Raw genomic sequence first — 388,470 nt, 5'->3', positions numbered from 1 at the left:
CACCCGTTCGCCACTAATCCCCGGCCGAAACCGGTTCATCGTTCGACTTGCATGTGTTAAGCACGCCGCCAGCGTTCGTCCTGAGCCAGGATCAAACTCTCCGTGAATGCCTCCGGGATATCCCGGTGAACACTGCACGAGAGCGGAACCACCAGAGGAATAATCCAGTGGTTCACAGCGTCCTCGCTGTGTTTTTCTTCAAAGGAACCTCGTCCACGAGTGGACGGGGTATCAACATATCTGGCGTTGACTTTTGGCACGCTGTTGAGTTCTCAAGGAACGGACGCTTCCTTCGAAACCGTTTCACCGGTTTCTCCGGGCGCTTCCCTTCGGTGTTTCCAACCTTACCAGACCCGATTTCCGGTTCGTTTCCCGATCCGAATTCCGTTTCCGGCCCCCTGCTGGAGCGGGGTCTTTCGCGCCTTCCGGCGTGTCCACTACTTTAGCGGATTCCCCCGGATGCTCATAATCGAGTTCCCCGGTCCGAATTCCGGCATGCCGAAATCCATCCCGATGAGGGGCCGTGCAGTAGTGGTTTGCCGCCGGTGCGGCTCGAGTGCTGCCCGGTGAACCATGAAGGCTCCGTGGCAGCTCGGAGTACATTACGGATCGCCCGGACCCGTGTCAACCTCGGCTAGGCCGAATGCCTCAGTCGAGGTCGCTCAGCCGTCCATCGGCGTCGGGTTGGTCCTCCTCCACCCGGCGCAACACACGGGTGAGCATCTCGCCGAGAGCCCCGCGCTCCTCGCTGGAGAGGTCCTGGAGAAGGTCCGCCTCGAAGACCGTGGCCTGGCGCATCGCCTCGACCCACTTCTCCCGGCCATCCGGAGTCAGCTCGACGATGACGCGGACGCGGTTGTCCGCATCACGCTCACGGGTGACCAGGCCCTCGTTCACCATGCGATCGATGCGGTGGGTCATGGCGGCGGGGGTGAGGCCCAGCCGCTTGGCCAGGTCGCCGGGGCCCAGGCGATAGGGAGCCCCGGAGAGGACGAGCACCTTGAGGACCTCCCACTCGGAGTTGCTGATCCCCAGCGTGGCCGACTGGCGGCCGTAGGCGACGTTCATTCGCCGGGTGAGCCGGCTGAGCGCGCTGACGACCTGCTCCACCTGAGGGTCCAGGTCCTGGAACTCACGCTGATAGGCCGCGATCTGCTCCTCGAGGCTCAGCAGGTGGTCCGGGTCGGGGGTCTCCGCCATGTGCGGAGTATGACACGAAACTCATTGGCGCTGAAGTCCTTCGATCTGTACTCTTAAGCATTGAAGTTTAGCTTCGAAGTCTTCAGACATCGATCCTCCGGGCTGACCCGCAGGTCAGCCCGTAGTTCTGTGACCCTCCTCGACCTAGGTAGGTGAGTGTGACCACCGCGATGGGCGCAGCGCTGCGCCGTATCCAGCTGGGCAACGCGCTGAGCGCGTTCGGCAACGGCTTCACGGTCCCGTTCCTCTTCGTCTATGTGGCGCAGGTGCGGGACCTCGGCGCGAATACCGCGGGCATGGTGCTCGCGACGTTCGCCGTGGCCGCACTTGCCGTGCTGCCCTTCATCGGTCGGGTGATCGACCGGCGAGGGCCGCTGTCCGTTGCCGTCGCGGGCGCGGTCGCCGCCGCTGTCGGATCGATGGGGCTCGGGCTGGCGGCTAGTGAGCCGCTGGTCATCGCCGCGGCCGGAGTGCTGGGCGCGGGCATAGCGGCCATACAGCCGGCGCTGGCCACGCTGATCGTCTGGTGCTCGACGCCGATCACCCGGTCGCGGGCCTTCGCCACTCAGTTCTTCCTCGGCAATCTGGGGCTCGGCGTCGGCGGGCTGCTCGGTGGGCTGCTGGTGGACACCTCCGCCGCCTCGAGCTTTGTGCGGCTCTTCGCGATCGACGCGGTGATGTTCCTGGTGCTCGGCGCGGCGGTGGCGACCGTAAGGCTGGAGCGGACGCCGGTGTTCAACGACCCGGTGCCGACCGTCGATGAGCGGCTCGGCGGCTCCGGCGGCTGGCGTGCCCTGCTCGGCCACCGCGCCATGGTGCAGCTGTGCGTGCTGGGCTTCGTCATGTTCTTCGCCTGCTACGGCCAGTTCGAGTCCGGGCTGTCGGCGTTCGCGGTGGATGTGGCCCGGATATCGCCGTCGATGCTGGGCATCGCCCTAGCCGCGAACACGGCGGCGATCGTGCTGGCGCAGTTCGTGGTGCTCAAGCTGGTCGAGCGGCGGCGGCGCAGCCGGGTGATGGCGCTGGTCGGACTGGTCTGGACGGTGGCGTGGTGCGTCGCCGGGACCGCCGGGCTGATACCCGGGAGCCAGGCCGTCGGCGTCACCGCGATCATCTCGGCGTACGCGCTCTTCGGGCTCGGTGAGGCCATGCTGTCGCCGACCGTCGCGCCGCTGGTCGCCGATCTGGCACCGCCGTCGGCACTCGGTCAGTACAACTCGGCGTTCGCGCTGGTCAAGCAGCTGGCTTTGGCGGTGGGTCCGGCGGCCGGCGGGCTGATGGCGGGCGCCGGGCTGTATGGGGCGTACATCGTGACGCTGATCGTCTGCTCGCTCGGCATCACCGCGCTCGCGCTGATCCTCGGCAGGCGGCTCACGGCCGAGCAGGACAATCCGCTGCGGGCGGTCGCCGGAGCCTCGGTGCCCGCGCCGCGGGCGGCCTCGTCGGACGAGGTGACCACCGCGGCCTGACCCGGCCGTGCATGCGGCCTGACCCGACATTCCGTCATCGCCCTGGCACGGCGAAGGAGCCAATCGGCTCCGCCGTGCCAGGGCGATCTGTCGATCAAGGGGCGGTCGTGTCTCCGCTCAGGCCCGTGCTGCCGGGCCCTGTCCGGCGGATCTTTAGTCCGCCGGCAGGGCGAACTCGCACCACACCGCCTTGCCGCCGCCCGGGGTGCGGCGTGAGCCCCAGGACGAGGCGATGGTCGCGACGATCGAGATGCCGCGTCCGGCCTCGTCCACCGGTTCGGCCCGGCGGCGGCGCGGCAGATGCTCATCGCCGTCCGTCACCTCGATGATCAGGCGGCGGTCGGTGCGGCGCAGCCGCAGCCGCATGGGCGGTGTGCCGTGCTGGAGGGAGTTGGCGACGAGTTCGCTGGCGGCGAGCACGCCCAGATCGCGCAGTTCCATGGGGAAGCGCCAGCTGGCGAGGACCCCCGAGGCGAAGGCCCGGGCGCGCGGTGCGGCCTCCACCCCGCCGAGAAGCTCCAGCGCGGCGTTGTGGAAGAGCTCCGCGTCGTGCCCCGTACGGGCGGGGTGCTGGAGGACCAGCACCGCCACATCGTCGTCGTGCTCCGCGGTGATGCCCAGGGCCCTGATGAGGCGGTCGCACATCACCTGGGGCGAGCCGGTCGCGCCCGCGAAGACGCGCTCGAGCGCGGCCACTCCGTCGTAGATGTCCTTGTCCCGCCGCTCCACCAGGCCGTCGGTGTAGAGGACCGCGCTGGCCCCGGGGCCGAGCGGGACCGAGCCGGTGGTGTGCAGCCAGCCGCCGGTGCCGAGCGGCGGTCCGGTGGGCTCGGAGGCGCGGCGCACGGTGCCGTCCGGGTCACGGACCAGGATCGGCAGATGGCCCGCGGAGGCGTAGACGAGGCGGTTCTCATTGGGGTCGTGGACGGCGTAGACGCACGTGGCGATCTGGTGGGGGTCGATCTCGGCGGCCAGGCCGTCGAGGAGTTGCAGGACCTCGTGCGGCGGGAGGTCGAGCCGGGCGTAGGCGCGGACGGCGGTGCGCAGCTGGCCCATCACGGCGGCCGCCCGCACCCCGCGGCCCATGACGTCGCCGATGACGAGGGCGGTGCGGCCGGCGCCCAGGGTGATGACGTCGTACCAGTCGCCGCCCACCGCCGCGTCCGTGCCGCCGGGCTGGTAGGTGGCGGCCACCCGCAGGTCGTCGGGCTGCTCCAGCCCCTGGGGGAGGAGGCTGCGCTGGAGGGTGACGGCGGCCTCGCGCTGGAGGCGCTCGCTGGCGCGCAGCCGCTCAGCGGATTCGACCTGGTCGGTGACGTCGGCCCCGAAGACGAGCACGCCGCGGACCGGCTCGGTGGCCGGGTCGGTGCCGGTGGCCGGGCCGGGGTCGGCGGCGACGGTCTCGGTGGCGACCGCCTCCGGCACGGCGACGGCCTTACGGATGGCACCATCCCGGATCGAGCCGTCCACCGGCAATCCGTCCACGGGGTTTCCGTCCACCGGTGTTCCGTCCACGGCCCCCTCCCCCGCCCGCTCGTCCGCCGGCCGCGCGGGGGCGACGGCAGCCTTCGGCGCGGCCATCTCGATCGGGGAGCAGGTGAAGGTGTAGTAGCCGTGGCGGAACCGGCCGGGGCCGGGGGCCGCGCCCTCCTGCCGCGGCCCGGGCGTGGTCGCCGGGCCGCCCGCGGGCACCCGCCGGGACTTGACCGTACGGGGCTTGCCGCTGCGCAGGACCTGGTCCATGAGCGGCAGCAGCCCCAGCTCCCTCAGCTCGGGCAGGGCCTGGCCGGCGGGTGTGCCGGGGGTCCGGGAGCCGAAGAGCTCGACATAGGTGTCGTTGAGATAGGCGATGCGGTGCTCGGGGCCGTAGACCACCGCGACCAGCGCCGGCACCTGGCCGAGCAGGTCATGGGCGGACAGCCCGTCGAGGGTCGGGACGGCGGCGGGCGGCGCGGCGTCGCAGGGGGCGGCAGCGGGAGGCTCACCGTGCCCCGAGGGGTCGGCGCTCTCGCCCCGGGCCGCCGGGACGGAGCCGCCGCCCGCGGCGGCCGCGGGCTTCGGCCGCCGCGCACCGCGGTCTGCCCGGGCGGCGATGCGTCGCTGGGTTCGGGGGAGCCGGGCGCTCCAGCGCGTGAAGTTCACTGCGGATTACCTCGTGGGGTGGTGGCTGAGCGGCGCGCCGGCGCGGGATCGGGGAGATGGGTGCGGGTACGGGGGACGACCCCCAGGGGAATGCAGCAAACTTCCGAATCCTCGCGATTGTCACTCTTTGCAGATACGAGCCCACCCATGGTCACACGACCAGTGTGGCCGACCGGACTGACATCCGTGAGACGCCGATCGTGGGAGGGGAGTTCCCGGCTCCACCCCGATCGGCTCAACTGGCCCCGGGATGGCGACCGGTGTCCGCCGCGAGTTTGAACTCGGCGCGCGGGTTCTCCAGCGACCCCAGGGAGACGATCTCGCGTTTGAACAGCCCCGACAGAATCCATTCGGACAGCACACGTGCCTTACGGTTGAACGTCGGCACCCGGCTGAGGTGGTAGACGCGGTGCATGAACCACGCCGGGTAGCCCTTCAACTTGCGCCCGTAGACGTGTGCGACTCCTCTGTGCAGCCCCAGGGAGGCCACGGAGCCCGCGTACTTGTGCGCGTAGTCCGTGAGCGGCTGACCCGCGATCGCGGCGGCCACGTTTTCGGCGAGGACCTTGGCCTGGCGCACGGCGTGCTGTGCGTTGGGGGCGCAGACCGCATCGGGCCGGTCGGCCGTCAGGTCGGGCACCGACGCGGCGTCCCCGGCCGACCAGGCGTGCTCGACGCCCTCGACCTGGAGCGCCGCGGTGCATTTGAGCCGGCCGCGCTCGTTCAGGGGCAGATCGGTGGCGGCGAGGATCGGGTGCGGTTTGACACCCGCGGTCCACACGAGCGTGCGGGTGGGGAAGCGCGAGCCGTCACTCAGTACGGCGACCCGGTCGGCGCAGGAGTCCAGGCGGGTCTCCAGCCGTACGTCAATATTGCGGCCGCGCAGCTCCCGGACGGCGTACTTGCCCATCTCCTCACCCACCTCCGGAAGGATCCGGTCGGTGGCCTCGACGAGGATCCACTTCAGGTCTTCGGGGGCGATGTTGTGGTAGTAGCGGACGGCGTACCGGGCCATGTCCTCCAGCTCGCCGAGCGCCTCGACGCCCGCGTATCCGCCGCCGACGAAGACGAAGGTCAGCGCGGCGTCGCGGACGTCCGGGTCCCGGGTCGAGGAGGCGATGTCCAGCTGTTCGAGAACGTGGTTGCGCAGGCCGATGGCCTCCTCGACGGTCTTGAAGCCGATGCCGAACTCGGCGAGGCCGGGGACCGGGAGGGCGCGCGACACGGATCCGGGGGCCAGCACCAGCTCGTCGTAGTGGATGTCGACCGTGCCGGTGCCCTCTTCCTCCGTGGCGAGGGTTCTCACGGTCGCGGTGCGTTTGCCGTGGTGGATCGCGGTGGCCTCGCCGATGACGACGGTGCAGTCGGGCAGCACCCGCCGCAACGGCACCACCACATGGCGGGGCGAGATCGATCCGGCCGCCGCCTCGGGCAGGAACGGCTGGTAGGTCATATACGGCTCGGGGTCCACCACGATGACCTGCACGCCGCCGTGCCTCAGCTCCCGCTTCAGCTTTCGCTGGAGGCGCAGCGCGGCGTACATCCCGACGTAGCCACCACCGATAACGAGAATGCGCGCTGGTTCCTTCACCCTCCCATGAGGCACGCGCGACCGCGGTTTGTCCACAGGCCCGACGAATTGTGTGACCGGACGGCTCACTCGGCCCCGAGCCGACGAATCGGTTACACGTACGAAATGTCCGCAGGTCAGCCCCGGGATGTGTGGGGGCGGGCGGACGGACAGTCGGAAAGAGGCGGTCTGCTGCTCTGATCGGGGGGCGTTCTGTCCCGAGCTACCCTCTTCTTTCTTGACCTGCGCTCAACTATGTTCGTACTTCGTCGGGGTTGTGACTGCCTCGACAGTCTGGGCGGGGAGTCTCCGGGGGGAGACATCATTACCGGGGGATCACTTATGCACCTTCAGGGTTCGTCATGGTCCGCAGCCGTCGCGTCGTCGGACGGAAACGGCGGACGGAACACACCGTTGCGCGTGGACGCGCAGCGCAATCTGGAGCACGTTCTGCGGGCGGCGCGCGAGGTCTTCGGTGAGCTGGGGTACGGGGCTCCGATGGAAGACGTGGCGCGCCGGGCGCGGGTAGGGGTGGGCACCGTCTATCGGCGGTTCCCCAGCAAGGACGTGCTGGTGCGCCGCATAGCCGAGGAGGAGACGGCAAGGCTGACCGATCAGGCGCGGGCGGCGCTGGGTCAGGAGAACGAGCCGTGGTCGGCGCTGGCCCGGTTCCTGCGTACCTCGGTGGCGTCCGGCGCGGGCCGGCTGCTGCCGCCGCAGGTGCTGCGGGTCGGGGTCGACGTGGAGACCGAGATCCGGCTGCCGCAGCAGCGGCAGGCGGCGTTAGCCGCACCGGCTCAGCCGGAGCTCCGGCTGGTCGAGCGGCCGATGGTCGCCGAGGACGAGCCGGACGACGCGGGCGCCGCGGCGCTGCTGGAGGTCGTCGGGCAACTGGTGGAGCGGGCACGGGCGGCGGGCGAGCTGCGCCCGGATGTGACGGTCGCCGATGTGCTGCTGGTGATCGCCACGGCGGCGCCCTCGCTGCCGGACGCGGCGCAGCAGGCGGCGGCTTCGGCCCGGCTGCTGGACATCCTGCTGGACGGGCTGCGGTCGCGCCCCATGGGGTGATGCCGGCGGCCCCGGAGTGGGACGTGTGCTCGTCTTCGCGGGTCGGTTTCAGGCTCGTCTTCGCGCGTCGGTTTCGGGGGGTGAGCGGCGCGTCTCGCCTCCTCCGTATGAGTGACGACATATGACGGTCGGCCGGGGTGTCGCACCTGCTGCTCGTACCCGCGTCAGCGGGCGGGCGGCGGGGCGGCGCTCCGGCCGGCGGTCACGGCCTAAGCAGGTCGGAGGAAGTCCGCTACGGTTCGGGCAGCGCCGTGAAGGGGCCCGGGGCTGTGTCGATATGCGGCTCCGCCGCGGCTGTGTCGATATGCGGCTCCGCCGCGTGGGCGACCAGCCACGATGCGGCCGCAGACGCACGACGGCATTTCGCGGCACTTCCCGCGGAGCGCTTAGTCGGCGGTCGCGGCCTGGGTGCCGGTGGTGCCGGTGGTGTCGGAGGCATCGGCGGCGCCTGAGGCATCTGTGGCATCTGTGGCGTCGAGAGAGCTCAGCGCCTCGTCGAGCAGGCGGAGGGCCTCCCCTGGGGTCAGGGTCGTGCTCTCGGTGCGCAGCTTCTCCACCGCGTCCTGGCCCAGCGCCTCGCTCGCGCGCGCCGCGGTCGCGCCGACGTCCCCGGCCACCAGCGGTGAGCGCGGCAGCCGACCGCGCCAGCCGTCGGCGGCGCCCAGCAGCCGCGCGGCGAGCGGCTCCTGTCCGCATCCCGCCAGGAGCTCGGCCGCCGACTCCGCCTGATGGGCCAGCAGCAGCTCCATGGAGTTCACCGCGAGGCCCTCGCGCAGCGTGTTCCGCAGCTTGCGCAGTCCGCCGACCAGATCGCCCTCCAGGCCGGTGATACGGGCCTCCAGGCCGTTGGCCACGACCCAGAACTGCGGTGGCGAGGTGCCGCGCAGCGCACGCCGTCGCGCGGCGTCGCAATACGTCCTGGCCCGTGCCAGATCGCCGCGTACCAGCTCGGCCTCGCTGCGCACGATGTCGTTGAAGGCCAGCACGTCATGGGTACCGCAGCGCTCCGCCTCCTCCTCGGAGCGCTCCACCAGCCCCAGCGCGCCCTCCACGTCCCTTTCGTGGACGGCGAGGTCGGCGAGGCGGGTGTAGAGGAACGGCACCTCGGTGTGGGCGCCGAGCTCCTGTGCGAGCCGCGTTGCCCTCTCGTACGCGGCCTTCGCCTCCCCGAACCGGCCGCGATGGGTGGCGATCTCGCCGCGCGCGCCCTCCACCTGGGCGAGCATCCAGCGGTCGCCGACGCGGGCGGCCAGCTCGCGCAGCTCGGCCATGTCGTCGCCGGCGCTCTCGACGCCGCCCGGCATGTCGATGGCGAGGTGGGTGCGGTACATCAGCGTGACGCCGAGCGCCCAGTCGTCGCCGTGGGTCCGGCAGTGGGCCACGTTCCGGTCCATGAGCGGCAGCATGTCACCGCTGAAGCCCTGGATGACGAAGGCCGCGAAGGGCCACAGCAGACCGGGGAAGGACGCGCTGCGGGGCCCTGAATGGCTCGCGTAGGCGTCGCGCATGCGTATGGCGGCGTCCCGGATCTCGGGGTCGCTCGGATCCGGGCCGGTGCCCTGCTCGGCGAGCAGGAAGAAGAGCAGCAGCCGCAGGTCCATGAACTGCCAGTACCGGGTGGCTTCCTCGTCGACGCCGTCCTCGCCGTCCGGGACCCGGGCCGGGATGAGCGGGAACTGGTCGAGGGGATGGCTGCCGTCCGGTGCCCGGTCCGCCTCGCCACCCGGTGCCCGGTCCTCCGCGAAGTCCGTGCCGTGGGGTCGGTTCTCCAGGGCCAGTGCGCGGCCGACCCATGCGGCGCCCTCGTCCCGGTAGTTGCGCAGCCACCAGAACCATGCCAAGTCGCGGATGAGCGCGAAGACGGTGTCCTCGTCCGCGGTGGTCAGGGAGCGGTGCAGCGCTGCCCGGATGTTGTCGAGGTCGGTCTCGACAAGGCGCAGCCAGGGCAGCTGTCCGGCAGAGCGCAGACGGGGCTCGGCGGTGCGGATGAAGTCCCGGAAGTGGGCGGTGTGACGGGCCACGGCGGCCTTGTGGTCGGCACGGGCCGCGACGTCCTCGGTGGCGCGCTCGCCGACGTACTCGTTGATGGTCTCCAGCATCCGGTAGCGGGGCTCGCCTGCCGCCGGGCCGGAGGACTCCGCCGCCGCACCGTGCGACGGATGGTCGACGATCAGCAGTGACTTGTCGACCAGCGCCCCGAGCAGTTCCAGCACCTCAGCGGGGGCGATCCTGGCCTGGGGACGCGCATGAGAGCGCGCGGGGGCGCGCGCCTCGGCATACGCAACCGTGTCGCCCGGCTCCGGCGTGCCCGCCATCGCGTCCTTCGCGTTCTTCGCGTCCTTAAGGACGTCACGGATACCGACGCCGTCCTCGATGACGCCATCGGTGTCCTTGTCGTCCGCGTGATCCGTGTCGTCCGTGTGCTCCGTGCTGCCCGTGCCGTCCGTAAGGGCGCTCGCGCCGGGCGGGGCGTCCGCGCACACCGCCTCGGCCGCGGAGAGGGTCCACCCGCCCGCGAAGACCGACACCCGGCGCAGCACAGTGCGCTCACGCTCGTCCAGGAGGTCCCAGGACCACTCGACGACGGCCCGCAGGGTCTGCTGGCGGGGCAGCGCGGTTCTGCTGCCGCTGGTCAGCAGGCGGAAGCGGTCGTCCAGCCGGTCCGCGATCTGGCGTGGGGTCAGCAGCCGCAGCCGCGCCGCGGCCAGTTCGATCGCCAGCGGCAGACCGTCCAGGCGCCGGCAGATCTCCGCGACCGCGGCCGCCGTGTCCGGGTCCGCCGCCGGGTCGAAGCCGGGCCGTACGGTGGCCGCGCGCTCGGCGAACAGCTGGTGGGCGGGGGCGGGCGGCAGCGGCTCCACCGGCCTTACGGTCTCGCCGGGCACCCCCAGCGGCTCCCGGCTGGTGGCGAGCACGGTCACCCCCGGGCAGTGTGCGAGCAGGGTCTCGGCGAGCCGGGCCGCGGTGTCGATGACGTGCTCGCAGTTGTCGAGCAGGAGCAGCAGCCGGCGGTCGGCGCAGTACTCGACGAGGCGGCTCGTCGGATCCCCGCCGTCCGCGCCCGTGGTGCGGCTCTCGAGCCCGGAGGCGAGCAGCATGGTGTCTCGGCGGCCGACCGCGCTCAGGACCGCGCCGGGGACGGCGGAGGGCTGGTCGAGCGGGGCGAGTTCGGCGATCCAGACACCGTCCGGGTAACCGTCCGTCACGGCCCCGGCGGCCTCCTCGGAGAGGCGGGTCTTACCGGAGCCGCCGGGGCCGGTGAGGGTGACCAGCCGCGCGCCTTCCAAGTCATGGAGGATGTCGCCGATCTCCTTCTGGCGGCCGACGAAGCTGGTGAGGCGGGCCCTGAGGTTGCCATGTGGCAGAGGCGGCACGGCGGTGCGCGAGCCCGCGATGCGTGATCCCGCGGCGCGTGGTCCCGCGGTACGCGCGCCCGCGGTGCGCGAGCCAGCCTCCCGACCGTCCACGCGGCTTCCCGCCCCACCGTCGGTTCGTCCGCCCCCGGCCCGGCCGTCGAACGCGCTCCTGGCCGCCCTGCGGCCGTCGATCGCCGTACCGTCCGCCCGGGTTCCACCCCCGCTCCCCTCGTGGCCGTCGGCCCTCGGCGGAGCGGTCTGCGCGATGGGCTCCCCGCCGCGCGGCTCCTGGAGGGCTTCGGCGTCCGTCGTCAGCAGCCGTCTGTGGAGCTCCTTCAGCTCCGCTCCCGGGTCGGTGCCGAGGCGGTCGGCGAGGATCCTGCGGACGTCCTCGTACGCCGCGAGGGCGTCGGCGGAGTGACCGGCCGCCCGCAGCGCGCGGATCAGCTGGGCGTGGAACGTTTCGTCGAGCGGATGGTCCGCGACGAGCTCGCGCAGCTCCGGTATGACATCCGTAGGGCGGTCGAGCGCGAGGTCGGCGTCGATCCGGCGGTGCAGCGCGGTCAGCCGGAGCGCCTCGGGGCGGGCGGCGGCCGCGTCCCGGTCCGGCAGGTCGGCGAGGGCAGGGCCGCGCCACAGGGCGAGCGCCTTACGGAGGGTGGCGGCGGCCGTCTCGGGGTCGTCGGCGTCCAGGGCGCGTATGCCCTCGTGCGTCAGTCGCTCGAAGCGCAGCAGGTCGACGTCGTCCTGGGGCGCGGTGGTCGCGAGGCGGTAGCCGCCGGGTGAGGAGACGACGGCGTCCCTGCCGATGGCCCGGCGCAACCGGCCGACGAGCGCCTGGAGCGCGGCGGGCGCGTCATGCGGAGGGTCGTCGGCCCACACCTCGTCGATCAGGGCGTCGACGGAGGCCGGGGCGGTGCGTGCGGCCCTTACGGCGAGCGCGGCGAGCAGCGCGCGGATCCGGGGGCCGCCAAGGGGGAGCGGGTCGCCGTGGTCGTCGCGCGCTTCGGTGGTGCCGAGGATCAGATACCGCACAGGGGCCATTCTCCTAGGTTGCGGATTGCCGCTGGGGGAGATGGTGCGGAGCGGCGGCGGAGGGGTCCATTCGTTTTCGTCCGCCGTAAGGACACCGGTTTCGCTTCCGCCGTAAGGACACCGGCTTCGCGTCCCCCGTACGAACGCCCGGCTTCCGTCCCCCGTAAGAACGCGCTCCCCGGGGCGAGATGTCACAAGGCCGCCTCATGCCCCCTCGGTGCGGAAGCCGTCACAGGCTCGGCCGCGGCACCACTCCGCCCGCCACAGCCCGCTGTCGCGGCGCAGCCGTCCCCGTCCAGCAGGTGCCGCGGCGGGCCAGCAGGCGCCGCAGCCAGACCTCGGTGGAGACGAGCTCGGCCAGGCCGTCCAGGGGCAGCCGCTCCCCCTGCGCGGCGGCGCGCAGCGCCTTACGGACGACACGGGCCTCGATCAGGCCCGCGTCGGCCAGCAGCGGCGCGTCGAAGAGGGTCATCAGCTCGCCCGCCCAGGTGCGCATGCCGGTCCGTACGGCGGCGGTGTGGGCGGCGTGGGAGGTGGCTCCCCAGCCGGGGGGCAGCTCACGGATGCCCGCTCCGGCGAGGACCGACCGCAGCACCGCGGCGCGCGCCCCCGGTTGCACCCGAAGCGCTTCGGGGAGCGCGCGGCAGGCCCGTACGACCTGGTTGTCGAGAAAGGGCGCGTGCAGGCGCTGGCTGCGGATCTCGGCGGCCTGCTCGAAGACGCGGTGGTCCGCCGCGTAGCGGGCGAGGGCGGCGTCGGCGCGGCGCTCCCCGGGGCGGCGCAGCAGCACGGGGCGCACGGCCGCCTCCTCCAGCCGGACGGACACCTCGGCGAGCGTCTCGCCGGTGAGCCAGCGGGCGGCGGGCCCGGGGCGGCACCACGTCAGGGCGGCGAGGGAGGCGGATACGGCACCGGGGCCGTGCAGCGCCTGCTCGTCGGCGAAGTGGCGCTCCATAAGGCGCGCGGCGGCCTCCTGGACGCCGTCGCGGTAGGAGGTGCGGGCCAGCCGTCGGGCGGCCCGGTAGACCGTGAAGGGCACGAAGAAGGACTGCGCGGAGGGGCCGTCGGCCTTGGCGAGCGCCGTCGCGGGGCGCAGCAGATGGCGTCTGCGGCGGTCGAGCAGCAGGTCCGCGAGGCGCGCGGGGTGGGCGTCGAGCACCTGGCGGGCGCCGTGCCCGATGAAGTGGTCGGCGCTGCCCGCGGCGAGCCGGCGCCGGTGGCGTTCGGCGATGACGAGGGAGGGGCCGGGCTCGTCGGTAAGGGCGCCGGTGTCGAGGCCCGCGTACGGCAGGGCGTCCTCGCCCGCGGCGACGACCACATGGTGCAGCCGTGGATTGGCGGCGATGGCTCCGGCCCGTTCGAGTTCGGCCTCGCGGGTGCGGGCGCCGCCCGCCGTGGCGAGGTCGTTGAAGGTGACGGCCAGGAGCCGCTCGCCCGCCTCGGTGCCGTGCCCGAAGAGGGTGCCGGGCATCCCGGGGAGACCGGCGGCGAGCAGGGCGAGCGTGGCGGAGGCGCTGCCTCCGGACAGATCGGCGCCGATGCCGGGGGCCGGGGCGCCGCGGGCCGCCCGCCGCTCGGCGGGTCCCATGCCGGGCACCGGGCCGGGGTCGAGGTCATCGGTCTCGGGGGCGTGGCGCGGGGCGGTGAGCCGGGCCCGTACGGCCTCCACGAGGGCGTCCCGGACCGCGTCCACGGCCTTGTCCTGCTCGAGCGGGGGCGCGGCGACGGCGAGGGACGCGGTGGGCTCGTAGCCGGTGATGTCGCGGGCGCCGTCGCGCAGGATCAGCGCATGGCCCGGGGGGACGCGTCTGACGCCCATATAGGGCGTGCCGTCGCCCATGGCCTCCGGCGAGTCGGGGCAGGCGAGCAGCGCGCCGAGGTGACCGACATCGAGCTGGGCCTCGATGAGGTCGGCGAGCGGGAGCGCGGCGGTGGCGTAGGCGGTGCCGCCTGCCCAGTCGGTGTGGAAGACGGGCCGGGCGCCCGCGAGGTCGCCGACGATGGTGACGCGGCGGCCGGCCTGGGCCACGGCCGTGTAGCTGCCGGGCCAGGCGGTCAGATGGCGCAGGGCGCCGCCGCGGGCGGCGAACAGGCCCACCCGCAGCTCCTCGTCGGAGGCGCCGCAGCAGCCGAAGACGGCGAGGCGGGTGAACGGGTCGGTCTGGACGACGCGTACCTCATCGGGCCGCCAGTCGCCGACCGCCCACAGCGGATCGGGGTCGGACCACAGGAGTTGGGCGCCGACCGGCTGGATCGCACGGCCCTCCGAGGAGACCGGGCCGGATGCGGTACTGCTCCACCCCACCAACCACCGCATCGCCGCCTCCACAGGCTGTGGGCATCCAGGGCAACCAAGAAGTAGGTGCCATCATGCACAGCATGTTGACGGTTTCGGCATCGAACCGGACAACAACATGGATCTCCTGGATGTCCTGTGACCACAGATGACCGCAGGAATCGCAGAGTTGATCCCAGGGGGTGGCACCTCTCACGAAGGCATCCGTAAGGAGCCCGCCGAGGGAACCACCGCCGGTAGCGACCCACCGTTCCGCCGTGGCCCATGCTGCCATGATTGGGGCGCGCAAGAGCGCAAGGGCATCGATGAGTGTGCGGAGCGGCGCACAAGAGGCGCACGAAGGGGCGCACGGAATGAGCGCCAACCGAGCGTCGATCGAGCGCCGATCCAGCGTCAACCCGCAGACCACACGGGGTCCTTACCGCCGCGCGCCGCGATGGCCGCCGTACGCGGCGGCATCCGCGGCATGTGCTAAGCGCGTTCACCGCTCCGGGGGAGAACTGGGCGGAATCCGTGCCGAATCCGGGCGCGATCCACGCGGAAGAGGGCTTCCCGCGTCGGGCCTCCCCCTCCCCGGCCCGACGCGGGAGCCCGGCCGTGAGGGGCGATATTCAGCCAAATTGCCGTGGCGCTCTCGTTGGTCTTGCGGACGACCTGTAAGGACTCGACTTCCGCCTCTCGCGCCTCCTGACACGACAGTCCGGGAGGCGGCATTCGCCTCCCGGACCGTTCCGCCGCCCGCGGGGAATGAGGCGGCGGCGTCCCCCAGCCCACTGGATCCAGTACAGCGGGCCGACCCACGCAGGACCCATCGAAACGTCCTCGCCGCGACTGAGACAGAGCGCACACACGGGCGCACAGCCACACACACCGGGAGCACACGTCACGCCCCGCACGCCCGTTCGTACAAGAATCTCGCCATCCGGGACACCACCTCTTAACGGTCGGGATGCGGCGAACTACGCTGGGTTTACGAATGCCCCGCGCTTATGCCGGGGCGGCCGTCGGTGCTGTCGAGGGGTGCGCATGTCCAGGGAGCCACGCGGGCCGAACGAAAAGCTCGGCACCGTTCTCGCCCTCGCGGGGATCAGCAATGCCGGGCTCGCGCGCAGAGTCAACGACCTCGGCGCCCAGCGTGGCCTGACGCTTCGCTACGACAAGACGTCCGTCGCGCGCTGGGTGTCCAAGGGCATGGTGCCCCAAGGCGCCGCGCCACACCTCATTGCGGCTGCGATCGGGAGCAAACTCGGCCGCCCCGTCCCCCTGCATGAGATCGGCCTGGCCGATGCCGATCCGGCCCCCGAGGTCGGGCTTGCCTTCCCGCGCGACATCGGCCAGGCCGTCCGCTCCGCGACCGAGCTCTACCGGCTGGATCTCGCGGGTCGGCGCGGCGGCGTCGGCATCTGGCAGAGCCTGGCCGGATCTTTCTCAGTAAGCGCGTACGCCACCCCGGCCTCGCGCTGGCTCATATCCCCCGCCGACAGTTCGGTGGCCCGCGAACCCAAGGACGCCGAGGACGGAACCACGGCCGCGAGCACCTCGGGCACGGCGGCGCCGGACGCCATACCGCCGCAGCGCGTCGGCCACAGTGACGTCACCAAGCTGCGCGAGGCCGCCGAGGACGCGCGCCGCTGGGACTCCAAGTACGGCGGCGGCGACTGGCGTTCCTCCATGGTTCCCGAGTGCCTCAGAGTGGACGCGGCGCCCCTGCTGCTCGGCTCCTACAGCGACGAGGTCGGCCGCTCCCTCTTCGGCGCCACCGCCGAACTGACCCGGCTCGCCGGGTGGATGGCCTTCGACACCGGCCAACAGGAGGCCGCGCAGCGGTACTACATCCAGGCGCTGCGCCTGGCCCGCGCCGCGGCCGACGTCCCCCTGGGCGGCTATGTGCTGGCGTCGATGAGCCTCCAGGCCACCTACCGGGGCTTCGCCGACGAGGGCGTGGACCTGGCCCAGGCCGCCCTGGAGCGCAACCGCGGCCTGGCCACCGCCCGCACCATGAGCTTCTTCCGACTCGTGGAGGCGCGCGCCCAGGCCAAGTCCGGGGACGGGCCCGCCTGCGGGGCGGCCCTGAAGTCCTCCGAGGGCTGGCTGGAGCGCTCGCGGGCGGGCGACCCCGATCCGTCCTGGCTCGACTTCTACAGCCATGAGCGGTTCGCGGCCGACGCCGCCGAGTGCTATCGCGATCTCCGGCTGCCGCGCCAGGTGCGGCGCTTCACCGAGCAGGCGCTGGCCCGGCCGACGGAGGAGTTCGTACGGTCGCACGGGCTGCGGCTCGTGGTGTCCGCCGTCGCCGAACTCGAGTCCGGCAATCTGGACGCGGCCTGCGCGGCGGGCGCCCGTGCCGTGGAGGTCGCCAACCGGATCTCGTCCGCGCGCACCACGGAGTACGTACGCGACCTGATGCGGCGCCTCGAGGCGTACCGCGACGAGCCGCGCGTCGCCGAGCTGCGCGAGCAGGCGCGGCCGCTGCTGGTGGCGCCGGCGTGAGGCGTGAGGGCGCACGGGGCGTGAGGGGGCGCGGGGCGTGAGGGGGCGCGGGGCGGATGCGAGCGGCACGGAAGCGGGTGCGGGTGACCGTGATGAACGGTGAGGCGAGAGCTGCTCGGAATGGGCGACTCAGAGGTGGTCAGCCCGGAATGGGTGGTTCGAGATGAATCGATCCACATGACCGGTCGAGCTAGCCCGGACCCTAGTCCTCACTTGGGTTTCGGGCCGTTGTCAGTGGCGCAGGTCATGATAGGGATCGACGGTCGGGCGACTGGACGGTGTGGCGCGTGGGGAGGTGACATGGCGTGACGGCGTTGGACTGCGACGTGCTGGTGATCGGGGGCGGGATCGTCGGCATGTCGACGGCGTATGCGATCACGCGCGCCGCGCCCGGCACCCGCGTGACCGTGCTCGAGAAGGAGGCGGGCCCGGCCCGCCACCAGACCGGGCGGAACAGCGGCGTGATCCACAGCGGTATCTACTACCGGCCGGGGTCGCTCAAGGCGCGGTTCGCGGTGCGCGGCGCCGCGGAGATGGTGAAGTTCTGCGCCGAGCACGGCATCCCGCACGAGGTCACCGGCAAGCTCATCGTCGCCACGGAGCGCTCCGAGCTGCCGAGGCTCCACGGCCTCGTCCAGCGCGGCAGGGAGAACGGCATTCCGGTGCGCGAGCTGGGCCCCGCCCAGATCGCGGAGTACGAGCCATGGGTGCGCGGCCTCGCCGCGATCCATGTCGGCACGACGGGCGTCTGCGACTTCGGCGCGGTGACGGCCCGGCTGGCCCGGCTGGCCCAGGACGCGGGCGCCTCGGTGCGGTACGGGGCGCAGGTGCGCACCATCGGCCGACGCCCCTCCGCGGTCGCGGTGCGCACGGCGGACGGCACGGTGCTGCGCGCGCGGGCCCTGGTCAACTGCGCGGGGCTGCACTGCGACCACGTCGCCCGGCTGGCGGGTGACGACCCGGGCATGCGGATCGTGCCCTTCCGCGGTGAGTACTACGAGCTGGCGCCCTCCCGCGCCTCGCTGGTGAACGGTCTGGTGTATCCGGTGCCCGACCCGGCGTTCCCGTTCCTCGGCGTCCATCTGACCCGCGGCATCGACGGCGGGGTCCACATCGGGCCCAACGCGGTGCCGGCCCTCGCCCGCGAGGGGTACGCCTGGCATACGGTGCGCCCGCAGGAGCTGGCCGGCACGCTGGTGTATCCGGGCTCCTGGCGGATCGCCCGCCGCCACTGGCGGTACGGGGCGGGTGAGCTGCGGCGTTCGCTGTCCAAACGCGCCTTCACCGACGCCGTGCGCCGCCTGCTGCCGGATGTGACGGCCGACGACCTGATAGCGGCCCCGGCGGGCGTGCGCGCACAGGCGGTGCTGCCGGACGGCACGCTGGTGGACGACTTCCTGATCTCGCAGTCGCCCCGGATCGTCCATGTGCTCAACGCCCCGTCGCCCGCGGCCACGGCCTCCCTGCCGATCGGCCGCGAGGTCGCCCGCCGAGTGCTGGAGACCCTGCGGACGGGGTCGAGGGGGTAGAGACCCTGCGGGCGGGGTGACGGGGCCGGGTGGGGTTGAGGGGGAGGGGTAGGGGCGCAGGCCCATCGCCGCCGCGGTACGGCCGGGACCGTTGCGGCAGGCACGGACGGGCCGAGGCCCGCCCCGTACGGCCGGGACCGTTGCCGAGGCACGGGCCGGGGGTCAGCCTCCGCCGTACGCGGGCCGAGCCCCGCCGCCGTACCGACCAGGCACCACCGCCGAGGCACGGGCCAGAGCCCGCCACTTCCGTACGGGCCGAGCCCAACCGCCACCGTACGGTGGAGCCAGGCCCCGCCGCCGTACGGCCCAACCCAGCCGCCGCCGTACGGCCGAGTACAGCCGAACCCAGCCGCCACCGTCGAGGCACGCCCAGGACCCACCACCCACCGCCCAGCCCCACCCGGTCGGCGCGGCCGAGCCTCCCGCCCCGCCCGTAGAATCGAAGCACTGTGTCCGAGAAGCCCACCGCCCCCGATTCCCACGTGGAGCGCGCTCTGCCCGCCCCCCGTGACCGCAGCGAGCCGATGTTCCCCGGCGGCCCCGCGGCCGATCCTGCGGGCTCGCACCACGAGCGCCGCATCCGCTCCTTCCGCCCCCGCCGCGGCCGGGTGACCCCGGGCCAGGGCGAGGCGCTGCGCCGCCTGTGGCCGCAGTGGGGCCTGGACATCGACGGGCTGAGCCGTATCGACCTCGGTGAGTTGTTCGCCACAGAGGCGGGCCCGCGCCCCGGCCTCCCCGTCGTCCTGGAGATCGGCTTCGGCATGGGAGAGGCCACCGCGCAGATGGCCACCGCCGACCCCGGCACGGGCATCCTCGCCGCTGACGTCCACACCCCCGGCCAGGGCAACCTGCTCGCGCTCGCGGAGCGGAACGGCCTGGACAACGTCCGGGTCGCCAACGGCGACGCGATCATCCTGCTCCGCGAGATGCTGGCCCCCGCCTCGCTCTCCGGGCTGCGGGTCTTCTTCCCGGACCCCTGGCCCAAGAAGCGGCACCACAAGCGCCGCCTCATCCAGCCCGAGTTCATCGAGCTCGCCGCCACCCGGCTGAAGCCCGGTGCGCTGCTGCACTGCGCGACCGACTGGGAGCCGTACGCGGAGCAGATGCTGGAGGTTCTCTCCGCGAGCCCCGCCTTCGACAACTCCCAGGCCGACGGCGGCTACACCCCGCGCCCGGACTTCCGGCCGCTCACCAAGTTCGAGGGCCAGGGGCTGGACAAGGGACACGTCGTCCATGACCTGATCTTCCGCCGCAACGACACATAACGACCCCAAGGGGATGGGCATAACCCCTGAGTCCCCCTCCCCCTTTCGTTAGGGTCGGTTGAGTGCATCAGTCCCCGCCCCCGCAAGAGCCGCCCGAGCCACGACCGGCCACGCCGCCGTACGAGGCGCCGCAAGGAGCGCGGCACGATGCGTCAGACGGCGCACCGCACGGGACACCGCAGGACGCTCCGCACGGGGACGCGCCGCATGATGCGGCACAGACAGCGCCGCACGCCGACGCCCCCCATGCCGGCGCCCCGCACGCCGACATCCCGCATGCCGACGCCCCGCATGCCGACGCCCCGCATGCCAGCGCCCCGTACGGCACGCCCTACGGCACTCCGTACGGTGAGCAGCACCCGTGGTTCCACACCGGCGCCGCACCGGCGGGCTGGCCGCAACCGCCCCGCCAGCGGCTGTGGGGCCCGGGCGGCCGCCTCGCCCGCGTCTGGCACAACAAGGCGCTCCGGGCCACCGCGCTCACCGGTCTGCTCTCGCTCTCCGGCCTGATCATCCTGGCGCTGGTGCGCGAGCAGACGGGCACCAAGGGCTTCCTGGTGGGGCTCGGCCTCGCCGTCCTCCCCGTGCCGCTGATCATCGCGGTCTTCCGGTGGCTGGACCGCGTGGACCCCAAGCCCTGGCGAAACCTTTTGTTCGCCTTCGCCTGGGGAGCGTGCGCGGCGACGCTGGTCGCGCTGATAGCCAACGGCTTCGCCACCGAATGGCTCATGACCACCGTGGACTCCTCGTCCCCGACCGGCCAGGCCGACGCCGACGCCTGGGGCGCCACCTTCATCGCGCCCTTCGTGGAGGAGAGCGCCAAGGCGGCCGCCGTCCTGCTGCTCTTCCTCTTCCGCCGCCGTGACTTCAACGGGCTGGTCGACGGGGTCGTCGTCGCCGGAATCACCGCCACCGGTTTCGCCTTCACCGAGAACATCCTCTATCTCGGCTCGGCCTTCGTCAGCGACCAGACCCTCGGCTACTCCGGCATCCGCTCGACCACGGCCGCGACCTTCTTCATCCGCGCCGTGATGTCCCCCTTCGCACACCCCCTCTTCACCTCGATGACGGGTGTGGGCTTCGGCATAGCCGCCGCGGCGGCGCGGCACCAGCGCGTCCGCCGCGTCCTCATACCGATCGCGATGCTGCTGACGGCGATGGTCCTGCACGGCGTCTGGAACGGCTCGGCGACCCTCGGCGGCTATGGCTTCCTCATCGTCTACGCCCTGTTCATGGTCCCGGTGTTCGGGTTGCTGACCTGGCTGACGATCTGGTCCCGCACCAAGGAGCTGCGTGCGATACGGGAGCAGCTCACCGCCTACCAGACGGCCGGCTGGCTCACCCCGCCCGAACCTATCGCGCTGTCCTCGATGCGCGCCCGCGGGATCGCGCGCGACCTCGCCCGCCGCACCCACGGCGCGGCGGCGGCCCGTACGGTCGGCGAGTACACCGCCTTCGCGACCTCGCTGGCCCTGCTGCGGCGGCGTGCGTACCGGGGTACGGCGGGGCCGGACTTCACCGCGCACGAGAAGGAACTCCTGGACCGGCTGTGGGAGCGGCGGGAGACCGCCCAGCCCGCCCTGGCCCACGCGGCGCTGTCGGTGCCGCTCCCCCACCCGCGCCGCGTACCCCGGCCGGCCCCGGGCACGATGCCCGCACCGTTCTGGCCCGCGGGGCCGTACGGCGGCGGGTACGCATATGGCTACGGAAGCGGTCAGGGCCACGGCTACGGAAGCCCCGCGTCCGGCTACGGCTATGGCAGCCCCGGACCCGGCTACGGTTATGGCAGCCCCGGATCCGGCACCGGCCACGGCGGATCCGGCACCGGCCACGGCGGCCCCGGGTCCGGCTACAACCCCGGCTCCGGTGCCCAGGCGCAGTACGGGCCCCACCCCACCTACGCACCGTGGAGCGCCCCTCTCCCGCACGGCCCGCAACCACCGCGAACGCCGCAGCCACCGCAAGCCCCGCAAGCCGCGCAACCCCCGCGGAGCCCGCAGCCGCCCGCGAATTCGGCGACGCCGCACACCTCCCCCGTGCCGTACGGATCCGGCGGCCCCGAAAGTCGTCTGTAACCTCCCGCCCCTTTCGGACGTGTTCCTACATAGAAGCGGGGAGCACGCGGGGGCGCGGGGGATTCATGTCAGCAGCATCACCTTCATCCACACCATCCGATTTCGACCAGTTCTATACGGCTACGGCGAAGCGGCTCGTGGCCGCGGTCTACGCGGCGACGGGCGATCTCGCCGAGGCCGAGGACGCGGTGCAGGAGGCGTATGCCCGGGCGTGGCAGCGCTGGGACCGGCTGACCGCCGAGGGTGATCCCACGCCGTGGGTGCGCACCGTCGCCCTGCGCCTCGCGGTCAGCTCCTGGCGCCGCGCCCGTAACCGCATGCGGGCCCACTTCCGCCATGGCCCACCCCCCGATCTCCCCGATCTCGCCCCTGACCGGGTGGCGCTGGTCCATGCCCTGCGCGGGCTGAAGCCCGAGCAGCGTACGGCCGTGGTCCTGCACCACCTTCTCGATCTGCCCATTGAGCAGGTGGCTCGGGAGACGGGCGTCTCCCCCGGCGCCGTGCGCACCCGGCTGAGCCGTGCCCGCAAGGCCCTCGGCTCCCATCTGGCCGACCCCGAAGCCGATGCCGCCAGCGAGGCACCGACACCGATGCCGGCATCGGCTCCCCATCCGCCCGTCTGCCACCCCAAGGAGGTGCCCTCCCATGGCTGATCTGGACGAGCGCCTGCGCGATATCGCTCGCGATGTCGAGCCCTCCATACGTCTGGCGGGCCCGGAAGCCGTGCGTGCGCGGGGCCGTCGGCGCCGTGCACGGCAGCGCGTCACGATCGCCGCCGCGGCCGTCCTTGCGGTGGCCGCCGTGACCGCGGGCTCGTGGCGGCTGCTGCCGGGCGACGACTCCACCCGTACGCTCCCGGCGGCACCGCCCGCCCCGCGAACGGACCGCGTCCCGGGGGCGCCGATCCCCGCGAGCGCCCTCCTTCGCCCCTCGGCGCTGCCGTTCGACGCGATGACGCGCTGGAAGACGGCCGACTCCGCCACCTCCACCGACAGCGGCCGGACACCGCTGCTCGACCTCTCCCCCAGCTGCCGCCTCGACGGTCCACGCCCCCTCGCCCAGCGCACCCGCGACTACCAGGGCCGCAAGGCGGAGCAGGCACGCCACACCATCAACGCCTATGCGAGCGACGGCGAGGCCGCGAAGGTCTTCGCCTCCCTCGAGGAGACCCTGAAGGACCGATGCGCCCGCCCCAAGGAGCTGGGCACCACCTCGTCACCCAAGCTCGCGGCCGGCCGGCCGACCACCATGACCTACGGCTGGCACCCGCCCCGCGCACCGCATGACGCCCAGGTCGTCCTGATGCGCTCGGGCACCCGGGTCGGGGTTCTCCAGGCCCAGGGCATCGGCAGCCCGTCCGGCGACTACACCGACGGCCCCTCCGCCTACTGCATATCGGTCTCGCTGTGGCGCCTCGATCCCACCGCCACCGCCTCCCCCGGCCCGTACCGGGCCAACCCCGAAGAGGTGAAGAGGCGTTGCTGACCCGCTTCTCCCCTCCCACCACCGCTCCTCACGACTCCCGCAAGAGGTCCTCTGTGCTCTCCGTACGTTCCCTGCGCACCCTCACGGTGCCCGCCATCGCCGTCGCCCTGCTCGCCGGATGCCAGTCGGCGTCGAAATCCGCCTCGGTTGATCCGGCCGACGCCAAGCCCGCCCGGATCACCATCACCCCCGGCAGCGACTCGGCGGCGATAGCCCCCGACGCCCCGGTCAAGGTGACCGCCTCCCACGGCACCCTCACCAAGGTCCGCATCGCCCCCGACGGCGCCGGTTCCCAGGCCGTCACGGTGACCGGCGCCCTCTCCCACTCCAAGACCAGCTGGCGCTCCAACCGCACCATGACCCCGGGCACGACCTACACCGTCGAGGCCACGGCCACCAACGCCGCCGGCAAAACCGCCGTCCAGCACTCCACCTTCCGCACCCGCTCCGCCCAGCAGGTCAACGGCGTCACCGTCACCCCGTCCAAGAGCGCCACCGTCGGCGTGGGCCAGCCGGTCTCCCTGGCCTTCGACCATCCCGTCACCAACAAGGCAGCGGTGGAGCGCAGCCTCTCCATCTCCACCAGCCCAAAGGTCGAGGGCTCCTGGGGCTGGGTCAAGGACCCCCTCACCGGCATCGAGCGCGTCGACTGGCGCCCCAAGACCTACTGGCACAAGGGCACCAAGGTCACCCTCCGCGCCCGCCTCAGCGGCGTGAACACCGGCGACTCCCGCTACCTCCGCCGCGATGTCTCGACCACCTTCACCATCGGCACACCCCGGATCTCCAAGGTCGACATCAAGAACCACACGATGACCGTCTACGAGGACGGCCAGAAGCAGAAGACCATCCCCATATCCGCCGGCCAGCCCTCCTACCCCACCTGGAACGGCACCATGGTCGTCCTCGACAAGGCCCCCATGGTCAACATGACCAGCGAGTCCGTCGGCATAGCCGACCCCTACAACAAGGACGTCCCCTGGGCCGTCCACCTCACCACCTCGGGCACCTACGCCCACGCCGCCCCCTGGAACGAGGGCCTCGGCTACTTCGGCCAGACCAACATGAGCCACGGCTGCGTCGGCATGTCCCTCGCCGACGGCAAGTGGTTCTACAACCGCGCCACCCGAGGCGACATCGTCGAAATCACCGGCTCCACCCGCGCCACGGTCTCCACCGGCAACGGCTTCGGCGACTGGAACCTCCCCTACTCTTCCTGGCAAAAGCTCAGCGCCCTGCGCTGAGTCTGCCCACATAGCTGTGCCCTCCTACCACCTCGGTAGGAGGGCACAGTTCTGCACACCTTGCTTAGACGCGGCCCGCACTCGCATCGGTCACGCCGCCTCTGCGAAGCTGGTTCCATGTCCGACTCTGAGCAATGGGTGCCACCGCCGGGTTCGTGGGCTTCCTCCGCAGCGCGGCGCCGGAACATGCAAGCGATCAAAGCGCGTGACACCAAGCCTGAACGCGTGATCCGCCAACTGCTCCACGCTCAGGGGTTCAGATACCGTGTAGCCGCACGTCCACTAGCGCACTTGCGCCGGACGGCCGACATTGTCTTCCGACCGGTACGAGTCGCCGTGTTCATCGACGGCTGCTACTGGCACGGCTGCCCCGAACACTACGCTTCCCCAAAGACCAATCCCGGTTACTGGTCGGAGAAGGTCGCGCGCAACGTAGCGCGTGACCGTGACACCGACAAGAATCTCACCGAGGCGGGATGGCTCGTTCTCCGGTTCTGGGAACACGAACTGTCAGAGACGTGCGCCGACAAGATCGCCGCTACAGTCATCGCCCGCCGGGCGGCGGGAGCTAACGGTAAGGGCTGAGATGGGGAATGCCTCCACTTGGTAGGAAACTGAGTCCTGACCAGCAGATTCCTCTGGGTCTTCCATTTCATAACCTTCGAGCAATGTTTCACGCTCTTCCGGGCGCAAAACAGCTGCAATGGCACGGCCGACAGCTTCCGCAACGGGCGGCGGGAAAGCATTCCCGACCTGCCTATAGCGCGCCGTCTTTCCTCCCTGGAACTGCCAGTCCTCCGGGAAACCCTGAAGCATCGCAGCTTGCTGGACAGTCAGCATCGGGCCCGCAGGGCGGAACAAATCACGCTCTGGATCGCAATCCTCAGGGTTATTGGCCACTCCTGTGGCGTCAACACCCATGGCCGCCCACGCCCGCTTTGCCCTAGTGGGCCCCAGATCCGCACCGCCATGCTTTCTTGAGCCACCCACGAGAGTGGGTGCGATACCCTCAGTGGAATTCGACTCGGCCTTCTCAGCCAGTTCCAGCCAAGTATTGAAAACCTGACGCCCTGAACGCTGCTTACCCCGCGCGGGCTTGCCCTGGTAATTCTTATCCCAGAATTCTTCGCACCGCCGAAGCATGCTGTCATGGAGAATCTTTCTGACCGAGGCAACCTCACCTCTCACCCTCTTAGGCCAGACAAAATCTCCAGCATTCGCAACATCTTCATGAATGACCACCAGGATGGCCCGCGGCCGCAGCTGAGGAACGCCAAAGTCACGAGCCTCAAGCAGTCGCCAGACAGACCTCATGACCTTATCTTGTCGCTCAACAGGCCAATCCGGATCAATCTCGGGAACGAGATATCCCAAACTCCCCAGCTGTGCCAAAATCCGCCGACGATACTCAATGAAAACATGCGGAGGCTCGAGAATGCCACGCACATTTTCAATCATTACCGCTTTCGGCCGAAGCTCCTTGACGATCTTGAGCATTGCCGGGAAAAGGTCACGCTCGTCATCTTCACCAAGGCGTTTCCCAGCTAGTGAAAACGGAGGGCACGGAACACCGCCGGCAAGGAGAGAAAGGCGCTCATTTCCAAGTTCGAGGCCCTTATGCTGTTCAGATTCAAGGAAATCGTTGACGTCCTGAGATTTGAGCTCCTGGGCCTTTCCCGAATCCCACCAAGGCCAATTCTTCACGTTGGCCTTGAGGGTCTCCACCGCATGCGAATCCCACTCGACGAGAGCCCGATGTTCAAAGCCCGCCTTGTGCAGCCCAACGGCCTGGCCACCAGCCCCCGCGCAGATTTCGACTGAGGTAAGAGGCGGGCTGTCCTGCGGACTGCGTGGGGGGCTGGCGCCCATGAACGGTCCTCCTGGCTGAGACACGCAAAGTTGCTACGTTACCAGGGGACAGCGTAGACGCTAACGGATCAGGTGACCCACAGCATCCGTCTACTGCCGAAGAGTTCCGTTTCTACCGATGTGGCGGATCAAGGCCTCCACATCGCTGGGCGCGAGCCCGGCGGCAACCGAAGGCTCCTCCTGCAAGTCAGAGAGTTGCTGCACCGATGGATCATCCAGGATCTTGCCCATGAACTCCAACTTCAGATTGAGCCGTGCCTCGACCACCTCGTCAATCGTGTTCCGCACCGCGAGCACAGTGACCCTGGTGTCGGTGCCGGGAGCAAGGCCAAGGCGGTGGATACGGTCCAGGCTCTGCAGGAACCGTCCTGCGATGAAGTCACGGTCCACGTATACGGCGTCGTGGCAGACATGGTGAAGGCTGATGCCCTCACCCAGCGTCGCCGGGTTGGAGATCAGCACCTGACACCCGGGATCCTCACGGAAGCGGCGGAGTTGTTCCTCACGGTCAGGCGTCCCGCCATAGACAACCGCGGGGCTGTACTTCTCCAGGAGTTGCGCCAATGTGGTGAGACTCCGAACGAACGTCGTCCAGACCAGGGTCTTCCGGCCACGCTCGGCATTCTCCGCGACGATCGCCAGGGCTTCCTTGTACTTGGGCGAGAGCTCGTAGTCCGGGAGGTTCTGCATGAGCGCGTACAGGGAACCGCCCGCCGGGATCTCCAGAGGCGGCAACTGGTAAGCCAGGGGCTCGTAACGGGTAGCACCCTCAAGGAGCAGGGCCGGACTCGTCGCCGCCATCAGCAGCCTCAATGCGGTCTTGCCGAGGGAGCTGAGATCCTCTCGCGCATCTCCCGCGCTGATGCCCCCCACCAAAGAGCTATAGATCTCGCCGTGCAGGTCAGGCATGTCCACATACCTCATCCGCAACTCCATCGGCGGCAGCCCGAGTTCATGCTTGGTCGTGCGTGTGAAGAGCGGTCGGAGCACAGTGCTGGCGTAGGCCAGATCTCCGCCGGCCACCGCCATTGCCACGGACCGCTGGCCGTGTCCCGGCCAGACGAAGCCGAGCAGACTCTCAAGATCCTTCGAGCCGTTGGGCGCTGGAGTACCCGTAAGGATCAGTCGCCGCTGCGCAAGCGGGCCGAGCGCCATACAAGCTGCCCCGTATGTGCCTCGGACACCGAGCTTCATCCGGTGCGCCTCATCGAGGATGATCATCGCAGGGGCAGACTTCAGCCAACCGGCGAGAGTGGAGAGTGAACGGTCCAGCCTCTCGTAGTTGACGATCAAGACCTCCGCCCACTGATCGAGGGAGCGGTCCAGGACGTGCGTGCGAAGAGGATGAGAGAAGCAGACGGCAGTCTCGTACTGCCACGATTCATAGGCCGATTTCGGGCAGACGACCAGGACTCTGCTGACCTTGCCCTGCGCCTTCTGAGCGGCGTACACCGCAAGTGCCACCCGGGTCTTGCCGGCACCTGGAACGCTGAAGTTGGCCCCGTGCTGAAGGGACAGCAGCTTGGCGATGTCCCGCCGCTGGAACTCGCCCAGCTCAGCCTCCCATTCCTCCCCTAGGAGGTCGAGCACATCCTCGGGGAGGACCTCACCGGGGTGGTCGGAAGTCTCATGGAGCCGCTTCTTGACCGCTTCCGCGTCTTGGAGGACCCCCACCACCAGTGACTGCAGATCTGGAGCCCACGTCACACCAACGGGGTGCGGCCAAGCACTTATCGCGTTCAGCTTGCCCAGGAGATCGTCCAGTTCAACTGACGCGGTCAGAGGGCCGAGCTGGCCGCCCGTACGAAAACGGGCAGCCAGCTGGACAAGATCCTCTCGGTATTTCTCTGTGGTCCTCAGGACAACCCGGGTCCTAGTTTCATCGAACCCGATATGCAGTGAAGTTTCGGCGGCGGCTTCAGCCATCAGGAGCCCTCTACCGCCACAGCGTCGATGAGCCAGGTGACACCATCGCCGGGGCTCGGGACACCGCGTCCTGCCTGCTGCGCCAGCTTGTGGAGACTGTCCCGGAGTTTCAGAACCGCCTCGTCAAACGCCTCCTCGTCCAGGGAGCGCGAGGCACGAGCCTGCACCAGGTCCACGACGCACTGGTCGATATCAGCGCACGCATCAGCCAGGCGTGCCGGGGCCATCTGCTTACGCTTGCGCACACGGGCGTCCCGGCCGGCAGCATCGATCGCTTTATCGAACGCATTCTTGGCATCGTCGAAGAGATTCTGCGCGCTGCGCTTCTCGCTATCCAAAACAGTGGGATCAGTACTGAGCATGGCCGCCTTAGCCCGCAGAATCCGGTCGTTGAGCGCCCGGGCTGCCGAGACCGCGGACGAAGCAGCCGGGACCGAGACGCCGAGTCCTGGCACGGTCACCGCTTCCTCCTGTGCAGGATCGGTGTTCAGATTCGTCGGCAGGGTGCGCTCCAGATACGTGTTCCGGAATCCTTCTTCGATGTGGCGTACATCGGTCTTGGCGAATCCTAGTGTGATGGCAGCCATTCGGAGTTCCTTGAATTCCTCCGCCTGGTCAGGGTCTGTTGCGCTCAGTTTCTCGTAAGCCCGGTGAAGCTCCTTCAGCTTCTCCTGGTCTTCCTCGAAATCCACAAGGCGCAGCGCCACGCCGCCACCGCTCCTGCTGCGTTCGATCATGTCTCGGATTGTGCTCAGGATCCAGCGCTCTTGGTGATACCTGGGCGTCCTGATCCGGAAAGCCTTGGCAATCACCTCTGGCGTACGGCCCAATGCGGCCTGTTCCTCCATCGCCAGAAGACGGTTGATGTACGAATAGTCGCGACGGTGGTCATCACGCAGCTGCAAGGAGAGTTCGACGGCGTTGATGTCCGCCGAAGTGAACGACTCAGGGAGAACGCCTACCCGCATGGACTGCGCACCGATCTCCCGTAGTGCGGCAGCTCGGGTGTTGCCATTCACGAGGACCCCGTCATGGGTAACCAGCCCTGGGTCGTTCTGGCCGAACTCCTTCAGGCTCTCCTTCAGCCTGTCGAAGTCAGGGTCCCGGCGGTTAGGGTTCGCCGGCTCAGCCTGAAGCAGGAACTGAAGATAGCCCTGGCCCTCTGCGCTGTACGGATCCCTCTCCAAGACCTCGTTCTTCGCAGGGTCATGACTCCGCTGGGCACGGATACGGTGAGTACTCGGGTTGAAGTACAAGCCATCGAGCGGGAGGTCGATGACCTCGACGTGCAAGGGCTGTTCATTCCACTCAAGGGTGACCGTCTCCCGAGTGCCTCCCGCCGCCTTGACCTCCTCCAGCCTCTTCTTGATGAGTTCGCTGAACTCCGCCGCCCGTGGCGGGGTGAACTCCCGCTTCATAGCCATCCCCCTCCCCTTCTCAGCTGTCCTCGTCGGTCACGGCCTGCTTGACGGCCGCGCGCGAATCGGCCGGCAGCGTCCTGTAGACCCCCCACAGCTTCTCAAGCGGGCCGAGCGTCCGACGGTCGGCCTCCATCCAGGCCGCAAGGGCCTTCCGCTCCAACGGGGCCAGCGCCTCAATCGTGCCGAGCAGTTCAGCGAGGTCCGCCTGACGCTCGCCAGCACGCGTGCCGCACCGCTTGCACTCGGTGACGTACTGGAACTCAGTAGTCCCGTCCGGCATCAGGACCTCGCGGCGGGCGATGTTCAGCTTCGACAGTTCGATGCCACCATCGTCGTACGGCTCACCCACGCCGACGCCACAAGTGCGGCACAGGAAGTTGTCGTCCTGCCAGACCTTGCGCCGCTGTGCGTCCGTGAGGCTGTTCTTGTGCTTGGCAGTCTTCGCCTGCCCCGGGATCCAGACCTCGGCGCCCTTGGTGACGTACCTCTGCTCTTCCTGCTTCAGCGCAGGGTCGTCGCGGCTGGTGTCGATGCGCCAACCGTGATCGCGAAGATCCCGGACCCGCCGGTCGATCTGAGCGTCGTCCGGAAACGCCTGGCGCAGCTGTGCCTTCGTGAAGATGTTGCCTTCCCCCACCTCGGTCTCAAGCCACAGAGCCGCACGGATCTTTCCTCCGAGCTTCTTGCCCCCGAACGTCTTGTCCTGCCACGACGGCAGCAGCGCCATCTTGAGTCTCCACTTCTCCCGTATAGACACGCCTAGGAAACGTCATGCCGCGACACTCGTCGTCAGCCATGACGCTCCGCCCCCGAATCTTCGGCGGTCGTCCCATTAAGAACCGGGGGCAGCCTCAGGTCCAGTGACTACTCGCGTTGCGCGCTAACGCGTCAAATCTCTCTGCTGCACAATTGGTTGGCATGACCGGCAGCAGTATGCAGAGCAGATCCCATATACGGAAGAACAGATTCCGGATGCGAACAAGGCAGGCCAGCCCGAAGCCCAGCCATGCCGGACCGAAGATCAGTGAAGACGTCCCACCGGGAAGACGGGCGTTGGCTCAGATGCTGATCATCTTGTACCAGCAGCTGGGCAGCCGCCTGAAAGAAGTGGCTGAGGCACTGGCGCCGCGCGGATACAAGAAAAACGTCAGCGATCTCTCTCGTTATTGGAGCGGGCAACGCGTTCCCCAGCAGGGGTTCGTCATCGCGCTGCACCAAACCGCTGCTGAACAGGCCGGAGGGGAAGACAAGCTGGGCATCTCGCGGGACGACGTACTTGAGGTGTATGCCGCAGCCGAGCAGCGGCCTTGCCAGGTCTGCCCGGACCTGCACCACAGGATCCGCCGTCTGCGGAGCAGACACCGCCGCTTGATGCGCGCTAACCAGCATCTCCTTGAGTCAAGGGCCGGCCTAGAGGCGGAGTTGGCCGATGCACGCAAGGGAGCGGCACTGCTGCCGGTCCCCCCTTCGCACGGGGACCGGCAGCAGAGTGCGTACGACGTGGCCGCCGCGACGCAGATTGCGACCATGGCAGAAAGGTTCGACAGTCAGGAGAGACCCGGGAACGTTGTCGCCATGCTGAGACAAGCCGCAGAGGTACTTACTCCCTTGGAGAGCGCTGCTTCCCTCGCCGTTCTCCGGCAGGAGCACCAAGACCAGATTGCCGACACCCTGATTCAGATCTACGGGCGCGACCAGCCCGAAAAACAGGTGATCCGGGCGGCACTGGAACTCCATGAGTACGGCATGCCTGCTGATGCCGGCGCGATGCTCCGTGCTGCCGCGCGCTGACGCGCCGGCACAGTGAATATCACGCGGCCTCTGCCTCGAAGTGGGTCTGGGCGCGGTCGAGGATGTCGTCAGGATCCAGGCCTTGTGCCCTCAGCCAATGGAGCATGTCCAGAATCAGGCTGGTCGCTGACTCCTCCAGCACCGCGCGATGGGTGAGCCATGCGGCCGGGCTGCCGACTGCCAGTCCGTAGGTCTCCATCACCGTCGTCACGCGCTGGATGCGGCGGCGGGTTTCGTCCAGGGCCAGCGGCAGTTCGCACCACACCGCCTTGCCGACCGTCGTGCGAACCGTACCCCAGGTGGTCGAGAGGGCTCCAAGGATTTGCAGGCCGCGGCCGGATTCCTCGTCGCAGGCGGGGTGGAGGTGCTGCGGCTCCTTGCCGCTCTTGTCGTGCAGTTCCATGCGGAGCTGGCTCGGGCCGGCGTCGAGAACGAGAGTCGCCACGGAGCCCTGGCCTACGTGTTTGATCACGTTCGACGCCAGCTCGGTGGCGATCAGCTGCGCCTCCTCGGCCAGCGCCGACATTCCCCAGGCGGTGAGTTCGGCCTTCACCGCTCGACGTAGGTTGACCAGTTCGGGTGGTTCGGCCCCGAAGGGGACGATACAGCGGCGTGGTTGGGGGTCGGTGACTGAGTAGCGAAGCATGGCCACACTCCTTGTGCACTACGTCAGTGCTGCGCCCGGTCGTGTCCGTACGACCGCACTGCGTAGTCTCGCTGATGCGAGTATGGCACTGGGAAGTCTCTACATGTAACTTCTCACGGACTCTCGAAAGGGTGAATCCGGTGGTGTGGCAACTTCAGCCGCCCATAGCCTTGTTGCCGCTGGTCCCGTCGTGGCCAGCTCGGAGGGAGAGATAGCCGTCATGCCAGCGCGGGCCACTACTCGTCGGCGCCAGCTCGGCGTCATGATGCGCAAGCTCCGGGCCCGTAAGGGAATGACGCTGGAGGAGGCAGGTCAGCTCGTCGGGGTCTCGAAAGCGACCGTCAGCCGGTACGAGACACAGGAAGGGCCTGTGAAGTGGCCCATCGTGGACGCGTTGTGCCGTGAGTACGGAGCGAGTGAGGCGGAGCGGAAGGCCGTGGTCGGCCTGGCCAAGGACGCGAAGCGCCAGGGGTGGTGGACCTCCTTCGCGGATTCCTTGCCGGAGAGCATGAACCTGCTGTTCACGTTGGAGGACGAGGCGGCTCGGGAGGATCACTTCGCCTGCCTGTACGTGCCGGGGCTTCTGCAGACTCGCGTCTATACGGAAGCGGTGCAGCATGCCTCGGAGATGCGTCTGTCTGCGGAAGAGATCGAGCGGCTGGTCGACCTTCGGATGAAGCGGCAGGAGATTTTGAGCCGACCGAAGCCACCACACCTGTGGGCCATCCTCGATGAGTCCGTGATCCGGCGCGTGGTCGGTTCGCGTGAGGTGATGCGGGAACAACTGGATCACTTGCTGCGCGCCAACGAGTCACCCGACATCACGCTCCAGGTCCTGCCGTTTGCCAAGGGCGCGCACTCAGCGGCTATGGGGAGCTTCGTGATCCTCGGGGGTGCCGAGCCCTCGCTGGACGTCGTGTACGTCGACATCCACGTCGGTTCGCTCTTCATGGAGAAGGACGAGGAACTGGAGCGCTACCGGGTCGCGTTCGACTACCTTCGCGCTCAGGCGCTGGACATGGCCTCGTCCTCCGCCCTCATCGAACGCGTCCGTGAGGAGATCTGATGCGCGAGCCCTGCATATCCGACAGAGACGGTGGCTGGTTCAAGTCCTCCTACAGCGGTGCCGGCAACACCGAATGTGTCGAAGCTGCTTTCCGTCCGGGTTCGACCGTCGTGCGGGACTCCAAGGATCCGGGCGGATCCGTGATCGGGGTCTCGCACCGGGCGTGGACGGACTTTGTGACAGCCCTGCGGGATGGGCAGTTGGGTTGAGGTCCGTTTTCGCGAAGATCTGACCGTCTCCTTCGTACCTCGATCTGACTGCCCTAACAAGGCCGCTTGCCCGGGGCAATGGCTGCGGACGATCATTCGGGGATGAGAGCCGAGGTGCGGGCGTTCGTTGCCGATGGGCCGCTTCCCGATGTGGGGGCGAGTGGAGAAGAGATCGACAGGCGCGTCGAGCAGCTGGACGCGATCCCGAGACCGGTCACGGCCGAGGAGGCCAGGGCTCTGGCCGACTCCTTTGGGCCGGACGACTGCCATGGCGTCGCCTGGACGCTGCTGCACCTCATCGAGACGGGCCCGAACCCCGTCCTCACCGTCAAGCCGGAGCCGGACGCCAACGAATGGCACGACCGTCTCTGGATGCGGGCCTTGAATGCGGGGCTCGTGGAGGGAGGCTGACGGGCCGGCCACGGTTCCCCGTGTCTGCTGCGTAGGGTCGGGGCGAGGAGATCCTTCAAGTGGGAGGTATGGGGATGGCTGGAGTGCCGGCGGGGGTTGTGGCCGCGGGTGGGTTGGTTGGGGGGTATTCGGTGACTCGGTGGACCAAGCGGCGGCCCTTGGGTGGGGTTGCCCTTGCGGCTGCCGGGGCGGTGGCCGCTCGGGGGTGGCGGGAGAAGGCCGGGAACGGGACCGCCGCCACGCTCAGTGCGGCGTACGTCGCCGCCTTCGCCGGGTCGCATCCGCTGGCGAAGAAGATCGGGGCCTGGCCGTCCGTCTTCGCCGTCGCCGGTGGCGTCGCCCTCGCGTCCTGGGCCCTTGCCGATCGGCGGTAGGGGTCCTGGGTCGTAGGTAGCGGTTCGCGTACGTGCGGGGGGCTCAGGCGGGCGGGGCTTGTGGCCCGCCCGCCGGCTTCCGATCAGTCCGATGCCGACGTCAGCAGGTCCAGTTCCGGCTGGGTCAGCTTGAGGTCGATTGAGGCCAGGAGGGCGGGGAGCTGGTCGGTGGAGCTGGCGCTGGCCAGGGGGGCCACGACCGTGGGCTGGGCGAGGAGCCAGGCCAGGGCGACCGTGGCGGGCTCGGTGCGGTGGTTGGCGGCGACGTCGTCCAGGGCGGCGAGGACCTTCTGGCCGCGCTCGGTCTCCAGGTGCTTGGCCGCGCCCGTGGAGCGGGGGCTGTCGACGGCCGTGCCCGGGCGGTACTTGCCGGTGAGGAAGCCGGACGCCAGGGAGTAGTACGGGATCGTCGCCAGGTCGTGGCGGGCGGCGACCTCGGACAGCTCGCCCTCGAAGGTGTCGCGCGAGACCAGGTTGTAGTGCGGCTGGAGGGCGACGTAGCGGGCCAGGTTCTCCCGGGTGGAGAAGGTCAGCAGTGCCTCCAGGCGGTCCGCGCCGACGTTGGACGCGGCGATCTCGCGGACCTTGCCCTCCCGGACCAGCTCGTCCAGGGTGGTGATGATCTCCTCCACCGGGACCGACGGGTCGTCGTAGTGGGTGTAGTAGAGGTCGATGTAGTCGGTGCGCAGCCGCTGGAGGGACTCCTCGACGCCCGATTTGATGGCGGACGAGGTCAGCCCGCGCGGCTCCGGGGCGCCGCCGCCCACCTTGGTGGCGAGGACGATGTCGGAGCGGTTGCCGCGGGAGGCGAACCAGTTGCCGAGGATGGTCTCGGACTCGCCGCCCTCGTTGCCCGGTACCCAGGCGGAGTAGACATCGGCGGTGTCGATGAAGTTGCCGCCCGCCGCCACGTAGGCGTCGAGCACCCGGAAGGACTCGGCCTCGTTCGCGGTCCAGCCGAAGACGTTCCCGCCGAGGGAGAGCGGGAAGACGGACAGGTCACCGATCTTCTGTGTGTTGTCAGCCATACGTCTCTACAACGGTTGGCCGGGCGGGGTTGTTCCGGCCCCGGCCCCATCGATCGGCACCTGAACCGGCGGCCCTGGCGTCAAGGGGGGAGAGAGCGCCAGGGCCGCCGGGGTATCAGGGGTTCAGCCCGTGCTGGCGCAGCCAGGGCATCGGGTCGATCGGCGAGCCGCCGCCCGGCCGGACCTCGAGGTGGAGGTGCGGGCCGGTCACATTGCCGGTGGCGCCGACACGGGCGATGACATCGCCCGTCGACACCTTGCCGGAGGTGACCACCATCGAGGACAGGTGGCAGAACCAGAGCTCGGTGCCGTCGCTCATGGTCAGCACGATGCGGTAGCCGTACGAACCGGCCCAGCCCGCCTGGGTGATGGTGCCGCCGTGCACCGCCTTGACCGGGGTGCCGGTCGGGGCGGCGAAGTCCTGGCCCGTGTGGTTGGCCGACCATATGTCGCCCGCCTGGCCGAAGCTGGCGGTCAGGGTGTACGAGGCGACGGGGAGGGTGTACTGGGCGGCGAGCCTGGCCTGGCGCTCGGCCGCGGCCTTCTTCTCGGCCGCCTCCTTCGCCCGCTGCTCGGCGGCCCGCTTCTCCGCCTCGGCCTTGGCCTTCCGCTTGGCGGCCGCCTCCGCGGCCTGGTCGGCCGCCTTGTCCGCGGCGGCCCTGGCCTCCTTGGCGGCGGCCTGCGCCGCGGCGGTGCGGCTGTCCTCGTCCGCCGCGTTCTGCTGGTTCTCGGCCTGCTGGAGGATGCGGGCGCGGAGCGCCTCGCCCGCGTCGGTGGTGCCGCGCTGCTCGTCCTCGCTGGTCAGACCGGCCTGGGAGAGCGGGGCTGCGGCGGTCTGCGCGCCGCTGCTGTCGTCCGACGCCCAGGAGCCGATGCCCGGCAGGTCCTTGGCGGCGGGCAGGCTGGCCTTGACCTGATCGGCGACATGGCCGAGGTCCGGCATGGATATGGGGAGCTGGGGACGGTCCTTGGCGCTGGCCATACCGCCCGCACCGACCGCCGCGATCACGCCGACCCCGAGGACGGCGCCGCTGCGCGCCATGGTTCCGCCGCGCTGCTTGGCCACGCGGTGCCGGCCGCGTACGGGAGCGATGGACTCCTCGGTGGGGTTCCACTCCTCCCAGGTCTCGGCCTCGAATCCGGCACCCGGGCCCTCGGAGGCGCCCTCATCCGCGTAGCGGTCGTCGGGGGCGAAACCGTATGGGTCGTATGAGTCGTCGGGGGCGAATCGGCCGTCCCCTGAGCTCATCCCGCCACCGGCGTCGAAGCCGGGGCCGTAGGCGGTGGCGGTCCCCAAACCGCCTCCCCGTGTGCGATACGGGGCCTCGGCCAGGACAGACCTGTTGGACGCCACGGAGGCGCACTCCTTTCCTTCCCTCTCGCCTACCGGGTTAGCTGACGGGTTCGGAGCAGGAAGGTCTCCTACGGGTCAGGTTCGACCCGATTCACCCCAAGGTGTTGGTTCCCCGGTTCCCTTGGTGCTGCTGGTGGTGCGGTACTGCCGCTGTGCGTACGGGATTCGGCGACGGCGCACGGTGCCGCCCTTGCGACGGTTGTGACGACCGCGCTGCGTTATCGAACGTTAATAGAGAGCGCGATGTGATTCCAAGCTGTTCCGAGGAATCCGCGCACCTTTGGCATGAACTTAGCGCTCAAGGAGGGACAGATGGGGGCGAGTCGACGCGCGGGGCAAGAGTTGGCAAAACCGCATACGGATCGATCGTGCATCAATTGTTATGCGGAGGGAGCTCGGTCGGTTACGCAGGGTGTGCGGTGCGGTGCGCCGGGGTACGGTGCGCCGGGGTACGGTTGGCCGGTCGGCTAGGAGGGCGTGGGGTTCGGCCTGTTATCGCCCCCACCGGGGCCCCCACCGCTCTCTCGCCCGTTGTCCCGCCTGTTGTCCCCGTTGTCCCGTCCATTGCCGCGGGCCCGCGTCCGACGGACCGCCAGCAGCGCCATGTCGTCCGACGTCCCGCCACCCGTATGGCGCTCGACATCGGCCACCAACACGTCCAGCAGCTCCTGCGGACCGGCGAAGCGGCGGCCGCGCAGCCGCTCCTCCGGGTCATAGAACTCGCCATGGCGGTCCCGGGCCTCCGTGACCCCGTCCGTGAACAGCAGCAGCGTCTCGCCCTCCGCGAACGCCAGCTCCATCACCCGGTCCGGCCAACCCGCCAACTCCCCCATCCCCACCGGCAGCGCCGACGCCTCCGGCTCCAGGGCGCGCACCGCGCCGCCCTCCTCCAGGAGCAGCGGCGCCGGATGGCCGCGGTTGATCAGCCGCAGGGTGGAGCCGCCACGGGGAATTTCGGCCACCACGGCCGTCGTGAACCCCTCGGCCACCTCCAGGTCGGCCCGCCGGGCACCCTCGCGCTGCAACGCCCGCTCCAGGCGGCCCACGAGCGCCTCCAGGGTCGTCTCCTGCTCCGCGGCCTCCCGGAAGCAGCCCAGGAGGATCGCCACGACCTCCACGGCCCCCAGCCCCTTGCCGCGTACGTCCCCGACGGTCAGCCGTACGCCGTGCGGGGTGTCCTGGACCGCGTACAGATCACCGCCGATCGCCGCGTACTTCTCCGCCGGTACGTAGCGCGCGGCGATCTCCAGCCCGGCGAGCCGGGCGGGCGGCGCGGGCAGGACGGCGCGCTGGGCCGCCTCCGCGACACCGCGCGCCGAGGCGAGCCGGTGGTGGCTGCGGCGTACGACGCGGTTGATCACCACCGCCAGCACGGTCACGGTCGCCACCGTGATGATCTCGGTGGCCGCCTGGGTCGGGTCCCTGACCCCGTGCAACTCCGCCAGCAGACAGGTGGTGAGGACGGCGACGACGGCCGTGCCGATGGTCTGACGCAACGGTAAGAGCGCCGCGGCGACCAAAGGGGCGGCGGCGAAGAACGGCGAGGCGGTGTAGCCGGGCGGGGCGGCCAGGTCGAAGGCGATGCCGCCGAGGACGAGGACGGCGGGGACCCAGCGGGCCATACGGCGGCCCGGGGGCTCCTTACCGTTCTCATCGGCCGGAGCGGGCCCCGCGGTGGGCCCGGCGGACGCGTCGGTGGCGGCACCCGCCGCGGCACCGGCCGCGGCACCGATGTCGATGAGCGTACGGACGCGGGTGGTGGGGCGGCGGCGGGCGAGCGGGCGGGTCAGCCGGGGCCAGGCCGTACGCCGCTCCGTAACGCCCTCCGTACGGGCGCCCGTACGAGCCCTGCTCCCTCGCACCCGCACCGGCTTCTCTCGCTTCCCTGGTCCGCGTCCCGCCGCCGTCACGGCGTCCCGCCGCCGTCACAGCGTTACGGCGGCATCGTCGTCACGGGGTCACCGTCGTCACCAGGCTTCCGGCTGACGGGCCGCCAGGCGAGCCGGTGTCGGCCAAGCGGGTGCTCGGTGGGTGGGATGGGAAGGATGGGGATGGGAAGGGTGGGGATGGGAAGCGTCAGATACCGCGCACGTCAGAGGTCGACGCCCAGCGCGCGGGCGTGGCGGTCCGCCGCGAGCTCCGCCGAGACCTCGTCGAGGTACACCTCGCACACCAGCCGGCCGTCCCGGGTCAGGTTGTGCTCCAGCTCCCACAGCACGATCTCGTCCCCTCCGGCGAGGAGGAAGGCGTGCTCATAGAAGCGGCACCAGGTCGCGTCGGGACCGCCGGAGCGGCGCCGGGGCTTCGGCGCGAGGGCGATGTCATGGGCGAACGCGGTGGCCAGCAGCCGCTCGGTGTCCTCGCCCGGGCGGTCGGGGTTCTCCGCGCGGCGCAGGACGCGACGGGCGTGGTCGGCCGAATTGTCGGCCACATACGCACGGGAGTTCTCCACCGGCTCGGCCGTGTGCAGCAGCTGGTCCGGGAGCCACAGCGGTAACCCGTCGAGCTCCTCCCAGCGGGCGCCGCCGAGGCGCTCGTGGACGCGGCGCTCGGCCAGCGTCAGGGCGTCCTCGTCCGCGTAGAGCTCGTACAGCGGGCGGCCGCCCTCGCCCGTGTTGTGCTCCAGTTCCCACAGCAGCAGGCTGCTGCCGTCGGGGAGCAGGAAGACATGCCGATAGGTGCTGTACCCGAGCTGGCCGCACCGCTCGTTGCACTGTCGACAGGACCGCAGCTCGGACTGGTGCATCAGGGCGCTCCGCGCCTGGGCCAGCACCGCCTCGCCGATCTCGAAGCCGTTCTGCGCACGGGCGAGCAGCCCGTCCATCAGCTCGGCAGGGGTTCCGTCCCCTCGTGAGTGCCCCATGTCTCTCCTCCCGCCTCCCGGCGTTGATTCGCCGCGCCCCCCGGGCGACCACCTCGCGCACTTAGCGTAGCGGCGTGAACACGCGCCGCGCTGCGGTTCCGCGAAGCTGTCGGTGTGACTGTGCCTCACTCACTCCTGCGTCGTAGAGCCTGGATGTATCACTCGTCCGACCGGTCGAACAAGTGCGGGGGCCGGGGGCGGGGTGATCCGGCCGTTCGGCGTGGGGCCGTCCCCCAGCCGCCTTCCGGCCGTCTTCCGGCCGTCCCCCGGCCGCCTTCCGGCTGCCACGTGGCCATCGGCGCTCCACCGCCCAGCCACCACACCGTCACCGCACCGCCATCGCCCGGCCGTTGCCCGACAATCGTCCGGCTGCTGCCCGGCAATCGTCCGGCCGTCGAGCGTCCGGGGATCACCGCCGTGCCACCGCCTCGCCCCTCGGCCGGGAGGCCGCCCCACCGCCGCCCGGCAGCCGCCCTCCCCCTCCTCATAAAAGGGATTCGGATTCCGCTGGGCCAAATGGAGCTCGCATTGGTCCCCCTTAGCGGGATTCTCGGATAACACGCACCGGAAGAGCCGCACTATGCCGGACGGGTGAAGCTGACTGGCGGCCCGAAGCCTTAACTGATGAGCTTCGTTGTGTCATGCGTCCGTGAATTCGCGGAGCAACCCAGACGGAGGATTTAAGTGAACATCGGCAAGAAGGCAGTTCTTCTGACCGCGGCCGCCGGCGCTCTGGTCATCGGTGGCGCGGGCGGTGCCCTGGCCAACAACAACGACGACTTCATCGTGCAGCTGAACCACTGCGACACGGCCACCGGTGCCACCACCAACACCGCGGGTGCCGCCCCCACCGGCGACATCAACATCGGCTCGGACTGCATCAACTTCACCAACACCAGCGGTTCGGTCATCCAGTCCAACGACTGCGACACGGCCACCGGCACGACCCTCGTCACTGGCGGTGCCGCCCCGACGGGCGACCTCAACATCGGCTCCAACTGCGCGAACATCGCCGTCGACGACGACAGCGTCCACCGCTACTGAGTCGCTGACCCTTTCATGGTGTTCCCTCCCGCGGTAACACCATGAGGCATCCCCCCGTTGGGAATCGCGGCCCTGGAAGCCTCCCTTCCAGGGCCGCTGCCATGAAAACGGCTTTTCGGTGACGGTGCTGAGCGCGCCGCGCCCGAAGCCCGATTGGAGGCTCTTTATGCACAAGCGCAAAAGGACGGCGCTTCTTGCGGCGACCGTGGGCGCGCTGCTCATCGGCGGTGCGGGCGGAGCCGACGCCGCCGAACCCGGTCCCAGCCGCTCGGCCGGCGCCAACGGCGGGACGCAGAGCAATCGCTGCACCACCAGTTCCGTCATCGGCACCATCACCGTGGCGGCCGGCCCGACCGAGATCAGCAATCAGACCGACTGCGTCAACACCGCCGAATCGGGTGTGACGACGCAGGAGAACCGCTGCCGTACCCACTCCGTCATCGGTCCGATCACCGTCGCACTGGCTCCCGGATCCGAAATCAAGAACGGGACCAACTGCGTCAACGTCAGCAAGTCGGGCGGGGTCACGAGGCAGACCAACGACTGTCGCACCACCTCCGTGACGGGCCCGATCACGATCGGCCCCGGCTCCGACGTCACTACCGAGACCAACTGCGTCAATGCCGCCGGCGCCGACCCCGAGAACGGAACTCAGGGGAAGAGCGCGAGCGGCAAGAAGAGCGGCAAGAGCGGTGGCCAGGGAAACCGTCAGCGGTCCTGAATCATCGAACCCCCGGATCTCACCATCGAACTCCGGAGACATCCGCTCACCATGAACGCGGCCTTGGGGAAATTATCCCCGGGGCCGCGTTCATTTTTTCGTTTCCACGGACGACTGAATATACCTTTACTGTGGCGGATGGGTGATGCTTCGCCTATTCCCGGATCCAGGCCTCCGGAAATATCGTTCAAGAGGTGTCTGCGGATTATTCGCGGAGAACCCGATATGGAGGCACCAGAACAATGCAGATCGGCAAGAAGGCAGCTCTCATGGCCGCGGCGGCCGCGGGCACAATGGTGGTCGGCAGCGCCGCTAGCGCGAGTGCCCATGGCCTCTTCCCGCAGTCCAGCGGGGCTCAGCGAAACCTCTGTGACACGGCCATCGGCACCACCACCAACACCGGCGGTGCCGCGCCCACCGGCGACATCGACCTCGGCTCGGACTGCATCAACTTCACCAACAACGCCGACTCGGTCGTCCAGGCCAACGAATGCGACACGGCCACCGGCACCACGCTGATCACCGGCGGTGCCGCCCCGACAGGTGAGGTCAACCTCGGCTCCAACTGCACGAACATCGCCCTCGACGAGCCGGACCCGGTCGTGGTCGTGCACAAGGACCCGCCGAAGAAGCACCACAAGGCCAAGGACCCACACAAGGCCAAGAAGCACCACAAGGCCAAGTCCTCGCACAAGGCCAAGGACCCGCACAAGGCCAAGGACCCGCACAAGGCGACGAAGCACCACAAGGCCAAGGCCAAGAAGAAGGACTGCAAGCACTGACGGTCGAGCAGGCGGTCACGCAGGCGGCGCCCCGGAAGAACAGCTTCCGGGGCGCCGCGGCGTTCAGCCGGGTCGTTTTGGCGGTCGTCACGCTTCTTTCAGCATCCCGCGAGGGCCGGTACGCACTGGTTCGGGTTGTTCCCGGTGACCGTGGTCGCGGAGAGCGTGATCGAGCCGCCGTCGGTGAAGATCCCACCGCCCTGGCCGCCATTGGCCGTATTGCCGGTGACGGTGTCACCGATCATTTGTGTGGTGCCCGCGTGCTGGAAGACACCGCCGCCATTCAGCGTGGCGGTGTTCCCGTTCACCGTGGTGGCCAGCACCCGCAGTGCGCTGCCCATATTGGCGATACCGCCACCAAAACTGCCGGCGGTGTTCCCGTCAACCCGGCTGCCGCTGATCGTGAAATCTCCGACCGCGGTGGAGATTCCGCCGCCCTCGAAGTTGGTGGTCCTGTTCCGCGCGATCCCGACAGCGCTCAGCAGCGTCGTCCCGAAGTTGCTGACGCCGCCGCCCGAGCTGTCCGCGGTATTGTCGGAAATATTCCCGCCCGAGACGCTGAGGGTGGCCGACGTATTGATGTGAATACCGCCACCGTCGCCCGCGGAATTGTGCGTCACATCCGTACCCGAAAGCACCGCCGAGCCGCCCGAGGCGATCTCGATGCCCCCGCCGACGTTGCTCGCGGTATTGCCCGTGACGGTGGACTGGATCAGCCGCAGCGAGCCCCCGTCCAGGATGCCGCCGCCGTCGGTGCCCGCCCCCGAGGTCGCCCGGCCGCCCGAGAAGGTCACGCCGTTGACCGTAAGGCTTCCGCCGGGCGCGATCTCCGCGATCCGGAAGTCCGCCGCCGACGCACTGCGTCTGATGGTCGCCAGGGTCCCGCTGATGGTCACGTCACGGGTGATGAGCGGCAGTCCGTCAGCGCCGTTGGGGCCGGTGAACGCCGCGGAGCCCAGCGTGTACACACACCCCGTGGTCAGGGCGACGGACCCGCCCGAGGGCGAGCTGTTGGCCTCGCTCACCGCGTTGACCAGCGCCGCCGTGTCCCCGCAGGGCACCGGGGCCGCCTTCTCACCCTCCTTACCGCCGCCTCCCTTTCCTTCGGCGGACGCCGGAGCGGAGACCGCCCATGCGGATACCGCCAGCGCCATGACGGGGATCAACCCCCGGATCGTTGTCGCGAGTCGCACGAGGAGTCTCCTTAAGCGTTACCGAGCAGCGGGCCAGACGCAGCAGGTTCAGGCTCTTCGCTCGAGTACCGTTCGGCATCCGCTCAAGCGCCGGTCGAGTGAGACTCGATCTTCTGTACGACGGGGGTGGGAACCCCCTGGTCCCGGGGTGCCGAAGACAGCGCGACGGGACCCTCGGGAACGAGGAAACCGCAGGTCACCAATGGCGCCTGCGGTTTCAGAGGTGGGTCATCAGGGGCTCGAACCCTGAACCAATGGATTAAAAGTCCACTGCTCTGCCAATTGAGCTAATGACCCGCACCCCCGCAGCATAGCTCGGCGAGGGGCCAACACCCGAGCCAATACCCTCCGGGAGCGAAAGGCCGTGCAACAGCGTGGTGTTGCACGGCCCTCGGCACGGCCCGGTCAGCCGTTGCGCGCGGCTCGATCAGCCGTCGCGCACGGCCCGATCAGCCGCTGCGCACGGCCCGATCAGCCGTTGCGCTTCCAGCGCGGCTTGTCGGCGCGGCGGTCGAAGGACCGGTCGTGCGAGCTGTGGGAACGCTCGTACGAACGGCCGCCGGTGGCACCGCCCCGGTGGTCGTCACGGCGGCCCGGACGGTCGTCGCGACGGTCGCGGTTGAACGGACGGTCCCCGCCACGGTGGTTGTGGTCGCGGCGCTCGAAGGAGCGGCCACCACGGTCGTTGTTGTCCCGGCGGTCGCGGCCGAAGCCACGGTCGTCACGGCGCTCGTACGGACGGCTGCCGCCACGGTCGTCACGGCGGTTGAAGCCGCCACGGTCATCCCGGCGGTCGCGGCCGAACGAGCGGTCGTCACGGCGGTCCCGGCCGAAGCCACGGTCGTTGTCCCGGCGGTCGTTGTCCCGGCGGTCCCGGTCGCGGTCGCGGCCGAAGCGGTCGTCCCGCCGGTCGTCACGGCGGTCATCGCGCCGGTCATCGCGCCGGTCGCGGTTGAAGCCGCGGTCGCGGTCGCCGTCCCGGCGGTCGTACGAACGGCCGCCACGGTCGTCCCGGCGGTTGAAGCTGCCACGGTCGTCGCGCCGGTCATCCCGCCGGTCGCGGTTGAAGCCGCGGTCCCGGTCGCCGTCCCGGCGGTCGAAGGAACGGCCACCACGGTCGTCCCGGCCCCGGTCGTTGTCCCGGCGGTCGTACGAGGAGCGGCGCGGCGCCTCGCCGTCACCCGCGCCCTCCGCCGACTCCGCGCCCTTCACGTTCACGGCGGGCACGGTCGCGGGCTCCGCCGTACGCTGCGCGGGCAGCGTCACAGCGGCGGCCTCGACCACCGTCTCCGTCCCGGTGCCGGTGCCGGTGCCGGTCCCGGCCTCGGCCGCGGTCCCGGCCGCGGACTCCGCCGGTGCCACGGTCTCGCCGCGCTCGCGCGCCACCCGCGCGGACAGCCGGTCGGCCTCCTCGCGGAGCTCGGCCGCGCGCCGCTGCGCCCGCTCCAGCTCCCGGCTGAGGTCCTGCGCCTCGCGCTCGGCCTGCTTGGCCGCGTTCGAGGCCGCCTCCGCCTGCACCTCGGTGAGCGAACGCGCGCCCGTGATCTTGGCCACGTCCTCGTCGAAGGCGCCGCCCCCGCCGACGATGTGGCGCGAGGCGTCGACGCCCGCGTCCTCCATCAGCCGGAAGATCTGGCGGCGCTGGTGCGGCAGGGCCAGCGAGACGACGGTGCCGCTCTGGCCCGCCCGGGCCGTACGGCCGGAGCGGTGCAGATAGTCCTTGTGGTCGCCGGCCGGGTCCACGTTCAGCACCAGGTCGATGCCGTCGACGTGGATACCGCGCGCGGCGACGTCCGTGGCGACGAGCACATTGACGTACCCGTCCTTGAAGTCGGCCAGGGTGCGGGTGCGCGCGCCCTGCGTCATGCCGCCGTGCAGCGCGTCGGCGCGTACGCCCGCGTCACACAGCTGCTCGGCGACGCGGTCGCAGCCCAGCTGGGTGCGGACGAAGATGATCGTGCGGCCCTTGCGCGCCGCGATGGCGGCGGTGACCGGCGCCTTGTCCTTCGGCTTCACCACGAGGACGTGGTGGGTCATCGTGGTCACCGCGCCCTGCGCCGCGTCGACCTCATGGGTGACCGGGTCGACCAGGTAGCGCTTCACGAGGGTGTCGATCTCGTTCTCGAGCGTCGCGGAGAACAGCAGCCGCTGGCCGCCGGCCGGCACCAGGTCGAGGATCTCGGTGACCTCGGGCAGGAAGCCCATGTCGGCCATCTGGTCGGCCTCGTCGAGGACCGCGATCTGCACCCTGTCCAGGGACGCGGCACCGCGCTCGATGATGTCGCGCAGCCGGCCCGGGGTGGCGACGAGGATGTCCACGCCGCGCTCCAGCGCGTAGATCTGATTGCCCATCGAGGTGCCGCCGCAGACGACCTTGAGCTTGAGGCCGAGCACATCGCCGTACGGCTGGAGCGCGTCGCTCACCTGCATCGCGAGCTCGCGGGTCGGGGTGAGGATCAGCCCACGGGGGCGCTTCTTCTCGGTGTGGCCGCCGGCCAGCGTGGTCAGCAGCGGAAGGCCGAACGAGAGGGTCTTGCCGGAGCCGGTACGGCCGCGGCCGAGGATGTCCTTCCCGGCCATGGCGTCGGGGATGGTCGCGGCCTGGATCGGGAAGGGCGTGGTGACGCCGTTCTGCGCCAGCTTGCGGACGATCTGCTCGGGGAGGCCGAGGTCGGCGAATGTGATGTCGGGCGCCTTAGGGGTGTCGGGGGCTTCCGTGGCGGCTTGCTCGTCCTGCTCCGACGGCTCGAACGGCGCGGCCGGGGCGGTCAGCTCGCTCAATTCGCCCGACTCTTCGTGAGCGGGCATGACGGCGTGATCAGTGGAAACGGACATGCGAAATGCGAAACCTTCCGGAGTCTCGGCACGCGCCCAAACTCCGTGTGTTGTCGCAAACGACCGCCTCTATGCGGTCAGCCACGGGATGGCAAGGAACGCGCCTCGCGGCGCACTTCTACGAGGCGCCGGGCAAATGGGATCAAACGATCTACCACCATACGCACCTCCACCCCTCAAGAGCAAATTCGCTCCATCCGCGCTGGCCGGCGACGGCTGGGGGCTGTCCGGTGGGCCCATGCCGTGGGCCTGTGGGCGTATCCCGTGGACCCGTGGGCCTGCCCTGTGGGCCCGTGGCCTATCCCGCGGGCTGGTCCGATGGGGAGGCGGGCGCGGTCGGCGGCTCGGCGTCGGTCGGCTTGGGGTCCGGCGCGGTCGGCGGCGGGCTCGAAGGCCGGGGCGCGGGCGGCGCGTCGGGCGGGGTGGCACCACCCGGCTGCGGCGGGGCGGAGGGGGCCGGGCGGTGACGCGAATCACCCTTCTTACCGGGCGGAGCCGAGGGCTCGTCCTCGGGGTCGGTCGCGGAGGCCGAGGCCGACCGGTCCTCGCCGTCCTTCTTCTTCCCCTTCTCCCCCTTCTTCCCCTTCCCGTCCTTCTCGTCCTTCTCGTCCCGGTCAGAGTCCGCGTACGGCCGCCCCCTGCCGTCGGAGCGCACCACGGCGCCGCCCGTGTCCGCCGCCTCGCCCTTCTGGTGGGAGCCGCGGTGTTTGTCCGGCCGCTCGGGGTCGTCGGAGATGCTCATGCAGCCGCCCAGCGCCATGGCGACGGCCACGAGCGCCGCGACCGCAGCCCCGCGTACGGCGGCGCGGGGCACGCGCCGGGAGGTGCGGGGGCTCCCGGGAGAACGGGGGCTCCGGGGGCTTCGGGGGCTCCGGGGGGAACGGGCGGTGCGAGGAGCGGGGGATCCGGGCACGGGAGATCCGGGCATGCGCGGGACACCTCCAGACGGCAGGGATGTGACGCCCTGCCCAACTGGCCCCGGCCCGCCCAGGACACGCTTGCGGTACGGACCCGGCCCGTCCCGTAGACCGCGCGTCCGGCGTCGGTCGTAGGCGGGGGCGGATGGGGGCGGATGGGGGCGGAGGCGCATGTGGGCGGATAGCGGCCGGCGGGCCCGGGGCCGCCGGACGGGGTCAGCCGTACCCGAGCGCGTGCAGCCGCGCGTCGTCGATCCCGAAGTGGTGCGCGATCTCGTGGACCACGGTCACCTCGGTCTCCTGGACGACGTCCTCCCGCGTCTCGCTCAGCCGCAGCGTCGGACCCCGGTAGACGGTGATCCGGTCCGGCAGGACGCCCGCGTACCACTCACCCCGGTCGGTGAGCGGCGTCCCCTCGTAGAGCCCGAGCAGCTCGGGATCGTCCGTGGGTGGCTCGTCCTCCACGAACACGGCGACGTTGTCCATGAGCCGTGTCAGCTCCGGCGGGATCCGGTCCAGCGCCTCGGCGACCAGTTCCTCGAACTCCTCGCGCGTCATCTCCAGCACGAGGCCATTGTCAGGCAGCCGGGCCCGGAAAGGAGCCGTCGGCGCCGAGGTATCCGCGCCGGACGCCCCCGGCCGCCTCCGACCGCCCGGCGCACCGCCACCCGGACCGCCACCCCGGACCGCCACCCGCACCGCCACCCGGCGCCGACCCACCCCCTGCCCGCACCCCTGCCTCGCCCCGCGCCGCCCAGGCATACGCCCCCGCGCGGACGGGCATACGGGAGCAATGGCCCGCGAACCGCTCCGGCTGCTCCGTGCCACCGCTCAGCGCGCGGGCACCGCGGCCGTCTCCCCTCTTCGCCGCATCCGCCGCACTTCTCGCCGCTTCCGCCGCCCGTCTCCTCACCGCCTCCTCCGCCGCCCCTCGCAGACCCCCTCCCCCGCCGCTTCCCCCAACCGCATGCCCGCGTCGTTCGACCCCGCGCCGTTCGACCCCACGGCGCTCGATCCCACCGCCCCCGCCCGCCCCCTCGTCCGCGCCGCCGGGCTGGCCGCCGTGACCGTCCTCGGCGCCTGGATCGGACTGCTGGTGGTCGGCAGCGTCCACATCTCCGTGGGCCCGATGGACACGCGGATGGCGCTGCGGCCGTCCCTCACCGGCGGCACCAAGATCAACGTGGCCCCGCTGGGCGCGCTCGAGCTGAACAGCCACCACGCCCCGCTCCGCCTGGACGTGGACGTGGACCGGCTGGACCCCATCCGGTCCCAAGCCCTCGTCGACCACCCCGAGCGGCTCTCCGGACTCCAGGACGAGGTCGCGGGCGACATCACCCGCGGCACCCTCGGCCTCGCGGTCCGCTCCTGCGTCGCCGTGGTCTTCGGCGCCACCGCGCTGGGCCTGGCGGTCTACCGCCGCCCGCGCCGGGCGCTGGCCGCCGGAGGGCTCGCGCTCACGCTGCTGACCGCCTCCGGGGGTGCCGTCTACGCCACGTGGAACCCGAATTCCGTACTGGAGCCGCGCTACTCCGGGCTGCTCTCCAGCGCCCCCTCGGTGGTGGGCAACGCGCGCAGCATCGTGACCGACTTCGACGTCTATCAGCGGGAGTTGGCCCGGCTGGTGACCAATGTCACCCAGCTCTACGAGGCGACCTCGACGCTCCCCGCGTACCAGCCCGATCCGACCACCATGCGGGTGCTGCACATCTCGGACGTCCATCTCAATCCGGCCGCGTGGCACATCGTGCAGTCGCTGGTGCGGCAGTACAAGGTGAACGTGATCATCGACACCGGCGACACGATGGATCACGGCACCTCCGCCGAGAACGGCTTCCTCGACCCCGTCTCCGACCTCGGCGCCCCCTATGTCTGGGTGCGCGGCAATCACGACTCGGCGTCGACCCAGCGCTACCTGGCCAAGCGCAAGGGGGCGCATGTCGTGGACAACGGCGATGTGGTCACCATCGCCGGGCTGCGGGTCGCGGGCATCGGCGATCCGCAGTTCACCCCCGACCGGTCCGCCGCGGCGGCCGGTGACGCGGCCGAGCACAGCGCCGGACGGCAGCTCGCCGAGGCGATCCGGGACCGCGAGGCCACCGGCGCCCCGGTCGACATCGCCCTCGCCCACAACCCGATCGCCGCCCGCGAGACCGACGGCACCGTGCCGCTCGCCCTCACCGGCCATGTCCATCACCGCCGTACGGAGGTGCTCCCCGGCGGCACCCGGCTGATGACCGAGGGGTCGACGGGCGGCAGCGGGCTGCGCGCGGTGGACGACGGCACACCGGACACGGTGCAGGCGTCGGTCCTCTATCTGGACCGGGACACGCGACGGCTCCAGGCGTGGGACGAGATCGATCTGGGCGGTCTGGGCCTGGCGAAGGCCGAGGTCAGCCGTCATCTGCCGGCCGAGAATCGCCCGGGCGCGACACCGACGCCCACCACTCCGTAAACCGTTTTGGCGAACCTCACCGGCATCCCATATGCTTCTCGCGTCCCCGAAAGCGCCGCGAGGCGCCCAGGTGGGCCATCGGCCCTCATCGTCTAGTGGCCCAGGACGCCGCCCTTTCAAGGCGGTAGCACGGGTTCGAATCCCGTTGGGGGCACCACCTTCTTTGAGTCACCGCAGGTCGAAACGTACCTGCCGGTGACTTTTTTCATGCGCGCCGCACGCGCCGCACGCGCCGCACACAACGCCCCTGCGGCTCCCGCGCCTCCCGGAATGCCTCCCTCCCCCACGCGGTTGTACATACGCAACGGCACGGCACCGAATCCGCCGCAGGCCCCACGCGAGGGAGCGCAGATGACCGTCCAGGACGTCGACCGGGTGAGCTTCGCCGAGGAGTGGGAGCGCTGGCACCGCGCCCATGAGCAGGCGCTCGCCGACCCCCACGGATTTCTCGCGATCACCAGCCTGCACTGGCTGAGCCCGGAACCGAGCCGCTTCGAGGACGCGCCCGGGGCCTGGTCCAGCGGCCCGGAGGGCGTGGTGGTCGAGCTCGCCGACGGCGAGGAACTGACGATCGACGGCACGGCGGTGCACGGTCGGTACGTCTTCGGCGCGATCGCCGAGCGGGCCAGCCTGTACGCGGGGTACGGCGACGCGGTGATCGAGATCGCCAAGCGCGGCGGCCACGACATCGTCCGCCCCCGCCACCCCGGCAACCCCCTCCGCACGGACTTCACCCGCACCCCCACCTACGCCCCCGACCCCCGCTGGGTCCGCCCCGGCCGCTACCTCCCCTTCGACGAGCCGCGCGCGATCACCGTGGGCGCCGTGGCGGAGGGTCTTGAGCACGTCTACGACGCACCCGGGCAGGTCGAGTTCGAGCTGGACGGCGAGACGTTCCGGCTCACCGCCTTCAACGGCAAGCGGCCCGGTGCCCTGATGGTGCTCCTCACCGACGCGACCTCCGGCGTGACCACGTACGCCGCGAACCGCTCCCTCCAGATCGACGCCCCCGACGAGACCGGCCGCGTCACCCTCGACTTCAACCGCGCCACCAACCTCCCCTGCGCCTACACCGACCTCGCGACCTGCCCCCTGCCACCCACCGAGAACCGGCTGCCGGTCGCGATCGAGGCGGGCGAGAAGATCCCCCTGGAACGCGGCGGCCGCCCCTGATCCGGACCGAGACGGAGAGACCTCCGCCCGAGCCCCGGCCCGCCCGGTGACCCGCCCGGTGAGCGGTCAGAACACGGCCGGAGTTCTGATACGCTGATCCAGCGACAACGACGCGGCGGAGAAAAATCAAGGCCCCGGTTCGAAGATCGCGAGGAGTGCGAATCCACCACGGGAAATCCCGTTGGGAGCGCACCCCACATGTGCGAGACTCGTGCTCGTACACGCAAGGTCCTGTGGAGCAGTTTGGAGTGCTCGCCACCCTGTCAAGGTGGAGGCCGCGGGTTCAAATCCCGTCAGGACCGCTGCGGCTGGGTAGCTCAGTTGGTACGAGCGTCCGCCTGAAAAGCGGAAGGTCGCCGGTTCGACCCCGGCCCCAGCCACCACAGCCCTCACCAGGGCACACGCCCTCTCCGAAGATCATCGGAGAGGGCGTTTTCGTGCCCGTGACATCACCTGGTGGACTGGCAGCACAGCCCGGCGGCGCAGCGCTCCGGGCTTTTGCGCTGCGCGTCGCATTCGAGTGCGTCAGCTACACCCCTGCCGCCCGACGTCCACAGACGACCATTTCCAAGATCCTCCGCACCGGTTCCCCGCGGTGAACAGGCAATTCAAGACTTTGCCAAGGTTCCTCTCCAAGCCTGGCTGCCACGGTCGTGCCTGACCGAGCCCCTCGCTGGGACGGACACAGCCGTCACCGTGACCAATGGAGGTAACCATGCAGACACGCCGTCTTCTGGCCGGCGCCGGCGCCGCCGCAGCCGTCGCACTCGGCCTCGTGGGCACGCCGAGCGCCCAGGCCGCCACCGACGCCGCCGCTGTCACGTGCGGCAACGCGTACTGGCCGCACACCAACGACGATCCCTTCGGCGGCAGAGTGAGCAAGTCCTCCCCCGCCGCCATCCACACCGGACCGTACGGCGACTGCACCACGGTGGGACATGTCTCTCCGGGCGCCTGGGTCGAGTACGACTGCTACGTCACGAACGACCTCGGCCACACCTGGACGTGGGTCAGAGACGAGAACAACAGGAGCCTCGGCTGGATCTACGACAAGTACCTGGACGACGGGGGCTCCAACTTCCGTTGCGGCTGAACGTCCGAGGGCGGCCAGCTACGGCCGACAACGACGGACGGGCCCCCTCCCGGTGCATCCGGAGGGGGCTTCTTCGTTGCCCGTGACGTCCACGGCACGCACCGTAAGAGCCCTGGACCAGGAAGTGACATGCTGGGCACCGCGTCAACGGAGGGGAGTGGGTTCATGCGGTGGACCGTCCATGGCGAACGGCAGATCTACAGCAACCCTTGGGTGAACCTGTGGCTGGTCGACGTACAGCAGCCGGACGGACGCCGCTGGGAACACCACGTCGTACGCATGCGACACCTCGCCGTCGCCGCTGTGGTCGATGACCACAAGCGCGTCCTGATGATGTGGCGCCACCGGTTCATCACGGATTCCTGGGGCTGGGAACTGCCCATGGGGCTCATCGAGCCCGGCGAGACCCCGGAGCAGGCCGCCGCCCGCGAGGTCGAAGAAGAGACCGGCTGGCGGGTCGAGGCGATGAAGCCCTTGGTGTACGCGCAGCCCGCGAACGGGATCACCGACTCCGAGCACCATGTCTTCCGCGCCGATGGGGCCACCTACACCGGGCCGCCGACAGAGCTGAACGAATCGGACCGGATCGAGTGGATCCCCCTATCAGAGATAAGGGGGATGATCGACCGCCGCGAGATCGTCAGCAGCGGCAGTCTGGTCGGCCTGCTGTATCTGCTGCTGGACGAGGCCACCAAGAGCGCCGGCTAGCCAAGTGACTCTCGCATCCGCTGCTCGAACCTGATCACCGGTGCCTCACGGGCGTACGGGGCCAGACGGCGGTGGAATTCATGGAGATGCCCAGCGACTCGGGGAGAGTCGATCACGCTGCTGAGCTCGAGTGCGAGTCCGGCGCTGTGACATGCGTCGCCGAGCTTGCCCTGCTCGAGCTGGGTGCTGGCGAGCCAGAAGGCGTGCAGGGCCCGTCCGCGCTGCTGTCCGGACGTTTCCCGGCGCAGTCCCTCGGCGATGAGGGGTTCGGCCCGTGGGGCCTCGCCAAGCCGGGCCAGTGCGATTCCCGTGTCGACGATGAGCTTGGTCTCGTCGAAATAGCGCACCCAGGAGGGCGCCTCGTCCGTCCGGCCGCGTGCGCATTCGAAGGAGTCGCGGGAACGGTCGATGGCCTGATGGCAGGCGGAGGCGTCGCGAAGGGTGGCGTGGGCGAACGCTTCGCGCAGGTGCAGCATGGACATCACCAGAGGCTGGTCACCCACTGCCCGGGTGACGTCCTGAGCCTTGCAGGCGAGAGTGATGGCCTCTGCCGGATTGCCGTCATAGGTGGCATGCAGGCTCATACAGGACAGCACATTGGCCACGAAGAGACGATCTTCCTGCTCCCGCGAGAGGCTGAGGGCCTGGCCGAAGTAGATACGTGCCGTGCTGTACTGACAGGCGTCGAAATACGCCCAGCCCGCAAGGCGGGCCAGCTCCGCGGCGAGGGACCGCAGGTCCCGGCCCAGTGCATCCCCGGCATGCCGCATTACCTGCGTTACGTAGGTGAGGCTTCCGACGACCGCGGGCCGCAGTGGCGCACCACCGTGCTGGTCGTCCCGACGCCAGTAGTCCTCCACCGAGGAGCGCAGCGCGGCGAGCGTGGAGCGGGTGACCTGTGAGTCGGCCAGTGGCAGTAGGTCATCCAGGCTTTCCCCAGCAGCAGGACCTGTAGCCGTTGCCCCCGGTGCAAGCCGTGGCCCGGTCACCTGGCTCCGCTCGCTCTCCGGAGCCGATGCGGGAATCTCCCAGGGCCGATGCGCCAGGCCCAGCATCGCACCGGGGATGCGCAGCCCGTCGGCGACTCTCTCGATCACATCGATGTGGGCCAGACCACGACGTCCAGCCATGATCTCGCCGACCCTGCTGGGTGTCATGCCGCAAAGGGCGGCGATGCGCGAGGGATAGATCCCTGCCTTGAGCTTGACCAGCTGGAAGATGCGGGTGAAGTCGCGTTTCTGGCATGCGTCCTGCCACTCAGGGCTGGCCAACAAGGCTGCTGGCAGCAGTCGATGAGGCTGCGGTGCGGACACTCGTGCCCCTCTCCCTCGTCCCGCGGCATCAGGCTGTGCGAGCGGTCAAGCCCTGATGATTTTACCCACGTTGGGTAATCACCATGATCTGTTTCAGTGACGACCGTTGCGATGAGCTAGCCCCCTGGAACCACCCGCGACGAGGGGACGCAATGCTCCCGATGACCAACGACAACCAGCAGCACACCATCGCCCAGCACTGGGCGATGCAATTCACCTCCACGCCCAGGTGCGTCCGCCTCGTCCGGACCCTGGTCGACAAAACCCTGCTGAGCTGGGGCTACGGACGAGAGGACATCGACCGTACGGTCCTGGTCTGTAGCGAGTTGGCGACCAATGCCGTACGGCACGGCCACAGGCGCGGTCACCGCTTCGAAGTCCGCCTGAGCGACGAAGGCGCCACATGCCTGGTCGAGGTCTCCGACGCCCTCAGCCGTCGGTTTCCCCGCCTCATGGAAACCAGCGATGAAGACGAACACGGTCGAGGGCTCCAACTCGTCTCCGCGCTCGCCAAGGAGATGGGACACCGCGCCCGCAACCCCATTGGCAAAACCGTCTGGGCCCGCATGGCTCTCGTCACGCCGGAGGAGGAAACCCGTGCATGAGCTGATCGCCGCTCCATTCCTCGACCATCACCTTCTCGTCCGTCCCGGCAGCACCAAAGCAGCCCGGCTCCCGGCCACCGCGTACCAGGAGTTGGAGACGGCCGTAGCCTCCGGTGCGCCATCACCCGGTTGGCTGGTGGACGTGTCCCGGAAGGTATGGGGTCTAAGCCTCGACAAACGTCTGACGCGCGATACCGTCCTCGTCCGCTCCTCCTCGCCGCACGGCTACGGACGTGCGTCGTACGAGCTGAACCTGGGCTGCAACTACGACTGCGAGCATTGCTACCTAGGTCTCAAGCGGTTCTCGGGGCTCGAATGGTCCGAGCGAGAACGGCTGCTTCAGGTCATCCATGACGCCGGCGTGCTGTGGCTCCAGCTCACCGGCGGCGAACCAATGATCGACAAGCTGTTCCCCGAGACATACCGGCGGGCGCACGAGCTGGGCATGATGGTCGAGATCCTCACCAACGGCTCCCGTCTCGCGACCCCCAAGAGCCTCACCTTGCTCACGGAGCGCCGCCCGAACCGGATCACGCTCAGCCTCTACGGCGCCACAGAGGAGTCTTACGACGGGCTCACCCGGCGCAAGGGTGCGTACCGGATGTTCATGAAGGGCCTGAACGCCGCCCGTAAGGCCGGGCTGCCACTCGATCTGGCGCTGATCATCACACGGCACAACGCCCACGAGCACGACCGGATGCGCGCCTTCGCAGACCAGTACGCCCTGCCGTACCGCGAGTACACCCATATGTCCCCGACCATCTATGGCGGCGCCGAGACACTCGCCTCCCAGGCACTCGACTACCTCACCGACCGTGAACCGTTCCGCGGCTGCAACGCCGGCCACACCTTCTTCCACGTCGATCCACACGGCATGGCGTCCATCTGCAAGGTCGGCCGCGACAACGCGATTCCTTTGCTGGCCGAAGGAGTCGAGGGCCTCAGCCGCCTGGGCGGGATCGCCGATTCCCTGATGCTTCGCACCGGTGGCTGCTCCGGCTGCCAGCTCTCCGGCACCTGCCGGGTATGCAGGCCGCTGGCCAAGGTCTACCAGGAGGCGAAGGCACCACTGCACATCTACTGCCAACACACCGCGAAAGGGAACTGAACCATGACAACGGTGATGGTCGAGATCACGCCGCCCCGCCCCAGAGATGCTGACTTCAAAGAGGACATCGTGATCCTCGACGACGTCGATGCCTTCGCCCGGGCCGCCACTCCTGGCTGCGGCGACGACAACCCCTACAACTGATCACCCGTGGCGGGGCCTTCCGACGTGTTCGTGCGCCGGAAGGCCCCGTGCGCACGTCCCGTCTGGAAGCCTTTCCGTCATGGCCCTGGCCCCCGTCGCCTTCGACGACCTTCCCCGCTCGGTCCGTAGCGCGATTGAGGCCGAGACAGGCACGGTCCTTGAGGCCGAGGCGGTTACCGCCGGCAAGAACAGCGCTCTTTCGACACGCGTCCACACCACCGACGGGACCGTCTTTCTCAAGGGACTGGAGAGCGATCACCGTTGGGCCTGGACCCAGGGACGTGAGGCGGATATCAACCCGTATGTCACGCCCCTGGCGCCTCGCATGCTCTTCCACCTCGTCGTCGAGGGTTGGGACATCCTCGGCTTCGAACTACTCGACGGCCATCACGCCGACTACTCTCCCGGCTCGCCGGACATCCCGAAGGTCGTCCAAGCCCTACGCAGGCTTGACGACATGCCCTGCCCCAACATCGATCTCCGCCAAGCGGAACAGCGCCTGTCCAAGTACGTCACCCACCCTGCCGATGCAGAAGCGTTCGCAGGCGATGCCCTGCTCCACACTGACTGGAACAACCACAACGTCCTCATCACCGATGCCCGAGCCCGCCTTGTCGACTGGGGATGGGCCACCCGAGGAGCCGCCTGGCTCGACCCCGCCTACTGGATCATCTGGCTCATCGCCTCCGGACACAGCCCGGCCCAAGCTGAAGAAATTGGACAACGCATCCCCGCCTGGGCCACAGCGCCTCCCACAGCCGTGGATCTTTTCGCCGACGCGAACGCAGCGCTGTGGAATGAGATCGCGGGGGACTCCGCAGACGTCTGGACAGCGCGTCTACGTTCGGCCGCAATGAAATGGCGGCACCACCGACGTGGGTGACCGTCCGCAGACGTGTCGGCGAGTGCAGGTCCAAACAGGGAAATCGTATGCGTGTCACGCCCAGCTCATAGCCCCCGAGGCAGGAGTCACCACATGCTGAGGCCCCTGCCACGCCCCGGCTACTGGTGCGAATGCTGGACGCGCTCACCAACCACAGGACCCCGCTTAGTGCTGCTCGCCTCCATCGAAACCGACAGCCCGAGCGAGGCCACCGGTTGGGTCCGCGTCACCGTACGGACCATCGCCTCAGCACTCGACCGGGAAACAGCGAACAGTTCTCATGCCCCACCACACACAAGATCCCCCGACACCAGGCCAAAAGCCACTGAGTTACAACCTTCTCTAAGTTTCAAGGCGGCTCGCTCCGCTCCCCGCGCGCGGCGCGGCCGGGCGGCCGCGCCGCGCACAGAGCAGGCAGCCACTTGCCCTCAAAGATTGATGCCTCCGGCGGGGGCGCTCAGGCTCCGGGATGGACGGGGCGCCATACGCGGGTGGCAGTTATTTGTGGCGTGAGCGGGGAGCTCCTATCCCGTCTGCCGTCGAAGGGCGAGCGGTCATCGAGGCCGTTCTCGAATAGCTCGAACCCGAGTCGAACGAAAACCCGGTAGCTGCGAAGCAGTTGCCTAGATGGTTGTAGCCGAGAGTCACAGCCATAGAATCAAAGCGACGATCACTACGAGTACAAGGAAGGGACTTGCTACTGCCTTGCGAAGCTCCCGTTCGCCTTTGCCGGGAAACATGGGGTCATCACCTTCGTCGGTGAACTGAGTCAACGAGCCTGCCTTGCCCGTCAGGATGTCACTCGCATCCCGGACCAGCGCTGCGGCCGCCTTCACATCGCCCGATTCCTTCAGCATCACATCTACCTTGGCCAGCATCTCGGGCGAGGAGACCGCCAGGCGCCGTACATTTTGCTTTGTCTCTTCGTCAATTCCCTCATTGTTAATGATCGTCTGGAAAACGCTACCGTTATTGGTCTGAATATACTGGTCAATCGCCTGAATCCCGGCCATGGTCCCTCCCGCCACATTTCGTGTTGCTCACCAGTGATGGCGCATGTTCCACGCTTAGGCGAAAGGATGATACGCATTCACCTTCGCTCTTGGACTGGCCGAGCGGGCCAGCAAGAATGAGCGCGATCAAAACGGCGGCGACAGCCGAGACGGTGGCGACGCCGACCCGCGCAAACGGATTGAGAGCCTGTCCGATCGTCTTGACCAAGGTGGGCCACTTGTGCGTGACCCATAGGGCGGACGCCACACCGATGACGGCGAAGACGAAGACTCGATCTCGCACAAATGCCCCGACGTACTCGTCAGAAGACAGCTGCACGAGGCGCCCCATGAGCCATTCGAGAGCTGGCAACGCGTAGGGGAAGTAGTCATTGATCAGTCCGACGCCGACCAAGGCTGCCAGGATGGCCAAGACAGCGCCGGACACGTAATAAGCGATCCCAAGCCACCCCCCGCTGTTGGTGGTAGGAAGCTTCACCGCTTGCCGTCGCGGTAGTTGGTCTGCGACACGGTGCCATTGTTCGTTTCGATGAACTGCCCGTTGACGGTGACGCCGCCCGACCGCGTGTTCTGAGGGGAACGGGGAGTGTTAGCGGTGACGCCGTCCGGCTGCGTGTTGCTGGTGGGAGGCAAAGGGTCGGAGACATGGTTGCCGGTGGAACGTGATCGTGTCCACCGAGCGGTGATCACGGCGCCGCCGAGTAAGAACATTCCGCCGATCAAGGCGGTGATTATCTCGATCATGGAGCCCCCTGAGTGCCCGCGAGAAGTCACCAAAATCCTACCCAACAAGAGGAGTTGAGGACCCGAACACTCGACAACGAGGGCAGACAGCAACAACTTCCAGCAGTCATCGGTAGCGGCGCCGCACGAGTCGGCTACGGCGCAGGGCAGGGCAGGCGGTCATATGTAGGCGGCTTCGGCTCCTTTGCGTCTACTTATGGAGCAGCACGCACGGTGCCGATCAACTGTCACAACCGCCTCCCATCAAGCACCGCAGCAAGATAGCGTGACGACCGTCACACCTGGAGGGGGACAGCATGGCGTTCATCTCGAAGAAGAGCCCAGAGCAACAGGCACAGGCCGCCGCAGACAAGGAACGCAAACGGCAGGAGGCCGAAGAGAAGCAGCAGGCCGAGCGACTCGAACGTAACCGACAAGCGTTCCTGGCAACACCAGTGGGTCAGGCACGCCAGTGCTTCGAGCGGGGGGATCTCGTATATCAATGCTCGATCGACGTTATGGGCCAGCAAGCGGTCATCGTCGCGATGGTTGGCAGCATGACCACCCAGCAGACAAAGGATCCTGTAGCGGTCCTCAACGCCGTGTGCCGGGAGGGGTGGGAACTGGTGAACGGTTCATTCGTCTTCGTAGAGCAGGGACAGCAGAGCCGCGACAAGTTCATGTCGTCCGGACAGAACGTCGCGATCAAGGGGGAAACCGTGGGCTACTACCTCTTCAAGCGCTGCGAGGCGAACCGGCGCGAGTTTTGACCGGCAACTGGCAGACAGTGTCGCTGTGCCGGACGGAGAGTTATGGATCAGTAGGATCAACGACGCCAGACGGGGGCGAACACCCACGTCTCTGTCCGACCCTCGCACCAGACGTTGACCGCAGCAGGAGCGGGCCCGGACCGAACTTCTAAAGCGGGGACCACGTGTCCTAGCCTGCCTGCTGACGCCAGCCGTGACGCCAACGGCCGCGTACGCCGACGCCAGCAGCGGACGTCAGCGGACCGCCCAGAGGTCGCCGGTTCGCCCCCGGCTCCAGCCACCGCAGCCCCTACCGGGGCAAAGCCCCCTCTCGGGTCCATCCGGAGGGGGCTTTTTCGTTGGCCGGGGAGGGCTTCGGGGGCATCACGTTGAGCGCGGCAGTGGTGTGTTAGCCGTGGGTTAGCCGATCGGTAGCGGCGGCGAAGAGGGTTGTTTGCAGGACGCGGAACGCACCGTGGACAGCGCACCGCGTCCGCCTACACCTCAACCTCCCTGGGGGGATCCCATGTCGCGCACGACCGTTCTCCGCCGTACCCGCACTGTCGCCGTCGCCTCGCTGATCGCCGCTGCCGCGTTCTCGCTCACGGCCTGTGGAGGCGGCGAATCCGACAGCGACGCCAAGGGGGGCTCGGCCTCGGCGGCCGCGAGCGGCACGTCGGGGGGCTCCGGGGGCTCCGGGGGTTCCAGCGGCGGCTCGGGTGAGGGCATCGGCGCCGAGGCGGGCAGCGCCTCGGGGGGTTCCTCGTCGGCGAGCCGCTGCACCACCGGCCACCTGGAGGCCGCGTGGTCCAACTTCGAGGGCGGTCCGGACATGACCTACGACAGGCAGCAGACCGCCCGGGTGGTGCTGAAGAACACCGGCAGCAGCGACTGCACCATGGTCGGCTTCCCCGGCGTCCAGCTCCAGACCGAGCACGGCGAGACCTGGGATCTGCGGCGCACCGACGACAAGCCGAAGCCGGTCCGGGTGAAGGCCGGCGGGCGGGTCACCTTCGACATCACCTTCCTGGCGTCGACCCGCGACGACGACAAGAAGTTCGCGCCGGACCAGGTCGTGATCACCCCGCCGAACGACCGCAGGAACATCTCGCTGGACTGGCCGTACGGCGGCGCGCTGCTGGACCAGTCGGGCGCCACCCACCCGGGGACCTTCGTCGGCCCGGTCAGCACGCCGGAGTGAGCCGGTCACTTTTGCCCCTACCAGAGCACAGCCCCCTCCCGGTGCGTCCGGAGGGGGCTTCTTCATTGCCTGCCACGCCCACGGGGGCGCTCTTGTCCCGCATGAACGATCAGACGTTGGCGCAGATCGCGAAGACGCTGATGCCCACGTTGTCGGCGGAGGTCTGGCGGCCCAGCCCGATCCAGCCCCGTGCGTCATCGGTGGGGAAGCTGCCGACGAGGATGGCGGTATTGCCCCGGGCCTCGGCACCGCCGCCGATGACCTTCTTCCCCTTCGGGCAGTACACCGTGCGCCGCTGGAAGTTCGGGACGTTCTCATTGGGCAGGGTGACCACCTCGTAGCCGGGCACGCCCTCGTCGTGGCGGGGGGCTCCGTGGGAAGCGGCCGCCTCCGAGCTCTGGGGACCGGTCGACTCGGAGGTGTGGGAGCCGGTTGTTGGCTCGGAGCTGTGTGAGCCGGTCGCCTCGGTGCTGGCGGAGTCGGTCGCCTCGGAGCCCGGGTACTTGGCCCCCTCGGAGTCTTGGGCCATGGTCGCCTCGGAGCCCTGGGCCATGGTCGCCTCGGCGCTGTAAGAACCGGTCGTCTGGTCGTCGCCGTCCTGTGTCGCCGACGCGACGCCTGGCGTCAGCGCCATGGTCAATGCCGCGGCAGCGATGGCGAGCCTTCCACGCATGTGTGTCTTCCCTTCGTCACGGGCCCCTGGGCGGGACCGACACCGTGAAGGCGTGACCAGGCGAGGCGGCGAGTAAGGCGTGAAAGTATGCAAATCCCACGAACGTGGGGCGCGTGAGAGGCGTACGGGTGCAGCTCTCCTGAGTGGCGGAAAACCGCCGGTTCGCGTCCTGTCCCGGTGAGCGGAACGCCGCCATTCCCGCCATGAGAACCAGCGGCGAACAATCCCCCAACACACCCGAGCCGCAGGCCTTGATCCCATTCGAAGCGGCCATTGGAGAGCCAATATGGCAGACGTGAAGGGCGCCCCGCGCGAAGTACGCAAGGCAGCGATCGCAAGTTTGTTCGGTAGCGCATTGGAGTGGTACGACTTCTTCCTCTACGGCACGGCCGCCGCGCTCGTCTTCAACTCCCTCTTCTTCCCGACCTTCGATCCGCTGGTGGGAACGATCGCCGCCTTCGGCACCAACGCGGTGGGGTTCCTCGCCCGGCCGCTCGGCGGCATCGTCTTCGGGCACTTCGGTGACCGGATCGGCCGTAAGTCGATGCTGGTGACCACCCTGGTGATCATGGGCGTCGCGACCTGTCTGATCGGTCTGCTGCCCACCTACGCCACCATCGGGGTCTGGGCTCCGGTGCTGCTGATAGCGCTGCGGATCGTGCAGGGCATCGCCGTCGGCGGCGAGTGGGGCGGCGGGGTGCTGATCGTCAGCGAACACGCGCCGAGCCACCGGCGTGGCTTCTACTCTGCCTGGAGCCAGACCGGTGTGGGGCTCGGGTTCGTCCTCTCCGCCTCCGCCTACGCGCTCGCCCAGGCGGTGACCACCAAGGAGTCCTTCCTCGCCTGGGGTTGGCGGATTCCGTTCGTGGTCGGCATCCTGCTCACGGCCGTCGGGCTGCTGATCCGGCTCCGGATCATGGAGACGCCCGCGTTCCGGGAGAAGGAGTCGGAGCCGGGGTCGGGGCCGGGGCCGGGGGCGGGGCCGGAGAAGTCCCGTCCGCCGCTCATCGACGTCATCCGCACCCACCCCAAGTCGATTCTGATCGCCTTCGGGGCGCGGGTCGCCGAAACCGGTGCGAGCTATCTCTTCCTCACCTTCAGCCTCTCCTACGCGGCCGAGGTCGGGGTCGGCAAGGGGGTGGTGCTGGCCGCGCTCGTGGTGGGGATGCTGTTCGAGTCGTTCGCGATGCCGATGTTCGGGGCGCTCTCCGACCGCATCGGGCGCCGGCCGGTGTATATCGGGGGCGCGATCGCGGTGATCGTCTGGGCCTTTCCGTTCTTCGCGATGTTCGACTCGGGCAATCCGGTGCTCATCTTCGTGGCGATCTTCGTGGCGGTCGTGATCGGCCATGGGGCGATGATCGGTACCCAGCCGGCGTTCTTCACCGAGCTCTTCGCCAGTCGGGTGGCCTACAGCGGGCTGGCCCTGGGGCATGAGCTGGCGTCGATGATCGTCGGCGGGTTCTCCCCCATCGTCGCCACCGCGCTGCTCGCGTGGGCGGGCGCGTCCTGGCCGATCGCGCTGTTCCTGATCGGCATGGGCGCGGTCACGGTCTTCGCCGTGGCGGCCGCGCCCGAGACCAACCCGGCCGTCCGCAAGGGCGGCAAGGGGCGGGAGGGGTCGGAGGCGTCGGAGGAGACGGAGGAATCGGAGGAGTCGGAGGTGACGTTGGAGGCCGAGGTGAAATCCCGGATCGTCTGACGGGCCCGTCCGCCTCGTTCCCGTATCGCTGCCTGGGTGCGCCGCACCCAGGCGGCGTGCGTCCTGGTTGGTCCCCTCTGAGCTGCGCAGACTCGGGGTCGAGAGTCGAGTCGAGAGCGGGACGAGGAACGGAGCACCCATGTCTGGACGTCTGCACGGCAAAGTCGCCCTGATCACCGGAGCGACGGGAGGGATCGGCGCGGCGACCGCCGAACTCTTCGCGCGGGAGGGAGCACGGCTGCTCCTCACCGATGTGGCCCCGGAGCCCCTGAAGGCTCTGGAGGAACGGATCGAGGTACGGGTCGAGGAGCGGATCGAGGGGCGCGGCGGCAGCGAGGTGGCCTCGGCCGTTCTCGACGTCTCCTCGGCGGAGGCGTGGGGCGATGTGATCGCCACCGTACGGGAGCGCTTCGGCCGCCTGGACGTGCTGGTCAACATCGCCGGGATCCTGGACTGGCCGGGCATCGAGGGCACCGATGAGGCGTCCTGGGACCGCGTGATCGAGGTGAACCAGAAGGGCACCTGGCTGGGGATGAAGGCGGCCATGCCGCTGCTGCGCGCGAGCGGCAGGGGGTCGGTGATCAACACATCCTCGGTGCTGGGGCTGGTGGGCAGCGGTGCGGCGGCCGCGTACCAGGCGTCGAAGGGCGCGGTCCGGCTGCTGTCGAAGACTGCGGCGGTCGAGTACGCGCGCGACAACGTCCGGGTCAACTCAGTGCATCCGGGGGTGATCGCCACTCCGATGATCCAGGACCTCCTGGACGAGCAGGGCGACCGGCAGCCGGACATCGTGCGGACGCCGATGGCCCGCGCGGGACGGGCGGGCGAGATCGCACCGGCGATGCTCTTCCTCGCGAGCGACGAGTCGTCTTTCGTCACCGGTTCGGAGCTTGTGGTCGACGGTGGGCTCACCGCGCACTGACGATCGCGGCGTCTCGTGCGGCCGTCGCGTTCGTACGGCCGCGGCATCTCGTACGGTCGCCGCGTCTCGTACCACCGCCGCGTCTCGTACGACGGAATTGTCCGTTCCCGCCGTACGCTGGGCGGATGACGCGGCTGATCGTGGCGGGCGGAGGAGGCGGGGACGCCGTGGCCGCCGCGGTGCTCGACCGGGCTCTGTACGGGCGCGGGACGGGCGATGACCAGGCGGTGGTCCTGACGTACGCCTGGGACCGGCTGCTCGTCGACCCCGTCCCCGGGCCCCGGGCGGCGGCCGACTTCACCGGTCTGCGGGCGCTGACGCCGAGCGTGTACGCCGTGCCCGAGGACGCGAAGCCCGTGGCGCCGGCCGGGTCCACACTGCCCCGTCTGGCCGCCGAGCTGCCGCACACCTTCGCCCTGCTCGACCCCCACCACGGGGTGGAGGGCATGGTCCGGCAGTTGGAGGAGCTGATCGAGCATCTGGCCCCGGCGTCCATCGACCTGCTGGACGTGGGCGGCGACATCCTCGCGCACGGCGATGAGCCGACGCTGCGGAGCCCGCTCGGGGACGCGCTGTCGCTCGCCGCGTGTGCGCAGGTGAACGCCGAGATCCGGCTGCTGGTCGCCGGGCCCGGGCTGGACGGGGAGATTCCGGTGGAGGCGCTGCACGAGCGGCTGGAGCGGGTGGTCCATACGCTGACTGCCTACGATGTCGCGCCCATCGGGCCCGTCATGGAGTGGCATCCGTCGGAGGCCACCGGCATGCTCACGGCTGCGGCGCGGGGGGTACGCGGGCTGTGCGAGGTGCGGGACGCGGGGCTCACCATTCCCCTGACGGACGGCGGGGCCGTGATCCATGAGGCGGATCTCGACACCGCGTTCCGGCGGAACCGGCTGGCCGGGGCCATCGCCGATACGACCGGACTCGCCGAGGCCGAGCGGCACTGCCGGGAGATCTGCGGCTACTCGGAGATCGACTACGAACGGGAGAAGGCCGCGCGATTCGGGGCGGTGCCCGAGGGTCCGTTCCAGCCCAGGGCCGTACTCGCCGGGGTTGCCCGCTTCGCGGAGGAGGCCCGCGCTCGCGGGGTCAGCCACACTACGTTCCGCCGTCTTACGGAGGTCCTCGGGCTGAGCGGGGTTCAGCGCGCGGATCTGCGGGCCCTGCTGATCGGGACTCAGCCCGAGCGGTACGACGCTCCGCTGTGGCGGCTGTGATCCCCCGGATGGGGTATAGTTGATCTCGCAACGCCGCCCCGGAGGGCGGGAGTTGATGCGTCGGTCGTCTAAGGAAAGATACTCGTCTCCAAACGAGGGATGTAGGTGCAAGGCCTGCTCGGCGCTCTGTAGAGAAGTCCCTCCCCTGATTGTGGGGGAGGGACTTTTTCGTTGTGCGCGTGTGTCCGTGGGCCCGTGGGCCGGCGGGTGTCTTTCCCCTCCCCGCCCCTTCCCGATACCAGGGGCTTCGCCCCTGGACCCCGAGGCCTGGGGCAGACCCCTGTCACGCGGCGGAGCCGCATACCGATGCCACGGGAAGGCTCCGCCCCCCAGCCCGGGGCCCGGCGGGGGCGGAGCCCCGGACGGGGGGCTGGGGCCACACCGCTGGCGCCGGGGGCTGAGCCAGAACCCCGGGCCGGGGGCTGGGCCACAGCTCCGGACGGGAAGCAGGGCCAGAGCCCCGTCCCGGGGGTTGAGGCGAACCCCGGACAGAGGCCAGGCCAGAACCCCGGCCCGGGGCTGGGGCAGAGCCCCAGACAGGGGGCTGGGGCCACACCCCCAGCCCGGAGGCCGAGCCAGAACCCCAGCCCCGAGGCTAAGGCCGAACCCCAGCCCGGAGGCCGGGCCACACCCCCGGTCCGGGGGCTGGGGCGGAGCCCCGGTTTTGGGGAGGGGCGGGGAGGGGGACAGCCCGCCGCAAGCGGCGCCAACCGTCGGGCGGTCCCTCACCTCCCTCAGCACCGCGTCGGTGTCGCCCTCGGTGGGCGGCCACCCGGGTGGCGGTGGCGCCAGGTCCAGAAGACCACGGCGGAGAGCAGACACCAGGCCACCAGCACCAGGAACGGAAAGGCGTGCTGGTGGGCGCGGAAGTAGATCGCGGTGTGCTGGGCGTTGACCGAGGCGCCCGGCGGGAGCCAGCGGCCGACGGCGCCGAGGAGGGAGGGGAGCAGGGGCCAGGAGACGGCGCCGCCGGAGGAAGGGTTGCCGAGGAGCACCATCAGGCCCCAGGTGGGGATGAGCGCCCAGCGCCCGAAGAGGACGTTGAACATGGAGAACACCAGCCCCGAGGTGAACATCGTCAGCGCCAGGATCGCCCAGGACTCCGGGAAGGGGAGCCGGAGCGCGCCCAGCCCCTGGTCGACGATCACCGCGATGGTGAACCCGCCGAGCAGGGCGTACGCGATCATGAAGGCGATCCGCTCGGCCGGGTTGAGCTCGGCGGCGTTCACGCTGAGCTGGATGGCGCCGAGGAAGCCGATGATCGTGGCGGCCAGGGAGATGTAGAAGACCGCGAGGCCGCGCGGATCGCCGGGTTGCAGCGGTTTCACGTCCTTGACCGTGACCGGCACCCCGGAGACCCGGCCGACCTTGCCCGCGGCCTGGCCGAGCACCTGGGCGACGGTCGCCCCGGCCGCGCTCGCGACGTCCATCCGTACGCCGCGGCCGCGCACCTGGAGGACCGCGAAGACCCGCTGCTCCTCCAGGGACCAGCGGGCCTTGGCGTAGCTGGGGTAGGGATGCAGCCGTAGGGAGGCGTTGAGGGCCTGCTCCATCCCGGCGAGGAACCGGTTCAGCTGGGCGGCGCCGTGGTCGGGGGTCACGACGGCGGTGGGGACGTTCCGGGGGGTGGGGTTCGCGAAGGCGTAGGTGTACGAGCCCGCGAAGAGCCCGGCCCCCGCGGAGATGATCAGCACGATGACGGTCGCGGGGAAGAAGGGGGACCGCTTGAAGGCCGCCCACCCCCATCGCGGTGATCCGCGTTCGGGCTCGGGGTCGGGCTCGGGCTCGGGCTCGGGCTCGGGCTCGGGGTCGGGGTCGGGGTCGGGCTCGGGCTCGGGGTGCTGCGCCTGGTCATCGGCCATGAGATCACGCTAAAGCGACGAGCCCATACATATCGCACATATCGCGCAACGCGGCGCGGGCGGAAATGGTTCGCCAGCCGTTTTCCGGAGGTGAGATCCTGGGGTCCGTATGTCCACCACGCCTGCCCCCGCCCTGCCCGCCCTGCTGGAGCGGCTGCCCGAGCTGATGCTGCGCGACCAGCAGCGGCTGGGACGCCGGCTCGACGGTGCGCGCCGGATCCGTAAACCCGAGGCCCGTGCGGCCGTGCTCGGCGAGATCGCCGAGGAGATGACGCGTGCCGAGCTGCGGGTCGCGGACCGCCGCGCCGCGGTGCCGGCCATCACCTATCCGGAAGAGCTGCCGGTCAGCCAGAAGAAGGACGCGATCCTCGAGGCCGTCCGGGATCACCAGGTGGTGATCGTCGCGGGTGAGACCGGCTCCGGGAAGACCACCCAGATTCCGAAGATCTGTCTGGAGCTGGGGCGCGGCGTCAAGGGCCTCATCGGCCATACGCAGCCACGCCGGATCGCGGCCCGCACCGTGGCCGAGCGCATCGCCGAGGAGATGCGCTCGCCGCTCGGCGAGTCCGTCGGCTGGAAGGTCCGCTTCACCGACCAGGTGGGCAAGGACACCCACGTCAAGCTGATGACCGACGGCATTCTGCTCGCCGAGATCCAGACCGACCGCGAGCTGCGCCAGTACGACACGATCATCATCGACGAGGCCCATGAGCGCAGCCTCAACATCGACTTCCTGCTCGGCTATCTGGCCCAGCTGCTGCCCCGCCGCCCCGACCTCAAGGTCGTGATCACCTCCGCCACCATCGACCCCGAGCGCTTCTCCCGCCATTTCGGCGACGCGCCGATCGTCGAGGTCAGCGGGCGTACCTATCCGGTCGAGGTGCGCTACCGCCCGCTGCTCGAGGAGGGCGGCGAGGACAGCGACCGCGACCAGATCACCGCGATCTGCGACGCGGTCGACGAGCTCCAGGCCGAGGGCCCCGGCGACATCCTGGTCTTCCTCTCCGGCGAGCGGGAGATCCGGGACACGGCCGACGCGCTGAACAAGAAGCAGCTGAGATCCACCGAGGTGCTGCCGCTGTACGCGCGGCTGTCGCACGCCGAGCAGCACCGGGTCTTCCAGAGACACACCGGCCGCCGGATCGTGCTGGCGACGAACGTGGCGGAGACCTCGCTGACCGTCCCCGGCATCCGCTATGTGATCGACCCGGGCACCGCCCGGATCTCCCGCTACAGCCATCGCACCAAGGTCCAGCGGCTGCCCATCGAGCCGATCTCGCAGGCCAGCGCCAATCAGCGCAAGGGCCGCTGCGGCCGGACCAGCGACGGCATCTGTATCCGGCTGTACTCCGAGGACGACTTCGTCACCCGCCCGGAGTTCACCGACGCCGAGATCCTGCGGACCAACCTGGCCTCCGTCATCCTCCAGATGACCGCCGCCGGCCTCGGCGACATCGAGAAGTTCCCCTTCATCGACCCGCCGGACCGCCGCAACATCAAGGACGGCGTCCAGCTCCTGGAGGAGCTGCACGCCCTGGACAGCAAGCAGAAGGACCCGCGCAAGCGGCTCACCCAGGTCGGCCGGAAGCTGGCCCAGCTGCCGGTGGACCCGCGGCTGGCCCGGATGGTGCTGGAGGCGGATCGCAACGGCTGTGTCCGCGAGGTCATGGTGATCGCGGCGGCGCTGTCCATCCAGGACCCGCGCGAGCGCCCCTCGGACAAGCAGCAGCAGGCGGACCAGCAGCACGCCCGCTTCAAGGACGAGTCCAGCGACTTCCTGGCCTTCCTCAATCTGTGGAAGTACGTCCGGGAGCGGCAGAAGGAGCTGTCCTCCTCCGCCTTCCGCCGGATGTGCCGCAATGAGTACCTCAACTACCTGCGCATACGCGAATGGCAGGACATCTACAGCCAGCTGCGCACGGTGGCCAAGACCATGGACATCCACATGTCCGAGCAGGACGCGGCGCCCGACCACATCCACACCTCGCTGCTGGCGGGGCTGCTCTCCCATGTGGGCCTGAAGGACACCGAGAAGAACGAGTACGTGGGCGCGCGCAGCGCCAAGTTCGCGGTCTTCCCCGGCTCGGCGCTGTTCAAGAAGCCGCCGCGCTGGGTGATGTCGGCGGAGCTGGTGGAGACGTCCAGGCTGTGGGCGCGGGTCAACGCGAAGATCGAGCCCGAGTGGATCGAGCCGCTCGCCCAGCACCTGGTCAAGCGCACCTACAGCGAGCCGCATTGGGAGCAGAAACAGGCCGCGGTGATGGCGTATGAGCGGGTGACGCTCTACGGGGTGCCGATCGTCGCCCAGCGGAAGGTCAACTACGGCCGGATCGACCCCGAGACCAGCCGCGACCTGTTCATCCGGAACGCCCTGGTGGAGGGCGACTGGCGCACCCACCACCAGTTCTTCCACGACAACCGCAAGCTGCTGGGCGAGGTCGAGGAGCTGGAGCACCGCGCCCGGCGCCGCGACATCCTCGTGGACGACGAGACGCTCTTCGACTTCTACGACCAGCGGATCCCCGAGCATGTGGTCTCCGGCGCCCACTTCGACTCCTGGTGGAAGCACAAGCGGCGCGAGGAGCCGGAGCTTCTCAACTTCGAGAAGTCGATGCTCATCAACGAGCGGGCGCAGGGCGTCACCAAGGACGCGTATCCGGACTCCTGGCGCCAGGGGAAGCTCAAGTTCAAGGTGACCTACCAGTTCGAGCCGGGGGCGGACGCGGACGGGGTGACCGTCCACATCCCGCTCCAGGTGCTCAACCAGGTCACTGCGGACGGCTTCGACTGGCAGATCCCGGGGCTGCGCGAGGATCTGGTCACCGAGCTGATCCGCTCGCTGCCCAAGCCGGTCCGCCGGCACTACGTCCCGGCGCCCAACTACGCCAGGCGCTTCCTGGAAAGCGCTGTCCCCCTCCAGGAGCCGCTGACGACCGCGCTGGGGCGGGAGCTCCAGCGGATGGTGGGCGTGCGGATCGAGCCGGAGGACTGGGACCTGGCGAAGGTCCCCGACCATCTGAAGATCACCTTCCGGGTGGTGGACGAGCGGCGCCGCAAGCTGGCCGAGGACAAGGACCTGGAGACGCTGCGGCAGCGGCTGCGGCCCAAGACGCGGGCCGCGATCTCCAAGGCGTTCGAGTCCTCCAAGGAGGCCGTGGGGATCGAGCAGCGCGGCGGGCTGACCCGGTGGACGGTCGGCACGCTGCCGCGCACCTTCGAGACGCGCCGCGGCGGCCAGCCGGTCAAGGCGTATCCGGCGCTCGTCGACGAGGGCGCGTCGGTGGCCGTACGGCTCTTCGACACCGAGGCCGAGCAGCGGGAGGCGATGTGGCGGGGGACGCGCCGGCTGATCCTGCTCCAGCTCCCGTCCAACCCGGCCAAGTTCGTCCAGGGCAAGCTCTCCAACCAGGCCAAGCTGGCGCTCTCCAGCAGCCCGCACGGCAGTGTGCAGGCGCTGTTCGACGACTGCGTGGCCGCGGCGGCGGACCGGCTGATCGCGGCCCGTGGCGGCCCGGCCTGGGACGAGGAATCGTTCGGCAAGCTCTTCGACGCCGTCCGCAGCGACATCATGGACGCCACGCTGGAGACCGTGCGCAAGGTCCAGGAGGTGCTGGCGGCCTGGCAGTCGTGCGAGCGGCGGCTGAAGGCCACCAGGAGCCCGGTACTGCTGCCGTCGCTCACGGACATCAGGGAGCAGCTCTCGGAGCTCATCACGCCGGGTTTCGTGACCGCCCACGGCGTACGGCGGCTTCCGGACCTCATGCGCTATCTGGTGGCCGTGGACCGGCGGCTCCAGCAGCTTCCGGGCAACGCCGAGCGGGACCGCGCCCGGATGGCGAAGGTGCGGGAGATGCGGGACGAGTACGCGTGGCTGCTGGAGCAGTTCCGGCCGGGGCGCCCGGTGCCCCAGGAGGCGCTGGAGATCCGCTGGATGATCGAGGAGCTGCGGGTCAGCTACTTCGCGCACGCCCTCGGTACGGCCTATCCGGTGTCCGACAAGCGCATCGTGAAGGCCATCGACGCGGCGGCACCGTAAGGGTGCCGCGGGGCTCCGGCGGCCCGCCGGGGCCCCGCCGGGCGCGAGTTCGACCGCACCCCCTGACCTGCTGTAGAGTCTGCATCGCAGCGCACGGCGGCGGAGCCGCAAGCGTCACTGTTGGTCCTGTGGAGCAGTTTGGAGTGCTCGCCACCCTGTCAAGGTGGAGGCCGCGGGTTCAAATCCCGTCAGGACCGCTTACCCGGAAGGCCCGGATCCCATCATGGATCCGGGCCTTCCGCGTCTTGACGGCACACCACACACAGAGGTACCCAAACTAAAAGGTGTGCGCGGGGGTGCGCGGGAGGTGCGGCGTATGACGACGTCCGCGAAGCATGAGACCAGGGCGCTGCTGCGCGCCCATCTGGCGGCCGCCGCGGGCAACCGCCACTTCACCCGGCACTGCCCGATCTGCCATCGCCTGCTGCGGCTGGCGATGGAGCATTCGGCGGCCGACGAGGCGGGTGACGGGGCCGAACACGAGGAGCGCGAGGAGACGACGGCGGCCGCGCCACCGTCAACTCGGTAAGCCCTTACCGCAGTTGTTCTTTAGCGCAACCACTGGGCGCAGGGCAAGGGTTGGGAAGTGTGACGGGAGTCACCGAATGAGTTTCCGGAGTGAGGGAACTTACACCCCGCTCACCACAGGTCAATTTAATATGTGCAATTGCACCCTCTGTCCGTGACCCTCCCGAGCCCCCCGAAAGCGCTCCGCGAGGCTTCCTCGAGCCCCTTGCGGACCACCCCGCACACCCCGAACGATTGCGCTTCCAGAGGCACTTGAAGACCCCCGGAGGCATCCTCCGGAAGACCTCCCCAGGGCATAAAAAGATCGCGCCGGACCCGGCGGAGTCCGGCGCGATCAACGACGCACCCATGTCGAGCGGTGGAGGGCCTGTTGGGGCAGGCACCCGTCGTGGTGGAGCCATACAGGCGAAAGCCGGGCTGGGGGGCCCGGAAATGCCCGGTTATGCGGTTGTTCAGCCCTCGCTGCGCTGCTGCGGGATGCCCGCAAGAAGAGCACGGACCTCCGCTTCGCGGTAGCGCCGATGCCCTCCGAGCGTGCGGATCGACGTGAGCTTGCCTGCCTTCGCCCAGCGAGTGACCGTCTTCGGGTCCACGCGGAACATCGTGGCAACCTCAGCCGGGGTCAGCAGCGGCTCGGCATCAGGGGTGCGAGCGGTCATGAGCGGCCTCCTCGGGAGAACCGAACCATCACGGTTCTTTCCTCTAAATTCTGCACCTTGACCCACGTTGCCCGAAATGGCGGACGCGGGCCGAGTCGGTTATAGGACGAACGGCTTGTCCTCGGCACTACAACTACACCATCTGTCCAGCCCCGTCGGCCAAACCGATGGAATTGCCCTCTCAGGTGACCAACCTCGACGGAAGCCGATGGACCATGCCATAACGGACTGTCACACGGCCGTGACGATCAGTCACAACAGGATCAGGGGTCACCAGATCCGTCAAGGAGTGCAATACCGATGAATCCGCCCATAGTTGGGCGGAAGGAGCCCCTCCCGGACTCCTTGTCCTATTTTGACACGAGGATGGGTGATTACCGCAAGGCCCGAAGTCAGTGCTTTAGGTCACGATTGAGGCAATGGCCCGGATAGGGACCTACGTCCCCTCTGTTCCGGTGGACCGCTCAACCGGTCGCCCGGAGCCCGCCCGGCCGGGCGCTCAGCTCGCGTTCTGCCGCCCGCGGACCACGCTCCAGCGGTCGGCCAACCGCTCGTACGCGACGCCCGCGCGCTCCCCGTCCCCGTCGCGCAGCGCCGCCAGGCCCTCCGCCACATCCGCGGCCGAGTGGTCGTCCTCCAGCTGCCCGGCCGGCAGCGCGTGCACCAGACCGCCGTAGTCCAGCTCGACCAGCGACCGGGGGTGGAACTCCTCGAGCCACCGGCCGACGTCCACCAGCCCGTCGATCAGCGGCCCTTCCCCGAGGGCCTCCTTGAGCACCTTAAGCCCACGCGCCACCCGGCGCCTGGCCTGGACCATTGGGGTGCGGTAGCGGAGGATGAGACCGTCGTCACCCTTGGTGAACTCGCGCTCCTCGTCCCCGAAGAGCACGAACCAGCGCACCGGCACATGCCAGGTGGCCGAGCGGATCCACGGCCGGGCGTCCGGGTTGCGCTCCAGCCACCGCTCGAAGTCGGCCACCGCCTGCCGGCGCACCACCGGGGGCAGGGCCGCGTCCAGAAGGGGCCCGGGAAGGCGCTCCGGCAGCTCCTCCAGGGCCAGCCAGCCCCTCAGCCGGGTACGCCACGGGCAGACGCAGGTGACGCCGTCCACGAGCGCCACGAAGGCGTCCGCGCTCTCGTGCACCGGGACCGCCACCGGGGGGACCGGCAGCAGGTCCGCGAGCGAGCGGCGCAGCTCGTCCTGCGCACCCGGCAGGTCGTCGCGCTTGGCATACCGCGCCCAGTGCGATCTCTCCGGCTCCGGGAACGCTGCCAGTGGCTCATAGACCCGGAGATACGCCGCGTACGGGACAATCACCGAAGACGCCAAGGTCACACGCGCTCCCTCAAGGCTGAGACCACCGCCAGGGGCTCCCTTACCCCCACCTGACGGCATCGTCCCATGCCCGGCATACGGACTCGTCGGGGACATGGCCGATCCCCTGGGGCCCCAGGGCTTACCCTCTTGCCCACGGCCCTCCCCACCAGCCAGGAGGGCGTCTACCCCGACCTATGGGAGTCACCACCGTGACCGACGTACGTCACACCGTCAGCGCCGACGGTCCGACGGAGAGTCGCGTGCCGAACCCTCTCTCACCGCTTTCGACACTGTTCCGCTCCGATCTCGGCGGGCATGAGCAGGTGCTGCTCTGCCAGGACCGGGAGAGCGGCCTCAAGGCCGTCATCGCGATCCACTCCACCGCTCTGGGCCCGGCCCTCGGCGGCACCCGCTTCCACGCCTACGCCTCCGAGGAGCACCCCGAAGAAGCGGCGCTCCTCGACGCGCTCAACCTCGCCCGCGGCATGTCCTACAAGAACGCGCTCGCCGGGCTCGACCACGGTGGCGGCAAGGCGGTGATCCTCGGCGACCCCGAGGAGATCAAGACCGAGAAGCTGCTGCTCGCCTACGGCCGCTTCGTGGCCTCCCTGGGCGGTCGCTACGTCACCGCCTGCGACGTGGGCACCTATGTGGCCGACATGGACGTCGTCGCCCGCGAGTGCCCCTGGACCACCGGCCGCTCCCCCGAATGCGGCGGCGCCGGTGACTCCTCGGTGCTGACCGCCTTCGGCGTCTTCCAGGGGATGCGGGCGAGCGCCCAGGCATCCTGGGGCGCGCCCACGCTGCGCGGCCGCAGGGTCGGCATCGCGGGGGTCGGCAAGGTCGGCCACCACCTGGTGGAGCACCTGCTGGAGGACGGCGCCGAGGTCGTGGTCACGGATGTGCGCACCGAGTCGGTGGACCGCGTGCTGGCCCGCCACCCCCGCGTCCAGGCGGTCCGGGACACCGAGGCGCTGATCCGCGCCGACCTGGACGTCTACGCCCCGTGCGCGCTCGGTGGCGCCCTGAACGACGCCACGGTGCCCGTCCTGACCGCGAAGGTGGTGTGCGGCGCGGCCAACAACCAGCTGGCCCACCCGGGCGTCGAGAAGGACCTGGACGGCCGCGGCATCCTCTACGCGCCGGACTACGTGGTGAACGCCGGTGGTGTCATCCAGGTGGCCGATGAGCTGCACGGGTTCGACTTCGACCGGGCCAAGGCCAAGGCGGCGAAGATCTTCGACACGACGTTGGCCATATTCGATCGGGCACAGACCGACGGCATCCCGCCCGCCGCGGCCGCCGACCGGCTGGCCGAGCACCGGATGGCGGAGGGCCACGACGCCTGAGCCGTGCCCGTGGCAGACCCGTGGCAGACCCGTGGCAGGCCCGTGGCAGATGCCGCGGGCACGCGCCATGGGGCCGCCCGAGGGCCTTGGGAAGCGCCTGAGAGCGTCTGAGGAGTGGTGTGAGGCGCGCGGACGGGCCGTGCGGGGCTCTTGCCGGAGGCCGCCGTACGGGGGACGTGAGAGCCCCCTGGGGGCCATCGGGGAGAGATCCCTCACGACCCGTCGGCGGGTCGGCGCACAAGACACGTTAAAATCGCAGCTGACCAGCGAGGAACGGGCTCCTCGCGGGTTCTGCCTCGTGGCACGTCGTGTGGGCGACGTACCGTATGGCCACAGAAGCAGGTACCGTTGAAGCCCTACGGACCGGTCTCTCTTCTGGGAGTCCGCTCTGATTTATGAACGTGAACGCGTGTCAAGACTCTGGGGCCGTCGAGCCCCGTCGTTGAGGGGGTCGAGCCATGGGGCGCGGCCGGGCCAAGGCCAAGCAGACGAAGGTCGCCCGCCAGCTGAAGTACAACAGCGGTGGGACGGATCTCTCACGCCTGGCCGAGGAGCTGGGCGCATCGACATCGAACCAGCCGCCGAATGGCGAGCGGTTCGAGGACGATGAGCTGGACGACGACCCGTACGCACAGTACGCGGATCTGTACAACGACGATGAGGACGAGGACGACGAACAGTCGGATCCGTCCCCGCAGCGTCGCCGCGCCTGAACCACTCGTTCAAGGCGCTCGGCTTATCGCCGCACACCTCCACCGGTCCGGGGCACCCGCCTCGGGCCGGCTTCTGTGCTGTCCGCGCACCCGGCGCGGCCGTCTCAGCCCGCATGGTCACCGGTCAGCGTCACCGCCTCGGCGTCCCCTGCCGTGCGCTCGGTGATCTCTCCGCCGACCCAGGCCTCGACACCGCGGTCGGCGAGCGTGGTGAGCGCCACATCCACGGAGTCGGCCGGGACCACCGCCATCATGCCGACGCCCATGTTGAGGGTCTTCTCCAGCTCCAGGCGCTCGACCGAGCCGGCCTCGCCGACCAGCTGGAAGATCGCGCCGGGGGCCCAGGTCGAGCGGTCCACGACCGCGCGCAGTCCCTCGGGGATGACCCGTGCGAGGTTGTTGGCGAGCCCGCCGCCGGTGATGTGCGAGAAGGCGTGCACCTCGGTGGTGCGGGTGAGGGCCAGGCAGTCCAGCGAGTAGATCCGGGTGGGCTCCAGCAGCTCCTCCCCCAGCGTCCGGCCGAGCTCCGGCACCTCGCGGTCCAGCGCCCAGCCGGCCCGGTCGAAGAGCACATGGCGGACGAGTGAGTACCCGTTCGAGTGAAGTCCGGACGATGCCATGGCGATCACCGCATCACCCGTTCGGATACGATCCGCGCCCAGCACCCGATCGGCCTCGACCACGCCCGTACCGGCCCCGGCGACATCGAAGTCATCCGCGCCCAGCAGCCCCGGGTGCTCGGCGGTCTCGCCGCCCACCAGGGCGCAGCCCGCGAGGGTGCAGCCCTCGGCGATGCCCTTGACGATGGCGGCGACGCGCTCCGGGTAGACCTTGCCGACGCAGATGTAGTCGGTCATGAACAGCGGCTCGGCACCGCAGACCACCAGGTCGTCCACGACCATGCCGACCAGGTCGCGGCCGATGGTGTCGTACACGCCCATCCGCCGGGCGATGTCCACCTTGGTGCCGACCCCATCGGTGGCGGAGGCAAGCAGCGGACGCTGGTAGCGGGCCAGCGCGGAGGCGTCGAAGAGCCCGGCGAAACCGCCGAGGCCGCCCACGACCTCGGGCCGGCTCGCCTTCTTGACCCACTCCTTCATCAGCTCGACGGCGCGGTCGCCCGCCTCGATGTCGACGCCCGCGGCGGCGTAGGTGGACCCGGACTCGGACATGACGTTGAGATCTTTCGTATCGGGGATGACGGGCAGGCGGCGCTCAGGGACGGCGCAGGGCGTCGCCGCCGCCGACACCGGCGGTCAGCGTCGTCACACCGTCGGCGTCACCGCTGCTCGGGGCCTGGGTTTCCGACTCCAGGAGGTGCTTGCCCAGCAGCTCCGGATCCGGCAGGTCCATCGGGTACTCACCGTCGAAGCAGGCACGGCACAGATTCGGCTTGGCGATCGTGGTCGCCTCGATCATGCCGTCGGTGGAGATGTACGCCAGCGAGTCGGCGCCCAGCGACTTGCCGATCTCCTCGACCGAGAGACCGTTGGCGATCAGCTCGGCGCGGGTGGCGAAATCTATGCCGAAGAAGCACGGCCACTTGATCGGCGGGGACGAGATCCGGATGTGGACCTCGGCGGCCCCCGCCTCGCGGAGCATCCGCACCAGGGCGCGCTGGGTGTTGCCGCGGACGATCGAGTCGTCGACGACCACCAGGCGCTTGCCCCGGATGACCTCCTTGAGGGGGTTCAGCTTGAGCCGGATGCCGAGCTGCCGGATGGTCTGCGAGGGCTGGATGAAGGTCCGGCCCACATAGCTGTTCTTGACCAGCCCGGAGCCGTACGGAATCCCGCTGGCCTCGGCGTAGCCGACGGCGGCCGGGGTGCCGGACTCCGGCGTCGCTATGACCAGGTCGGCCTCGGCCGGGGCCTCCTTGGCCAGCCGGCGGCCCATCTCGACCCGGGAGAGGTACACATTCCGTCCCGCGATGTCGGTGTCGGGGCGGGCCAGGTACACGTACTCGAAGACACAGCCCTTGGGGCGGGCCTCGGCGAAGGTGGTGGAGCGCAGCCCGTTCTCGTCGATGGCGACCATCTCGCCGGGCTCGATCTCACGGATGAAGGACGCGCCCACGATGTCCAGGGCGGCGGTCTCGGAGGCCACCACCCAGCCGCGCTCGAGGCGGCCGAGGACCAGCGGGCGGATGCCCTGGGGGTCGCGGGCCGCGTACAGCGTGTGCTCGTCCATGTAGACGAGGCTGAAAGCGCCCTTGACCTTGGGCAGGACGATGGGGGCCGCCTGCTCGACGGTGAGCGGCTTGCCGTCCTCGTCCACCTGGCCCGCGAGCAGCGCGGTGACCAGGTCGGTGTCGTTGGTGGCCGCCACCTGGGTGGCCCGGCCGCCGTCGCGGGGCAGGGCCGCGACCAGCTCCGCCAGCTCGGCGGTGTTGACCAGGTTCCCGTTGTGGCCCAGCGCGATCGAGCCGTGGGCGGTGGCCCGGAACGTCGGCTGCGCGTTCTCCCACACCGAGGCTCCGGTGGTGGAGTAGCGGGCGTGACCGACCGCGATATGGCCCGTGAGGGAGCCGAGGGAGGTCTCGTCGAAGACCTGAGAGACCAGGCCCATGTCCTTGAAGACGAGAATCTGGGAGCCGTTGCTCACCGCGATGCCCGCGGACTCCTGTCCGCGGTGTTGCAGTGCATACAGCCCGAAATAGGTGAGTTTGGCGACCTCTTCACCCGGTGCCCAGACTCCGAAGACGCCGCAAGCGTCCTGGGGGCCCTTCTCACCGGGGAGCAGGTCGTGGCTGAGTCGTCCGTCACCACGTGGCACGTCATCGAGTCTAGGCCAGTTCAGCGGTGCCTCCGAACGAGGGACCCGTCAGGAGGGCGTAAGTCACATTCTCCGCACCCGCTCCCCACCAGCTCCGGACCCCCGGGACCCGGGCCCGACCTGGGCACCGCCGGGGCCGGAGACGCCCGTTCGAGGCGAGGATCACATCTCGGGCCGGTCAGCCGAGCACGGGGAGGTGGGCGGAGAGGTCGGCGCGGTCGCCGCTCGCGGTCAGCGGCCCGGCCTCCAGGGCATCCGCCCAGGTCAGACGGCCCGTGGCGAGGCGGATCCAGGTCGGCGGATCGGTCTCGACGACGTTCGGCGGGGTGCCGCGGGTGTGCCGGGGGCCCTCGACGCACTGGATCACGGCGAACGGCGGGATCCGGACCTCGACCGAGCCGCCGGGCGCCTTCGCCGCGAGCGCGTCGGCGAGCACGCGGGTGGCGGTGGCCAGCGCCTGGCGGTCGTGGGGCACGGGGACGCCGGTGGCGGCCGCCAGATCGTCGGCGTGGACCACGAGCTCCACACAGCGGGTGACCAGGTAGTCGTCCAGCCGCATCGCCCCGACGCGGGCGGCCAGCAGCCGGTCGGCGGGCGCGACGGCGGCCACCTCGGCGAACCGGGTCTCGGCGCGTTCCAGCAGCTCGCCCGGTTTCGCCTCCGCCGCGAGAGCGCGGGTGTCGTCGTCGATCGCCCCCGAGTGCCCGGCCACCGCCGACGCCCAGCCGGTGACGGTGACGACCTCGCGCGCGGGCGGCGCGGGCCGCTCCAGGAGCCGTACGACGGACGTCACGGCCATCGCCAGGTGCGCGATCAGCTCCCGGACCGTCCAGTCGCCGAGCCGGGTGGGGGCGTCCAGGGCGGTCTCGTCCAGCCCCTCGACCGCCTTCCGCACCTGCCGTAGCTGTGCGACCACGGCGGTCCTGGTCTTGGCGGGGTCATAGCTGCGGGCACGGGCACGAGGCGGCATGGCGCCGAGCCTATCGACAGCCCCATGGGACGGACGGAGGATGGAGAGAAGGGGATAGAGAGGTAGCAATCAGGACGAAAGGCGTGAATGACCATGGGCGAACACCCCGATGCCGCCGTGGTGCGCCGTGCATGCACCGCGTTCCAGCAGGGCGACCTGGACACCCTCTCCACGCTGCTGACGGCGGACGCCATGCAGCATGTGCCCGGTGACAACGTGATCTCCGGACACCACAAGGGCCGGGACGCGTGCATGCGGCTGTACCGCACCGAGTTCGAGGAGACCGGTGGCACGCTGCGGGCCGACCTGGAGACGGTGATGCCCGACGGGCGCGGTCATGTGATCTCCACCCACCACATCCGCGCCGAGCGCGGCAACCGCACGCTGGACATGAAGACCGGGCTGTTCTTCACCATCGTCGGCGGGAAGATCAGCGACATCGACCAGTGCGTCGAGGACATCGACGCCACCAACGCCTTCTGGGGGAAGTGAGCCCCACCAGGCCCGAACGGACCGTACGGCCCGCTCCCTGACGACAGGGGGCGGGCCGTACGGCATGCGTTCTCAGGCCGGTTCTCGGGCTCGGGCCGGACCTCAGGCTCAGGCCGGTCCTCAGGCCAGCAGACCCGGGATCGTCGCCTCGTACGACTCCCGCAGCTCGGCCAGCGGGATGGAGAACTGCCCCTGGACGTCGATCGCGTCGCCGTCGACCACGCCGATACGGGCCGCCGGAAGCCCCCGGGCCCCGCACATGTCGCTGAAGCGGACCTCCTCGCTGCGCGGTACGGCGACGATCGCCCGGCCCGCGGACTCGGAGAACAGCAGGACGAAGGGGTCCAGACCGTCGGGGACGACGATCCGGGCGCCCTTGCCCCCGCGCAGACACGACTCGGCGAGCGCCTGGATCAGACCGCCGTCGGACAGGTCGTGGGCCGCGTCCACCATGCCGTCGCGCGAGGCCGAGATCAGGATCTCGGCCAGCAGCCGCTCCCGCTCCAGGTCCACCTTGGGCGGCAGTCCGCCCAGGTGGTCGTGGATCACCTGGGACCAGGCCGAACCGCCCAGCTCCTCCGCGGTGTCACCCAGCAGATAGAGCAGCTGGCCCTCCTCCGCGAAGGCGATCGGGGTGCGGCGGGCCACATCGTCGATCACGCCGAGGACGGCGACGACCGGCGTCGGGTGGATGGCCACCTCCCCGGTCTGGTTGTACAGCGACACATTGCCGCCGGTGACCGGGGTGCCCAGGGTCAGACAGCCGTCCGCGAGACCGCGGGTGGCCTCCGCGAACTGCCACATGACCGCGGGGTCCTCCGGCGAACCGAAGTTGAGGCAGTTGGAGATGGCCAGCGGCTTGGCGCCGGACGCGGCCACATTGCGGTACGACTCGGCGAGCGCGAGCTGCGCCCCCGCGTACGGGTCCAGCTTGGCGTAGCGGCCGTTACCGTCCGTGGCGACGGCCACGCCCAGGCCCGTCTCCTCGTCCACCCGGACCATTCCGGAGTCCTCGGGCTGGGCGAGCACCGTGTTGCCCTGCACGAAGCGGTCGTACTGGTCCGTGATCCAGGACTTGGACGACTGGTTCGGGGAGCCGATCACCTTGAGGACCTGCTCGCGCAGCTCCTCGGCCGTGGCCGGGCGCGGCAGCTTGCCCGCGTCGTCGGCCTGGAGCGCGTCCTGCCACTCGGGGCGGGCGTAGGGGCGCTCGTAGACCGGGCCCTCGTGGGCGACGGTGCGCGGCGGGACGTCCACGATCTGCTCGCCGTGCCAGTAGATCTCCAGCCGCTCGCCGTCGGTGACCTCACCGATGACGGTGGCGATGACGTCCCACTTCTCGCAGATCTCCAGGAAGCGGTCGACCTTCTCGGGCTTCACGATCGCGCACATGCGCTCCTGCGACTCGCTCATCAGGATCTCCTCGGGGGAGAGCGAGGAGTCGCGCAGCGGCACGGTGTCGAGCTCGACCCGCATGCCGCCGGAGCCGGCGCTGGCGAGCTCGCTGGTGGCGCAGGACAGGCCAGCGCCGCCGAGGTCCTGAATGCCCTCGACCAGGTCCTCCTTGAAGACCTCCAGGGTGCACTCGATGAGCAGCTTCTCCTGGAAGGGATCGCCGACCTGGACGGCGGGGCGCTTGGTGGGCTTCGAATCGTCGAAGGTTTCCGACGCCAGCACGGAGACGCCGCCGATGCCGTCGCCGCCGGTGCGGGCGCCGTAGAGGATCACCTTGTTGCCGGTGCCCGACGCCTTGGCGAGGTGGATGTCCTCATGCTTCATCACACCCACGCACAACGCGTTGACCAGCGGGTTGCCCTGGTAGCAGGGGTCGAAGACGACCTCGCCGCCGATGTTGGGCAGGCCCAGGCAGTTGCCGTAGCCGCCGATGCCCGCGACCACACCGGGCAGCACCCGCTTGGTGTCGGGGTGGTCGGCGGCGCCGAAGCGCAGCGGGTCCATCACGGCCACCGGGCGGGCCCCCATGGCGAGGATGTCGCGGACGATGCCGCCGACGCCGGTGGCCGCGCCCTGGTAGGGCTCGATGTACGAGGGGTGGTTGTGCGACTCGACCTTGAAGGTGACCGCGTAGCCCTGGCCGACGTCGACCACACCCGCGTTCTCACCGATGCCGACGAGCAGGGCGTCGCTCTCGGGGGCCTTCTCACCGAACTGCCGCAAGTGGACCTTGCTCGACTTGTACGAGCAGTGCTCGGACCACATGACGGAGTACATCGCGAGCTCGGCGCCGGTGGGGCGGCGGCCCAGGATGGCGCGGACGCGCTCGTACTCGTCCTGCTTGAGACCGAGTTCGGCCCAGGGCTGCTCGGCCTCCGGGGTCTGCGCCGCGTGCTTGGTGGTGTCCAGGGTCATGCGCTGACCAGCCTCTTGAGGATCGAGGTGAAGAATCCGAGACCGTCGGTGCGACCGGTGCCGATCAGCGGTTCGACGGCGTGCTCGGGGTGGGGCATGAGGCCGACGACATTGCCCGCCGGATTGCAGATACCGGCGATGTCGCGGAGCGAGCCGTTGGGGTTGAGCTCCTGATAGCGGAAGACGACGCGTCCCTCGGCCTCGAGTTCATCGAGGACGCGCTCATCGGCGACATAGCGGCCGTCGATGTTCTTCAGCGGGATGTTGATCTCCTGACCCCGCTCATAGGAGCGGGTCCAGGCGGTCTCCGCGTTTTCCACTCGCAACTTCTGATCACGGCAGATGAAGTGCAGATGGTTGTTCCGCAGCATCGCACCGGGCAGGAGATGGGTCTCGGTGAGTACCTGGAAGCCATTGCAGATGCCAAGCACCGGCATACCGGCCTTCGCCTGGTCGATCACCGAGTCCATTACCGGGGAGAAGCGGGAGATCGCCCCGGCCCGCAGATAGTCGCCATAGGAGAAGCCGCCCGGCAGGATCACCGCGTCGACCTGCTTGAGGTCCTTGTCGCGGTGCCACAGCGGCACGGCCTCCAGCCCGGCGGCGCGGACCGCGCGCTGGGTGTCGCGGTCGTCGAGCGTGCCGGGGAAGGTGATGACTCCGACGCGTGCGGTCACGACTCCGCCTTCACGGCAGTGGCGTCGGCGCCCTCGCCGACCTCGACCTTCACGGAAAAGTCCTCGATCACGGTGTTCGCCAGGAAGGTCTCGGCGATCTGGTGGATACGGGCGAGGGCGGCGTCATCGACCGGGCCCTCCACCTCGAGTTCAAAGCGCTTGCCCTGGCGGACGTCGGCGATCCCCTCGAAACCGAGGCGGGGCAGTGCTCGCTGCACCGCCTGGCCCTGGGGGTCGAGGATCTCCGGCTTGAGCATGACGTCGACTACGACGCGTGCCACTGGCACTCCCGGTGGTGTGGTGCTGGTGCGTAAGGCGGTGCCCAAGCCTACCCCGGCCCAAAATCTACGCGAGTAGATATGCAAGGGTTCGGTCACGTTTAAGCATCGTCGGTGGCAACTGGCGGGGAAAGGTCGGGGAAAAACGTATGGTCCCGATCACGGCGTGACACGCGGATGGAATTACTGGGGTTCACAATGCAATGCCAGTCACTGTACAAATGAAAAAGCATTGTTGGACACAACTGGACAGCTGACATCTTTGCACGTCAACGCAACGATGCAGCCCGAAAGGACCGATATCCGTGGCGCAGCGCGTAGTAGTCACGCTCTCCGACGACCTCGAAGGAGGCGAAGCGGAAGAGACGGTCACGTTCGGACTCGACGGCAAGTTGTACGAGATCGACCTCAACTCTGCCAATGCGTCGAAACTGCGCGACGCTCTCGCGCCGTACGTGGAGGCCGGCCGCAAGCGGGCCCGCTCGGGCAAGACGTACCGCCGCACCGCCGTCGCCCCGGACCCGGCCGCGGTGCGCGCCTGGGCCCGGTCGAACGGCATGGAGGTGCCTCCGCGGGGCCGGATCCCCAAGAAGGTCTACGAAGCCTTCGACGAGTCGGCCTGAGCCAACCCGTTCGGCCCGGGGCACCCGCGTTCAGCCAGCCCGAGGCACCCGCGTTCAGCCTGAGGCATCCCCCCGTTCAGCCGAGTTGCACACCACCCCGGGTGATCCGCTAAAGTCTGGAGCACGCCGAGGGGCGAGGCCGAAAGGCCGAAACCCCGAGGAAGACACCATGCGGGTGTAGCTCAGTAGTAGAGCGCCCCCTTTCCAAGGGGGAGGCGCAGTGTGCGATCCCTGTCACCCGCTCTCATCGTCTACCGGCCTCGTGTTGACGAGGATCAGGTAGAGTGATGCACGCGCCGATCGGTGAAAGCCGGTCGGAGGCATGCGGACGTGGCTCAGTTGGTAGAGCATCACCTTGCCAAGGTGAGGGTCGCGAGTTCGAATCTCGTCGTCCGCTCCAGATCTGAGGCGCCGGTCGAATCGATCGGCGCCTCAGTCGTTTTGGTGCGGCTCCGGGCCGCTTCACCGCCGCGCGCGGAGCCCCACCGGGGCGACATCGGGGCGGTATCGGAGCGGGCTCGAGGTCCGGGGTGGTAGTTCACCGGTCGCGGGTTTGGTTATAGTAGAGGCGCGTCGAACCGGAAGAGTCCGGCGCAGGCGGACGTAGCTCAGTTGGTAGAGCGCAACCTTGCCAAGGTTGAGGTCGCGAGTTCGAGCCTCGTCGTCCGCTCAGGGAAACGCAGGGGCCCCGGCCGATCGGCCGGGGCCCCTGGTCGTTCTTCCACCCCTTGGCGGGCTCCCCCGCTACTTCCAGCTGGTGCCGGTCAGCAGCTCGTAAGCCTCCGCGTACTTCGCGTGCGTCCGCTCGACGACCTCCGCCGGGAGCGGGGGCGGCGGCTGCTCGCCGGTGCGGTCCCAGCCGGAGGCCGGGGAGGTCAGCCAGTCGCGGACGTACTGCTTGTCGAAGGACGGCTGCGGGTGGCCGGGCTCCCACTGGTCGGCGGGCCAGAAGCGGGAGGAGTCCGGGGTCAGCACCTCGTCGGCGAGCACCGGCTCGGCGCTCTCCGCGCCCAGGGTGGCCTCCGCGTAGCCGAACTCGAACTTGGTGTCGGCGAGGATGATCCCCCGGGCGCGGGAGATCTCCCGGGCGCGGTTGTAGACGGCGAGGGTGGCCTGGCGCAGCTGGGCGGCGGGCTCGGCGCCGATGCGGTGGGCCACCTCCTCGTACGCCACGTTCTCGTCGTGCTCGCCGACCTCGGCCTTGGTGGCCGGGGTGAAGATCGGGGAGGGCAGCTCGGAGCCGTCGGTCAGCCCCTCGGGGAGGGCGATTCCGCACACCGTACGGGTGTCGCGGTACTCGGCCAGGCCGGAGCCGGTCAGATAGCCGCGTGCCACGCATTCGACCGGGACCATCCGCAGCGACCGGCACACCAGGGTCCGGCCCTCCCAGTCGGCGGGGGCGCCGGCGGGCAGCTCGGTGGACAGGACGTGGTTGGGGACGAGGTCGGCGAGCAGATCGAACCACCAGAGGGAGAGCTGGGTGAGGATCTTGCCCTTCTCGGGGATCTCGGTCGGCAGAACCCAGTCGTAGGCGGAGATCCGGTCGCTGGCGACCATGACGAGCTCACCGCGCTCGTTCCGGTAGAGGTCGCGCACCTTGCCGGTGTGCAGGTGCTGAAGGCCCGGAACCTCGACCGGCTCGGGCTTCTCAACGAATCCGGACACGCTTCCTCCTGGTGTTTTTGTCCAAGCCCTCTCGATTCTGCCGCACTGAACGGCGGCGACCTGCGGTGGGGCGCGGAGCCGCAGGGGTGCGGCGCTCCGGGTTCCGCTTCCGGCCGGTTCGGACACGTTGTACGAGGAACTCGTGGGGCAGAACACAGCTGAGGACGGCGGGGAGGGGGAGGTGCGGGATGGCCGACGCGGCGATCGTGGGCAGCGGGCCCAACGGGCTCGCTGCCGCCGTAACCCTGGCCCGCGCCGGGCTGCGGGTGGTGGTGTACGAGGCCGCCGCCGACATCGGCGGTGGGCTGCGCACCCAGTCGCTCTTCGACCCGGAGATCGTCCATGACATCTGCTCGGCGGTCCATCCCATGGCGCCCGCCTCCCGCTTCTTCCGCGAGTTCGGCCTGGCCGCGCGCGGGGTGGAACTGCTGACGCCCGAGGTCTCCTACGCCCATCCGCTGGACGGCGGCCACCCGCTGGACGGCGGCCGCGCCGCGCTCGCCCACCGCGATCTGGGGACCACCTGCGCCGGGCTCGGCCCGGACGGGGAGCGCTGGCGGCGGCTGATGGCGCCGCTGGTGCGGCACAGCGAGGGCGTGGTCGACTTCATCCTCTCCGGGCAGCGCGCCCTCCCCCGCGATCCGGCGGCGCCGCTGCTGCTGGCCCCCCGGATCCTGGTGCACGGCACCCGGCTCGGTGCCGCCCGCTTCGCCGGTGAGGAGGCGCCCGCCCTGCTCACCGGGGTCGCCGCCCATGCCGTGGGCGAACTGCCCAGCCTGGCCGGCGGTGCGGTGGCGGCCCTGCTCGGGCATCTGGCCCACGGGACCGGCTGGCCGCTGCCGCGCGGCGGCAGCGCCCGGATCGCCGAGGCCATGGTGGACGACATCACCGCGCACGGCGGCACCTTCCACACCGGGCACGCGATCGGCGACCTCCGTGAGCTGGACGGGTATCGCGCGGTGCTGCTCGACACCGGCGTCCCGGGGCTGCTGGACATCGCCGGGCGCGCGCTGCCCGACCGCTATGCCCGGGCGCTGCGGCGGTTCCGCTACGGCCCGGCCGCCGCCAAGGCCGACTTCCTGGTCAGCGAGCCGATCCCGTGGGCCGACCCCGCCGTGGGCCGCGCCGGGACCGTCCACCTGGGCGGCACCCATGCCGAGCTGGTCCGGGAGGAGAACCGGACCGCGCGCGGGGTCCGCAGCCGGGCGCCCTTCGTGCTGCTCGTCGACCCGGCCGTCACCGACCCCGGGCGCGCCCGGCCCGGCAGGCGCCCGGTGTGGGCCTACGCGCACATGCCGAACGGCGACGACACCGACCCGGTGGAGCTCATCCGCTCCCGGATCGAGACGTACGCCCCCGGCTTCGGCGATACGGTGCTCGCGGCGCGCGGGATGTCGGGGCGGGACCTGGAGCGTTACGACCCCAACGACGTGGGCGGGGACATCGGGTCGGGCGCGATGACGATCCGGCAGAGCCTCGCCCGGCCGGTACCCCGCCTCGATCCGTACCGCACTCCGCTGCCCGGCCTCTTCCTCTGCTCCTCGGCGACTCCGCCGGGGCCAGGGGTCCATGGGATGTGCGGCTACCTGGCGGCCCTGTCGGCACTACGACACCGTTTCGGCATCCGGAAGCCGCCGTCCCTGGCCCCGGTGCCGTAGAGGGTGCGCCCGACGGATCGCGCCGCCTGCGGCGGGCTGTTCCCCTCCCCGCCCCTTCCCGAAACTGGGGCTCCGCCCCAGGCCCCTGGTAGCGGTGCGGGGCCGGGGGGAAGCCCCGCACCGGCCACGGGCGCCAAACGGCACCCGACGGACCGTGACACCTCCGGCGGGCTGCTCCCCCCTCCCCGCCGTGGGCGGCAAGGTCCGTCAGCCGCGTTTGCAGATCCGGTCCAGCAGATTCGCCGTGGCCCGCTGCACCCGCTCATCCGTATGACCTGGGCGGTCCAGCGCGGGCGACCACGCGAATGTCCCGGACGCGAAGACCAGCGCGCCGCTCGGGGCCCGGTACAGGGACGTTTCCTGGTGGCGGATGGTGCCCTCCGTGTCCTCGTACGGGGAGTGGGCCAGGAGGATGCGGCGGAGGTGGTCGGGGAGGGCGGTGCGGGGGAAGTAGCGGTCGGCCTCGCCGGCGACCAGGCCGGGGAGCTCGTCGCCCTCCTCCGCGCCCGTGGCCTCCCACAGCCAGTGGCGAGCGTTGCGCACGATCAGCGGGCTCGGCTCGGGCACCCGGCCCGCGTACTGGATGCCGATGAGCTGCTGCTCGGGCGCGGTCTCGCGCCAGAGGGCCGAGCGGCCGGGGCCGCGGCGCTTGCGGCAGGTCAGCAGCCGGGCCGGGCCGGAGGGCGAGGCGGCGAGCTCGACCTGCCAGTACATGGTGTTCGCGGAGAGGAAGACCAGCGAGGTGCCGCTGTCGCGGGCCGCCTCCACGGTGCGGCGCATCGGCGCCGACCAGTACTCGTCATGGCCGGGGAAGACCAGCCCCCGGTAGCGGGTGGGGTCGACGCTGCCCGCGTGCAGGTCGCGCATCTCGGCGTAGGCGAGGTCGTAGCCGTAGCGCTCGGCCCAGCGGATGAAGTCGTAGGCGTGCCCCACATGGAGGGGCAGTCCGGCGCCCGCGTACGGCCGGTCGAAGGAGACCGTGGTGGCCGCCTCCGACTCGCCCAGCAGCTTTCCCCGCTCGTCCCAGGCGTGGTAGAGGCTGGCGCCGGTCCGGCCGTCCTCCGGGTAGAGGTTGTACGCCTGCCAGGTGAGGTCCGGGAGGACGAGGAGAAGATCGGCGGGGCGGCTGTCGCGGACGGTGAAGGGGATGTGGCTGCGGTAGCCGTCCAGGGTGGTCAGCACCGCGACATACGCGCCGAGCTTCCAGTACGAGGGGATCTGCATCCGCCAGGACAGCCACCAGTGGTGGCAGGAGACGGTGCGGTCGGCGGTGAGCGGGGGCGGCTGGACGATCCCGGACAGCCGGGGGCTGGTGGTGATCTTCAGTGCGCCGGTGCCGTCGTAGTAGCCGATGCGGTAGATGTCCACGCTGAACTGCTGGGGCGGGTCCACCGTGATCCGGAAGTCGATGGCCTCGCCGGGGGCCGCCGCGGAGCTGGAGGGGAAGCCCTTGATCTGCCGGTGGACATCGTCGGCGGTGCGGGGGCCGGGGATCCTGGCGGGGCCCCTCGCGCCGATCCGCTCGGTGGCCCGGGCGTCGGCGCCGGAGAGATGGACGTGGTCGACGTACCACGGGACCACCCGGCCGGTGTCGTCGAAGTAGTTCTCACTGTCGCGCAGCCAGGGCAGCGGGCCCTGGCCGAAAGGATCCGTCACCGCGTGAGCGAGCGCTCCCGACTCCCAGCGCCGGATCTGGTCCGTCCCCACAACTGCTCCCCTCCCTGCGTACCCGGCGGCGCCTCGCCTCGCTGTCCTCGCGCACCGCGCCGCCGCGGGTCCGGCCTTGTGGGCCGGGCTGCGGGGGCCGGTCCTGCGGTTCGGGCCGGTTGGGCCGGAACTCCTGGGCCGGGCGACAGCGACCGGTCCAAGCACATCACATTACGCACCTACTCCGTCACCGATAGTCGCTAAATTGCCGGAACAGGCACCGAACGCGCGACAAGGGTGGACATAGGAGCGGTATTCGGCGGGGGTTCGCGCCCCCACATCAGCCGCAGCCCCTACATCAGCCGCAGCCCCCACATCAGCCGCTGCCGCTACACCAGCCGGACGGGCTTCTCCGGGCGGACCCCCACCTCGCCGAGCCAGGCGCGCAGCGGCCCGTCGTCCCCGTCCTCCACCAGGCTCAGCACCGGATGCGCCAGATCGGCCCGCCGCCGCCCGCCGACGAGCAGTGCCGGCCCGTCCAGCCAGTCGAGGCCGGGGGCCGCGCCCGCGGTGTCCACGGCGGCGCAGCAGACCATGGCGGTGACATGGTCGGCGAGCAGCTCCCGGCCGGTGCGGGGCGGCTGGAGCGGGAACGCCGGGGCGAAACCGTCGATCCACGGGTCGCCGCCGGAGCCGCCCGCGGGCCCCTCGGCCCCCACCGCGGGGCCCTGGCCGTGCGCCCGGGTGGCGGCGGCCTCCTCCCGGGCCACCTCGACGCTGAGCCGGGCGGCGAGGCGGGGGGCGCCGCCGTCTGTGGAGTCTGCGGAGTCGGCGGGACCGGCCGGGGCGGCGGTGAGCCGGTCGATGACGCGGGCCAGGGTGGCCGGGGCGGGCCCGTTCGCGCGGGCCGGGGCGGGGGCGGCGCCAACGGGCTCATGGGCGTCGTCCCGCTCGTCCAGGAGCCGGTTGAGCCGGGCGGCCTCCTGCCGCCACTTGCGGTCCACGACCTCCTCCGGATACGCGCCCCAGTCGACCGGGGACCAGTCGGGGCCCGGCTCCGGCGGGCCGCCGTGGAAGAGGCGGGCGGCGAGCAGCGAGGTGGCCTCGTCCATCGCCCCGGGCTCCTCCAGCAGGTCGCAGGCCGGGCGCTCGCTCAGCCGGGAGGTGAACCCCTCGGCGAGCCGGTCCCGGCGGGAGAGCTCGGTGAGCGCCGAGACCACGCCCGCGTCCAGCCGGGAGGGCCAGCGGCCCATCCGCCAGGCGGGCAGCGCGACCCGGGTCAGCAGCCGGTCCCAGCCCGCGTAGGCGAGGCCCACCTGCTCCTGGGCGACGATCCGCAGCCCGTAGTCCACCGTCTGGGCGCGCTCGGAGGCGGCCGCGGCGACCGCGCGCTCCATCTCGGCCGCGTGGTCCCGGCAGCCGCGCAGCAGCAGCCGGGCGACCCAGCCGACGAAGGCGAAGGCGGGCCGGCGCACCGCCGCCACCAGGGCGGGCGCGGGCCCGGACGACGGCTCGCCGCCCCGGGCCGCGACCGCCACGGCGGCGTCGAGACCGCGCACGAAGCGGCGGGCGGAGGCTATGTCGGGGTGGACGGACGGGCCGGTGCCCGCGACCACCGGGGCGAGCAGCGCGCGCAGCTCGGCCACCCGCATCCACCACAGGAACGGCGAGCCGATCACCAGCACCGGCGCCCGCGGGACGCCCCGCTCGGGGCGGTCCACGACCCGGTCGGCGCCCGCCGCCGGGCCGGGCCCTCCGGCGCCGCGCACCGGGCGGGGCTCCTCGACCGCGAGGGCGCCGCGGTCCCGGCGCTCCCGCCGGTTGGCGTGCGCCGGATGCGTACGGTCCTCAAGCCAGCTGTCGCAGTCGGGGGTGAGCGCTATGGCCGAGGGCGCCGGGACCTCAAGACGCTCGGCCAGCTCGCGGATCAGCTGGTAGAGGTCGGGCGCGGTCTCCTCGGCGACGGGCACCGTCGGGGTGAGCGCGGGCCTGGCCCGGACGACCACGGCGGCCACGGCCGCCGCCAGCAGCAGGACCACCAGGGCGCACCCGGTCACCACCCAGCGCAGCGCCGTCCAGCCCTCGTCCTGGGAGCCGCCGATGCTGCCGGTGGCGCTTCCGGCCAGCAGCACCACGGCGGCGGCGGCCGGGAGGAGTGCGACCGCGAGCGCGGTGCTCCGGATGCGCAGTACCGCGAGGGCGCGGGCACGCGCCTCCAGGGCACCTGCTTCGGGACCTGCCACGGTTCTCATCACCCCCTACTGTCCGGCCGGTGTTTGAACAGCGGACGACGGCGGCGTTGTTTTCTCCCCACCCACTGTCGCACCGGCCGCCGACTCCGCAATGCCGGTGGGCCAGTTGCCGCACCTCGCCTGAGCGGCACACTAGTTGGGGGCCGGGCGCGCGTCAGCAGGATGCGGAACCGCTCACCCAATGGAATGGCCTTGGGTAAAACCGGGAACTTCGCGATGGCGACGCCGGGCCCCGTGTGAACAGGCGGAAGCGGCCTTCCGAACCGTTCACTGACACCCTTGAGCCCCTGGTTGAGACACTTCTTACAGCCGTCCCCGGTGCCGCTTACGCATCCGCTTCGGCGGCCGCCTTCGCCGCGATGTCGGAGCGGTGGTGGGAGCCCTCCAGGCCGATCCGGCCCACCGCGCGGTACGCCCGTTCGCGCGCCTTCGCCAGGTCGGAGCCGGTCGCGGTGACGGAGAGCACCCGGCCGCCCGCGCTCACCACCTCACCGGACGCGCCGTCCCGCTTGGTGCCCGCGTGCAGGACGTACGCCTTGGGGCCGTCCTTCTCGGCCACCTCGTCCAGCCCGGTGATCGGGTCGCCGGTGCGGGGGGTGCCCGGGTAGTTGTGCGAGGCGAGGACCACGGTGACGGCGGCACCGTCGCTCCAGCGCAGCGGCGGCTCGGCCTCCAGACGGCCGGTGGCGGCGGCGAGCAGCACCGCGGCCAGCGGGGTCTTCAGCCGGGCGAGGACCACCTGGGTCTCCGGGTCGCCGAAGCGCGCGTTGAACTCGATCACGCGCACGCCCCGCGAGGTGATCGCCAGGCCCGCGTACAGCAGCCCGGAGAAGGGCGTGCCGCGGCGGCGCAGCTCGTCGACGGTGGGCTGGCAGACCGTGGCCACGACCTCGTCCACCAGGGCGGGGTCCGCCCAGGGCAGCGGGGAGTACGCGCCCATGCCGCCGGTGTTCGGGCCCTCGTCGCCGTCGTAGGCGCGCTTGAAGTCCTGGGCGGGCTGGAGCGGGACCACGGTCTCGCCGTCGGTGATCGCGAAGAGGGAGACCTCCGGGCCGTCCAGGAACTCCTCGATCACCACCCGGCCGCAGGCCAGCGCGTGCGCGCGGGCGGCCTCGACGTCCTCGGTCACCACGACGCCCTTGCCCGCGGCGAGGCCGTCGTCCTTGACGACGTACGGGGGACCGAAGGCGTCCAGCGCCTCGTCGACCTCGGCGGGGTTGGTGCATACATAGGCGCGGGCGGTGGGCACGCCCGCCGCCGCCATCACGTCCTTGGCGAACGCCTTGGAGCCCTCCAGCCGCGCGGCCTCCGCGGACGGCCCGAAGGCCGGGATCCCGCGCTCGCGCACGGCGTCGGCCACCCCCGCCACGAGGGGGGCCTCCGGCCCCACGACCACCAGGCCCGCCCCCAGGGAGGCGGCGAGGTCGGCGACGGCGGCACCGTCGAGCGCGTCGACCGCGTGCAGCTCGGCCACCTCGGCGATGCCGGCGTTGCCGGGGGCGCAGTGCAGTGCGGTGACGTCGGGGTCGAGGGAGAGAGCGCGGCACAGGGCATGTTCGCGGGCGCCGCCGCCGATGACGAGGACCTTCACGGTAGGCAGCCTATTGCCTGGGGCGGCGGGCGCTGTGCGGCGGGGGCCGCGGCGGGGTCCGGGGGCGGCCTACGGGCGGCCTGAGGGCGGTCCGAGGGCGGTTCGAGGGCGTCCCGGCGCGGTCCGGCGCGGTCCGGTCCGGATCCCCGTGCGAGCCCCTGCGCCGTGAGCGGGGGCACTCTTTTGGGTGAGGAGTGGGCGGCCCTATACCCGATGGGGCAGCCCTTATGGGCTGAAATCCGGTGATCGGGTCATCGTGGCCAGCCGTTCGGCGGTAGGAATGGTGGTCGCGCGTCAGCCGCGCGCAGGAGAGACACCGCCGCAGAGGGAGTCGCACGGTGAGTCAGCCGGAGATGCAGCCCGAGGGGCTCCCTCGGCAGGAGGGTGCGAGGAACCAGGGTGACCTGCTCGGCCGACCCTTCCCGCAGGGCGACTGGGGGGAGCCCGCGGAGCGGCTCGACGAGCTGTACCAGTGGGTCGAGGAGGGCGCGCTGGAGGTCGCCGGGTGGTACCTCGCCGACCGGGTGTGGAAGCGGCGGGCCGCCCGGGTGCTGCGGGTGGGGGCCGCGGTGGCGGGGGTCGTGGGGGCCGTACTGCCGCTGCTGGATCTGAACGGGACGCTGGACGGCGGCGCCGGGTGGGGCGCGCTGGCGCTGCTGCTGGCGGTCGCGTGCGTCGGCGGCGACCGGTTCTTCGGGCTGACGTCCGGCTGGATGCGGGACATGGCCACGGCGCAGGCGGTGCAGCGGCGGCTGGAGGCGTTGCAGTTCGACTGGGCGTCGGAGAGCGTGCGGGAGGTGCTGGGTCCGACCGAGGGCACCGCGAGCGAGGCCGTGGAGCGGTGTCTCTCGGTGCTGCGGCGGTTCTGCGAGGACGTGTCGGAGCTGGTGCGGGCCGAGACGGCGGGCTGGATGGTGGACTTCGGATCCGGTTCCGCGCCGCTGGTCACGCAGTCGCTGATGGCTCAGGGCCCCCGTCCGGACAGCGGGAGCCCCGCGAGCCGCTTTCCGCTGCCGCCGGGCCCCGCCCGGCCCAATATGCCGCGGCAGCGTCCTCCCGAGCCGCCCCGCTGACGACGGCCGCGGGGCCTCCCGGGACGGCGGTCAGGTCGGTAGTCAGCCCCGGCGGCCAGGGCGGCGGCCAGCCCGGTGGTCAGCTGAAGACAATCATCGAACCCTGACCCAGGCTGCGCGTCGCCGCCGCGTGCAGCCCCAGCCACACATGGCGCTCCCGCGCGAAGGGGCTGTCCTCGTACGGGACCGACGCCGCCGGCTCCTCCAGGCTCGTGGGGCGCGCCGGGGGCGCGGGGGCGGCCGGGGGGTTGGACGGGTCGATGCCGAGCGCCGGGGCGACCGCCTCCAGTTCGCGCAGCAGCCCATGGCTGGAGCCCAACGGGCCGCCGCCCTCGAGGAGTTCGTCGTTGGACAGCGGGCTCTGGAAGTCGACGGGGACATACGCGCCCGCGTGGTCGTAGTGCCACACCAGATGCGACTGCTGGGCCGTGGGCTCGAACATCTCCAGCAACTGCTCGTAGTCCCCGCCGAGTTCGTCCACCGGCGTCACCGCGAGTCCGCACAGCTGGAGCAGATAGGCGCGGCGGAGGAAGTGCAGCGCGTCGTAGTCGAAACCGGCCACCGGGGCGACATCCCCGGAAAGACCCGGCATATAACTGAAGACGGGCACGGGCGGCAGACCGGCATCACCGAGCGCCTTGTCGTACGCGGCGATCTCTTCGGCGAAGGGGTTGTCGGGGCTGTGGCACAGCACATCGACGAGGGGGACCAACCAGAGGTCACATGCCACGCGATCTCACTCTCGTATCCGTACGGTCGATGGTCGGCCCAGCGTAATGCCCCACGTACGCGGCGCGAAGAGTGCAGGACGCGGGCCCTGGGGGTGCGGGGCCCATGGACCAGGTGGAGTTCGCGAAGAGTTCAGAAGGAGATCAGGGGGAGTTGACTTCCGGCTCGGCCCCCGCGCCGTTCCGCGAGCGGGTCTCCTCCCCCGCCACCAACCGCTCGATCAGCGCACGGAAATGCGTGTTGTACGCCGCTATGAGCCGCTCCGAGTCATGGGGATCCCCACGGGTGACCGCCGCCGTGAGCTCGCAGTGCCCCGTCCACAGCAGACCCCGCAGATCGGGTACGCGGCGCAGGTACGGCACCGTGAACACCCAGGTCTGCACCCGCAGCCGCTGGAGGAAGTCCGAGACGTACGGATTGCCGACCAGCCCGCAGATCTCCCGCCAGAAGCGCAGGTCGTAGCCGATGAGGATGTCCAGGTCGCCGGAGCGGGCGGCCCGCTCGGCCTCCTCGGCCCGGCGCCGCACCGAGGCCAGCGCCTGCGTGGTCATGCTGTTCAGCGTCTGCTCGACGTAGTGCCGGAAGACGCCCTCCACCACCATCGTGCGGGCGTCCACCATGTGCCGGAAGTCGTCGATGGTGAACTCGTGGACCTTGAAGCCCCGGTGCTCCTCGACATCGAGCAGCCCCTGGGAGCACAGGTCGAGCAGCGCCTCCCGGACGGGGGTCGCGGAGACGCCGTACTGCTGGGCGATCTCCTTGACGGTGAACTGGCGCCCCGCAGGGAGCCTGCCCGCGAGCACCTCGTCACAGAGCGCGTCGGCGATCTGCTGCCGCAGGGTGTTCCGCTTGACCGGGCTGGTGCCGGGCACGGGCATCGAGGACCGTCTCCTTCCACGGCCGTCGGTACAAGAAAGCGGACGGCCCTCGCATCACGATATGCGAGGGCCGTTGCGCGGAACACGCAGAGTGCGGCGGTGGTCTACACCGGGCAGCCGTCGGGTGCCGGTCGGGCGCCTACCAGGAGGCAAACGGGCGGCGCCGGGAAGCCGGTACCGGCAGCGGCTACGCCGTATGCGCGTCGGCCGCGTTCAGCGCCTCGTCCAGGATCGCCAGACCCTCCTTGGCCTCGGCCTCGGTGACCGTGCACGGCGGCACGACATGGGTGCGGTTCATGTTCACGAAGGGCCACAGACCGCCGCGCTTGCAGGCCGCCGCGAAGTCGGCCATCGGCTGGTTGTCCGCTCCGCCCGCGTTGTACGGCACGAGCGGTTCGCGGGTCTCCTTGTCCTTGACCAGGTCCAGCGCCCAGAAGACACCGAGGCCGCGCACCTCGCCGACCGAGGGGTGGCGCTCGGCGATCTCCCGCAGCGCGGGGCCGATCACGTTCTCGCCGATCGCGGCGGCGTTCTCCACGATCCCCTCCTCCGCCATCGCGTTGATCGTCGCGACGGCCGAGGCGCAGGCCAGCGGGTGGCCGGAGTAGGTGAGCCCGCCCGGGTAGGGGCGCTGGTCGAAGGTCGCGGCGATCTCGGCGGAGATCGCGACGCCACCGAGCGGCACATAGCCGGAGTTGACGCCCTTGGCGAAGGTCAGCAGGTCCGGGGTGACACCGAAGTGGTCGGCCGCGAACCAGTGGCCGGTGCGGCCGAAGCCCGCCATGACCTCGTCCAGGATGAACACGATGCCGTAGCGGTCGCAGATCTCCCGGACCCCGGCCAGATAGCCGGGCGGCGGGACCATGATCCCGGCGGTGCCGGGGATGGTCTCCAGGATGATCGCGGCGATGGTCTGCGGGCCCTCGAAGGCGATGGTGTCCTCGAGGTGGCGCAGCGCGCGCTCGCACTCCTGCGGCTCGCTGTCGGCGTGGAAGGGCGAGCGGTAGAGGAACGGCGCCCAGAAGTGCACCACGCCCGCCGAGGCGGTGTCGGAGGGCCAGCGGCGGGGGTCGCCGGTGAGGTTGATCGCGGCGGCGGTGGCGCCGTGGTACGAGCGGTAGGCGGAGAGCACCTTGGCACGGCCGGTGTGGAGCCGGGCCATGCGGACCGCGTTCTCCACCGCCTCGGCGCCGCCGTTGGTGAAGAAGATCTTGTCGAGGTCGCCGGGGGTGCGCTCGGCCACCAGCCGCGCCGCCTCGGACCGCACGTCCACGGCGAACCCCGGCGCGATGGTGCACAGCTTCGCGGCCTGCTCCTGGATCGCGGCGACGACCTTGGGGTGCTGGTGGCCGATGTTGGTGTTCACCAGCTGGCAGGAGAAGTCCAGGTAGCGGTTGCCGTCGTAGTCCCAGAAGTACGAGCCTTCGGCGCCCGCGACGGCGAGGGGGTCGATCAGGCCCTGCGCGGACCAGGAGTGGAAGACATGCGCACGGTCGGCGGCCTTGACGGCGGCGCCGGCCGCGTGGTCGGGGCTGGGCTGCACGGACACGTTCGTACCTCGGATCGCTCGCGGGTCGGGGCGGCACCAGCGTACGGACCCGGGCCCCGCGCCCGGCACCGACAGCCTGTCCGGGTTTCGGGGCGTACGCCGACATCCTGCCGGGCGGCGGGGGTGGCCGGGGGGCGGCCGAGAGCCTGTGGCCGTCGCCGGTGGGCGGGGCGCGGCTGTCCGGATTTCGCCCTCGGCGGTCCGCTCGGAGCTCCCGGGATTCCGTTCCCCGGCTCGGGGGTGAGACAGGTCTCCGGCTCGCGAGTGACACAGGCCTCCGGCTCAGGAGTGACACAGGACGGATACGGAACCGATAACGGATCGTCCGCGTCGTCCACTTCGCTCTCAGCCGCCCTTATTCTCTCCGGGGGGCTGATCAGGGGGATTCACGGGGAAGGGACGATCGACGCATGGAAGACCTGGGGGCCGAGGACCCTCGCTGGATCGGTGAGTACCGGCTGCTCCGGCGCCTTGGCGCGGGTGGCATGGGCCGGGTGTTCCTGGCTCATTCATCACGCGGGCGCACGGTGGCGGTGAAGCTCGTCCAGACCGAGCTCGCCCAACAGGCCGAATTCCGGCGGCGGTTCAAACAGGAGGTGCGGGCCGCCCAGCGGGTCGGGGGCGCTTGGACCGCGCCGGTGCTGGACGCCGACACCGAGGCCGCCACCCCATGGGTCGCCACCGGCTACATCGCCGGTCCCTCCCTGCACGCGATCGTCGCCGAGTCGGGCCGGCTGCCCGAGCGGACCGTCCGCATCCTGGCGCACGGCCTGACGCAGGCGCTCCACGACATCCACGACGCCGGTCTGGTCCACCGCGACCTCAAACCGTCCAACGTCCTGGTCACCATCGACGGTCCGCGCGTCATCGACTTCGGTATCGCGCGGGCCCTGGAGACCGTCACCGACGGCCTCCTCACGCGCAGCGGCGCCGTCGTCGGGTCGCCCGGTTTCATGTCGCCCGAGCAGGTGCGCGGCGAGCGGGTCACCCCCGCCAGCGACGTCTTCTGCCTCGGCTCGGTGCTCGCCTACGCGGCGACCGGACGTCAGCCCTTCGGCACCGCCGACAGCGGGGTGCACGCGGTGATGTACCGCATCGCCCAGGAGGAGCCGGACCTGGAGGGGCTCCCGGAGGGTCTGCGGGACCTCGTCGTCGACTGCCTGAAGAAGGCCCCGGACGACCGGCCCTCGCTGGAGGCGCTGCTGGAGCGTACGGCCGGGGCGGACGACGACGGCGAGCCCTGGCTGCCGGGCACGCTCGTCGCCCAGCTCGGGCGGCACGCGGTGCAGTTGCTGGAGGTGGAGACGCCCGCCGGGCCTGGGGTGCCCGCGCGCCCGGCCGTACCGCCGGTGGCCGGGGCGGGCCCCGCCGTCCCGCCCGTCGCCGGGGCGACCGGTTCCTCCGTACCGCCGCCGCCCGCCGCGCCGCCGTCGGCCACGTCGTACCCCCTGGCCCCGGCGGAACCCCCCACACCCCCGCCACCGACCACCCCACCGCGTCCCTCGGCGGCCCCGCTCCCCCCGGCTCCGTCGACTCCGCCCTCGGCGGGTGCGGCGCCGGGCGGGGACCCGGCCGCGCCGCGGACGGGCGAGGACCAGGGCAAACCCGACCCGGCCGCCGGGCCCCCGGCAGGCGCCACCCCGTCGGCCGACCCGCGCCGCGCACCCGAGGCAGCCGCCCCAGGGCATGGCGGGGCGGCAGCGGGGTCACAGGGCGCCACGCCATCGACGGGCACCCCGCAGGCCGAGGCGGCGGGGGCCTCCGCCGCCACACCCAACGCACCCGGCGGCGCCGCCAATGCATCGGGCGAGGCCACACCCGGCGGCCCGTCCGCCGCGCCTCAGACAGGCGCGGGACAGGCCGAACCGAGCCACGGCGCCCCGCACGCAACACCCGGCGGACCCACCGCCGGACCGCACGCGGGCACCCCGCACGCCGCCGCGCCCGGCCACGGCGCGCCCGGAAACGTCGCCCCGTCGCAGGCGGGCCCCGGTGGCGCCGGGCCCAACTCGCCCGGTTCCGGCGGGCCCTACGTTCCCGGGGCGTACGGCTACCCGTCGCACGCCGCGCCCCCGCAGGGGCCGCAGGCGGGGGCGGAGGGCGAGCCACCGGCGCCGTCGCATGGCTTTGGGCCGCCCGCGGTCACCTCGTTCGGGGCGGCCGGGTCGCCTTCCGCCGGATTCGGCGGGCCAGGCGGGCCAAGCGGACCAAGTGGGCCAGGGGCGCCGAGCGAGCCCGGGGGCGGCTCGCCGCAGACGTCCCCGCAGCCGAACCGACGGCGCCGTAAGACGCTCATCGTCGTGTCCGCCGCCGTCGCCACAGCCCTCATCGCCGGGGTCACCGCGCTCGTCATCGTCAAGGGGAACGACGACAAGGGCGACCGGGCCAAGACCGACTACGACAAGATGACCCACACCCCGCCCAACCCGGGCGGATCGGGCGGATCAGGCGGCGGCAACTCCAAGGGCTCCGCCGGGGGTTCGGGCGGCCCCGATCCGTCCGCCACCAAGCTTGAGACGTCGGGCGACGTGCCCACCGAGTACCTGGGCGCCTGGGAGGGCGAGATCAAGGAGAGCGGCGAGTCGACCGGCAAGATCCGCCGGGTCGTGCTCTCGCAGGGGCCGGTCGGCTCGGTCGTCGCCGAGACCCTGACCTCCGACTCGGACTCGTTCTGCCAGGACTCCGCCAAGCTGAAGTCGGTGGACAGCCTGCTCCTCATCGAGGACGAGGAGGTGGCCACCAGCATCCCCGAGGACAGTTGCAGCGCGGTCGGCGAGCAGACGCTGCGGCTGGGCAACGACGGCACCCTCGCCTGGAGCACCACGGACGGCTCCTCCGAGGCGACGCTGCGCCCCTCCAAGAGCGGCGGCAAGCCGATCCCCGCCGAATACGTGGGCACGTGGCTGGCCAAGGACGCGTTCGGGAAGCCCGACGCCACGTTGAAGATCACCATCAAGCAGGGCGCGATCGGCTCCGTGGTGGCTCAGGAGGTCGCGGACAGCAAGAAGTACCACTGCGAGGGTGACCGGATCCTGGCCTCGGTGGAGAAGGGACTGGTCGTCAGCCCCTCCAAGTTCACCGGGGGCACCCCCAAGAATCTCTGCGGCCCCGGCACGTCACTCACGTTCACATCTTCCGGACATGACAAGCTGCGTGTCGAATATGACGACCCGGACGATTACAGCGATGAGACGATGACACAGACGTTCACCCGCCTCGACTGATCGGCCGATCGGCAGAGGGACTATCGGCACAGGGACAGGAGCCACACCGCGATGGAGAACCTCGGGGCCCAGGACCCGCGGTGGATCGGCGAGTACCGGCTGCTCGGCAAGCTGGGCGAGGGCGGAATGGGCCGGGTCTACCTCGCCCGCTCCGCCCGCGGCCGCACCGTAGCGGTGAAGCTCGTACAGGCCGAACTCGCACGCCAGGCCGACTTCCGCGGCCGCTTCAAGCGGGAGGTGGAGGCGGCCAGACGGGTCGGCGGGCAGTGGACCGCGCCCGTCCTCGACGCCGACACCGAAGCCGAGGTGCCGTGGGTGGCCACCGGCTACATCGGTGGTCCGTCCCTGCACAGCGTCGTCGCCGAGGACTTCGGGGCGCTGCCCGAGCGCTCGCTGCGGATCCTGGCGAACGGCCTGGCCCTCGCGCTGCGCGACATCCACGGCGCCGGGCTGGTCCACCGCGACCTCAAACCGTCCAACATCCTCGTCACCATCGACGGTCCGCGCGTCATCGACTTCGGCATCGCGCGCGCCCTGGACGCCGTGGGCACCACCACGGGCGGCAATCTGACGATGACCGGCGCGGTCGTCGGCTCGCCCGGGTTCATGTCGCCCGAGCAGGTGCGGGGTGAGCCGGTCACCGCCGCGAGCGATGTCTTCTGCCTCGGCTCGGTGCTCGCCTTCGCCGCCACCGGACGCCAGCCCTTCGGCAACCTGGACAGCGGCATCCACGCCCTGATGTACCGAATAGCCCAGGAGGAGCCCGATCTGGTGGGGCTCCCCGACGGGGCGCGCGGGCTGGTCACCGCGTGCCTGGACAAGGACCCGGCCAAGCGGCCTTCGGTGGACGAGCTGGTGGCCGCCACCCAGCCGGTGGCCGATGACGGCGAGCCCTGGCTGCCGGGCGGACTGCTCGCCCGGCTGGGGCGGGACGCGCTCCAACTGCTGGAGGTGGAGGCCGAGAACGCGCAGCCGAACGCCGCGGCCCCGCAGCAGGGCCCGTCGGCGTACGGCCACCCCCAGGCCGCCGCGCACACCCCGCCCGGCCCCCCGCCCGGCCCCTCCGCGTACGGCACGCCGACGCCGTCCGCGTACGCGACCCCCCACGCCCACGCGTCCGGGGGCTCCCCGTACCAGATGTCCCAGCCCGCCACCCAGCCCTGGCAGGGCGGCTATCAGACGCCGATGGGCTACCCCGCCCCGGGCACGCGGCTGAGGCCGATCCGGGGTCTGGCCACCGCCTTGATGAGCATGTTCGGCATCTGGCTGGTGCTGACGCTCCTCGACATGGCGCTGAACATCTCGCTGCTCGACGCGTACTTCGCGCAGGACTCCGGTGTGGTCTCCGACGACCTCCACACCAAGCGGAGCGATGTCGAGGCGATGGACAGCGGCACCGGTGTCGCCGCGCTCGTGCTCGTCGTGCTGTGGCTGGTCTGGTTCCGGACCGCCTACCTCAACTCCACGGTGCTCAACCCCGGGCGGCAGCGGTTCGGCAGCGGCTACTCCGTGGGCGCCTGGTTCATCCCGATCGCCCAGCTGTGGCTGCCCAAGCAGATCGCCAACGACATCTGGACCTCCAGCACTCCGCCGGGGCCCGGCCGCCGCGGCCGCGCGGTGCTGCACTGGTGGTGGACATTCTTCGTGATCATGTTCCTGATGTTCCCGGTGAACGGGATCAGCGAGATCGTCGGCGACAACTCCCGGGAACAGCGGCCCAGCGTCGCCATCAGCATCGTGGACGACTCGATCGGCATCCTGACCGCGCTGCTGGCCATCGCCGTGGTGCGGCGGATCACCAAGATGCAGGAGCAGCGGGCCGCGCAGCCCGTCGGCCAGCCGCAGCAGCCCGCCGGGGTGTTCGGCCCGCCCGCGGCGTAAGGGAACCGTCCGGCCCGCCCGCGGCGTAGTGACGCCGGCGCGCGGGCCGCGCTCCCGGGAGCCCGGCTCCCGAGAGCCGCGCTCCCGCCGAGGGGTCAGAGGAACGAGTTGATCTGGATGGTCTCGTCGCGGCCCGGCCCGACCCCGATCGCGGAGATCGGGGCGCCCGACATCTCCTCGAGCGCCTGGACGTACTTCTGCGCGTTCTTCGGCAGCTCGTCGAAGGTCTTGGCCTGGGTGATGTCCTCCGACCAGCCCGGCAGCGTCTCGTAGATCGGCTTGGCATGGTGGAAGTCGGTCTGGCTGTACGGCAGCTCCTCGACGCGCTTGCCGTCGATCTCGTACGCCACGCACACCGGGATCCGCTCCCAGCCGGTGAGCACGTCCAGCTTGGTGAGGAAGAAGTCGGTCAGTCCGTTGACCCGGGTCGCGTAGCGCGCGATGACCGCGTCGAACCAGCCGCAGCGCCGGTCGCGCCCGGTGGTCACACCGCGCTCGCCGCCGATCGTGCGCAGCTTCTCGCCGTCCTCGTCGAGGAGCTCGGTGGGGAACGGGCCCGCGCCGACGCGGGTGGTGTACGCCTTGAGGATGCCGATCACGCGGCTGATCTTCGTCGGGCCCACTCCGGTGCCGGTGCAGGCGCCGCCCGCGGTCGGGTTGGAGGAGGTGACGAAGGGGTACGTGCCGTGGTCGACGTCGAGCAGGGTGCCCTGTCCGCCCTCGAAGAGCACGACCTGGTCCTGGTCGATGGCGTTGTTGAGCAGCAAGGTGGTGTCGGCGACATAGCCGCTGAGCCGGTCCGCGTAGCCCAGCAGCTCCTCGACGACCTGGTCGACCGCGATGGCGCGGCGGTTGTAGAGCTTGGCCAGCACCTGGTTCTTGTAGTCCAGGGCCGCCTCGACCTTCTGCCGCAGGATCGACTCGTCGAAGAGGTCCTGGACCCGGATGCCCACCCGGTTGATCTTGTCCGCGTAGGCCGGGCCGATGCCGCGGCCGGTGGTGCCGATCTTCCGCTTGCCGAGGAATCGTTCCGACACCTTGTCGAGGGTCGTGTGATACGGCGTGATCAGATGGGCGTTACCGCTGATCAGCAGCTTGGACGTGTCGACGCCTCGGTCGGCGAGACCGCTCAGCTCGGAGAGCAGGACCGCGGGGTCCACGACGACGCCGTTGCCGATGACCGGGGTACACCCGGGCGAGAGGATTCCGGACGGGAGGAGGTGCAGCGCGTACTTCTGGTCGCCGACCACCACCGTGTGGCCCGCGTTGTTACCGCCCTGGTAGCGCACTACATAGTCCACGGAACCACCGAGCAGATCGGTGGCCTTTCCCTTGCCCTCGTCACCCCACTGAGCACCGAGCAGCACAAGTGCGGGCACAGGCGTACACCCCTTCCGGGCGGGGCATGTCCAACGTGCATGGTGACGCGCGCCACCACAAGAGCCGTCGAACCGGTGCCCCGGATAGACGAAGCCCCTGGCGCAACAGCGACAGGGGCTCTTGCACCGAGAGATTACCTGAGGAAGGACCGAGGTGTCGGCTCCAGATCCCCGGCCCCCTGCGCCGGACACCGCCCGGGAGCGCCCGCTGCTCATGGTCATCGACCCCAACGCCCGCCGCACGGACGGGGAGTCGGTGCGGATCGCGAAGGATGTGCTGTGTGCGGGCGCGCAGACGAAAATCTGCCTGCCGGACGGCCCGGAGGAGGTCGAGCGGGCGCTGGCCCGCCGGGGCGCCCGCCGGCCGGTGCTGGTGGGCGACGACCGCGCCCTGCTGCGGATGGTGGAGCTGTTGCACCGGCGGCGGGAGCTGGCGGACGCCGCGCTGTCGGTGGTCCCGGTCGGCGGCTCCGCCACGGTCGCCCTGGCCCATTCGCTCGGGGTGCCGACGGACGCGGTCGCCGCGGCCCGTACGGTCCTCGACGGGACCGCGCGCCCGCGTGACCTGCTGGTGGACGAGAGCGGCGGGGTGGTCCTCGGCGGGCTGCGGATCCCCTCCGGACTCGCGCCGCACGGTGCGCACGACGGGATGCCGGGCGGCGGCCTCGGCGCGGCGGCCGGGCCGGACGGAATGGACGGTACGGACGGGCACGGCCCGGGCCCGCACGGCGACGGGGCGAGGGGCCGGGACTGCGGCTGCGACCCCTGCGTCCACGACCGCCGCCGGGCCGAGGACGGCCGGGACGGCACGGGCCCGCCCGGCCACGACCGGGACGGCCCCGGCGGGGAGGGCGACGGCCACCGGTCGTGGTGGAGCCCGGCGGCCCGCACCGCCCGCACCGCGCTGACGCTGCTCTCGCTCCCGGTGATCGGCCTGGCGGGCGGCGCCCGGCGCCCGGCGCATCCACCGCCGCAGCGGCTGCGGATCGAGGCGGACGGGGTGCTGCTGACCGACCTGGACCGGCCGGTGGAGCGGGTCTCGGTCTCGACGGCCGCGCCGGGCGGCGGGCTGGCCGAGATCGTGGTCCACCCCCATGCGGCGGGCGGCCCGCTGCGCACCCGGGCCCGGGCCGTCACCGTCTCCGGCCCGGACTTCCGCTACCACGCGGACGCGCTGATCCGCGGCCCGGTCCGCAGCCGCACCTGGACGGTCCTGGCCGAGGCCTGGAGCCTGATGCTCCCCCACCGCCCTTGAGCCCCGCTCGCGCCGCCGCGGGGCCCGGTGGGGCCGGGGCGGCGCGGGTGTGCCGGGCCGGGCGGCGCGGGCGTGCCGGGCCAAGCGGCGTGGGCAGGGTTTTGGTTTCAGCCCGCTTCGGCCTCGCGGGCCTCGGCGGCGCGGCGCTCGGCCTGCTGGACACGCCAGCGCTCGAGCATCTTGGGCAGCTCCCGCTGCACGAACTCGAAGAACTCGGCGGTCTCGGTGATCCGCAGCCCCGCCGGGGTGCCGGGGCCGAGCACCTTCGCGCCATCGCGCATGGTGCTCTCCCAGCGGGCGAGTATCTGGTCCCGGCGGGTCAGCGTCTCGTACCAGACCTCGTTGTTGTAGAGCCGGTAGCGATCGCGGCGGGAGCCCGGCTCGCGCTCCCGCACCACCATGTCCACCTGCGACAGATAGCGGATCGCGCCCGAGACGGCGGCCGGGCTGATCCGCAGCCGCTCGGCGAGCTCCGCCGAGGTGAGGGCCCCGGAGTCGGAGACGAGGAGCGCCGCGAAGACCCGCGCCGCCATGCGTTGCATACCGGCCTCGGCCAGATCGGCCGCGAACCGCTCGACGAACCTGGACACCGCCGCCTCGTCACGCGCCACTTCACCGCGCGTGTCATCGGGCGCGCCCCCCGGTTCGTTCGTCTCCCTCACCGCTTCATCATCTCCCCTCTTCGTCACATCATCATAAGTTTATACGGTTCCTTAACTTCACAAATTTGTGAAACTAGCGTAGCTTCGAAATCATGAAAACGGCAATCTCCGTGTCCGGCCTCCACAAGTCCTTCGGCCGGACCCACGCGTTGGACGGCCTCGACCTCGAAGTCGAGGCAGGTGAGGTCCATGGCTTCCTCGGGCCCAACGGCGCCGGGAAGTCCACGACCATCCGGGTTCTCCTCGGGCTGCTCCGCGCCGACTCCGGCGCGGTGCAGATGCTGGGCAAGGACCCCTGGCACGACGCGGTCGACCTCCACCGCCACATCGCGTACGTCCCCGGAGACGTCACCCTGTGGCGCAACCTGAGCGGTGGAGAGGTCATCGACCTGTACGGGCGGCTGCGCGGTGGGCTGGACACCGCACGCCGCGCCGAGCTCCTGGAGCGGTTCGAGCTCGACCCCACCAAGAAGGGCCGTACGTACTCCAAGGGCAATCGCCAGAAGGTCGCCCTGGTCGCCGCGTTCGCATCCGAAGTGGAGCTGCTGATCCTCGACGAGCCGACCTCCGGGCTCGACCCGCTCATGGAGGAGGTCTTCCGCGAGTGCGTCGCCGAGGAGCGCGACCGCGGTCGTACGGTGCTGCTCTCCAGCCACATCCTGAGCGAGGTCGAGGCGCTCTGCCGGAGAGTGAGCATCATCCGCAAGGGCCGCCGGGTGGAGTCCGGCACCCTCACCGAGCTGCGCCATCTGACCCGTACGTCGGTGACCGCCGAGCTCGCCGGCGAGCCCAACGGCCTGTCCGGCCTCCCCGGTGTGCACAACGTGGACATCCAGGGCAGCCAGGTCAAGCTCCAGGTCGAATCCGACAAGATGGACGCCGTGCTGCGGCAGCTCACCCAGGTCGGGGTGCGCAGCCTCATCTCCACGCCGCCCACCCTGGAAGAGCTCTTCCTGCGCCACTACCAGGACGACATCACGGGCACGGAAGCCGAGGCGATCGCCCGATGACCGCCGTAGCCGACGCCCGGGTCTCCCCGCGCGCCCGCGGATCGGCCCACGATCTGGCGGGCACGGGCACGCTGCTGCGGCTCGCCCTGCGCCGCGACCGGATCATGATGCCGGTGTGGGTGCTGTGCCTGGGGCTCACGGCCAGCAGCACCGTCGGCCGTCTGAAGAGCGCGTACGACACCCCCGCCCGCCGCGCCAGCCTCGTCGAGGACATGAACGGGAACGGCTCGACCCGGGCCCTCTTCGGCGCCGCCTTCGACGACACACTCGGCGCGCTGACCGTCTGGCGCGTGGGCGCCTTCCTCACGGTCTTCGCCGCGATCATGAGCCTGCTCATCGTGATCCGGCACACCCGTGAGGAGGAGGAGACCGGCCGTCAGGAGGCGCTCTCCGCGGGCATGGTCGGCCGCCGCGCGGGGCTCACCTCGGCCCTGCTCGCCGTGGCCATCGCCAACGGCGCGGTGACCCTGCTCATCGCGGGCAGCCTCGCGGGCCAGGGCGGCACCGGCGCGCTGGCCCTCGGCCTCGCCGTCGGTCTGTCCGGTATGGCCTTCGGCGGTCTGGCCGCCGTCGCCGCCCAGCTCACGGAGAACGCACGGCTGGCCAGGGGCCTGAGCTCCGCCGCGGTCGGCATCGCCTTCGTGCTGCGCATGGCGGGTGACGCCGCCGAGGACGGCAGCAAGGGCTCCGGCCATGTGCTGGTCTGGCTCTCGCCGCTGGGCTGGGCCGAGTACGCCCGGCCGTACGCGGACGAGCGCTGGTGGCCGCTGCTGCTGATCACCGTGCTCGCCGCGGCCTCGATCGCCCTCGCGTACTCCCTCGCCGGGCGTCGCGACGTGGGCGCCAGCTTCTACGCCACCCGCCCCGGCCCGCCGGCCGCCGGCCCCCTGCTGAACGGGGTCTACGGCCTGGGCTGGCGGCTCCAGCGCGGTGCCCTGCTCGGCTGGGCCGCGGGCTTCGTCTTCGCGGGCGCCATCTTCGGAGGCATCTCCGACGGCGCCAACGACTTCCTCGGCGACAGCGACAAGACCCGCGACATCATCCAGCGGATGGGCGGTGCCCAGGGGCTCAACGACGCGTTCCTGGCCGCCATGGTCGGCGTCCTCGGCACCATCCTCACCGTCTACACCACCACCTCCGTGCTGCGGCTGCGCAGCGAGGAGACCGACCAGCGCGCGGAGCCCCTGCTGGCCAACGCCGTCGGCCGGCTGCGCTGGGCAGGGAGCCACCTGGTCATCGCGTACCTCGGCCCGGTCGTCATCCTCGCGATCGGCGGTCTGGCGCTGGGGCTGGGCTACGGCATCGCGGCGGGTGATCTGGCCGACCAGCTCCCCCGCTGCCTCGGTGCCACCCTCGCCCAGCTCCCGGCGGTGTGGGTGCTCACCAGCGTGACGCTCTTCCTCGTGGGCGTGTTGCCGAAGTACTCGGCAGCGGCCTGGGCGTTCGTCGGCTGGGTGGTCGCCCTGGGCTGGATGGGCCCGGCGCTGGAGCTGTCCGACTCCGTCATGGACACCTCGCCCTTCAGCCATCTGCCGAAGCTGCCGGGCGACGAGGTGACGGCCGCCCCGTTCCTGTGGCTGCTGCTCCTCTCGGTCGTTCTCGCCGCCGGAGGCCTGGTGGGTATGCGCCGCCGTGACATCGGCGGCTGACCCCCGTCGGCCCACCACACCCCGGCAACCGCCCCCTGTTGTCCACAGGCTGTGGACAACAGGGGGCTCGTTTGTCCCCGCTGCCTTCCCCGGCCCCGCTTCCCCGGCTCCGCTCAGAGCTCGACCTGGAGCTCCCGCAGACCGCGGATGACGAAGTTCGCCCCCCGCTCCGGCTCCTTGACCAGCCGCAGCCCGGGCGCCTTGCGGAGCAGGGCGCCGAAGGAGGCGATCAGCTCCAGCCGGGCCAGCGGGGCGCCCAGGCAGTAGTGGATCCCGGCGCCGAAGCTGATGTGGGGGTTGTCGGTGCGGGAGAGATCGAGGGTGTCGGGGCGGTCGAAGCGGGCCGGGTCGCGGTTGGCCGAGCCGAACAGCAGCGCGACCTCGCTGCCGCGCGGGATGACCGTGCCGCCGACCTCGATGTCCTCCAGCACCCACCGCTCGAAGAGCTGGAGCGGGGTGTCGTAGCGCAGCAGCTCCTCCACGGCGGTGGGCAGCAGCGCGTCGGGGTCGGCACGGAGCCGGGCGAGCTGCTCGGGGTGGCGGAAGAGCGCCCACCAGCCGTTCCCGGTGGTGTTGACCGTGGCCTCGTGGCCCGCGTTGAGCAGCAGCACACAGGTGGAGATCATCTCCTGCTCGGTGAGCCGGTCGCCCTCGTCGTGCGCGGCGATGAGCCTGCTGATCAGATCGTCCCCCGGGGCCTTGCGGCGCGCCTCGATCAACTCGCGCAGATACGCGGAGAATTCGACGGACGCGCGCACGGCCCGGCGCGCCGTCTCCTCGCCCGGACTCAGCTCGTACATCCCGCAGATGTCGGCCGACCAGGGCCGCAGGGCGGGGCGGTCGGCGGGCGGAATGCCCAGCATCTCGGCGATGACGGCGACCGGCAGCGGTTCGGCGACCGTCTCGATGAGATCGCCACCGCCCGCGGTGACGAGGGAGTCGACGAGTTCCGCCGCGAGCCGCTGGATCGTCGGCACCAGCGCCTCGACCGTCCGCGGGGTGAACGCCTTGGAGACGAGGCGGCGCAGCCGGGTGTGATCCGGCGGTTCCAGGTCGAGCATGCCGTGGTCGTTGAGGGTGTGGAACGGCTCGTGCTCGGGCGGCGGCGCGGTGCGGCCGAACTCCTCATGGCCAAAGCGGTGCAGATAGGTGCGGCCGAGCCTGCGGTCCCGCAGCAGGGCGCCGACATCCGCGTGCCGCGGGATCAGCCACTGGCGGGAGGGCTCGAACCAGTGCACCCGGCCGCGCTCGCGCAGCTCGGCGTAGGCCGGATACGGGTCCGCGACGAACGACGGCCGCCAGGGGTCGAAGGCGGGGGCTTCCGCACTGCTGCTCATCCCCGGACGGTACCGCCGGGCCCGCCCGGCCTCCAGGGGGCCACCCGGTCAGTCGCCGGGGGTCACGAGCCGTGCCTCGTACGCGAAGACCGCGGCCTGGGTGCGGTCCCGCAGGCCGAGCTTCACCAGGATCCGGCTCACATGGGTCTTCACCGTCGACTCGGCGACCACCAGATCCGCCGCGATCTCCGCGTTGGACCGGCCCTGCGCGACCAGCACCAGCACCTCGTTCTCGCGCTCGGTCAGCTCCTCCAGCCGCTCCTGCGGGCCCGGGCGCGGCGTACCGGACAGCCCGGCGGCCTCGCCGAGCCGCGAGAACGTCGCGATGAGCCGCTTGGTGACGGCGGGCGCCAGCAGCGCCTCCCCGGCCGCCACCACCCGTACCGCCTCACCGAGCTGACGGGCCGACGCGTCCTTGAGCAGGAAGCCGCTCGCCCCGGCCCGCAGCGCCTGGTAGACGTACTCGTCGAGGTCGAAGGTGGTCAGCACCAGGACCTTGGCGTCGGCATCGGCCGCGACGATCTCACGGGTCGCCTCCAGGCCGTTCAGCTCGGGCATCCGGATGTCCATCAGGACCACGTCCGGGCGCAGGGCCTGGACCTGGGCGATCGCCTCGCGGCCGTCGACCGCCTCGCCGACGACCTCGATGTCCGGCTGGGCCCCCAGCAGCACCGAAAAGCCCTCGCGGACCATGACCTGGTCGTCGGCGATCAGCACGCGGACGGGCGTCATGCTTCCCGCTCCGTAGCCGTATCGGGGGCCGGGATGAAGACGGTGACCTCATAGCCGCCGTCCTCCTCCCGCGCCCCGGCCCGTATCTCCCCGTCCAGCATCGTGACCCGCTCCCGCATCCCGAGCAGCCCGTGCCCCATGCCGGGCGACGGCGGCACGGCCTTGGTGGCCGGCCCGTTGACGATGCGCAGCCCGAGACCGCCGAGTACGTACGACACCTCGACGCGCGCGGTGGAACCCGGGGCGTGGCGCAGCGCGTTGCTCAGCGCCTCCTGCACGATGCGGTACGCGGACAGCTCCACGCCCTGCGGCAGCGTGCGCACCGCACCGGTCGTGATGTGCTCGACCGCCAGGCCCGCCGCCCGTACCCCCGCGAGGAGGCCGTCGAGCGCGGCCAGCGTGGGCTGGGGCGCCTCGGGGTCGGCGTCCGTGTCGATGTCATCGGCCCGCACCACCCCGAGGACCCGGCGCAGCTCGGTGAGGGCGATCACCGCGTTCTCCCGGATGGTCGCGAAGCTCCTGGTCAGCTCCTCGGGCGGGTTCTCCACCCGGTACGGGGCCGCCTCCGCCTGGATGGCGATGACGGACATGTGGTGCGCGACGACATCGTGCAGCTCCCGCGCGATGGTCGCGCGCTCCTCCAGCGTGGTGCGGCGGGAACGCTCCTCGACGGTCACCGACTCCTGCACCGCGATCCGCCGCTTGCTCTCGTGCAGATTGCGCGCGGTGACGACGGCGCAGAGCACCAGCCCGGAGACGAACAGCACCTGGAAGGAGTCCGAGGTGAGCTGGCTGTCCGCCAGCATCTGGAGGGAGTCCGAGGTGTACCGACTGTCGGTGTCGACGTACGTGGCGACAGCCGCGAGAAGGGCCGTGAGCAGCCATATCTCGGCGGCCGCCCGGGGACGCGTCCGGGCCGCCGTCACCACCATCACCAGGACGTGCGAGATGGCCAGCGGAATGGGCCACGGCCAGCCCACCGTCTGATCCAGACCCAGGAGCCCCAGCCCCGTCACGGCGCTCGCCCCGAACGACAGCCACCAGGCCCCGACCGGCCGGAACAGCGTCAGCAGCAGCGGCACCCCGCTCAGCAGGGCCAGGACCAGGCTCATGTCGTCGGGCACCAGGATGACCGACTGCATCATGACGTAGAACGCGCAGACTGTGAGCGCGGCATGCGGCAGCCGGCACACGTATCGCCGGGCCCGCTCCGGGGCCCGGCGCACCAGCGGATGCCCCGGGCTCAACGGCGGCAGTGGACGGAGGGCGAACGCGTCGTTGATCAAATCCTCCCGCAGGCCGGACAACGCGCTGCGGGCGATGCGGAGTTCGGTCCGCGGAATCGTCTGGGTCACGTCTCATACCGTAGAGAGCGGACGGGCCCACGTCGTCCCCACCAGTACGGATTGTCCGGCGTCCGTCTGAAGTACTACGTGGCGGGGTCCGGCTCGGTGTCAGGTGGCGTGGTGCGGCTTGGCGTCACGTGGCGGGGTGCGCCCCCGCCAGGCGGGCGATCTCCTCGGCGACGGTCTGCGCGGCGGGTGTCGTGGGGTCGATGGGCGGGAAGTGGCCGCCGTCGGTCCTGATCAGCCGTACGTCCTGTCCGGCGCGGGCCGCCGCCTCCGCGAAGGCGTCCGCGACCGCCGGTGGCACATCGATGTCGGTGCCCCCCTGCACGATGGTGGTGGGGATCGCGGTGGGCAGCAGCGCGGCGGGGTCGGCGAGGCCCAGCCGGACCGTCAGCTCATCGCCGCCGACTGCGCCTTCGCCGTCGCCACTGTCACTGCCACCGCCTTCACTGTCTCTTTCGCCGAGGAGTTCGTCGACGGCGCCGGAGCAGACGTCCAGCGCACGGGCCGTGGCGAGGTCGGCGATGGGGGCGAGGGCGACGACACCGCGGAGCGGGGAGGGGGAGGCCAGATGCCATGGAGTGCCGGACGGCAGCCGATGCCGGGCCGCCGCCCACAGCACGGCGTGCCCGCCCGCGGAGTGCCCGGTGAGCACCACCCGGTCCGGGTCGACCCCGGGGAGCCCGAGCTCCCGGGCGAGGCCCGGCACGGTGTCCACGGCGGCCGCGATGTCGTCGAACGTCTCCGGCCACCGCCCCGCCCGCGCGGGGTCCGCCCCGCCGCGCCGGTACTCGACGGACGCCACTGCCAGCCCCCGCCCCGCCAGGAAGGCGGCAAAGGGCGAGACATGGCGGCGGTCGTAGGGGGCGCGCCAGGCGCCGCCGTGGAAGAGGAGGACCAGCGGGGCGGGGCGGGCGGTCCCGTCCGTCCCGGGTGGCGGAAGGTAGAAGTCCACCACCTGGTCCGGGTGTTCGCCGTACGCGGCGGTCCGGGCCGGGTCCACGGGCGCGAGCCCGAGGACCGACCTCTCCTCCGCCGCCGCCCCCGCCGTCGCCCCGCCCATCGGTCAGTCCTCCTTCAGCACATCGGCCAGCACCCGCGCCGCCCGCTCCACCTCGGCGAAGCCCGTGTAGAGCGGGGTGAAGCCGAAGCGCAGCACATCGGGGCGGCGGAAGTCGCCCACGACACCGCGCCGTACCAGCTCCGCCATCACCTCCCCGGCCTCCTCCGCCGCCGCGCACCGCAGGGCCACCTGGCTGCCGCGCTCGGCGTGTGCGGCGGGGGTGATCGACCGGACGCGGCCCGCCGGGACGTACGTCTCGACGCAGCGGAGGAAGAGGTCCGTCAGGGCGAGGCTCTTGGCCCTGACCTCCTCAATCGTCACGTCGTCCCACACCTCGAGCGCGGCCTCAAGCGCCAGCATCGAGAGGATGTCCGGGGTGCCGACGCGGCCGCGGACCGCGCCGTCGGCCGGGGCGTAGGCGGAGGCCATGCCGAAGGGGTCGGCATGCGAGTTCCAGCCGGGCAGCGGCGAGTCGAAGCGCGGCTGATGGGCCCGGGCGACATACAGATACGCGGGCGCGCCGGGCCCGCCGTTGAGGTACTTGTAGGTGCAGCCCACCGCGAGGTCCACCCCATGGGCGTCCAGCCCGACCGGCAGGGCGCCCGCGCTGTGGCACAGGTCCCACACCACGAGCGCGCCCGCCGCGTGCACGGCGGCCGTGGTTCCGGGCAGATCGTGGAGGCGGCCGGTGCGGTAGTCCACGTGGTTCACGAGCGCGACGGCGGTGCGCGCGCCGACGGCGGTCGGGACGTCGCCCGCGGCCACCGGCCGCACGGTGCAGCCGGTCATCCGGGCGGCGGACTCGGCGATATAGCCATCGGTGGGGAAGGTGGCCTCGTCCACCAGGATCTGATCGCGGTGGGCGCCGCGCTCCTGGGCGATCCTCACGGCCGCGACGACCGCCTTGAAGACGTTCACGCTCGTCGAGTCGCCCACCACGACCTGGCCGGGGGCGGCGCCGATGAGCCGGGCGACGCGATCGCCGATCCGCTCCGGCGCGGTCCACCAGCCGCTCTCCTCCCAGGAGCGGATGCGCAGCTCGCCCCATTCGCGGGCGACCACATCGGCCAGCCGGGGCGGGACGGCGCGGGGCAGCGCGCCCAGTGAGTTGCCGTCGAGGTAGATCGTGCCGTCGAGGGTGAAGGCGGCGCGCTTGGCGCGCAGCGGGTCGGCCGCGTCGAGCCGCGCGGCCTCGTCGGCCAGAGCGGTCCCGGGCAGACCAGTCCCGGGCAGACCAGTCCCGGGCAGACCAGTCCCGGGCAGACCAGTCCCGGGCGGAGCCGTCCCGGGCGGACCGGACTCGCCCGCACCGGGCCGAGTGGCGGGCGGCTCGGCACCAGCCGACCCCGTCGTGGGAATCGTCGCGTCAGACATGGCTACGCGCCGTCCACAGCTCGGGGAAGACGTTCTTGGCCGCGCGCTTCTCCAGCCAGGCGACCCCGGCCGAGCCACCCGTGCCGGTCTTGGAGCCCATCGCCCGCCGGGTCGCCACCAAGTGGTCATTGCGCCAGCGCCACACCAGCTCGGCGACCTCGGTGAGCGCCTCGCCGAGCCGGATCAGCTCGCTGTCGGGCAGGCCGGAGTAGATCTCCTCCCAGACCCGCTCCACCCCTGGATCGGGTTCATGGCGCAGGGCGGGATCGCGGTCCAGCACCGCGGCCGGGACGGCGAGGCCGCGCCGCGCGAGATGGCGCAGCACCTCGTCGTAGAGGCTGGGCTCGGTCAGCGCCTTCTCCAGCTCGGCGTGGACCCGCGGCGCGCCCCGGTGCGGGACGAGCATGGACGCGGACTTCTCGCCGAGCAGGAACTCCATCCGCCGGTACATCGCCGACTGGAAGCCGGAGCCCTCGCCGAGCGCGGAGCGGTACGCGTTGAACTGGCCGGGGGTGAGATGGGCCAGCGGTGTCCACGAGGCGTTGAGCGACTCCAGCTCGTAGGCCGAGCGCTGGAGCGCGGCCATCGCGGTGGGCAGATCGTCCTCGCGCAGCGCCCGCGCGGCGGTCTGCCACTCATGGACGATCACGGTGAACCACAGCTCCATGACCTGGGTGGTGACCAGGAACACCATCTCGCCGGGGTCGTCGGAGAGGGGGTGCTGGAGGTGGGTGAGCACGGACGCCTGGACGTAGTCCTCGTACGGCGTGGTGCCGTCGAAGTCCAGATTCGGGGCGTCGGACTCGGCGTGGTGAGGGACAGGCTGCTGCGACATCGCAATCTCCTGAGTACTGCTCGCTACCGGGTAGCGGTCCGCCCCTTCCCTTCGGTCTCGGAGCCCCGGTCCCCTCGGGGCCCACAGCCGAAGGGGCCCCGCACGCATCATCCGCGCAGCGCGGGGGATCGGCAAGTACGGAAGGGGCCCGTGGGGCATACAACGCCCCACAGGCCCGGTGCGCCTCGCCCTGCCTCAGGGGATCAGGGGAGGCGAGATCAGGAGATGTGCATCAGGAGACCCGAATCAGGGGACCTGGTTCAGGAGACCTGGTTCAACCTGGTTCAGGAGAGCGTGTCCGCCGCGGTCGGGGAGCTCTCCCGCAGGAAGGTCGAGCAGCGCTCGTACTCCTCCTGCTCGCCGATGGACTGCGCGGCGCGCGCGAGCGCGTGCAGGGCGCGCAGGAAGCCCCGGTTGGGCTCGTGCTCGAAGGGCACCGGACCGTGGCCCTTCCAGCCACTGCGGCGCAGGGCGTCGAGCCCGCGGTGGTAGCCGGTGCGGGCGTACGCATAGGACTCGACCACCCGGCCGGCCTCGAACGCCTCGTCGGCGAGCTGCGCCCAGGCGAGCGAGGAGGCCGGGTACTTCGCGGCGACCTCGGCCGGGGCCGCGCCGGAGGCGAGCAGTTCGCGCGGCTCCGGGTCGTCGGGCAGATGGGTCGGGGGCGGTCCCCCGAGCAGGTTCTCGTGAATGGCCATGGGTTCCAGTCTGCCTGGTCCGGGGCCCCACCCGACACGCTCAAGCCATGAGGAGGACGCGGATCAGGCGGAGGGGCCTCGCTCGCCCGGGTCCAGGGGCGGCGCGGACACCCCGCAGTGGTAGGCGCACTCGGGGCGGCAGGGCGGCCCCGCCGGCCGCGCGACGCCCTCCGCGGGCACCGCGGCCCCGGCCCGCTCCGGCTCCGCCCCCACCTCCGCGCCCGCCGGCTCCAGCGCGTCCGAGCGCACCGTGCGCCAGGCGAGGAGCGCCCCCAGCAGCAGCACCCCGGCACAGATCGGCATGGCCCGCCGGAAGGTGCTCGAAAAGGCGTCCGCCGATCGGTACGCCTCCGGGCCCATCCCCGCGAGCAGCGGCAGCGCCGCCACCGCGACCAGCCCGGCCGCCCGCGCCGCCGCGTTGTTGACACCGCTGGCCAGGCCCGCGCGGGCGACGTCCACCGAGGCCAGGACGGTCGCGGTGAGCGGGGCGACCACCACGACCATCCCCAGGCCCAGCACCAGCAGCGCGGGCAGGATGTCCCGCCAGTACACCGCCCCCACCCCGGCCCGGGTCATCAGCAGCATCCCCGCCGCGCACAACAGCGGGCCGACGGTCAGCGGGATCCGCGGGCCGATGCGCTTGCCCAGCTCCCCCGAACGGGCCGACAGCAGCAGCATCAGCGTGGTCGTGGGCAGCAGCGCGGTACCGGCGGCGAGCGCGGAGTAGCCCACCACCACCTGGAGGTCGAGCACCGAGAGGAAGAAGAAGCCGCCGAAGGCCGCGTAGACGCACAGGGTCACCACATTGACGGCGCTGAACTGGCGGGAGGCGAAGATCGACAGCGGCAGCATCGGCTCGCGCAGCCTCCGCTCCACGAGGATGAAGGCCGCCCCCAGCGCCAGTCCGGCGACGCCCGGAACCACGACGGCGGCCGAGGCGCCCTTCTGCGGCGCGGCGATCAGCGCATAGGTGACCAGGGCGAGGGCCGCCGCCCCCAGCACGGCGCCGAGGACGTCGAACCGGCCGCGCGCCCGCGGATCGCGGCTCTCCGGTACGTGGCGCAAAGCCACCGGCACGCACAGCGCCGCCAGCGGCACATTGATGAAGAACACCCAGCGCCAGCCGGGCCCGTCCACCAGCCAGCCGCCGAGGAACGGCCCGATCGCCGCTCCGATGCCACCGAAGCCGGACCACAGCCCGATCGCCCGCGCCCGGTCATCGTGGTGGATCACCGACTGGATCAGCGCCAGCGACCCGGGGGTGAGCAGCGCCCCGCCGATGCCCTGGAACGCCCGCGCGGCGATGAGCACCCCGGCGTTCGGCGCCAGCCCGCACGCCAGCGAGGCCAGCGCGAACCACACCACCCCGATCACGAACACCCGCCGCCGCCCGAACCGGTCCCCGAGCGCCCCGCCGAGCAGGATCAGCCCGGCGAGGGTGAGCATGTAGGCGTTGACGGTCCACTGGAGTACGGGCAGATCGGCGCCCAGATCGAGGCCGATGTGCGGCAGGGCGACGTTGACGACGGTGCTGTCGAGCAGGGCCATGGCGGAGCCGAGCACGGTGGTGAACACCAACCACCGCCCGGCCGGTACGGATAGCCGTACCGGCTGACCATTGCTCGGAGCGTGCCCCGCCCCGGGCGTGGAGCCGCCCATACCTGGATCATGCCCGCATCGCCGTTTGTGGGCAATCGTTCCCCGGGGCGGAACGGGTGGGCACAAACGGCCACCGGGCCGCACCCGGAAACGAAACCGCAAGGGGCACGCAAACGGGCCCGGCAAACTCGCCGCAAGGCGAGGAGCCGGGCCCGAGAGGGCGAGCCGAAGAAACTACTTCAGCTTCGTCCCGGTAGACCGAAGATCCGCACAAGCCTTGGTGACCCGCTCAGCCATCCCCGTCTCGGCAAGCTTGCCCCAGCTCCGCGGGTCGTACGTCTTCTTGTTGCCGACCTCGCCATCCACCTTCAGCACCCCGTCGTAGTTGCGGAACATGTGATCCGCGATCGGACGGCTGAAGGCGTACTGGGTGTCCGTGTCGAGGTTCATCTTCACCACGCCGTTCTCCAGCGCGGTGCGGATCTCCTGCTCCGTGGAGCCGGAGCCGCCGTGGAAGACGAAGAAGAACGGGTCCTGCTTGCCGTACTTCGCGCCGACACCGTCCTGGAGATCACGCAGCAGCTCCGGGCGGAGGACGACATTGCCCGGCTTGTAGACGCCGTGGACGTTGCCGAAGGAGGCGGCCAGCAGATAGCGGCCCTTGTCGCCCAGGCCCAGGGCCTCGGCGGTGCGCAGGGCGTCGTCCACCGTCGTGTACAGCTTGTCGTTGATCTCGTGCGTGACGCCGTCCTCCTCGCCACCGGTCGGGGTGATCTCGACCTCGAGGATGATCTTCGCCTTGACCGCCTCGGCGAGCAGCTCCTGCGCGATGTCGAGGTTGTCCGCGAGGGTCTCGGCGGAGCCGTCCCACATATGGGACTGGAACAGCGGGTTCTGGCCCTTGGCGACGCGCTCCTGCGAGACCTTGAGCAGCGGACGGACATAGCCGTCCAGCTTGTCCTTCGGGCAGTGGTCGGTGTGGAGGGCGATGTTGACCGGGTACTTCTCGGCCACGACATGCGCGAGCTCGGCGAGGCCGACCGCACCGGTCACCATGTCCTTCTTGTACTGGCCACCCAGGAACTCGGCACCACCGGTGGAGATCTGGACGATGCCGTCGCTCTCCGCCTCGGCGAAGCCGCGCAGGGCGGCGTGCAGAGTCTGCGTCGAGGTCACGTTGATCGCCGGGTAGGCGAACTTGCCCGCCTTCGCCCGGTCGAGCATCTCGTTGTAGATCTCAGGGGATGCGATGGGCATCTGACCGCTCCTTGTATGTGCGGGTTAGTCGTACTTGGCCCTGACCTAGGGGCGACGTCATCGTCGGGGCCATAATCCCAGACTCCGCCGGTTGCTCCACACGGCGCACGCCGAGACCACACGGACGGGGGTGGGTGGTTTCACGTGAAACCTCCCACCTCCCCAGCCTGCATGATGCAGCTCCTGATTCAGCTCAGCCCGATCCTGATTCAGCTCAGCCCGAGGTCGGTGAGCGAGTACGCCGGGAGGTACGGCAGCCCGGCGTCCGCGATCGCGGGCGCGGCGCCGCGCTCGACGATCGTCGCGACCGCGACGACCTCCGCACCCGCCTCCCGCGCCGCCTCCACGGCGGTCAGCGGCGAGCCTCCGGTGGTGGAGGTGTCCTCGACCACCAGCACCCGGCGGCCCGCGATGTCCGGGCCCTCGATCCGCCGCTGCATACCGTGCGTCTTCTGGGCCTTGCGGACCACGAAGGCGTCGAGTCGGCGCCCGCGCGCGGCCGCGGCGTGCAGCATGGACGTGGCCACCGGGTCGGCGCCCAGCGTCAGCCCGCCCACCGCGTCGTACTCCAGATCGGCCGTGGTCTCGAGCATGACCTGCCCGACCAGGGGCGCGGCCTCGGCGTCCAGGGTGATCCGGCGCAGGTCGATGTAGTAGTCGGCCTCACGCCCGGAGGAGAGGGTCACCTTGCCGTGGACCACGGCCTTGTCCTTGATCTGCTCTAGCAGGGCGTCACGCGCATCGCTCATGCGCATGAGCTTATGCGGTGGCCCTCGAAACCCCCCAAGCCGCTCCGTACCGTGAGACCGACCACGCCAGCCGCGAGACCGACCACGCCAGGCGTGAGACCGACCGCGTCAGGCCAGGGTGCGCCAGCTCCAGGTCATGGCGATCTCCAGCGGCTCGATGGGGGTGACCAGCCGCGGCAGGAGGTTGAGGCCGTTGGGCGGGCCGGACTGCGGTTCCACGCACACCGCCTCCGCCTGCTCGTCGTAGACGACCACCCACTCCGTCCGGCTGGTGACCTTCAGCTCGAGTCGGCCGGGCCAGGTGAGCGTGACGTCCACCCCCTGCGGCATCCCGAAGCAGTCGTCCCAGGGGCCGGGCTTCGGCGCGATCCGGCGGCCGGTGGGGAGGTGGTCCTCGCCGCGCTCCTCCTGCCATGCGGCATCGAAGGCGATCTCCACATCGGGGCCGATCTCGGCATCAGGACCGCCGTCGCCCAGGTTCCGCAGGAACCACGGATGCCAGCCCGCCTGCGCCGGAAAGGAATCGCCCTCGGTCTCCACGCTCATGGTGACGGTCAGGCTGTCCGGGGTGAGCTCGAAGGCCTGGGTGACCCGGCCCTCGTACGGCCAGGGGTCGGCGAGGTCGTAGGTGAAGGCCGCACTGGACTGCCCCGTGCCGGCGGGGGCCCATTCGACGTTCCGGCCGGTCCCGTGGATCGCGTGCGGCGGGGAGTTGATGGGCAGTTGGTGGGTCCGCCCGCCGTTGCGGAACCGGCCGAGACCGGTCCGGCCGCACCACGGCACCATCGGGAACGACCCGAACCGCGGGCCCTGCCGCAGCAGCTCCGTACCGCCGATGCGCAGTGAAGCGATGCGGCAGCCGTTCTCGGGTGAGACGGTCAGCTCGGCGTCCCCGGCGGTCAGCCGTACGCCCTTGGTCTCCGTTGTGTCTTCGGTGGTCACAAACACCGAGCCTATGCGCCCGGACTCAGCGGCGGCGGCGAAGTACGCGACGGCCCACGACGACGACGGATGCGAGCACGACGGCCGCGGCGGGCGCGGCCCAGCGCAGTGTGGCGCTGGTGGAGACGGTCTCGGGCGCGGGGACCGGGGCGTAGCGGCCGCGCGGCGGGGCGTGGTCGACCTCCTCGGTGGAGCGGCCGATCATCGTGCGGCGGGCGTGGGCGGCCTCGGCCGGGGGCTCCTCGTCCAGGTCGTCGAGCTCGCCGAAGCCGACGGGCTCCTCGACTCCGTCCACCTCGTCGAGGTCCTCGAGGTCGCCGACGTCCTCGATGTCCATGTCATCGGCCGACAGCGGAAGCTCGGCCTCGGTCGGCAGCCCGGTCTCGTCGGCGGCGGCGTCCACACCCGCGTCCACCCCCGCGTCCGCACTCGCGTCGGCGGCCGCATCGGCGGTCTCGTCGGCGGTCTCGTCGGTGGTCTCTTCGGCGCCCTGTCGTGGGGCCTGTCCGGGGGCCTCGTCCTCCGTGGGCGCGCTGATCGGGGACGTCTCCAGCCCGGCCGTGAGCGCCCCGGCGAACCGGTCCAGCATGCGGCGGGCCACGGTGATGGACGCCTCGTCGTCGAACTCGGCCAGCCGTCCGTCGCTGTGGACCGTCCCGGAGCAGTTCAGCACCGTACCGCCCTCGACGGGCTTCGGCGTGATGGTCAGCGCGAGCTTCACCGAGCCGCTGCCGCGCGCCTCGCCGCCCTCGCCCTCGACCTCGAAGGCATCGGCGCGCCTGACGACACGCAGCGCGCCGCGATACGTGATGGTGGACCCGCCGATGCGCAGCCGCAGCCGCCCGGCGAGCGGACCGGCGGCCTCATCGGCGTCCTGCTGGAGCCCGGGAACGCAACGAGCGACACGGGCGGGCTCCGCGAGCGCCAGCCGGACGGTGTCGACGGGAAACGGAACGAACACCTCATGCTCCATAGGTCAAGACAGTACCCATCGCACGTTCCCTGAGACCCGTTCCCGCACAACTTTCCGCGTGCCGCTGACGTACGCAGCCGACGCGAGCCCCCGGCGCGCGGACACGCCCCGCACGCGGGCGGGCACCCGCCGCCATGCCCGCCCCACCACCGGACCCGCCGTGGCGTCACGAGGCTTTCCCCTACCCGCCCCTCCCCGAAACTGGGGCTCTGCCCCAGACCCCGGGGGCCGGGGTCCAGGGGCGAAGCCCCTGGTAGCGGGAAGGGGCGGGTAGGGGAAAGATCCGCCACAGGCGTCACGATCCGTCGGACACACCCCACAGGCCGGGGCGTCACTCCCCATAGCGCGGACGCATGAGCGTCGACGGGAGCAGACCCGCCTCCCGAGCGCGCTCGGCCGTGCGGCGGGCCGCCCGCAGCCCCTCCTCCGTCAGCGAGCGCGGCCGCGGCCGGTGCGGGGCCAGCCGCAGCCCGACCGGGGAGCGCGCCGCCAGGACGAAGCCCCAGTCGTGCGGGCTGCCGCGCCCGGGTCGCGGGGCGCCGATCACATACGGAGTGGTCCGCAGCCCGACCGAACGCATCGTCGCGTCCACCGTCCAGAACGCCCGCGGATCGGGCCGCAGCGGCCCGGCGTGGACCACCAGCCGACCGCCGGGCGCCAGCACCCGCTCGGCCAGGCCGTAGAACTCCTGGGAGTAGTACTTGGTGCTCGGGGTGAGCTCGGGCGCCGGCAGATCGCAGACCACCACGTCGTACGCCATGGACCGGCGCAGCCAGTCGAAGGCGTCCGCCGTCACCGCCCGCACCCGCGGATCGCGGTAGGCGCCGCCGTTGAGCGCGGACAGGCCCGGATCGCGCCGGGCCAGCCGCACCACCTCCGCGTCGCGCTCCACGACGGTCACCGAGCGGACCCCCGCGTACCGCAGGACCTCGCGCGCCGCGAGCCCGTCGCCCCCGCCCAGCACCAGCACCCGGCCGTGCGGCCCGGCGGCCATCGCCGGGTGGATCAGCGCCTCGTGGTAGCGGACCTCGTCGCGCCCGCTGACCCGCAGCCGCCCGTTGAGGAAGAGGGACAGCGGCCGCCCGCTCGTCCCCCCGCCCACCAGCACGATCTCCTGCTCGCCGGTGCGCAGCGCGACCCGCACCCCGGGTCCGTAGACGGCCTGCCGGGCGGCCCGCTCGAAGGAGGGGGTCAGCACGGCACCGGCGGCCAGCGCGGCGAGCACCAGCCCATTGGCGACGATCAGCGTCCACCGCGCCCGTACGCTCAGATCGCGGCGGAACAGCCAGAGCACCAGCGCGCCGCCCGCGACCGCGTTGACCGCGCCGGTGACCAGCGCGCCGGTCAGCTGGCCGAACGCGGGCAGCAGCAGAAAGGGAAAGGCGAGCCCGCCGACCAGCGCGCCCACATAGTCCGCCGCGAACAGATCGGCCACCGCACCGCCCGCGTCCTGTCGGCGCACCCGCTGGATCAGGGTCATCAGCAGGGGCACCTCGGCCCCGATGAGCACACCGATGGCGAACGAGAAGCCGACGAGCGCGGAGCGCGAGTGACCGCCCCATGCGAAGCATGCGTACAGCGCCATCGCCGAGCAGCCGCCGACGAGCGCGAGCACCGCCTCGACCGCGCCGAAGCCCACGGCGGCCCGGCAGCGCAGCCGCTTGGCCAGCAGCGAGCCGACACCCATGGCGAAGACCATCACGGACAGCACCACGGATGCCTGGGTGACCGAGTCACCCGCCAAGTATGAGGCGAGGGCGACGAGTTCGAGCTCATAGACGAGCCCGCAGGCAGCGCAGACGAAGACCGTGCCGAGCACGAGGAAGCGGCCGAGCCCCGCCCGCACCGGCAGCCGCGCCGGAGGGCCGGATTCCGGCGACGACGGCGCATCCGAGACGGCGGACATGGGCGAATCGATCACAAAGGGAACGCTACGTCACATATCGCTTACGTCTCGTCCCCCACACGAGTGCATTGCCGTTCGCACATCTGGGATCGACGGCCTCTCGGCCATGCGCGATCCCCTTCAGGCGCAGGGGACTTGGGGCGACACCCCACCCGACATCCCGTCCGACACCCCGCCCGACATCCCGTCCGCCAGACCACCGGGCAGACCACCGGGCAGACCACCGGGCAGACCGCCCATATCGAGCCCGCCCGCACCCGGCGGCCGGAGCGCGGCCGGCACCCGGGCTCCGACACAGGTGCGGGTGGTGACCAACCGCCCCTCCTGGGGGTAGGCATGCCAGGTCCGCCACCCCACCGTGCCCTCGTTCCACTGCGCGAGCAGCGCCGTGAACGCGTTCGGGCTGCCGGGGAACGTACCGGCCAGACCGTGCGGATGGTCGGCCACCAGCGCGAGCAACTCCTGGGCGCGCCCGGCGAAGGCCCCCTGCGACAACTCCTCGACGCGCGCGGCGAATTCGTATTCGCGGCCGTCGACAAGGGTGGAAACCCCCAGCGGAAGCGGGGTGCTGTTGCCGGACATACAGGCCACGGTCTCCGAGCAACGGCTGCCCTCCCCTTCGAGGAGGACCTGGTGGGAGGCGCCCAGAAGCCTCAACTGGACGGCGAAGTCATGGAGTTGAAGATCGAGCACAGCGAGGGCGGGAAGCGGCTCCCGCCCCAGGCCCCAGGCGAGGTCAGCGGCGCGGGTATCGGTGTAGGCAGTCTTGAGGGTCGTGAGCATGGATCGGCTCCGCAAGCACGCAGTGGAAAAAGTTGGGCCAACTCGCCCCGCGGGAGACCAGGGGCATGCGCATACGGCGGCTCGTGCCCGCGTGGGGCCGTAAGGTCGATTGGTGGTATACGGAATCATGAAATGCTGGGCGCCACATCGTTTTTACCCACCTTCGCCGGGTTTCCACCCCCTAGGGCGCTCCCTAGGTCAAGTGTTCAACAAGCCAGCGCCCGGCGCACGTTGGCGCGCCGGGCGCTGGCTCATTGCTTCACTGCCGTAAGGACGGCGTGACAACCGTAAGAAGGGCGTGGCGCCCGTAAGGACGGCACGGCGACCGTAAGGCCGCGCGGCAACCGTAAGAACGGCACGGCGACCGCGAAGTCCGCAGGAACCGCGGGTCAGCCACCCCCGCCGCAGCCACCGCCACCACCACCGCCGCCGCCGCCACAGCCACCCCCGCCACCGCAGCCGCCTCCGCCGCCGCAGCCACCGCCGCCGTGGTGACCACCCCCGTGATGGCCACCACCGCCGCCGTCGCCACCGGCCCACCAGCCGCCACCGGCGGCCCCGCTGGAACCGGCGCCCCAGGACCGCTTGCGCCGCCCGCTGTACCCCTTCGACCGACCGGCGCCCAGCGCGGCGAGCGCCGCGAACGTGAACGCCAGCACGACCAAGATGACAACAGACCCCATGGTCCTCACTCTCCTTCCAACCCCCGTAGCGAGGTACCGCTTCGTACCTGCCGGGTCCCATGCCCGGCCTCATGCGGGGTCAAAGCGGAGTTGAGGAAGTCCAGAGGTTCAGCGCCCGGAGGCCGCGCCGTCCACGGCCTGAACGGTGACGCGCTCGATCGCCCGCACGGCGACATCCGGCTGGTCGACGTAGATGTAGTGGGTGCTGGTCTTGGCGGTGCTCAGCTTGGCGCGGCTGGAGACCGCGAGCCACTTGCGCTGGCCGTTGGTCCACGCCCGCTCCAGGCCCGGCCCGTAGTCGGGCACCTCCGCGAGGTACTGCTTCCCGTGGCGGATCACCTCCACCGGGATGTCCCCGGCGGAACGGACCTTGCCGTCGGGCACCGTGAGCTTCTCCGGTTCCCCTCCGTGCAGGATCGCGAGGGTCTGATCGCGCAATGCCACCGCCGGGCCGGTGGCGGATTCGGGGATTCCCTTGTTGAGATCGGCGGTCTGGGTCGGTGAGGTGGCGTCCATCAGGACCAGCCCCTTGATCCGGTCCTGGTGGTCGGGCGCGTACCGGGCGGCGATCAGCCCGCCCAGCGAATGCCCGGCCAGGACGACCGGGTTGTCACCGGCGACCCGGTCGAGCACCGCGGTCAGCACCTTGCCCGTGCTCTTGAGGGTCTGCGGCCCGTCGGGCTTGTCGCTGGCGCCTTCGCCGAGCCGGTCGTAGGAGCAGACCCGGTTCTTCTCGCTCAGGGTCTTCTGGATCCCGGCCACCTTGTCCAGCCCGTCACCGCCTCCGGCCAGCAGCATGATGACCGGGCTGCCGTCCGCCGGAGTCCCCGAACAGGACACGTTCACCAACTGGCCGCCAATCTCGATCTTCTTGGTGCCGGTGAGCAAGTCCTGGTCGCCCGCCTTCTCCGAAGCGGCGGCGGACTTGGTGGCGGTCGTCTCCGCATCCGCCTTCGAGTCATCCTCACAACCGACCAGCCCCACACCGGCCACGGCGCAGGACAGCGCGATCACGGCGGACACCCTGGCATTGCGGATCATCGTTCTTCCCCCTGAGAGAGTCTGGGTCACCCGCTCCCCGCGGGCGTCTCAGACGCTATGGACCCGGAGCCCCGAAATCATCACCACCCGGAGCGCACCCGCCCGTAGCTCGCCCGGGGGACAACGCTTCACCCCGGGACCCGGGACCCGGGACCCCGGGGGTCTGGGGCGGAGCCCCAGTTGTGGGAAGGGGCGGGGAGGGGAACAGCCCGCCGCAGACGACACGATCCGCTGGACGCCCCCTAGCGATGCTCCCAGTGGACGGGGTCGGCCTCCAGAACCGCGCGGTCCCAGTCGGCCAGTTCGGCAGCCGCCTCATACGTGCTGTGCAGGAATTCGCTCAGCGTCCGGTCCGGATCGGGCGCGGTGGCGACCGCCTCGTAGGGCAGCACGAATTCACCGACATCCCGCCGGTACGAGGCCGTCGCGGGCCGGACCGGCTGATCGGCGAACCCTGCGGGCTCGGGGTAGGCGTAGGAGTAGAAGCCGCCCTCCTCCCCGCCGCCGGGCCAGAAGCCGCAGCTGGACAGCTCGACGGAGTACGCCTCCTGCGTCACCCGGTCCGGCAGGTTCGGCACCCCGCCGGGGGGATGCGGCGGCGCGGTGCGGCCGGAGAAGCGGGTGACGCACAGGTCCATCGCGCCCCAGAAGAAGTGCACGGGGCTGGCCTTGCCGACGAAATGGGACCGGAATTCCCCGAACACCCGGTGTGCGTTCAGCAGCTGACCCCAGAAGAGCCGGGTGGCGTACGGGTCGTACGCCGCATGCCGATGGTCCTCCGGGAACGGGATCGCCACGGGCACCTCGTTCGGCCGGGGGTACATCCGGGTCTGGATGCCCAGGTCCCCCAGCAGGCCCATGATCTCGGAGTAGAACTGGGACACCGGTTTGGACTCCAGCGCCAGCTCACGCCGGCTTCCGTCGCTGACCCGGATCCCCAGCCGGTGCTCGACAAAATCGAACTCGATATCGAACGCCCCGGTCCGATACGGGATCGTGGACGTGCTCAGCCCGCGCGGGGTGACATACAAGGTCACCTGCCACCACTGATTGGCCGGTGGCGCATGATCCAGCCGGATCTTGCCGACGATCTGGGTCCACATGTGCAGGGTGTCCCGGGTCTCGGCCCAGTCCTCCAGCCGAAGCCGTGGCCAGGCGCCGGCCTGCTGCGTCCTCTGCTCGGCCATCTCGCCTCCCGCGGAACTCACCGCTCTGGCGACAACGCGCGGTCGATGGATTCCGGCCCGGCCGAGTACCCGCTCACTCCGCCACTCAAAACCAGCGCGGAAATCCAGCGAGCGCGCCCCGCGCCGGGCGGGAAGGTCTGCCGACGTGGAGACGGAAGAGGGGACGCAGGATCGACCCGCTCCCGCACGACCACGGGCACCGAGCCGGAACAGATACACCGTCCTCGCCCGCCCCCGGAGGCAGCGGCACGTCCCGCAGCTTGGCGCATTTGAGCGGGCGCAAATTTGGCTGAACGCCCGCCCTCGCGGAAAGTCGGCTAACGCAGAATGTGCCGACGGAAGGACAATAACCGGCCGATACTTGGGTCGCGGCACATGGAAGTTCGGACTGAGCTGCGGCCGAAGCCGCTTGGGCGGAGCTGGCATCTCCAGCATTCCCTGACCTGACGCAGTCCAGCGTCCCGCTTGGCCAGCAGACCACGGATTCCGCACCAGAGTTCCGCACTGACCTCAGTACTTCTGTCGGCCACTCAGGTAACGGACCGGCTTTCGGCACACCGCCGGGGGGATGCGGTGGCGCGGTGCGGCCGGATCTTGCCGACGATCTGGGTCCACATGTGCGGCGTGTCCCGGGTCTCGGCCCAGTCCACCAGCCGAAGCCGTGGCCAGGCGCCGGCCTGCTGTGTCCGGAAATCGAGCAACACGACGCTGTAGCGCTGCGGTTCAGTAAACCTGCGCGCTATCTCCACAGGAAGGTCACAGCCTTGCCGCTGGGTCGCGCCTTGCAGGATGAACGGCATCCTGCAAGGGGTGATATGTCCTTCTGGTGACCACGTCAGCCCCCTCCACGAGGCCCGGTAGCCGAAATGCAAGTGAAGAAGTCGTCGCCATCCAGTCAAAAGTCCGGCTTGCCGACATGCCGCGATACCAAAATATCCCTAGACATTTCGGACAGATCGCGGTGGCTGAGCCGCCGTAGACATGGTTTGATCCACGCCACTCGGAAGATGGACCTCCGCTTCTGAGTGGCGGACGATCGTCAAGCTGGCTGGACCAGCTTGACGCCGGGCCGCTCGATACGCCCTGTGGTCACAACAAAAACGAAAGGGAGGGCCTGACGTGCGTAAGCAGATCGAGGCCATCGAGATCGCTGACAGCGAGCTGGACAATGTCTCCGGCGGAGTTCTCGGGACCGTAAACCTGACGGGTGGTGCAGAGCCCACCCTGCCCGCCCTGCCCACCCTGCCCGCTCTGGGTGGCTCGGTTTCAGGTGGCCTCAGCGGCCAGGTGGGCCCCGTCTCCGGACAGGCGGGTTTCTCTGGCGGCGTCGGCATCTGAGACGGATGCACTGAGATTTACTTGGTCTGCATTACTCACCCGCCGACCATGTGAATTCCAGGGTTGTCATGGGCCCCGGGACTACTGTTCCGGGGCCCATGGCGTTGTATCAACTGCCCGTCTTTGCGCCGGAGTGGCGTCCGTCCGCCCACGCCAGCGCCTGGCGCCGATCCTCCACCAGCTCAAGGCCCACAAGGAGCTTCCGGCCGTGGCCGACGTCCTGGAGAAGGCCAGGACGTGTGCCCGCGAGCGTAGCCCCGAAGCCGACGCGTCAGCCCTGGGCGAGGGTCTTGAGGCGGGCCACGGCGTCCGTAAGGACCTCTTCGCGCTTGCAGAAGGCGAACCGGACGAAGGGGGAACCCTGGTCCTGGTGGTCGTAGAAGACCGCGTTCGGGACCGCGACCACGCCGCAGCGCTCGGGGAGGGCGCGGCAGAAGGCGAAGCCGTCGGTCTCGCCGAGGGGGCGGATGTCGGTGGTGATGAAGTAGGTGCCCGAGGGGCGGAAGACGTGGAAGCCCGCGTCGGCCAGGCCATCGGCCAGCAGATCGCGCTTGGCGCGCAGATCGTCCCGGATGCCGTGGAAATAGGCGTCGGGGAGGGCCAGCGCCTCGGCCACCGCGTACTGGAAGGGGCCCGCCGAGACATACGTGAGGTACTGCTTGGCCGAGCGCACCGCCGTGACCAGCTCGGGAGCGCCGGTCACCCAGGTCAACCTCTGTTCGCACACATCTCGCGTCTGCCCTCTGACCTCGGGTGATGGCATGGCGCTGGCGACCAGAGACCCGGTGCCCGGCAGTCTGCGCCTATCGTGAGGGGCGAACCTCCTGGACGGACGCACGGGAAGCAGGGGCGCATGGGGACGAGCGGGGCGGCTGACGCACGCGGCATGGTGGGTACGGCGGACTGGGCTCCTGCGGCGCGGGTGCGGGACATGGGCACGTCGATCTTCACGGAGATGACGGAGCTGGCGCGCCGTACGGGGGCGGTGAACCTCGGGCAGGGTGTGCCGGAACTCGGCAGCCCTGAGACCTTGCTCAAGGGCGTCGTCGTAGCGGTGATATCGGGTAACAACCAGTACCCGCCCGCCGCCGGTTTCCCGGCGCTGCGTGAGGCTGTCGCGGAACATCAGCTGCGCCGGTACGGCCTCGACTACCGCCCGCAAGGTGAGGTGCTGATCACTACGGGCGCGACGGAAGCGCTCGCTGCGGCTCTGCTGGCGCTCTGCGATCCGGGTGACGAGGTCCTGGCCTTTGACCCCTGCTACGACGCGTACGCGGCGGATGCTCGGCTGGCTGGCGCTCGGTTGGTAGCCGTGCCTCTGGTGAGCGACGGTGACGGCTTCGCCCTTGACGCTGACGCGCTGCGCGAGGCTGTGACGACGCGGACGCGGGTCCTGCTGCTGAATACGCCGCACAATCCCACGGGCAAGGTGTTCACGGCCGATGAGCTGGCCTTGATCGCCGAGGTGGCGCGGGAGCACTCGCTGACGGTCGTCACGGATGAGGTGTACGAACACCTGGTGTACAACGGCCTGGACCACCTCCCCATTGCCTCGCTGCCCGGCATGAGGGAGCGGACGCTGACGATCTCCTCGGCGGGCAAGACGTTCAGCGTCACGGGGTGGAAGATCGGTTGGGTTTCGGGTCCCGCTCCGCTGGTCGCTGCGGTCGCTGCGGCGAAGCAGTTCCTCACCTACGCGTCGGGGACGCCGTATCAGGAAGCGCTGGCGCATGCCCTCGGCTCGGTGGAGGAGTGGGCCGGGAGCCTGCGCGAGACCCTGCGGCACAACCGGGACTTGCTGAGCGACGGCCTGACGCGGGCCGGACTGCGCCCGTACCGGGCGGATGCCGGGTACTTCCTCCAAGCGGACGTACGGCCGTGGGGCTACGCGGACGGGGTGACGTTCTGCCGTGAACTGCCGGAGCGGGCAGGCGTGGTGGCCATCCCGACATCGGCCTTCTACCAGAGCGCTGACGCTCCGGAGTGGCTCGTCCGGTTCTCCTTCTGTAAGCGGGAGGACTCGATCCACACGGCTGTGGAAAAGTTGCTCGCTGCTCGCTGAGGACTCATGCCCGCCTGGGGGTGCGGGCACTGAGGGCTGACGCAACTGCTTCAAGGGCCAGGTGCCACGGATAGTTCTCCGGTCGGCCTTGGCCCGGCTTGTTGGGTACGAATCCGCCTTCCCCGTACAGCACACGCACCCCCATCGCGCGCAGCGTGGCAACGCTGGTGTCGAACTGGGTGTGCTGGACGTAGGCGGCGTTGACGCACGGCATGGTCACGGTGGGGATGCCCTTGCCGATGGCCTCGGCCACGAATCCCACGATGAACTTCTCGGTGATCCCCAGGGCCCACTGGTTGATCGTGTTGAAGGTGGCGGGCGCCAGCACCGCGACATCCGCCGGGGGCCAGGCGTCCGGCTCCTGGGGCAGCTTGTACTGGCTGCGCACCGGGTGCCCGGTCAGCTCCGCCAACGCTGGCAGCTCGCCGTCAAGCCAGCGTGCGGCCGTAGGGGTCAATCCGAGGCAGACCTCCCAGTCGGCCGCCTGCGCTCGTTCGATGACGCCAGCGATGTTCAGGACAGGCGGGGCGGCGCTTCCGAACAGGTAGAGGACAGGGTTCGCGGTCATGTGGGCAGTCCACCGTGTGGCACCCTCCATGCGCAAACTCCCCGCCCGCTCGGCGTTGAGATCGTCGTTCGTCGTCTTCTGCCGTGGCCGAGCGGGTAGCGTCTCCGTTGAGTGAGTCACGAAAGGGAGGCATGTATGCCGTTCCCCGACGACGAGCACACGGGCGCTCGGATCGCACATCATCGCAAGCGGGCTGGGCTGACTCAGCGTGGGTTGATCCAGAAGATCCCTTACTCCTACAGCCTCCTCACCCAGGTGGAGTCCGGGCACAAGCCAGCGAGCCCCGACCTGGTGGCCGCTGTGGCGAAAGCGCTGTGCATCGATGTCACCGCGCTGACCGGCCAGCCCTATGTCACCGAGCTACAACAGGACCGGTTGGCCTCGCTGGTCCGCCCGATTCGTGAAGCCCTCGACCTCTACGACCTGGGCGCCGATCCGGCGATCAAGCCGCGTCCCACTCCTCAGCTCATCGCCGCTGCTCAGACTCTGTGTCAGCAGGTCCGGGCCACGAAGCTCCATGACGCTGCTCTTGATCTCCCCGGCACGATGGCGGAGATCACCACAGCCGCGTATCAGGCGCCGTCGTCCGAGTTGTGGGCCGCGCTATCGAGTACCTACCGCACCGCGCATGACTTGGCCGTGAAGCTCGGCTATTACGACTTGTCCACCGTGGCTCTGGACCGTATGGAGTGGGCCGCGTCGCGGGCTTCCGATCCGTTGCTGTCAGCAGTGCGCCAGTACATGCGTGCGCTGGTCTACTTCCGAGAGGGCGAGTACACCATTGGTCAGCGGCTCGTGGCTTCCGGCCAGGGGCTGTTGGGGCAAGCTCCGCAGACGCGAGAGAGTCAGGCCGTTGCCGGTCAGCTGCACCTCGGGGCAAGCATCATCGCCGCGCGCGCCGAGGACGAAGGCGCGGTGACGACTCACCTTGCAGAGGCCGAGTCCTACGCGGATCGGGTGGGTGAGGCCACGGACGTGCACTGGCTGTCCTTTGGTCCCACGAACGTCAGGCTGCACGCCGTATCCGCTCATGTCGAGATGCGTCACTACGGCGAGGCTCTGCGAGAGGCCGCGAAGGTGCGGATACCAACGGACTGGCCTGCATCCCGCGCTGCTCATTTCTACGTGGATCAGGCACGGGCTCAGATGGAGGCGGGCCGTAACGAGGCGGCCTTGAAGTCCATCGTCACCGCGCGCAAGCTGGCTCCGCAGCAGACGCGGTATCACTCAGGCGCACGAGAGACCATCAGGAGCCTGATCCACCTGTCCCGGCGTACTCCGGACACCCTTGATCACTTGGCCGCTTGGGTGGGTCTCTAGCACTTTCACCGCAGTAGCCCCCGGCTTTCACTCGACTGTGAAAGTTGGGGGCTTCGCATGTCACCAGCATGAATACTCAGCCGGTTTACACCGCCACAGGACCCCGGCGACGCGGGCATGCGCCCCGGGGCGTGGCCAACCTGAGGAAGCAGGTCGACATGCGGAACTGTATCGGCAGGATCTTCGAGCCGTTGAGGAGAGTGCTACGACCCGGCCAGGGACGCCATCGCACGGTGAAGGCAAGCCCGCCGATGACCTGCGGGGATGCCTCGACGTTGCGCATTCCTCGTGTGCGCCAGGTGTCGACTCGGCCGACGTTGCGCGGGGAAGAGGTCAGCCTCGTCCGGCCGTACGTCGTGGCGCATGAGCGGCGGCAGGAACGTGGCCGTGAGGGCTCGCCTCGCGTGGCACTGGTGTGCCCTCCGCACGGGATGGTGGTGGTCCGGTGAGTGCGCAACCGCGGCTGCTGCCCTGGAACGGTACGAACGGTCAGCCCGCCTATCTCGTGACCGACGAAGAAGGCACCGGGCATGTGTCGAAGCTCGCCGACGAGATGGAAGCGTTCCAGCTCAACATGGCCACCGAACTCGTGGGTCATGCCCTCGAACTGCTCGGCAACCCCAAGGCAGAGATGGAAGAGCTGCGCTTTCTCTCGAACCGCATGATCGAGGCGCTGCGTGATGCGCTCCGGATCGCTGAAAGTCGCGGCAGGCGCCTTGGACTCCCCGAAGAGGACGAGGACGAAGGACCGGATCAAGCGAATGAGGCGGACGGATGAGCGACAGTTCGGAAGCCTGGCAAGTCGGTCCCGTACCGGGGCGTGGCCTGCGCCGTAGTGCTGACAGCCGTCTTGAACTGCCGCTTCGCGTCATCCGCCCTGGTCGCGCGTCTCTGGCTTCGCTGGTGCTGACGGTGGCGGAGGCAGAGCAGTTGCACGCCGCCCTGTGCTACGCGCTCGGCGACGAGCCTGCCCCGGCAAACGCTCCGGAGTGCCGAAAGCCGGTCCGTTACCCGGGTGGCCGACAGCAGTACTGAGGTCGGCTCGGTCACAAAAACAACCGAAGAAGCAATACCGGACCACCCCCTTGCCTGGACAGCTTCCGGGGTGGTCCGGCTGGGGATCGATCACGAACCCCGGTGCCGATGGTACCGGGGTCGTCGTCGTGCTCTCGTTCGGCGACCCGGCATGTTGATGGTCAGACGGCTTGTAGAGAAGGGGACTTGACCGAATGTGCGGTCTGGGGGACGACGGGTTCGACGGTGAAGCGGCAGACCTGGACGCGGGGATATGGGTACGCGGAGTGGACTACGTGAGCGGCTGGCGAGACGCGCGGCAAGCGACGGCCGAGCTGGGCGACGCTCTGAGGCTGGTCGGCATGGAGACGGCAGAGATGCGCTTGCGCGCCGCTTCGGGCGCGGACGGCTCCGGAGTCGTGCGGCTGGAACTGTCGGCAGCGAGCGCGCGTGAGGTGGCGATGCTGGCTCGTGCGGCGGCGGCCCGACTGGGCAGGGCGAGCTGATCGGGGCGGCCGGTGGGGTGCGCGCGGTGCCTGGGTGGCGCGCTGTGGGCACGCCGCCGGCCGTAGCGGCTTTTGGGCGGGAGCCGCCACGGGGCGAGAGAACAGGGGGCCTTACGCTGGCCCGGCGAATCGGGCGGGTCTGTGATCCTGCCCGCGTTTGCGACCGATCGGCCCCCTGTTCTTAGAGGCTCGCCCCGTGGTGGCTGCCTAAAAGCCGCGTAGGCCGTCGGCCACCAGCCACGACGCACCAGCCCGTACGGCGGTCGGTTACCCGATGAACGATCGTGGCGCGCGTGGGAATGCGGGCGGTGGGCGTCCGCCGGGACCGGCGGCCACGCCGCAGCCCGGCGGGGCGGCCAGACCGCCCGGCGCGCCGCAAGGCGCGCCCTTGAGTAAGTGAAGACAGGTTTCGACAGCTCAGCCGCTTGGGTCACTGTGTGAGGCCCCGTGACGCTGAGACTCAGAACGGGCATGCCGCAGGTTGCTCTGCACCACGCGAGTCGTGGGATGGTTCCTGCCAAGGACCCGGATGCTATCGGTGAGGGTTTGCTCGTACATGGGAATGGCCCGACCCAGATCCCCTGCTAAATCGTAGGCGTAGGCGAGGTTGTTGCGGGTTATTAGAGTGTCGGGATGGTCCTTGCCAAGGACTCGCTGTCGGCCAGTGAGGGTTTGCTCGTACAGAGGGATGGCCCGACCCAGATTCCTCATCGTCTGGTAGATGTGGGCGAGGTCGTTGCGGGTGGTCAGGGTGTTGGGATGGTCCTTTCCAAGAACCCGAACACTCTCGGAAAGCGCCTTTCTGTACACGGGGATGGCCCGGTCCAAGTGCCCTGCCTTCTTGTAAGCAGCGGCAAGGTTGTAGCGGGCAGTCAAGGTTTCGGGGTGGTCCTTGCCGAGAACCCGGATGTTCTCGGAAAGCCCCCGTTCGTGTATGGGAATAGCCCGGCCCAGATCCCCCGCCGACTGGTAGACGACAGCGAGGTTATTGCGGAATACTAGAGTGTTAGGGTTGTCTTCACCCAACACCCGGGTGTATTCGGCGAGACCCTCTTCGTACACGGGGATGGCCCGGTCCAAGTGTCCTGCCTTCTTGTAGGCAGCGGCAAGGTTATAGCGGGCAGTCAAGGTATTGGGGTGGTCCTTGCCAAGGACTCGGATGCATTCGCTGAGATGCTGTTCGAGCATGGGGATAGCCCGGTTGTGATCGCCAGCTGCTAGGTAGACATGAGCGAGACTGTGGCGTGAGTCCAAGACACGTGGGTGGTCTTTCCCAAGAATGCGGATGGATTCCCTGAGCCCTTGCTCGAATAGCGGGGTGGCCCGGTCCAACTCCTCGATGTCTTGGTAAGCGTGGGCAAGATTGTTGAGGGAGGCCGGGATGTCGGGGTGGTTCTCGCCGAGTGCTTGCAATCGGTCGGCAAGGGTCTGCTCGTATAAGGGAATAGCCCGGTCCACGTCACCGGCCGCCTGGTAGGCGACGGCAAGGTTGTTGCGCGAGGTCAGGGTGTCGGGGTGGTTCTCGCCGAGTGCTTGCAATCGGTCGGCAAGGGTCTGCTCGTGCAAGGGAATAGCTCGGTCCACGTCACCGGCCGCCTGGTAGGCGGCGGCGAGGTTGTTGCGGATGGTCAGGGTCTCGCGGTGATCCTCCCCAAGGACCCGGATGCTCATGGCGAGGGTCTGCTCGAATAGCGGAATGGCCCGGTCCAAATCCCCGGCGTCTATATAGGCGCCAGCGAGGCCATTGCGGGAGACCAGAGTGTCAGCGTGATCCTCGCCGTGGAGACGGGATGAGGCGTTCGCGGAGCGTTGAGCGTAACTGATGGCTTGGGAGAACTGGCCTTGGCCGCGAAGAAACAATGCCGTGTTGTGCAGGACGCCGTCGGTGTCTTCGGTATCTGTGTCGGGGCGGGTGTGAGTGAGGTAACTGTCTATGTGAGGTAGCAAGATCCGCCAGCGCGACCATCCAAGGGTGTTGTTCTTTGGATCGTCGGGGAGTGCACTGCGGATAAGGGTGGTGGCCGTGGACCAAGCTTCCTGGATGGCTTGGTGAGTGCGGTACGGATCGTCGGGGTCAGGGGTGCGGGCGACGGTTTGCACCAGGCGGTGGATGGCGGCAGTTGTCTCCCTAAGGGTGATCATGCTGAAGTCGTGGAGGAGAGCAAGGGCGTCGTCCTCCCTGCCGGGCTCCTCGGCCAGACTGCTGAAGAGCTCACGAGGAATGTCGTAGGGAGCGAGCCAGGCCATGACACGCAGCAGGTGGACGGCGAGTGGGTCGCGCTCGGCGATCGTGTCCAGGGTGATGCGCCAGGTCCGGGCAATGGTGATGCTGTGGGGGTCACCATTGCCGGGAGTGTTGAGCATGCGGGCGGCTTGGGTGCGCAAGCGGCACAGGTAGCCGGAGTAGGTGTTGCGTGTGCGGTGGATGTACGCACCGGCTTGTTCCAGAGCGAGGGGGAGGTGGCCGAGTTCGTCGGCCAGTTCCTGAGCGCCTGCGGGTTCGCTGCTATCGGTGGGCCCGGCGAGTTGGTGCAGCAGGCTGATAGCGGCCGATGGTGTAAGGACGTCCAGGTGCAGGGGTGTGGCGGCCAGGTCGTGCCAGCCGTAGGTGCGGCGGCTGGTGATCAGGTGGTCGCCGCTGGTTAGTCTGGCGAGGTACGGGGCGAGGTGGTCGGGATGGGTGGCGTTATCGAAGACGAGGAGCCATCCGGAGTGGGTATCGAACCAGGTGAGGGCCCATTCGGCCAAGGCTGCGCTGGGTACGCTGTTGGTATTGGTACCGGGGTTCAGCCGGGTGGTGAGCTGGGCCAGAGCACCGGTGATGGTCTCGGGGGTCTCGGCGTCGATCCACCAGACCGCTGTGTAGTCGCTGCGGTGGGTGTGAGCGAAGTGCAGTGCCAGGGTGGACTTTCCGATGCCGCCGAGCCCGGACATGGCTTGGGTGACGACGTGCGTGGTGGCCCGCTCGTACCGGGGCTCCAGTGCCCGTTCTAGGGCGGCCATCTCCGTTTTGCGACCGACGAACCGGTGCCCGACGGGCCGAGGGAGGTTGTGCACCCCGTGGGGCGCGGAGACATCGGCGGGCGGTGGGAGCACCAGAGGAGCCTGGACGGTGGTGTCTCCGGTGTTGATGATGCCCTGGTTTATGCCCACGGCGGGGGATCGGGCACCCGTCGTTGCGAGTCCTGAGATCTCCGGTGAGGTGCTGTCCATAAAGGCTTCGCCCCTGCCGGTTCAGGTAGTGGAGTCCCCGGTGTTGATGGTGCCGTAATTGTTGTGGACGGACGGTGATCTGTCCCCCGATGTGGTGATGGTGACAGTGGTCGGCGCGGCGGGTCTTGCCCAGCTGGCGATGTCAGCGGCGATGTCCGGATGGGCTGTCATCAGGCGGCGGATCTGCACGCGGAGCACGGCGGCCAGATCCGCGTCACCAGGAGCGCCGGACAGCTCGGAGACCGTGTCGGCGAGGGCTTCTTGTTCAGCGGAGGTTTCGCTGTCGGGGGTGTCGCGGCCGGTGAGGCGTCGCAGGATGCGTTGCCCGAAGGAGACGCCGGCATCGACGGCATCGCTCTCGACTCGGGCCAAGACTGCGGTCCCGTAAGCGGCAATGGCCGTAGTGGCGTACGGCGTAAGGTCCTGTGCGAGCTGGACCACGTCCACGGACATGGCATCATCCCCCCGGAGTTTCACCAGCCGCTGAAGTCCCCGTACACAGCGGCACAACGGACAACCCAGGGTAGCTAATTGGGGTGGCTCTTAATACACCTTGGACCGGCCAGGGATGCTGTCGGGCCAGCATTTGAAGGGGCAAGTCGCTCGTCAGCTGTTTCGCGCCGCACTCAGGGGCCTGTCAGCCGTGAAGCGGTAGCCGAGTTGGGCCCGGTCGGCGCTGGCGCGGAGTTCTTCGAGGATCAGCGGGTGGTCGTCGGTGCCGTAGGTGACGCGGGCCGTGTGGAGGATCGGGGTCGCGTCCGGGGTGTCTAGGGTGCTGCGCTCATCGGGCAGCGGCATGCGGGCGCTGACGGTCTCGTGCCAGGTGAGCTTGTGTCCGGCGGCGGTGAGGATGGCGTAGATCTGCTCCGGCTCGGTGTCCGGCGCCTGGGCTAGCTGCTCGGCCTGGTCGGCGGTGGCGAACGGGATCAGTACGCGGTGGAGAGCGCGGGTGCCGGTGTCGGGGTCGGCTAGCAGCCGATCGACACCGAAGAGGGCTTCCCCTTCGTCGAGTCCGAGCAGCGGGGCCGTGGTTGCCGTGGTCGTGGTGCGGTAAACGGTCGGTTCCTCGACCTGTTCCCACGCGTGGTGTCCGGTGCGGAATGTCTTGCCGCTGCGGGTGATGGTCCGCTCGATGGTGACGGCGGGTGCGGGCAGGGCGCGGACGTAACTGCCCTTGCCGTGGATGACCTCGATGAGTCCTTCGGCGCGGAGTGCGGCGATGGCCTTGCGGACGGTGGGGCGGCTGACCTTGTAGCGCTCGATGAGCTGGGCCTCTGAGGGGAGCGGGGTCCCGGGTTGGTACTCGCCTGCCGCGATGCCGCTGCGGATTTCGGCGGCAACCTGCTGGTACAGCGCTCCGGGGCGCTGGATCTCTCCCATGCCGGGCTCTCCTCGTCACCTGTCGTCGTTGGGTCTGACGTGAGCTGATGTCACTCGTAAGCATAAGTACTTGCCTCCGGCCGTCAAGGCATGCATAGTTGGCGACTCGTAAGCACGAGTGACGTCACATGATGTGTGGCGTCTCGACTGGCCAAGGAGGCCCACAACCCATGCAGTCCATCCCTGTGGACACATCCCGGCTGGGCGTACTGCGGTGCGCGGTCGGGCCCGAACCGAAGATCACGGATTTCGAGAGCAAGGAGGTCAAGAAGGATCGGGACGGCAACACGATCTACACCGTCGCCGTGACGGTGCGGCAGGACGGGCGGCGCGTGTCGGTGATCGAGATCGCCGTACCCGGTGAGCCCAAGGGCGTTGCGGAGGGCTCGGAGGTGCGGGTAACGGGCCTGGAGGCGTTCGCCTGGACCATGGGCGACCGCCACGGCGTCAGCTTCCGCGCAGCGGCCATCACTCCCGTACCGGCTCCGGCCGCGTCGGCGTCAGCGTCGGCGGGCAAGGGCGGTGGTGCGTGATGGGTTCGTTCCTGTTCATCGTCGCGCTGCTGGTAGTGGCCTGGATGGCGGTCATCGGTCCCCAGCTGCGAGACCAGCGGCCGGACTGGCACTGGTACCTGACCGGTTTCCCGCGTACCGCGCTGCGGGTGATGGTCACCTGGCGCAAGGTCGCTCACCTCAATGACCTCACTGTTTCCCACAAGCCCAATCGGCGCCTGCTGGGGGATCTGGCGGTCAAGGGCGAGCCTTTGCGCACCCGCGTGCCGCGCTTGTCTTTCCCCCAACCCACGCCGAAAGGGCTGTCGGTGCTGGTGCGACTGCACCCGGGGCAGACGCCGGAACCGTTCATGGCTGCGGCTGACGCGCTGGCGCACGCATGGCGGGTGCACGCGGTGCGGATCGTCTCCCCCGAACGCGGCGTCGTGCTGATCACCGCGTCAGCCAGTGATCCGCTGGAGCATCCGGACCGGCCTACAGGTGAGGTGTCGGCGTCGCTGCTGTCGGCGGCGGTCGGCACGCTGGAGACAGGCCACGCCTGGGTGATGGACTTCCGGCGGGTACCGCACTGGCTGATCGTCGGCGCCACACGGTCGGGCAAGTCCACGCTGATCGCCCGGCTCATCACCGAACTCGCTCCGCAACCTGTTGCCCTGGTCGGCGTCGACTGCAAGGGCGGCATGGAACTGGGCCTGTTCGAACGGCGGCTCTCGGTCCTGGCCACCTGCCGCAGTGAGGCCATCGCCGTGCTCGGGGCCCTGGTGGTCGACATGCAGGACCGCATGCGCACCTGCCGGGCGGCCGGGGCCCGTTCGGTCTGGGAACTGCCGGAGGAACAGCGGCCGATGGCCGTGGTGGTGATCGTCGACGAGATAGCCGAGCTGTACCTGACCAACGGGAACAAGGAACAGCGGGCAGAGGCCGAACAGTGCTCCACCTACCTCCTGCGCCTGGCGCAGCTCGGTGCGGCGCTCGGCATGCACCTGGTGGTGGCAGGGCAGCGGGTCGGCTCCGACCTCGGGCCGGGTGTGACGGCGCTGCGTGCCCAGTTGAGCGGCCGTGTCTGCCACCGCGTCAACGACTCCGGCACCGCAGAGATGGCCCTCGGGGATCTGAACAAGGACGCGGTAGCGGTCGCGCAGTCCATCGGAGAGGCCGAACAGGGCGTCGCGGTCACCACCGGGGAGCTGGGTGGCTGGATGCGCGGGCGGTCCCACCTCACCACCCCAACGGAAGCCCAGTTGACGGCGGCCGAATACGCGGGGCTCGCACCCCGCCTGCGCGGGATCGTCCGCGCCCTGGAAGACCTGAACGGAGGTGACGACGTATGAGCGAGCAAACGGCTCTCCCGCTGGCGCTGCTCTTCGGCCTCGCCACCGTGCTCCTGGTCCGCTCGCGCGCGGTGCGCTGGTGGGAAGCGGTGTTGATCGGCCTGTTCGGCATGTACCTGGGCCAGACACCCGTCATCTTCACGGCAGACGGCCTCGTGAACTGGCTCCTCTCCGGCTTCACCCACAACAGCTAGACCACCCTCGGGAGGTTCACCAGGTGACCATGCGCCGTGTCCGCTGCCCCATCTGCAAGGGGGAGCGCTTCCCCAAGACCCGTACCGGCCACCGGCGGCGCTGCCGCTGCTGCCGGGGCGCCGGAACCATCCGCTGACTCACCCAACCCGCTCACGAACGGGAGTGATCGCCATGGACGACATCCACCCAACCTCAACCATCCGTGCCGCTGCGGCGGCCCACCCCGGGAGGTCCCCACCATCACCGCCGAGATCACCTCGGCTGACAGGCGCGCCGTGCTCGACCGCGCGGCGCGCCTGCGTCAGCTCTCCGAAGTTGACCAAGACCTGATCCGCCTCGTCCAAGACCCCGGCTTCGGCCGCTGGCTGGAGCAGATCACCGCTACCGGCGGCTGCGCCCACCCGATCCACCTGACCGGCTCTACCACCACCCGAGACGCGGCAACCGGCGAAGTCCTCCACCACTACGACACCCGAAACGAACCCGGCGAACGGCTCCTGATCCGCTGCCGCAACCGCCGCGCAACCGTCTGCGCCCCCTGCTCCCGCCTCCACGCAGGCGATACCTTCCACCTGGTGCGCGCCGGACTCGTCGGTGGCAAGACCGTCCCCGCTGACGTACGGGAGCGGCCCCGACTCTTCCTCACGCTCACCGCGCCCAGCTTCGGCCCTGTCCACCGGGTCACCACCGACGGCGCACGCTGCCGACCGCGACGCGACGCGCAGCAGTGCGAGCACGGCCGTTTCCTCGGCTGCCCGGCCATCCACGACGTGGCGGACCCGCGTACCGGACAACCCCTGTGCCCTGGCTGCTACGACTATCCCGGGCATGTCCTGTGGCACGCGCACGCTGGGCGGCTGTGGAAGGCGTTCACGGACAACCTCTACAACCACCTCGCTGCCCGCGCCGGCCGCACCCGCACCGGACTACGCCGTTGCCTGCGCATCTCCTACGCCAAGGTCGCCGAGTACCAGAAGCGAGCGGCCGTCCATGTCCATGCTGTGGTGCGTCTCGACGGCGCACACGGGCCGGACGATCCGCCACCGGCCTGGGCAACGGCTGATCTTCTGGTGGCTGTGGTGCGCACCGCCGCTGCGGCCGTACGGCTCACCACCCCCTACAGCGCAGCTCTGGGAGAACACCAACTGCGCTGGGGCTCCGAACTCGACGCCCGGCCGCTCCGTGCCTTCGGCGGCGGTGAGGGCCTGGCCGATGACGCCGTGGCTGCGTACGTCGGCAAGTACGTCACCAAGGGAGCCACCGACACCGGGGCCGGACTCGACCACCAGGTTGCCAGCTTCCAGGAGATCGGGGCGGCTTCCGTCTCGGCCCACGTTCGGACACTCATGCGTGCCTGCTGGCGCCTGGGCGGCCTCGCCGAGCTGGAACCGCTCCGCCTGCGCGCCTGGGCTCACACACTCGGCTACCGGGGTCACATCCTCACCAAGTCACGGGCCTACTCCACCACCTACACCGCACTGCGCGCCGAACGAGCCGACCACCAATCCGGCGGGACCCAACTCGCCGACACCGACCTGAGTACAGAAGCCCACTGGCGCTACGTGGGCTCCGGCCACACCCCCGGCGCCGCGCTCCTCGCTGCTGGGATCGCGGAAGACCATGCCCGGAACCGCGAGATCGGGCGTGAAGAGTTGCACGTCGCGGGTACGGGCGGCGGTGCCGTATGAGCCAGCCTGTACGGAGCGCGGTATGTAGACGTCGGGCGTCCGAGACTGATGAAAAGTGGGCGGCGGCCGTGCGCAGGGAGGCCGCCAAGTTCCCGACACGAGTCGGGCCGAGGAGTGCCGCACGTCTCGCGCAGCTCCTCGGCCCGTGAGGGGCGTTCGTCCTCAGTCCAGCGGGTTCGGCTTGATGCTGATCCGGTCCGTGTCGAAGTTGCCAACTCCGGACGCCGGACCGATGACGATGCCGCCGAACAGGAATCGGAAGATCGCGTTGATGCGGGCGCAGTCCTCGTTCTTCTCCAGCCGCTTCCAGTTCTCTGCGGCCTTCGGCCCGGCGACTCCGTCCAGCACGACCACGGGCCGGATACGGGTCTGCTTCTGCCGCTCCCTCATCCGGGCCTCGATCTCGCGTCGCTTCTGCCGGTACTCCCGGGTCGGCATCTCGTCGGCGTCCCACATCTCGTAGAGGTCCTTGAGCTTCCGGTCGTCCCTCTCGTCCGCCTCCACATCGGCGGCCGGTCGGGTAGTGGTGGCAGGTGCCCGGCCGCTGACGTCGAGCTTCGACAGGACGTTGATCGCCACGTCCCGGGCGAATCGCTCCAGGGGCTCCGCTGCGATCGTGCGCTTGCACGCCGTACCGTCGACCGCCACCCGCCGTGTGCAGCGGTACTCGTAGACGCTCCCGGAGTTTCCGCTCATGGTCCGGCCGCAGGTGCACATGACGACGCCACGCAGCAGGTAGTAGCGGGTCCGCTTGTTCCTCTCCGCTGACTGCTCCGCGCGGAATTTCCGCCTCTCCTGAGCCTCGTCCCACTGCCCCCGGTCGATGATCGCGGGCCAGCTGCCGATGCCGTGTTCCTCGCCTCGGAACATCCGGATACCGGCGACGTGCCGTGAGTCGATCAACGCTCGTACGGTGTCGGCGCCCCATGACTTCCCGAGTGCGGTCGTCACCTCGCGCTCGTTGAGATCGCGGGCGATGGCGCGGGGCGACTCTCCGGCCAGGAAGCGACGGAAGACCTCGCGTACGATCTCCGCCTCCTCCGCGATGATCTCCATGCCGTTCTTGGTGTAGCCGTAGCGGCGGCGGCCGGTGTGCGGGGTGCCTGCCCTCGCCCGGTCGTCCATCGTGTCCTTCAACCGGCGTGAGGTGTCGTCGGAGGAGCGGCAGGCGTGGGCCACCTCGATACGGAGAATGAAGCGGTCATCCGGGTCTGACAGATCGCGTCGGTTGGCCTCACCGTGCAAGGTGATGCGGTTGCTGTCGGAGATCGTCAGCAGTTCCTCAAGGTCCCTCGGCTGCCTCATCAGCCGGTCCGGGTGATAGGCGATCAGATGACGGATCTCGCCTTCTTCCATCTCCTTGAGCATGGTGTCCCACCCCGGCCGCTTCCGGTCCCGTCGCCAAGCCGACCGGTTGTTGTCTACGAAGACCAGGGAAGGGGGGACGACGAGACCCAGCCGTTCGGCGACCTCACGGCAGATGCGCTCCTGTCGGTCTACGCCCGTCTGATCATCGTCATCGGTGTGGGATATCCGGCAGTAGATCGCTGCCTCTGTGCCGGGGGTGATGGGCAGTCGCTTCGCTGTCTTCGTCGCCATGGCGGGAGTGTATGAAGAGGGGATGACTCAGCCGACCTTCCAGCCGGTGAACGAAAACGTCTTTCCGCTGCTGCTGATGGTGACGGTCCGCTCGCGCATCCCGGGGAAGGAGACCAGCGGGGTGTGCTCGGTGCCGAAGACGAGGTGCTCGTAGACCTCGTCGGTGACCACCAGCAGATCGCGCTCGACGGCGAGCTCGGCGACCGCGGCCAGCTCATCGCGGGTGAGTACGGTGCCGGTGGGGTTGTGCGGGGTGTTGAGCAGGATGAGCCGGGTGCGGTCGGTGACGGCGGCGCGCAGCTCGTCCAGGTCCAGCCGGAAGGTGTCACCGTCGGGGCGCAGGGTGACGGGGACGCGGACGCCGCCCGCCATGGCCACACAGGCGGCGTACGAGTCGTAGTACGGCTCCAGCGCGATCACCTCGTCGCCCGGCTCCACCAGCGCCAGCAGCGACGCCGCGATGGCCTCGGTGGCGCCCGCGGTGATCAGCACCTCGGTGTCGGGGTCGAAGCCCAGGCCGTACCAGCGCCGCTGGTGCTCGGTGACGGCGGTGCGCAGCTCGGGCACGCCGGGGCCGGGCGGGTACTGATTGCCCCGGCCGTCCCGCAGCGCGCGGACCGCGGCCTCACGCACCTCCTCGGGGCCGTCGGTGTCCGGGAAGCCCTGCCCGAGGTTGATGGCGCCGGTGCGTACGGCGAGGGCGGACATCTCGGCGAAGATCGTGGTGCCGAAGGCGGCCAGTCGGCGGTTGAGCGGCGGTCGTCCCATGGCGCCCATACTCCGCCGAACCATCGGCCTCCATCAACTCTCCCTCTGCCCGGCGTGGGGTAAAGGGCGATGTCAGGGCCAGACGTTGGCCTGTGCCCGAAAGGCCTCGGGGTCGCTTTCCACGGGCAGCACGCACACCAGGTGGCCACCAGGAACGCGTAGCACCCGGCACTCCTGCCACTGCGAAACCTGCTCGGCCCCCAGGGAGAGCAGGCGCGCGGTCTCCGCCTCGACGTCGTCGGTCTCGATGTCCAGATGGATACGAGGTGCGTCGTCGACCGCCTGGACGGCGGTGACCAGCCCCGGCAGAGCCTCATGGAGCGTGGTGAACTGCGGCTCCGGCGGAAACGGCTCAGCGGTGACGCCGAGAGCCGCCGACCAGAAGGCGGTCGCCCGGGCGGCCTCGGCTTCGGGCGTGTCGAGCAAGACGGCGTACACACGGCTCCGATGCATGCACGGCAACTACCCCCATGAGCCGACGGCCAGTCGCGGCACGCGCGCCGCGTACACCGGTCACCGCTTCCGGCGACCCCCTCCCCCGGTTGGACTTCCCGGGTCGCGGGCGTCCGCGGCCTGGCGGATGGTCGGTGTGTCCGCCGGGCCCCCTGGTCCGTCCCCTCCCGGGGGCTCGGCGCAGGTCCGTCGAGTGCCCGTCGTGTGCCCGCACCGGAGGTCTCCGTGTCCGCCGACACCGCCGCGTCCACACGGATCCCGGAGCCGCCACGGCGGCCGGCGGCACGGCGGCGGGTGCCGGGGCGGGTCGGGGCGTCGCTGGGGCGGGCGTGGCTCGCGCTCGCGGTGTACGCGACGGTGCGGGCCGCCGGGATCGTGTGTGTGGCGCTGGGCGCCCGGCAGGCCGGGAAGCATCCGCGGACGCAGCTCGGGCATTACATGGACAGCCTCTGGTACGTGGGCATCGCCCAGCACGGCTACGGCACCAGCCGCCCCTCCGCCGCCCACCCCGGCCTGAGCTTCAGCGATCTCGCCTTCTTCCCGCTCTACCCGGCGCTGATCCGGGCCGTCACCGACGTCGTCCCCGTGAGCGCGGTGACGGCGGCGCTGCTGATCGCCTGGGCCGCGGCCGGGCTGGCGGCCTGGGGGATCCACGCGGTCGGGGAGCGGCTGTACGGGCGGCGGGTGGCCTTGACGCTGGTGGCGCTGTGGGGGCTGCTGCCGCACGCGGTCGTCGAGTCCATGGGGTACACCGAGTCGCTGCTGACGGCGCTGGCCGCCTGGTCACTGTACGCGCTGCTGACCCGGCGCTGGCTGTGGGCCGGGGCGCTCGCGCTGTGCGCGGGGGCCACCCGGCCCAACGGGCTCGCGGTGGCGGCGGCCGTGTGCGTCTGCGCGGCCGCCGAGGTCCAGCGCCACCGCGGGCGGGCGTCCTGGCGGGTGTGGGCGGGGGCCGCGCTGTCACCGCTCGGCTGGCTCGGCTACGCCGCGTGGGTGGGGGTGCGGCGCGGCACCTGGCGCGGCTATCTGGACGTCCAGGACGACTGGGGGACGTATCTCGATCTCGGTGCGAGCGGCTTCCGCTCCACCCGCTCCCTGATCATGGGGAGCGGCCATCTGTCGCACTACATGGCGCTGATCGTCGTCGGCGCCTCGCTGATCGCCCTGGTCGGGCTCGCGCTGCGGCCGCCGCCGCTGCCGCTGGTCGTCTACACCCTCGCCCTGGTGTTCATCGCGCTCGCCAGCGCCAACTACTTCGCGTCCAAGCCGCGCTTCCTGCTGCCCGCCTTCCCGCTGCTGCTCCCGGCGGCGCTGGCGATGGCAAGAGCCCGGCCGGGCACCGCCGTCCTGGTGGGCGGCGTGCTGGCCGGGCTCTCCTGTCTCTACGGGACGTATCTGCTGACCATGGCCACCAGCCCGGTCTGACCGATACGGCCCACGGCTTCGCCGACCGGGATACGGCGTGGCCGAGCGCTGTACGGCCACTCCGACCAGGTCCAGGTAAGGGGCAAGGCCGGGGTACGGGCTCGGTCGCTCAGGCCTCGTCGTCGCCCGGCTTGTCGTCGCCGTCGGACTCGATGTCGGCCTCCAGACCGAGCTGTTCGACCAGCCAGCGGTCGAACTCGATCGAAGCCCGCACCCAGCTGACCGTGCTGGACACGAAGTGCTCCAGGCTGACGCCGGTGCCGATCAGCATCTGCGCCTCACCGATCAAGCGGACCGTGCCGTCGTCATTGGTGTGGCTGTAGACCTTCGGCCACAGGGTGCGGCGGTTCCAGTCGTCGATCGCCTCGAGCAGCCGCGGCTTCTCATCGATGCCATGCGGCCGGTCGTAGAACGTGCGGACGGAGAAGACCTGCTGCTCCTCCTCACCGCGGAACATGAAGTAGGTGCGGAACTGCTCCCACGGCGCGGCGAGGTCCCCCTCCTCGTCGACGACGTACTTCAGCTCCATCTGCTCCAGCAGCTGCTTGACCAGGTCCTGGTCGGGCAGCACGGGGCCGCTCGGACCCGTCGGTTCGGGCTCGGGCTGACCCCCGAAATTCGGAATCGAGGACGGGTCGATGCTCACCGTGGATTTCCCTTCGTATGGAATACCGCCATCCTCCCTCACACCCGCCCCCGCCGTGCAACCCCGGCCGTACATTGCCCGATCCGGCCCAAACGGCGGCCGGGAGCCCTATTGCGCGGGGCCCACCAGCAGGCCGTCGCCGACCCGGTCCACCCGGACCTTGTCGCCGTCCCGGACCTCCCCGGCGAGGATCTCCTTGGCCAGCCGGTCGCCGATCGCGGTCTGGATCAGCCGGCGCAGCGGGCGCGCCCCGTACGCCGGGTCGTTGCCCTCCTCGGCGAGCCACTCCAGCGCGGCCGGGGTGACGTCGAGGGTGAGCCTGCGGTCGGCGAGGCGGCGGGCCAGCCGGGCGATCTGGAGCTCGGCGATCCGGGCCAGCTCCGGACCGGTGAGCGCGGAGAAGACCACGAGGTCGTCCAGGCGGTTGAGGAACTCCGGCTTGAAGGAGGTCCGCACGGTCTCCAGCACGCTCTGCTTCTTCTCCTCCTCGCCGAGCAGCGGATCCATCAGGTACTGGCTGCCCAGGTTGGAGGTGAGCACCAGGATGGTGTTGCGGAAGTCCACCGTCCGGCCCTGGCCGTCGGTGAGCCGCCCGTCGTCCAGGACCTGGAGCAGGATGTCGAAGACCTCGGGGTGGGCCTTCTCCACCTCGTCCAGCAGCACCACGCTGTACGGGCGGCGGCGCACCGCCTCGGTGAGCTGGCCGCCCTCCTCATAGCCGACATAGCCGGGCGGGGCGCCGACCAGCCGGGCCACGCTGTGCTTCTCGCCGTACTCGCTCATGTCGATGCGGACCATGGCCCGCTCGTCGTCGAAGAGGAAGTCGGCGAGCGCCTTGGCCAGCTCGGTCTTGCCGACGCCGGTGGGCCCGAGGAAGAGGAACGAGCCGGTGGGCCGGTCCGGGTCGGCGATGCCCGCCCGGGTCCTGCGCACGGCGTCCGAGACGGCCCGTACGGCCTCGGTCTGGCCGATCAGCCGCTTGCCCAGCTCGTCCTCCATGCGCAGCAGCTTCTGGGTCTCGCCCTCCAGCAGCCGGCCCGCGGGGATGCCGGTCCAGGAGGCGACCACATCGGCCACGTCGTCCGGGCCGACCTCCTCCTTGACCATCGTGGGGCGGTCCCCCTGGACCTCGGCCTCGGCCTCCGACGCCTCGGCGAGCTCCCGCTCGACGGCCGGGATCTCCCCGTACAGCAGCTTGGATGCGGTGTCGAAGTCGCCGTCGCGCTGGGCGCGCTCGGCCTGGCCGCGCAGCTCGTCCAGCTTCTCCTTCAGCTCACCGACGCGGTTGAGGCCCTGCTTCTCCTTCTCCCAGCGGGCGGTGAGGCCGCGCAGCTCCTCCTCCTTGTCGGCGAGGTCGCGGCGCAGCTTCTCCAGCCGCTGCTTGCTGGCCTCGTCGGTCTCCCGGGCGAGGGCCATCTCCTCCATCCGCATCCGGTCCACCGACCGCTGGAGCTCGTCGATCTCCACGGGCGAGGAGTCGATCTCCATCCGGAGCCGGGAGGCCGCCTCGTCCACCAGGTCGATGGCCTTGTCGGGCAGGAAGCGCGAGGTGATGTACCGGTCGGAAAGGGCGGCGGCGGCCACCAGCGCGCCATCGGCGATCTGCACCTTGTGGTGGGCCTCGTAGCGGCCCTTGAGCCCGCGCAGGATGGCGACGGTGTCCTCGACGGTCGGCTCGGCCACCAGCACCTGCTGGAAGCGGCGCTCGAGCGCGGCGTCCTTCTCGATCCGCTCGCGGTACTCGTCGAGCGTGGTGGCGCCGACCATGCGCAGCTCACCGCGGGCCAGCATCGGCTTGAGCATGTTGCCCGCGTCCATCGCGGAGTCGCCGCCGGCGCCCGCGCCGACCACGGTGTGCAGCTCGTCGATGAAGGTGATGATCTGGCCGTCGCTGGACTTGATCTCGGCCAGGACGGTCTTCAGCCGCTCCTCGAACTCACCGCGGTACTTCGCGCCCGCGACCATCGCGCCGAGGTCGAGGGCGACCAGGCGCTTGTCGCGCAGACTCTCGGGCACATCGCCCTTGACGATCCGCTGGGCGAGCCCCTCGACGACGGCCGTCTTGCCGACGCCCGGGTCGCCGATCAGCACCGGGTTGTTCTTGGTGCGCCGGGAGAGCACCTGCACCACCCGGCGGATCTCCTGGTCCCGGCCGATGACCGGGTCCAGCTTGCCCTCGCGCGCGGCGGCGGTGAAGTCCGTGCCGAACTTCTCCAGGGCCTTGTACGTGCCCTCCGGATCGGGCGTCGTCACCCGCTGTCCACCCCTGACCTTCTCGAACGCGGCGAGCAGCTTCTTGGCGCCCGCCCCCTGCTGGTCGAGCAGCTCCCCGGCCTGGCCGCCCTTGGCGGCGATGCCGATGAGGAGGTGCTCGGTGGAGACGTAGTCGTCCCCGAGTTCCCTGGCCCGCTGGGTGGCGTCCGCGATGACGGCCAGCAGGTCGCGGCTGGCCTGCGGCGGGGCCACGGTGGAGCCCTGGACGCTGGGCAGGGCGGCGAGCAGCCGCTCGGCGCCGTCGCGCACCAGGGCCGCGTCGGCCTCGACGGCGGCCAGCAGATCCATCACGTTCTCGTTGTCCTGGCCCTGCAACAGGGCGAGCAGAAGATGCGCGGGCGTCATGTCCGCATGCCCGGAGGACACCGCCCGGTCATTGGCGGCGCTCAGCGCCGCCCGGCTCTTGTTGGTCAGCTCGGCATCCACGTCCCTGTGCTCCTCCTCGCTCCGATCTTCCCATCCCTGCCCTACCCAACCTCCGTAAAGTTGAGTCTATTCCACTCAACCTCGCGAACGCCACTCCTCTGGCCTTAGGTTCTGGACCATGTCCGTCGATCCCCGCAACCCCGACCCCGAGTACCTCGCTTTCTGGCGCGAACGCCATGTGTGCACCCTGACCACCCCACGCCCGGACGGCAGCCCGCATGTGGTCCCGGTCGGCGTCACCTACGACCCCGAGGCCGGGCTCGCCCGCGTCATCGCGAACCGTCACAGCCGTAAGGTCGCCCATGTCCGGGCGGCGGGCGAGGGCGGTGCGCGGGTCGCGGTCTGCCAGATGGCGGGCAGGCGGTGGGCCACGCTGGAGGGGCTCGCGGTGATACGGGAGGACCCCGAGCTGATCGCGGACGCCGAACGCCGCTACGCCGAGCGCTACCAGCGCACCCCCCGCCCCAACCCGGACCGCGTCGTCATCGAGATCGCCCTCACCCGGGCCATGGGCCGAGGCTGAGGCCCGCCACCCCTCTCGGCCCGAGGCCCGTCACTGCCCATGGCCCGGGGTCACTCCTCTTCCTCCTCCTCGTGACCCCGATGCCCCGCCCCCGCCCACGGGTGGCGCAGCCGGATCCAGACGTCGCGGGCGCGCCGCCCGGCCTCCGTACGGCTCTCGGCCACCGCCGTACGCGCCTCCTCCTCGGTCTCCACCATGGGCCCCGATCCGCGCAGCGGCTTCCCCGCCGTCTCGTGCAGGAACACCGTGGAGATCAGCCCGATCACGCCCGCCACCATCAGATAGAAGGCGGGCACCAGCGTGTTGTGCGTGGTGGCCACCAGCCACGAGGCCAGCAGCGGCGTCGTCCCGCCGAACAGCGACACGGAGAGGTTGTACGAGATCGACAGCGCGCCGTAGCGCAGCCGGGTCGGGAACAGCGCCGGGAGCGTCGCGGCGCTCGTCCCCGCGAAGGTGACCAGCATCGCGCCCAGGATCAGACAGCCGATCGCGGGCAGCAGCACGCCGCCCTCCCGGATCAGCACCACCGCCGGAATGGCCAGCACGATCATGCCCACGCTGCCGAACAGGAACAGCGGCCGCCGCCCCCAGCGGTCGGAGGTGCGCCCGACCACCGTGATCGCCAGCACCACGAACAGCATGGTGCCCAGCACCAGCACCTGGGCCGTGGTGGCGTCGTCGCCGAGCGTGGAGGTCATGAACGTCGGCAGGTAGGACGTCACCATGTAGTTGGTGACGTTGTACATCAGCACCAGCCCCATGCAGATCAGCACCGCCTGCCAGTGCCTGGTGAAGATCTCCTTCAGCCGCCCACGCCCGGACTGGCGCGCCTCCTCGATCGGCGGGGTGTCGCCGTGTGCCCTGGCCGCCTCCGCCGCCTCGGCCGCCCGCTCCGCCTCCTGCTGGAACGCCGGGGTCTCCTCCAGCCGCAGCCGCATGTAGAGACCGATCAGCCCCAGCGGCCCCGCCACCAGGAACGGCACCCGCCAGCCCCAGTCCACCATCCCGGTCTCGCCGATGGCGGCGGTGAGCACGGTGACCAGGCCGGAGCCCAGCGAATAGCCGATGAAGGTGCCGAAGTCGAGCCAGCTGCCGAGGAAGCCACGGCGCTGATCGGGCGCGAACTCGGCGATGTACGTGGTCGCCCCCGCGTACTCCCCGCCGGTCGAGAAGCCCTGCACCACCCGGCAGGCCAGGAGCAGCAGCGGGGCGGCGAAGCCGATCGCGTCGTAGCCGGGCAGCAGGCCCACCGCGAAGGTGCCCGCCGCCATCATGATCATGGTGGTGGACAGCACCCGGCGCCGCCCGATCCGGTCGCCCAGCGGCCCGAACACCAGCCCGCCCAGCGGCCGCACCAGGAACGCCACGGCGAAGGTGGCGAACGTGGAGACCACCTGGGTGGCGGGGTCGTCGGCGGGGAAGAAGACATGGCCGAGGGTGACGGCGACATACGCGTAGACACCGAAGTCGAACCACTCCATGGTGTTGCCGATGGCCGTCGCCGCGACGGCGCGGCGCATCCCCGGCTTGTCGACGACGGTGACGTCCTCGATCGCCAGCGACTCCTTGCGGCGGCGCAGCAGCGTGCGGATCAGCTGGTCGGTACGGGCGCTGCCGTGCGGCCATCCTCCGCGGCGGGGTCCCCGCGGTGGTCTCGGACCGGTAGTCATCTCGTCCCCTGCCGCCGGCTGAACCGCTGCCCGACGCCGCTCCCGCCCCCGGGCTCAGGCCCCGGCGTCGCTGGACTTCGCGTAGGTCACCGCCATCTGCCCGCCGACGTCGTAGACCACGACCTGCTCATCACCGATCACCCAGGCGTCATGGCCGGGCGGCACCACATACACGTCCCCGGGCCCCACCTCGGCCTCCGCGCCATCGGCCGTACGCAGCCGCATCCGGCCCCGGACCACGACCCCGCTGTGGTGCACCTCGCACAGATCGGTCCCCACGATCGGCCGCACCGACTCCCGCCAGCGCCATCCGGGCTCGAAGGTGCCCACGGCGAAATCCAGCCCGGTCAGATGGAGGGCCTCGATATGGCCTCCGGGAAAGTCACGCCGTTCGTCCGGCTTCTCGATCGTCTTGACTTCCACCATTGGGATACCTCCTCCCATACCTCCATGGTGCGCCCGGCGGCCCCCTTCGGCGCGCCCGGCCATGGGGTCCCGGGCGGTCACCGTGCCGGTCCCGGGCAGGCGAAAGGCCCGGTGGCCGTGAGACGGTCACCGGGCCCGCGCTCACGTCGCGATCAAGCCGCGCGCCGGGCGCTGTTCCGGGCGCTGTTCCCGGCGCTACTCCGGGCGCTTGGGGCGCCAGACCACCAGGGCGCTGCTCTGCTGGACGTCCTGGTAGCGGACCAGGTCGCGGCGGTAGGAGGCGTGGACCTGGGCCTCGCGCTGCTGCATGGCCGTCGCGGCGCCCTCGACCGCGGCCTGGAGCTCGGCGACCCGGGACTGGAGGGCCGCGACCTGGTTCTCCAGTTCGATGATGCGCTTGATCCCGGCGAGGTTGATGCCCTCGTCCTGGGACAGCTGCTGGACCTGGCGGAGCAGTTGGATATCGCGCGCGGAGTACCGTCGGCCGCGGCCGGCGGTACGGTCGGGGGAGACCAGGCCGAGGCGGTCGTACTGACGCAGGGTCTGCGGGTGCAGCCCCGAGAGCTGGGCGGCCACCGAGATGACGTAGACCGGCGAATCCTCGGTCAGCTCATAGGGGTTGCGGGGTCGGCCGGCGCCCCTGCCTCCGATTCCTCCTCGGCCGTCCATCTCATGCTCCCTTCGCGGCCTTGAACAGCTCCGCCCGTGGGTCCTCTCCCACGGTCGCCTCGCGATACGACTCCAGCGCGTCACGCGCCGGGTCGCTCAGGTCCTTCGGCACCGTGACCTCGACGGTGACCAGCAGGTCCCCGCGGGTGCCGTCCTTGCGCACCGCGCCCTTGCCCCGGGCGCGCATGGTCCGCCCGTTGGGCGTGCCGGGCGGCAGCTTCAGGGTGACCGGCGGGCCGCCCAGGGTCGGAACCTTGATCTCGCCGCCGAGCGCCGCCTCGGGAAGGGTGACGGGCACGGTGACGGTCAGGTTGTCGTCCTTGCGGCCGAAGACCGGATGCGGGTCCACATGCACGACCACGTACAGATCGCCGGCCGGGCCGCCGGTCTCGCCCGGGGCGCCCTTGCCGCGCAGCCGGATCCGCTGGCCGTCGCTGACCCCCGCGGGGATCCTGACCTGCATGGTGCGGGCGGAACGGGCCCGTCCGCTGCCCTTGCAGGTCTCGCACGGGTTCTGCGCGATCAGCCCGCGGCCGCGGCACTCCACGCACGGGTCGGTGAGCGAGAAGCCGCCCCCGCCGCCCCGGCTGACCTGGCCGGTGCCGACGCAGGTCGGGCAGACCCGCGGGGTGCCGTCCCGGTCGCCGGTGCCCGAGCACGCCTTGCACGGGGCCTGGCTGGACATCCGCAGCGGGACCGTGGCCCCCTCGACGGCCTCGGTGAAGCTGAGCGTCACCTCGGACTCGATGTCCTGGCCCCGGCGCGGCTGGGCGCGGGTGGTGCCGCCGCGGCCGAACAGCCCGCCGAAGACATCCCCGAGCCCGCCGCCGAAGCCGCCCGCGCCGCCACCGCCGCCGCCCTGCGCGCCGCCGCCGAAGAGGTCGCCCAGGTCGAAGTTGAAGCTGCCGGTGCCGCCCGGTCCGCCCGGCCCGGGGCGGAAGCCCCCGTTGCCGAACAGCGCGCGGGCCTCGTCGTACTCCTTGCGCCGCTTGGGGTCCCCGAGGATGTCATTGGCCTCGGAGATCTCCTTGAACCGGTCCTCCGCCTTGGCGTCGCCCTTGTTGGCGTCCGGGTGGTACTCGCGGGCGAGCTTCCGGTACGCCTTCTTGATCTCCGCCTCGGTGGCGTCCTTGGGGACGCCGAGAACCTTGTAGTAGTCCTTCTCCACGAAGTCCTTGGTGCTCATCCCCGACGTCCCTCCTCTCCTGCTGCTCTCGCGGTCACCGTCACGTCAGCCCTCTTCCGGGCCACCGCTCTCCTCGTCCGGCGCCGCGGTCTCGCCTTCGCCCTTGCCGGCGGCGGCGCCCGGCTGGGGCTCGGCGACGGCGACCCGCGCCGGGCGGATCGTGCGCTCGCCGATTCGATACCCCGGCTGGAGAATCTGCACGCACGTGGTCTCGGTGACATCCGGCGCGTACGAGTGCATCAGGGCCTCGTGGATCAGCGGGTCGAAGGGCTCGCCCTCCTTGCCGAACTGCTGGAGGCCCAGCTTGGCCACCACCGCTTCCACGGAGTCGCCCACCGACTTGAAGCCGCCGACGAGCTCGCCGTGGTCACGGGCGCGGCCGATGTCGTCGAGCACGGGCAGCAGCTCGGACAGGAGGCTCGCGACCGCGATCTCCTTGACCGTCACCCGGTCCCGCTCGACCCGGCGCCGATAGTTCTGGTACTCGGCCTGGAGCCGCTGGAGGTCGGCCGTCCGCTCATTGAGCGCGGTACGGACCTGGTCCAGCTGTGCCTGAAGGGCTACCTGCTCGAGGTCCCCGGCCGGGGCCTCCGGGCCCGCCTTGTCGGCGGACCCGGCGCCCTTCGCCGCGTCATCAGGGGTCTTCGCGGCTTCGGAGGGGACATCGGGCTGCTCCTCGAAGCCCGGGGTCTCCTCCGTCACGCGGCACCACCCTGACCCTTGTCGGCCTTGTCGTCGTCGACGATCTCGGCGTCCACCACATCGTCATCGGGCTTGGCCTGGCCGCCCGCGTCACCCGCCGCACCGGCGGCACCGGCGTCGGCCGCGCCCGCCTCGGTGTTGGCGTACATGGCCTGGCCCAGCTTCTGGCTGACCGCGGCGACCTTCTCGGTCGCGGTGCGGATCTCGGCGGTGTCCTCGCCCTTGAGCTTCTCCTTCAGCTCGGTGAGGGCCTCCTCGACCTCGGTCTTGACCTCGCCCGGGACCTTGTCCTCGTTGTCCTTGAGGAACTTGTCCGTCTGGTAGACCAGCTGCTCGGCCTGGTTGCGGGTCTCGGCGGCCTCGCGGCGCTTGTGGTCCTCCTCCGCGTACTGCTCGGCCTCGCGCATCATGCGGTCGATGTCGTCCTTCGGCAGCGCGGAGCCGCCGGTGACGGTCATCTTCTGCTCCTTGCCGGTGCCGAGGTCCTTCGCGCCGACGTGCATGATGCCGTTGGCGTCGATGTCGAAGGTGACCTCGATCTGCGGCACGCCGCGCGGGGCCGGGGGCAGACCGGTCAGCTCGAACATCCCGAGCTTCTTGTTGTACGCCGCGATCTCGCGCTCGCCCTGGTAGACCTGGATCTGCACGGACGGCTGGTTGTCCTCGGCCGTGGTGAAGATCTCCGAGCGCTTGGTCGGAATGGTCGTGTTGCGCTCGATCAGCTTGGTCATGATGCCGCCCTTGGTCTCGATACCGAGGGACAGCGGGGTGACGTCCAGCAGCAGGACGTCCTTTACCTCGCCCTTGAGGACACCGGCCTGGAGGGAGGCGCCGATGGCGACGACCTCGTCCGGGTTGACGCCCTTGTTGGCCTCCTTGCCGCCGGTCAGCTCCTTGACGAGCTCGGCGACGGCGGGCATACGGGTCGAGCCACCGACCAGGACCACGTGGTCGATCTCGGACAGCGAGATGCCCGCGTCCTTGATGACGTTGTGGAACGGGGTCTTGCAGCGCTCCAGCAGGTCGGAGGTGAGCTGCTGGAACTGGGCGCGGGTGAGCTTCTCGTCCAGGTGCAGCGGGCCCTCGGCGGACGCCGTGATGTAGGGCAGGTTGATGGTGGTCTCGGACGAGCTGGAGAGCTCGATCTTCGCCTTCTCAGCGGCCTCGCGGAGGCGCTGGAGGGCCATCTTGTCCTTGGACAGGTCGACGCCGTGGCCGTTGTTGAACTGCTTCACCAGGTAGTCGACGACGCGCTGGTCCCAGTCGTCACCACCGAGGTGGTTGTCACCGTTGGTGGCCTTGACCTCCACCACGCCGTCGCCGATCTCCAGCAGCGAGACGTCGAAGGTGCCGCCACCGAGGTCGAAGACCAGAATGGTCTGGTCGTCCTTCTCCAGCCCGTAGGCGAGCGCGGCGGCAGTAGGCTCGTTGACGATACGCAGGACGTTGAGGCCCGCGATCTCACCGGCTTCCTTGGTCGCCTGGCGCTCGGCGTCGTTGAAGTACGCCGGGACGGTGATGACCGCGTCCGTGACCTTCTCGCCGAGGTACGACTCCGCATCCCGCTTGAGCTTTTGCAGGATGAAGGCGCTCATCTGCTGCGGGTTGAAGTCCTTGCCGTCGAGGTTGATCTTCCAGTCGGTGCCCATGTGGCGCTTGACCGAGCGGACGGTGCGGTCCACGTTGGTCACCGCCTGGCGCTTGGCGACCTCGCCGACCAGCACCTCGCCGTTCTTCGCGAACGCCACAACGGACGGCGTGGTCCTGGCGCCCTCGGCGTTGGTGATGACGGTGGGCTCACCGCCTTCGAGAACACTGACGACGGAGTTCGTCGTACCCAGGTCGATGCCGACCGCACGTGCCATTTCGGGATCCTCCAGCTACAGCATTGAGTGGAACAGGCTCAAGCGTGCATCAGCCGCTCGGCCGCTGTCAACAGACCTGAGTCGACAGGGCTCAAGTTTTATATGAGGCTTATGCCCAAGCGGGAGCGGAAGAGAAAGAGGAGGGGCCAAGTGAGGGAGGGTAGGGGCCAAATGAGCGACACAGATCACCGGCTCGTCGACTACATGGGTGCCCGTCCGGGCGGGTAATCTCGGTCAAGCCACATTAAGTTACTGCTTAGTAATCAAGTACTGCTGAGTAATCCAGCTCTCGCAGGTTCGAGGAGCCCCTTATGCAACTCGCCGCGATCATCGTGTCGCTGGTCCTCACCGCGGTCGGCGTTGCCCTGCTCGGCCGGGCCGTCGCACAGTTCGTGCGCTTCTTCAAGCTCGGCGCGCCGGTTCCGGAGGGGGTCAGGACCGACAATCCCTGGCAGCGCAGCGTGACCCTGGTCCGCGAGTTCCTCGCGCACACGCGCATGAACAAGTGGGGCGTCATCGGCGTCGCCCACTGGTTCGTGGCGATCGGCTTCCTGACCCTGCCACCGACCATCATCAACGCCTACGGCCAGCTCTTCCAGGCGGACTGGACGCTGCCGGTCCTCGGCGGCTTCCTCCCCTACGAGCTGTACATCGAGTTCATCGGCACGATGACCACCCTGGGCATCCTGACGCTGATGGTGATCCGGCTGCTGAACCTGCCCAGCCGGGCCGGGCGCAAGTCCCGGTTCACGGGCTCCACCGCCTGGCAGGCGTACTTCGTCGAGTACGTCATCCTCATCATCGGCCTCGCGATCATGGCGCTGCGCGGCACCGAGGGCGCGCTGCACCACGTCGAGCACTACGAGCCCGCGTACTTCGCCTCGTATCCGCTGGTCCAGCTCTTCGACGGGCTCAGCGTGGACACGGTGCAGAACCTGACCTACTTCTTCGCGATGATCAAGCTGGGCACGACCATGATCTGGATGATCACGGTCAGCACCAACCTCGACATGAGCATCGCCTGGCACCGCTTCCTCGCCTTCCCCAACATCTGGTTCAAGCGGGAGTCCAGCGGCGAGGTGGCGCTGGGCGCGCTCCAGCCGATGGTGAGCGAGGGCAAGCCGATCGACTTCGAGGACCCGGACGAGGACGCCCAGTTCGGCGTCTCGCAGATCGAGCACTTCTCCTGGAAGGGCATCCTCGACTTCTCCACCTGCACCGAATGCGGCCGCTGCCAGTCGCAGTGCCCCGCCTGGAACACCGGCAAGCCGCTCTCGCCCAAGCTGCTGATCATGTCGCTGCGCGACCACAGCCACGCCAAGGCCCCGTATCTGCTCGCCGGGGGCGGCAAGACGGCCGAGGGCGAGGAGAAGGCGAGCGAGGAGCAGCTCGCCGAGGTGCCCGCCGCCGCGCTCGCGGAGGCCGAGCGGCCGCTGATCGGCACGCTGGAGGAGAACGGCGTCATCGACCCGGACGTGCTGTGGTCCTGCACCACCTGCGGCGCGTGCGTCGAGCAGTGCCCGGTGGACATCGAGCACGTCGACCACATCGTGGACATGCGCCGCTACCAGGTGATGATCGAGTCCTCGTTCCCGTCCGAGGCGGGCACGATGCTCAAGAACCTGGAGAAGAAGGGCAACCCCTGGGGGCTGGCCAAGAAGCAGCGGCTGGCGTGGACCAAGGAAGTCGACTTCGAGGTGCCGGTCGTCGGCAAGGACATCGAGGACCTCACCGAGGTCGACTACCTGTACTGGGTCGGCTGCGCGGGCGCCCTGGAGGACCGGGCCAAGAAGACCACCAAGGCCTTCGCGGAGCTGCTGCACATCGCGGGCGTCAAGTTCGCGATCATGGGCGGCGACGAGGCGTGCACCGGTGACTCCGCCCGCCGGCTGGGCAATGAGTTCCTCTTCCAGCAGCTCGGCCAGCAGAACGTCGAGATGCTGAACATGGCCTTCGGCGAGGACGACGAAGACGAGTCGTCCAAGAAGCCCAAGTCGGCGAAGAAGATCGTCGCCACCTGCCCGCACTGCTTCAACACGATCGCCAACGAATACCCGCAGCTGGGCGGCGAGTTCGAGGTCATCCACCACACCCAGCTGCTCCAGCACCTCATCGACGAGGGCAAGCTGATCCCGGTCACCCCGGTCGAGGGTCTGATCACCTACCACGACCCCTGCTACCTGGGCCGCCACAACAAGGTCTACACCCCGCCGCGCGAGATCATCGCCAAGGTGCCGGGGCTGCGGAACGAGGAGATGCACCGCCACAAGGAGCGCGGCTTCTGCTGTGGCGCGGGCGGCGCCCGGATGTGGATGGAGGAGCGGATCGGCAAGCGCATCAACAACGAGCGCGTGGACGAGGCGCTGTCCCTCAACCCGGACATCGTCTCCACCGCCTGCCCGTTCTGCCTGGTGATGCTGACCGACTCCGTCAACGGCAAGAAGAATGACGGCGTGGTGAAGGAGGAGCTCCAGGTCGTGGATGTGGCGCAGTTGCTCCTCGACTCGGTGAAGACCCCGGCCGAGCCGGAGGGCGACGGAGAGTCGGCCGAGGCCCCGGAGCCCACGCCGGTGAAGTGACGCCCCCGGCCCCCGCGTCGACCATGACGACCATGACGAGGCCCGCCCGCGCAGTGCGCGGGCGGGCCTCGCTTCGTACGTCTACGACCCCACGTCTACGGCCTCGGCTTGCCGTGTTTCGACAGCGGCAGCGCCTGCTCGGTCCAGATGACCTTGCCGTCCGCGGTGTAGCGGGTGCCCCAGCGGTCGGCGAACTGGGAGACCAGGAAGAGCCCCCGGCCGCCCTCGTCCGTCGTCCCCGCGTACCGCAGATGCGGGGAGGTGCTGCTGGTGTCGAAGACCTCGCAGATCAGGCTGCGGTCGCAGAGCAGCCGCACCCGGATCGGGCCGGTCGCGTAGCGGATCGCGTTGGTGATCAGCTCGCTGAGGATGAGCTCGGTCGTGAACGCGACATCGCCCAGATCCCACTCCGCGAGCTTCCGGGCCACCGCGGCACGCACCTCGGCCACCTGCGCCGGATCGGACGGCACCTCCCAGTCGGCGGTCAGACCGGGCTCCAGCACCCTCGTACGGGCCACGATGAGCGCGATGTCATCGCTCGGGCGATCGGGCAGCAGCGCGTCCAGCACCGCCGTACAGGCGTCCTCAGGCGTCCGGCCGGGGTGGGCCAGGGCGCCGCGCAGCATCTCCAGACCCGTTTCGATGTCCCGGTCGCGCTTCTCGATCAGCCCGTCCGTGTAGAGCACCAGATGGCTGCCCTCGGGCAGCTCCAGCTCCGCCGTCTCGAACGGCAGCCCGCCCAGGCCCAGCGGCGGCCCGGCGGGCAGATCGAGGAACTCCACCGAGCCGTCCGGACGCACCAGCGCGGGCGGCGGATGGCCGGCCCGCGCCATCGTGCAGCGCCGCGTCACCGGATCGTAGATCGCGTACAGACACGTGGCTCCCGTGATGCCCTCACTGCCGCCCCCACCACCGCTGCCGTCGCCGTTCGGCCCGCCAGGGCCCTCGTCCTGGTCGATCCGGGCGATCAGGTCATCGAGGTGGGAGAGGATCTCATCGGGCGGCAGGTCGAGCGTGGAGAAGTTGTGCACCGCCGTCCGCAACCGCCCCATCGTCGCCGCCGCGTGCAGACCGTGCCCCACCACATCCCCCACCACCAGCGCCACCCGGGCTCCGGGCAACGGGATGACGTCGAACCAGTCGCCACCGACCCCCGACTCCGCCGGCAGATAGCGGTACGCCACATCCAGCGCGTTCTGCTCCGGCAGCATCCGGGGCAGCAGACTGCGCTGGAGGGTCACCGCCATGGTGTGCTCGCGGGTGTAGCGGCGCGCGTTGTCGATGCTCACGGCGGCCCGGGTGACCAGCTCCTCCGCGAGGGAGACATCGTCCTCCTCGAAGGGCTCCGGCTTCTCCGCGCGCATGAAGCTGGCCACGCCCAGGACGACGCCCCGGGCCCGCAGCGGGACCGTGATCATCGAGTGGATGCCGTAGTCCACGATCCGGCGGGCGTGCTCGGGGTCCTGCTCCTGCCAGCCGCCGAAGTCGCCCAGGACCGGCTCGACCGTGACCGCTCCGCTGCGGAAGCCCCGGGCCTGGGGCGCGCTCGGGCCGAACTCGATCAGCATGCCGAGCGGGTAGAGCGGGCCGTCGTCGCGGATGCCGCTGAGGGCCGTACGGCGCAGCACCGTACGGCCGCCGTCCGCGGCCGCCACGGTGGCCCACGAGCCCGCGTCCGGGGCGCTGCCCGCGTCCGGGGCGCTGAGGACGGACACGCCGTCCGGGGGATCGCTGAGACCCGAGACCCCGTCCGGGGGGTCGCTGAGGCCCGAGGCCCCGTTCGGAGGCTCCTCGCCGCGCAGCACCGAGTCCACGAGGTCCACCGAGACGTAGTCGGCGAACCGGGCCACCGCGTACTCCGCCAGCTCCTGGGCGGTGCGCACCACGTCCAGCGTGGTGCCGATGGAGACGCCCGCGTCGTACAGCAGCTTGAGCCGGTTGCGCGCGAGGTCGACCTTGCCGGACAGCGCGCGCAGCTCCGTGGTGTCGCGCAGGGTGGCGACGCTGCCGGGCGGGCCGCCGTCGCGGTCGGTGGGGCGGTGGCTGACGGACAGCAGCCGCTCACCGGCCGTATGGACCTCGTCGGTGGCGGGGCGCCCGGACGCCAGCAGCGCGGCGGTGTGCGGATCGAAGCCGAGCTCGGACACCAGACGGCCCTCGGCGTCCGGCGGGAGGTCGAAGAGCCGGCGCGCCTCGTCGTTGGCCAGCACCAGCCGCCCGTCGCCGCCGACGATCAGCACGCCCTCGCGCACCGAGTGCAGCACCGCGTCATGGTGCTCGTACATCCGCGTCATCTCGGACGGGTCCAGCCCGTGGGTCTGACGCCGCAGCCGCCTGCTGACCAGGGCCGTGCCCGCCGTGGCGAACGCCATGGCGGCCGCCGCCGCGCCGAACAGCAGCGGCAGCTGGTGGTCGGCCGCGCCGCTCACCTTCTTGATCGTGATACCGGCCGCGACCAGGCCGACGACCTTCCCCTGGGCGTCCTTGACGGGCACCACGGACCGTACGGACAGGCCGAGGGTGCCGGTGAAGGTCTCCTGGACCGTCCGGCCCTCGGCCGCCGGGCGGATGCTGCCCATGAAGTGCTTGCCGATCCGGGCGGGGTTGGGGTGGGTGTAGCGGATCCCCTGCGGCGTCATGGCCACGACGAAGTCGACGCCGGAGCCCTTACGGGCCCGCTCGGCGAGCGGCTGGAGCACGGCGCTGGGATCGCGGCCGCGCAGCGCGCTCGCCATGCCCGGCGCGTTCGCGAAGCTCTCGGCGACCGCCATGGAGCGGTTACGGGCCTCCCGCTCGCTGTCGTAGCGGGACTGGAGGACGAGCGCCACCACGGCGGCCACGACCAGCAGCAGCACGACGCCGACCTGGAGGACGAAGACCTGGCCGGCCACGGTGCGCACCCCGCGCCCCGGGTGCCAGCGGGGCCGCCGCCCATAGCCGCGGCCGTTGGGCGCGCCGGGACCGCCACCGGGACCGCCGCCGGAGCCGGGGCCGGATCCGGGGCCCGGTCCGCGGCCGCTCCAGCCCGTACGCACCGGCGGCCGTGCGTGCGGGCTCAGCTGGGCGTACGTGCTCGTGCTCTGCCGACCCTGCGGACCCCAGCGGGCACGGGGGGCCGGCGAGCCGTGCGGATCGGCTTGATCGCGCTGATCCCACTGATCGCGCTGACCTTGCTGATCACTCGGGTCCTGTCGGTCCTGCTGTTCCTGCTGTTCCTGCTGGTCGTGCGTGTCCTGCTGAACGCGCCGCCCACGTCGCTCCCATGTCGAATGGGGCCCCTCACGCCGACCGCGTGGGCGCCAGTCGGTCATCGTGCGGGCCAGCGGAACCCGTGGTCGACCGAAAAGTCCGGCCATGTCGCTATTTCTAGCACCCTCGCTCAGCGGTGGGCGAGCGGCATCCTCCGCCGCCGGCCGCGCACTCCCGTCCGACATCGCGACTACACCCCGCCCGCGCCTTCTTTCACCGGTCTCGTCGCCTCACCCGTCATCCGCCCACCGTGCGTTAAGCACATGGTTGCCCCCGCTTTTCCGCATCGAAGTTCCCGCGCCGGACGTACCGATACTGGCCGTGAAGTATCCCTTCTCACAACGACGTTGCGAATTCCCTACAGGATCATGCCCAACACGGCATCCGTAAATGTCCTGGACGGCCCTTGTGCTCCAAAGGTCATCTTTACAGTCAAGCAGACTGATCGGTCCCACATCATCCGGAAGATCACCGAACGGCGGCTGGCGGGAGCGCCAGGCATCACCCTCGTAACGAAGTGCCGTGCCCCTTGGTCTCAGCCGCCCGGATGGGTTGCCTCAGCCGCCGTGATGGGTTGAGGTGGGCCGATGACGCCAGCACCTCCCCCCACAGCACCACCCGGCCGCGTCCCGGGCCCCCGACGCCGCTCCCTCCCCCGCGTCCCCCGCGTCCGCCGCGCCTCCGCCGCCTCAGCCTCCGCCTCTGCCGTCACTTCCGTCACCGCCTCCGTGGCCGCCTCCGTCGCCGCCGGTACGGCCTGTCTGGCGCTGCTGCTCACCGCCTGCGGCCCCGAGGACGGCGCCGGGGGCCGGCGCGACGACTCCGCCGCCGGGTCCGTCATCACCCCCACCGCGACCGCGCCCGTCCCCCACGGCAAGGGCAGCCGGCTGCCGGATGACGTCAACGGCGACGGCTACCCCGATCTGCGCGTCCCCGTCCCGTCCGGCAAAGGGGGGCTGCCCAGCCGGATCGCCTTCGTCCACGGCTCGTCCCACGGCCTGAATCCCGCCACCCGGACCGTGCTCCGCCACCGCGACCTCGGGCTGCCCTCCAAGGACGTCACCGTCGCGGGCGCGACCGAGGTGGCCACGGCCGACCTCGACGGCGACGGCTACGCCGACGTCACCACGACGGCGGGCGAGGCGCTCGGCAAGCAGGAGACCGAGCGCACCCAGGCCACCGTCCGGACCGTCCCCTACATCTCCTGGGGCGGCCCCGGCGGCCCCCGCAGCACCCGCTCCGCCGCCCGCGTCCAGCTGACCGGCCCGGACGACGGCGTGGACGCCCAGCGGCCCACCGTCGGCGACTTCAACGGCGACGGCCACCACGACCTGGCCCTGGTCCGCGCGGACCGGCACTCGTTGCTGGTGCTGTACGGGCCGTTCAACCGGGCGGGCAAGGCCGCCCGGACCGTGCCGTACGCGAGCCCGCTGAAGGGCCACGGCGAGATCGGCGATCTCATCGCCGACACCATCGCGGACACCGCCGACGGCCACCGCGCCACCGATCTGGTGGTGCACGCGGTCAACGACAACGACCAGTCCGGCTCCGCCCTCCTCACCGCCGGGTCCCACGGCCTCAGCCACACGAGCCGCGGGCTGCGCGAGGGCAACTCGATCGCCTTCGGCGACTTCGACGGCGACGGCCGCCGCGATGTCGCGGTCGGCGACAGCGGCACCCGTGACGACGAGCCGGGTGTGGAGACGGAACGGCCGGACATCGGCAAGACGGTGAGCATCTACCACAAGGGGGCGGCGCAGACGTCCGGTTCGGTTCCGCGCCCCCTCAAGGTGCCCGGGATGTCGGGCACCCTGGCCGCCGCCGACACGGACGGGGACGGCACCGATGAGCTGGCCGTCTCGCTCGGGCGGGGCGGCGTCGAGCTGCTCACCCTGCGGGGCTCCCACCCCGCGACGACCCGCGTCACCCGGCGTCATCTGCTGACCCGCGCGGCACCCGCCGCCGTGGACGGCAGGACCATCCGTAAGGACGAGCGCGCGGCCCGGCTCTACGGCGTCGCGGACTTCGATCACGACGGTAAGGACGAGGTCGTCCTGGCGTGGGGCCCCGGTCTGGCCTTCTCGCGGTACGGCGAACGTCCCGAGTGGTGGTGGATCACGGACGGCACGGCGGACAAGACGGCCTTCAGCAGCAAGCCGTTCGCGGCGGACTAGGGCGCGGACCAGTCCGCGGGCGCGGACCAAGGCGCGCATGGGCCGGTCGGACACACCGGCGCTCCCCACCCCCCACCGGGGGAAAACCCATAAGGGACCCCCTAAGGGATGTCACAGCTCGGCCGCAATGCCCGGTCCGCTCACACAGCTCCCGCACCCGGCCCGCTACGACCGGGTACGTTCGAATGGTGGCTGGATTCAGGATCGGACGCGGACGGGACTCCCACTCCGCGCAACAAGGGCAGCAGCAGCGGCCGCCGCAGCCGCCGTACGGACAGAACGCCCCGTACGGCGGTCAGCAGCAGCCGCAGTGGCAGCAGCCCTCCTCACAGGGAGAGCCGGAGTATTTCGGCGGCCAGGACCCGCACTACGGCCCCGGGCCCGGGCAGGGCCCCGGCCCCGGAGGCTACGGCCAGGGGCAGAGACCGTACGGACAGGGCGGCGGCGGGTACGCCGACAACAACTCGGGCCATACACAGCAGTTCAGCGTCGGCGACGCGCCCGACGCGTACGACCCGTACGGCCAGGGCCCCGGTTCGTACGACGACGGCTACGGCGGGCAGACGTACCGCGCAGGCTCCTCCACGGCCCCGCCCGCCGGCCCCCGGCTGCACTGGCAGCAGCTGCTGAGCGGCATCGTGCTGCGCCCGTCTGCCACCTTCTGGCAGATGCGGGACTACGCGGTGTGGGGCCCGGCGCTGATCGTGACCTTCGTCTACGGTCTGCTGGCGGTCTTCAGCTTCGATGACGCCCGTAAGGACGTCCTCAACGCCCCCATGTCCAACAGCATCCCGTGGGTGCTCACCGCGGGCGTCGCCATGGTGATCAGTGGACTGATCCTGGGCGCCGTCACCCACACCCTCGCCCGCCAGCTGGGCGGCGACGGCACGTGGGCGCCGACCATCGGTCTGTCGATGCTGATCATGTCGATCACGGATGCGCCGCGGCTGGTGTTCGCGCTCTTCCTGGGCGGGGACAGCTCGCTGGTGAAGGTGCTGGGCTGGGCGACCTGGCTGGCGGCGGGCGCGCTTTTCACCTCGATGGTGAGCAAGTCGCACGACCTGCCGTGGCAGAAGGCGCTGGGCGCGTCGGCGATCCAGCTGATCGCGCTGCTGAGCCTGCTGAAGCTGGGAACGCTGTAAGGCGCTGTAGGGCCCGCACGACAGCCCGCATGACAAAGGGGCCCGCGCTGGCGGGCCCCCATCTCATGCGTGTCAGGACCTCAGGCTCTCAGGCGCCGTGCCCGGTGTCAGGCGTCTCAGGACCTCAGGCATCGTGCCCTGTGTCAGGCGCCGTACCCGATGTCAGGCGTCCCGCACTTGCCCCTCCCGCCGCACCACGGGCGGTTCCACGCTCCAAGGGAAGTTGATCCACTGATCGGTGCGCTGCCAGACGTACTCGCACTTCACGAGCGACTGGGACTTCTCGTAGATCACCGCGCTGCGCACCTCGGCGACCGTGCCGAGGCAGAAGTCCCGGACCAGCTTCAGCGTCTTGCCGGTGTCCGCCACGTCATCGGCGATCAGCACCTTCTTGTCGGAGAAGTCGATCACGTTGGGCACGGGTGCGAGCATTACGGGCATGTCCAAGGTGGTCCCGACGCCCGTGTAGAACTCCACGTTCACCAGGTGGATGTTCTTGCAGTCGAGCGCGTACGCCAGCCCACCGGCCACGAAGACCCCACCGCGGGCGATGGAGAGCACTATGTCCGGCTCATAGCCATCTCCGGCGATCTTCTCCGCCAGCTCGCGGACCGCGACCCCGAACCGCTCGTACGAAAGGTTCTCGCGCCGCTCACCCACGTCGCTCACACCTTCGTCCGGTGGAAGCTCTGGAACGACCGCGAGGGCGTCGGCCCGCGCTGCCCCTGATAGCGGGAGCCGTAACGGGCGGAACCGTAAGGATGCTCCGCGGGCGAGGTCAGCCGGAACATGCACAGCTGCCCGATCTTCATCCCCGGCCAGAGCTTGATCGGCAGCGTCGCGACATTCGACAGCTCGAGCGTGACATGCCCGGAGAACCCCGGGTCGATGAACCCCGCCGTGGAGTGCGTCAGCAGCCCCAGCCGCCCCAGACTCGACTTCCCCTCGAGCCGTGAGGCGATGTCATCCGGCAGCGTCACGACCTCGTACGTCGAGGCGAGCACGAACTCCCCTGGGTGCAGGATGAACGCGTCCTCCCCCTCGGGCTCCACCAACCGCGTCAGATCGGGCTGTTCCACCGCCGGGTCGATGTGTGGATAGCGGTGGTTCTCGAACACCCGGAAGAACCGGTCCAGCCTTACATCGATACTCGACGGCTGCACCATCGCCGGATCGTACGGATCAATCCGCACCCGTCCGGCGTCGATCTCGGCCCGGATGTCCTTGTCTGAGAGAAGCACCCGAAGAGGATACGCACATCACCGGAGCCCCCACGGCACAGGCCCGGTCCCACCGGACCGGGCCCGCACCCTGCGACTTCATCAGCTACCGCTCACCGCTTATCGGCTCCCACCGGCACCGCGTGCCGGAGCCGAGCGCAACGCGGACACCGCAGCAACCGGCCGGGGCCGATGCGATCGATGGTGAGGTGCTGCATCGGGAACGAGGAGGTGCTGAACACATGCCCTTCAGCACAACGGACGACGGTGCGCTCCATTGAGTCCCTTCCCCAAGAACGTGGACGGCGTGGACGACAAAAGCCACATTAGGGGATCAACCACCCACCACTCCACGCGGCACTCCGCACCCCCACCGTACGCCCAACTCCCGCACCCCAACAGCCGCTTCCACCTCACGGACACCCCCAAAAATCCACCCCAAAACCACACCAAGCCCCCCTCAAAACACCCCCGCCCCCACCGACCTCAACCCTCGGCTTGACTCGTCTTGGCCGCGCAAACAGCACGAAGACCCCACGACGAATGCGCCGGGGGTCAGCCATGGGGTAAAGTGTCCGACGATGCGGCGCCAGAGATCGGGCGCCCCTCGCGGGTGTAGTTTAATGGTAGAACATGAGCTTCCCAAGCTCAGAGCGCGGGTTCGATTCCCGTCACCCGCTCCACGACGAAGGCCCAGGTCAACGACCTGGGCCTTGTTTGTTGTCTAGACCTCCCTAAGCATCTCGTGCCAGATCCGTGCCAGATGCCTGATCGTCGCCCTTCTCAGCAGCCTCCTTGGCCGCCTGGCGGTCGGCGGCAACGCGGGCATCGATCCCGGCGGCGACCTCCTTCTGCCGCTCCAGGGTCGAGTGCTGGTAGATGAGCGCGGCCCGCGTGGACGACCGCCCGGCACGCACCATCGTGTCCTTGAGCGTCGCCCCGCATTGGGTCGAGAGGGTGTGTCCGGTGTGACGAAGATCGTAGAAACGGAAGTCGTCGGGGAGCCCCACTTTCGCCCTCGCCCGTCGCCACTTCCGCCCAAAGGAGGACCGCCGGAACGGAGCACCCTTCTCGCCGACGAAGAGCAGCCCGTTCGGCTCCTTCTCCGCGAACCACTTCACATGCCGCTCCAGGTCCTTCCGCATGAACCCGGGCAGCACTATGAACCGCTTCCCCGCCTCGGACTTCGTATCGCCCACCACCCGCCGGCCGGTTGTCAGCTCAGGAGCCGCACGGCGCACCCACACCCCGACCGTTTCGAGGTCCACGTCAGGCCGCCGCATCTCCGCCTGCTCTTCGGGGCGAGCGGGGCCATACGCGGCGATGTAGACCATCAGGCGCCAGCGCGGCCCCATGGCGTCGGCGAGCGCATCCACCTGCTCCACGGTGGCGATGGGACGTTCACCCGCCGACTCCTTCCCTGCTCCGCGTATCCGGCAGGGATTCCGGCGGATCAGCTCGTCCTCAACGGCCGTCTCCAGGATGGCCTTCAGCAGCCGGTACGACTTCGCAACGGTCGTCTCCCCCACGGTCTCCAGCCGCTCAGCGCGCCAGGTGCGTATGCGCGGAGGCGTGATCTCGTCCAGGTCCCAGGCCCGGAAGGTCGGCAAGACGTGCAGCCGCAGAAGCCGCCGGTACAACTCGTCGGTGGTAGGGGAAAGCCCCCGCTCCTTAACCCACCGCAAGGCGTACTCCTCGAAGTTGACGGCCCCCGCGTCCGGGTCCTGCCAGTCACCCCGCCGCAGCTCGGTCTGTTTCTCCGCCAACCAGTCGTCTGCGTCGCCCGTCGTCTCGAAGGTCACCGGAGCCGGACGCATGATCCCGTCCGGGCCGGGATAGCGAGCCTGGAAGCGGCCGGAGGGGAGCTTGCGAACCGCTCCGAAACGACGCCGCTTCCCTTTGCTGTTGGCCATCAGGCAGCCCTCCGGAGGTGACGACGCCGAGGCTGCACCGGCCGCACGGTGTTGGCGTCGATGTACTCCTGAATGACGCTCTCCGGGATGCGGACATGGCGCCCCACCTTCACGTACTTGATGCGCCGCTCAGCGACCAGCCGTCGAGGGAAGCGCTGGGTGGTCCCCAGAAGCTCGGCCACCTGAGCAACGCTGAGGTACCGGTCACGCATGGGTCGGTTCTCCTTCTGTTCCGGGGGCGGGGGTGATGGTGGTGGTGAGCCATTCCTCGGCGGGGGTGAGGCCGGTTCCGGCGTAGACCCAGTGGGCGAGGACGAGCGTGGTGCCGCCCTGCTCCAGCTCGGCGGCGGCTTGGGCACGTCGCCATGCGGCGCGGGCGTCGCGGAGTGCGCCGAGGGTGGTGGAGTAGCGGCGGGACTTGGTGGAGAAGTGGCCCCGGAAGCCGAGCATGTGAGCCCAGGCACGAAGCCGAAGGTGTTCCAGGTCCTTCCGCGCCCCGAGAGCCCAAGCGGTGCGGATGAGACGCCGGGCGTGCTCGCTGATGTCGAGCTGGGCGACTTCGGCGATGAGTCGTATAGGCCGGTCCAGGGCCCCAGTCGCCGTCTCGGCGCCCTTGGTGGCGTACTTGGCGATGTACGCGGCCACGGCCCGATCGGTCAGCTCCTGGCCGCCGTTGAAGTCCGCGCCTCGGATGGGTCGTACGTCGAGCTCGCCGCCGAAGGTGAACGTGTGGGCCCGCCCGTCGATGACCGGCCCGGCAACCTGCGCCTTGGGCGTAGCCGCCTCGATAGCGTCGGTCAGCAGCTCGACCGTGGCCCAGGCCGGAGGCGGAGTGTTGCCACCGCCAGGACCGTCGATGCGGATCACGGCATGGAAGTGAACGGCGCCGCGCTTTTGGTACTCGGCGACCTTGGCGAAGGAAAGCCGAGCGTGGTTACGGAGGGCTCGCTGACTGAGTCCGGCCCGCTTGGCGACCTCCCGCCGCAGGTAGATCGAGAAGCGCCGCCAGAGCATGCCCGCGTGGGCGTTCCAGAGCACCGCGGATTCGTAGTCGTACCTGTCAGGGTTGAGTGGCGTACCAAGGGCGTCGTCATCCTGGTCGTGGCGGACGCCGCACCGGCACCGGCGGATCGTGCCAGCCGGACCGGTGGGCCGGTTGTGGACGGGGCCGAAGCTGGGCGCGGTGAAGGTGGCGAAGACGCGAGGGTGAGTGGCGACGTCTTCCGGGGTGCCTTTGCCGCCGCGTAGTCCGGCGGTGATGAGGTGGAAGGTGTCGCGGCGGTAGGTCTCGGCGCAGGCCGCACAGCGAGTGACGCGGCGGTTGTTGCAGCGGACCAGGAGCTGCCCGGCGGGCAGCTCGGCGGAGTCCAGGTGTCGGAGGACGCGGCCGATCTCGCCAGTGTCCTGGTTGAGGTGGTGTTCGGTGCGGTGGCCGTCGAGGCGGATGGGGTGGGTGCAGCCGCCGAGGCCAGAGAGTTGGCGGAGCAGTGCGGACATTGTGCCGAGTGCTGCCAAGCTGCGGAGTTGGGGCAGCGGTGGCGGGGTGGTGCGGGTGATGATGGGGTCTCCTCTTTCGGCTCTTGAGTCGGGAGGGGTGGGGCTGCCGGGGCGGCGGATGCTTGGCGGTATCGAGGCCGCCCCGGCAGTCGCGTTCGAGCGGGATCAGCGGCGGCGCTGGCTGGCCAACAGCGAGCGCATGACCACGGCGGCCACGGCGACGGAGACGGCCGTGACAGCGACAGCAGCCAGGAGCGCGGTCAGGACGATGCCGACCGTGACCACGGCACCGACCGTTCCGGCGTTGAGCCCGCTCAAGACCCCGGCCGGGCGAGCTGGAGCGGGCGCGGGGGCGTGCTGGCAGGAGCAGGCCGGGGCGTGACCGTGCTGGGCCGCCGGGACGGCGGTGGGCACGTGGACGATCGACGGCGCGGGGGCTTCGGGGTACTTCGGTCGGAACACTGCGATCTCCTCTCAGCTACTCGTCTAGTCGTGTTTGCCGTTGACGGAGTCGACGCCGGAGCGCGTACCGGACTCCACGGACGGCGCGAGGCCGGTGTGGGCGAGCCAGAAGCCGAACAGCGCGATCACGACGGCGACCCACAGGCGGACGCCCATGAACTTGATCGCGATCCAGGCGACGGCGCCGAGGACGAGCACCAGGGGCAGACTGACGGTCACAGGCGATCTCCTTTCAGCGGACGGGGCAGCGGTGCGTACGGGCGGCCAACTCGGCGGCAGCGCGGGTGTCGTAGTCGGCGGAGAAGTCACAACGGGGAGCGGTGCACACGGCGGTGTGCTTCACCCGGCCCCGCTGATCGTTGGCGGTGCCGACCCGGACCGGGCCGATACGGGCGACGTTGCGGAAGCGGCGGAGCATCGTGGACTCCTTCAGAGGCGGGAGGCGATGGCGTCGGCCAACGGCGCCGGGACGCCGAGGCGAGCGCGCAGGGTGTCGGTGTCGATGGGCGAGCCGGTACGGGCGCGGTGATCGTCGGCGAGCTTGCGCGCGTGGTTCACAAGCGCGGCCGGAACGTGTGGCGCAGGCTGCTTCGTCTCAGGCTCAGAGTCAGCGGGTGGCCCCGCGGTTTCCGGCTCGGCCGGGGCCGATGCAGTTTCGGGCGCTGGTGCGGTGTGGGCGAGGAGCGTTCCGCCGAGGAAGGCGACGGCGGGCCATCCCGCGACGAGGATCCGCAGCCAGTCCGGTACGTCGGCCAGGTCGAGCAGCCCGGCGGTGGCGACGTTCGCCCCGAGCGACGCGACCAGGGCAACGGCGAACCACCACCAGCCCGCCGCCTTGGACGCCCCCGACCGCAGCCGACGCCAGGCCGCCACAAGCAGCAGGTCAACGGAGACCGGATAGGCCCACGCCTTCCACCCGTCCTGTCCGGCCGCCGAGGCCAGGTCATGCAAGTGGGCGAAAGATAGCGCGGCAGCGATGACCGCTTGCACGAGCACCGCGTCAACCCGCGCCAGGTAAGCGCGCATGGGTGGGAACTCCTTCCGGTCCAGTCAGCCGTCTGCGGTGAGTTCGTCGGCACGGGCGCGAGCAGCGGCGGCGACCTCAGCGGCCTCAACGTCATCGGGCTGGGCAGCGGCGATGCGCTCCAACAGGTCCGCTTTGCGGTTCATCAACTCGGCCTTGCTCCCGGCCCCGCGTGTGCGGAAGTCGGCCAGGTCGGCCAGGAGCGCGGAGACCTCGGAAATGGTGGGACGGGACATAGGGACTCCCTTTCGCTTTCAGGCATGGCGGGGGTAGGGACAGGGCGCGATGCGGTCGCGCCAGCCGTCAGACGGGGTGGATTACTCGGCGGCCGGAAGCGGCTTGAGCAGGGACGCCGGAGCGCTCACCGGTACGGCCGGCACGTCCGGCCGGAACGGCTCGAGTGCGGGCATGTCCGGCACGAGGTGAGCGGTCTCGCGGCACACTTCGGCTGCCTCAGCCAGCGACAGGTACGGCGTACGGATACGGGACCAGCCGCCGGACGTATCACCGGCGACCGCAAGACCGGGCCGTTCGGGGGCGATGGCGCAGGCCGCGCCGACCGCTTCGGGGGCGATGTCGCCGAGGGCCATTTTGGCGGAGGCTTCGTCGTTCACGCGGTGGCAGACCCGGCCGGTCAGCTGAGCCCGCAGCATCGTCGCCCCCTTGCCCAGCTCGGCGCCGAAGCGCTGCCCGCACACCTCCAGGTAGATGCCCGCTGCGCGGCCGAGTTGGGCGAGCCGGATGAGCTGGGTGACCATCTCGTCCCGCCGTTCCTCGTCCTTCCGCGTGGCGACCAGGAACAGCTCGGCCACCTCATCCACGAGCAGCACCACGGGCACCGGCCGCTCATCCTCCGGCAGACCCCAGATGTCAGAGGTGATCTCCTCGTCCGGGGTGCTGGGAGCGATGCCCTGCCGGGCCTTGATCAGGTCGTACCGGTCCTCCATCAGCCCAACCAGCACAGGCAGCAACTCCGCCGCCTGCACAGGATCAGTCGCCAGGGCCGAGAGCCGTGGAGCGAACGGCGCCAGCTCGACACCTCGCTTGCAGTCGATCCCCACCAGCGCGACCCGTTGCCGGGCGAGCCCGGCTATCAGATGCCGTAGGAACATCGACTTCCCCGACAGCGTGGCGCCAAGGGTGAGCTGGTGCGGGATGGCCCGGTAGTCCCGGACGAACGGCGTCGCGTCCTCCCTCAGCGCCACCGGCACCTTCAGGAAGCCGCCACCGGTCTTACGAGGCATCCGCACCTTCCGGAGCACATCGAAGCCGATCAGCCGCAGCTCAACCACGCCAGGCTTGATCTCCTCCACATACGCGCCGTGAACACCCCAGGCATGCCGCAGCCGTTCGGCCGAGGCAGCCACGTCGGCAGGTTCCTGCCCCGGCGCCAGCCGCAGCCGGACCCGCAGCCCGGTCGACGTCGGACGGATCAGCCCCCGACGCGGAGGCACCGGCCGGACTTCCCGATGCGTGAACGCCTGCACCGCCCAGGCCCGCAGCCGCGACGGCGGAACGGTCAGCCCGCACGCGTCCATCACGGACCCGTACGACCCCAGCAGCCGGGCCGTCGAGATGGGCATCCCGACCGTGGACCAGTAGGCGGCCGGGTGCCGGACCCGGAGGTAGGCAGCCCCGCCAACCGTCGCGGCGACCGGACCACCCACCTCCATCAGCGTCATCACATCAGCCATCAGGCTCAGGCCCCCGCACCGACCGATATCGCGGCCGGGGCGATGGCCTCGGCCCGGAAAGCGATGCCGTGCCGCTGCTGCCCGTTGAACACGGTGTCCCAGGGCCGGGCGATCAGCCCGATCAGCGTGACCGGCGAACCGAGGGCCAGCCCCTCCGTGACCCCGCTCTCCGGCACAGTCACCTGAAGCAGCGAGGACTCCCCGCCGTCGATGTAGACGACGCCGAGCCGCATCAGCGCTTCACCGCTCTGGGCGTCCTTGGCGATCTCGCCGGTCTGCCGGTCCTTCACCTTCGGCTCCGGCGCCTCAGTCAGCAGAACCGTGGCACCGGAGGTCTCAACTCGAATGGAACGCAACTACTTCTCCTTCTCTCACGAACAACGCACCTAGTTGTGTAGATGAGTTGCGGTCTTCGAACCCGAACGAGCGGGAACGGGGACCACCATGCCACACAGCTTGCCCACTCGTCTATACGAGTATGTATCTTCGTGTGTACGAGTCAGAAGAAGCAGCCCGGGGCCACCACGCCCCGGCCATGCGTCAGTTGGCAGGAAGCTGGTAGGCGAGGACGTACGCGTCAGCGGCCATCACGGTGTCGCACACCTCCACCGCCCGCCCCTCAGCGTCGTAGGCAGTCCGGACGAGATGGATCACCGGCACCCCGGAGGCGAGCTGGAGCGTACGCACCTCGGCAGGCGAGGGCATCCGGGCCCGGATCTCCTCATCGAAGTGATCCAGGCGGTGCCCCATCTCCTCCAGCCGGGCGTAGATGCCACCGGGGCCGGGGTTGGGCTGCGCGATCGGGGTGTTCCGCGCCAGGTCCAGCGGCAGATACGAGGTGGCGAACTCCACCGGCCGCCCATCCAGCAGATACCGCCGCCGCCGAGCCAGCACCTTACGAGGCGAACCCAACCGGGCCGAGATGTCCGGCGACGGGCGCTCCTCCTTCACCTCGAGGTTGTCCACCTGCGGACGACTGCCCGCCGCCTCGGCCTCCACGGTGAAGGCAGCCTTCCCCTGATCACGATGCCGCCGCGCGAACCGGTCCGAAGCCAGCCGCCGCACAGGCGGCCGGGGCCGAACGAAGACCCCCTTGCCATGCTCGGACACGGCCAGCCCCTCTTGCTGGAGCAGCGACAGAGCGTTGCGCACAGTCATCCGCGAGACACCGAAGTGCTCGACCAGCTCAGTCTCGGATGGCAGCTTGTCCCCCTCCCGGAAACGCCCCTTGTCGATCGCTTCCCGCAGCGCGTCAGCGATCTGCCGGAACACCGCCCGGTCGCTCGTCGGGTCCAATACACCCAGAACGGAAGTCAGAGAAGGCATGTACACATACTCCTTTAGGTATCTAGACGAGCGGCTGACTGGGATTGCTACGGTGGAGAGCCTAGCCAGCCGAGAGGGCCGAGGAACGTGAGCACTGAGCGCCCGCACTCCGTGAGCGTCGCCGGAGTCATCGTCGACGACGCGGGCCGTGCGCTGCTGATCAAGCGACGCGACAACGGTAAGTGGGAACCGCCCGGCGGCGTGCTCGAACGTGAGGAAACCATCCCCGACGCCTTGCAACGGGAAGTCCTCGAAGAGACCGGCATCAAGATCGCGCTTCCCGCTACCCTCACCGGCGTCTACAAGAACATGACCGGCCTGATCGTCTCCCTGGTCTTCCGCTGCGAAGCGCTCGACGGCACCCCGACCACCGGAGCGGAAACCCGCGCACTGCGCTGGGCCACCCGCGACGAGATCACCGAGCTTGCCGACGAGGCGTACGCGATCCGTGTATTGGACGCGCTCGACAACACATCCCCGCCGGCCATCCGCGCCCACGACGGCGTACGACTCATCTAGCACGAACCCGCGACCCATAGCCCCTACCAGCACGAAGGAACTTGTATGGACGAGTATATGAGTGCTCCGCGAGTTTGGGGCCTGATGTGCCCAGGATCCCGAGAAGAAGTCACCCGCGCACGACGCTGGACCCGCGACATCCTCAACGGCCACCCCTGCGCGCACGACGCCGAACTCATCGTCAGCGAGCTGGGCAGCAACGCCCTCACCCACACCGCCAGCGGCACCGCCTACGGCACCTTCCAGCTCACGCTGTCCCTCTCCGCGCGCACCGTCGCGATCTCCGTCACCGACGAGGGAGGCCACCCCGAAGAACCCCACCGCGCAGAGGCCGACCCGGACGACACCCACGGCCGCGGATTAACCATCGTCATGGCACTCGCCCGCCGCCTGGACATCACCGGCAGCCAGCACGGCCGCACCGTCACCGCCCAACTCGTAGCCCCCGAGGCAGGAGCCACCACATGCTGAGGCCCCTACTGCGACCCGGCTACTGGTGCGAATGCTGGACGCGCTCACCAGCCACAGGCCCCCGCTCGGTCCTGCTCGCCTCCATCGAAACCGACAGCCCCAGCGAGGCCACCCGATGGATCCGCGTCACCGTCCGAACCAACGCCTCAGCACTCGACCGGGAAACGGCCCACAAGGCATGGGATTGGGTCACCTACGGCCACAAGGAAGCCGAAGACGCCCTCACCAACGGGGAAGAGGCCACGTTCGCCCTCACGCAGCAAGACACGCACATCGAATGGATCCTCCGGCCGGTCATCTTCCTACCGCTCGCCCACCGCGAGGCCCAACGCCTTCCGGCATGCGCCGAACAGTTCACCTGCCCCACCACACACAAGATCGCCCGACACCAGGCCAACGGCCACTGAGTTACAACCTTCTCTACGGGTTCAAGGCGGCTCGCTCCGCTCCCCGCGCGCGGCCCGGCCCCCGGCCGGGCCTGCGCTCCTGTCTCCGCCCCGCTCCAGCCCGGCCGCCGTCTGTGCCGCGCGCTGGGCATGCAACCGGTGAAGCCGAGGAGATGCCTCCGGCGGGGGCGCTCAGGCTCCGGGATGGCCGTGGGCGGTCGTGCGGGTGCAGGCTGCATCATGGCGAGCGTGGGAGTTGCCATCCCGTCTGCCGTCGACCCAGGCAAAGCCAAGCAGCCCTGTCCTCCGGCGTCCAGGTCGTTCGTACAGTGGCGCGCTCCACCTGGACGCCGGAGGACAGGCCCGCTTCACTCCGTGTGGGTCGACGGCAGACGGGATGGCAGCTCAGGCTTCTGGTTTCGGCCGCCAATTCATTCGGCAAATCAGAGCACGGAAGCTGCTTCACTCAACTGCGCGACCTAAGGTTCCACAAGGGATTGATTCACATTTGCCACATCCCCGATGGCCTCGCTGAAGCGTTGCTGACCATCTTCCAAAGCTAGCCAGTCGCTTAGTCGTTGCCAAGCAGCACCGTACCTCGTCGCAAGCCGCCTGGTCCTGTCTGCGTCGAGTCGCACCGAACCGGACGCAGCGGCGTCCCTTAGAATCCTACCGCCCTGTTGGCTATTGAAATACGGCGTATCAGGGGGTTTATTCGAGAAAGATCCGTCGAGACTTACATAACTGTCCACATCTCTATCAGCTTCCATGTAATCCTTAAGATCTTTGAGTCGCCTATCTACTTGAGCAGAGCTGAGGTTTTCAACGTGATCATCGTGGCTTATACCAAACAACTGGGGAGGGAAGTTCGATAGACCGATGGAAGAAGGGTAAAAATTATCCTCAAGACATCGTATCAACTTTACCCGATCTCGCCATCTCCTCTCGTGCTCCACATCGGCGATCTCGTGTATCTCCTCCCAGATCTGACTCTCGACGCTAAGCCATGCAGTAGCCACGTCTATATCTACGCTATCCGCATCGCCTCGACGGCGCCACATTCGCCGCATTACCCTCGCCGTCTCTTCTAGAAGTCGGTAATCGTACTTCCTCAATTGCTCGACAGAGAGGACGAGTCCGTACTCCCCATTAGGAGAATCAACCCCTGGATAGCAGCTGCGAATAAACTCGACAAAGCGCCCACTTCTTCCTTCCCGAAGCGCTTTCAGGTCTGGGTCTTCTTCAACCACCCACTCCGGCTCAAGTATCGCAAAACAACGTCTTGAAGTTAGCACGGCCTTCTCAAGGTATTCAATAGCACGCCCCGCTAGGGCATCTCTAGCATCTGCCCCGCAAGGAGAATTCAAGGCTATCGCATAGGCGCAAGCAATATTGTATTTCATGTGCCAGTCTAGGTCCGAAAAAAGGGATCTGACACCCATTTTGGGTAGAGTTCCGTCAATCGAACTTGCTTCAAGGTTTCCCCACGAGACCTTGGGGCCTTTGCGCCACGTATACGGCTGCCGCCATTTCGTCGAGTCTTGCGAGCCGAACTCGGCTGTAGCCCATTCCAAGCGCAAAGGAGCGCACACTGCACGGCTGACTCGAAATGCTCCTCGGGATACGGGCTGTGAAGCCCCGCGCACACTTTGAACGTAGGCAAATGGCCAGATGAATCGTAGCCAACTAGAGAAGGATGATGGCCAGTAAAGGCAAAATCTGGCCCAGAAATCATCAGCAGAAAGCCGACTGATCTCTTGGCTCGAAGCTCTTTGAAACACAAGACAAATAGTGCTTTCCTCCGGTCGGCGCTTCCCTTGGATTACGGCTTGTTCGCCAGAGTCTGCCTGCTTGGCCAGAATCTCTTCGAGTCTACTCTTGGCCCGCCTCTCATCATTAGGGACGTCTAGCATATCCTTCACAACGGGCCAATATCGGTTCACCAGCACTGGTATGAGACGCTCATGCGTTCCGGTATTTTCGGTGCCCACACGCCGGTACCACTGTTCTGCTGTCTCCTCAGTCATTCCTAGCGTGACAGAGTTCCTATAACGCAATCCGAGCACGTCTCGGTACCATCGGGGATGCCAAAGATAACGGAGACGACGCGGATGCGGATTCCAACGGCTTTGCCACAAGCGCTCGTGGTACGCATCTGCAGTCTGCCCGTCAAGGTTTAGCCCTCTTTGGTATGTATCCAACGCATCAATATACAGCTTCAGCTTTTCCTGCGTTGCTCCTAGCTCTGCTCTCAGATACGGATTCGCAGGATCTATACGCACGGCCTTGAGATACCTATCCAACGCCTCGTGATGTCGTCCGGCACGATTCAGCTCGATCGCCTCATAGCACGCTTCATACAACTCAGGTTCTATCTCCCGCCCCCACCAGCTGCGCCAAGGTTGAAGTCTTCCCGGGCGAGTAACAGGCAACAGAGTGCTAACTACCCACACGCCGGCTTTGCGCATAACCTCATCCCAATTGGCTGCCCACACTGCCATGGAACGTGAACCGCCAAACAGAAACGCCGTAACGGTCACTGTCATACCGCACTGCTCGGGTCCGACTTCGCGGTATTGGAGAACCCCGCTTACCCGATAAGCGAGTTTTGGGCGCATTCGACCAAACACTTTTAGTATGGATGGCCCGAGCTTCTTTGGATCTATCTCGATGTCACCAAGCAGTTCCAGAAAACTCTCCGCCGGGGCTTGAGCAGGCAGCGTAGTAGGGGGGTACATACTGCTCTCAGAGAGTCTTCGGCGCAATTTAGCCGTGAGATCAGCGTTAGACGGCTTTACGGTGCCCTCAGGTGTGGCATCCTCTAGTTGCTGAACGTCAACGGGTCCTGGCTTGTATGCGTGCCAGGACCTGACCGCTCTCCACAACAGATATAGCAGCGCCATGAAAGCCAGCAAGAAAGCGACCCGTACTACTGCTGACGACTTAGCCGAATAGACCAAACAGAACGCCGTGATCAATAGAAAGAACAACAAGGCACTCCACACCCACCATGCCACAAATCGCGGCGCGGGTAGGGGAGCAGTCAAGGTACGTATATTTTCGCTACGGCTATTGAACATGACACACCAACAGATCATGTCAATGAGGCCCAATCCAGACGCTTACCGAAAAGGCAACAGAAGCAATTCGAATGTTGCGGGCAGGGAAGCTCCTACTGAGTGTCACGGACCGTCGCTTCGTCAAGGTACGTCTTGGGCCTCGCTTCGTCGGGAGAACCACTCATTCCGCCCCACTTGCCCGTTCCTAATTCCAGTTCATCTCGCCATCTCCGAGATCGCAAGTGAGGCTGATGGCCCCGGCCTCGTGTGGCAACTCTGGCAAGCCCGTGCCAGTTGCGTGCCAGAACGCACGGGAAGCAGCGGTCACCAGCGGTCACGATTGCCTTGCCTACGAGCCAGATCCCAGCGTCGTCAGCGCAGGTCAGCCCCTGTTTGTCACCTATCAGGCCCAGTGATTCCCAAGCTCAGAGCGCGGGTTCGATTCCCGTCACCCGCTCCACAGCAAAGGCCCAGGTCACAGACCCGGGCCTTGTTTGTTGTCTAGACCTCTCAGAGGTCGCCGTGCCCTCCGCGTGCCCCAACTCGCCGCGAAGACGCTCACACGGGCACCCTTAGCAGTCACTCCAGAACCCGAGATCCCTCACGATCTCAAATAGCGAGACTAGAATCTTGTGACGTGCGTCACGATGTCAGAATTGCCGGTGAATTCGCGCACGCAAAACACGTTGCCCCGCCCCGACATGGGCCCTTCCCTGTCAAGTTCTGCGTGTTGAACTCGGAGGAAGGACGTGGGGCAGGGCAACGGTCAGGACAGACTCACCTCAGCGCTTGGGGAGCAGGGAGTTGAGTCGCGTGAACAGCTGGTCGGCTCGCGTGATCGTTGCCGCGTCGATGCGGGGGGCCAAGGTGGCCTGCTCGCGGAGGAGAACAGCCGCCGGCTTGTAGTGGTTGAACCGTGTGGTGATCTTCCGCTTCTTGAACACCGCTTCGATCTGCCGAACGACGCGAGGATCCCTGGCGTTGAGTTCCGAGGCGCTGATCGGCTTGGTGAGCTCGGAGGCGTAGGCGCGGTTGACGAGCTCCAGGTAGAAGTCCCGGCCGAACAGGTCCTCGACGTCAGCGTCGGCTGTGCTGGTGAACTCGCTGATCTCGACGAGACCGTTCTTGGCGAGCTGGTCGTTGTCTCGGAGGCGCTGAACGGCGCCGACGTCCTTCGTGCTGGAGTCGACGAGGACCGCAACATCCAGCTTGTTCGCGCCCAGAAGGGTCACAAAGGTGGACAGCTTCCCGGAGCCGCCGATGGGGGTTTTGACCCAGCGCGGGTCGAGGCCAGTGGACCCGTTCGCCTCGGCGACATCTGTGAGGACGTCGAGGTAGATCAAGTCGCTCGGGCCTTCGAGGAGCAGGGTGTGCTCGCCCACGAACAGCGTCTGCGTCATCTCGACGCCCATCGCCGCCAGAAGCGGGAAGGCGGTGTCCTCGTCGGCCTTGAAGATCTCCGAGGAGACCTTCGCGCCGCCGCGCTCCATGTCGATGACCGTCCGGACCCTCTGAAGGTTCTCGGGGTCGACCATGAAGGGCGAGTGGGTGGTGTAGAGGACCTGGTGCTTGGGGGCCAGGCGCTCGTCGATCAGACGGAGCAGGTCCTCCTGTGCCCGGCCATGGAGAGACAGACCCGGCTCGTCCAGGAGGAGGATCAGGTCTGTGGTCCCCGCCGCCTCCAGTTCGTTGAAGTAGGCGAGGAAGGAGAAGAACCAGACAAACCCGCGCGACCGGTCGTCGAAGGGCACCGAGGCACGGTGGCGGCGGTTGAAGACGCGAACCTGGAGAATCGGCCCTGTGTCGAAGGGCGGCAAGGCCCCCGCTTCGGGCGGCAGGACCTTCAGCTGAACTTCCAGCTCGGTGTTCTGCGACCAGTACTCGAAGACCTCGTCCGAGATGACGTTGCCGGAGTTCTCCAGTTCGCGGAGAAGCCGCTCGTGCTGGTCGGAGTCCTTGAACTCCTCCGGCGAGACCCCCGCCATGTCCAGGAGGCTCAGCAGCGCCCGCTCACCACGCTTGAGCTCTCCCGAATCACGCCGCCGGATCAGATCGGGCAGCGAAACCTTGCCCGGCATCGAGTCGTACTCGGCGAAGTAGACGAACTTCGGCATGAGCCGGTTGGCGTACTGATCGATCAAGTACAAACCGAGATCGCAGTCGCGCCAGCCACGGATGCGATCCGCGAGTGCGATCGCGTCGGACGGGGGCTCTTGCAGCTCGTCGAGGCTGTCGAGGAGGGCTGCGATTGTCTTCGCACCGGCGATCGCTTTGGCGGCTGCGGCCGGGAGGTCCAAGGTGGACCGCAGGTGGTCGACGACCGCGGCCTCATTGTAGAGCAGCGTGAAGTTCCGGGCATTTCTCCGGTAGCCGATGATGACCTCGAACTCGGAGCTCCGCATGGCCTTCGGGCCGAACTCTTCCTCGATCGCCTTCATCTCGGTGTCGTCGAAGCGGAATGTCGCCCGGACCACCGGAATCTTCTTGCCCGCCGGGAGCTGCTTGCGCTCCCGGGTCTTGCGGGCGGGGAAGTCCACCACCTCGTCGAAGGTGGCGGGCTCCACGGGGTTCAGCCGGAAAAGTCCTTGCAGGAGGGTCGTCTTGCCCGACTCGTTCTTCCCGACGAGACAGGTGACGTCCTTCTCGACGTCGAATATGTCGGAGTCCTCGACGGACCTGTAGTCGGTGATGCGGGCTTTGATCAGTTGCACTTTCGCCGGGGGTCCTTCCTCGATTTCTGAGAGGAGTCCCGGCGTGCCGTGTCGAGAGGCAATGATCACAACAGCCTGACACTGGGTGCCTTCAGTGTTGCGTTCGAGGTAGGTTCCAGATGCCAATCAAGAAGAGACCCCGGCGCCCGTCGACCTCGACGGCGCCGGGGTCTTCTTTGAGCCATCTATGAGGGTATCGCCCGCCACTGACAGCCCCTCATAATTTGCCTCGCGGGTGCGCTCTCTTTCGCCTGGCCCACTGACACGACGTCTTCGCGTAGCTCTGTCGCCCCTTGCCGAGGCGGGCTGGGGCGCGTCCGCTCGCCCCAGCCCTCTGGCCGTCAGGCTTCCCGCGCCTGTGGTGGCCGGGAGTGGGCCTTGTCGCGCGCCGCGCGCACTCTCGCGTCGATGCCCTCCGCGACCTCCTGCTGCCGCTCGTCGTCGGAGTGCTGGTAGATCAGCGCGGCCTTCTCCGAGGACTGCCCGGCCCGGACCATCGTGTCCTTGAGCGTTGCCCCGGACTGGGTGGAGAGGGTGTGTCCGGTGTGGCGGAGGTCGTAGAAGCGGAAGTCCTCCGACAGGCCGGCCTTGGCCCGGGCCCTTCGCCACTTGCGGCCGAAGGAGGAGCGTCGGAACGGGGCGCCCTTCTCGCCGACGAACAGCAGGCCATCGGGCTCCTTCTCGGCGTACCAGTCGAGGTGTCGCTTCACCTCGATGTAGAGGAAGCCGGGTAGGTAGATGGTGCGCACACCGGCGTCCGACTTCGTGTCGCCCTCGACCCGGCGGCCCGTGGTCAGCTCGGGGCCGCTTCCCGAACCCGCACCGCGAGGGGGTCGAGCGTGACGTCGGACCGTCGGAGAGCCGCCTGCTCCTCCGGGCGCATGGGGCCGTAAGCGCCGAAGTACACCATCAGCCGCCACCGCGGGCCCATGGCATCGGCCAGCACGTCGATCTGCTCGACGGACGCGGTCGGCCGTTCCTTGGCCTTCTCGATGCCAGCGCCCTTGATCCGGCAAGGGTTTCGCCGGATCAGCTCGTCGTCGGCCGCGGTCTCCATGATGGCCTTGAGCAGCCGGTAGGACTTGGCGACCGTCGTCGCACCCGTCACCTTGAGCCGTTCGGCTCGCCAGCTCCGGACACCAGGCGGCGTGATCTCGTCCAGGTCCATGTCGCCGAAGGCGGGCAGGATGTGCAGCCGCAGGAGCCTGCGGTACAGCTCGTCCGTGGTCGCGGAGAGACCACGCTCCTCCACCCACTTCAGCGCGTACGCCTCGAAGTTCACGGCTCCGACGTCCGGATCGACCCAGTGATTGCGCTCGATGTCGGCCTGGGTCAGCGTGAGCCAGGTCTGCGCGTCGGTCTTGGTCTCGAAGGTCTCCGGCGCCTTCCGCCGGGACCCGTCCGGCGCCCAGTACCGGGCCTGCCACCGGCCCGAGGGCAGTTGACGCACCGTGCCGAACTCACGCCGCCGCTGCGGCTTGCGCCCCGCCATCAAGCCGCCCTCCTGTAGCGCGAGCGCATGTCGCGACGGGACGCGACGGTGTGGGCCTCGACGTACTCGTCGAGAACGCTCTCGGGGATGCGGACGGGCTTGCCCATCTTGACGTAGCGGATACGTCGCTCGGCGATGAGCCGCCGCACGAAGCGCACGCCGGTGCCGAGCCGCTCGGCGGTCTCTTCCACGGTGAGGAGGCGGTCAGCCATGCATGATCACCTCCTTCGCGGAGCTCGAAATCCGCATGGAGGCATGGGGTATCGCCGGTGGGCGCAAAGGGTGAAGTCCTCTTCTGGCAGGCATAGGTGCGGCAACACCGGCCTGCCGGTCGATCGTGAGGGACGTGGTGTGGCTCCCGCCCTGGGGGTTTGCAGGCCCAGAACGGGATGGGGACGACGGGCTATGCCTCGTCGCTGGATCCGCCTCCGGCGTCCGGAGAGTCGCCCTGCGGAGGTCCGTAGGTTCTCCATCAGGTGGGCGGCGCTGGCCTCGGCGATGTGCGCTGCCCGGCCCCGCGGGAGGACACGCTCGGTGCCACGGCAGCGAACCCCGTATGCCCCCGCTCCGACCGCCGACGCCACAGGAAGCCTCGCCATGCGGCAAGGAAGGCACGTTGGTGGCCGGGGCGGGTCTCGGGTCCCGTCTCCGCTGTGTGAACTGGAGGCTCCCCCGACCTCGCAAGGGCAGGTCGACAGCGCGAGGCGGGACCCGCACAAAGCCACCGCAAGGAGAGGTGCGTTGACAACGCCCCTGGATGACGGCGACGAAGTGTTCGACCTGATCGGCGCCATCACCACCAGCACCAGCAATGACCAGCGCGTCCGCGCGCCCAACGAGACGAGGGACAGATGACCGTTACTGCGACGCCACCGGCACGAAGTCGCAGCACCACAAACCCGCTTCGAAGTCGTCCGGCCGTCCGCCGCTTCCTGGAAGGCCCGGCACTCTCTCCCGCCGACCTGTCCATGGCGCTGCTCGTCACCGAGAAGCACGCCGACCGCCCCATGCCGACCCTCACGGTCCCGGAGATCCCGGCAGCGATGCGCGAGGCCCGATTACACGGCATCCGATCGGTCAAGATCTTCGCCGAGTCCACCCGGCGGGACGCCACAGGGGAGATCTCGCTCGTGCCCGACGCGCTCATGGCCCGGGCCATCCGCGCAGCGAAGGACGCGGAACCGGACCTCGCGGTCATGACGGAGACGTGTCTGTGCTCGTACACCGACTCCGGGCTCTGCTACGTCACCGACGTGCATGGTCGCCCGGACATTCCCGCCACCATCGACATCACCGCCCGGCAAGCCGTCGCACACGCGGCGGCAGGAGCCGACATCGTGGGCCCGGCCTCCATGGTGCTCGGCACCACCCAAGGCGCCCGAACCGCGCTGAATGACGAAGGCTTCAGCAGCGTCTCCGTCATGCCACACGTGATCTTCTGGAGCAGCCTCTACGACGGCTTCCGACGCACCATGGGCGCCACACCCAAGGCTAGGGGTCGACCGCGAGTTCCAAATCAACCCCGGCAAGCCCGAGCAGTTCATCGACGCGGCACTCCAACTCGTCCAAGAAGACGCCGACATGCTCCTACTGGAGCCCGCCATGTTCACCGCCGACGTGCTGGCCCACCTCAAGCGGAACACCCGGACACCGCTCTTCCCGTTCTCGGTGTCCGGCGAGTACACCGCACTCTCGTCCCTCGACCCCAAGACGGGCAAACGAGACGTGCAGAGGCTCATCGAGCTCTTCACCATGCTCAAGCGAGCCGGAGCCGATGCCAGCGTGACGTACGCGGCGCTGGACATCGCCCGACAGCTCAGCAGCTAAACCGCAGCCTCGACCCGTATCTCGCCGAGGATGGAACGCGCGCCCTGGCCGATCAGCTCTCCGGCCAGGGCCTCCCCGAGCTTTTCCGGTTCGCTGAGCGGCCCGGAAAGCGAGCCGGAAACCTGACGAGCTCCGTCGAGTGACGTCACCTGCGCATAAAGCGAAAGCGATCCATCCGAGCAGACCTCCGCATAGGCCCCCACAGGCACGCTGCATCCTCCGTGCAACTCGGCAAGCAAGGCACGCTCGGCCCGTACCTGAGCGTCCACCGCGAGATCCCCGAGGTGGAAAGGATCTCCCGAATCGCTGCGTTGTCCTCGCGTACCTGAACCCCCAGAGCCCCTTGCCCGGGCGACGGCGGAAACAGATCGATCGGCAGAATCTCGCCGATCGCGTCATCCAACCCGAGACGCCGCAGTCCCGCGACCGCCAGAACCACGGCGTCAAGCCCCAGGGTCTCGATCTTCTTCAGACGCGGCGGCACATTACCCCGAATCGGCACGACCTCAATATCAGGCCGCACCGCCAGCAGCTGGGCGATGCGCCGCGGAGCCCCTGTCCCCACCCGCGCCCCCTTGGGCAGCCCGGCCAACGTGGCCCCACACAGGGCATCGCGCGCATCCTCCCGGCCCGGTGGGGGCACCAGAACAAGGCCCGGCGGATTTGCCGTAGGAAGATCCTTCAGGGAATGGATGACCACATCCACATCTCCACGAGCCAACGCGGCTTCCTGCTCGCTACTGAACGCACTTCCGCCGCTGACAGCCGAGACGTCCGAAAGCAGCGACTTCCTGTCCCTGTCACCCCCTTCGAGAATCACTCGGTGAGTAAAGGTGACCTCAGGGAATCGCTCACGCAAGGGAGCAAGGTATTCGCGCACCTGAACCTTGGCAAGGTTACTTGCACGCGAGCCTACGAAGTACGTGTCCACGGCAATCAACTCCCGACAGGTGATGGGCCGTCAAGTCATCGTATGCGCCGCAGGAATGCCTTTATGCCGACCCATTGTCGGGATAATCGACGTTGACTTCTTTCCCGAAATGTTAGGGCACGCTGGAGCTGGGCCTACTCGCCCAAGATCAGTCACGCGAGCTATCCACCACCCGGGCCCTCCAGCCACAGGCCGGAAGCCGCATGAGAACACGGCTGGATCAGGCCCACGCACAGCCAACCGAAGCTGACGCGCCCGACGCCGCTGGGTAGCGGACGCCGACCGCTGCCCCCGTTCCCACCCTCCTGGACGTTTTCGCCGCCTCGTCGCTCTAACAGTTCGACGGCAAGGACACAGGCGGAGGGGCACGGAGTTGAGCGGGATGTGGCTGTCGCTGGCCATCGTGGTTGCCGGCGCGACGGGGACCATGACGGCGGCGCTGGCGTACAAGGCCCGCGAGCCGATGAGGAGGCCGTGCCAGCCGCGTTGGCCGACGGATTCGTGGCGCGGCTCATGGACGTTGATGAGAACCTCTGAAAACGACCAGTGCTGCTCTTCGTTCCCCAGTGCGTTGCCCTTGGCCTGCACCGGGCCGTCGGCGGTCCGGACGATCGTCAGGATCTTGCGGTAGTCGCCGGGCAGGGCGGCCTCGTCGGGAGTCTCGCTGCGGTGCGGGGCCAGCAGCACCGCCCACGGCGGCGGCCTCCGCCGCGGCCCGGTCCTGCTCGGCCGGCCGGACCAGGACTCGCTCGGCGAGCGCGTCCAGTTCACTGCGGCGAGCCGTGATCCGCTCCAGCTACGGAGATCAGTGCGGTCTACATCGACCCGGCCTTCCGTGGGCAGGGCATGGCCGCCCGCCTGGTACTGGCGGTGGCCCCCGGCGTCCGTGCCCGCGACGAGAGGCCCTTCCCGCACACCTCCGCGCGCAACACCAACGCCATCCGGCTGTACGAGTCGCTGGGCCTTCGGCTGCGCCACCGCACGGCGTTCCTCGCGGCGTGGGTGCCGGAGACAGTGCGGCAGCAGTAACGCAGATGTGCGAACGAGCGGTGGGCGATCGCCCCCGCGGCTGGACGTACACTCCACACATGGGTCGCACATGCGCAGTGAGGGAGTGCCTGTTCCAGGCCGCTCATGCCGTGTGCCCGTCCGCCGTGTACGCGACGGCCGTCGCCCCGGTGAACGGGTTGGCGATCTACTGTCGCGCGTTGCACGGCCACGGCTAGCGATTCCGGGTAATTCTCGGCATTTCCGAGATCATTCCGCCCCTGAGGGCGGACCATTTTCTGCGCGGCAGCCCCTCCCCGCCTCTGTAACCGTACGGCGACGGTCCTCGCCATAATTTCCTGCTTTGTCATCCCTTGGCGCCCTGGCGCCGCCTGCGCGCCGACCGCCGGACGACCGGCAGCCGGTGCATCTTCGAGAGGACCCTTGTGAAGCTGAGCGAGCTGCTCGCCGGGCACGATCATGAAGTCATCCAGGGCGATCCGGAGACGAGGATCACCGGAGGCACCGGCTTCGACGCCCACCGCGCCACTCCGGGATCCCTGTTCATCGCGGTGCCCGGCCATCGCGAGGGCGGCCCCGAGTCCGTAGGACCGGCCCTCGCACGCGGCGCGGTGGCGATACTCATCGACTCCGCGACGGCGCACCTTCCGGTCGCGACCTGGGCGTCGGCAGCTGGTGTATGCGTCGTAGCCGTCGCGGACACGCGCAAGGCGGCCGCGGTCGTCGCCTCCCGCTACCACGGGGAGCCAGGCCGGCAGATGAAGATGGTGGCCGTCACGGGCACCAACGGGAAAACATCGGTTTCCTCCATGGTGGAGTCGGTGCTGAGGGTCGCCGAGCACGCCAGGGTGGGGGTCATCGGGACGGGCGGCAGCCGGATCGGCGACGAACTGATCCCGATGCCGACGTCGGTACTGACCACACCGGAGTCGCCGGACTTCCAGTATCTGCTCGGGTGCATGCTCGACCGCGGTGTCGGCACCGTGGCGCTCGAAGCCACGTCGATGGGCCTGCTGACCCACCGCCTCGACCACTCGTTCATCGATGTAGGGGTGTTCACCAACCTGACGCAGGATCACCTGGACGACCACGGCACCATGGAAAACTACCGGGACGCCAAACTACGTCTGTTCCAGGGGCTGTGCCGGCGTGCGGTGGTCAACGCCGACGACCCGGTCGGAGCCTGCATCGGGGCCATGATGCCCGGCGCGGTCGTCACGTACGGCATCGACGCGGAGGCGGACTACCGGGCGACCGACCTCACCATGGACGCCGTCGGCACCCGCTTCACCCTGCACCACGCCGGCCACAAGTATCCGGCGGCGATCCCCGTGCCTGGACGGTTCTCCGTCTCCAACGCACTGGCCACTGTCGCAGCCTGCCACCTCATCGGGCACAATCTGGCCGGACTGGTCGCCGCACTCGAGCAGATGCCCCCGATCCCGGGAAGGTTCGAACGCTACGAGACCCCGGACGGCACGTCCGTCATCGTGGACTATGCGCACTCCCCGGACTCACTGGAGAAGGTGCTGACCACCATCCGCGGCTTCGCCTCTGGCCGGGTCGTCACGGTCTTCGGCTGCGGCGGGGACCGGGACGTCACCAAGCGCGCCCGGATGGGGGAGATCGCCGGCACCTACTCCGATCTGTGCGTTCTCACTTCGGACAATCCCCGGAACGAAGACCCCCGGACGATCATGGATCAGATCATCCCGGGCCTGCTCGCGAGCGGCACCACTTTCGAGCGGTTCGCCGACCGCCGCCGCGCCATCTCCTTCGCCCTGTCCGCCGCAGGGCACGGCGACGTCATCCTGATCGCGGGCAAAGGCAGCGAGCCCTACCAAATCGTCAACGAGGAACTGCTGCCGTTCAGCGACATGGCGACGGTACGCGAACTCGCCACGCGGTAGGCCTACCGGCCTTCTTGCCGCCCGGCGCTGGTTGCAGTGCCGGGCACGAGGACGTGCAGCTGCTCCAGACGCCGACCTGCGGGCTGATGCGCAATGGCAGGTCCGCGGCCCTGGCCGAAGCGAAGGTGGTCGGTCCGGCACATCGTCGGCCTCCAGCGCCGTCAGAGACCCGCTGCCGCTACACACGAGACCTTGGGGCCCCGCGGCTACCTCGGGGACGTGCGGGCCGCCCTCATTTCCGTCGGCGTGGATGCCTGATGGCGCTGATCGGGACGGGCTGGGGTCGGCCCGTCCGGCTACTCCATGCCACAGCTCGGTGCGTTCAGCACCCGGCACCAGACCAATCGCTCACCGCAAGGACTGGCGCGTGCTCTGCAAGGTACGCACCGACCCGAAGTGGGCGACCGTCCTGGTCAGGGCCCTGCTCGTCCTGACGAACCGCGAAGTCGTCCGCTGACCGACGATCTTCAGCGAAGTCATCCGCCCTCAACCAGCACGAGCATCCAGAATCCCGCGCACACCAGACCCGTGACCAGCAACTTCACGATGCACACCACTCAGTGGGGTGCCTGGGGCAATGAGCCGGGGCCGCCCGCTTGTGGAGTGTGCGGGCCGTCTCGGCCGGTCAAGGGCGCCTTCGGCGGCGCTTCGCGCTGGGCTTCGCGCACCCTGGACGGTCCGCCCCGTCCCTGGACCTGGCTGGCTATCGGGCGTTGTGTCCTGGCTCCCCCAGCGCCACCACGCCGGACACGCAGCACACGCAGGGAAACCTCGCCCGCTCAGCCGCGGCACCGGAAAGCGCACAACCGCTGGTACGGCCCTACGCCATGACCGGGAGCGGCACTCGACCGCGCTACCAACTCGCCATCGAGGCGCTGGTCAACACGAGCGCAGCCCCACGCGCGCTCCAGTGGTTGCTCCCGGAGCATCAGCGCATCTGCGCTCTGTGCCGTGAGATCAAGTCGGTGGCCGAAGTCTCCGCGCTGCTACAGATGCCGCTCGGCGTGGCCCGGACCCTGGTGGCCGACCTGGCAGAAGCAGGAATGGCCATCGTCCACGAGCCGAGTGCCAGTCAGCCCGATGCGCGGGTTGTCGGCATCACGGAGCGGTGGTCCCGGTCTGGTGTGACGGGCGGTGTCTGGTGGTGCGGGTGACGGTGACGACGACGGTGACGGGTCCGGGTATGCCGTGGCGGGTCGCATATGCGTCGACCGCCGATCGGACGCTTTCGCGAACGTCGCGTGCGGTGTCCAGAGCGCGGCGGTCTTCGTCGAGCACACAGCGGACTTCGACGTGCCAGGCGCCCGTTCGGGGAGCGCGTTCGGCGTGGATGCCGGTCTCGGGGGACGGTGCGACGGAGCCGAGGGTCCGGCGGACCCGGGTAGCGGCTTCGGCCAGGGCCTGACGGAGGCTGGGCTTCAGTTCGGACACGCCCGGGACGGCCAGCGCCGCTCGGGCGGCGATCCGCTCGACGCTGGTCGTGCGGACGGCGGTCACCGTCCGCTCCCGTCTCGAGGCGTGGGTTCGCCGGAGGCTGTGGGCCGCAAGGGCCGCAAGGGCTTCAAGGGCTCCAGGACGGACACGATTCTCAGGTCGATGGTGCTGACGGCGAGGCCGAGCTCGTGCTCAGCGGCATGAGCGACGGCCCGGCGCACCTCGGCGGCCCTGCCGGGCAGGGGTCGGTCGAGAGTGATGGCGAGGGTCATGGCGATGGTCACCCTGGTGCTCCCCTCGGCAGGGGTCAGGCGGCAGCTCGCGGCGCGCACTCCGGGGACCCGGTCGGCGGCCCGGCGCAGGACCTTCGCCGCCGCCGTCTCCGCCATCCGCAGTTCTCGTGTGGGATCGTCCAGGGGCAGCATTCGGCCGAGCCGTACCTCGGCGCGTACCGCGCGCATGACCCGGTCCGCGACAGTGCGGGCGCTGGGGCGTTCCGCCCAGAGGGTGCGGGTGGTGCTGTCCAGGGCTGTCAGCCCCTCGACCGCCTGCCGACAGAACGCGCAGCCGTCCATGTGAGGGTCGGGCTGATCGCCGACCGCGCGGGCCTGCTCCCAGGCGTGGCTCACCAGGCGCCCGCAGGGCAGCCTTTCGTCCTCGATGAGCCGTGCCGCGTCGGCTTCCCGGGCGGTCGGATCGTCGGGCGGGGGCGTGGCACGCGGGTCGTCTAGCGCCATGAGGCCATCTCCTTCATCAGGGTGCGCCGGGCCCGGAACAGCCTGCCGCGTACGGTCTGTTCGCTCTCGCCCACCACGTGCGCGATCTCCTCGTACGACAGCCCGTGCAGCTCCCTGAGGACCCAGCAGGCACGCTGATCGGGCCGCAGGTCCCGGAGCGCCTGTGTCAGCGCCGCCGCGGCGGCCGCGCTTTCGACTGCTCGGGCGGGTTCGCCACCGGCATCGTGGGCCGTCGGCTCGGAAACCGCGTCCAACGACACGGAAGGGGCCCACCCGCGCCGGACATTGAGGCATCGGTTGGTCACGATGCGGTACATCCAGGTGCGGAACGAGGCGTCCCCGCGGAACTCGGGAAGCCGCCGCCACGCGCTGATGAGGGCGTCCTGGACCACCTCCTCGGCGTCCGAGAGGTTGCCCAGCATGTGGTACGCCAGTGCCAGCAACGGTCCGCTGTGACGCTGGACCAGTACGGCGAAGGCGTCGTCGTCACCTTCAGCGGCCCGGGCCACCAGCAGTCCGTTGTCCAGATCACGGAGGTCGTCTCCGGTCTCGCCCATCCGCTCGGCCGGGGGCGGATCCGACCCGGTGGGCTGGTACGGAGCCGCGCACCGGAGTGGTGAGAGTCCTCCCTGCTTCGCATCCACTGTTCGCTTCCCGCAAAGATTCGCGTCCTGGACGGCGTCGCGGCTGCTTCCCACCCCCGGCCCGCCCGATGACGGGTCCGACCAAGCCAGCCCCCTTGACCAGCCTACGTGACACACACCACAGAAAAGTGTGACGATTTCTCCTGTTTTGTGTCCTTTCTTATGACGGGCGCTGATCCGGTGTCCGTCTCCCCCGCAAGGAGCACGTCATGACGGACACGGCACCCCACCCGGGCACTGAAAGGCACTGGTCTGCCGATGAGGCAACGGCACAGCACGGTCCGAAGCACAGCCTCGACGCACCGGACAGCCGTGGGCGGACCACGATCGCGGACACCGTCGCGGAGAAGATCGCCGGAATGGCGACCCGCGAGGTTCCGGGCATCCACAACCTCGGCTCCGGCATGGCGCGGACCATCGGGGGCGTCCGGGAGCGGATGCCCGGCGGACAGCCCAGCATCACCCGCGGTGTACACGTCGAGGTGGGCGAGCACCAGACGGCTGTGGACCTGGACGTGGTCGTCGACTACGGATTCCCCATCGTCGACGTCGCCGCGGATGTCCGCACCAATGTCATCGCGGCCGTGGAACGCATGACCGGTCTGGAGGTCGTCGAGGTGAACGTGGCCGTCGACGACATCCACCTGCCGGAGGACGAGGACGAAGGCGAAGGCGACGAACACCGGGTGGAGTGACCTCCCCCGCCTCTGCCCCCTCCCGTGCGGCCGCACCGCGCACGGGAAGGAGGCGCCCGGATGAGACTGGTGAATGAACGATGAACACAACTGTGGTGGGACTCCTGACCGGCCTGGCACTGGGTTTCGCCGGTTACTTCGGCGGCTTCGGGGCTTTCATCGTGGTCGCGGCCCTGGGTTTGGTGGGTCTGATCGTCGGCCACCTCGCACGCGGCGATGTCCATGTCACCGACTACGTACGCACCCGCGAAGGCGATGGACACCGGGCGGAGACCTTCCAACGCCGTCCGGGCAGCCATGGACCCACCCCCGGCACCGAGCACAGGGGGCGCGTGCGGTGAACGCCCAGCCCCCGTCGCGTCCCCGCCGAGGCGGTCCGGGAAGCGGCGAGAGCACGGGCACGTCCCCCCTCCCGTCGCCCGCCCGGCGCGGCGCGACGCTGATCCCCGACACCGTGGTGGCCCGCATCGCGGTCCGCGCGGCACACGAAGCCCTTACTCGGCAAGGAGGCGAGCCTCCCCAACGGCTCGGCCTGGGAACACCCCGCACCACGGCCACCGTGCACGACGGCTCGGTCCGCCTCGGTGTCTCTTTGGAGCTGCCCTATCCCATCGACATCGCCCGCGCCGGCGGCGAGATTCGGCACTACATCGCCGAACGGGTGTCCCACCTGACCGGCCTGCGGATCGACGGCATCACCGTGTCCGTCCAGCGACTCGTCGCCGGTCGAAGCCTGCGACGAGGACGAGTCGAATGACCCGGCGGCACGCGCCCGCGACAGGAGGATCATGACTTCCCGCACCCCGAACACCCCGCCGGACCCCGGCGGCGATCCCCCTCGACCGCGGCCGGACACCACGGCGGCTCCGGCCGGGAACACGCCGCACCACGATCCGCCGCCCGTTGAACCGCCGCCTCGACAGACAGCGCGGGAAGAACGGTCCCCCCGCCCCTGGGGAACGCGCCGGGCCCCCGCCGTCCTGGCCGCCGCACTGATCGCGCTCGGAACGGGCGTGCTGCTCTTCGAAGCGGTCTGGATAGGCACCGGACACCCGGCCACTGCCTGGTGGACACGGTTGACCCACGAACTCGCCTCCCGCCCAGTGGACGACGTCTGGGTCCTCACCGGCGCCGCCGTCGCAGCCGCCCTCGGCCTGTGGTTGGTCCTCCTGGCCCTCACCCCCGGGCTGCGTCCCCAATTGCCGTTGCGGGTTCCCACCGACGGCCACGGCCGGATGCGTGCCGTGCTCGACCGCAAGGGCGCGGCGCTGATCCTGCGCGACGCCGCCCTGCGTGTCCCCGGGGTCAGCGCGGCGCGAGTCAGGGTGCGCCGCCGTCGGGTCACAGTCCGTGCCGACGTGCGCTTCCGCGACACAGCCGACGTCAAGGACGAACTGACCGACGCCGTCCGGCGCGAGGAACGCGACCAACTCGCCCTGGCCCGGACCCCGCGCCTGGCGGTCCGCGTACACCGGAGCCCGACCTGACGGTCGTGGCGCCAGGGCCCTGATACGCACCGGAGAGAACGATGAGGGAACACACCACGACCAACCGTGCGCTTCTGGCCCTGCTCGGACTCGTACTGCTGGGCGGCGGCCTCCTGGTGCTCGCCGGCGGCACCGACATCTACCGTCGCCTGCGCCTCACGCCGCCCGCCGGCTGGCCGCTCACCACTCCGCACAACGTCCTGATCCCGCGTGCCGACCAGATCCGGTGGACCGTCCAGGACTGGTGGTGGCTGTCCGCCATCGCGGCACTGACCCTGCTCATGCTGCTCGCCCTGTGGTGGCTGCTGTCCCAGCCCCGGCGACGGCACTCCCGCCGACTGTCCGTAGGACACGCCCCCCGGGGAACCGTGACGGTCAACGACCACGCACTGCGCGACGCCCTCACCACCGACCTCGACACACTGCCCGACGTCCGGCGGGCCCGGGCACGCTTCCTCGGGCCTCCCACTCGCCCGCGGGCCCGTATCGGTCTCGTCATCAACCCCGGCAGCACTCCGGGGCACGTACTCGAGGACCTGCGCGACGCCGCCGATCGAGCCCGCCAATCAGCTGGTTGGGACCGCCTCCCCACGGATGTCCGCCTGGGCGTCGCCCGCCATGGCCCGCACCGTGCCGAATGACGTCAAGTCCAGTCGGCTATTCGCTTCCGGCAGCAGTGAGGGAACGAGTTGGCGTGGTGCCCGATTCGGGACGACAGTTGAAATGGAGCATTCTAGAAAAATCGGAGGACTCCATGATCGTCCTTGGGATCATTCTCCTCGTTGTCGGCTTTCTGACCGGCATTTCCATCCTGTGGACCATTGGAATCGTCATCCTCGTCATCGGAGCGATCCTCTGGGTCCTTGGCACCGTCGGGCACGCGGTCGGCGGGCGTCGGCACTACTGGTAGCAGGAGGGCAACGCTGTTCGATCTCGCCTGAGACAGGCGCAGACACATGAGGCATCAGGACGTGCCGCGGCGCTCCTGGCCTGTCTGCGGGCCTTCCGCGCCGAGCGGGCGGGCTCGGCCGGTGGCGGTTCCGGTGTCGATGAGGATCTGCTCGGCCGGCGCGAGGTTGTCGACGCGGACGGCCCGCGCCATCGCCGCGCGTGCCGCGTCCGGCGTCGCGTGCGGCGGGACCACCAACAGGGAGAAGAGGTCTCGATCGCCCCGGGTGATGAGGATGGTGTCGTCACCCACCGGGAACGAGTCGATGTGCACGATCCGGTCGTCGATGATCAGTCGGGTCGGCAGTTCTTCCCAGGCGTCGCGGTCCAGGCCGACGCGCACGACGGGCCCGAGGTGCTCGGTCAGCGCGGTGACCAGGGCGGGAAGCTCGGCGCCTATGTCGCGGGAACGGGGCCACCACGCACCGTCGAGATTGCCCTCACGGGTATGTGTCGTCACCAGTCGCAGCAAGGCCGTTCCGGGTTTCACGGCATGGTGGATCGCGTCCGGCAGAAGATGCGCTTCACGCGGGGTGTCGGCGTCGGACATGGTCTGCTCACCCTCCGCGGGGTTCGGTGGGCGGTGGGCCACCAGTTTCACCGAATACCGCCCGTTTAACCGTACTCCGAGAGCCCGTGCCCAGGCTCACCCGCGCCCCGCGGACCCAGACCCGGGATTCCCAAGGAAGCGGCTGATCACACGGGGGCTCAGCGGGCCACGCCCGGAGTACAGTAAAAACGCCGGGAAGTACTTCGCACACCGGCGTCCGCGCGGGTGTCGAGCGGATCCCGCTCTCCTACACCGCGGGCCGATGGGACCTTCTGGTGATCCCGCCGGAGACGATTGCGGCAGCCGCCGCCCACTTCCTCCCGATGAACGAGGTCACCATGCAGCCACGGGAAACACCCTCGGCAGGGCGCGCCGAGGTACGCATTGTCTCCGCGTCCCCCGAGGCCGCCCGCCAGGTCGCGGAGGTGCTCCGTCGTTGCTTCGCCGGCGCTGAACAGCGGAGCTACCCCGCCGGCGCGGACGGCGGAACCCGGCTCCATCTCACCGTGGACACCACACTCACTGCGGAGCCGGCGCGGTCATGGTTGCTGGCGAGTCGGTCCTCCGGGCAAGACCCCACGCAGACCGATGAAGTCTGAAGGAAATGCCCCTGAGCGGCGCGTGTGCGGCAAGGGTCTGTTTCGAACGCCGTGCCGGGTCATGCCCGCCGTTCGGCCCGCAGTGGTGCTCCCACCGCGTGGAGATGGCGCAGTGCCTGTCGGTACGAGTCCACCAAGCCCGTCTGTGCGTAGGGCAGGGCAAGCTCGGCACAGTAGGCACGGATCAGGGGCTGGGCCGCCGGCAGAGCGGTTCGGGGCATGCTGGGGAACAGGTGGTGTTCGATCTGGTAGTTCAGGCCGCCGAGCACGAAGTCGATGACACGCCCGCCCCGGACGTTGCGCGAGGTGAGGACCTGGCCGCGCAGGAAGTCCGGTCGGTCATGCTCCTCCGGCATCACCATCCCCTTGTGGTTGGGGGCGAATGAAGCCCCCATGTACAGGCCGAAAAGAGCCTGCTGAACCACGACGAACGCCAGCGCCTTCAGCGGCGAAAGGACCATGAGCACAACGGTGAGATACGCCGCCACGTGCACGAGCAGAGCCAGCACCTCGACCGCGAGCGGAGCGGGAGCACTCGTCCGGCCCCTGCGCAGCGCCCGGAATGTGGCCACATGCAGTGCCCAGCCCTCCAGCAGCAGCATGGGGAAGAAGAGGCGAGCCTGGTGACGGGTGACGAAGCCGGCCACCCCCGTGCGCCCACGAGCCTCGTGATCGATGAAGACCACGGCGCCGGTCTCGATGTCGGGGTCGCGGCCGACCTGGTTGGGATGGGCGTGGTGACGGTTGTGCTTGGCCACCCACCATCCGAATCCGAGGCCGATGAGGAGATTGCCGAACACCAGCCCTGTTGCGTCGTTTGCCCGCTTGCCGTGGAACAGCTGACGGTGACCCGCTTCATGGCCGCGGAACCCACACTGTGTGAAGGCGAAGGCCAACGCCGCGGCGACGGGCAGCTGCCACCAGGAGTCGCCGATCAGGAGGAAGGCCGCCCAGCCACCGGTCAGGAGGAGCAGCGTGACAGCCAGCGCCGTGACGGAACTCAGTGGCCGGTGCCGCAGCAGACCCGCGCTTCTGACCTGGCGGGAGAGCACCGCGTAGTCACTGCCTGGGGATCGATCACGGATCGTCGTAGACCCACCCGGGATGTTTCCGGAGGGCTCGGCCCGTGGAGCCGAAGGGCTTGAGGAAGTCGAGGAGGTTTCACCCGGCCCCGCGCCGATGACGGGGTGCTGAATGAAGTCTGAGGACGCCATGGATCTCGATCCTGATCGGTGTCAGCTGTCAGCGCTCAGCTGTCAGCGGCCCGCGGATGCGGACAGTTCGTGCGGTGCCGTCGGAGCGGCAGCCCTCGCAGGCCACCAGGGAGGGGACAGCCATCGTGCGGATCAGCGGTTCGCTCGGCCAGTGCTCGGACCACGTCGTCCGTAGCCCTGACGCGGACGCCTTGAGCTGTGTATACGCCCTTCCCGAGCCCGTGGGTCAGGACCGTGTCGTGAAGCGCGAAGGATCGTGAATCGCAAAGGACGGCCGACCATGGCGGGGCAACCACCATTCCGGATCGCCCTTGGTCCTCTTCACCGTACTCCCCGCACGCCGAGGAGGCGCCACAGCTTCTGGGCCAGACCGATCGCTGAGGGAGATCACCGGCGGAGATGGCCGTACGCAGACGCCTCCGGCGAGGGTGCGCCCGCGCCCTGGCACATCGCGCTTCGCCCGCCTCGGGCATCAGTCGCGCGCTCCGGCGGCCTGGCGGCAGGTGTCGCGGACTCCTTTGTGCGCGATGCTTGGGGGGAGTGCGCGATGCTTGGGGGAGGAGGAAGCAGCATGGCCGAAGTGCGTCGAACAGCACCAAGGCCGCCTCCGCGTGAGGGCGGTGCGGCGAGACGAGGTCACCATGACAGACGGTGGGCAGGAATTCCGTAAAGTCGCAGTGGACCGGTCAGAGGGATTCGGTGAGCGGCTGCTGGGTGCGCTGCTGGACCGGGCTCACGAGATGCCGCCCCAGCTGATCGCCCCGCTCGTCGCCGAGGAAGTGGGCAGGATCGGCGGGCGTGACGTCTCGATCCTCCTTCAGGACTACGACCAACTGGTGCTGGCCCCCCTGCCGGGCATGAGACTCGCGGTCGGGAAGCCCGAGCGGATCGACGATTCTCAGGCCGGCAGGGCCTTTCTGAGCGCGGCGACGGTGGAACAGCCGCAGGCCGACGGCGTACGGATGTTCCTGCCGCTGCTGGACGGCAGCGACGTGGTGGGGGTGCTGGCCGTCACCCTGAGCACCGTCGATGACGACGACCGGCGGTTGCTGCGGCGCCTCTCCGGCCTGATCGCCGACATGCTGGTCACCAAGAACAGCTATACCGACCAGTTCTTCCGGGCCCGGCGCCGTGAGCCGATGACTCTGGCCGCGGAGATCCAATGGTCGCTGCTGCCCCCGCTGACCATGCTCACACCACAGGTGGCGGTGGCCGGAATCCTCGAGCCCGCCTACAACGTCGCGGGTGACAGCTTCGACTACGCCCTGAATGACAACATCCTGCACGTGGCCATCATCGATGCCATGGGCCACGGGCTGGACGCCGCTGTGCTGGCCAGCGTCGCCATCGGCGCCTACCGGCACGCCAGACGTGCCGACGTCGGCCTCGCCGAGCTGTATATGTTCATGGACACGGCCATCGACGAGCAGTTCGGGCCCGACCATTTCGTCACCGCGCAGATGATGCGCCTCGACATCGGAACCGGCCATCTGCAATGGGTCAACGCCGGTCATCCGGCGCCCTTGCTGCTCCGCGACCACCGCGTCGTACAAGCCCTGGAGAGCCCTGGCACCCTGCCCGTCGGCTTCGGCGGCGCCATCCCGCAGATCAGCGACCAGGCGCTGTCCCGCGGCGACCGGATCCTTTTCTTCACCGACGGTCTCATCGAGGAGCACCGCACCGGCGAAGAGCAGTTTGGCGAGGAGCGTCTGCTCGACTTCGTGAACCGCGCGGGATGCGCGGGAGAAGGCGTGCAGGAAATGGTGCGCGGACTGTCCCACACCCTGATGCGCGAACGCGGCGGGGTCACCTCCGACGACGCTACGCTCTTCCTGGTCGAGTGGCGCGGGGGCACCGCCGATCGCCTCGTCACGGTATGAGCAGCACCAGCAGATTCCCCGGGCTCCTGAGGCATGGCATGCCGACGCCATCGCCCCCACTGGGCTCGTCGGCGCCGCCGCCCCACGTCACCGCGCCCAACCCCGCGCTGCTTCGGCTCCCGGCGTCGGTCTCAGCAGCTGCCGAAGCGTACGCCGCTGGGCACCCGGCCCGGAGACAGCCACCGCTCTGGACGAAGCACTCGGGCTTGCATCCGCAAGGCCGGCCTCGGGGCGGGAGGGCTCACAGACGATGCAGCCTGCTGAATCGGCGGAAGCGAATAATCGCCCCCGCACCCACTGACCTCATGCCCTATCCATGCCCTTCACAGCAGTCAGCAACGGTCAAAAACGGGGCAATGAAGCCCCCGCACACAGGTCCCATTGGCCACGTTTTCCCTGGTCACGCGCACCACATCCCCGGAGGGCGCCGTTGATTCCCAAGCTCAGAGCGCGGGTTCGATTCCCGTCACCCGCTCCAGCACCAGGCTCCAGGCCAGCGCCTGGGGCTTCTTCGTTGCACGGTGCCGCTGGCGTCTCCGGCAGCCCGCGATGACGCGCCGAGATGCGACAGATCACAGACTTGGCGCAGCGCGAGATCTCCGCGAGCGCGATAACTGGACCTGGGGCTACGACCCCGATGCCGAGCATGTCGTAGGCGGCTTGCCGCACGAGCGCTTGGCGGAGCAGCTGACGGTCCTGGGGCGCGACGCGGTCGACGTCGGCCGAGGAAATCCGCACGGCGGAGGTTTGCGGACACAGGACAGCGATGAGCTCTGCGGCCAAGGCCTCCCCGAGCTTCTCCGGCTCTCCGAACGACCCGGAAAGCGAGCCGGAAACCTGACGGGTCTCGCCGATTGCCCGCGCGTCCCTGGGAAGCCCGGCGAGCGTGGACCCGCACAGGGCATCGCGTGCGTCCTCCCGCCCTGGCGGAGGCATCAGGATGAGGCCGGGTTCCGGCCGGCATCGGCCTTGGCGGTTTCGGGTGCGGTCGGCTGGCGTGGCTTGGAGGGGTGGAGCACGGAGTGGGCCGTTTCGGTGTCGAAGTCGTTCTCCCATTTGCCGATGACGATGGTGGCGACGGCATTGCCCAGGACGTTGATGAAGACGCGGCCCTCGTTGAGGATGCGGTCGACGCCGACGATGAGGGAGAGGGCGGCCAGCGGGATGTGGCCGACCGCTGTGACCGTGCTGGCCAGGACAATGAACGCGCCTCCGGCGATGCCCGCGGTGCCCTTGCTGGTGAGCATCATGACGCCGACCATGACGAGTTGCTGCTGCCAGGAGAGGTCGATGCCGACCGCCTGGGCCAGGAACATGGAGGCCATCGTCAGATAGACCGCGGAGCCGTCGAGGTTGAAGGAGAACCCGGAGGGGATGACGATGCCGACCACGGGGCGGCCGATGCCGAGGGTCTCCAGCTTGCGCACCAGCTGTGGCAGGACGGCCTCGCTGGAGCAGGTGCTCAGGGCCACGAGCAGCTCGGTCCTGAGGAAGCGGATGAGGGCGAACAGGCTCAGCCCGCAGGCACGCATGATGGCGCCCAGCACCACCAGGACATAGAGGACGCAGGTCGCGGTGAACAGGATGATGAGGTAGCCGAGTTGTTTCAGGCTCTCGGCTCCATAGGTGGCGACCACCGTGGCGAGGGCACCGAAGGTGCCGACCGGGGCCAGGCGCATGACCCAGCCCACGATGCGGAAGACCACATCGGACAGGGCACGGACGCCGTCGACAAGTGGGGCCGCCTGTTCGCCGGACATGTTCAGCGCGACACCGAACACGATCGACACCATCAGGGCGGCCAGGATCGCGTCACCGGTGATCGCCCCGAACAGCGAGGCGGGGATCAGCGAGGAGACGAATCCGGTGAAGGTGGCATGTTCCTGGGCGGTCTCGGGCACGTCGTCGGCGTTCAGCGTCGACGGGTCGACGTGCAGGCCGCTGCCGGGATGGAAGACGTTGGCGACCACCAGTCCGATGAGCATGGACGCGAGCGACAGCACGAGGAAGTAGCCGATCGCCTTCACACCGATACGGCCCGCTTTACGCAGGTTGTCCATGGAGGCGATGCCGGTGGCCACCACACAGAAGACGACCGGAATCACGATCATCTTGACCAGCGCGATGAACCAGTCGTTGAGCGGCTTGAGGCTCTCCCCGAAGCCGGGCGCGACGATACCGACGGCGACCCCGAGGGCAGCGGCCAGCACCACCTGGAACCACAGCTCACGCATGAGTCGGCTCAGCCGCGACCGGTGCGACCGCTGCGGAGGCCGCGGACGCCGCGGACCGTCAGGGGTGACGGTGGTTGATGTCATCGTTGGTGCTCCCTTGCACGACGATGGTGAAAGGTCCCTGTCCCGTGGGGGGTTGGGGTTCTTGGGGGACGCGGCACCGACCGCGTCCCCGTGACGTGCGCGGCGTACGTACGGCCGTACGGCCCCCTCCGCCCCGCCGGTCCGGCTCAGCTGTGCAGGTCGCGAAGCACCTTGTAGAAGTCGGCCTTGCGCTCGAACCCAATGCCGGGAGTGTCGGTGAGCGCGACCCGGCTCTTCTCGACGACGGCGTCATCGGCGAAGCCGCCGGTGGGCTGGAACTCCCCCGGGTAGGACTCGTTGCCGCCGAGCTTGAGGGCGGCGGCGATGTGCAGGGAGAACTGATGTCCGCCGTGCGGAACGCAGCGGCGGGAGGACCAGCCGTGCCGGCGCAGCATGTCCTGGATGCGCAGGTACTCGACCAGGCCGTACGCGAGTGCCGGGTCGACCTGGATGATGTCGCGGTCGGGGCGCAGGCCGCCGTAGCGGATCAGGTTGCGGGCGTCTTGTAGGGAGAACAGGTTCTCGCCGGTGGCGATCCGGCCGGGATAGTTCTCGGCGACGACGGCGTTGAGCCGGTAGTCCAGGGGGTCGCCGATCTCCTCGTACCAGAACAGGCCGTACGGCTCGATGGCCCGTCCGTACTCCAGGGCGGTGGCGAGATCGAAGCGGCCGTTGACGTCGACCGCCAGCCGGGAGCCGTCCCCGTCCAGGACGTCGATGACTGCCTCGATGCGCCGCAGGTCCTCGGTCAGGTCGGCGCCGCCGATCTTCATCTTGACGACGTCGTAGCCGAGGTCGAGGAAGCCGCGCATCTCGTCCTGGAGGTCGGTGAGGGTCTTGCCGGGGGCGTAGTAGCCGCCGGCGGCGTAGACGAACACGGAGTCATCGGGCCGGCCATCGCCGTAACGCTCCGACAGCCACCGGTACAGCGGCTTGCCCGCGATCTTGGAGGCGAGGTCGAACCCGGCGACGAGCCCCGCACCCGTGACCTCGAGGAGCACCACCGCCTCGTCGCCCTCATCGCGGACGGCCGGGCCCCCGAGGCCGCGCAGCTCATGCGCGACCACATCACCCACAGCCTCACGGCCACGGCCATCAGCGCCCTCGAAGACCGGGAGAGCCACCGGCACGACTGACTCGAGCGCGGTGGCGCCTCCCGTGGGGCGCCTCGCGCGGGCGGTCGGCGGTCGGCGGTCGGGGGTCGGCTCAGTCGGTTTTGACGGGGGTCAGGTTGAAGCCGTCGTGGGGCTTGCCCGCGAAGAGGTCGGCCAGGCCGCCGCTGAGCGCGTACGTCATCCCGTTCGGTCCCGCGGTCACGTCGCTGGTGACGGGATCCTCGACGGTGTCGGTGACCTTCACCGTGGCCTTCTTCCAGCCGTCATGGGGTTCCACACGCTGGATCTGGGCGGGCTTGCCGGTCAGCAGGCCGCTGTTGACCGCCGCGATCGAGCCGTCCTTCAGGAGCCGCATGCCGGCCGTGGGGGAGCCCAGCGGCGCGGAGAGCTTCACCTCCTGCGCCTTTTCGGGATCTTTGACGGGCACTCCGTCCGGCCCACCCGGGGGCAGCGGTCGCTCCGGGTAGGCGACGGTCCGTACGAGGTCGGTCCCGTTGGGCGCCTGGCGGGCCTCCCACATCCGTATCTCGCGGTACGCGGCGCCGTCCTCCGGCCCGCTCTCCCCCTCGCCCTCGTGCACAACAGCCGCAACGCGATGGCCGGGACTCTTATCGGGCCCCGCGGACTCGACGGCCCGCGTCAGGCAGGACGCGGAACGCCTTGTGACGAGCAGACCGGCAGCCATGATCGCCTCTGGGGCCGCTTGGTGCTCCGGGTGCGCGGAATCGAGCGCGGCCAGCAGACCGGAAGTGTCGGCGATGACGATGCTCGGCGCATCGCCTCCGCCCCAATGGCTCGACCGCGGCTCGGCCCTTCTCGCCGAGATTCGCACCAACCCTTGACTCGCGATGCACGCGTGGGCACCATCCTCCCACCCTTTCTGAGAAAAGTTATCACTCCATGAGAAACGCGAGGGTGTCGATGCGTGTGGGAATCCTTGGGCTGGGCGAGGCCGGGGCGTTGTACGCCGCAGGTTTCGCAGAAAACGGCTGGTCCGTAGTGGGGTACGACCCCGGCGACGTGCCGACGCCGACCGGCGTCACCCGGGCGGCCAGCGTGGCGGACGCGGTGGGCGAGGCCGATCTTGTGCTGGGGCTGACGGGGGCCAAGGCGGCCGCGTCGGTAGCGGTGGAGGCGGCGCCGCACCTGCGGGACGATGCCGTCTTCGCGGACATGAACGCCGGAGCGCCCGAGCTCAAGCGGAAGATCGACGGCGTCGTCACCAAAAGTGGGCGGGCGGTCTTCGCGGATGTGTCCGTGATCGGTTCGGTTCCCACGTACCGCCACCGCACAGCCCTGGTGGTCAGCGGGCGCGGGGCCTCGGTGGTGGCGGAACACTTCCGGGCGCTGGGGGCGCCCGTGGAGGACCTGGGCGGTGAGCCGGGGACGGCGTCGGCCCGCAAGCTGCTGCGCAGCCTCTTCATGAAGGGGCTGGGCGCCGTCATCGTGCAGACGGTGGAGGCCGGCCGCGCCGCCGGCGACGAGCAGTGGGTGCGCCAGCAGATCATCCAGGAGCTCGCCGACGGCGAGGCCACATTGGAACGCCTGTACGCAGGAACGTTCAAGCACGGGGTGCGGCGGGCCGGCGAGGTGGCCGCCGCGGCCGACCTGATGGCGGATCTCGGCCTGGACGCGACCTTGGCCCGCGGCATCAGCAGGCTGCACACCCTTGCCGCCCGCCAGGATGGGCTGCGCGCCACCCCGCTGGTGACCGAGGCATTGCTGGCGGCGTACGAGGGGCTGCCGACGGCCAACATCGGCGATGCGCGTGACCGGCTGGGTCTGGTCGACTCCGGCATCAGTCCGCTGTGGACCGGTGCCCGCGCGGTGGGCCGCGCGCTGACGGTGTTGACGCGTGCCGGGGACAACCGGGCCATCCACGAAGCGCTGCGGATCGCCGGGCCCGGTGACCTGATCGTGGTCGACGGTCAGGGCGACACGTCCCGCGCCCTGATCGGCGAGCTGATCGCCGAGCGCGCCAAGGCTCGCGGGGTGGTCGGTATGGTGCTCGACGGCGCCGCCCGCGACGTGGCGGTCCTGGAAGAGATCGGCTTCCCGGTCTGGGCGCGCGCGGTCACCCCCGCCGGCCCCTACAAGGACGGCCCCGGCAGGGTGAACGTCGCCGTCGCCGTGGGCGGCGCGGTGTGCGGGCCGGGTGACCTGGTCGTCGCGGACGGCGACGGAGTCGCCGTCCTTCCCGCCGAAGAGGCGGAGGCGACACTGGTCGCGGCACGTGAGATCGAGGCCGACGAGGCGCGCCGCCGCAGCGGCATCCGGGCCGGACAGGCCGGATACGCCGAACAGGCCGAACAGGCCGAACAGGCCGAACACACCGGGCACACCGGGCAGGCCGAACACGCCGGACAGACGGGACGGACCGCGGACGGACCGGCAGGAGAGGCAGCATGATCGCGATATGGGCCCTGGTCGCCTACATGACGGCCATCATCGTCTGGAACGCCGTACTGAAGAGGAACATCGGCGAAGCCCTCCTCGTCGGATTCGTGGTGACCGGCCTGTTCGCGGGCGGCGACATCGCCCACGTCATGTGGGACGGATTCGCCGAAGCGATGCAGGAGGAGGTCACCTTCGCCGCGCTGGCCTTCGTGTTCATGAGCTACTTGCTGAGCCGTACGCCGGTCCTGGACCAACTGCTGAACATCCTCAACTCCCTGCTCGGCCGTCTGCGCGGCGGACCGGTGTACACCTCGACCGTCGCCGCGGGCATCTTCGGCGCCATCGCCCACGTCGGAGCGGCCGTCACCGCCGCCGTCGGCTCGGTGACCATCCCGTGGATGAAGCGCTCCAAGGTCAGCGGTGAACTCGCCGCCACCGTCGCCGCCGGTGGCGCGGGTATGGGCGTTACCTTCCCGTTCAGCTCCACCATGTTCATCCTGATGGGTTCGGCCGGGGTGGCGGCGCTGGTCTCCAAGGACGAGATCGTGCTGCCGCTGTTCATGGGTGGGCTGTGGTGTCTGGGCTACCGCCTGCTCGCGGCGTTCTGGATGGTCCGCCGCCACAAGATCCAGCCCATGGACCGCGCCGATCTGCTGCCGCTCAGGGTCAGCCTGGGCGCGGGGTGGACCAGCCTGTTCCTGTTCGCCGGGATGGTCGTTCCGCTGCTGCTCACCCGCGGACCGACCGGCGGTGAGCTGGGCCGCTACGTCGGTGTCGTGATGTCGGACGCGATCAGTCTGATCACCTGGATACCGGTCCTGCTCATCGGGATCGTGCTGTTCCTGGGCCGCCGCCGGCTGCCCCGCGCCGGCCGCGGGTGGTGGCAACTGCTGGAGGGGGCCGCGCCGCAATTCGGTGTCATCGGCGTCACGATCGTGGCCGCGTTCTCCGCCTCGAACGTCCTCGGTGAGCTGGGGCTGCCGCAGCAACTCACCGACGTGCTGACGCAACTGCACGCACCGAAGTGGGCCATGACCCTGATCGTGGGGGTGATCGTCGTCGCCGTCGCCATCCCGCTCACCGCGAGTGCCACCATGGCCGCCATCGGCCCGGTCGCCGTCTCGTCCCTGGCCGAGGCCGGTGTGCCGGCCGCCACCGCCTGCGTCGCCGTGCTGATCTTCGCCTCGACCGAGGGCGCTTCGCCGCCGTCCGGCGCCCCGATCTACGTGGCCAGCGGCATCGCCGGAGTCAACCCGGCCCGTACCTTCGCTCCCCTCGTCGGCTACTACTGCCTGCCGATCCTTCTGATCGGCGCCGCGGTGGCCACCGGCGTACTGCCCGTCTGATCCGCTCTTCCACCCTTCCGTACGAACATACGAACGTACGACGTACGAACGTACGAACGTACGAACCACGCGAGGTCGTGCCATGCCCCTCCACCTGATCAGAATCCTCTTCCGCCTCGGCGTCCTCGGCTTCCTGCTCGGCGGCCTCTGCATCGTCCTGGGCCAGACCCTGGGACTGGCCCTCGGCGACGCCGCCTGGGTCAACGGTGTCGCCACCACCGCCGGGCCCCCGACCTTCATCACCGCCGGCATCACCGGCCTGCTCGCCTACGTCCTGTCGTACGCCCGTCCCGGCGACCCGGAACCGGCCACGACCACACCCGAGCCCCAACCCGCCGAAACCGCACCGCGGCCGGAATAGGACGCACCGCTCCGGGTGGATCTTGTGCGCATCCACGCCGCTGCTCGCATGCTGATAACACTTATCAGGAAATTCCGCGGCCGAGCAGACCACCCAGGAGCCGACCCATGGCCACCCCCTCCTCTCCGATGCGCTCGGTCGACCGAGCCTTCGACGTCCTGTCCGTGCTGGAGGACGCCCGCCACCCGCTGCGGCTGAGCGAGATCGCGCGCCGCTCCGAGCTTCACGTGGCCACCGCTCAGCGCATCCTGAACGTCCTCCTCGACCGCGGCTACGCCGTCAGGGAAGAACCCGGTTACGTCGCGGGACCGGCGTCCGTGGCCACCGCCCACGCCTTCCTCGTCAACAACCGGCTCAGCCAGGTCGCCCTGCCCGTACTCCAGGAACTGGCCGCGACCACCGGCATGACGTCCACCCTGTACGTACGCGTCGGCCTCTCCCGGGTGCTGATCGCCCGCGTCGAGGGCCTCAATCCGCTCCGTTACCAACTGCCCATCGGCGAAAAGCTCCCCCTGCACCTGGGCGCCGGGAAATCCCTGGCCGCCTGGCTGCCCGAGGAGGAACTCGACGCCTACGTCGACAGCGTCGCCCCCTTCGCCCGGATCTCCGGCGAACGTGTCAGCGCCGAAGACCTGCGCGGCGAGCTCCAGCGTGTCAAGGACGACGGCCACGCCGTCTCGCTCAGCGAACGGGTCCTGGACGTCACCGCCATCAGCGCCGCGGTCCGCCGCGGCGACGAGGTCCTCGGCGCGCTCAGCGTCGCCGGTCCCAGCGGCGACCTGCCCAGCGCCGACCACCCACGCGTCATCACCGAAGTACGCCGGGCGGCCGGCGCCATCGCCGCCCGCTGTCCCTGAACAGAAAGCGTCTCTCCCCTTGTCCCACCCCTTGCCGTACCTCACCTACGACGAGCTGCTGCGGCGCACCGACGCCCCGCCCGGCTCCAGCTGGAACCTCTTCGCCGACCAGCCCGAACGCGGCATGGCCAACTTCGCGGGCCCGCGACAGATCCGGCGGGCGGCGCAAGAGGTCCACGACGGACGCGCCTTCAACCTCGACCACGCCCTCGACGCCTTCGACCCGCCCATGTCCCGGGCCCGCTCCATCCCCCACCACCGCATCACCGCCAAACACGAGCAGGCTCGCGACGACGTCCTGGAGGGCTTCTTCCTCCAGGCCAGCAGCCAGATCGACGGCTTGCGCCACCGCCGCGCCTCCGGGTACGGCTTCTACAACGCCGTGCCCGACGATGAGATCGCGCCGCGAAGCCCGCGCCTGGGCGTGCAGTTGTGGGCCGAAACCCCGCTGGCCGGGCGCGCGCTCCTCATCGACATCGACGGCCTCCTCCGCGGCCGCGGCACGCCGCTCGACCACACGGCGGGCCCCGCCCTCGGCCCCGAGCTGCTCGACGCGGCGCTCGAGGCACAGCGTTGCCGGGTCGAACCCGGCGATCTGGTGCTCGTCCACACCGGCTGGGCCCACTGGTACCTCACCGCCGAACCCGGCGCACGGGCCGCGGTCCGCGCCGAGCGGCGCGCCACCGGGTTCGTCCAGTCCCGGGACTTCGTCGCCTGGTGCTGGGACCACCGCATCGCGCTGCTGGCCACGGACACCTTCGCCGTCGAAGTCCTCCCCGTGGTGCCCGAGAGCGACTTCCACACCAGCGCGCCCGAGGACGGCGGCATGATGCACCAGGAACTGATCGCCAAGCTCGGCCTGCCGCTGGGTGAGCTGTGGAATCTGACCGCCCTGACGGCCGACTGCCGGGCCACCGGCCGCTGGACCAGCCTGCTGACCGTCAAGCCGCTCAACCTCACCGGTGGCGTCGGCTCCCCCGCCAACGCCACCGCTCTGCGCTGACGAACACGACACCGCCACACCCCAACGGCCCTGCGGCCACGCCGGTTGATGGCACGTCAGCCGTTCGTTAGCGGGGCGCTAATGGAACGGTAGCGGTCAGCGGCAGGGTGGGTGGCACACCGAGCGAAACGTCGCCGGGCGCAGTATTCCGCTGATGACGAAGAGGGTCATTCCATGCTTGTCAACCGCTCCCGGATCCGTACGTTCGCCGGTGCGAGTCTGCTGGTGACGGCCGCGATGTTCGCCACCGCTTGCCAGAACTCGGACGACTCGAGCAGTGGGTCCGGTGACTCGTCCGCCTCCGCCGAGGCCACGGCCGAGGCCACCGCCAAGGGCTCGACCGGGGCGGACACCGGGAAGGACACCGGGAAGGACGCCGACTCCGGCTCGTCGGGCGGGTCCTCCGGTGCCAAGGGCGAGGGGAGCCAGGACGGGTCCGGTGCCGACACCGGGAATGGTGAGCGGGGCAAGGTCGGGCAGTCGTGCGGGGCCAATGACATTTCCTGGAGCACCAGGAACGAGTCGCAGGCCGGTGGCTACATCCTGGTCATCGCGAAGGCCAAGCCGGGGATCACCTGCACGCTGCCCGCCGCGCTTCCCACGGTGGCCTTCGGGTCGGACGGCACCGAGGCGGGCCCCGCGGAGCAGGCCGTCGGGCCCGCGATCACGCTGGGCAGGGGAACGACCGCCTACGCCGGGGTGAACCCGAAGACCACCAAGGAAAACGGTGGCAAGGAGCTGGACAGCATCATCGTCGGGATCGGCGATGAGGACCCCAACCCGGTCTCCCTGCCGGTCGGCACCATCACCGTCGACGAGCCCATCGTCACCAACTGGCACACCTCCGCGGCGGACGCTGTCCCCTTCGGCGGAACGGACCAGTAGCCCACGGGGGGTCGGCGCTGAACCGCGGTTCTCTCGCAGCAACAACGTTAGGAGTTCGTAGATGCTTCGCAAACGGTCACGTCTGATCGCCGCGCCGATCGCGGCTGTCGCCCTGTCCCTGACCGTCGCCGGTTACCACGCCAGTGCGGCCGGGTCGTCTCCCTCGGGCGGCGCGGGACAGCCGGGCAAGGTCACCAAGGCCGCGGGCCCGTGTCTGGCCGATGCCACGACGCTGGTCGGCGATCTCGACGGCGACGGCCACCCGGACAAGATCGCGAATCCTGGGCACACCGGCACCAAGATGACGATCCAGTGGGGTAACGCGGCCGGCTCGTTCGGCGCGAAGCAGTCCGTCAGCGCACTCCTCGGCGCGAAGAAGGGGGAGGTCGCGACCGCCGCGGTCGCCGACTTCCAGAACGACGGCACCCTGGACATGATCGTCAACATCGTCGAGCCGTCCGGCGGGGACGACCCCTCGACGGCGCGCGTCGCGGAGTACCGCCCCGGCCCGCTCAAGCGGTCGAACCTCGGCTCCGCCGAGTCCCGGCACTCCGACATCGGCGACCACGGCGAGGTCCAGCAGCTCCGGATCGCCAACTACGGCGACGACCCGTACCCGGACCTCGCGATCCTCAACAACTCCGGTGACGGGCAGCTGGACCGGGACGTGCGCCTGTCGTACGCGGGGAGCGGCCCGGGCGACTTCGACTACGCGCTGAAGGAGAAGTACGGCGAGTTCGGGTCCACGGCCGAGCCGCCGGCCATGCCGAGCGACGGTTGGAAGCAGTTCTACGAGTCCTGCTCCTGATCCTCACCGCGGCTGGGCACCGCCGGGTCCTCAGGACACCGGCGGCGTCCGGCGTGCCGTCCACCGATCGGTGGACAGGAAGTTCAACCGGGTACCGTCCGCCCTGATGGTCCCCGTCCGTCGGTCTCGGCGGCCCGCTGACGGACCACACGGGCTTCCAGCACGGCCTGCGCACCAGCCTGATCATCGCCGCGGCCGTACTGCTGGCGACCACGGCGGCGATCCCGCTGCTGCCCCCTCACCGCTCGTCGGACGTGGGCCCGGGCACGCGCTTCCGGTAGTGGACGCGGTCGTACTGGCCCTCCTGGCGGCGTTCGGTCACCTCGTATCCGTACCTCGGGTAGATCTCCTGGTTCTCCCACATGAGGGCGTTGGTGTAGAGCCGGATCTCCGGCAGGCCGAGGGCGCGGGCCTGGGTCTCGGCGAAGGTGAGCAGGTGCCTGCCCACGCCTTGGCGGTGGGCGTCGGGGTGTACGGCGATGTTCTCCAGGACGAGGTGGTCGGGCTCGGCCACCAGGACCAGCACGCCCACGACCGGGTCGCCGGTGACGAAGACGCGGCCCGCCGCGATGTCGGCCGCGTGGTCGGCGTCCATGGGCGCCGGGCGGAGGCCGATCCGGGCGACGTAGGGGCGGTACGCCGCGTCGATGACGGCCTTTACGGCGTCGGTGTCGTCGGCCGTCGCGGGGCGGATGTGGTGGTCCATGGCTCCACAGTGTGCGGCATACGGACGTCGAGGTGTGCTGGTCGAGGTGTGCTGATCGTGGGGGTCAGTCGGGCAGGTCGGGGGCCCTGGGGACACGGCGTCGGTCAGGCGGGCCGGCCGCGGGGGCCCCGGCGGGTCTGGGCCAGCCATTCCGGGGCCGGTTCGGGGTCGCCGTACGCGTCGTGCCAGTTCCACCACTCGTACGGCGGGGTCTGGGGGTAGCCCTCGGGCGAGTCCTCCCACACCTCCTGCCGTCCGAGCGCGGTCATGTCGAGGTAGCTCCAGGTGTTGCCCAGCGCCTCGTCGCCGCGGGCGTTGATGAAGTAGGTGCGGAACACGCGGTCGCCGTCGCGGATGAACGCGTTGGTGCCGTGCCACTCGTCCACGTCGAAGTCGGCGTCGAAGTCGTCGGTGATCGTGTACCAGGGCATCGTCCAGCCCATCCGCGCCTTCAGCCGCTCGATCTCCGGCTGCGGGGCGCGCGAGGCGAAGACGAGGGTGGTGTCGCGGGCGTTGAGGTGGGCGAGGTCGCCGACGTGGTCGGCGACCATCGAGCAGCCGCGGCAGGCGTGCTCGGGCCAGCCGTAGACGATGGGCTCGAAGAAGGCGCGGTAGAGGATCAGCTGACGACGCCCCGCGAACAGGTCGAGCAGGCTCACCCTGCCCTCGGGGCCGTCGAACGCGTACGCCTTCTCCACCGCCAGCCACGGCATCCGGCGACGCTTGGCGGCCAGTGCGTCACGGGCGCGGGTCAGCCGCTTCTCTTCCTCGAGCAGCTGCTGGCGTGCGGCCTCCCACTCCTGCGCCGAAACGATCGGGGGTGTTTCCATCGTGACGTTCACCTTCCAGTCCGGTTCCGGTCCGGTCCACGGCCCCCGCCATCCAGGGTCGGCCGTCGCGGGCGAGGGCGCACGCCGGTACGCCGGTGCGCCGGAAGTTGAACGTTCGATCGATCAGGCGGTCTTGTTGCCCATACGCGCTGCTCATACGCGTTGTCCATGCTCGTTGCTCATGGCGAATCCCCAGGCCAGCGGCCCGGGGATTCGCCATGCTGTGCGCGCCTACTTGCCGGTGCCGACCGGGTCCACCTTGATGGCGTCGCCGGAGCCGTCGGTGACCGGGACGTTGATGCTCACGGGGAGGGAGTGGGAGTGGGTCTCGTCGGGCGGGGTGACGACGAGGGTGGTGAAGGTCTCGCCGCTGCCGCCGGAGTCGTTCGGCGGGTAGGAGAGCGTGAAGCGGGTCTCCTCGCCCGGCTTGACCTTGGTCTTCGGCGCCTTGAGGTCGCTGCGCTGGGCGCTGATCGAGCCGTTCTTGCTCTTGAGGTCCACACCGGGGAAGCCCTGGAGGGTGCAGGGGGCGGACCCGTTGTTCTTGAGGTCGACGATCAGCGTGCCCTCACCCATGCCGTGCGAGCTCCTGAACCCCAGCTGCGAGGTCTTGCAGGCGTCCGCACCGGCGCCGCCACCGCCGCCCGCACCGCCATTGCCCTGGTTGCCACCGGCCGAACCGGACGAACCCCCGTCCGACGAGCCGGAACCGGACGAACCGGAGTCCGAGGAGTCGCTCGCGGCCGAGGAGGACGAGCTTCCGCCGGCGTCCGCGTTGTCCTGGCACGCGGTCAGACCGAACGCGGCGACAGCGACGACCGCCGCGGCGGCGGCCTTGCGGGCAACTTGTAGAACGAACCCGCTCAATATGAGCGCGAGCTATGGCATGTACGGCATCACCCCCTTCATCCGACCGAGCCCTCGCGGGTGGCCGAATTGACCCGGAAGAGCTCCGAAAACTTTCGATGACGAGACCTCGGAAATGATCTCTCATTCCTTCCTCTCACCGATCATCTCTAAATTTGATCAACGAGAGAAGGGCACTGAACAGGAAATACCCTCCCCCAAGAGATCACCAGCCACAGCAGAGCTTCCGTAATCCTTGCGGAAACTGTTGACAGCCCACGGCGCCGGTCCAACACTGTCCGCACCAACAGGCCAACGGGCCCCACCACAACCGAGGAGGAGGAAGCATGCACCGGGACGACACCCCCGCCCGGCCGATCAGCCGCAGAAACTTAATCGGCCGGGCCGGCGCCCTGACGCTGGTCACGTCCGGGCTGACGCTGCCCAGTATCGGAACCGCCCGCGCCGACACGACCATCACCACGAACCAGACCGGCACCAACAACGGCTTCTACTATTCGTTCTGGACCGACGGCGGTGGGTCGGTCTCCATGACGCTGTCGTCAGGCGGCAGTTACCGGACCTCATGGTCCAACTGCGGGAATTTCGTCTGCGGTAAGGGCTGGAGCAACGGCGGACGCAGGAACGTGCAGTACTCCGGCAGCTTCAATCCGTCCGGCAATGGCTATCTGTGCCTCTACGGCTGGACCTCGAACCCGCTCGTGGAGTACTACATCGTCGACAACTGGGGCACATACCGGCCCACGGGGACGTACAAGGGCACCGTCACCAGCGATGGCGGCACGTACGACATGTACCAGACGACGCGCTACAACGCCCCCTCGGTCGAGGGCATCCGGACCTTCAACCAGTACTGGAGCGTTCGGCAGTCGAAGAAGACGGGCGGAACCATCACCACGGGCAATCACTTCGACGCATGGGCCCGTTCCGGAATGGGTCTGGGCACCTTCAAGTACTACATGATCCTCGCGACTGAGGGATATCAGAGCAGCGGGAATTCGAATCTCACCGTGAGCGGATGAACGTCCTGACCGAACTCGGGCCAATGCGCTTGGCCCACACCTTCCGGAAGCCCCAGGCCGGCGGCCTGGGGCTTCTTCGGACGAGCCCCGCCAGTGGCTCCACTCCGCGTCTTCTGCCAAGCATCGGACAGCTCACCTCGTGAAAGCCCGAGGCCAGGGCCCAAGTCTCCGAACCGGCCTCGGAAAACCCCGCGCCGGGGGCGGGGTCGTGTCGTTAGGATCCGCGCATGGCCACAGCCGATCACTCAGTCCTCCATGTCCTTACGGGCTACCGGCCGAAGACCACCGCAGAATGGGCCGACGTCGAGCGGGTGCGCGGCGTCATCGAGACGGGCGCGCCCTGGGACCGGATGAGTCCCCTTCACCTCACCGCCTCCGCCCTGATCGTGCACCCCGACAGCGGCCGTGTGCTGCTGCGCTGGCACCAGCGCCACCAGTCGTGGCTGCTGGTCGGCGGGCATGGCGACCCTGGTGAGTACGACCCGCTCGCCATCGCGCTGCGGGAGGGGCGGGAGGAGACGGGGCTGCCCGACCTGGCCCCGTGGCCGGACGCGGAGGTACGGCATCTGGTGATCGTCCCGGTCCCCGCGAACAGCCGGGAGCCGGCGCATGAGCACGCCGACGTGCGCTTTGTGCTGGCCACCAGCGCTCCCGAGGCGGTACGGCCGGAGAACCCGGACGCACCGCTGCGCTGGCTGACGCCGGACGAGGCGCGGATGGCGATCACGGAGGCGAACATCCTGGACACCCTGTCCCGGGTGGAGCCCCTGCTCGCCCGCTGATCGCTCGATGGCCCGGCGTCATGGCCGCGGCTGGGACGGGCTGAACGCCTGGGCGACGGCGAGGCTGTCCTCGTAGACGTGGTGCCGGGTGACGAGGCCGCCCTCGAGCGTGAGATGCAGGGCGAACCGCGCACGATAGGCGCGCCCGGTGGGCCTGGCGGTCTGCCGGATCTCGCCCAGCACGACCGCGTCATCGCCGTCGACGAGAACCCGCTCCACCTCGGTGGCCGCCTCCTCGGGCACATGATGCCGGGCCAGTTCCCGGAAGTGGTCGACCACATCCGCACGCGTGGACCGATGCCGGATCCACGGAGTGGCCGCGCGACCGTGCTCGCCCTCCGGCCAGTCCAGCTTCCAGTCACCGCGCTCGGCATACAGCTCGGCGATCCGCTCGGGATCACCCTCACCGATGCGGCGCAGCAGTTCCTCCACCAGGGCGCGAGTGGTCATGGGCGCGGCCAAGGACATGGTGATCCCTCCGAATCGGAAACCTTGCGGGGAGCGATCACCATGCTGGCGGGGGCAGCGGTGCGGCGCGATTACGTCCGGGGTAATGCGCCCCGCCTCATGGCGGCGGGCTCCGTTTCAGGCCACGCGCCTGGCCGCGACTCGGGCGAGCAGGGCATCTCGCACCGCGGGCCATTCGTCCGCGAGGAGGCTGTAGTACAGCGAGTCACGGCGACTGCCGTCCGGGCGGCGCATATGGCTGCGCAACGTCCCCTCGTGGACCAGGCCGAGGCGGGCCAGGGCACGCTGCGAGCGCACGTTGAGGTTGTCCGTGCGCAGGGCCAGCCGCGCGAGCCGCAGGTCGTCGAAGGCGTGGCCGAACAGAAGCAGCTTGGACTCGGCGTTGTACGGGCCGCCCCAGCAGGAACGGTCGAACCATGTCGCGCCGATCTCGGTGCGGCTCTCGACGAGGTCGAGGTCATACATGCTGGTTGAACCGATCACGGTGCCGTCAGCGCGCCGTTGCACCGCGAAGCAGCGCCGCGTGGGGTCGGCGATCATCTCGCCGAGCATGTCCCGCAGTTGGCCGACACTCTCGGGGCGCGGCCGGGGCATCCACCGCCAGACCTCGGGGTCGGACGCGGAGGGGAAGAGGGCCTCGGCGTGGTCGGTGGATAACGGGATGAGGCAGACAACAGTGCCTTCGAGCGACCATTTGTTCACCGGCACAGAATAGGCCCGTGATCGTCGGGCGACAGCCGTACAGCTACTGGGGGCCGTCGGCGGGGTCAGTGCCAGGGCGGGGTTAGTGCCAGAGGGAGATGGCCAGGCCGAGGCCGGCCAGGGCTATGGCGATTCGGAGGGGGGTTTCGGGGAGGCGGCGGACGGCCGCGGGGCCGAGTCGGCTGCCCAGGAGGGCGCCCAGGCCGAGGGTGGCGGCGGCGGGCCAGTTGACGGGGGCTACGGCTACGTAGGCGACCGCGGCCGTTACGTTGGCCGCGCCGGTGGCGATGTTCTTGACGGCGTTGGTGACCGGGAGGGGTTCCGTGGCCGTCAGGGAGAGCACTGCCAGCATCAGGACACCCGAGGCCGCGCCGAAGTAGCCGCCGTAGAGGCCGACCAGCAGGACCGCGCACGCCAGCGGGAGGGTGGGGCGGGTGGCGTGGGCCAGGGGGCGTGGGCGGGAGGCCATGAGCCGGCGGAGCGGGTCGCGGACCAGGATCAGGACCGAGCCGAGGGCGATCAGCCACGGTACAACGGCCTCGAAGGCGGAGGACGGGGTGCCCAGCAGCAGTGCGGCCCCAACCGCGCCGCCCAGCGCCGCGATGGTGGCGAGCCGGAGGAGGCGGTCGCGCTGGCCGCGGAGTTCGGTGCGGGATCCGGCCGCGGTGCCGACGGTGTTGGAGAACAGCGCCACCGTGTTGGTCACATTCGCGGCCACCGGCGGCAGTCCCACCGCCAGCAGCGCCGGATAGCTGAACAGCGAGGCCAGCCCCGCGATCGAACCGGCGAGCCCGGAGGCCACACCGGCCGACACCAGCAGCGCCGCGGAGCCGATGCCCATCCGTTCCCCACCCCTGTGCCTGTGCCCGGTGCGCCGCGTCGGCGGCGCCGCCTCATCCTCCAGGGAGGGCTGTCTTCCATGCAAGACGGTGTTCATGTATATAGACCATGGACAGCTGAGGCACAGGGGTGCTTGTGCGCTTGTTACCAGGTCAGGGCGGTCTGCGCGTCCGTCTGCCAGTACGTGACCTTCGCCGCGCTGTCGACGTAGACCGAGCCGCCGGGCAGTTCGACCGGCTTGGGGTCCTCGCTGCCGTCGATGAAGACCTCGAGCGAGTCGACCTTGCCGCCCTCGGCGCCCGAGCCGTCCGCCGCGGAGGTGGTGATGCCCGCGTAGGCGCTCTCGCCCGGGGCGAGCATGACCACGGCCTGCGGCTTGCTGTCCTCGTTCACCGGGGTGGCGGCCTGCGCGTTGGAGCCGAACTTCAGGCCCGGGTAGCCGACCAGCTTGCAGTCCACGCCGGCCTTGTTGGTCGCCTTGAGCAGCATGTGGTTGATGGGGCTCTTGACGTTCTGGACGGTGATGGCCGTCTTGTTGATGTCGCAGTCGCCGACCGGCTCGGACTCGGAGCCGCCGCCGGACTTCTGGGTCCGCGACTTCGCGTCCTTGACGCCCGTGACGCCCTCCTTGCCGCCCGCAGCGCCCTCCTTACCGGCCTGGCTCCCCTTGCCGGCCTGGCTCCCCTTGTCGGCCTGGTTCTCCTTGCCAGCCTGGTTCTCCTTGCCGCCCTCGGCCTTGTCCGCGCCCTGTGCGTCCGTGCCGGACGCGGGGGCCGTGGCCGACGAGTTCGCCTTGCCCGCGTTGTCCGAGCCTCCGTCTCCGCCCCCGCTGCACGCGGCGGTCACGCTCAGGGCGGCGACGGCCACGATGGATGCGGCGATCGTACGGACGGTGCGGCCGCGGCGGTAAGCGGTGACGTTCATGGTGGGCTCCCCCAATGGGTCGGCGGTCCGGCCGGTGTTCCGCACCGGCCCTCGGTATGGCTATGAGCCTTCCGTGGTCCGCTGCCGTATCACTGCCGTCCCGACACCGTTCCGCTAACGCGCCGCTAACAGAACTTCCCCGTCCACACCGGCCGTTCGCCCTCGCGCACCGCCCTGGCGCACATCACCGTTCCGCCACGTCCTGGACCGCATGGTCCGCCGAGGCCCCGGCCGACCTAATGTAGGTCTCCGGTAGGGCCGTGTTCGAGACGCGAAAAACAGCGCGGGAGAGGCGCGGGAGAGGGGATCGGCGATGCCGCTGGCCACCGGGGATCCGGAATCCATAGGCGGCTACGCCCTGCTCGACCGGCTCGGGGCGGGCGGCATGGGCGTCGTCTATCTCGGGCGTGCGGCCTCGGGGCGGCAGGTCGCGATCAAACTGGTCCATGAGCAGTACGCGCAGGACGAGGAGTTCCGCACCCGCTTCCGGCAGGAGGTCGCGGCGGCGCGCCGGGTGAGCGGGGCGTTCACCGCCCCCGTCGTGGACGCCGATCCGGAGGCCGACCGGCCGTGGATGGCCACCCTGTACGTACCGGGGCAAACCCTCTCCGAGGTCGTACGGAGGAACGGCCCCCTGAGCGGGCGGGAGTTGCGGACGCTCGGCCTCGGGCTGGTCGAGGCGCTGCGCGACATCCACCGGGCCGGGGTGGTGCACCGGGATCTGAAACCGGCCAACATCCTGATGGCCGAGGACGGTCCCCGCGTCATCGACTTCGGCATCTCCCGCGCCGTCGACAGCCAGACGCTCACCGTCACCATCGGGCGGGTGCTCGGCACCCCGCCGTTCATGTCGCCGGAGCAGCTGCGCAGCCCGCGGGGCGTCACGGGGGCGTCGGACGTCTTCTCGCTGGGCTCGCTGCTGGTGTACGCGGCGCGGGGCAGCAGCCCGTTCGAGTCGGACAGCCCCTATCTGTCGGGCTACCAGGTGATGTACGAGCATCCGACGCTGGAGGGGGTCCCGGAACCGCTGCGGCCCATCGCGGAGCGCTGTCTGGCCAAGGAGCCGGAGGCCCGGCCGGAGCTGGACGAGCTGCATCGCATGCTGCGCGAGCTGTCGGACTTCCCGGCGGCTTCCCCGTCGGCGGCCGACAGCTCCGCGACGGTCGACGGGCATGGGGCGGTCAGTGGCCCGGCAACCGTTGGACCTCCGCCCGTCTCCCCCGCCCCGGCACCGGCCCCGGCCCACGCCCCCGAGCCCCCCGCCCCCCAGCGGACCGCATCCAAGCGAGGCGCCCGGCGGCGGCTCGTCGTCACCACCACCGGAGTGGCCGTGGCCCTCACCGGGCTGATCGTCGCCGCCGCGGTCTTCGCCCCGGACATGACGGACTCGTCGGGCGACGCGTCCGCCCCCGCCGACGCCGCGCACTCCCAGCAGCCCGCCTCGCTCCCCAAGGGCTGGCAGCCGTGGCGGACGGATCTGCGGGTCGCGACCGATGGGCCGCCCCTCGTCTACGACGAGCCCGGATGCGCCCCGGAGGACGGCCGGACCCTGTACTGCGGCGGCAGCGGGTTCACGGTCGCCAGGGTCGACGCCGCCACCGGCCGCGTCCAGTGGCGTTGGGGCACCCGCCCCCAGCTGGCGCGGCCCATCGGAGTACGGGACGGAATCGTCTACACCTACCGCGATGCGGAGGGGGGCGGACGGTCCGTCGTGGCCCTGGACGTCGTCACCCGGAAGCAGCGGTGGGAGCGGAGCATCAGCGGCTCCGCCGACGTGCACATGTTCCGCGGCGGGGTGCTGACGCTGTCGCCGGACGACCGGGAGCTCGTCGCCTACGGGCCTTCGGGCGCCCGGCTGTGGCAGTCACCGGCGCCCGAGGGGAGGTTCTGCGAGCCGACGGCGCTGAACGGGGCGCCGTACGCCCTGTGCGCGCCCGCCGACTCCAGCGGCCTGGCCGCCGACGGCCCGTACGACCTGCTGGCGTTCGACCCCTCCGACGGCCGGCAGCGGCACCTCACCACCCTCCCGCGGAAGACGCTGAGCCTCGGCGCGGTCCAGGGCAAACCGCTGTTCGTGATCCCGCAGACCGGGAAGGAGGTGTACGACTCGGGGTACGAGCGCCCGTACAAGGGCCTGGTGCGGGTGGATCCGCGCACCGGCGAGATCACGCGGATCCCACTGAAGCGCCCCGTGCTCGGCAAGCCGACCCTGCTGCACGGCGCCGTCTACTTCGTCCGTCCCAACGGGACGGTCACCGCGGTGGCGGCGGACAGCGGCCGGGAGCTGTGGCAGCGGGTGACGGAAACGGAGAGCCTGTCCGAGCCGGTGCTGTCCCGGCGGTACGAGCAGCTGTACTTCGCCAACCGCTTCGGCCGGCTGCTGGCGCTGGACGCGGACGACGGCAAGGAGGCGTGGCGCACGGCCGCGCTGAACGACCCCGGGAACTCGGCGGAGGACACGGAGCCGAGGGTGGTGCTCGTCAAGGACGCGATCGTGGCGACGGCCGGGGACACGGCGTTCTCCGTACGGCCGGACCGTCCGTCGGTTCATCCGGCGGTCCATCCGTCGGGCCATTCGTCGGTTCACCCGTCGGACCGGCCGTCGTCCTGAGCTGCGCGGTGTGACGCCCCGGCTATGCCGGGGTGGCCGGGCCCACGAGTTCGTCCAGGACGTCCGTCATCGTGACGAAGCCCAGGACCGTGCCGGTGTCGGCCGTCACGGCGGCCAGGTGGGCACCGGTGGCGCGCATGGTGGTGAGGGTGTCGTCCAGCGGGGTGTCGGCGCGCACGCGGGGGACGGTGTGGACGGCGGTGCGGGGGAAGGGGCGGTCCCGGTCGGCGATGCCGAGGGTGTCCTTGATGTGCAGATAGCCCAGGATGGCGCCGCCGGGCCCGGTGACCGGGAGACGGGAGCAGCCGGAGGCGGCGGCCGTGCGTTCCAGTTGGGCGGGGGTGACGCGGTGGTCGACGGTGACCATTTCGTCGAGGGGGACGAGGATGTCGCCGACCCGCCGGGTGCCCAGCTCCAGCGCGTCGCGCAGCCGCTCGCCGCCGGACTTGTCCAGCAGCCCCGCCTCGCTGGAGTCCCGTACCAGCTGGATCAGTTCAGCGTCGGTGAAGACCGACTCGACCTCGTCCTTCGGCTCGACCTTCAGCAGCCGCAGCAGCGCGTTGGCGAACGCGTTGACGCCGAAGACGACGGGGCGCAGCAGGCGGGTCAGGGCCACCAGCGGCGGGCCGAGGAGGAGCGCGGTGCGCTCGGGCGCGGCGAGGGCGATGTTCTTGGGGACCATCTCGCCGATGAGCATGTGGAGATACGTGGCCGCCGTGAGCGCGATGACGAACGCGATCGGATGCACCAGGGCGTGCGGGACGTGCACGGCGTCGAAGCCGGGCTCCAGCAGATGGGCGATGGCCGGTTCGGCGACCGCGCCCAGCACGAGGGAGGAGATGGTGATGCCGAGTTGGGCGGTGGCCATCAGCGCGGACAGGTGCTCCAGCGCCCACAGCACACCGCGTGCCCGCTTCTCCCCCGCCTGGGCGCGCGGTTCGATCTGGCTGCGGCGCACGGAGATCAGGGCGAATTCGGCGCCGACGAAGAAGGCGTTGGTGAGGAGGGTGAGGGCGCCGATGGTGAGTTGGACGACGGTCATCGGGCGGCCTCGGGGGACTGGGTGGTCTGGACAGCCTCGGGAGGCTCGGTGGGGTGCGCAGTTTCGGGGGACTGGGGGGCGACAGCCTCGGCGGCTTCCGTGATCCGTACGCGGTCGGCGCGGTGGTGGTCCACCTTCAGGACCGTGAGCTGCCAGCCGTCGTCCGTCTCGAGGGTGTCCCCGGCCGCCGGGATGCGCCCCAGGGCGGTGGCCAGGAGGCCCGCGACCGTTTCGTACGGGCCCTCGGGAGCGGTCAGGCCGATGCCGGTGAGCTCGTCCAGCCGTACGCCGCCGTCCGCCTCCCAGGCGCCGGGGCCGAGGGGGACCAGGCCCGGCGTCTCGTCGGGGTCGTATTCGTCGCGGACGTCACCGACGATCTCCTCGACGATGTCCTCCAGGGTGGCGATGCCCGCGGTGCCCCCGTACTCGTCGATGACGACGGCCATGGTGTGCGCGCGGCGCAGCCGGTCCAGCAGCCGGTCCACCGGGAGGCTGTCGGGCACCAGGAGCGGGGGCGTGGCCAGGTCGGTGACGGGGGTGGTGGCGCGGCGGGCGGCGTCCAGGGCGAGGACGTCGCGGATGTGCACGGTGCCGACCACCTCGTCCAGGGTGTCGCGGTAGACGGGGAGGCGGGACCGCCCGGTGGCCAGGGTGAGGTTGGCCGCGTCGGCGGCGGTGGCGTGGGCCTCCAGCGCCCGGACGTCCACGCGCGGGGTCATCACGTTCTCGGCGGTCAGCTCGCCCAGGTGGAGCGTGCGGACGAACAGCTCGGCCGCGTCCTGCTCCAGCGCGCCCTCGGCGGCCGAGTGGCGGGCCAGCGCGACCAGCTCGTCCGGCGTACGGGCCGAGGCCAGCTCCTCGGCGGGCTCCAGGCCCATGCGGCGCACCAGGCGGTTGGCCGTGTTGTTGAGGTGGTGGATCAGCGGGGCGAAGGCGGCGGTGAAGGCGCGCTGCGGTGAGGCGACCGCCTTGGCCACGTGCAGCGGGCGGGAGATGGCCCAGTTCTTGGGCACCAGCTCCCCGGCGACCATCAGCACCACCGTGGAGACGGCCACGCCCAGCACCACGGCGGTCGTCGAGGCCGCGCCGGCGGGCAGGCCGATCGCGGTGAGCGGGGTTTCGAGGAGGACGGCCAGCGAGGGCTCGGCGAGCATGCCGATCACCAGGGAGGTGACGGTGATGCCCAGCTGGGCCCCGGAGAGCTGGAACGTCAGCCGGCGCACGGCCGTGAGCGCGCTGTCGGCCCCGCGCTCACCGGCTTCGGCGGCACGCTCCAGGGCGCCGCGCTCGACGGTGGTGAGGGAGAACTCGGCGGCCACGAAGAGGGCGCAGGCCAGGGTGAGGGCCAGCGCGAGGAGAAGCAGCAGGATCTCGGTCACCGTGCCAGTCCCGTCTGCCCGACAAGGGGTGCTCCGGTGAGGGGCGGGCGGGGAGTGGCACGGGTGGTACTGGGAGGTTCGCCCATTGCGGGTCCGGTACTCCTTACGTCGCTGGGAGAGTGCTGCGAGGGCGCTGGTAGGTCAAGTGTCCTCACACCCATAGTAAAGGGACAGTAAAGGAGTGCGCCCGCCGGGCGCCCGCCGGGCAGCCGCTACGGTCCGCACCAAAATCGGCTCCGCCTAACCTGCGGCTTTTCCGCGTCGGCTCGATTGGCCCCGGGGCTGCCTGTCGTCGGCACAGGTTTATCGGCAATACTTCCGGCCGTGGAGCAGAGCACTGGACCGATCATCCCGCCCATGCACACCGCCGGGACGGATCCGGGGTACGTCCCCGGCCTGACGTCCCCGCGCCCTGCCGATGTGGAGGAGGACGCCCCGGACAAGGCAGCGGCGGAGCAGCCGCCGGAGGAAATCACCGCCGAGGACGAGCCGGAGCTCGACGAGCGCGATGAGCTCGACGAGGAAGAGGGCGTCGAGGAAGCAGGCGTCGAGGCCGGGACGGAGTCCGACGGCGAAGCCGGTGCGTCGAAGGACGACGACGCGGAGGACGAGGACGAGGACGGCGGGGTCGCCTTCGAGGTGTCCGACCGGCGCGGTGCGATACGAGCCGGGCGCCGCGGGGTCGTATTCGAACTCGACGGCGAGAAGGCCGAGTTCGGATGGGACGAGATCGGCGCGGTGGAGGTCGACACCCCGCGGTTCGGCAAGCGCTTCGGGATCACCGTCTATACGACCAACCGGCGCTGGTACACCGCCGATGTCGAGGCACCGGCCCGCAAGCTCCTCAAGGAATGGACGGCGGAGCTGGACGCGGTGCTCGACGCGTATTTCGAGGACTCGGAGGACGCCGGGGCCGAGGCCGAGGCTGAAGCCGAGGGCAAGGCCGGCGAAGCCGACGACTCCAAGGACACCGACGCCAAGGACGCCACCTCGTAGCGGCCGCCCACGCGGGTGGCGGTTCGCCCGATCCCCGCTGCGCACAACCGTATCCGGCGCCGGGAAAACGGTCTAACGTCGGATTTCAGCAGCGGAACAACGGGGGGCGGCTGCCGCATGACACCGGATGATCCTGTGATCGGTCGCACCGGGGTGCTCCTTCTGGGCACCCGTGGTGCCAGTGGTCCCGGCGAGGTCCTGGTGCGCGTCAGGGGCGGTTCGGAGACGTTCCTCGCCTGGTCCTCCGACCCGCTGCCGCAAGGCGCGTCCGTCCTCGTGATCGACTTCCGCGGTTCCCGCCAGGTCGACGTCATCGAGTGGACCGATCCATTGAACGCGTCGTCCGGCCGGGCCGGCGGCGCCGGTTGAGGAGACGAAGGATGTTCGGTTACCGCGTGCCCGCACCCGACCAGGCGATGCTGATCTCGGGGGGCAGGCGTGGACATGGGGGTGCGCCGTTTCGCGTGGTGACCGGGCACGGCAAGTTCGTGCTTCCGGTCTTCCGCAAGGTCCGCTTCCTGACGCTGGCGATGTGTGAGGCCGAGGTCGAGGAGAAGTGCGTCAGCCGACAGGGCATCACGCTGACGGTGCGCGCGGTGATCGCGTTCAAGGTGGGCAATGACACCGAGTCCATCGTCAACGCGGGGCAGCGGTTCCTCTCCGACCAGGATCAGATGGCGGTGCTGACGGGGCGGATCTTCGCGGGTCATCTGCGGTCCATCATCGGCTCGATGACGGTCGAGGAGCTCATCACCGAGCGGCAGAAGCTGGCCACCGAGGTGCTGGACACCTCCAAGGCGGAGATGGCGAAGATCGGTCTGATCGTGGACTCGTTGCAGATCCAGTCGATCGACGACGGCGACACCGGCTATATCGACGCGATGTCCGCCCCGCACAAGGCCGCCATCCAGCGGCAGGCCCAGATCGCCCAGGCACAGGCCAGCCAGGCGGCGTCCGAGGCGCAGCAGGAGGCGGCGCGCAACCAGGCCGAGTACGCACGGCAGACGGCGGTGGTGCAGGCCCAGTACAACGCCGAGGTGGACCGCGCCCAGGCGCAGGCCGCCCAGGCCGGACCGCTGGCGGAGGCGCACGCGCAGCAGGAAGTGCTGTCCGCGCGGACCGAGTTGGCCCAGCGGGCGGCCGATCTGCGGCAGCAGCAGCTGGTGGCCGAGATCGTGAAACCGGCGGAGGCGGAGGCCGAGCGGATCCGGGTGGTGGCGCTGGCCGAGGCGGAGCGGATGAAGATACAGGCCGAGGCGGCGGCCTCACACGGCCGGGTCGCGCTCGACCGCATGCTGATCGACCAACTGCCGCAGATCGTCAAGGAGGCCGCGTCCGGGCTCTCCGGTGCGAACGTCAACGTCCTCAACGGGGCGGACGGGCTGGGCGAGATCGCGGCGGGCCTGGTCGGCCAGGGGCTGACCATCCTGGACGCGGTACGGCGCAACATGGGCGCGCCGGGCGCGGCGGACGAGCCGAAGCGGCGGGACGAGCCGAAGCCGCGGGGCGGGGCGGACGACGGCGCGGTCGAGGTCCGTTAGGCGACGGTGGTGGGGCCGACTCCTCGGTCATGGCCCCGGCTCCGTCCGGGCGTTGCTACCGTGAGAAACCCCAGCCAGCCGAGAGGGCCGAGGAACGTGACCACTGACCGCCCGCACCGCGTCAGCGTCGCTGGAGTCATCGTGGACGAGCGCGGCCGGGCGCTGCTGATCAAGCGGCGCGACGGCAGCACCTGGGAACCTCCGGGCGGTGCGCTCGACCCCGACGCCACCGTCCCGGACGCCCTCCAGCGCGAGATCCTCGAGGAGACGGGCGTCAAGATCGCGCTCCCGGCCGCGCTCACCGGGGTCTACAAGGACATGAACGACCTCACCGTCTCCCTCGTCTTCCGCTGCGAGGCCCTCGACGGCACCCCCGCCACCGGCCCCCGCACCCGCGCCTGGCGCTGGGCCACCCGCGCCGAGGTCCCCGATCTCGCCGACGAGGCGTACGCCGTGCGCGTCCTGGACGCGCTCGACACCGCCGCCCCACCGGCGATCCGCGCCCACGACGGCGTCACGCTGGTCTGACGTACGGCTCGCCTCGTCCGACAGTCGATTGGCGTACGGCTCACGACGCCAGCAGTCGCGTCAGCTCGTCCGCCACCGCCCGTGCCGCCGGGCTGGTCCAGCGCCGGCGGTGGCGGGTGAGCTGGACGGGCACCGGGGGGATGGCCGGGCCGTGGACCTCGGCGAGATAGCCCTCGCCGAGCTGGCGTTCCACCGTGGCGCGGGGGAGCAGCGTCAGACCGAGGCCCGCGGCGACACAGGCGCGGGCGGCCTCGATGCTGCCGAAGCGGGTGAGGCGCGGTGCCGGGCCGGGGAGGGCGAGGAGGGTGCGGACGAGGTGGTCGCTGTAGGAGCAGCCCTGTTCATGGACGAAGAAGCTCTGCCCGGCCAGTTCGTCCCAGCCCGCCTCGCGTCCGGCCAGCGGATGGCCGGGGGCGGCGACGTAGACGAGGGGTTCGCGGGCGATGGGGCGGGCCACCAGGTCGGCGTCGGTCACGTCCTGTTCGAGGAGCAGGACGAGGTCGAGCCGTCCCGTGCGCAGCCCCTCGACGGCCGCCGCGCTGCCCGCGGGGTGGAGGTTGAGGTCGATACCGGGGTGGGTGCGGCGCAGCGAGGCGATCACGCGGGGGAGGTGCGAGGCGCACAGCGACTCGCCCGCGCCGAGGGCCACCGGGCCCTCCACCGCGCCGTCCGCGCCGTCGCCGTTCCCGGCCGCCGCCACCGCGCGCAGCCGGGCCTCGGCGTCCAGGACCTCCTCGGCCTCCGTCAGCAGCCGGCGACCGGCGCTGGTCGGCAGGGCGCCTGAGGGCAGCCGGTCGAAGAGGCGGGTGCCCAGCTCCCGTTCCAGGGTGCGTATCTGGACGGTGACGGTGGACTGGGCGAGATGGAGTTCGGTGGCGGTCGCGGTGAAGCTGCCGGTTCTCGCCAGGGCCGCGAACGTCTTCAGGAGTCGTGTGTCCACGACGGTCAGGATAGATGGGCTCCTACCTGCTCTCATTGGGTTTCTCGATCGAATCGAACGAAAGGAATCGTTGGACGCGATACTGGGAGCGGTGGAACCGTGGACGGCATGACCGCACCCACCGAACCCACCACGCCCGGCACCGCGTCCACCGCCTCCACCGCCTCCGCCCCGGACGTCGACGTTCTGCACTACTCCGCCTTCACCACCCGCCCGGACGGCGGCAACCCCGCCGGTGTGGTCCTCGACGCCGCGGCCGTCGCGGACGACGACGCGGCCATGACCGCCATTGCCGCACGGGTCGGCTACTCGGAGACCGCGTTCATCACCGAGCGGGACGAGGCCGCGCGCCGCTACCGGCTGCGGTACTTCAGCCCGCTCGCCGAGGTCGCGTTCTGCGGACACGCCACGATCGCCACGGCCGTGGCACTCGCCGAGCGCGACGGCCCCGGTGAGCTGGTCTTCGACACGGCGTCGGGCGAGATCCGCGTCGCGACCACGGCCGACGGCGACGGCCCGCCCCGCGCCACGCTCACCAGCGTTCCCACGCGGTCGCGCCCCGCCGACCCGGGCACGGAGCTCGAGCCGACGCTGGCGGCGCTGGGCTGGTCCGCGGACGACCTGGACCCGGCCCTGCCCCCGCACGTCGCCTTCGCGGGCAACGACCACCTCGTCCTCGCCACCGCCACCCGCGAGCGGCTGGCGGACCTCGACTACGACTTCGACGCGCTGGACGCGGTGATGCGGCGGCGCGGGTGGACGACGGTGCATCTGGTGTGGCGCGAGACGGCGGACGGCTCTGCCGAGACCGCGGACGGCTCTGCCGGGGACCTGGTCTTCCACGCCCGCGATCCGTTCCCCGTCGGCGGGGTGGTCGAGGACCCGGCCACCGGCGCCGCGGCCGCCGCCTTCGGCGGTTATCTGCGGGTACTCGGCCTGGTCGGCGACCGGACCAGGGTCCGGATCCGCCAGGGCGAGGACATGGGCCGCCCCAGCGACCTGCTGCTCGACGTCACGCCCGACGACCCTCGGTCGCGGGTCAGCGGCCAGGCCGTCCCGATCCCGGAGACCCAGCGATGAACGATCCCGCGAACCGCATGAGAAGCGTGAGAAGAGGAACCGTGTGATGAAGACGCGCTACTACCACCTGCCGCGCCTCACCGGCGTGGACGCCCTCCAACTGGACGAGCGCGAGGTGCCCGCCCCCGGGCCGCGCGAGGTGCTGGTCCGGATGCGGGCCTGGTCGCTCAACTACCGGGATCTGATGATCGCGTCGGACGCGTACGGACGCGCCCTGAAGCCCGATGTCGTACCGCTGTCCGACGGTGCGGGCGAGGTGGTGGACGCCGGTTCCGAGGTCACCCGGTGGCGGGAGGGCGACCGGGTCGCCGGGATCTTCATGCCCGGCTGGCTCTCCGGGCCGCCCGCCGCGCGGAAGACGGCGGGCGCGCTGGGCGGCCCGACGGACGGGCTGCTCGCGGAGTACGTCCTCTTCGACCAGGAGGCCCTGGTCGCCGCCCCCGCGCATCTCGACTTCGCCGAGACCGCGACGCTGCCGTGTGCCGCCGTGACCGCCTGGCACGCGGTGGCGGTCACGGGTGGACTCGCCCCCGGCCAGACCGTGCTGACCCTGGGCAGCGGCGGAGTGTCGCTGTTCGCCCTCCAGTTCGCCGCGCTCGGTGGGGCCCGTGTGCTCGCCACCTCCAGCGACGACGCCAAGTTGGAGCGACTGCGCTCCCTCGGCGCCACCGATGGCATCAACTACGCCCGCACCCCCGACTGGGGCCGTCTGGTGGCCGAGGCCACCGGCGGTGGTGTCGACCACGTCGTGGAGGTGGGCGGCGCGGGCACCCTGCCGCAGTCGCTGGAGGCCGTACGGGTCGGCGGGCGGATCAGCCTCATCGGCGTACTGTCCCGGCCCGGGGACGGCGGGGCCGACCCGTCCTCCGTACTGCTCAAGGGCGTCACGCTCCAGGGGATGTTCGTGGGCAGCCGCGAGATGTTCGAGCAGATGAACCGCGCGATCGAGCACCACCGGCTGCGCCCCGTCGTCGACCGCGCCTTCCCGTTCGCCGAGGCGCCCGCCGCGTACCGGTACTTCGCGGGGCGGGGGCACTTCGGGAAGGTGGTCATCACGGACGAGTGACGACGAACGCCGCCGGCGCGGGCGTCGGCGCTGCCGCCAGGGGCCGTTCTCGTGGAGAGGTTCAGAAGCCGCCCGTAGTCGCCGCTGCGCCACGGCGGAGGGCCCTGTGTGTATCGGGCCCTCCGCCGTGGCGCGGGTACGAGATCGAGAAGGGGGCTTTCAGCGCTTGGTGGTGCTGTTGAACAGGGAGCGCGACCAGATGTAGCCGACGAGGGTGATACCGGCGCACCAGGCGAGTGAGATCCAGCCGCTGTTGCCGATCTGCGAACCGGTGAGCAGGCCGCGCAGCGTCTCGGTCATCGGCGTGAACGGCTGGTTCTCGGCGAACCAGCGCAGGCCCGGGGCCATTGAGTCGGCTGGCACGAACGCGGAGCCGAGGAACGGCATGAACTGGACCAGCAGTGGTTTGTTGCTCGCGGACTCGACGGTCTTGGAGATCAGGCCGAGCGCCGCCGACAGCCAGGTCACCGCGAACGCGATGGCCGCGATGAGTCCGGCGGCGGCCAGCCACTCCAGTGGGCTCGCGTCCGACCGGAATCCGACGGCGAGCGCGACGCCGACGACCGGGACGATGCACACCATCGTCTGGATGACGCTGCCGATGACATGCCCCGTCATGAACGACGAGCGGGTGATGTTCATGGTGCGGAAGCGGTTGATGATGCCCTCGGTCATATCGGAGCAGACCGCGACCGAGGTCGACATCGAGCCGGCGGCCACCCCCATGATGATGATGCCGGGCGTCAGATAGTCCAGATACACGTCCCGGCCGCCGCCCATGCCGGTGCCGATCGAGTCACCGAAGGCGTACACGAACAGCAGGAGCATCATGATCGGCATCATGGCGCTGCCGAACCCCACCATCGGATAGCGGATCGCGTGCTTGAGGTTGCGCCGCAGCATCGTCATGGAGTCGTGCACGGCGTAGGTGAGGGTGCTCATCGCTGGGCCTCCTTGGCGTGAAGCGGGGTGGCGGCGGTGCCGTCGCCGGTCAGGGCGAGGAACACGTCGTCGAGGTCGGGGGTGTGCACGGAGAAGTCGGCGGCCCGGACTCCGGCCGCGTCGAGCCGGTCGAACAGCGCGCGCAGCGCCTCCATGCCGGCGTCGCCCGCCACGCGCAGGGCGAGGCCCTCGTCATCACGGGCCGCTCCGGGGAAGGCGTCGGCCGCGCGCTCGTACTCGGCGGGCTCGGTGAACCGCAGCTGCACATGGCTGCCGGGGATCTGCGCCTTGAGTTCGTCGGCGGTGCCCTCGGCGACGATCCGGCCGCCGTCGAGCACGGCGATCCGGTCGGCCAACTGGTCGGCCTCTTCGAGGTATTGGGTGGTGAGGAAGACGGTGGTGCCGCCCGCGACCAGCGAGCGCACGGTGTCCCACATGGTGCGGCGGCTACGCGGGTCGAGCCCGGTCGTCGGCTCGTCCAGGAAGATCACTTGGGGGTCGCCGACCAGCGTCATGGCGAGGTCGAGCCTGCGCCGCATGCCGCCGGAGAAGGTCGCGGCGCGGTTCTTCGCGACGTCGGCGATGTCGAACCGCTCGAGCAGTCGCGTGGCCCGCTTCCTGCCCTCGCGCTTGCCGAGGCGCAGCAGGTCGGCCATGAGGAGAAGGTTCTCCTCGGCGGTGAGCAGGTCGTCGAGCGCGGCGAACTGCCCGGTGACGCCGATCGCGGCGCGTACTCCGTCCGGTGATGCGGCAATGTCGTGGCCCGCGACCTGGGCCTGCCCGCCGTCGGCGGCGATGAGGGTGGACAGGATCTTCACGGTGGTGGTCTTGCCGGCGCCGTTCGGTCCGAGGAGTGCGAACACGGACCCGGCCGGGATGCGCAGATCGATGCCGTCGAGGACGGTCTTGTCGCCGTACGACTTGCGCAGATCGGCGGTGGAGACGGCGGGGGCGGCCGTGCTGTTGGATGTGGGCATGACAGATGCGCGCATGGAGCCCTCCGGCTCGGAGTGTGAAGCGGTAGGAGGTGAAGGGGGGCGGGGGCTTGCGGGTGCTCAGGCCTTGGCGCGGCGGATGTCGATGTTGCCCCAGCGGGTCCGGGCGCGGACCTTGACGGTGTTCTCGGTCTCGGCCGGCGGCGCGGAGTCGGCGAGGGAGTTGCGCACCTGCCCGCGCTCGGCGCTGACGTCGAGCCAGGCGGCGGTGCCCTCGCGGATGCCGATGTCGATGGCGCCGTAGGACGTCTCCACCTGGACGTCACCGGAGGCGACTTCGGCGACGCGCAGGGAGCCGTAGGCGGTGGTGGCGGTGACCGAGGCTTCGGCGCACAGGATGTCGATGTCGCCGTGGGCGCCGCTGGCCCGCAGCTCACCGAGGGCGGCGGCGATGGTCGTGGTGCCGTGTGAGTTCTTCAGGGTGGCGGGGCCGTCGACGGTGCCGACGCGCATGCTGCCGGAGCTGGTGGTGATCTCGGCGGCGCCCTCGACCCGGTCGACGGCGATCGAGCCGTGGGAGACGGTCAGTTGGAGCGGCCCGGTCGCATCGAGGCGGACGTCGCCGCCCGAGGTCTTGATCCGGGCCTTGCCGAGGCGGCCTTCGCTCGCCACGTGGGCCCAGGAGCCGGTGACGTCGATATCCGAGCCCGCGGGCAGGTCGACCGTCACGTCGACGACGCCGGAGGGGCCGATGAAGCGCCGCTCCTTCGTCCTGATGGTCAGCACGCCGTTCGCGTACGTGACCTCGGTCTGCTCGGCGGCCCGTACGTCCTTGTCCCGCTTGGGGCTGCCGGGCCGCACCTCGACGGCGGTGTCCGCGCGGTCGCTCGCGGTGAACCGGAGGGAGCCGGCGCCCACGTGGGCGGTGACCGTGATCGGTTCGGGAGTGTCGAAAGAAGGCATGGCTGTACCGTCCTCATGACTCGTCGGGGCGTCCCCGCAGGTGGGACGTGTTGTAGGTGGCTTGGGTGGGGCGCGGGCGCTGCTAGCGCACCCAGCCGGTGAAGTTCTGTGCGGAGCGGGTCTTCGTTGTCGTACGTGGCTGCGTACCGCCGTCGACCGCGGCCGACACGGCGCGCACCAGCCAGGCGTTGACCGACAGGCCCTCGCGGGACGCGGCCTCCTCGGCACGTGCCTTGAGCTGGGCCGGCAGTCGCAGATTGACCCGGGCGGTGCCGCCCTCGTCGCCGTCCACGGGGGCCGGGGGCGCGAGCGATTCGGCGGGCGCGGCCTCGAAGGGGGCGTCGTCGCGGGGCGGCAGCGTCACCACGAAGTCGGGATCGAGCCCGCGCAGCCGTACGTCGACCGAGCCTGGGGCGAGCTCCCGGGTGATCTCGTCCATCGCGGCGGAGAGCACATTGAGCATGGTCAGCCGGGCCGCCGACTCCAGCGGAGCGGTGAGCCGGTCGGCCAGCTCGCGCGCCTCGTCGCCGCCGGCCTCGGCGGCCACCGCGAGTTCGCTGCGGAGGGTGTCGACATACGGGGTGAGGTCCATGACGTCATCATGGCACCACAATGGCGCCATACGCAACCCCTGGATGGCACCTTGCGGCGGGCGGACTTGACCGCATCCGCGCTGACCTGCGAAAACGAGGATGGATCGGCCTAAGCCATGCTGACACCATGAGCGCTCATGCGCTTCTGGGGCCGCGTGATGGCGCTGGGTGGCACTGCGGTGGCGCCATGTAGCACCAGACGGCGCCACCTCGGCATCATGTGACGCCACAAGGGGGTGCACACCGCGGCGCCACCAGCCACCAGCCACCACGTCGGGCGGACCGATGGCGTGGGACGGCCGACGTGGTCCCGCAGTACCGCGAAACCACTACTGGAGGCCATGCAGCTTGGCGATCAGACGCCGCAGCAGGGCCACCCGGTCGTTGCCGCGCGGCCGGCAGTCCTCCAGGCGCCGGACGACCCCCGGCGGCACGTCCTCGACCCCTACGGCGTCCACGACCTTGTCGAGCGCGTGGATGCCCCAGTACTGGCTGAAGGCGAGCGGCTCCTTCACGACGGCGTCCGTCAGGGCGGCCAGCGCGTCCGCGTCCGGCACCGCGTACAGCCGCGCGTATGCCGCCAGGCGCAGCCCGCCGTCCGGGGAGGTGAGCCAGCCGTCCAGGTCGGGGTCGGCGAGCCGCTGGGTGGCGCGCACCAACCGGGCGAAGATGCCGTTCATGCGCTGCGTACGGGCGGACCCGCTGGCCATCGACGTACGGACCTCGAGGTATTCGGCGGCCAGCCGGCGCACATCCCTCAGCGCCGTGGCGCCGCCGTCGGTCTCGTGCCCGTCGTCGCCGCTCCCCACGAGGGCGGCGTCGGCGATCCGCTCGGCGGCCTCGATGCGCCGCTCGACCGCCTCCTTGAACTCCAGACGCACCCCGCCCGGCAGTTCGATGCTGTTGAGCAGATCGCGCAACCAGGGCACGACGGCGACCACCAGGAGCGCCACGGTGACGTTGTCTATCTTCAGATCCGGCGCCAGCACATGCGTGACGGCCACGGCGATGGCCACACAGCTCACCACGGACGCGACGATGTACCGCCGCCTCGCGGCCCGCCCCGCATACCCCTCGCCCTCGCCGGGCTCCCCCTGCCTCATGTGCCCCAGCATGCCCCAACCGGGCCCGGCTCAGGCCGGGTAGGCGTGTTACGCCCGGCGGGAAGCCCCGTCCGGCCAGACGACGTCGACGGGTACGCCCGCCCCCCGCGCTTGACCCACCACGTCCGCCGTACCACCGCCCTTGCCCGAGGGCGGCCGCCCGTCCCACACCGCCACCAGCCGATCGGCCCGCTCCAGCAGCACGGCGTTCGCCGCCTCGTACGCCTGCCGGTTCGCCGTGTCGTACGGCATCACCAGCACCTCGTCCGCGGCCGCCACCAGACGGTCGAAGGTCGCGGCATGGTCCGGCTTGACCTTCGCCTGCCGGTAGTCCCGCGACGGAATCACCACAACCAGACGCCCGCCGACTGCCAGAACCGCGTCGGCGAACACGCTGTCACTGCCCTTCGCGACGCATGACACGCCGACCAGACCGGCCGGGTCGTAGGCGGCCAGGAGTTTGTCCAGCTCACCTCGGACCAGCGGCACCGACGCGTCGGTGAGGTCCATGTGCCCGGTCACAGCGATCGTCGTCATCGGGGCGTGGCCTTCCTCGTCATGTGGTCAGCAGAGTGCGTACGCCAACGCGCACTTCGCCGCGTCTTATGCTGCCCGCATGCTTCGTGCGGTGGTCTTCGATGTCGGCGAGACCTTGATCCGGGATGACCGCGGATGGGCCGCGTGGGCGGACTGGCTGGACGTCCCCCGCCATACCCTCTCCGCACTCGTCGGCGCGGTCGTCGCTCAGGGCCGCGACAACGCCGAAGCACTACGGCTCATTCGGCCGGACATCGACATCGCGGCCGAGCGAGCCGCGATGGAAGCCGCGGGGGCGGGTGAACGACTGGACGAAGCCGATCTCTACCCGGACGTGCGTCCGGCCCTCGCGTCCCTCCGTGAGAAGCGGCTCCGCACCGTCATAGCGGGCAACCAGACCGCGCACGTCGGCCAGTTGCTACGCGAGCTCGACCTCCCGGTCGACGAGATCGCCACCTCGGGCGAGTGGGGCGTGGCCAAACCCGACCCACGCTTCTTCGCCCGCGTCCTGGACCTCACCGGCGCCGCGCCCGACGAGACGGTGTACGTGGGGGACCATCCCGCGAACGACATCCGCCCGGCAAAGGCGGCGGGACTGCGCGTCGCGCATCTGCGGCGCGGGCCGTGGGGCCATCTGTGGTCCGGCACCGCCGAGGCGGCCGCCGCCGACTGGCAGATCGACTCGCTGCACGATCTCGCGCGGCTCGCCGCCAGCTAGGACTTCGGGCCGGACGAAGGCTTCGTTCACTTCGTCAGGAGCTTCAGCATCGACTCCGTGTCCGCGAGATCCTCGACAACTTCCGCAGCTCCGGCGGCCCGCAGATCCTCCGCGCCGGTACGCCCGGTGGCCACGCCGATGACGCGGACGCCGCAGGTCACGCCACCCTCGACGTCGTACGGCGTGTCCCCGACGAGGACGGCGTTCTCCGCGGGCGTCCGGGCCCGCCGCAATGCGGTGCGCACCAGCTCCGGGCGTGCGTCCGCGTCCTCGCCGAAGGCTCCGGTCGAGAGATCGATGTACTGGTCGAGGCCGAACGCGGCCAGCTTCACCTCGGCGGCGGCCCGGATGTTGCCGGTCATCACGGTCTGGGTGGCCCCGTCCCGGGCTGCCAGGGCGGCGAGCAGCGAGGAGGCCCCGGGGAGGGCGCGCCCGCGCTCCCGAAGTTCGGCCGCGCGCCGCACGTGGACGGCTCCGAGAGCCTGGGCGAACCGCTCGAACAGGGCACGGCTGTCCGGCAATCCGTGGAGTCGCAGCGTCTCGCGGAGGATGACCGGCTCGGTCGACCCATCGATCTTCGCCTGCTCCCGCATGGGCCGACCGGTGACCTCTTCGAACGCCTCGGCCCAGAATTCGCGTCCGACCCCTCGGGTGTCCACGAGCGTGTGGTCGATGTCCCACAACACGAGCAGCGGCACTGTATCGCCTTCCGATCGTTGGATACCGGCCCCCGCTGGTGACGGGCACCATACGCTGAGTAGGCAGACGTACGGAGGTAGGCATGGTCGCATCCGATCTGCCCATCGGCGACAGAATCAGGCACTACCGCGGCGTACGGCGACAAGACGTCGTAGCCGGGCTCGTCGGCATCTCCCCCGATTACCTGTCCCAGATCGAACGCGGCTTGAAGGTGCCGTCGTTGCCCATCCTGCACGCCATCGCCCAGGAGCTCGGCGTGCCCATTGCCGCGCTGCTCGCCGACATGCCCGCTGCCGGTCGCATGGCTCCGGACACGACCGAGCCCGCGATCGTGCAAGCCCTGATGGGCTACGGGCCGCCTCGCAGCGCGCCCCTCGCCGAGCCGACAGCGCTGCGCGAGCGTGTGGAGAGCGCCTGGCGGGTCTGGCAGAGCAGCAAGACCCGGTTCACCGACATGGCCGACGTTCTGCCCGGCCTGATCGCGGACACCGAACACGTCGCCCGGATCCACCGCTCGGCCACGGACCCCGACCGGCGCCGAGCCATCATGCGGGTGAGGGCTGACCTCTACTTCCTGCTGCGGTCGTACCTGCGGCGTACCGGCCGGGTGGATCTGTCCATGATGGCCGCGGACCGGGCCGTACAGGCAGCTGAGGAGGCGGATGACCCACTGCGCACAGCGGCCGCTCAGTGGAACCTGGGACATGCTCTGCTGGCCTCCCAGGAGCCGGACGGCGCCGAGCAGATCGCGCTCCGCGCGGTCGAGGAGCTACGCCGGGCACCATTGGCCGAGCCGGAAAGGGTCGCGATGTCGGGGGCACTCCACCTGGTGGCGGTCGTCGCTGAGGCTCGGCGTCGTGACTGGTCAGCGGCGCGGGACAGGCTGCGGCACCACGCCCGCCCAGCGGCTCGGAGCGTCGGCGAGGGCAACATCATGTGGACCGTCTTCGGGCCGACGAACGTGGCCCTGCACGAGGTCAGCATCGAGATGGAAGCGGGCGACGCGAGCGAGGCACTGAAGATGGCCGACGACGTGGACGCCAGTGATCTGCCGTCCATGGAACGGTCGTTCACCTTCAACCTGGAGGTGGCGCGCTGTCACCACATGCGGCGCGAAGACGCGGCGGTGCTGCTGAGCCTGCTGGAGCTGGAGGACCTGGCCCCGGAGGACCTGGCGCGTACACCCCTGGCACGGAAGCTGATGCTCACGGTGATCCGACGAGGGCGGGCGGCGCATGCCCGGCAGGCAGAGAAGCTCGCGGAGCGGGTGGGGGTCTTCTGACCGCCGAGCCCGTGGTGCGCCCGAGCTGACAGCTCGGGTGGGCGGCCCTCGGCGTCTCTACGGTCAGTCATGACCTGACCGCACACGACGCCGGGGGATCCCATGCATACCAGCGCCTCTCATACACAACCATGGGCGCCACCGAGCGGCGCCGACGTGCGGATGGTCCAGGTCGGACCGTACTGGGACGCCGTGCGGGCGCCCGAGGCGCTTGGTGCGCGGGCTCTGGGCTTACTCGGTGGGGCGACCGGTGCCGTCATCGCCGACTACAACCTCATGTACTGGCTCATCCGCCCGGGGGCCGCGCGGCACTGGCGGCGCATCCGGCAGGTGCAGACGCTCGGTACGGGCCGCCTTGAGACCTCGTACCTCGGCGTTCCGCCGGTTGACCGGACCAGCGGGCCGTATCCGCACTGGCGCGTCCCGCTCGGGCCGGGGCGGTACCTCACCGATGCCGACCGGCTCCGCGAGGCGCTGGTTCGGGCGGTTGTCGCCGAGCTCGGGGGCGGGATCGGGGTCGGCGAGGGGGACGAACGGTGACCGGCGACCGTTCAGTCGCCCAGCAGTCGCTCGCGGCAGCGCACGGCATCGAAATGCCGGACGCGGACGCGCTGACCGGGCCCCAGCTGGAGGGCTGGGACCGTGCGCTGTGTGGGCGGCGGCTGATCGCGGATCAGTTGCTCGGGACCGTCGCGTGGACCTGTGGCAGCAGGACGCGGGAGGTCGAGCTGTGGGTGTGTCGGCCGTTCTGTGGGGAGGGCTCCGATAGCGCGTAGGTGGGCTGGACCGACCTACGCCGGGTATGCGTGGGTCTGCGTTGCCTTCAGCGTGACCCACACCGGGCGGCCCGGGTGGAGGGTCAGTTCCGCCACCGCCGCCGTCGTGAGGTCGGCCAGGAGGGGGAGTTCGCCGGTGAGGTCGACGCGGATCTGGTCGCCGTGGGACTCCAGGCCGGCCACCTCCAGCCGCCACAGGTTGCGCGCGCTGGAGTCGGGGCGGTCGCGGTGGAGGGTGACCGCGGCGGGTGGGAAGGCGACGAAGACCGGGCCGGAGAGGTCCTCGGTGGTGGTGATGGTGGTGCCGCCGTCGAGCGTCACGGTGTGGCCGTCGGCGCGGCCCTGGTAGAGGTTGAGGCCGACGAGGCTGGCGATGTAGTCGGTGCGGGGGCGGCGGGAGATGTCCGCCGGGGCGCCCTCCTGGACGATACGGCCGTCCTCGACGACCACGAGCCGGTCGGCCAGCACCATCGCGTCCAGCGGGTCATGGGTGACCAGGACCGCCACCGCCTCGAAGTCGGCCAGATGGCGGCGGAGTCCGGCGCGCACGTCGAGGCGGGTGCGGGCGTCCAGCGCGGCCAGTGGTTCGTCCAGGAGCAGCAGGCGGGGGCGGGTGGCCAGGGCGCGGGCGAGGGCGACGCGCTGGGCCTGGCCGCCGGACAGGGCGCGGGGTTTGGCGCCCGCGCGGTCGGTCAGGCCCATCCGGTCCAGCCACTCGGCCGCCTGCGCGCGGGCCTCCGCCTTGGGCACCCCGTGGCAGCGCGGGCCGAACGCCACGTTGTCCAGCGCGGTGAGGTGCGGGAAGAGCAGATAGTCCTGGAAGACGACGCCGACCGGGCGGTCCTCGGGCGGCGTCCGCAGTCGATGCGACGGCTCCTCCAGGGTCCGGCCGTCCAGCCGCAGCACCCCCTCGGTGAGCGGGGTGAGCCCGGCCAGGGCGCGCAGCGCGGTGGTCTTGCCCGCGCCGTTGGGCCCGAGCAGCGCGACCACCTCGCCGGGCGCGGCGGTCAGCCGCAGGTCGAGCCGGAAGCCGCCCCGGTCGACGACGAGCCGGGCGTCGAGGCCGTCGCTGTGCGGCGCGGCCTGCTCGATGAGAGAGGTGTCCGTGTTGGTCATGAGGCGGCCATCCAGCGGTCGCGCAGCCCGGCCAGGACCGCGATGGAGACGGCGAGAAGGACGAGGCTGAGCGCGATCGCGGCGGCCGGGTCGCTCTGGAGCGCGAGATAGACCGACAGCGGCATCGTCTGCGTACGGCCCGGGAAGTTGCCCGCGAAGGTGATCGTGGCGCCGAACTCGCCCAGCGCCCGCGCCCAGGCCAGCACCGCCCCGGCCGCCACGCCCGGCGCGACCATCGGCAGGGTGACGCGCCGGAACGCGGTGAAGCGCGAGGCGCCGAGCGTGGCGGCGGCCTCCTCGTAACGCGGATCGGCGGCCCGCAGCGTGCCCTCGACACTGATCACGAGGAACGGCATCGCCACGAACGCCTCCGCGACCACCACCCCCGCCGTGGTGAACGGCAGGGTCACGCCGAACGCCGAGTCCAGCCAGCGGCCCACGATCCCGTTACGGCCCAGCGCGAGCAGCAGCGCCACGCCACCGACCACCGGCGGCAGCACCAGCGGCAGGGTCACCAGGGCGCGCAGCAGCCGGCGGCCGGGAAAGCGGGCGCGGGCCAGCAGCCAGGCCAGGGGCACGCCCAGAACCAGCGCCACGGCGGTGGCGGCGGTCGCGGTGATCAGCGAGAGGCGGAGCGCCTGCCACACCGCGACGCTGGTCAGCTGGTCGGGCAGGCTCCGCCAGGGCGCGCGGATCAGCAGCGCGACCAGCGGGAGCACCAGGAAGACCAGACCGGCGAGGGCGGGGAGCAGGAGCGGCAGCGGGACGCCCGTGCGGAGGCGGGGGGTGCCCCGGCGTCGCCCTGCGCTGCCGCTCAGAACCTCCCGGGGGCCGGGTGCCCCCTCTGACTCGGCCCCGGGCCCCGGCCCGGCCCCGGCCTTGAGCTCCGTCCCAGCCTCCGGCCCGGCCCCGGCCCTCGGCTCCGCCCCGGCGTTCCGCTCCGTCACGGCTTGAGGAAACCGGCCTGGCCGAGCACCTTCTGGCCCTGTGCCGACTTCACCAGGTCGATGAAGGCCGTGGCCCCCTCCGCGTTCTGGGCGTTCTTCAGCGGGGCGATCGGATAGTCGTTGATGGCCTGCTTCGACTCGGGAAACTCCACGCCCGCGACCTTGCCACCCGCCGCCTTCACATCGGTCTTGTAGACGACGGAGGCGTCCACCTCCTTCAACTGCACCTTGGTCAGCGCGCCCTTGACGTCCTGCTCGTACGAGACCGGGGTGAGCTTGAGCTTGGCCGCGGTCAGCGCCTTCTGGGCCGCCGAGCCGCACGGCACCTCCTTGGCGCACAGCGCGACCTTCAGCCCGGAGCGGGTGAGGTCCTTGAGCGTCTTGATCTTCTTCGGGTTCCCCGGGAGGGTCGCGATCTCGAGCTGGTTGCGGACGAAGGTGGCCGGGGTGCCCTTCGCGTCCTTGGCGTCGGTGACGGTCTTCATGGTCTTCGGGCTCGCGGCGGCGAAGACGTCGGCGGGTGCGCCGGAGGTAATGCTGGCCGCGAGGGCGTCGCTGCCGCCGAAGTTGAAGGCGACCTTGGTGCCGGGGTGCTCCTTCTCGAACGTCTTGCCCAGCGCGGTGAAGCTCTCCTTCAGCGAGGCCGCCGCGAACACGGTCACCGTGCCGGACAGTTTCTCGGAGGAGGAACCGGAAGCGGACTTCTTGGAGGAGTCACCGGAGTCACCCGAGTCGTCGGAGTCACCGGAGGAGCAGGCGGTGAGCGTCAGGGCGGCGAGCGCGAAACCGCCCACCACACGGAGCGTCCAACGGGGCCGGGGCCAGGGTCGGGGTCGGGATCCGGAACCTGGTACGGAACGGGTCGTCATGGGGTCTGTCTCTCCCTCTCTGCGACTGCTGCGGCTGCTGCGGCTGCTGCGGCTGCTGCGTGTGCCGCGGCCGCCGCGTGTGCTGCCTATGCCGCCCTCGACGCGCGTGTTCACGGCGTTTCCACGACCACGTTGGTCGACTTGATCACGGCGACGGCCGGAACACCCGGCTCCAGCTTCAGCTCCTCCGCCGACTCCCGGCTGATCATGGACACCACGCGGAATGGCCCCGCCTGGATCTCCACCTGCGCGGACACATCGCCGAGGATCACCTCGGTGACGATGCCCGAGAAGCGGTTGCGGGCCGACGAGCCGGGGTGGTCGCGGTCCGTGCCGCTGGCGACCTCGCGGGCGAACGCGGCGAGCGCCGGGCCCGGGATGATCCGGCGCCCCTGCTCGTCCCGTTCGGCGGTCAGCCGTCCGCTGTCGACCCAGCGCCGCAGGGTGTCGACGCTGACCCCCATCAGGGCCGCGGCCTCACCGATCCGGTACGTATGCATCCGCCGATGGTAGCGCCGCATCTGCGAGCCGGTACATGGTGATCAGGTGGTATCCGTCCAACGATTCGGGTACGGAGGCTGGCATCTGCGCAGGCTGCGGGCGGTGACGGCGCGCGGACGCCAAGCGCTCCGCCGGGAAGTGGCGCGAGGTGTGGTCGTTCATCCGCGGCTGCGTCGTGGCTGATCGCGCAGTTCCCCGCGCCCCTTCGGGGCGCAACCGAACCGCACCGGACTTCAGCGAGGCCGCTTAGGGCTCCTCGTCCGGGTCGTCCGCCGACTCGTCCAGCTCCGCCAGCTCCCCCAGCGTCACCGGCGCCGCGAACGGCCGTGCCGAGAGCGGCCGCAGATCCTCCGCCGTGGCCGGTCGGCCGGTCGGCGACGCGGTGACGGCGGCGACCGCGAAACCGCAGATCCGCCCCTGGCACCAGCCCATACCCGGGCGGGCCAGGAGCTTCATGGTGCGGGGGTCCTCGGCGCCGAGGTCGGTACGGGCGCGGCACAGCTCCCCGTACGTGACCTCCTCGCAGCGGCAGACCACCGTGCGCTCGGTCAGCCGGTCGGTCCATCCGTCGGGCACCGGGTACGTGCGGTGCAGCGCGGCGGCGAAGGCCCGGCCGTGGCGGATCGCGGCGCGCAGCCGTCGTACGGCGCGCGGGTCGACCGGCAGCCCGTGGGCCGCCGCCAGCGACAGGGCGGCCAGCCGTCCCTCGGCGACGGCGAGCGCGGCGCCGCCCACGCCCGTGGTCTCCCCCGCGGCCAGGACGTCCGGGACGGTGGTGCGCTGACGGGCGTCGACCACGGCGACGAGGGAGCCGTCGAGGTCGCGCCGGGTGGCGGCGCCGACCATCAGGGGCAGTTCGAGGGCGGGGGTGAACCCCCAGCCCAGCGCCACCAGATCGGCCTCGACCACCTCGCCGCCGTCGAGCCGCACCCCGCGCACCCGGTCCTCGCCCAGGATCTCGGTCACCGTGGCCCGGGTCCGGTACGGGATGCGGTGGCGGGCCATCAGCGCCGCGTACCGCACCGCCTCGGCGGACTTGGCGGGCGCCCGTACCGCACCGTCCAGGTGGCGCAGCCAGCCGTGCGCCGGGTTGGCCTCGCACACGGCGAGGACCCGCACCCCGGCCTCGGCCAGGCCCGTCGCCACCGGCAGCAGGAACGGTCCCGTGCCCGCGACCACCGCCCGCCGCCCCGCCACCGCCCGATGCCCCTTCAGCAGCGCCTGGACGCCTCCGGCCGCCATCACCCCAGGCAGCTCCCAGCCGGGGAGCGGCAGTTGCCGGTCGTACGCGCCACAGCAGAGCACCAGCGACCGGGCCCGCACCCGGTCCCGCTCGACGGGGGCCGTGTCGTACGGACCGTTCAGGCGCAGGGTGAACGGTCCGCTGTCCGGGCGGGGGCGGTCGATCAGCCAGACCTGATGGCCGGGGAGATAGTGGAGACGGCCGAGGTGGCGCTGGTAGCGCAGCCGGGCGCGGAGGCGGGCGAAGAGCCGCCCGTGGGTGTGGCGAGGGGGCGTCGAGTGCTCGTCGTGGCGCCAGTACTGGCCGCCGGGCAGGCGCCCGGCGTCGATCAGCACCACGTCGAGGCCCGCCTCGGCGGCCCCGACGGCGGCGGCGAGCCCGGCGGGACCCGCGCCCACGACGGCTACGTCGTACGTCGGCCGATCAGTCGCCATCGCTGCCGTCACCATCGCTGCCCATCGCCATCGCCGCCGTCACCATCGCCGCCATCGCCATCGCCGCCATCGCCATCGCCGCCATCGCCATCGCCGCCATCGCCATCGCTGTCATCGCCGCCATCGCCATCGCGACCGTCCTCCGCCGAGAGCCGCATCCCGTCCCGCGCCGGGACCAGGCAGGCCCGCTGTCCCGGGCGCCCGTCCACGGTGATCAGGCAGTCGAAGCAGACCCCGATCCCGCAGAACAGCCCGCGCGGCCTGCCCTCGCGCCGCGTGGTCCGCCAGGCGACGATCCCGGCGGCCACCAGTGCCGCGCCCACGCTCTGCCCCGGCCGCGCGGTGACCGTCGTACCGTCGAAGGTCAGCCGGCAGGACGACGACCCCGTGCGCTCGTCATTTCCCGCGTGGCTCATCCGCACCACCCTCCTCGAAGCGTTCGGGCGCGAACGGCGTCAGGTCCAGATCCGTCGCCTCCCCCGTCAGCGCCTGCGCGATCAGCTTCCCCGTCCCCGCCGCGAGGCCGATCCCCGCGCCCTCGTGGCCGCAGGCGTGCCACAGCCCGGGGGCGCGCGGGTCGGGGCCGATGACCGGCAGATGGTCGGGGCAGTACGGCCGGAAGCCCGCGTACACGCGCATCGCCCGCACCGACGCCAGCATCGGGAACAGCCCGATCGCGCCCCGGGCCAGCGCCCGTACGGCGGCGGGGGAGGGCCGCCGGTCGAAGCCGACCCGCTCCCGGGTGGAGCCGATCAGCACCGTGCCGCCGCCCGTGCCCTCCACGACCGGCGACGCCTGGAGCTCCGCGTCCGAACTGGCCACGGCGTCCACGTAGTCGGCCGCGTAGACCTTGTGCCGTACGGTCGCGGGCGGCAGTGGTTCGGTGACGAGGACGAAGCCCCGGCGCGGCAGCACCGGCAGCTCGACGCCCGCGAGCCCGGCCACCGCACCGGCCCAGGTGCCCGCCGCGTTCAGGACGGCGGGGGCGCTGACGGTGCCGTGGGGTGTCCGTACGCCGGTGACCGGGGCACCCGCGCCGCCTCCCGGGGCGACCGGGGCACCCGCGCTCCCTCTCCCCGGGGTGGCCGGAGTACCCGTACGCCGGAGGAACCCCACCACCTCCGTCCCCGTCCGCACCACCGCCCCGCGCCGCCGCGCGAGCCGCAGCAGATGGGCCGCCGCCAGCATGGGCTGCACCTGGGCGTCCTGCGGATACAGCGCGCCCCCGGCGGCCTCGCGGGTCAGCCGTGGTTCGAGATCGTGGAGTTCGGCCCCGGACACCTCCCGTACGACGACACCACGGGCCCGCTGCCGCTCGGCCAGCGTTCGCAGCGCGCCCAGGGCGGCAGGCGTGGAGGCGACCACCAGCCCGCCCTTCCGCTCGAACTCCCACCACTCGCCGTACGGGCCCAGGTCCTCGCCCCACACCTGCCGCGAGTACCGCGCGAGCTCCAGCTCCGGGCCCGGCTCCTTGTCCGAGACCAGGACGTTTCCCTCGCCCGCGCCCGAGGTGCCGCACGCGATGGCGCCCCGGTCGACCACCACGACCCGCAGCCCCGCCAGGGTGGCGAACCAGGCGGCGGCCGCGCCGACGACTCCGGCGCCGATGACGACGAGGTCGGCGGTCTTCGGCACGTCCTGGTGCGTCGAAAACTCTTGGTGTGTCGAGAACTCTTGGTGCGTCGAATCCCTCCCAGCCCGAGTCATGGGCCACCGGCCCACAGCCCGCGCACATGGCCGATATGGCGATGCGTCATGGCCTCGGCGCCGCGCGCGTCCCCCGCCTCCACGAGGTCCAGCAGCGCGTGGTGCTCGGCCGCCGACTGGCCGAGCCGCCCGCTCTCCAGCAGCGGGATGAGCCCCAGCAGCCGGGTCTGGGAGCGGAGTTCGGACACCACGTCCACCAGCCGCCGATTCCCGGCGTGGCCGAGCAGGGTGAGATGGAAGACCCGGTCGGCCTCGATATAGCCGATGAGGTCGCCGCGTTCGGCCGCGTCCACGATGGCCTGGGCCAGCTCCCGCAGCGCGGGCAGCTCCCCCGGCGGGATACGCGGGACGGCCTCCCGTACGGTGGGCGGCTCGATGAGCAGACGGATGGACGCCAGGTCGTCCAGGTCCTGCTCGGAGACCTCGGTGACCCGGAACCCCTTGTTGGGCACCGAGACCACCAGCCCCTCCTTCACCAGGTCGAGCATCGCCTCGCGGACGGGCGTGGGGGAGACGTCGAAGCGGGCGCCGAGGGCGGGCGCCGAGTAGACGGCGCCGGGGGCGAGTTCACCGGAGATGATGCCCGCGCGCAGGGCGTTTCTGACCCGGTCGCGCAGGCTCTCGCGCTTGCCGAGCGGCGCAAGACTGGAGCCGCGGGCGCGGGGAGCGGACCCGGTCATGTCCCTTCCACCACCGTTCTCCCCTCTCTGCACCGGAAACTCGCTACACCAGAAACCCGCTACACCAGGAACCCGGCCGGGAACGGATCCTCGGGGTCGAGATGGAACTGCGCGGTGCCGGTGACCCACGCCCGCCCCGTGATCGAGGGCACGACGGCGGGCAGCCCCGCCACCGTGGTCTCCTCCAGCAGCCGCCCGATGAACCGCGTCCCGATGAACGACTCGTTCACGAACTCCTCGCCGAGACCCAGCTCACCGCGTGCGTACAGCTGCGCCATCCGCGCGGAGGTGCCGGTGCCGCAGGGGGAGCGGTCGAACCAGCCCGGGTGGATGGCCATCGCGTGGCGGGAGTGGCGCGCCGTCGAACCCGGGGCCTGGAGGTAGACATGGCGGCAGCCGGTGATGTCCGGCCGCTCGGGGTGGTGCGGCGGGTCCTGTGCGTTCACCGCGTCCATGATCTTCAGCCCGGCGGTCAGCAGCTCCTGCCCGGCCGCCCGGTCGAAGGGCAGCCCGAGGGCGTCCAGCTCCACGATGGCGTAGAAGTTGCCGCCGAACGCGATGTCGTAGCGCACCTCGCCGAGGCCGGGCACCCGCACCGTACGGTCGGTGGCCGGGCAGAACGCGGCCACGTTCCGGATCGTCACCGAGGTGGCGGCCCCGTCGCGCACGGCGACCTCGGCGACCACCAGGCCCGCCGGGGTGTCCAGGCGGATGGTGGTGACCGGCTCCCGCACTTCGACCATCCCGGTCTCGACCAGCACGGTGGCCACCCCGATGGTGCCGTGCCCGCACATGGGCAGCACCCCGGACACCTCGATGAAGAGCACACCGTGATCCGCGTCCGGCCGGGTCGGCGGCTGGAGGATGGCCCCGCTCATCGCGGAGTGGCCGCGCGGTTCGTACATCAGCAGGGTGCGCAGATCGTCGCGGTGCTCGATGAACCACTGCCTGCGCTCGGCCATGGTCGCACCCGGGAGCGTCCCCACCCCGCCGGTGACCACCCGGGTGGGCATGCCCTCGGTGTGGGACTCCACGGTGTGCAACACCCGCCGCGACCTCATGAACGCCCCCTGCCCCGCACCCCGTCCCCCACCGGCAAGGCAACCCCCGACACGACCCCCACCGGTACGGCGACCCTCACCGGTACGGCGGCCCCCACCGACACGACCCCCACCGGTACCTCGCCCCCCACCGACGCGGCCCTCACCGGTACCCCAGCGCGAGCACCGTCTCAGTCTCCCGGACGACCCGGGCCGCCGCCTCCCCGGCCAGCCGGGAGCGCGGAGGGCGGCACGGCCCGCCACGCAGCCCGGCGAGGTCCATGGACACCTTGATGGCCTGGACGAACTCGGTCCTGGAGTCCCAGCGCAGCAGCGGATGCAGCGCCCGGTACAGCGGCAGCGCCTTCTCCAGATCCGCGCCGACGCCCGAGGTGGCGAGCCGGTACAGCTCCACGGTGGCGTCGGGAATCGCGTTCGGATACCCGGCGATCCACCCCACGGCCCCGGCGAGCCCCAGCTCCAGCAGCACGTCATCGGCGCCGATCAGCAGATCGAGACCGGGGGCGCGCTCGGCGATCTCGTACGCTCGCCGCACATCCCCGCTGAACTCCTTGACCGCGACGATCAGCCCCTCCCCGTGCAGCTCGGCCAGGAGCTCCGGGGTGAGGTCGACCTTGGTGTCATGGGGGTTGTTGTACGCCACCACCGGCAGCCCGGCGCGCGCCACCTCGCGGTAGTGGCCGACCACGGCCTCCCGGTCGGCGCGGTAGCTGTTCGGCGGCAGCGCAAGCACCGCCCGCGCCCCGGCCTCCCCCGCCTGCTCCGCCCACCGCCGGCTCTCCAGCGCCCCGTACGCCGCCACCCCCGGCATCACCCCGAACCCCCCGGGCGCCGCCTCCACCGCCACCCGCACCACCCGCGCCCGCTCCTCGTCCGTCAGGGTCTGGTACTCCCCCAACGACCCATTGGGGCACACCCCGTCACAACCGTGCTCGGCGAGAAACCGCACATGGGCGGCGTAACCCTCGTAGTCGACCGACAACTCGTCATCGTCATGGAACGGAAGCGCCGTGGCGACATGAACGCCACGCCAGGGCGCGGAGAGATCGGGCATGCGGAACCTCCTGGGGGAGGGGACCAGACCACCGGATTTCCCTTTGAAGATAGCAGTGCAATGTCACACCGCACAGTGCCCCGATCCACCTTCCTCCCCCTTGTCCCCTATCCGCTACGGCCGTCGGGCCGGGCGGCTCCCCAGGTGGGCGACGACACCGGAGTGGAAGCGGTCCACGGCGTCGTCGACACTGCGGATGAAGCCGGACTCGGCATTGCCTCGGGCGCCGCCCATGCCCTTGAAGAGGGACAGCCGGAACCCGGTTATCCGGGCGCCCCCCTTGGGGAGCATGTCGGCCGGTTCGGGCCGGAGCCGCTCGAGGGTGCCGCGCGGGCCGCCGCCCTGCCCCTCGACAAGGGTTTCCACATGGAGGTCGGCCGGAGCCTCGGCCAGCTGCCGGACCAGGCGCTTGGCCCAGGTGAGGGGGTAACCCTGGTCCGGGGCCGGAATCTCGATGGAGGTGCGCAGCTTGCCGGTCCGCAGATCGGCGACGATCGCGAGGATCCCGGAGGTGCCCTCGATACGCAGCTCGGCGTAGAGGCGGCCCTCCTCGCACAGCCGGTCGGCCATGGCCGCACGACGGGAACTCTGGTCGGTCCCCCGCCTGGCGCGCTGAACGGGCAGGACCTTCTGCCCGAGTTCGCCGCCCAGCCGCAGACAGACCTGGCGGATGAGCCGGTCCCAGCTCTCGACCACGTCGATGGCGCGCTGGTCCCCCTGGCAGAGGGTCTCGCTGTCGATGCCGTTGCGCACCGGCACCCAGGCCGGGCCCATGTTCTGGAAGCCGTGGCAGCCGGAGTTCTCGTGCTGGAGGTACTGGAGCAGTTCCTGGAGGAGCCAGGCGTGCGCGGTGTTGCCGACACCCTCGTGGCGGATCAGCATCTGGGCGTGGTGGGCCACCTCGGCCCAGGACAGATGCCACAGCGCGACCTTGTGCTTACGGCGTCCGTCGACCTTGACGTCGACCAGTGGGCTGCCTTCGAGAGCGACGTCATTGGACAGCGTGATCACGGCCTCGTAGCCCCGCCGGGCGGCGATGTCCATGTAGTCCTGGACCTGCTCGGACTTGAGCGGATTGCCGTTGGTCTTCGTCTCCACCAGGGCGGTCCAGAGCTTCCCGGCCCGTTCGACGCGGATCACGCCGTCAGGACGCTTGGGGGCGTTGCCACCGTGCGGCAGGGAGACCTCGGTGAAGGTCTCCATACGGCCGGCGGGGGCGCCGAAGGCCGCGGTGAGCCGACGCCCGAACTCGGGCACCTGCGTCATCACCGACAGCAGGACAGACGTGGCGCGCATTTCCCGTTCCCGGTCGTATCTGAGCGAGGAAACCGGGAAGAGCCGCGCCGCCCGCCACGACTCGTTCTCCGCCAGCGACTTCCTGGCGACCTTGGGAAGCGTGACCTTCTTCTTCGCCGTGCGGGGGCGGCGGGCCGGAGCCGGTGCGGACTCCTCGTCCGTCACCCGGTCCGTGGGCGTCGCCGTCCGCGCGGGGATGCCGGGCGCCCCCTCGGCCCCGGGCGCGGGCGCCTGCTCCACCGCCTCCGGCGCGGCATCCGCCGCCTCGTCAGCCGCGTCATCGTCGGCCGTCTCCTCGTCAGCCGCGCTGTCGTCGGCCGCCGCCTCGTCAGCCGCGTCATCGTCGATGTCGATGCCGAAGTCCGTGGCCAGACCGGCCAGTCCGGACTCATACCCCTGCCCGACGGCACGGAACTTCCACTCCTCGCCCCGGCGGTAGAGCTCGCCGAAGATGAACGCGCTCTCCACGTCGGCGTCCTCGATCGAGAACCCCAGCAGGGTCTCGCCGACCCGGTCCGCGAGGGTCACCCGCAGGTCGCCGAGATCGCCGAACCTGGCGCCGCCGTACCGGCTGGCCGCCACGACGATCCGCTCGACATCCGCGGGTGCCGCCGTCAGATCGAGGCTGATGCGGTCCTCGTTCCCCTCGGCGGTCGGCGTCTTGCCCAGCAGTTGCACACTGCCATCGGCGGCGGCCGGGTTGTTGTAGAAGTAGAAGTCCGCGTCGCCGCGGACCTTGCCATCACCGTTCAGCAGCAGCACGGAGACGTCGGCGTCCCCGTCTCCGGTCGCGGAGCTCCAGTTCAGGCTCACGATCACGGATCCCGTGTCCTCGCTCAGAGCGGCCAGGCCGACATTGCCACCCTTGATCATCTCCCGCATGGTTCGTCCCCCCAAAAGACAGCCGCCTCGGACCCCCCGAGCGGCCTCCGCATTGCGATGCGTGACGCGCCGCACATGTCGCGTGAGCGAAGTGAACCTTAGCGCCCGAACCACGCGTTTCGGGAGGTCATGCGCCGATTGATGGCAACCCGCGACCCCCGGAAGTCACCGAAAACGCACAAGAGTTCACAGCGCGAACTGTGCGGTCTATACCTTTTGCGGGTGTGGCCTTTGTGTCGCACGAGACAGTGAACGTGACTACTATTCACGTTGATTCGGCCGGATCCCACCGCCTGTCAGGTGGCTGCTCTTCCAAAGCGGGGACTGCTCTTCGTCTCTTGTCAGCCAGGTCACCGGCGTGAAAGGCTCGGCCCGCCCCGTAAGGGGAATCCCCAACTCCGAGGCATCGCTGTGCTGTTGGCTGACCATCCTGCGGCCCGTTTGTGAGAGGGTTGCCCCCCGGCGGGGGCGCCGCTGTTCGTGAGTGAGGAATTGCCTCCATGCCCGACCACTCATCTCCCAGGGAATCGCCCGGGGACGGCTCCCCGACGCGTCGCGGGGTCGCCGAGGCGCCCGGCGAGGATGTCGATGGCGCGGCCTCCGCCACGGCGTTGCTGGGCGCGTACTGGGACGCGGTCGCCGATTACGCGGAGCTGTGCACCACCACCCCGGAAGACGGGATGCGGCTCGCCACCGAGGCGTTCCGGCGGGGCATCCGGGAGACCCGCAACCGCCGTACCCGGGGGTTCGGCAAGCGCCTCCCGTGGCTTCCGCTCTTTCTGACCGCCGTACGGAAGACCGCCGCCGACTGGGTCGCCCACCGGCACGGGGACCGGCTCAACCCGGAGCTGCGGACCTGGCTGGCCTCCGACCTCGCCGCCCGGTTCGCCGCACCGCCCCGGGACCAGCCGCTCGCCCTGCGCGCGCTGCGGGACCTGCCGGAGGCGGACGGGGAGCTGCTGTGGCTGGTCGAGGTGGAGGCGCGGTCCACGGAGGCGGTGGCCCGGCAGCTCGGGTACGACCCGGAGTACGCCACCGAGGAGATCGCCCGGGTCCGCGCGGCCTTCCGCGAACGGTGTCAGCGCGCCCATGTGGACACCCTCACCGACGAGGAGTGCCGCAGCTACGCCAAGCTGCTGGACGCCGCCACCCGGGCGCCCGACTCCCCCTCGCCCGCCGATCTGTGGCAGCACCTCGCCCGTTGCCGTAGCTGCCGGGACGCCGCCACCTGTATGTACGTGGACGGCGCCGGGCTGCCCGGCGCGCTGGCGGGCGGGGTCATCGGCTGGGGCGCGAACCTCTACCTCAAGCGGCGCCGCGCGCTCGCCGAGCGGGCCCCGGGCGCCGCGCCGAGCGCCCGCGCCGCGGCCCCCACCGCGCACGCGGTCCGCGCCCCGCTGTGGGAACGGCTGCGCGACCGGGTCCTGGACGCGATCGGGGCGCGGCGGAGCAGACGGGCCGGGGGTGTGGAGGGCAGAGCCGGCGCGGGCGGCAGAGCCGGTGCGGGCGGGGCCGATGGGGCGAGCGTGGCTCGCTCCGGGGGGCACCGGGTCGTCCGGAACCGCGCCGCCCGCCGCCGGTTACGCAGAGCCCGTACGACGGTCATCCTGGCCGTGATCGCCGTCGTCGCCCTTGCCGCACTGGTCGCGATGACCAGAACCGCCGCCGACTCCGACAACCGAACCGGCGGTGCGACGGGCCCCGAGGTGACCCCCGGCAGCCTGGCCCCCGCCACCTCGTCCCCGTACAACCCCGGCGCCCCCGCCTCCCCCGGCCCCTCGAAGAGCGAGGGCGGGAAGGACGGGAAGGGCTCCGGCGAGGGGCACCAGAAGAAGCCCGGGCGCTCCTCTGCCCCGTCCGCCTCGTCCTCCAAGGGCGACTCCGGCTCCGCGTCCGGCCACGGCGGCAAACCGCCCTCCGACGGCCGGAAGCCCGGCGACGACGCCGACTGCACGGCCCGTTTCCAGCTGGTCAACGAATGGCCCGACGGCTTCCAGGCCGCCGTCACCCTCACCTCCCGCGAATCTCTCAACGGCTGGCGGGTCACCTGGACCTTCCACGACTCCCAGCGGGTGACGCAGATGTGGGACGGGGAGTTCACCCAGCACGGCTCGAAGGTGACCGCCACCGCGGCCGACTACAACAAGCGGGTCAAGGCCGGTGGCTCCCTCTCCGTGGGCTTCCTCGGATCCTGGAGCGACGGCAACCGGCCGCCCGGCTCCTTCACCCTGAACGGCCGCCCCTGCGCGGGCTGACGGCGCCCTCCCCCAACGCGCGGGCTGAAGGCGCCGCTCCCCGGCCCCGGCCCGAACGGCGGTCCCACCCGGATGGCGGAACAAGACCTCCGCTCCCGGGGGAAACCATCCAGGAATGAGCAGTGTCCTCAGCGGCATCGTGACCCTGCCACCCGACGCCCCCGCCGGGCGGGCGGCGCGGGTGGTGGTGGAGGTGCGCAACGTCTCCCGGTCCGACACCCCCGAGTCAATCGTGGCCGCGCAGGTCCTCACCGATGTGCCGCTGAGCCCGGGCGGCCATGTCCCGTTCAGCGTCACCGTCCCCGGTGAGCTCGTCCCGGGCGACAACTACGGGCTGCGGGTCCATGTGGACGTCAGCGGCTCCGGGATCCTGGAGAGCGGCGACCTGGTCAGCGCCGAGGCCGGCCCCGTACCGGCCGGATCCACCGCGGGTCTGATCGCCCCGGTCACGATCGTCTGACGGACGGGTCCCGGCGCGGTGGGGGCGCGCCGGGGCCGCGTCTCGTGGTCAGTCGTCGTTCGCCGCGTCGGAGTCCGCCCTGTTCGCCGCCGACTCCGCGTCGTCCACGAGCTTGTTCAGCTCGTCCAGCTCGGAGGCGGACGGAGCCGGTGCGGTGGCCGACGGGGCGGACGTCCCCGATGAGCCGTCCGCGTCGTCCGAGCCGTCCGAGCCGTCCGAACCGCCCTTGCCGCCGCCGCAGCCGGTGACCAGCGCGGCGCAAAGCAGCGCCGTGGCGGCCACGGCCCAGGGGCCGCGCTTCACTTCGCCGATTCCTTGCCGCCGCCGGAGCCCTCGCCGCGCGCGGCGCACCACTTCTGGACCTTCGACAGGTCCTTCTGCCGCTGCTCGAGCGTCGGCACGAGGGACCTGCGGAAGGTGAGCTTGTGGTCGAGGAACGTCTGGACCTCGGTGTGGTCCGCCTTCTTCGCCCGCTCGACCCGCTTCGTCAGCCGGGCCACCGACCCGCGGACGGTCGCCGGGCCCTTCAGCCGCTTCAGCGCGCGGTCCAGCCGCTTGTCGATCCTCTTGGCGCGCTTGCACAGCCCCCGGGAGCCGTCCCCCGCCCCCTTCGGCGCCTTCGGCGCCTTCGCGCTGGGGTAGGCGGCCGGTGCGGAGGCCGGGGCGCTGCCGTCCGCCGCCGCGATGCCCACCGGACCGAGCAGGGCGGCGGTGGCCGCGCACGCCACGAGGGCGCTCTTTCCACGGTGCATGGTGCTGTTCCTTCCCTAGGAGCCGGACGGCCGGGGAGGGGCCGGGCCGTCCCGGACTGGGGAAAAACCTAGGAACCTTCTTTGTGGAAACTCTGTGGAACGGAACGGCCGGTGCCGCCCCCGGCTACGGCGCTTCGGTGGGCCGCAGGACGAACCCCACGCCGCGCACCGTGTGCAGCATCCGTGGCCGCCCGCCCGCCTCCAGCTTGCGGCGCAGATAGCTGACGAAGGTGTCCACGGCGTCCGTACGGACGTCGAAGTCATAGCCCCAGACGCGATCCAGCAGCTGATCGCGGGTGAGCACGATCCCCGCGTTCCGGGCGAACACGTCCAGCAGCTCGAACTCGCGCCGGGTGAGCCGCAGCGCCACCCCGTCCAGCCACGCCTCCCGGGCCTCCGGCACCATCTCCAGCGCACCGGCCCGCACCCGGTCGGTGGCGGCGGGCGGACGGCGGCGCAGCAGGGCGTGCAGCCGCAGCACCAGCTCCTGGAGCGCGAAGGGCTTGACGAGGTAGTCGTCGCCCCCGGCCTGGAGCCCGGCCACCCGGTCGGCCACCTCGTCGAGGGCCGACAGCATCAGGACGGGCACGTCATTGCCGTCCGCGCGCAGGCTGCGGCACACCTCGATCCCGCTGAGGTCGGGCATGGAGATGTCCAGGACCACCACATCGGGCGCCCCGTCGCGCAGCGCGGCCAGCGCGGCGTGGCCGCCGTCCGCGAGGGTCACGGCGAACCCGTTGAGCCGCAGCCCGCGCTCCAGGGACCGCCGGATGGCCGCGTCGTCATCCGTCACCAGGACGCGACCGCTGCCCGTGCCTGCCATGTCCGTACCACCTCCGGCCCGGCATGGTACGTGCCCCGCCGTGCGCACGGCCCGTTCCAGGGGCCCGGGCATGGCCTTTGGGCCAATTGACTCCGTCCCGTCCGCGCCGTGGGATTGGCCTGGTTCACCCTTTTCCCGCCGCGCCCGCCCAGGAGCCGGTGTGTCCCGCGCCAGCGAAGGAGCCAGCGTGTCCCAGCCCGCCACCGCCCCGGATGCCCTGGACGCCCCTGACTCGCCGGACGCCGTGGACACCCCGGACTCCCCGGATGCCGTGGACGCCCCGGACTCCCCGGATGCCCTCGACGCCCCGGATGCCCTGGACGCCTTGGACGCGCTGGGGCCCAAGGGGCCCTACCGCTCCCGCCACCGCCTCACCGTCACCGATGTCACCGGCGTCCCGATGGCCGAACTCTCCCTGGTGCCCCGGCTGTTCGTCACCCGGGCGCTGGCCGCGCTGCGCGCCGCCGACACCCTGCCCCTGGAGGAGCGGCTGGCCGCGCTGAAGCGGGCCGGGGAGCTGTTCGCCACCGGCACCGTGGCCGGGATGTCGTACGCGGCGTACGAGGGCGCGGTGTGCCGGATGTCGGGCACCCCGCTCGCCAATGTGCGCATCGCCGTGGAGGCGATACGGCTCAGCGCCACCGACGCCCACCGCAGCGTCCAGGCGGCCCGCCCGGTGGGGGCGGTGGGCGATTGGCGCGATCCGTACGCCAGGAGCGGCACCGCGGTGTGGATCCGGCGCGGCGATGTCTTCGCGGTGCACGCCGCCGGCAACCACCCCGCCGTGCACGCCCTGTGGCTCGAGGCGCTGGCGCTGGGCTACCGAGTGGCCGTACGGCCCTCCCGCCGTGAGCCGCTCACCCCGTACCGGCTGGTCAGCGCCCTGCGCGCGGCGGGGTTCGGCCCGGACCAGGTGGTGCTGCTGCCCACCGACCACGACGCGGCGGGCGAGATCCTGCACGGCGCGGACCTGTCCATGGTCTACGGCGGGCAGGAGGTCATCGACCGCTACGCCGCCGATCCGGCCGTGCTGCCCAACGGGCCCGGCCGCTCCAAGATCCTGATCACCGCCGACCGGGAGTGGCGCGACCACCTCGATGTCGTCGTCGACTCCATCGCCCGCCACGGCGGCACCGCGTGCGTCAACGCCACCGCCGTGCTCGTCGAGGGCGATCCGGCGCCGGTCGCCGAGGCGCTGGCGGAGCGGCTCGCCGCCCTCCCCAGCCTGCCGCCGCAGGACGAGCGGGCCGTGCTGCCGGTCCATCCCCTCGAGGTCGCGCGCGGCTTCGAGCGCCTGCTGCTCGGCAAGGCCGCGGGCGCCCGGGCCTGGCTGGGCGGCGACGGCGTGGTGGACGACCTCGGCGACGGCAGCGCCGCCCTCCGCCCCGCCGTCTTCCAGCTCGACGATCCGCGGGACCCGCGACTGGGCGTGGAGCTGTCGTTCCCCTGCGTCTGGGTGGCCCCCTGGACGCGCGAGGCGGGGGTCGCCGCGCTCCGGGACAGCCTGGTGGTCACGGCGATCACCGGCGACGAGGCGCTGCTGGACGGGCTGCTCGCCGAGCCCTCCATCAAGAACCTCTACATCGGCGACCATCCCACCCACTGGATCGCGCCGGGCATCCCGCACGACGCGTATCTCGGCGAGTTCCTGATGCGTACGAAGGCCGTCATCCGCGGCTGACCCCATGAGTCCGCACCCCTGCCGCCATCCGCCCTGCCGCCATCCGTCCTGCCGCCCTGCCGCCATCCGCGAGGAGCATCCCGTGCCGACAGCTTCCCTTTCGGTGCTCGACATCCCCTTCGACGAGCGCCCCGACCCCGATGAGTACATCCGCGCCGCCATGGAGTGGCACTTCGGCCCGGACACCGGCTCCCCCTTCTGGCTGCGGAAGGCGGAGACGCTGGACTTCGATCCGCGGCGGGACGTCAAGGGCGTCGCCGACCTCGCGCTCTTCCCCAATGTCACCGGCGAGCTGCGCGAGGTGCCGGTGCGCGATCTGATCCCCCAGGGGTACGGCGCCGACGCCCGGATCGTCGGGGTCTTCGAAAGCGGCGGCACCACCGGCGCGCCCAAGCGGATCGTGTGTCTGCGCGACTGGCTGGACCGCCTCACCCACGGGCTGAGCGCCGACCTCGACGGGCTCGGCATCCCGCGCGGGGTGGACTGGCTCGCCATCGCCCCCAGCGGCCCCCATATGGTCGGCGAGATGGTCGCGGGCACGGCCGCCCGGCACGGTGGGCTGATGTTCCGCGTCGACATGGATCCGCGCTGGGTGAAGAAGCTGATCTCCGGCGGGAAGGCCGAGGAGACCGACGCCTATGTGAACCATCTGGTGGAGCAGGCGGCGTATGTCCTGCGCACCCAGGACATCGGCGTACTGATGACCACCCCGCCGCTGCTGGAGCGGCTGGCCCGGCACGACGACCTCATCGAGCTGATCGGGGAGAAGGTCAAGGGCATCATGTGGGGCGGCGCCCATATGGACGCCGACACCCGCGATCTGCTGCGCTCCGAGGTCTTCCCCGGCTGTGAGCTGTACGGCACCTACGGCAACACCATGATCCTCGGCGGTGCCACCGAGCGGCTGGGGCTCGGCCCGGACGAGCCGTGCGTCTTCGATCCGCGTACGCCGTTCGTCACCTTCTCGGTGGTGGACCCGGCGAGCGGGCGGCCGGTGGCGTACGGGGAGCGCGGGCAGGTGGTGATGAACCACGTCAGCAAGTCCGCCCTGCTGCCCAACAACCTCGAGCGGGATCTGGCGATCCGCGTCCCGCCGCCGGAGGGCGCGGTCGGGGACTCGGTGGCCGATGTGGGGCCGGTGGCGATGTTCGACGACGAGGTCGTGATCGAGGGCGTCTACTGATCGGGGACGTATCCTCACGCCAGGGGTGGCGGCGCGGCTGACACCGGGCCGCCACCAGCGGCTGACACCGAGCCGCCACCAGGCGTTTGCCGCGTTCCGCCATGGACCCATTCAGTCGCGACAGTCGCAGTGGTTACGATCTGGCGCGATGGGCAGAGGGCAGCGCGGAGGAGAGGCCCGCATACGGAGGGGCCACATACGGAGGGACCCGGTGCGCGGCACCGTGCCTTCCGTGCTCTGCCGTGCCGTGCTGCTGCTCGCCGCGGCGATATGGATGGCGCCCTCGTGCGTCCAGCCCGCCGCCGGCCACGGCCCCCTGTCGACCGGGTGCCGCCCGCACCGCCTGGCGGAGACCGCGTCGGCCCAGCCGTACGAGGAGCCGGTCGCGTATCCGGCTCCGGGGCACCGCCCGTTCGACACCTCCGGCTCGGGCACCGGAAGCGACGACTGTGTCGCGGGCCCCCGGGGAGTGGTCCAGGCCCTGATGCCCACGCCCGTACCCCCGCCCTCCCTCGCCGAGGTTCCGCCGCCGGACGGCCCCCGGGACCCGGACTCCGCCCGGGCGCCGCCGGACCGCCCCGTCCGCGCCCTCGGCCTCCATCAGCTCCAAGTACTTCGGACCTAGGCCGACGCCGGTCACCGCGATGCACCGCTCCACCCATCCAGTGTGCGAACTGCGCGATCTGCGCGAACTGCGAGGTTGAGGACAGCCATGGGCTCCAAGGGATCGAAGACGAAGGGCGCGGCGGCCGACCGCCGCGCGAAGATAGAGGAGTTGCGCCGCGCCGAGAAGGCGCGCGAGCGCCGGTACCGGATCATCACCATCACCTCGGTCACGGTGATCGTCGCCGGGCTGGCGGTCGGGGGCTACTTCCTCGTCGACGCGAGCGACAAGAAGGAGAAGAAGGAGGCCAAGGTCACCTCGTCGGTCGTGAAGACCGGTGAGTTCAAGGGCATGAAGACCTGGAAGAACCTGGGCCGGACGCATGTCCAGGGCACGGTGAGGTACGCGATGTCGCCGCCGGTCGGCGGAAACCACAACCAGGTCTGGCAGAACTGCAACGGCGATGTCTACACCAAGCCGCTGACCAAGGAGAACGCGGTGCACTCGCTGGAGCACGGCGCGGTGTGGGTGACGTACACCGACAAGGCGTCGAAGGAGGACGTCGCCGCCCTCTCGGCGCGGGTCAAGAAGACCCCGTACTCGTTGATGAGCCCCTACCAGGAGCAGGACGCGCCGATCGTCCTCAACGCCTGGGGCAATCAGCTCGACATCCAGAAGGCGGACGACCCGCGGGTGGCCGACTTCTTCAAGAAGTTCGTCCAGGGCAAGCAGACGCCCGAGCCCGGCGCCTACTGCACCAACGGGAAGACTTCGTGAGCGAAGGGACCGCCGTCGGCCGCGCCTCCCGCCAACCGCTGGTGGCGGGGATCGCCGCCGCCCTCGCCCTGCTGACGCTGGTGGCGGTGGCGGTGCTGTGGCTGACGAGCGACCGCTCGGAGGGCTCGACCGACACGGGGACGCCGAAGGACACCTCGGCCGAGGCCGGTTTCGCCCGCGACATGTCCGTCCACCATCAGCAGGCGGTGGAGATGTCGTTCATCGTGCGCGACCGCACGAGCGACGACGAGGTGCGGCGGCTGGCGTTCGACATCGCCAGCACCCAGGCCACCCAGGCCGGGATGTTGCAGGGCTGGCTGGACATGTGGGGGCTGGACAAGACGTCCGAGGACCCGCCGATGACATGGATGAAGCACATGTCGTCGGACGACATGGAGGGCATGGACCACGGCTCGATGAAGGGCATGGGCTCCACGTACAAGCCGCACGACGGCTCGCTCATGCCGGGCATGGCCACCAACACCCAGCTCGACGAGTTGCGCAAGGCCAAGGGCAAGGCGGCGGAGGTGCTCTACCTGAAGCTGATGACCGCCCATCACAAGGGCGGCGTCGAGATGGCGAAGGGCGCGGTCGAGCTGGTCAAGGACTCGACCGAGAAGCACCTGGCCCAGACGATGGTCCAGGGCCAGCAGTCGGAGATCCAGCTGATGGCCGACATGCTCAAGGCACGCGGCGCGTCCTCCTGACACCCGCCGATGGCGCCCCTCGCCCCACGAGGCCACGACCCACGGGGCCCCACGAGGCCCCACGGGGCCCGCTCCAGGGGCCGCGGGGCGCCATCACCCCTTCCGGGGCGCCATCACCCCTTCCGCACGAACACCCCGGACCGGGCCGCCTGATACGTGACCTCGACGGTGGTGTGCACCAGCCGCTCGTCGATGGACCCGCGCAGGATGAGCACCCGGTAGTAAAGCGGCGCCCCCAGTGAGGCGATGACCTCCCACCCGTCGGTGCCCTCGGGGATGTCCCCCCGCTCCACCGCGTTCCGCACGATCAGGATCACCTCCTCGGTTCGCCGCACGAACGCGTTACGGAGGATCTCCTCGACCCTGGTGTCATGCGCGGCTGCCGCGATCAGCCCCTGCATGACATTGCGGTTGCGCAGGGCGTTGTTGAAGTCCGCGATGGCCTGGGTGAGTTCCATCAGATCCCGCCGGAAGTCACCGGTGTCCGGAGTGGGCAGCGTCGAACTGCGCTCGGCCAGCAGATCGACGACCACCCCCTCCACCGTGCGCCAGCGCCGCCGGATGGTCGACACATGCACCCCCGACCGCCGCGCGAGCCGATCGAGGGTGAGCGCGGCGAACGAGTCGCGGTCGAGCTCCTCGTACGCGGCCGCCAACACGGCGGCCCGAGTCCGGGCCGTACGCCCCCCGGGGCGAGCCGACCCATGCGGTGGTCGCTCTGTCATGACGCGCCGACTCTACGGCCCCTCCACCCTCGTGAGCACCAGATCTTCACGCCCTCCGGGCGCCGAACGCCCGGTAACCCATTGCACGGCGTACACGCCCCTCGCTAGTGTGACACCCGTTACTTAATGCTCGCGACAGCGCATTAGGCCAACGTGGCGCAGAGTTTGCCGGACCTTCCTCACGAGGGGAAGGAAGGTCCAGCACGCTCCCCTTCTCGCTCATGGTCCTCAGGGCGGGGCGGTCGGGTGAGATCAGCCGTACGAAGCCGACCACTTGCCGCGCGTGAAGTGACACACCCCGTCAGGCGTGATGTGCACGCGGCTGCCGTAGATCGGCAGGCCGCCCTCGGCGTTCAGCCGGTGCCGGATTGCCGGACGGGTGGGACGTCTCGTCCTACCCGTCCAGGTTGAGCCGGTCCGCCAGTTCGGTCACGGGGGAGGTGCGGCGGCGCTCGCGGCCGCGTAGTTCGGCCACCACCCGCCGGGCCGTTCCGTGGTAGCGCATCCACTCCGGTGCGTCGCCCTCCGCGGTCAGGAGGGCGCGAAGGGCGCTGTCGTCCTTCCCGAGGTCAACACAGGCCAGGGCGCGGTCGACATGGAAGCGGGCGCGCCACGTCGGGGGCAGCCGGTGGAGTTCGGGAACGGCACGGGCCGCGGTCAACGCCTTCGCGCCGCGCTCCATCTCCACCAGGAAGTTGACCTTGGCGACACCGACATTGGTCGGGCCGAACGGTGTGGCGTAGTCGAGGCGGTCCTCTCCGATGCGGGAGGCGGCGGCCGTCGCCATGTTGAGCAGTTCGTCCACGGCGTCGTGCTTGCCGCGTCGCACGGCCGCGGTCGCCGCACGCAGCAGCAGGATTCCCCACAGGGACAGTTCGATGGGCCGGGACCGGAATCCGGGCTCGATCCGCTCGGCGGCGGTCAGGGCGACACGTTCGGCGTCCTCCAGCCGCCCCTGCTTGGTCAGGATCCACGACAACGTGGAGACGCCCATGGTCTCGAGGTGCGGATCGTCCGACCGCCGGGCGGCCTCCATGGAGCGCTCCAGCGCCGTGAACCCGGCATCCTCCTTGCCCAGTGCGGCCAGCGTGGTGGCCGCCACCTGATACGCCTCGGCGAGCACCGCATGGGCCGCGGCGGCGTCGGTGCCGCTGTGGGCGTGTGCCGCCGTCCTGGCGTCCCGGATGAGTTGGGGCAGCAGGACGCCGATGTCGGCCATCCGGCCCTCGCGGCGGATGCGTTCGGTGGACCGTAACGCGGCGCGCAGCGCGCCGACGGTGGGCGGGGCCTCGGGGTCGGCGTCCTCGCCGAGGAGTTCGGTCAGCGGGGAGACGGCCTGCCGCAGCGCGAGCACGGACGGCGAGTCGCCCTCCTGGCGGGCCTCGAAGGTGGTCGGCTGACCGATCAGTACGGACGGTTCCACATCGAGTGCGCGGGCGAGGGCGTTGATCGTCGAGAGCCGGGCCGTCTGCCGCTGACCCTGTTCCAGCTTGCGCACCACGTCCACGGACAGCTCCGCCCGTTCGGCGAGCCGCTCCTGAGTGAGCTTGCGCCGGACCCGGAACCGAGCGATCCGGTCCCCGAGCCCCCGCTCGTCCTCACAGCTCATGGCCCCGGTCCCCCCAACTCACCATCAGGTATCAGGCGGATGTGGCTTCCACGCTACGCCCTCGCGCGCGCCATAGGGGAAAACCGGATGCCCCTTTCGTCCCCCGGTCGTACGGCAACCACCGGGGGACGAGGCCAGGGACGAGACGGTCAGTGCAGGTGGGTCGGGGTGAATTCGACGGGGAGGGCGGCCACGCCGCGCATCATCAGGGTGACGCGCCATTCGAGTTCGTCCGCGGGGACGGAGAGGGTGACGTCCGGGAGGCGGTCGAGGAGGACCTCGATGGCGGCGGTGGCGATGACCTCGGCGACTTCGCGGGCGGCCGGGGGGCAGCCGTGTTTGCCGTGGCTGAAGGCCATATGGGCCTGGTTGCCGCCGGCGCCGGAGTGGAAGTCCGGGCGGACGTCGGGGTCGGCGTTGGCCGCGGCGAGGCCCAGCATCAGGCAGTCGCCCTTACGGATGCGGCGGCCGCCGAGCATGGTGTCATCGGCGGCCCAGCGGCCGATCCAGAACGGGACCGGGGTGTCCTCCCACAGCACCTCGTTGAGCGCCTGGCCGACGCTGCGGCGGCCGCCGGAGAGGGTGATGGCGAACCGTTCGTCCGTCAGCATCAGCCGGAGGGCGTTGCCGATCAGGTCGCTGGTGGGCTGCTGGACGGCGTAGATGGAGCCGAGCAGATCGTTGATGATCTCGTCGTCGGTGAGCCCGGCGCGGTGGGACACCAGATGGGCGGCGACGTTGACCTGGTCGGGGTTCTCCCGGACGCGTTTGATCAGCGTCTCCATCCGGGTCTGCATCTTCTGTAGCGCGATGGGGGCGTCGTTCCCGGTGAGGTGGAGCGAATCGTCCTGGATGGCGGCGGATTCGGTGTCGTCCAGGCCGTAGAGCCGGGTCACCACCCGCAGCGGGATCTGGCTGGCGTACTCGGCCACCAGATCGGCCCGGCCGCTGCCCGCGAAGGTGTCGATCAGCTGGTCGGCGACGCGCTCGCACCCCGCGCGCAGCTCGAACTGGTCCACCGCCGCCAGGCCGTCGCAGATCGCCTCGGACCGTCGCTGGTGGTCGGCGCCCTCGCTGAAGAGCATGGTCGGGCGGTAGCCGACGAAGGTGGTCAGCTCCCAGTCGGGCGGCACCAGATGCCAGGAGTGCCAGCGGCGGGAGTCGCGGGCGTACAGATTGGGGTCGGTGGTGACCCGGACCACCTCGCGGTAGCCGAGCACCGTCCAGACGGGGATCGTGCCGTCCAGCAGGATGGGCACGACCGGGCCGTGGTCCCGGAGCAGCTCGCGGTAGAGCTGCTCCGGCTCATCCCGGAACCGCTGGTAGTCCAGCGGCACCGACCCGGGGGGCACCACGCCCTCGGGCGGCGCGGGGGCCGACGGGAAGACGGGCTCGGGCGGGGCGCCGGGCGGGGCGTCCAGCGGGGACGTGGGGTCAGGGGTGGTCACGCGGTGGTCTCCCCGGCGGAGCCGTTGGTGGACAGGGAGTAGAGGTGGCGGGCGAGCGCGACCAGTACGGCCTTGCTGGAGTCGCGCTTGCGGGCGTCGCATTCGATCATCGGCACCTCGGGCGGGAGGTCGAGGGCCTCCCGCACCTCCTCCAGCGTGTGCTGCGGCTCGGTGAAGTTGTTGCGGGCCACGATGAACGGGGTGCCGTGGTGCTCCAGCCGGTCCAGCGCGTACCAGGAGTCGGAGAGCCGGTTGGTGTCCACCAGGACGACCGCGCCCAGGGTCCCGGCGAACAGCCGGTCCCACAGGAACCAGAACCGCTCCTGGCCCGGGGCGCCGAACAGATAGAGCACCATCTGCTCGTCCAGGCTGATCCGGCCGAAGTCGAAGGCCACCGTGGTGGTGGTCTTCTGGCGCACGAACGAGGCGTCGTCGATGCCGACGCCCGCCTGCGTCATCGTCTCCTCGGTGCTGAGCGGGCGGATCTCGCTCACGGACTGCACCATCGTCGTCTTGCCGACACCGAACCCGCCGACGATCACGATCTTCAGACCGTTGCTCGCGCTCTCCCGCAGCGGGGCGTGTCCGGCGCCGCCGGGGAGCGCGGTGCTCACGGTGGTCTCAGAGATTCTGGAGTGCAACGAGCACCTTCTTCAGGGTTTCGGGCCCGGGCAGCCGGCCACCGGGGCGGGCCGCATGCGGATGGCGCGCGGTGATCCGGCCGGTGTCCAGCAGATCGCACAGCAGGATCTTGACCACGCTGACGGGCAGTTCCAGATACGAGGAGATCTCCACGACCGACAGCGGGCGGCGGCACATCCGCAGGATCTTGACGTGCTCGGACTGCATCCCGGGGGTGGGGTCGCTTTCGCTGACGATCAGCGTGACCATGTCGAACCGGCTCTCGTCGGCCCGGCTGCGGCCGCCGGTGACGGTGTACAGCCGGTCCGGGCCCTCCTTGTCCAGCGGACCTCGGATCATGCCTTCGCCCCGCCACCGCTGCCGCCGGCTTCCACCCGCGGAGCGGCCCGCAGATGGTCGCCGATCTGCTCGACGAGCTCGTTCATGTTGTGGCCGATGATGCCGACATCGGCGTCGTCATGGGCCACCACGGCGAGATGGGCGCCTTCGCCGGCCTCGACGATGAACAGAATTCCCCCGTGGAACTCCGTCATCGACTGCCGTACGCCGCCGCTTCCGTCGCCGAACTCGACGGACGCGCCATGGGCGAGGCTCTGGATGCCCGACGCGATGGCCGCCAGCTGATCGGCCTGGTCAACGGACAACCCGGAGGAGAGGCAGAGCTTGAGACCGTCCCGTGACAGCACCAGGGCGTGGCGCGAACCCGGGGTCTTTTCCAGCAGGTTCTCCAACAGCCAGTCCAAGCTGCGGTCGGTGGTGTTCATCTGCGTTCCTTCTGTCACGGCTTGTCGTTCTCGGCAGGCTCGGCGGACTCGGCGGTCTCGGTGTGATCTGCGGATACCGAAGGTTCGGTGTCACACGGCGCACCTGCGGCGGATCCACCGCGGGCCGCCTGGCGGAAGGCGCCGAAGCGGGCTCCGGCTTCCTCGGGGCGTGGACGGCCGGCCTTGGGCCTGGGTTCCGTCTCGGCCGACCGGGCGGCCGCGCGGGTGGCGGCGGCCAGCGTCTCGCCACGGCGCCGCTTGGGCAGTCCGTTGACCCGCGAGGGCTGCTCGGAGGGCTCCGGCGCGGACGACGGTGAGGGGGAGGGAGACGGGGACGGGGACGGGGCGGTCTCCGGCGACGTGGACGGCGCGGCGGCCGGGGCGGACGCGGTCGGGGCGGGCGCGACCGTGGCGGTGGACGCGCTCGTGGCAGTGGACGTGGCGGACGTGGCGGACGTCTGCCGGGGGACCCCGGTGCGGACGGTGCCCGGCGTGTCGAGGACGACGGCGTCCTGGTTGATGTGCGTGACCAGCTGCTGCGGAATCAGGACGACGACACCGGTGCCGCCCCGCGCGGACGGCCGGAAGGAGACGGTGAGCCCGTGCTTGCGGGCCAGACAGCCGACGACCGCGAGACCCAGCCGGGTGCCGGACAGCGTCATCAGGTCCAGGCTCTCGGAGGAGACGGCCTTCTGGGCGCGGTCCAGGGCGGCCGGGCCCATCACCAGGCCACCGTCCTCGACGGTCACCACGACGCCCGCGTGCGTCTCCTCGACGTACACATGCACCTCCTCGGTGGGAGGCGAGAAGCTGGCGGCGTTGTCCATCAGCTCGGCGAGTGCGTGCATGACGCCCTCTGCCGCGTAACCGGCCACCGCGGCGTTGCTGGTCGAGTGGACCCGCACCCGCTGGAAGGCGCTGATCCGGCCGATCGCGCCGCGCAGCACGGACTCCATGACGATCGGCTTGGTCCAGCGGCGCCCGGAGCGGGCACCGGTCAGCACCGCGATACTGTCCGCGATCCGGCCCGCCTGGGCGGTGGTGTGGTCCAGCTTCAGCAGATCGCCGAGGACGGTCTCGTCGTGGCGGTTCTCCATCTCGCGGAGGTCGGCCAGCATGCTGGTGGCCAGCGCCTGGACGCGGCCCGCGGCGTTGGCGCACGCGGCCATCGCGGAGGCGCGCATCCGCTCACCGTCGCCGATCTCGCGCAGCAGGGTCCGCAGCAGATACTGATGGGCCCGGCTGGTGGGGCGCTCCATGCGGGAGACCACGGTTTCCACCGAGCCGCCCTCGCGCAGTTGCCGGACCGCTGAGGGAATCGTTTCCTCGGCGAGCCGGGTGGCCTCGATCTCCTGCGCGGCGGCCGCGGTCTCCAGCGAGGTGACCCGCTCCTGGAGACGGTCGATGGTCCGCGAGCGGTTGGCGGCGACCGCGAGCGCCGCCCCCAGCAGTACGGCGGCGGCGCCGCAGAAGACGGCGACGAAGGTGCGCTGGGCGGATGGCACCGCAGTGGTCAACCACAGCCCCGCTCCAGCGGCGACGACGACTGCCAGCAGGGGGACGGTCAGGGTCCCGCGCGTCACCGAGGGCCCTTTGTACGGATGGCTGGATATGTGTGCTGACATCTATCAGGTCCTCATGGGCGCGTTGAGGGTTTTCGGCTGGACCACGCGGACATCAAGCCGTGGGCGCCACATGTTAGTAGAGTCACGTCAGTTTGACCTGGCCCTCTCAGCACCTGGATCATGACGATCCGTCAAATCGGGGCGCCGCGCAGCGTCATGTTCCGGACGCATATGACGCTGCCATTGACGCCGGCTTGGACCCCGGCTTGGACGCCGCCGCCGTCGGCCCGCCCGGCGGCGTTACGGAATCGCCAGCTCGGCCCAGATGACCTTGCCGTCCGAGGTGTAGCGGGTGCCCCAGCGCTCGGCGAACTGGGCGACCAGGAACAGCCCCCGGCCGCCCTCGTCCATCGTCGCCGCGTACCGCAGATGCGGAGAGGTGCTGCTGGAGTCGGAGACCTCGCAGATCAGCGCGCGGTCGCGGAGCACCTGCACCCGGATCGGGCCGGTGGCGTGCCGGATGGCGTTGGTGATCAGCTCGCTGAGCACCAGCTCGGCGGTGAACGCGGCCTCGTCCAGCCCCCACTCCGCCAGCTTCCGCATGACCTCGGCGCGCACCCCGGACACCGCGGCGGGGTCGGACGGCACCTCCCAGGAGGCCACGCGGTCGGCGCCCACGACCCGGGTCCGGGCGGCGATCAGGGCGATGTCATCGCTCGGATTGCTGGGCAGCAGCGCGTCCAGCACCTCGGTGCAGATCTGGTCGGGGGTCCGGGCGGGGTGGGACAGGGCGCGGCGCAGCATCTCAAGACCGGTGTCGATCTCCCGGCGGCGGTCCTCGATGAGCCCGTCCGTATAGAGGACGAGATGGCTTCCCGGGGCCAGCTCGGCCTCGGCGGTCTCGAACGGCAGCCCGCCCAGGCCGAGCGGCGGCCCCGCGGGCAGATCGAGGAACTCCACCGAGCCGTCCGGACGCACCAGCGCGGGCGGCGGATGACCGGCCCGCGCCATCGTGCAGCGCCGCGTCACCGGATCGTAGATCGCGTACAGACATGTCGCCCCGGTGATGCCCTCGCTGCCGCCCCCGCCACCGCTGCCGTCGCCGTTCGGCCCGCCAGGGCCCTCGTCCTGGTCGATCCGGGCGATCAGATCATCCAGGTGGGAGAGGATCTCATCGGGCGGCAGGTCGAGCGTGGAGAAGTTGTGCACCGCCGTCCGCAGCCGCCCCATCGTCGCCGCCGCGTGCAGACCGTGCCCCACCACATCCCCCACCACCAGCGCCACCCGCGCCCCCGGCAGCGGGATGACGTCGAACCAGTCGCCGCCGACCCCCGACTCCGCCGGCAGATAGCGGAAGGCCACGTCCAGGGCGCTCTGGCTGGGCAGGGCGCGGGGCAGCAGGCTGTGCTGGAGGGTCACCGCCATGGTGTGCTCGCGGGTGTAGCGGCGGGCGTTGTCGATGCAGACCGCGGCGTGCGAGGCGAGCTCCTCGGCGAGGGACACCTCTTCCTGCTCGAAGGGCTCGCGCTGCTTCATCCGCCAGAAGTTGACCACGCCCAGCAGTACGCCCCGGGCCCGCAGCGGCACGGTGACCAGCGACCGGACGCCGTACTCGATGACCTTGGCGGTCTGCTCGGGGTCCTGGGCCTGCCAGCCGGTGGCCTCGGAGAGATCGGCCTCCACGACCGGCTCGCCCCCGCTCAGCCCGAACGCCTGGGGCGAGGACGGGACGAACGCGAACACCCGGCCGACCGGATAGAAGGGGTGGTTGGGCCGGATGCCGTGGACCGCCGACCGGCACATCTCGACACCGCCGACGACCAGCGGCTCATCGCCGCGCGCCACGGGCTCCGCCAGGTCGACCGTGACGAAGTCGGCGAAGCGGTCCACCGCCACCTGCGCCAGCTCCTCGGCGGTACGGCTCACATCGAGCGTGGTGCCGATCTCCACACTCGCGTCATACAGCAGCTTGAGCCGCTTCTGGGCCACTTCGGCGCGGCCGGAGAGGGCGCGCAGCTCGGTGGAGTCCCGCAGGGTGGCGACGCTGCCGGGCGGTCCCCCGGCGCGGTCGGTCAGCCGGTTGTTGATGGCCAGCAGCCGGTCGCCGGCCACCAGCACCTCGTCGGTGACATCGCGCCCGGAGGCCAGGACGTCGGCGACATGGGGCTCCAGGCCCAGGTCGTCGACCAGCCGCCCCTCCGGCCGCGGTGGCAGGTCGAGCAGCCGGGACGCCTCGTCGTTGGCGAGCACCAGCCGCCCGTCGTCGCCGACGATCAGCACACCCTCGCGCACCGAGTGCAGCACCGCGTCATGGTGCTCGTACATCCGGGTCATCTCGATCGGGTCCAGGCCACGGGTCTGCCGCCGCAGCCGCTTGCTCACCAGCGCGGTGCCGCCAGTGGCGAGCACGAGTGAGGCGGAGACGGCGCCGACGAGGAGCGGCAGCTGGCGGTTGGCGAGCCCGCTCACCTTCTTGATCGTGATCCCCGCGCCGACCAGGCCGACGACCTTGTGGTTGCGGTCGAAGATGGGCGCCACGGCGTCCATCGCCTCGCCCAGTGTGCCGGGGCCGGTATCGACGGTGGTGTGCCCGTGCAGCGCCGGTTCGATGTTGCCGACGTAGTGCTTGCCGATCCGGTTGAGCTTGGGGTGGGTGTACCGGATGCCCTTGTCGTTCGTGACCACGACGAAGTCGAGCCCGGATCTCTTCCGGACGGCCTCGGCCTTCGGCTGGAGCACCTTGGTGGGGTTGGGGCTGTGCAGGGCCTGGACGATGCCGGGGGAGTTGGCGAACGCCTCGGCGACCGCGACGGACCGGCCGCGGGCCTCGTCGGTGGCGTCGTGCCGCACCTGGAGCACCAGGGCGATGGTGGCCGCCGCGCCGAGCAGCAGCACGATCACGAGCTGAAGGATGAAGACCTGCCCGGCGACGCTCCGCACGTTCAGCCACGATCGAAAGCGCCGGCCCGCCACCTCCGGGCGTTCCCGCCGCCGACTCCGTGGGCGCCGACCGGGGAACATGCGGGCAGCCCACGATCGACCCATAAAACGGGCCATACACATACATCTACACCGGGAATTCCTGGAAGGCGAATCTCCGCCTCCGGCAGCCAGGCGGCCATCACGTTTCGCATATGATGCGTGACTTTCCGCTCTCCTGGCGAATCCGCCGCGCGTCCACGGCGAACTCGCGGTGGGCGAGGTGCCGAAGGCGGGGGTATATGCAAATCTAAGAAAAGGGTAATTCACCCTAATTGCCGCGAATCGGTGTCGTGGCGGCGCCGATCGCGCCGGACGAAGGAGCCCGACATGGCCAGTCACGCCGGTGGAGTTCAGACAGGGGCCGCTCCGGGCCATATGCACCGGGCGGTGAGCGGATGGCTCGTCTTCGCGGGGGTCATGATGATCTTCGGTGGGCTGATGAACCTGCTCCAGGGCATCTCGGCCATCCGGACCGACCGGGTCTTCCTGGTCACGCAGAGCTATATCTTCCAGTTCGACCTGGCCGGATGGGGCTGGGTCCACCTGGCCCTTGGCATCGCCGTGGTGGTCGCGGGGTTCGCGGTGTTCACCGGTGCGATGTGGGCCCGCGTCGCGGGTGTGGTGCTGGCCGGTCTCGCGCTGGTCGCCAACTTCCTGTGGCTGCCGTACTACCCGGTCTGGGCCACGGTGCTGCTCATCGTCGACGCCCTGGTGATCTGGGCGCTGTGCGCCGGGCCGAGCCGTGGCGGCGCGGGACGCGCGGAGATGGGAGGGCCCGAGGCGGGACGCACCGCCTGAGGGACACGATGCCTGGTTTCCCGGCAAGGATGCCTGGTTTCCCGGCAAGGATGCCTGGTTTCCCGGCAGGGATGCCTGGCTTCCGGGCAGGGATGCCTGGCTTCCGGGCAGGGATGCCTGGCTTCCGGGCAGGGCGCGGGGCAGGCTGGAGCCATGCTGCTGGCTGATGTCGCGCTGACCTCCCGCCAGGTCGCGGCCACCTCCGCCCGCTCGGAGAAGATCGCCGCACTGGCCCGGCTGTTCCGGCGCACGGAACCGGCCGAGGCGGCCGTGGTGATCACCTACCTCGCGGGCAAGCTCCCCCAGCGCCGCACCGGAGTGGGCTGGTCCACCCTGCGCCACCGGCGGGAACCCGCCGCCGAGCCGACGCTCGCGGTGCTCGATGTGGACGAGGCCCTGAGCCGGGTCGCGGCGGTCTCCGGCACCGGTGCGACGGCGGCCCGCAAGCGGCTGGTGGGCGAGTTGCTGTCCGCCGCGACCAAGGAGGAGCAGGGCTTTCTGCTCGGCCTGATCGGCGGGGAGCTGCGGCAGGGGGCGCTGGAGGGGCTGGCCGTGGAGGGGCTCGCCGAGGCGGTCGGCGCACCGGCCGCCGAGGTGCGGCGGGCGGTGATGCTCGGCGGTTCGCTGGGCGCGGTGGCCGAGGCGCTGCTGGCGCGCGGCCCGGAGGCGCTGGCCGACTTCCGGCTCGAGGTGGGGCGGCCGGTGCTGCCGATGCTGGCGCAGACCGCCAAGGACCTCGACGAGGCCATGGACCGGCTGGGGGCGTGCGCGGTCGAGGAGAAGCTGGACGGGATCCGGGTGCAGGTCCACCGGGACGGCGAGGAGGTACGGATCTACACCCGCACCCTCGACGAGATCACCGAGCGGCTGCCGGAGGTGGTCACGGCGGCGCGGGAGCTGGCGGTGGACCGGGCGATCCTCGACGGCGAGGTGATCCTGCTGGACGCGGAGGGGCGGCCCCGGCCGTTCCAGGAGACCTCCGGCCGGGTCGGCTCACGGCTCGATGTGGCCGGGGCGTCGGTCGCGCTGCCGCTGTCCCCCGTCTTCTTCGATCTGCTCGTGGTGGACGACCGCGATCTGCTCGACCTGCCGACCCATGAGCGCCATGCCGAACTGGCCCGGATCACCCCCGGGCCGCGGCGGGTCCGGCGGCTGGTGGCCGAGGACCCGGCGGATCCGGAAACCCGGCGGGCGGCACGGGAATTCGCCGCGGACGTGCTGGCCCGGGGGCATGAGGGGGTGCTGGTCAAGGGTCTTGAGGCGCCGTACGGCGCGGGCCGGCGCGGGGCGTCCTGGCTGAAGGTCAAGCCGGTGCACACGCTGGATCTGGTGGTGCTGGCGGCGGAGTGGGGGCACGGCCGCCGCACCGGCAAGCTGTCCAACCTCCATCTGGGCGCGCGGGCGCCGGACGGCACGTACGTGATGCTGGGCAAGACGTTCAAGGGGCTGACCGACGTGATGCTGGAGTGGCAGACGGAGGCGCTGCTGGGGATCGCGGTCAGCGACGACGGCTGGGTGGTGCGGGTGCGGCCGGAGCTGGTGGTGGAGGTGGCCTTCGACGGGCTCCAGCGCTCGTCCCGCTATCCGGCGGGCGTCACGCTGCGGTTTGCGCGGGTGCTGCGCTATCGGGGGGACAAGGCGGCGGATGAGGCGGACACGGTGGAGACGGTGCTGGCGCTGCGCGGCGGCGGGTGAGCGGGGGCCTCGGCGGGGGCGGCGGCCGGACCTTGACGCCTGCGGCGGGCTGTTCCCCTCCCCACCCCTTCCCGACACCTGACGATATGCGGCTCCGCCGCGTGCGGAGCCCCGCCCCAGACCCCGGGGTCCAGGGGCGAAGCCCCTGGTATCGGGAAGGGGCGGGGAGGGGAAAGTCGCCGGGCCCCCGGGGCCCCGGCCCCCAGGCCGCGGGGCGGCCCAGGGCCGGTCCGCGGCCGAGCCAGGGGCGGGCCGGGGCCGGGATCGGGCCGGGGGCGGCCCGCGGCCGGGCCGGGATCGGTCCGAGGCCGGGCCAAGGCCGGGCCGCGGCCGGGCCGGGATCGGTCCGAGGCCGGGCCAAGGCCGGGCCGCGGCCGGGCCGGGATCGGTCCACGTCCGGGCCGGGATCGGTCCACGTCCGGGCCGGGGTCGGTCCACGTCCGGGCCGGGGTCGGGCCGCGGCCGGGCCGGGGTCGGCCCCGGATTGGGCTGGGGTCAGGACGGGTTGTCTCCGTGGGTCAGGGTTTCCCAGCCCAGGAAGAGACTGTTCGTGCCCGCCGGCCGCTGCCGCTCCGTGAGCTTCTGGGTGTTGGCCATCGCGATGCCGAGCCGATTGTGCAGGGCGTTGTAGCCGACCTCGGTAATCGGCCCGAGGCCGCGCTTGACGCTGCCGCCGCACAGCCAGGACGGCGGGGCCTCGCCCAGCTCGTACTTCGACTGGAAGCCCAGCGCCTGCCGCAGCCGCTCGCCCACCTCGGGGTAGAGGTCCTGGCCCTGGATGCGGCTGGTCTCGGCGACATGCGCGATGGAGGCGATGCCGTATCCGGTGTGGGTGAAGTCGCGGCAGGTCTCCTGGGTGAGCCCGGTGACGAAGGTCGACTGGCCCTGCCAGTACTTGATGATCTTGTCGCGGGTGTCGAGGCCGCTGCCCGGCGCGGTCTTGGGCAGCGAGCCGTCGGACTCCAGGTAGACATACGCGGGGACGCGGCCGCGGTACTTCGCGATCGCCTTGTCGTAGCTGGTCCGGTCGTCCAGGAAGACGGAGATGCCGGCGGCGGCCTCCGTCATCACCAGCTCCCAGTTGCCGTTGGAGTTCGAGCCGCCGATGACCTTCGGGAGGTAGACGGTGCGCAGCATGGTCTTGAAGCGGTCGATCGAGGCGGCGGACCAGCCGTCGTAGGTGTAGCGGATGATCTCGGCCGCGCGGGGCCAGGAGGATCCGGCCCAGCCGGTCTGGAGCGGGGCGTTGCTGTTGGTGTGGTCCTTGATGGTGGCCGACCAGGCGTCCATGATCTGGATGGCCTTGTCGGCGTAGCGGCTGTCGCGGGTGATGTACCAGGCCAGCGAGAGCGAGTAGGCGGCGAGCGCGTCCTGGCGCTCGTCGGTGCAGCCGATGTTGGGGTCGGAGTACGGACCGCATTCGACGACCGCGCGGGGCTTGGGGGTGCGCGAAAGCGAGGCGTACGGGCTCGCCAGCATCGCGTCGTACGCGCCCTTCCAGGGCTGGGCGCCCGCGTTCACCTTGGAGCGGACGAAGTCGAGCTGGGCGCGGCTGACGAGGACGCCGGGGTGGGTGAAGGCGGCCTTGGGGCTTGCCTTGGGGCTTGCCTTGGGCGCCGTTCCGGTGGTGGCCTCGGCCGCGGTGGACCGCTGGGTCTGCCCGGCCGTGGCCGGGCCGCTGAGGATGCCCGCGAACAGCGCGGCCAGCGCTGTGGCGAGGGCGAGATACAGGGCTCTGGTGCGCATGGGGGCGGCTCTCCTGACGGTGAGTTCGTAGATGTTCGTATGCGTGAACAACGGATGCCGACATGAACTCCTGTGGTGCTCCGGGAAGTTAGCTCATGAACACGTCAAGGTCTAGACCTTCCGTTCATAGGAGAATGTGCGCCCACCGCCCCGATCGAGAGGCCCAGCGTGGAGACGACAGTCGCGGAGGACCAAGCCGCAGGCCCCGGCCGCCCACGGGCACCGCGCGGGGCCCGGGCCGCCGCCCGGCTGCTACGGCTCCCCGGCGGACGGGCCCGGCGGTGGGCGGCCTGGTGCGCGATACCGCCCCTGGCCGTGGTCAGCGCGGTGGTGCTATGCCGGGCCATGGACACCGACGGCATCACCCCCATACCGCAGCTGCTCGCCTTCCTGCCCTGGCTGCTGATCCCGGCGGCGATCGGGCTGCTGCTCGGCACGGCTGCGCGCTGGCCGCTGGGGTGCGGCTGGGCGCTGGCGGCAGCGGCGGCCACCGGATGGTTCATCCAGCCGTACGACGGCGGCTCCCCGCCCTCGGACGCCGAGCCGCACGGACCAGTCCTCGCCCGGCTGCGGGTGATGACCGCGAACCTCGAGTTCGGCCAGGCCAGGGAGGGGCTGCTGAGCGCGCTGCGCCGGGAGCGGCCGGACCTGGTCGCGGTGCAGGAGTGCGATACGCGGTGCGCCGCGGCGCTGGACTCGGCCGCCGTCCGCGGGGCCTACCCGTACCGGAGCGTCGCCCTCGGCGACAGCGCCGCCGCGGGCTCGGCGATCCTCAGCCGCCATCCGCTGACCCGGGCCGAGGGGGTGCGCGGAACGCTGCGGATGCCGGGCGCGGTCGTCCGGGTCGCGGGGCAGCGGCTGCGGATGCAGGTCGCCCATCCCATGCCGCCGATGCCGGGGCAGGTGGACCTCTGGCGCACCGAGCTCGGGCGGCTGCGGGCCTACGCGGACGGGCGGGGCGAGGAACCCACCCTGATCGCGGGCGACTTCAACGCCACCCAGGACCACGCCGCCTTCCGGGCCGTGCTGGACACCGGGCTGCGGGACGGCGCACGGGCCGCCGGGGTGCCCCGCACACCCAGCTGGCCGAGCGCCACGACCCCGCTCCTGGGGGCGCAGATCGACCACGTCCTGGTCAGCCGGGCACTGCGGCCGCGCACGGCCCGGTTCCTTGAGCTGCCGCACACCGACCACCGGGCGCTGCTGGTGGAGCTGGACCTGTACGGGCCGCAGAGCTGAATCCCGACCGGGGGCTCAGCTCTCGCTCGGGTCGTAGGAGTTGGCCAGCTCGAACGGATCGGGCTCAAGACCCGCCGTGGGCCAGCGCCGCTCCCGCTGCCAGCGCGCGTTCTCCCGCGCGAGCGCGTCCCAGAGCAGATTGAGCGGATGGGCCGGGTCATAGGACGCGCGCTCCCCGCGCCGGGTGAACGCGCCCAGCAGCACCTCCAGCCGGGGCCCGGTGTCATTGACCAGCTCGACGGCGCGCAGCCCGCGTCCGTACGCCACCCTCGGATCGCCCGCCGCGTCCGCGACCCCCTTGGTGACCAGCATGCAGCCGCGCAGCAGCCCCGAGCGCAGCAGTTCGAAGCCGTAGTTGACGGTGTCGATCTCGGCCGCGATGCGCAGCTTGCCGCGGTAGTCGCCGCCGAACCAGGTGTGCAGCACCCCGGCCATCAGCCCGCTCGCCGAGACCACCAGCGGCAGGGTGCGCAGCGCGCTGGTCGGGGCGGTGGGGCCGGGCAGCTCGGACTCGGAGAGGTTGGTCAGCAGCGAGACCCCGCTGCGCCGCCACTCCATCACATCGAAGGCGGCCAGCTCGTCGTCACCCTCGGGCCGGGTCACCACGGAGCCGCACACCAGGTCCACATCCTTGGCGCGCAGCTTGGCCAGTACGTCCCGGGTGCGCACATGGCCGACCTTGAGCTCGATAGCGCGCTGCCGGAAGTCCTCGGCCACCCGCTCCCCGGCACCCGCCAGATAGCTGAGGGTAAATCGGGTGGTGCCCACCATCAGCGTTTTTCCCAGGCGGCGCCGTGACTCATGGATGCCGTCCAGCCAGTCGCCGAGAGTTCCGCGCGCCAATTCGACCAGGGCTTCTCCGGTGCCGGTGAACAGCACATCCTTGCCCCGCCCCTGCTTGAGTATGAGGGGTTCGCCGCAAAGCTCGCGAAAGTTCCGGTTCATGGTGTCGATCTGCTTTTGCACACTGGACTGTTCACGACCCAGAATCCGTGCCGCGCCGAGCGCCGTACCGGCCTCATGGACCATGATCAGGGTGCGCAACTGGTCCATGGTGGTGTCCATCAGCGCGAGCGGGCTCTGCACCCAGCGGCCGCGCCGATCCGTCGTCGGCGGGCCGAGCGAACCTGGTCTCACCATGATTTCCCCCGCTTTTCAACTTCTCCCGTTTTCCTGACTCCAGAGTTTAGTCAGCGATCCATGGGGTTACCCGGGTCCGATATGAGCGAGAAGCGGACCGATGCGCGGAACGTCAGGACCGGGGGCCACACCGTACGGGTCAGCCGGCCGGAAAAGGAGCTGTTCCCCGACGACGGGATCACGAAGTGGGACCTCGTCGAGTACTACCGCTCGGTCTCCCGGCGCATCATTCCGCAGTTGCGCGGCCGCCCTTTGATGATGGAACGCCATCCGGACGGAATCGGCGGCAAGCCGCTGATGCAGAAGAACGCACCCGACTACTTTCCGGACTGGGTGCGGCGCGCCGTGCTCCCCAAGGAGGGCGGTGAGGTCACCCATGTGGTCTGCGACGACACCGCGACCCTCCTCTACCTCGCCGACCAGGCGTGCGTCACCCCGCACCGCTGGCTCTCCCGGGCCGACCGGCCCGACCACCCCGACCGGCTGGTCTTCGACCTCGATCCGCCCTCGTCGGGTGAGTCCGGTTTCGAGGAGGTGCGCTGGACGGCCCGCCGCTGCTGCGGACTGCTCGGCGAGCTCGGGCTGCCGGGGCTGCTGATGACCACCGGTTCGCGCGGGCTGCACGTCATCGTCCCGCTGGACCGCCGCGCCGACTTCGACACCGTGCGGTCCTTCGCCCGCGACACCGCCGATCTGCTGGCCGCCCGCCACCCCGACCGGCTCACCACCGAGCCGCGCAAGGCCAACCGGCGCGGCCGGCTCTACCTGGACACCCAGCGCAACGCCTACGCCCAGACCGCCGTCAGCCCGTACGGGGTGCGCGCCAAGCCGGGAGCGCCCGTGGCCACGCCCATCGACGCGGGGGAGCTGGACGACCCGGAGCTGAGGGCCGACCGCTGGACGCTGCGGACGGTCGGCGAACGGCTCGCGGACGACCCCTGGGCCCGTACGGACACCAGGGGCCGTTCGCTGCGCGGCCCCCGCGAGCGGCTGAAGCGGCTCGCGGAGGGCGAGGGCTGAGCGCCTGAGGCGCCTCAGCCGCTCAGGCGCCTTACGCTCCGATGTCGCCGCCGTCGCGACGCCAGACGCTGATCACGGACGGCCGGGTCAGCTTGCCCGGGCCGTCGGGCCAGGTGGACGCGGGCTTCTCCACGCTCGCGCCGTCGATCTCGCCCGGGTGCTGCACGGCCACCAGCACCCGCCGGTCCTGCACGATCGGCCCGCAGGTCTCGGCGCCATTCGGCACCGTCAGGAACTGCTTGACCTCACCGCGGCGGCTGCCCGCCGTGGCCACGCCGAACAGCCCGTCGTGGTTGCCGAGCGCGTTGCCGTCCGTGGAGATCCACAGATTGCCGTACGCGTCGAAGGTGATGTTGTCCGGGCAGGAGATCGGGCTGACCTGGTCCTTGGGGAAGCCGCCGAAGTAGGTGCTCGGGTCCTCGGGGTCGCCGCAGACCAGGAACAGCCGCCAGTTGAAGCGGGTGGAGCCCGCGTTGTTCCAGCGCTCGGTCAGCTCCAGGATCTGGCCGTGCTTGTTGCCGTTGCGCGGGTTCGCCTCGTCGGCGGGGGCCTTGCCCTCCTTGCCGCGGTCGGTGTTGTTGGTCAGCGCGATGTAGACCCGGCCGGTGCGCGGGCTCGGCTCCACGTCCTCGGGGCGGTCCATCTTCGTCGCGCCCGCCTTGTCGGCGGCGATACGCGTGAAGACGTAGACCTCCTCGGCGGTCATGCCCTCCACGAAGGAGCGGTCGCCGCAGGCCAGCGGGATCCACTCACCGGCGCCGTCGAACTCGCCGTCCTTGGGCAGCTTTCCGGAGCCGTCGATCTCGGCTGACGGGCTGTCACCGGTGAACTTGGCGACGTAGAGCGTGCCCTCGTCCAGCAGCGTGCGGTTGTGCTCGCGGGCGATGCGGCTGTTGCCCTTCATCATCCGCTTGGCGGAGACGAACTTGTAGAAGTAGTCGAACTTCTCGTCGTCGCCCATGTAGAGGACCGGACGGCCGTCGGTGGTCAGCCTGGGCTCGGCGGCCTCGTGCTTGAAGCGGCCCAGCGCGGTGAGCTTGCGCGGGGTGGACTCGGGGTCGAACGGGTCGATCTCGATCACCCAGCCGAAGCGGTTGGTCTCGTTCGGCTCCTTGGCCACGTCGAAACGGTCGTCGAACCGTTCCCACTTGCGCTCGGAGGCGGCGCCGGTGATGCCGTAGCGCTTGAGGCGGGCCGCGGTGGCCGGATCGGTGACCGAACCGCCATTGGCGAAGTACTGGTTGAAGTTCTCCTCGCCGGAGAGCACCGTGCCCCACGGCGTGATGCCGCCGCCGCAGTTGTTCAGCGTGCCGAGGATCCGCTTGCCGGTCGGGTCCGCGGAGGTGCGCAGCAGCTCGCTGCCCGCCGCCGGGCCGGTGACCTCGAACGGGGTGGTCGCGGTGATACGGCGGTTGAGGCGGTGGCGGGACAGCGCGGTGAGCCGGCCGAGACCGCGCTCCTCGGCCGTCACGACCACGGACAGGCCGTGCGCGGCCCAGCCGATCTCGGCCTGCTCGCGGGTGGGGTTCTCCGGGTCGTAACCCGAGAACATCAGCACCTCGTCGGTGTACTCATGGTTGACCACGAGCAGCTGATGGTCGCGCTCGCCGGGGACGTCCAGGACCGCCATGTAGTCGTTGTTGTAGCCGAACTGGCCCGCCTGGGCCTTGGCGCTCTGCTTGTCCGGGTCGAACGCGGGCGCGCCGCGCAGGATCGGGTCGCCCCAGCGGATCACCACGTTCTGGTCGTGGCCGTCGGCGACGACCACGGTGTCCTTCGTGTTGGGGGCGACCGGTGCGAAGCGGAGGCCGCGGGCGGCCTTGCTCTTCGCCGCGGCCGTCTGCTCCGCGGCGGCACCGCCCGTCGCGGCGGACGCCCGCGGCGCCCGCTCCACCGCCACCGCACCGGTCGCGGCGGCCACGGTCACCACGGCACCGGCCCGCAGCAGGGCACGGCGCGAGGCGGCACCGGCGATGACATCGCCCACGTAGGCGTTGTCGCTGGTGTTCGGCGTCTCGTGAAGGCAGGCGTCGCCACAGCGGTACCGGCACGTCAGTGCGGAACGACCGCCCGGGTGTGAGCTGATGAGCGGCAGGAGGTTGCGCACGTCTTCCCCTCCGTAAGGGTTTTCACGTATGGGCTTCGCCGGGCCCCGCATGGGCAGTACGCCGACGCGGTCCGGGCCGACATGACGTCGGGATCCTTTGGCGGCGAAGCTATGGGCGTAGAACCGCATGGTGGCGACGAACGCCTGAACCAGAGGTGAACGAAGCGCGAGCGGAATCGGCGGAAGAGGGCCGCCGAACGGCCCGCTAGCCTTTCGGCACCACGGACATGCACCGCCATGCACCGCACTCGACACGTGAGAGGTATCTCCCATGGGCATACGGGACCTACTGCGCAAAGTTTTCGGCCGCTCCCGAACCACGGGGGTGGACGATTCTTCTGCTGCGCCGGAGGCGGCGGTTGTCCCGGACCCCCAGCCGAAGTCGGCGGAGCCGACGGTGGACCCGAAGGCTGAGGAGAAGCCCGAGCCGGACGCCAAGCGCGAGCCCGCGCCGGAGCCCGCGCCGGAGCTTGCGTCTGAGCCGAAGGCTGAGCGGGAGCCCGGGCCGACGACGGAGGCGAACACGGACACGGACGCGGAGACCGCGGCCCAGACCCCGGCCCCGGACTCCGGTGACTCCGGTGACTCCCGGGACTCCGAGACCGACGAATCCGGGCATGACCCGGCCCTGTCGGCCCCGCTGAAGTCTCTCGACGAGATCCTGAAGTCCCCCGCGCACGAGCACACGTCGACGTCCGGCGAAGAGACTCCGGTTGCGGCAGCGGCAGCGACCGACGAGAAGGAAGCGCCCGCCACCAAGACGGAGGCCACGGCCACGTCTGACGCTGACGCCCAGCCCATGACCGCGACCGCGGCCGATGACGACGCCACGGCCCCCGCAGCCGACGTCGAACCGTCGGCCGAGGCGAAGGCGGAGCCCGCCACCGCGCCTGAGGCGGCGGCAGAGGCGACGGCTGGCGAGGCTGGCGACGAAGCCACCTCCGCAGCCAAGACGGACGACAAGCCCGCTGAGGCCGGGGCGGCGGCGACTGGCGACGAGGAGGCCGAGCCCGCGGCCGCGAGCACCCCCGAGGCCGAGTCCGCAGCGCCGGTGACGCCCCAGGCCGAGGCTGCGGAGGACCCCGCGCCGGAGCCCGCTGCGGCGCCCGAGTCCACGGCCAAGGCCGAGCCCGAAGCTGAGGCGGCAGCAGAGACCGCCGAGCCCAAGGCCGACGCCGACACCACGGCGGCCCCGGTGGCGGAGGCGAGCGCCGACGCCGAGGTGGAGGTCGACGTCGAGGCGAAGACAGAGGCTGGCGACACCGACGCCCCCGCAGCCGACGAACCGGCCAAGGCGGAGACCGAGCCCGCAGCCGTGAGCGAGCCCGAGGCCGACCCTCAGCCCGAGCCCGCGCCCGTGGGCCCCGCGCCCGAGGCCGAGCCCACGCCCGAGGCCGACGCCGAGCCCACGACCGACGCCGAGCCCACGACCGAGGCCGACCCTGCGCCCGAGGCCGCAGCCGAGCCCGTGGCGGCCGCAACCGCCGCGGCCAAGGCCGAAGCACTCACCACCACCGCGGCCACCGCCGACGCGCCCTCGGCCGCCATCCCGCTCGCCGACCTCACCTCGCGGGCGCCTGGGCTCGTTGGGGCGTACCGGGCGGCCGGGGAGGCCGTTCAGGAGGGTGGGCTGAGCGGGCAGCGGGCCGTTGTCTACCTCGTGCTGGACCGGTCCGGGTCGATGCGGGGGTACTTCAAGGACGGCACCGTCCAGCATCTCGCCGATCAGGCGCTCGCCCTGTCCGCGCAGCTCGACACCAGCGGCACCGTGCCCGTCGTGTTCTTCTCCACCGACATCGACGGCACCGCCGACCTCGAGCTGGACCGGCACACCGGCCGGATCGAGGAGCTGCACGGCTCGCTCGGGCACATGGGGCGGACGAACTACCACACCGCCGTCAACGCCGTCATCGAGCACTACAAGGCGTCCGGCACCACCGACCCCGCGTTCGTGATCTTCCAGACGGACGGCGCGCCGACCACCAAGACCGCCGCCGAGAAGGCGCTGTGCGAGGCGGCGGGGCTGCCGCTGTTCTGGCAGTTCGTGGCGTTCGGGGACCCGGAGGCGAAGGGGTTCGACTTCCTGCGGAAGCTGGACACCTCGCCCGCCCTCGCCGTCCCCGAGAAGCGGGCGGTCGACAACACCGGCTTCTTCCACGCCGGGCTCGACCCCCGTACGGTCGCCGACGCCGAGCTGTACCGGGAGCTGCTCAAGAAGTTCCCGGGCTGGCTGGCCGCCCGCGAGCAGGGCTGACGAGCGACCCCACCCGACCGGGCGCCGCACCGGCGCCGCCCCGGGGGCCATCCGCCGCGGAGAAAAACGCCGCGCGGGTGGCCCCCGTCGCTCCGATACGATATTGGCGGCTCAACAGAACGAAAAGTCACTTACCGTATCGACTCGGGAGCAGCCTGCAATGGCTCGACACCTCATCACCAGCGCCCTTCCCTACATCAACGGGATCAAGCACCTGGGCAACATGGTGGGGTCCATGCTCCCGGCCGACGTCTACTCCCGCTATATGCGCCAGCGCGGCCATGACGTCCTCTACATCTGCGCCACCGATGAGCACGGCACCCCCGCCGAGCTGGCCGCCAAGGAGGCCGGGCTGCCGGTCGACGAGTTCTGCGCCCAGCAGCACGACGCGCAGAAGGCGATCTACGACGGCTTCGGGCTGGCCTTCGACTACTTCGGCCGCAGCTCCTCCGCGCAGAACGTGCAGATCACCCAGACGATCGCGCGTGAGCTCAAGGCGAACGGCTTCATCGAGGAGCGCTCGATCCGCCAGGTGTACTCCAACGCCGACGGCCGCTTCCTCCCCGACCGCTACATCGAGGGCACCTGCCCGCACTGCGGCTACGACCGGGCCCGCGGCGACCAGTGCGAGAACTGCACCCGCGTGCTCGACCCGACCGACCTGATCGACGCCCGCTCCGCGATCAGCGGCAGCAGCGATCTGGAGGTCCGGGAGACCAAGCACCTCTTCCTCCTCCAGTCCAAACTGGCGGACGAGGTCGCCGCCTGGGTCGACGAGCACGGCAAGGACTGGCCGACGCTGGCCTCCTCGATCGCCCGCAAGTGGCTGAACGAGGGGCTCCAGGACCGGGCGATCACCCGTGACCTGGACTGGGGCGTGCCGGTGCCGGCCGACACCTGGCCGGAGCTGGCGGCCGAGGGCAAGGTCTTCTACGTCTGGTTCGACGCCCCGATCGAGTACATCGGAGCCACGAAGGAGTGGGCGGACCAGGACCCGGCGAACCGCGACTGGAAGTCGTGGTGGTACGACGTGGACCAGACGGTCCGCTACACGGAGTTCATGGCCAAGGACAACGTCCCGTTCCACACGGTGATGTTCCCGGCCACCCTCCTCGGCACGCGGGACGTCTGGAAGAAGGTCGACTACGTCAAGGCGTTCAACTGGCTGACGTACTACGGCGGGAAGTTCTCCACCTCCGCCAAGCGCGGGGTGTTCACCGACGCCGCGCTCGAGGTGCTGCCCGCCGACTACTGGCGCTACTTCCTGATGGCGAACGCCCCGGAGTCCGACGACACCTCCTTCACCTGGGAGCACTTCACCGCCACGGTCAACAAGGACCTGGCCGACACCCTCGGCAACTTCGTCAACCGCGTACTGTCCTTCTCGCGCAAGCGGTTCGGCGACGAGGTCCCGGCTGGGAAGGCCGCCGGGGCGGCGGAGGAGCGCCTGGGCGAGGAGATCGCGCGGCTGCTGGCGGAGTACGAGGAGCACATGGACGCGCTCCAGTTCAGGAAGGCGGCGGCGGCGCTGCGGGCCCTGTGGAGCGCGGGCAACTCCTACCTGGAGGAGAAGGCCCCCTGGCTGGAGATCAAGACCGACCAGGAGGCCGCGGCCCTCACCCTCCGTACGGCGATGAACCTCATCCACCTCTACGCGATCGTCTCCGAGCCGTTCATCCCGGCCTCGGCGCGGGCCATGCGGTCGGCGTTCGCGCTGGGCGAGGACACCGCGGTCTGGGTCGGCCAGGAGGAGGCGAAGGCGCTGGCGTCGGTCCCGGCGGGCACGGCCTTCACGGTTCCCCCGGTGCTCTTCGCGAAGATCACCGAGGAGGACCTGGACGCCTTCCGGCAGCGCTTCGGCGGCGATGAGCAGAACGAGAACGGCGCCGCCTAGGCCAGGGTGGTCCGGCGGTACACGTACGCCTGCGGCGAGCTGTTCCCCTCCCCGCCCCTTCCCGTTACCAAGGGCTTCGCCCCTGCTCCCCGGGGTCTGGGGCGGGGCCCCAGTTGTGGGAAGGGGCGGGTAGGGGAGCAGCCCGCCGCAGGCGTCAGCATCCGCCGACGCCGCGCAAGCCCCCCACGAACGTGTTGATCGCGCGGCAACCGTTCGTTTAGCCCCTTCGATGACCCTGTGGAGTCCATAGCCACCGGGAAATCGAGGAACACAGTGCCGGACGCGCGTGTCACGGTGACGGTCACGGTCCACGGCCCCGACCCGCTCAGCCGGGCCGGGGTCGTGCGTCATCTACAGCATCAGCCCAGCGTCGAGCTGGTCGACCGGCCATGCCCGTTCGGCGACGAGCCCCGCGGCGCCGTCGCCGTCATGCTCGCCGAGCGCCTCGACGACCGCGCCGGGGCGGAGCTGCGCCGACTCGTGCGGGGCGGCCGGCAGCGGGTGGTGCTGATCGCGGGCGAGCTCCGGGAGACGGAGCTGATGGCGGTGATGGAGTACGGCGTCCGGGCCGTCTTATGGCAGCACCGGACCACGCCGAAGCGGCTGCTGCGCGCCGTGCACCGGGCCGCCCGCGCGGACCGGGGCACACCGTGCGGCGTGGACCGGAGGCTGTGACTCCAGGGCTTCGGACGGCCCCAGGGCCTCAGAGGTCCGTGCCGTCGTGGGTCGCTTCGGGGTCGCCCCCCAGCGTGAGGCTGCCGACGACGCCCTTCTCGATCTTTCCCTTGCGGTACCTCAACTTCAGCAGCCCGCCCTGCGCACCATTGCCCGGGTAGATCCCGTCCTCGTCGAGGGTGGTGCGCTCGGTGGTGCTGGTGTTGTACGGGGCCACCTTCGCCGAGTCGAGCACCGCCTCCTCGGCGAAGAAGAGCTGACCGGTGTGGCAGGTGTGGCCGCCCTCGTAGCCGTCGTCCGTGAGCTTGCCGCCGATGTGCACCTTGGTGTGGATGTGCACACAGCGGCCCCGGTACCAGCCGGGGAAGACCGTGGTGAACTCGACGAAGCCGTGCCGGTCGGTCAGCTGGGTGCCGCGCAGATACCGCTTGTCGTCGGTCGGCTCCTGGTGGCCGCCACCGGGCGGGGCACCGGTCGGGGCGCCCGTCGGGGCGTCGGTGGGCGGGGTCCCGGTCGGCGGGGTGCCGGTGGGCGGGGTGCCGCCACCGCTGCTGGAGCTCTCGTAGCCCGAGTAGAGGCCCAGCGCGTCGCAGTGCCAGATGTCGACGGCGGCCTTCGCCACGGGTTTGCAGCTGTCGGAGTCGATCACTTTGAGGCGGAGGGTCAGGGGAATGCCCTCCTTGCCCTCGGTGATGTCCTTTCTGATCTTGTCGGCATCGATGTAGTACGGCCCCTCGGTGGTCTCCGAGGTGAGCCGGTAGCAGACCTCGCCGGACGGGGAGGACGCGGAGGACGCGGAGGCCGAGGGAGTGGCGGAGGAGGTGGACGCGGAGGTCTCGCCCGCGGACGCGGTGGTGGCGACGGCCGCTCCCAGGCCCGCCGCCGCGACCGCCGCGCCGCCCGCCACCACGACCCGTCGCCTCGTCATGTCCCGCTGGGGCTGCGGCTCGAGGCCGTTGCTGCTCTGCTGTTCGGTCATGGGCCGGGACAGTAGGGAGGCAACCTGGCAGCCCCATGGGTGCGGGCTGTGAATGGCTGTGCGAAGCACGGCATTCGGCCACCCCCGCCACCCCGGCACACACGCACCCCGCACACACACGCGGGGCGGGGGCGCGCCGTTCGGCACGCCCCCGCCCCGTGGGCGTGGATCTCGTCCGGCCGCCGCCTACTCGGCGGGCTTCTCAGCCTTCTCGGCCTGCTTGACCTGCGGCGGCTTACGCAGCGACAGGTGCAGCTCGCGCAGCCGGGCGTCGTCCACCTCGCTGGGCGCGCCCATCAGCAGGTCCTGCGCGTTGCCGTTGAGCGGGAAGGCGATGGTCTCGCGGATGTTGGGCTCGTCGGCCAGCAGCATCACGATGCGGTCCACGCCGGGGGCGATACCGCCGTGCGGCGGGGCGCCGAAGTGGAACGCGCGCAGCATGCCGCCGAACTCACGCTCGACCTCGTCCCGGGTGTAGCCCGCGATCTCGAACGCCTTGTACATGACGTCCGGCTCGTGGTTCCGGATCGCGCCGGAGGACAGCTCCACGCCGTTGCAGACGATGTCGTACTGCCACGCGAGGATGTCCAGCGGGTCCTTGGTCTCCAGCGCCTCCAGACCGCCCTGCGGCATGGAGAAGGGGTTGTGGGAGAACTCGATCTGCCCGGTGTCCTCGTTCCGCTCGAACATCGGGAAGTCCACGATCCAGCAGAAGCGGAAGACGTTCTCCTCGAAGTGGCCGGCCCGCTTGGCGGCCTCGACCCGCACCGCGCCCATGATCTTGGAGACCTCGTCGAAGTCGCCCGCGCCGAAGAAGATCGACGTGCCGGGCTTGCCCTCCACCTCGGCGATCAGCTTCTCGACGTCCTCCTCGGTGAGGAACTTCGCGATCGGGCCGGTCAGCTTGGAGTCCTCGCCGATCCGGACCCAGGCCAGCCCCTTGGCGCCCTGCTCGACGGCGAACTCACCGAGCTGGTCGAAGAACTTCCGTGGCTGCTCGGCGGTGTCCGGCACGGCCAGCGCGCGCACGTGCTTGTCCGCGAACGCCTTGAAGCCGGAGCCCTCGAAGATGTGGCTGACGTCCCGCAGCTCCAGCCGGGCCCGCAGATCCGGCTTGTCCGAGCCGTACTTGAGCATGGCCTCGCGGAACGGGATCCGCAGGAACGGCGAGGTCACATGGCGGCCGCCGCCGAACTCCTCGAAGAGCTCGGTCATGACCTTCTCGATGACGCCGAAGACGTCCTCCTGCTCGACGAAGCTCATCTCGACGTCGAGCTGGTAGAACTCGCCCGGCGAGCGGTCGGCGCGGGCGTCCTCGTCGCGGAAACAGGGCGCGATCTGGAAGTAGCGGTCGAAGCCCGCGATCATCAGCAGCTGCTTGAACTGCTGCGGGGCCTGCGGCAGCGCGTAGAACTTGCCCGCGTGCAGCCGGGAGGGGACCAGGAAGTCCCGGGCGCCCTCGGGGGAGGTCGCGGACAGGATCGGGGTCGCCAGCTCGTTGAAGCCCTGCGCGGTCATCTTCTGCCGGATGGCGGAGATGACGGCGGAGCGCAGCATGATGTTGCGGTGCATGCGCTCGCGGCGGAGGTCCAGGAAGCGGTACTCCAGCCGCCGCTCCTCGCCGACCCCGTCCTCGGGGAAGACGGTGAAGGGCAGCGGGTCGGCGGCGCCGAGCACCTCGACGTCCGAGACCTCGACCTCGATCTCGCCGGTCGGCAGCTCGGGGTTGACGTTGTCCGCGCCGCGCTCGATGACCCGGCCGTCCACCCGGACGACGGTCTCCTTGCTGATGGAGCTCAGGGCCTCGTTGGCGGGGGTGTCGGGTCGCACCACCAGCTGGACCAGGCCATAGTGGTCGCGGAGATCGATGAAGAGGATGCCGCCCAGGTTCCGTCGGTTGTGGAGCCATCCGGAGAGCCGGACGTCGGTGCCGACGTCAGCGGCGCGGAGCTGACCACACGTGTGGGACCGGTACCGATGCATCATTCATCCAAGTCGTGTCGATCGGGAGGCGTACGTACCCTCGGGAAGCTTCCGGCCAAGCCTACCGGCGCCGCGACCCTCACTGGTAAGCGGTTGGCAAATCCCCATAAGGTAGTGCAATGCGCACCGAGGACCTGCTGGCCGCCATAGCGACCGGCCTATGGCGCTGGGACAGTGTCTCGGGCGCCGTCACCTATGACGCCGAGGCCGCCCGGCTGGTGGGCCTTCCCGCCGAGGCCGTCACCCTCCCCGAGGCCGCCGCCCGCGCCTGCTTCCACCCCGCGGACTGGCTGGAGGTCAAGGCGATAGTCCAGCTCGCGGTGGCCGAGGGCACCCTGGCCGAGGCCCGGCTGCGCATCGTGGACGAGAAGGGCACCGTACTGCGGACCGTGCGCACCCGCTCCCGGCCGATAGCGCGCGGCGGCAGCGACGACGGCTACTACCTGCTCGGCACCCTCCAGGAGGTCCCGGACCCGCTGCCGGGCACCTCGGCCGGCGGCCCGCCGATCACCGGCGACTGGCGCCGCAACCGCGAGGCGTTCCTGCTGGACGCGGGGCGGGCGCTGGCGGAGGCGATGTCCACCGCCGAGGTGCTGCGGGTGGCGGCGGGGCTGTCCATGCCGGGCTTCTCCCCGGACGGGCTCGCGGTCTTCGGCGTCGAGGGCGAGCGGATCTCGGTGATCGGCCACCACGGGCCGCGGGCGGGCACCGACCGTCCACTGCACGACATCGCGCTGGGCACCGACCATCCGGCGGCGGAGGTGGTGCGCACCGGCCGGGCGGTCTATCTGCCCACACCGGAGGAGTACCGCGGCCGGTTTCCGGCCGCGTGGTCGCCGGGCCGCCCCCGTAAACGCCGGTCCTGGGCATTTCTGCCGCTGATCGTCGCGGGCCGCACCATCGGCGCGTGGATGGCCGGATTCGCCCATCCGGTGTCGTTCTCGCCCGATGAGCGCTCGGTGCTGACCACGATCGCCCGGATGCTGGCCCAGGCGCTGTCCCGCACCGCGCTCCAGGAGACCGAGCGGGAGCTGGCGGACGGGCTCCAGCGCTCGATGCTGCCCGCCAGCAAGCCCGACATCCCGGGGCTGACGGTGGCCGCGCGCTATGTGCCCACCGGCGGCGGACTCCAGGTCGGCGGCGACTGGTACGACGTGATCGGGCTGCCCTCGGGGCGCACGGCGCTGGTGATCGGCGATGTGCAGGGCCACGATGTGCGCGCCGCGGGGATCATGGGGCAGCTGAGGATCGCGGTCCGGGCGTACGCCTCCGAGGGGCACCACCCCGACGCGGTGCTCTCCCGCGCCTCCCGCTTCCTGGCCGGTCTCGCCGGGCCCGAGGGCCCGGACGGCCGCTCCGACCCGAGGTTCGCCACCTGCCTCTACATGGAGGTGGACCCGGTGGCGGGCACCCTGGACATCGCCCGGGCGGGCCACCCCGACCCGGCGGTCCGGCTGGCCGACGGCACGATGATGCTCCGGCCCACGGCGGGCGGGCTGCCGCTGGGCATCGACCCGGACACCGACTATCCGACCACCCGGGTGGTGCTGGAGCCCGGCGAGACGCTGCTGATGTGCACCGACGGGCTGATCGAGACCGGCGGGCACGACCTGGAGACCGGCTGGCACCGGATCCGCAAGGTCTTCGAGCGGCCCGTCGTCCAGGCCACCGGCCCCGGCGGGCTCGACTCGGACGACCTCGAGGTCCTGGCCGACTCCCTGGTGCAGGCGGTGCACGGGCCGCCGTCCCACCACACCACCGGGCCGCTCGCGGACCGGCGCGAGGACGACATAGCGCTGCTGCTGATCCGCCGGGAGGCGGAGGTGTGCCTGGTCGGGCCCGGTTCGGCGCCGGTGCGGCGTACGGCGGTCACGGTCGCGCAGGCCGAGCCGGAGCGGATAGCGGGTGCCCGGCAGCAGCTGCGCGACATGCTGCACGACTGGGCGGACCCGGACCAGGTGGAGTCGGCGGTGCTGATGCTCTCCGAGATGGTCACCAACGTGCTGGTGCACACCGACGGGGACGCCCTGCTGGTGGCCGAGGTCAGCGGGCGGCACGGGTCCCGGCGGCTGCGGCTGGACGTCGCCGACGGCAGCGACGAGCTGCCGCACCGCCGCCGCCCGGGCGAGCTGGCCTCCTCAGGGCGCGGGCTGCTGCTGATGGAGCTGCTGGCCGACAACTGGGGGGTGGATCCGCGCGGCGACGGCAAATGCATCTGGTACGAGCTGTACGAGGCGGGGCCGGAGGACTCGGCCTGAGCGGCCTCGCTGAAGTCCAGCGCCGCAGTCGGCCGACGACAGATCAGGGCACTTCCAGCGAAGCGCTTCAGCGGAAGAGCCGGGAACCGAGCGGGTGCTCCTCGTCGAATCCGGGGAGTATCAGGAAGGTCGCACTGGCGGTCGTGGTCGTGAATTCCAGCAGGGCGTCGGAATTGTCCATCCGGGTGAGGGTGTTGGTGAACGTCCGTATGTCGTTCTGGAAGCTCATGAAGAGCAGGCCGGGTGCGGGTGCGTCGATGCTGTAGGAGCGGCGGAGCATGAGGCCGACGCCGACCGCGGTGGCGTGCGCCCTGCGGGCGTGGGCATCCGCCGGGACGAGATAGCGTCCGTCCGGCGTTTTGGCGCCGAGGTCCGGGCCCGAGGCGATGGTGCCACCGGAGAGGGGCACGCCACTGGCCCGGCGGCGGCCGAAGACCGCTTCCTGTTCGGCGACGGACAGCTTGGCGAACCGCGGCAGGTCGAGTTCCATGCGTCGCAGGACGGCGAGAGTGCCGCCGGCGACCGGAGTCGGCCCGGCCAACCACAGGTCGCGTTCTTGTTCGGCCCTCGTATGGGGGCCCACGATGCCGTCGACGAAGCCGAAGAGGTTCCGTGGCGCGGCACGGCCCCGAGCCACCGGCACGTTCGCACCACGGACTCCGGACTGCCGCCAGCGTTCCCGTATCCGGTCACCGGCCCGCTCCAGAAGCGCGGCGGCCACGATCGGTATCAGCAGGGCGTCGTCGGCGCAGATCTGTATCAGCAGATCGCCGCCGCGTGCCCGGGAGGCGATCCGCTCGCGGGAGAACCGCGGGAGGTCCTTCGCGCCGGGCAGGGCGGGATCGACCTCGCGCACCAGCCGGGGGCCCACCCCGATCGTCACGGTCAGATCGCCCGGCTCCAGGCCCATCAGCCGTGCGTCGGTCCCCGCGGTGAGGGTGCGGATGGCCTCGCCGAGTCCGGCCAGCAACGGACGGACGGACCCGGTGTCGACGAGGTCGGCCACCACGGCCAGCAGGTTCCGCTGGGCCGGCCGCGGAAGCGTGATGCCCGCCTGGTACCGGCCCGTTGGTGACACCGGCGGGGTCGGCGCGGGGGCATCGTCCCGGTCCGGCGGGGCGGAACTCGATTGGCACCCGGCGGAGAGGCCGACGGCGGTCACGGTGCCGGTGGCACCGAGGAAGGCGCGGCGTGACGGGCGGGAGTCGGCTGGACGCACAGTGTGAACTGTGCCATATCCATATCGGTGACTGCGACGTCGTCGGCGTCCGTGCCAGGATGAGGCCATGCCTCGTCTCCGTCTTCGCCTGATGGCCGCGGTACTCGGCACATTGGCACCCGTACTGGTCGGCTGCGGCGCGGACGACGACGGCCCGGACGACGGCCGACGACCGTCCGGTGAGCATGTGACGATCAACGTGCCGGGTGACGCCCCGACGATCTCGGCCGCGGTGTCCCTGGCCCGGCCCGGCGATCTCGTGCTGGTCGCGCCGGGCACGTACCACGAGTCGGTGAAGATCACGAAGGCTCGCATCACTCTTCGCGGCGAGTCCCGGGACAAGGTCGTCATCGACGGGCGCTTACGGCAGCCGAACGGCATCGTCGTCGCCGCTCCCGGGGTGGCCGTGGAGAACCTGACCGTGCGGAACAACACGCAGAACGGGGTCCTGGTCACCGGTTCGGCGAAGGCGGCCGCCGGAGCGCCGGGGCAGTCCGGCGGCTACGACACCGGCGACGAGCCCGTCACCTTCCTGAAATCGTTCCTGGTCTCCCATGTGACCGCGACCCGCAACGGGCTGTACGGCATCTACGCGTTCTCCGCGCAGAACGGTGTCATCGAGCACTCGTACACCTCGGGCTCGGCCGACTCGGGGATCTATGTCGGACAGTGCAAGCCCTGTCGCATCGTGGTGCGGGACAACATCGCGGAACTCAACGCGGTCGGTTACGAAGGCACCAATGCCAGTGGCGGCATGTATGTGACCGGTAACCGCTTTGTCGGCAACCGGGTCGGGCTCACCACCAACTCCGACCACCAGGAGAAGCTGCTCCCGCAGCGGGACGCCGTCATCGCGGGCAACCTGATCGCGGCCAACCAGCAGGCGGCCACCCCCGAACAGGCCGACGGCGGGTGGGGCATCGGCATCGGCGTCGACGGCGGCACCGACAACCAGTTCATCCGCAACCGGATCACCGGCAACAGCAACGCCGGGGTGGTGATCACCGCGACCGCCGACATACCGCCGAACGGCAACCGGATCCTGGACAACGCCTTCGCCGCCAACAGCGTTGACGTCGGCTGGACGTTCCCCACCGCGACGAAGGGGCGGGGCAACTGCCTGCGCGGCAACGAGCTGCGGAAGACGGTGCCCGCCCGGCTCGCGACAACCGCGTCCTGCCCGCGTCCCGCCCGGTCGTCCTCGCCGTCCGGCACATGGGCGAAGCCGACGGCACCTGGCGGTATCCCGTTCACCGATGTGGCGGCGCCCAAGCCACAGCCGCAGTTCCCGAAGGCCACCACCACGGGCGCCACCGCCGTTCCGGCCGTTCCGGCGCTGCCGGACACGGCGGACTTCCGGCTGCCGTCGGCGTCACTGCTGGCAGCGGGCGCGCGGGTGCGGACGTCCTGAGCGGCGGCTACCGCGCCGGGGTGACTCCGGGTGCCGGCCGCACCGGAACGTACTTCTGGGTGTCGAAATCGATGACCACCGGCCGCGCCGCGGAAGCCACGCCGACGCGGACCCGGTACATGGTGCCGTCCGAGCCGATCCAGTAGCGCACGGCATCCGCGCCCGCCGAACCGGACGTCTCCGCCGGACCGGACGTCTCCGCCGGACCGGACGTGGCACGGGCGCTCGGCCCGGTCATGATGTCCACCTGGTGGCCGTCCAACCGGTCCCGTCCCACCCAGGCGGCACCGTTCTGCGGCAGCAGTTCGGCGTTGTCCGGCCGGTCACTCCCGAGCTTCAGCGCGATGGCCAGCGAACTGTCCAGCGAGCTGCCGTACCTTTGCAGCGGACGGCTGTACCAGCCCGAACCCGGCGGCCGTGCCGGTGCCTTCGCCGGGGCGTTCGCCATCGGGTGGACGAACACGGTGGTGGCCGTCCACTGGATCAGCCCATTGCCGGACGTATCGCGCCCGGTGCCGTGCACCACGCCGTAGCCGACCTTGCGGCGGTAGTCGATGGATCCGGTGACGGTCAGCCCACCGGCGGTGCCCGGCACGTCGATCGTCAGGGCGCGCCCGCCCGCCTGGTAGTTGTGGAACCGCGTGACCGCCAGACGGCCCGCCTGATCCGAGGTCAACTCCCTGGGACCGGTGGGGCCGGAGCCGCTGTCGACGATCAGGAACGTGGCCACCGCGACGGCCACACCGCCGATGACGACCGCGATCCAACGTGGCCGCAGCCATCGGCGCTGACCGGCCGCGCGCCGGGAGAAAACGTGTCTGATTTTCAGACTCCGTACCCGGCGCATTGCTAACCCGTTCCGCTTATTCATTCCCTGCTCTCCCCCCGATCTTGGGTCACACCCGCTACAGTATCGCTGCTGATGGGGCGGTTCAGGATGACAATTCAGACTCTTGTGCTGTTTCCGTGTGGGAAGCGAGGCCAAATGCGGCTCGTCTCGGAATGGCACTCCCGAGTCCCTGAATTCGCCACATCCGCCAGGACGACCAAGAACGACCGGGCCCACCGAAACAGCGGTGGGCCCTTTTCATGACCGACGTGTCACCCGGGACCGGGAAGCGGATACACGGCCGGGAACGGGTGGTCGGTTCACATCACGAGGGGAGAGTGATGGCTGTGCGAAGAGTATGTGGAAGGTTACGCCGGACAGCCGGGAAGCGTACGGGTCCACTGGTACGAGTGGGCCTCTGCACTTTCGTACTGTTGGGCAGCACCATGGGCGCGACGGCCGGGACGGCCACCGCCTCAACTGGCGACGGCACCCTGACGGTTCAGGTCCTGCGGGATTTCTTCGGCACCGGCGTGATCAATACGACCATGGACGTGCCGCAGCGGGGCATGAAGGTCAAGGTGTCGGACCCGGCCGGCCATCGGGTCTCCGGCACCACGGATGCCACCGGAAAGGTGGTGGTCTCGAAGTCGACCGAACTGACCGGCGGCCAGTACCGCGTCGACGTCACCATCCCGGCGCCGTACAACAAGTACCTTCAGGCGGCACCGGCCTCGACGGCGGAAAACCACTTCGACAGCTTCACGACGTTCGTGAACGTGTCGGACGGCAAGGACGACTCGGTGATTTCCGGGGTCTGGAACCCGGCCGACTACGCACTGCCGGACTCGCGATATTTCGTACCGGTCCAGAATGGTGCCGGCGGGCAGGACACCCGGGCACTGGTGGCGTTCCCGACGGACAAACGAGGTACGTGTCCTGGCGATACGGCGTGCCCGACCGTGCTCAACACACAGGCCCAGGTGGGCACCACGTTCGCACTGGCCTACGACAAGGACCGGCAGCGGATCTTCCAGGGCGCGTTCGCCCGGCGGTACACCTCGTACGGGCCGGAGGGCGGTGACGCGATCTACACCACGCCGACCGACGGCGGAGGCGCGCCGACCCTGTTCGCGAAGGTGCCGGGCGCCACTGTGACGCCGCACGACACCAACAACCTGATCAAGGACGCCGGGTTCACCAACGCGCCGGGCAAGGAGAGCATCGGCGGACTGGCCCTGTCCGAGGACGGCTCGACGCTGTACGCGGTGAACCTGCTGACCCGGCGCCTGGTCAGCTTCGACGCGACCGGGGCCACCGCGTCCGCGCCCAAGGCGACGGTGCGCATCCCGGACCCGGGCTGCGCGAGCCCCGGCGACTGGCGGCCGTTCGGACTCCAGGTCCACAACAACACGCTGTACGTCGGCGGCGTGTGCAGCGCGGAGAGCACACAGAAGCGCGAAGACCTGAAAGCCGTCGTCTACACCTACGACGGTGAGCGGTTCACCGAGGTGCTGAGCCACCAGCTCACGGACAAGCGCGGCAGCGTCTTCGGTTCCGGCGACCAGGCCACCCACTGGAACCCGTGGAACACCAGCCTGGACACATGGGACGACCGGAAGGCGGGCAACGTCTTCATCGATCCGCAGCCGGAGCTGACCTCCCTCGCCTTCGCCCGCGACGGCTCGATGATCCTGGGTTTCCGCGACCGGTTCATGGACGTGCTCAGTTGGGGAGGGCTGGACCCCCGCCCGGGGAACGACACGGCGGAAAACGGCATGTCCGGTGGTGACATCACCATGGTCTGCGCCACTCCCACCGGTGAATACCAGTGGGAAGGCACCGGGAGCTGCCCCAACCACGCCACCCCCGCCAACAGTGGCGGCCAGCCCGCCGATGTCGTCGAATACTTCCCGGGCGACACCTACGCCAACGCGCACCAGGAGACCGCGCTGGGGTCGGTGGCCTATATCCCGCAGCAGCAGTGGGTGGTCAGCACGGAGTTCGACCCGGTCGCCGACGTCGCGACCTCAGGGACCGGGTACCACAACATCACCACCGGCCAGGGCCCGGGCAACAACCCGACCGCCAACGGGTTCCAGTTCGTCAGCCGGGAACAAGGCGGGTTCGGCAAGGCCGGTGGGCTCGGCGATATCGCCTACGAGGCGGCGAACGCGCCGATCCAGATCGGCAACCGGGTGTGGTTCGACGGCGACCACAATGGGATCCAGGATCCCGAGGGTGCCAATGAGGTGCCGCTGCCGGACGCGACGGTCAATCTGCTGGACGCCGATGGCAAGCAGGTCGCCACGACCAAGACCGATGCCGTCGGCGAGTACTACTTCGGTGGCGTCGGCGCCGCGTATGAGCTGAAGCCGGGTGCGAAGTACACGGTGCAGTTCGACGTGTGCACCGCGGACACCGACAAGGTGCCGAATCAGCCACCGGCCACCAGGCTGCGGTTCACGCTCCCGCGGGCCGGTGACAACCGGGCACATGACTCGAATGTGACCCCGCCGAGGACCGGGCAGCTGTGCAACGGACGCGCACCCGTCACGGCACCGGACAAGCCGGGAGAGGTCGATCACACGATCGACGCCGGTGTGTACATCCCCAAGAAGACACCGCCGAACCCTAAGCCGACGCCGACTCCGTCGTCGCAGCCGCCCACCTCTGAGCCGCCCAACGAGCCAGGCCCCCAGTCCGGCGGAGGCTCCGGGACAGGCGGAGGCTCGGGGACAGGCGGAGGCTCGGGGACCAGCGGAGGCGGAGGCTCCGGGACAAGCGGAGGCTCCGGGACTGACGGAGGCGGCGGTTCGCTGGCCAACACGGGTACGTCCGGCCTGCTGAGGATCATCTCCCTCAGTGCCCTGCTGGCCGGTGCGGGCACGGCAGCCGCGTTCGTGACCCGGAAGCGTCGCGCCGGGCAACACTGAGTCATCAGGGAAAGACGGGTAATCCGCCCGCCCGCGCCATCGCAGCGCGGGCGGGCGGACTCACGCGGTCCCGGCGAGCCCTACATTCCGCCCTCGGACATCCCGTGCACCGCCGGAATGGTCCCCAGACGGCCCTTCTGGAAGTCCTCGAACGCCTGCTGAAGCTCGGCCCTGGTGTTCATCACGAACGGCCCGTAATGCGCCATCGGCTCACGGATGGGCCGCCCGCCGAGCAGTACGACCTCCAGGTCCGGCGTGCTCGCGTCCTGCTTCTCGTCCGCGCGCACGGTCAGCGCGGAACCGGCCCCGAAGACGGCGGTCTGGCCCAGGTGGACCGGACGCCGCTCCGCGCCGACCGCACCGCGGCCCGCGAGCACATACGCGAGGCCGTTGAAGTCCTCGCGCCAGGGCAGGGTGATCTCCGCACCCGGAGCGAGCGTGGCATGCACCATCGTGATCGGGGTGTGGGTGATCCCGGGACCGGCGTGGCCGTCCAGCTCACCGGCGATGACGCGCAGCAGCGCGCCGCCGTCCGGGGAGGTCAGCAGCTGGACCTGGCCACCGCGGATGTCCTGGTAGCGCGGCGGCATCATCTTGTCCTTGGCCGGGAGGTTCACCCACAGCTGGAGGCCGTGGAAGAGGCCGCCCGACACGACCAGGGACTCCGGCGGGGCCTCGATGTGGAGGAGGCCGGAGCCGGCCGTCATCCACTGGGTGTCACCGTTGGTGATCGTCCCGCCACCGCCCTGCGAGTCCTGGTGGTCGAAGATGCCGTCGATGATGTACGTGACGGTCTCGAAGCCGCGGTGGGGGTGCCAGGGGGTGCCCTTGGGCTCGCCCGGCGCGTACTCCACCTCACCCATCTGGTCCATCATGATGAACGGGTCGAGGTGCTTGTAGTCGATTCCGGCGAAGGCCCGGCGCACCGGGAAGCCCTCACCCTCGAAACCGCTGGGAGCGGTCGTGACGGCGAGCACGGGGCGCTGTCGTGCCTCGGCGGGTGCCGCGACGCGCGGCAGGGTCAGCGGGTTCTCTACGGTCACTGCGGGCATGACGGCCTCCTCGGTCGTTCACCATTCAACTTAATTGAACGGTGAACGACCCGCAAGAGGGCATTTATTTCCACCCGAGCGCCCTACGAGGCGACCGGTGATATCCGGACGTATGTGGATCTAGCCGTACATACGGCGCATCGCGAAGTCCACCATCTGCTCCACCGCCTTCGCGTCGAAGACGATCCGGTGCTCGCCCTCCATGTCGAGGACGAAGCCATAGCCGGTGGGCAGCAGGTCGATCACCTCGGCGCCGGTGATCACGAAGTATTTGGACTCCTTGCCCGCGTACCTCCGCAGCTCCTTGAGCGAGGTGAACATGGGGATCACCGGCTGCTGGGTGTTGTGCAGCGCCAGGAAGCCGGGGTTGTCACCGCGCGGGCAGTAGACCTTCGACCCGGCGAAGATCTGCTGGAAGTCCTCGGCCGACATCGATCCGGTGGTGAAGGCCCGCACCGCGTCGGCGAGCGACGGCGGGGAGGGCTCCGGGTAGAGCGGCTGCTGGCCGTACCCCGCACCCGCCGCGTGATGTGACGCATGCGGCTGCTGTTGCGGCGGAGGTGGCGGGGCGGCGTAGCCCTGCCCTGCGCTCGCGTTCTGGTCGTAGCCGTACATGCGCAGAAGCGTACTGAGTCACAGTTACCCGGTTGAGGGTTGCCCTTTATTACCCACGGGTAGCATCATGGCATCAGCTGATCTGATACGCGTCAACGCAGAGGTCCTGGCCTCCCGATCCCTACGGAGCCGTCGCCATGGGGCACTACAAGTCGAATCTCCGCGACATCGAGTTCAACCTCTTCGAGGTGCTCGGGCGCGACACGGTGTATGGCACCGGACCGTTCGCGGAGATGGACGTCGACACCGCCAAGAGCGTGCTGGCCGAGATATCCCGGCTCTCCGAGCACGAGCTGGCCGAAAGCTACGCCGACTCCGACCGGAACCCGCCCGTCTTTGACCCCAAGACCCACACGGCGCCGCTCCCCGAGTCGTTCAAGAAGAGCTACCGGGCCTATATGGAGGCCGAGTGGTGGCGGCTGGGCGTCCCGGAGTCGCTCGGCGGCACCGCCTGCCCCCGCTCGCTGCTGTGGGGCTCGGCCGAGACCATCCTCGGCTCGAACGCCCCGATCTGGATGTACGCCTCGGGCCCGGCCTTCGCGGGGGTGCTCCACGACGAGGGCACCGAGGAGCAGCTGAAGATCGCTCGGCTGATGGTGGACAAGCAGTGGGGCTCCACCATGGTGCTGACCGAGCCGGACGCCGGCTCCGACGTCGGCGCGGGCCGCACCAAGGCGACCCAGCAGGAGGACGGCAGCTGGCACATCGAGGGTGTGAAGCGGTTCATCACCTCCGGTGAGCACGACCTCTCGGACAACATCATCCACTTCGTGCTGGCCCGCCCCGAGGGCGCGGGGCCCGGCACCAAGGGGCTGTCGCTGTTCATCGTCCCCAAGTACGACTTCGACTGGGAGACCGGCGAGCTCGGCGAGCGCAACGGCGTGTACGCCACCAATGTCGAGCACAAGATGGGTCTGCGGGTCTCCAACACCTGCGAGCTGACCTTCGGCGCCGACCACCCGGCCAAGGGCTGGCTGCTGGGCGAGAAGCACGACGGCATCCGCCAGATGTTCAAGATCATCGAGTTCGCCCGGATGATGGTCGGCACGAAGGCCATGGCCACCCTCTCCACCGGCTACCTCAACGCGCTGGAGTACGCCAAGGAGCGGGTGCAGGGCCCGGACCTGGCGGCCTTCACCGACAAGACCGCGCCGCGGGTGACCATCACCCACCACCCGGATGTGCGCCGCTCGCTGATGACGCAGAAGGCGTACGCGGAGGGCCTGCGCGCCCTGGTGCTCTACACCGCCTCGGTCCAGGACGAGATCCTGATCAAGGAGGCCGCGGGCGAGGACACCTCCGCGGTGAACCGCCTCAACGACCTGCTGCTGCCCATCGTCAAGGGCTACGGCTCGGAGAAGGCGTACGAGCAGCTGGCGCAGTCCCTCCAGACCATCGGCGGCTCCGGCTACCTCCAGGAGTACCCGCTGGAGCAGTACATCCGGGACGCCAAGATCGACACCCTCTACGAGGGCACCACCGCCATCCAGGGCCAGGACTACTTCTTCCGCAAGATCGTCCGGGACCAGGGCCAGGCGCTGACCGTCGTCTCGGAGGAGATCAAGAAGTTCCTGGCCGAGGCCGCCGGGGGCGAGGACCTGGAGGCCGCTCGCGACCAGCTCGCCCAGGCCGCGGTGGACCTGGAGGCGATCGTCGGCGCGATGCTCACCGACCTGGCCGCCACCGAGCAGGACGTCAGCTCGATCTACAAGGTCGGTCTCAACTCGACCCGGCTGCTGCTGGCCTCCGGGGACGTGATCATCGGTTACCTGCTGCTCAAGGGGGCGGCCGTGGCCGCCGAGAAGCTGGGCACCGCCTCCACCAAGGACCGGTCCTTCTACGAGGGCAAGATCGCGGTCGCGAAGTTCTTCGCCCACGAGGTGCTGCCGGGCGTCTCGGTGCAGCGCTCGCTGGCCGAGTCGGTCGACAAGGGTCTGATGGACCTGGACGAGGCCGCGTTCTAGGGGCCTCCCTCACAGCGTCCAGGGGGCCGGCCGTCCCATCCTCCAGCGGGGCGGCCGGCCCCCTGGGCTGTGCGCGTTCACGTCGTCACCGCTCGTCGCCGTCGTCACCGCTCGTCGTCCTCGGACCGCCGCTCCCGCAGCGCCCGTTCGACCTCCTCGCGGGCCCACCGCCTGAGCTCCTCGCCCTGTGCGAGGAGCTCGTCGATCGACTCGCCCCCGCCCTCCGGCGGGCGCGGACGGGCCCTCAGCTTCTCCAGCAGGTCCCGGCACGCCTCGTCCTCGGTGGCGAACCGGCTGGTGTCCCGGTCCAGGGACCGCTCCCGCAGGCCGGTCTCCCAGCCGCCGTCCGGCGCGGGCCGCAGGTAGTAGTACGCGTCCGGCTGCACCGGGATGTCCTGCACTCCCGGGATGTCGTACAGCGCGTCGGGCACCTGCTCGTCGCGGAGGGTCCGGACGAGTTCCGTTCTGTCCACCGGTCCAGGATCCGCCCTCAGTTGAGCGGGCGGAGATTACCGGCCGCGACGAGTTGGGGGATCGAAGGCCCGGTCAGATACTGGAGTCCGAAACCGGGTTGGCCGAACCAGGGCCGGATGGGACCGCCCTCGACCAGGAAGGGTTCGGTGACCTCGTAGAGGTGGTAGCCGTTCGGATACGCCGGGTCGAGGGTGTTGAGGTTGCTGGGCGGCAGCGCGCGCTCCGCGTAGGGCGTGCCCGCCGGGGCGAGGAAGTGGCCGAAACCGCTACCGAACAAGTCGACCTTCTGGCCGACTTCCAGCCGGACCGTGGTGTGCAGGGGCGACCCGTTGAGCAGGACCCAGCCGTCGGGGTACGGGAACCACCAGCCGTTCGTCCGCTCATTCCAGTAACAGTTGAGGAACGAGGAGGCGGTGGGGAAGTGGTCGAGTCGTTCATAGCCTTCGAGCATGCGCCCGATCGCGCCGTAGCGGGGGAGCTGAGCGGGTCCGAGCCGCCAGTCACCCTGGTAGTAGCGGTCGAGCGGAGGATTCGGTGCGGTGTTGGTCCCCCCGATGCGGTTCGTGCTGGGACAGGGAGGGTGCCCCTTGCCCTCGCCGTCCCCGCCGCCGACCGGCCGCGGGCCGGGTGAGGGCGCCGCCACCGGCTCCGGAGACGCCACGGGGGCCAGCCCCGCGGTGACGTCCGTGACGGGCTTGGCCATGGCCGGTCCCCCGGCACACAGCAGCAGCAGCGACCCCAGGACGACAAGCAGGTGTCGAAGAACGCGCATCCGGTATCCCCTCGAGTTACGACTCAGTGCGACGTTGCTCGGTCACGGGGAATATCGACCGATTCGCCCGACTTCTCGCCTTAGCTGACGTGCTTTCATCAGATTGGATCAACGTGGCCCCACGGATGGATGCCGCTCCCGCACCAGGGCGAGCCGACCCCGGGCGAATCTATGCTGAGCACATGAGCGCACAACCCGGCATCGACCGCGGCCACACCGATGACCTGATGTCCTTCCTCCGCGCCAGCCCGTCGCCGTACCACGCCGTGGCGAGCGCCGCGGAGCGGCTGGAGAAGGCCGGGTTCCGCCGGATCGAGGAGACCGCGCCCTGGGACGGGACGGCCGGTGGACGGTTTGTGCTGCGCGGTGGCGCGATCATCGCCTGGTACGTCCCCGAGGGGGCGGAGGCCGCCACTCCGTACCGGATTGTGGGCGCTCACACCGACTCTCCCAATTTGCGCGTGAAGCCCATTCCCGACACCGGTGCGCACGGCTGGCGGCAGATCGCCGTCGAGATCTACGGCGGGGCGCTGCTCAACACCTGGCTCGACCGCGACCTCGGGCTCTCCGGCCGGATCACCCTCAGGGACGGCTCCCACCATCTCGTCAGCGTCGACCGGCCGTTGCTGCGGGTGCCCCAGCTCGCCGTGCACCTCGACAGATCGGTCAACACCGAGGGCCTCAAGCTCGACAAGCAGCGCCATATGACGCCCATCTGGGGGCTCGGCGGCGTCGAGGAGGGCGATCTGATCCACTTCGTCGCCGAGGAGGCCGGGGTCGCGGCCGAGGAGATCGCCGGCTGGGACCTGATGACCCACAGCGTCGAGCCGCCCGCCTACCTCGGCCGGGACCGCGAGCTGATCGCCGGGCCCCGGATGGACAACCTTGTCTCCGTGCACGCCGGTACGGCCGCGCTCATCGCCGCCGCCCACCAGGATCCGCCGTACATCCCCGTGCTGGCCGCCTTCGACCACGAGGAGAACGGCAGCCAGTCCGACACCGGCGCCGACGGTCCGCTGCTCGGCACGGTGCTGGAGCGCTCGGTCTTCGCCCGCGGCGGGGCGTACGAGGAGCGGGCGCGGGCCTTCGCGGGCACCGTCTGCCTGTCCTCCGACACCGGCCACGCGGTCCACCCCAACTACGCGGAGCGCCATGAGCCGGGCCACCACCCGCGGCCCAACGGCGGCCCGATCCTGAAGGTGAACGTCAATCAGAGATATGCCACCGACGGCGCCGGGAGAGCCGTCTTCGCCGCCGCCTGCGAGCGCGCCGGCGTCCCCTGGCAGACCTTCGTCTCCCACAACTCGATGCCGTGCGGCACCACGATCGGGCCGATCACCGCGGCCCGGCACGGCATCGCCACCGTCGACATCGGCATCGCCATCCTGTCCATGCACTCGGCCCGGGAGCTGTGCGGAGCACAGGACCCGCGGCTGCTGGCCAAGGCACTGCACGCCTTCCTGGGGGCATAAGTTGGACTTCTCCCTGCTGGGTCCCGTGACCGTCACCGCGGGGCCGCAAGCAGCACCCGTCGAGCTTCCGCTGGGGCCCGCGAAACGGCGCAGCGTGCTGGCGATGCTGCTGCTGCGGCCCAACGCGACGGTCTCCGTGGAGCAATTGATATCCAGCCTGTGGGAGGACGAGCCGCCCGCCCACGCCCGGACCGTCATCCAGGGCCATGTCTCCCGGCTCCGCGCGGCCCTGGCCGAGGGCGGCGCCGAGGACCACGGCGTCGAGCTGGCCACCCACAGCTCCGCCTATCTGCTGCGCATCCCCGAATCCCTGATCGACACCCAGCGCTTCGACCAGCTGACCGCCCAGGCCAGGCCGGAGTCCGCCCCCGCCGAGGCCGTCCAGCTGCTCCGCCAGGCGCTCGGCCTGTGGCGCGGCCCGGCGCTCACCGGGACCGTGGCCAGCCCGCCGTTCGCGGCGGCCGCGCACGCCCTGGAGGAGCGGCGGCTGAGCGCCGTGGAGGCTCTGGCGCGGGCCCACGAGGGCCTGGGCGAGTATGAGGAGGCGGTGCGCGCCCTGCACCCCGCCGCCGTCGCCAACCCGCTGCGCGAGGGGCTGATCGCCGCCCTGATGCTGGCGCTGTACCGCTCCGGGCGGCAGTCCGACGCGATCGCCTGGTTCCACCGCACCCGGCAGCTGCTCGACGACGACCTGGGAGTCGACCCGGGCCAGCGGCTGAGCGCCGCGTACCAGGAGATCCTGCGGGCGGCCCCGGCCGCGGACGGGCCGCGGGGCGGCGCCGAGGCCGCCGGGCAGCAGCCGGGCGGCGCGGGGCAGCCGGGCGCACAGCCGGCGGCCACTCCGCAGCAACCGCTGTCCGCGGCCGCCTCGGCCCCCGTACCCGAGCTGCTCCCCCGGCCCCCGGCGGGCTTCCACGGCCGGGGCGCGGAGCTGGCCGAGCTGACCCGGCTCACCCTGGGCAGCGCGGAACCGGCCGCGGGCGGCTCCGGCGGCTATCCCCAGGCGGGCGGTATCGCGCTGCTCACCGGGCCCGCCGGGGTCGGCAAGACCGGTCTGGCGGTCCACTGGGGCCATGTCCACGCCGCCGCCTTCCCGGACGGACGGCTCTTCGCGGATCTGCGCGGCTTCAGCGGCGGCGAGGCGGTGCTGCCCGCCGAGGTGCTGCGCGAGTTCCTGCTGGCCCTCGGCACTCCGGCCGAGCAGATCCCCACCTCGTCGGAGGCCGCGGCCGCGCTGTACCGCTCGCTGGCCGCCCGCCGTCGGCTGCTGGTGGTGCTGGACAACGCGGGCAGCTCCGCCCAGGTGCGCCCGCTGCTGCCCGGCGGCCCCCACAGCGCCACGCTGGTCACCAGCCGCAGCAGGCTGGACGGGCTGATCGCCACCGACGCCGCCCGGCCGGTACGGCTGCACGCCCTCGGCACCGAGGACGGCGTGGGCCTGCTGGGCGCGCTGCTGGGGCCCGCGCGGGTCGCCGAGGACCCGGAGGCCGCGCGGGAGCTGGTGGCCCTGTGCGACGGGCTGCCGCTGGCGCTGCGCGCCGCCTCCGCCCAGCTGATGGCCCGGCCGCGCTGGCGGCTGGCCCGGCTGGCCACCGCGCTGCGCGACGAGCGCCGCAGGCTCGCGCTGCTGTCGGCGGAGGACACCGGAGTGGCCGCCGCGCTGCGCAACTCGGTGGCCCGGCTGTCGGCGGACGACGCACAGCTGCTGCGGGCCCTGGGCGCCGGTTTCGCGCGGGAGGTCAACACCGCCGAGGCGGCCGCGCTGTCGGGCGCGGACCCCGAGCTGATCCAGGACTCCCTGGAGCGGCTGGCGGAGATGCACCTGCTGGACGAGGAGGCCACCAACCGCTACGTGATGAGCGATCTGGTGAAGCTCTTCGCCCAGGGCGACGGCAGCGACCGCGACTCCCCGGGCGAGGCATCCGGCGGAGCCGTCGGCGGGTCCCCTGGCGGGCCGTCACAGGGGGCCTAGGGGCCGTCGTCGAATGGGGCGCCCGGCTGCGCACAGGGGCGCCTCCCGGCGGTGGGTGGGGGCCGGTACGGCCGCCCCCGCTGTCGCCCCCTGAAGGGGTGGCCGACCGCCCCGGCGGATGTGGCCCCGCGAGCGCCGCGTCCGAGGAGGCCTTCGCCTCCTGCCTCCTCCCGCGCTGCGGTAGCCGACGGCGGCACAGGCCCTGACAAGGGCGAACAGCGGGGCGTTAGCGAGACGTTAGCGGGCGGCAGCCGTTCACCAGCCGAACGGCAGCCGGTCCGGACAGGCTTGAGCCGTTCCGGAGAACGCCCTAACGCTCGCTGAGGGGAGACCCGCCATGCCGCTCACCACCGCTCGCCTCGCCCACCGCGCCGGCACCCTGCGCTCGGTCGCTGCCGGACTGACGGTCGTCGCCGCGGGTATCACCCTCGCGGCGTGCGGCACCGCCGACGCGTCGGGCGTACGGACGGCCGGCGCGGCGGAGAACGTCGCCCCGGCCGTCCCCGCCGCCCACGAGGACGGCCTCCAGGACGGCGCCCAGCGGGCCGCGCAGGAGGCGGTGGCGGGCGGGGCCGATGCCGGGGCCCAGGGCGGTCTGCGGGCCGACAGCGACGCCGAGGGGGAGGCCGGGGCCTGCCGCCTCGACACGATGTCGGTGAGCGTCACCTCCGTCCCCCGCCCGGTCGGCCACCTCCTGCTGGAGATCACCAACCAGTCCGGCGGGACCTGCCGTCTCACCGGCTTCCCCGCGGTGCGGTTCGACGGCACGGGCACGGCCCTGCCGGAGGCCGCGGGCACCCGGCCCCAGTCGGTCGTCACGCTGGCCCCCGGCGAGAGCGGCTACGCGGGGCTGACCACCTCCGCGGCGGACGACCCGGCGGACGGCGTCAAGGCCACCGGGCTGACCGTCTCCCTCCCCGGCGATGACGACCGCCGCGCCGTGGACCTCCCCGGCGACTCGGTGGAGGTCGGCCGCGGGGCGGAGGTCGGCTACTGGCAGAGCGACGCCTCCGACGCTCTGATCTGGTGACCTCTGATCTGGTGACCTGGTGACCGCCCCTGTCCGATGACCCCGGCCGGTGGCCAGATCCGGTGACCCCCACCCGATGACCGCCCCCGCCCTTCCGCTCCGGTGACCGCTCGACTCCGAGCCACCAAGCCGGACAGGTAGCCGCCTCCCCCCGGCTACCTGCCCCGGACGGCCCCCGCTTCGGCGGGGGCCGTCTCGTCATGTCTCACGGCACGGCCCTCCGCGTCCCGCACCTGGCCGTCTCCGTGGGCGTTCTGGCAGGTCGTCAGGGGTGGGCCCGGATGGGACGTCCCACGTGACGGCTCGACCGCCGGAATACCCCGCCGCGCGGCCCAGAGTGGTTCCCGTCGCCGCGGCGGACGGCCGCCGCGGCCTGGACCGAGCGGTGCCGGCACCCCGTCGGCGCCCTCACCTAGGGGGAATCCAGAGATGACACTCTCCATCGGCCGCGACCGCCGGACCCTGCTGCGCAAGGTGCTCCCCGCGATCGCCGCGGCGGGCATCGGCGCCACCGGGCTCGTGGGCTGCTCGGGCGGGGACGGCACCGCGGGCCATGACACCAACAAGGCGGAGAAGGCCGGGAAGGTGGCCGAGAAGGGCGCGACGAGCCGCGACACCTCGGCCAAGAGCTCGGACCAGGGCGGGGGCGCCGCGCTCAAGCTGAAGACGACCACGGGCGAGTTCGGCACCAAGGCCGCGGCCACCGCCGACTTCCCCACCTGGGGCACCCGCTGGGTGGTCCACCAGACCGCCGACACCGGCTCCCCGTCCGTGGGCATGCTCAACAAGACCGCCCCGGGCCAGGACCGCATCACCGCCGACTTCCAGGTCGACACGGGGAAGAAGGTCTGCGAGGACGGGGCCTGCTCGACGTACATGGCCCATATCACCGGGCCGGTCAACGGCTTCGTGACCGTCGTCGCGGTGGACATCCCGCAGGACTCGCTCCCCGGCGTCCCGGTGCGGAACGGCGGCGGTGAGCCGCCGCGGCCGCCGCAGCCCGGCGGCAGCCGCGCGGAGGCGCTCCAGCGGGCCGCCACCTGGCTGACCGCCGACAACGGCGGCCGGGTGCCCTACAGCCAGGCCAAGATCTGGAAGGACGGCTACCGCCAGGACTGCTCGGGCTATGTCTCCATGGCGCTGGGCCTCCAGGCGCCCGGCACCAACACCGTGGGCCTCACCGGCTCCGGCGTCACCAAGCCGATCGCCGTCAACGACCTCCGGCCCGGCGACCTGCTGATCGACGCCTCGGGGGACAACAACACCCGGCACGTCGTGATGTTCGAGAAGTGGAACGACGCCGCCCACACCTCGTACACCTCCTACGAGCAGCGCGGCGACTTCGGGACGGATCACGCGACCCGTCGCTATGGACTGGAGCCGGGCAGCGAGTACAAGCCCTACCGGCCGCTGAAGTTCACGGACTGACGCGTTCCTGACCCGGCTCCGGTGACGAGCGGCACGTCCACCTCGGGGGTGTGGACGTGTCGCTCGGCATGTTCATGATCCCCATGCTGCAATGGTGTACGTGCCAGCGCATCCGAATCGCCCAGAGAACCCACGACGAAAGCCGCTCTCCCCGCTTCCCGAGGAACTCTCCGGCCCGGTACGGGAATTCGTGACCGCACTGCGCCGGATGCACGGCGAACTGGGACTCAGCCTGAAGGAACTGGAGGGGCGGCTGCCCGCGAGCCGGTCCTCCCTCTCCCGCTATCTGCGCGGCCAGAGCCTGCCCGACGAGCGGCTCCTGATCCAGTGGGGCAAGCTCTCCTTCACCGCCGAGGACCGGCTGCCCGAGCTGGTGACCCTGCTGCACCGGGCCACCGAGGCCGAGGCCGCCGCCGAAGCCGCCGACGGGCCGATGGCGCCGGGCGCCGCCCCGCCGGCCCCGGACGAGGCCCGGGAGGGGTCCGCGCCGGACCGGCCGTCCAGGCGCCGGCTGCGGCTCACGCTGGCGGCGGTGGGCACGGTCGTCGTCATCGGCGGGGCCACGGCCGGGGTGATCGCCTTACGGTCGTCCGACGACGGCTCGCCCCCGGGCGGCGCGGCGGGCTCCTCGCCCCTGGGCAACGCCCGGATCACCGTCTACAACGCCGAGGAGACCTGCCGGCACAAGCGCGTCCGGGAGTGCTCCCTGGGCCTGGCCGAGGATCCGTACCAGGCCTACCGCCCGTCGAACATCGTGGGCCGGGCCTGGCACGGCGATGTGCTGCGCGCCGACTGCCGCATCGCCAACGGCGTCACGGTGACCGACGAGGCGGGCGGGCACAGCAGCATGTGGTTCCGCGTCGCCAAGGACGGCAAGCGGATGTGGGTGCCGGGCATCCGGATCCGCCAGGACCAGGTGCAGTACTCCACGCTGCCCAACTGCCCCGACTGACCGCAGGTCAGGAACGCGGCCGGGCGGTATCAGCCCGTCAGATCTCAGTCGTCCATCCCGGCGAGCACCAGCGGCAGCCGGTCCGCGCCGCCCTCGGTGATCCGCACCGGAACGCCCCAGTCCTGCTGGTGCACATGGCACGCCGGGTACTCGTTCATAGGGTCGTCGTCGCAAGAGGCCGCCATGGCCGAGACATGCAGCACGCCCTCGGTCACGCCCTCCGTAAGGACGAGCTCCCGGCTCAGATCCGTCCCCGCGCCGTCGCCCCCGGCCAGCAGCTCCGGCGGGGTGGAGCTGACCAGCAGCCGGGTGGAGGGACCGTAGCGGGTGTCCAGCTTCTGCCCCTCGGGCGCCTGGAAGACCACGTCGAGGCGGAGGGTCCCCGGGGCGATGTCGGTCGCGGCGCGCTGGGTGCGGTGGGCCACCGCCTCGACCCTTACGGCCTCCTCGGGCAGCCGCAGCCGGGTGAGCCGGTGCCGGGCGGACTCCACCACCACGATGTCCCCGTCGGCCAGGGCCGCGCCGGAGGGCTCGCGCAGGTCGGTGGCGAGCGTGGAGACCTCGTCGGTGGCCGGGTCGTAGCGGCGCAGCGCGTGGTTGTAGGTGTCCGAGATCGCCACCGAGCCGTCGGGCAGCGCGGTGACGCCCAGCGGATGCTGGAGCAGCGCCTGATCGGCGGCGCCGTCGCGGTGGCCGAAGTCGAAGAGCCCGGTGCCGACGGCCGTACGGACCGTGAAGCCCTTACCGTCGCGCTCGACGTAGCGCACCGCGGAGGTCTCGGAGTCCGCGATCCACAGCCGGTCCCCGGCCGCGGCGAGCCCGGAGGGCTGGGCGAACCACGCCTCCTCGGCCGGGCCGTCGACCAGGCCCTCGTTGGTGGTCCCGGCGGCGGCCCGTACGGTCCCGGCCTCCGGGTCGTAGGTCCACAGCTGGTGGACGCCCGCCATGGCGATCCACAGCCGGTCGGCGAACCAGGCCACGTCCCAGGGGGAGGACAGGTCGACCTCGGGGGCGGGCCCCTCGGTGGGCGACCCCTGCCACCACTGGCGGCCGGTCCCGGCGAGCGTGGTGACCTCGCCGGTGGCCGGGTCGAAGCGGCGCAGCGCGTGGTTCACGGTGTCGGCGACGGCCACGGTGCCGTCGGGGAGCATGGCGAGCCCCTGGGGCTCGCTGAACCGGGCCCGCTCGCTCGTGCCATCGGTAAGGCCGCGCTCGCCCGCGCCGATCCGCCGCACCACGCTCTCGCCGTCCGCCGCGAGCTCCACCAGCTGATGGCGGGTGGTGTCCGAGACGAGGAAGGTGCCGCCGGGCAGCGACAGCGCCTTGCCGGGGAAGCGGAGTTCGGTGGGGACCGGCTCCGGGGGCACGTACGGGCCGTCGCCGCGCCGCAGGGTGCCCTTGGCGGCGTGCTCGGCCTCCAGCTGCCCCACCAGGGCCTCCAGGGCGTGGGCGTGGCCCTCGCCCGCGTGCTGGGCGACCACATAGCCCTCGGGGTCGATGACGACGAGGGTGGGCCAGGCCCGTACCGCGTACTGCTTCCAGGTGGCCAGCTCGGGGTCGTCGAGGACCGGGTGGTGCACCTCGTACCGCTCGACCGCGTCCACGACCGCCTGGTGCTCGGCCTCGTGGACGAACTTCGGCGAGTGCACGCCGACGATCACCACGGTGTCGCGGTGCTTCTCCTCCAGCTCGCGCAGCTCGTCCAGGACATGCAGGCAGTTCACACAGCAGAACGTCCAGAAGTCGAGGATGACGATGCGTCCTCGCAGGTCGGTGAGGGTGAGGTCGGTACCGCCGGTGTTGAGCCAGCCGCCCCGGCCGATCAGCTCGGGGGCGCGGACGCGTGCACGTGAAGCCATGTCCCCATGAAACAGCAGCCCCGGTCGTGCCATTCCCCCGCCCCCGGCGGCTTTCCACCGATGCGTACGGGTACGTCCGGAGATAAGGCCGGGGCGGGCGCACACTACCATCGCGAGCAGGCCGCGAGCCGCCGATCCGGGCCTACGATCAGACCGGAAAGCACTGCCCGTGCGCTCGTTGGCAGCGTAACTTGAACGCACACACCAGCACCCAGCCCGCGCACCAACCGCCCGAGGGGTCCCGTGACCGTCCATCCCAGCCTTCAGACCTCCATCGACGCCTGGACGCACTCCATCGACGCGATAACGGAATTGGTCAACCCGCTAGCGGAGAGCGAGTGGAACCGCGCCACCGAGTGCCCGGGATGGTCGGTGCGGGACGTCGTCTCGCATGTGATCGGCCTCGAATGCGAGATGCTCGGCGATCCCCGCCCCATCCACACCCTGCCGCGCGACCTCTACCACGTCACCAACGAGCTGTCGCGGTACATGGAGGTCCAGGTCGACGTACGGCGCTGCCACACCGCGCCCGAGATGACCTCCGAGCTGGAGTACACCGTCATCCGCCGGGGCCGCCAGCTGCGGAACGAGAAGCGCCAGCCGGACGCCATGGTGCGCTGGCCCGGCGGCACCGAGGTGACGCTGGGGGAGGCCCTGACGCGGCGGGCCTTCGACGTCTGGGTGCACGAACAGGATCTGCGGCGGGCCCTGAACAAGCCGGGCAACCTCGACTCGCCGGGCGCCACGGTCACCCGTGACCTGCTGCTGTCGGGGCTGCCGAAGGTGGTCGCCAAGGACGCGGGCGCGGCGCCCCAGTCGGCCGTCGTCTTCGATGTGCACGGCCCGATGGAGTTCATGCGGACGGTCCGGGTCGACGCGGACGGCCGGGGCACCATCGACGGCAGCGTCTCGCTGGGGCCGACGGTCACCCTCGCCCTGGACTGGGAGACCTACGTCCGGCTGGCCTGCGGGCGGGTGCGGCCCGAGGCGGTCGCGGAGCGGCTGAAGATCGAGGGCGACCAGCAGCTGGCGGAGGCGATCCTCCAGCACTTCGCGGTCACGCCGTAGCGCTCCGGGGCTCGGAGTCGCGGTCACGCCGTAGCACGCTCCGGGGCTCGGAGGGCCACGGCGTCACGCCGGTACGTGCACCGCCTCGACGCGGCTCGCGACCACGCGCTCGCGCTCCCGGCGGTGCGCCCGGCCGCGCAGCCGCAGGATCTGGGCGACGCCGAGCGCCTGGAGCACGAACACCGAGGCGAACGCGATCCGGAAGTTCTCGCCGGTCAGGTCCAGCAGGACGCCGACGGCCAGCAGAGTGGTCATCGAGGCCGTGAAGCCGCCCATGTTGACGATTCCCGAGGCGGTGCCGGTCCGCTCGGGCGGATTGGCGGGCCGGGCGAAGTCGAAGCCGATCATCGACGCGGGTCCGCAGGCGCCGAGCACCACGCACAGGACGATCAGCAGCCACATGGGTGCGTGGGCGGACGGCCAGAGCAGCACGGTGCCCCACAGCAGCGCGGTGGCGCCGACCGTGCCGAGGGCCAGCGGGGCGCGGGCGGCGTGGTGCCGGGCGATGACCTGGCCGTAGACCAGGCCGACCGCCATATTGGACAGCACGATGAGGGTCAGCAGCTGACCCGCGGTGGCCCGGGACAGCCCCTCGGCCTCGACCAGGAACGGCATCCCCCACAGCAGGAGGAACACCATCGCCGGGAACTGGGTGGTGAAGTGGACCCACAGGCCCAGCCGGGTGCCGGGCTCGCGCCAGGCGTCCGCGATCTGCCGGCGGACGTAGTCGGCGCCCATATGGGAGGCGGGCGCGGGCTCGTAGCCCTTCGGGTGGTCCTTGAGGAAGAGCAGCACCAGGACGAGGATGGCCACCCCGCCGAGCGCGCTGCCCGCGAAGGTCGTGGTCCAGCCGGCGCTGTGCAGCGCCCGGGCGATCACCAGCGTGGAGACCAGGTTGCCCGCCATGCCGAAGAGCGCGGCGACCTGGGCGATCACCGGCCCCCGGCGGGCCGGGAACCAGCGCGAGCCGAGCCGCAGCACACTGATGAAGGTCATCGCGTCACCGCAGCCGAGCAGCGCCCGGGAGCCCAGGGCCATCGGGTACGAGTGGGAGAGCGCGAAGCCGAACTGCCCCAGGGTGAAGAGCACCACGCCGAGCATGAGCACCTTACGGGTGCCGAGACGGTCGACCATGAGCCCGACCGGTATCTGCATACCGGCGTAGACCAGCACCTGGAGGATGGAGAAGGTCGACAGCGCCGAGGCGTTGATGTGGAACCGCTCGGCGGCGTCGATACCGGCGACGCCGAGGCTGGTGCGATAGGTGATGGCGACGAAGTAGACGGCGACGCCCAGGCCCCATACGGCGACGGCACGACGTCCGCCGGGTGGATCACCGGGCAACTGGGGCGAGGTCATCGCGCCTCACCCCGGGCGAGGTTGTTCACCCAGCTGATGTGGCGCTGCACCAGACCGGACGCGAAACCGGCGTCCCCGGCGCGCAGGGCCTGGAGGATCTCCGTGTGCTCGGTGATGTTCTTGGCGATGCGGCCGGGCTCGGCGTGCATGGTGGCCACGCCCATCCGCAGCTGGCGGTCTCTCAACTGGTCGTACAGCTGCGCCAGGATGGCGTTTCCCGCCGCCCGGACGATCGCCGCGTGGAAGCAGCGGTCGGCGGCGGCGAAGGCGGCCAAATCCCCGGCCGCGGCATGCATCCGCTGCTCCTCCAGCAGCTCCTCGAGCCGCGCCAGCAGCTGCCCGCCGGCCGGGACGACCTTGGCGACCGCGTGCTGCTCCACCAGCAGCCGGGTCTCGACCACGTCCGCGATCTCCTGGGAGGAGACGGGCAGCACCAGGGCGCCCTTCTTCGGATAGAGCTTGAGCAGCCCCTCGGCCTCCAGGCGCAGCAACGCCTCCCGGACGGGGGTGCGGGAGACCCCGACGGCGTCCGCGAGTTCGCCCTCGCTCAGCAGTGTGCCGCCCTCGTAGCGGCGGTCGAGGACGGCTTGTTTGACGTGGTGGTAGACGCGTTCGGCGGCGGGGGGCGGCTTGGTGGCCGTATCGGCGGGACTCATGATGCGCACATCATAGATACAAGATGCATGCGCGCTCATCCCCCGTCCGCGATGCGGACGGGGGATGAGTGTCAGAAGGTGCTCAGGCCCGCGTGATCAGGCCCATGTGGTCAGGCCCATGTGATCAGGCGCTTGGGGCGCTCCAGGACGGCCGCGACATCCGCGAGCACCTTGGAGCCCAGCTCGCCGTCGACCAGCCGGTGGTCGAAGGAGAGCGCAAGCGTGGTCACCTGGCGCGGCTTGACCTCGCCCTTGTGGACCCACGGCTGGAGCTTGACCGCGCCGAAGGCGAGGATCGCGGACTCCCCGGGGTTGATGATCGGGGTACCCGCGTCGATGCCGAAGACGCCGACGTTGGTGATGGTGATCGTGCCGCCGGACATCGCCGCCGGGGTGGTCTTGCCCTCACGGGCGGTGCTGACCAGCTCACCCAGGGCGGACGCCAGTTCGGGCAGGGTCTTGGCGCCGGCGTCCTTGATGTTGGGGACGATCAGCCCGCGCGGTGTCGCCGCCGCGATGCCCAGATTGACGTAGTCCTTGTAGACGATCTCCTGGTTGTCCTCGTCCCAGGTGGCGTTGATGTCCGGGTTGCGCCGGATGGCCACCAGCAGGGCCTTGGCGACCAGCAGCAGCGGGTTGACCCGCAGCCCGGACAGCTCCGGGTCCTGCTTGAGGTCGGCCACGAGCTTCATCGTGCGGGTCACGTCGACCGTCACGAACTCGGTCACATGCGGGGCGGTGAAGGCGCTGTGGACCATCGCCTGCGCGGTGGCCTTCCGTACGCCCTTCACGGGCACCCGGCGCTCCCGGGCCGAGGCGGCCGTGCCGGCCGCGGACGGGGCCGCCACGGGCGTCTCCCGGGCCGCCTGGACGGCCTCGGCGGCCGCGTGGACGTCCTCGCGGGTGATGATCCCGTCCGCCCCGCTCGGGGTGACCGTCTCCAGGTCGATGCCCAGGTCCTTGGCCAGCTTGCGGACCGGCGGCTTGGCCAGCGGCCGGGCGGTCCGGCCGCTGCCGTTCAGCTCGGGCGCGGGGGCAGGGGCGGGGGCGGGGGCGGCCTCGGGGCGCGCGGGCGCGGGGGCGGGCTCCTGGGGCGCGGGCGCCCCGGCGGAGGGGGCGGGCGCGGACCGCTGCGGCTTGCGCGGACGGCGCTTGGTGGAGGCGGGCGCCGCCCCGTAGCCGACCAGATTGGCCTGGCGGCCCTCCTTCTCCTCGGGCTCGGCCGCGGCGGCCGGCTTCTCGGCGGCGGGGGCCTCGGCGGCGGGAGCGGCCTGGGGCGCCGCCTCCCCCGCTCCGGGGTCGGTGTCCACCGAGATGATCGGCGTGCCCACGTCCACGGTGGCGCCCTCCTCGAAGCGCAGCTCGTGCACCACGCCGTCGAAGGGGATGGGCAGCTCGACGGCGGCCTTGGCGGTCTCGACCTCGCACACCACCTGACCGTCGGTCACGGTGTCACCCGGCGCCACGAACCACTTGAGGATCTCGGCCTCGGTCAGCCCCTCGCCCACATCGGGCATCTTGAACTCACGGAAGCGCTGTTCGACTGCGGTCATCGTCACGATCTCCTCAAGCCCTTCAGTACGCCAACGCGCGGTCTACGGCGTCGAGCACCCGGTCCAGCCCCGGAAGGTACTCGTCCTCGAGCCGTGACGGCGGGTACGGCGAGTGGAAGCCGCCGACCCGCAGCACCGGGGCCTCGAGGTGATAGAAGCACCTCTCGGTGACGCGCGCGGCGATCTCCGACCCGGTACCCAGGAATACCGGTGCCTCGTGGACGACGACCAGCCGCCCCGTCCGCTCCACGGAACGCTGGATCGAGTCGAAGTCGATCGGCGACATCGACCGCAGGTCCAGGACCTCGATCGACTTGCCCTCCTCGGCGGCGGCCGCGGCGGCGTCCAGGGCGACCTTCACCATCGGGCCGTAGGCCGCGAGCGTCAGGTCCGCCCCCGGCCGCACCACCCGGGCGGCGTGCAGCGGCCCGGGGATCGCGGCGGTGTCCACCTCGGACTTGTCGTGGTAGCGGCGCTTGGGCTCGAAGTAGATCACCGGGTCATCGCTGCCGATGGCCTGCTGGAGCATCCAGTAGGCGTCGGACGCGTTGGCCGGCGAGACCACCTTCAACCCCGCCACATGCGCGAACAGCGCCTCCGGCGACTCGCTGTGGTGCTCCACCGCGCCGATGCCGCCGCCGTACGGAATCCGGACGACGACCGGCAGCTTGACCTTGCCGAGCGAGCGTGCGTGCATCTTGGCGAGCTGGGTGACGATCTGGTCGTAGGCGGGGAAGACGAAACCGTCGAACTGGATCTCCACCACCGGGCGGTAGCCGCGCAGCGCGAGCCCGATCGCGGTGCCCACGATGCCGGACTCGGCGAGCGGGGTGTCGATGACCCGGTCCTCGCCGAAGTCCTTCTGGAGGCCGTCGGTGACGCGGAAGACGCCCCCCAGCTTGCCGACGTCCTCGCCCATGATCAGGACCTTGGGGTCGGTCTCGAGGGCCGTCCGCAGGGACGCGTTGATCGCCTTGGAGAGCGACATCTTCTCGGCGGCCATGTCAGATGCCTTCCTCAGCGGTGACGAACGAAGCCTGGTACTCGGCGAACTGCGCCCGCTCCTCGTCGACGAGCGCGTGCCCGTCGGCGTAGATGTGCTCGAACATCGCCATGTCCTCGGGGTCGGGCATGGCCCGTACCGCGTCCCGGACCCGCTTGGCCAGCGCGTCGCTCTCCTCCTCGAGGTCGGCGAAGTACGCGTCGTCGGCCAGGCCCTCGCGGGTCAGCAGGGTGCGCAGCCGCAGGATCGGGTCCTTGGTCTCCCACAGCTCCCGCTCCTCGGGGGAGCGGTAGCGCGTGGGGTCGTCGGAGGTGGTGTGGGCGCCCATGCGGTAGGTGAACGCCTCGATGAGCATCGGGCCCTGCCCGGTGCGCGCCCGCTCCAGCGCGGCCTTGGTGACGGCCAGACAGGCGAGCACGTCATTGCCGTCCACCCGCACCCCGGGGAAGCCGAAGCCCTGGGCGCGCTGGTAGAGCGGCACCCGGGTCTGCTTCTCGGTGGGCTCGGAGATGGCCCACTGGTTGTTCTGGCAGAAGAAGACGACCGGGGCGTTGTAGACCGCGGAGAAGGTGAACGATTCGGCGACATCGCCCTGGCTGGAGGCGCCGTCCCCGAAGTAGGCCAGGACCGCGGCGTCCGCGCCGTCCTTGGCCACGCCCATCGCGTAGCCGGTCGCGTGCAGGGTCTGCGAGCCGATCACGATGGTGTACAGGTGGAAGTTGTTGCTGTTCGGGTCCCAGCCGCCGTGGTTCACCCCACGGAACATCCCCAGCAGATTGGTCGGGTCGACGCCCCGGCACCACGCCACGCCGTGCTCGCGGTAGGTGGGGAAGACGTAGTCGGCGTCGTTCAGCGCCCGGCCGGAGCCGATCTGCGCCGCCTCCTGGCCGAGCAGCGAGGCCCACAGGCCCAGTTCGCCCTGGCGCTGGAGGGTGGTGGCCTCGGCGTCGAACCGCCGTGTCAGCACCATGTCCCGGTACAGACCGCGCAGCTCCTCCGGGGTGGGGTCGATGGCGTACTCGGGGTGCTCGACCCGCTCGCCCTCGGGGGTCAGCAGCTGTACGAGTTCGATCTGGCCCGCAGGCTGCTTCTTGGTGTCCCGCGCGGTGGTGCTGCGCTTGGCTCCGCTGCGGCGCGGCTTGCGCGCGGCAGTGCTCTCCACGGTCACGTGTGCTCCTCCGTCTGTCCGGCCTCCGGGATCCGCCGGCGGCCAGTTGCGGCTCGCCCGTCCCGCCACGGCGCACGGGGTGGGTGCGCCGGAGCATGACCGGGCGTGACAGGTTCCCGGCGGCTGGCCCTGCACAAAGCACGTTACCCAGTGGGTCGCATCTCTGCGAAACCCCACCTGACCTGCAATTTTGCTTGGATTTCCAAGTAAATCGCGCGGGTGGGGAAACTTCCACTGGTCACAGCCCCGCAGGCCGCCGGACAAGCGCACGGTATCCCGCTGGGTGACGACGCGGGAAGACTTCGTGTGTGAGACTGGATCCGTGCGCGAAGAAGGAAAAATAGGGATTTTCCTGGTCGACGACCATGAAGTCGTCCGACGTGGCGTACGAGACCTGCTCGCGGGCGAGCCGGACATGGAGGTGGTCGGCGAGGCGGGCACCGCGGCCGACGCGCTGGCGCGGATCCCGGCCGCCCGCCCGGACGTCGCCGTCCTGGACATCCGGCTGCCCGACCGCAGCGGGGTCGAGGTCTGCCGGGAGATCCGCACCCGGTACGAGAACGTCCGCTGCATGATGCTCACCTCCTTCGCCGACGACGAGGCACTCTTCGACGCCATCATCGCGGGCGCCTCCGGCTATGTCCTGAAGGACATCCGCGGTGACGAACTGCTCGCCGCGGTCCGGGACGTGGCCGCGGGCCGGTCGCTGCTCGACCCGGTGGCCACCGCCCGGGTGCTGGAGCGGCTGCGCGGCCAGACCGCCCCCCAACTGGACGACCAGCTCGCCGCCCTCACCGAGCAGGAGCGCCGGATCCTGCTGCTGATCGGGGAGGGGCTCACCAATCGGGCGATCGGCGAGCGGCTGCACCTCGCCGAGAAGACGATCAAGAACTATGTCTCCAGCCTGCTCTCCAAGCTGGGCATGGAACGCCGCTCCCAGGCGGCGGCGTACGTCGCCCGAATGCAGGCGACGCAAGCGCAGAAGCGCTGAGCGCGCTTTGCTGGAGCTGGAGTGCCACGATGCGTCGTCGTCCGTCCGCGGCACCGTCGTGGCTGATCGCGCCCACGCGGCGGAGCCGCACATCGACACCGCCCCGCGCCCCTTCGGGGTGCTCGAGCCCGGCGGACCACGCGGCGGAGCCGCCTGGCTGGGGCCTCGCCCCTGAACCGCGGGGTCTGGGGCGGAGCCCCAGTTTCGGGAAGGGGCGGGGAGGGGAGAACAGCCCGCCGCAGGCGCCAAGACGCCTCGCCCCGTCCCGGTCAACCCACCGTGCCCCAGGGCACCGCGCCCCGTCTCCGCGCGTACTGACGGTGACACCCGGTGATCTAACATCTGGCAGGTGCCGCGCTCACATGTATGCTCCGCCGAGGCCGCTCCCGACGGGGAAACCCTGAGCGCCCTGCTCCGCCGCTATGACACCGCCGGTGAGGCCGTCTCCTGCGAACCGCTCACCCAGGGGCTGCTCAACCGGGGCTACCGCCTCGCCACCACCCGCGGCCGGTTCTTCCTCAAACACCACCTCGACGGCGACCGCACCGCCATCGCCCGCCAGCACCGCGTCACCCAGCGGCTGGAGGCGCTCGGAGTGCCCGTCGCCCCGCCGGTCCCGGACGCCGACGGCCGTACGGTCGCCGTCATCGGCGGCCGCTGCTACGCGTTACACCCCTGGATCGACGGGCGGCACCGCGACGGCGGTGAGCTGACCGCCCCGCAGTGCTGGCGCCTCGGCGGGCTGCTCGGGCTCGTCCACACCTGTCTTGAGCGCGTCATGCGGGCCCGTACGGGTGACCGCAGACCGCCCGTGGAGGCCGCCGCCGACCCCGAGGACACCTTCGCCGTCATCGACGAGCTGCTCACGCTGATCCGGGGGCGCCGGAACCGCGACAGCTTCGACGAGCTCGCCGAGCACCGGCTGGTCGAGCGGCGGGCGCTGGTGGAGCGGCACGCCCACCGCCGCCCGGAGGCGGACGCGGTCCCCGTCGCCGGCTGGGTACACGGCGACTTCCACCCGCTGAACCTGCTCTACCGCGACACGGAACCGGCCGCCATCGTCGACTGGGACCGGCTCGGGGTGCAGCCGCGCGCCGAGGAGGCGGTCCGGGCCGCCGCGATCTTCTTCGTACGGCCCGACGGCACCCTGGAGCTCACCAAGGTGCGCTCCTACGCGCGGGCGTACCGCCGCGCGGCGGGGGCCGGGACCTCCGAGATGGCCGCGGCCGTGCACCGGGTGTGGTGGGAGCGGCTCAACGACTTCTGGATGCTGCGCTGGCGCTACCAGCGCCGGGACCGGCGCGCCGATCCGCAGTTCCCGGCGGCCGCCGCGCTGGTGGTGTGGTGGACCCGGGAGTACGACGCGGTCCGCGACGCCTTCTGCGGGTGACGGGGACGCCGCGGGGCGCCCCGGCCGTCAGGGGGTGCCGCCGGCGCCGCCGTCCGTGGCGCCCGCCGTCCCACCGGTGGGCTCAGTGGTGCCCGGGTCGGTCTCCGGGTCCGTCGGCGCGGTGGTCTCCTCGCCGCCGCCGGGGGTGGTCTCCTCGCCGGTCGGCTCGCCGGTGCCCGGGTCCGTCTCCGGGTCCGTCGGCTCGCCCGTGGGGTCGTCCTGGTACGTCGGCGTCGGGTTCGCGGTCGGGGTGTAGTCGTCGCCCGTGTCCCCGGAGGTGGCGTCCTCGTCGCTCGGGGCCGTCGCGTCGTTCGAGTCGTCGCTCGGCTTGTCGGTCGGCTTCTCCGTCTTCTCCTGGGTGACCGACGTCTGGTGCTTGTTCGGCTGCTTCCCGCCGTCCTTGTCGCCCATCTGGAGGGCGAAGGCGACCCCCGTCGCGACCGCGATCACCGCGAGCACGGCGATCAGCCACATCCTGCCGCGGCCCTTACGGCGGCCGGAACCGCCGTGGTAGCCGCCGCCCCCGCCACCGGGGCCGGTGACGATCGGCTGCTGGGAGGTCTCGCCGTGGCCCGGGTGCGGCAGCGCAGTGGTGGCCCCGACGCCCGGCATGCCCATGGCGGGGGTGGCGGCGCCCAGGTGCTGGGTGACCGGGCCGGTGTTCCACATGCCGGTGTGGCCGCCGGCCTCGTGGAGCATCTGGAGCGCGTACTGGACCAGCCCGCGCATCTCCTCGGCGCTCTGGAACCGGTCGTCCGGGTCCTTGGCGAGGGAGCGCATGACCAGGCCGTCCAGCTCCGGCGGCACGGTGCCGGAGGTCTCCGACGGGGGCACCGGGGTGTCCTGGACGTGCTGGTACACCACCGACAGCGGGGTCTCCCCGGTGAACGGCGGACGCAGCGCCAGCAGCTCGTAGAGCAGACAGCCGGTGGCGTAGAGGTCGGAGCGGTGGTCCACGGCCTTGCCGAGTGCCTGCTCCGGCGAGAGGTACTGCGGTGTGCCCATGACCATGCCGGTCTGGGTCATGGTGGACTGCGCGCCGTGCAGGGCGCGGGCGATGCCGAAGTCCATGACCTTGACCGCGCCGCTGTGGGTGATGATCACGTTGGCGGGCTTGATGTCACGGTGCACGATGCCGTGCTGATGGCTGTAGGCGAGCGCCTCCAGCACCCCGGAGACGATGATCAGCGCCTGGTCCGGCGGCGGGGCCTCGGCGTTGAGCAGCAGATCGCGGATGGTCCGGCCCTCGACCAGCTCCATGACGATGTACGGCACGGTGTTCTGGCCGACGGTGTCCTCACCGGAGTCGTAGACCGCCACCACGGCGTGGTGGTTCAGCCCGGCCACGGACTGAGCCTCGCGGGTGAAGCGGGCCTTGGACACCGGATCCTCGGCCAGGTCGGCGCGGAGCAGTTTCACCGCGACGGTGCGGCCGAGCCGGAGGTCCTCGGCGGCGAACACCTCCGCCATACCGCCGCGGCCGAGTCGACTGGTAAGCCGATATCGGCCATCGCCGACAAGTCCTCCGTTGCCCCACACCTCGGGCGTATCCGGCATTCCGGACCCGCTGGCGTCAGGTTCGGAGGGCCCCTGGGCGCTCTGGGTCTGTGCCATCGGTCCTCGCCGTCTCGTTCTCGGTGGGGGTGGGGTCGAGATCGCCCCGCCCACGGGCGGTACGGTTCCCGCTAGGCACGCTACAGCCTTCGCGCCGTGTATCGGTTGGTGATGGACCGGCCATCAAACCTGTTGACGGTGAAGCGATGCAAATCGCGTGACGGGTTCTTGCGCATCCGGTCACGGAACGGGCAACGCGGCTTGACGTGTCCGTGGCCTGGGGCAGACTTGGCCACGATATCCAGAACATCAAGATCAATGCGTCGAAACGTGCGCGTCAGAGTAGTGAGTGCGCCGAGGGGGAAGTACGAAATGAGCCAGTACGGCGCATCGGGCAGGTATCAAGGCCACTCTCTGGCGAACGGCCGGTATCAGCTGCGTGACCTGCTGGGTGAGGGTGGCATGGCCTCCGTTCACCTGGCCTATGACACCGTGCTGGACCGCCAGGTCGCGATCAAGACACTCCACACCGAGCTGGGACGCGAACAGTCCTTCCGCGAGCGGTTCCGCCGCGAGGCCCAGGCGGTGGCGAAGCTCACGCACACCAATATCGTCTCGGTCTTCGACACCGGCGAGGACGCGATCGACGGCTCACTGATGCCGTACATCGTCATGGAGTACGTCGAGGGGCACCCGCTGCGCTCGGTTCTGGACGTCGATGTCCGGCAATACGGCGCGATGCCGACCGAAAAGGCACTGAAGATCACCAGCGATGTGCTGGCGGCGCTGGAAATCAGCCATGAGATGGGGCTGGTCCACCGCGACATCAAGCCAGGTAACGTGATGATGACCAAGCGTAATGTGGTCAAAGTCATGGACTTCGGCATCGCCCGCGCCATGCAGTCCGGGGTCACCTCCATGACCCAGACCGGCATGGTCGTCGGCACCCCGCAGTACCTCTCGCCCGAGCAGGCGCTGGGCCGCGGCGTGGACGCCCGCAGCGACCTGTACTCGGTCGGCATCATGCTCTTCGAGCTGCTGACCGGCCGGCTGCCCTTCGACGCGGACTCGCCGCTGGCCATCGCGTACGCACACGTCCAGGAGGAGCCGGTCGCACCCTCCTCGATCAACCAGTCCATTCCCCCGGCGGTGGACGCGCTGGTCGCCCGCGCCCTGAAGAAGAACCCGAACGAGCGCTTCCCGACCGCCGAGGCCATGCGCGACGAATGCGCACGAGTCGCCCGTACCGGGCAGACCGGCGCCTCCCCCATCATCATCAGCGGCGGCCCCCCGGCCCGCAGCGGCGCCGGTGTCGGCTCGGCGGTCTTCCCGCCGATCGACCAGCAGACGCCCGCGCCCGGCCCCGGCAGCGTCCAGACGCCGTACCAGCCGCAGCACTCCCCCGGGCAGTTCGGCGCCTTCGGCCCGTCCACCCCGCCGCCCCCGGTCGGCCAGGCGCCGTCCACGACACCGCTGGGGCAGGGGGGCTATCAGACGCCGACGCCGTCGTACCAGGGCCCCAGCACCCCACCGCCGTACAACATCTCGCCCTCGACGCCGTCCGGCAGCGGGGGCGGCAGGGGCAACAAGGGCGTGATCATAGGCTCGGCCGTCGTCGCGGCGATCGCGGTGGTCGCCGTGATCCTGGTCATCGCGCTCAGCGGCGACGGCGGCGGCTCCAAGAAGGACGAGAGCAAGGGGGGCGGTCACGGCGGTAAGGCGTCGCCGTCGGCCTCCGACACCGCCGCGGGCTTCCGCATGGGCGACAAGACCAAGACCATCGACCCGAAGAAGTGCACCGACGCGTACGAGGACACGGATGAGAAGGGCACGTACTCGGTGCCCGACTTCCAGAACCTCTACATCGACTCGGTGAAGAAGTGCATCCGCGCCGCGGGCTGGAAGTACCGCGTGGTGCCCCAGGACGAGAATCTGTGGGGCAAGGGCACCGTCCTCAATTACACGTACCGGAACTACGAGCCGTACAACCCCAAGACGGACACCATCGAGCTGACCGTCTCCACCGGCAACCCGGGGTAGGAGCGGGCGGCTCCCACGCCGCGCCGGCACAGGCATACGACGACGCCGCGGGCCTCATCGGAAGGTGAGGCCCGCGGCGTCGTTTCGTTGTGTCCGATCCGGGGCGTGTCCGGTCCGGTGCGTGTCCGGTCGTTGTGTCCGGTTGTTTTGTCCGGCGCATGTGCTCGGGGAGCGGCTCAGCGGCTCAGAGGTACGGCCCCGAGCGGGCGCCGCCCGGCTTGGGCAGGTCCTCGTCCTCCTCGCCCCCGCCGATCCCCGGCGGCAACGCCCGGCGCATCTGCTCCAGCTGGGCGCGCGCCGCCATCTGCTGGGCGAACAGGGTGGTCTGGATGCCGTGGAACAGCCCCTCCAGCCAGCCGACCAACTGAGCCTGGGCGATGCGCAGTTCCGCCTCGGTGGGCACCGCCTCGTCCGTGAAGGGCAGCGACAGCCGCTCCAGCTCCCCGATCAGCTCGGGTGCCAGCCCGTCCTCCAGCTCCTTCACCGAGCTGGAGTGGATCTCCTTGAGCCGGACCCGGCTGGCCTCGTCCAGAGGTGCGGCGCGAACTTCCTCCAGCAGCTGCTTGATCATGCTGCCGATGCGCATGACCTTCGCCGGCTGTTCGACCATGTCCGTCACGGGAACCTCGCGCGACTCGTCGTCACCACCGCCCTCGCCGGAAGCAGGAGCGACGCCGCCGAGTGCCATGCCGTCCGGACCGACGACCAGGACGTGCGGGCTCTCCTGCGCTCGTTCGTTCATCGGCTGGTTCATACCCCCATTGTTCCGCACCGGCACCCGGTACGACGGGCGAGGGTCGAGGATTCTGCGGCGATCAACAGCGGCGGCCGTCAGCAGCGGTCGTCAGCGGCGGCCATCAGATCCGTGGCGGTGCTCAGCGACGGCGCAGCCGCAGACCGAAGAACGCCAGGCCGAGGCCGAGACCGGTGAGCGCGAGACCGGTGCCCAGCGGCAGTACCCGCATCGCCCGCGCGCCGGGTTCGGCGGCGGTCCGCTGAGCACCGTAAGGCTGTCCGGACGGAAGCGATTCGCGCGCCTGGTGCCGGTGCGGCCGCTGCGGGACGGGAAGGGAGGACGGCGTCCACTCGGGCACCACCGAGAACCGCCCGGTGCCCTCGTCGTCCCCGGTGTCGGCGGAGGGGTCCCCGTCCGGCGTCGAGGGGGTCGGCGTCCCGGTGCGGCCGGGGTGCGCACGGCCCTCGCCCGCGCGGGTGCCCGCCAGCCCGCCGCCGTCGTCGGCGGGGGCCGGGGCGGCGGGGGTGGCGGACGCGGCGGGGGCCGCGGCCAGGGCGGTGCCCGCCAGCAGGGCCGCCGCGGGGAGTGTGCGAAGCGTCGCAGGGTTCACGGTGGTCACCCTCCCGTGCCGAACCGTTGCGTAACGGGATCAGCGTCACATGAGGGTAGCTACCGGGCATCCTGAACGCCGCCGTACGGACCCGTGGCGCTCAGGTCGTCAGGACGCTCAGGTCGTCAGGAGGATCTTGCCCACATGCGCGCTCGACTCCAGCAGCCGGTGGGCCTCCGGTGCCTCCCGCATCGGGACGGTGCTGTGGACGACCGGACGGACCCGGCCGCCGCCGATCAGCGGCCAGACATGCTCCCGTACCGCCGCGATGATCGCCGACTTCTGTGCCAGCGAGCGGCCCCGCAGCCCGGTGGCCGTCACGGCGGCGCTCTTGGACAGCAGGGTGGCCAGGTTCAGCTCGGCCTTCACGCCGCCCTGGAGCCCGATGATCGCCAGCCGTCCGTTGAGCGCGAGCGTCTCCAGATTCCGGGCCAGGTACTTCGCGCCGACGATGTCCAGGATGACGTCCGCGCCCGCGCCGTCGGTGGCCCGGCGGATCTCCTCGACGAAGTCCTGCTCGCGGTAGTCGATCAGGATGTCGGCGCCGAGCTCCTGGCAGGCGGCCAGCTTCTCCGGACCGCCCGCGGTCACCGCGACCCGCGCCCCGACCGCCTTCGCGAGCTGGATCGCCATGGTGCCGATGCCGCTCGATCCGCCGTGCGCCAACAGCGTCTCGCCCGGCCGGAGATGAGAGATCATGAAGACGTTGGACCAGACGGTGGCGGTCACTTCGGGCAGCGCCGCGGCCGTGACCAGGTCCACGCCCTCGGGAAGGGGCAGCAGCTGGCCCGAGGGAACCGCCACCTTCTCGGCGTATCCACCGCCCGCGAGCAGGGCGCACACCTCGTCGCCCACCGCCCAGCCGGTGACGCCGGGGCCGAGCGCCGAGATCCGGCCCGAGCACTCCAGACCGGCGTAGGGCGAGGCTCCGGGCGGCGGCGGATAGTGGCCCTGGCGCTGGAGCACATCCGCGCGATTGACGCCGGCGGCCGCCACGTCGACCAGGACCTCGCCCTCACCGGGCACGGGATCGGGGACCTCCGCCCATACCAGCGCTTCGGGGCCACCGGGTTCGGGAATCGTGATCGCATGCATGGGCGCGAGGCTACTCCTGGACCATCGGCGCGCGAACGATTGTGATCAAGCGGTCGGCCGCCCGCAGCGGGCTGGCGTCGGGGTCGTCGTACGCGAGGAGGCGATGGCCGCGCAGCACGGACACCACGAGGTCCTCCGTGTCCCGCACCGACTTGCCCACCTCGGCCTTCACCACCGTGCGCTCCACCAGGTCCAGGCCCGTGCCATGCTGGATCAGATCCTCGATCACCGCACCGGCCGTCGGGCTCTGCACGCTCATGCCCAGCAGACGGCCCGCCGCGCTGGCGCTGGTGATCACCGCGTCGGCCCCGGACTGGCGCAGCAGCGGCGCGTTCTCCTCCTCGCGCACCGCCGCCACGATGTTGGCGCCCCGGTTGAGCTGCCGGGCCGTCAGCGTGACCAGGACGGCGGTGTCATCGCGCTGGGTGGCGATCACGAACTGGCGGGCGCGCTGCGCCTCCGCCCGCAACAGCACATCGCTGCGGGTAGCGTCGCCGACCACCCCCGCGAACCCCTCCGCGTTGGCCGCCTCGATCACCTTGTGGTTGGGGTCCACCACGACCACCCGGTTCTTGGACAGCCCCGTCGCGCAAAGGGTCTCCACCGCGGACCGCCCCTTCGTACCGAAGCCCACGACGACGGTGTGATCACGCAACGCTGACCTCCAGCGGTTCAGGCGGTACTGCTCGCGGGTGCGTTCGGCCAGGACTTCCAGGGTGGTGCCGACCAGGATGATCAGAAAGAGCACGCGCAACGGCGTGACCAGCAGGATGTTACTGAGCCGCGCACTGTCGCTGTGCGGCACGATGTCGCCGTATCCGGTCGTGGACAGCGTGACGGTCGAGTAGTAGACGGAGTCGAGGAAGTCGACCCGCTCGTCGGCGTTGTCGTGGTAGCCGGCCCGGTCGAGGTACACGATGGCCACCGTCAGCACCAGCACCAGCAGCGCCAGCAACAACCGGCGGGCGACCTGGCGCAGCGGGCCCGCGGGGAAGTGGGGCAGATGGACGCGGTGGCCGCCGTCCCCGGGGGTGCGGGCAGCCGCGTCATGGCTGGGCAGCTTCACGCCGGGCCCTCCTGGGGGGATATGTCCTCACCGTCGGTCGCCTGGGTGGTGCGCTGGGGTGCTTGGTCGGTGCGCTGGCTTGCTTGGGCTGGGCGTTGGGGCGCTGCGGCTGGGCGTTGGGGTGCTTCGGCTGGGCGTTGGCGCGCCTGGTCGGTGCGCTGGGGCGCCTGCTCCGTATGGCTCGGCTGCTCTGTCGCACTCGCCGACCAAGGGAGATCCAGTACGTCGACCTCCGTGCCGCGCTTCGCCCCGCCGGGCGGGATCACGGCGAGGCCGTCGGCCGCCGCGATGCCGCGCAGCATCGCCGGGCCGTTGAAGCGTAGCGGCACCGCCGCGTCCTGCCGGAAGGTCACGGGGACCAGCCGGGTGTCCCGCGGATGCCCCTGCACGGCCTCGGCCAGCGGGGCCGGGCCGGGGTCCGGGGCCGGGCGGCCCGTCATCGTCCGCAGCAGCGGCTCCGCGAGGGTCAGCAGACCGGACACCGCCGCGAGCGGATTGCCCGGGAGCCCCACCAGATGCCGGGCGGGGCGGCCTGGGCGTTCGGGGCGTTCGAGGGGTTCAGGAGGTTCGGTGTTTCCGGGATTTCCCTGGTCTGTGGGGCTTTGTTTCAGGGGGCTTTCGCGGGCGAGGCGGGCCAGCAGCATCGGGTGGCCGGGGCGCACCGCCACGCCGTCCACCAGCAGTTCGGCGCCCAGGCGGCGCAGGGTGGGGTGGACATGGTCCAAGGGGCCCGAAGCCGTGCCCCCGGTCGTCACGACGACGTCGGCGGTCGACTCGGCCACCGCCGCGTGGACCACGTCCTCCTCGTCGGCCAGCCGCCGGGTGCCCATGACCTCGGCGCCGAGCGCCCGCAGCCACGGCCCGACCATCGGCCCCAGTGCGTCCCGGATCCGGCCGTCGTGCGGCAGCCCCTCGGTGAGCAGTTCGTCGCCGAGGACCAGCACCTCGACGCGCGGCCTGCGCACCGTCGGCAGCTCGTCGTACCCGGCCGCGGCGGCCAGGCCCAGGACGGCGGGGGTGACCAGGGTCCCGGCGGGCAGCAGCTGATCGCCGCTGCGGCACTCCTGGCCACGGGTGCGGATGTCCTGGCCGAGGACGACGGGGTGGGCGGGGGACGCGTGCAGCCAGCCGTCACCCGCGTCGGTGCCGTACTCGCTGCGCAGTACGGCGGTGGCACCGGGCGGGACGCGGGCGCCGGTGGCGATGCGGACCGCGTGGCCGTCGGGGAGGGGGGCCGTCTCACCGTGTCCGGCGAGGATGCCGGGGTGCTCCTGGTCCTCGGCACCGGTCGGCAGCCGCCAGGGGCCGGGGCCCGAGAGCGCCCACCCGTCCATGGCGGAGGTGTCGAAGGGCGGCAGATCGGTGAGCGCGGCGAGCGGCACGGCCAGGACCTGGCCGAGCGCCTCGGACAGCGGCCGCATCACCGGGGCGGTGTGGGCGGCCTCCTTGACCGCGGCGCGGGCGGCGATGGCGCGGGCGTCGGGCCAGGAGGTGGGGCGGCGGTGCGGTGCGTCCATGGAGGGCTGCGGGTGGGGTGCGGATGGGCCGGGGGTACGTTTCGGGTGCGGGGGCGGGGTCTGATGGGCGGGGGCCCTGGACCGCGTGCGTTTGGCGCCAGTGCCCTCCGACGTGGGACTACCCGAAGACCGGCTCCTCGAATACACCTCTGGCCTTCGGCGTACGTGACCTTGGGCATCCAGGAGCGCCGTCGGCTCTTCCGCTGCGTCCCGTGCCAGGTCGAGCGCGGTCTCGACCCAGTCCGTCCGGGCCGGGGCGCCTGTGCGGGTGCCCGTGCCTGTGCTGGTGCCGGTGCGGGCGCCGGTGCCGGCGATGGCGTCGATGTCGTCCGCGTGGCCGGTGCCGTCGGTGTCGCCGGGCTCGCGGGGGCCGTCGGTGTCGCCGGGGCCTCGCTCCCGGGTGGGTTGGGCCGGGCGGCCATTGGCCAGGCTGAGCGCGGCGTCGGCCCAGTCCTCCTCCGGTTCCGCTCCGGGCGGCTCCGGGCCCTGCGGCGGCGATTCATTGGCCAGCGCCAGCGCCTCGTCGACCTCGCGGTCGAGCGGGTCCCCGTCCCGGGGGTGGCGAGGTGTCACTGCTCCTCGGCCCAACGCGCCGCCAGCGCCGCGGCCTTCTCGGTGGCGGCGGCCAGCGCCTCCGGGCCACCGCCCTTCTGGGCCGCGGCGTAGCCGACGAGAAAGGTGGTCAGGGGGGCGGCGGGCCGGGCGACGCCATGTGCGGCGTCACGGGCCAGATCGAGTAGGGCCGCGGTGTCGACATCCAGGTCGATCCCGAGTTCGGCCTTGACTGCGGCAATCCATTCGTCCAACACGTGTCCATGCTCCCTGATGCGCGCTCGAGCCGTGGTGATGTCTTCCCAGGTGTCGCAGTCGAACGACGCGGTGGGGTGCCGGAGGCGGGCCAGGGCCAGCTCGGAGACGAGGAGGCGGAGGGGCAGCCCGCCGAGGCCGCCGTGTTCGGTGGCGAGGAGGGCGATCTCGCGGCGCAGCGGCTCGGCGCGGTAGGCGGCGACAAGGGGCTGCTCACGGCCGTCGGGGTCGATGAGCACGGCCCCTTCGGCGCCCTGGAGACCGGTGAGGAGGGTCTCGACGGTCTCGTGGGTGAGGAACGGCAGATCGGCGGAGAGGACGAGGACGACCGGAGCCGTGGTCTGCCGGATGCCCGCGTCGACGGCCGCGACCGGACCGCCGCCGGGGGGCTCCTCCCGGGCCCACCGCACCGGCCGCGCCGTAGGTCTGCGCGGGCCGACGACGACGGTGCGCCCGGCGCCGCGGCATGCGTCCAGCACCCGGTCGAGCAGGGCTCGCCCACCCACCCGCAGCGCGGGCTTGTCCACCCCACCGAGCCGCCGAGCGGCGCCACCGGCCAGGATCACTGCGTCATACGCACCTGGAGTCACCCCATGAGTATGGCGCCGCCGGGCATCCGCTACAGCCGCCGCAGCAACACCATGGGCTGCTCCACGCAGTCGGCCACGAACCGCAGGAATCCACCGGCGGTGCCCCCGTCGCACACCCGGTGGTCGAAGGTGAACGACAGCTGCACCACCTGGCGCACCGCCAGCTCACCCTGGTGCACCCAGGGCTTCGGGGCGATCCGCCCGACCCCGAGCATCGCCGCCTCGGGGTGGTTGATGATCGGCGTCGAGCCGTCGACCCCGAACACCCCGTAGTTGTTCAGGGTGAAGGTGGAGCCGGTGAGCTGCGCGGGGGCGAGGGTCCCGGTCCGCGCGGCCTCGGTCAGCCGGGCGATCTCCTCGGAGAGCCCCTCTATGGTCCGCGTGTGGGCGTCGCGCACCACCGGGACCACCAGACCCCGGTCCGTCTGGGCCGCGAAGCCGAGGTGGACGCCGGGGAGCCGGATGATCTCCCGGCCCTCCATGTCCACCGTGGCGTTGAGCTCGGGGAAGCGCGCGAGGGCCGCCGTGCAGATACGGGCCAGGAGGGCGAGCACGGAGACCTTGGTCTCGCCCGCGGCGTTCATCGCCGCACGGGCGGCGAGCAGTTCGGTCGCGTCGGCGTCCACCCAGCAGGTCGCGTCGGGGATCTCGCGCCGGCTGCGCGCGAGCTTGTCGGCCACGGCGCCCCGCACCCCCCGCAGCGGAACCCGCTCCCCCTCCGGGGCGCGGCCTGCGGAGGCGGGCGCGGGCGCTACGGAAGCGGGAGCGGCGGGGGCGGGCGCGGCAGGAGCGGAGGGTGCGGGCGCGGCGGGGGCGGGCGCCGTGCCCGCGACCGCTCGCTCGACGTCCGCCCGCAGAATCAGCCCCTCGGGGCCCGAGCCCCTGAGCTGCCGCAGATCGACATCGTGCTCCCGGGCCAGCCGCCGCACCAGGGGCGAGATCACCGGAAGGGGCCCGGCAGGAGCCGTCGTCGTCTCGCGCACGGGCGCGGCAGGGTCCGCCGCCGTCTCACGCCGGAGCGGGGCCGGGGCCGCCGCCGTCTCGGGCAGCGGTCCGCCAGCCGCCGTGGGCGTCTCGCGCAGCGGCCCGGGGGAGGGCCGAACCCGGCGGCGCCGCGCGGCGGGACCGACCGTGCCATAGCCGACCAGCACATTGCCCGACGTGCCGTCGATCGCGCTCTCGGCGACCGGCGGACCGGATCCGTCGTCCGAGCCCTCCGGCACGGCGACCGTGATCAGCGCCGCCCCGACCGGCACCTCCGCGCCCTCCTCGCCGTAACGGGCCGTCACCACACCGCCGTAGGGGCACGGCACATCCACCATCGCCTTGGCCGTCTCGACCTCGACCACCGGCTGGTCGACCGCGACCACATCGCCGACCTGGACCAGCCAGCGCACGATCTCGGCGCCGGTCAGCCCCTCGCCCAGATCGGGCAGGGTGAACTCCCTCACGACAGCCATCAGACCGCGCTCCCCTCGGTCCACTCCGACTCCCACTGGAGCCGGGCGACGGCGTCCAGCACCCGGTCCACCCCGGGCAGATGGTGCCGCTCCAGCATCGGCGGCGGGTAGGGGATGTCGAATCCGGCGACCCGCAGCACGGGCGCCTCCAGATGGTGGAAGCAGCGCTCGGTGACCCGGGCGGCGATCTCCCCGCCGGGCCCGCCGAAGCCCGTGGACTCATGGACGACGACCGCGCGGCCGGTGCGGCGCACGGAGGCGCACACCGTCTCGTCGTCGAAGGGGACGAGCGAGCGCAGATCGACGACCTCCAGATCCCAGCCCTCGGCCCGGGCCGCCTCGGCGGCTTCGAGGCACACCGGCACGGAGGGGCCGTAGGAGATCAAGGTGGCGCTGCGCCGGCCGCCGCTGCCGGGCCCGCGCACCACCGCGCGCCCGATGGGCGGCACCTGCTCGGGGGCGTCGGCCGACCAGTCGGCCTTGGACCAGTACAGCCGCTTGGGCTCCAGGAAGATCACGGGGTCGTCGGAGGCGATGGCGGCGCGCAGCAACCCATAGGCGTCGGCGACGGTCGCGGGGGCGACGACTTGGAGGCCGGGGGTGGCCATGTAGTAGATCTCGGAGGAGTCGCTGTGGTGCTCGACGCCGCCGATGCCGCCCCCGTAGGGGACCCGCACGGTGATCGGCATGGGCATCGCGCCCCGGGTGCGGTTGCGCATCCGCGAGACATGGCTGATGAGCTGCTCGAAGGACGGATAGGCGAAGGCGTCGAACTGCATCTCGACCACCGGCCGCAGCCCGTACATCGCCATGCCCACGGCGGTGCCGAGGATCCCCGCCTCGGCCAGCGGCGTGTCCGTGCAGCGGTCCTCGCCGAACTCCTCGGCGAGCCCGTCGGTGATCCGGAAGACGCCGCCCAGGGTGCCCACGTCCTCGCCGAGGACATGGACGGACGGGTCGGCGGCCATGGCGTCGCGCAGCGCGCGGCCGAGGGCCTGGGCCATGGTGGCGGGCTTACGGGCGGTGTCGGTCCCGACAGCGGTGGTCATCACTCCCCCTTCCCGGCGTCCGCGGCCTCGGCGTCGAGCTCGGCGCGCAGCTGGGCCGCCTGCTCGCGCAGCTGGCTGGTCCGGTCGGCGTAGACGTGCTCGAAGAGCGCCATGGGGTCGAGGACCGGGTCCTGGTGCATCCGCGTCCGCAGATCGGCGGCGAGCCGCTCCGCGGACTCCCGCGCGGCCCGGACCCTCTCGTCGTCCAGCAGATGGCGGTCCCGCATGGCCTCCTCCAGGAGCGCTATCGGGTCGTGGGCGCGCCATGCCTCGACCTCGGAGTCGGGGCGGTAGCGGGTGGCGTCGTCGGCGTTGGTGTGCGCCTCGATGCGGTAGGTGACCGCCTCCACCAGGGTGGGGCCGCCTCCGCCGCGGGCCCGGCGCACCGCCTCCGCCAGGACCTCGTGGACGGCGGCCGCGTCATTGCCGTCGACGAGCCGGCCGGGCATCCCGTATCCCACCGCCTTGTGGGCGAGGGAGGGCGCGGCGGTCTGCTTGGCGAGCGGGACGGAGATCGCGAAGCCGTTGTTCTGGACGAGGAAGACGACCGGGGCGTGCCATACGGCCGCGAAGTTGAGGGCCTCGTGGAAGTCGCCCTCGCTGGTGCCGCCGTCGCCGACCAGCGCGAGGGCCACCACGTCGTCGCCCTTGAGGCGGGCGGCGTGGGCGAGGCCGACGGCGTGCGGCAGCTGGGTGGCCAGCGGGGTGCACAGCGGGGCGACGCGGTGGGCGTGGGGGTCGTACCCGGAGTGCCAGTCGCCGCGCAGCAGGGTCAGGGCGTCGACGGGGTCGAGCCCGCGGACCACGGCGGCCAGGGTGTCGCGGTAGCTGGGGAAGAGCCAGTCGCGGTCCTCCAGCACCAGCCCGGCCGCGACCTGGCAGGCCTCCTGCCCGGTGGAGGAGGGATAGACGGCCAGCCGGCCCTGCCGGGTGAGGGCGGTGGCCTGCGTGTTGTACCGGCGGCCGCGCACCAGCTCGCGGTGGAGCCGGAGCAGCAGATCGGGGGAGATGTCGGCGGCAGCGGCGGTGCCAAGCAGGCGGTACGGCTCCGCATCCGGCAGCAGCGGCGCGGCGTCGACGCGGGGCTGCCAGCCGGGCGGGGGAGTGGGCCGGTAGGCACCGGGCTGCTCAAGGACCGTCATGGCGCGACCTCCTGGGCGTGGCGTACGGCGGGAGGGCGGGGCGTGCCGGGCGGCATCGCCCTCCCCTACCGATTGTTCGGTCGTTGACGCATTTTGGCTACAGGCGACCCGAGCCTGTGGACAAACGGTTCTGCGACCCCTGAGATGAAGACAGGACGTCCATGAAGGGGAGGCAGGACGATATGCCGGGCGAACAGATGGCCAATCCGGACGGCAAACCCCCGGCGCGCCCGCTGGACTCCATCGACCGCGACATCCTGCGTCTGCTCCAAATGGACGGCCGCGCCTCCATACGCTCCGTGGCCGAGCAGGTGCACGTCTCCCGCGCCAACGCCTACGCCCGGATCAACCGCCTGCTCGACGACGGGGTGATCCGCGGCTTCACCGCCCGGGTGGACCAGGAGCGGGCCGGGCAGGGCGCGTCCGCGTACATCACGCTGAAGATCGTCCAGAACTCCTGGCGCACCGTGCGCGAAGAGCTCCGGCAGCTCCCCGGGGCCGCCCACATCGCCCTGGTCAGCGGGGACTTCGATGTGCTGCTGCTGGTGCACACCGAGGACAACCGCTCGCTGCGCGAACTGGTCCTCACCCGGATCCAGGCCATACCGGAGGTGCTGAGCACCCGCACCCTGCTGGTCTTCGAGGAGACGGACCTGGACTCGGAGCCGTAGCGGGGCCAGGGCCGTGTCCCGGTCCGGGCGCGGGTGTGGTGCGCCCTGACCGGGCGCGGGGCGTACCGCCCCGCGGGCGTCGCGCGTCAGGTCTGGGTGCGGAGGCCCGCGAAGGCCGTACGGATCACGGCCTCGGCCACCTCATGGGAGGTAGCGGCCCCGCCGCGGCCCGGCCGGTACCACTCCACAATGGAGTTGATCATGCCGAAGAGCAGCCGGGTCGCCAGCCGGGCGTCCACGTCGGACCGCAGGTCGCCGTCGGCCGCGGCCCGCTTGAGCAGCTCGGCCACCTGGTGGTCGAACTCCCGGCGCCGCTCCATGGCCCACCGCTCGGTGTCCGTGTTGCCCCGGACGCGCAGCAGCAGCGTGACGTAGGGCAGCTCCTCCATCAGCACCTCGGCGGTGCGCCGGGCCACGTGCTCCAGCCGCTCGATCGCCCGGCCCTCGCGTGCGGCGGGCTCCTGGAGGATGCCGAACAGCCCGTCCAGGGCCCGGCTTATGGCCAGTCTGAGCAGCTCCTCCTTGCCCTTCACATGGTGGTAGATGGAGGACTTGGAGATCCCGGCGGCCCGGGACAGGTGCTCCATGGAGGTGCCGTCGTAGCCGCGCTCGTTGAACACCTCCACGGCGACCGCGAGCAGCGATTCGGGCGTGTAGGTGTCGCGCTTGGCCATGGTCATGATTAGAGCAGCCTCTCATCGGCGGCCGCACGCCGGATCAGCGCCTGGGAAGGGGCGTAGCGGCCGGTCGGACAGGCGTGGTGGAGGTTGCGCAGGGTGTCGCGCACCCAGCGGGCGCCGAGCGCGCGCCCCCAGGCCAGCGGTCCACGCGGGTAGTTGACGCCGGTCAGCATGGCGGTGTCGATGTCCTCGGGGCTCGCCACCCCGCGGGCGACGGCGTCCTCGGCGAAGTCCACGAGCATCGCGACCGTGCGGGCCACGACCATGCCGGGGACGTCCTGGACCACGCTGACCTCCTTACCGAGCGCCTGGAACAGGCCGACCGCGGACCGCAGGGACTCCTCGGGGGCGGCTGCGGACGCGGCGAGTGCGACGCGGGTGGCGGTGCGGTAGTCCAGCGCCAGGTCGAAGCGGACCGACGCGGCGAAGGGGTCGTCGGTGGCGGTCGTGCCGTCGGCCAGGGACAGGCGGGTGCCGTCGGGCAGGGCGAGATGGGCCCCGGCGGGCTCGCGGGTCACTGGTATGCCCGCCTCCTCGATGAGACCGACCAGCCCCTGTGCGGGCCCCAGGTCGCCATGGAGGGCGACCTTGCCGGGCGGCTCGCACGGCTCCGCGGTGTGCGGGGCGGGCCGCCCGGCGCCCTCGGCGTGGTCGTACCAGCCGTGGCCCGTCTTGCGCCCGTGCCGCCCGGAGGCGACGAGCTGCCGCTGGGCGAGGGACGGGGTGAATTTCGGATCGTGGAACAGCGCTTCCCAGACGGATCGGGTGACGGCCTCGTTCACGTCCTGGCCGATTAGGTCGGTGAGCTCGAAGGGGCCCATCCTGAAACCGCCGGACTCGCGCAGCACGGTGTCCAGGGTGGCGGGGTCGGCGGCGCGCTCCTCGTACGCCCGGAACGCCTCCGCGTAGAAGGGGCGGGCGATCCGGTTGACGATGAACCCGGGGGTGTCGGCGCAGCGCACCGGGGTCTTCCCCCAGGCCGCGACGGTGGCGTGGGCGCGGTCGGCGGCGGTCTCGTCCGTGGCGGCGCCGCGCACCACCTCCACCAGCGGCATCAGCGGGGCCGGATTGAAGAAGTGCAGACCGAGGAGGCGGCCGGGGCGGCGCAGGACGCCCGCGACGGCGGTGACGGAGAGGGAGGAGGTGTTGGTGGCGAGCAGACAGCCGTCGGAGACCACCGACTCCAGCGCGGTGAACAGCTGCTGTTTGGCGTCGAGTTCCTCCAGGATCGCCTCGATCACCAGCTCCGCCCCGGCCAGGTCCGCGAGGTCGGCCACGGGGGTGAGCCGGCCGAGGGCGGCGTCGCGGTCGGCGGCGGTGAGGTGCTCCTTGGCGACCAGCCGGCCGAGCCGGTCCGCGATGGCGTCGGCGGCCCGGGAGGCACGGCCGGGCGCGGCGTCGTAGAGCCGCACGGGGTGGCCCGCGGCCAGCGCCACCTGGGCGATCCCCTGGCCCATCGTGCCGGTGCCGACGACGGCGACGAGGCCGGCGCGGTCGGTCCCACGGTCGATCGCAGTCATGCCGCAGATCCTTTTCGACGAAGTTGTCCACAGGGACGAAGTTGTCCACAGGTTCGCCAGGCCCTCTTGTCCCGACCGATCGTTCGGTTACTCTAACCCTGTCGCCCATTCCAGCCCAGCCCCAGCTCGACGAGGAGTTGGTCAGTCGTGACCGCCGCACTCACCACCGCGCAGTTGACGCAAGAGCACCGCCCCACCCTCGACCAGGCCCTGGAGGCGATCCGTACCCGCGCCTATTGGTCCCCGCACCCCGAGCACCCGAAGGCTTACGGCGGCGAGGGCCAGGGCGGGCGCCCGAGCCTGAGCGTCGCCGAGGGCCAGGCGGCGTTCGAGGCGCTGCGTGGCAAGCGCTTCGAGCTGGACCAGCCGGGCACCGACGGCTGGGCGGGCTCCGAGGTCTCTCCGTTCGGAGCGGAGATGGGCATGGAGTATCCGCATCCAGACATCGAGGTGCTCCTCCCGGCGATGCGGGCGGGGATGCCCGCCTGGCGGGACGCCGGCCCCGAGACACGGGCCATGGTGTGCCTGGAGATCCTGGCCCGGATCGGCGCCCGGTCCCATGAGTTCGCCCAGGCCGTCATGCACACCAGCGGGCAGGCGTACATGATGGCGTTCCAGGCGGGCGGCCCCCACGCCCAGGACCGCGGCCTGGAGGCGGTGGCGTACGCGTTCGCCGAGCAGACCCGCACTCCGGGCGCCGCCGACTGGTCCAAGCCGCAGGGCAAGCGCGACCCGCTGCGCCTGCGCAAGACGTTCACGGCCGTCCCGCGCGGTATCGCGCTGCTGATCGGCTGCAACACCTTCCCGACGTGGAACGGCTATCCGGGGCTCTTCGCCTCGCTCGCCACCGGCAATCCGGTGCTGGTCAAGCCGCACCCCCAGGCCGTTCTGCCGCTGGCGCTGACCGTCCAGGTGGCGCGCGAGGTGCTGAAGGAGGCGGGGTTCAGCCCCGATCTGGTGGCGCTGGCCGCCGAGCGGCCGGACGAGGGGATCGCCAAGGTCCTCGCCGTCCGCCCCGAGATCCGCATCATCGACTACACGGGGTCCACCGCCTTCGGCGACTGGCTGGAGACCCACGCCCGCCAAGCCCAGGTCTTCACCGAGAAGGCGGGGGTCAACACGGTGGTGATCGACTCCACCGACGACTACCAGGGCATGCTCGCCAATCTGGCCTTCTCCCTGTCCCTCTACAGCGGCCAGATGTGCACCACCCCGCAGAATCTGCTGATCCCCCGCGACGGCATCACCACCGACGCCGGTCCCAAGACCTATGACGAGGTGGTGGCCGACCTGGCGGCGGCGGTGGACGGGCTGCTGGGCGACGACGCACGGGCGAGCGCGCTGCTCGGCGCGATCGTGGGCCCGCGGGTCCAGGAGCGGCTGGAGGCCGCCCCCGGCCTGGGCGCGGTCGCCCTGGCCTCCCGCACGGTGACCCACCCCGACTTCCCGGGCGCCACGGTCCGCACGCCGCTGATGGTCAAGGCGGACGGCGCGCGGAAGTTCTGGGAGGGGGCGGACGCGGACGCGCCGTATCTGGCCGAGTGCTTCGGCCCGGTCTCCTTCGCCGTCGCCGTCGCCTCCACGGAGGACGCGGTGGCGCTGCTGCGCCGGACCACCCGGGACAAGGGCGCGATGACGGTCGGGGCGTACACCACCTCGCCGGAGGCGGAGCGGCTGATCGAGGAGGCGTGTCTGGAGGAGTGCGCCCAGCTGTCGCTCAATCTGACCGGCGGGGTGTATGTGAACCAGACCGCGGCCTTCTCGGACTTCCACGGCACGGGCGGCAACCCGTCGGCCAACGCCGCGCTGTGCGACGGGGCGTTCGTGGCCGGCCGCTTCCGGATGGTCGAGGTCCGCCGCCCGGCGGAGTAACGGGCCTAGGGGCGGGGCGTGCCGCCGCGCACGCCCCCGCCCGGACGGGGCCTAGGCCGGGCCGCCCCAGTGGAAGAGGGCCATGGCCACGCTGGTGGCCAGGTTGTAGCTGGACACCTGGGGCCGCATGGGAAGGGCCACCAGCCTCGTGGCCCGCTTCCGCAGCTCCGGCGAGATCCCGTGCCGCTCGGAGCCGAAGGCGAGCAGCGCGTCATCGGGGATGGTCAGGGACCGGATGTCCACCCCCTCCGGGTCCAGCGCGTACAGCGGCCCCTCCGGAAGCGCGTCGTCCGGCAGTCGCTCCACCGCGGTGGCGAAGTGCAGCCCGGCGCCCGAGCGCACGGCGTTCGGATGCCAGGGGTCGATATCGCCGGTGGTGACCACACCCGTGGCCCCGAACCCGGCGGCGAGCCGGACCACGGCCCCGACGTTCCCCAGATTGCGGGGGTTGTCCAGGACGACCACCGGGGCCCGCCGGGGCCGCCGGGACAGCTCGTCCAGATTCGCCCGACGGCCGCGCCGGACCGCCAGGGCGGCGACCCTCGTGGGATGCACCCTGGGCACCAGATCGCGCAGGGTCCCGGCGTCCACCTCCACCAGAAGATCCGCGATCACCTCGGTGAGGTCGTCGGCCAGGTCCTCGGCGAGTTCCACGGCGGCCGCCTTGTCGCTGGTCACCGCGGCGCGCACCTCCGCGCCGAACCGCAGCGCGTGCTTCAGCGCGTGGAAGCCGTCCAGCAGCACGGTGTCGGGGGCCGTCGCGCGCCAGTGCCGTACGGCCCGCGCGGACTCGTCATCGATCATCCCCTCAGCGTACGAGGGTGCCGGCCGGGGATTCCTCGTCGCTCTCCCGCGCTCGCTGCCCCGGCAGCCATACGGCGCGCGCCGCCAGCCGGTCCCGGGCCCGGCCCAGCCGCGCCTCGGCCCAGCGCAGGACGTTCGTCGGCAGGAAGACCGAGTCAGCCGCGATCACGGCGAGCGAGAAGAAGGGCAGCCCCAGCATCACGGCGATGCCGAGGTGCTCCATCATCAGCAGGACGAGCATCACGTTCTTGGCCCGCCGGTTGAGCAGGGTGAACGGAAAGGCCACCTGGACGATGACCGTGCCGTAGGTCAGCACCATCACGAGGGTGCCGCTGGACGCCATGGTGTCGGCCAGCCAGGGCCAGGGCGAGAAGTAGTCCAGGTGCAGCGGGTAGTAGAGGGCGGTGCCGTCCTGCCAGCGCGAACCCTGGATCTTGTACCAGCCGGCCGAGGCGTACAGCAGACACACCTCGGCCATGATCACCAGCAGGGCGCCGTTGTGCGCCACATTGGCGAGCACGTCCGATACGGTGCGCGGCTCCCCCGGCGCGTAACGCCTGACGAACCACCAACCGGCCTGGACGAGCCACAGCCCCCACAGGACGGTGCCCCAGCCCAGCCCGGGCAGCGGGCCATCGGCGGTCAGGAACAGCCGGGCGTCGGTGAACAGCTGCGCCCAGAGCAGGGCGGCCCCGGTGACGGCCCACAGCACGATGCCGGTGGTGTCGCGCGGCGGCCATGCGCGGTCCGCCCACCGGGCCGCCCGGCGCGCGTCCAGGGACCACACCTGACCGCACCGGGTCAGCACCAGATACATCGACATCAGATGGATGAGATTGTCGCCGCCGTCCCCCACGAAGATGCTGCGGTTTTGCAGCGACAGCACCCCGATCATGAACAGCACGGACATGGTGCGGGTGCGCCAGCCCACCAGCAGCAGCGCGCTGGAGACGATGGCGAGGGCGTAGACGATCTCGAACCACACCGTGCTGTCGGACCACATGAGCGCGGTGAAGGCGCGGTTGCCGTCGATCAGCCGGGCGGCCATGTCCCAGTTCCACGGGCCGTCCGGCCCGTACAGCTCCCGGCGGTGGGGCCATTCGCGCACCAGGAAGAGCAGCCAGGTGAAGGAGAAGCCGATGCGCACGACGGCGCTCTGCCGGGGCCCGAGCGCGGACGTGGTGACGCGCGTGTAGCCACGCGCCACCGCGGTCTGGAGGCGGGCGGAGGGGGTCATCGGCGCTTCGCCTCCGGGAGGTCATCGGAGGTCACGGTCCACCACGGCAGCGTGCGGTAGACCGTCTTGGTGTCGATCTTCTCGTCGCTCCAGGGCGGCGGGGCCACCGGAGTGGTCGCGGAGCGCACCTGTATTCGCTCCACGGTGCCGCCGCCCTCCTCGCGGCCGAGGCGGAGCATCACGATCCGGCGGATGTACTGCTCGGAGAGGTTGCCGCGCATCCCCTGCGGCCGCTCCCGCACATCATGCGAGCCGACGTAGAACTCCCAGCCGCGGCGCAGCTCGTTCTGCTGGGTGTGGCTGGGCAGCGGGTTGTGGTGGATGGCCGCGCCGTCCTGGGCCGAGAGGTCGCGCCAGCCGGTGGTCGCGGTGCCGCCGTCTGAGGTCCGGATCTCGGCGCGGGCCTGGACGGCGATGTTCTGCTGGAGCGGGTTGGGGGCGAAGAGCTTCCAGACCCGTTCGAACTCCGGATAGACGTAGTCGTCTATCGCCGCGCCGTGCCGCTTGGTGAGGGTGTTGGGCGGTGAGACGTTCAGGAAGGCCGCCGAGAGGTGGATCGCGGCGGCGACGGCGGCGACCGCGATGGCCACCGCGATGATCAGTTGTGCGGGCAGGGAGAGCGTGGTGAGCGGTTCCGCCGCGTCGCCGTCCGGCGCCGATTCCGCCGGGTCCGATGCAGTCGGCTCCGGTCCTCTCGGCTCCGGGTCCGTCGGTTCGGGGTCCGTCGATTCGAGGTTCGTCGGCTCCGCTTCCTGCGGCTCCGGTCCCGTCGGCTCCCCATCCGCCGGTTCCGGCTCCGTGTCCGCCATACCCCGCCCCGCTCCCGATGGTCCAGGTCTTCGCGCACGCCGGTCGACCGCGCGCCCCCGTGGCCCCCACGCCCTCGGCACCGTACCGATGCGGAACCACTCGGCACAGCGTCCTCAGCGTTATCCACAGGGTTGACACCCTACGTTCCTCAGCACACCATTGAACCGAACGATCGGTCGGTCGGCTGGCCGGTCGGCGGAGACGAACGGCGGAGGGGCTTCGCATGACGACGATGGCGGCGGACGCGGGAGCGTACGAGGCGGTGTTCGACGCCGCCCTGGCCGCGGACGAGCGCATCGAGCCGCGTGACTGGATGCCCGATGAGTACCGGGCCACGCTGGTGCGGCAGATGGCGCAGCACGCCCACTCCGAGATCATCGGCATGCAGCCGGAGGCGAACTGGATCACCCGCGCCCCCTCGCTGCGGCGCAAGGCGATCCTGATGGCCAAGGTCCAGGACGAGGCGGGCCACGGCCTGTATCTCTACAGCGCGGCGGAGACCCTGGGCACCAGCCGGGACGAGCTGCTGGACAAGCTCCACAGCGGCCGCCAGAAGTACTCCTCGATCTTCAACTACCCCACGCTGACCTGGGCCGACGTCGGCGCCATCGGCTGGCTGGTGGACGGCGCCGCGATCACCAACCAGGTCCCGCTGTGCCGCTGCTCCTACGGGCCCTACGCACGGGCGATGGTCCGCATCTGCAAGGAGGAGTCCTTCCACCAGCGCCAGGGATACGAGCTGCTGCTGGCCCTGAGCCGGGGCACCGAGGCCCAGCACGCCATGGCGCAGGACGCGGTGGACCGCTGGTGGTGGCCGTCGCTGATGATGTTCGGCCCGCCGGACGACGCCTCGGCCCACTCCGCGCAGTCGATGGCCTGGAAGATCAAGCGCCACTCCAATGACGAGCTGCGCCAGCGCTTCGTCGACATCTGCGTCCCCCAGGCCGAATCCCTCGGCCTCACCCTCCCCGACCCCGAGCTGCGCTGGAGCGAGGAGCGGGGGCATTACGACTTCGGCCCGATCGACTGGGACGAGTTCCGCGAGGTGCTGCGGGGAAACGGGCCGTGCAACGCACAGCGGATCGCCCAGCGGCGCCGGGCCCATGAGGAAGGCGCCTGGGTGCGCGAGGCAGCCGCGGCGTACGCGGCCAAGCACGGGGAGGCACAGGCATGAGCGGCAGCCCGAGCGCCGAGTGGCCGCTGTGGGAGGTGTTCGTCCGCAGCAGGCGCGGACTGTCGCACACCCACGCCGGTTCCCTCCACGCCCCGGACGCGGAAATGGCCTTGCGGAACGCGCGGGATCTGTACACCCGCCGCTCCGAGGGCGTGTCGATCTGGGTGGTGCCGTCCACCGAGATCACCGCCTCCTCCCCGGACGAGCGGGATCCGTTCTTCGAACCGTCCGCCGACAAGCCCTACCGGCACCCCACCTTCTACGCGATCCCCGAGGGGGTGCGGCACCTGTGACCGCGGCCCTCGCCCTGGGCGATGACGCGCTGGTGCTCTCCCACCGGCTGGGGGAGTGGGCCGGGCAGGCGCCCGTGCTGGAGGAGGAGGTCGCGCTCGCCAATATCGCCCTCGACCTGCTCGGCCAGGCCCGGGTGCTGCTCTCCCTCGCCGGCGACGAGGACGAGCTGGCGTATCTGCGCGAGGAGCGGGCGTTCCGCAACGTCCAGCTGGTCGAGCAGCCCAACGGGGACTTCGCCCGGACCATCGCCCGTCAGCTCTACTTCTCCACCTACCAGGAGCTGCTGTACGAGCGGCTGGCGCGCGGCACCGGCCCCTTCGCCCCGCTGGCCGCCAAGGCGGTCAAGGAGGTGGCTTACCACCGCGACCACGCCGAGCACTGGACCCTGCGGCTCGGCGACGGCACGGACGAGAGCCATGAGCGGATGCGGCGCGGGCTGGACGCGCTCTGGCGGTTCACCGGTGAGCTCTTCGAGCCGGTCGAGGGGTGCGAGGTGGAGTGGGGCACCCTGCACGACGCCTGGCTGACCCGGATCACCTCGGTCCTGGAGCGCGCCACCCTGGCGGTGCCCGAGGGGCCCCGGCGCGGCGGCTGGGCGGCCGGCGCGGGGCGCCAGGGCATCCACACCGAGCCGTTCGGCCGGATGCTCGCCGAGATGCAGCATCTGCACCGCAGCCACCCGGGGGCGACATGGTGACGCCCGGGCCCTCCGCGGCGCCCACGCCTCAGGCGTCCGGCGCCCGCCTCACCCCGCTCGAGGAGGAGCTGCTGCGGCTGGCCGGATCCGTGCCGGACCCGGAGCTGCCGATGGTGTCCCTGGCCGAGCTGGGGGTGATGCGCGGGCTGCGGCTGCTGGGGCCGGGCCGGGTCGAGGTCGAGCTGACCCCCACCTACACCGGCTGCCCGGCGCTGGAGTCGATGGCCACCGATATCGAGCGGGTGCTCCATGACCACGGCGTCCCCGAGGTCGCCGTGCGCACGGTCCTCTCCCCGCCCTGGACGACGGACGCGATCACCGCCGAGGGCCGCCGCAAGCTGGCGGAGTCCGGCATAGCGCCGCCCGCGCCGCTCGACGCCACGGCGGGCGGTCCGGTCCCGGTGGCCCTGGCGGTGCGCTGTCCGCACTGCGGCTCGACCGAGACCGAGCTGCTCAGCCGCTTCTCCTCCACCGCCTGCAAGGCGCTGCGCCGCTGCGCGGCCTGCGGCGAACCCTTCGACCACTTCAAGGAGTTGTGATGGCCGCGGAGGCGGTGCAGCGGGTCACGCCCCGCCACGGCGCGTTCCACCCGCTGCGGGTGGCGGCGATCGACCGGCTCACCGATGACGCGGTGGCGGTCACCCTCCTGGTGCCGCCCGCGCTGCGGGAGACGTTCCGCTTCGCGGCGGGGCAGCACATCGCGGTGCGCCGGTTCGCCGATGGCGCGGAGATCCGCCGGACGTACTCGATCTGCACCCCGGCCCCGGGTGCGGAGGGCCCGGAGTTCCTGCGGATCGGGGTGCGGCTGGTCGAGGGCGGTGAGTTCTCGACCTATGCCCTCAAGGAGCTGGCGGTCGGCGAGGTCATGGAGGTGATGGCCCCGGCCGGCCGGTTCGTCCTGGAGCCCCGCCCCGGTCACTTCGCGGCGGTCGTCGGCGGCAGCGGTATCACCCCGGTGCTGTCCATCGCCGCCACGCTGCTCAGCCGACAGCCCGAGGCGCGCTTCTGTCTGATCCGCAGCGACCGCACCGCGGCCTCGACGATGTTCCTGGAGGAGGTCGCCGACCTCAAGGACCGCTGGCCCGACCGGTTCCAGCTGGTGTGCGCGCTCTCCCGGGAGGAGCAGCAGGCCGGGCTGGTCTCCGGGCGGCTCGACGAGGAGCGGCTGACCGGGCTGCTCCCGGCGCTGCTGCCGGTCGCCTCGGTGGACGGCTGGTTCCTGTGCGGGCCCTACGGTCTGGTGCGCGCCGCCGAGCGAGCGCTGCGCGGCCTCGGGGTCTCCCGCGGCCGGGTCCACCAGGAGATCTTCCATGTGGACGCGGCCCCCGCCGAGGGCGTCCCCATACCGGGCGCGGCCCCGGCCGCCGCGCACAGCTCGGTCACGGCGACCCTGGACGGGCGCTCGGGCACCTGGCCGGTCCAGGACGGGGAGCCGCTGCTGGAGACCGTGCTGCGCAATCGGTCCGACGCGCCGTACGCGTGCAAGGGCGGGGTCTGCGGCACCTGCCGGGCCTTCCTGGTCTCGGGCGAGGTGCGGATGGACCGGAACTTCGCGCTGGAGCCGGACGAGGTGGAGGCGGGCTATGTGCTGGCCTGTCAGTCCCACCCGGTGGGCGAGCGGGTGGAGCTGGACTTCGACCGCTGACAGACCCCCGGGCGCGGCACCGGCATCCGGGCGCGGCACCGGCGTTCAGGCGCGGCACCGGCGCTCGGCACGGCAGCGGTGTTCCCTTCTTGTAGAACGTGTTCTATCTTGACGGGCCGTCAGATATAGCCGCGGCGCGGGAGGTACGGACAGTGGACTTCACCTTCACCGAGGAGCAGCAGGCGGCCGTCGAGGCGGCGAAGGCCGTCTTCTCCTCCGTCACGCCGGACAGCGTGCCCAGCCCCGCGCTGACCGCGGGCGCCGTCGCCGACGACTTCGACCGCGCGCTGTGGCGGAAGCTCGCCGAGGGCGATCTGCTGGGCCTGACCCTCGACCCCCGGTACGGCGGCTCGGGCCTGGACCCGCTCGCCCTCTGCCTGATGCTGCGGGAATGCGGCCGGGTGCTGGCCCGGGTGCCGCTGCTGGAGTCCAGCGCCGCCGCGCTGGCCGTGCAGCGCTACGGCGGGGACGAGCTGTGTGCCGATGTGCTGCCCCGGGCCGCCCGCGGTGAGCTGGTCCTCACCGCCGCCTCCAGCGGCCGCACCGGCCATGGCCCGGCCGAACTCGCCGTCCAGGCACGGCGGACCGGCGAGGGCTGGGTGCTGGACGGTGTCCAGACCGCCGTTCCCTGGGCCCATGGCGCCGATCGCGTGCTGCTCCCGGCCCACACCGGGGAGGGCGGTACGGTCCTCGCCCTGGTCCCCCGCGACCGTGAGGGCGTCGCCCTCGAGGAGCAGATCTCCACCAGCGGTGAGCGGCAGGCCGAGGTCCGGCTGGACGGGGCGCGGCTCACCGACCGCGAGGTGCTGACCGCGGACGGCGCCTGGGAATGGCTGCGCGATCTCCTCACCATCGGCACCTGCGCCCTCGCGCTGGGCCTCGGCTCGGCGGTGCTGGACCTCACCAGCTCGTATGTGAGCGATCGCGAGCAGTTCGGCTTCCCGCTCGCCACCTTCCAGGCGGTCGCCGTGCAGACCGCCGACCGCTATATCGATCTGCGGGCCATGGAGGCCACGCTGTGGCAGGCGGCCTGGCGGCTGTCCCTGGACGAGGACCGGCCCACGGTGAGCGGAGCGCTGCCCATCGCCGGAGATGTCGCCGTCGCCAAGATCTGGGCCGCCGAGGGCGTGCGCCGGGTCGTCCAGACCGCCCAGCATCTGCACGGCGGCTTCGGCGCGGTCACCGACTACCCCCTGCACCGCTATCACGCCTGGGGCAAGCAGCTGGAACTCTCGCTGGGATCGGCCGCCGCCCATGAGGAGGCACTGGGCGAGCTCCTCGCCGCCCACCCCCTCGGCTGACCGCCCGCCGCCCGGCCGACGCCCACCCCTCGGCCGGGCGGTGCGCCCCGCCGATCAGCGGGGAAGGTCCGCGGGGAAGATCTGCGGCGAAGATCAGTAGGGAAACTTCTAGAGCACAAAGGCCCCTTCGGCGGTGCCGTCAGGGCCGCTCACCATCGGCCGGCCCGCCGCGTCCCAGGCGAGCATCCCGCCGTCCACATTCACCGCGTCCAGCCCCTGCGCGACCAGATACTGCGTCACCTGCGCGGAGCGGCCGCCGACCCGGCACATCACATGCACCCGCTGCCCGTCGCCGGCCGCCGCGGTCAGCTCGTCGAACCGCGCCACGACCTGGCCCATCGGGATGTGCAGCGCGCCCTCGACATGCCCGGCCGCCCACTCGTCGTCCTCCCGGACGTCCAGCAGAAGGCCATCGGCCGGTACCGCCGCCGCCTCCACCTGGGGAAGCTGGGCAAAATGCATCGGACACACCTCTCACACGACATCGGCAACTGCGGCAAACCTACTACCGCACCAGCTCCGCGAGCCGGGCCTCCTTCTCCGAGACCTGGGCCAGCAGCTGCTCGGCGATCTCGTCCAGCAGCCCATCGGGGTCCTCGGGCGCCATCTTGATCATCGCGCCGATCGCGCTCGACTCCAGCTCCGCGGCGACCGCGGCCAGCATCTCCTTGCGCTCGGCCAGCCACTCCAGCCGGGCGTACAGCTCCTCGCTGCGGCTCGCCCGCCGCTCCGGCGGCGGCGGACCGGCCTCCCACTCCTCGGCCAGCGCCCGCAGCGCCTCCTCGTCCCCGGCCGCGTACGCCGCGTTGACCCGCACGATGAAGGCACCGCGCCGCTCCCGCTCGGCCTCCTCCTCGGCCAGATCCGGATGGGCCTTACGGGCCAGCTCCCGGTAGATCCGGCGGGCCTCCTCGCTCGGCCGCACCCGCGGCGGCGGCTGCACCGGCCGCTCGGTGAGCATGGCGGCCGCCTCCGGCGAGAGCCCCTCCGAGTCGATCCAGCCGTGGAACAGCTCCTCCACGCCCGGCATCGGCTGCACCAGCCCCCGCGCCTCACGGGCCTTGCGGAGGTCCTCCGGATCGCCGGTGCGCGCCGCGAGCGCCTCGGCGATCAACGCGTCCAGCTCGTCGAGGCGTGAGTACATCGGCCCGAGCCGCTGGTGGTGCAGCCGGGAGAAGTTCTCCACTTCCACCCGGAAGGTCTCCACCGCTATCTCGAACTCGATCAGCGCCTGCTCGGCCGCGCGCACCGCCCGCTCCAGCCGCTCGGCGGCCTGAGTCTCCTCCTGCGACCGGTCGTGCGACTCCGCCTGGGGCTCCGCGTCCGACATCGACTGCCGTGCCTGCTGCTGCGCTTCCGGATTCGTCACCCGCTCAGACTACGTCCGGCGGTGATCGGCGACGGGGGTCACACCCCCACCCGCGCCTCACACCCCCATCTCGGCCGCTATCCGTCCATTGCGCACCGCCCTGACCAGCGCGGAGTGATCCGCTTCCGTGCGATCCGCGTACGCCACCGCGAAGGCGGCCACCGCCTCGTCCAGCTCCTCCCCCTTGCCGCAGTAACCGGCCAGCGTCCGAGGGTCCGCGCTGTGGGAGTGCGCCCGGGCCAGCAGGGCCCCGGTCATCCGCCCGTAGTCATCCATCTGGTCCGCGGCCAGGGCCGCCGGGTCCACGCTTCCCTTGCGGTTGCGGAACTGCCGCACCTGGTAATGCCGCCCCCGCACCGTGGTCCACCCCAGCAGGATGTCGCTGACCACCTGCATCCGCTTCTGGCCGAGCACCACCCGCCGCCCCTCGTGTGTGACATCCGGCACCTCGAAACCGGCCTTCGCCAGATGCGGCAGCAGCGCGGAGGGGCGCGCCTCCTTCACCTGGAGCACCAGCGGCTCGCCCCGGTGGTCGAGCAGCAGCACCACATAGGAGCGGGTGCCCACGCTGCCCGTGCCGACCACCCGGAACGCCACATCGTGCACCTCGTACCGCGAGAGCAGGGGCAGCCGGTCCTCCGGCAGCGTGCCCAGATACCCGGCGAGCGACGAGGCCACCTCCGCCGCCTCCTCGTCCGGCACCCTCCGCAGCACCGGCGGCGCGTCCACGAAGCGCCTGGCCTCCGGCCGGCCGGCGGCGCCCTCCCCGCCCGGCACGGGTTCGGTGGCCCGGGCGGCGTACCGCGCGCTGGTGTTCCGCCGGGCCTTCTCGGAGATCCGCTCCAGCGTGCCCACCAGGTCCTTGGCGTCCGTGTGGGAGACCAGTTCCTCGTCCGCGATCGCGTTCCACGCCTCCGTGGCCGGGAGCTTGGCCAGCAGCCGCACCGTGCGCCGATAGGCGCCCACCGCGTCCTGGGCGGCCGCCCGGCAGGTGTCCTCGTCGGCGCCCGCCTCCCGGCCGGCCAGCACCAGCGAGACCGCGAGCCGCTTCACATCCCATTCCCACGGACCGTGGACGGTCTCGTCGAAGTCATTGAGATCGATGATCAGGCCGCCGCGCGCATCCCCGTAGATGCCGAAGTTGGCGGCGTGGGCATCGCCGCACAGCTGGGCCCCGATACCGGTCACCGGCGTGGTCGTGAGGTCGTGCGCCATCAGCCCGGCGGCCCCGCGCATAAAGGAGAAGGGGTTCGCGGCCATCCGCCCCACCCGGATCGGGGTGAGCTCCGGCAGCCGCCCGGCGTTGGACCGCTCGACCGCCGCCACCGGATCCGGCCGCCCGGTGTCCCTCGGCGGCTCGGCATGCGCCGAGCGCGGCAGGCTCTTGCGCAGCGCCTTGCCCCGCTGCCGGGGAGAGGGTCCCTCACCGTGCCACACGGCGAAGCCCGGAACCGGCGGCAGCCGCCGGGCCGCCCCGCCCACGGCATCCCCGCCACTGGATCCCCGCTCGCCCCGGCCGTTCGCTCCGGCTCGGCCGCCCTCGCCGCTGCCGTCGCCCTCAACGCTCCGGTCGTCCGTCATCGCGCCCCCGCCCTTCTCGCACACGACATCGACTGAATCGACTGAGCCGACCGTACCCCCTGTCGACCCACCTCGTCAGAGCCTGTGGAAAACCTTGACGATCATGGCGAAACCCCAGATCAGAAGGCGGGCCCTCAGATCAAAAAATTGATCTGGCTCAGCCCCGGAACTGCTCCGGGCAGCCCTCGCCGCCCGAGGGCAGATGGTTCTCCGCCCACCGCGACAGCTCCTTCAGCGCGGGCTCCAGCGCCTTCCCCGCGTCCGTCAGCCGGTAGGCCACCCGCAACGGCGGCCCGGCGTCGACCTCCCGCACCACCAGGCCCGCCGTGGTGAGCTCGGTGAGCCGGTCCGACAGCATCCGCTCGCTGATCCCCGGGATGGCCCGCCGCAGGTCGGCAAAGTACGCCCCCTGCTCCGTCAGCACAGCCACGATCAGCCCCGTCCATCGCTTGCCGAACAGCTCGAAGAATCGCGTCATCTCGCCGTCGACCTGCTTGCAGGCCTGTTCGCTGTGGTCCCCACGATCCTTCGCCATGGAATACACACTACTGCGTTCTGGTTCGGGACTACGAAAAAGTAAGCTACTGTGCCTTCTGTAGGTACGTAGGTATTACTGGCTCCTTCCCGAGCCTTGTCACTGGAGGCATCCATGCCGACTCTTCTGCACATCGACACGTCTGTCTTCCCCGGTGAAGCCTCCGCTTCCCGCTCGGTCACGGCCACCTTCCGCAAGGAATGGGAAGCCCAGCACCCGAACGGCACGGTGATCTACCGCGATCTGGCCGCCGAGCCGCTGCCGCACCTGGACGGCCTCGCGGCCGCCGCCGGTTTCGCCGCTCCCGACCAGCGCTCCCCCGAGCAGCACACCGCCTTCGCGCTGCGGGAGACCCTTGCCGGCGAGCTCGAGCAGGCCGACGTGGTCCTGATCGGCGCCCCGATGTACAACTTCACGATTCCCTCCACCCTCAAGGCGTGGCTGGACCACGTGATCATCATGGGCCGCACCGCGGGCGCCGAGCAGACCACCACCTCGGGCACCCCGGCGGTCGTCGTCGCCAGCCGCGGCGGCGGTTACGGCCCGGGCACCCCGCGGGAGAGCTTCGAGTTCGTGACGAGCTACCTCGGGAAGGCCCTGGGCGACGGCCTCGGCCTCGATGTCACCTTCGTTGTGCCGGAACTCACGTTGGCCCGCAGCAATCCGGCCATGGCCGACCTGGTCGAGCTCTCGGACGCCTCCAAGGCGAAGGCCCATGAGGACGCCGCGGCCAAGGCCAAGGAGCTCGCCACCCGCTTCGCCGCCGCCTGATCCAGCCGATCCGGCCGATCTGCCCGATCCGGTCCCACCGGACGTCGGGCCGCAGGGGCCTCCCCTTCCCGGGAGGCCCCTGCGGCTTCCCCAGGAAGCCCGGAAGACCCCTGCCACAAACGCGAAACGGGCCCCTCCGAGCGACTTTCGTCACTCCGGAGAGACCCGCTCCGACTGGTGCGCGAGGGGGGAGTTGAACCCCCACGCCCTTTCGGGCACTGGAACCTGAATCCAGCGCGTCTGCCTATTCCGCCACCCGCGCATGGGTGCTGCCGTCCGGCCGCTCTCCCGCTCCCCGGCCCGATCTTCCTGATCCGTCCGGTTCGTGCGGAGCGCCTTCCGACATCCAGAACATTAGCACGCCCCTCGGGGTGCAATCACACCCGTTACCGAGGCCCCCGCCCCCACCCGTCCGTAGAGCGTCACGGTTGCGGGACACTGTCGTCAGGGCACCTCTACGATCCCTGTGAGAGGTGACACTGCTCCACAGGGCCAGGAAGGGGAACCACCCGATTTCCCGACGCGTGGATACGATCAGTAAGCAGTACCAGGACGACCCAGAGCACGACTGAGGAAGGAGGTGCCCGGTGGGAGTACTGAAACGCTTCGAGCAGCGTCTCGAGGGCCTCGTGAACGGCACCTTCGCCAAGGTGTTCAAGTCCGAGGTCCAGCCCGTCGAGATCGCCGGCGCGCTCCAGCGCGAGTGCGACAACAACGCCACGATCTGGAACCGCGACCGGACGGTCGTCCCGAACGACTTCATCGTCGAGCTGAGCGCGCCCGACTACGAGCGGCTCAGCCCGTACTCCGGGCAGCTCGGCGACGAGCTGGCCGGCATGGTCCGCGACTACGCCAAGCAGCAGCGATACACCTTCATGGGCGCCATCAAGGTGCATCTGCAAAAGGCCGAGGACCTCGACACCGGCCTGTACCGGGTGCGCAGCCGGACGCTGGCCTCCAGCGAGTCCCAGAGCCCGGAGGGCCCGCAGGCGGCGGGCCGCGCCGGGGCCGGAGCGGCCCCCCAGCAGCGCCCCGGCGGTTACGGCTACCCCGCCCAGCCCGCCGGTGCTCCGCCGATGCCGTCCGCGCCCCCCGGCACCCGTCCGGCGCCCCGCGGCGGCGGAGCGGCCGCCGGCGTCGGAGCCCAGCCGCAGGGTCAGACCCGCCGCTGGATCGAGATCAACGGCAGCCGCCACCAGATCTCCCGGCCCACGCTCGTTCTGGGCCGCTCCACCGACGCTGACGTGCGGATCGACGATCCCGGTGTCTCCCGCAGGCACTGCGAGATCCGGGTCGGAACCCCACCGACCATCCAGGATCTCGGGTCGACGAACGGCATCGTGGTGGACGGACAGCACACCACGCGCGCTACGCTCCGCGACGGCTCGCGGATCGTCGTGGGCAGCACCACCATCGTTTACCGGCAAGCCGAAGGGTGAAGCGGGGGCAATGTCAGAGCTGACCCTCACGGTCATGCGGTTGGGTTTCCTCGCCGTACTGTGGCTGTTCGTCATCGTGGCCGTCCAGGTCATCCGCAGCGACCTGTTCGGGACCCGCGTGACCCAGCGCGGTTCGGCGCGGCGCGGCGCCCCCGACCGGCCGCAAACACAGCAGCAGCAGCGGCAGCAGAGCGCGCCGCCGCCGCAGCGCCAGCAGTCCGGGGGCCGCCGCGGCCGCGGTGCCCCCACCAAGCTGGTGGTCTCCGAGGGCACGCTGACCGGCACCACGGTCGCCCTCCAGGGGCAGACCATCACCCTCGGCCGTGCGCACGATTCAACAATCGTGTTGGACGACGACTACGCCTCCAGCCGGCATGCCAGGATCTACCCGGACCGTGACGGCCAGTGGATCGTCGAGGATCTCGGGTCCACCAACGGCACTTATCTCGACCGGACCCGACTCACCACACCGACACCGATTCCGCTGGGTGCGCCGATCCGTATCGGCAAGACCGTCATCGAGCTGCGGAAGTAGTAAGACCATGACGACCGGAGGGTGGGCAGCGTGGTTGGCAAGGGGCTGTACCCGGAGCCGACGGGCGAGGTGCGCATGAGTCTGTCACTGCGTTTCGCGGCCGGATCGCACAAGGGCATGATCCGGGAGGGCAACGAGGACTCCGGCTACGCCGGTCCCCGGCTGCTCGCGATCGCCGACGGCATGGGTGGCCAGGCCGCCGGCGAGGTCGCCAGCTCCGAGGTGATCTCCACCCTCGTCCAGCTCGACGACGACGTCCCGGGCTCGGACATCCTGACGTCCCTCGGCACCGCCGTGCAGCGGGCCAATGACCAGCTGCGCGTCATGGTCGAGGAGGACCCGCAGCTCGAGGGCATGGGCACCACGCTCACCGCCCTGCTGTGGACCGGCCAGCGGCTCGGTCTGGTGCATGTCGGCGACTCGCGCGCGTATCTGCTGCGCGACGGGGTGCTCACCCAGATCACCCAGGACCACACCTGGGTGCAGCGCCTGGTCGACGAGGGCCGGATCACCGAGGAGGAGGCGGGCACCCACCCGCAGCGCTCCCTGCTGATGCGCGCGCTGGGCAGCGGCGACCATGTGGAGCCCGATCTGTCCATCCGCGAGGTCCGGGCCGGTGACCGCTATCTGATCTGCTCCGACGGCCTGTCCGGCGTCGTGAGCCACCAGACCCTCGAGGACACCCTCGCCAGCTACCAGGGCCCGCACGAGACCGTGCAGGAGCTGATCCAGCTCGCGCTGCGCGGCGGCGGCCCCGACAACATCACCTGCATCGTCGCCGACGTCCTCGACGTCGACGGCGCCGACACCCTCGCCGCCCAGCTCAACGACACCCCCGTGATCGTGGGCGCGGTCGCGGAGAACCAGGTCCCACTCGGGGACGGCGGCGCCGCGCACACCCCCGCGGGCCGGGCCGCCGAGCTCGGCCGGTCCGTACCGCCGCAGCAGGGCGACGCGCACGGCGGCTTCGGACCGCCCGGCAGCGGCGATCCGGCCATCGGCGGTATGCCGCAGGGCAGTTACGGCGACTACGCCGACGGAGACTTCACCAAGAAGAGCGGCCGCAAGACATGGGCCAAGCGGTCGCTCTTCATCGTGCTCGGCCTCGCCGTGATCGGTGGCGGCCTCTATGGCGGCTATCGCTGGACCCAGACGCAGTACTACGTGGGCTCCAATGGCGACCATGTCGCGATCTACCAGGGCATCAGCCAGGATCTGGCCTGGATCAAGCTGAACAAGGTCCATGAGGACCACCGCGAGATCGAACTCAAGTACCTCCCGGCCGACCAGCGCGGCCGTGTGGAGGACACGATCACGGTCAGCGGACTGGGCCAGGCCCAGGACAAGACCAAGGACCTCGCCACCCTCGCCAGCGCCTGCAAGAAGGCCGATGCCCAGGAGAAGGCCGAGGAGAGCCAGAAGGACCTCACCGGCGGCGACAAGGGCAAGGGCGACAAGGCACCCAGTGGCGGCGCGTCCAGCAGCGCCGACCCGTCGCAGAACAGCAGCGGCAAGCCCGGTAGCGGGAAGACCGAGAACCAGCTCGGAACGAACGCCGCCAAGGCCACGTCCAAGCCCACGCCGACGACGTCTCCCACTCCGAAGCCCGGCCCCACCCTCTCGGAGGAGGAGAAGAAGTTGGTCCCGCAGTGCAGCAGCACCCAGCAGTGAAGCCGTAAGGGGCCGTCCACCCATGAGCAGTAGTACGACCAACACGACGACGATCAGTACGGCCGGGCCGCCGAGCAGGCGGAACACCGAGCTGGCCATGCTCGTCTTCGCGGTGATCATTCCGGTCTTCGCCTACGCCAACGCGGGCCTGGCACTCAGCGACGAGATGCCCTCGGGCATGCTCAGCTACGGCCTCGGGCTCGGTCTGCTGGCAGGCGTCGGCCATCTGGTGGTCCGGAAGTTCGCGCCGTACGCGGACCCGCTGCTGCTGCCGATCGCCACGCTCCTCAACGGGCTGGGCCTGGTGCTGATCTGGCGGCTGGACCAGTCCAGGCGGCTGGCCCAGCGGGCGAAGGACGCCGGCATGGCCTTCGCGCCCTCGGCCCCCAACCAGCTGATCTACTCGGCACTGGGCGTCGCCCTCTTCGTCGGCGTCCTGATCCTGCTCAAGGACCACCGCATCCTCCAGCGCTACACCTACATCTCCATGGTGGTGGCGCTGATCCTGCTGATCCTTCCGATGTTCTTCCCGGCGCGTTTCGGCGCCCGCATCTGGATCACCCTCGGCAGCTTCTCCATCCAGCCCGGTGAGTTCGCCAAGATCATCATCGCCGTGTTCTTCTCCGGCTATCTGATGGTCAAGCGGGACGCGCTCGCCCTGGCCAGCCGCCGCTTCATGGGGCTGTATCTGCCGCGCGGCCGCGACCTCGGCCCGATCCTGGTGGTCTGGGGGATGAGCATCCTCATCCTGGTCTTCGAGACCGACCTGGGCACCTCGCTGCTGTTCTTCGGCCTCTTCGTCGTGATGCTGTACGTCGCCACCGAGCGCACCAGCTGGATCGTCTTCGGTCTGCTGATGTCCGCGGCCGGCGCGGTCGGCGTCGCCACCTTCGAGCCGCACGTCCAGTCGCGTGTGGACGCCTGGCTCCAGCCCTTCGAGGTGGCCAAGAACGGAGGCAGTGACCAGATCGCCCAGGCGCTGATGGCCTTCGGCTCCGGCGGCGTCTTCGGCACCGGCCTCGGTCAGGGCAACTCCGACCTCATCGGCTTCGCCGCCAACTCCGACTTCATCCTGGCCACCGTCGGCGAGGAGCTCGGGCTCGCGGGCACCATGGGGCTCCTGCTGCTCTACGGCCTGATCGTGGAGCGCGGTGTGCGCACCGCCCTCGCCGCCCGTGACCCGTTCGGCAAGCTGCTGGCCATCGGTCTGTCCGCGGCCTTCGCCATCCAGGTCTTCGTGGTGGCGGGCGGTGTGATGGGCCTCATCCCGCTGACCGGTATGACCATGCCGTTCATCGCGCAGGGCGGTTCGTCCGTCATCGCCAACTGGGCGCTCGTCGCCATCCTGATCAAGGTCAGCGACACCGCGCGCCGCCCGGCGCCGACGCCCGCCCCCACCACAGACGCCGAGATGACCCAGGTGGTCCGACCGTGAACAAGCCCCTGCGCCGAATCGCGATCTTCTGCGGACTCCTCGTCCTCGCCCTGCTGGTGCGGGACAACTGGCTCCAGTACGTCCAGGCCGACGAGCTGAAGAACCACGACGGAAACCACCGGGTTCTGATCGCCCGTTACAGCCAGCCGCGCGGCAACATCATCGTCGACGGCCAGCCGATCACCGGATCCGCCGAGACCAACGGCATCGACTTCAAGTACAAGCGCACCTACAAGGACGGCCCCATGTGGGCGCCGGTCACGGGGTTCGCCTCGCAGGCGTACGGCGCCAACCAGATCGAGAACATCGAAGACGGCATCCTTACGGGCAACGACGACCGCCTCTTCTTCAACCGGACGATCGACATGATCACCGGCAAGAAGCAGAAGGGCGGCGACGTCATCACCACCCTGAACCGCAAGGCCCAGGAGGCCGCGTTCGAGGGCCTCGGTGACAAGAAGGGCGCCGTCGCCGCGCTCGACCCGCGCACCGGCAAGATCCTCGCCCTCGCCTCCACCCCGAGCTACGACCCGTCGAAGATCGCGGGCGCCACCTCCAAGGACAAGGAGGCGTGGCTCGGGCTCCAGCCGAAGAAGGACAAGGACGACCCGATGCTCAACCGGGCGCTCCGTCAGACCTACCCGCCCGGCTCGACCTTCAAGGTCGTCACCGCCGCGGCCGCGCTGGAGAACGGCAAGTACACCGACATCGACGAGCCGACCGAGTCCCCGGACCCCTGGAAGCTCCCGCTGTCCACCCAAAACCTGCCCAACGAGGGGAACATCCCCTGCAAGAACGCCTCGCTGCGGCAGGCACTCCGCTACTCCTGCAACACGGTCTTCGGCAAGCTCGGTGACGACCTCCGCCAGGAGAAGGTGCGGGAGGAGGCCGAGAAGTTCGGCTTCAACAAGACGATCGACACTCCCGTCCGCGCGTACTCCAGCGTCTACCCCGAGGACATGGACCGGCCGGGCAACGCGATGTCGGCCATCGGCCAGTTCGACAACCGGGCCACCCCGCTCCAGATGGCGATGGTCGCCGCCGCGGTCGCCAACGACGGCAAGCTGATGAAGCCGTACATGGTCGACTCGCTGCGCGCCCCCAACCTCAACACCATCGAGCAGACCGACCCGGAGCAGATGAGCCAGCCGCTCAGCTCCGAGAACGCCCAGAAGCTCCAGAGCATGATGGAGACCGTGGTCAAGGAGGGCACCGGCACCAGCGCCCAGATCCCGGGCGTCACGGTCGGCGGCAAGACCGGCACCGCGCAGCACGGCGTCGCCAACAGCAAGAACCCCTATGCGTGGTTCATCTCCTACGCCAAGGGGGACGACGGCTCGCCGGTCGCGGTCGCGGTCGTCATCGAAGGGTCCGACACCCTCCGTGGCGACATCGCCGGTGGCAAGCTGGCCGCGCCGATCGCCAAGAACGTGATGAAGGCCGTACTGGAAACCGAGCGCGACAAGTGACCCCCGTCACGTCCGGATACCAATCCCGCACGTCGCCGTACCGGTCCGGTATCAGATAACCACTGAGGCCGGGTCCCGTAAGACGTGCCGGGTACGGTATGCGCGAGCAGCACTTCGCCGGCCCGCAGGTGCGGCCGGGAACCACGGAAGAGGGCTGGAGTAGCTATGGAAGAGCCGCGTCGCCTCGGCGGCCGGTATGAGCTGGGCTCAGTGCTCGGCCGCGGTGGCATGGCGGAGGTCTACCTCGCGCACGACACCCGCCTCGGCCGTACTGTCGCTGTGAAGACGCTCCGGGCGGACCTTGCCCGCGATCCGTCCTTCCAGGCCCGGTTCCGCCGAGAGGCCCAGTCGGCCGCCTCGCTCAACCATCCCGCGATCGTCGCGGTCTACGACACCGGCGAGGACTACGTCGACGGCGTCTCGATCCCGTACATCGTGATGGAGTACGTCGACGGTTCCACGCTGCGTGAGCTCCTCCACTCGGGCAGAAAGCTGCTCCCCGAGCGCTCACTGGAGATGACCACCGGCATCCTCCAGGCCCTCGAGTACTCGCACCGCAACAACATCGTCCACCGGGACATCAAGCCGGCCAACGTCATGCTCACCCGGAGCGGCCAGGTCAAGGTGATGGACTTCGGCATCGCCCGGGCCATGGGCGATGCCGGTATGACCATGACACAGACGGCCGCCGTCATCGGCACCGCCCAGTACCTCTCCCCCGAGCAGGCCAAGGGCGAGACGGTCGACGCGCGCAGCGACCTGTACTCCACCGGCTGTCTGCTCTATGAGCTGCTGACCGTAAGGCCGCCGTTCGTGGGCGACTCCCCAGTGGCCGTCGCCTATCAGCACGTGCGGGAGGAACCGCAGCCGCCGAGCACATACGACCCCGAGATCACCCCGGAGATGGACGCCATCGTCCTGCGGGCGCTGGTCAAGGACCCCGACTACCGCTACCAGTCGGCCGACGAGATGCGCGCCGACATCGAGGCGGCCCTGGAGGGCCAGCCGGTGGCCGCCACCGCCGCCCTGGGCGCGGTCGGCTACGGCTCCGACGACCAGCCCACCGCGATGCTGCGGCCGCAGAACTCCGGCGCCGGGGCGCAGACGTCGATGCTCCCGCCGATGCGCGAGGACGACGGCGGCTTCGGCTACGACGAGCGGCCGGACCGCGGGCGGGGGCGCGGGGGCCCCGACAAGAAGAGCAACCTCTCCACGATCCTGCTGATCATCGCCGGAATACTGGTGCTGGTCGGTGCGATCTTCATCGGGAAGTCGCTGTTCGCCGGCGGTAAGAACGATGACATGGTCCCGGTCCCCAACCTCGTCGGCAAGACGCTCGAGGACGCCAGGAGCCAAGGCGAGAACGGCGACTTCAAGGTCAAGAACGTCGGCTCCAAGTTCTGCGAGAACGCGGACAAGAACACCGTCTGTGAGCAGACCCCCAAGGGCGGCGACGAGGTCAAACGGTACGGCACGGTCGAGCTGACCATGTCCAAGGGCCCCAAGCCCGCGGCCAGGGTCGAGGTTCCCGACGTCCTGAACGTGCAGTACGAATCGGCCAAGCAACAGCTCGAGGCCAAGGGCTTCGACGTCGAGCAGAAGACCGAGCAGTCGGACCAGACCGCCGGCAAGGTGATCGACCAGGACCCGAAGGGCGGCAAGAAGGTCGCGAAGGGCGCCACGATCACCCTGACCGTCGCCGAGGCCCAGCAGAAGGTCGTCGTCCCGGACGTGACCACGCAGAAGGTCGAGGACGCCACGAAGTCGCTCCAGGCGAAGGGCCTCAAGGTCCAGACCCAGGAGGTCGAGAGCGGCGACGTCGAGGCCGGCACGGTCACCGACCAGACGCCCAAGGGCGGCCAGGAGGTCCTGCCCGGTTCGACGGTCACGCTGACCGTCGCCAAGGAGCCGGCACAGGACGAGAACGTGCCGGTGCCCAACCTGGGCGGCCAGAAGCTCAAGGACGCCAAGAAGGCGCTCCAGGACCTGGGCCTCAACGTGGGCAACATCGCCGGTCCGCAGGACGACAACGCCACCGTGGTGGCCAGCCAGCCCGGCGCGGGCACCCAGGTGCCCAAGGGCCAGTCCGTGAACCTCATCACGGTCGCCGGCCAGGGTGGCGACGGCGGCGGGAACGGCGGCGGTGACAACGGCGGAAGCATCTTCGGCGGCCAGAACGGCTTCTGACCGGCCTCCGGGCGCCGGGCTTCCAGCCGGCTTCCGGACACCGTGACACGGGAAGCCCCCGGCACCTTCTCAGGGTGCCGGGGGCTTCTCCGTGCGACGGCGCCGCAGACGATCGACGGCAGGTCGGGGCACTTCCAGCGAAGCGCTTAGCGCAGTTCCTCGGGGGGCGTACGGTCCGCGTCGACCTTCTCGGTGCGCTCCAGCTCGCCCCACACGATGTAGCGGTGGCGGGAGGTGTAGACGGGGGTGCAGGTCGAGAGCGTGATGTAGCGGCCCGGCCGCTTCCGGCCCGACTCCTTCGGGACCGCGTCCAGCACGTCCACGTTGTACTTCGAGGTCTCCGGCAGCGTCGCGTAGACCTTGTAGACGTACCAGGTGTCGCGGGTCTCGAAGACCACCGGGTCGCCCTCGTGGACCTTGTCGATGTTGTGGAACTTCGCGCCGTGCCCGTCCCGGTGCGCGGCCAGGCTGAAGTTGCCCTTCTTGTCCCACGGCATCGCGGACTTGACCGGCTTGGTGTAGTAGCCGGCCACGCCGTCGTTGAGGGTCTCGGTGGCGGTGCCCTTCTTGACCAGCACCTCGCCGTTGTGCATGGACGGCACGTGCAGGAAGCCGATGCCGCTCTTGGTGTCCAGCTTGCCCGGCCCCTGCTGCGCCCAGTGCTTGCGTACCTGGTCGCCCTGCTTCTTGGCCTCACGGTCGGCCAGGACGTTGGTCCACCACAGCGAGTAGACGACGAACAGGGCGAGGATGATCCCCGCGGTGATCAGCAGCTCGCCGAAGACGGCGATGGCCGCGGCCACCCGTCCACGGCCGGGGCGGCGGCTGGGCGTTGCGGGCGGGCCGGGGTGCCGGTCCTGCCGCTCGTCGTGGTCGGTCCGTGCCACCGCGTTGTACCCCTTTTTCTGGTTACCCGGCTGTTCCCGCTCATTCGACCAGCGCGTCCGGCTTTCCCTCGCTACGCGGCCGCTCCTCGACCATCTTGCCCCAGACGATCATCCGGTAGGTGCTGGTGAACTCCGGGGTGCAGGTGGTCAGCGTGATGTACCGCCCCGGTTCGGTGAAGCCGGAGCCGGGCGGCACCGGCTTGATGACGCCCGTGTTGGACGGCGATGTCTGCGGCAGGATGCTGCTCATCGCATAGGTGTAGTACCGGCTCTGCGTCTCGACGACGATCTCGTCGCCGGGCTTGAGACGGTTGATGTAACGGAACGGCTCGCCATGGGTGTTGCGGTGCCCGGCGAGCGCGAAGTTGCCCTTCTTGTCCCACGGCATGGCGGTCTTCAGCGGGCTCTTGCCGTAGTGGCCGACCATGCCGCGGTCGAGGACCTTGTGCTTGTCGATGCCCTCCGCGATCGGGGCCTTCACATCCAGCTTGGGGATGTAGATGATCGCGAACCCCTGTCCGGGCGAGAAGGTGCCCGGGTCCCGCTCGTCGCCGCTCTCGTCCCACTTCTTCTGGAGGTTGTTCGCGGCGCCGTTGGCCTGCTGATGGGCAAGGATGTTCGTCCACCACAGCTGATAGGTGACGAAGAGCAGCATCACCACGCCGAGCGTGATGAACAACTCGCCGACCACCCGGCTCACCACCACCCCGGGGCTGTCCTTGCGCGCCCGCGCGGCGCGCCTGGCCTCCATACGGGTGCGGGGCCGGGCGTCCCCGGCGCTCCCCGCGCCCTCCGCGTCCCGTGTGGCGCCCGCCTCCGCCGTGCCGCGCCGGGCACGGGAGCCGTGCCTTCCGGCGCGCTTCCCGGCCCCCTGGGCGGCCTTACGGCGGGCGGCCCGGCCGCCGGGCGCGGGCTCGGGATCGGGCTCGGGATCGCCGTCACGGTCGGCCTCGATCTTGCGCAGCAACATGGTCCGGTCGGCGGGCGGCGCCTCCACGGCGCGCAGGGCGACCGTCTCGTCGTCGCCCCGGGGCGGCACCGGGGGCAGGACGGCCGTCTCGGCGGCCTCCGGGGCGCGTGCGGACGCCTCGGCGGACTGTGCGGACGTTTCGCCGAACCGTGGGGACGGCCCGCCGGACCGTGGGGGCGTTTCGCCGGGCCGTGGGGACGGCCCCGGGGCGCGGGTGGGCGTCGGCGTCTGGGCGACGTATGCGGGCCCTGAGGGCCCTGAGGGGGCCGCACGGGCGCGACGGCGCCCGGTGGGCGGCGCGGCCGCCTCAGCGGCCTCCTCCGCCCCCGAGAGAGCCGTACGGGCGCGTCTGCGCCCCGTGGGCGGCCCGGCGGCCTCCTCCTCCGAGGGGGCCGTACGAGCGCGGCGACGCCCCGTGGGCGGGGCGGCCGGCTCGGCGGCGTCCTCCGGCACGGCGGCGGCCGGGCGGGCGCGCCGCCTGCGGCCGGTGGGCGGCGGCACCGAGAGCGACGCGGTGCCCACGGCGCGCCCCGTGGGCCCGGCCGGGGCGGAGTCCGGCAGCGGATCGGCCAGCGGGTCCCGCGGGCCCTCCGCAGCCGCCGCCGGGAACGCGTCCGGATCCCCCTGGGCGCCATGCGCACCAGGGGCGCCATGCTGCTCATGAGACCCGTACGGCGCGTACGGGGCGGGCTCCCGGGCACCCTGGGCGGCGCCCTCGCGCTCGGGGCGCGGTCCGGTCACTCGCCGGCCTTACCGCCGACCGCCCCGACCACCGGGGCGAGCCCCGCGGACCGCCCCACGGCATCCGTGTCCCCGCACTCCACCAGCCAGTTGGCGAGCATCAGGTGGCCCCATTCGGTGAGGACCGACTCGGGGTGGAACTGGACGCCCTCGACCCGCAGTTCACGGTGGCGCAGACCCATGGCGATGCCGGTCTCCGTCCAGGCCGTGATCTCCAGTTCGGGGGGCACCGTCCCCCGTTCCACGGCCAGCGAGTGATAGCGGGTGGCGGTGAACGGAGTGGGCAGCCCGCTGAAGACGCCGGCTCCCTCATGGGTCACCAGCGAGGTCTTGCCGTGCAGCAGCTCCGGGGCCCGCCCGACGACGCCGCCGTACGCGACGGCCATGGACTGCATCCCCAGGCAGACGCCGAACACCGGTACGCCGGTGCCCGCGCAGTGCCGGACCATGTCGACGCAGACCCCGGCCTCCTCCGGGGTGCCGGGCCCGGGGGACAGCAGGACTCCGTCGAAGCCGTCCTGAGCGTGGCCGGGGGAGACCTCGTCGTTCCGCACCACCTCGCACTCGGCGCCGAGCTGGTAGAGGTACTGGACGAGGTTGAAGACGAAGCTGTCGTAATTGTCGACGACCAGGATGCGCGCGCTCATCGCGGACCCGCCATTCCCTGGTCGACCGTCACGTCGTTGAACGGCAGCAGGGGCTCCGCCCAGGGGAAGACGTACTGGAAGAGCACGAAGACGATCGCCAGCACCAGCACGAGCGAAATCAGCGCCCGCACCCATGCGTTACCCGGCAGATGCCGCCAGATCCAGCCGTACATGCCATCCCTACTCACCGATGACGAAGTCGATTGCAGCACCGGAGTGCAGCACCAGAGTAAGGGGCGAGGGGTGGGGCCGGAGGGTCAGCTGTACAAAGCCTTGGGCTTGCCTTGGGCTACGGATTGGGTCGCGTCGAGGTGTGCCCAGGTGATCAGCCGGTGGCTGTGGCCCCACTCCGGCTCGCAGGTCGTCAGCGTGAGATAGCGGCCGGGGCGCCGGAAGCCGGACGCGCGCGGCACCGGATCGATCACCCCGGTGTCGGTCGGCAGGGTGCGATAGGGCCGCCGGTCGACGCGGTAGGTGAACCAGGTGGTGCCGTCGGTCAGCACCACCGCGTCACCGGGGCGCAGCTCGGGGAAGTCCTTGAAGGGGTCGCCGTAGGTGCGGCGGTGCCCGGCGACGGCGAAGTTGCCGAGGGCGCCGAGGCGGGCGGTGCGGGAGTAGTGGCCGAGCCCCTTCTTCAGGGTGTCGGTGGCGGTGCCCTCGAGGACGGGCTTGGCCCAGTCGGCGCCGAAGCGCGGGATGTACATGATCGAGAAGGAGGCGCCGGGCTCGTAGCGGCGGGGCTTCGGCGAGGGCTCGGCACCGGCGCTGACCGTGCCGGTGGCCCAGCGGTCCTGGAGCTGGTCGATCTCGCCGTCCATGGCGCGGTCGGCCCGTACGGAGGTCCAGTACAGGACGTAGACCACCAAAAGGATGATCACAGCTCCGACGGTGACGCAGATCTCACTGAGCGTCCTGACGATCAGCCGCGTTCTCATCGGCCCCCACTGTCCGCCCCGCTGCCCCGGTGCCGCGCGCCGGTCGCCGGTGCTATCCGATGGGCTGTGCCTGGTGCAGATCCACTGTGCCGGAGTAGCCGGGAAGAGTCACCGTGTCGTGCTGGTCGACTTTCCAGCCGAGGCCGTACGCGTCGACATAGCTGCGGTAGTTCTGGATCGCGGGCGAGGCGGCGAGGGCGGCGCCCAGCTTGTCCCGGTCACCCACGGCGGTGACCTTGTAGGGCGGCGAGTAGACCTGGCCCTGGAGGATCAGGGTGTTGCCGACGCAGCGCACCGCGCTGGTGGAGATCAGCCGCTGGTCCATGACCTTGATCCCCTCGGCGCCGCCCTGCCACAGCGCGTTGACCACGGCCTGGAGGTCCTGCTGGTGGATGACGAGATCGTTGGGCTGGGGATCCGGGACGCCGGGGATCTGCGGGGTGGCGTTCGGCGGGGCGTCGGTAAGGGTGACGGTGAGCCCGGGGCCGGTGAGCTTCTTGGTGCCGGCGGTCTCCTCCAGCTCGGCCAGCTTGCGGCGCTCGGCCTGGGTGCTGCCGTTGTCCCGCCGGGCGAGGGCGTCGACCTCGGAGCGTATTTTGCCCGTGCTGTCGCCCAGGGCGCCGTTCTTACGGCTGCGTTCCTGGATGAGATCGGAGAGCCGCAGCATCGATTCATCACTGCGGAGGTTGGTGCCCTGGGCCGTGTTGAAACTGGTCCAGAAGATCAGACCGGCCAGCGCGAAGACCGCTCCGGTCAGCAGCCGTACGGGGCGGAACCGGGGGCGGCGGGATGCCGGGGCGGGGGAGTCAGCGGAATTGCTCAACGTACCCTTACTCCTTACGACGCCGCGGAAGGACTACGCTAACGGACGTGTGGGGGAGGGACGTGGTCCCCGTCGCTGTCCCGCCCCGGCGCCGTCCGTACACATCCCCGCGCGGTCACGCAGCGCATCGACAGGAGAGTTCCTCGTGCCGAAGTCACGGATCCGCAAGAAGGACGACTTCACGCCGCCGCCGGCGAAGCAGGCAGCCAGTATCAGTCTGAACAGCGGCCGCCGGTGGGTGGCACCGCTGATGCTGGCCATGTTCCTGATCGGCCTCGCGTGGATCGTCATCTTCTACGTGACCACGGGGGACATGCCGGTGGAATCGCTGGGCAACTGGAACATCGTGGTCGGCTTCGGCTTCATCGCCGCGGGGTTCGTCGTCTCCACCCAGTGGAAGTGACCTGGCGGTCCGCAGGCTCGTCCCCAGGTTGTCCACAGAGTTATCCACAGCCGGGGAAAACTCAGAAGATCTGTGGATAACCTCTGCCGTGTTGACGCCGGTGTGATCGGTAACGGGCGTCTGTTCGATCGTTCACACCCCCGCCTTCCTGCGAAAACGCAGGTCAGTCGGGGGGCGTACGCAAGTTCTCCACAGGTTGCGTAAGATCCGCCACGCGCTGTGGACAACTGACCGGGTCCGGCTCGTCCCAGGTGGCCCAACGGCCGGCCGCTCATCGGCCGGCCGCCCCGCTCATCCGGTGAGCTTCCTCGGCGGGTGGCTTCACCCGGTGAGCTGCACCGTCCGGATCCACACCATCGCGACGATCGCGAGCAGCACCAGGACGCAGGTCCCCCGCTGCACCAGCGCCCGCTTCTCCCGGGGCGCGTGCACCATCCCGTACGCCACCACCGTGCCCGCGACCAGCCCGCCGACATGCGCCTGCCAGGCGATACCGGACCAGGTGAAGGTGAAGAGCAGATTCAGCGCCAGCAGCGCGATGACCGGCCGCATGTCGTAGTTCAGCCGGCGCATCAGCACGGCGGTGGCGCCGAGCAGGCCGAAGATCGCGCCGGAGGCGCCCAGCGACGGCTGGTTCTGCGCGGCCAGGAGATACGACAGCGCACTGCCGCCGAGACCCGACAGCATGTACAGCACGATGAAGCGGACCCGGCCGAGCGCGGCCTCCAGCGGGCCGCCGATCCACCACAGCGAGAGCATGTTGAAGGCGATGTGCATCAGCTGCTGGTGGAGGAAGACCGAGGTCACCAGCCGCCACCACTGGCCCTCGGCGACGCCGACGATCTGCACCGTGCCGGGGTCGTAGGCCCGGCCGACCAGGTCGAGATCATTCACCAGCCGGTCGCCCGCGGACAGCGCGGCGAGCCATACCGCGATGTTGATGGCCACCAGGATCTTGGTGATCAGCCGGGGGTCCGAGGCCATCGTGCCGCCGGCCAGGGTGCGCGGCTGGGCGGCGCGCGGCGGGGGTCCGGCGGCCGAGGCCCCGGACCCGGCGGACGCCCGTCCGCTCACACATTCGGGGCACTGGAACCCCACAGACGCGCTGATCATGCACTCGGGGCAGATCGGGCGCTCACAGCGGGTGCAGCTGATGCCGGTCTCCCGCTGGGGGTGCCGGTAGCAGCAGACCGCCTGGTCCTCCATGGTGTCCCCTCGCCCCTTGTCCACTTCTGATCGGGCGTTCCCCCGCCCCGCTTGTACACACGGACACTTGTTCACACGGACAAGCGGGGCCTGAAAGTTCCCCGTACCGGGGCATGAGAGTTCCCCGTACGGGTTCAGCCCTCGCGCGTCTCGATGACGACCGACTCGATGACGACGTCCTGGAGCGGACGGTCGGTGCGCGGGTTGGTCGCGGTGCTCGCGATCGCGTCGACGACCTTCTTGCTGCCCTCGTCGACGACCTCGCCGAAGATGGTGTGCTTACCGGTCAGCCACGCGGTCGGGGCGACCGTGACGAAGAACTGCGAGCCGTTGGTGCCCGGGCCGGCGTTGGCCATCGCCAGCAGGTACGGCTTGTTGAAGGCCAGGTCCGGGTGGAACTCGTCGCCGAACTCATAGCCGGGACCACCGGTCCCGTTGCCCAGCGGGTCACCGCCCTGGATCATGAAGCCACTGATCACCCGGTGGAAGACGGTGCCGTCGTAGAGCTTCTCCTTGGCCTTCTTGCCGGTGGCTGGGTGGGTCCACTCGCGAGTGCCTTCGGCCAGTTCGACAAAGTTCTTGACCGTCTTGGGCGCATGGTTCGGCAGCAGCCGGACCACGATGTCGCCGTTGTTCGTCTTCAGGGTGGCGTATAGCTGCTCGGCCACGATCAACCTTCCATCGTTTTCACTTACGTCTCCTGATCCTCGCACGGACGCAAGGCGGACGAGTAGCCGCTGAGGCGGCCCCGGGCGCGCCGATCCGCACGGTTTCCACGAGAATTCTCCCTATGACCCAGATGCCCGATCACACATGCCGGCCATGCTGCGAACGGGCATGATCTCCACAAACAGGCATGATCTTTCTTGGGATGGAAACACGAAACTGGGCAAATAGAGCGCGCAACGACAACGCACGACTCTGAACCCCGGAGCTTGACCACGCCACCGAGGAGGAGGATCCCGTGACCCGCATTGACAGCGTGCGAGCCGCGACCGGCACCGCCAAGGGCAGCGTCCTGCACGCCGCGGAGGCGGTGGCGCCCTATGCCGGCACGGCCAAGGACACCGCGACGCGCTACGCGCACGAGGCCCGCGTCCGGCTGGCGCCGAAGGTCTCGACCGCGGCACACCAGGCCCGGTGCACGGCCGGTGCTCAGTACCACACCCATATCGCGCCACGGCTCGACCAGGCCCGCGGCACCCTGCCGCCGAAGGTGGACCGGGCCGCCACACGGGCCGCCAAGCGGACCCGTAAGGCGGCACGCCATGCCGCCGACTACACGGCACCGCGGGTGGAGCAGGCGGTGGCCGGGGTGCGCGCCGCCGCGGGACCGGCGCGCGAGGAGGCGGCCGTCCGCACGGCGGCGGCCATCGCGGCGCTGCGCACCCATGTGACGGCCGCGGAGATCGAGAAGCTCGCCCGGAAGCACCGCCGCCGGGCCCGGACCGCCCGCTTCGCCAAGCGGGCGACCTTCATCGGTCTGGTCGGCGCGGGGGTCTACGCCGCGTGGAAGTGGTGGGACAAGCAGGCCAACCCCGACTGGCTGGTCGAGCCCCCGGCGGCGACCGAGGTGGACGACCGCGAGCGGCTCTCGGCGGTGGACGGCAGCGACCAGAACGCCCTCGACCCCGAGGTGCAGGCCAAGCAGGCCGAGGCCGAGGCCCGCAGGGACGACGAGCGCTGAGGGCGCCGCCCACGGCGCCCGGCGCATGCCGCCACGAGGGGCGGGAGATCAGCCGATCTCCCGCCCTTCGTCCTTTTCTCCGGGGCGGCTCCGGCTTCTCCGGGGGCGGCTCCGGCTCAGTCCGTCGGTTCCTCCCCCTGGGAGCGGCGCTGCCGCCGCTCCAGGAAGATCTCGGTGAAGACCGAGACCTTGGCCCGCAGCGCCCAGGGGTCGATCGGCTTGGCCATGTAGTCCACGGCACCGGCCGCATAGCCCCGTGAGGAGTGCTCGGGATCGGAGCCCATCGCGGTGAGGAAGATGATCGGGATGTCGCGGTTACGGGAGCGCCGCTTGATATGGGCCGCCGTCTCATAGCCGTCCATCTCGGGCATCTGCACATCCAGCAGGATCACCGCGAAGTCGTCATGGTCGAGCAGCGCCTTGAGGGCCTCCTGCCCGGAGGTCGCGGTCACCAGCTCCTGGTCGAGCGTGGCCAGCACGGCCTCCATGGCCAGCAGATTGTTCTGCTGGTCGTCCACCACGAGGATCTTCGGCCGCGGCCCCACGGCCCGCGGGGACGCCGCTGGCCCCTCCCGTCCCATGGGCTCCTCCTCCTGCTGTGGCATCGCGGCGGGGCGCTGGGACTCCACCATGGCCAGCTGCCGCTCCAGGACCAGACAGCGCTCCTCCGCCAGCCGGCCCCGCAGCCGCACCTCGTCCAGCTCCTCGGTGAGCCGCCGCACCTCCTGCTGAAGCAGATCCCGCTCCTTGATCAGCTCCTCCCGGTCCGGCAGATCGCGCTCCAGCGCGTCCGCCCGGGCCCGCTCCGTCGCCCAGGCCGCCTCGGCCTGGCTCAGCCGTACCTCGAGATCGGCGATGCGGTGCTTGCGGTCCAGCAGCGCCTCGCCCAGTACGTCCTGGTGCGCTAAGGAGACCCGCGCGTGCCGGTCGGCGTCGGCCAGCTGGATCTGAAGGATCTCCATGGCATGCCCGGGGGAGCGGCTGGTGCGGACCGCGGCCCGGTGCAGCTCCCGCACCAGCTCGAGGGCGGCGGGGGTGGGAGCGACACCGCGCTGCGCCGCGAGATCGGTGAACAGATCGAAGACGAACTCCCACGGCGGGATCCGGGTGCCACTCAGAAACCGCGAGATGGTGCTCGGATCCCGGTGCCTGCGCACCGCGTATCTGCGCATCGAGACCCCCAGCCCCAGGAACAGCTTCCTCAGCTCCACAGCGAACGCCCGGCACTCCTCGGGCAGGTTCTCGCCCAGCGGATGCAGCCCACTCATCGTGTCCCCCTGTACGGCGCACCGCGCCGATCAGACGACTCCCGGGCGATCTGCCCGAGTTGTGGAAAACACCCTGGAGCATCCCGCGGGTGTTGCGCCGGGCAATGACAAGAGTGGCAACACCGATATCAGGGGAGAAAACGCATCAGCCAGGACACCCGTCCGGTGTCCTGGCTGGTGATGGTGGTGGAGCCTAGGAGAGTCGAACTCCTGACATCCGCCATGCAAAGACGGCGCTCTACCAACTGAGCTAAGGCCCCTTCGCCGATCAGGATACCTGGTACCGACCAGCATTCCCGACCGGGTATCGCTCGCGCGTAGCGCTCTCCGTAGGATGCCACGCAAGATTCGCGGCAGCGAAGCGAAGGGGAGAGCGAGATGGACGCAACACAGCAGGATGCCACCGCGCGCGCACGGGAGCTTCAGCGCAGCTGGTACGGGGAGCCGCTGGGGGCGCTCTTTCGCCGTCTCATCGACGATCTCGGTCTGAACCAAGCCCGCCTCGCCGCCGTCCTCGGTCTGTCCGCGCCCATGCTCTCGCAGCTCATGAGCGGCCAGCGTGCCAAGATCGGCAACCCCGCCGTGGTCCAGCGGGTGCAGGCGCTCCAGGAGCTGTCCAGTCAGGCCGCGGACGGCAGGGTCAGCGCCGCCGAGGCCGCCGAGCGCATGGAGGAGATCAAGAAGTCCGCGGGCGGCTCGGTCCTCAACTCCACCCAGACCACGGCGAGCACGGGCGCCCCGACCGTACGGCGAGTGGTACGCGAGATCCAGTCGCTGCTGCGGTCCGTGGCAGCCGCGGGGGACATCATCGATGCCGCCGACTCCCTCGCCCCCACCCACCCCGAGCTGGCAGAGTTTCTCCGTGTGTACGGCGCCGGGCGGACCGCCGAGGCGGTCGCCCACTACGAGGCGCACCAGAGCTGACGGGCTGAACTGCTGACGAGTCGATGACGGGGCGGGCACGGCGCGATGGGTGAGATCTTCGCGGGCCGGTACGAGCTGGTGGACCCGATCGGGCGCGGGGGCGTGGGCGCGGTATGGCGCGTCTGGGACCACCGCCGCCGACGGTACGTGGCAGCGAAGGTGCTCCAGCAACGCGACGCCCATACGCTGCTGCGCTTCGTCCGGGAACAGGCCCTGCGGATCGATCACCCCCATGTGCTGGCACCGGCCAGCTGGGCGGCCGACGACGACAAGGTGCTGTTCACCATGGACCTGGTGGGCGGCGGCTCGTTCGCCCATCTCATCGGGGACTACGGCCCGCTGCCGCCCCGCTATGTGTGCACCCTGATCGACCAGCTGCTCTCCGGACTGGCCGCGGTGCACGCCGAGGGTGTGGTGCACCGGGACATCAAACCCGCGAACATCCTGCTGGAATCCACCGGGACCGGGCGGCCGCACGTCCGGCTCTCCGACTTCGGCATCGCGCTGACCAAGGGCGAGCCGCGCCTCACCGAGGCCAACTACGTGATGGGCACGCCCGGCTACTTCGCGCCCGAGCAAATGATGGGCGACGACCCCGACTTCCCGGCGGACCTCTTCGCCGTCGGGCTGGTGGCGCTCTATCTGATCACCGGGCACAAGCCGGACGGGGAGGCACTCGTCAAGCTCTTCGAGCAGGGGGTGCCGAACGCGCCCACCGGAGTGCCCGAACCGCTGTGGCAGGTGATCGCGGGGCTGCTGCAACCGGACCCCGAGAACCGCTTCCGCACCGCCACGGGCGCGCGAAAGGCCCTGGCGACCGCGGTCGACCTGCTGCCCGAGGCCGACCTGGACGACGATGTCATCGAGGTCTTCGACCAACTCGGGCCGCTGCCCACCGGATTCGGCCCCGAGGGCCCCACCCGGCCGCGCCGCCGCCACGCGAAGGCCGAACCGCCCCAGGGCAACGGCGCGGCGCCGTCCCGGCCCCAGTCCGGCGCCGACTCGGGCCCCGCCGACGAGGCGGCCCCGGCCCCGACGCGGCCGCGCCCCAGCAGCCGGCCGCCCCACGGCCGTCCATGTCCGACACCGGCAGCTTCACCCTCCCGCCGCCGCTCCCCCGGAACGACCAGTCGCACGCACCGCACGCCGAGGCCCCCGGGGCTCCTGGGACTCCTGGGACTCCGTCCCCGGGCGCCCCGCCCGCCGAAGTCCGGCACCCCGAACCCCCACACGCCCAGACGCCCTCGAACCGGACCCCGCCACACCACCAGACCCCGCACCACCAGACCCCGCCGCCCCAGCCCGCGGGCCCACCGACGCCGACACCCCCGCCGCCGACCGCCCAGCCCGCGACTCCGCCCCCGCCGGTCCAGCGGCCGTCGATACCCCACCCGCTGACCCCGCCGACCCCTTCGACGGCGGCACCGATCCCACCGGCCCCACAGCCGCCCGTGCACCACCCGCACCACGCACAACAGCAGCCCCCACACCCCGCACAGCCGGTGCAGCATCCGCACCCGCATACGCCCACCCCCGCTCCCGCTCCGAACGCGGCACACACGCCGACACCGACGCCAACGCCGACACCCACGCCGACTCCGACCCCGACACCCACGCCGCTCCCGCGTGACTTTCCTTCTACTCGTCCATACACCGCGGAGCGGCCGCGGGTTCCCGCCACGACGCGGCGGCGCCCCGGACCGTCCAGGAAAGCGACGCTCTCGATCCTGATCGTGGCGGCGCTGTGCTTCGCCATCGGCGCATGGGCCCTGGTGGCAGCGGGCTGACCCCGCCCCAGACCACAGCCACAGCCACGAGACGGCCCCCGGCTACCAAGCAAGCGCGGTCCCCGACTACCGAGCAAGCGCAGTCCCCGGCTACCAAGCAGGCGGCGGCCCGTACCGCTGCTGCGCCGAGGCCCGCCGCCGGGCGGTGAGCGTCCACACCCCGAGCCCCAGCACCAGCGCCGTCCCGGTGCCGATCCCCGCGTAACCCACCGCCCGCAGCGCGTCCTTCGAGTCGGCGGCGCCGGAGCCGGAACTCCCCATCCGGTCGCCGTCCGCCGCGACCGGATGCCGCTTGGCCGCCCGCCGGTCGGCCGCCGTGAGGCCGAACCCCGCCTTGACCGGGTCCTTGTCATAGGCGGGCCCGTCGCGCGTGTCGCCCGCGACCCGTACCCGCAGCACGACCGGCACCGAGCTGTTCAGATGGGGTGCCACCTGCGGCGGGTTGAGGGTGACCGCCAGGAAGTACCCACCGCTGAAGCTCATCGCGCGGACCGTGGAGCCGGTGTTCGCATACCGGTTTCCGTAGGCCACCGGCGCGGTGGCCACCTGGGTGCGGGGCGACTCACCGTCCCGCGCGGCGGGGGTACCGCGCTTCGCGAGCCCGCGCGCCGGGTTGTAGGCGTGCAGTGCCAGGGCGCGGTCGAGCAGACGGGTGCTCTGGTCCTTGCCGTCGGCGGACAGTTCGGCGACGGCGGAGAGGCGCTGCCCCCAGTCCACGGGCACCCGGTAGAAGTGCGTCTCCCCCGGCGTGATCTCGTCCCCCCACACCCCGGTCCCCAGGGTCGGCGCGTCGCTGAAGCCGCGCCCGCCACGCCTCGGCAGCGGAGTGCCGTCCAGCGGCTCGGGCGACGGCGAGCTCGAACTCCCCTCCGGGGCCGCCCCCGTGGCCCCGCCCTTCACCGGTGGCTCCACCATCAGCCGGAGCTCCACGGGCCAGCGCTCCGGGTCCGGTGACCCGTCCTCGCGCTCCACCGTCACCACATAGCGCCCCGCCTGGTGACAGGAGGCCGGGCCGGAGTCGATCTGGCGGGAGGCGTAGTCGGCCAGGGGATAGGCCACGCCGGTCGTCTCGATCTTCGGGGACGCGGTGCCGCAGATGCCCCCGTCGGGGCTCTCCAGGGTCACCTTCACGCCATCGCGGTACGAGGTCACCTCCGCGCCCGGCCGGGGTGCCGCGACCGCCGAGACATAGGCGGCTGACTTCGTGTCGAGCGTCACGCCGTAGTACCGCTTCTCGCCCGGCCCGACGCTGTCGACATAGGTGCGGCCGGCCGCCAGGGAAGGGGCGCCCGCGTCACCGTCGGAGCCGGATATCCGGGTGCCCCGGGTCTCGTACCCCCGGGCCCCGGCGGCGCCGTCGGCGAGGGACGTGCCCGGTGCCGAGGCCACCGCGCACAGCGCCGCCGCCGCGGCGAGACCGGCCCTGACCTTGCGACGGTCCTTCATCGCGCGTCACCCCTCGTCGTACCGGCCCGTCGGCCCGCTCAACCCCGACCTGGCCGGCTCGTTCGCCCCGGCCCGGCCGGCCCGCTCAACTTTGCCTGTGCAAGCTATTCGTTTGCGAGAGTGAAACACGAAGGCCCCCCGTCATCCCATCCCCCCGCAGCCCCCGCCGCTCGCCCGTCACGGCCCAACTGCGCCACTGCGTCACGGCGCAACTGCGCCACGGCGCCAGTAAAGCCGACGGGGCCCCGACCGCTCCAGCGGCCGGGGCCCCGTACTGGGACTGTAGTAGGAGCTCACACACCCGAACCCGCGGGCACGGAGTCGGTCGCCTCCGTCCACAGATCCTGCTCGGCGCGATCCGCCTGGATCTGGCGGTACACGAGGAGCCCGCCGATGGCGGCCAGTGCGACCAGGAGCAGCTTCTTCACCGCGCTACCTCGTCTCTTTCTTGACGTAGGGGACCTCTGGCGCCCGATGATACACACCGACCGATACCGATCGGTGACCTATGACCGGCATTGGCCGATGAGAAACCGGGAAGGAAGCGGGGATCAACTCCCTGCCCCCATACGACATCAGCCTGGACGGAGAAGATCTCCATCCAGGCTGATCGCGACGGTGGGGCTAACAGGACTTGAACCTGTGGCCTCTTCCTTATCAGGGAAGCGCTCTAACCGTCTGAGCTATAGCCCCGCGCTGCACCGAAAGATTAGCGCACCACCTGCCCTGTCCCAAAATCGGTAACAGCCGGGCCGCTACTCGTCCTCGGCCAAGGTCAGCTCGACGCCGCCCACGAAGCCCGCCGACAGGTTGTAGATGAAGGCCCCGAGCGTGGCCAGCGCGGTCGCCAGCACCACATTGATCACGGCGATGATCCCGGTGAACCCCAGGACACGCGGAAGCGACAGGAAGGACTCCAGGTCGAACCCGCTGCCCTTCTGCGACTCCGTGGCGTCGCTGATGGTGCCGCCCACCGCGCTGAAGACGCCCATGGCGTCCATGACCATCCACAGCACCGCCACCGCGATCACCGTGCAGATCCCCAGCGCGATCGCCAGCAGGAAGCTGACCTTCATGACCGACCACGGGTCGACCCTGGCGACCCGCAGCCGCGCCTTGCGGGTCCGCGGCGCCGGACGGGCCCCCGCGGACGTACGGGGGCGGCGGACGGCCGTGGCGGCCTGCTGGTGCCCCGTCTGGGCGGTCTGGGCCGACTGCCCCGGCACCGAGCCGCCCCGCCCGGCCCCGCCGCCGGGCGGCGGGGAGTATGCCTGCGGCGGGTGGTACGGCTGCGCGGGCTGGGCGGGGGCGGGACGCTCGTTGGGGAGCGGGCTGGAGTACTGGGGCTTGGGGTGCGGATCGCGCTGCGGCCGCAGCTTCCGGGTCTCGGTCACCGCCGCGGCGGCGGAGTCCCCGGCCGGGCCACGGGCGCCGTCCCCAGCGGTGTGACCGCCCGTCGGGGCTCCCGATCCCGGACGCCCTCCGGCGTCCGCACCGCCGCCCGCGGCACCCGTGGCTCCACTCACGACTTACTCCTCGGTCTCGTCGGCCGGGGGCGCTGTGCCCTCGGCCGCCTCGGACTCGGCCTCCTCGGCTGGCGCGTTCATGGCCGCGGTTTCTTCCTCGACCTCTTCAGCCTCACGACCGGCCTCGGCGTTCCGGGCGACGCCGACGACGGCATCGCGCTTGCCCAGGTTGATCAGTTGGACGCCCATGGTGTCACGGCCCGTCTCCCTGACCTCATTGACCCGGGTGCGGATCACGCCACCGCTGAGCGTGATGGCGAGGATCTCATCGGTCTCCTCGACCACCAGCGCCCCGACCAGGGAACCACGGTCCTCGACGATCTTCGCCGCCTTGATACCGAGACCGCCGCGCCCCTGGACGCGGTACTCATCGACATCGGTCCGCTTCGCGTACCCGCCGTCGGTGGCGGTGAACACGAACGTACCGGGCCGGACGACATTCATCGAGAGGAGCTCGTCGCCCTCGCGAAAGCTCATGCCCTTCACACCGGAGGTCGCGCGGCCCATCGGCCGCAGCGACTCGTCGGTCGCGGTGAACCGGATCGACTGGGCCTTCCTGCTGATCAGCAGCAGATCGTCCGCGGAGGAGACCAGCTCGGCACCGATCAGCTCGTCCTCGCGGCCGTCCTCCATCTCCCGGAGGTTGATCGCGATCACACCGCCCGAGCGGGGCGAGTCGTAGTCCTTCAGCGGGGTCTTCTTGACCAGGCCGGACTTGGTGGCCAGCACCAGATACGGCACCGCCTCGTAATCCCGGATGGCGAGAATCCGCGCGATCTTCTCATCGGGCTGGAAGGCCAGCAGATTCGCCACATGCTGGCCGCGCGCGTCCCGTCCCGCGTCCGGGAGCTCGTACGCCTTCGCCCGGTAGACCCGGCCCTTGTTGGTGAAGAAGAGCAGCCAGTGGTGGGTGGTCGAGACGAAGAAGTGGGAGACGATGTCGTCCTGCTTCAGCTTCGTCCCGCGCACGCCCTTGCCGCCGCGCTTCTGCGAGCGGTAGTCCTCGGTCTTGGTGCGCTTCACATAGCCGCCACGCGTGATCGTGACGACGATGTCCTCCTCGGCGATCAGGTCCTCGATGGACATGTCGCCGTCGAAGGGCACCAGCTTGGTGCGCCGGTCGTCGCCGAACTTCTCGACGATCGCGGTCAGCTCCTCGCTGATGATCTGCCGCTGCCGCTCGGGCGAGGCCAGGATCGCGTTGTACTCGTTGATCTTGGCCTGAAGCTCGTCGTGCTCCTGGACGATCTTCTGACGCTCCAGGGCGGCCAGCCGCCGCAGCTGCATCTCCAGGATCGCGTTCGCCTGGATCTCGTCGATCTCCAGCAGGCCCATCAGGCCCTCGCGCGCGATCTCCACCGTGTCGCTGCGCCGGATCAGCGCGATGACCTCGTCGATCGCGTCCAGGGCCTTGAGCAGACCGCGCAGGATGTGCGCCCGCTCCTCGGCCTTGCGCAGCCGGAAGCGGGTCCGCCGGACGATGACCTCGACCTGGTGGGTGACCCAGTTGCGGATGAACGCGTCCAGCGAGAGGGTGCGCGGCACACCGTCGACCAGAGCCAGCATATTGGCGCCGAAGTTGGTCTGTAGATCGGTGTGCTTGTAGAGGTTGTTGATGACGACCTTGGCGACCGCGTCCCGCTTGAGCACGATGACCAGGCGCTGGCCGGTGCGCGAGGAGGTCTCGTCACGGACGTCGGCGATGCCGCCGACCTTGCCGTCCTTCACCAGGTCGGCGATCTTCTGCGCGAGGTTGTCCGGGTTCACCTGGTACGGCAGCTCGGTGACCACCAGGCACTGCCGGCCCTGGATCTCCTCGACCTCCACCACCGCGCGCATGGTGATCGAGCCGCGCCCGGTGCGGTACGCCTCCTCGATGCCCTTACGGCCGACGACCAGCGCCCCGGTCGGGAAGTCCGGGCCCTTGATCCGGTCGATCAGGGCGTCGAGCAGCTCTTCCTGGGTGGCCTCGGGGTTGGCCAGGGCCCACTGGGCGCCCTCGGCCACCTCGCGCAGATTGTGCGGCGGGATGTTGGTGGCCATGCCGACCGCGATCCCCGCCGAACCATTGATCAGCAGGTTGGGGAAGCGGGCCGGCAGGACCGTCGGCTCCTGGTTACGGCCGTCGTAGTTGTCCTGGAAGTCGACGGTCTCCTCGTCGATGTCCCGGAGCATCTCCATCGACAGCGGTGCCATCTTGCACTCGGTGTACCGCATGGCCGCCGCGGGGTCGTTGCCCGGGGAGCCGAAGTTGCCGTTGGAGTCGACCAGCGGCATCCGCATGGACCACGGCTGGGCCAGCCGCACCAGCGCGTCGTAGATCGACGAGTCGCCGTGCGGGTGGTAGGTGCCCATGACGTCGCCGACGACGCGGGCGCACTTGTAGAAGCCCTTCTCGGGGCGGTACCCGCCGTCGTACATCGCGTACAGCACCCGGCGGTGCACCGGCTTGAGGCCGTCCCGGACGTCGGGCAGCGCACGGCTGACGATCACGCTCATCGCGTAATCGAGGTACGAGCGCTGCATCTCCGTCTCGAGGCCGACCGGCTCGACGCGGAGGGCGGCGCCCTGGGCGAGCTCGTCGGGGGTCAGATCGTCGGGCGTGTTCGGGGTGTTCTCGTCGGCCATTGCTGGTCAAAGTCCTTCTGTCGTCTGCGGCTGGGGGCCGACTCAGATGTCGAGGAAGCGGACATCCTTGGCGTTGCGCTGGATGAACGAGCGCCGTGCCTCGACGTCCTCACCCATGAGGACGGAGAACAGGTCGTCGGCCTGGGCCGCGTCGTCCAGCGTGACCTGGCCCAGGACGCGGTGGTCCTGGTCCATCGTGGTCACCCGCAGCTCTTCGGCGTTCATCTCGCCCAGACCCTTGAAGCGCTGGACCGAGTCGTCCCTGATGCGCTTGCCCTGCTCACGGCCGGCCTGGATCAGCGCGTCCCGCTCCCGGTCCGAGTACGCGTACTCGACCTCGTCCCGGCCCCACTTGATCTTGTAGAGGGGCGGACGGGACAGGAAGACATGCCCCGCCTCGACCAGCGGGCGCATAAAACGGAAGAGGAAGGTCAGCAGCAGGGTGTTGATGTGCTGACCGTCGACATCGGCGTCCGCCATCAGGATGATCTTGTGATAGCGGAGCTTGGCGATGTCGAAGTCCTCGTGCACCCCGGTGCCGAAGGCGGAGATCAGCGCCTGGACCTCGTTGTTCTGGAGGATCTTGTCGACCCGGGCCTTCTCGACGTTGAGGATCTTGCCTCGGATCGGGAGGATCGCCTGGTACTGCGGGTTGCGGCCGGACTTGGCCGAGCCGCCGGCGGAGTCACCCTCGACGATGAAGATCTCGCACTTCGACGGGTCGTTGGACTGGCAGTCGCTCAGCTTGCCCGGCAGCGAAGCGGTCTCCAGCAGCCCCTTGCGACGGGTCAGATCGCGCGCCTTACGGGCCGCGACGCGGGCCGTGGCCGCCTGGATGCCCTTGCGGACGATGTCCGCCGCCTCGTTGGGGTTGCGGTCCAGCCAGTCGGCGAGATGCTCATTGACGATCTTCTGGACGAAGGTCTTGGCCTCCGTGTTGCCCAGCTTGGTCTTGGTCTGGCCCTCGAACTGGGGCTCGCCCAGCTTGACCGAGATGATCGCGGTCAGGCCCTCGCGGATGTCCTCACCGGTGAGGTTGTCGTCGCGCTCCCGGAGCAGCTTCTTGTCGCGCGCGTACTTGTTGATCAGGTACGTCAGCGCGGCGCGGAAGCCCTCCTCGTGGGTGCCGCCCTCATGGGTGTGGATGGTGTTCGCGAAGCTGTAGACACCCTCGGTGTACTGCGCGTTCCACTGCATCGCGATCTCGAGGGAGAGCATCCGCTCCTTGTCCTCGGCCTCGAAGCCGATCACCGTGGGGTGGACCAGCTCGCCCTTGCGGGAGTTGAGGTAGGTGACGAAGTCGACGATGCCGCCCTCGTAGTGGTACTTCACGGAGAGCGGCTTGCCCTCCTCGTCCACATGGGCCGCGCGCTCGTCCGTCAGCGAGATCGACAGGCCCTTGTTCAGGAACGCCATCTCCTGGAAGCGCCGGGCCAGCGTCTCGAAGGAGTACTCGGTGGTCTCGAAGACGTCCGGGTCCGCCCAGAAGGTGACCGTGGTGCCGGTCTCCTCCGTGGCCTCGTTCCGAGCCAGGGGCGCGGTCGGCGCTCCCGTCTTGTAATCCTGGGTCCAGCGGTAACCGTCCGTCTTGACCTCGACCGACACCTTCGACGACAGGGCGTTGACGACGGAGACGCCGACGCCGTGCAGACCGCCGGAGACGGCGTAGCCGCCGCCGCCGAACTTGCCGCCCGCGTGCAGCACGGTCAGCACGACCTCCACGGCCGGCTTCCCCTCCGAGGGGACGATGCCCACGGGGATGCCGCGGCCGTTGTCCACGACGCGGACGCCGCCGTCGGCGAGGATCGTGACCTCGATGGTGTCCGCGTGACCGGCCATGGCCTCGTCGACGGAGTTGTCGACGACCTCCTGGACGAGGTGGTGCAGGCCGCGCTCACCGGTGGAACCGATGTACATACCGGGTCGCTTGCGGACCGCCTCCAGCCCCTCCAGTACGGTGATCGCACTGGCGTCGTACGACGGCGGAGCCAGGGCCTCGCCGTCGGGCGTGGACGGGATGTTTTCGATGGGGTTGCCGGAATCGGCCACGAAGCGCCCTTTCTGGCACAGCACAAGCCATCTCCGGGCAGGCGGGAGCGGCTGCGTCGTTCAACATGTGTCCGCAAGCGCTCGGTGCGCCAGCGGCGACGGTGTACGGCCCCAGTCTACCGGTAGCGCCGACAAGAATGGGGGCTTGCTGCCGCCTGAGTCCGCATGTGCCGCCCTGAACCGGCCGCCACCGACTCCCCATATGCGGGGACGGGCTCCAAGAGGCTCACACCGCCACCCAGCGCTTCGGACTGTCAACCACCGGCTACCGTGACCGGGGTCTCAGCAGTCACCCTGTTACCCCCGGTTAACACCAGGGCTCAAAGCGCCGGTCAGCCGTAGGTGTCCCCCGGGCCCGTGGAGCCCGGGGAGCGCAGCGAGCCATAGCGCCGGGGCGGGCCGCCGGGGCCCAGAACCTTGATCAGCTTCACCGTGCCCTGGCCCAGATCGGCGTTGAGCCGCGCCACGAGCTGGGGCGCGAGCAGCCGCAGCTGGGTCGCCCACGCCGTGGAGTCACAGCGCACCGTGAGCACCCGGGCGTCCTCGTCATAGCGCTGGGGCTCGCAGTGCTGGGCCACCTCGGGGCCCACCATCTGGGGCCAGCGGCCCATCACCCCGCCGACCGCGGCCGGGGCCTCCCAGCCACGCTCGGTGATCAGCCGGTTGATCGCCGCACCGAGTGGAAGCGGATCGCGGCCATCGGCGCGCGCGCCGGAGCGCAGGCCCCCTCTGCGCGCCTGCTTCTTCTGCTGGGCCGCGGCTCCCCGGGCGCGCGCCTGCTCCTTGGCGGCGCGCAGCGCCACCCGCGCGAGATCGACCCCCGAGGGCTCGGGCACCGGCGAGGCCCCGGACGCCGCCGAGGGCCGCGCGGGCTGGTCCATCCCGTCCGTCATACGCGCCGCACCTCGCCCTCGGACACCGCGAAGCGCGTACCGGCCAGCACATGTGGGACGTCGTCCTCCACCGCCGCGGTCACCAGCACCTGCTCCCCGGGAGCGACCAGTTCGGCCAGCCGCTCCCGGCGCCGCTCGTCCAGCTCCGCGAAGACGTCGTCGAGCACCAGCACCGGCTCGCCCGCCTCGGTGCGCAGCAGATCGTAGGAGGCCAGCCGCAGGGCGAGGGCGTACGACCAGGACTCGCCATGGCTGGCGTAGCCCTTCGCCGGGAGCCGGCCCAGCTTGAGCACCAGGTCGTCGCGGTGCGGGCCCACCAGCGTGACCCCGCGCTCGATCTCCTGCTTACGAGCCTCGGTGAGGGCGGCCATCAGCAGCTCGTACAGCTCCTCGCGGCTGCCCGCGTCGGCCAGCCCCTCACCGGCCGAGCCGCGGTACTCCAGCAGCACCGGGCCGCCGCCGGGGGCGAGCTGCTCGTACGCCTTGTCGGCGAGCGGCTGGAGCACGGAGACCAGATCGAGCCGCTGGGCGAGCAACTCGGCACCGGCCCGGGCCAGATGCTGGTCCCAGACGTCGAGGGTGGACAGCGCCGTGTCGCCGCCCCCGCCGCGCGAACCGTGGCGCCGGGCCAGGGCGGCGGTCTTCAGCAGGGTGTTGCGCTGCTTCAGCACCCGGTCGTAGTCGGAGCGGACCCCCGCCATCCGGGGCGCCCGCGCGGTGATCAGCTCGTCCATGAACCGGCGGCGCTCGCCCGGATCGCCCTTGACCAGGGCCAGATCCTCGGGCGCGAACAGCACCGACCGCAGGATCCCCAGCACATCACGCGGCCTGACCTGCGACGATCGATTGATACGGGCGCGGTTGGCCTTGCCCGGGTTGAGCTCGAGCTCGATCAGCTGCTGCCGGTCCCCCTGGACGACCGCGGCCCGGACCACGGCCCGCTCCGCGCCCATGCGCACCAGCGGGGCGTCGGAGGAGACCCGGTGGCTGCCGAGGGTGGCGAGATAGCCGACGGCCTCGACGAGATTGGTCTTGCCCTGGCCGTTGGGCCCGACGAAGGCCGTGACGCCCGGGTCGAGCGCCACCTCGGCCCGGACGTACGAGCGGAAGTCGGCGAGCGAGAGATGCGTGACGTGCATGGTGGGCTGCGCCGACCTCCCCCGGCAGTACTGCTTGCTTCCGACCCCGAGGGGGTGGTTACTTCTCGTTGCTCTCGACCGCGTGGCCACCGAACTGATTGCGCAGCGCCGCGACCATCTTCATCTGCGGCGAGTCCTCCTGGCGGGAGGCGAACCGGGCGAAGAGCGACGCGGTGATCGCAGGCAGCGGCACGGCGTTGTCGATCGCGGCCTCCACGGTCCAGCGGCCCTCACCGGAGTCCTCCGCGTAGCCCCGCAGCTTGCCCAGGTGCTCGTCCTCGTCCAGGGCGCGGACCGCCAGGTCCAGCAGCCAGGAGCGGATGACCGTGCCCTCCTGCCAGGAGCGGAAGACCTCGCGGACGTCGGTGACCGAGTCCACCTTCTCCAGCAGCTCCCAGCCCTCGGCGTACGCCTGCATCATCGCGTACTCGATGCCGTTGTGGACCATCTTGGCGAAGTGGCCCGCGCCGACCTTGCCGGCGTGGACGGCGCCGACCTCGCCCTCGGGCTTGAGCGCGTCGAAGATCGGCTGGACCTGGGCCACATGGTCGGCGGCGCCGCCGTACATCAGCGCGTAGCCGTTCTCCAGACCCCAGACACCGCCGGAGACACCGCAGTCGACGAAGCCTATGCCCTTGGCGTTGAGCTGCTCGGCGTGCTTCTCGTCGTCGGTCCAGCGGGAGTTCCCGCCGTCCACGACGACGTCGCCGGGCGACAGCAGCTCGGCCAGCTCATCGATGGTGATCTGGGTGGGAACGCCCGCCGGGACCATGACCCACACCACTCGCGGGCCCTTGAGGCTGTTGACGAGCTCATCGATGCTGTGAACATCGGCGACGTCCGGGTTGCGGTCGTATCCGATGACGGTGTGGCCTGCGCGGCGGATGCGCTCGCGCATGTTGCCGCCCATCTTGCCGAGGCCGATGAGACCGAGCTCCATCAGTGATCCTTTGTGCCGTAGTCCGTTGCGTTTCGCGGTGAATCCGAGCCTACGCCGCCGGGTAGCCGCACAGATGTGGGCTACACCTGCTCATTCGCTCGGCTTTCAGCCACTCAGTCGGACCGGCATGATCAGGTACTTGTACGCCTCGTCCGCCTCGGCGTCCATGGCGGGCTTGCCACTCAGCAGGGCGGGCTTGGTCGAGGTGGTGAAGGACAGCTGGGCGACCGGCGAGTCGATCGCGCTGAGCCCGTCCAGCAGGAAGGTCGGGTTGAAGGCGATCGAGATGTCGTCGCCGTCGAGCTGGGCGTCGACCCTTTCCACAGCCTGTGCGTCGTCGCTGGATCCGGCCTCCAGGATCAGCACGCCCTGCTCGAAGCTGAGCCGCACCGGGGTGTTGCGCTCGGCGACCAGGGCCACACGCTTGACGGCCTCGACGAACGGGGCGGTCTCGATCACCGCGACCGAGTTGAACTCGGTGGGGAAGAGCGTGCGGTACTTCGGCAGGTCGCCCTCGAGCAGCCGGGTGGTGGTACGGCGCCCGGCGCCCTCGAAGCCGATCAGGCCCTCGCCGGCACCCGAGCCGGAGAGCGCGAGCGCGACGGTGTCACCGCTGGTCAGCGACTTGGCGGTGTCGAGAAGCGTCTTGGCGGGCACCAGCGCGACGGCGGAGATGTCGGGGGTCTCGGGCTTCCACAGGAACTCGCGGACCGCGAAGCGGTAGCGGTCGGTGGAGGCCAGCGTGACGGTGTCGCCCTCGATCTCGATCCGCACACCCGTGAGCACCGGCAGGGTGTCGTCACGGCCGGCGGCGATGGCGACCTGGGCCGCGGCGGAGGCGAAGATCTCACCGGGGACGGTGCCGGTCGCGGTCGGCATCTGCGGCAGTGCCGGGTACTCCTCCACAGGCAGGGTGTGGAGTGTGAATCGCGAAGAGCCGCAGACCACGGTCACCCGCACGCCGTCGCTGGAGATCTCCACAGGGCGGTTGGGAAGGGCCCGGCAGATGTCGGCGAGGAGGCGGCCGGAGACGAGGACGGTGCCGTCGTCCTCGATGTCGGCCTCCACCGAGACGCGGGCCGAGACCTCGTAGTCGAAGCCGGAGAGGCTCAGCGCGCCTTCCTCCGCCTTCATCAGGATCCCCGCGAGGACGGGCACCGGCGGTCGGGCCGGGAGGCTGCGGGCCGTCCAGGCCACTGCCTCCGCGAGTACATCGCGCTCCACCCGGATCTTCACCGTAAGCCGCCTCCTGCTGTTGCTGGCTCGCCCTGCTGGCCTTCGTCGTCGGCTGTGTTGCCGGAGACCAGTCTGACGCACGCCGCCGACACTCGGTGCGGCTCGGGGTCAAGTCGGTGCGCGGGGTGTCGGGCGGCTCGGCCCGAGGTTGTGCACAGGCCCCACTTCGAAGCGATTTCCTCGCTATCTCTATGTGGTCGTAGTAGTAGGCCCTGTGGAAACCGTGGAAAACTCGATTGGCCCTGGTCAGAGGCGGTTTTTTGTCCACCGGGCCTGTGGGTGGAGGCGGTGGACAACCAGGGCTTTCTGTGGACGCCGAAGAGTTCTGCACATGCGATACACAGACATCGCCCGGTTCTCCCCAGCGCCGTCCCCAGTTTTACCCACCTTCCCCACAGCCCAACCCGCCGCTTCGGTGTGACGCCTTTCACTCGGCCTGGTGACCGTGGCCGTTTCGTTGCCGAACAGTGGACAGCGGTGTGGAGAAGCTGTGGGCAACGGGCCTTCGGCTGTGGGTTGCCGGTGGACAAGCTGACGCGCGGCCTGTGGGCAGCTCGATCGTCCACAGTCTGTGGACTCCCGTTAGCCACAATTCCACAACCGGCTGACCTCGGGGGATCCCCTTTCCACCGGACGCCCTGTGGACGCGATCGGGACAACTCCCATGTCCCCAGGGTGTGGACGGTGGATGAGCTGTGGATCTGTGGAGAACCGGGTCGGCCGGGCAGGGAATCGAACAGCTTCGTAGCGGTGAACGACGAGGGACGGCGATGCGACGAGGCGATGTGACGGGAGGGGACGACGAAGGGCGCCCCGGGAGATGTCCGTCCCGGAGCGCCCTTCAGCGGTTCGCGGTGGCCCTGAGGGCCCCTCTCAGCCGTTCTTGATGCGGTTGGTCAGCTCGGTCACCTGGTTGTAGATAGAGCGCCGCTCGGCCATCAGCGCCCTGATCTTGCGGTCGGCGTGCATCACCGTCGTATGGTCGCGGCCGCCGAACTGCGCGCCGATCTTGGGCAGCGAGAGATCGGTCAGCTCCCGGCAGAGGTACATCGCGATCTGCCGCGCGGTGACCAGCACCCTGCTGCGGGAGGCGCCGCACAGATCGTCGACCGTGTGCCCGAAGTAGTCGGCGGTCGCGGCCATGATCGCGGTGGCGGTGATCTCCGGGGCCGCGTCCTCGCCGCCGGGGATCAGATCCTTCAGCACGATCTCGGTGAGCCCGAGATCCACCGGCTGCCGGTTCAGGCTCGCGAAGGCCGTCACTCTGATCAGCGCGCCCTCCAGCTCACGGATGTTGCGGGAGATCCGCGAGGCGATGAACTCCAGCACCTCCGGCGGCGCGTTCAGCTGCTCCTGCACCGCCTTCTTGCGGAGGATCGCGATGCGGGTCTCCAGCTCCGGCGGCTGCACATCGGTGATCAGGCCCCACTCGAAGCGGTTGCGGAGCCGGTCCTCCAGGGTGACCAGCTGCTTGGGCGGCCGGTCGGAGGAGAGCACGATCTGTTTGTTGGCGTTGTGGAGCGTATTGAAGGTGTGGAAGAACTCCTCCTGCGTCGACTCCTTGCTCGCCAGGAACTGGATGTCGTCGACCAGCAGGATGTCCATGTCGCGGTAGCGCTTGCGGAACGCGTCCGCCTTGCCGTCGCGGATGGAGTTGATGAACTCGTTGGTGAACTCCTCCGAGCTCACATAGCGCACCCGGGTGCCGGGGTAGAGGCTGCGCGCGTAGTGCCCGATGGCATGCAGCAGGTGGGTCTTGCCGAGTCCGGACTCGCCGTAGATGAACAGCGGGTTGTACGCCTTGGCCGGGGCCTCGGCGACGGCGACCGCGGCGGCGTGCGCGAAGCGGTTGGACGCCCCGATGACGAAGGTGTCGAAGAGGTACTTGGGGTTCAGCCGCGCGGTCGGCTCACCGGGGCCGGACGCGGGCGCGGGCTGGGCGGCGAGCGGGCCGGGGGCGCCGGTCTGCGAGGGCAGCACGGGCGGGCCGCCGCGGGCGCGCTCGAGCGGGTCGGGCAGATCGTGGCGCTGCTCGTACGGCGGGCGCTCGGGGCTCGCCCCGGGGCCGGGGATGCCACCGGGACCGCCGCCGGGGCCGTGGCCCGGCCCGGGGCGCTCGGCACCCGGACCGCGGTAGTCGCCGCGCGGCTGCTCGTACGGCTGCTGGTCATAGCCGGGCTGCTGGTCGTAACCGGGCTGCTGGTCGTAACCGGAGGGGGCGCGCTGGGAGGCGTACGGGTCGCTCTCGGGAAAGCCGCCGAGCCGGGGCTGCTGCCAGCCGTAGTCGTCACGGCCGCGCGGCCAGGCGCCCGGCTCGGGGCGCGACTGCTGATACCCGGGGTACGCGGGGCGGGCCGACGGAAGATCGTCCGGCGCCTGGCGGCCATAGCCGTCCCGGCCGTCGTAGCTCTCGTAGGACTCGCGCTGCTCGCGCTGGGGCTGCGGGGGGACGATCGGTTCGCCGGCGGACTCGTCCACGGTGATCGCGATCCGGATCGGGCGGCCGCACTCCCGGCTCAGCGTCTCGCTGACGACGGGGGCCAGCCGGCCCTCCAGCACGCCCTTGGCGAATTCATTGGGGACGGCGAGCAGTGCGGTGTCGGCGACCAGCGCAAGGGGCTGGCACCGCTTGATCCAGTGCTCGTCCTTGGCCTCGACGCCTTGTCCGCCTTGCCCGGAGCCCTCTCCCAGCAGCCGCTCGAGCACTCGTGGCCACACTGCGGCAAGATCGGCGGGTACGTCAGCCACAGGGCACGCTCTCTCACTCGCTGGGTGGGGGACGCCGACAGGTCCCACGAATGCGTGGTTCTCGGGACGGGCGTGAAGGAATCGGAGCCCAGCCACGGTAGTCAGGCCGGGGTACGCGGTTCAAGTCGTTGTCCACAGGGTGTGTACAAATGTGCCATGCGATGTCGCCGGGCGTTCCCTTGCCCCTAGGCTCGGGGTGGACAGCGCGCTGTCTGGGTGTCGGCCACCGGTTTGACCGGATGGCGTAACCGCGCGTACCGTAACCAGGTCGAGTTGTCGATGGCTGCTGCCGCCTGCCTCCGATGGGCAAGGATTCACGGGTTGATGACCCGTGGTCGTGAAGCGGTGCACTCGGGCGTATTGCGAGCTACTCGTGGGCGCACGGTGACAGCCAAGCGATAGACCTCCACCATCCGATTCATTTCTGGAGCCCCCGAGTGAGCAAGCGCACCTTCCAGCCGAACAACCGTCGTCGCGCGAAGACCCACGGCTTCCGGCTGCGGATGCGCACCCGTGCCGGCCGCGCGATCCTCGCGTCCCGCCGTGGCAAGGGTCGCGCCCGCCTGTCGGCCTGAGCAGCCTGACCCAAGGTCCATGACGTGCTGCCTACCGAACATCGGCTGAGGCGGCGCGAGGACTTCGCGGCCGCGGTACGCCGAGGACGCAGGGCCGGGCGCCCGCTCCTTGTCGTGCATCTTCGTACCGGCCTCACCAGCGGTGATACGGACCCGCACGCATCCGGGGAGAGTGCTCCTCCGGCGCGTGCGGGTTTCGTCGTAAGCAAGGCGATCGGCGGAGCCGTCGTCCGCAATCTGGTGAAGCGGAGACTGCGCCATCTGATGCGGGACCGCATCGACCGATTTCCCGCAGGTAGCCTTGTGGTCGTACGGGCGCTGCCCGGCGCGGGTGAGGCGGGTTACGACCAGCTGGCCCGCGATCTCGACACGGCAGTGCAGCGGCTACTGGGAGGGGTGCCGCGATGAAGTACCCGCTGCTGTGGTTGATCAAGCTGTACCAGTGGACCATCAGCCCGATGCTGGGACCGGTCTGCAAGTACTACCCGTCGTGCTCGCACTATGGCTATACGGCCATCAACCGGCACGGCGCGGTAAAAGGAACGGCGCTGACGGCCTGGCGCATCCTGCGCTGCAACCCATGGTCACTCGGTGGCGTCGACCACGTCCCGCCCCGGAAGCGTCCGGTGTGGCACCAGCGGCTGCGGAACCGCCTCGGCGGGCATCCGGCTGTGGAGCCTGCCGCACAGCCCGAGACCCAGCCCAAAGCCCAAGGAGCCTGATTCGTGGACACGATCCTCGGTCCTCTTTATGACGTAGTTTCCTGGATCATCGTCCAGTTCCACTCGTTCTACAGCTTGATCTTCGATCGGGACAGTGGCTGGGCGTGGGGTCTGTCCATCGTTTCGCTGGTGGTGCTGATCCGGATCTGCCTGATCCCGCTGTTCGTGAAGCAGATCAAGTCGACGCGGAACATGCAGGCGCTCCAGCCCAGGATGAAGGCGATCCAGGAGCGCTACAAGAGCGACAAGCAGCGCCAGTCCGAAGAGATGATGAAGCTCTACAAGGAGACGGGTACCAACCCGCTCTCGAGCTGTCTGCCGATCCTCGCGCAGTCGCCGTTCTTCATCTCGCTGTACCAGGTGCTCAACCACATCGCGAACAACAGGACGGTCGGTGTCATCGACCAGTCGCTGCTGGACAGCGCCCGTAACGCCCACATCTTCGGCGCTCCGCTGTCGGTGAAGTTCATGGACTCGGCCTCGAAGGTCGAATCCCTCGGCGCCTCGCTGACCGACGTCCGCATCGTGACGATCACCATGATCGTCCTGATGTCGGCCTCGCAGTTCTTCACCCAGCGCCAGCTGATGACCAAGAACGTCGACCTCACGGTGAAGACGCCGTTCATGCAGCAGCAGAAGATGCTGATGTACGTCTTCCCGATCATGTTCGCCGTCTTCGGCATCAACTTCCCCGTCGGTGTCCTCGTCTACTGGCTGACCACCAACGTCTGGACCATGGGCCAGCAGATGTTCGTCATCCGCCGGAACCCGACCCCGGGCAGTGTGGCCTTCAAGGCCCGCCAGGAGCGGCTGCGGGCCAGCGGCAAGCTGAAGGAGGAGCCGGCCGAGGTCGCCGCGAAGGAGGCGGCCGAGACGGCGCGTGCCAACCGTCAGCAGCCCAAGCGCCAGACCAAGGCGCAGCGCTCCACGACCGGCCACAGCCGGGCCAGCTCGCAGCCGGCCTCCTCGGCCTCCTTGGAGAAGTCCACGGTGGACAAGCCCGCCGAGAAGCAGGGCCCGGCGCAGAAGCAGGGCTCGGCGCAGAAGAAGGGCGCGCAGGGCGGCAAGCCGGCCGGCGGCGGCTCGGCTTCCGGCTCCTCCCGTGGCTCGAAGTCCGGCCAGCGCAAGGGCCAGCAGCGCCCCAAGCACCCGTCCAAGAAGTAACGAAGGAGTCCATCCGTGACGGAAGGCACCACCCCGGCAGCCGAGGGTGTCGACACCCTGACCCGCCTTGAGCAGGAAGGGGAGATCGCGGCCGACTACCTCGAGGGGCTGCTGGACATCGCGGACCTCGACGGCGACATCGACATGGACGTCGAGGCCGATCGCGCAGCGGTGTCGATCATCAGCGACTCGACCAGCCGTGATCTCCAGAAGCTGGTCGGCCGCGATGGCGAGGTGCTGGAGGCCCTTCAGGAGCTGACCCGCCTCGCGGTGCACCGGGAGACCGGGGACCGCAGCCGGCTGATGCTCGACATCGCCGGATACCGGGCCCGCAAGCGTGCCGAGCTCACCGAGCTGGGCACCAAGGCGGCCGAGGAGGCGAAGGGCACCGGTCAGCCGGTGAAGCTCAAGGCGATGACGCCCTTCGAGCGGAAGGTGGTGCACGACGCGGTGGCCGCCGCCGGACTGCGCAGCGAGTCCGAGGGCGAGGAGCCCCAGCGCTGCGTGGTCGTGCTTCCGGTCTGAAGCGGTTCCGCCTCGTGATCCACACGGCCCCGTCTGCACGCAGACGGGGCCGAATCTTGTCAGCCTTACATCATCGTTCAGCAGAGTGTTCGGTACGGAAGGACGGTCCCCGTGACGGAAGCAGCGGAGCTCCCCCCGGCACCCCCCGAGGCAAGGGACGTATTCGGTGACCGTTTCCCGGAGGCTGTCCGCTACGGCGAGCTGCTGGCCGATGTGGGCGTGACCCGCGGGCTGATCGGCCCGCGTGAGGTGCCGCGGCTGTGGGAGCGGCATCTGCTGAACTGTGCCGTGCTCTCCGAAGTGGTGCCCGAGGGCGTCACCGTCTGCGATGTGGGCTCGGGCGCCGGGCTCCCGGGTATCCCGCTCGCGCTGACCCGTCCCGATCTCCGGATCACGCTGCTGGAGCCCCTTCTGCGTCGGACCAACTTTCTGCGGGAAGTGGTGGAGCTGCTGGGGCTGGAGCATGTGACGGTGGTGCGTGGCCGCGCCGAGGAGGTCCTCGGCAAGCTGACTCCGATGCATGTGGTGACGGCTCGGGCGGTGGCCCCGCTGGACCGGCTGGCCGGCTGGGGAGTTCCGCTGCTGCGCCCATACGGTGAGATGCTGCTGCTGAAGGGCGACACCGCCGAGGAGGAGCTGAAGCAGGCCCGGGCCGCGCTGGGCAAGCTGGGCGTGGTGGGAACCTCGGTGCTGCATGTCGGCGAGGGAGTGGTGGACCCGCCGTCCACGGTGGTGCGGGTCGAGGTCGGGGAGAGCCCCGGGGGTGTGCGCTTCGCGGCGAAGCGGGCCAAGGCGGCTCGCCGGACGCCGCGCCGTCGGCCCTGAATCAGGAGCATTGCTCCATACAAGCTGGCAAAACTACACATACCGGAGTGTCGCGACCCATTGACGAGGCCTTCCGTGCATCGTGTTTCACGTGAAACGTCGCTCCCTGCTGCATGGAATCATCAGTCGCGGTCGTGCGGCGGCCTTGCCCCGCGACCGCCGGCCCCGTATCAACGTGGATTCATCCACAGGAGAACAGGCCTCGCTGGTTCACGACCCCAAAAGCATGGCAGGCTCTGCTTATTGCGAGCCTGATGTCGAGGAGAGTGAATCCTTGCGGTCCGACGCCAACATCGCGGGGCCGATGACCGATCCGGTCCCCGGCCCCCGTACCGAATCGCCGGGGGAGGATGTTTCACGTGAAACGCCGCCTCCGATGGACGACACCCCTATCGGCCGCGCCGCTCAGCTGGCGGTCGAAGCCCTGGGCCGCGCCGGTGAGGGGCTGCCCCGGCCGGAGCAGACCCGGGTGATGGTGGTCGCCAACCAGAAAGGCGGGGTCGGGAAGACCACGACCACGGTCAATCTGGCCGCCTCGCTCGCCCTGCACGGTGGTCGCGTGCTGGTTATCGATCTCGACCCACAGGGCAATGCCTCGACGGCGCTGGGGATCGACCACCATGCCGAGGTTCCATCGATCTATGACGTGCTGGTCGACAGCAAGCCGTTGTCCGATGTGGTGCAGCCGGTCCCGGATGTGGAGGGACTCTTCTGTGCTCCGGCCACGATCGATCTCGCCGGTGCCGAGATCGAGTTGGTCTCCCTGGTGGCCAGGGAGAGCCGGCTTGAGCGGGCCATCGAGGCGTATGAGCAGCCGCTGGACTACATCCTCATCGACTGCCCGCCCTCGCTGGGCCTGCTGACGGTCAATGCGCTGGTGGCCGGCGCGGAAGTGCTGATCCCGATCCAGTGCGAGTACTACGCGCTGGAGGGGCTGGGGCAGCTGCTGCGGAATGTGGATCTGGTGCGGGGCCATCTCAACCCCAAGCTCCATGTCTCGACGATCCTTCTCACCATGTACGACGGTCGCACCCGGCTGGCCTCCCAGGTCGCCGACGAGGTGCGGAGTCACTTCGGCGGTGAGGTGCTCCGGACGAGCATTCCCCGATCGGTGCGCATCTCCGAGGCCCCCAGTTATGGGCAGACCGTCCTCACCTATGACCCGGGGTCGAGCGGGGCGCTCTCCTATCTGGAGGCGGCCCGCGAGATCGCCCTCAGAGGTGTCGGCGTGCACTACGAGGCCCAGCACGCCCATGCCTTGCCCGAGCTCAGCCAGCACGACCAGCACAGCAGCATGCAGGAGGGGATTCAGTGAGTGAGCGACGCAGAGGACTGGGCCGTGGGCTCGGTGCCCTGATCCCTCCCGCGCCGAAGGGGGCGGACAACGCCGCGTCCTCGGCGGGGGCGGGAACGGGAACGGTCACGACGACCGGGGCCACCACCTCACCGACCGCGGTCCCGGTGCTCACCCAGGAGCGCGGAGTGGCGGCGGCCAAGGTGACCGGACTGGCCACGCAGACCGTTCCACAGGAAACCGAGCCCGCGCCGCGGGAGCAGGAGCCCGAGGCAGCCGTCGCCCCGGAGGAGATGCCGGAGGAGGTGGCCGGGGCTCACTTCGCCGAGCTGCCGCTGGACTTCATCACCCCCAACCCGCGGCAGCCCCGTGAGGTCTTCGACGAGGACGCGCTGGCCGAACTGGTCACCTCGATCCAGGAGGTCGGTCTCCTCCAGCCCGTCGTCGTACGGCAGTTGGCGTCGGAGCGCTACGAGCTCATCATGGGCGAGCGGCGCTGGCGGGCCTGCCGTGAGGCCGGTCTGGAGAAGATCCCCGCGATCGTCCGGGCCACCGATGACGAGAAACTCCTCCTGGATGCGCTGCTGGAGAACCTCCACCGGGCCCAGCTGAACCCACTGGAAGAGGCGGCGGCGTACGACCAGCTGCTCAAGGACTTCAACTGCACGCATGACGAGCTGGCCGACCGCATCGGGCGCTCGCGCCCGCAGGTCTCCAATACGCTGCGGCTGCTGAAGCTCTCCCCGTCCGTCCAGCGCAGGGTGGCGGCCGGGGTTCTCTCCGCGGGCCATGCCCGGGCGCTGCTCTCCGTGGACGACCCGGAGGAGCAGGACCGGCTGGCCCATCGCATCGTCGCCGAGGGGCTCTCGGTGCGTGCGGTGGAGGAGATCGTCACCCTGATGGGATCGCGCTCGGGCGGCACGACCAAGCCCAAGAGCCCGAGGGCGGGCGCGAGGGTGTCCCCCGCGCTCACGGATCTGGCCTCACGTCTCTCCGATCGGTTCGAGACGCGGGTGAAGGTCGACCTCGGGCAGAAGAAGGGAAAGATCGTCGTCGAGTTCGCCTCAATAGAGGATCTCGAGCGGATCCTCGGCTCGCTGGCCCCCGGTGAGGGGCCGGTGCTGGAGCAGCCGCTCTCCTCCGAGGGCGGAGCGGAGGACGAGGACGAGTGAGGCGCTGCCCGTGCGGTTCATGCCGTACGGAAGGGCAGCGCGGGGCGGGGGGGGGGGCTGCCCAGGGCGGGACAGAACAAACCCGTTTTCCCCAAAGGGG

Annotated in this window: 338 protein-coding genes, 12 tRNA genes, 1 rRNA gene, 8 pseudogenes and 1 riboswitch; of the genes and pseudogenes, 156 read left to right on the top strand and 203 right to left on the bottom strand. The window is 70.5% G+C overall.

Annotation, left to right across the window (positions count from 1 at the left end; translation table 11 throughout):
* Both ACT2CW_RS05245 and ACT2CW_RS05240 read right to left on the bottom strand, forming a co-directional pair.
* Positions 1–107: ribosomal RNA gene (locus ACT2CW_RS05245) — 16S ribosomal RNA — on the bottom strand; the annotation flags it as partial.
* A 541-nt stretch (positions 108–648) separates the two neighbouring features.
* Entirely contained in the window at positions 649–1,200 is a 552-nt protein-coding gene (locus ACT2CW_RS05240) for a MarR family winged helix-turn-helix transcriptional regulator (RefSeq protein WP_164432538.1), read from the bottom strand.
* A 158-nt stretch (positions 1,201–1,358) separates the two neighbouring features.
* Between ACT2CW_RS05240 and ACT2CW_RS05235 the strand changes: the two genes are divergently transcribed.
* Positions 1,359–2,669, top strand: a complete 1,311-nt coding sequence (locus ACT2CW_RS05235; RefSeq protein WP_445515695.1) for an MFS transporter — start codon at positions 1,359–1,361, stop codon at positions 2,667–2,669.
* 153 nt (positions 2,670–2,822) lie between these two features.
* Here ACT2CW_RS05235 and ACT2CW_RS05230 read toward each other — a convergent pair whose 3' ends face one another.
* Positions 2,823–4,811: an ATP-binding SpoIIE family protein phosphatase gene (locus ACT2CW_RS05230; RefSeq protein WP_445515647.1), complete on the bottom strand. Its 1,989-nt coding sequence runs from the start codon at positions 4,809–4,811 to the stop codon at positions 2,823–2,825.
* A 235-nt stretch (positions 4,812–5,046) separates the two neighbouring features.
* Positions 5,047–6,402, bottom strand: coding sequence for an NAD(P)/FAD-dependent oxidoreductase (locus ACT2CW_RS05225; RefSeq protein ID WP_164432542.1), 1,356 nt, complete (start codon positions 6,400–6,402; stop codon positions 5,047–5,049).
* Between the two features lie 321 nt (positions 6,403–6,723).
* Here ACT2CW_RS05225 and ACT2CW_RS05220 point away from each other — a divergent pair, with 321 nt between their 5' ends.
* Positions 6,724–7,449, top strand: a complete 726-nt coding sequence (locus ACT2CW_RS05220; RefSeq protein ID WP_044572074.1) for a TetR/AcrR family transcriptional regulator — start codon at positions 6,724–6,726, stop codon at positions 7,447–7,449.
* Positions 7,450–7,835: 386 nt separating this feature from the next.
* On the opposite strand, the gene ACT2CW_RS05215 is transcribed toward ACT2CW_RS05220, so the two are convergent.
* Positions 7,836–11,840, bottom strand: a complete 4,005-nt coding sequence (locus ACT2CW_RS05215; protein ID WP_445515694.1) for an AfsR/SARP family transcriptional regulator — start codon at positions 11,838–11,840, stop codon at positions 7,836–7,838.
* A 229-nt stretch (positions 11,841–12,069) separates the two neighbouring features.
* Complete coding sequence (locus ACT2CW_RS05210; RefSeq protein ID WP_182473242.1) at positions 12,070–14,157, bottom strand: asparagine synthase-related protein; 2,088 nt, start codon at positions 14,155–14,157, stop codon at positions 12,070–12,072.
* A 1,005-nt stretch (positions 14,158–15,162) separates the two neighbouring features.
* Between ACT2CW_RS05210 and ACT2CW_RS05205 the strand changes: the two genes are divergently transcribed.
* The 8 genes from ACT2CW_RS05205 to ACT2CW_RS05170 all read left to right on the top strand — a co-directional run bounded on the left by ACT2CW_RS05205 (position 15,163) and on the right by ACT2CW_RS05170 (position 24,809).
* Positions 15,163–16,626 carry an MFS transporter gene (locus tag ACT2CW_RS05205; protein ID WP_445515646.1) on the top strand — a complete coding sequence of 488 codons (1,464 nt, stop codon included), beginning with the start codon at positions 15,163–15,165 and terminating at the stop codon, positions 16,624–16,626.
* Positions 16,627–16,931: 305 nt separating this feature from the next.
* The gene (gene lhgO / locus ACT2CW_RS05200; RefSeq protein WP_445515645.1) at positions 16,932–18,155 is read left to right on the top strand and encodes an L-2-hydroxyglutarate oxidase; all 1,224 of its coding nucleotides are present in this window, start codon (positions 16,932–16,934) and stop codon (positions 18,153–18,155) included.
* Between the two features lie 524 nt (positions 18,156–18,679).
* On the top strand, positions 18,680–19,420 hold the full coding sequence (gene trmB, locus ACT2CW_RS05195) for a tRNA (guanosine(46)-N7)-methyltransferase TrmB (protein ID WP_445515693.1): 741 nt from the start codon (positions 18,680–18,682) through the stop codon (positions 19,418–19,420).
* A gap of 416 nt (positions 19,421–19,836) precedes the next feature.
* Positions 19,837–21,495, top strand: coding sequence for a PrsW family intramembrane metalloprotease (locus ACT2CW_RS05190; RefSeq protein ID WP_445515692.1), 1,659 nt, complete (start codon positions 19,837–19,839; stop codon positions 21,493–21,495).
* Positions 21,496–21,560: 65 nt separating this feature from the next.
* Positions 21,561–22,148, top strand: a complete 588-nt coding sequence (locus ACT2CW_RS05185) for a SigE family RNA polymerase sigma factor (protein WP_445515644.1) — start codon at positions 21,561–21,563, stop codon at positions 22,146–22,148.
* The gene (locus ACT2CW_RS05180) at positions 22,141–22,980 is read left to right on the top strand and encodes a hypothetical protein (RefSeq protein ID WP_445515643.1); all 840 of its coding nucleotides are present in this window, start codon (positions 22,141–22,143) and stop codon (positions 22,978–22,980) included. Before ACT2CW_RS05185 ends, ACT2CW_RS05180 begins: the two co-directional genes overlap by 8 nt.
* A gap of 53 nt (positions 22,981–23,033) precedes the next feature.
* Positions 23,034–24,224 carry a L,D-transpeptidase gene (locus tag ACT2CW_RS05175; RefSeq protein ID WP_445515642.1) on the top strand — a complete coding sequence of 397 codons (1,191 nt, stop codon included), beginning with the start codon at positions 23,034–23,036 and terminating at the stop codon, positions 24,222–24,224.
* A 117-nt stretch (positions 24,225–24,341) separates the two neighbouring features.
* Positions 24,342–24,809 (top strand): very short patch repair endonuclease, encoded by a 468-nt coding sequence (locus tag ACT2CW_RS05170; protein ID WP_445515641.1) that lies wholly within the window; start codon positions 24,342–24,344, stop codon positions 24,807–24,809.
* On the opposite strand, the gene ACT2CW_RS05165 is transcribed toward ACT2CW_RS05170, so the two are convergent.
* From ACT2CW_RS05165 to ACT2CW_RS05150, 4 genes are all read right to left on the bottom strand, one after another.
* A complete protein-coding gene (locus ACT2CW_RS05165; protein ID WP_445515640.1) occupies positions 24,735–26,093 on the bottom strand; it encodes a DNA cytosine methyltransferase in 1,359 nt (452 codons plus the stop codon). The genes ACT2CW_RS05170 and ACT2CW_RS05165 overlap by 75 nt on opposite strands.
* 90 nt (positions 26,094–26,183) lie before the next feature.
* Positions 26,184–28,019 (bottom strand): DEAD/DEAH box helicase, encoded by a 1,836-nt coding sequence (locus ACT2CW_RS05160; RefSeq protein WP_445515639.1) that lies wholly within the window; start codon positions 28,017–28,019, stop codon positions 26,184–26,186.
* The gene (locus tag ACT2CW_RS05155) at positions 28,019–29,437 is read right to left on the bottom strand and encodes a hypothetical protein (RefSeq protein ID WP_445515638.1); all 1,419 of its coding nucleotides are present in this window, start codon (positions 29,435–29,437) and stop codon (positions 28,019–28,021) included. The genes ACT2CW_RS05160 and ACT2CW_RS05155 overlap by 1 nt, the downstream gene beginning before the upstream one ends.
* A 19-nt stretch (positions 29,438–29,456) precedes the next feature.
* The gene (locus ACT2CW_RS05150; RefSeq protein ID WP_445515637.1) at positions 29,457–30,167 is read right to left on the bottom strand and encodes a hypothetical protein; all 711 of its coding nucleotides are present in this window, start codon (positions 30,165–30,167) and stop codon (positions 29,457–29,459) included.
* Between the two features lie 191 nt (positions 30,168–30,358).
* On the opposite strand from ACT2CW_RS05150, the gene ACT2CW_RS05145 reads away from it, so the two are divergent.
* Positions 30,359–31,231 (top strand): hypothetical protein, encoded by an 873-nt coding sequence (locus ACT2CW_RS05145; protein ID WP_445515636.1) that lies wholly within the window; start codon positions 30,359–30,361, stop codon positions 31,229–31,231.
* A gap of 19 nt (positions 31,232–31,250) precedes the next feature.
* Here ACT2CW_RS05145 and ACT2CW_RS05140 read toward each other — a convergent pair whose 3' ends face one another.
* Positions 31,251–31,877, bottom strand: coding sequence for an ATP-binding protein (locus tag ACT2CW_RS05140; protein WP_445515635.1), 627 nt, complete (start codon positions 31,875–31,877; stop codon positions 31,251–31,253).
* 220 nt (positions 31,878–32,097) lie between these two features.
* Here ACT2CW_RS05140 and ACT2CW_RS05135 point away from each other — a divergent pair, with 220 nt between their 5' ends.
* The 4 genes from ACT2CW_RS05135 to ACT2CW_RS05120 all read left to right on the top strand — a co-directional run bounded on the left by ACT2CW_RS05135 (position 32,098) and on the right by ACT2CW_RS05120 (position 33,937).
* Complete coding sequence (locus ACT2CW_RS05135; RefSeq protein ID WP_445515634.1) at positions 32,098–32,943, top strand: helix-turn-helix domain-containing protein; 846 nt, start codon at positions 32,098–32,100, stop codon at positions 32,941–32,943.
* Complete coding sequence (locus ACT2CW_RS05130; protein WP_445515633.1) at positions 32,943–33,152, top strand: DUF397 domain-containing protein; 210 nt, start codon at positions 32,943–32,945, stop codon at positions 33,150–33,152. The genes ACT2CW_RS05135 and ACT2CW_RS05130 overlap by 1 nt, the downstream gene beginning before the upstream one ends.
* A gap of 102 nt (positions 33,153–33,254) precedes the next feature.
* Positions 33,255–33,563, top strand: a complete 309-nt coding sequence (locus ACT2CW_RS05125) for a hypothetical protein (protein WP_445515632.1) — start codon at positions 33,255–33,257, stop codon at positions 33,561–33,563.
* Between the two features lie 74 nt (positions 33,564–33,637).
* Complete coding sequence (locus tag ACT2CW_RS05120) at positions 33,638–33,937, top strand: hypothetical protein (protein ID WP_445515631.1); 300 nt, start codon at positions 33,638–33,640, stop codon at positions 33,935–33,937.
* A gap of 83 nt (positions 33,938–34,020) precedes the next feature.
* Here the strand turns inward: ACT2CW_RS05120 and ACT2CW_RS05115 are convergent, their stop codons facing one another.
* The 4 genes from ACT2CW_RS05115 to ACT2CW_RS05100 form a co-directional block, all read right to left on the bottom strand.
* Complete coding sequence (locus ACT2CW_RS05115) at positions 34,021–34,965, bottom strand: aldo/keto reductase (RefSeq protein ID WP_445515630.1); 945 nt, start codon at positions 34,963–34,965, stop codon at positions 34,021–34,023.
* Positions 34,966–35,080: 115 nt separating this feature from the next.
* Complete coding sequence (locus ACT2CW_RS05110) at positions 35,081–36,319, bottom strand: M23 family metallopeptidase (RefSeq protein WP_445515629.1); 1,239 nt, start codon at positions 36,317–36,319, stop codon at positions 35,081–35,083.
* A gap of 11 nt (positions 36,320–36,330) precedes the next feature.
* A riboswitch (cyclic di-AMP (ydaO/yuaA leader) is annotated at positions 36,331–36,465 on the bottom strand.
* A gap of 321 nt (positions 36,466–36,786) precedes the next feature.
* Complete coding sequence (locus ACT2CW_RS05105) at positions 36,787–38,187, bottom strand: PP2C family protein-serine/threonine phosphatase (RefSeq protein ID WP_445515628.1); 1,401 nt, start codon at positions 38,185–38,187, stop codon at positions 36,787–36,789.
* A gap of 224 nt (positions 38,188–38,411) precedes the next feature.
* Positions 38,412–39,182 carry a DUF6227 family protein gene (locus ACT2CW_RS05100; RefSeq protein WP_164432580.1) on the bottom strand — a complete coding sequence of 257 codons (771 nt, stop codon included), beginning with the start codon at positions 39,180–39,182 and terminating at the stop codon, positions 38,412–38,414.
* A 684-nt stretch (positions 39,183–39,866) separates the two neighbouring features.
* On the opposite strand from ACT2CW_RS05100, the gene ACT2CW_RS05095 reads away from it, so the two are divergent.
* The 3 genes from ACT2CW_RS05095 to ACT2CW_RS05085 all read left to right on the top strand — a co-directional run bounded on the left by ACT2CW_RS05095 (position 39,867) and on the right by ACT2CW_RS05085 (position 41,729).
* The gene (locus ACT2CW_RS05095; RefSeq protein ID WP_445515627.1) at positions 39,867–40,226 is read left to right on the top strand and encodes a hypothetical protein; all 360 of its coding nucleotides are present in this window, start codon (positions 39,867–39,869) and stop codon (positions 40,224–40,226) included.
* A gap of 118 nt (positions 40,227–40,344) precedes the next feature.
* Positions 40,345–40,947 (top strand): hypothetical protein, encoded by a 603-nt coding sequence (locus ACT2CW_RS05090; protein ID WP_445515626.1) that lies wholly within the window; start codon positions 40,345–40,347, stop codon positions 40,945–40,947.
* A 242-nt stretch (positions 40,948–41,189) separates the two neighbouring features.
* Positions 41,190–41,729: a hypothetical protein gene (locus tag ACT2CW_RS05085; protein WP_445515625.1), complete on the top strand. Its 540-nt coding sequence runs from the start codon at positions 41,190–41,192 to the stop codon at positions 41,727–41,729.
* 98 nt (positions 41,730–41,827) lie between these two features.
* Here the strand turns inward: ACT2CW_RS05085 and ACT2CW_RS05080 are convergent, their stop codons facing one another.
* From ACT2CW_RS05080 to ACT2CW_RS05060, 5 genes are all read right to left on the bottom strand, one after another.
* A complete protein-coding gene (locus ACT2CW_RS05080; protein ID WP_445515624.1) occupies positions 41,828–42,922 on the bottom strand; it encodes a right-handed parallel beta-helix repeat-containing protein in 1,095 nt (364 codons plus the stop codon).
* A gap of 224 nt (positions 42,923–43,146) precedes the next feature.
* Positions 43,147–43,219, bottom strand: a tRNA-Lys gene (locus ACT2CW_RS05075).
* 174 nt (positions 43,220–43,393) lie between these two features.
* Positions 43,394–45,757: a DEAD/DEAH box helicase gene (locus tag ACT2CW_RS05070; protein ID WP_445515623.1), complete on the bottom strand. Its 2,364-nt coding sequence runs from the start codon at positions 45,755–45,757 to the stop codon at positions 43,394–43,396.
* Between the two features lie 298 nt (positions 45,758–46,055).
* Entirely contained in the window at positions 46,056–46,571 is a 516-nt protein-coding gene (locus tag ACT2CW_RS05065; RefSeq protein WP_445515622.1) for a hypothetical protein, read from the bottom strand.
* A gap of 319 nt (positions 46,572–46,890) precedes the next feature.
* A complete protein-coding gene (locus ACT2CW_RS05060; protein WP_037953306.1) occupies positions 46,891–47,241 on the bottom strand; it encodes a metallopeptidase family protein in 351 nt (116 codons plus the stop codon).
* A gap of 226 nt (positions 47,242–47,467) precedes the next feature.
* On the opposite strand from ACT2CW_RS05060, the gene ACT2CW_RS05055 reads away from it, so the two are divergent.
* The 7 genes from ACT2CW_RS05055 to ACT2CW_RS05025 all read left to right on the top strand — a co-directional run bounded on the left by ACT2CW_RS05055 (position 47,468) and on the right by ACT2CW_RS05025 (position 52,103).
* Complete coding sequence (locus ACT2CW_RS05055) at positions 47,468–49,129, top strand: metallophosphoesterase family protein (RefSeq protein WP_445515621.1); 1,662 nt, start codon at positions 47,468–47,470, stop codon at positions 49,127–49,129.
* A gap of 81 nt (positions 49,130–49,210) precedes the next feature.
* Positions 49,211–49,286, top strand: a tRNA-Glu gene (locus tag ACT2CW_RS05050).
* Between the two features lie 194 nt (positions 49,287–49,480).
* The gene (locus ACT2CW_RS05045) at positions 49,481–50,302 is read left to right on the top strand and encodes a DUF1684 domain-containing protein (RefSeq protein WP_445515620.1); all 822 of its coding nucleotides are present in this window, start codon (positions 49,481–49,483) and stop codon (positions 50,300–50,302) included.
* A gap of 227 nt (positions 50,303–50,529) precedes the next feature.
* Positions 50,530–50,604: transfer RNA gene (locus ACT2CW_RS05040), tRNA-Asp, on the top strand.
* Positions 50,605–50,608: 4 nt separating this feature from the next.
* Positions 50,609–50,685: transfer RNA gene (locus ACT2CW_RS05035), tRNA-Phe, on the top strand.
* Between the two features lie 332 nt (positions 50,686–51,017).
* Complete coding sequence (locus tag ACT2CW_RS05030) at positions 51,018–51,395, top strand: hypothetical protein (protein ID WP_445515619.1); 378 nt, start codon at positions 51,018–51,020, stop codon at positions 51,393–51,395.
* A gap of 165 nt (positions 51,396–51,560) precedes the next feature.
* A complete protein-coding gene (locus ACT2CW_RS05025; RefSeq protein WP_445515618.1) occupies positions 51,561–52,103 on the top strand; it encodes an NUDIX hydrolase in 543 nt (180 codons plus the stop codon).
* Here the strand turns inward: ACT2CW_RS05025 and ACT2CW_RS05020 are convergent.
* Positions 52,100–53,416, bottom strand: coding sequence for a hypothetical protein (locus tag ACT2CW_RS05020; RefSeq protein ID WP_445515617.1), 1,317 nt, complete (start codon positions 53,414–53,416; stop codon positions 52,100–52,102). The genes ACT2CW_RS05025 and ACT2CW_RS05020 overlap by 4 nt on opposite strands.
* A gap of 161 nt (positions 53,417–53,577) precedes the next feature.
* Between ACT2CW_RS05020 and ACT2CW_RS05015 the strand changes: the two genes are divergently transcribed.
* The 4 genes from ACT2CW_RS05015 (at position 53,578) to ACT2CW_RS05000 (ending at position 56,156) form a co-directional block, all read left to right on the top strand.
* Entirely contained in the window at positions 53,578–54,021 is a 444-nt protein-coding gene (locus ACT2CW_RS05015) for an ATP-binding protein (RefSeq protein WP_445515616.1), read from the top strand.
* The gene (locus ACT2CW_RS05010; protein ID WP_445515615.1) at positions 54,014–55,129 is read left to right on the top strand and encodes a radical SAM protein; all 1,116 of its coding nucleotides are present in this window, start codon (positions 54,014–54,016) and stop codon (positions 55,127–55,129) included. The genes ACT2CW_RS05015 and ACT2CW_RS05010 overlap by 8 nt, the downstream gene beginning before the upstream one ends.
* A 3-nt stretch (positions 55,130–55,132) precedes the next feature.
* Complete coding sequence (locus tag ACT2CW_RS05005) at positions 55,133–55,273, top strand: hypothetical protein (protein WP_275557644.1); 141 nt, start codon at positions 55,133–55,135, stop codon at positions 55,271–55,273.
* 79 nt (positions 55,274–55,352) lie between these two features.
* Positions 55,353–56,156 carry an aminoglycoside phosphotransferase gene (locus tag ACT2CW_RS05000; RefSeq protein ID WP_445515614.1) on the top strand — a complete coding sequence of 268 codons (804 nt, stop codon included), beginning with the start codon at positions 55,353–55,355 and terminating at the stop codon, positions 56,154–56,156.
* A gap of 644 nt (positions 56,157–56,800) precedes the next feature.
* Here the strand turns inward: ACT2CW_RS05000 and ACT2CW_RS04995 are convergent.
* The 3 genes from ACT2CW_RS04995 to ACT2CW_RS04985 form a co-directional block, all read right to left on the bottom strand.
* A complete protein-coding gene (locus ACT2CW_RS04995) occupies positions 56,801–57,169 on the bottom strand; it encodes a hypothetical protein (protein ID WP_164432604.1) in 369 nt (122 codons plus the stop codon).
* Positions 57,147–57,563, bottom strand: coding sequence for a hypothetical protein (locus tag ACT2CW_RS04990; RefSeq protein WP_445515613.1), 417 nt, complete (start codon positions 57,561–57,563; stop codon positions 57,147–57,149). Before ACT2CW_RS04990 ends, ACT2CW_RS04995 begins: the two co-directional genes overlap by 23 nt.
* 80 nt (positions 57,564–57,643) lie before the next feature.
* Positions 57,644–57,913, bottom strand: coding sequence for a hypothetical protein (locus ACT2CW_RS04985; protein ID WP_445515612.1), 270 nt, complete (start codon positions 57,911–57,913; stop codon positions 57,644–57,646).
* 296 nt (positions 57,914–58,209) lie between these two features.
* Here ACT2CW_RS04985 and ACT2CW_RS04980 point away from each other — a divergent pair, with 296 nt between their 5' ends.
* Together ACT2CW_RS04980 and ACT2CW_RS04975 are read left to right on the top strand one after the other, a co-directional pair.
* Positions 58,210–58,662: a hypothetical protein gene (locus tag ACT2CW_RS04980; protein WP_445515611.1), complete on the top strand. Its 453-nt coding sequence runs from the start codon at positions 58,210–58,212 to the stop codon at positions 58,660–58,662.
* Positions 58,663–59,167: 505 nt separating this feature from the next.
* On the top strand, positions 59,168–59,842 hold the full coding sequence (locus ACT2CW_RS04975; RefSeq protein WP_445515610.1) for a DUF4232 domain-containing protein: 675 nt from the start codon (positions 59,168–59,170) through the stop codon (positions 59,840–59,842).
* Positions 59,843–59,951: 109 nt separating this feature from the next.
* On the opposite strand, the gene ACT2CW_RS04970 is transcribed toward ACT2CW_RS04975, so the two are convergent.
* Positions 59,952–60,515: a hypothetical protein gene (locus ACT2CW_RS04970; protein WP_233361990.1), complete on the bottom strand. Its 564-nt coding sequence runs from the start codon at positions 60,513–60,515 to the stop codon at positions 59,952–59,954.
* A 286-nt stretch (positions 60,516–60,801) separates the two neighbouring features.
* Here ACT2CW_RS04970 and ACT2CW_RS04965 point away from each other — a divergent pair, with 286 nt between their 5' ends.
* The 3 genes from ACT2CW_RS04965 to ACT2CW_RS04955 all read left to right on the top strand — a co-directional run bounded on the left by ACT2CW_RS04965 (position 60,802) and on the right by ACT2CW_RS04955 (position 64,356).
* Positions 60,802–62,217, top strand: a complete 1,416-nt coding sequence (locus ACT2CW_RS04965; RefSeq protein ID WP_445515609.1) for an MFS transporter — start codon at positions 60,802–60,804, stop codon at positions 62,215–62,217.
* A 139-nt stretch (positions 62,218–62,356) separates the two neighbouring features.
* Positions 62,357–63,139 (top strand): SDR family NAD(P)-dependent oxidoreductase, encoded by a 783-nt coding sequence (locus tag ACT2CW_RS04960; RefSeq protein ID WP_445515608.1) that lies wholly within the window; start codon positions 62,357–62,359, stop codon positions 63,137–63,139.
* Positions 63,140–63,264: 125 nt separating this feature from the next.
* Positions 63,265–64,356, top strand: coding sequence for a DUF1152 domain-containing protein (locus tag ACT2CW_RS04955; protein ID WP_445515607.1), 1,092 nt, complete (start codon positions 63,265–63,267; stop codon positions 64,354–64,356).
* Positions 64,357–65,090: 734 nt separating this feature from the next.
* Here ACT2CW_RS04955 and ACT2CW_RS04950 read toward each other — a convergent pair.
* Entirely contained in the window at positions 65,091–66,218 is a 1,128-nt protein-coding gene (locus ACT2CW_RS04950; protein ID WP_445515606.1) for an ABC transporter permease, read from the bottom strand.
* Positions 66,219–66,327: 109 nt separating this feature from the next.
* Here ACT2CW_RS04950 and hrpA point away from each other — a divergent pair, with 109 nt between their 5' ends.
* The 3 genes from hrpA (at position 66,328) to ACT2CW_RS04935 (ending at position 70,783) form a co-directional block, all read left to right on the top strand.
* The gene (gene hrpA, locus ACT2CW_RS04945) at positions 66,328–70,254 is read left to right on the top strand and encodes an ATP-dependent RNA helicase HrpA (RefSeq protein WP_445515605.1); all 3,927 of its coding nucleotides are present in this window, start codon (positions 66,328–66,330) and stop codon (positions 70,252–70,254) included.
* 122 nt (positions 70,255–70,376) lie between these two features.
* Positions 70,377–70,451 (top strand) — tRNA-Asp (locus tag ACT2CW_RS04940).
* A gap of 119 nt (positions 70,452–70,570) precedes the next feature.
* Positions 70,571–70,783, top strand: a complete 213-nt coding sequence (locus ACT2CW_RS04935; RefSeq protein ID WP_138914617.1) for a DUF6274 family protein — start codon at positions 70,571–70,573, stop codon at positions 70,781–70,783.
* A gap of 451 nt (positions 70,784–71,234) precedes the next feature.
* Here the strand turns inward: ACT2CW_RS04935 and bldC are convergent, their stop codons facing one another.
* Positions 71,235–71,441, bottom strand: a complete 207-nt coding sequence (gene bldC / locus ACT2CW_RS04930) for a developmental transcriptional regulator BldC (protein WP_020869672.1) — start codon at positions 71,439–71,441, stop codon at positions 71,235–71,237.
* 499 nt (positions 71,442–71,940) lie between these two features.
* Positions 71,941–72,777 (bottom strand): hypothetical protein, encoded by an 837-nt coding sequence (locus ACT2CW_RS04925; protein WP_445515604.1) that lies wholly within the window; start codon positions 72,775–72,777, stop codon positions 71,941–71,943.
* A gap of 176 nt (positions 72,778–72,953) precedes the next feature.
* Between ACT2CW_RS04925 and ACT2CW_RS04920 the strand changes: the two genes are divergently transcribed.
* The gene (locus ACT2CW_RS04920) at positions 72,954–74,108 is read left to right on the top strand and encodes a Leu/Phe/Val dehydrogenase (protein WP_445515603.1); all 1,155 of its coding nucleotides are present in this window, start codon (positions 72,954–72,956) and stop codon (positions 74,106–74,108) included.
* Positions 74,109–74,566: 458 nt separating this feature from the next.
* Positions 74,567–74,821, top strand: a complete 255-nt coding sequence (locus ACT2CW_RS04915) for a DUF3073 domain-containing protein (protein ID WP_046086494.1) — start codon at positions 74,567–74,569, stop codon at positions 74,819–74,821.
* 104 nt (positions 74,822–74,925) lie between these two features.
* On the opposite strand, the gene purM is transcribed toward ACT2CW_RS04915, so the two are convergent.
* The 3 genes from purM to ACT2CW_RS04900 form a co-directional block, all read right to left on the bottom strand.
* Positions 74,926–75,993, bottom strand: a complete 1,068-nt coding sequence (gene purM, locus ACT2CW_RS04910) for a phosphoribosylformylglycinamidine cyclo-ligase (RefSeq protein WP_445515602.1) — start codon at positions 75,991–75,993, stop codon at positions 74,926–74,928.
* A 43-nt stretch (positions 75,994–76,036) separates the two neighbouring features.
* Positions 76,037–77,596: an amidophosphoribosyltransferase gene (gene purF / locus ACT2CW_RS04905; RefSeq protein ID WP_164432620.1), complete on the bottom strand. Its 1,560-nt coding sequence runs from the start codon at positions 77,594–77,596 to the stop codon at positions 76,037–76,039.
* 178 nt (positions 77,597–77,774) lie between these two features.
* Complete coding sequence (locus ACT2CW_RS04900; protein WP_445515601.1) at positions 77,775–78,566, bottom strand: sterol carrier family protein; 792 nt, start codon at positions 78,564–78,566, stop codon at positions 77,775–77,777.
* Positions 78,567–78,659: 93 nt separating this feature from the next.
* Here ACT2CW_RS04900 and ACT2CW_RS04895 point away from each other — a divergent pair, with 93 nt between their 5' ends.
* Positions 78,660–79,058, top strand: a complete 399-nt coding sequence (locus tag ACT2CW_RS04895; protein WP_445515691.1) for a nuclear transport factor 2 family protein — start codon at positions 78,660–78,662, stop codon at positions 79,056–79,058.
* Positions 79,059–79,178: 120 nt separating this feature from the next.
* Here ACT2CW_RS04895 and purL read toward each other — a convergent pair whose 3' ends face one another.
* Genes purL through purS form a run of 3 tightly spaced genes read right to left on the bottom strand, consistent with a single transcriptional unit; the run spans position 79,179 to position 82,392 of the window.
* Positions 79,179–81,428 (bottom strand): phosphoribosylformylglycinamidine synthase subunit PurL, encoded by a 2,250-nt coding sequence (gene purL / locus ACT2CW_RS04890; RefSeq protein WP_445515600.1) that lies wholly within the window; start codon positions 81,426–81,428, stop codon positions 79,179–79,181.
* Positions 81,425–82,105 (bottom strand): phosphoribosylformylglycinamidine synthase subunit PurQ, encoded by a 681-nt coding sequence (purQ, locus tag ACT2CW_RS04885; RefSeq protein ID WP_138914623.1) that lies wholly within the window; start codon positions 82,103–82,105, stop codon positions 81,425–81,427. The genes purL and purQ overlap by 4 nt, the downstream gene beginning before the upstream one ends.
* Complete coding sequence (purS, locus tag ACT2CW_RS04880; protein ID WP_370467175.1) at positions 82,102–82,392, bottom strand: phosphoribosylformylglycinamidine synthase subunit PurS; 291 nt, start codon at positions 82,390–82,392, stop codon at positions 82,102–82,104. The genes purQ and purS overlap by 4 nt, the downstream gene beginning before the upstream one ends.
* A gap of 296 nt (positions 82,393–82,688) precedes the next feature.
* Between purS and ACT2CW_RS04875 the strand changes: the two genes are divergently transcribed.
* The 4 genes from ACT2CW_RS04875 (at position 82,689) to ACT2CW_RS04860 (ending at position 83,676) form a co-directional block, all read left to right on the top strand.
* On the top strand, positions 82,689–83,006 hold the full coding sequence (locus tag ACT2CW_RS04875) for a histone-like nucleoid-structuring protein Lsr2 (protein WP_037953281.1): 318 nt from the start codon (positions 82,689–82,691) through the stop codon (positions 83,004–83,006).
* Positions 83,007–83,177: 171 nt separating this feature from the next.
* Positions 83,178–83,249, top strand: a tRNA-Gly gene (locus tag ACT2CW_RS04870).
* 81 nt (positions 83,250–83,330) lie between these two features.
* Positions 83,331–83,406, top strand: a tRNA-Gly gene (locus tag ACT2CW_RS04865).
* Positions 83,407–83,603: 197 nt separating this feature from the next.
* Positions 83,604–83,676, top strand: a tRNA-Gly gene (locus tag ACT2CW_RS04860).
* 74 nt (positions 83,677–83,750) lie between these two features.
* On the opposite strand, the gene ACT2CW_RS04855 is transcribed toward ACT2CW_RS04860, so the two are convergent.
* Positions 83,751–84,671, bottom strand: a complete 921-nt coding sequence (locus tag ACT2CW_RS04855) for a phosphoribosylaminoimidazolesuccinocarboxamide synthase (RefSeq protein ID WP_445515599.1) — start codon at positions 84,669–84,671, stop codon at positions 83,751–83,753.
* Positions 84,672–84,859: 188 nt separating this feature from the next.
* Here ACT2CW_RS04855 and ACT2CW_RS04850 point away from each other — a divergent pair, with 188 nt between their 5' ends.
* Complete coding sequence (locus ACT2CW_RS04850; RefSeq protein WP_445515598.1) at positions 84,860–86,329, top strand: phytoene desaturase family protein; 1,470 nt, start codon at positions 84,860–84,862, stop codon at positions 86,327–86,329.
* Positions 86,330–86,536: 207 nt separating this feature from the next.
* Here the strand turns inward: ACT2CW_RS04850 and ACT2CW_RS04845 are convergent, their stop codons facing one another.
* The 3 genes from ACT2CW_RS04845 to purD form a co-directional block, all read right to left on the bottom strand.
* Entirely contained in the window at positions 86,537–88,036 is a 1,500-nt protein-coding gene (locus tag ACT2CW_RS04845) for a N,N-dimethylformamidase beta subunit family domain-containing protein (RefSeq protein ID WP_164432629.1), read from the bottom strand.
* 329 nt (positions 88,037–88,365) lie between these two features.
* Complete coding sequence (locus ACT2CW_RS04840) at positions 88,366–90,228, bottom strand: hypothetical protein (RefSeq protein WP_445515597.1); 1,863 nt, start codon at positions 90,226–90,228, stop codon at positions 88,366–88,368.
* Between the two features lie 325 nt (positions 90,229–90,553).
* The gene (purD, locus tag ACT2CW_RS04835) at positions 90,554–91,819 is read right to left on the bottom strand and encodes a phosphoribosylamine--glycine ligase (RefSeq protein WP_414080788.1); all 1,266 of its coding nucleotides are present in this window, start codon (positions 91,817–91,819) and stop codon (positions 90,554–90,556) included.
* A gap of 338 nt (positions 91,820–92,157) precedes the next feature.
* Between purD and ACT2CW_RS04830 the strand changes: the two genes are divergently transcribed.
* Positions 92,158–92,892 carry an SLATT domain-containing protein gene (locus ACT2CW_RS04830; RefSeq protein ID WP_182472157.1) on the top strand — a complete coding sequence of 245 codons (735 nt, stop codon included), beginning with the start codon at positions 92,158–92,160 and terminating at the stop codon, positions 92,890–92,892.
* A gap of 79 nt (positions 92,893–92,971) precedes the next feature.
* On the opposite strand, the gene ACT2CW_RS04825 is transcribed toward ACT2CW_RS04830, so the two are convergent.
* The 3 genes from ACT2CW_RS04825 to ACT2CW_RS04815 all read right to left on the bottom strand — a co-directional run bounded on the left by ACT2CW_RS04825 (position 92,972) and on the right by ACT2CW_RS04815 (position 96,048).
* Positions 92,972–93,622 carry a hypothetical protein gene (locus ACT2CW_RS04825; RefSeq protein WP_037953270.1) on the bottom strand — a complete coding sequence of 217 codons (651 nt, stop codon included), beginning with the start codon at positions 93,620–93,622 and terminating at the stop codon, positions 92,972–92,974.
* Between the two features lie 142 nt (positions 93,623–93,764).
* Positions 93,765–94,499, bottom strand: coding sequence for a GntR family transcriptional regulator (locus tag ACT2CW_RS04820; RefSeq protein WP_445515596.1), 735 nt, complete (start codon positions 94,497–94,499; stop codon positions 93,765–93,767).
* A gap of 187 nt (positions 94,500–94,686) precedes the next feature.
* On the bottom strand, positions 94,687–96,048 hold the full coding sequence (locus ACT2CW_RS04815; protein WP_037953267.1) for an aspartate aminotransferase family protein: 1,362 nt from the start codon (positions 96,046–96,048) through the stop codon (positions 94,687–94,689).
* Between the two features lie 410 nt (positions 96,049–96,458).
* On the opposite strand from ACT2CW_RS04815, the gene ACT2CW_RS04810 reads away from it, so the two are divergent.
* Positions 96,459–99,272, top strand: a complete 2,814-nt coding sequence (locus tag ACT2CW_RS04810) for a protein kinase domain-containing protein (protein ID WP_445515595.1) — start codon at positions 96,459–96,461, stop codon at positions 99,270–99,272.
* 51 nt (positions 99,273–99,323) lie between these two features.
* A complete protein-coding gene (locus ACT2CW_RS04805; protein ID WP_445515594.1) occupies positions 99,324–101,153 on the top strand; it encodes a protein kinase domain-containing protein in 1,830 nt (609 codons plus the stop codon).
* 95 nt (positions 101,154–101,248) lie between these two features.
* On the opposite strand, the gene ACT2CW_RS04800 is transcribed toward ACT2CW_RS04805, so the two are convergent.
* Entirely contained in the window at positions 101,249–102,532 is a 1,284-nt protein-coding gene (locus ACT2CW_RS04800; protein WP_138914634.1) for an adenylosuccinate synthase, read from the bottom strand.
* Between the two features lie 214 nt (positions 102,533–102,746).
* On the opposite strand from ACT2CW_RS04800, the gene ACT2CW_RS04795 reads away from it, so the two are divergent.
* Entirely contained in the window at positions 102,747–103,787 is a 1,041-nt protein-coding gene (locus ACT2CW_RS04795) for a hypothetical protein (RefSeq protein WP_445515690.1), read from the top strand.
* Between the two features lie 107 nt (positions 103,788–103,894).
* Here ACT2CW_RS04795 and ACT2CW_RS04790 read toward each other — a convergent pair whose 3' ends face one another.
* A complete protein-coding gene (locus tag ACT2CW_RS04790) occupies positions 103,895–104,449 on the bottom strand; it encodes a GbsR/MarR family transcriptional regulator (protein ID WP_311766958.1) in 555 nt (184 codons plus the stop codon).
* A gap of 92 nt (positions 104,450–104,541) precedes the next feature.
* On the opposite strand from ACT2CW_RS04790, the gene ACT2CW_RS04785 reads away from it, so the two are divergent.
* Both ACT2CW_RS04785 and ACT2CW_RS04780 read left to right on the top strand, forming a co-directional pair.
* The gene (locus tag ACT2CW_RS04785; protein WP_138914635.1) at positions 104,542–105,459 is read left to right on the top strand and encodes an ABC transporter ATP-binding protein; all 918 of its coding nucleotides are present in this window, start codon (positions 104,542–104,544) and stop codon (positions 105,457–105,459) included.
* On the top strand, positions 105,456–107,108 hold the full coding sequence (locus ACT2CW_RS04780) for an ABC transporter permease (RefSeq protein WP_445515593.1): 1,653 nt from the start codon (positions 105,456–105,458) through the stop codon (positions 107,106–107,108). The genes ACT2CW_RS04785 and ACT2CW_RS04780 overlap by 4 nt, the downstream gene beginning before the upstream one ends.
* Before the next feature lie 113 nt (positions 107,109–107,221).
* Here ACT2CW_RS04780 and ACT2CW_RS04775 read toward each other — a convergent pair whose 3' ends face one another.
* From ACT2CW_RS04775 to ACT2CW_RS04690, 18 genes and pseudogenes are all read right to left on the bottom strand, one after another.
* Positions 107,222–108,445 carry a cytochrome P450 gene (locus ACT2CW_RS04775; protein ID WP_445515592.1) on the bottom strand — a complete coding sequence of 408 codons (1,224 nt, stop codon included), beginning with the start codon at positions 108,443–108,445 and terminating at the stop codon, positions 107,222–107,224.
* A gap of 48 nt (positions 108,446–108,493) precedes the next feature.
* On the bottom strand, positions 108,494–109,177 hold the full coding sequence (locus ACT2CW_RS04770) for a response regulator (protein WP_164433214.1): 684 nt from the start codon (positions 109,175–109,177) through the stop codon (positions 108,494–108,496).
* Positions 109,174–110,532 (bottom strand): sensor histidine kinase, encoded by a 1,359-nt coding sequence (locus ACT2CW_RS04765; protein WP_445515591.1) that lies wholly within the window; start codon positions 110,530–110,532, stop codon positions 109,174–109,176. The genes ACT2CW_RS04770 and ACT2CW_RS04765 overlap by 4 nt, the downstream gene beginning before the upstream one ends.
* Before the next feature lie 124 nt (positions 110,533–110,656).
* On the bottom strand, positions 110,657–111,589 hold the full coding sequence (locus tag ACT2CW_RS04760) for an alpha/beta hydrolase (protein WP_445515590.1): 933 nt from the start codon (positions 111,587–111,589) through the stop codon (positions 110,657–110,659).
* Between the two features lie 3 nt (positions 111,590–111,592).
* Entirely contained in the window at positions 111,593–112,963 is a 1,371-nt protein-coding gene (gene kynU, locus ACT2CW_RS04755; protein WP_445515589.1) for a kynureninase, read from the bottom strand.
* Positions 112,956–113,798, bottom strand: coding sequence for a tryptophan 2,3-dioxygenase family protein (locus tag ACT2CW_RS04750; protein WP_445515588.1), 843 nt, complete (start codon positions 113,796–113,798; stop codon positions 112,956–112,958). Before ACT2CW_RS04750 ends, kynU begins: the two co-directional genes overlap by 8 nt.
* A gap of 284 nt (positions 113,799–114,082) precedes the next feature.
* Positions 114,083–114,496, bottom strand: coding sequence for a DUF3151 domain-containing protein (locus ACT2CW_RS04745; protein WP_014178261.1), 414 nt, complete (start codon positions 114,494–114,496; stop codon positions 114,083–114,085).
* Positions 114,497–114,559: 63 nt separating this feature from the next.
* Positions 114,560–116,155, bottom strand: coding sequence for a DHA2 family efflux MFS transporter permease subunit (locus ACT2CW_RS04740; protein ID WP_445515587.1), 1,596 nt, complete (start codon positions 116,153–116,155; stop codon positions 114,560–114,562).
* A 174-nt stretch (positions 116,156–116,329) separates the two neighbouring features.
* Positions 116,330–117,352 (bottom strand): class II fructose-bisphosphate aldolase, encoded by a 1,023-nt coding sequence (fbaA, locus tag ACT2CW_RS04735; protein ID WP_164433204.1) that lies wholly within the window; start codon positions 117,350–117,352, stop codon positions 116,330–116,332.
* 209 nt (positions 117,353–117,561) lie between these two features.
* Positions 117,562–118,107 carry an orotate phosphoribosyltransferase gene (gene pyrE / locus ACT2CW_RS04730; protein WP_138914644.1) on the bottom strand — a complete coding sequence of 182 codons (546 nt, stop codon included), beginning with the start codon at positions 118,105–118,107 and terminating at the stop codon, positions 117,562–117,564.
* Between the two features lie 102 nt (positions 118,108–118,209).
* On the bottom strand, positions 118,210–119,043 hold the full coding sequence (locus tag ACT2CW_RS04725) for an aldose epimerase family protein (protein WP_445515586.1): 834 nt from the start codon (positions 119,041–119,043) through the stop codon (positions 118,210–118,212).
* A 25-nt stretch (positions 119,044–119,068) separates the two neighbouring features.
* On the bottom strand, positions 119,069–120,016 hold the full coding sequence (locus ACT2CW_RS04720; RefSeq protein WP_445515585.1) for an SRPBCC domain-containing protein: 948 nt from the start codon (positions 120,014–120,016) through the stop codon (positions 119,069–119,071).
* A gap of 331 nt (positions 120,017–120,347) precedes the next feature.
* The gene (locus tag ACT2CW_RS04715) at positions 120,348–121,922 is read right to left on the bottom strand and encodes a polyamine aminopropyltransferase (RefSeq protein ID WP_445515689.1); all 1,575 of its coding nucleotides are present in this window, start codon (positions 121,920–121,922) and stop codon (positions 120,348–120,350) included.
* A gap of 267 nt (positions 121,923–122,189) precedes the next feature.
* Positions 122,190–122,705: pseudogene (locus ACT2CW_RS04710) on the bottom strand (DUF2617 family protein); the annotation flags it as partial.
* 389 nt (positions 122,706–123,094) lie between these two features.
* Complete coding sequence (locus tag ACT2CW_RS04705) at positions 123,095–123,388, bottom strand: hypothetical protein (protein WP_445515584.1); 294 nt, start codon at positions 123,386–123,388, stop codon at positions 123,095–123,097.
* A gap of 108 nt (positions 123,389–123,496) precedes the next feature.
* The gene (locus ACT2CW_RS04700; RefSeq protein WP_445515583.1) at positions 123,497–124,429 is read right to left on the bottom strand and encodes an alpha/beta fold hydrolase; all 933 of its coding nucleotides are present in this window, start codon (positions 124,427–124,429) and stop codon (positions 123,497–123,499) included.
* Positions 124,430–124,671: 242 nt separating this feature from the next.
* Positions 124,672–125,616: a DUF5996 family protein gene (locus tag ACT2CW_RS04695; protein ID WP_164433194.1), complete on the bottom strand. Its 945-nt coding sequence runs from the start codon at positions 125,614–125,616 to the stop codon at positions 124,672–124,674.
* Between the two features lie 587 nt (positions 125,617–126,203).
* Positions 126,204–126,317: pseudogene (locus ACT2CW_RS04690) on the bottom strand (DUF5996 family protein); the annotation flags it as partial.
* 418 nt (positions 126,318–126,735) lie between these two features.
* Here ACT2CW_RS04690 and ACT2CW_RS04685 point away from each other — a divergent pair.
* A complete protein-coding gene (locus tag ACT2CW_RS04685) occupies positions 126,736–126,954 on the top strand; it encodes a type A2 lantipeptide (RefSeq protein ID WP_182472172.1) in 219 nt (72 codons plus the stop codon).
* A 271-nt stretch (positions 126,955–127,225) separates the two neighbouring features.
* On the opposite strand, the pseudogene ACT2CW_RS04680 reads toward ACT2CW_RS04685, so the two are convergent.
* Positions 127,226–127,663, bottom strand: a pseudogene (locus ACT2CW_RS04680) (aminotransferase class I/II-fold pyridoxal phosphate-dependent enzyme); the annotation flags it as partial.
* A gap of 177 nt (positions 127,664–127,840) precedes the next feature.
* On the opposite strand from ACT2CW_RS04680, the gene ACT2CW_RS04675 reads away from it, so the two are divergent.
* Positions 127,841–129,016 carry an aminotransferase class I/II-fold pyridoxal phosphate-dependent enzyme gene (locus tag ACT2CW_RS04675; RefSeq protein ID WP_445515688.1) on the top strand — a complete coding sequence of 392 codons (1,176 nt, stop codon included), beginning with the start codon at positions 127,841–127,843 and terminating at the stop codon, positions 129,014–129,016.
* A gap of 4 nt (positions 129,017–129,020) precedes the next feature.
* On the opposite strand, the gene ACT2CW_RS04670 is transcribed toward ACT2CW_RS04675, so the two are convergent.
* Entirely contained in the window at positions 129,021–129,584 is a 564-nt protein-coding gene (locus ACT2CW_RS04670; protein WP_445515582.1) for a flavoprotein, read from the bottom strand.
* A 135-nt stretch (positions 129,585–129,719) separates the two neighbouring features.
* Between ACT2CW_RS04670 and ACT2CW_RS04665 the strand changes: the two genes are divergently transcribed.
* From ACT2CW_RS04665 to ACT2CW_RS04655, 3 genes are all read left to right on the top strand, one after another.
* Positions 129,720–130,904, top strand: coding sequence for a helix-turn-helix domain-containing protein (locus tag ACT2CW_RS04665; RefSeq protein WP_445515581.1), 1,185 nt, complete (start codon positions 129,720–129,722; stop codon positions 130,902–130,904).
* A 445-nt stretch (positions 130,905–131,349) separates the two neighbouring features.
* The gene (locus ACT2CW_RS04660) at positions 131,350–131,682 is read left to right on the top strand and encodes a hypothetical protein (RefSeq protein ID WP_445515580.1); all 333 of its coding nucleotides are present in this window, start codon (positions 131,350–131,352) and stop codon (positions 131,680–131,682) included.
* 451 nt (positions 131,683–132,133) lie between these two features.
* A complete protein-coding gene (locus ACT2CW_RS04655; protein WP_445515579.1) occupies positions 132,134–132,424 on the top strand; it encodes a hypothetical protein in 291 nt (96 codons plus the stop codon).
* A gap of 417 nt (positions 132,425–132,841) precedes the next feature.
* Here the strand turns inward: ACT2CW_RS04655 and fxsT are convergent, their stop codons facing one another.
* The 3 genes from fxsT to ACT2CW_RS04640 all read right to left on the bottom strand — a co-directional run bounded on the left by fxsT (position 132,842) and on the right by ACT2CW_RS04640 (position 137,017).
* Positions 132,842–135,637 (bottom strand): FxSxx-COOH system tetratricopeptide repeat protein, encoded by a 2,796-nt coding sequence (gene fxsT / locus ACT2CW_RS04650; protein WP_445515578.1) that lies wholly within the window; start codon positions 135,635–135,637, stop codon positions 132,842–132,844.
* Between the two features lie 21 nt (positions 135,638–135,658).
* On the bottom strand, positions 135,659–136,090 hold the full coding sequence (locus ACT2CW_RS04645) for a hypothetical protein (protein ID WP_445515577.1): 432 nt from the start codon (positions 136,088–136,090) through the stop codon (positions 135,659–135,661).
* 153 nt (positions 136,091–136,243) lie between these two features.
* Positions 136,244–137,017 (bottom strand): GntR family transcriptional regulator, encoded by a 774-nt coding sequence (locus ACT2CW_RS04640; protein WP_445515576.1) that lies wholly within the window; start codon positions 137,015–137,017, stop codon positions 136,244–136,246.
* A 170-nt stretch (positions 137,018–137,187) separates the two neighbouring features.
* Here ACT2CW_RS04640 and ACT2CW_RS04635 point away from each other — a divergent pair, with 170 nt between their 5' ends.
* From ACT2CW_RS04635 to ACT2CW_RS04620, 4 genes are all read left to right on the top strand, one after another.
* A complete protein-coding gene (locus ACT2CW_RS04635; protein WP_445515575.1) occupies positions 137,188–137,550 on the top strand; it encodes an SCO3933 family regulatory protein in 363 nt (120 codons plus the stop codon).
* Complete coding sequence (locus tag ACT2CW_RS04630) at positions 137,550–138,860, top strand: FtsK/SpoIIIE domain-containing protein (protein ID WP_445515574.1); 1,311 nt, start codon at positions 137,550–137,552, stop codon at positions 138,858–138,860. The genes ACT2CW_RS04635 and ACT2CW_RS04630 overlap by 1 nt, the downstream gene beginning before the upstream one ends.
* Positions 138,857–139,054 (top strand): hypothetical protein, encoded by a 198-nt coding sequence (locus ACT2CW_RS04625; RefSeq protein WP_445515573.1) that lies wholly within the window; start codon positions 138,857–138,859, stop codon positions 139,052–139,054. The genes ACT2CW_RS04630 and ACT2CW_RS04625 overlap by 4 nt, the downstream gene beginning before the upstream one ends.
* Before the next feature lie 276 nt (positions 139,055–139,330).
* Complete coding sequence (locus ACT2CW_RS04620; protein WP_445515572.1) at positions 139,331–140,743, top strand: replication initiator; 1,413 nt, start codon at positions 139,331–139,333, stop codon at positions 140,741–140,743.
* 162 nt (positions 140,744–140,905) lie between these two features.
* Here ACT2CW_RS04620 and ACT2CW_RS04615 read toward each other — a convergent pair whose 3' ends face one another.
* From ACT2CW_RS04615 to ACT2CW_RS04605, 3 genes and pseudogenes are all read right to left on the bottom strand, one after another.
* Positions 140,906–142,342, bottom strand: coding sequence for a recombinase family protein (locus ACT2CW_RS04615; protein WP_445515571.1), 1,437 nt, complete (start codon positions 142,340–142,342; stop codon positions 140,906–140,908).
* 30 nt (positions 142,343–142,372) lie between these two features.
* Positions 142,373–143,110: pseudogene (locus tag ACT2CW_RS04610) on the bottom strand (aminotransferase class I/II-fold pyridoxal phosphate-dependent enzyme); the annotation flags it as partial.
* A gap of 72 nt (positions 143,111–143,182) precedes the next feature.
* A complete protein-coding gene (locus tag ACT2CW_RS04605) occupies positions 143,183–143,563 on the bottom strand; it encodes a VOC family protein (protein ID WP_164433190.1) in 381 nt (126 codons plus the stop codon).
* Between the two features lie 225 nt (positions 143,564–143,788).
* Here ACT2CW_RS04605 and ACT2CW_RS04600 point away from each other — a divergent pair, with 225 nt between their 5' ends.
* A complete protein-coding gene (locus tag ACT2CW_RS04600) occupies positions 143,789–144,988 on the top strand; it encodes a hypothetical protein (RefSeq protein ID WP_445515570.1) in 1,200 nt (399 codons plus the stop codon).
* Positions 144,989–145,097: 109 nt separating this feature from the next.
* Here the strand turns inward: ACT2CW_RS04600 and ACT2CW_RS04595 are convergent, their stop codons facing one another.
* Both ACT2CW_RS04595 and clpB read right to left on the bottom strand, forming a co-directional pair.
* Positions 145,098–145,634, bottom strand: coding sequence for a YbjN domain-containing protein (locus tag ACT2CW_RS04595; RefSeq protein WP_020869726.1), 537 nt, complete (start codon positions 145,632–145,634; stop codon positions 145,098–145,100).
* Positions 145,635–145,742: 108 nt separating this feature from the next.
* Positions 145,743–148,334: an ATP-dependent chaperone ClpB gene (gene clpB / locus ACT2CW_RS04590; protein WP_164433188.1), complete on the bottom strand. Its 2,592-nt coding sequence runs from the start codon at positions 148,332–148,334 to the stop codon at positions 145,743–145,745.
* A gap of 118 nt (positions 148,335–148,452) precedes the next feature.
* On the opposite strand from clpB, the gene ACT2CW_RS04585 reads away from it, so the two are divergent.
* Entirely contained in the window at positions 148,453–148,857 is a 405-nt protein-coding gene (locus ACT2CW_RS04585) for a pyridoxamine 5'-phosphate oxidase family protein (protein ID WP_445515569.1), read from the top strand.
* A 50-nt stretch (positions 148,858–148,907) separates the two neighbouring features.
* On the opposite strand, the gene proP is transcribed toward ACT2CW_RS04585, so the two are convergent.
* From proP to dnaK, 6 genes are all read right to left on the bottom strand, one after another.
* On the bottom strand, positions 148,908–150,452 hold the full coding sequence (gene proP, locus ACT2CW_RS04580; protein ID WP_206282407.1) for a glycine betaine/L-proline transporter ProP: 1,545 nt from the start codon (positions 150,450–150,452) through the stop codon (positions 148,908–148,910).
* 129 nt (positions 150,453–150,581) lie between these two features.
* On the bottom strand, positions 150,582–150,953 hold the full coding sequence (locus tag ACT2CW_RS04575) for a cupin domain-containing protein (protein ID WP_164433182.1): 372 nt from the start codon (positions 150,951–150,953) through the stop codon (positions 150,582–150,584).
* 195 nt (positions 150,954–151,148) lie between these two features.
* On the bottom strand, positions 151,149–151,622 hold the full coding sequence (locus ACT2CW_RS04570; RefSeq protein WP_138914662.1) for a heat shock protein transcriptional repressor HspR: 474 nt from the start codon (positions 151,620–151,622) through the stop codon (positions 151,149–151,151).
* A gap of 1 nt (position 151,623) precedes the next feature.
* Positions 151,624–152,808 carry a molecular chaperone DnaJ gene (dnaJ, locus tag ACT2CW_RS04565; RefSeq protein ID WP_086883960.1) on the bottom strand — a complete coding sequence of 395 codons (1,185 nt, stop codon included), beginning with the start codon at positions 152,806–152,808 and terminating at the stop codon, positions 151,624–151,626.
* A gap of 45 nt (positions 152,809–152,853) precedes the next feature.
* The gene (gene grpE / locus ACT2CW_RS04560) at positions 152,854–153,510 is read right to left on the bottom strand and encodes a nucleotide exchange factor GrpE (protein WP_164433167.1); all 657 of its coding nucleotides are present in this window, start codon (positions 153,508–153,510) and stop codon (positions 152,854–152,856) included.
* Entirely contained in the window at positions 153,507–155,375 is a 1,869-nt protein-coding gene (gene dnaK, locus ACT2CW_RS04555) for a molecular chaperone DnaK (RefSeq protein ID WP_445515568.1), read from the bottom strand. The genes grpE and dnaK overlap by 4 nt, the downstream gene beginning before the upstream one ends.
* A 311-nt stretch (positions 155,376–155,686) precedes the next feature.
* Here dnaK and ACT2CW_RS04550 point away from each other — a divergent pair, with 311 nt between their 5' ends.
* Positions 155,687–157,954, top strand: a complete 2,268-nt coding sequence (locus tag ACT2CW_RS04550) for a (Fe-S)-binding protein (RefSeq protein WP_445515567.1) — start codon at positions 155,687–155,689, stop codon at positions 157,952–157,954.
* 95 nt (positions 157,955–158,049) lie between these two features.
* On the opposite strand, the gene ACT2CW_RS04545 is transcribed toward ACT2CW_RS04550, so the two are convergent.
* Positions 158,050–160,845: a SpoIIE family protein phosphatase gene (locus ACT2CW_RS04545; RefSeq protein ID WP_445515566.1), complete on the bottom strand. Its 2,796-nt coding sequence runs from the start codon at positions 160,843–160,845 to the stop codon at positions 158,050–158,052.
* Positions 160,846–161,931: 1,086 nt separating this feature from the next.
* Between ACT2CW_RS04545 and ACT2CW_RS04540 the strand changes: the two genes are divergently transcribed.
* Together ACT2CW_RS04540 and ACT2CW_RS04535 are read left to right on the top strand one after the other, a co-directional pair.
* The gene (locus tag ACT2CW_RS04540; RefSeq protein WP_445515565.1) at positions 161,932–163,377 is read left to right on the top strand and encodes an FG-GAP repeat domain-containing protein; all 1,446 of its coding nucleotides are present in this window, start codon (positions 161,932–161,934) and stop codon (positions 163,375–163,377) included.
* 185 nt (positions 163,378–163,562) lie between these two features.
* Entirely contained in the window at positions 163,563–164,519 is a 957-nt protein-coding gene (locus ACT2CW_RS04535) for a Yip1 family protein (protein WP_445515564.1), read from the top strand.
* A gap of 162 nt (positions 164,520–164,681) precedes the next feature.
* Here ACT2CW_RS04535 and ACT2CW_RS04530 read toward each other — a convergent pair whose 3' ends face one another.
* Positions 164,682–165,179, bottom strand: coding sequence for a phosphoribosyltransferase (locus ACT2CW_RS04530; RefSeq protein ID WP_311766954.1), 498 nt, complete (start codon positions 165,177–165,179; stop codon positions 164,682–164,684).
* Between the two features lie 5 nt (positions 165,180–165,184).
* Positions 165,185–165,760, bottom strand: a complete 576-nt coding sequence (dcd, locus tag ACT2CW_RS04525; RefSeq protein ID WP_037954192.1) for a dCTP deaminase — start codon at positions 165,758–165,760, stop codon at positions 165,185–165,187.
* A 588-nt stretch (positions 165,761–166,348) separates the two neighbouring features.
* Here dcd and ACT2CW_RS04520 point away from each other — a divergent pair.
* Positions 166,349–166,422: transfer RNA gene (locus ACT2CW_RS04520), tRNA-Gly, on the top strand.
* A 51-nt stretch (positions 166,423–166,473) separates the two neighbouring features.
* On the opposite strand, the gene ACT2CW_RS04515 is transcribed toward ACT2CW_RS04520, so the two are convergent.
* The 11 genes from ACT2CW_RS04515 to ACT2CW_RS04465 all read right to left on the bottom strand — a co-directional run bounded on the left by ACT2CW_RS04515 (position 166,474) and on the right by ACT2CW_RS04465 (position 173,655).
* Entirely contained in the window at positions 166,474–167,652 is a 1,179-nt protein-coding gene (locus ACT2CW_RS04515; protein WP_445515563.1) for a tyrosine-type recombinase/integrase, read from the bottom strand.
* A complete protein-coding gene (locus tag ACT2CW_RS04510) occupies positions 167,652–167,864 on the bottom strand; it encodes an excisionase family DNA-binding protein (RefSeq protein ID WP_046088658.1) in 213 nt (70 codons plus the stop codon). The genes ACT2CW_RS04515 and ACT2CW_RS04510 overlap by 1 nt, the downstream gene beginning before the upstream one ends.
* On the bottom strand, positions 167,857–169,149 hold the full coding sequence (locus tag ACT2CW_RS04505; RefSeq protein ID WP_445515562.1) for a replication initiator: 1,293 nt from the start codon (positions 169,147–169,149) through the stop codon (positions 167,857–167,859). The genes ACT2CW_RS04510 and ACT2CW_RS04505 overlap by 8 nt, the downstream gene beginning before the upstream one ends.
* A 165-nt stretch (positions 169,150–169,314) precedes the next feature.
* Entirely contained in the window at positions 169,315–169,611 is a 297-nt protein-coding gene (locus ACT2CW_RS04500) for a hypothetical protein (RefSeq protein WP_037954187.1), read from the bottom strand.
* A gap of 24 nt (positions 169,612–169,635) precedes the next feature.
* Positions 169,636–169,830, bottom strand: a complete 195-nt coding sequence (locus tag ACT2CW_RS04495) for a hypothetical protein (protein WP_030836268.1) — start codon at positions 169,828–169,830, stop codon at positions 169,636–169,638.
* Between the two features lie 13 nt (positions 169,831–169,843).
* Positions 169,844–170,029: a mobile element transfer protein gene (locus ACT2CW_RS04490; protein WP_037954184.1), complete on the bottom strand. Its 186-nt coding sequence runs from the start codon at positions 170,027–170,029 to the stop codon at positions 169,844–169,846.
* An 11-nt stretch (positions 170,030–170,040) separates the two neighbouring features.
* A complete protein-coding gene (locus tag ACT2CW_RS04485; RefSeq protein ID WP_445515561.1) occupies positions 170,041–170,637 on the bottom strand; it encodes a DUF2637 domain-containing protein in 597 nt (198 codons plus the stop codon).
* Positions 170,638–170,661: 24 nt separating this feature from the next.
* On the bottom strand, positions 170,662–170,871 hold the full coding sequence (locus ACT2CW_RS04480; protein ID WP_037954179.1) for a hypothetical protein: 210 nt from the start codon (positions 170,869–170,871) through the stop codon (positions 170,662–170,664).
* An 81-nt stretch (positions 170,872–170,952) separates the two neighbouring features.
* On the bottom strand, positions 170,953–172,329 hold the full coding sequence (locus ACT2CW_RS04475; RefSeq protein ID WP_445515560.1) for an FtsK/SpoIIIE domain-containing protein: 1,377 nt from the start codon (positions 172,327–172,329) through the stop codon (positions 170,953–170,955).
* A gap of 5 nt (positions 172,330–172,334) precedes the next feature.
* The gene (locus tag ACT2CW_RS04470) at positions 172,335–172,685 is read right to left on the bottom strand and encodes an SCO3933 family regulatory protein (protein WP_445515559.1); all 351 of its coding nucleotides are present in this window, start codon (positions 172,683–172,685) and stop codon (positions 172,335–172,337) included.
* A 184-nt stretch (positions 172,686–172,869) separates the two neighbouring features.
* Complete coding sequence (locus ACT2CW_RS04465) at positions 172,870–173,655, bottom strand: GntR family transcriptional regulator (RefSeq protein ID WP_445515558.1); 786 nt, start codon at positions 173,653–173,655, stop codon at positions 172,870–172,872.
* A gap of 111 nt (positions 173,656–173,766) precedes the next feature.
* On the opposite strand from ACT2CW_RS04465, the gene ACT2CW_RS04460 reads away from it, so the two are divergent.
* Genes ACT2CW_RS04460 through ACT2CW_RS04450 form a run of 3 tightly spaced genes read left to right on the top strand, consistent with a single transcriptional unit; the run spans position 173,767 to position 175,052 of the window.
* A complete protein-coding gene (locus ACT2CW_RS04460) occupies positions 173,767–174,174 on the top strand; it encodes an NUDIX hydrolase (protein WP_445515557.1) in 408 nt (135 codons plus the stop codon).
* A 45-nt stretch (positions 174,175–174,219) separates the two neighbouring features.
* A complete protein-coding gene (locus ACT2CW_RS04455) occupies positions 174,220–174,645 on the top strand; it encodes an ATP-binding protein (RefSeq protein ID WP_445515556.1) in 426 nt (141 codons plus the stop codon).
* Positions 174,639–175,052 carry a hypothetical protein gene (locus ACT2CW_RS04450; RefSeq protein WP_445515555.1) on the top strand — a complete coding sequence of 138 codons (414 nt, stop codon included), beginning with the start codon at positions 174,639–174,641 and terminating at the stop codon, positions 175,050–175,052. Before ACT2CW_RS04455 ends, ACT2CW_RS04450 begins: the two co-directional genes overlap by 7 nt.
* Positions 175,053–175,510: 458 nt before the next feature.
* On the opposite strand, the gene ACT2CW_RS04445 is transcribed toward ACT2CW_RS04450, so the two are convergent.
* From ACT2CW_RS04445 to ACT2CW_RS04430, 4 genes and pseudogenes are all read right to left on the bottom strand, one after another.
* Positions 175,511–176,473, bottom strand: a complete 963-nt coding sequence (locus ACT2CW_RS04445) for a hypothetical protein (protein WP_445515554.1) — start codon at positions 176,471–176,473, stop codon at positions 175,511–175,513.
* Positions 176,474–178,872: 2,399 nt separating this feature from the next.
* Complete coding sequence (locus ACT2CW_RS04440) at positions 178,873–180,927, bottom strand: AAA family ATPase (protein WP_445515553.1); 2,055 nt, start codon at positions 180,925–180,927, stop codon at positions 178,873–178,875.
* Between the two features lie 215 nt (positions 180,928–181,142).
* A pseudogene (locus ACT2CW_RS04435) lies at positions 181,143–182,293 on the bottom strand (tyrosine-type recombinase/integrase).
* Positions 182,293–182,505, bottom strand: coding sequence for an excisionase family DNA-binding protein (locus ACT2CW_RS04430; RefSeq protein WP_445515552.1), 213 nt, complete (start codon positions 182,503–182,505; stop codon positions 182,293–182,295). Before ACT2CW_RS04430 ends, ACT2CW_RS04435 begins: the two are co-directional and overlap by 1 nt.
* A gap of 639 nt (positions 182,506–183,144) precedes the next feature.
* Between ACT2CW_RS04430 and ACT2CW_RS04425 the strand changes: the two are divergent.
* Both ACT2CW_RS04425 and ACT2CW_RS04420 read left to right on the top strand, forming a co-directional pair.
* Positions 183,145–183,738: pseudogene (locus tag ACT2CW_RS04425) on the top strand (hypothetical protein); the annotation flags it as partial.
* A 70-nt stretch (positions 183,739–183,808) separates the two neighbouring features.
* Positions 183,809–184,120, top strand: coding sequence for a delta-aminolevulinic acid dehydratase (locus ACT2CW_RS04420; protein ID WP_445515687.1), 312 nt, complete (start codon positions 183,809–183,811; stop codon positions 184,118–184,120).
* On the opposite strand, the gene ACT2CW_RS04415 is transcribed toward ACT2CW_RS04420, so the two are convergent.
* Together ACT2CW_RS04415 and hemC are read right to left on the bottom strand one after the other, a co-directional pair.
* On the bottom strand, positions 184,117–184,323 hold the full coding sequence (locus ACT2CW_RS04415) for a hypothetical protein (RefSeq protein ID WP_445515551.1): 207 nt from the start codon (positions 184,321–184,323) through the stop codon (positions 184,117–184,119). The genes ACT2CW_RS04420 and ACT2CW_RS04415 overlap by 4 nt on opposite strands.
* Positions 184,266–185,051: a hydroxymethylbilane synthase gene (hemC, locus tag ACT2CW_RS04410; RefSeq protein WP_445515550.1), complete on the bottom strand. Its 786-nt coding sequence runs from the start codon at positions 185,049–185,051 to the stop codon at positions 184,266–184,268. Before hemC ends, ACT2CW_RS04415 begins: the two co-directional genes overlap by 58 nt.
* 798 nt (positions 185,052–185,849) lie before the next feature.
* On the opposite strand from hemC, the pseudogene ACT2CW_RS04405 reads away from it, so the two are divergent.
* The 3 genes and pseudogenes from ACT2CW_RS04405 to ACT2CW_RS04395 all read left to right on the top strand — a co-directional run.
* Positions 185,850–186,080, top strand: a pseudogene (locus tag ACT2CW_RS04405) (GNAT family N-acetyltransferase); the annotation flags it as partial.
* A gap of 404 nt (positions 186,081–186,484) precedes the next feature.
* Complete coding sequence (locus ACT2CW_RS04400) at positions 186,485–187,969, top strand: UDP-N-acetylmuramoyl-L-alanyl-D-glutamate--2,6-diaminopimelate ligase (RefSeq protein WP_445515549.1); 1,485 nt, start codon at positions 186,485–186,487, stop codon at positions 187,967–187,969.
* Between the two features lie 713 nt (positions 187,970–188,682).
* Complete coding sequence (locus ACT2CW_RS04395; protein WP_375792370.1) at positions 188,683–189,123, top strand: DUF742 domain-containing protein; 441 nt, start codon at positions 188,683–188,685, stop codon at positions 189,121–189,123.
* Here the strand turns inward: ACT2CW_RS04395 and ACT2CW_RS04390 are convergent.
* The 3 genes from ACT2CW_RS04390 to ACT2CW_RS04380 are packed head-to-tail and all read right to left on the bottom strand — an operon-like array spanning position 189,068 to position 190,697.
* Positions 189,068–189,466, bottom strand: coding sequence for a hypothetical protein (locus tag ACT2CW_RS04390; RefSeq protein ID WP_445515548.1), 399 nt, complete (start codon positions 189,464–189,466; stop codon positions 189,068–189,070). The genes ACT2CW_RS04395 and ACT2CW_RS04390 overlap by 56 nt on opposite strands.
* Entirely contained in the window at positions 189,463–190,140 is a 678-nt protein-coding gene (locus tag ACT2CW_RS04385; protein ID WP_445515547.1) for a hypothetical protein, read from the bottom strand. Before ACT2CW_RS04385 ends, ACT2CW_RS04390 begins: the two co-directional genes overlap by 4 nt.
* Positions 190,131–190,697 carry an RNA polymerase sigma factor gene (locus ACT2CW_RS04380; RefSeq protein WP_445515546.1) on the bottom strand — a complete coding sequence of 189 codons (567 nt, stop codon included), beginning with the start codon at positions 190,695–190,697 and terminating at the stop codon, positions 190,131–190,133. Before ACT2CW_RS04380 ends, ACT2CW_RS04385 begins: the two co-directional genes overlap by 10 nt.
* A 296-nt stretch (positions 190,698–190,993) precedes the next feature.
* Here ACT2CW_RS04380 and ACT2CW_RS04375 point away from each other — a divergent pair, with 296 nt between their 5' ends.
* From ACT2CW_RS04375 to ACT2CW_RS04350, 6 genes are all read left to right on the top strand, one after another.
* Positions 190,994–191,479, top strand: coding sequence for an Asp23/Gls24 family envelope stress response protein (locus tag ACT2CW_RS04375; protein WP_138914672.1), 486 nt, complete (start codon positions 190,994–190,996; stop codon positions 191,477–191,479).
* 80 nt (positions 191,480–191,559) lie between these two features.
* Complete coding sequence (locus tag ACT2CW_RS04370) at positions 191,560–191,820, top strand: hypothetical protein (RefSeq protein WP_138914673.1); 261 nt, start codon at positions 191,560–191,562, stop codon at positions 191,818–191,820.
* 218 nt (positions 191,821–192,038) lie between these two features.
* A complete protein-coding gene (locus tag ACT2CW_RS04365; protein ID WP_445515545.1) occupies positions 192,039–192,236 on the top strand; it encodes a hypothetical protein in 198 nt (65 codons plus the stop codon).
* Between the two features lie 31 nt (positions 192,237–192,267).
* Positions 192,268–192,966 carry a DUF6286 domain-containing protein gene (locus tag ACT2CW_RS04360; protein WP_093463393.1) on the top strand — a complete coding sequence of 233 codons (699 nt, stop codon included), beginning with the start codon at positions 192,268–192,270 and terminating at the stop codon, positions 192,964–192,966.
* Between the two features lie 41 nt (positions 192,967–193,007).
* Positions 193,008–193,607 (top strand): alkaline shock response membrane anchor protein AmaP, encoded by a 600-nt coding sequence (locus tag ACT2CW_RS04355; protein ID WP_445515544.1) that lies wholly within the window; start codon positions 193,008–193,010, stop codon positions 193,605–193,607.
* A 113-nt stretch (positions 193,608–193,720) separates the two neighbouring features.
* On the top strand, positions 193,721–193,876 hold the full coding sequence (locus ACT2CW_RS04350) for a DUF6131 family protein (protein ID WP_445515686.1): 156 nt from the start codon (positions 193,721–193,723) through the stop codon (positions 193,874–193,876).
* A 54-nt stretch (positions 193,877–193,930) separates the two neighbouring features.
* Here the strand turns inward: ACT2CW_RS04350 and ACT2CW_RS04345 are convergent, their stop codons facing one another.
* Entirely contained in the window at positions 193,931–194,464 is a 534-nt protein-coding gene (locus ACT2CW_RS04345) for a DUF5994 family protein (RefSeq protein ID WP_164437063.1), read from the bottom strand.
* A 338-nt stretch (positions 194,465–194,802) separates the two neighbouring features.
* On the opposite strand from ACT2CW_RS04345, the gene ACT2CW_RS04340 reads away from it, so the two are divergent.
* Positions 194,803–195,063, top strand: coding sequence for a hypothetical protein (locus tag ACT2CW_RS04340; protein ID WP_445515685.1), 261 nt, complete (start codon positions 194,803–194,805; stop codon positions 195,061–195,063).
* Positions 195,064–195,122: 59 nt separating this feature from the next.
* On the opposite strand, the gene ACT2CW_RS04335 is transcribed toward ACT2CW_RS04340, so the two are convergent.
* Entirely contained in the window at positions 195,123–196,115 is a 993-nt protein-coding gene (locus ACT2CW_RS04335) for a fatty acid desaturase family protein (RefSeq protein WP_445515543.1), read from the bottom strand.
* Between the two features lie 803 nt (positions 196,116–196,918).
* Here ACT2CW_RS04335 and ACT2CW_RS04330 point away from each other — a divergent pair.
* Positions 196,919–198,157: a PP2C family protein-serine/threonine phosphatase gene (locus tag ACT2CW_RS04330; RefSeq protein WP_445515542.1), complete on the top strand. Its 1,239-nt coding sequence runs from the start codon at positions 196,919–196,921 to the stop codon at positions 198,155–198,157.
* 935 nt (positions 198,158–199,092) lie between these two features.
* Here the strand turns inward: ACT2CW_RS04330 and ACT2CW_RS04325 are convergent.
* The 4 genes and pseudogenes from ACT2CW_RS04325 to ACT2CW_RS04310 all read right to left on the bottom strand — a co-directional run.
* Positions 199,093–200,391 (bottom strand): cation:dicarboxylate symporter family transporter, encoded by a 1,299-nt coding sequence (locus ACT2CW_RS04325; RefSeq protein WP_445515541.1) that lies wholly within the window; start codon positions 200,389–200,391, stop codon positions 199,093–199,095.
* Positions 200,392–200,621: 230 nt separating this feature from the next.
* A complete protein-coding gene (locus ACT2CW_RS04320; RefSeq protein ID WP_445515540.1) occupies positions 200,622–201,599 on the bottom strand; it encodes an enolase C-terminal domain-like protein in 978 nt (325 codons plus the stop codon).
* 82 nt (positions 201,600–201,681) lie between these two features.
* Positions 201,682–202,170, bottom strand: coding sequence for a hypothetical protein (locus tag ACT2CW_RS04315; protein WP_445515696.1), 489 nt, complete (start codon positions 202,168–202,170; stop codon positions 201,682–201,684).
* A gap of 84 nt (positions 202,171–202,254) precedes the next feature.
* Positions 202,255–202,356 (bottom strand): annotated as a pseudogene (locus tag ACT2CW_RS04310) (VapC toxin family PIN domain ribonuclease); the annotation flags it as partial.
* Positions 202,357–202,511: 155 nt separating this feature from the next.
* Here ACT2CW_RS04310 and ACT2CW_RS04305 point away from each other — a divergent pair.
* The 7 genes from ACT2CW_RS04305 to ACT2CW_RS04275 all read left to right on the top strand — a co-directional run bounded on the left by ACT2CW_RS04305 (position 202,512) and on the right by ACT2CW_RS04275 (position 209,247).
* Positions 202,512–203,999, top strand: coding sequence for a DUF1932 domain-containing protein (locus ACT2CW_RS04305; RefSeq protein WP_445515684.1), 1,488 nt, complete (start codon positions 202,512–202,514; stop codon positions 203,997–203,999).
* Positions 203,996–205,333, top strand: coding sequence for a TRAP transporter large permease subunit (locus ACT2CW_RS04300; RefSeq protein WP_445515539.1), 1,338 nt, complete (start codon positions 203,996–203,998; stop codon positions 205,331–205,333). The genes ACT2CW_RS04305 and ACT2CW_RS04300 overlap by 4 nt, the downstream gene beginning before the upstream one ends.
* 82 nt (positions 205,334–205,415) lie before the next feature.
* Positions 205,416–205,694, top strand: coding sequence for a hypothetical protein (locus tag ACT2CW_RS04295; protein ID WP_445515538.1), 279 nt, complete (start codon positions 205,416–205,418; stop codon positions 205,692–205,694).
* Between the two features lie 107 nt (positions 205,695–205,801).
* Positions 205,802–206,551: an IclR family transcriptional regulator gene (locus ACT2CW_RS04290; protein WP_445515537.1), complete on the top strand. Its 750-nt coding sequence runs from the start codon at positions 205,802–205,804 to the stop codon at positions 206,549–206,551.
* Positions 206,552–206,570: 19 nt separating this feature from the next.
* Positions 206,571–207,554 (top strand): cyclase family protein, encoded by a 984-nt coding sequence (locus ACT2CW_RS04285; protein WP_445515536.1) that lies wholly within the window; start codon positions 206,571–206,573, stop codon positions 207,552–207,554.
* Positions 207,555–207,728: 174 nt separating this feature from the next.
* Complete coding sequence (locus tag ACT2CW_RS04280; RefSeq protein ID WP_445515535.1) at positions 207,729–208,439, top strand: DUF4232 domain-containing protein; 711 nt, start codon at positions 207,729–207,731, stop codon at positions 208,437–208,439.
* A 61-nt stretch (positions 208,440–208,500) separates the two neighbouring features.
* On the top strand, positions 208,501–209,247 hold the full coding sequence (locus ACT2CW_RS04275) for an FG-GAP repeat domain-containing protein (protein WP_445515534.1): 747 nt from the start codon (positions 208,501–208,503) through the stop codon (positions 209,245–209,247).
* A 238-nt stretch (positions 209,248–209,485) separates the two neighbouring features.
* Here ACT2CW_RS04275 and ACT2CW_RS04270 read toward each other — a convergent pair whose 3' ends face one another.
* The 3 genes from ACT2CW_RS04270 to ACT2CW_RS04260 form a co-directional block, all read right to left on the bottom strand.
* Positions 209,486–209,953: a GNAT family N-acetyltransferase gene (locus tag ACT2CW_RS04270; protein ID WP_445515533.1), complete on the bottom strand. Its 468-nt coding sequence runs from the start codon at positions 209,951–209,953 to the stop codon at positions 209,486–209,488.
* 104 nt (positions 209,954–210,057) lie between these two features.
* Complete coding sequence (locus ACT2CW_RS04265) at positions 210,058–210,783, bottom strand: DUF899 domain-containing protein (protein ID WP_445515532.1); 726 nt, start codon at positions 210,781–210,783, stop codon at positions 210,058–210,060.
* 231 nt (positions 210,784–211,014) lie between these two features.
* On the bottom strand, positions 211,015–211,650 hold the full coding sequence (locus tag ACT2CW_RS04260; protein ID WP_445515531.1) for a DUF4232 domain-containing protein: 636 nt from the start codon (positions 211,648–211,650) through the stop codon (positions 211,015–211,017).
* Positions 211,651–211,976: 326 nt separating this feature from the next.
* Here ACT2CW_RS04260 and ACT2CW_RS04255 point away from each other — a divergent pair, with 326 nt between their 5' ends.
* Both ACT2CW_RS04255 and ACT2CW_RS04250 read left to right on the top strand, forming a co-directional pair.
* Positions 211,977–212,672: a glycoside hydrolase family 11 protein gene (locus ACT2CW_RS04255; RefSeq protein ID WP_164433445.1), complete on the top strand. Its 696-nt coding sequence runs from the start codon at positions 211,977–211,979 to the stop codon at positions 212,670–212,672.
* A gap of 227 nt (positions 212,673–212,899) precedes the next feature.
* Complete coding sequence (locus ACT2CW_RS04250) at positions 212,900–213,454, top strand: NUDIX hydrolase (protein WP_445515530.1); 555 nt, start codon at positions 212,900–212,902, stop codon at positions 213,452–213,454.
* An 18-nt stretch (positions 213,455–213,472) separates the two neighbouring features.
* Here the strand turns inward: ACT2CW_RS04250 and ACT2CW_RS04245 are convergent, their stop codons facing one another.
* From ACT2CW_RS04245 to ACT2CW_RS04230, 4 genes are all read right to left on the bottom strand, one after another.
* Positions 213,473–213,922 carry a nuclear transport factor 2 family protein gene (locus ACT2CW_RS04245; RefSeq protein ID WP_164433449.1) on the bottom strand — a complete coding sequence of 150 codons (450 nt, stop codon included), beginning with the start codon at positions 213,920–213,922 and terminating at the stop codon, positions 213,473–213,475.
* A gap of 117 nt (positions 213,923–214,039) precedes the next feature.
* The gene (locus ACT2CW_RS04240) at positions 214,040–214,624 is read right to left on the bottom strand and encodes a GNAT family N-acetyltransferase (RefSeq protein ID WP_445515529.1); all 585 of its coding nucleotides are present in this window, start codon (positions 214,622–214,624) and stop codon (positions 214,040–214,042) included.
* Positions 214,625–214,706: 82 nt separating this feature from the next.
* On the bottom strand, positions 214,707–215,465 hold the full coding sequence (locus ACT2CW_RS04235; RefSeq protein WP_445515528.1) for a sulfite exporter TauE/SafE family protein: 759 nt from the start codon (positions 215,463–215,465) through the stop codon (positions 214,707–214,709).
* A gap of 143 nt (positions 215,466–215,608) precedes the next feature.
* Entirely contained in the window at positions 215,609–216,388 is a 780-nt protein-coding gene (locus ACT2CW_RS04230; protein WP_445515527.1) for a DUF4232 domain-containing protein, read from the bottom strand.
* Positions 216,389–216,701: 313 nt separating this feature from the next.
* Between ACT2CW_RS04230 and ACT2CW_RS04225 the strand changes: the two genes are divergently transcribed.
* A complete protein-coding gene (locus ACT2CW_RS04225) occupies positions 216,702–218,999 on the top strand; it encodes a protein kinase domain-containing protein (RefSeq protein ID WP_445515526.1) in 2,298 nt (765 codons plus the stop codon).
* Between the two features lie 22 nt (positions 219,000–219,021).
* Here the strand turns inward: ACT2CW_RS04225 and ACT2CW_RS04220 are convergent, their stop codons facing one another.
* Together ACT2CW_RS04220 and ACT2CW_RS04215 are read right to left on the bottom strand one after the other, a co-directional pair.
* Positions 219,022–220,041 carry a hemolysin family protein gene (locus ACT2CW_RS04220; RefSeq protein WP_164433457.1) on the bottom strand — a complete coding sequence of 340 codons (1,020 nt, stop codon included), beginning with the start codon at positions 220,039–220,041 and terminating at the stop codon, positions 219,022–219,024.
* Entirely contained in the window at positions 220,038–221,420 is a 1,383-nt protein-coding gene (locus ACT2CW_RS04215) for a hemolysin family protein (protein ID WP_445515525.1), read from the bottom strand. The genes ACT2CW_RS04220 and ACT2CW_RS04215 overlap by 4 nt, the downstream gene beginning before the upstream one ends.
* 324 nt (positions 221,421–221,744) lie before the next feature.
* Between ACT2CW_RS04215 and ACT2CW_RS04210 the strand changes: the two genes are divergently transcribed.
* The 4 genes from ACT2CW_RS04210 (at position 221,745) to ACT2CW_RS04195 (ending at position 224,485) form a co-directional block, all read left to right on the top strand.
* On the top strand, positions 221,745–222,416 hold the full coding sequence (locus tag ACT2CW_RS04210; RefSeq protein ID WP_445515524.1) for a hypothetical protein: 672 nt from the start codon (positions 221,745–221,747) through the stop codon (positions 222,414–222,416).
* A 117-nt stretch (positions 222,417–222,533) separates the two neighbouring features.
* Positions 222,534–222,785, top strand: coding sequence for a hypothetical protein (locus ACT2CW_RS04205; RefSeq protein ID WP_037954073.1), 252 nt, complete (start codon positions 222,534–222,536; stop codon positions 222,783–222,785).
* Between the two features lie 11 nt (positions 222,786–222,796).
* Positions 222,797–223,957, top strand: coding sequence for an SPFH domain-containing protein (locus ACT2CW_RS04200; RefSeq protein WP_445515523.1), 1,161 nt, complete (start codon positions 222,797–222,799; stop codon positions 223,955–223,957).
* 96 nt (positions 223,958–224,053) lie between these two features.
* Positions 224,054–224,485 carry an NUDIX hydrolase gene (locus ACT2CW_RS04195; RefSeq protein WP_037954070.1) on the top strand — a complete coding sequence of 144 codons (432 nt, stop codon included), beginning with the start codon at positions 224,054–224,056 and terminating at the stop codon, positions 224,483–224,485.
* A 40-nt stretch (positions 224,486–224,525) separates the two neighbouring features.
* Here ACT2CW_RS04195 and ACT2CW_RS04190 read toward each other — a convergent pair whose 3' ends face one another.
* Positions 224,526–225,425: a LysR family transcriptional regulator gene (locus ACT2CW_RS04190; RefSeq protein ID WP_445515522.1), complete on the bottom strand. Its 900-nt coding sequence runs from the start codon at positions 225,423–225,425 to the stop codon at positions 224,526–224,528.
* 108 nt (positions 225,426–225,533) lie between these two features.
* On the opposite strand from ACT2CW_RS04190, the gene ACT2CW_RS04185 reads away from it, so the two are divergent.
* Together ACT2CW_RS04185 and ACT2CW_RS04180 are read left to right on the top strand one after the other, a co-directional pair.
* Positions 225,534–226,505, top strand: coding sequence for a PhzF family phenazine biosynthesis isomerase (locus ACT2CW_RS04185; RefSeq protein ID WP_445515521.1), 972 nt, complete (start codon positions 225,534–225,536; stop codon positions 226,503–226,505).
* A 46-nt stretch (positions 226,506–226,551) separates the two neighbouring features.
* Entirely contained in the window at positions 226,552–227,571 is a 1,020-nt protein-coding gene (locus ACT2CW_RS04180) for a zinc-dependent alcohol dehydrogenase family protein (protein WP_445515520.1), read from the top strand.
* A gap of 159 nt (positions 227,572–227,730) precedes the next feature.
* Here ACT2CW_RS04180 and ACT2CW_RS04175 read toward each other — a convergent pair whose 3' ends face one another.
* The 6 genes from ACT2CW_RS04175 to ACT2CW_RS04150 form a co-directional block, all read right to left on the bottom strand.
* Positions 227,731–228,513 (bottom strand): ABC transporter permease, encoded by a 783-nt coding sequence (locus tag ACT2CW_RS04175; protein WP_445515519.1) that lies wholly within the window; start codon positions 228,511–228,513, stop codon positions 227,731–227,733.
* Positions 228,510–229,505, bottom strand: coding sequence for an ATP-binding cassette domain-containing protein (locus tag ACT2CW_RS04170; RefSeq protein WP_445515518.1), 996 nt, complete (start codon positions 229,503–229,505; stop codon positions 228,510–228,512). Before ACT2CW_RS04170 ends, ACT2CW_RS04175 begins: the two co-directional genes overlap by 4 nt.
* A gap of 63 nt (positions 229,506–229,568) precedes the next feature.
* The gene (locus ACT2CW_RS04165) at positions 229,569–230,411 is read right to left on the bottom strand and encodes a DUF4097 family beta strand repeat-containing protein (protein WP_445515517.1); all 843 of its coding nucleotides are present in this window, start codon (positions 230,409–230,411) and stop codon (positions 229,569–229,571) included.
* Between the two features lie 82 nt (positions 230,412–230,493).
* Positions 230,494–231,003: a toxin-antitoxin system HicB family antitoxin gene (locus ACT2CW_RS04160; RefSeq protein WP_445515516.1), complete on the bottom strand. Its 510-nt coding sequence runs from the start codon at positions 231,001–231,003 to the stop codon at positions 230,494–230,496.
* A gap of 330 nt (positions 231,004–231,333) precedes the next feature.
* A complete protein-coding gene (locus tag ACT2CW_RS04155; protein ID WP_445515515.1) occupies positions 231,334–232,107 on the bottom strand; it encodes a hypothetical protein in 774 nt (257 codons plus the stop codon).
* Between the two features lie 48 nt (positions 232,108–232,155).
* A complete protein-coding gene (locus ACT2CW_RS04150) occupies positions 232,156–232,644 on the bottom strand; it encodes a hypothetical protein (protein WP_445515514.1) in 489 nt (162 codons plus the stop codon).
* A 79-nt stretch (positions 232,645–232,723) separates the two neighbouring features.
* Between ACT2CW_RS04150 and ACT2CW_RS04145 the strand changes: the two genes are divergently transcribed.
* Positions 232,724–233,362 (top strand): HAD family hydrolase, encoded by a 639-nt coding sequence (locus ACT2CW_RS04145; protein ID WP_445515513.1) that lies wholly within the window; start codon positions 232,724–232,726, stop codon positions 233,360–233,362.
* 26 nt (positions 233,363–233,388) lie between these two features.
* Here the strand turns inward: ACT2CW_RS04145 and ACT2CW_RS04140 are convergent, their stop codons facing one another.
* Positions 233,389–234,060, bottom strand: a complete 672-nt coding sequence (locus ACT2CW_RS04140) for an HAD family hydrolase (RefSeq protein WP_445515512.1) — start codon at positions 234,058–234,060, stop codon at positions 233,389–233,391.
* An 83-nt stretch (positions 234,061–234,143) separates the two neighbouring features.
* Here ACT2CW_RS04140 and ACT2CW_RS04135 point away from each other — a divergent pair, with 83 nt between their 5' ends.
* The 3 genes from ACT2CW_RS04135 (at position 234,144) to ACT2CW_RS04125 (ending at position 236,119) form a co-directional block, all read left to right on the top strand.
* Positions 234,144–235,343 carry a helix-turn-helix domain-containing protein gene (locus ACT2CW_RS04135; protein WP_445515511.1) on the top strand — a complete coding sequence of 400 codons (1,200 nt, stop codon included), beginning with the start codon at positions 234,144–234,146 and terminating at the stop codon, positions 235,341–235,343.
* 162 nt (positions 235,344–235,505) lie between these two features.
* Entirely contained in the window at positions 235,506–235,883 is a 378-nt protein-coding gene (locus ACT2CW_RS04130) for a hypothetical protein (protein ID WP_445515510.1), read from the top strand.
* Complete coding sequence (locus ACT2CW_RS04125; protein WP_445515509.1) at positions 235,880–236,119, top strand: hypothetical protein; 240 nt, start codon at positions 235,880–235,882, stop codon at positions 236,117–236,119. The genes ACT2CW_RS04130 and ACT2CW_RS04125 overlap by 4 nt, the downstream gene beginning before the upstream one ends.
* A 15-nt stretch (positions 236,120–236,134) precedes the next feature.
* Here ACT2CW_RS04125 and ACT2CW_RS04120 read toward each other — a convergent pair whose 3' ends face one another.
* The 11 genes from ACT2CW_RS04120 to ACT2CW_RS04070 all read right to left on the bottom strand — a co-directional run bounded on the left by ACT2CW_RS04120 (position 236,135) and on the right by ACT2CW_RS04070 (position 247,900).
* On the bottom strand, positions 236,135–237,235 hold the full coding sequence (locus tag ACT2CW_RS04120; RefSeq protein ID WP_445515508.1) for an ABC transporter ATP-binding protein: 1,101 nt from the start codon (positions 237,233–237,235) through the stop codon (positions 236,135–236,137).
* The gene (locus tag ACT2CW_RS04115; RefSeq protein ID WP_445515683.1) at positions 237,232–238,053 is read right to left on the bottom strand and encodes an ABC transporter permease; all 822 of its coding nucleotides are present in this window, start codon (positions 238,051–238,053) and stop codon (positions 237,232–237,234) included. The genes ACT2CW_RS04120 and ACT2CW_RS04115 overlap by 4 nt, the downstream gene beginning before the upstream one ends.
* 125 nt (positions 238,054–238,178) lie before the next feature.
* Entirely contained in the window at positions 238,179–239,051 is an 873-nt protein-coding gene (gene modA, locus ACT2CW_RS04110) for a molybdate ABC transporter substrate-binding protein (RefSeq protein WP_445515507.1), read from the bottom strand.
* Positions 239,052–239,161: 110 nt separating this feature from the next.
* Positions 239,162–239,551 (bottom strand): TOBE domain-containing protein, encoded by a 390-nt coding sequence (locus ACT2CW_RS04105; protein WP_166484036.1) that lies wholly within the window; start codon positions 239,549–239,551, stop codon positions 239,162–239,164.
* Positions 239,552–239,798: 247 nt separating this feature from the next.
* The gene (locus tag ACT2CW_RS04100) at positions 239,799–241,229 is read right to left on the bottom strand and encodes an FAD/NAD(P)-dependent oxidoreductase (RefSeq protein ID WP_445515506.1); all 1,431 of its coding nucleotides are present in this window, start codon (positions 241,227–241,229) and stop codon (positions 239,799–239,801) included.
* An 8-nt stretch (positions 241,230–241,237) separates the two neighbouring features.
* Positions 241,238–241,645, bottom strand: coding sequence for a (2Fe-2S)-binding protein (locus ACT2CW_RS04095; protein WP_445515505.1), 408 nt, complete (start codon positions 241,643–241,645; stop codon positions 241,238–241,240).
* Complete coding sequence (locus tag ACT2CW_RS04090) at positions 241,626–242,864, bottom strand: NAD(P)/FAD-dependent oxidoreductase (protein ID WP_445515504.1); 1,239 nt, start codon at positions 242,862–242,864, stop codon at positions 241,626–241,628. Before ACT2CW_RS04090 ends, ACT2CW_RS04095 begins: the two co-directional genes overlap by 20 nt.
* 68 nt (positions 242,865–242,932) lie before the next feature.
* Complete coding sequence (locus tag ACT2CW_RS04085; protein WP_445515503.1) at positions 242,933–243,616, bottom strand: GntR family transcriptional regulator; 684 nt, start codon at positions 243,614–243,616, stop codon at positions 242,933–242,935.
* A 59-nt stretch (positions 243,617–243,675) separates the two neighbouring features.
* Positions 243,676–244,677, bottom strand: a complete 1,002-nt coding sequence (locus tag ACT2CW_RS04080; RefSeq protein ID WP_086879575.1) for a proline racemase family protein — start codon at positions 244,675–244,677, stop codon at positions 243,676–243,678.
* A 142-nt stretch (positions 244,678–244,819) separates the two neighbouring features.
* Positions 244,820–245,731: a dihydrodipicolinate synthase family protein gene (locus ACT2CW_RS04075; protein ID WP_445515502.1), complete on the bottom strand. Its 912-nt coding sequence runs from the start codon at positions 245,729–245,731 to the stop codon at positions 244,820–244,822.
* Positions 245,732–245,845: 114 nt separating this feature from the next.
* Positions 245,846–247,900 (bottom strand): TerD family protein, encoded by a 2,055-nt coding sequence (locus ACT2CW_RS04070; RefSeq protein ID WP_445515682.1) that lies wholly within the window; start codon positions 247,898–247,900, stop codon positions 245,846–245,848.
* A 509-nt stretch (positions 247,901–248,409) separates the two neighbouring features.
* Here ACT2CW_RS04070 and ACT2CW_RS04065 point away from each other — a divergent pair.
* A complete protein-coding gene (locus ACT2CW_RS04065) occupies positions 248,410–250,164 on the top strand; it encodes a cellulose binding domain-containing protein (protein WP_445515501.1) in 1,755 nt (584 codons plus the stop codon).
* 115 nt (positions 250,165–250,279) lie between these two features.
* A complete protein-coding gene (locus tag ACT2CW_RS04060) occupies positions 250,280–250,624 on the top strand; it encodes a hypothetical protein (RefSeq protein WP_445515500.1) in 345 nt (114 codons plus the stop codon).
* A 48-nt stretch (positions 250,625–250,672) separates the two neighbouring features.
* Here the strand turns inward: ACT2CW_RS04060 and ACT2CW_RS04055 are convergent, their stop codons facing one another.
* The 3 genes from ACT2CW_RS04055 to ACT2CW_RS04045 form a co-directional block, all read right to left on the bottom strand.
* Positions 250,673–250,927, bottom strand: coding sequence for a hypothetical protein (locus ACT2CW_RS04055; RefSeq protein WP_182471870.1), 255 nt, complete (start codon positions 250,925–250,927; stop codon positions 250,673–250,675).
* On the bottom strand, positions 250,924–251,376 hold the full coding sequence (locus ACT2CW_RS04050) for a hypothetical protein (protein ID WP_445515499.1): 453 nt from the start codon (positions 251,374–251,376) through the stop codon (positions 250,924–250,926). Before ACT2CW_RS04050 ends, ACT2CW_RS04055 begins: the two co-directional genes overlap by 4 nt.
* Positions 251,377–251,500: 124 nt before the next feature.
* Positions 251,501–252,199, bottom strand: coding sequence for a response regulator transcription factor (locus ACT2CW_RS04045; protein ID WP_138914722.1), 699 nt, complete (start codon positions 252,197–252,199; stop codon positions 251,501–251,503).
* A 316-nt stretch (positions 252,200–252,515) separates the two neighbouring features.
* On the opposite strand from ACT2CW_RS04045, the gene ACT2CW_RS04040 reads away from it, so the two are divergent.
* The 5 genes from ACT2CW_RS04040 to ACT2CW_RS04020 all read left to right on the top strand — a co-directional run bounded on the left by ACT2CW_RS04040 (position 252,516) and on the right by ACT2CW_RS04020 (position 257,151).
* Positions 252,516–253,880 (top strand): aldehyde dehydrogenase family protein, encoded by a 1,365-nt coding sequence (locus ACT2CW_RS04040; RefSeq protein ID WP_445515681.1) that lies wholly within the window; start codon positions 252,516–252,518, stop codon positions 253,878–253,880.
* An 82-nt stretch (positions 253,881–253,962) separates the two neighbouring features.
* A complete protein-coding gene (locus tag ACT2CW_RS04035; RefSeq protein ID WP_138914723.1) occupies positions 253,963–255,063 on the top strand; it encodes an AMP-binding protein in 1,101 nt (366 codons plus the stop codon).
* Between the two features lie 211 nt (positions 255,064–255,274).
* Positions 255,275–255,688: a hypothetical protein gene (locus ACT2CW_RS04030; RefSeq protein WP_445515498.1), complete on the top strand. Its 414-nt coding sequence runs from the start codon at positions 255,275–255,277 to the stop codon at positions 255,686–255,688.
* Positions 255,689–255,775: 87 nt separating this feature from the next.
* A complete protein-coding gene (locus tag ACT2CW_RS04025; protein ID WP_445515497.1) occupies positions 255,776–256,444 on the top strand; it encodes a DUF3105 domain-containing protein in 669 nt (222 codons plus the stop codon).
* Entirely contained in the window at positions 256,441–257,151 is a 711-nt protein-coding gene (locus tag ACT2CW_RS04020; RefSeq protein WP_182471874.1) for a DUF305 domain-containing protein, read from the top strand. Before ACT2CW_RS04025 ends, ACT2CW_RS04020 begins: the two co-directional genes overlap by 4 nt.
* Positions 257,152–257,264: 113 nt before the next feature.
* Here the strand turns inward: ACT2CW_RS04020 and ACT2CW_RS04015 are convergent, their stop codons facing one another.
* The 8 genes from ACT2CW_RS04015 to ACT2CW_RS03980 form a co-directional block, all read right to left on the bottom strand.
* Positions 257,265–257,876 (bottom strand): TetR-like C-terminal domain-containing protein, encoded by a 612-nt coding sequence (locus ACT2CW_RS04015; RefSeq protein ID WP_138914727.1) that lies wholly within the window; start codon positions 257,874–257,876, stop codon positions 257,265–257,267.
* A 394-nt stretch (positions 257,877–258,270) separates the two neighbouring features.
* Complete coding sequence (locus ACT2CW_RS04010) at positions 258,271–259,485, bottom strand: helix-turn-helix domain-containing protein (protein WP_445515496.1); 1,215 nt, start codon at positions 259,483–259,485, stop codon at positions 258,271–258,273.
* 149 nt (positions 259,486–259,634) lie between these two features.
* Positions 259,635–260,933, bottom strand: coding sequence for a cytochrome P450 (locus ACT2CW_RS04005; RefSeq protein WP_445515495.1), 1,299 nt, complete (start codon positions 260,931–260,933; stop codon positions 259,635–259,637).
* Positions 260,930–261,574 (bottom strand): GTP-binding protein, encoded by a 645-nt coding sequence (locus ACT2CW_RS04000; RefSeq protein WP_182471876.1) that lies wholly within the window; start codon positions 261,572–261,574, stop codon positions 260,930–260,932. Before ACT2CW_RS04000 ends, ACT2CW_RS04005 begins: the two co-directional genes overlap by 4 nt.
* On the bottom strand, positions 261,555–261,914 hold the full coding sequence (locus tag ACT2CW_RS03995) for a DUF742 domain-containing protein (RefSeq protein ID WP_020869869.1): 360 nt from the start codon (positions 261,912–261,914) through the stop codon (positions 261,555–261,557). The genes ACT2CW_RS04000 and ACT2CW_RS03995 overlap by 20 nt, the downstream gene beginning before the upstream one ends.
* Positions 261,911–262,339 carry a roadblock/LC7 domain-containing protein gene (locus ACT2CW_RS03990; protein ID WP_037961817.1) on the bottom strand — a complete coding sequence of 143 codons (429 nt, stop codon included), beginning with the start codon at positions 262,337–262,339 and terminating at the stop codon, positions 261,911–261,913. The genes ACT2CW_RS03995 and ACT2CW_RS03990 overlap by 4 nt, the downstream gene beginning before the upstream one ends.
* A gap of 14 nt (positions 262,340–262,353) precedes the next feature.
* Positions 262,354–263,964, bottom strand: coding sequence for an ATP-binding protein (locus ACT2CW_RS03985; RefSeq protein ID WP_445515494.1), 1,611 nt, complete (start codon positions 263,962–263,964; stop codon positions 262,354–262,356).
* 240 nt (positions 263,965–264,204) lie between these two features.
* Complete coding sequence (locus ACT2CW_RS03980; RefSeq protein WP_445515493.1) at positions 264,205–266,961, bottom strand: SpoIIE family protein phosphatase; 2,757 nt, start codon at positions 266,959–266,961, stop codon at positions 264,205–264,207.
* A 252-nt stretch (positions 266,962–267,213) separates the two neighbouring features.
* On the opposite strand from ACT2CW_RS03980, the gene ACT2CW_RS03975 reads away from it, so the two are divergent.
* Complete coding sequence (locus ACT2CW_RS03975) at positions 267,214–267,684, top strand: DUF7144 family membrane protein (protein WP_445515492.1); 471 nt, start codon at positions 267,214–267,216, stop codon at positions 267,682–267,684.
* A gap of 153 nt (positions 267,685–267,837) precedes the next feature.
* Complete coding sequence (locus ACT2CW_RS03970; protein ID WP_445515491.1) at positions 267,838–269,379, top strand: ATP-dependent DNA ligase; 1,542 nt, start codon at positions 267,838–267,840, stop codon at positions 269,377–269,379.
* Between the two features lie 495 nt (positions 269,380–269,874).
* On the opposite strand, the gene ACT2CW_RS03965 is transcribed toward ACT2CW_RS03970, so the two are convergent.
* Positions 269,875–271,125, bottom strand: coding sequence for an alginate lyase family protein (locus tag ACT2CW_RS03965; protein WP_445515490.1), 1,251 nt, complete (start codon positions 271,123–271,125; stop codon positions 269,875–269,877).
* 168 nt (positions 271,126–271,293) lie between these two features.
* On the opposite strand from ACT2CW_RS03965, the gene ACT2CW_RS03960 reads away from it, so the two are divergent.
* Positions 271,294–272,364, top strand: a complete 1,071-nt coding sequence (locus ACT2CW_RS03960) for an endonuclease/exonuclease/phosphatase family protein (protein WP_445515489.1) — start codon at positions 271,294–271,296, stop codon at positions 272,362–272,364.
* Between the two features lie 15 nt (positions 272,365–272,379).
* On the opposite strand, the gene ACT2CW_RS03955 is transcribed toward ACT2CW_RS03960, so the two are convergent.
* Positions 272,380–273,417: a LysR family transcriptional regulator gene (locus ACT2CW_RS03955; RefSeq protein ID WP_445515680.1), complete on the bottom strand. Its 1,038-nt coding sequence runs from the start codon at positions 273,415–273,417 to the stop codon at positions 272,380–272,382.
* A gap of 168 nt (positions 273,418–273,585) precedes the next feature.
* Here ACT2CW_RS03955 and ligD point away from each other — a divergent pair, with 168 nt between their 5' ends.
* Positions 273,586–274,524: a non-homologous end-joining DNA ligase gene (ligD, locus tag ACT2CW_RS03950; protein ID WP_445515488.1), complete on the top strand. Its 939-nt coding sequence runs from the start codon at positions 273,586–273,588 to the stop codon at positions 274,522–274,524.
* Between the two features lie 31 nt (positions 274,525–274,555).
* Here ligD and ACT2CW_RS03945 read toward each other — a convergent pair whose 3' ends face one another.
* On the bottom strand, positions 274,556–276,631 hold the full coding sequence (locus ACT2CW_RS03945; RefSeq protein ID WP_445515487.1) for a PhoX family protein: 2,076 nt from the start codon (positions 276,629–276,631) through the stop codon (positions 274,556–274,558).
* Between the two features lie 397 nt (positions 276,632–277,028).
* On the opposite strand from ACT2CW_RS03945, the gene ACT2CW_RS03940 reads away from it, so the two are divergent.
* The 3 genes from ACT2CW_RS03940 to ACT2CW_RS03930 all read left to right on the top strand — a co-directional run bounded on the left by ACT2CW_RS03940 (position 277,029) and on the right by ACT2CW_RS03930 (position 281,454).
* Complete coding sequence (locus ACT2CW_RS03940; RefSeq protein ID WP_445515486.1) at positions 277,029–278,885, top strand: VWA domain-containing protein; 1,857 nt, start codon at positions 277,029–277,031, stop codon at positions 278,883–278,885.
* A 160-nt stretch (positions 278,886–279,045) separates the two neighbouring features.
* A complete protein-coding gene (gene metG, locus ACT2CW_RS03935; RefSeq protein WP_164434559.1) occupies positions 279,046–280,779 on the top strand; it encodes a methionine--tRNA ligase in 1,734 nt (577 codons plus the stop codon).
* Between the two features lie 273 nt (positions 280,780–281,052).
* Complete coding sequence (locus ACT2CW_RS03930; protein WP_164434561.1) at positions 281,053–281,454, top strand: DNA-binding response regulator; 402 nt, start codon at positions 281,053–281,055, stop codon at positions 281,452–281,454.
* Between the two features lie 28 nt (positions 281,455–281,482).
* Here the strand turns inward: ACT2CW_RS03930 and ACT2CW_RS03925 are convergent, their stop codons facing one another.
* Positions 281,483–282,433: an intradiol ring-cleavage dioxygenase gene (locus ACT2CW_RS03925; protein WP_445515485.1), complete on the bottom strand. Its 951-nt coding sequence runs from the start codon at positions 282,431–282,433 to the stop codon at positions 281,483–281,485.
* 186 nt (positions 282,434–282,619) lie between these two features.
* Positions 282,620–284,416 (bottom strand): aspartate--tRNA ligase, encoded by a 1,797-nt coding sequence (aspS, locus tag ACT2CW_RS03920; protein WP_414084585.1) that lies wholly within the window; start codon positions 284,414–284,416, stop codon positions 282,620–282,622.
* Positions 284,417–284,535: 119 nt separating this feature from the next.
* Between aspS and ACT2CW_RS03915 the strand changes: the two genes are divergently transcribed.
* The gene (locus ACT2CW_RS03915) at positions 284,536–286,674 is read left to right on the top strand and encodes an ATP-binding SpoIIE family protein phosphatase (RefSeq protein ID WP_445515484.1); all 2,139 of its coding nucleotides are present in this window, start codon (positions 284,536–284,538) and stop codon (positions 286,672–286,674) included.
* 67 nt (positions 286,675–286,741) lie between these two features.
* Here the strand turns inward: ACT2CW_RS03915 and ACT2CW_RS03910 are convergent, their stop codons facing one another.
* Positions 286,742–287,893 carry a Dyp-type peroxidase gene (locus tag ACT2CW_RS03910; protein ID WP_445515483.1) on the bottom strand — a complete coding sequence of 384 codons (1,152 nt, stop codon included), beginning with the start codon at positions 287,891–287,893 and terminating at the stop codon, positions 286,742–286,744.
* Positions 287,894–287,960: 67 nt separating this feature from the next.
* On the opposite strand from ACT2CW_RS03910, the gene ACT2CW_RS03905 reads away from it, so the two are divergent.
* The gene (locus ACT2CW_RS03905) at positions 287,961–289,304 is read left to right on the top strand and encodes a right-handed parallel beta-helix repeat-containing protein (protein WP_445515482.1); all 1,344 of its coding nucleotides are present in this window, start codon (positions 287,961–287,963) and stop codon (positions 289,302–289,304) included.
* A 7-nt stretch (positions 289,305–289,311) separates the two neighbouring features.
* Here the strand turns inward: ACT2CW_RS03905 and ACT2CW_RS03900 are convergent, their stop codons facing one another.
* Entirely contained in the window at positions 289,312–290,034 is a 723-nt protein-coding gene (locus ACT2CW_RS03900; protein WP_445515679.1) for a hypothetical protein, read from the bottom strand.
* 545 nt (positions 290,035–290,579) lie between these two features.
* Between ACT2CW_RS03900 and ACT2CW_RS03895 the strand changes: the two genes are divergently transcribed.
* Complete coding sequence (locus tag ACT2CW_RS03895; RefSeq protein WP_445515678.1) at positions 290,580–293,069, top strand: SdrD B-like domain-containing protein; 2,490 nt, start codon at positions 290,580–290,582, stop codon at positions 293,067–293,069.
* 80 nt (positions 293,070–293,149) lie between these two features.
* On the opposite strand, the gene ACT2CW_RS03890 is transcribed toward ACT2CW_RS03895, so the two are convergent.
* Positions 293,150–294,121, bottom strand: coding sequence for a pirin family protein (locus ACT2CW_RS03890; protein ID WP_164434572.1), 972 nt, complete (start codon positions 294,119–294,121; stop codon positions 293,150–293,152).
* Positions 294,122–294,241: 120 nt separating this feature from the next.
* Positions 294,242–294,736, bottom strand: coding sequence for an SseB family protein (locus ACT2CW_RS03885; protein ID WP_020869891.1), 495 nt, complete (start codon positions 294,734–294,736; stop codon positions 294,242–294,244).
* Between the two features lie 137 nt (positions 294,737–294,873).
* Between ACT2CW_RS03885 and ACT2CW_RS03880 the strand changes: the two genes are divergently transcribed.
* Positions 294,874–296,700 (top strand): acyl-CoA dehydrogenase, encoded by a 1,827-nt coding sequence (locus ACT2CW_RS03880; protein WP_432044448.1) that lies wholly within the window; start codon positions 294,874–294,876, stop codon positions 296,698–296,700.
* 104 nt (positions 296,701–296,804) lie between these two features.
* Here ACT2CW_RS03880 and ACT2CW_RS03875 read toward each other — a convergent pair whose 3' ends face one another.
* Both ACT2CW_RS03875 and ACT2CW_RS03870 read right to left on the bottom strand, forming a co-directional pair.
* A complete protein-coding gene (locus ACT2CW_RS03875; RefSeq protein ID WP_137978759.1) occupies positions 296,805–297,173 on the bottom strand; it encodes a hypothetical protein in 369 nt (122 codons plus the stop codon).
* Positions 297,174–297,190: 17 nt separating this feature from the next.
* Positions 297,191–297,946 carry a TNT domain-containing protein gene (locus tag ACT2CW_RS03870; protein WP_233361931.1) on the bottom strand — a complete coding sequence of 252 codons (756 nt, stop codon included), beginning with the start codon at positions 297,944–297,946 and terminating at the stop codon, positions 297,191–297,193.
* A 182-nt stretch (positions 297,947–298,128) separates the two neighbouring features.
* Between ACT2CW_RS03870 and ACT2CW_RS03865 the strand changes: the two genes are divergently transcribed.
* The 5 genes from ACT2CW_RS03865 to ACT2CW_RS03845 all read left to right on the top strand — a co-directional run bounded on the left by ACT2CW_RS03865 (position 298,129) and on the right by ACT2CW_RS03845 (position 304,800).
* Positions 298,129–299,418, top strand: coding sequence for a M18 family aminopeptidase (locus tag ACT2CW_RS03865; RefSeq protein WP_445515481.1), 1,290 nt, complete (start codon positions 298,129–298,131; stop codon positions 299,416–299,418).
* A 1-nt stretch (position 299,419) separates the two neighbouring features.
* Positions 299,420–301,390, top strand: coding sequence for a BTAD domain-containing putative transcriptional regulator (locus ACT2CW_RS03860; RefSeq protein ID WP_445515480.1), 1,971 nt, complete (start codon positions 299,420–299,422; stop codon positions 301,388–301,390).
* A gap of 337 nt (positions 301,391–301,727) precedes the next feature.
* Positions 301,728–302,420: a DUF4232 domain-containing protein gene (locus tag ACT2CW_RS03855; RefSeq protein ID WP_445515479.1), complete on the top strand. Its 693-nt coding sequence runs from the start codon at positions 301,728–301,730 to the stop codon at positions 302,418–302,420.
* A gap of 429 nt (positions 302,421–302,849) precedes the next feature.
* Complete coding sequence (locus ACT2CW_RS03850; protein ID WP_445515478.1) at positions 302,850–303,848, top strand: hypothetical protein; 999 nt, start codon at positions 302,850–302,852, stop codon at positions 303,846–303,848.
* Positions 303,849–304,038: 190 nt separating this feature from the next.
* Positions 304,039–304,800, top strand: a complete 762-nt coding sequence (locus ACT2CW_RS03845) for a helix-turn-helix domain-containing protein (RefSeq protein WP_445515477.1) — start codon at positions 304,039–304,041, stop codon at positions 304,798–304,800.
* Between the two features lie 44 nt (positions 304,801–304,844).
* Here ACT2CW_RS03845 and ACT2CW_RS03840 read toward each other — a convergent pair whose 3' ends face one another.
* Entirely contained in the window at positions 304,845–306,659 is a 1,815-nt protein-coding gene (locus tag ACT2CW_RS03840) for an NHL domain-containing thioredoxin family protein (protein ID WP_445515476.1), read from the bottom strand.
* Positions 306,660–306,902: 243 nt separating this feature from the next.
* Between ACT2CW_RS03840 and ACT2CW_RS03835 the strand changes: the two genes are divergently transcribed.
* Positions 306,903–307,727 (top strand): maleylpyruvate isomerase family mycothiol-dependent enzyme, encoded by an 825-nt coding sequence (locus tag ACT2CW_RS03835; protein ID WP_445515475.1) that lies wholly within the window; start codon positions 306,903–306,905, stop codon positions 307,725–307,727.
* Between the two features lie 63 nt (positions 307,728–307,790).
* Here the strand turns inward: ACT2CW_RS03835 and ACT2CW_RS03830 are convergent, their stop codons facing one another.
* From ACT2CW_RS03830 to pdhA (ACT2CW_RS03810), 5 genes are all read right to left on the bottom strand, one after another.
* Entirely contained in the window at positions 307,791–309,086 is a 1,296-nt protein-coding gene (locus ACT2CW_RS03830; protein WP_445515474.1) for an MFS transporter, read from the bottom strand.
* Entirely contained in the window at positions 309,083–309,742 is a 660-nt protein-coding gene (locus ACT2CW_RS03825) for a GntR family transcriptional regulator (protein ID WP_138914755.1), read from the bottom strand. The genes ACT2CW_RS03830 and ACT2CW_RS03825 overlap by 4 nt, the downstream gene beginning before the upstream one ends.
* A 110-nt stretch (positions 309,743–309,852) precedes the next feature.
* Positions 309,853–311,295: a dihydrolipoamide acetyltransferase family protein gene (locus tag ACT2CW_RS03820; RefSeq protein ID WP_445515473.1), complete on the bottom strand. Its 1,443-nt coding sequence runs from the start codon at positions 311,293–311,295 to the stop codon at positions 309,853–309,855.
* Positions 311,296–311,317: 22 nt separating this feature from the next.
* The gene (locus ACT2CW_RS03815; RefSeq protein ID WP_445515472.1) at positions 311,318–312,298 is read right to left on the bottom strand and encodes an alpha-ketoacid dehydrogenase subunit beta; all 981 of its coding nucleotides are present in this window, start codon (positions 312,296–312,298) and stop codon (positions 311,318–311,320) included.
* 1 nt (position 312,299) lies between these two features.
* Positions 312,300–313,466: a pyruvate dehydrogenase (acetyl-transferring) E1 component subunit alpha gene (pdhA, locus tag ACT2CW_RS03810; RefSeq protein WP_445515471.1), complete on the bottom strand. Its 1,167-nt coding sequence runs from the start codon at positions 313,464–313,466 to the stop codon at positions 312,300–312,302.
* Between the two features lie 322 nt (positions 313,467–313,788).
* Here pdhA (ACT2CW_RS03810) and ACT2CW_RS03805 point away from each other — a divergent pair, with 322 nt between their 5' ends.
* A complete protein-coding gene (locus ACT2CW_RS03805) occupies positions 313,789–314,457 on the top strand; it encodes a response regulator (protein ID WP_445515470.1) in 669 nt (222 codons plus the stop codon).
* 349 nt (positions 314,458–314,806) lie between these two features.
* A complete protein-coding gene (locus tag ACT2CW_RS03800; protein WP_414084400.1) occupies positions 314,807–315,847 on the top strand; it encodes a phosphotransferase in 1,041 nt (346 codons plus the stop codon).
* A gap of 27 nt (positions 315,848–315,874) precedes the next feature.
* Here ACT2CW_RS03800 and ACT2CW_RS03795 read toward each other — a convergent pair whose 3' ends face one another.
* Positions 315,875–317,461 (bottom strand): protein kinase domain-containing protein, encoded by a 1,587-nt coding sequence (locus ACT2CW_RS03795; protein ID WP_445515469.1) that lies wholly within the window; start codon positions 317,459–317,461, stop codon positions 315,875–315,877.
* Between the two features lie 312 nt (positions 317,462–317,773).
* Between ACT2CW_RS03795 and ACT2CW_RS03790 the strand changes: the two genes are divergently transcribed.
* Complete coding sequence (locus ACT2CW_RS03790) at positions 317,774–319,441, top strand: protein kinase domain-containing protein (RefSeq protein WP_445515468.1); 1,668 nt, start codon at positions 317,774–317,776, stop codon at positions 319,439–319,441.
* Between the two features lie 184 nt (positions 319,442–319,625).
* Here ACT2CW_RS03790 and ACT2CW_RS03785 read toward each other — a convergent pair whose 3' ends face one another.
* From ACT2CW_RS03785 to pdhA (ACT2CW_RS03745), 9 genes are all read right to left on the bottom strand, one after another.
* Entirely contained in the window at positions 319,626–320,195 is a 570-nt protein-coding gene (locus tag ACT2CW_RS03785) for a bacterial proteasome activator family protein (RefSeq protein WP_037964424.1), read from the bottom strand.
* A 121-nt stretch (positions 320,196–320,316) separates the two neighbouring features.
* A complete protein-coding gene (locus ACT2CW_RS03780) occupies positions 320,317–320,787 on the bottom strand; it encodes a hypothetical protein (RefSeq protein WP_445515467.1) in 471 nt (156 codons plus the stop codon).
* Positions 320,788–320,904: 117 nt separating this feature from the next.
* The gene (locus tag ACT2CW_RS03775) at positions 320,905–321,882 is read right to left on the bottom strand and encodes an NAD(P)H-quinone oxidoreductase (protein WP_182471901.1); all 978 of its coding nucleotides are present in this window, start codon (positions 321,880–321,882) and stop codon (positions 320,905–320,907) included.
* A gap of 10 nt (positions 321,883–321,892) precedes the next feature.
* Positions 321,893–322,948 carry a potassium channel family protein gene (locus ACT2CW_RS03770; RefSeq protein ID WP_445515466.1) on the bottom strand — a complete coding sequence of 352 codons (1,056 nt, stop codon included), beginning with the start codon at positions 322,946–322,948 and terminating at the stop codon, positions 321,893–321,895.
* The gene (locus tag ACT2CW_RS03765; protein WP_445515677.1) at positions 322,945–324,789 is read right to left on the bottom strand and encodes a molybdopterin molybdotransferase MoeA; all 1,845 of its coding nucleotides are present in this window, start codon (positions 324,787–324,789) and stop codon (positions 322,945–322,947) included. Before ACT2CW_RS03765 ends, ACT2CW_RS03770 begins: the two co-directional genes overlap by 4 nt.
* A 245-nt stretch (positions 324,790–325,034) precedes the next feature.
* Positions 325,035–325,862 (bottom strand): NTP transferase domain-containing protein, encoded by an 828-nt coding sequence (locus ACT2CW_RS03760; protein ID WP_445515465.1) that lies wholly within the window; start codon positions 325,860–325,862, stop codon positions 325,035–325,037.
* Positions 325,863–325,891: 29 nt separating this feature from the next.
* Entirely contained in the window at positions 325,892–327,322 is a 1,431-nt protein-coding gene (locus ACT2CW_RS03755; RefSeq protein ID WP_445515464.1) for a dihydrolipoamide acetyltransferase family protein, read from the bottom strand.
* Positions 327,322–328,371 carry an alpha-ketoacid dehydrogenase subunit beta gene (locus ACT2CW_RS03750; RefSeq protein WP_037964439.1) on the bottom strand — a complete coding sequence of 350 codons (1,050 nt, stop codon included), beginning with the start codon at positions 328,369–328,371 and terminating at the stop codon, positions 327,322–327,324. The genes ACT2CW_RS03755 and ACT2CW_RS03750 overlap by 1 nt, the downstream gene beginning before the upstream one ends.
* Positions 328,371–329,513 (bottom strand): pyruvate dehydrogenase (acetyl-transferring) E1 component subunit alpha, encoded by a 1,143-nt coding sequence (pdhA, locus tag ACT2CW_RS03745; RefSeq protein ID WP_445515463.1) that lies wholly within the window; start codon positions 329,511–329,513, stop codon positions 328,371–328,373. The genes ACT2CW_RS03750 and pdhA (ACT2CW_RS03745) overlap by 1 nt, the downstream gene beginning before the upstream one ends.
* Positions 329,514–329,695: 182 nt before the next feature.
* On the opposite strand from pdhA (ACT2CW_RS03745), the gene ACT2CW_RS03740 reads away from it, so the two are divergent.
* Positions 329,696–330,184, top strand: coding sequence for an Lrp/AsnC family transcriptional regulator (locus ACT2CW_RS03740; RefSeq protein WP_164434272.1), 489 nt, complete (start codon positions 329,696–329,698; stop codon positions 330,182–330,184).
* 86 nt (positions 330,185–330,270) lie between these two features.
* On the opposite strand, the gene ACT2CW_RS03735 is transcribed toward ACT2CW_RS03740, so the two are convergent.
* Together ACT2CW_RS03735 and ACT2CW_RS03730 are read right to left on the bottom strand one after the other, a co-directional pair.
* Positions 330,271–330,864, bottom strand: a complete 594-nt coding sequence (locus tag ACT2CW_RS03735) for a TetR/AcrR family transcriptional regulator (protein ID WP_182471905.1) — start codon at positions 330,862–330,864, stop codon at positions 330,271–330,273.
* 2 nt (positions 330,865–330,866) lie between these two features.
* Positions 330,867–332,384, bottom strand: coding sequence for a 3-hydroxyacyl-CoA dehydrogenase (locus tag ACT2CW_RS03730; RefSeq protein ID WP_445515462.1), 1,518 nt, complete (start codon positions 332,382–332,384; stop codon positions 330,867–330,869).
* Between the two features lie 147 nt (positions 332,385–332,531).
* Here ACT2CW_RS03730 and paaN point away from each other — a divergent pair, with 147 nt between their 5' ends.
* Entirely contained in the window at positions 332,532–334,256 is a 1,725-nt protein-coding gene (gene paaN, locus ACT2CW_RS03725) for a phenylacetic acid degradation protein PaaN (protein ID WP_164434276.1), read from the top strand.
* A gap of 51 nt (positions 334,257–334,307) precedes the next feature.
* On the opposite strand, the gene ACT2CW_RS03720 is transcribed toward paaN, so the two are convergent.
* From ACT2CW_RS03720 to ACT2CW_RS03710, 3 genes are read right to left on the bottom strand one after another with little or no spacing between them, the layout of a single operon-like run.
* Positions 334,308–335,060: a TrmH family RNA methyltransferase gene (locus tag ACT2CW_RS03720; RefSeq protein WP_445515461.1), complete on the bottom strand. Its 753-nt coding sequence runs from the start codon at positions 335,058–335,060 to the stop codon at positions 334,308–334,310.
* 4 nt (positions 335,061–335,064) lie between these two features.
* Positions 335,065–336,297, bottom strand: coding sequence for an HTTM domain-containing protein (locus tag ACT2CW_RS03715; RefSeq protein ID WP_164434278.1), 1,233 nt, complete (start codon positions 336,295–336,297; stop codon positions 335,065–335,067).
* Positions 336,294–337,106 (bottom strand): DUF5819 family protein, encoded by an 813-nt coding sequence (locus ACT2CW_RS03710; RefSeq protein ID WP_445515460.1) that lies wholly within the window; start codon positions 337,104–337,106, stop codon positions 336,294–336,296. The genes ACT2CW_RS03715 and ACT2CW_RS03710 overlap by 4 nt, the downstream gene beginning before the upstream one ends.
* A gap of 224 nt (positions 337,107–337,330) precedes the next feature.
* Between ACT2CW_RS03710 and paaA the strand changes: the two genes are divergently transcribed.
* From paaA to ACT2CW_RS03680, 6 genes are all read left to right on the top strand, one after another.
* The gene (gene paaA, locus ACT2CW_RS03705) at positions 337,331–338,281 is read left to right on the top strand and encodes a 1,2-phenylacetyl-CoA epoxidase subunit PaaA (protein ID WP_445515459.1); all 951 of its coding nucleotides are present in this window, start codon (positions 337,331–337,333) and stop codon (positions 338,279–338,281) included.
* Positions 338,278–338,574 (top strand): 1,2-phenylacetyl-CoA epoxidase subunit PaaB, encoded by a 297-nt coding sequence (gene paaB, locus ACT2CW_RS03700; RefSeq protein WP_164434280.1) that lies wholly within the window; start codon positions 338,278–338,280, stop codon positions 338,572–338,574. The genes paaA and paaB overlap by 4 nt, the downstream gene beginning before the upstream one ends.
* Positions 338,571–339,272 (top strand): 1,2-phenylacetyl-CoA epoxidase subunit PaaC, encoded by a 702-nt coding sequence (gene paaC, locus ACT2CW_RS03695; protein WP_086885324.1) that lies wholly within the window; start codon positions 338,571–338,573, stop codon positions 339,270–339,272. The genes paaB and paaC overlap by 4 nt, the downstream gene beginning before the upstream one ends.
* On the top strand, positions 339,266–339,811 hold the full coding sequence (gene paaD, locus ACT2CW_RS03690; protein WP_445515458.1) for a 1,2-phenylacetyl-CoA epoxidase subunit PaaD: 546 nt from the start codon (positions 339,266–339,268) through the stop codon (positions 339,809–339,811). The genes paaC and paaD overlap by 7 nt, the downstream gene beginning before the upstream one ends.
* On the top strand, positions 339,811–340,917 hold the full coding sequence (locus ACT2CW_RS03685) for a 2Fe-2S iron-sulfur cluster-binding protein (protein WP_445515457.1): 1,107 nt from the start codon (positions 339,811–339,813) through the stop codon (positions 340,915–340,917). The genes paaD and ACT2CW_RS03685 overlap by 1 nt, the downstream gene beginning before the upstream one ends.
* A gap of 152 nt (positions 340,918–341,069) precedes the next feature.
* Positions 341,070–342,218, top strand: coding sequence for an acyl-CoA dehydrogenase family protein (locus ACT2CW_RS03680; RefSeq protein WP_445515456.1), 1,149 nt, complete (start codon positions 341,070–341,072; stop codon positions 342,216–342,218).
* 108 nt (positions 342,219–342,326) lie between these two features.
* Here ACT2CW_RS03680 and ACT2CW_RS03675 read toward each other — a convergent pair whose 3' ends face one another.
* The 4 genes from ACT2CW_RS03675 to ACT2CW_RS03660 form a co-directional block, all read right to left on the bottom strand.
* A complete protein-coding gene (locus tag ACT2CW_RS03675; protein WP_037954504.1) occupies positions 342,327–342,680 on the bottom strand; it encodes a rhodanese-like domain-containing protein in 354 nt (117 codons plus the stop codon).
* Between the two features lie 43 nt (positions 342,681–342,723).
* The gene (locus ACT2CW_RS03670) at positions 342,724–343,548 is read right to left on the bottom strand and encodes a hypothetical protein (RefSeq protein ID WP_037954507.1); all 825 of its coding nucleotides are present in this window, start codon (positions 343,546–343,548) and stop codon (positions 342,724–342,726) included.
* 96 nt (positions 343,549–343,644) lie between these two features.
* The gene (locus ACT2CW_RS03665; protein ID WP_445515455.1) at positions 343,645–345,168 is read right to left on the bottom strand and encodes a DUF2252 domain-containing protein; all 1,524 of its coding nucleotides are present in this window, start codon (positions 345,166–345,168) and stop codon (positions 343,645–343,647) included.
* A gap of 157 nt (positions 345,169–345,325) precedes the next feature.
* On the bottom strand, positions 345,326–345,703 hold the full coding sequence (locus ACT2CW_RS03660) for a winged helix-turn-helix transcriptional regulator (RefSeq protein WP_037954517.1): 378 nt from the start codon (positions 345,701–345,703) through the stop codon (positions 345,326–345,328).
* A 114-nt stretch (positions 345,704–345,817) separates the two neighbouring features.
* Here ACT2CW_RS03660 and ACT2CW_RS03655 point away from each other — a divergent pair, with 114 nt between their 5' ends.
* Positions 345,818–346,474, top strand: a complete 657-nt coding sequence (locus tag ACT2CW_RS03655; protein ID WP_445515454.1) for an FMN-dependent NADH-azoreductase — start codon at positions 345,818–345,820, stop codon at positions 346,472–346,474.
* Positions 346,475–346,649: 175 nt separating this feature from the next.
* Here the strand turns inward: ACT2CW_RS03655 and ACT2CW_RS03650 are convergent.
* A tRNA-Leu gene (locus tag ACT2CW_RS03650) sits at positions 346,650–346,736 on the bottom strand.
* A 325-nt stretch (positions 346,737–347,061) separates the two neighbouring features.
* On the opposite strand from ACT2CW_RS03650, the gene ACT2CW_RS03645 reads away from it, so the two are divergent.
* The 6 genes from ACT2CW_RS03645 (at position 347,062) to pknB (ending at position 355,210) form a co-directional block, all read left to right on the top strand.
* Positions 347,062–347,913 carry an FhaA domain-containing protein gene (locus ACT2CW_RS03645; RefSeq protein WP_445515453.1) on the top strand — a complete coding sequence of 284 codons (852 nt, stop codon included), beginning with the start codon at positions 347,062–347,064 and terminating at the stop codon, positions 347,911–347,913.
* A gap of 10 nt (positions 347,914–347,923) precedes the next feature.
* Entirely contained in the window at positions 347,924–348,448 is a 525-nt protein-coding gene (locus ACT2CW_RS03640; protein ID WP_037954526.1) for an FHA domain-containing protein FhaB/FipA, read from the top strand.
* 75 nt (positions 348,449–348,523) lie between these two features.
* Positions 348,524–350,119: a PP2C family protein-serine/threonine phosphatase gene (locus tag ACT2CW_RS03635; protein WP_164434303.1), complete on the top strand. Its 1,596-nt coding sequence runs from the start codon at positions 348,524–348,526 to the stop codon at positions 350,117–350,119.
* A 22-nt stretch (positions 350,120–350,141) separates the two neighbouring features.
* Positions 350,142–351,554, top strand: coding sequence for an FtsW/RodA/SpoVE family cell cycle protein (locus ACT2CW_RS03630; RefSeq protein WP_138914783.1), 1,413 nt, complete (start codon positions 350,142–350,144; stop codon positions 351,552–351,554).
* On the top strand, positions 351,551–353,023 hold the full coding sequence (locus ACT2CW_RS03625; RefSeq protein WP_182471915.1) for a peptidoglycan D,D-transpeptidase FtsI family protein: 1,473 nt from the start codon (positions 351,551–351,553) through the stop codon (positions 353,021–353,023). The genes ACT2CW_RS03630 and ACT2CW_RS03625 overlap by 4 nt, the downstream gene beginning before the upstream one ends.
* Before the next feature lie 165 nt (positions 353,024–353,188).
* The gene (pknB, locus tag ACT2CW_RS03620; RefSeq protein ID WP_445515452.1) at positions 353,189–355,210 is read left to right on the top strand and encodes a Stk1 family PASTA domain-containing Ser/Thr kinase; all 2,022 of its coding nucleotides are present in this window, start codon (positions 353,189–353,191) and stop codon (positions 355,208–355,210) included.
* A gap of 146 nt (positions 355,211–355,356) precedes the next feature.
* Here pknB and ACT2CW_RS03615 read toward each other — a convergent pair whose 3' ends face one another.
* The 6 genes from ACT2CW_RS03615 to ACT2CW_RS03590 form a co-directional block, all read right to left on the bottom strand.
* On the bottom strand, positions 355,357–356,097 hold the full coding sequence (locus ACT2CW_RS03615) for a class E sortase (RefSeq protein ID WP_164434293.1): 741 nt from the start codon (positions 356,095–356,097) through the stop codon (positions 355,357–355,359).
* Between the two features lie 40 nt (positions 356,098–356,137).
* Complete coding sequence (locus tag ACT2CW_RS03610) at positions 356,138–357,808, bottom strand: class E sortase (protein WP_445515451.1); 1,671 nt, start codon at positions 357,806–357,808, stop codon at positions 356,138–356,140.
* Positions 357,805–358,455 carry an aminodeoxychorismate/anthranilate synthase component II gene (locus ACT2CW_RS03605; protein ID WP_182471918.1) on the bottom strand — a complete coding sequence of 217 codons (651 nt, stop codon included), beginning with the start codon at positions 358,453–358,455 and terminating at the stop codon, positions 357,805–357,807. Before ACT2CW_RS03605 ends, ACT2CW_RS03610 begins: the two co-directional genes overlap by 4 nt.
* Positions 358,452–358,628 carry a hypothetical protein gene (locus ACT2CW_RS03600; RefSeq protein WP_020869946.1) on the bottom strand — a complete coding sequence of 59 codons (177 nt, stop codon included), beginning with the start codon at positions 358,626–358,628 and terminating at the stop codon, positions 358,452–358,454. Before ACT2CW_RS03600 ends, ACT2CW_RS03605 begins: the two co-directional genes overlap by 4 nt.
* An 84-nt stretch (positions 358,629–358,712) precedes the next feature.
* On the bottom strand, positions 358,713–359,390 hold the full coding sequence (locus ACT2CW_RS03595) for a class E sortase (RefSeq protein ID WP_164434900.1): 678 nt from the start codon (positions 359,388–359,390) through the stop codon (positions 358,713–358,715).
* A gap of 52 nt (positions 359,391–359,442) precedes the next feature.
* On the bottom strand, positions 359,443–360,213 hold the full coding sequence (locus ACT2CW_RS03590; protein ID WP_445515450.1) for a DUF881 domain-containing protein: 771 nt from the start codon (positions 360,211–360,213) through the stop codon (positions 359,443–359,445).
* Between the two features lie 145 nt (positions 360,214–360,358).
* On the opposite strand from ACT2CW_RS03590, the gene crgA reads away from it, so the two are divergent.
* Positions 360,359–360,616, top strand: a complete 258-nt coding sequence (gene crgA / locus ACT2CW_RS03585; protein ID WP_020869949.1) for a cell division protein CrgA — start codon at positions 360,359–360,361, stop codon at positions 360,614–360,616.
* A gap of 321 nt (positions 360,617–360,937) precedes the next feature.
* Here the strand turns inward: crgA and ACT2CW_RS03580 are convergent, their stop codons facing one another.
* Positions 360,938–361,822 carry a rhomboid family intramembrane serine protease gene (locus ACT2CW_RS03580; RefSeq protein ID WP_037954553.1) on the bottom strand — a complete coding sequence of 295 codons (885 nt, stop codon included), beginning with the start codon at positions 361,820–361,822 and terminating at the stop codon, positions 360,938–360,940.
* Positions 361,823–361,956: 134 nt separating this feature from the next.
* Positions 361,957–362,490: a peptidylprolyl isomerase gene (locus tag ACT2CW_RS03575; protein ID WP_037954727.1), complete on the bottom strand. Its 534-nt coding sequence runs from the start codon at positions 362,488–362,490 to the stop codon at positions 361,957–361,959.
* A gap of 296 nt (positions 362,491–362,786) precedes the next feature.
* Between ACT2CW_RS03575 and ACT2CW_RS03570 the strand changes: the two genes are divergently transcribed.
* Positions 362,787–363,509: a DUF5324 family protein gene (locus tag ACT2CW_RS03570; RefSeq protein WP_445515449.1), complete on the top strand. Its 723-nt coding sequence runs from the start codon at positions 362,787–362,789 to the stop codon at positions 363,507–363,509.
* 116 nt (positions 363,510–363,625) lie between these two features.
* Here the strand turns inward: ACT2CW_RS03570 and ACT2CW_RS03565 are convergent, their stop codons facing one another.
* Positions 363,626–364,777: a response regulator gene (locus ACT2CW_RS03565; protein ID WP_445515448.1), complete on the bottom strand. Its 1,152-nt coding sequence runs from the start codon at positions 364,775–364,777 to the stop codon at positions 363,626–363,628.
* Positions 364,778–364,961: 184 nt separating this feature from the next.
* Positions 364,962–365,037 (bottom strand) — tRNA-Ala (locus ACT2CW_RS03560).
* Between the two features lie 118 nt (positions 365,038–365,155).
* On the opposite strand from ACT2CW_RS03560, the gene ACT2CW_RS03555 reads away from it, so the two are divergent.
* Both ACT2CW_RS03555 and ACT2CW_RS03550 read left to right on the top strand, forming a co-directional pair.
* Positions 365,156–365,701, top strand: a complete 546-nt coding sequence (locus ACT2CW_RS03555; protein WP_037954566.1) for a helix-turn-helix domain-containing protein — start codon at positions 365,156–365,158, stop codon at positions 365,699–365,701.
* 45 nt (positions 365,702–365,746) lie between these two features.
* Positions 365,747–367,099: a protein kinase domain-containing protein gene (locus tag ACT2CW_RS03550; RefSeq protein ID WP_445515447.1), complete on the top strand. Its 1,353-nt coding sequence runs from the start codon at positions 365,747–365,749 to the stop codon at positions 367,097–367,099.
* A 479-nt stretch (positions 367,100–367,578) separates the two neighbouring features.
* Here ACT2CW_RS03550 and ACT2CW_RS03545 read toward each other — a convergent pair whose 3' ends face one another.
* The 11 genes from ACT2CW_RS03545 to dnaA form a co-directional block, all read right to left on the bottom strand.
* On the bottom strand, positions 367,579–368,934 hold the full coding sequence (locus ACT2CW_RS03545) for a hypothetical protein (RefSeq protein ID WP_445515446.1): 1,356 nt from the start codon (positions 368,932–368,934) through the stop codon (positions 367,579–367,581).
* Positions 368,935–369,227: 293 nt separating this feature from the next.
* The gene (locus ACT2CW_RS03540; RefSeq protein ID WP_003958712.1) at positions 369,228–369,362 is read right to left on the bottom strand and encodes a DLW-39 family protein; all 135 of its coding nucleotides are present in this window, start codon (positions 369,360–369,362) and stop codon (positions 369,228–369,230) included.
* A gap of 191 nt (positions 369,363–369,553) precedes the next feature.
* Positions 369,554–369,627: transfer RNA gene (locus ACT2CW_RS03535), tRNA-Ile, on the bottom strand.
* Between the two features lie 62 nt (positions 369,628–369,689).
* Positions 369,690–370,460 carry a DUF3566 domain-containing protein gene (locus ACT2CW_RS03530; RefSeq protein ID WP_164434889.1) on the bottom strand — a complete coding sequence of 257 codons (771 nt, stop codon included), beginning with the start codon at positions 370,458–370,460 and terminating at the stop codon, positions 369,690–369,692.
* Positions 370,461–370,463: 3 nt separating this feature from the next.
* A complete protein-coding gene (gyrA, locus tag ACT2CW_RS03525; RefSeq protein WP_445515445.1) occupies positions 370,464–373,088 on the bottom strand; it encodes a DNA gyrase subunit A in 2,625 nt (874 codons plus the stop codon).
* Between the two features lie 42 nt (positions 373,089–373,130).
* Positions 373,131–375,161 (bottom strand): DNA topoisomerase (ATP-hydrolyzing) subunit B, encoded by a 2,031-nt coding sequence (gene gyrB, locus ACT2CW_RS03520; protein ID WP_037954576.1) that lies wholly within the window; start codon positions 375,159–375,161, stop codon positions 373,131–373,133.
* Positions 375,162–375,469: 308 nt separating this feature from the next.
* The gene (locus tag ACT2CW_RS03515; RefSeq protein ID WP_182471923.1) at positions 375,470–376,030 is read right to left on the bottom strand and encodes a DUF721 domain-containing protein; all 561 of its coding nucleotides are present in this window, start codon (positions 376,028–376,030) and stop codon (positions 375,470–375,472) included.
* Positions 376,027–377,169: a DNA replication/repair protein RecF gene (gene recF, locus ACT2CW_RS03510; RefSeq protein ID WP_445515444.1), complete on the bottom strand. Its 1,143-nt coding sequence runs from the start codon at positions 377,167–377,169 to the stop codon at positions 376,027–376,029. The genes ACT2CW_RS03515 and recF overlap by 4 nt, the downstream gene beginning before the upstream one ends.
* Before the next feature lie 58 nt (positions 377,170–377,227).
* Positions 377,228–378,109, bottom strand: a complete 882-nt coding sequence (gene gnd, locus ACT2CW_RS03505; protein ID WP_164434882.1) for a phosphogluconate dehydrogenase (NAD(+)-dependent, decarboxylating) — start codon at positions 378,107–378,109, stop codon at positions 377,228–377,230.
* 105 nt (positions 378,110–378,214) lie between these two features.
* The gene (dnaN, locus tag ACT2CW_RS03500) at positions 378,215–379,345 is read right to left on the bottom strand and encodes a DNA polymerase III subunit beta (RefSeq protein WP_164434880.1); all 1,131 of its coding nucleotides are present in this window, start codon (positions 379,343–379,345) and stop codon (positions 378,215–378,217) included.
* A gap of 873 nt (positions 379,346–380,218) precedes the next feature.
* Positions 380,219–382,093 carry a chromosomal replication initiator protein DnaA gene (gene dnaA / locus ACT2CW_RS03495; protein WP_138914797.1) on the bottom strand — a complete coding sequence of 625 codons (1,875 nt, stop codon included), beginning with the start codon at positions 382,091–382,093 and terminating at the stop codon, positions 380,219–380,221.
* 437 nt (positions 382,094–382,530) lie between these two features.
* Between dnaA and rpmH the strand changes: the two genes are divergently transcribed.
* From rpmH to ACT2CW_RS03455, 8 genes are all read left to right on the top strand, one after another.
* On the top strand, positions 382,531–382,668 hold the full coding sequence (rpmH, locus tag ACT2CW_RS03490) for a 50S ribosomal protein L34 (protein ID WP_003949374.1): 138 nt from the start codon (positions 382,531–382,533) through the stop codon (positions 382,666–382,668).
* A gap of 24 nt (positions 382,669–382,692) precedes the next feature.
* A complete protein-coding gene (rnpA, locus tag ACT2CW_RS03485) occupies positions 382,693–383,076 on the top strand; it encodes a ribonuclease P protein component (RefSeq protein ID WP_164434876.1) in 384 nt (127 codons plus the stop codon).
* The gene (yidD, locus tag ACT2CW_RS03480; protein WP_020869966.1) at positions 383,073–383,390 is read left to right on the top strand and encodes a membrane protein insertion efficiency factor YidD; all 318 of its coding nucleotides are present in this window, start codon (positions 383,073–383,075) and stop codon (positions 383,388–383,390) included. The genes rnpA and yidD overlap by 4 nt, the downstream gene beginning before the upstream one ends.
* 3 nt (positions 383,391–383,393) lie before the next feature.
* Positions 383,394–384,554, top strand: coding sequence for a membrane protein insertase YidC (gene yidC, locus ACT2CW_RS03475; protein WP_445515443.1), 1,161 nt, complete (start codon positions 383,394–383,396; stop codon positions 384,552–384,554).
* Positions 384,555–384,569: 15 nt separating this feature from the next.
* Positions 384,570–385,079 carry a Jag family protein gene (locus ACT2CW_RS03470; RefSeq protein WP_020869968.1) on the top strand — a complete coding sequence of 170 codons (510 nt, stop codon included), beginning with the start codon at positions 384,570–384,572 and terminating at the stop codon, positions 385,077–385,079.
* A 111-nt stretch (positions 385,080–385,190) separates the two neighbouring features.
* Entirely contained in the window at positions 385,191–385,904 is a 714-nt protein-coding gene (gene rsmG / locus ACT2CW_RS03465; protein ID WP_138914798.1) for a 16S rRNA (guanine(527)-N(7))-methyltransferase RsmG, read from the top strand.
* Between the two features lie 226 nt (positions 385,905–386,130).
* Positions 386,131–387,219 carry a ParA family protein gene (locus ACT2CW_RS03460; protein ID WP_078956777.1) on the top strand — a complete coding sequence of 363 codons (1,089 nt, stop codon included), beginning with the start codon at positions 386,131–386,133 and terminating at the stop codon, positions 387,217–387,219.
* Positions 387,216–388,370: a ParB/RepB/Spo0J family partition protein gene (locus ACT2CW_RS03455; RefSeq protein WP_164434871.1), complete on the top strand. Its 1,155-nt coding sequence runs from the start codon at positions 387,216–387,218 to the stop codon at positions 388,368–388,370. Before ACT2CW_RS03460 ends, ACT2CW_RS03455 begins: the two co-directional genes overlap by 4 nt.
* Positions 388,371–388,470: the final 100 nt, after the last annotated feature.

It is taken from the genome of Streptomyces sp. NEAU-174 (assembly GCF_052665095.1).
The sequence above is the reverse complement of the archived record's forward strand: the minus strand, read 5'-3'. Positions and strand labels throughout refer to the sequence as shown.

Coding starts and splice junctions, on each gene's coding strand:
- ACT2CW_RS05240 (WP_164432538.1), bottom strand. CDS start 1,200: ATGGCGGAGACCCCCGACCCGGACCACCTGCTGAGCCTCGAGGAGCAG.
- ACT2CW_RS05220 (WP_044572074.1), top strand. CDS start 6,724: ATGCACCTTCAGGGTTCGTCATGGTCCGCAGCCGTCGCGTCGTCGGAC.
- ACT2CW_RS05210 (WP_182473242.1), bottom strand. CDS start 14,157: ATGCGGTGGTTGGTGGGGTGGAGCAGTACCGCATCCGGCCCGGTCTCC.
- ACT2CW_RS05205 (WP_445515646.1), top strand. CDS start 15,163: ATGTCCAGGGAGCCACGCGGGCCGAACGAAAAGCTCGGCACCGTTCTC.
- trmB (WP_445515693.1), top strand. CDS start 18,680: ATGTTCCCCGGCGGCCCCGCGGCCGATCCTGCGGGCTCGCACCACGAG.
- ACT2CW_RS05185 (WP_445515644.1), top strand. CDS start 21,561: ATGTCAGCAGCATCACCTTCATCCACACCATCCGATTTCGACCAGTTC.
- ACT2CW_RS05180 (WP_445515643.1), top strand. CDS start 22,141: ATGGCTGATCTGGACGAGCGCCTGCGCGATATCGCTCGCGATGTCGAG.
- ACT2CW_RS05170 (WP_445515641.1), top strand. CDS start 24,342: ATGTCCGACTCTGAGCAATGGGTGCCACCGCCGGGTTCGTGGGCTTCC.
- ACT2CW_RS05165 (WP_445515640.1), bottom strand. CDS start 26,093: ATGGGCGCCAGCCCCCCACGCAGTCCGCAGGACAGCCCGCCTCTTACC.
- ACT2CW_RS05160 (WP_445515639.1), bottom strand. CDS start 28,019: ATGGCTGAAGCCGCCGCCGAAACTTCACTGCATATCGGGTTCGATGAA.
- ACT2CW_RS05155 (WP_445515638.1), bottom strand. CDS start 29,437: ATGAAGCGGGAGTTCACCCCGCCACGGGCGGCGGAGTTCAGCGAACTC.
- ACT2CW_RS05150 (WP_445515637.1), bottom strand. CDS start 30,167: ATGGCGCTGCTGCCGTCGTGGCAGGACAAGACGTTCGGGGGCAAGAAG.
- ACT2CW_RS05145 (WP_445515636.1), top strand. CDS start 30,359: ATGACCGGCAGCAGTATGCAGAGCAGATCCCATATACGGAAGAACAGA.
- ACT2CW_RS05140 (WP_445515635.1), bottom strand. CDS start 31,877: ATGCTTCGCTACTCAGTCACCGACCCCCAACCACGCCGCTGTATCGTC.
- ACT2CW_RS05135 (WP_445515634.1), top strand. CDS start 32,098: ATGCCAGCGCGGGCCACTACTCGTCGGCGCCAGCTCGGCGTCATGATG.
- ACT2CW_RS05130 (WP_445515633.1), top strand. CDS start 32,943: ATGCGCGAGCCCTGCATATCCGACAGAGACGGTGGCTGGTTCAAGTCC.
- ACT2CW_RS05125 (WP_445515632.1), top strand. CDS start 33,255: ATGAGAGCCGAGGTGCGGGCGTTCGTTGCCGATGGGCCGCTTCCCGAT.
- ACT2CW_RS05120 (WP_445515631.1), top strand. CDS start 33,638: ATGGCTGGAGTGCCGGCGGGGGTTGTGGCCGCGGGTGGGTTGGTTGGG.
- ACT2CW_RS05115 (WP_445515630.1), bottom strand. CDS start 34,965: ATGGCTGACAACACACAGAAGATCGGTGACCTGTCCGTCTTCCCGCTC.
- ACT2CW_RS05100 (WP_164432580.1), bottom strand. CDS start 39,182: ATGGGGCACTCACGAGGGGACGGAACCCCTGCCGAGCTGATGGACGGG.
- ACT2CW_RS05085 (WP_445515625.1), top strand. CDS start 41,190: ATGCAGATCGGCAAGAAGGCAGCTCTCATGGCCGCGGCGGCCGCGGGC.
- ACT2CW_RS05070 (WP_445515623.1), bottom strand. CDS start 45,757: ATGTCCGTTTCCACTGATCACGCCGTCATGCCCGCTCACGAAGAGTCG.
- ACT2CW_RS05055 (WP_445515621.1), top strand. CDS start 47,468: ATGGCCCGCGAACCGCTCCGGCTGCTCCGTGCCACCGCTCAGCGCGCG.
- ACT2CW_RS05045 (WP_445515620.1), top strand. CDS start 49,481: ATGACCGTCCAGGACGTCGACCGGGTGAGCTTCGCCGAGGAGTGGGAG.
- ACT2CW_RS05030 (WP_445515619.1), top strand. CDS start 51,018: ATGCAGACACGCCGTCTTCTGGCCGGCGCCGGCGCCGCCGCAGCCGTC.
- ACT2CW_RS05025 (WP_445515618.1), top strand. CDS start 51,561: ATGCGGTGGACCGTCCATGGCGAACGGCAGATCTACAGCAACCCTTGG.
- ACT2CW_RS05015 (WP_445515616.1), top strand. CDS start 53,578: ATGACCAACGACAACCAGCAGCACACCATCGCCCAGCACTGGGCGATG.
- ACT2CW_RS05005 (WP_275557644.1), top strand. CDS start 55,133: ATGACAACGGTGATGGTCGAGATCACGCCGCCCCGCCCCAGAGATGCT.
- ACT2CW_RS05000 (WP_445515614.1), top strand. CDS start 55,353: ATGGCCCTGGCCCCCGTCGCCTTCGACGACCTTCCCCGCTCGGTCCGT.
- ACT2CW_RS04995 (WP_164432604.1), bottom strand. CDS start 57,169: ATGGCCGGGATTCAGGCGATTGACCAGTATATTCAGACCAATAACGGT.
- ACT2CW_RS04985 (WP_445515612.1), bottom strand. CDS start 57,913: ATGATCGAGATAATCACCGCCTTGATCGGCGGAATGTTCTTACTCGGC.
- ACT2CW_RS04980 (WP_445515611.1), top strand. CDS start 58,210: ATGGCGTTCATCTCGAAGAAGAGCCCAGAGCAACAGGCACAGGCCGCC.
- ACT2CW_RS04975 (WP_445515610.1), top strand. CDS start 59,168: ATGTCGCGCACGACCGTTCTCCGCCGTACCCGCACTGTCGCCGTCGCC.
- ACT2CW_RS04970 (WP_233361990.1), bottom strand. CDS start 60,515: ATGCGTGGAAGGCTCGCCATCGCTGCCGCGGCATTGACCATGGCGCTG.
- ACT2CW_RS04965 (WP_445515609.1), top strand. CDS start 60,802: ATGGCAGACGTGAAGGGCGCCCCGCGCGAAGTACGCAAGGCAGCGATC.
- ACT2CW_RS04960 (WP_445515608.1), top strand. CDS start 62,357: ATGTCTGGACGTCTGCACGGCAAAGTCGCCCTGATCACCGGAGCGACG.
- ACT2CW_RS04955 (WP_445515607.1), top strand. CDS start 63,265: ATGACGCGGCTGATCGTGGCGGGCGGAGGAGGCGGGGACGCCGTGGCC.
- ACT2CW_RS04950 (WP_445515606.1), bottom strand. CDS start 66,218: ATGGCCGATGACCAGGCGCAGCACCCCGAGCCCGAGCCCGACCCCGAC.
- hrpA (WP_445515605.1), top strand. CDS start 66,328: ATGTCCACCACGCCTGCCCCCGCCCTGCCCGCCCTGCTGGAGCGGCTG.
- ACT2CW_RS04935 (WP_138914617.1), top strand. CDS start 70,571: ATGACGACGTCCGCGAAGCATGAGACCAGGGCGCTGCTGCGCGCCCAT.
- bldC (WP_020869672.1), bottom strand. CDS start 71,441: ATGACCGCTCGCACCCCTGATGCCGAGCCGCTGCTGACCCCGGCTGAG.
- ACT2CW_RS04920 (WP_445515603.1), top strand. CDS start 72,954: ATGGGAGTCACCACCGTGACCGACGTACGTCACACCGTCAGCGCCGAC.
- ACT2CW_RS04915 (WP_046086494.1), top strand. CDS start 74,567: ATGGGGCGCGGCCGGGCCAAGGCCAAGCAGACGAAGGTCGCCCGCCAG.
- purM (WP_445515602.1), bottom strand. CDS start 75,993: ATGTCCGAGTCCGGGTCCACCTACGCCGCCGCGGGCGTCGACATCGAG.
- ACT2CW_RS04900 (WP_445515601.1), bottom strand. CDS start 78,566: ATGCCGCCTCGTGCCCGTGCCCGCAGCTATGACCCCGCCAAGACCAGG.
- ACT2CW_RS04895 (WP_445515691.1), top strand. CDS start 78,660: ATGGGCGAACACCCCGATGCCGCCGTGGTGCGCCGTGCATGCACCGCG.
- purL (WP_445515600.1), bottom strand. CDS start 81,428: ATGACCCTGGACACCACCAAGCACGCGGCGCAGACCCCGGAGGCCGAG.
- ACT2CW_RS04850 (WP_445515598.1), top strand. CDS start 84,860: ATGGCCGACGCGGCGATCGTGGGCAGCGGGCCCAACGGGCTCGCTGCC.
- ACT2CW_RS04840 (WP_445515597.1), bottom strand. CDS start 90,228: ATGAGAACCGTGGCAGGTCCCGAAGCAGGTGCCCTGGAGGCGCGTGCC.
- ACT2CW_RS04820 (WP_445515596.1), bottom strand. CDS start 94,499: ATGCCCGTGCCCGGCACCAGCCCGGTCAAGCGGAACACCCTGCGGCAG.
- ACT2CW_RS04810 (WP_445515595.1), top strand. CDS start 96,459: ATGGAAGACCTGGGGGCCGAGGACCCTCGCTGGATCGGTGAGTACCGG.
- ACT2CW_RS04805 (WP_445515594.1), top strand. CDS start 99,324: ATGGAGAACCTCGGGGCCCAGGACCCGCGGTGGATCGGCGAGTACCGG.
- ACT2CW_RS04795 (WP_445515690.1), top strand. CDS start 102,747: ATGGTCATCGACCCCAACGCCCGCCGCACGGACGGGGAGTCGGTGCGG.
- ACT2CW_RS04785 (WP_138914635.1), top strand. CDS start 104,542: ATGAAAACGGCAATCTCCGTGTCCGGCCTCCACAAGTCCTTCGGCCGG.
- ACT2CW_RS04780 (WP_445515593.1), top strand. CDS start 105,456: ATGACCGCCGTAGCCGACGCCCGGGTCTCCCCGCGCGCCCGCGGATCG.
- ACT2CW_RS04775 (WP_445515592.1), bottom strand. CDS start 108,445: ATGAGCAGCAGTGCGGAAGCCCCCGCCTTCGACCCCTGGCGGCCGTCG.
- ACT2CW_RS04770 (WP_164433214.1), bottom strand. CDS start 109,177: ATGACGCCCGTCCGCGTGCTGATCGCCGACGACCAGGTCATGGTCCGC.
- ACT2CW_RS04760 (WP_445515590.1), bottom strand. CDS start 111,589: ATGGGCGGGGCGACGGCGGGGGCGGCGGCGGAGGAGAGGTCGGTCCTC.
- kynU (WP_445515589.1), bottom strand. CDS start 112,963: ATGTCTGACGCGACGATTCCCACGACGGGGTCGGCTGGTGCCGAGCCG.
- ACT2CW_RS04750 (WP_445515588.1), bottom strand. CDS start 113,798: ATGTCGCAGCAGCCTGTCCCTCACCACGCCGAGTCCGACGCCCCGAAT.
- ACT2CW_RS04745 (WP_014178261.1), bottom strand. CDS start 114,496: ATGGCCATTCACGAGAACCTGCTCGGGGGACCGCCCCCGACCCATCTG.
- ACT2CW_RS04740 (WP_445515587.1), bottom strand. CDS start 116,155: ATGGGCGGCTCCACGCCCGGGGCGGGGCACGCTCCGAGCAATGGTCAG.
- fbaA (WP_164433204.1), bottom strand. CDS start 117,352: ATGCCCATCGCATCCCCTGAGATCTACAACGAGATGCTCGACCGGGCG.
- pyrE (WP_138914644.1), bottom strand. CDS start 118,107: ATGCGCATGAGCGATGCGCGTGACGCCCTGCTAGAGCAGATCAAGGAC.
- ACT2CW_RS04720 (WP_445515585.1), bottom strand. CDS start 120,016: ATGGAGCATGAGGTGTTCGTTCCGTTTCCCGTCGACACCGTCCGGCTG.
- ACT2CW_RS04715 (WP_445515689.1), bottom strand. CDS start 121,922: ATGTCCGCCGTCTCGGATGCGCCGTCGTCGCCGGAATCCGGCCCTCCG.
- ACT2CW_RS04705 (WP_445515584.1), bottom strand. CDS start 123,388: ATGGGGTCTGTTGTCATCTTGGTCGTGCTGGCGTTCACGTTCGCGGCG.
- ACT2CW_RS04700 (WP_445515583.1), bottom strand. CDS start 124,429: ATGATCCGCAATGCCAGGGTGTCCGCCGTGATCGCGCTGTCCTGCGCC.
- ACT2CW_RS04695 (WP_164433194.1), bottom strand. CDS start 125,616: ATGGCCGAGCAGAGGACGCAGCAGGCCGGCGCCTGGCCACGGCTTCGG.
- ACT2CW_RS04675 (WP_445515688.1), top strand. CDS start 127,841: ATGGTGGGTACGGCGGACTGGGCTCCTGCGGCGCGGGTGCGGGACATG.
- ACT2CW_RS04670 (WP_445515582.1), bottom strand. CDS start 129,584: ATGACCGCGAACCCTGTCCTCTACCTGTTCGGAAGCGCCGCCCCGCCT.
- ACT2CW_RS04665 (WP_445515581.1), top strand. CDS start 129,720: ATGCCGTTCCCCGACGACGAGCACACGGGCGCTCGGATCGCACATCAT.
- ACT2CW_RS04655 (WP_445515579.1), top strand. CDS start 132,134: ATGTGCGGTCTGGGGGACGACGGGTTCGACGGTGAAGCGGCAGACCTG.
- fxsT (WP_445515578.1), bottom strand. CDS start 135,637: ATGGACAGCACCTCACCGGAGATCTCAGGACTCGCAACGACGGGTGCC.
- ACT2CW_RS04645 (WP_445515577.1), bottom strand. CDS start 136,090: ATGTCCGTGGACGTGGTCCAGCTCGCACAGGACCTTACGCCGTACGCC.
- ACT2CW_RS04640 (WP_445515576.1), bottom strand. CDS start 137,017: ATGGGAGAGATCCAGCGCCCCGGAGCGCTGTACCAGCAGGTTGCCGCC.
- ACT2CW_RS04635 (WP_445515575.1), top strand. CDS start 137,188: ATGCAGTCCATCCCTGTGGACACATCCCGGCTGGGCGTACTGCGGTGC.
- ACT2CW_RS04630 (WP_445515574.1), top strand. CDS start 137,550: ATGGGTTCGTTCCTGTTCATCGTCGCGCTGCTGGTAGTGGCCTGGATG.
- ACT2CW_RS04625 (WP_445515573.1), top strand. CDS start 138,857: ATGAGCGAGCAAACGGCTCTCCCGCTGGCGCTGCTCTTCGGCCTCGCC.
- ACT2CW_RS04615 (WP_445515571.1), bottom strand. CDS start 142,342: ATGGCGACGAAGACAGCGAAGCGACTGCCCATCACCCCCGGCACAGAG.
- ACT2CW_RS04605 (WP_164433190.1), bottom strand. CDS start 143,563: ATGCATCGGAGCCGTGTGTACGCCGTCTTGCTCGACACGCCCGAAGCC.
- ACT2CW_RS04585 (WP_445515569.1), top strand. CDS start 148,453: ATGTCCGTCGATCCCCGCAACCCCGACCCCGAGTACCTCGCTTTCTGG.
- ACT2CW_RS04575 (WP_164433182.1), bottom strand. CDS start 150,953: ATGGTGGAAGTCAAGACGATCGAGAAGCCGGACGAACGGCGTGACTTT.
- ACT2CW_RS04570 (WP_138914662.1), bottom strand. CDS start 151,622: ATGGACGGCCGAGGAGGAATCGGAGGCAGGGGCGCCGGCCGACCCCGC.
- dnaJ (WP_086883960.1), bottom strand. CDS start 152,808: ATGAGCACCAAGGACTTCGTGGAGAAGGACTACTACAAGGTTCTCGGC.
- dnaK (WP_445515568.1), bottom strand. CDS start 155,375: ATGGCACGTGCGGTCGGCATCGACCTGGGTACGACGAACTCCGTCGTC.
- ACT2CW_RS04550 (WP_445515567.1), top strand. CDS start 155,687: ATGCAACTCGCCGCGATCATCGTGTCGCTGGTCCTCACCGCGGTCGGC.
- ACT2CW_RS04535 (WP_445515564.1), top strand. CDS start 163,563: ATGGTGGCTGGATTCAGGATCGGACGCGGACGGGACTCCCACTCCGCG.
- ACT2CW_RS04515 (WP_445515563.1), bottom strand. CDS start 167,652: ATGGCCAACAGCAAAGGGAAGCGGCGTCGTTTCGGAGCGGTTCGCAAG.
- ACT2CW_RS04510 (WP_046088658.1), bottom strand. CDS start 167,864: ATGCGTGACCGGTACCTCAGCGTTGCTCAGGTGGCCGAGCTTCTGGGG.
- ACT2CW_RS04505 (WP_445515562.1), bottom strand. CDS start 169,149: ATGTCCGCACTGCTCCGCCAACTCTCTGGCCTCGGCGGCTGCACCCAC.
- ACT2CW_RS04490 (WP_037954184.1), bottom strand. CDS start 170,029: ATGCTCCGCCGCTTCCGCAACGTCGCCCGTATCGGCCCGGTCCGGGTC.
- ACT2CW_RS04485 (WP_445515561.1), bottom strand. CDS start 170,637: ATGCGCGCTTACCTGGCGCGGGTTGACGCGGTGCTCGTGCAAGCGGTC.
- ACT2CW_RS04480 (WP_037954179.1), bottom strand. CDS start 170,871: ATGTCCCGTCCCACCATTTCCGAGGTCTCCGCGCTCCTGGCCGACCTG.
- ACT2CW_RS04475 (WP_445515560.1), bottom strand. CDS start 172,329: ATGGCTGATGTGATGACGCTGATGGAGGTGGGTGGTCCGGTCGCCGCG.
- ACT2CW_RS04465 (WP_445515558.1), bottom strand. CDS start 173,655: ATGCCTTCTCTGACTTCCGTTCTGGGTGTATTGGACCCGACGAGCGAC.
- ACT2CW_RS04455 (WP_445515556.1), top strand. CDS start 174,220: ATGGACGAGTATATGAGTGCTCCGCGAGTTTGGGGCCTGATGTGCCCA.
- ACT2CW_RS04450 (WP_445515555.1), top strand. CDS start 174,639: ATGCTGAGGCCCCTACTGCGACCCGGCTACTGGTGCGAATGCTGGACG.
- ACT2CW_RS04445 (WP_445515554.1), bottom strand. CDS start 176,473: ATGGGTGTCAGATCCCTTTTTTCGGACCTAGACTGGCACATGAAATAC.
- ACT2CW_RS04430 (WP_445515552.1), bottom strand. CDS start 182,505: ATGGCTGACCGCCTCCTCACCGTGGAAGAGACCGCCGAGCGGCTCGGC.
- ACT2CW_RS04385 (WP_445515547.1), bottom strand. CDS start 190,140: ATGGCGCTAGACGACCCGCGTGCCACGCCCCCGCCCGACGATCCGACC.
- ACT2CW_RS04380 (WP_445515546.1), bottom strand. CDS start 190,697: ATGGGCGAGACCGGAGACGACCTCCGTGATCTGGACAACGGACTGCTG.
- ACT2CW_RS04375 (WP_138914672.1), top strand. CDS start 190,994: ATGACGGACACGGCACCCCACCCGGGCACTGAAAGGCACTGGTCTGCC.
- ACT2CW_RS04370 (WP_138914673.1), top strand. CDS start 191,560: ATGAACACAACTGTGGTGGGACTCCTGACCGGCCTGGCACTGGGTTTC.
- ACT2CW_RS04360 (WP_093463393.1), top strand. CDS start 192,268: ATGACTTCCCGCACCCCGAACACCCCGCCGGACCCCGGCGGCGATCCC.
- ACT2CW_RS04355 (WP_445515544.1), top strand. CDS start 193,008: ATGAGGGAACACACCACGACCAACCGTGCGCTTCTGGCCCTGCTCGGA.
- ACT2CW_RS04350 (WP_445515686.1), top strand. CDS start 193,721: ATGATCGTCCTTGGGATCATTCTCCTCGTTGTCGGCTTTCTGACCGGC.
- ACT2CW_RS04345 (WP_164437063.1), bottom strand. CDS start 194,464: ATGTCCGACGCCGACACCCCGCGTGAAGCGCATCTTCTGCCGGACGCG.
- ACT2CW_RS04340 (WP_445515685.1), top strand. CDS start 194,803: ATGCAGCCACGGGAAACACCCTCGGCAGGGCGCGCCGAGGTACGCATT.
- ACT2CW_RS04330 (WP_445515542.1), top strand. CDS start 196,919: ATGACAGACGGTGGGCAGGAATTCCGTAAAGTCGCAGTGGACCGGTCA.
- ACT2CW_RS04325 (WP_445515541.1), bottom strand. CDS start 200,391: ATGCGTGAGCTGTGGTTCCAGGTGGTGCTGGCCGCTGCCCTCGGGGTC.
- ACT2CW_RS04305 (WP_445515684.1), top strand. CDS start 202,512: ATGCGTGTGGGAATCCTTGGGCTGGGCGAGGCCGGGGCGTTGTACGCC.
- ACT2CW_RS04300 (WP_445515539.1), top strand. CDS start 203,996: ATGATCGCGATATGGGCCCTGGTCGCCTACATGACGGCCATCATCGTC.
- ACT2CW_RS04295 (WP_445515538.1), top strand. CDS start 205,416: ATGCCCCTCCACCTGATCAGAATCCTCTTCCGCCTCGGCGTCCTCGGC.
- ACT2CW_RS04290 (WP_445515537.1), top strand. CDS start 205,802: ATGGCCACCCCCTCCTCTCCGATGCGCTCGGTCGACCGAGCCTTCGAC.
- ACT2CW_RS04280 (WP_445515535.1), top strand. CDS start 207,729: ATGCTTGTCAACCGCTCCCGGATCCGTACGTTCGCCGGTGCGAGTCTG.
- ACT2CW_RS04275 (WP_445515534.1), top strand. CDS start 208,501: ATGCTTCGCAAACGGTCACGTCTGATCGCCGCGCCGATCGCGGCTGTC.
- ACT2CW_RS04270 (WP_445515533.1), bottom strand. CDS start 209,953: ATGGACCACCACATCCGCCCCGCGACGGCCGACGACACCGACGCCGTA.
- ACT2CW_RS04265 (WP_445515532.1), bottom strand. CDS start 210,783: ATGGAAACACCCCCGATCGTTTCGGCGCAGGAGTGGGAGGCCGCACGC.
- ACT2CW_RS04255 (WP_164433445.1), top strand. CDS start 211,977: ATGCACCGGGACGACACCCCCGCCCGGCCGATCAGCCGCAGAAACTTA.
- ACT2CW_RS04250 (WP_445515530.1), top strand. CDS start 212,900: ATGGCCACAGCCGATCACTCAGTCCTCCATGTCCTTACGGGCTACCGG.
- ACT2CW_RS04245 (WP_164433449.1), bottom strand. CDS start 213,922: ATGTCCTTGGCCGCGCCCATGACCACTCGCGCCCTGGTGGAGGAACTG.
- ACT2CW_RS04235 (WP_445515528.1), bottom strand. CDS start 215,465: ATGGGCATCGGCTCCGCGGCGCTGCTGGTGTCGGCCGGTGTGGCCTCC.
- ACT2CW_RS04230 (WP_445515527.1), bottom strand. CDS start 216,388: ATGAACGTCACCGCTTACCGCCGCGGCCGCACCGTCCGTACGATCGCC.
- ACT2CW_RS04225 (WP_445515526.1), top strand. CDS start 216,702: ATGCCGCTGGCCACCGGGGATCCGGAATCCATAGGCGGCTACGCCCTG.
- ACT2CW_RS04220 (WP_164433457.1), bottom strand. CDS start 220,041: ATGACCGTCGTCCAACTCACCATCGGCGCCCTCACCCTCCTCACCAAC.
- ACT2CW_RS04205 (WP_037954073.1), top strand. CDS start 222,534: ATGACACCGGATGATCCTGTGATCGGTCGCACCGGGGTGCTCCTTCTG.
- ACT2CW_RS04200 (WP_445515523.1), top strand. CDS start 222,797: ATGTTCGGTTACCGCGTGCCCGCACCCGACCAGGCGATGCTGATCTCG.
- ACT2CW_RS04185 (WP_445515521.1), top strand. CDS start 225,534: ATGACCGCACCCACCGAACCCACCACGCCCGGCACCGCGTCCACCGCC.
- ACT2CW_RS04180 (WP_445515520.1), top strand. CDS start 226,552: ATGAAGACGCGCTACTACCACCTGCCGCGCCTCACCGGCGTGGACGCC.
- ACT2CW_RS04175 (WP_445515519.1), bottom strand. CDS start 228,513: ATGAGCACCCTCACCTACGCCGTGCACGACTCCATGACGATGCTGCGG.
- ACT2CW_RS04170 (WP_445515518.1), bottom strand. CDS start 229,505: ATGCGCGCATCTGTCATGCCCACATCCAACAGCACGGCCGCCCCCGCC.
- ACT2CW_RS04165 (WP_445515517.1), bottom strand. CDS start 230,411: ATGCCTTCTTTCGACACTCCCGAACCGATCACGGTCACCGCCCACGTG.
- ACT2CW_RS04160 (WP_445515516.1), bottom strand. CDS start 231,003: ATGGACCTCACCCCGTATGTCGACACCCTCCGCAGCGAACTCGCGGTG.
- ACT2CW_RS04155 (WP_445515515.1), bottom strand. CDS start 232,107: ATGAGGCAGGGGGAGCCCGGCGAGGGCGAGGGGTATGCGGGGCGGGCC.
- ACT2CW_RS04150 (WP_445515514.1), bottom strand. CDS start 232,644: ATGACGACGATCGCTGTGACCGGGCACATGGACCTCACCGACGCGTCG.
- ACT2CW_RS04145 (WP_445515513.1), top strand. CDS start 232,724: ATGCTTCGTGCGGTGGTCTTCGATGTCGGCGAGACCTTGATCCGGGAT.
- ACT2CW_RS04135 (WP_445515511.1), top strand. CDS start 234,144: ATGGTCGCATCCGATCTGCCCATCGGCGACAGAATCAGGCACTACCGC.
- ACT2CW_RS04130 (WP_445515510.1), top strand. CDS start 235,506: ATGGTCCAGGTCGGACCGTACTGGGACGCCGTGCGGGCGCCCGAGGCG.
- ACT2CW_RS04120 (WP_445515508.1), bottom strand. CDS start 237,235: ATGACCAACACGGACACCTCTCTCATCGAGCAGGCCGCGCCGCACAGC.
- modA (WP_445515507.1), bottom strand. CDS start 239,051: ATGACGACCCGTTCCGTACCAGGTTCCGGATCCCGACCCCGACCCTGG.
- ACT2CW_RS04105 (WP_166484036.1), bottom strand. CDS start 239,551: ATGCATACGTACCGGATCGGTGAGGCCGCGGCCCTGATGGGGGTCAGC.
- ACT2CW_RS04100 (WP_445515506.1), bottom strand. CDS start 241,229: ATGGCGACTGATCGGCCGACGTACGACGTAGCCGTCGTGGGCGCGGGT.
- ACT2CW_RS04095 (WP_445515505.1), bottom strand. CDS start 241,645: ATGAGCCACGCGGGAAATGACGAGCGCACGGGGTCGTCGTCCTGCCGG.
- ACT2CW_RS04085 (WP_445515503.1), bottom strand. CDS start 243,616: ATGACCGGGTCCGCTCCCCGCGCCCGCGGCTCCAGTCTTGCGCCGCTC.
- ACT2CW_RS04080 (WP_086879575.1), bottom strand. CDS start 244,677: ATGAGGTCGCGGCGGGTGTTGCACACCGTGGAGTCCCACACCGAGGGC.
- ACT2CW_RS04075 (WP_445515502.1), bottom strand. CDS start 245,731: ATGCCCGATCTCTCCGCGCCCTGGCGTGGCGTTCATGTCGCCACGGCG.
- ACT2CW_RS04070 (WP_445515682.1), bottom strand. CDS start 247,900: ATGATCAAGGGTGGCAATGTCGGCCTGGCCGCTCTGAGCGAGGACACG.
- ACT2CW_RS04065 (WP_445515501.1), top strand. CDS start 248,410: ATGCCCGACCACTCATCTCCCAGGGAATCGCCCGGGGACGGCTCCCCG.
- ACT2CW_RS04060 (WP_445515500.1), top strand. CDS start 250,280: ATGAGCAGTGTCCTCAGCGGCATCGTGACCCTGCCACCCGACGCCCCC.
- ACT2CW_RS04050 (WP_445515499.1), bottom strand. CDS start 251,376: ATGCACCGTGGAAAGAGCGCCCTCGTGGCGTGCGCGGCCACCGCCGCC.
- ACT2CW_RS04045 (WP_138914722.1), bottom strand. CDS start 252,199: ATGGCAGGCACGGGCAGCGGTCGCGTCCTGGTGACGGATGACGACGCG.
- ACT2CW_RS04025 (WP_445515497.1), top strand. CDS start 255,776: ATGGGCTCCAAGGGATCGAAGACGAAGGGCGCGGCGGCCGACCGCCGC.
- ACT2CW_RS04015 (WP_138914727.1), bottom strand. CDS start 257,876: ATGACAGAGCGACCACCGCATGGGTCGGCTCGCCCCGGGGGGCGTACG.
- ACT2CW_RS04010 (WP_445515496.1), bottom strand. CDS start 259,485: ATGAGCTGTGAGGACGAGCGGGGGCTCGGGGACCGGATCGCTCGGTTC.
- ACT2CW_RS03995 (WP_020869869.1), bottom strand. CDS start 261,914: ATGATCCGAGGTCCGCTGGACAAGGAGGGCCCGGACCGGCTGTACACC.
- ACT2CW_RS03990 (WP_037961817.1), bottom strand. CDS start 262,339: ATGAACACCACCGACCGCAGCTTGGACTGGCTGTTGGAGAACCTGCTG.
- ACT2CW_RS03985 (WP_445515494.1), bottom strand. CDS start 263,964: ATGTCAGCACACATATCCAGCCATCCGTACAAAGGGCCCTCGGTGACG.
- ACT2CW_RS03980 (WP_445515493.1), bottom strand. CDS start 266,961: ATGGCCCGTTTTATGGGTCGATCGTGGGCTGCCCGCATGTTCCCCGGT.
- ACT2CW_RS03975 (WP_445515492.1), top strand. CDS start 267,214: ATGGCCAGTCACGCCGGTGGAGTTCAGACAGGGGCCGCTCCGGGCCAT.
- ACT2CW_RS03970 (WP_445515491.1), top strand. CDS start 267,838: ATGCTGCTGGCTGATGTCGCGCTGACCTCCCGCCAGGTCGCGGCCACC.
- ACT2CW_RS03965 (WP_445515490.1), bottom strand. CDS start 271,125: ATGCGCACCAGAGCCCTGTATCTCGCCCTCGCCACAGCGCTGGCCGCG.
- ACT2CW_RS03955 (WP_445515680.1), bottom strand. CDS start 273,417: ATGGACCAGTTGCGCACCCTGATCATGGTCCATGAGGCCGGTACGGCG.
- ligD (WP_445515488.1), top strand. CDS start 273,586: ATGAGCGAGAAGCGGACCGATGCGCGGAACGTCAGGACCGGGGGCCAC.
- metG (WP_164434559.1), top strand. CDS start 279,046: ATGGCTCGACACCTCATCACCAGCGCCCTTCCCTACATCAACGGGATC.
- ACT2CW_RS03925 (WP_445515485.1), bottom strand. CDS start 282,433: ATGACCGAACAGCAGAGCAGCAACGGCCTCGAGCCGCAGCCCCAGCGG.
- aspS (WP_414084585.1), bottom strand. CDS start 284,416: ATGCATCGGTACCGGTCCCACACGTGTGGTCAGCTCCGCGCCGCTGAC.
- ACT2CW_RS03915 (WP_445515484.1), top strand. CDS start 284,536: ATGCGCACCGAGGACCTGCTGGCCGCCATAGCGACCGGCCTATGGCGC.
- ACT2CW_RS03905 (WP_445515482.1), top strand. CDS start 287,961: ATGCCTCGTCTCCGTCTTCGCCTGATGGCCGCGGTACTCGGCACATTG.
- ACT2CW_RS03895 (WP_445515678.1), top strand. CDS start 290,580: ATGGGCGCGACGGCCGGGACGGCCACCGCCTCAACTGGCGACGGCACC.
- ACT2CW_RS03890 (WP_164434572.1), bottom strand. CDS start 294,121: ATGCCCGCAGTGACCGTAGAGAACCCGCTGACCCTGCCGCGCGTCGCG.
- ACT2CW_RS03885 (WP_020869891.1), bottom strand. CDS start 294,736: ATGTACGGCTACGACCAGAACGCGAGCGCAGGGCAGGGCTACGCCGCC.
- ACT2CW_RS03880 (WP_432044448.1), top strand. CDS start 294,874: ATGGGGCACTACAAGTCGAATCTCCGCGACATCGAGTTCAACCTCTTC.
- ACT2CW_RS03870 (WP_233361931.1), bottom strand. CDS start 297,946: ATGCGCGTTCTTCGACACCTGCTTGTCGTCCTGGGGTCGCTGCTGCTG.
- ACT2CW_RS03865 (WP_445515481.1), top strand. CDS start 298,129: ATGAGCGCACAACCCGGCATCGACCGCGGCCACACCGATGACCTGATG.
- ACT2CW_RS03855 (WP_445515479.1), top strand. CDS start 301,728: ATGCCGCTCACCACCGCTCGCCTCGCCCACCGCGCCGGCACCCTGCGC.
- ACT2CW_RS03850 (WP_445515478.1), top strand. CDS start 302,850: ATGACACTCTCCATCGGCCGCGACCGCCGGACCCTGCTGCGCAAGGTG.
- ACT2CW_RS03840 (WP_445515476.1), bottom strand. CDS start 306,659: ATGGCTTCACGTGCACGCGTCCGCGCCCCCGAGCTGATCGGCCGGGGC.
- ACT2CW_RS03830 (WP_445515474.1), bottom strand. CDS start 309,086: ATGACCTCGCCCCAGTTGCCCGGTGATCCACCCGGCGGACGTCGTGCC.
- ACT2CW_RS03825 (WP_138914755.1), bottom strand. CDS start 309,742: ATGAGTCCCGCCGATACGGCCACCAAGCCGCCCCCCGCCGCCGAACGC.
- ACT2CW_RS03820 (WP_445515473.1), bottom strand. CDS start 311,295: ATGACCGCAGTCGAACAGCGCTTCCGTGAGTTCAAGATGCCCGATGTG.
- ACT2CW_RS03815 (WP_445515472.1), bottom strand. CDS start 312,298: ATGGCCGCCGAGAAGATGTCGCTCTCCAAGGCGATCAACGCGTCCCTG.
- ACT2CW_RS03795 (WP_445515469.1), bottom strand. CDS start 317,461: ATGGCACAGACCCAGAGCGCCCAGGGGCCCTCCGAACCTGACGCCAGC.
- ACT2CW_RS03790 (WP_445515468.1), top strand. CDS start 317,774: ATGAGCCAGTACGGCGCATCGGGCAGGTATCAAGGCCACTCTCTGGCG.
- ACT2CW_RS03785 (WP_037964424.1), bottom strand. CDS start 320,195: ATGAACCAGCCGATGAACGAACGAGCGCAGGAGAGCCCGCACGTCCTG.
- ACT2CW_RS03775 (WP_182471901.1), bottom strand. CDS start 321,882: ATGCATGCGATCACGATTCCCGAACCCGGTGGCCCCGAAGCGCTGGTA.
- ACT2CW_RS03755 (WP_445515464.1), bottom strand. CDS start 327,322: ATGGCTGTCGTGAGGGAGTTCACCCTGCCCGATCTGGGCGAGGGGCTG.
- ACT2CW_RS03750 (WP_037964439.1), bottom strand. CDS start 328,371: ATGACCACCGCTGTCGGGACCGACACCGCCCGTAAGCCCGCCACCATG.
- pdhA (WP_445515463.1), bottom strand. CDS start 329,513: ATGACGGTCCTTGAGCAGCCCGGTGCCTACCGGCCCACTCCCCCGCCC.
- ACT2CW_RS03740 (WP_164434272.1), top strand. CDS start 329,696: ATGCCGGGCGAACAGATGGCCAATCCGGACGGCAAACCCCCGGCGCGC.
- ACT2CW_RS03735 (WP_182471905.1), bottom strand. CDS start 330,864: ATGACCATGGCCAAGCGCGACACCTACACGCCCGAATCGCTGCTCGCG.
- ACT2CW_RS03730 (WP_445515462.1), bottom strand. CDS start 332,384: ATGACTGCGATCGACCGTGGGACCGACCGCGCCGGCCTCGTCGCCGTC.
- ACT2CW_RS03720 (WP_445515461.1), bottom strand. CDS start 335,060: ATGATCGATGACGAGTCCGCGCGGGCCGTACGGCACTGGCGCGCGACG.
- ACT2CW_RS03715 (WP_164434278.1), bottom strand. CDS start 336,297: ATGACCCCCTCCGCCCGCCTCCAGACCGCGGTGGCGCGTGGCTACACG.
- ACT2CW_RS03710 (WP_445515460.1), bottom strand. CDS start 337,106: ATGGCGGACACGGAGCCGGAACCGGCGGATGGGGAGCCGACGGGACCG.
- paaA (WP_445515459.1), top strand. CDS start 337,331: ATGACGACGATGGCGGCGGACGCGGGAGCGTACGAGGCGGTGTTCGAC.
- paaB (WP_164434280.1), top strand. CDS start 338,278: ATGAGCGGCAGCCCGAGCGCCGAGTGGCCGCTGTGGGAGGTGTTCGTC.
- paaD (WP_445515458.1), top strand. CDS start 339,266: ATGGTGACGCCCGGGCCCTCCGCGGCGCCCACGCCTCAGGCGTCCGGC.
- ACT2CW_RS03685 (WP_445515457.1), top strand. CDS start 339,811: ATGGCCGCGGAGGCGGTGCAGCGGGTCACGCCCCGCCACGGCGCGTTC.
- ACT2CW_RS03675 (WP_037954504.1), bottom strand. CDS start 342,680: ATGCATTTTGCCCAGCTTCCCCAGGTGGAGGCGGCGGCGGTACCGGCC.
- ACT2CW_RS03670 (WP_037954507.1), bottom strand. CDS start 343,548: ATGTCGGACGCGGAGCCCCAGGCGGAGTCGCACGACCGGTCGCAGGAG.
- ACT2CW_RS03665 (WP_445515455.1), bottom strand. CDS start 345,168: ATGACGGACGACCGGAGCGTTGAGGGCGACGGCAGCGGCGAGGGCGGC.
- ACT2CW_RS03660 (WP_037954517.1), bottom strand. CDS start 345,703: ATGGCGAAGGATCGTGGGGACCACAGCGAACAGGCCTGCAAGCAGGTC.
- ACT2CW_RS03655 (WP_445515454.1), top strand. CDS start 345,818: ATGCCGACTCTTCTGCACATCGACACGTCTGTCTTCCCCGGTGAAGCC.
- ACT2CW_RS03640 (WP_037954526.1), top strand. CDS start 347,924: ATGTCAGAGCTGACCCTCACGGTCATGCGGTTGGGTTTCCTCGCCGTA.
- ACT2CW_RS03635 (WP_164434303.1), top strand. CDS start 348,524: ATGAGTCTGTCACTGCGTTTCGCGGCCGGATCGCACAAGGGCATGATC.
- ACT2CW_RS03630 (WP_138914783.1), top strand. CDS start 350,142: ATGAGCAGTAGTACGACCAACACGACGACGATCAGTACGGCCGGGCCG.
- pknB (WP_445515452.1), top strand. CDS start 353,189: ATGGAAGAGCCGCGTCGCCTCGGCGGCCGGTATGAGCTGGGCTCAGTG.
- ACT2CW_RS03605 (WP_182471918.1), bottom strand. CDS start 358,455: ATGAGCGCGCGCATCCTGGTCGTCGACAATTACGACAGCTTCGTCTTC.
- ACT2CW_RS03600 (WP_020869946.1), bottom strand. CDS start 358,628: ATGTACGGCTGGATCTGGCGGCATCTGCCGGGTAACGCATGGGTGCGG.
- ACT2CW_RS03595 (WP_164434900.1), bottom strand. CDS start 359,390: ATGAGAACGCGGCTGATCGTCAGGACGCTCAGTGAGATCTGCGTCACC.
- ACT2CW_RS03580 (WP_037954553.1), bottom strand. CDS start 361,822: ATGGAGGACCAGGCGGTCTGCTGCTACCGGCACCCCCAGCGGGAGACC.
- ACT2CW_RS03565 (WP_445515448.1), bottom strand. CDS start 364,777: ATGAGTGGGCTGCATCCGCTGGGCGAGAACCTGCCCGAGGAGTGCCGG.
- ACT2CW_RS03555 (WP_037954566.1), top strand. CDS start 365,156: ATGGACGCAACACAGCAGGATGCCACCGCGCGCGCACGGGAGCTTCAG.
- ACT2CW_RS03550 (WP_445515447.1), top strand. CDS start 365,747: ATGGGTGAGATCTTCGCGGGCCGGTACGAGCTGGTGGACCCGATCGGG.
- ACT2CW_RS03545 (WP_445515446.1), bottom strand. CDS start 368,934: ATGAAGGACCGTCGCAAGGTCAGGGCCGGTCTCGCCGCGGCGGCGGCG.
- gyrA (WP_445515445.1), bottom strand. CDS start 373,088: ATGGCCGACGAGAACACCCCGAACACGCCCGACGATCTGACCCCCGAC.
- ACT2CW_RS03515 (WP_182471923.1), bottom strand. CDS start 376,030: ATGACGGACGGGATGGACCAGCCCGCGCGGCCCTCGGCGGCGTCCGGG.
- recF (WP_445515444.1), bottom strand. CDS start 377,169: ATGCACGTCACGCATCTCTCGCTCGCCGACTTCCGCTCGTACGTCCGG.
- gnd (WP_164434882.1), bottom strand. CDS start 378,109: ATGGAGCTCGGTCTCATCGGCCTCGGCAAGATGGGCGGCAACATGCGC.
- yidD (WP_020869966.1), top strand. CDS start 383,073: ATGAAGTACCCGCTGCTGTGGTTGATCAAGCTGTACCAGTGGACCATC.
- ACT2CW_RS03460 (WP_078956777.1), top strand. CDS start 386,131: ATGGCAGGCTCTGCTTATTGCGAGCCTGATGTCGAGGAGAGTGAATCC.